Below are 461,373 nucleotides of genomic sequence, written 5' to 3' on the forward strand. Positions count from 1 at the left end.
ACGATGTCAGGATTCCGATAAGCCAATGGGGCATGGGGGCACCTATAATTCTGCGCAGCGGGCTAGCATAGACGAATCGAAGCCGCGCGGGACAATCCTCGGGCCCGTTCGGCAGCTTCACCCGAAAGGGTGATTGTTGCTGGCCCGCCGGCTTCATAGTGTGGCCCTTAATCCAATACCTATAAGCGATCAGCGTCAGGAGGCACCTTGAGTTTTACCCGGTTCGGCCTGTCCTGGCCTGCACGCATCCAAGAGGCGGACACAGACTCGGCTCCCGCCGCGCTGGCGCTGTCCTGGCGCGTAATGCTCGCGGTCCTGTCGGGATTGATGCTCTGCGCACCCTGGTTGCAGCCGGCGATGTTCTGGACCGCCTGGATTGGCTGGGTTCCGTTGCTGTTTGCACTCAGTGGAGCGAGTTATTCGCGCAGCCTGCTGCTTGGCTGGGTCGCCGGTACGGTGTGCTTCGCCGGGGCAAGCCACTGGATGATCGATTTCGCGGTCAACCTGAAAGGTGTCTCATGGCCGATGGGCGCGCTGCTGGCAGTGTTCTTCTGGAGCTACGTTGGCGGAGCGACGGCGCTTGGCTGCGTGCTCTATCGCTGGCTGTCGGAGCGCTTGCCCGGACTCGATGTCCTCAGCTTCCCGTGCGCCATCCTGGCGGTGCTCAGCGCCTACCCACTACTGTTCCAGACCCACTTCGCCGAAGCGCAGGTATTTTTCCTACCGGGCATTCAGGCCGTCGATCTGGTTGGCGCGCAGGGTATGGACTTCATCATGCTGGTCGCCAGCGCGCTGGCGTTCGAGCTTTTGCGCCGTAGCGGACGGCGCTGGCTGTCGGTTGCTGCCGGGCTCGCATTGGCGCTCTGGTTTGGTTACGGCTGGGTCAGCCTGAATAGTTGGGACGAACGCGTAGCCGACTGGGAGACCCGGCGCATCGGGCTGGTCCAGCCCAACGATGCTGTCTCGCTCGACCTGCCGCCGCCGGCGCCTGGCTTCAGTCGGGAGGAACCCGAAGAGATGGTTGCTACGCGCCGCCTGGCCAAGCTCGGAGCACAGTGGATAGCCTGGCCGGAGGCGCGCTACAAGGGTTACTTCGACATGTACAGCGTCCGTCGCGGCTATGCCGAGGAGATGTCGGGCCTTGGCGTCCCGTTGATATTTCACGACGTCGAACGCCGCTGGGAGGAGACCGGTCGGGTGAGCTACAACTCGGTGGCGTTGCTCGACACTCATGGTGAGCTCGCCGGCACCTATCGCAAGATGCAACGCATGCCCTTCGGCGAATACCTTCCGGCGTTTTTCCATCTGCCAGGCCTGAAAGCGCTCAGCGACCTGTTTCTGGGTGAGTTTCTACAACCGCTCACACCGGGGGCCGAGCATGCCTATTTCCAGATCGCCGACATGCAGGTGGTTCCGAAGGTCTGCTACGAAACGGCCTTTCCTGCATTCATCGCCGAAGCCGTAGGCGGCGATGCGGCCGGCCGTGTGCTGTTGTTCCTGTCCCAGGACGGCTGGTTCGGCGAGACCAGCCAGCCGTTCCAGCACAAGGCGATGTCGATCGTGCGAGGGGTGGAGAATCGGGTCCCGATGGTGCATCTGATCAATAACGGACCGTCGGTCGCTACCACGCCGTCGGGCCGGACAGTGGCGCAGACTCAGGCGTTTTCGCGTGCGCAGTTGCTGGTGGACCTGCCATTTTCCGCCACGTCTGGCGGCAGCTTCTATAGCCGGCACCCGCATCTGGCTGCACTGCTCATGTATTGCCTGCTGGCTGGTTTGGTAGGACTGGCGCTATGGCATCCGTCGCGCCGGAGCAGTCAGACGACCAGTCCGGCGCAATGACCGGACGCCCAGGCCCACTGGAAGTTGAAGCCGCCCAGATGCCCAGTGACATCGAGCACTTCGCCAATAAAGTACAGGCCTGGCTGAGACGTGGCTTCCATGGTCCGCGAGCTGATCGCGGCGGTGTCAACGCCGCCAAGGGTCACCTCCGCGGTACGGTAGCCTTCGGTGCCGGACGGTTTGATCCGCCAGCCGTTGAGCTGCTGTCCGATGTCGGAGAGCTGACGGTCGCTCCACTCGGCCAGCGGTGTTTCGTCGCGGTCGGGCCACCAGAACTGCTGTAGCTCGGTGACCAGGGCCTTGGCCAGCGAGGGTGACAAAACGTTGCGCAAGCGGGTGCGGGGCTGTTCGCGCTTGGTTGTGGTCAGCCAGGTGCTGGCATCCCGGTCGGGCAGCAGATCGATGACCAGTTCGTCACCCGGTTGCCAGTAGTTGGATATCTGCAGCATGACCGGTCCGCTCATGCCGCGATGGGTGAACAACATGTTTTCGACGAAGGTTTGGCCGTTGCAGGTCACGCTGACTTCCACCGCCAGGCCTGACAGTCGCTCGCACATGGGCTTGAGCGCGTCGCTGAACGTGAAGGGGACCAGACCGGCACGGCGCTCGGTCAGCGGCAGACCGAACTGTCTGGCTATGTCATAGCCGTAGCCGCTGCCGCCGAGGGTTGGCACGGAGAGAGCGCCAGTGGCGACCACCAGCGACTCGCAGGTCAGTTGTGCTGTCTGCTGAGACTGGTCGATGGTCATTTTATAGCGAGCGGTGCCTGTGTCAGCGGGCCCTGCCGGCAGTATCTGGCGGATCTCGCACTGGGTGCGGACTTCTGCGCCGGCAGCGGCGCACTCGTCAAGCAGCATATCGACGATGTCGCGAGCGCTGTCGGTACAGAACAGTTGGCCGTGCTTGCGCTCTTCGTAGTCGATGCCATGGCGCTCGACCAGAGCGATGAAGTCCCACTGCGTGTAGCGCTTGAGCGCCGACTTGCAGAAATGCTGATTGATCGAGATGAAATTGGCCGGCTCGACGGTCTGGTTGGTGAAATTGCAGCGCCCGCCGCCAGACATGAGGATCTTCTTGCCGACCTTATTGGCCCGTTCGAGGACCAGCACGCGCCGGCCGCGCTGGGCGGCGGTGAATGCGCAAAACAGCCCGGAGGCGCCAGCACCGAGAATGATCACGTCGTAATGGGCTGAGGGAGTCGACACGGGAGGGATCCGCAAAAGCGGGAAGTATACGTCAGCCGCCCGTCATCGACACGCAGCCGGTCGAGCCGGCGGGGTGGTTCGATGCAGTGTTGCGCAATGTCCCGGATGGGCATTGCAGCGTTTCGTCAGTTTGACGGGCGCGTCTGGCAGGACGTCGAAGCGATCACAAACGAGCCGCAGCTGCTGTTGAATACTCGCTTGTGGCTACAACAACAATACGAGGTTCGGCCATGAACGCCATTGTCACTCCCATGCACTCCGTCGACTGTCGCTGGCTGCTGGCGTTGTACGCCATCGTACCGGCGGTGCTGGCGTTCGTTGCGATCGACGCCTGGGTCCTCGACGGCGCACTGTTACGGCAATACCTGCCTTCCGATCCGATGCACTGGCCGTTCTGGACGGTGATTTTCGGGCTGCCCCATATAGTCGCCAGTCTGCTGACGATGGCGGACAAGGAATACATCGGGCATTACCGGCGCAGCCTGTTCTGGCCGCTGGTTCTGTTCGCGCTGATCGCCAGCGCGGGGACCTTTGGTCCGCAGCCTTTGAGTAACCAGGCGCTGTTCGTGTTTCTCGGCTTTTACACTATCTACCACGTGCTGGCGCAGCAGCTCGGTCTTACGCTGATGATGATGGGCACCGCACCAACACGCCTGTTCAAGGCATGGAAATGGTTGGCAATCTTCAGCGCGTTCATGATCTATGTCACTGTCTACGCGTCGAGTTATCTGGGCTATGAGGCCTTCGGCCCGCTCAGCTGGTACGACGTGGTCGCCTGGTCCGCCGCGCTGATGTGCGCTGCGGTGGTGGTGCTGTCGTTGCGTCTTAGCCCGACGTCCCGCTTTCCGATCGGCCGCTGGTATCTCTGGGGCAATGTGGCGATGCTGGTCTCTACGCTGGTGGTCAACGAGATCGGCTATACGGTGTTCGTGATCCTCATACCGCGCGTGATCCACGACGTCACCGCGTACATGATCTACATCAGCCACGACAACAATCGCAACAAATCCGGGCCGGTGAACCTCGTTTATCGCCTGACGCATTTCACGCGGCTACCGCCTGTAGTGCTGCTGCCGGCGCTTTCGGTGCTGATTGCCTTCGGCCTCACGCACTACATGAGTTATCAGCTGGTCGCGGTCGTCGCGCTGACGGTTACCTTTCTGCATTATTACTTCGAAGGGTTCATCTGGCGTAACCCGAACCCGCACCGTCAGCATCTGGCATTCCGGCGCTGAGTCGGGCGCGTTCGTCGCCGCCAACGGAGAGTGAAGCGTCAATCCAGCTCTATCGGGGTGACAAAGGCGCGGACGAAGCGATCCTGCGCGTAGACGAAATCCCAGCGCTCGACGCTGCAGATGCGATGCTCGCCGCTATTGTCATAGCAGAGCACGTTCACCGAGTTGGGAATGTCGCCGCGGATACGCACCGAGGTGGCGGTCCCGGCCTGCACCGTCCAGCCCTTGCGGCCCACTTCGCCTTCGCTGCCATAGAGTGGCCAGATATAGGGTAGGTGGATGTGGCCGCCGAGTAGGACATCGAGTCCGGCGTCGACCCAGCTCGGCACGGCCTCTTCGCGACCGTGCAGAAGATTTTCCACATCGCATTCCTCCCGCGCCCGAACGGGATGATGTTGCATGACGATACGAAGCTGACGGGGCTGGGCCTGGCGCAGGCGCCCTGCAACGCGCGTTACCTGTTCGGGCGAGACTTCACCATCCTTGTGCCGGGAGGGCCGGGTGGTGTTGAGGGAAACCACCAGCAGGTCATCGGTCTCGTACTCCGGCTCCAGATCCTCGCCCAGCGAGCGTCTGTAATTGCCGTACGGGTTGAGTAGGCGAGCCGGCAGATTGAACAGCGGGATGTCATGATTTCCCGGTACTGCAAGCACCGGGCGCTCGAACCGTTTCAGAAAGGTCCGCGCCGCCTCGAACTGTTCGCGCCGGGCGCGCTGCGTGATATCGCCGCTGAGCAGAACCACTTCAGGTTCCAGTTCGTCGGCCAGGCGCAGCAGCGCTTCCACCACCTGTTGCTGTTCGGTACCGAAGTGCGGGTCGGAGATCTGCAGCACACGTATCACTGTATGGCCTCCGTGGCGTCTGCGCGGGGCACCAGCAACTGCAGCTTGTGCGGCGCCACCTCGAACACCAGCGGCGCTCTGGCGTGGAAAATTTCCCCATCCGTGGCGACCTTGATGTGGCGGCGATTGCCCATGTGTACGGTCAGCCTGTTGAAAGCGAAGGTGATGACGTTATCCGCCTCGCCCAGACGACTGAGCAGGCCGCGGATGAGGATGCCGTATAGCGCAAGCGTGCCCACCGGTGGCGAGGTGATGGCCACCAGATGATCATGCTCGAGTTCGTCCTCCTGGCGAATGCCCATCTGGCGCAGTTGCAGGGGGTTGTTGTCCACGACAATGGTCGGCGTTTTCAGGGTTCGATGCGTGCCGCCATATTCCACCTGAACCTTGAGCTGACGGTGCGCATGCGCCAGCGTCATGACTGCTGACCAGAGCGCGACCCACCGGCTGCGACCATAACGCTGCTTGTAGGCTTCGCGATCCTCAAGCAGTCGCGGGTACAAACCGAAGCTGGCATTGACCAGAAAGGGGCGACCATTGAGCAACCCGACCTGCGCCGGCTTGATGTGGCTTTGCAGCAGGCAACGGACGGCGGCCTCGGTATCCTGAGGGATGCCATGGGCGCGGCCGACGTAGTTGAAGGTGCCGCGCGGAAGGATGCCGAAGGGCAGCCCGGTTTCCAGCACTACGCTGCTCACGGCGTTGAGCGTGCCGTCGCCACCGGCCGCCACGACGATTCCGCCCTGGTCGTGGGCAAGGCGTACCGCAGTCCTGGCCGTCTCGATCAGCCTGGTGGGATCCGTGACTGGCAAGAGTTCGAATCGGCGTCCGGCCTCCGCCATCAGCCGGGTGATGACTTCGCTGGTTTCGTCCGCATCGCGACGACCGGAGCCTGCGTTCAAAACGATGAAAAAGGGTTTTTCTTCGAGTCCCGATAGCGCATCGGGAGAAGGTGCCGGCATGGTATCTGTTGCGGTCATGATGTCCCTGGCCACGCTGGTTATTGTGCCGCAGCCGGCTACGCGGCCTGCGGACGATTGTTGACTCGTCTGCCGAGTCCGAGCACCAATATCACCAAAGCCGGAAGAAAGGTCACGGTCACCAGCGCCGTGCCTAACAGACCGAACAGCACGATGGCGCCGAGACCCCGGTACAGTTCGGTGCCCTCTCCGCCAAACAGCACCAGCGGCGCCAGGCCGCACAGGGTGGTGATGGTGGTCATGGCTATTGGGCGCAACCGCGATTGCACGGCGGCGCCTACCGCTTCGACCAGTCCCGAGCCCGCTTCGTTCAGGTTCTTGCGAGTCTCTTCGACGACCAAGATCGGGTTGTTGACCACAGTACCCATGAGAATCAGAAAACCCAGCATGGTGATCATGTCGAACGGCTGACGGAGCGGCAGCATGCCGAACAAGGGCAACAGCGAGCCTACCAGGTTCATCAGTGCCAGACCGACCAGGCCGCCGGCGACACCGAGTGGAATGGTCGTCATGATCAGCAGCGGATACCCCCAATGGGAGAAGATCGCGACCATCAGCAGATAGACGATGGCCAGCGCAATAATGAAATTGCCGAGCAGAGCGTCGCGCGTGGCGTTGAGGTCGTCACTGGCACCCGAGAGGGTGACGGCGATGTCAGCCGGCCAGGTACCGTCGGCCTGCAACACGGCTATGAGTTCGTTTCGCACGCGTTCTACGCCAGTTTCCAATGCTACTTCCCGGGGCGGGATGATGTTCAGCGTGACCGTGCGGCGTCCGTCGACTCGGCGGATCGCGCTGGTATCCACGGTTTCCTCTATGCTGGCGACGGTCGACAGCGGCAATGTCGCGCCGCCGGGCGTACGCACCAGTAGCTGCGGCAGATCGGACAGTTGCGGCTCGGCGCGCTCCTTGCCGTAGAGATAGATGTCGATCTTCTCGTCATCCTGAAAGTAATCGTCGATGTAGGTACCTTCGGTCAGGGCGGCCACGGTGAAGCCGATGTCATCGGCAGACAAGCCGAGCTCGGCCGCGCGCGTCCAGTCGGGACGAATCTGGATCAGCGGCTGCGCCAGACTGAGCGTAGGTGGCTGCGTCTGGATGCGTGGCCCATCGAAGATCTCCCGCGCGCGGCGTTCGGCGGCCTGGGCCGCGGCATATATTCCCGCTAGATTAGGCCCGGAAATATCCAGGTTGATGCTGCGCGTGCCGCCATCATTGCTGGAGATGATCGAGCCCTTCGCCGCAAAGGCGCGCATCCCTGGGAAACTGCGATAGAAGGCGGTGATTTCCTTCATGAGAATCTCGATATCCGCCGGATCGAGCGTTTCGGTGATGACCCGCACACGGCTGGGATCACTCGTCATACCCAGGGATCGCAGCGGAGGGATAGCCGTTTCGCCACGCTCGAACGGGCCGCGATCCGCGCCGACATGGGGAAGCAGGAAATCTTCCACCTGCTCACCGATGGACGCCATGGTTTCCAGACTGTACCCGGGGGGCGGGCTCATGGTAGCGAAGATTTTCGGCTCTTCGCCCTCTGGCAGGTATTCAGCCGGCGGTGTCAGAAAGAGGATGACCAGTGCACTGCTTGCCAGAGTCACCACCAGCACCGTGACGCGGCGCCCGCGCGAGGCCTGAAGCCAGCGCAGCGCCGAGCCGAGCCGCCGAAAATCGTCGCGATCGTCGCGCTGACCGAAATCCAGACGCGCGCTCATGGCAGGTATGAGCGTAGTGGCGACCAGCATCGACGCCAGGATGGCGCTGGCGATGGCGATGGCTACGTCGGAATACAGCTGCCCGGCTTCCTGTTCGATGAACAGGATGGGCAGAAACACCAGCACAGTGGTCATGGTGGAGGCGAGGACCGCTGGCCATACTTCCTTGACGCCCTGCACAGCCGAGGCGAGGCGATCCATGCCCTGTCTGCGATAGCGTTCGATGTTTTCCAGCACCACGATGCTGTTGTCGATGGTCATGCCAATGGCGAAGGCCACACCCGCCAACGAAATTACGTTCACGGTACGGCCGGCGAGCATCAGACCGAGGAACGCCGCGACGGTACACAGCGGGATGCCGATGACGCCAACCAGGGTGGCCTTGGCCGAGCGCAGGAACAGGAACATCACCAGCGTGGCGAACAGGGCGCCGATTCCCAGGTTCGTCCAGACGTTGGCAATCGAGGCCTGAACGTAGCGTGCATCATCCGAATTCAGAGCCAGTACCAGTCCCATGGGTTCGAGGACTTCAGTATTGATTGCCTCGACCTCTTCCAGCATGGCCTGCTTGATATCGATGACGTTCGAGCCGCTTTGACGCCGTACCTGCAGGCCGAGCACCGGCTCGCCGTTGAAGAAGTCCAGCCCACGCAGTCGCGCCCGACCCTGGGTGACCTGGGCCACGTCACTCAATCGCACGATACTGTCGCCGTCACGAGAGAGCACCAGCGATGCCAGTGCTTCGGGTGTCTCGAAGCGACCAATGGTGCGCAACAGGTAGCGGCGCTTGCCCGCGGTCACCTCGCCACCGGAGATATCCTGATTGCGGGCGCGAATGGCGTCGCGCACGTCGACCAGACCGAGACCTTTCTGACTCAGCGCCTGTGCATCGACCAGGATTTGCAGCTGGCGCGATGCGCCTCCGCCAACCGTGACTTCCGACACCCCGGGCACGCCCTCCATACGTGGGCGTACCCGGTCCTCGACGAACTGCTCCATCAGCCGGATATCCAGCTGCCGCGGATTGCCCGGTAGCGTGGCGACGCGGAAGTACATGAAAGCATTGGCCGAGAACGAGGCAGCGACAATACGCGGCTCGTCGACGTTACGCGGGTAATCCGGGACCTGACTAAGGGCGTTGTTGACGTCGATCAGCGCCTGGGTCACATCGGTGCCGAAGGGAAACTCCAGCTCGATCTCGGCCGAGCCGCTGGTCGAGGATGACACCATGCGATCCAGATTGGGCACGTTGCGCAGGAAGCGCTCCTGCTCGATGACGATGTCCTTCTCTATATCCTGCGGGGTAGCGCCAGGCCAGCCGGTTTCCACGGTGATAGTGCGCACTTCCAGATCGGGGATCATCTGCACCGGAATGCGCAGCGCTGCGGCGATGCCGAGGATGACCACTATCAACGTGATCACCGTGACCAGAATGCCGTGGCGTACAACCGCGGCGAACATCAGCGGGCGGTCCGCTCGGCCAGTTCGACTTCAGCGCCTTCGCGCAGTGATTCGTTGCCACGGGTAACGATCATCTCATCGCCCGTCAGGCCGGAGCTGACATACGTCTGGTCGCCAGCGGTTCCGGCGATCTCGATCCGCTTTTCCGTCACCGTGTAGAGCTCATCGCCCTTCGGTTGGGCGACCCACACCGTGGTGCGACCTTCCGGATACCGGTTGACTGCATCGCGATGCACCCAGAGCATCTGCTGTTCCCGCGCCAGGCGCAGCACTCCGGATACGGCCATGCCGGGCGTGAGGCTGAGCGTATCGGGCGCGCGGGCGCGAAGCAGAAAAGTCCTGGCCTGGCTGTCGGTTACCGGCAGCCAGGTGGCGATCGAGGCCTCGTGGGCGGGCTGGCTGGCGTAGCCCTGCACGCGCAAGGAGGTGCTTTCGTCGAGGAGAGGATAAGCCGCCTGCGGCGCCTGGAAGTCCAGCCACAGCTCATCGGTATCGACCACGGAGAACACCGCAGTCCCGGGGTCGACCCACTGGCCGACATCGATGCTACGGCTGCTGACCACGCCGTCGATCGGCGCGGTGATTCGGTGGCGTGCCACGCGCGCGGCTGCCAGAGATTCGCTGGCCCGGGTCCGCTGGAGCATTGCCTCGGCGATGCCGACCTCACTCTCCCGCCGTCGCAGTTCCGTGCGTGCAATATTGTTGCCGGCGCCGACCGAACGGGCCTCTTCAGCCAACCGGCGGGCTTCTTCAAGACGCGCCTGTGCTTCGCTTGCCTCGGCCTGTGCTCGTTCCCGCTCCAGGCGGGCCAGCTCGTCGTCCATCCGCAGCAGGAGGTCGCCGCGCTCGACGCGGTCGCCGATCTCGACCAGCCGCTCAACCACCAGCCCGCCGATGGGCACCGATACGTCCGAGCGTTGCCTGGCGACCACCGAGCCGTTGAGTCGGTATTCGTCGATGAAAGGACCGCGCTCCACCTCACCCAGCACCACCGGTTGCTGAGCTCCGGCGGTTGGCGTCAATGCTAGGGCGAATACGCCGAGAGCGAGGCCCAAGGGTCGCTTCCACTGGCTCCATTGGCTGAACAACGTAGCACTCCTGCTTACTCACGGGAACGCAACAGCATAGCGCCATCTTCCGGCTCTGGCAGGCCGTGAGCGCACCGGACCGGCGCAAGTATGTGAACTCGTGTGTCCGGGCGCGGCGTGACGAATGGCTAGCCGCTCAGCAGATCCCACAGGTAGACCCCGGCGAAGCCAAGATAAAACAGCCCGGCGAGCGTCATCGAAATGGTCATCGCCAGACCTGGCTGCAGATCGCGTGGCAGACGCGTGCGGTTGACGTACAGCGCGCTCAACGCAATGAACGGCGTGTGCAAGGCCGCAATGATGCCCGAGGCAGACATGACCGCGACCGGATCGCTGAAGGCCAGAATGATGGCGATCGGCACCAGTCCGGTAATGGTCACCACGTACAGCCGCTTGATATAACGGCGCTGCAGCATCGGCAGTCCGGTGCGCTGTTTGAGCCATTCCAGCGAGCCAAGCGCCCAGCCGCGATCCGCCGCATAGCGGCGATGGCTGGTCAGAATCAGCGTCATGTCGGCGAAGCTGCGACCCCAACCGTCCTGATTAGCCAACACACTGCCGCCAAGCGCGACGACGATGGCGATCAGCAGCAGGTAACGCCCGGCCTCGCCCCATACGTCGGAGAACAGGCGCGCCAGATCCACGGCAACGTCGGTCCCCTCTGGTACCACACCTTCGGGAGCCAGCAACTCGGCACCGAGAACCAGGAACGCGGTGATCACCACCAGGCCGCCGACCACGCCCAGCGTAGCGGCGCCGGACATCAGTTTTACCCAGGCGCGTGCGCGTTCGACGGCATCTTCGCGCGCTTGCGGGTCGTTCTGCGCCTGCTCGCGCTCGCGTTGTGCCTCTTCCGGCTCATCTTCCTCGCGGTCTGCGCTGGTCAGTCCGCCACCGAACCCCCGCGTTGCGGTCCAGTAACCGAACCAGACCAGGCCCATCGACCCAGCGAGGATCGTGCCTACCCAGGGCAGGATGATGTACAGGTCCGGCTCGTCCGGCCAGCTGGGCACCAGTCCACTACCCATCGCCGGTAGAGAGGGCCCGACGACCACCGCCGCGACCAGGACGCCAATCATCAACAGCATGGCCATGAAGCGACTGGCCTTTTCGATCAGCATGTATTGGCCGCTGGCAACGAAGGCGGTACACAGCACCACCAATGCGATGCCGTATATCGCCGTGTTGCCGGGGAAGAATGACTGCAGCGCACTGCCCACGACTGCCGACAGGCCGGCAATGCCGACGGCGGCGGCCAGCAGCTGCGGCACGAAAATCAGCCACACAGCCCAGCCACGCGGCCCCTTGAGGTCATAGAGGCCCTCGAGCATGGTCTTGCCAGTGACGATGGAGAAACGCGCCATTTCCCGGATCATCACCCACATGAAGTACACCACCAGCAGCAGCAGCCAGAACAGCTGATATTCGTATACGGCGGCTACGCGCGGGGTGAAAAGGATGGAGCCGGTGCCGACCGCGGAGAGCATCCACAACAGGCCGGGCCCGTACCAACTGAGTTTGTCGCGTCCTGTCGGTGGGGACGGTACCGTGTCGCGAAACATCTGATTGCTCAAGGTTCCTCCTGTCGTCATACCAGCGCAATACATACCCGCTACGATGGCTGTACGCCATAAAATGTTCCCCCTTGTGCGGGATTCCGCGAGCCATGCCAAACAGCGCTTCGAAAGCCATTCCCGCCGAAGCCGATACGAATTGAGCCGGGCCGGTGCCTCGGGGAGCGGCGAGGGGTTCGCCTACACGGCCTAATGGTGCGAGTCACAGTGAGGCCAAACAAAAAAAGCCGGCGCAAGGCCGGCTTTTCATTGGGAGCGATACGTCAGGGAAGGGTGAAGAGAACCTTGATCTGATCGTTGACGGCGCTGCTGGCGACATAGCCTATCGCGCCGGGGTTACCCGCAACCTTTGCGACCACCGCACTATCGTCCGCTACGCTTGCCGGCGGCTGGCCCTTGCCGGTAAAGATCAGTCCAGACCAGTAAGATTTAAGCTGGGCTTCGTTCTTGCTGGCGACACCGGCATAGAACGCTTCCTTGGTAGCACTCCAACCCTGCTGGTCAACTGCTGTCAGAGACTTGTCCTTGCCAAGGAAGATGTTGGCGACCTCCGACTGGCTGGGCGCCGCCGAAGCAGCCGGATTGACGATGACGGCCACTTCTGCGCTGGCGGTGATGCAGATGCTACCGAACAGCATGGAGCAGATAAGACGTTTCATAAAGTGTCCTCAAAATACGAAGTCGATGCCAACGCTGACGATATCACCGTCGTAGGTAGGAGCTGGAATCCCAAACGAGCCTTTCAGAACCTGCTCTCTGTAGTATTCCGCACCAGTCTTGACGAACACTCCTTCCCCTTCGGAAGAGGTATCCACACGCTTGTATTCGCCTTTCAGTGTCACGTTAGGCAGCAAGCTGTAGTTGAGCCCGTAGGTCCACGAAACCTGCCGACCGCCGCCCTTTTCTTCGTCAAGCTGGGCATAGGTGAGATGCGGGAGGAAGTTGCCAAATCGGCGGCCGCCCATGAGATAGAACGCGTTCTTGCTGGCTACGGGGCCCTCCATTACCAGTCGAGTGGCTTCGTTGGCGGTCAGCCAGGTGCCGTTATCGAACTGATAACCGAGTGAAGTGAACTTGCCCTTCTGACCATCAAGCAGGCCGTCGAGCGTTAGGTCCGCTTCGCTGTAGCTCAGACGCACGGTACCGAAGGCGTTGGTCGCCAGGCTCAGGTTCGCGCCGGCGATCTTGCGATAGTCCATGTCCGCTACGGTGTCGTAGAGAAAATAGTCGCGATTGAGCGCCTTTCCGGCGTTGGCCTGCAAACTCACGGAGCCGTAGCTCAACGGAAGTGTGTAGATCGCATCGAGGCCCTCGTAGTTGCTGATCTGCACCTGATGGTAGACCTCGTCAGGCAGACGCAGCCATGGGTAGGTGAAGCCGACGTCCAGCGTTTCCGAGTACATGTAGACCGGGTTGCGCAAACGTCCGCCACGCAGCACCAGGCGGTCGGTGGCCTGGAGCGAGGCATACAGCCATTCGAGGTTGGCCTCCCAGCTATCATGCTCTGCCTGGGCGATTACCTGTGCGGTGATGTCCAGGCTGTCGGTGATGCCGTACTGAAACTGACCGCCGAGCTTCGACAGCTCGTCGCCACGCCAGGAATCATTGGTTTGGCCCTGCATGCCGTAGCTGCGGCCGTCGGCCTCGCCGCCGAGCCGGGTAACGGCTGCAGTGCCGAAGCCGTTGAAGCGGTAGTCGCTTTGGTCCAGCGCAAACGCCGGCAACGCAGCGGCCAGGCACGCGGCCAGGCCGACCATGCGATACATAGTCATGGGTAATGCTCCTCAGATAAATTAGACGCGAAATTGGGCAGTAGCCGCGCGCAGGTGATCTTCGGTACCGATCAGCTGCTCGCCGAGGCGTGCGGTGGCTGCTGCTCCTTGGGCGGTTGCTTGAGCGTCCTGCTGCAACACTTGAGTTTCTTGTTCGATGGATGCCGACAGCCCAATCTGTTCCTGCGTGTGACGGGCTATTCCGGCATTGAGCTGGTTGATCTCGTCTACCGCTGCAGCGATTGTGTCGAGCAGATGCGTTGCTTCGGCGGAGCGCTGGATACTCTGTTGCGACTTCGCCCCGTTGCCCGTCATCACATCCAATACTTCATGGGCGCTGTGTTGAAGACGTTGAATGATCTGTTGGATTTCGTTCGTTGATGTGGCGGTTTTCTGCGCCAGGTTTCGCACTTCATCGGCTACTACAGCAAACCCTCGGCCCTGTTCGCCGGCGCGAGCTGCCTCGATGGCCGCGTTCAGGGCGAGCAGGTTGGTTTGGTCGGCGATGTTGCGGATAACCGTCAGCACCGATCCCACTTCCTGGGTTTCCGCTTCCAGGCGCGACATCGACTCGATCGCGCCCATCACGCTATCGCCGAGATCGTTGATGCTCGAGGACAGCGAGCCGATGCTCTGCCGGGCACCCGCGGTCTGGCGTGCCGCAGACTCCGCCTGTTCCGACGCGCGTTGCGAGCGCTGGGCAACGTCCTGGATGGTATCGGTCATGGTCAGAATGTCGCGACCGATCGAGTCGGTGTGGCTCTGTTGGGAGCGAGCGTGATCGGAAGCGTCCTGAGTCAAGCGATACAGTTCGCGTGAGACTTCTCCGAGCGGGCTCGCTGCGGTAACGATCTTCCTAATAGTGTCTTGGAGCTTGTCGAGGAAACCATTGAAGAGCCGAATCATTTCCCCGATCTCGTCTTGCGCGTCGACGTTGACTCGCCGAGTCAGGTCGCCGTCGCCATTCGCGATGGCTTTCAGCGAGGCGATTACACCGTGAACGCTGGACATGATGCTGCGGGTGGTTACGATCGCCCCGAGACTCACCAGTGCGATCAATACCACGCAAAGGGCGATTCCCAATCGGGTAGTAGCCTGGTTTTCTTCGCGAGTTACTGCCAAGGTGCTTTGAAATTCGGCGTAAGCATTGGCGCGGAACTCTGTGCCGAGATCCTGCGCCTGGGCAAGATCCGAAGCCATTCTGTTGAGCTTGGGACGCAGATCTTCAAACGATGCATCGCCGGCAATCAATGATCGGGAGGCGCTCGCGGCATTGTCCGCGTAGCGGCTGATCGCGTCTTGCCAGCGCGCGAGTTGATCGCCAAGCACCGGCTGTCCGGCGGTGAGAGCTTTCAGTGTGTCTTGCTCAGCGGTTATATCGGAGGTCAGCTGACGTGCCTCCTCCAGCTGTGCTACTTCGCCGGCGGTGACCGCGCTGTTGAAGATTTCCGGCAGCCGCGAGAACTGGAAAATGATCTTGTCGGCGGCTTCCAGCGTCGGATAGCTGCGCGATTCGAGCTCCGTTAGCCGTGAGTCGGTAGTGGACAGCTGAGACGAGGTGTACCCGACGTAAAGAATGAGGCCCAGCAAGGCCAAAGCAGGCGCGAGCGCCAACTTATATGAAAGGGACAAGTTCTTGAGCATTTTTGGTTCCGGGGAGCGAGGACGGCGATGATATCAGTATGCTGCTATTGGGTGCTGGCCGTTCGTCACTCCATTGACGCCTGTCGATTGACCATGCCATACGTGTTTATCGGCCAGTCTCGCTCTTTCATGAGAGGCTCAAAAAATAAACGATGGCTTCGGTTGTTCGCTCGCTTGCGCTCTGGCCGGAGTTCCGCGCACGTCATACGCCCAGAGCAGATGCTCGGCGCGAGCTACGGCCGGTTGGTGGCGGAGGGAAGAGTATTTGCCCAGGCGTAGCCACTACCCCGGGCACAAAGGGTTCCGGGTTGGGGAAATCAATGTCACCCGAATAGTCGCTAGCGCAGCTGGCTGTCCTTGCTGCCGCGACGGTTGAAACCTCCATTTTGCCGCACCTTGTCCAGCTTGGTCTGACAGCCGATACAGTAGCGAACGCCCGGCACAGCCTGACGACGGGCCTCGGGGATCGGCTCGTCGCACTCTTCGCAATGGGTGAGACTGTCGCCCTTGGGTAGCTCGCTGCGCGCGCGGCGCACGGCGTCACCGACGGTGTCGTCTATCTGATCCTGCACCGCGCCTTCTTTTGCCCAGCCTGTCGCCATGACTCGCTCCTAGGGTTCGATTCCTGTCTGAACAGTTGAGTGATCATCGCCGCCGGGGTTCCTCACGGTCCGTCGCGGTTATCGAACCCCGGCCCTGTGTCATGGTCCGCTGATAACGGGTTCGATAAAGGAGACAGCCGTGAGTGAACAGATCAACGCGGGCGATCTTGGCCTGAAGTTGCGCAAGGGCGATGAGTCGTCGCTGTTCAAGTGGTTCCTGGCCAGCTTCCTGTTCGGCAAACGCATTCAGCAGGATATTGCCAAGCAGACCTATGAGGTCATCGTGGAAAAGCACGGGCGCGATACGCCGCGCAAGTTGTGTAACTGCACCTGGCAGGAGCTTGTCGACATGCTCGGCGAAGGCAATTACACCCGTTACGACGAGTCGACCGCCGAGCGGCTTCTTGAGATGTGCAAAAAGCTCAACGAGGAGTATGGAGGCAAGGTGGGAGCGATATTCGAAGCAAGCGCTGACCGCAAGGAGCTGGAAAAGCGTCTCGAACAATTCAAGGGAATCGGACCCAAGACGGTGGAGATTTTCCTCCGTGAGGCAGGTGATGTGTGGGCATGAGTTCCAGTGCGGCAACTGTGGCACCAGATTGTGAATCGCTCGACTCGCTTGTCGAGCGATTCGGACCCAGTCCGGCGCTGTTTCTCGATTATGACGGCACCCTGGCGCCTATTCAGCCGCGGCCTGAGCAGGCCACTCTCAGCGAAGACGTGCGACGGACGCTCCAACAGCTGGCTCAGCGGTATCCCGTCGCCATCGTCAGCGGGCGCGAACGCACCGATGTGGAAGATCTCGTCGGCCTGCCCGGCTTGATCTATGCCGGCAGCCATGGCCTCGATATTGCCGGCCCGGGCGTGCGCTGGGATTCGCCTGAAGCAGGGCATCTGCTGCCGACTCTCGATCAGGCGTTCGACCGTCTGCTCGAAGACACTGGCTCTGCATCGGGCATACTGATCGAGCGCAAGCGCTATGCCGTTGCCGTGCATTACAGGCTGGCTGCGGAGGGTGATAAGCAGTTGGCCTGGGAATCCGTCGAACGGGTCTGCCAGAGCATGAGCGGGCTGAGACTTGCCAAGGGCAAGAAGGTCTGGGAGCTGCGTCCCGATATCGATTGGGACAAAGGGCGGGCGATCGAGTGGCTGTGCGCGCAGTTGCGGCGCAGCGAACCTGCTTCCTACCTGCCGGTATTCATAGGCGATGATGTCACCGACGAGGATGGCTTTCGGTCCGTAGCCGGGCTGGGTGGGGTCGGCGTGCTGGTCGCCGATACACCGAGACCCAGCGCTGCGACCTGCCGAGTGCCATCGTCAGCTGCCGTCGCGGGTCTGCTCGAGGCGCTGCAAAACCGCGCCTGACTTCGTGGGCCGCTGGCGAAGCCCGCTCGGCGCCAGGCTCCTCGAGGTGCAACGGCCCTCGGCGTTCACAGGAATTCAATGAAACTTCCTGTTACGCATCGAGTCGTAACCACACAGCTGGAACGTCAGCCAAGGATGAAGCGAGTGTGGGTCTCGTCTGACCTCTTCTGCATGTCCTCGGGCTTTCTCCAGTGGCCGGCCGTAAGCGTCGACGTCGCCCGGCTTCGTTTCATCGCCGAACCAGACCGCATTCGGTTCTGCCTGAGCGCTTCAAAAGAAAGCCGAAGTCTTGCAGCTTCGCGCAATGATCCTCAGCAGATGCAGGAAAGGAGTTTCTGTATGTTTGAGTTATCGACCGTCGAGCCCGCCACCGTGGTCCGTCTCGTCAGGGACATCGACACCCAGGGTTTTGCTGTGCTGGATAATTTCATTTCTGGCGAGCAGTTACAGCACGCGCGTGAGTTCATTTCGCGCCAGGTGGAAGAGCACGGTCCCGAGTATTTTGCCCTGCATGGTCTCACTGCCATGCATGGAAGCCTGTTCGAAGAGCTAGGTACCTCACCCGCCTTTCGGCAGATGCTTCACGAGGTATACCAGACAGGCCTCAAGCAGACTCTGCCGCCAGATGAGAAAGCCTTCCCGGTGATCCGCTTTCTGCAAGGTCGCACCGGGCGCAAGGAGTCTCACTTCTTTCACTTCGACGCGACCGGCCTGACCGCGCTGGTACCCATCGTCATCCCGACCGAGGGGCAGCACTGCGGCGACCTGATCACCTTTCCCAACATTCGGCCGGTGCGTCGCAGTGTGATGGTCAACGTCATCGAAAAGGCGGTCTTGCACAACACGGTGAGCCAGAAGCTGACTTCATGGCTGATTGGACGGGGATGGCTCAAACCGGTACGAATCAAGCTGCAGCCAGGCAACGTATATCTGTTCTGGGGATACCGAAGCCTGCACGCGAACGACCCGTGCGATCCAAGCATGCTTCGCGCCACTGCGCTCTATCACTACGGGAATCCGCACCGCCACAGCTGGTTGGCCAAGCGCCTGTTGGGTCGTAACCAGCGCCACCTGCCGGCGGCCGAGCCGGAAGCGCCGGTGCTGCCGGAGATCTGATCGCTCGCCCAGGGGCGGGCTGATCGTATGATTCGACTGCGGCGCCGTCAGCTACAACGTCGGTTCGTGGTTATTTCGAGCGCGCCACCCCAATAGTTTCGCCGATCGCGACCTTGACCGCTCGGCGCATGCTCGAGGCACAGGAAAAACCCATCAGTTCGGCGATTTCTTCCACGCCCAGACGAGACGCCTTGAGATGATACAGCGTGGCTTCGATGCGAAAGTCGTGCTGGATGCGCCGGAACGAGGTGTTCTCGTCGGTCAGCCGGCGAGCCAGCGTGCGCGGTGTCATGTGCAAGGCCTGGGCAGTATCTTCCAGCGAGACCGGCCGGTAGATCCTGTCCGGGCTGGCCGGGAATTGCAGCTGGCGCGAGAAATGCGAGCGGATGTGCATGTGTACCGCTGCGGCAGTGGAAATTTGCAAGCCGGTCAGGCGTAGCTCCTCCTCGCAGCGGGCGATCAGCTGCTCGAACAGCGCCCGGCGGTACGGGCGGAATGGCTCGGAGTAGAATTGCTGGTGGGCGGCGATTCTCGATTCCGTGCAGCCGAATGTCACGCTCTTGCACGGTAGTTGCCGGTAAAGCGCAGCGTGTCGTGGCTCGGGTTGCGCCAGTTCGACGTGAACATCCGGCCGGGCTACCTTCTTGTTACCGCACGCATCCCACAACCGTAGCGACATTGCCAGCCGGAACTCCAGTTCGAACTGCACCATCTCCGCCGGCGCGTCCGACGTCTGAAAGCAACGTATGGGGAGTACGTAGGTGTCATTCGCATCAACATAGCCGAGCGGCTTGGCCACCGACACCATGTAATAAGGCTGGGCGATCATCGAGAACCGATGGAATGCCTCGCCGGCCTCTCGAAGGCTCGGGCTGCACTGCGTAACGAAGCCGACCGTGCCGTGAAACGCCCAGTCCCAATTCATGCCGACGAGCAGCCCGAGTCCTGGCGTGTGGCAGAGCGAAATGCCGTTATGCAGCAGGCGTAGTTGCTGGTTGTAGGAAATCTTTGCGGTGGGGCTGTCCAGCATATGGAGTTCGATGCCGGTCTGCTGAAGCAACGCGGGCAAGGGCGCGCCAAACTGCACGAAGCTCTCGATAAAGCCCAGCGGATGCAGGTGCAGCGGGATGATGCGGGTGTTTGAATCCATGACGCTCCGGGGCACGGGCGGACTGTTGAATGTCGAGCCAGGCGCTTGAAGTCCTGAGCGGTCCGTCGTGTTCGCCGCAGTATATAAAAACCAACGCCGGCTGGCAGCCGGCGTTCGTTTACCCTTGGATTCAGCTCAAGGGTTCGGTGCCCAAATGGAGCAGCGGTGCGTGGCGCGGAATTGCGTGCCGGAGAACACCACCGGCTCCGGCGTCACGAACGACACCATCTGACCGTTGGCACTGCTGTACTCCGGCCAGGCGAAGGTACCATCGGTGGCACTGGGATCGCCGTAACGTGCGAAGTTGGTCCAGGCGCGGGTCATCACATTGGCGAGTTCAACCTGCTGCGCTGTAGCGCGGGTGCCAAACGACGCATCCGAACCGAACAGATACTGGATCTCGAACGCGTGGGCGGCGCCGGCGTCCAGCCATTCAGGAATATCAATGATCGGGGGCGCGTCACGGTCAGCAAACTCGTAGGCGTAGAAAGGCGCCTGGCCGTTGGCCTGGATCCGATTGGCCTGAGTCGATGCGTTGCAGGCGAAGGCGTAATCGGTGTAGGCAGCCACTACCGCACGCGACGGGCTGTTTTCGTATAGCGCCATGTCGTATGCCGGCAGGACGGCAGTGCCGAACGTGGCACCAATGATCGCCTTATAGTTCTCCGAGGTGATCGGAGTTGTTTGCGAAGCGAGGAAGTAGGCGTATTCGTCCAGGTTGGTGCCCGCGATGATAGGCACCTGAGCGAAAGCGCCCGAAGCCAGGGCGGCGCCGACCGATGTCGGCAGAATGTCCGGGCGGAGCGTGGGGGTCACGCTGCCAGGCGACACGGCAGCGATCTCACCGGGGGTCTTGCCGCGTATACAGGCGACTTCCTGCGCCGGGTCTGCATTGTCACAGCCCACTGCGGTGGCAAACGCCTCGCCAGCAGTCTGAGCCGTAGCCATCGGCGTCTGAGTCAGCGAATAGGAGCCGCTCTGCACGATGGCCTTGTCGAACAGATTCTCCGACGCTGGCGATACCAGATGCGACAGTACGCTCAGCCCCCCTGCGGATTCACCGAAGATGGTGACGTTGCCGGCATCACCGCCGAAGTTGTCGATGTTTTCCTTCACCCATTTCAGTGCCAGCTGCTGGTCCATGATGCCGTAGCTGCCCGAGGCATTGGCGTCGCTTTCCGCCGACAGGCCCGGATGCGCAAGGAATCCGAAGCGTCCGAGGCGGTAGTTGATCGTGACCACGACCGTGTCATGGCTGACCAGACGAGTCGGAACGTAACTCCCGGCACCCGAGCCGAATATGAATGCACCGCCATGGATCCACACCATGACCGGGTGAGGTCCAGCAGTCTTCGGCCGGAATACGTTCAGATACAGGCAGTCCTCGCTTCCGCCGCCGGTGGACTGGACGCAGTCCGATCCGTATTCAGTGGCCGAGCGCACAGCGCTCCAGCTGTCCGGGGCCACCGGCGCCGCGAACCGGAGCTCGCCAACCGGCGGCTTGGCATAGGGGATACCGAGATAGGCGGTGAAATCGGTATGGTCTTCCCCGCGCACCGGGCCCGAGCTGGTCTGGCTGATCAACGGATCGGTATTGTTGCTACTGCTTCCGCCGCTCGACAGGCAACCGGTCAGAGAGGCGGCCAGGATGGCGCCGGCTAACCATTTGCCAGCTGGCATGATGTGATCGTGTAACGACATGTGCTGTTCCTGTTCTTATAGGGCTCACCCGTTGCCGCTGCGTCTCGCGTGGGAGCATGGCTCGGGCCGATTGTTATGGATTGGTCCCGCTTGCCGGAACACCGGGCGATCGTAGAACGACGTGCCGGCGTCGGCTATGACGCGAGTTTCCATTCTTCACAGGATTTGGCAGGTGGCTGCACAGGACCCGCCGGAAGGCTCCGGCGGAGCATGGGCTCATTTGATGGCAGGGGTAGGGCGGATCAGCAGTTCGTTGACGTCCACATGGGCCGGCTGCGACAGCGCATAGACCACCGCCCGGCCGATGTCTTCGGGCTCCAGGGCCTGCTCCGGTGGTTGATCGAAAAATGGCGTATCGACCATGCCGGGTTCGATCAGCGTTACACGGATACCGCTTCCGCGGATTTCCTCGCGCAACCCATAACCAATGGCCGATACCGCCCATTTCGTGGCGCTGTACATTGAGCCTGCGATGGTCACGCGTCCGGCCGCCGAGCCGGTCAACAGCATGTGGCCGCGGCTTTCGCGCAGCGCGGGCAAGCAGGCCTGGACCGTCAGGCCCACACCGTAGACGTTGGTCAGGATCATGTCGCGCCAGCTGTCCGGATCGGCTCCGCTGAAGCCCCCGGCACTGCCGCCTCGACCGGCATTGGCAAACACCGCATCGATCTGCCCGAAGGTGTCCAGCGCGCGCTCGACCATCTGTTTCTGGTCTTCCTGGCTCTGGACGTCGCAGCGAACGATGAGCGCGCGTTCAGGGCCGCCGACCGCTTCCTGCACTGCGCGAAGTTTGTCTTCCGAACGGGCGGCAAGGACCAGCCGATACCCAGCCTTGGCTGCTTCGCGCGCGGTCGCCTCGCCTATGCCCGACGATGCGCCGGTAATCAGCAGGACTGGATCGCTCATGGTGGTCTCCTTTGAAAGCCGGGGGATGTCCGACGGCCGTGCATCTTTGGAGAGGCGCGAGCTGATCAAGTTCCAGCGCGGCGTTGCCTGCGCTGGCGGTCGCGCTCTGTATCGAGCATGAGGTTCAGCGTCAGAGGCAGGGCGATGCCGATGCAGGCCGCGACCATCACATCCGTTGGCCAGTGCACGCCAAGTACAAGACGGGACAGCCCGACCAGCGCGATCCAGGTCAAGGCCAGCCACAAGCCCAGCGAGCGCGTGCCTGGGCGCACCCGGCGCAGGCATAGCGCCAGAGCCATGGCACAGGCTGCGGCGCCCAGGGTATGCCCGCTGGGGAAGCTCGATCCCCAATAGACTTCGGTCTCCCACAGAGCGGGTCTGTCCCGCCCCACTGCGCGCTTGATGAGGTAGACAATCAATACGCCGCCGATGCCGGATGCGGCCAGCAGCAGCGCCTCGGCACGTTGTCGCAGGAAGAAGAGCAGGGCGGTAACCGCGGCAATCAGTGGCGTGAGGAACATGGAGGACCCGGTGAGCGTTATCCAGGCGAACAGCTGAACTATCTCGGGAGGGGTGTGTTCGTTCAGATACAGCAGAACCGCAGTGTCGAAATCGCCGGTTTCAGCGCCCAGCACGTCCTGTCCGACCTTCAGCGCCGTGGCCATGAGCACCAGAATCAGCAGAATCGCGACGCGTCGTTCCTCCAGACGGGTCGACCAGCCAGGCTGCATGCGTCGCAGTGCAGTGAAGAGAGTCAGGTAAATGGCCGCTACGATCAGTAGCAGGGGGAGCAGGTCTCGCAAAAGCGTGTCGATCATTGTTCTCGGCGTCGAAGTCGTGGTCTTGATCAGTCGACCTGTCTTCGGCCCTGCGGTTCGCCGAATCTGTCATCGAATTGTCACAGCGAGCGAACGCCAGCCGGAGATCGCGCCGGCTTCGCAAGCTGTCGCGAACTGTTATGCCGGGTTGTCAGGCGGCAGCGTCGCGCGGCCTTCCCTGCGTTTTGCCGGGACGATTTCGTCTGGCCGCGGTGCGGTAAGGCTGAGTATTTTCCAGCCCGCCTCAGGCTTCATCTGGCCATCCTCGACAAACGCCTGATGGCGGCCTTTCGGCGTGATGGCGAACAGCGGAACCACGTTGTGCTCGTGTACCTGGAGGAAGTCGTCGAAACCGAACGCATCGGTCAGTTTGGTTTCTCTGATTTCCCAGCCCTGGGCCAGCAGGCTGGCGAACTTGCTGTAGCTCATGTTCTGGCCGAACAGGACCTGGCCACGGTGCCCCGAGCCCAGCTGGTGCTTTTCTGCGGTATCGGTATCGGCTGGCGAAAGCAGCGTGTAGATGTTGTCGTCACCAAACTCGGAACGAAACCGCATGCCGGCGGCAACATTGTTCCCGGCCTGGGGCGACAGCGCGAGCAGCTTGCCGATGCCCATCAGATCCAGGTGGTGGTCGGCGTAACTCGACACCGGATTGCCGAAGAAGGTGTCCAAGCCGTCCATGCGCGCGTCACGGATGTGCTCCCAGTGTGAGTCGGTCAGCAGCACCCGGTAATCCTGCGCTTGCAAGGCCTGCGCGATAGCCCGAGCGACCGGATTGGCGCCAACGATCAGAAAGCCACTGGGTGAAGGCTCCGCCACCTTCAATAATCTCGCCAGTCCCCGCGAGGTTGCGCTCTGCAACACCACGGTACCGATGATCACCGAGAAGGTCAGGGGAACGAGCGTGTGAGCTGTTTCGTAGCCGGCTTCCTGCAAACGGATGGCGAATAGCGCCGATACCGCCGCAGCGACGATGCCACGAGGAGCGATCCATGATAACAAGGCCTTCTCACGCCAGTTCAGGCTCGACCCGATCGACGACAGCCACACCGCTGCGGGTCTGGCGATCAGCTGCATGACGGCCAGCAAAGCCAGCGGTGCCCAGCCCAGCGCGATGATGTCATCCAGCGTCAGCCGTGCCGCCAGCAACACGAACAGACCGGAGATCAGCACGACGCTGAGATTCTCCTTGAAGTTGAGAATCTCCTCGATGCGCACCTGTTTCTGGTTGGCCAACCACATGCCCATCAAGGTCACGGCAAGCAGGCCTGATTCATGGGCCAGGTAGTCGGAGAGCCCGAAAATGGCGAACACCACCGAGAGCGTGGCGAGGTTCTTCAGGTAGGCCGGAACCCATCCGCGTTTCAGAATGAAGCCCAGCGACCAGCCACCAAGCAGGCCCAGCGCGGTGCCGACACCCAGTATCTTGAGAAACGCCAGGAAGCCATGCGAGAGCCCCGCGGCCTGACTCTGAGACACGATGAACTCGTAGACCACCACCACCAGCAGCGCGCCAAGCGGGTCGATCAGAATGCCTTCCCAGCGCAGGATATTGGCAATGTTGCGGGTGGGTCGCACCGTGCGCAGCATGGGCACGATGACCGTTGGGCCGGTCACCACGGTTATCGCGCCGAACAGGATGCTCAGCTCCCATTCGATATTCAGCAAAAAGTGCGCCGCGATGGCGACCACGCCCCAGGTCACGGCACTGCCCAGCAGAATGAGTCGCTGAACCACCGCTCGCTGCGAGCGTATCTCGCTGAAATCCAGCGTCAGACTCCCTTCGAACAGGATGATCGCGACCGACAGGCTGATCAGAGGAAACAGCAGATCGCCGAATAGCTCGTCCGGTGAGAGTATCGAGGTCAACGGGCCAAGCACGATCCCCGCGCCGAGCAAGAACAGGATGGCCGGCAGGCGAACGCGCCAGGCGAGCCACTGGCAGCCGAAGGCCACCAGGCCGATCATTGCGATGGTTAGGCTAACGGAGGTCAAGCGAAGCTCCTTGAGGAAATGTCATGTAGCTGACGAATGAATCGATGCGGAGTTCCGCCGCCGACCCGATTGGGCGATTGAGAGGATGAACCGTTGATTTGCGTCTAGGCTCTGAGCCTATGCCAACACTGGGAGGTTCTGTGATGCAAACCGTACACATCGACATCGTATCCGACATCGCCTGTCCCTGGTGTGCGATTGGCTATGCCCGGCTGGAGCAGGCGATGCAGGAGTTGGCGGGCGAGATGCGCTTCGACATACGCTGGCACGCCTTTGAATTGAATCCGGATCCCAGTGCTGACGGCGAACCGATTCTCGAAGCGCTCAGTCGCAAGTACGGCCGCTCGCGGGACGAGATGCAGGCGGCGCAGGCGAACATGATGGAAATCGCCAGTAATCTGGGACTGAATTTCGCGCGCATGCAGGAACGCTATACACACAATACCTTCGATGCCCATCGGCTGGTGAAGTGGGCCGGCGAACAGGGCAGGCAGACCGAGATGAAGAAGGCATTGTTCGACGCCTACTTTGGTCATGCAGCCAATGTGGCTGATCCCGATGTGCTGGTCGGGTGCGTCGAGTCGGTCGGCCTGGACGGCCCCGAGGCCAGGCGTGTGCTCGCTTCGGATGAGTATGCGGAGGATGTGCGCGAGGACGAAGCGCGTTATCAGGAGGCGGGGGTCTCTGCAGTTCCTGCGTTCATCGTCAACGAGCAGTACCTGATCTCTGGCGCCCAGGAGCCGGCCTATCTGGTCCAGGCGCTGCGACAGATCACGGGGGAAAATGAGGACGACTGAGCAATCACCTCAGTCATCCTTGAGGATGGCGATGATGTTGCCGCTACGCTCGAGCCTGGCTTCCTTTACTTTGCTCACGTCGTTCACCCCTGCGTTTTCACGTAGCGCGCCCTTTAGATCCTTCTCGCTGATGTAGGCGCGTCTCATTGCATCCCACTGAATTTCGCCATCGATCACCAGTTTGCTGGCTTTGCCCTTGATCAACGAGCCGAACCATGTGGTGTGGAAAGCCAGTGCTGCGAATGCGTAGTGCATGACCACCAGCACAACCGCTGCGGCGAGCTTGGGGAAGAAGTCTTCCGGATTGGTAATTGCGCGGCTCAGGACAGAGCCGATCATGATCGCCATGATCACGTCGAACGCTGAATACTTGCCAATGAAGCGCTGGTCGCCCAGGCGAACCATGGCTACGCCGATGACGTAGACGAGCGCGGCCCGCAACGACATCTGCCAGGCGTTCAGCTGGTCTGCGTCGAGCCCGAGCAGGCTGACGACCTCCGCCCAGATCGATTCCATGGCTACCTCCGTTCTCTCATTCGATGCTCTTTCGACACCTGCATGCGCGGAGCGTGCCGCGGCCAGGCGCCGGGCGGTCATGGCAGGTTATCTGGCGGGTCGTTGCGGTCGCACTTTTTGCACTCTAGCAGGCGTCCAAGCCGGGACAGGCGGCCGGACTCGGTTGTGACCCAGAAGCGTTCCTGCCACGGCGGGTTGTGCCGGACATGCTGAAAATGACCGCACTCCAGCTCGGCGACCCAGTGTTGTTCCTGGTCGAGATGAAATCCGCAGATGGCGCGTTGCATAGGCCTGGAGTCAGCTAGGATCCGGCTGTGCGGCGTTCTTCTTTGTGCCGCGCAGGTTCATCAGAAAGAGTCCGACCTGCAGCGTGATCAGCGCCCAGGCGTGAGCCTGTACGCCCCAGATGATCCACAGTGCATTGCTCAGAATGAAGCAGAGAAAGCCCCAGTTGCGTTTGCGCGCTTGCCGCGAACCAACCAGCCAGGCAGCAATCAACGTCGCAACCATGGCTGGCCACTGCAAAAAGTCGATGAAGGTTTCCATTGTCATGGACGCTCAGACCCGGCTCGGCTCGAAGTGTTCAAGCCAGACCAGGACGACCTTGCCGACACACCATAAAAAAACCCGGCACTTGGCCGGGTTTTTTTATCGCGCGATGCTTAGCAGGCGTACTTGGCCTTGAACTCGCGACGACGGCGGTGCAGAACCGGCTCGGTGTAACCGTTCGGCTGCTTGGTACCTTCGACACACAGTTCGACTGCGGCCTGGAAGGCGACGCTGTCGTCGAAGTTCGGCGCCATCGGTTTGTAGGCCGGGTCGTGCTCATTCTGACGATCCACCACGGCCGCCATGCGCTTCATGGTCTCCATCACCTGCTCTTCGGTGCAGATACCATGACGCAGCCAGTTGGCGATGTGCTGGCTGGAGATGCGCAGCGTGGCACGGTCTTCCATCAGGCCGACATCGTTGATGTCCGGCACCTTGGAACAACCAACGCCATGGTCGATCCAGCGCACTACGTAGCCAAGAATGCCCTGGGCGTTATTGTCCAGCTCCTGCTGCACTTCTTCCTTCGACCAGTTGGCCGTGGCGGCCAGCGGCAGGGTCAGAATGTCATCGACCGAAGCAGCGGTGCGCTTGGCCAGTTCTTCCTGACGCTCGAAGACGTTGACCTTGTGATAATGCAGGGCATGCAGGGTCGCTGCAGTTGGCGAAGGTACCCAGGCGGTGTTGGCGCCAGCCATCGGGTGGCCGATCTTCTGTTCGAGCATGCCGGCCATCAGGTCGGGCATGGCCCACATGCCCTTGCCAATCTGCGCCCGACCTTTCAGGCCGGTGGCCAGGCCGATATCGACGTTGTTGTTCTCGTAGGCGCCGATCCACTTGGCTGCTTTCATCTCACCCTTGCGCACCATGGCGCCGGCTTCCATGGAAGTATGGATTTCATCACCGGTACGGTCGAGGAAGCCGGTGTTGATGAACACCACGCGCTCGCTGGCTTCCTTGATGCAGGCCTTGAGGTTGATGGTGGTGCGACGCTCTTCGTCCATGATGCCGACCTTCAACGTGTTGCGCTTCATGCCCAGCATGTCTTCGACGCGACCGAACAGCTGAGTGGTGAAGGCGACTTCTTCCGGGCCGTGCATCTTCGGCTTGACGATGTAGACCGAGCCAGTGCGGGTGTTCTTGCGAGTGTTGTTGCCGTTGAGGTTGTGCAGCGCGACCAGGCTGGTGACGGCGGCATCCATAATGCCTTCGGGAACTTCATTGCCATCCTTGTCGATGATCGCATCGTTGGTCATCAGGTGACCGACGTTGCGCACGAACAGCAGCGAGCGGCCATGCAGCGTCAGACTGGAGCCGTCGGCCTTGGTGTATTCGCGGTCGGGATTCATGGTGCGGGTGAACGAGTTGCCGCCCTTGGCGACGTTCTCTGCCAGATCGCCCTTCATCAGGCCCAGCCAGTTCTTGTACACCACGACCTTGTCTTCGGCATCAACGGCGGCGACCGAATCTTCGCAGTCCATGATGGTGGTCAGTGCAGATTCCATGAGGACGTCTTTGACGCCGGCCGCGTCGGTCTGGCCGATGTTGCTGGTCGGATCGATCTGAATCTCGAAGTGCAGGCCGTTGTGCTTGAGCAGCACCGCAGTGGGCTGTTCTGCCGCGCCCTGGAAGGCGATGAACTGGGCTGCGTCCTTGAGACCGGTCTGGTTGCCGTCAGCGAGGAAGACGACCAGCTTGCCGTCCTTGATCACGTAGCCAGTGGAACCTACGTGGGAACCTTGGGCCAGCGGGGCTGCCTCATCGAGGAAGGCGCGTGCGTAGGCGATGACCTTGTTGCCGCGGATTTCGTTGTAGCCCGGACCCTTGGTCGCGCCATCTTCTTCGGAAATAGCATCTGTGCCGTACAGGGCGTCGTACAGCGAGCCCCAGCGGGCGTTGGCAGCGTTGAGAGCGAAGCGGGCATTCATGACCGGAACCACCAACTGAGGGCCAGCCATTTGGGCGATTTCTTCGTCGACATTCTCGGTTGTAGCCTGGAAGTCGGCCGGTTCAGGCAGCAGATAGCCGATTTCCTGCAAGAAAGCCTTATAGGCGATCGGGTCGTGAGCCTGGCCTGCGCGCTGGTTGTGCCACGCATCGATCTGCGCCTGGAAGTCGTCACGCTTGGCCAGCAGCGCCTTGTTGATCGGGGCCAGGTCGGTGATCAGTGCTTCAACGCCGGACCAGAACGCACCGGCATCGACGCCGCTACCCGGAATGGCCTGCTGGTTGATGAAGTCGTGAAGAACCTTGGCAACCTGCAAGGAGCCAACTTGGACGCGTTCAGTCATGGAAAACCCTCACTCTGCAGACAACCTGCGCGATCTCGCACAGGACTCGGAATTTGGAGACGCAGCATGTTACACGATGATCGGTTGCAAATCATGCCCGAGCCATGGAATTCTGTCCGGCCGTGCGCTGGGCGCTTTCGCGGTCATCCCCTCGCTTCGACTCTAAGTGAACTCTAATGGATCAGGCTTTCCTGGATTTGCTGGTTGACCGTTTGCCGGATCTTGAGCCCGGCCGCCCTTTCGATGAAGCGGCCATGCGCTACGCCGGTTACTACGGCATCAACTTCAGCAATCATGCGTGCCAGCACTTGGGCCGCATTCGCGTCGACCGGTTCCATCTGGCTGTGCAAGTCTGGCGTCCGGCACGTCCCAAGGGCTCGCTGATCATCCTCCATGGTTACTACGATCACATGGGTTTGTATGGCCATATCATCAGCTGGGCCCTGCAGCATGACCTGGCTGTGCTGGCCTTTGACCTTCCCGGGCATGGCCTGTCCAGTGGCGAGCGGGCCAGCATCGACTGCTTCACTCAATACCAGGCAGCGCTTGACGGGGTGCTCGAACACGCCGCCCAGTGGGAGTTGCCAGCGCCGTGGCATCTGCTTGGCCAGAGCACTGGCGGAGCGATTCTGATTGACCGCCTGCTGCATGGACCGGTTCCGGCCGAGCTGGGCAGGACAATTCTCATGGCCCCGCTGGTGCGTCCCCGCCAGTGGGGTATGTCGCAGATGAGCCTGCGGCTGCTTGGCGGTTTCGTGCAGCAGCTCGGCCGTCGCTTTAGCGACAACTCCAATGATCAGGACTTCCTCGACTTCATCCGCGAGCGCGACCCGCTGCAGCCTCAGGTGTTGCCCGTGGCCTGGGTCCAGGCGCTGGAGAAATGGATTCCGCGAATCGAGTCGGCAAGCCCGGTAGCGCATAGCCCGCTGATCGTGCAGGGCAAGAAGGATGGAACCGTTGACTGGCAGCACAATATTCGCGTGCTCCAGCAGAAGTTCGACGAGCCGGAGGTGTTTTATTTGCCTCAGGCCCGCCACCATCTGGTCAACGAAGGCAAAGCCCTGCGCAGCCAGTACCTCGCCTGGCTGGGCCAGCAGCTGGGCTTGGGCGTTACGGATTGAGCGCGTCGCGAACGGCCAGCTCGGCGGCCTCGTAGTACTCCCGGCCAGTGGTCGACTGGCTCCATTCAATCAGGTTTCTGAGCTGTTCATCGCTTAGGTCGCGGTAAACGTGGGCCAAGGTATCTGGCAGGTTTGGGCGCATTTCCTGACGCAGCCGCTCGCGCTGATTGGCCACCGCCGAGTCAGGAATCTGCATCAGCCCGCCGAAGAAACTGTTGGCGCTCTGCGCGGCGAGACTGGCCAACGACAGCGATACTTCCACGCCCAGATCCAGGGCCGGTAACACGTCACTAAGCTTTTCGACCAGCTGCCGGCGCGAGTCGCTGAGCTCGTGCTGCGGTAGTCCGCGCTGCATGGCGACGATGGATGCAGGCGAGGTGGCGCGGGTTTCCGCACCCACCACCTGGCGGCCCAGATCGCTGCGGTAGAACTTCAGTATTTCGCTCTGGTCAGCTTCATCAAGGTCAACTGCCAGACGCGCCATGGCTCGATCGCGCATGCCCTGCGGTTCGAATCGCTGATTGCTCTGTTGTACCAGCGTCTCGTAGAGGTTCGCCGGAAGCTGCCGCGAGTAGCGCTGCTGGGCAGCCTTCAAGGCGAACTGGAAATGGTCCTGGTGCTGATTCATGCCGGTCGCCTGGTACAGCTCTTCGGTAACATTGGCCTGGGCTGGCAGACAGACAGCCAGGCCCAGCGCAAGGGTGCCGAGCAGGGCGGAAAAAATTGGGCGCATGGATGCCTCTTAGCTAGTGTGAGTGGGCCAGTGTCCTGTTCTTTGGCAGGCTTGTCGAGTTGCCCGGAACCGCTACAATGCGCAAATCGCCGATGGCGATCTTGCCTGTTTCGCGCCGGCCGGCCCGAACGATCAACGTTTTTTTCGAGTATCTGCTTCATGTCCGAGTTCCTGGTGGTGGAAGACCGTTTCGTGCACGTCGCAGATGATCTGGCGTCGCGGGGCTGGTCGGTGCAGCCCGGTGCGTTGCCCATGGAACTGGTTGCCCAGCTGGGACGCTATTGCCGGACGCTGTGGCATAACGACGATCTGACCCCGGCTGCCATCGGCCGCGGCAGCGATCAGGCGGTGGTCCCGGAAATTCGCGGTGACTATACCCGCTGGCTCGATGAATGCCCTGCGAATGACGCCTCGCGCGAGTATCTGCAGATCATGAACCAGCTACGCGAGTCGCTGAACCGCTCGCTGTTTCTCGGTCTGGACAATTTCGAAACGCATTTCGCCCTGTATCCGCCCGGAGCGGGTTACAACAAGCATCTCGACCGTTTTCAGGATAGTCCGTTGCGGGCCGTGTCCGTGGTGGCCTATCTGAACGAGAACTGGCAGCAGGGCGATGGGGGCGAGCTGCGCCTGCATCTGGACCACTCGACTATCGACGTGCCGCCGCGCGCCGGTACCCTGGTGGTATTTCTCAGCGCGCGCATCGTCCATGAGGTGCTCGCCGCTAATAAGGAGCGTGCCAGCCTGGTCGGCTGGTTCCGTCGCCGTCCGGACAATCCGTTGTTTCGCTGATGGAGCAAGGGATGGAAAAGATTCTGGTGAGTCAATGTCTGCTGGGCTTGCCGGTCCGCTATGACGGCGGTACGCATGGTCCGTTCGATCTGCTGCGTCAGTGGCAGTCAGAGGGGCGTGTCGTCTCGGTATGTCCGGAAGTGGCCGGCGGGTTGCCGACGCCGAGGGCGCCGGCAGAAATTCCGACGGGCCAGGGCAGCGACGTACTGGCCGGGCAGATCCGCGTGCTGACCATCGATGGCAGCGACGTGACACCTGCGTTTGTCGCTGGCGCGGAGCAGGCCCTTCGGTTGGTCCGCGAATACGATATCCATTACGCCGTTCTCAAGGCGCGCAGCCCTTCCTGCGGCAATAACGAAACATACGACGGGACCTTCAGCGGACTCAGGGTAGCCGGGGAGGGCGTCACCGCCGCTGCATTGCGACAGGCCGGGGTGCGCGTCTTCAACGAAAACGAGTTGGCAGACCTTGCAAAGCTCCTGACGGAATAACGGACAACAGACCGATACGAAAAAGGGCGCCGAAGCGCCCTCTTTCAACAGCCGTCTGATTAGAACAAAACGCGGCTGCGAATGGTGCCCTTGACCTGCAGCAGCTTCTCCATCGCCAGGTCCGAGTAGTCCGCGTCCACGTCGATCACCACGTAGCCGACCTTCTCGTTGGTCTGCAGGAACTGACCGCAGATGTTGATATCGTTGGCGGCGAACAGCGTGTTGATCTCGCTCATCACGCCCGGCACGTTCTGGTGGATGTGCAGCAGGCGATGCTTGCCGGGGTGCGACGGCAGGGCGACTTCCGGAAAGTTGACCGACGTGATCGAGGTGCCGTTGTCGCTGTAGCGCACCAGCTTTTCGGCCACTTCAAGGCCGATGTTGGCTTGCGCTTCCATGGTCGAACCGCCGATATGCGGGGTCAGGATGCAGTTGTCGAACTCACGCAGCGGGCTGACGAATTCTTCCTTGTTCGAGCGTGGCTCAACCGGGAATACATCGATTGCAGCGCCACTCAGGTGCTTGTCGCGCAGAGCCGCAGCCAGTGCATCGATATCCACCACCGTGCCGCGTGCAGCATTGATCAGGATGCCGCCCTGCTTCATGGTGCGGATTTCCTTCTCGCCCATCATCCACTTGGTCGCAGCGGTTTCCGGTACATGCAGGGTGACGATGTCAGCCTGGGCCAGCAGTTCCGGCAGCGAGCCGACCTGCTGTGCGTTACCCAGCGGCAGCTTGGTCACCACGTCATAGAACAGCACCTGCATGCCCAGCCCTTCGGCGAGGACGGAAAGCTGCGTACCGATCGAGCCGTAGCCGACGATGCCGAGCTTCTTGCCGCGGATCTCGAAGGAACCTTCAGCGCTCTTGATCCAGCCGCCGCGGTGGCAGGACGCGTTCTTTTCCGGAATGCCGCGCAGCAACAGGATGGCTTCGGCCAGCACCAGCTCGGCAACCGAGCGGGTGTTGGAGTAGGGCGCGTTGAACACGGCAATGCCGCGCTCCATGGCCGCGTCCAGATCAACCTGATTGGTGCCGATGCAGAAGCAGCCAACGGCGATCAACTTGGACGCGCTGGCAAAGACGTCTTCGGTCAGCTGGGTACGCGAGCGGATACCGACGAAATGCGCATCGGCGATGGACTCTTTCAACTGCTCTTCAGGCAGCGACCCGGTGTGGTACTCGATATTGGTGTAACCGGCTGCCTTGAGCGTGTCGACGGCAGTCTGGTGTACGCCCTCGAGGAGCAGAAACTTGATCTTGCTTTTGTCCAGCGAGGTTTTGGCCATGTGTCAGTTACCCGAAGCTGATTGAAGAGAGCCGAAGAACATTTGCGACCGCTTGAAGCGACAGAAGTGTCCTGTTCCGGAAGGCGCGTATGCTAGCATAATCTCCCTTTTTTGATGCCTGGCGGGCCATGAAAAACCTTCAGGCTCAGCATGAATTCCGTTTGAGAGCAGCCATGACCCCAGAAGCCGTGATCGATACCCTCAAAACGCTGGTCGACGCCGACAAGGTGCGCACTGATGCCGAGTCGCTGAACACCTGGGGCAAGGACTGGACCAAGCATTTCGAGCCGGCGCCGCTGGCCATCGTGTTCCCGAAAAATACCGAACAGGTCCAGGCGCTGGTGCGTTTCGCCAATGAACAGAAGCTGGCGCTGGTGCCGTCGGGCGGCCGCACCGGATTGTCTGCTGCCGCTGTCGCAGCCAATGGCGAAATCGTCGTCTCCTTCGATTACATGAACCGGATACTCGACTTCACCGAGTTCGATCGCTGTGTCGTCTGCCAGCCGGGCGTGGTTACTGCGCAGCTGCAGCAGTTCGCCGAGGAACAGGGGCTGTATTACCCAGTCGACTTCGCATCCGCCGGTTCCAGCCAGATTGGCGGCAACATCGGCACCAACGCCGGTGGGATCAAGGTGATCCGCTACGGCATGACGCGCAACTGGGTCGCCGGTCTCAAGGTGGTCACCGGCACTGGCGAGCTGCTCGAGCTGAACAAGGATCTGATCAAGAACGCCACCGGCTACGACCTGCGCCAGCTTTTCATCGGCGCCGAAGGTACGCTGGGTTTCGTCGTCGAGGCGACCATGCGCCTGGAGCGGGCGCCGAAGAATCTCACCGCCATGGTGCTGGGGACGCCGGATTTCGACTCGATCATGCCGGTACTGCATGCATTCCAGGGCAAGCTCGATCTGACCGCGTTCGAATTCTTCTCGGACAAGGCGATGAGCAAGATCATGGCGCGCGGCGACGTTCCCGCTCCGTTCGAGACCGATTGCCCGTTCTACGCGCTGCTCGAGTTCGAAGCACTCAATGAAGATATCGCCAACCAGGCACTTGAAATCTTCGAGCATTGCGTCGAACAGGGCTGGGTGCTGGATGGCGTGATGAGTCAGAGCGATCAGCAGCTGCAAAACCTGTGGAAGCTGCGCGAGTTCATCTCCGAGACCATCTCGCACTGGACACCGTACAAGAACGACATCTCGGTTACGGTTTCCAAGGTACCGGCCTTCCTGCGCGACATCGACACCATCGTCGGCGAGTACTACCCCGACTTCGAAATCGTCTGGTTTGGTCACATCGGCGACGGCAACCTGCACCTGAACATCCTCAAGCCGGAAACCATGGCCAAGGAAGAGTTCTTCGCCAAGTGCGCGACGGTGAACAAGTGGGTATTCGAAATCGTGCAGAAGTACAACGGCTCGATCTCCGCCGAGCATGGCGTGGGCATGACCAAGCGTGATTACCTGACCTACAGCCGCAGCGAAGCCGAGATTGCCGTGATGAAATCGATCAAGGCAGTGTTCGACCCGAACAACATCATGAATCCGGGCAAGATTTTTAGTATCTAGCCCCAGCTCCGCTCACGAGTGCCATGGCCGGCCAGCCGTGGTGCCTCTGTACGATAGCGGCCATCCAGTCAGTATTCGGAGAGCGTCCCATGCCCTACCAACATCGTTTCGCCGACGGTTCCCTCGCCAACCTGCCCATGGGCAAGGTGGTCTGTGTCGGCCGCAACTACGCCGAGCATGCGAAGGAATTGAACAACCCGGTGCCAACCGAGCCGCTGCTGTTCATCAAGCCAGCCACTGCGGTCGTCAACATGGCCGAGTCGTTGGTCTTGCCGACGGGCCGAGGTGCGGTCCACTACGAAACCGAAATTGCCATACTCATTGGCGAGACGCTCTCCGGCGCAGTGTCCGACACCGAAGCCGAGGCGGCGATCCTGGGTGTCGGGCTCGCTCTTGATCTCACCCTGCGCGAGTTGCAGGACGAGCTGAAGGCCAAGGCCCATCCATGGGAGCGGGCCAAGGCATTTGATGGTGCCTGCCCGCTTTCGATGTTCGTCAGGCGCCCGCAGGCAGGCGATCTCACCGCTCTGCCACTGCAATTGAAGGTCAACGGCGAGGTGCGTCAGGACGGCACCAGCGCCGATATGCTTACGCCGATCGTCACATTATTGCGTCACATTGCGCCGGTATTCTCCTTGCTGCCGGGCGATGTGGTCATCACTGGCACACCCAAAGGGGTAGGAGAATTGCATGCCGGCGATGAACTGGAAGCTTCGATTCCCGGTCTGCTGACTCAGGCTACCCGCGTCGTGTGACCGGCCGTAGCCCGTCACCCATCAAGTGAGGCCATGCGCCGCACTTCCCGTACCGGAGATTGTTCGTGAAGCGAGCCGCGCTGGTCGTTTTACTGGTTGTTCTGGGTATCGCCGCGGTTATGCGGTACATGAATCTGGATACGCTGTTCTATCGAAGCTGGCAGCTGAACAGTCGCGCCATGCCCGAGGGATCACTCGATCTTGGCCGCTATGCGGTCGACATCGAGGCGCGAGTGGTCGAGGGGTTGGACGACGATCTCTCTGCTCTGACGTATAACCGTGAACGAAACTCGCTGTTCGCGGTGATAAACGGCACGCCGCTTGTGGTGGAGCTCGATCTGGAAGGTCGCCTGTTGCGTCAGATACGGGTTGAGAACACCAAGGACATGGAAGGGATCACTCATGTTTCCGGCAATCGTTACGTTATCGCCGAAGAGCGATCACAGCGGCTGCTGCTGGTGGACATCGCCGATGATGCCGAGTCGATAGACGTCTCGACCGTGCCGAGTTTGCAGTTGGCGCTAGACGCAGGCGATAACAAGGGCTTCGAAGGCGTCTCCTGGGACCCAGCAGGCAAGCGCTTGCTGGTGGTCAAGGAGCGCGACCCGATGCGGTTGCTGTCGGTGGAAGGCTTCGTCGATGCAGCCGAGGGGATGACTCAGATAAGGGTCTCGGAACTGCGCCGGGAGATGTCGAGCCTGTTCATGACCGACCTGTCGTCGTTGAATCAGCATGTGCCGAGCGGACACCTGCTGCTGTTAAGCGACGAGTCGCACATGCTGGTCGAGTACGATGCGGCCAATCAACCGGTGAGCATGATGGGACTCTGGCGCGACATGAGCGGACTCTCGGACACCGTGCCCCAGGCCGAAGGTGTTGCCATCGACAGCCAGGGCAGGATATTCATCGTCAGCGAGCCGAACCTGTTCTATCGATTCTCGTCCCGCTGACGACATAGCCGGTTTCAGTCGCGCTTGAGCGTCTTCACACCTTCGCTGGTACCCAGCAACAGCACGTCGGCCGGGCGAGCAGCGAACAGGCCGTTGCAGACCACGCCGACGATCGCATTGAGTTTTTCTTCGATGCCGCGCGGGTCGGTAATCTGCAGATTGTGCACATCGAGGATGATGTTGCCATTGTCGGTCTGAACGCCTTCGCGGTACACCGGATCACCACCCAGCTTGACGATCTCGCGAGCCACGTGGCTGCGCGCCATGGGAATCACTTCAACCGGTAGCGGGAAGGTGCCGAGGGTGTGCACCAGCTTGCTCTCGTCGGCGATGCAGATGAACGTTCTGGCCACGGCGGCGACGATCTTCTCGCGAGTCAGCGCGGCGCCGCCGCCCTTGATCAGCTCGAGGTACTTGTTCGCCTCATCGGCGCCATCGACGTAATAGTCCAATGTGGCAACGCTATTCAGATCGTAAACCGGGATGCCGTGGCGCTTGAGGCGCTCCGCGGTGGCTTCGGAGCTGGCTACCGCGCCGTCGAAGAAGCCCTTGTGTGCGGCGAGTGCGTCGATGAAGCAGTTGGCCGTCGAGCCGGTGCCGACGCCGATGACGCTTCTGTCTTCGAGATGTGGCAGTACCATGTCGACTGCGGCCTGACCGACCGCCTGCTTGAGTTCGTCCTGGTTCATGCCTGATTCCCCTTGGTGTTGCGATGAAGTTGCGGATTATACGGACCTAGCATAGCTCGCGTGTAGTCGCGCACCCGGTGATTCGCTAGACTGGCGCATTCTCCCGGGACAAGCACAAGGCCATGCTGGAAACCTACGTCAAGAAGATCCTCTGCTCGCGCGTGTATGACGTGGCGGTCGAAACCCCGATACACGCCGCTCCGTTTCTCTCGGAGCGGTTGGGCAATACCGTTCTGCTCAAGCGCGAGGATCTCCAGCCGGTCTTCTCTTTCAAGATCCGCGGTGCGTACAACAAACTGGCGCTGCTCACCGATGAGCAGCGGGCCAAAGGCGTGATCGCCGCGTCGGCCGGCAACCATGCTCAGGGCCTGGCGTACGCCGCCCGGCATATGGGCGTGAAGGCAACCATCGTGATGCCGCGCACGACGCCCGAGATCAAGGTCAAGGCGGTTCGCGCTCGGGGCGCCAAAGTGGTGCTGCACGGCGATGCGTTCGACGAGGCGCTTACCTACTCGCAGAAGCTGATCAAGGAAAAGGGCTTCACTTACATCCATCCCTATGACGACCCCGACACCATCGCCGGACAGGGCACGGTCGCGATGGAGATCCTACGCCAGCACCAGGGCCAGCTCGATGCGATCTTCGTCCCGGTTGGCGGCGGCGGCCTTGTGGCCGGCATCGCTGCCTACGTCAAATACCTGCGGCCGGACATCAAGGTAATCGGCGTAGAGCCTGCCGAGTCCGCCTGTCTCAAGGCGGCACTGGATGCCGGTGAGCGCGTGGTGCTAAGCCAGGTTGGCCTGTTTGCCGACGGTGTCGCCGTGGCGCAGATCGGCGAACACACGTTCGAGGTATGCCGGCGCTACGTCGACGAGGTGGTCACCGTTTCCACCGACGAGATGTGCGCGGCGATCAAGGACATTTACGACGATACCCGGTCGATCTGCGAGCCGGCAGGCTGCCTCGGTGTGGCCGGCATCAAGAAATACGTCGAGCGCGAGGGCTGTGAGGGAAAGGTGTTCATCGCAATCGACTCCGGTGCCAACGTCAATTTCGACCGGCTGCGCCATGTGGCCGAGCGGGCCGAGATCGGCGAGCGCCGGGAGGCTCTGCTGGCTGTGACGATCCCCGAAAAGCCCGGCAGCTTCAAGGCGTTCTGTCAGGCCATCGGCAAGCGCGCGATCACCGAGTTCAACTACCGCTATCATGACGCCAGTCAGGCGCATATTTTCGTCGGCGTGCAGACCCATCCCGAGCTGGACCCACGCGATGCGCTGGTTGAGAAGCTCAAGGAGCAGGGGTTTCCGGTGATGGACCTCACCGACAATGAACTGGCCAAGCTGCACATCCGGCACATGGTAGGAGGTCACTCGGCGCAGGTCACCGACGAGGTGGTATACCGGTTCGAGTTTCCAGAGCGGCCCGGTGCGCTATTCAACTTCCTCAACAAGCTGGGCGGTCGCTGGAATATCTCCATGTTCCATTATCGCAACCACGGCGCGGCCTACGGCCGAGTCGTGGTTGGCTTGCAGGTGCTCGATGCAGAGCGCGCCCAGGTGGCCGAAGCGCTGGACGACATCGGCTACCAGTACTGGGACGAAAGCGACAATCCAGCCTACCGGCTGTATTTGGGTAGCGCCTGACCTCGGGCGAGGCGAAACGTCACGCAACAGGCAAGTTGGCAGCGTGCCTGGCCCGTCTTTTGAATAGTTATTTTTGCCGCGCTGCGAGCACTATCACTTCCCACTCGCCGGTGCTCACCGGCATGACCGAAAGCCGGCTGCCGCGGCGCAACAGCGGCAACTCCTCCAGTCCAGGCAGATTGCGCAGCGCCGAGAGACTCAGTAGTTGTGGGAACGTCTCCTCATGCGCCACATCCACCGCTTTCCATGGCAGCTTTGTTTCAGTGAATCGCGGGTCGTGATAAGGCGAGGCCCGGTCGAGAGCGGTTCGGTCGGGATAGGCAGCACCGACTACGCGTCCGATACCTGCCACGCCGGGCGGCGTGCAGCTGGAATGATAAAAGAGAAACAGATCACCCGGCTCCATCCGCTGCAGCATATTGCGTGCCTGGTAGTTACGCACGCCATCCCAGGGCGCAGTGCCTAGGCGGGCCAGATCGTCGATCGAGAACACGTCCGGCTCGGATTTCATCAACCAGTACTGCATCACATTTTTCCGGCTTGTTTGACAGACATAAAACGGTAGTCTAAACGAAGTGTTTCGACCAATCGCGGGCACTGCCACCCGCTACAACAAGATTGCCTGAGCTAGGAGGCAACACGCATGCGACGCAAGCCAGACTTGATATGGGTACTCGTTTTCATCTTCGGCATCGGTGTTGTGACCACCGGTTATACGCAAAGCTATTTCGAGCGGGACCCGTCTGACGCAGTCGAGCTGAGACAGCGCTGAAACCAGATCTTTTCCTGGTCGGTGACGATGCCATCGAGGGGGATGTCCCAGCTTGCGGTGGGTAGCCTTTCCACTTTTTGACAGTGGTGAGCAAGTCCCAGCAGGACCGGCCGTGTCCACTGTTTGCGTCGCCGGCGGTAAGCCAGGGTGCGATCATAGAATCCGCCGCCCATACCCAGGCGATTGCCTGTCGAATCGAATCCTACCAGCGGCAGCAAAACCAGATCGAGACGCCACACAGGCGCCTGCCGTTGCCTGTTGGCGACCGGCTCGACGATGCCGAAACGATTTTTCGTCCAGCGCTGATCTCGACTAATTCGCTGAAAGTGCATGCGGTCAGCCGGCCAGCCAGTGACGATCGGCAGATAGCAATGTTTGCCAAGACGCCGGGCAGCGGCCAGCAACGGTGCCGGATCGATTTCGCCATCATTGGCGAGGTAGAACGCAATGTGCCGGCTGCGTATGAATAGCTGATGGTGAATCAACTGACGCAACAATTCCTGACTGGCCTTGCGTTGCTGGGCCGGGGTCAGAGCGCGTCTTGCGGAGCGGAGGCGACGACGCAGTATCCTTCGGTCGTCGTTCATATAGAGAGTCCCCGAAATGCCGCTGTCGGGTTAGCCCTTGAACCCGAAAGTTCAAGGTGGGGGACACGGCGCTGCCTAAGGCTTTCCGTCATGCGGACATGCACACGGGCAGCTACGCGTGGCCTCCTAATACAGGAGTATCGGCTCAGGGACATCACCGACTGGCGAACATCCCAGGGACGGAATTCACTATACAGAAAAATCACCGGGCTTTCATGCCGTTGATCAGTTTTGGTGGCGGGCGAGGGCTTGGTCCAGACGCGACACGAGGTCACTGATCTGCTTCTGCTGATCGGTGATGGCGGCATCCTGGCGATGGGTGCCGGTGAGCATTTCATGAGTGATATTCAACGCTGCCATGACTGCGATTCTATCGACGCCGATGACTTTGCCGCTATTGCGGATTTCGCGCATCTTGTCGTCAAGATGGCGAGCGGCCTGCTCGAGGTTGTTGCGTTCCTCGGGCGGACAGCTGATGCGATATTCCTTGTCGAGAATATGCAGAATGACGGTCAGGGGTTGGCTCATGCATCGTGCTCCAGGGATTTGAGGCGCAAAATCATGGCTTCGACCTTCTGACGTGCCAGATCGTTCTTTTCGATCAGTTGCATGCGTTCTTCGCGCCAGTGGCGCTCCTGCGAAACGAGCTGCTGGTTCTGATGCTGCAGCTGCTCGCACAGACTGATCAGCTGGGAGATCTTTTCGCTGAGGATGTTGATGTCGGGTTCGTCCATTGGAGCCATTATTGTCTTCCCGGTGTTGGCAAACTATAGAGGTGCGCCGCAGGCCGGTCAAACCGCTGCCGGGCTCCTGGTCCGGTCCCTGGGGCTGGATCGTCACGACGCGCCCGACTGGACCCTTCACCCTCTTGCGCAGTAGATTACCCCCTACACGGTGCGGTCGATAGCGGTATTCGATCGGCCGGAACACCTTTTTTTGAACAGTCTGTGAGGCCCAGCACATGGCGTTGATGCCAGCCGCATTCGATTATGACCGTTACGCCCAGCTGTTCAGCGATGTTGGCGCTGCCAGCGCACCGCCGGAAGTTCACGGGCATCTTGTCGGGCGCCTCGCCGGAGGCAGTCGCCTGGATCACACCACTTGGCTGAACCTCGCCACCGAGCTGCTGGACGGCAGCGGCGCGCTGCCCGAGGCGGGCAAGGTCATGCTGATCCAGCTGTATGACGCCAGTCTCGCCCAGCTGAGCGGAACGGGCTTTGATATTACCCTTCTGCTCCCTGACGATAGTGCGACGATCGACCATCGCACTCATGCGTTGGGTCAGTGGTGCGAAGGGTTTCTCGGCGGCTTCGGTCTGGTCGAGCGCAAGGCCGAGCTCAGCGAGGAAGCTGACGGCGTTCTGCACGATTTCGCTGCCATCGCTCAGGTGCAGACCGATCTGGATGAGTCGGAAGCCAATGAAGTCGATTTCATGGAAGTGATGGAATATGTGCGCATGGCGACGCTGATGGTCTTCACCGAATGCCAGCCCACCGATGCCGATCAGGATCAACCCCCAGCGTCACTGCATTGATGAGGTCAGTCATGCGTATCACCAGGCAGGAATATGCACGCCGCCGCAAGGCACTGATGGCGCAGATGGAACCGGACAGTATCGCTATCCTGCCAGCCGCGCCGGTCTACATCCGCAATCGAGACGTCGAGCACAACTATCGTCAGGACAGCGACTTCCAGTATCTGACCGGGTTTCCCGAGCCGGAAGCGGTCGCGGTCCTGATTCCCGGTCGTGAGCACGGCGAGTACGTTCTGTTCTGCCGCGAGAAGGACAAGGAGCGGGAGTTATGGGATGGCTATCGTGCGGGGCAGGAAGGAGCGGTAAGTGAATACGGTGCCGATGATGCCTTCCCGATCAACGATATCGACGACATTCTGCCGGGCCTGATCGAAGGGCGGGAGCGGGTCTATTACGTGATGGGTGCGAACGAGGAGTTCGACCGCCGCCTCACCAGCTGGATCAACATCATTCGCAGCAAGGCGCGCCTTGGCGCGCAGCCGCCCAATGAGTTCGTCGCGCTCGATCATCTCCTGCACGACATGCGCCTGTACAAGAACGCCGCCGAGGTCAAGCTCATGCATGCCGCCGGCGAGATATCCGCCGAAGCCCACATCCGTGCGATGCAGGTCTGCCGGCCGGGGATGTACGAGTACCAACTCGAGGCCGAGCTGCAGCACACCTTCATGCGTCACGGCAGTCGTTCGCCAGCGTACCAGTCTATCGTTGCCACGGGCCGCAACGCCTGCATCCTGCACTACACCGAGAACACATCGCAGATCCGCGACGGTGATCTGATACTGATCGACGCGGGTTGCGAACTGGACTGCTACGCCAGCGACATCACCCGGACTTTCCCGGCCAATGGGCGTTTCAGCACCGAGCAGCGAGCGATTTACGACATCGTCCTCGCCGCGCAGAAAGAGGCCTTCGAGCACATCGCGCCCGGCCGGCACTGGAACGAGGCGCACGAGGCAACGGTACGGGTCATCGTTGGCGGCCTGATCGATCTGGGCTTGCTCAAGGGCACGGTGGAGGAGGTCATCGCCAACGAGTCCTATCGGCGTTTTTACATGCACCGTGCCGGCCACTGGCTCGGCATGGATGTACACGACGTCGGCGACTATCGCGTGGGCGGCGAATGGCGCGTGCTCGAGCCAGGCATGGTGATGACTGTTGAGCCGGGAATCTATATCGCGCCCGATGATGACAGCGTGCCGAAGAAGTGGCGCGGTATCGGCGTGCGCATCGAAGACGATGTGGTAGTGACCCGTGCGGGCTGCGACGTGCTGACCGACACCGTGCCGAAGGAAGCCGACGAAATCGAACAGCTCATGGCTGCAGCGCGCGAGACCGCTGCATGACCCGCGTCGTGACCATCGTCGGCGGCGGTATGGTTGGTGCCAGCCTGGCACTGGCCCTGCAGGGCGTTGCCCGCGAGCTTGGTTGGTCGATTCGTCTGGTCGAGGCTCACCCGCCAGCTCCGGGTAGTTGGCAGCCGAGTTACGATGCGCGCTCTACGGCGCTATCGCAGGGGAGCCGGAAAATATATCAACGGCTGGGGATCTGGGATCAGCTGCAAGAGCGAGTCGAGCCGATCCGCGAGATCCATGTGTCCGATCGCGGCCACCCTGGTGCTGCGCGGATCGAAGCCAGCGCAGAACGCGTCCCTGCACTGGGCTACGTGGTCGAAAACGCCTGGTTGGGTGACGTACTCCTCGGTGCCCTGGACCGGGACGTCATTCAATGGCTGGCGCCGGCTCGGGTGCTGAAGGCGCATGCCGAGCCCGGCGGTTATCGTCTTGAGGTCGAAGCTGGCAATGCTGTCGAGGACATGCATACCGATCTGTTGGTGGTCGCCGATGGCGGTCGCTCCAGCCTGCTCGACCAGCTGGGCATCTACCGTAAGGTGCAGCCCTATGCGCAGGCAGCCCTGATCGCTAACGTGACCACAGCCGCGGGGCATCATGCCGTCGCTTACGAGCGGTTCACGCCGACCGGCCCGCTGGCCCTGCTGCCCTTGTCGGGCAGCCGTAGTGCGCTGGTCTGGACCTTGCCGGAAGAGCAGGCCGCGGACGTCGCCAATCTTTCCGACGATGCGTTTCTGGATCGCCTTCAAAAGGCGTTCGGCTTCCGTATGGGTACGCTGACGCAGGTGGGTGAGCGCACCTGTTACCCGCTGAAACTGGTCGAGGCCGAGGAGCAGGTTCGCTCGGCACTGGTCGTACTCGGCAACGCCGCACACAGTCTTCATCCTATTGCTGGACAGGGCTTCAACCTGTCCCTGCGCGATGTGCAAGCCTTGGCAGAGACGCTTGGACGTGCAGGCCGGGAAGGGCGCGCGCCCGGCGAGATGGGTGTGTTGCAGAGCTATCTGGATGCCCAGCGCGGTGATCAATGGTTGACTACCGCGTTCAGTGACCGTCTGACTCGGCTGTTCAGCAACCGGCAGCCGATTATGACATTGGGTCGCAACATCGGCCTGCTGGGCCTGGAGGTATTGCCGCCGGCCAAGCGCCTGTTTGCCCGTCAGGCTATGGGCCTTTAGTTTTCCTTCGGAGGCGCACATGGCGCAGCAGTTCGATCTGATCGTGGTGGGTGCTGGCATGGTAGGCGCAACGCTGGCACGCGCAATGGCGGACTTGCCGCTGCGTATTGCGCTGGTCGATGGCATGCCGCTGCCCCGCGCCACCAATGAGCCTAAGACCGAGTCAGGCTACGACTCACGAGTGAGCGCGATCAGCGCTGCCTCCGAAAACATTCTGGATAACCTTGGCGTATGGCAGCGCATCCCGGGTGCGAGTCGCTCGCCGTACCGATACATGCGGGTGTGGGACGCTGAAGGTACCGGCGAGATCGGTTTCGACGCCGACGCGCTAGGTGAGTTGCGCCTCGGTCACATCGTGGAGAACCATCTGATCCAGAGCGCCTTGCTTGAAAGTCTGGCCGAAACCGGCATCGCTCTGTTCGGGGCGCAGCGGGTTGAAGGGCTTGTGCGAGAGCCGGATGGCTGGCGCCTGCTGCTTGAGGGCGGCCAGGCGCTGCAGGCTCCCCTGGTTGTGGCGGCAGACGGGGCCAAGTCGAAGTTGCGCGAGCTGGCGGGCTTCGAGATGCGCGAGTGGGACTATCTACACAACGCCATCGTCACCACTATCCAGACGGAGCGCCCGCACCAGGCCACTGCCTGGCAGCGCTTCATGCCGTCCGGCCCGCTGGCCCTGCTGCCACTCAACGATCGCGGACAGGTGCATTACTGCTCCATCGTCTGGTCTGTGGTGCCGGAGCATGCCGGACGCATCATGGCGCTTGATGATGAGGCGTTTCGTGAAGAACTTGAGCAGGCATTCGAAAGCCGCCTGGGTCGGATTCTCGCTACCGATGTGCGCCACCGGATCCCGCTGCGCCAACGCCATGCCAAACGTTACGTGATGCCAGGCCTGGCCTTGATTGGTGACGCCGCGCACAGCATCCATCCGCTGGCCGGCCAAGGCGTCAACCTGGGTCTGCTTGATGCCGCCGAGCTGTACGATACGCTGCGTGCTGCGCTGCAGCGCGGTGAGGGCCTCGGCGCGCTCGCTGTATTGCAGCGGTATGAGCGTCGACGCATGGGCGCAAACCTTGGCATGATGGCTGCGATGGAGGGGTTCGAACGTTTGTTCCATGCCGATGCGTTGCCTCTGCGCTGGGCGCGCAATGCCGGCATGCGTCTGCTGGACGGCCAAGCGATGATCAAAGGCGGAATCATGCGCCGGGCGATGGGGCTGTCCGGCGATCTTCCTTCGCTTGCTCTGGATGGAGAAATAGCGCGGCCGAACGACTGACGGCGCTCTGGTTGCGGGGCTAGATTCAAATGATTATCATCTAGCGTCTGTTTCCTACTGAGAGGCGTTTCCATGTCCTTCTTGCGCTCCATCGCTACGGTCGGCCTTGCCGTCACCGCATTCAGCAGCTTCGCCGCACCCAAGGAACTTGTGGTCTATTCCTCCCGCCAGGATCACCTGATCCAGCCGGTATTCGATCTCTACACAGAAAAGACCGGCACCAAGATCCAGTTCATCACCGACAAGGAAGCTCCCTTGATGGCGCGCCTGCAGGCCGAGGGCAAGAATACTCCGGCGGATCTGCTGATTACCGTCGATGCTGGCAATCTGTGGCAAGCCGAGCAGCAGGACCTGTTCCGCGCATTCGACTCCGATGTCATCGAAGACAACATTCCTTCCCAGTACCGCTCGCAGAACGACAAGTGGACCGGCCTGTCGCTGCGGGCGCGGACCATCGTGTACTCCTCCGACCGCGTCGATCCGAGCGAGCTGAGCACCTACGAGGCGCTGGCTGACGAGAAGTGGAAGGGCCGCCTGTGTCTGCGTACCTCGAAGAAGGTCTACAACCAGTCGCTGACCGCTACCATGATCGAGTCGCTGGGCGAAGAGAAGACTGCCGAAGTCATCAAGGGTTGGGTAGCCAACCTGGCTGCGCCGGTATTTTCCGATGACACCGCGCTGCTGGCCGCGATACATGAAGGTCAGTGCGACGTGGGCATCGTCAACACCTACTACTACGGCCGCCTGCATGCGGACAACCCGCACCTGGCCGTCAAGCTGTTCTGGCCGAACCAGGACGGCCGTGGCGTACACGTGAACATTTCCGGTGCCGGCATCACCAAGCACGCGCCCAATCCGAAAGAAGCCCAGAAGTTTCTCGAGTGGCTGACTACCCCCGAAGCGCAGCGTATCTTCGCTGACGTCAACCAGGAGTTCCCGGCCAACGAGACGGTGAAACCGTCGGAGGAAGTCCAGGCCTGGGGTGACTTCAAACGTGATACCGTCAATGTCGAAGTGGCCGGCCGCCGTCAGCCGGAAGCGATCATGCTGATGGATCGCCTCGGCTGGAACTGATCGAGGTTTGATCCTGGGCAAGACGCCGCTAGGTCATTTGCCGATATACTGCGCGCCCGGTCCCTGACCGGGCGTGTTCGTTTCTGATCCGGAGTTGCTGTGCCCCACCGTTCCATTCCATCCAGACCGTACTGGCAGCTGGCAGCCTATGCTTGCGCTGCGCTGGTCCTGCTACCGCTTCTGGTGCTGCTCGTCAGTTGGCAAAGCGTTGACGGGCAGATATGGGGGCATCTGCTGGAAACCCAGATGGCGCGGCTGATTGGCAATACGCTGATACTGGTCTTTGGCGTGGGTATGGGCGTGATCGCCCTCGGTGTTAGCCTTGCCTGGCTGACCAGTCTGTGTGAATTTCCCGGCCGCCGTATCTTCGATTGGGCGCTGATGCTGCCCTTTGCCATCCCGGCTTACGTGCTGGCCTTCGTCAGCATTGGCTTGCTCGACTTTGCCGGGCCCGTCCAGTCAACACTGCGTGACTGGTTCGGCAACGACTTTCGCCTGTTCTTTTCAATTCGCTCGCCAGGCGGCGTCGTCGTAGTGCTGACGCTGGTGTTCTATCCCTACGTTTATCTACTCGCGCGTAACGCTTTTCTGGCCCAGGGCCGCGGCCTGATGGAAGCGTCCCGCATACTTGGCCATACCCCGTGGCAAGGTTTCTGGCGTGTCGCCATGCCTATGGCGCGTCCGGCGATCGGCGCGGGTGCTGCGCTGGCATTAATGGAAACGCTTGCGGACTTCGGTGCGGTGTCGGTCTTCAATTACGACACCTTCACCACTGCCATCTACAAGACCTGGTACGGATTCTTCAGCTTGCAGACGGCCACCCAGCTGGCCAGCGTACTGCTGGTGTTCGTCTTTCTCGCACTTTACCTGGAGCGGCGTGCGCAGGGCGCCCGACGCTTCCCAGGCGTCGACAAGCCCCGGCAGGGTGCGCTGTATCGGCTCAAGGGCCCGCTCGCCTGGCTGGCCAGCGGGTATTGCCTGCTCGTACTCGGCGTGGCCTTTATCATTCCGCTGCTGCAGTTGGTCCACTGGTTGTGGTCCAGCGCATTCAACGATCTCGACCAACGTTACTGGGCGCTGATTCGCAATACGTTGAGCCTCGGTGCAGCGGCGGCGGCAATGACCGTGAGCCTGGGCATACTGTTGGTGCTGGCCCGGCGGCTGCAGCCCTTTCGCCGGGTGCGCAGCGCGGTGGCGCTGGCCAACCTCGGCTATGCGCTGCCGGGATCGGTTCTGGCGGTGGGCATCATGTTCGCCTTCAGCCACATCGATAATCATCTTCTGATTCCGCTGCGAACCTGGCTCGGAGAAGAAGACCCCGGCACGCTGCTGGTGGGTGGTTTGTTCGCGCTTCTGCTGGCTTATCTGATCCGCTTCATGGCGGTAGCCTACGGTCCGCTGGACACTTCGCTTGCGCGCATCCGGCCGTCATTGCCGGAAGCCGCACACAGCCTGGGTCAGGCCGGGTGGGCAGTCTTCTGGCGGGTCTACCTGCCGCTGATTCTTCCGGGCGTGCTGAGCGCGGCGCTACTGGTATTCGTCGACGTGCTCAAGGAAATGCCGGCCACGCTGCTGATGCGTCCGTTCGGCTGGGACACTCTGGCGGTGCGCATCCACGGGCTGACCGCTGAAGGCGAATGGGCGCGCGCTGCATTGCCAGCGATCACGCTGGTGCTGGTGGGTCTGCTTCCAGTCATCGTGTTGATCCGGCGTTCCGCCCGCCGCTGATCTGTGGCGCTTCGGCGAGGCTGCACATACCAGGCGATTTGGCTACAATTCACCCCTTGCACACTGCTCCACTAAGGAACGTCAATGGGATCGCGCACACCGCTCTATGAGCAGCACCTCGCCGCGGGCGCCAAGATGGTCGATTTCGGCGGCTGGGATATGCCGCTGCACTACGGCTCGCAAATGGAGGAGCATCATCAGGTCCGGCGTGATGTGGGCATGTTCGATGTTTCCCACATGACCGTGATCGATGTCTCCGGAACCGAGGCCAAGGCTTATCTACAGTACCTTCTGGCCAATGACGTTGCCCGGCTTACCCTGAGCGGCAAGGCGCTGTACAGCGGCATGCTGAACGAAGACGGCGGTGTCATCGACGATCTGATCGTCTATCTGGTTGGCGGCGCGTACCGCGTCGTGGTCAATGCAGCGACCCGCGACAAGGACCTGGCCTGGATGAATCTGCAGGCCGAACCCTTTGCCGTTAAACTCATCGAGCGCGAGGATCTGGCCATGCTTGCCGTCCAGGGGCCGCGAGCTCGTGCGGTGGTTTCTCAGGTCGTCAGTGACAGCCGCGCCGCGTTGATCAACGATCTCAAGCCATTTCAGGGCCTTCCCGACGGTCAATGGTTCATCGGCCGCACCGGTTATACCGGCGAGGACGGACTGGAAATCATGCTGCCTGCCGACCAGGCGGGCCCTTTCTGGGATGCGCTGATCGGGGCCGGGTGCAAGCCCTGCGGTCTTGGCGCCCGCGATACGCTGCGTCTGGAAGCCGGCATGAATCTGTATGGCTCGGATATGGACGAAACCATTTCGCCGCTCGCCGCCAACATGGGCTGGACCATTGCCTGGGAGCCTACCGAGCGCGATTTCATCGGCCGCAAGGCGCTGGAGGCCCAGCGAGACGCGGGCGACCAGCCGAAGCTGGTTGGCCTGGTGCTATCCGAACGCGCCGTTCTGCGCGGCCATCAGAAAGTCATCGTCGAGGGCGTCGGTGAAGGTGAGATTACCAGCGGCAGCTTCTCCCCGACGTTGGGCGTCTCGATTGCCCTGGCTCGTGTTCCACGTGCTACCGGTAACTCCGCCAAGGTGGAAATCCGCGGCAAGCAGCTCGATGTTCGTGTGGTCAAGCCCAGCTTCGTACGCAACGGCAAGCCCGTTTTCGAATAAGCATTACCCAACCCTTTTGAGGACAGTTCAATGAGCAATATCCCCGCCGACCTGCGTTACGCCTCCAGTCACGAATGGGCGCGCCAGGAAGCCGATGGCACCATCACCGTGGGTATCACCGATCATGCTCAGGATTTGCTGGGTGATGTGGTGTTCGTCGAGCTGCCGGAAGTCGGTCGCGAGGTCAACGCTGGTGAAGAGTGTGCGGTGGTCGAGTCGGTCAAGGCCGCCTCTGATATCTACGCGCCAGTCAGCGGTGAAGTCGTCGCCATCAACGATGCGTTGGGCGATTCGCCTGATCTGGTCAATGGCGAACCCTATGCCGGCGCCTGGTTCTTCAAAATCAAACCGTCCGATGCCAGCGAGCTGGACAAGCTGATGGATGCTGACGCTTACGGTTCTTCTATCTAACGAACGTAGTGTGCGGTTCGCTGATTGGCTGGGGTTTGATGCGTGGTGAGATTCCGACTTCGCTGGTTCGGACACGCTACAAGCACATCCATGTGGGCTCGGCGGTGCCAGGTCCGACCGCCATGGATGGCGGAAGTGTCGAAAATGCAGGAGCATTTTTCGACCAGGGCACCGACGGTCCGAACCAGCGAAGCCGGAACCTCCCGTTGGGACCGGTGTGAATCAGCGAACCCTTCGGAGCGCGACGCTACAGTAGATGCGGGATGTCTCGGTGCTGGACCGTCCGCGGCAGGGATGCCGCGGATGAGCCTACATGGACGTATTCACGGCGTGTCCAGCACCGAGGCATCACGTAGGCACGGCATCTTCGCCAGGACTACTCAGATCTTTAATACTTCTTGCAGGTAACCCCATGAGCAATACCCGAAGCCTCACCGATCTGGAACAGACTGACGCGTTTCTGCGCCGCCATATCGGCCCGGACGATGCCGAACAGCAATCGATGCTCGAAACCCTCGGCGTCGAATCGCTGGATGCGCTGATCAGCGAGACGGTCCCGAACAGCATCCTGCGCAAGGACTTGCTCAATCTGCCCGGTCCACGTACCGAGGCCGAGGCGCTCGGTTACCTGAAGGGTGTTGCCAGCAAGAACCAGATTTTTACTTCCTGCATTGGCATGGGTTACCACGGCACGCTCACGCCGAATGTGATTCTGCGCAATGTCCTGGAAAACCCGGGCTGGTACACCGCGTATACCCCGTATCAGCCTGAAATCGCGCAAGGCCGACTCGAAGCGCTGCTCAACTTTCAGCAGCTGTCGATTGATCTGACCGGCATGGAGCTGGCCAGCGCCTCGCTGCTCGACGAAGCCACCGCAGCCGCTGAAGCCATGGCGTTGGCCAAGCGTCAGGCCAAGAGCAAGAGCAACCTGTTCTTCATCGATCACGACTGCCACCCGCAGACCATTTCTGTAGTGCGTACGCGTGCCGAAGCGTTCGGCTTCGAGGTCGTTCTCGATGACGTGCGCAAGCTGGGCGAGTACGAAGTATTCGGCGCGCTTTTTCAATACCCCAACACCTGGGGCGAGATCACCGATCTGAAGCCGCTGATCGATGCGGTGCATGCGCAGAACGGATTGGCCTGCATCGCCGCCGACCTGCTCAGTCTGGTGCTGTTGACGCCTCCGGGTGAACTGGGCGCGGACGTGGTCTTTGGTTCCGCCCAGCGCTTTGGTGTGCCCATGGGTTACGGCGGGCCGCATGCTGCATACTTCGCCACTCGTGACGCGTACAAGCGCGCCATGCCGGGGCGGATCATCGGTGTGTCGGTCGACACCCGCGGCAACCGCGCGCTGCGCATGGCGCTGCAGACCCGCGAGCAGCATATCCGCCGCGAAAAGGCCAATTCGAACATCTGTACCGCCCAGGTTCTGCTGGCGAACATTGCCAGTTTCTATGCGGTGTATCACGGCCCGGAAGGTCTGAAGACCATCGCTGAACGAGTGCATCGTCTAACCGCTATTCTGGCCTCTGGCCTGGAAGGCAAAGGCTTCAAGCGCCAGAATGAACATTTCTTCGACACCCTGACGCTGGACGTTGGCGGCCGCGCCGGTGAGATCGTCGAGCGTGCGCGCGCTGCAAGGATCAACCTGCGGTTAGTAGACGAAACTACGCTAGGCGTGAGTCTCGACGAAACCTCGTCCCGCGCCACCGTCGAGCAGCTCTTGGCAGTGTTTGCCGGTGATGGCCAGGCGAGCGATATCGAGGCTCTGGATCGGCAGGTGAGTGCCGCGGCGATCGGTATCCCTGAGGCGCTGCGCCGCCAGTCAGCGTTCCTGACGCACCCGGTGTTCAACAGCTACCACTCCGAAACGGAGATGCTGCGTTACATCAAGTCGCTGGAAAACAAGGACCTGGCCTTGAACCACGCGATGATCCCGCTGGGCTCCTGCACCATGAAGCTCAACGCCACCGCCGAGATGATCCCGATCACCTGGCCGGAATTCGGTCAGCTGCACCCGTTCGCGCCCTTGGCCCAGGCCGAAGGTTACAAGGTGATGATCGACGAGCTTGAAGCCGCCCTGCGTGAAATCACCGGCTTCGATGCCATCTGCATGCAGCCGAACTCCGGAGCGCAGGGCGAGTACGCCGGCCTGCTGGCGATCCGCAAGTTCCATGAATCCAATGGTGATGAGCACCGCAATGTTTGTCTGATTCCGACTTCCGCGCACGGCACCAACCCGGCTTCGGCGATGATGGCAAGCATGCGTGTGGTGCTGGTCAGTTGCGACGACAACGGCAACGTCGATATTGCGGATCTGAAGCAGAAGGCGGAAGACAATGCGGACAACCTGTCGTGTCTGATGATTACCTATCCGTCCACCCACGGTGTGTACGAAGAAGGTATTCGGGAGATCTGCCAGATCATCCACCAGCATGGCGGGCAGGTGTACATGGACGGTGCCAACCTCAACGCGCAGGTGGGTTTGACCCGTCCGGCGGACATTGGCGCGGACGTATCGCACATGAACCTGCACAAGACGTTCTGCATTCCGCATGGCGGCGGTGGCCCGGGCATGGGTCCGATCGGCGTCAAGGCGCATTTGGCGCCTTATGTAGCCAACCACCCGGTCGTGCCGCTGGACGGTCCCGACCCGGAGAACGGCGCGGTCAGCGCAGCCCCCTGGGGTAGCGCGAGCATCCTGCCGATCAGCTGGACCTATGTCGCCCTGATGGGTGCCGAGGGGCTGCGTCGCGCGACCGAGGTGGCGATCCTCAATGCCAATTACCTGGCCAAGCGGTTGGGTCAGGCCTATCCGGTGCTCTACAGCGGCCGTAACGGTCGTGTCGCGCACGAATGCATCATCGATATCCGTCCGCTCAAGGCAGCCTCCGGCATCACCGAGGAAGATGTGGCCAAGCGGCTGATGGATTTCGGCTTCCATGCGCCGACCATGTCGTTCCCGGTTCCGGGTACGCTGATGATCGAGCCGACAGAAAGCGAGTCGAAGGCCGAGCTGGACCGTTTCATCGATGCCATGCTGACCATTCGCGGCGAAATCAGCCGGGTCGAGCAGGGCGAGTGGACGGTGGAGCAGAGCCCGCCGCACAACGCCCCGCACACTCTGGCCGACATCACTGGTGAGTGGGACCGTCCGTATTCGCGTCAGGAAGCGGTATTCCCGCAGTCCTGGGTGGCGGCGAACAAGTTCTGGCCGAGTGTCAACCGGATCGATAACGTCTACGGCGACCGCAATCTGTTCTGCGCCTGCCCGCCGATCGAGGCCTACGAGGCCTGACCCTGTTGGCGCGCCGCTCTGGCGCGCCTTTTCTTTGAGGGGCGTATTCCGCCCCGTCTCGTTAAATCGCCTATGCTAGGGGTGGCCTGACGGCCCGCATCGTCGTCCTAGTGGACCGAGACCATTGGCAGTAGGGAACCGCGCAGCATGACCGACACTTCACACGTTCAGACCGAGCTCGACACCATCGTTGAGGCCCTCGAGGAAGGCAAGCGCAAAAAACTGCGCAAATTGCTGCGTGGCATGCATCCAGGCAAGATCGCCAGTCTGCTCGAAGCGCTCGACGTCGAACGTCGCGTGGTGGTCTGGCAGCACCTGCGAGAAGAGGACGAGGCGGCTGTGGTGCGTTATCTCGATCCACTCGTAGCCGCCGCGCTGCAGCGCGATGCCGATGATCCGGACCTTGCCGAACTCGACGAGGAAGCGGCTGCCGCGATTACCGACATCCGCCATGTGCGGGAGTCTCTGGAAGAGGGGCGCTACAAACGCATCGTCAAACTGTTCAAGCAGATGCATCCGGCCAAGGCGGCCGGCCTGCTCGAATCGCTCCCGCCGGATGAGCGCAGCACGGTCTGGGAGATGCTGTCCAGCGAGCGGGCCGGCAAGATCCTCGTCCATCTGCACGAAGAAGTCCGGGCCAGCCTGGCCCAGGAGATGGACCAGGACGACCTGTTCGCTGCAGTTCGCAAGCTCGATCTGGATGACCTTGTCGACCTGATTCAGGCTCTGCCGGCAGGTCCCGGACGTGAAGTCATGCTGTCGATGGATGTTGCGACGCGCCAGCAAGTCGTGTCGATGCTGTCCTATCCCGAGGATTCCGCCGGTGGTCTGATGAACATCGACCATCTCTCGGTGCGTGCCGATGTTCGGGTCGGCTCGGTACTGCGTTACCTGCGTTTGCTCGAGGACCTGCCAGACCATACCGACAAGGTCATGGTGGTCGACCGTAAAAATCGTTATCAGGGTGTGCTGCGACTCAGTCGTATCCTTACCAGTGATCCGGAGGCGAAGGTCGAGGAGGTGATGGATGCCGAATTCCAGCCTTTGCCGGTGCAGATGCCAAGCCGCGAGGTGGCGCGTCGCTTCGAAGACCTCGACATGCTCTCTGCCGCCGTGGTGGATGAGCAGGGCATTCTGCTTGGTCGCATCACGGTGGACGACGTGCTCGACATCATTCGCGAAGAATCGCGCAGCACCATGATGCACATGGCCGGTCTGGATGATGAGGCCGACATGTTCGCGCCCGTGCTGAAAAGCACCTTGCGGCGCTCCGTGTGGCTGGGCATCAACCTGGTGACCGCATTCCTCGCCGCCTGGGTCATTGGTCAGTTCCAGGGCACGCTGGAGCAGATCGTTGCGCTCGCGGTGTTGATGCCGATCGTAGCCAGCATGGGCGGTATCGCCGGCAGCCAGACGCTGACTCTGGTCATTCGCGGGCTGGCGCTCGGCCAGGTCGAAGGTGGCAACGCCAGGGTGCTACTGGGCAAGGAGATGGGTATCGGCTTGCTCAACGGGTTGCTTTGGGCTGTCGTCGTGGCGGTGCTGGCGTACGTCTGGTTCGGTAGCTGGCAGATCGGCGGCATCATCGGGGCGGCGATTCTGTTGAACCTGCTCTGCGCCGCCTTCTCCGGCCTGGCCGTTCCATTGGTGCTGCGCAAGTTTGGCATCGATCCGGCGTTGGCCGGCAGCGTCATCCTGACGACAGTCACTGACGTGGTGGGGTTCTTCGCTTTCCTCGGCCTGGCCACCTTGCTGCTCCTCTAAGCCATATACGCTATTCCATATATATGGAGTAGCGTATATAGTCGGGCGACCCACTTCAGGAGTTGCTCGATGACCCTCATCGACCCACCTACGCTATTCAAGTCGCTGGCCGACGATACCCGTGCACGCCTGGCGCTGCTGGTCGCCAGCGAAGGCGAGCTGTGCGTGTGCGAGCTGGTTTGCGCGCTCGAGGCCAGCCAGCCGAAAATTTCGCGCCACCTGGCCGAGCTGCGCAAGACCGGCCTGTTACAGGATCGTCGACAGGGGCAGTGGGTTTATTATCGCCTGAATGACGACTTGCCAGCCTGGGTCCGGCATGTGCTGGACGTCGTCCGTACCGCCAACCATCCCTGGATCGCAGAAGGGCTCAAGCGGCTGGGTCGTATGGACGACCGACCCGTTCGCCAGGCCAGCTGTTGCTGAACCCACCGAGGAGAGACCATGAACTCCGATTTTCCGGCGCTGGATCACGATCTGCTGCGCCAACCCGATCATCAACGCCTGGGTGTCGAGTCGACAGACTCTCCGCTGCGCATCCTCCTGCTCTACGGCTCGACCCGTGAGCGCTCGTTCAGCCGGTTGCTGACCGAGGAGGCGGCGCGTCTGCTTCAGTTGATGGGCGCCGAAACCCGTATCTACGATCCATCCGGCCTGCCGCTGCCCGATGATGCTCCGGACGATCATCCCAAGGTCGCCGAGCTGCGCGAACTGATGCAGTGGTCGGAAGGCCAGGTCTGGTGCTCGCCCGAACGTCATGGTGCGATGACGGGTGTATTCAAGGCGCAGATCGACTGGGTACCGCTGGCGCTGGGAGCGGTACGCCCGACCCAAGGGAAAACGCTTGCAGTGATGCAGGTATGCGGCGGGTCGCAGTCGTTCAATGTTGTCAACCAGCTACGCGTACTCGGCCGATGGATGCGCATGGTCACGATTCCCAATCAGTCGTCTGTCCCCAAGGCCTTCCTCGAGTTCGACAATGACGGACGAATGAAACCATCCTCGTACTACGATCGGGTGGTCGATGTGATGGAAGAGCTGATCAAGTTCACCTGGTTGCTACGTGGTCGCGCAGACTACCTGGTGGATCGCTACTCTGAGCGCAAGGAGTCCGCGCAGGAACTGTCCCAACGCGTCAATCAGCGCAGTATCTGAATCATCGATCAACCGATAGCGCCGGAGTCGTCGGTGCTGCTCAACGAAGGTGACGAACATGACCATCAAAGTAGGCATCAACGGGTTCGGCCGTATCGGCAAGCTGGCGCTGCGTGCTGCCTGGGACTGGCCCGAGCTCGACTTCATCCGCATCAACGACCCGGCCGGTGATGCCGCCACCCACGCGCACCTGCTGAACTTCGATTCGGTGCACGGGCGCTGGCATCACGAAGCGGGCCATCGCGAAGGCAATCTGGTCATTGAAGACCGGGAAATCACGCTCACTCAGCACAAGACCATCGGCAACGGCGACTGGTCCGATTGCGACCTGGTGATCGAGGCCAGCGGCAAGATGAAGACGGTCGAAGTGCTTGAGGAGTATCTGCGCCAGGGTGTGGAGCGCGTGGTGGTCAGTGCGCCCGTGAAAGAGGCGGGCGCGTTGAATATCGTGCTTGGGGTCAACCAGCAGCTGTTCGACCCGGCCAAGCATCGCATCGTGACGGCTGCGTCCTGCACTACCAACTGCCTGGCGCCGGTGGTCAAGGTGATTCACGAAGAGCTTGGCATCCGCCATGGCTCGATCACCACGATTCACGACGTGACCAATACCCAGAGCATTCTCGACCAGCCACACAAGGACCTGCGCCGGGCCCGTGCCGCCGGCATGAGCCTGATCCCGACCAGTACCGGCTCGGCGACGGCAATCGCGGAGATATTCCCCGAGCTGCGCGGCAAGCTCAATGGTCATGCCGTGCGTGTGCCGCTGGCCAATGCGTCGCTGACCGACTGCGTGTTCGAGGTCGAGCGGGCGACCTCGGTGGACGAGGTCAACGCACTGTTCAAAGCAGCAGCCGAAGGCAAACTGAAGGGCATTCTGGGCTATGAGGAGCGGCCGCTGGTGTCGATCGATTACCGCACCGACCCCCGCTCCTCGATCATCGATGCGCTCTCGACCATGGTCATCAACGGCACCCAGGTAAAAATCTACAGCTGGTATGACAACGAGTGGGGTTACGCCAATCGCACGGTAGAGCTGGCGCGTCTAGTCGGGCAAGCCAACTGAGCATGGGCGCGTTGTCGACGCTCTCGCCCGCGGTGCGCCAGTATCTGGTGGTGACGGGCAATTACTGGGCGTTCACGCTGACCGACGGCGCGCTGCGCATGCTGGTAGTGCTGCACTTTCATGATATGGGCTACAGCCCGTTGCAGATCGCTTCGCTGTTTCTGTTCTATGAAATCTTCGGCGTGGTGACCAACCTGGTTGGTGGTTACCTAGGCGCGCGTATCGGCCTGAACCGCACCATGAACATCGGGCTGGCGTTGCAGGTTGGTGCGCTGTTGATGCTCACGGTTCCGCCCGAATGGCTGACTGTGGTCTGGGTCATGGCCGCGCAGGCCCTATCCGGTATCGCCAAGGACCTGAACAAGATGAGCGCCAAGAGCTCGATCAAACTGCTCGTGCCCGACGCTCAGCAAGGGTCGCTCTATCGTTGGGTTGCCCTGCTCACCGGCTCGAAGAATGCACTCAAGGGCGCAGGCTTCTTTCTCGGCGGGGCGCTGCTCGCTGTGCTTGGTTTCGCTGGCGCCGTTTTGGCGATGGCTGGCGTGCTGGCGCTGGTATGGCTATCCAGCCTGTTCCTGCTCAGGAGGGATCTGGGCAAGGCCAAAGCAAAGCCCAGGTTCCGCGAGTTGCTGTCCAAGAGCGAACCCATCAACGTGCTGTCGGCAGCGCGGCTGTTTCTCTTCGGCGCGCGCGATGTGTGGTTCGTGATTGCGCTGCCGGTGTACCTGTCCAGCGTTTTCGGCTGGGACTACTGGCAGGTCGGCGGCTTTCTCGCGGCCTGGGTGATCGGTTATGGCGTTGTCCAGACAGTGGCTCCCTGGCTGACCGGCAAACGTACCGGGGCGATACCTGGCGGGACGGCTGCGTTCGGCTGGGCGGCGGCATTGGCTCTGTTGCCGGCCGCCATTGCGCTGGGGCTGGACGCTCTTGGATCGCCGGAGGTGGTGCTGCTTGGCGGGCTGATGATGTTCGGTGTGCTGTTCGCGGTGAATTCATCGCTTCACAGTTATCTGATCGTCTCCTTTGCCAAGGCTGACGGCGTGTCACTGGATGTGGGCTTTTACTATATGTCCAACGCCATGGGCCGCTTGATCGGCACGTTGCTCTCCGGCTGGGTCTATCAGGCCCACGGGCTTGACGCCTGCCTGTGGATTTCGAGCCTGTTCGTGGCGGCGGCAGCGCTGATCTCCCTCAAGCTGCCGCGTGCCAAACTCGCTGAGAGCTGACAATCGGCTGCACCGAGCATCTGCCAGACACTCGGTCTGCACCGGCTGCGCCTGCGCCTGGCCTCGACAACAGCTTCTCTCTTCGCTCTAGCCGACCACTGAGAATTTTCAGCACCAGTTATCAATCCGCACCTGCGCTTTTACGCATTGTTTATGCGCACGGGCCGAACTGCGCCTCGTTTGTTTATTGCCGCCCGAGATAGGCTGTGGCCAATCTGCTGCGAGGTCGCGATGCTCAGCTTCATTCGTCCGGTCATATATGTATGTGGTTTTCTGGTACTGATCATGTCGAGCATGATGCTCAGCGTCGCCACCTTCGCCTGGCTACGCAATGATCCCGAAACGTCGGTTTTCCTGCTTTCGTCCGCTGTGTCGGCCGCAGCCGGCGGGGGCATGGTGTTGAGCTGTCGCCGGGCCCAGTTCAATCTGATTGCTCGCCAGCTCTACCTACTGACCAGTCTGAGCTGGGTGATGCTGTCATTGGCGGGTGCGCTGCCGCTGTTTTTCAGTCATTTCGACCTGTCGATTACCGATGCGGTATTCGAGGCTGTGTCCGGCATCACCACGACGGGGTCCACGGTTCTGAGTGGCTTGCAGGATCTCCCCGCCAGCCTGCTGCTGTGGCGTTCGCTACTGCAATGGCTCGGCGGGCTGGGGGTGATAGGCATGGCGGTATCAATCCTGCCGTTCTTGCGGGTCGGCGGCATGCGCCTGTTTCATACCGAGTCGTCAGACTGGTCGGATAAATCCATACCGCGTATCCAGTCGCTGGCAAGGATGCTACTACTGACCTATCTCGGCATCAGCCTCGCCTGTATCCTCAGTTACTGGGCTGCGGGCATGACATTGTTCGATGCGATCAATCACGCCATGACCACCGTCTCCACTGGCGGCTACGCGACCGATGATCGCTCAATGGGGCGCTTCGGTTCCGGGATCCTGTGGATAGCCATTGTGTTCATGCTGATCGGCGCGCTGCCATTCACCATGATCATTGCCTTCGTACGCAGGCCGACTCTTGCTGTGCTGAACAATCAGCAAGCGATGGGCCTGCTTGCTATCGTCGCGGCGATCAGTCTGCCTCTGGCCGTCGTATTGATCCTTGGGCGGCAATACCCCCCGTTCGAGGCGCTGACGCAGGCCACGTTCAACCTGGTGTCGGTGATCACCACTACGGGCTATGCCTCGACTGATTATCTTCTATGGGGGCCGTTCAGCATCGCGCTGTTCTTCCTGGTCATGTTCATTGGCGGTTGCTCGGGCTCCACCAGCGGTGGGATGAAGGTGTTCCGCTTCCAGCTCAGCTATCTGTTCCTGCGCTCTCAGATAAGCAAGCTGGTACATCCTAATGGCGTATTCATTACCCGATACAACGGTCGCCCCGTACAGGACGACATCATTCTTTCGGCCGTAGGGTTCTCGTTCCTGTTTTTCGTGACACTGGCTGTCGTCACGCTGCTGCTTGCCTTGCTCGGTCTCGACCTGCTGACCAGCGTCAGTGCAACGGCCACGGCGCTGACCAACGTCGGCCCGGGGGTGGGCAATGTGGTCGGGCCCGCAGGTAATTTCGCCAGCCTGCCCGCAGCCGCCAAATGGTTGTTATCCTTCGCCATGTTGCTGGGTCGCCTGGAGCTGCTGACGTTGATGGTTCTGTTCACTCCCATGTTCTGGCGGGGCTGAGATGCCGCTTTCCCGCTCGCGCGGTATGGCGATGCTCGCTCTGCCGGTGGTCGTGCCGCTGTTGGCCACAGCGGTCTCGCTGATGCTTGCGCCCCTGCTGCCCAGCGCCGATCTGGCAATGATCTATCTGGCCGGCGTATTGATAACCTCGATCTACAGCCGGGTATGGCCGGCTCTGGTCTGCGCCATTCTCAGTTTCCTGGCGTACAACTTCTTCCTTACCGAGCCGCGCTACTCGCTGGAGATGTTTCACAGCGAGGACATGCTGACTGCGCTGCTATTGGTCATGGTGGCCGCGATCACCGGACATCTAGCGGCGCGCCTGAACGAGAAGGTCGCCGCGCTGCGCGACAGCCAGCGTTGGAGTGATCAGCAGATGAACTGCGCGCGGGCGCTTTCGGCCTGCGTCGATGCCGACGCCGTGATCGACGTGTTTGCCGCGCAGGTCGCTGCGGCGATGGATTGTAAATTGCAGCGGTCCATGACCGGCGATGCGCCCGTCCCGTCGAACCTCGATCAGGGCGTCGGCTGGCGGCGGGACGGGCAGGGCTGCGAGGTCTGGTTCGCCGATCTCAAGCGAACCCCGCAGGGCATCCTGCGTAGCAAGGACTATGTGCTGGCCAGTCGTGACGAAGCGCGTCTGGACGCCCTGGTCAGTCTGGCGCGGCTGGCTTGGAGCCGGGTCATGCTCGCGGAATCACTGCGCCAGGAGACGCTGGTCAAGGAGCGCGAACAGTTGCGCTCGGCGCTGCTCTCGTCGATATCGCACGACCTTCGCACACCCCTGGCGACCATGATCGGCTCAGTCTCCAGTCTGATCGATCTGGCCGATGCGCTGAGCCGCAAGCAGCGGGCAGAGTTGCTCGATAACACGCTCAGCGAAGCGCGAAGACTGGATCGCTATATCCAGAAACTGCTCGATATGACCCGGCTCGGCCATGGCGAGCTGACGCTCGATCGTGACTGGGTGGGTGTAGACGACATCGTCAGCGTGGTGCTGCGCCGAGTGCGCCCGTTGCAGGGCGACGTCGAACTGAAGGTAGCACTGCCTGCGGATCTGCCGCTCTTGCATGTGCACCCGGCATTGATCGAGCAGGCGGTATTCAACGTACTGGAGAATGCCGTGCGTTTTTCGCCGCCGGGCGGCGCGGTCCGGATCGAGGCTTCACACGATCCAGACTGGCTGTGTCTGGATATCACCGATTCGGGGCCAGGCATACGGCCCGAGGCCTGGGAGCAGGTATTCGACATGTTCCATACCTTCAGCCATGGGGACCAGTACGCTGCCGGCACCGGGCTTGGCCTGGCGATATGCCGGGGCATTCTCGGCGCCCATCGCGGATCGGCTCGCGTTCACCGCAGTGAGCCGAACGGCGGCACGACGTTCCGACTCAGCCTGCCGATCACCCGGCCCGACAACCAGCGAGACGCAGCCGAATGACTCATGTTCTGATCATTGATGACGAACCGCAGATCCGGCGGTTTCTGACTATCTGCCTGGGCTCGCAGGGGTATCAACTCATCGAGGCGGCGGACGGACGCAGCGGACTGGAGCAGGCGGCTCTGCATGAGCCGGAGCTGGTGGTGATGGATCTGGGATTGCCGGACATGGACGGCCAGGTTCTGCTGCAGCGGCTGCGCGAGTTCTATCTGGGCCCGGTGATCGTGCTGTCAGTGCGCAACAGTGAGCGCGACAAGGTGATGGCGTTGGACAACGGCGCCAACGACTACGTGGAGAAGCCATTCGGGGCGAACGAGCTGCTGGCGCGGATACGCTCCGTCCTGCGTACCTTTGCCAGCATCGACGTACCGCCGACCGGCTTCGATGACGGCCATCTGAAGGTCGACCTGCAGGCACGACGGGTCAGTCTGGGTGGCGACGACGTGCATTTGTCGCGCAAGGAGTTCGACCTGCTGCGCTGTCTGATTGCCCACCCCGGCCGGATCGTCACCCAGCAGCAGCTGCTGAAGGAAATCTGGGGCCCCCACCACAGCCACGATACGCACTACTTACGTATTTTCATCGGGCGGCTGCGGGCCAAACTCAACGATGACCCTACCGCACCCCGTTATGTGGAAACCGAGGCCGGGGTGGGCTATCGCTTCATCGGCGGCGTCGAACGTTGATGTATGCGCTTTGTTTACGCCCGGCCGGAAGGCCTGGCATGGTTTGTTTACGCAGGATCCGCTGACAATCGCTGCACGCGATAGCCTCGGAGTGAACCATGCGCATCATCATCCTCGGTGCCGGACAGGTCGGCGGTACGCTGGCGGAACATCTGGCTGGTGAGGAAAACGATATCACCATCGTCGATACCGACGTACGCCGCCTGCGAATGCTGCAGGACCGCCTGGATGTTCGCACCCTGCGTGGCTCGGCGTCCCATCCGCAGGTGCTCGCCCAGGCCGGCGCGCAGGATGCCGACATGCTGGTCGCCGTGACCAGCAGTGACGAGATCAACATGATCGCCTGCCAGGTCGGCCAAAGCCTGTTCAACATTCCGACCAAGATTGCCCGGGTGCGCGAAGCGGACTATCTGTCGCGGGACAAGCAATTGTTCAAGCGCGAGGCGGTACCGATCGACGTTCTGATCAGCCCTGAAGAACTGGTGACGCGCAATCTCAAGCGCCTGATCGAATACCCCGGCGCACTGCAGGTGCTCGACTTTGCCGGCGGTCGCGCGCAGTTGGTCGCGGTGCGCGCCCATTATGGTGGTGCATTGGTCGGACAGGAAATCGCTTCGCTCAAGGAGCACACGCCCTCGGTGGACACCCGAGTCGCTGCGATTTTCCGCAAGAGCCGGCCGATCATCCCGCGTGGCGATACGCTGATCGAAGCGGACGACGAAGTATTTTTCATCGCGGCCCGGCCGGACATCCGCATGGTGATGAGCGAGATGCGCCGACGCGAGAAGCCCTACAAGCGCATCGTGATCGCCGGCGGCGGGAATATCGGTGCGCGTCTGGCGGCCGCTATCGAGCGCGATTATCGGGTCAAGGTGATCGAGTGCAATCCGGCGCGTTGCCAGGAGCTTTCAAACCAGCTGCGCCGTAGCGTGGTCCTGCATGGCAGCGCCTCGGATCGCGAATTGCTGATCGAAGAGAGCATCGAGTCGGCCGATGTATTCTTTGCGCTGACCAATGACGACGAGGCGAACATCATGGCCTCGATGTTGGCCAAGCGGCTCGGGGCGCGCACGGTCATCACCCTGATCAACAATCCTGCCTATGTCGACTTGGTACAGGGTGGGCTCATCGATATTGCGGTGTCGCCGCAGCTGTCCACCGTGGGTGCGCTGTTGGCCCACGTTCGCCGCGGTGATGTGGTGGCTGTGCACTCCCTGCGCCGCGGCGCGGCTGAAGCTCTGGAGGCGGTTGCGCACGGCGACGCGCAGAGCTCGCAAGTCGTCGGCAGGGCCATCGGCGAACTGCCGTTGCCTGCGGGTACCACGGTCGGTGCGCTGGTTCGGCGTGACGAGGTGATCATTGCTCACGACAGTACCGTCATCGAGGATGGCGATCACGTTATCCTGTTCGTGCCGGACAAGCGTGACGTCATCCGGATCGAGCGTCTATTCCAGATCGGACTCTCGTTCCTTTAACGGGATATCTTAGCCTGCTCATTGCTTCGAAATGTTTCAGACCCGCAGCGGCATCGTTCCATCCGCTAAGGTTTACGCGGTTCGTTACGCTACGAGGAGATAATACGATGACAGGCTTTCCGGTTGCGCCGCGCAAACAGCCCGGCTTCCTGTGGTTCGCCACGGCCTTTGTCTTGGCGATGCTGCTGACCGCAGGCTACGCCCGCGCACAGGACAATCCCTTCCGGGACAAGGTCGCCGTGATTACCGGTACAAGCTATGGCCTTGGGCGCGAATTGGCGTTGCTGGCGGCGAAAAACGATATGAAGCTGGTATTGGTCGATATGCGGCCCGAGCCTTCGCAGCAGCTTGCCGAGCAGATTCGCTCGCAGGGCGGTGAAGCGGTGTTCGTCGAGGCGGATCTGGCCAAGCCGGAGCAACGCCCGCAAGTAATCGATGAGGCGATGAAAGCGTATGGGCGAATCGACTATCTGTTCAACAACGCGGGCTACTCGTATCTGGCCACACTGGAACAGATGGATCTGGACCAGGCGCACCATCTGTTTGAGGTCAATTACTGGGCGTACGCCGATTTGGCGCAGCGCGTGATTCCGATCATGCGCGAGCAGGGCGGTGGCACCATTCTCAATGTGTCTTCGATCCTCGGCATGCGCGCCGCGCCGCCGCGCATGGCCCATTATTCAGCGAGCAAATACGCTATCCACGGCCTGTTCCAGGCGGCAGCCGAGGGCCTGAAAGAGGACAATATCAAGGTCTATATCGCGGCACCGGGCGGCATGCGCACTCATATCAGCAAGCATTCGGTCGGGCCTGAGGTCAGCGAGGGCGATCGCGCCGCAGATTGGGAGGATCCGGCTGTGCCGGCACGGGATATCTTCGAGATGATTCAACAGGACGAGGTGGTGTTCAACCCGGGTTATATCGGGCGCTGACTGATCATGCCCGGTCTCGCCTGTCGAGACCAGGCACCGAAGCATGTCGAGCCAGGATCAGTCGAGGGATACGGTGTACGTGAACAATTCGTGAGGATGATGCTCAAGGTATCCCGCTACCCGTCGCATTGGTTCACAATGCGTCGTCGTATCGTTCTCAGGGATCCCAGTCGTGAGCTACAAGTCGGTCAGTCTGCGCAAATGGATGTGGCGGGCGTTCGTACAGAGCGCCCTGATTCCGCTGATTCTGGTCGAAACCGTATTGGTTGCGGCGTACTTGCTGAGCAACAGCGCAATTCGTGATGCTCAGGTCGAACATCTCCGTAGTGCCGCGTTAACAGATCTGCAAGCCGCGGCGAACCAGGAAGCGCGGTTGATCAGTGAACGCTTGCAGACTGTCAGAGAGCTGACCGACCTGTTTTCCGCTCAGGTGGCCGAAGCGTTGTCCAGGCCAGACTTCCTGGATGACCCCGCCGAACGTCAGCGTCTGGCACGCACCGACACCGGCGTACTCTACAGTGAAAGCGACGAGAACCGCCCGGCTTCGTTCTACTCTTCGGTCACTCCCCAAGGTCGTCAAGATGTCGAGAAAATACTTCGCCTGGCCGGGCTCGACGGGTTCATGCGGACCATCGAGCGCAGCAATGCGCTGGTCGCCGCCGTGTATTTCAATAGCCACGACAGCTATAACCGGATCTGGCCATGGTTCTACACCCCGTCGCAGTACCCGCATGACATGGATATTCCGCAGTACAACTTCTACTACCTTGCCGACGCCGAGCATAACCCTGAACGCAGGGTCGTCTGGACCGATAGCTACCTCGATCCGGCCGGGCTTGGCTGGATGATGTCTGCGCTCTCGCCCGTGTATGACGGTGACTTCCTCGAAGGGGTGGTGGGACTGGATATCACCGTGGGAAACCTGCTGAACGAAATCGCCCAGCTGCAGGTTCCCTGGGGCGGTTACGCCATGCTGGTGAGTGAAGACCTGAATATCATGGCACTGCCCGCCCAGGGCGAGCGGGATCTCCAGCTTACGGAGCTGACCGAGTACAGCCATCACGAAGCCATCCGGCAGGAAATCTTCAAGCCTGGCGATTTCAATCTGGTCCAGCGGCTGGATATGCGCGAACTGGGCTATCGGCTCGAAGAGCAAGATCAGGGTGTGATTGCCCTGTCGCTCGATGGTCGCCCGAAACTGGCTGCGTGGGCTACCGTGCCGGAGACCGGCTGGCATCTGCTCACGGTAGTCGACGAGGCCGCCATTTTTGCGCAGACCAACCAGCTTGCGCGTCATTATCGCAACATCGGCCTGTTGTTGATCGTCGGGCTGATCCTGTTCTACCTGCTGTTCTTCGCCGGGATGTGGATACGATCGCGCCAGCTCAGCCGACAGCTGCAACGACCCATTGAGGGCATTGGCGAGATGATGAGGGAAATCGGTCGCGGGCACTGGCATCCCCATGCGGAGCCGACGCGCATCATTGAGCTGGAGTCGATGGCCGAGACCACACGTCAGGTCGGCCAGCAACTGGCCGAGCTGGAGGATGGCCGACGGGAGGCGCGCGCTCAGATCGATCAGGTGCTGGAATCGACCACTGAAAGCCTCTGGGAGGTAGATGTGGCTGACGAGCTGATTCGCTTCCAGGGCCGTCTGCCGGAACGGCTCGACCTGGGCACGCATACGCTGGCCTTGCGTGACTTTCTTCGCCGGGTTCATCCAGACGATTTGCTTTCGGCGCGCGCGAGTCTCCTGCCGGACGATGAGCGACGCAAGATCGAGGCTGAGTATCGGCTGCGTGATGCGGCGGGCAGATATCACTGGGTACTGGGACGCGGTCGCGTGGCCAGGAGAGACCCGGCCGGCAGGCCCTTGATGATCGCCGGCACGCACGTCGATATCGGCGCTCTCAAGGCAACCGAGCAGGCTCTGCGCAGCGCCAGTCAGCAGGCGCAGGCCGCCAACCTGGCGAAAAGTCGCTTCCTGTCGAGCATGAGCCACGAGCTGCGTACGCCACTGAACATCATCCAGGGCTTTGCCCAGCTGCTTCAGCTCGATCTGTCGCCCGGTCCCGAACATCATCGCTTTCGGCATCAGGTAGAGGAAATCCTCAAGGCTACCCATCATCTCGCACTGCTCGTCGAAGACGTGCTGGACCTGGCGCGTATCGAAGCTGAGCGCCCGGAAATCAAGTTACAGACCGTGGACGGCTGTGATGTGCTGCACGAGTGCGTCGAACAGGTCCGTCCCGAGATTGACGCGGCCGGGTTGCGTTTGGTCATGCATGCGCCTGACCGGGGCGTGCTGGTTACGGCGGAGCCGAGAAGGCTGCGCCAGATTCTGCTCAATCTGTTGAGCAACGCCATCAAGTACAACAGTGAGCGAGGGACCATCACCATTGACTGTCTGGCGATCCAGGATCGCTGGCAGCTGTGCGTCCGTGATACCGGTCAAGGTATCAGCCGGCTCCATCAGCGACAGCTGTTCAAGCCGTTCCAGCGTCTGGGGCACGAGAACGGACCGATCAAGGGGACGGGCATCGGCTTGTCTCTGAGCCGTGAGCTGGCCGGACTGATGGGTGGTCAGTTGGGCTACACGAGCGAGGAGGGCGCAGGGAGCTGCTTCTGGCTCGAACTGCCGGCCGCGGCACCAGCTGGTGCTGGTGGAAAAGCCGGGACGCTGCCGGAGGACCAGCTGCTCGACGTAGTCTACGTCGAAGATGACCGATCGAGCAGGATTCTGGTAGAGCATGCCTTGGCCGATCTGGCGCGCGTGACCTTGATCGCCAACGGGTTAGAAGCGCTGCATCGTATCGGCGAACGTCCGCCTCAATTGTTGTTGCTGGATATCGACCTGCCAGACATGCAAGGCGACAGGTTGCTGCGCTCGCTGCGCAGCAGCGAGCGTACCCGGGACCTGCCGGTAATCATCATCAGCGCAGGTGTAACGCCAGCGAACCGGGAACGTGTGGCCGACCTGGATGTCGCAGTGTATCTGACCAAGCCGTTGCAAATTCAGGATCTGCGCGATGCGGTGATCGAGGTTGCACGGCTGCAATCGGGAAACCGATGAACCTGTGACGGCAAAGAGGAGAGACCCATGTCCAATGAAGGTTATCACGAGCCTACGTCCGAACTCAGCGACGAATCCCGCGACATGCACCGGGCCATCGTCTCGCTGATGGAGGAGCTGGAGGCCGTTGACTGGTACAACCAGCGGATGGACGCGACCAAGGACGAAGAGCTGAGAAAGCTGCTTCAACACAATCGCGATGAAGAAAAGGAGCATGCAGCGATGATGCTCGAATGGATCCGTCGCCGTGATCCCGGCTTCGATGAGCAGCTGCGCAAGTTCCTGTTCAAGGATGCGCCGATCGATCACGATTGAGTCGTTCGACAGCGGACGCTTGTCCGCTGTCATGCTTGCGCGAAGCGGTGGATCAGTCTTCGCTGAGCTCCACCATCAGATCATCTGCCAGATTTTCCAGGTCGTGACGCAGCGCTGACAGGTCAGTCTGCGGCAGCACGCCAAGCCGTGCCTGGGCACGGAACAGCAGGTCCGCACTCATCGGTGCCGGGGTGCACTGGGTTTCCAGTTCCTCCACGTTCACGCCATGGCGAACCAGTATCTGTGACACCTCGTGAACGATACCGGGGCGGTCATTGCCGACCAGGCTCAGCTGCAGCACTCTGTGTCCGGCTTCCTCTGCCATACCGCTGACAGTGACCTGAATATTGATTTCCTGCGCCTTCAAGGCATCCAGATCCAGGCGAAGCGCGTCGACCCTGTCGCTGGCGATGTCCACGCGCAGGATGCCGGCGAATTGACCGGCCATACGCGCCATGCGACTTTCCAGCCAGTTGCCGCCGTGGCGGGTGATCGCCTGGGCGATGCTTTCCACGAGGCCCGGTTTGTCTGCCGAGATCACGGTAAGAACGAGCGGGGTGGTCATGCTTGGCTCCTTGGCTGCGGCGCGTCGAGCACCGGTTATGGCATTGATGTGCAGTCAGTCATGGTAGTAGCGGCCTTCGCCGGTCGCCATCATGTCCTGGCATGACGCTTCGAGGTTTTCGAAGTCGTACTCGGATAGACCGACATATTCCAGGATTTGCGCCCCTACCGCGTCCCACTCGTGATCGTGCTGGCTGCTGCCGAGAACCCGGTAGGCTTGGCAAATATGCTCGGCCATCTTCAGAATCGCCAGCAGGTTCTTCAGCTCGGCATCACCTGCGGTGGTTTCGGCGAACACCTGCTGCGCGTTGTGGTGACTGGCGATCGCCTCGCACAGATGACGCGGCAGCAGCCAGGATTTGGCGGTGAAATAGCCGATCACGGCATGGTTGGTGTTCAGGCGCTGGTTCTCGATGTCGACGATGCGTTGACCGGACTGCGCATAGGATTCCTCCATCACCTCGATGTAATAGGGGAAGCGGGCCAGCATCAGTGGAATGCCGCAATTATGGAACAGCCCCAGCGCATACGCCTCGTCCGGCTCCAGGCAGCCAATCCGCTTGGCCAACGTCATGCAGGTCATTGCAACATCCTGCGCACTGTCCCAGAAGCGGTTGAGGTTGACGATATTCTCGTCGGTCAGCTCGCCGCGGATCGATTGAGCGTTGACGATATTGATGACGCGCCGAACGCCGAGCAGATTGACGGCCTGCTGAATCGACGTGATGCGATTGGCCAGACCGAAGAAGGGCGAATTGACGACTTTCAGCAGGCTGCCGGACAACCCCGGGTCCTGGCTGATCAGCCGTGCGATGCTCTTGAGGTCAGGGTCCGGCATGACCTGCTCCATCTGCAGGTCGACCATGATCTGCGGCTGGGGTGGGACGCTGATTCCCTGCAGCGCGTTCCTGATCTGCTCATCCGTAAGATCGTTTCCCATCGACTGCTACTCTGTATTGGCCCGAACGCGAGTTTAGCCGGAGACCGCGCGGCTTGGCACCCGTATAATGCGCGGCCTCGTCATTTTCATCCCTTCGTACCGGAGTTTGCATGAACCTTCCCAGCCTGCGCTTGAAATCCAACAGCGATCGCCGCCTAAAGGGAGGTCACCTGTGGGTCTTCAGCAATGAGGTGGATATCGCCCAGACGCCGCTTACCGCGCTCCAGGCCGGGCAGGAAGTGGTGATCGAGACTGCCCAGGGCAAGCCGCTGGGCCTGGCCACGGTGAGCCCGAACAACCTGATCTGCGCGCGACTACATAGCCGCGACACTTCGCACACGCTGGACAAGCCATTGCTGGTCCATCGCTTCAAGATCGCCTTGAGCCTGCGCGAAAAACTGTTCGACAAACCTTTTTATCGGTTGGTCTACGGTGACTCGGATCTGCTGCCAGGTCTGGTGATCGACCGTTTCGGTGATTATTTCGTTGTGCAGATCTCCACGCCTGGGATGGAGCAGGTGCGCGAGGCGGTTGTCGAGGCGCTGGCACAGGTGTTCAGGCCCGCCGGTGTGCTGTTCAAGAACGACAACGCGGCACGCACGCAGGAAGGCCTGCCGCCCTACGTCGAAGTCGCCCATGGTGATGTACCTGAGCGCGTGGAGCTGGAAGAAAACGGCGTCCGCTTCGAAGCCCCCGTCTGGTACGGTCAGAAGACCGGCTGGTTTTACGATCACCGCATGAACCGCGCGCGGCTGGCACCCTATGTCGACGGTAAGCGGGTTCTGGATTTGTATAGTTACATCGGGGGCTGGGGTGTCCAGGCCGCCGTCTTCGGCGCCAGCGAAGTGATGTGTGTGGATAGCTCCGCGCCCGCGCTGGATCTGGTCGAGCACAACGCGCAGCTGAACGGCGTGGCCGAGAAGATGACCGTGGTCGAAGGCGACGTGATGGATGCGCTGCGCGAGCTCAAATCTGCTGGCGAAAAGTTCGACGTGGTCATCGCCGATCCGCCGGCGTTCATCAAGAAACGCAAGGATGTCCGCAACGGAGAGGCAGCCTACCGGCGCTTGAACGAGCAGGCCATGCGCATGCTCAACAAGGACGGGATCCTGGTGTCGGCGTCATGCTCGATGCACCTGGCCGAAGACAGCCTGCGCGATATTCTGCTGGCCTCCAGTCGACACCTCGATCGCCATCTGGTTATCGCCGAGCGGGGCTTCCAGGGTGCTGACCATCCGCTGCATCCGGCTATTCCAGAGACGGGGTATATCAAAGCGTACTTCTGTCGGGTGTTGCCGGTTTAAGTTTGGTCGTGCGGCCGTTATGCGGTGGGATGGGTCGTGTAGGCGCACCGTCAGCCCCGCCCCGGCCCCGGCCCGGACACGCAGCGAGTACGTCCCTGTAGCTCGGCCGCGGCATCCCTGCCGCGGACGGTCCGACCCGCCTTATCCGTGAGTCGGCCCGGATCGCATCATCTTCAACAGAGCCAGGCGCGTAGTTATCCGCGCAGGCTGATCACGGGCCAGGCGTGCGCCAGCGCGTGTGCATGCAACGTATCGTCAGGATCCACCGCGACCGGGTGGTCGACCATGCGCAGCAGCGGCAGGTCGTTCTGCGAGTCGCTATAGAAGTAGCTGCCTGCCAGACTTTCGTCGTTTTCCTCCAGCCAACGCTGCAAACGCGTTACCTTGCCTTCGCGGAAGCAGGGCACGTCCGTGGTACGGCCGGTGTAACGACCATCAGTGCGCTCGCATTCGGTTGCCAGCAGGATGTCGATCCCCAGCTTGCGCGCAATGGGAGCGGTGACGAAGCGGTTGGTCGCGGTGATGATCATCGGCGTGTCGCCGGCCTGGCGGTGCTTCTCGATCAGATCGAGCGCAGCCGGCAGAATAATCGGATCGATTTTGGATGTCATGAATTCCGCGTGCCAGGCATCGAGCTGGTCATCGGGATGCTGGCCCAGCAGCTCCAGCGCGAAGTTCAGGTACTCTTCGATGTCCAGCGTACCCGCCGCATACGCCTCGGCAAACGCATCGTTACGCGCGCGGTAGGCCTGTGCATCGACCAGATTGCGCGAACTGATGAAGTCGCCCCAGGCGTGGTCGCTGTCGCCGCCGAGCAGGGTGTTGTCGAGATCGAAAATCGCCAGTGCCACGGGCGGCTCCTTGTCGAAGTTGTGTTAATAGTCAGCAGGGGCAAAAGCATAAAGCAGTCGCGGCGCAAATGCTTGGCTGGCTGCGGATTTGAGCAATTGCTGCGCCGCGCTTCTTTGTGGAACAATGCAATCGATAGCATGACAAGAGATTCAGGCTGTGATCGATCCCGATGGTTTCCGTCCAAATGTAGGCATTATCCTGACCAATGGGTTGGGCCAGGTGCTGTGGGCTCGCCGCATCGGTCAGGACGCCTGGCAGTTTCCGCAGGGTGGTATACAGCGCAACGAGAGCCCGGAACAGGCCTTGTACCGCGAGCTGCACGAGGAAGTGGGCCTGCTACCGGAAGATGTGGAAATCCTCGCTTGTACCCGTGGCTGGTTGCGATATCGCCTGCCACAGCGGTTGATCCGCAGCCATTCCCAGCCAGTCTGCGTGGGACAGAAACAAAAGTGGTTTCTGTTGCGCCTGAAAGCCGATGAAGCCCGCGTCTGCATGACCAAGAGTCCGAAACCCGAGTTCGACGGCTGGCGCTGGGTCAGCTACTGGTATCCGCTCGGCCAGGTTGTCGCGTTCAAGCGTGACGTGTATCGGCGGGCGATGAAGGAGCTGGCGCCCCGTCTGCCCCTCGGCGAACTCACGGAGTGTTGAGCATGCTCGCTACGCTGCGCCGCATTGTCCAGGAGGTCAATTCCGCAAGGGATCTGACCAGCGCCCTGGATATCATCGTGCAGCGAGTGCGTGGCGCCATGGGCACCGAGGTGTGCTCTGTCTATCTGCTCGATCCCGACTCCACTCGTTACGTGCTGATGGCCACCGAAGGTCTGAACAAGGGCGCGGTGGGTGTCGTCAGCCTGGGAACCAACGAAGGCCTGATCGGCTATGTCGGTGCCCGCGAGGAGCCGGTCAATCTCGAGGATGCGGCATCGCATCCCAGATTCCGCTATTTCGCCGAGACCGGCGAGGAGCGCTACGCATCGTTCCTCGGCGTGCCGATCATTCACCACCGCCGGGTGATGGGCGTGTTGGTCGTACAGCAGAAGGAGCGGCGCCAGTTCGATGAGGGCGAGGAAGCCTTCCTGGTCACCATGAGCGCGCAGCTGGCCGGGGTCATCGCCCATGCCGAGGCCACCGGTTCGATCCGCGGGTTGGGCTGGGGCGGCGAGGTCGTTCAGGATACCCGTTTCGACGCCGTGCCCGGCGCGCCGGGTGTGGCTATCGGTCAGGCGGTGGTGATACTGCCGCCTGCGGACCTCAAGGCCGTGCCGGACAAGACCGTCACCGATGTCGAAGCCGAAATGGATCTGTTCCGTGAGGCGGTGGCAGCGGTACGCAGCGATATGCAGGCGCTCTCGGTCAAGCTGTCGCCGCAGTTACGTCCGGAAGAGCTGGCACTGTTCGATGTTTACCAGATGATGCTCGACGATGCGGCGCTGGGCAACGAGGTGCGTGAGGTCATCAACCGGGGGCAGTGGGCCCAGGGCGCGCTGCGCGATGTGGTGACCGCCCATGTCACCCGCTTCGAATTGATGGATGATCCGTATCTGCGTGAGCGCGCTTCGGACGTAAAGGACCTCGGGCGCCGAATCCTGGCCTATCTCCAGGAAGCAGGCAGGCAGGAGCGAGTGTTCCCGGACCAGACCATTCTGGTCAGCGAAGAGCTTTCGCCGGTCATGCTCGGTGAAGTCCCCAAGGAAAAGCTGGTCGGGCTGGTTTCGGTGCTTGGCTCGGGCAGCTCGCACGTCGCCATTCTCGCCCGCGCGATGGGCGTTCCGACGGTCATGGGCGCGCTGGATCTGCCCTATACGCGGATGGACGGCCTCGAACTCATCGTCGATGGCAACCATGGCGAGGTCTACTGCAACCCGTCGGCGGAGCTGCGCCGCCAGTACAACGAACTCATTCACGAAGAGCGCGAGCTGGTTCAGGGTCTCGAGCAGCTGCGCGACGTGCCCTGCGTGACCCCGGACGGTCACCGCATGCCGTTACTGGTCAACACCGGCTTGCTGGCGGACGTTGCTCGGTCGCTTGATCGCGGGGCGGAAGGGGTCGGCCTGTATCGCACCGAAGTGCCGTTCATGATTCAGGACCGCTTTCCCAGCGAGAAAGAGCAGCAGGCGACCTACCGCGAACAGCTCGAGGCGTTTCACCCATTGCCGGTGACCATGCGTACGCTGGATATCGGCGGGGACAAGGCGCTGACCTATTTTCCGATCAAGGAAGACAACCCCTTCCTCGGCTGGCGCGGTATTCGCGTGACGCTGGATCACCCGGAAATTTTCCTGGTGCAGACCCGCGCGATGCTCAAGGCCAGCCAGGGGCTGAACAATCTGCGCATCATGCTACCGATGATCAGCAGCCCGTTCGAGGTCGAAGAAGCCCAGCATCTGATTCACCGCGCTTACAGCGAAGTGCTGGACGAAGGCGTAGACGTGCCCATGCCGCCGGTCGGGGTGATGATCGAAGTGCCTGCGGCGGTCTACCAGGCGCGCGAGCTGATTCAGCTGGTCGACTTCCTTTCGGTGGGTACCAATGACCTGACCCAATACCTGTTGGCAGTCGATCGTAATAACCCGCGGGTGGCTGATCTATACCATTCGATGCATCCTGCGGTGCTGCAGGCATTGACCCTGGTCGCCGCTGCCTGCCGCGAGGCCGGCAAGCCGATGAGCGTGTGTGGCGAAATGGCGGGCGATCCGGCCGCGGCAGTGTTGCTGATGGCAATGGGTTGCGACGTACTGTCAATGAACGCCACCAATCTGCCGCGGGTGAAGTGGCTGCTCCGGCAGATCACCCTGAGCGACGCCAAGGCGCTGCTTGATGAAGTCGTCGAGCTGGACAATCCGCATCTGGTGCAGGCGACGCTGCATCTCGCCCTGCGCAACATGGGCCTGGGCAAGGTGCTCAGTCAGGCGCGCTGATCCGCTTCCAGCGCGAATTCGTAGCGCGATTCCCCCAGTTCCACCGCTCCCGGGCCAAAGCGCCTCTCGACGAGCTCCACCCGCTCATCAGCAGTGATCCGCAACACAGAGCTGGCTCGGGTTCCGTAGGCTTCGCCGACGATGAATGCGGCCGATAGCGCTCGCTCCCAGTCGAGGCTCACCCCGGTTTTCGGCAGTTGTTCGTCCGGATACTGTCGAGGGTCGGCGAGAAGCGCCATCAGCGCCTCGGTTTCGGTGAGCGTCGCGCGTTGTAGCCCGGTCCGTAACGCCGTGAGCTTCGGCCAGGGAGCATCCAGCGCAGCATTCGACAGGCCGTAGTAGCCTGGCCGCAGTTCGCGCGGCAGAGCCTCATGACTGTTCAGGTAGCACAGCTGTTCGATATCCCCGACCAGCAGGTTGAATCCGCCGAACTCCTTGCAATGCGCCTCAATCCCGTCGAGATAATGCCGGGGCGACAGCGTCGAAGTCAGGAACCCGGCGACCAGCTCACCACGCGAGCGCAGCCCCACCGGTGCGCCCGGCGTTCGGATATTGGTCAGCGCAGCGAAACGGCCGCTGCGCGTCACGCCGAGCCAGCTGCCGCCCGCCTCGAGGTCTTTCCCCGCGAGCAAGTCCGGCCACCCTTCATCAGCCCAGAACTGCGCTTCCCGCGTCGGTCGCGCGTGAAATTCGTCCCGATTGCCGAGCAGTACCAGGGGTTGCTCGGAAACCTGCCACGCTAGCGCTATCAGACACATGTGGTTCTCCCTTGTTTGCCGCATTGTAGCGGCTTGGGCGTGGGCAGGGCAGCGAGCCAGGGACAGGCAAGGCGCCAGCCAGGCGGACCGTCGATGGCTTTTCCGCTACACTAGCGGGCCTGCTGCGTCAGGTGTCGACTACTGGATTTCAAGCGAAGGGTGTGCCGTGGAGTTCCTGTTATATCTACTGCTGGGTGGTTTTGCCGGGACGCTCGCCGGGCTGTTCGGTGTGGGCGGGGGCATGATCATCGTGCCGGTACTGGTCTACAGTTTCGCCGCCCAGGGTTTCTCTCCGGATGTGCTGACGCATATGGCGGTGGGCACCTCGCTGGCAACCATCGCTTTCACCTCGGTCAACGCCATTCGCGCGCACCATCTCAAGGGCGCCGTGCGCTGGCCGCTGTTCGTCTGGATGACGTTCGGCATCGTCATAGGGTCGGTCTTCGGCGCGCTGACGGCGGCGCTGATCGATGGTCCGCTACTGCAGCGAATCATCGGCGTGTTCGCTATCTGTGTGGCCATCCAGATGGCTTTCGAACTCAAGCCAAAAGCCGGGCGGGACGTGCCGGGCAAGCCGGGGCTGGCAGCAGCTGGTGGCGTGATTGGCTGGGCCTCGACCATCTTCGGTATCGGCGGCGGCTCGCTGACCGTACCCTTTCTGGTCTGGCGCAGCGTACCGATGCAGCAAGCCGTCGCGACTTCGTCGGCCTGCGGATTGCCGATCGCCATCGCCGGTGCGATCAGTTTCGTCTGGACCGGCTGGTCGGTACAGCCGCGACCCGAATGGAGCCTGGGCTATATCTATCTGCCGGCATTGGTCGGCATCGCTGCGACCAGTATGCTGTTTGCCGGTTTCGGTGCGCGGCTCGCGCATCGTCTGTCGCAGCGACTGCTCAAGCGACTGTTCGCCCTGTTGCTGCTGGGCGTTGGAATCAACTTCCTCACGTAGGGATACCTCATGTTGCCTTATCCGCAAATCGATCCGGTCGCGGTGTCCCTCGGGCCGCTGCAGATCCACTGGTATGGTCTGATGTACCTGGTTGGCATCGGGGGCGCCTGGTGGCTCGCCGGGCGGCGCCTGGACCAGTTCGATCCAACCTGGTCGAAGGACAAGCTGTCCGATCTGGTGTTCTGGGTGGCTCTCGGCGTCATTGCCGGAGGGCGGCTCGGGTACGTACTGTTTTATGATCTCCCTGCGTATATCAACGATCCGAGCCTGATTCTGCAGATATGGCGGGGCGGCATGTCGTTCCATGGCGGGTTGATCGGCGTCCTGCTTGCGGTTGGCTGGTTTGCCTGGCGCAACAACAAGGGCTTCTTCGAGCTGATGGATTTCATCGCGCCACTGGTGCCGATCGGGCTCGGAGCCGGGCGGATCGGCAACTTCATCAATGCCGAGCTTTGGGGCAAACCGACTGATGTGCCATGGGCAATGGTGTTTCCCACCGATCCGCTGCAGCTGGCCCGGCACCCGTCTCAGCTATACCAGTTTGCCTTGGAGGGTGTGGCGCTATTCGTCATACTCTGGATCTATTCCAGCAAGCCACGTCCGACCATGGCGGTCAGTGGACTGTTCGCCATCTGCTATGGCGTGTTTCGGTTCCTCGTCGAGTTCGTCCGCGAGCCGGATGCGCATATCGGTTACGTGGCCTTCGGCTGGCTGACGATGGGGCAGGTGTTGTGTATCCCGATGATCCTGATTGGTGCCGGCATGATGATGTGGGCCTATCGCAACGAGAGTGCAAAGCGTGAAACAGTATCTTGATCTGATGCGACAGGTGCGCGAAAACGGCACCTTCAAAAGCGATCGTACCGGGACCGGTACCTACAGCGTATTCGGCCATCAGATGCGGTTTGATCTGGCTGAAGGCTTTCCGCTGGTAACCACCAAAAAATGCCATCTGCGCTCGATCATCATCGAGCTGCTGTGGTTCCTGCGTGGCGACACGAACATCGCCTATCTCAAGGAAAACGGGGTCTCGATCTGGGATGAGTGGGCCGACGAGAATGGCGACCTGGGGCCGGTATATGGTTACCAGTGGCGTTCCTGGCCTGCGCCCAACGGCGAGTCGATCGACCAGATCAGCAAGCTGCTGCAGATGATTCGCAGCAACCCGGACTCGCGCCGGCTGATCGTCTCGGCTTGGAATCCTGCGCTGGTCGACCAGATGGCTCTCCCACCATGCCACGCCCTCTTCCAGTTTTACGTTGCTGACGGCCGGCTCAGTTGCCAGTTGTATCAGCGCTCGGCCGATATCTTTCTTGGCGTGCCTTTCAACATCGCCAGCTACGCGCTGTTGACGTTGATGGTGGCCCAGGTCTGCGATCTCGAACCTGGCGAGTTCATCTGGACCGGCGGCGACTGTCACCTGTACGCCAACCACCTCGAGCAGGCGGACCTGCAGCTCAGCCGTGAACCGCTGCCGTTGCCGACCATGAAGCTCAACCCTGACGTAAAAGACCTGTTCGCCTTCAGCTTCGACGACTTCGAGCTGGTCGGCTACCAGGCGCATCCGCACATCAAGGCGCCGGTCGCCGTATGAGCCCAAAAACAGTCCCGAAGATCTCGATGATCGCTGCACTGGCTCGCAACCGCGTGATAGGTCGCGATAACCAATTGCCGTGGCACCTGCCGGAGGACCTGAAGTATTTTCGCAGCGTGACCTGGGGCAAGCCGATCATCATGGGGCGCAAGACCTTCGATTCGCTGGGTCGACCACTGCCGGGGCGCACCAATATCGTCGTGACGGGGCAGGCCGGGCTAGAGCTTGCCGGAGCGCGGGTTACTGCTTCGCTGGATGAGGCGCTCAAGCTTGCCGTTGCCCAGGCCGAGCTGGACGCTGTGGACGAAGTGATGGTAATCGGCGGAGCGACCATCTATCAGCAACTGCTCGACCGGGCGGGCCGTCTGTATCTGACCAAAGTGGATGCCGCGCCGGACGGTGATGCCTGGTTTCCGGACTTCGATGAAGGTCAGTGGAAGGTAACGTCAGAGCGCAGCGTCGAGGCGGGCGACGCTTATCCCGCGCACTGCTATCAGGTGCTGGACAGGCTCGAAGACTGACTGAGCAGGTCATCAAGCGGTCGCGGCTTGCCGATCCAATAGCCTTGCAGGAAATCCCCGCCCCAACTCGACAGTTGTTCGGCGGACTGGGCATCTTCGACGTAGTTGGCCGTAACCTGCTTGTCCAGGCTGCGCGCTAGCTTGATCAGGTTGCGCAGATAGGTCGCATGGTCCGTTTCAGCCTCGCTCGTCAGCTCGCGTGTATCCAGCTTGATGCCCTTGATAGGTAATCTCGTCAGATAGCCCAGGGCGCCGTACTCGGCGCCGAAGTGATCGAGCCAGATATCGACGCCCAGCGCGCTCAGCGATTCGCATAGCGCGGCCGCCTGTCCGGCGTGCTTGAGCAGCGCATCTTCGCGCAACTCGAGCTGGACCATGCCCGGAGGCACCTTGCTATTCGCCAATAGCTGCCTGAGCTGATCGGCGAAGCGCGGTTGCTTGAGCTCCCGATCGCTCAGGTTGATCGACAGTCGACAGTTCACGCCGGCGGCGCGCCAGGCCTTGACCGCTTCCAGTGCCTGACTGATGACCCAGTGACCCATGGGCAGGATCAGGCCACTGTGCTCGGCAAGCTTGAGGAACGCGTCGGGCGCGAGCAGACCGAGTTGCGGATGCTGCCAGCGCAGTAGCGCTTCCCAGGACACGGTGTCCCCGTTGCGGGTATCGACGATCGGCTGATAGTGCAGACGGAACTGACCTTCCAGCAATCCGTGACGCAGGCCCTGCTCAATATCGAGATTATGTCGCGTTTGCGCCTGCTCATCCGGATTGAAGAAGCTGTAGCCGTTGCGACCGTTGGCCTTTGCGCGGTACAAGGCCTGATCGCCGTGGTGCAATAGCTCGGTCGCCGATTGGCCGTGCTGCGGATACATGGCGATGCCGACGCTGGCGGAAATCAGCAGATGGTGACCGCTGAGGGTAATGGGTTCGCTGAGCGTATGGATGATCTTGCTGGCAATCAGTGCCGCGTCATTCGCATCGACGACATCTTGCAGCAGAGCGACGAACTCGTCGCCGCCGATGCGGGCGATGAGATCTTCCTGGCGCATGGTCCGCCGCAGTCGATTGGCGATCACCGCGAGCAACAGGTCGCCCAGGCCATGGCCGAAACTGTCGTTGATCTGCTTGAAGTAGTCGAGGTCGATGTACAGCAGGGCGAAGCCGAATCCGCTGCGCTTGCCCTTGATCAGCAGGCGATCCAGCTCTTCCTCGAGCATCGCCCGATTGCCAAGCCCGGTCAGCGGATCCTGTTTGGCCTGACGTTCCAGTTTGCTGCCACCGTCGCGCCGAAGCTGACCATGAATGAGCGCGCGGTTGATCTGGTCGGCGTCCAGGTTGGTGCGGACCAATACCTCATCAGCACCCTGCTCGATCGCGCGGCTATCCCCTCTGGCATCGCCGCCTTCACTGATCAGCAGATACAAGGTTTCCGACGCTACCCGGCGGGCGTCCTGCAGGAGGCTCAGGTCGTTGGGTAGCAGACAGGCAAAATAGGTGTTCTGGGCTACGCGATGAACGGCTTCGCGAGGCTGTGTGCAGATATCCACTTCGAACGAGGCGAGCGGAGGCTGCCGACACAGAGAGAGCAAATGCTCTCGCTTGTCCGGATCGGCTTCCACCAGCAACAGTTTCCGTACGTTAGTGCCCATCAACGTCCGTGCCTAGCGAGGGATGAAACGCGTCCGTGATCGCGTTATGACCTCATTATGTTAGCTCGTTCACATTCTGGTAGCAGTAGTTTTGCGCGATCAATGGTAATTAATGCGGACAGATGGTAGGCATGAGGGCTGCGAATGGCGGGGTTTTGACGCGGCGAGAGCGCTTGATGGCTTAATGATATTAAACTGACGCAGCGAGGCGCTGGGAAAAAGGCAGTGAAGCTTCAGAAATGAAGCCACTCGGCAAGGTCAGAGTCTACCTTTCCGAGTGGCGTCGTCATCAGCCGTCCAGCATTGCCTTGTCCCGCACTGCGCCTTTGTCGGCGCTGGTGGCGAGCAGTGCATAGGCTTTCAACGCAGTGGTTACCTTGCGCGGACGTTTCTCCACCGGCTTCCAGCCCTTGCGATCCTGCTCGGCGCGGCGCTCGGCGAGCTCTTCATCGCTTATCAGCAGGTTGATGCTGCGGTTCGGGATGTCGATCAGTATCTTGTCGCCCTCACGCACCAGGCCGATCGCGCCGCCGGCAGCCGCCTCTGGCGACGCGTGGCCGATCGACAGACCTGACGTGCCGCCGGAGAAGCGGCCGTCGGTCAGCAGGGCACATTCCTTGCCCAGGCCCTTGGATTTCAAATAAGAGGTGGGATACAGCATTTCCTGCATGCCCGGGCCGCCTTTGGGGCCTTCGTACCGAATGATCACCACATCGCCAGACTTCACTTCGTCAGCAAGGATGCCTTTGACCGCGCTGTCCTGGCTTTCGAAGATTTTGGCGTTGCCCTCGAAGACGTGAATCGACTCGTCGACGCCGGCGGTTTTCACCACGCAGCCATCGAGTGCGATATTTCCGTAGAGCACGGCCAGGCCGCCTTCCTGGGAATAGGCGTGTTCGACGCTGCGAATGCAGCCGTTGGCCCGGTCATCATCCAGCGTGTCCCAGCGAGTCGACTGACTGAACGCGGTCTGCGTAGGTATGCCTGCCGGCCCGGCGCGGAAGAACGTGTGAACGTCTTCGTCGTTTGTCTGCGTAATGTCCCAGAGGGCGATCGCTTCTTCCATGCTGCTGCTATGGACGGTGGGTACGTCGGTATGCAGCAGTCCGCCACGAGCCAGCGAACCGAGAATGCTGAAGATGCCGCCTGCGCGGTGCACGTCTTCCATGTGATATTTCTGGATGTTCGGCGCGACCTTGCACAGCTGCGGTACCTTGCGTGACAAGCGGTCGATGTCGCGCAGATCGAACGGGATTTCCGCTTCCTGCGCTGCGGCGAGCAGGTGCAGGATGGTGTTGGTCGACCCGCCCATCGCGATATCCAGCGTCATGGCATTTTCGAACGCCTTGAAGTTGGCGATATTGCGCGGCAGCACGCTCTCGTCGCCCTCGGCGTAGTAGCGCTTGCATAGCTCGACTACTGTCCGTCCGGCGCGCAGGAACAGCTGCTCGCGATCGGAATGAGTTGCTAGCGTCGAGCCGTTGCCCGGCAACGACAGACCAAGCGCCTCGGTCAGACAGTTCATCGAGTTGGCAGTAAACATGCCCGAGCAGCTACCGCAGGTCGGGCAGGCGCTGCGCTCGTACTCGGCTACCTTTTCATCCGAGGAGTTTTCGTCGGCAGCGACCACCATCGCATCAACCAGATCCAGGCCGTGGCTGGCCAGCTTGGTCTTGCCTGCTTCCATCGGGCCGCCGGATACGAACACCACCGGGATGTTCAGCCGCAACGCAGCCATTAGCATGCCCGGGGTGATCTTGTCGCAGTTGGAGATACATACGATGGCGTCGGCGCAATGCGCGTTGACCATGTATTCCACCGAGTCGGCAATGATTTCACGCGAAGGCAGTGAATAAAGCATGCCGTCGTGACCCATGGCGATACCGTCGTCCACGGCGATCGTGTTGAATTCCTTGGCGACCCCACCGGCGCGTTCGATTTCCCGAGCCACTAATTGCCCCAGATCCTTCAGATGGACGTGGCCGGGCACGAACTGGGTGAAGGAGTTGGCGATCGCAATGATGGGTTTCTTGAAGTCTTCATCCTTCATGCCGGTAGCGCGCCATAGCGCGCGGGCGCCCGCCATGTTGCGGCCGAAGGTGGAGGTTTTCGAGCGATAATCGGGCATCGGGGGTGGTCTCGTTATGCGTTGCTAGCCGGCAAGCATATCAAGTTTGCATCGCACCTCACAGGCGCTGAAGACAACTTGATAAGCCCTGCGCGGTCTCTGCTATCGGCTATTCTGGTGCAGTCACTCAATTCCCCACGTCATTGGAGTATCTATGACCGATTCAGCCTACACCCCGCCGAAGGTATGGACCTGGGACAAGGCCAGCGGTGGCCAGTTTGCCAACATCAACCGTCCCATCGCCGGGCCGACGCACGACAAGCAATTGCCCCGCGGCAAGCATCCGTTGCAGCTGTATTCGCTGGCCACGCCCAACGGCGTGAAAGTCACCATAATGCTCGAGGAGCTGTTGGCGGCGGGCTTCGAGGGGGCAGAATATGACGCTTACCTGATTCGGATCGGTGAGGGCGATCAGTTCGGCAGCGGTTTCGTCGAGCTCAACCCCAACTCGAAGATTCCAGTACTGCTCGATCAGAGCGTTGAACCGGCGCAGCGTGTCTTCGAGTCCGGATCCATACTGCTGTACTTGGCGGAAAAATTCGGCGCGTTCATCCCGCAGAGTGCCAGCGGGCGAACCGAATGTTTGAACTGGCTGTTCTGGCAGATGGGCAGCGCGCCGATGCTCGGTGGCGGCTTCGGCCATTTCTATGCTTACGCGCCGGAGAAATACGAATACCCGATCAACCGCTACACCATGGAGGTCAAGCGGCAGCTCGATGTGCTTGATCGGCAACTGGCGAATCACCGCTTCATCGCCGGGGAGGAATACAGCATCGCCGACATGGCCATATGGCCCTGGTATGCCGGCGTGGCGACCAATCAGGTGTATGGCGCCGCCGAATTCCTGCAAGCGCACACCTACAAGAACCTGCTGCGTTGGGCCGAGGAGATTGGCGAACGGCCGGCCGTCAAGCGCGGGCGGATGGTCAACCGGACCTGGGGCGATCCATCCGAGCAACTGCCCGAGCGGCACGATGCCAGCGACTTCGACCTGCGTACCGCGGACAAGCTCGACAAGCAGAGCTGAAGCCCAGGCGCCGGGCCAGCTCGGCCGGCGCTACAGCGCCTTCTCGAAGACCTTGGAGTTGCGCTGGTAGTTGTACAGCTGCGCACGCTTGGCCGGGAGCCGTTCGACCGAGCTGGGCACAAATCCGCGCTCACGGAACCAGTGAGCGGTGCGTGTGGTAAGCACAAATAACGTGTCGATCTTCAATGCGCGGGCCTCTGCCTCGATATGCTCGAGCAGCTGGTCGCCGCGTCGACCATGTCGGTAGTTCGGATCGATCGCCACGCAGGCCAGCTCGGCCGACGTTGACTCTTCCAGCGGATACAGCGCCGCGCAGCCGATGATCATGCCGTCGCGTTCGATAATGGTGAACTGACCGATCTCGCGTTCGAGTACCTCCCGCGACCGACGTACGAGAATGCCTGCTTCCTCAAGCGGACGCAGCAATTCTAGCAAGCCGCCGACATCTTCGATGGTCGCGGTGCGAACCTGCTCGAATTGCTCCTGGGTGACCAGGGTCCCGCCACCGTCGCGGGTGAACAGCTCGGTCAGTAGCGCCCCGTCGTCAGCGAAGCTGACGATATGGCTGCGCCGCAGGCCGGAGTTGCAGACTTTGCAGGCAGCGGCCAGCAGCGTGCCGGGCAGGCTGTTGCCGAGCCTGGCGAGGATCGGCAAGGCTCGGGTCGGCTTGAGTTCGCGAAGCAGGTTGCCCTGGTCGTCGAAGATGCCGGTATCCGGGCCGAACAGGATCAGCTTGTCCGCCTCGAGCGAGCTGGCGGTGCTGGTGGCGACGTCTTCGCAGGCCAGATTGAACACTTCGCCGGTCGGCGAGTAGCCGATCGAGGAAAGCAGAACGATCGACTCTTCGTCCAGGTGGCGGTTGATTGCCTTGCGGTCGATACGCCGCACTTCGCCGGTATGATGAAAGTCGACGCCGTCCACTACGCCGATGGGCTTGGCGGTCACGAAATTGCCGCTGACCACGCGTAACCTCGGGCCTTGCCCGGACGCTACGCAGAGCGCTGCTTCAATGGCGATGCGCAGGCTACCGACGGCGTCCATGACCGACGCGAGAGTGTCGCTGTCGGTGATGCGCAGATCATCGTGGTAGCGCGATGCGACGCCGCGGGCGGATTGGCGCTCCTCGATCTGCGGGCGAGATCCGTGTACCAGCACGAGCCGCACGCCGAGGCTGTTGAGCAGCATGATGTCGTGAACGATATTGGTAAAATTCGGATGAGCCAGCGCCTCGCCGGGCAACAGCACGACGAACGTGGTGTCGCGATGCGTGTTGATGTAAGGCGTTGAGTGACGAAACCAGTTGACGTAGTCGGACATGCGCGCTGTTCCGCAGAAAAGGGCAGTGTAGGGACAATCGTCGGCCGGCATCAAGCACCGCGCGCGCCACGAGCGGGTATGCTATGGATAATTCATGAATCCTGCTGAAGACCGCACAAAGAGAGGCTGCCTGTGAGTTTGCGTTCTGATTCGTTCGAAGTTGTATCCACCCCGGAACAAGCCGTCGATCGCCTGGCTGCCCTGTACCAGCAGGCCACGACTGCGCTGGGCGACGCCCTCAAGCGTTACATCAGGGACCGAACCCGGCCGACGGCGGAGGAAACCGCAGCATTTCACTACCCTGAACTCCGCCTCACCTACGAATGTCCGGGTGAGACCCCGACCAGCGTCCGTGCGTACGCCAAGGTCCAGGTCCCCGGCGTCTACAGCGTGACCGTGACCCAGCCGCAGGCCTTTCGCAAATACTTGCTCGAGCAGTTGCGACCGCTGATGCAGGATTTCACCGTGGTCATCGAGGTGGGTGTCAGCGAGCAGCCGATTCCGTACCCGTACGTCGTGGAAGGCGGTGACGAGCTGGCCGGCTCCGGCGTGACGGCTGGCGAACTGGCACGCGTGTTCCCGAGTACCGATCTGGCCGCGGTGACGGACAACAATGCCGACGGGCTGTGCGACTGGGAGGAAATGGACCCCTGGCCGCTGGCGCTGTTCGATGCGGCGCGGGTGGATTTTTCGCTGCGCCGCCTGGTGCATTACACCGGGAGCGATTGGAGGCATATCCAGCCTTGGATTCTACTGACCAACTACCATCGCTACGTCGATCAGTTCATCCGTCATGGACTGGACATGCTCACTGAGGATTCGCGTTTCGAGCGGATGGTGCTGCCTGGCAACGTGGTGCTCGACCGAAGCATGAGCGAAGGCGACATGCAGGCCTTGATCGCCAGCGTTCAGTGGCATCGCTATCAGATGCCGGCGTATCACCTGCAGGCAGCAGATGGCGACGGCATTACGCTGGTCAACATCGGCGTCGGCCCGTCGAACGCCAAGAACATTACCGATCACCTGGCCGTCATGCGCCCGCATTGCTGGCTGATGATTGGTCACTGCGGGGGGCTGCGCCAATCCCAGACGATCGGCGATTACGTTCTCGCCCATGCCTATATGCGCCGCGACGGCATTCTCGACCGGGTCCTTCCGCCGAACATTCCGCTGCCGGCCTTGGCCGAAGTCCAGCAGGCGCTCCAGGAGGCGGCTGCGCAGGTCACCGGCGACCGTGGCGACGCGCTGAAGCGGCGTCTGCGCACCGGCACGGTGTTGACCTACGACGATCGCAACTGGGAGCTGCGCTGGGCGCAGGAGCGCCCGCTGATCAATCAGGCGCGGGCGGTGGCGGTCGACATGGAGAGCGGGACCATCGCCGCGCAAGGTTACCGGCTGCGTGTCCCCTATGGCACGCTACTGTGTGTGTCGGACAAACCCCTGCACAGCGAGATCAAGCTGCCCGGCGCGGCGGGCGCCTTCTACGAGCGCGCCGTGACCCAGCACCTGCATATCGGGATTACCGCGCTGGAGCTGCTGCGCAGCGAGCTCGCCTCGCTGCATTCGCGTAAATTGCGCAGCTTCGACGAACCACCGTTTCGCTAGGTCGTCGGAGTCGGCTCGGCTGACAGGCAGAAACGTTCGATCAGCTGCTTCAAGATGTCCACCGTCGGTTGAATGCGATCCATCGCGAGATATTCATCCGGCTGGTGGGCCTGATCGATGTCTCCTGGGCCGAGAATCAGGGTTTGCATGCCGGCCTGGTTGAAATAGGGACCTTCGGTGGCGAAGGCGACGCTGCCTGCGCTATGGCCGGTGAGCTGTTCGCAGGCTTGTACCAGGGGCGCATTAGCTGGCGTGTCTAGCGGAGGGACGCCTGGGAACAGCGGCTTGTAGGCGATTTCGACCTGGCGTTGCGCAGCGACAAGCTCGAGCCTGCGTTGTATGTCGGCGCGCAGTTCATCGGTATCCATGCCGGGAAGCGGGCGGATGTCGAACTCCAACGCGCATTTGGCGCAAATGCGGTTGGGATTGTCGCCGCCATGGATGCAGCCCAGATTCATGGTTGGCACCGGGACGCTGAAAAGCGGATCGTTCCAGCGCTTCTGCCACTGCCCGCGCAGGTCGATCAATTCGGCGATAACCTGGTGCATGGCCTCCAGTGCGCTGCGTCCGAGCGAGGGATCGGACGAGTGGCCGGCCTGGCCGATGATGTCGACTCTTTCCATCAGAATGCCCTTGTGCACCCGCACCGGCTTCAGCCCGGTGGGTTCGCCAATGACCGCATGGCGGGCTTTCGGCTGGCCGCTGGCAGCCAGTGCCCGAGCCCCGCTCATCGAGCTCTCTTCGTCGGCGGTGGCCAGTATGATCAGGGGCTGCTGGAAGGGCTGATCAACGTAGCCTCGTACGGCCTCGATGATCAGTGGAAAAAAGCCCTTCATGTCGCAGCTGCCCAGCCCGTACCAGCGGCCGTCGGCTTCGGTCAGTGCAAAAGGATCGAAATTCCATTTCTCCGGATTGCACGGCACCGTGTCGGTGTGCCCGGCCAACACCAGCCCGCCCGGTCCGCTTCCCAGCGTTGCAACCAGATTGGCTTTGCCCGGCTCGCCTTCGATCGGCTGAATGTCGCAGGCAAACCCCATCTCGCCCAGCCAGCCGGCCAGCAGATTGATGACCGGCATGTTGGACTGATCGAACTCGGGTTGTGTGCAGCTGATGGAGGGGGCTTTGAGCAGCGCGTCGAACTGCGCCTTGAGCGAGGGTACGGCCATAACGGGCTCCTGGCGGCGTAAGCGATCTTGAACGTTCAGACCAGCTTACGCGCCGAGGTTCGGCCCGTCAGCCGAAAATGCCGTGGAGAATGTAGAAAAATATGATGGAGAGCAGAGCGCCAGCGGGCAACGTGATCACCCAGGAGCTGAAAATGGTACCGATGACCCGCAGGTTGAGCGCGCCGATACCGCGCGCCATACCTACGCCCAGTACCGCACCGACCAACGTATGCGTCGTGGAGACCGGCAGCCCGATGCCCGAGGCGCCCACGACGGTAGCAGCTGTGGCCAGCTCTGCGGCAAAGCCGCGACTGGGGGTCAGCTCGGTAATATGCTTGCCGATGGTGGCAATCACCCGGTAGCCATAGGTCGCCAGACCAACAACGATGCCTATCGCACCCAACAGCAGCACCCAACCCGGGACCACGGACTTGGACGCGATTTCGCCACCTGAGTTGAGCACGCCGACGATTGCCGCCAGCGGGCCTACCGCATTGGCGACATCATTGGAGCCGTGGGCGAATGCCATCGCGCAGGCAGTGAAGATCATCAGAATGGCAAAGACCTTTTCCACGCTGGCGAAGTGAAAGCTCTTGTCTGCCTCCGGATCAGCCTTGATGCGGCTAAGCAGCGCAACACCGACCAGCATGATCAGCAAGCCCATGCCGGCCGCAAGAAACACCCCCTGGACGGTGGTCAGTTCCAGACCGACGTGCTTCAAGCCTTTGGTGAGAGTGACCAGCGTGATGATGAAGCCGACCAGGAACATGTAGAACGGCACGTAGCGCTTGGCATTCTGGAACGGGTCTTCGGTATCGAGAATCAGCTTGTGCACGCTGATGAACAACATGAAAGCGACGATGCCCGACAGCAGCGGAGAGATGACCCAGCTGGCCACGATGGGTACCACGCCGCCCCAGTTGACCGCGTCCATCGACACACCGACCGCGCCGAAGCCGATAACCGCGCCGATAATCGAGTGTGTGGTGGATACCGGCCAACCCTTGATAGAGGCGATCAACAGCCAGGTGCCAGCCGCCAGCAGCGAGGCAAGCATGCCGAAGACCATCTCGTCAGGCGAAATCATCTCTGCCTCTACGATACCGCTGCGGATGGTCTGGGTAACCGATCCGCCCGCCAGATAGGCGCCGAGAAACTCGAAGACGATGGCGATCATGATCGCCTGCTTGATGGTCAGCGCCTTGGAGCCGACCGAGGTGCCCATCGCATTGGCGACGTCGTTGGCGCCTACGCCCCAAGCCATGAAAAAACCGAACAGACAGGCTAGAACAAGCAGGATGGTGCCGTATTCCGCAATCAGGGTCATAGCTGAAAAACTCTGTTTTCGATATGCAAGAAAGACCCGCTCAGCGGGCCATGAGCAGTTCCAGACGATTGCCGACACGTTGCGCACGGTCGGCCACGTCACCGATCCATTCGATGATCTGATACAGGAACATTACATCGACCGGCGGCCATTCCTTTTCCAGCTTGAACAGCTCGGCGCGCAGTTTGATCTGCAGGTTGTCGGTGTCATGTTCGATGGCATCGAGCTCGTCGATCATGCGCTCGACCAAGGTCACTTCGCGGCCGGAAAAACCGGTCTCGAGCAGTTCGTCGAGTTCGTTCATCGCGCGCAGCGCCTGGGCTGCGGCATCCACGGAGCGCTTCACGAAACTCTTGAAGGCGGGTTGCAGCGGGGTGGGGATCTGCATCTGGCGACCCAGCATCAGGCCGGCGATATCCTTGGCACGGTTGGCGACTTTGTCCTGTACACTGAGCAGCTCCAGAAGGTCGGTGCGCGGCACCGGCAGGAACAGACTCTTGGGTAGGTGGACACGCACGTCCTTCTTGAGTTTGTCGGCTTCCCGTTCCAGCACGCAGATATGTTGCTGGACCTTTTCGGCCTCGACCCAGTCGCCAGCGATCACTGCATCGATGAACGGAGTCAGCTGTGCAGCACATTCGTGCGCCTTGGCGATATGCTGTTGCATAGGACCAATCGGCGAACGGCCGAACAGAGTAAGAAACGGATTGCTGGGCATGACGGCTCCAAGGCTTGATCAAGGCGGCGAATTATAAAGGTTGAACCCCGTTGCGTCATCAAATCGACATCGAATGGTCACACACCGTTCCTCGCGAGTTCTGCTACAGGCACAGGCATGGCTAAAGAAACCGAAATAAAGCTACGGGTATCGCCCGCTACTCTCGACGCTCTCCGTGAACACCCCTTGCTCAACGCGCGGCGCAGCGGAGACTGGCAAAGCGGGACGCTGTACAACCAGTACTTCGACACCATAGATCGTGATCTGGCCCGCGCCAAGGTTGCGCTCCGCATTCGACGCGACGGTGATACCTACATTCAGACGCTGAAAAGCCGGGGGCAGAGCGTGGCCGGGCTATCTGAGCGCAACGAGTGGGACTGGTATCTCGAAAGTGACAAGCTGGACCTCTCGCGCCTTGATGATGAATGCTGGCCGGCGAGCCTCGCCGATCTCGACCGCGCGACCGTCGAGCCGCTGTTCACCACCCATTTCCAACGCACCAAGGTACTGCTCGGCTGGGAGCGGGAAGGGCAGCAGGTGCAGGTCGAGGCGGCGCTGGACTCGGGTACTGTCGAGACGCAGGGCGGTCAGGAAGTGATATGCGAGCTCGAGTTGGAGGTCCGTGAAGGACCGGCAGCGACGGTACTGGAACTGGCGTTGCAGCTGGCTCAGGACCTGTCGCTGATGCCATGCGACATCAGCAAGGCCGAACGTGGCTATCGTCTTCTTGACCCGGCGAGCTACTCGCTCCGCCCGGCGATGACGGCGTGGCACGCCGAGAGCAGCGTCGACGAGATAATCGGCGGTGCGGGCTGGCAATTGCTCGGGCATATCCAGCGTCTGGCCGAACAGTTCCGCCATACCGGCCAGTTCAAGCTGTTCCGTGACATGACCGTGGCGCTTGGTGAGTTGCGGGCGATGTTCGGAGTTTTCGATCTTGGTCTGCCCCGTTCGACGGCGCAGCCGTTCCTGCCCACGCTCGATGAGCTGTTGGCGACCTTCCGGCCGCTGGTGCTGGCGGGCTGGGCCGATGATGAAGCTGGCCAGGCAGCACGGGACCAGGCGCCCAAGATTTTTGCCGCAGCAGTCGCAAACCCCGCCTGGGGTCAGTTGTTCGTCGGCCTGGCGCTGTGGTTGCATACCGCGGCCTGGACCGTCGAGCGTCCTCCGCGCGGTGACCGCGTCGGTGCGCTGGCTCTGCCGCGTTGGCTCCTCGGTGCCACGGCACGCGACATCCAGGAACTGCAGGTCCCGCATCACAATGAGCCGGACGCAGCGGTGAGCGAATGGATGGACCAGATGCCTCGGCTGGGTCGCCTGCATTTCCTGCTTGGTCATTTCCGCCAATGGCTCGATGTGCCGGAACCGGATCGCCTGTATGGCGAGCTGAACAAGCTGCAGGCGCTGCTGGAGCAGTACCCGCTGATCGACGCCGAGCAACAGCCGGCGCTGCTGGCGGCGTTGCGCAAGCAGGGTCAGCGCCTGCGCAAGCTCAATGCCTGGCGTGAGCTCAACAGCTGACCGTGGCGATCGAAGGAGAACAGGGATGAATCACCTGCGCGACCTGGCCCTACCTGGAAGCGACCGGCCGCTGGACCTGGCCGACATCCTCAATGCTCTGGTCGCCCAGGGGCGACTGGAACTGGAAACTGCCGAGCAGCTCAGCGTACTGCGTCGTGCCGCTACCGGCGACGGCGCCCGGGCGCACCCGCTGGAGTTCATCGCGGCCCAGGCACCTTCGGACAAGGCACGCCCCGGGAAAACGCTGGACATCGACATCCTCAGCCGCTGGTTGGCAACCGAGGCTGACCAGCCGTTCTATCGGATCGATCCGCTGAAGATCAATGTCGCTGCCGTCACCCCGCTCATGTCCTTCGCCTTCGCCCAGCGACACAGGATTCTTGCGGTCGAGGTCAATGATCGAGAGGTGACCATCGCCAGCGCGCAGCCCTTCGTCAGCAGTTGGGAAGCCAACCTTGTCCACGTGCTCAAGCGCGAGATTCGACGCGTGGTCGCCAACCCTGCCGACCTGCAGCGCTATTCGGTGGAGTTCTATCGGCTGGCCCGGTCGGTCAGCGGCGCCAACGCCAGCGACCAGAAAAACAGCGTCATCGGCAACTTCGAACAGTTGCTCAACCTGGGCAGCATGGGTCTGGAGCCGGACGCCAACGATGCCCACGTGGTGAACATTGTCGACTGGCTGTTTCAGTACGCCTTCGAGCAACGTGCCAGTGACATCCACATCGAGCCGCGACGCGAAACCGGTAGCGTGCGGTTGCGTATTGATGGCGTGCTGCATACGGTCTATACCTTCCCGCTGCAGGTCACCGTTGCGGTGGTGGCGCGCTTGAAAACGCTTGGGCGAATGAACGTGGCGGAAAAGCGCAAGCCGCAGGATGGCCGGGTCAAGACCAAATCGCCGCAGGGCAACGAAGTCGAACTGCGTTTGTCTACGCTGCCGACCGCCTTTGGCGAAAAAATGGTCATGCGGATCTTCGATCCGGACGTGCTGCTGCGAAGCTTCGACAAGCTCGGGTTTTCCGGCGAAGACCAGCGACGCTGGCAGGCCATGGTCAAGCAGCCCAACGGCATCATATTGGTGACCGGACCCACCGGCTCGGGCAAGACCACCACGCTTTATACAACGCTCAAACAGCTCGCTACGCCTGAGGTTAACGTCTGTACCATCGAAGACCCGATCGAGATGGTGGAGGACAGCTTCAATCAGATGCAGGTGCAGCATAACATCGAGCTGACCTTCGCCAGCGGCGTGCGCGCGTTGATGCGCCAGGACCCGGACATCATCATGATCGGTGAGATACGCGACCTGGAAACCGCGGAGATGGCTATCCAGGCGGCGCTTACCGGTCACCTGGTTCTGTCCACGCTGCATACCAACGACGCGCCCAGCGCCGTCAGTCGTCTGATCGAACTGGGTGTGCCAGCCTATCTTATCAAGGCCACTGTGCTCGGGGTGATGGCTCAGCGGCTGGTGCGTACGCTCTGCCCGCATTGCAAGGAGCCGACCGAGGTTGACGCCGAAGCCTGGCGCGAGCTGACCCGGCCATGGAACGCGGCCTTGCCGAGCAATGCGCATCGCCCGGTAGGTTGTCCGGAATGTCGCGAAACCGGTTATCGCGGCCGCGCGGGGGTCTACGAACTGATGCCTCTGACCGACACGATCCGCGGCAATATCCATGTCGATACCGATCTGGATGCCCTACGTCGGCAGGCCTACAAGGAAGGCATGCATAGCCTGCGCCTGTCCGGGGCGCAAAAGGTCGGAGCAGGACTTACCACCATTGAGGAAGTGTTGCGCGTCACTCCGACCAGTCAGCATTGATTGCCTGGTCGGGTGGTTGATCCGGCCGCGCGCCGCTAGAATGCCGCTCTACCCGGGCCACCGCTGGACTGACGATGAATTACCGCCACAGCTACCACGCCGGCAATCACGCTGACGTATTCAAGCATGCCGTTCTGCTGCGCATGGTTCGCCTGTTGCAGCGCAAGGATGCTCCGTTCTGCTATCTCGATAGTCACGCGGGTACGGCTATGTACGATCTGCAAGGCGAGGCGGCCAGCAAAACCGGCGAATACGTAGACGGCATCGGCCGGTTGTTCGACCGCGACGATCTCCCCGGGCTGTTTGCCGACTATCGGGATGCTGTCGCCCGTCACAATCCCAGCGGTTCGCTGCGCCTGTACCCGGGGTCGCCACAGATCGTCGCCGATGCCCTGCGAGAGCAGGACCGGATGATTCTCAGTGAATTGCATCCCGAGGATGCGGCGACGCTCAAGAGCCAGTTCGACTCTCAGCCTTCTATAGCCGTACATGAGCGTGACGGTTACGAGCTGCCCAAGGCTTTTTTGCCCGTGGCTGAGAAGCGTGCGCTCTGGCTGCTCGATCCTCCGTTCGAAAAGACCGACGAACTCGACCGTTGCGTCGAAATGGTCCAACTGGCGATCCAGCGGATGCGCCAGACGGTGGTTGCGCTTTGGTATCCAATCAAGGATGAACGACTGTTGCGGGGCTTTTACCGCAACATGAGCGAAGCGGGGCTGCCCAAGGTGCTGCGCATCGAACTCAGTGTGCGACCGACGGACACGCGCCTGGGCCTCAATGGTTCAGGGCTGATGCTGGTGAATCCGCCGTGGCCGCTGTGGGAGGAGCTGGACGTAGCGCTGCCATGGCTGGCTGGCATGCTGGCCCAGTCAGGTGAGGGTGGCTGGCGTATGGACTGGCTCGCCGGGCAACCGTAGCAGTCACCCGGCGAGCGCTGCTCAGGCGTCTTCCAGTTTGAAAGTCAGGCCTGCATGTTCGGTCAGACGGTCGATGAGCTTGTGGCCCATGGCCGGTGCGGTGGTCCAGATGCCGCCAGGGGTGTCGGTGGCGTCGCGCAACAGGCACATCGCGCTTTCAGCGATCATTCGTGAGGTCGACCCGTAACCCGGGTCGCGCTTGCCCGCAACGCTAGCACGCAGCGTGCGGCCATCTTCCGCCTCGCCGATGAACAACACGTCGTAGAAACCGTTTTCTCGTTCTTCCGCCGTGGGACCCTCGCCCGGCTTGGGCGCCTTGTCGCTGGACAGTGAACGGTCCCCGGCAACCGCGTCGGCCGTCGCCTTGCCTTGATCACCCGGTCCGGTAAGGAGCATCTCGTCGTAGACGAAGTCGGTCCCGTAGGCATGGTCCATCAACGCATTGGAGCGGTGCACGTTGCGCGTGTTGATCGCTGCCATGATGAACGGAGCAGCCCAGCTGCCGAGATTCTCGTCGTACTCGGGCTTGCTGGCGGGAGGTTGCGTCGGCCCCTGGAATCCGGGCGCCAGGGCGAACGGGTTACCCAGCAGTCTGAGAATGTCCGGGTTTTCCTTCGCCGCCTGCATGGTCGCCTTCAGGCTGGCGGCGGTTCCGCCGGAGAAGGTTCCTTTCATCTTGCGCACCCGGCCCTTGACGCGCGGCACGGTGTGGCCGAAGCGTTCCCTGGCCGCTTCCTGCAGAAAGAACACACCCAGATCGAACGGAATCGAATCAAAACCGCAGGAGAAGACGATGCGCGCACCCGAATCGCGTGCGGTCTGCTCGTGGGCATCGATCATCTGGCGCATCCAGGCCGGCTCGCCACACAGATCGACATAATCGGTTCCGGCCTTGGAGCAGGCGGCGACGAGCGCCGAGCCATACAACTGATAAGGACCCACCGTGGTGATGATCACCCGAGTGCGCTCGACCAGTTCGTCCAGGCTCGCCGGATCCTCGGTGTCGGCGATCAGCAAGGGCGTGTCGGTCGGCGCACCGATTTCATCACGCACCTCAGCCAGCTTGGTTTCGTTGCGACCAGCCATGGCCCAACGCAGGTTGGCGTCGTCGGCATATTCCTGGCTGAGATACTCCGCAACCAGGCGCCCGGTATACCCGGACGCCCCATAAACTACGATGTCGAAGTCGGCGTTTTGCGGCATGATTGAGTTCTCCTGTATGGATGGCGATTGGCTCATGATCGGCCCGACTACGGACATGTTGCAGCGCCGGCGGGCCCCGCGATTGCCAAGGCAAGGGAACACAGCGGCGGCGAGGTGGTCAAGTTAATGTGTGAGGCATTCAGTCTGACATTTCATCTCGAACAAATCAGGAGCGTACCTATGGCCGCTGCAAACAACGAAAGCCCCATGAGCAAAGTCAGCAAGGACACTGAACAGGAAGCTAACACCGGACGTGATGCCGTGATGTCTGCTTACAACAACCTGCTGGAAGCCAAGGAGCATTTCAAGCGTGCCGCTGGCACCGCTGGGCTCGACCTGAAGAACGAAGCCAACAGCCGTTATTCACAGGGCAAGGTAAAGGCCGGTGAGTGGAACGAGCAGGCGAACAGCTTTATCCGCGAGCGTCCGCTGGCAGCAGTCGGCATCGCATTCGCCGCAGGTTTCGTCGTCTCCAAGCTCTGCACGTCTTCTAAGAAATGAGTACGATCCCGGACGACAACCGCCCGGGGAGCGGTGATCCGGCAAGTGCCGATCCAGACAGCCATACCGGCCCTAGCGAGTGGCTGGAATGGGCGAAGCAGGCGGCGACCACCGGCGGAGATTTCTTCAAGCTGTTGTTCGCTGAGCTGGGCCTGGCCATATCCGATGCCAAGCGCATCGCGGTGCTGGGTTTGGCTATGCTTCCGCTTGGCCTGCTGGCCTGGATTGGATTGTCGGTTTTGCTCGCCTGGTTGGCATACGTGCCCAGCGAGTCGGTAGCGCTGGGGATTGGTGTATTTATCGCCGTGCAGGTCGTGCCGATACTGATCATGCTTGGAATGATCAAGAAGTACAGCAAGAGCCTGTCATTGCCAGCTACAAGCCGGCAAATTCAAGCCTTCAAGGAGGGCTATCAGGATGGCGAAAAAACGGAAGGATCAGCTTCAGAAGATTCAGGATCTGGACGATCGTCTGAAGATGGAACACAGTCTGGTAAAGCTTGACGGCCAGAAGCATTGGGAGTCGATACGTAACAACGTCTCCCCGTGGTGGTTGGTAGGCGGTGGTCTTGCTTTGGGTGTTGTCATCGGAGCGTTGAAAGGCAGTACCCAGGCCGGGCTGTTTGGCACGGCCTTCAAGGGGTTGCGCATCTGGCACCTGGCGCACGCCTTCTCCGGCGGCTCGGGTATGGATCCGGAAATTGATGCATGAGCGACGAGAGCGGCACGGAGCCGCTCGGCCAACTTACCGAAACGCCGAGCTCACCAGATGAAGAGCAGCCCCAGCCCAGACCTTCAGTAGCATTAGTCTGGCTGCTGGGGCTTGCCCTGCTGTACACCCTCTATTTTGCAAAATCTCTGATCATGCCCATGGTCGTGGCGCTGTTGTTCGCGCTGTTGTTGAGCCCGGTGGTGAGTGGGCTCAAGCGTGTGCACGTGCCGCGCACGCTGTCTGCGGTAGTGTTGCTCGCCATGCTGCTCGGGCCATTTACCGTTCTCGCTGTTCAGCTCTCCAAGCCTGCGCAGAAGTGGGCAAAACGTCTTCCGGAGATATCAGCGACCCTGGCCGAACAAGTGGACTCGTTCACCGATGCTTTCGAGCTGAGTGAGCCAACGATTGAGATGCCACCGCAAGCGGAGGCGGAACAGGGTGGCTTTCGCCTGTTTGGTTTCCTGCGTCGGGACGAGCCGGTAGCTACCGAGCCTGCGCCAGTCCGGGAGGAAGCTCAAGAAGAGGGCGGCGAGGTCACCGCGCGGATCAAGCAGGGCGGCATAGAGGTCTTGCTGTCGGTTCTCAGTGCGACGCCGCTGGTCATTGCGCAGTTTCTCACGGCAATCATCCTGATTTTGTTTCTGCTGATCTTTGGTCCGAGTCTGTTCGCCAACTTCATCCAGATCTGCCCCGAGGTGAAGAACAAGCGCATCAGTGTCATTCTCGTACGGACCATCCAGAAGGAACTGTCGCGCTACATCGTCACCGTCACGGTCATCAATGCCTGCCTGGGCCTGGTGACGGGCAGTGCGCTGTGGCTGATGGGTGTCGAGGATGCGCTGCTTTGGGGGGTGCTGGTTGGCCTGGTCAACTACGCGCCTTACGTAGGACCGTTGATTGGCGTTCTCATCCTTTGTTTCGCGGGTATCGCCCAGTACGGATTGGAATGGGCTGCGTTGCTTCCGGCACTGGTGTACTTCGGCATCAATCTGATCGAAGCGCAGTTCGTCACGCCAACGGTACTGGGCATGCACATGCGGCTCAATCCGCTGGTGATCATGGTCTGGCTGATCATCTGGGGTTGGTTGTGGGGCGCGGTCGGAGTGCTGCTGGCGGTCCCATTGCTGGTTTCCGTGAAGCTCATTGCCGGTCAGCTGAATGTCTTCCCCACCTGGGTGCGTCTGATCGAGACGCAGGCCTCGTTCAGGCCGGCTCAGGCGGACGCTTGACCAGAACCAGCGCGCCAATGATCAAGGCGCCGCCCAGCACCATGCGCGGCGTCGGCTGTTCGCCGAACAGGTACCAGGCGAACAGGATGCCGTAAACCGGCTCCAGCGCGAAGAATAGGGAAGCGACGCGTGCCTTGAGTACGCTGAGGCTGGCGACGAAAAGACCGTGCGCCAGACCGGTACAGAGCAGCCCGAGCAAGGCAATCCATAACCAGTCCAGAGGCGGCATTTGCAACAGGGCGACGCCGCTGACCGGTAACAGGCAGGCCAGGATCGTCAGGTTCTGCCAGCAGGCCACCTGTACTGGCGACAGGTCGAGACTGGTCAGTCGGTTGCCCACCGATACCGCGGCGAAACACAGCCCCGAAAGTACCGCCCACAAGAGGCCGGTCGTTGCCTCGGCGCCGAGTTCGAAGTGCGGCGTGACCAGGACCAGCCCGATGACGATCAGCCCCACCTTCAGCAGATCGCGGCGGCTTGGCCGCTCTCGCCACCCAACCCACTCCAGCAATACCACGAAGGCCGGAAAGCTGGCGAAGCCGAGGGTAGCGATCCCGACCCCGGCGATCTTCACCGAATGGAAAAAGGTCAGCCAATGAATGCCCAGCAGCAGTCCGCAGGCAGCCAACTGCAATATCCGGGTGCGCGTCAGGCCGCGCAACATGGGTTGACGGAACAGTTGAGCGAAGATCCCGAGCGCTATGACCGCGAATACGGCACGACCAAGAACGATGGCGCCTGGCCCGGCCTGGGCAAGCTTGCCGAATATTCCGGTCAGGCCGAACATCAGCGCTGCGACATGCATGCTTGCCAGAGCGCGGCCGTGCGTCATGGAGAAGGTATTCACGTAGAACATCCACTGTGCCCCAAAGGGCAGCTTTTGGTCGAAGCGGCACAGTCTAGCGGCCGCGCTTCGTCCGGTCGATTCGTCGTGGCGCTCAAGCTCGCGATAGAATAACCGATAGCAACATGCCACATCATTTTGGAGATGCTCTTGAGCGACACCGGCACCCGAGGACTACAACAATGGATCACGCGCCTGCACAAGGCGGAATTGCCGGCCATGTCGGTGGTAGTTCACGATCTGCTGCGTCTGTCGCAGTCCGAAACCGCGTCGGTCAGACAACTTGCCGACGTACTGCTGCGTGATGCATCGCTAACCTCCAAAGTGCTTCGCGTCAGCAACAGCGTTTATTGCAACCCCGGCCGTGAAGTGGTCAAGACCATCTCGCGCGCGGTGGTAGTGATCGGCTTCGATCAGGTGCGCATGATCGGCCTCTCGGTCAGCCTGCTCGATGGCCTGCTCAAGGGCTCGCCACGCGATCAGCTACAGTCGCTGCTGGCGCGCTCGTTCCACGGAGCCATGCAGGCGCGCAACCTGGCGCAGTACATATCGCTGGCGGAGAAGGAGGAAATCTTCATCGCCACCTTGCTGCGCCATCTCGGTGAATTGGCTTTCTGGAGCCACGCCAATGCCGACGAGGCCGAACGCATGGTGGTTGCGCTCGAGGCTTCGCCGGACGACCGTGAGCGCGCTTCCAAGCAGGTGCTAGGTACCAGCTTTGATCAGTTGACGCTGGGACTGTTGAAAAACTGGAACCTCGGCGAGATCGGCCAACTGGTGCAGGCCAGCCGAACCGCCAACGGTCCTGCCGCTCGCACCGTAGCGCTGGGCTCGGCGATTGCCGAAACGGCAGAACGCGGCTGGGCTACCGACGCCATGCAGGACCTGGCTCGCCAGGTCGCAGGCTTGATCGGCGTGGCGCCCGACGAGGCCATGCAGCAAATTCTCGCCAGCACCGACGAAGCCATTCATGTGGCCGGCACCTGCGCGAATGGTGATCTCGGTGCGTGGATACCGCGGACCAGCGAGTTGCCATTGGATCTCTCCGCTCTGCTGGCAATTGATGCCGAACCGGCGCAGCAGGCGCGCAGCGTGGTTCAGGAACCGCTACTGCAGCCAAACCTGGATATGCTCAAACTGTCGCTGCAAAACATGGCGCTGATGACCAAAAGTCCGATCAACGTCGACACCACGCTCAGTACGCTGATGAACGGCCTACACCTGGGAGGCGGGCTGGAGCGGGTGATGCTCGCCGTTCTGACGGACAACCAGTCACGCTTCAAGGCGCGGCGGGTAATCGGCAAAGGGACTCAACACTGGACGCAGGACTTCAATCTGCTGTGTTCGAAGACCGACACCAATATCTTCAGCTATGCGCTGGAACAGCGCGAGGCGCTATGGGTCGGCACGGCCAAGACCGCTGCCCTGAGCGGCATGGTGCCTCAGCAGATGCGGGACTGGCTGGGAGAAGGCATGTTCTTTATCGCCCCGATCCTGGCAGGCAACCGACAGATCGGGGTGCTTTACGGCGACATGCGGATTTCCGGTCGCGCGTTGAGCCAGAGTCAGTTCGCCGCCTTCAAGCGTTTTACCGAGCTGACCGGTGCCTGCCTCAACGCATTGAGCCGGCGTAACTGATTACCCGCGCGGCATGCATACGCCGGTGCCGCCGAGGCCGCAGTAACCGCCGGGGTTCTTGTCCAGATATTGCTGGTGATAGGCCTCTGCGTAGTAGAAGGTCGGCGCGGGCATGACTTCGGTGGTGATCGGATTAAGGCCGGCTTCCTGCAGCGCGTCGGCAAACTGCGCCTTGCTCGCTTCAGCATGGGCATGTTGCATGGGCCCGAAGAAGTAGATCCCTGAGCGATACTGGGTTCCCATGTCGTTGCCCTGGCGCATACCCTGGGTTGGATCGTGCGCTTCCCAGAACACCTTCAGCAGGTCATCCAGGGACACCTTGTCCGGGTCGAACACGACCAGTACCACTTCGTTGTGTCCGGTCCGGCCCGAGCACACCTCTTCGTAGGTCGGGTTCGGCGTAAGGCCGCCGCAATAGCCTGCTGCCGTGGTGTAAACGCCGGGCACCTCCCAGAAACGCCGCTCGGCGCCCCAGAAACAGCCCATGCCGAAGATGATCTGCTGCATGCCGTCCGGAAACGGGGGCTTGATCGGTGTGCCGAGCACTGTATGGGCATTGGCCGTTGGAAGCGGCTCGCTACGCCCGGGTAATGCTTCCTCGGGAGTAGGCAGGCGAAGTTTGTATTCGGGGACGCGCTGGAAAAACATGGCGAACTCCTGATGAAACGAAAAGGACGGTTGGACCCAGTGTAGGGCTTACTCAAGCTGGCGCCAGCGCTGATCGGCGCAGCGCGACAGGCGTATGGTGATAGACAGTCAGGTCCCGCTGGATGCGGCGGGCTGATCGAGCACAACGGCCAGGGTGGCGTCGTCGAGTTCGCCTAACGCGATGAAGTACGGGTTGAGCCAGGTATCACGCGTGGGGTAAGCGAACCGCTCGCCGCTCAGTCCGATGACCCGTCCGCCAGCACCCTCCACAACTGCCTGGGCGGCAGCGGTGTCCCATTGGCTGGTGGGCCCGAAGCGCGGGTACAGGTCGGCCTCGCCAGCGGCGATCTGGCAGAACTTCAGCGAGCTGCCGACGCTCATCGTTTCAACCCGACGCCTGGCGCCGATGCGATCGAGCAGCGCTTGCTGGTCCGGCGTCGAATGCCTGCGACTGCCCACCACTACCAGTGGGTCGGCCGCTCGTCGCACACCAACCGAGCGCGGCTCACCGCTACCTTGTCTCTGCCAGGCGCCCAGACCTCGACCACCCCAGTACATCTCGTCCCGGGCGGGTATGCCGACTACGCCCAGGGTCACCTGGCCGTTCTCGATCAGCGCGATGTTGACGGTGAATTCGTCGGTGCCGCTAATGAATTCCTTGGTACCGTCGAGCGGGTCGACCAGCCAGAAGCGCTGCCAGCTCAGGCGTGTCTCAAGCGGTACGTCGGCGTCTTCCTCGGACAGAACCGGAATGTCTGGCGTGAGGGCGTTAAGCCCCTCGGTGATCAGGCGATGCGCCGCGAGATCGGCCGCCGTAACGGGCGAATCATCGGTCTTGGCCATCACTTCCAGCGGCTTGTTCCACCAGGTCAGGGTGGCCTGGCCGGCTTCGCGAGCGAGATCGCAGAGTGCGTCGAAGGGAAGTGGCTGGCTCAACGGTGCAATTCTCCTCGCTGCTCCAGCAGATCGCGAACCAGATACAGTGCGGCCAGGGCACGCCCTTCACTGAAATTGGTACGTCCGGCGAGGCTGGAAAGCTCGTACAGATCGATGCTGTCAACGCGGATCGGCTCCGGCTCGTCGCCGGGCAGGCGCTTTTCGTACAGGTCTTTAGCGAGTACCACAGCTATGGACTGGCTCATGTATCCGGGAGACAGCGAGAGGTGGGTCAGGTATTCCAGCTGACGGGCGCCGAAGCCGGCTTCTTCCATCAGTTCGCGGTTGGCCGCGTCCAGAACATCTTCACCGGGCTCGACCAGGCCCTTGGGAACCGACAATTCGTAGCTATCGGTGCCGCCGCAATATTCCTCGATCAGCAGGGCGGTGCGCGCGTCCTGCATCGCCACCACCATGACCGCGCCGTAACCCTGCCCCTTGTTCACCAGGCGCTCGTAGGTGCGTTCGACACCGTTGGTAAACCGCAGCTGGACCTGCTCGACGGTAAATAGTCGGCTTTTGGCAACGATCCTGGCGTCGAGTCTCTCGGGCTTCTGCGGCATGCGGGCTCCGTGGTATGGGCGGGACGGCTTCGGTATCATAGCCGCACATGCCGCAAAGCCCAACCGCACATGCTGAACTGGAATGATATCGACACCGTCCTGCTGGATATGGACGGCACCCTGCTGGATCTGCACTTCGACAATCACTTCTGGCTGGAGTACATGCCCCAGCGCTACGCCGAGCATCACGGTCAGTCAGTAGAGTGGGCGAAGGCCGAAGTATTTCCGCTGATGCGTGCCAAACAGGGCCAGCTGGAGTGGTACTGCCTGGACTACTGGACGCGGGAGCTGAATCTGCCGATCGTCGAGCTCAAGCGCGAGATCGCTCATCTGATCAGCCTGCGCCCGGACGCCCGGGATTTTCTCGAGGCCCTGCAGCGTAGCGGACGCCAGGTGATCCTGATCACCAATGCCCATCGGGGCTCGCTCTCGCTGAAGATGGAGCGGGTCGAGCTGATGACCTACTTCCAACGGTTGATCAGTTCGCACGATTTCGGCTATCCCAAGGAGGCGCAGGCTTTTTGGCATGCGCTTCAGGCTGAGGTGCCGTTCGATCCGGAGCGGACACTTTTTATCGATGACAGTCTGAACATCTTGCGTGCGGCGCGCGACTTCGGCGTCGCCTCGCTGCTTGCGGTACGCCAGCCTGACAGCCGCGGCGCGCCGCGCGACACCGAAGAGTTCGACGCGGTGGAAGACTATTCAGTGCTGACCGAGGCTTTATAACCAGAGGCTAACGGTTCCGAGTTTCGCGGAACGCCAGCGAGGGTAGGTAGTCAGAGTCGGACAGGTTTCTGCTCTTGGTGCATCTCGTGTCCGGTATAAGTCAGCAAGGCGATGCTCGACGTTCATTCTGGTACGCGGTGCTGGTCGGCATCGGCGTCATGGCGGCTGTCGACGAAATCGTCTTTCACCAGCTTCTCCAGTGGCATCATTTCGTTGATCTGGCCACGCCATTCATCGGCATTTTGTCTGACGGCGTGCTGCACGCCATCGAATTGCTCGCAACCGCGGTCGGCTTCGTGTTGCTTGTCGGGCTTGCCCGGGAACGGATGCTCCATGTCGCCATGGTATGGGCCGGCGTGCTGATGGGCTCGGGTGGCTTCCAGCTGTTCGATGGTGTGGTCAATCACAAGATCCTGCGCATTCATCAGGTGCGCTACGGTGTAGATCCCCTGCTATATGACCTGACCTGGAACGCGGTCGGTATCGCGTTGCTGGTCGTCGGATTCTGCGTACTTTCAAGGTTCAGAAGGGAGGGCAGGGATGTCGCTCGATAATTTACTTACCGGGCTCGGGGCGACCGGTCCGGCGATGTTCGCTGTGGCATTGGCCGCGGCCTACTTCGCCTGTCAGTTGCGCCTGCAGATCGCCGACAGGACCTGGCCGGGCTGGCGCAGCCTGAGCTTTGCCGGTGGATGTCTGATGATGTCGCTGGCCCTGGCGCCGCCGTTCATGCATTGGGCGCATGAGGACCTGCGCGGGCATATGCTGCAGCATCTGATTCTGGGCATGCTGGCGCCGATTGGTCTGGTGCTCGGTGCTCCGATCACCCTGGCGCTTCAGGCTTTGCCTCGCTGGGGGGCAAAACTCATCACCCGATTGTTGGCGACACGCTGGTTGCGCTGGGTTACCCATCCGATCGGTGCGCTGATCCTGAATGTCGGCGGGATGTACCTGTTGTACCTGTCACCGCTTTACGCGGCTTCGCTTGATTCGCGATTCCTGCAGGGACTGCTGCATGTGCATTTTCTGGTCGCGGGTTATCTGTTCAGCTGGGCCGTGCTTGCCGGTCCGGACCTGGCTCCGCGACGTCCGTCATTGCGCTTGCGCGCTCTGGTGCTTTTCGCTGCCATAGCGCTGCATGCCGTGCTCGCCAAGCTGATGGTAGTCTGGCAGCTGCCGGTGGGCGTCAGCTACCCGCCAGCAGTGATCGAGTCGGCGGCCAAGCTGATGTTTTATGGCGGAGATCTCACCGAACTCCTGCTCGCTGCGATCATGCTGGGCGGCTGGTACCGCCAGCGGGTTCGACAGGGTCGGTCGTTCACCGACCTGCCGGTGCCGGGAGGGCGCTCCTCCTGACGGTCAGCCCTTGCCTTTGGTGCGGGTCTGGTTGGGGCGGGCATTCTTCTCGATGTAGTCGATGATCAGCCCGGCTACGTCTTTGCCAGTGGTGGTCTCGATGCCCTCCAGCCCCGGTGAGGAATTGACCTCCATCACGACCGGCCCGTGATTCGAACGCAGGATATCCACGCCAGCCACGTTCAATCCCATCACCTTCGCCGCACGTACCGCGGTCATGCGTTCTTCCGGCGTGATCTTGATCAGGCTGGCGGTGCCGCCGCGGTGCAGGTTCGAGCGGAACTCGCCGGGCTTTGCCTGACGCTTCATCGACGCGATAACCTTGTCACCCACCACCAGGCAGCGAATGTCGGCGCCACCGGCTTCGCGGATGTATTCCTGCACCATGATGTTGGCTTTCAGGCCCATGAAGGCTTCCAGCACCGATTCGGCAGCCTGCTCGGTTTCACACATGACCACGCCGATACCCTGGGTGCCTTCCAGTAGCTTGATCACCAGCGGTGCGCCACCGACCATGCTGATCAGGTCAGGGATATCATCCGGCGAATGGGCGAAGCCTGTCACCGGCAGGCCGACGCCCCGGCGGGCGAGTAGCTGCAGGGAGCGAAGCTTGTCTCGCGAGCGGCTGATGGCGACCGATTCGTTGAGCGGGAAGACACCCATCATCTCGAACTGGCGCAGCACCGCCGAACCGTAAAAGGTGATCGAAGCGCCGATACGCGGGATCACCGCGTCGAAACCCTCCAGTACCTGTCCCTTGTAATGGATTGCCGGCTTGTGGCTGGCGATGTTCATGTAGGCGCGCAATGTATCGATGACCCGTACTTCGTGGCCGCGCTCGCGCGCAGCTTCAACCAGTCGGCGCGTTGAATACAGATTTGCATTGCGCGACAGAACCGCAATTTTCATGATGGTGTGTTCAGCCTTGAGGGAATTGGGATGTTTGGGGTTTGTCCTGGACGAAGCGTGTCCCGGGATTGATGACCAGCTGGCCATCGAGCATAGCGGTGCAGCCGAGCAGCACCCGATAACGCATGTCCTTGCGGCAGGTCAGGGTGAATTCCACCAACCAGCAGCGGTCGCCCAGCACCAGCGGTGTGCGGATGACGCGGCGTTCCTGAATATGACCGTTGGAACTCTTGATTCGTTTGAAATCCACCAGCTCGGCCTCGCAGCGCTTGCCGCGCAGCTTCGCCCGGGTTCCGGTGTGAGCAGTGAAGCGGACCCAGGTCTTGCCATCGCGCTCGAAGGTCTCGATGTCGCTGGCGTGCAGTGCAGAAGTCTTCGCGCCGCTGTCGACCTTGGCCATTACCTGGCTGATGCCCAGTTCGGGGAGTCCGATCCATTCACGGAGCCCGATGACGCTCAGGTGGTCAAAGGTTTTCATACTACGTCTCCTTATCCCGCCCTCAGATGGCGCGCATCATGGGGCAAGTCATCCGTTCCGACAAGCCTGTTAAACTCACCGGAAAGGGGAGTACAGACGCTATGACAGACGAAGGCAAGGTGCGGCTGGATAAATGGCTGTGGGCCGCACGTTTTTTCAAGACTCGAGCCATGGCCAAGGCCGCTATCGAAGGCGGAAAGGTGCAGCATCAGGGCGAGCGCTGCAAACCGGGGAAGGAGCCGCGGGTGGGTGACGTGTACGAAATCCGCCAGGGTTTCGATGTTCGCTTTGTCGAGATCAAGGCGGTAAGCGGCCAGCGTCGCGGTGCGCCTGAAGCACAACTGCTGTACGAGGAAACCGCGGAAAGTGTGACCCGTCGCGAGGAAGCCGCCGCCAAGCGCAAGGCCATGGGCGCGGGCATGGTCATCAGCGAGCACCGTCCAAACAAGAAGCAACGCCGCGCCATCCATCGTTTCCGTGACGAGCACAACGCGCCGTCCGGCGACTGAATCGCTATAATCCAGTTTTTTTACAGGTTCATTTATGCAGTCTACGGACGTCACCCAGCGCTTTCTCTTTGACAATGCCGACGCGCGCGGTCAACTCGTCTCGCTCGAACTGGCTTACCGAGAGGTCCTTGCCAAACATGACTATCCCGAGCCGATCCGCGCGCTGCTCGGCGAGATGCTCGCCGCCTCGGTGTTGCTTTCCACCGCAATCAAGTTCGATGGGCTGTTGATACTGCAGGCGCGGTCGTCCGGGCCGCTGTCGACGCTGATGGTGGAATGCTCCAGTGATCAGGAGTTGCGCGGTATCGCGCGTTACGCTGATGACATAACGGGAGATGACCTGACGGACCTGATGCCGGACGGCGTGTTAGCGATTACCATCGATCCGGATGACGGCCAGCGTTATCAGGGCATCGTCCCGCTCGAAGGCGGGACCCTGGCTGGTGCGCTTGAAGGCTACTTCGCCAACTCCGAACAGCTTCCCACCCAGTTCCGTCTGGTAGCTGATGGACGGGTGGCGCGAGGCTTCATGCTGCAATCGCTGCCGCCGGACCGACAGACCGATCCCGAACAGCGCGCGGCTACCTGGGAGCATCTGTCCATTCTTGCCAATACGCTCAGCGCTGAAGAGTTGATCAGCCTGGATAACCAAACCGTTTTGCGACGCCTGTATCACGAGGAAGACATACGTCTGTTCGATAGCGGCCCGGTGATATTCAAATGCAGTTGCTCGGCGGAACGTTCCGGTAACGCAATTGTCAGTTTGGGACGTGAGGATGCGTTGGCTCTGCTGGATGAGCGGGGCGGCGAAGTGGCAGTTGATTGCCAGTTCTGTAATGCCTCCTATCGCTTTGACCGTGACGCATTGGAAGAATTGTTCGAAGCGGCAGAGGAGCGTGCCAGGGGTCTTCATTGAGAGCTTGCTTGCCCGGCCGAGTCGACCGACTTCGGCCATAGGTTCTATTTATGAGCCGAGGCGGTGAGATTTAGCGCGGCGGGTTTTTTTTTGGCATAATGGCGCCTTTGCGCGATGCTCCGGCGCTTATAAACGCTGTACTAGAACCCTTTCCCCAGGTGCTGAGGCCGAGCCGATCGGTCTTTATGGAAATTTCGGCCGAGGCCGAAGAGGACGACGTTAGATGACGCATGCTACTACCACTGTTTATACCGACCTGAGTATCGCCCACCTGATCGAACTGGCCATCCAGCGCAACGAAGGCCAGCTGGCCGATACCGGTGCGCTGGTAGTCAAGACCGGTGAGCGAACCGGCCGTTCGCCGATGGATCGCTTCATCGTGGATGAGCCCTCGACCAGCGAGTCCATCGCATGGGGTCCGATCAACCGCAAGTTTCCTGCTGAAAAGTTCGATGCCCTGTGGGATCGCGTGACCGCCTACGTTGCAGGCCGTGACAGCTTCGTCTCGCACGTCCATGTCGGTGCGGATCCGGAGCACTACCTGCCGGTCGTGATGACTACCGAAACTGCCTGGCACAATGTGTTCGGCCGTACGCTGTTCATCAACCCGCCGCGCCACAATCCGGCCGACAAGCCGGTCTGGCAGATCCTCAATGCCCCGTACTTCACCTGCGAACCGGATCGTGACGGTACCAATAGCGACGGCTGCGTCATCATCAACTTCGCTCAGCGTAAGGTGTTGCTGGCGGGCATGCAGTATGCCGGTGAGATGAAGAAGGCGATGTTCTCCGTGCAGAACTTCTTGCTGCCGGCCAAGGACGTTCTGCCGATGCACTGCTCGGCCAACGTTGGCGACGAAGGCGACACCACCTTGTTCTTCGGTCTGTCCGGTACCGGCAAGACCACACTGTCTGCTGACGAGTCGCGTAACCTGATCGGTGACGACGAACACGGCTGGGCAGAGGGCAGCGTGTTCAATATCGAAGGCGGTTGCTACGCCAAGTGCATCGATCTGTCGCAGAAGAACGAGCCGGTGATCTGGAATGCGATCAAGTTCGGCTCAATCGTCGAGAACGTGGTCATCGACCCGGAAAGCCGCGTCGCCGATTACACCGACGTCAGCCTCACGCAGAACACACGGGTAGCCTATCCGTTGGAGCACGTGCGCAAGCGTGTCGTGGAAAACCGTGCCGGCGAGCCGAACGCGATCATCTTCCTGACTTGCGATCTGACGGGCGTATTGCCGCCAGTTTCGATCCTCAACAATGAGCAGGCTGCCTACCACTTCCTGTCGGGCTACACCGCGCTGGTCGGTTCGACGGAAATGGGTTCGGGCAGTGGCATCAAGTCGACCTTCTCCACCTGCTTCGGCGCGCCTTTCTTCCCGCGTCCGGCTGGCGAGTATGCCGAGTTGTTGATCAAGCGTATCAATGCCTTCGGTAGCAAGGTGTACCTGGTCAACACAGGCTGGACTGGCGGCGGTTACGGTGAAGGTACCCGTTTCAGCATCCCGACTACCCGGGCGATCATCGCCGCGGTGCAGTCCGGCGCGCTGATCGGCACCGAGACCGAGCATCTGCCCGTCATCAACCTGGATGTGCCGAAATCGGTACCGGGCGTTGACAGCAAGCTGCTCAACCCGCGCAACACCTGGGCTGATCCGGCCAAGTACGATGCGGCAGCCAAAGAGCTGGCGGGTCTGTTCAACGAGAACTTCAAGAAGTTCGACGTGGCCGAGTCGATCGCCAAGGCTGGTCCGCAGGCCTGATCTGCGGCTGGTAAGTAGTCTCGGAAAACCCGCCCAACGGCGGGTTTTCTGTTTTTAAGTGGTTGACGCAAGCCCTTGATTACAAAAGGCGGGAAAAAGGGTTGACACGCTTTGCCGGGCCGGTAAAATGGCGCGCCTCAGCAGGGGATATGTGACAGCTTTACGGTCCCTGTCGAGGCGTTTCGAGATAATTCCGCGATAGCTCAGTTGGTAGAGCAAATGACTGTTAATCATTGGGTCCCTGGTTCGAGTCCAGGTCGCGGAGCCATCTTGTACGAGATCGGGGTATAGCGCAGCCTGGTAGCGCGCCTGCTTTGGGAGCAGGATGTCGGGAGTTCGAATCCCCCTACCCCGACCATTTTTATATGGGTCGTTAGCTCAGTTGGTAGAGCAGTTGGCTTTTAACCAATTGGTCGTAGGTTCGAATCCTACACGACCCACCACCTTCCTGTTTCACCTCCATCGTTGTGTGCCTGCGATCATAGCCAGGCAACCAGAACGAACTGATCCCACCTCGCAGAGACCAAGCAGATAGACCCTGGCTTGGAGAAGCACCGTTGGACCGTCTCGACATTGATATCGCAAGCCAGCTGGCGCAGTTGACCCTCGGCCATGTACGGCGCGAATACCCCCATTCGGAAAGTTTCCGCAGTCAGAACGTCGACGATCAACCCGGCGCCCCGGGCGATAACCATCCGATCTTCTATGGCAGCTACGATTGGCACTCCTGTGTCCATGGCCACTGGCTTCTGGCGCGCTTGCTGAGACGCTTTCCGGGGCTCCCTGAGGCTGGGCACATCCAGGCGCTCTTCGATCAAAGTTACACCGCAGACAAGGTCGCCGCCGAACTCGCTTTCTTCCAGAGGCCAGGCCGCGCTGGCTTCGAGCGTCCCTACGGCTGGTGTTGGCTGCTGAAGCTGTTTGCCGAACTGGCGCAGCTTGAGGATCAGCGATCCGGCGGTTGGCGCGACCAGCTGCAGCCGTTGGTTTATGAAATCGCTGATCGTTTGCAGATGTATCTGCCTCGCTTGCTCTACCCGATCCGCAGCGGGACGCATAGCAACACTGCGTTCGCGCTGTTGCTCGCGCTGGATTATGCGTCGCAGTTCGACTCGTCCCTGGCGGAGCTCCTCAAGGCACAAGCACGGCAGTATTACCTGAACGATGTCGGGTATCAGGGCTGGGAGCCGGGAGGGGAGGATTTTCTCTCGCCCGGGTGGCAGGAGGCGCTGTTGATGAAAGAGGCTCTGGGCGTGGAGTTCGCTGAGTGGTTCGAGGCGTTCCTGCCCGAGCTTGCGGCTGGGCGGCCAGCGCAGCTACTGATACCGGTAGAGGTATCCGATCGCAGTGACGGCCGGCTGGCTCACCTCGACGGCCTGAATCTGAGCCGCGCCTGGTGCCAGCGCCAGGTGTTGTCAGCACTGCCGGCGTCATACGCCGCGCGCGACACCATTCAAGCTTCAGCCACCAGCCACCTGCAGGCCGGCGCGGCGCACCTGCAGGATGACTACATGGGCGAGCATTGGCTCGCCACCTTCCTGGTGCTGGCCTTCGACGGGCTCTAGACGGTCAATGCAGTTTCAGGCGCGGCTCGGTGCTGCGGCCGATGCGATCACTAAGGATCAGCATCATCGTCCGTGGCAGGCCGTACAGCGCCATCTGGTGCATGCGGTACAGGGAGATGTAGAAGATCCTGGCGAGTTTCCCTTCGAGCATCACGCTGCCTGTCAGGTTGCCCATCAGATTGCCTACCGCATCGAAACTGGCCAACGAAATCAGCGAGCCGTAGTCCTTGTAGGTGTATTCCTGCAGCGGCTTGCCGTCGAGCATGCGCTTGAAGTTCTTCGCCAGCAGGCTGGCTTGCTGATGCGCGGCCTGGGCGCGGGGAGGTACCGTGCGACCTTCTTCGCCGGTAGGGCAGGCGGCGCAGTCACCAAAGGCGAAGATGCGTGGCTCGCCGGGTACTTGCAGCGTGCGGGTGACCACCAACTGGTTGATGCGATTGGTCTCCAGCCCGAGCCTGGTCAGAAAAGCCGGCGCCTTGATGCCTGCAGCCCATACTTTCAACGAAGCGGGGATACGCTCGCCATTGGCGAGTAGCAAGCCATCGGCTGTCACTTCCTTCACCGGCGATCCTGTATGGATATGTACGCCCAGATCGTTCAGCGTCTCGGTCACCGGCCCGCTGATGCGTTCCGGCAGGGCCGGAAGCACGCGGTCGCTGGCTTCCACCAGGTTGATGTTCAGATCTTCGGGGCGAATCCGATCCAGCCCATACGCGTGCAACATGCGCGCGGCGTGATTGAGTTCGGCGGCGAGTTCCACGCCGGTGGCGCCGGCGCCGATGATCGCGACGTTGATCGGCTCGCCGGGAGTATGCTCGATCGCCTGGGCTTTCATGTACTGGTTCAGTAGCAGCCGGTGGAAACGTTCGGCCTGGGCGCGCGTGTCGAGGAATAGGCAATGTTCGGCGGCGCCAGTGGTATTGAAATCGTTGGTATTGCTACCCACCGAGATGACCAGATAATCGTACCTGAGCTGACGTTCGGGGATCAGTTCGCCGCCATGTTCGTCCTTGATCGCCGCCAGGGTGATCTCGCGACGTTCGCGATCGAGACCGGTCATGGCGCCCAGTTGAAAGTGGAAATGGTTCCACTTGGCCTGGGCCACGTAGTTGAGTTCGTCTTCGGTGGAATTCAGTGATCCGGCAGCCACTTCATGCAGCAGAGGCTTCCAGATGTGGGTCATGTTGGCATCAGCCAGGGTGATGTGGGCGCGCTTTTTCTTGCCCAGCGTGCGGCCAAGGCGGGTGGCAAGTTCCAGCCCGCCGGCGCCGCCACCTACCACGAGAATTCGCGGGAGGGCGGTTTGCGTATCTGATTGCGACATTAACAAGACTCATCTTCTAAACGGAATCTGTCGTCAGTCGAGGACGTCCTACCCGAGGACGAGCGATGCCAATGCACGGGACAACAGGCCCAGACCGATAACGCTCGCGAGTATCACGGCGAGCAATACCCAGACTCGAAACGGCTTGCGTTCGACCTGGTGCAGCGGGGAGTTCAGGTATTCCTCGACCCGCTTCTGGTCTTCCGGATAAAGACGGCTTGGCATGGCATGACCTTTTTATGCTGATGTGCAGTACGACGCTGCACGGTAGGCTTGACTGACTATGCGGCCATTCTAGTATGCGGCCGGCAAGAATGCATCCGCCGCGCAAGGCAAGCGCCCAGACTGCGACGGAAGCGCGCAGTCGCGCTCGACGGATATGGCGGCTGCTACCATAACCGCCTGCTTAACGAGGACGGCGCATGCTTTCGGCGAGTTTGCTCACAACTGTGCAGGTGGTCCTGCTGCTGACCGTGCATGCAGCAGCGCTGCTGTATGCGCTGGCCCGCCTGCCCTGGATCGAGCTGGTGGCCGATCAGCGCCGGCAGCACCTGTTTTTTGGCAGCGTTTTCCTGCTTGCCGTGCTTTGGCTGCTGCGTCGGGATTTCGATAGCGGCCTGAGTTTTCATTTCCTCGGTCTGACTGCCGTCACGCTTCTGCTCGACTGGCCGCTCGCGGTGGTGGCCGGGACGCTGGCGCAGGTCGCACTGGTTCTGCTCGGTGTGGATGACGCCGCGGCTTTCGGTGCCAATGGGCTGTTGCGCATCCTGACGCCGGTGCTGATCACAGTGTTGATCAGCCAGGCGCTGGAACGCTTCAGGCCGACCAACCTGTTTGTATATATCTTCATCAGTGGTTTCTTCGCTGCCGGCTTCGCGGCGGTAGGCACCATGCTGATCGGAATGGGATTGCTGGCCTGGTCGGGAAATCTGGTCGCGCCGGACTCGATAATCGAGTGGTTCGGTTACATGTTGCTGGTGATGTTTCCCGAGGGTTTCATCAACGGCACGGCGATCGCTGCGCTGGTGGTGTTTCATCCGGACTGGGTGGAAACCTTCGACACCGATCGATACATGCAGGAGCCGTTCGACTCGGACGGCTGAGCATGAGCCAGATCAATATTCGCTGACGCAACCTGTGCTGCAATAGGTTTTTGCCCGGAGAATTGTCATGAGTGTCTACGCCCTAGCTCGATCGACCATGGAGCAAGCCCTGGAGCGCGCTGCAGCCCAGGGCTACAACGAACAGGAAATGGCTCGCGCGCTGATGAGCGAAGTCATCGCCGTTTACAAGCGTGACCGTAGCGCAGCGGACGTTGCCCACGAGCTGGGCTTTCTGGCCGATAATCTCGATGACGATGCCGACTACGCCTTCATGAGGCCCTGATTCAGGGCGTGGAAACCTCGATGGTGCCGTCCGCGCTTACGGTGACGTCGGCCTGCCCACCTTCTACCGATGGGGCCGACATTTCCCGGTCCGAGGCCATGCTCAGCTTGGCACCCCCACGGAACATCATCGGTGGCGGGGCGTACTGCGTATTCAGATTCAGGCTGACGATCTTGTAGCTGTTGCCGCCCAGTGCCTCGGTCGCGATGTCAGCCCGCGAGCGGAAGGCTTTCACCGCCTCCTTGATCAATTCGTCCTCGGTGTTTCGGCGGCTGCCCGGCGACAGGCTGAAGTCCATGCTGGCGAGCCTCAGGGAGCCGAGCAACTGGCCGGTAAGCTTCGAAAGCGCCGCGAAATCGGTACCTTCGAGGATGATTTCTCCGCGCTCGCGCCAGGCGACGATGTTTTGCCCCTTCTCGTCATAGACCGGGTGGCTGCTACGATTGCCGCTGCTCACGGTCACGCCGGGGGCGTTTCGCGCGGTTTTCAGGCTTTCATTGAGCTGACGGGTGATGCGCTCGGCGAGGGTGGCCGGGTCTTCGTGCTGGTCCTCGGTGAACAGGATCACACGCATGGTGTCATGGCTGACCGAGCGCTCGACTTCTGCGCGCAGCGAGACCTGGTTGTAACGTGGCTCTTCGGCCATGGCCTGGCCGCCAGCCAGTGAGAGTGCGAGCAGGCAGCCCAGCATGGAAAGTTGGCGCATCGGTGTTTCTCCTTGAACAGCAGGCGTTGACGAGGCTATAAGAGTGCGCGAACGATTGCGGCGCGGCGCACGTGCTGGTTGTTATGCCATGCTGTGAACAGTAGCGCCAGCTATCCCTGGCCAATGGAGCAAATCGTGCAGCAACGGTTTTTCAGTCCGAACGCCCTGGCGTTGTCACCATCGAGGCAGAATCTCTGGCGGTTGATCCTGATCCGGCTGCTGGTCTGGCTGGCGCAGGCTATATCGGTCGCCGGAGCCTATCTCAGTGGCTGGTTCCCGCTTCCCTGGGCGCCGCTGCTGATGACCCTGGCCGTGTCCGCAGCGGTCAGCATCGTAACGCTGCTCAGGCTCTCGCAGCGCTGGCCGGTCACCGATCTCGAGTACGGATCGCATCTGTTGTTCGACATGGTGATTCATAGCGTACTGCTCTACTACTCCGGCGGTCCGACGAACCCCTTCGTTTCCTATTATCTGGTTCCGCTGACCATTGCCGCGGCGACGCTGCCATGGTTCTACACGCTCTTTCTGGCCAGCGCCGCGGTCATCGCCTATAGCGCTCTGTTGGTGTGGTATCAGCCTCTCGATGCCTTCGAACTGCCTGCGGTGCCGAGTCTGGTCAACCTGCACGTCATCGGCATGTGGCTGAACTTCGCCATGAGCGCCGGACTGATCAGCCTGTTCGTGGTGCGCATGGCCGATGCCCTGCGCCAGCACGCCGAACGTCTGGCGGAGAGACGCGAGCAGAGCATGCGTGACGCCCAGCTACTCGGTATCGCCAGCGTCGCCGCCGGCGCCGCCCACGAGCTGTCCACGCCGCTGTCGACCATGAGCGTATTGCTGAAGGATCTGCGCCAGGACCATCCCGACCCCGAGCTGCAGGAAGATCTTGCTCTGCTTCAAGAGCAGGTCGCCCAATGCAAGCTGAGTCTGCAGCACATGGTGCGTACCGCCGAGGATCATCGCCGCCAGCCCCAACAGCCCGAACGCGCCGATAAATGGCTCCACGCGCTACTGACACGCTGGCAGCTGATGCGCCCCGAAGCCTCCTGGCAACTCAAGCCACTGCAGACCGAACCTGTTCCGAAGCTGCTTGCCGGTCCGGAGCTGAGTCAGGCCATTCTCAATCTGCTGAACAATGCCGCCGACGCCTGTGCCGAGGGCATCGAAATAACGCTGGTCTGGAACGCCAATCGGCTGTGGCTGCGCATTCGCGATCATGGTCCCGGCGTGCCCCTGCATATCGCCGAACAGCTTGGCACCGCGTTCCTGACCACCAAGGGGAAGAAGGGCTTCGGGCTCGGCTTGTTCCTCAGTCAGGCAGCTGTGGAGCGCCTCGGCGGTAGCGTCAAACTGTACAATCAGGACGGTGGCGGGACCCTTACCGAAGTGTCGCTGCCGACTGTCACGGAGAACGCGAATGAGCGATGAACTGAATCAGGAAGACCAGCCGCTGCTTCTGCTGGTGGACGATGACCCGACCTTTACCCGCGTCATGGCTCGCGCACTATCCCGGCGCGGACTGCGCGTCGAGACGGCAGGAGATGCCGAGGAGGCGATGGGGCTGGCCAGGCAGCAGCGGCCGGACTACGCCGTGCTGGACCTGAAGATGGAGGGTGATTCGGGGCTGGTTCTGCTGCCACGTCTGCTGGAATTGTACCCGGACCTGAAGGTGGTCATTCTCACCGGCTACTCGAGCATTGCTACGGCGGTCGAGGCGATCAAGCGCGGAGCCTGCAACTATCTTTGCAAACCGGCAGATGCGGATGACGTGCTGACTGCCCTGTTATCCGAGCAGGCTGATCTGGATAGTCTGGTGCCCGAGCATCCGATGTCGGTCGACCGGCTGCAGTGGGAGCATATTCAGCGCGTGCTGGCCGAACATGAAGGGAATATTTCCGCCACGGCCAGAGCCCTGGGAATGCACCGGCGTACCTTGCAGAGAAAACTGCAGAAGCGTCCGGTGCGCCGATAGAGCGAAGGCGCCGCCTGGGCGGCGCCTGTCGTCATGTCAGCTATTCTGACGAATACCGGTGATGACCCAGGGCTGATTCTCGCCAGCATCACGCTCCAGGCGCCAGCTTTCATCGAACCATTGACCCGAATCTTCCGGCGTATCGCGATCCAGACCGGTGAAGCCAACCGTGGCAATCGCCCGTCCGTTTTCCTCTTCGATTCCGTCCAGACGCACCTGTAGCTGCTCGACGAAGCCGTTGGCGGTCGGTGGCTCGGCGCGTCGCGTAGCAAGCATCTCCCGAAGCAGTTCCGGACTCATGTACTCAGCCATCCCAGCCTCGTCGCCGTCACGCCAGTGGCGCTGCAGGGTGAAGAAGTGTTCTTCCGCCCCGCGCAGGAACCGTTCCGCATCGAACCAGGCCGGTACGCGCGTTTCTACGTGGTGATTGCCGGCAGCCGAGCTTGCTGGCGCCGTCTCTGGCTCGGCCTCGCGCTGCCAGGCACCGGCCGGGGCATGTCCCGCTGGCACCGGATGTCGTTGGTGGGCTGCGGCGCTGCGGCGGCTGAAAAGCTTGAACAGAATGAAGGCGATCAGCGCGAACATCAGGATGTCGAACAGCTGAATACCTTCAAAGCCATCCCCGAACAGCATGGCGGCGAGCAGCCCTCCCGCAGCGATGCCGGCAAGCGGGCCCAGCCAGCGACGCGCGCCGGAGTTGGCAACCGTCTGGGAGCGTTGCTGCTGTTGTGCGGCGCGCTCGTCGCGCTGCTGTTGTTGCTGGCGTTGCTGCGCCGGCTGGCTGCGGTGCATCGGTGCCGAACCGAAGCTTTTGCCGCCGCCCATACGACGAGCCTCCGCTTCGGGGATGGCAACGCCCAGCATGAGAAACACAGTGAAAAAAGGTAATAGCCAGCGCATGGAAAACCTCCGGTTGGGATTGCGCAGCATATTGCCAAACACTATTGGGCAGCCGCCAGTTTTAATGTGTATCGTGGTGCTAACGTGATCCTTGCGTCTCCGGATGACCCGCCGGGGCGTGACTGGTTCAAGCCACCCGACAGCAAGGCGAGGACACCCATGTTTGCAGCTATGCGCGCAGAAAAGATGCAGGCGCTGCATCTGTTCACCGACCCGGCAACCGGACTCGAAGCGATTATCGCCATCCACAATACCCGCCTGGGCCCCGCCCTGGGCGGCAGCCGTTACCAGCCTTACAACAGCCTGACTGACGCCGTTGCAGACGCCATGCGTCTGGCTCGTGGCATGAGCTACAAGGCGGCTTTGGCAGGCCTGGAGCAGGGCGGCGGCAAGGCGGTGATCATTCGCAAGCCGCATGTCGATAACCGCGCTGCGCTCTTCGAAGCGTTTGGTCGTTGCATTGAGTCGCTGCGCGGCGGCTACATAACCGCAGTCGACAGCGGGACCAGCAGCGAGGACATGGACTGCATCGCGCAGGAGACCAGGCACGTCACCAGTACCACGGAGGCTGGCGATCCTTCACCCCACACGGCACTCGGCGTGTTGGCCGGGATTCGAACCGCGGCGCGACATCGACTCGGGCAGGAATCGCTCGCAGGCGTGCGGGTGATGGTGCAAGGGCTGGGCAATGTCGGTTACGCACTGGTCGAGTTGCTGACTGCCGAGGGCGCCGACGTGATGGTGGCTGACATCGATCCGGGGCGCGTACGGCTGGTGGTCGACGAGACGGGTGCGCATCCGGTCGCGCTCGACGCCGTCTACGAAGCGCCCTGCGACATTTTCGCTCCGTGCGGACTGGGTGGTGTACTCAGCGCTGCGCACATCGATCAGCTGCGTTGCGCGGCTATCGCCGGGGCAGCGAACAACCAGCTCGCCGAGCCGGGATCCGCTGACAGGCTGGATGGACGGGGCATTCTTTATGCGCCTGATTATGTGATCAACGCCGGTGGGCTCCTGCATGTTGCGCTCACCCACCAGGGCATCACGGCGAACCGTATTGCCGAGCGGGTCAGCGCCATCGGCAACCGGCTCGCCACGATCTTCGAGCAAAGCGCAGCAGAAGGGCGGCCGCCGTCGGTGATCGCTGACAGGCAGGCCGAAGTGATTCTCTACGATTGAAAGCGTACGCGGGTCAGGCCTTGTTCAGGCCGAAACGCTTGCGCAATCGAGCATCGAGCACCGAGGTCGGCAACCAGCGCTTGAGCGCGACCATGCTGCGACTGCTGGTGCCGATCAGCACCTCTTCCGGGCGAAGCGGATTCTTGATGTAACGCACCAGCTCCTTGGAAAAGTCCATCGCAGAGGTCGACGTGGCTCGCTGCGATGCCTTGGCGCGCGCCTGAACAGCTTTTTCCCATGGCTTGAACCAGGAGCTCTCGCTCATGGTGATGGCAGCGGTGGCGTTGTTGCCGAAATCCGAAGCGATCGCGCCAGGTTTGACCGTCATCACATTGATGCCGAACGGAGCCAGTTCCAGGCGCAATGCATCGGATAACGCGTGCAGCGCCGCCTTGGATGCGCAATACACCCCGGAGAACGGCGTGGTAGTGACGCCCGAGACGCTGCCGATATTGACTAACAGGCCATGGCTTTCGCGCAACAGTTCCGCAGTGGCCCGCACCAGTTGCAGAGGCGCGAATACGTTGGTTTCGAACTGCTTGAGCAGCGTTCCCCGGTCAGCGTCCAGGACCGGGCCCATGGCGCCGTAACCGGCATTGTTGACCAGTACGTCGAGCCGACCGGCTTCGTCCCTGAGCCGTTGCGCGCAGGCTTCGAGCTGCGCGGCGTCATTCACGTCAAGCGTGACCGGAATTGCCCCTCGTGAAACCAGTTGTGCGAGCGAGTCGGGGTTTCGTGCTGTCGCCCAGACCCGATAGCCCTCGTCGAGCATTACATGGGCGAGGGCCTGGCCGATGCCGGATGAGCAGCCGGTGATCAGTGCGACGGGTTGGCTCATTGTTGTTATGTCCTGTCTGTAGTGGAGATTAATCGAAATCGACGCGGATACGATCTGCGCGGTACTCCAGATCGCGGGCACGGTAGCCGCTACGTAGCCGAGGTGGCGGCAGGCACTGCTCGAAAGCTTCCCCGGCCGCCAGCTCGCGCTCGGTGCGATAGGTCGCCGCATCGCTGCTGCTATCGATCAGGTTGGTGCTGTATCCGGGCTGGACCGCGTGAAGCTCCCAGCTGATTTGCGCTGCGTCGCGGCCGCTCTGGTTGACCAGGCGTACCCGTATGGGTTGGGCCAGGTTGCACGCATGCGCATCGTAGCGAATGTCAAAGTCGATGCGTTCGACGCGCTGACCTTCCTGCCATTGCCAGAAGGCAGCGCCGCCAGCGAACACCGCGGCGACAATTAGCAGAACACCAGTAGCGCGCAGCATTACCCGGGGAAAGCGCACCAGCAGGAGCAGCCAGACGATCAACAGCGCGACGCCGAATGCCATGTCGTCTCCTATCGTGGTGGTAAACGTGTTCAGACTCTAACAGACACAGCCGCTCAGGGCACCGCATCGGCCTGCCAGCCGAATAATTCACAGGTGTTATGCAGGCACGCTTGGGCCAGTTCTTCTGCGCTTTCTCCGCGCAGATCGGCGAGCGTCCGGCAGATCTCGGGTAGGTATTCCGGACTGTTGCGCTGATACGCCTGAAAACTCGGCGCCATGTCGGGCGAATCTGTTTCCAGCACCAGACTGGATACCGGGAGGCTCGCGACGACGCGTCTCAGTCGACTCGCCTGCGGCCAGGTTGCGGCGCCGCCCAGACCGAGCTTGAATCCGAGCTTGATGTACTCGCGCGCCTCTTCGGTGCTTCCGGCGAAGGCGTGCACGATGCCAGCGCGGGGCAGTCGCCAGCGCTTGAGCGTGGCGATCATGGCCGCGTGTGCCCGGCGCACGTGCAGCAACACCGGCAAGTCATGCTCCTTTGCGAGCTGGAGTTGTGCCTCAAGCAGTCGCTGCTGCCGTTCGCGATCCAGATCCTTGAGGAAGAAATCCAATCCTATCTCGCCGACAGCGCAGCACTTTGGATGCGAGGCCGTACGGTCGAGCCATTCTTCGAGTTCGACGAGATGCTCCGGGAGGTGCTCATCCAGGTAGATCGGATGCATGCCGAACGCCGCATGCAGGCGTTCGTCGTTTCTGGCCAGGTGCCATGATCGCGACCAGTTCTCGCGCGTTACCCCCATGATCAGTACTCGACTTACCCCGCCGGAATGTGATCTGGCGAGCACTTCCTGACGATCGGCGTCAAAATCCGGGTAGTCGATGTGGGTGTGCGTATCGATCAGGCGCATAATTGACGCTCCTTGGGACGGCTTACACGCAGCATGCCATCGAAGCGGTTCAGCTGCCAGGCGCGAGCCTAGCCGCAAATGGTGTGGCTGCCAGCTCGAATGTCTCGCTCATGGCCCGTTTCGGCCTTCGTGTGCTGGCTGCTAGGAAGCGTTTAACGGCTTGGAATTTGGTATGCGCTTTGCTTGAGCCTCTCGGGTGCCACGTACTCATCCAGGATGGACGCGGCGCCGTTGTTTGATGTTCAGGCTGAGGCGGGCTCCGGTGGCGCTGTGTGTAAACGCCGGGCTCGCCTTTGTTGGCGCTCGTATCGCAAACGGAGTGTGATGAGAGATGCTGAAACTGACGACATTGAAACATTGCGGCTGGGGCCTTGTGGCCCTTGCCGTCGTTGGCGCTTTTTCTGGCGGCGCGGACGTCGAAACCTCGGACGCACTTTCTGATTCGCCGGCTGGATCCTTGTCCGGAGTCGGAGCGGTGGTGCGAGACGTGCAAGCTCGAGAAGAGGCGTCCGGTTGCCGGGATCCTCATCGCACGCGTGAGCCGAACAACAGCGTGACCACTCAGGTTATCTCGATGGCTTGCGCCACCGAAGATCGCGACTTGCTGGCGCTAGATCGTCCCGGTTTGACGCTGCAGCCCCTGGTCGAACCCGGCCCGGGGCCGCGCACCGAACAGCCGCCGCAAAGTATCGCGTTCTAGCGAGGGCGCCTTGGAGCGCCTCCCTGGTCAGCTCAACGTCGGTGAGCGAGAGGGTCAGTGGTGCTCGCGGGTAGCGCGGAACTGAACGTCAGGCCAGCGTTCTTCGGTCAGACTGAGGTTGACCCGCGTAGGGGCCAGGTAGGTCAGATGTCCGCCACCGTCGATGGCCAGGTTTTCCATGGCCTTGTTCTTGAATTCCTCGAATTTCTTCTTGTCTGTCGACTCAACCCAGCGCGCGGACCAGACGTTCACCGGCTCGTAGATGCACTCGACCTTGTACTCTTCCTTCAGACGACTGGCGACGACGTCGAACTGCAGCACACCGACAGCGCCAAGGATGATGTCGTTGCTGCGCTCGGGGAAGAACACCTGGGTCGCACCTTCCTCTGCCAGCTCCTGCAAACCCTGGCGTAGCTGCTTGGATTTCAGCGGGTCCTTCAGGCGGACCCGGCGGAACAGTTCCGGAGCGAAGTGCGGAATACCGGTGAAGCCAACGCTTTCGCCCTGAGTGAAGGTGTCGCCGATCTGGATCGTGCCATGATTGTGCAGCCCGATGATGTCGCCGGCCCAGGCCTCTTCCAGATGCTCCCGTTCGGACGCGAAGAAGGTCAGCGCATCGGCAATGCGCACTTCCTTGCCGGTACGCACATGGTGCAGCTTCATGCCCTTGTCATAGTGACCGGAGCAGATGCGCATGAAGGCGATCCGATCGCGATGCTTGGGGTCCATGTTCGCCTGAATCTTGAATACGAAGCCGGTGAATGTCTCTTCCGTCGGTTCGACACTGCGCTCGTGTGCCGGACGTGGCAAAGGCTGCGGTGCCCAGTCGACGATGGCATCAAGCACCTGTTCCACACCGAAGTTGCCCAGCGCGGTGCCGAAAAATACCGGCGTCATTTCGCCTCTGAGAAATGCGTCGCGATCGAACTCATGACAGGCGCCCTGAACCAGCTCCAGCTCCTCGACGAAGCCGTCGTACATATCGCCCAGATACTCGCGCGCGGCGTCCGAATCGAGTCCCTGAATGATCTTTTGCTCGGTCCGCTCGTGACCATGCCCCGGTTCGTAAATGATGATGGTGTCGGTGGCCAGGCGATACACACCCTTGAAATCGCGATAGCAGCCGATCGGCCAGGTAATGGGTGCTGCTTTGATTTTCAGCACCGCCTCGATTTCATCAAGCAGTTCGATAGGGTCGCGAATGTCGCGGTCGAGCTTGTTGACGAAGCTGACGATAGGCGTATCGCGCAGCCGGCAGACTTCCATCAGCGCGATAGTGCGCGGTTCGACGCCTTTACCGCCATCGAGCACCATCAACGCCGAGTCCACTGCGGTCAGGGTGCGATAGGTATCTTCGGAGAAGTCTTCGTGGCCGGGGGTATCGAGCAGGTTGATCATGCGGTCGCGGTAGGGGAACTGCATGACCGAGGTGGTCACCGAGATCCCGCGCTGCTTCTCCATCGCCATCCAGTCGGAGGTCGCATGCCGGTCGGATTTTCTTGCCTTGACGGTGCCCGCCACGCTGATCGCCTGGCCCATGAGCAGCAGGCGCTCGGTAATGGTGGTCTTACCGGCGTCAGGGTGGGAAATGATCGCGAAGGTGCGGCGCTTGGCGACTTCTTTGGCAGTGGCGTTGGACATGTCGGCTTCGGTTCTTGCTTGTGGCGAAGGCCGACAGGTTCGGCCGACCTTGCGCGGGAGATGAGAAAAATCGGTGCGTATTGTCGCGGATAAAGCAGGCCAAACAAAGCGAAAGTTATCGAAGTTCGTCGCCTGAGCATCGCCAGAACACAGTTCTTCGGCTAGGTTTTGCGTATGACCAACCGGACTATTTACGCAACTATCCCTGTATTGGCCTCGTTGTCGATCGACGAGACCCTGACCTTTTACAGTCAGCGGCTGGGTTTTGAAACACTGCAGCAGGAGGCGGACTACGCCGTCATGCAGCGCGAAGGGGCCGAGCTGCACTTCTGGCTGTGCGCCGAACGTCGCATTGCCGAACACACCTCCTGCTACATCCGGGTCGAAAGCACTCAGGCCCTGTACGAGGAGTTTCTGTCCAAAGGTCTCAACGTACAGCCTCCCACCGAGCGCGAATGGGGTATGAAGGAGCTGTACGTCATCGACCCGCACGGCAACCTGCTCAAGTTCGGCCAGCCGACACCCCCGCCACTCGACGAGGCGTGAGGCCCCGGCTGTTGTGTCACCTTGGCTCGTGGATTGGGCAGCCGTTATGTATCGATCGGAATCCCGCCGACATCTCGTAAGCCGGTTTGCGCGCCCGCATGATTCCACCGAGCGGGCGATGCGCGGCGAGTCCGTGCCAGGGGCTGAACGACATCCCATCGTCGATGCGTCTGGATAGCTCCTCCGACCAGGCCTGCTGAGGTTTCAGCTCGATACGGCCCACTGGGACGTATGGGCTGTGCTCGTCGGGCCACTGCACGGTTGCGTCTTCGATCGGCATTTTCTCCAGGTCGGTAGCCAGTTGCACACGGACCTCCCAGGTGCCGCCGTGGTAGGCGAAGTGTTCGGTGATTGCATCGCGCAAAGCGTTGGGGCTGTCCTTCAGTTCCAGAGGGGCATCCTTCAATGGCTGCAAGTCAGGCGACAGCGGTACCACGCTCAGCTTGGCGAAATACGGACCCCAAAGCAGCGGGACGACGCTGTAGTAGGTTTCGCCGAGCATGTTGGTGGCCGGGTGTCCGCCGAGACCCTTGAGCGTCGCGCTCTCGCCACCGGCTTTTTCGACCACCGATTCGGCGCCGCGCAGTACGGCGGACAACGCCTGCTTGGCCTGTGGCGCCTTGTCGGTGGTTTTGGCGAGGAGCTTCGAGGATCGCGAGAAAGCCTTGGTATCCGGAGCCATGAACACCGGCGCGTTGACCAGCACGAAATCCTGCGTAGTCGCCTCTTCGGCGCCAGGCAGTCGTTCGCCGGCAACCCGCATCACCTTCAGGGCCATGCCCCGCGGCGTCGATACCTTGTCATCGAGAATGTCGCCGGGATTGGTGGACAGGCGCATGATTACCGGGAACTGGCCCGGCTGGGCGAAGGCACCCTGGGCGAGTTTGCCGGGCAAATCGTCGAGGACCGTCAGCTCGCCTTCCAGCAGGCCATGGCTTTTGGCATGAACGCTGCGGATCGCGCGGCCGCCATCCGCATAGGTGGTCTCGAGAATTTGTCGTAGCGAGTCGATGATGTCCTTCTGTATCTCCGCTTCGTTGTCGTCGATCTGTTCAAAATGCGGCTCGAAAGCCAGGGGGCGAACCGAAAGCTGCGGCATGTGCTGTCTCCTTTGGACAAGGCGCTCAATGGATGGACAGGGTGCATCGACGCTTGTTCGCCGGGTCGCGGGTGAGCGATGGATGATCAGGTCTCCTGCTTGTGCCGCGCCTCGTACAGCGTGTGCAGCGTGATCTGGCGAACTTCCGCCTTGCTCTCTTCGATATGCCTGCGCAGCAAGGTCTGGGCGCGGTGGCAATCGCCCTCGAAAATGCTGGCAAGTATCGCGCCGTGTTCCTCATAGGTTGCCTGGATGCGGGAGGTCTGGGTGAAATCCAGTCGTCTGACGATACGCAGGCGCTCGCTGACATCGTGGTGGATTCGGGCCATTTCCAGATTGCCGGTGGCCTCGACCAGTTGCTCATGAAATCGCTCGTCCAGGGCGCAAACGGCTGGTCCATCCGTCAGCCGGCTCCCGGGTTCGACCAGCCAGGCGTCTTTCAGCGCATCGAGTCCATCAGTCGTGTGAGCTGAGCACAGGCTGGCGACCGCAGCCACCTCCAGGGCGATTCGCACGTCATACAGCTGCTCGAACTGAGCGAACTCGAACGGGCTTACCTGCCAGCCACTGCGGAACGCGACGGAGACGAACCCTTCCCGTTGCAGTCGTGTCAGCGCCTCGCGTACCGGCGTGCGACTGGCCCCGGTCAGGGTCGCGACCTCGCTCTCGGTAAAGCGTTCTCCGGGCAGTAGCCGGAAGCTGAAAATCTCGTCCTTGAGCTGCCGATAGACTCGCTCGGTCAGGTTCTCCGGGCGGGGCGCCGAGGCAGCCCGCCCGCCAGGCACTGCCGGATGCACGTCAGCTGTTCCGCGAAGCGATATAGGCGCGCCAACCGCCAAGATGAGTGATGTCCGTAGCGCCTTCCACGGCCACGCCTTCGCAAATGAAGCCCTTGACCTCGCGGCCGTCCTTCAGTGTCAGGGTGCCAATGCCCAGCGGAGCGGGAATCAGCGCAACGAAGCTGCCGAACAGTTCCACGGGTACATCCCACAGCTCGACAATGATTTCTGCACCGTCCCCGCTGCGGATCAGGCCTGGCTTGGGCGGCGTGGTATTGGGAAGCGCGAACAAGCGATAGTTGCTGGCCGTGAAGGTGCTTTCCACGAAGCGCGCATGGCGCTCGGTCAGCTGCGTGTTCAGCGGCATGCCGGTGAGGTGTGCACCCACCACTGCCAGGCGAACGTAACCGTCTGGCGCATTGGTCGACATCGGTGGAGCAGGCAAGGCACGATCTGTCGCGCCGGCTTTCCAGGGCGCGAAGCGCTGCCAGCTACGTCCGAACTCGGCCAGTGCTTGGTCCTGCCAGGCGGCGCCGATCAGTGTGATACCGAAGGGCAGGCCGTCCTCGCGGAAGCCCGCCGGCATCGCCAACGCCGAGCCATCGGCCAGGTTGACGAAGTTGGTCCAGGTGCCCAGCTGGCTATTGACCGCTACCGGATCGGCGGCAACCTCCGCGAGAGTAGGGAAGCGTGGCGCGGTGGGGACCAGCAGGGCGTCGACCTCGCTCATGCGCAGCTGAATCTCACGCGCCAGATCGGCGCGACGGTATTCAGCGAGATAGGTGTCGGTAGCGCTGAACTTGCCCGCGTTGGCAACGATGCCCCGCACCACGTCGTTCATGTCGTCAGCGTGCTTATCCATGAAGCCGGCGATCGCCGCGTAGCGCTCGGCTACCCAGGGTCCGCCATAGAGCAGCTCGGCCAGTTGCTGCATCGGGCTAAAGTCCAATTCGATCAGCTCGACGCCCATGCTTTGCATCTGGCTCAGGCTGGCCTGCCAGGCGGCCTGGGCCTGCTCATCGCCGAACCACGGCAGCTGGGCCGGGATACCGAATCGCGGTTTGGCCCGCATCAGCCTGGCCGGGGTTTGCTGTTCTCGGGAGTAACCGTCCGCGGCGTCAAAGCCCTGCATGACCGCAGCGACTGTCACAGCATCCTCGACATCAAGGGCAAAAATCGACACGCAATCCAGGCTGCGGCAGGCAGGAATCACACCGGTGGAGCTGAAACGTCCACGGGTCGGCTTGAGCCCGACCAGGTTGTTGAAGCCGGCCGGCACCCGCCCGGAGCCAGCCGTATCAGTCCCCAGGCTGAACGGCACCAGCCCGCGCGCTACGGCAACCGCCGAGCCTGAGCTTGATCCGCCAGAAACGTATTCAGCGTTGAAACTGTTGGGCACTGCGCCGTATGGTGAACGCGTCCCGACCAGGCCAGTGGCGAACTGGTCCAGATTGGTCTTGGCCAGGATGATAGCGCCTGCAGCGCGCAGCCGTTCCACGCTGGTCGAGTCCTTGTCCGCAACGTACCGATAGGCAGGGCAGGCGGCGGTGGTGGGCAGGCCAGCGACGTCGATGTTGTCCTTGATCACGCAAGGCACGCCGTACAGCGGCAGGTCCGCAGCGCCTGGCAATGCGTCCAGTTGATCAAGCTGGCTGGCGAGTTCGCTCCCACTGACAATATGGATAAAGGCCGGATCCTCTGCGCTCAGCTGAGCAAGCAGCGCGGGCAATGCGTCGCGCGGCGTGATGCGTGCCGAGCGGTAAGCCTGTTGCCAATCCTTGATAGTCCATCCGGTATGCGTTGCCATGGGTCCTCCTGCGGGTGTGAATGCAATCTTGTATACAAGACGGTATTCAGCAGGGAGCGTGCCAGTCCGGGCTATTTCTCGTTGTTTGTATCTTAGCCTTTGCTATTCAACGGGTTACAGTCCTCTATTGGTTCCGAACCCCCGCTTGGCCTGGTCGTCGTGCCCCTGGTTGGTGCTTTGGCTCGCGTGCAGCCTTGTTTTGGTGCGACTCGCTCCCGACGGTCGTTCTGTCGCGCTATCCGAACGGGGCAGAGCGAGGATGGTCTACCCTTGGACATTACAAAACGAGGGATCAGTGCGGCCTGGTGGCTCGGAACGTTCATTTGATCGTCACGAGGCGGCACCAGACTGCTCGAAATGTCTGGCAGGTATTGACCACGCGATCGCTTGGTTTTATGGTTCGCCCCGAACGTTGAGGCTGGCACGATCCATACGGCTCAAGTACTGACGACGAGACAGCAAGACCCGGTAAAAACTGCGGACTTATTGCTTTCGGCGCACGCCTTGGGAAGTAGGCGAACCAAAGTGGGGATACTGATCAGACGTTCGCACCCCCGGGTTGTGTGTTGGCCATATATCGTTCGGAGCGCTTCCGTCGGAAAGCGCGCCGCAGTCTCCGCTTTTCCGGCGACTGCCATGCGTGCATCTGCCCTGCATCTGATCATCATGTCCTCACGCGGCCCGAATCCGGAACTTACAGCTTTGGAGCCGACGCCATGTCCATCAAACTCGAAGATTACTTCGACAAAGAGACCTTCAGCCGTATCAAGGATCATGCTGACCAGCACGATACGCCGTTTCTCGTGGTCGACCTCAAGACCATCAACCGCGCCTACGACGACCTGGTAGAAGGCTTTCCCTTCGCCAAGATTTATTACGCGGTGAAGGCCAACCCGTCCAATGAAGTGCTGGGCCTGCTGAAAGACAAGGGCTCGAATTTCGACATCGCCTCGATCTACGAGCTGGAAAAGGTCATGGCACTGGGCGTGCGCCCGGAGCAGATCAGCTTCGGCAACACCATCAAGAAGTCCAAGCACATCCGCGCCTTCTACGAGAAGGGCGTGCGTCTGTTCGCTACCGACTCCGAGGCGGACCTGCGCAACATCGCCAAGGCGGCGCCGGGTTCGAAGGTGTATGTGCGCATCCTTACCGAAGGCTCGACCACGGCCGACTGGCCGCTGTCGCGCAAGTTCGGTTGTCAGACCGACATGGCCATGGACCTGTTGGTGCTGGCCAAGGAGCTGGGCCTGGAGCCCTACGGCATTTCCTTCCACGTCGGCTCGCAGCAGCGCGACATCGGCGCGTGGGATGCGGCGATCGCCAAGGTCAAGGTGATCTTCGAGCGTCTGAAGGAAGAAGACGGTATCACCCTGAAGATGATCAACATGGGTGGCGGCTTCCCCGCCAACTACCTGACCAAGACCAACACGCTGCAGACCTATGCCGAGGAAATCACCCGCTTCCTCCAGGAAGACTTCGGCGACGAGCTGCCGGAAATCATCCTCGAACCGGGTCGTTCGCTTATCGCCAATGCGGGCATTCTGGTCAGCGAAGTGGTACTGGTGTCGCGCAAGTCGCACACCGCTCTGGAGCGCTGGGTATTCACCGACGTGGGCAAATTTTCCGGTCTGATCGAAACCATGGACGAGTCGATCAAGTTCCCGATCTATGTCGAGAAGAAGGGCGAGCTGGAAGAAGCGGTCATTGCCGGGCCGACCTGCGATAGCGCCGACATCATGTACGAGCAGTACAAGTACGGCCTGCCGCTGAACCTGGCTATCGGTGATCGTATGTACTGGCTGTCGACCGGTGCGTATACCACTAGCTACAGCGCGATCGAGTTCAACGGCTTCCCGCCGTTGGAGGCTTTCTACGTTTGACGTAGAAGGCAGCGGCGAGCTTCGAGCGACAAGCTGACCGAGTGGGCCGAAATAAAAAAGCCCGCGTTGGAGACAACGCGGGCTTTTTCGTGTGGTGCGGATACCGCTCGGTGGATAACGCTGCGCGGTTGTCCACCCTACGCCAGGGTGATGTAGGGTGGATGGCCGAAGCCATCCACCGAGAGCGGGCTATCAGGCAAACTTCTGAATGTTGGCCATCAGCTCACGCAACGCTTCGATATTGTCCTTCGGATGCACGGCGCCTTCGAAACTGCACAGCTTCTCGAAGTTGGCCGCGACGTCTTCCGGGGTGAAACCTTCGTCCGGGTTGAAGCCGATGCCCAGCGAGCGCTCCCAGCGCACCTTGCCCATCCAGCCGCCACCGACTTCGAACAGGCTGCCGGTTTCCTTGCACTCTTCCGAGCACAGGTAGGCCACCAGCGGGCTGACCAGCTCGGGCTTGAGCTTCTCGAACGCGCCCGGCGGGAATAGGCCTTCGGTCATACGCGTGCCGCCAGTCGGAGCGATGGCGTTGACGAAGATGTTGTTCTTGCGGCCTTCGATCGCCAGAGTACGGGTCAGGCCGTACAGGCCCAGCTTGGCCATGCCGTAGTTGGCCTGACCGAAGTTACCGTAGATGCCGGACGTGGAAGCAGTGAAGATCACGCGGCCGAAGTTGCTGTCCTTCATGTACGGCCAGGCAGCGTGGGTCACCTTGTAGGCACCTTCGACGTGCACACGGTACACCAGATCCCAGTCGGCATCGGTCATCTTGGCGAAGCTCTTGTCGCGCAGGATGCCGGCGTTGTTGACGACTACGTCAACGCGGCCGAAGTTGTCCATGGCGCACTGAACGATCTTGTCGCCATCGATCACGTTGTCAGGGTTGGCTACGGCGGTGCCACCGGCTGCCTTGATTTCTTCAACCACCTTCAGAGCGGCTTCGCTATTGGCGCCTTCGCCCTGGGTGCTACCACCCAGATCGTTCACGATGACCTTGGCGCCATGCTTGGCGAACAGCAGCGCATGGGCACGGCCGATGCCACCACCGGCGCCGGTAACGATGACGACCTGGTCGTCAAAACGGATATCGCTCATGTAACTCTCCTTCGGAGCAGGATGAAAAATCGGCACACAGTGTCGGTCAGTGACCAGTCGATGGCAAGGCAGCTGGCGGGGGTGAATGGCGCTTTATAAGCCGCAGCTGTCCGTATCTCGGGCATGAAAAAGCCCGCCTCGGCTTCCCGTGGCGGGCTTTGGACCGAACGGCTTCAGACCAGTTCGATAGCTACTGCTGTCGCTTCACCGCCGCCAATGCACAGCGATGCGACGCCGCGCTTGCCACCAGTTTTCTGCAGGGCATTGATCAGCGTGACAATGATGCGCGAGCCGGTGGAGCCGACTGGGTGGCCCTGAGCGCAGGCACCGCCGTAAATGTTGACCTTGGCGTGGTCGAGGCCGTGTTCGCGCATCGCCAACATAGTGACCATGGCGAAGGCTTCGTTAATTTCGAACAGGTCGACCTCGTCCTTGCTCCAGCCGGTCTTGTCGAACAGGTTGGCCATGGCGCCAATCGGGGCCAGAGTGAACTCGCTCGGGTCCTGGCTCTGGGTCGCGTGCCCGACGATACGCGCCAGCGGCTTCAGGCCGCGGCGCTCGGCTTCGGCTGCGGTCATCAGCACCAGCGCGCTGGCACCGTCGGAAATCGAGCTGGCGTTGGCCGCGGTGACGGTACCGTCCTTGCGGAATGCTGGCTTGAGCCCGGAGATCTTGTCGATATTGGCGTTGTGCGGCTGTTCGTCGTCCTTGACCACGACTTCACCCTTGCGGGTCTGCACGGTGACCGGAACGATCTCGCTTTCCAGCGAACCATTATCGATCGCCGCCTTGGCGCGCTTGAGTGATTCGATGGCGTAGGCATCCATCTCCTCGCGGGTGATGCCGCTCTTGTCAGCGGTGTCCTGCGCAAATGAGCCCATCAGACGTCCGGTGCGGGCGTCCTCCAGGCCATCGAGGAACATATGGTCCTTGATTTCGGCATGACCCATGCGCATGCCGCTACGCGCCTTTTCCATCAGATACGGGGCATTGGACATGCTTTCCATGCCGCCAGCGATCATGACCTGGTTGGTGCCGGCCTTGAGCGCGTCATGGGCGAACATGACCGCCTTCATGCCCGAGCCGCACAGCTTGTTGATGGTGGTCGAGCCGGTGGAAGCGGGGAGGCCGGCATTCAGCGCGGCCTGCCGCGCAGGGCCTTGCTTGAGGCCGGCGGGCAGCACGCAACCCATGATGACTTCCTGTATATCCTGCGGTGCGATACCGGCGCGGGAGACAGCTTCGCGGATGGCCAGGGCGCCAAGATCGACTGCCGAAACGCTGGACAGGCTACCCTGGAAGCCACCCATCGGGGTGCGCACACCGCTAACGATAACGACGTCGTTCTGAGACATTTTTAGCTCCTGAAATGACCAAGTATGTATGTGAAGTCATCAAGCGACTTTATGCGCGAGATTATACGCTTAATAAGACGATGCTGGCCGAGTATGATCAGGTTCATACTTTGGAGTGATAGGTGGCCATTCTCCGGCTTGGCTATAGTGCTCTACATGGCGCGCCTCGATGCGCGACCAACGACCCATACAATCCCAAGAAGATCAGGTCACACATATGCTCAATACGCGCGTTCTCCCGCCGAACGACTCGGCCCATTCCACGCCTTTGCTGATCAAAAATCTGCTGTTGTCAGGCAAGCGCTACGAGCGCAGCCAGGAAATCGTCTACCGTGACATCAGCCGCTACGATTACGCCACCTTCAATCAGCGCATCTGCCGTGCCGCCAATGCGCTGAGCCGGGCAGGGGTCAAGCCGGGCCAGACGGTCGCGGTCATGGATTGGGACAGTCATCGCTATCTGGAAATGATGTTCGCCGTGCCGATGTTGGGCGCGGTTCTGCATACCATCAATATCCGCCTGTCGCCTGAGCAGATTCTCTACACCATGAACCACGCCGAAGACATCTTCGTGCTGGTCAACAGCGAGTTCGTACCGATCTACAAGGCCATCGAAGGCCAGCTGACCACAGTCGAGAAAACCATCCTGCTGACCGATGGCGACGAAAAGACCGCGGATCTGCCGGGACTGGTCGGCGAATACGAGCAACTGCTCGCGGCCGAAGAGCCGGAGTACGAGTTCGCGGAATTCGATGAGAACTCGGTCGCCACCACCTTCTACACCACCGGCACCACGGGCAACCCCAAGGGCGTGTACTTCACCCATCGTCAGCTGGTGCTGCACACCATGACCCAGGCGGGGGTCCTCGGTGGGCTGGACAGCGTGCGCATGCTTGGCAATCGTGATGTGTACATGCCGATTACGCCGATGTTCCACGTTCACGCCTGGGGAATTCCGTATACCGCTACGCTGCTCGGCGTGAAGCAGGTCTACCCGGGCCGCTATGACCCGGAGTTACTGGTGGAGCTGATCAAGCGCGAGAAGGTCACCTTCTCCCACTGCGTGCCGACGATTCTGCAGATGGTGCTCAATACGCCCAGCGCCAAAGGTCACGACTTCGGTGGCATGAAGGTGATCATTGGCGGCAGCGCGCTGAACCGCGGTTTGTACGAAGCGGCCAAGAGCAAGGGTATGCATCTGTCCGCGGCCTACGGCATGTCCGAAACCTGCCCACTGATCTCCAATGGCTACGTCAATCTGGAAATCGAGGCGGGTAGTGAGGACGAGCGCGCCACCTACAAGATCAAGGCCGGCGTACCGGTACCCCTGGTCGAAGCGCGGCTGATGAACGCCAAAGGCGAGTTCCTCCCCCACGATGGCAAGACCCAGGGCGAACTGGTACTGCGCGCACCCTGGCTGACGCAGGGTTATTACCGCGAGCCGGAGAAGAGCGATGAACTATGGGCACACGGCTGGATGCATACCGGTGACGTCGCGGCGATCGACTCCATGGGCTTCATCGAGATTCGTGACCGCATCAAGGATGTGATCAAGACCGGCGGAGAGTGGATTTCCTCGCTGGAGCTGGAAGATCTGATCAGTACCAGTCCGGCAGTGAAGGAAGTCGCCGTGGTGGGTGTGCCTGATCCTCAGTGGGACGAGCGTCCGTTTGCTCTCATCGTGGCCTGTGAAGGTTACGAAATGGATGCTAAGACCCTGCGCGATCATCTCAAGCCGTTCGTCGACGAAGGTCGGATCAACAAGTGGGCCATACCCACCCAAATCGCCAGTGTTACCGAAATACCCAAAACCAGCGTAGGCAAGCTCGACAAGAAGCGCATTCGCACCGAAATTGCCGAGTGGCAAGAGGCGCAAGCCCCCTTCCTGTCTACGTTATAGCGCGTCCGGCCCACTCTGATGCCGCGGTAACACTTGCGGCTATGCGGTAGCTCAAACACAGCGAGCTGGCGATGATATCGCCGGCTCGCTGTGTTTTTGGCGGCAGCGTTTTGGCGGTGCAACACTTCCTCGCTTTGACTCAATTCATACTTTGGACTGATCACGCCCGGCATGGCGCTTGGCTATAGTTCGCGACCGAATCAGGGCTGTCTTGCGTGACGCGACGGCCGCTGCATCGTCCATTGCCTGGACGTTCTGTCCCGGCCCCAAGCAAAGCAGAGCAAAACCATGAAGCCAATTCTTCTATCTTCGGCTGTTCTGACATGGGCCCTGGCGGCCGGTGTAGCGAACGCGGCCGTTTCCGAGCAGCAAGCCGCTGAACTCGGCAAGAGCCTGACTCCGATCGGCGCTGAAAAAGCCGGCAATGCCTCCGGCACCATCCCCGAGTGGACTGGCGGTCTGGCCAAGGATGCCGGCCCCGTGCAGAACGGGTTCATGACCAACCCCTATGCCGATGACAAGCCGCAGTTCGTCATCACTGCAGCCAACTATGAGCAGTACGCCGAGCAGCTGACTCCCGGCCAGATCGCGATGTTCAAGCGCTATCCGGACAGCTACAAGATGCCGGTTTACCCGACTCGCCGTAGCGTAGCCCTGCCTGACGACGTCAATGCAGCGACCCGTCACAACGCAGTCAACACCCGCCTGGTTCAGGGTGGCAACGGGCTGGAAAACTACAAGCTGGCGAATGCCTTCCCGATTCCGCAGGACGGCCTGGAAGTGATCTGGAACCAGATCACCCGTTACCGCGGCCACTCCATGGAGCGCGTGCTGACTCAGGCGACCCCGCAGACCAACGGCAACTTCACCATCGTCCGCTTCAATGAGCAGTACGTGGTGCCGCAGGCGCTGACCGACTACGATGCGGAGCGCATGGGTAACATCCTCTACTACTTCAAGCAGCAGGTGACCGACCCGGGTCGTCTGGCCGGCAACGTATTGCTGGTTCACGAGACCATCAACCAGGTCGAAACGCCGCGCATGGCATGGATCTACAATGCTGGTCAGCGCCGTGTTCGCCGTGCACCGCAGGTGTCCTACGACGGTCCAGGTACCGCGGCCGATGGCTTGCGCACTTCCGACAACCTCGACATGTACAACGGCGCCCCGGATCGTTACGACTGGGAGCTGGTCGGCAAGAAGGAAGTGTTCATCCCGTACAACAGCTACGAGCTGGAATCGCCGGAGCACAAGTACACCGACGTGATCAAGGCCGGCCATATCAATCAGGACCTGACCCGCTACGAGCTGCACCGCGTGTGGGAACTGAAGGCCAAGGTCAAGCCTGACCAGCGCCACATCTATGCCCAGCGCCATGTGTTCATCGACGAGGACTCCTGGCAGGCTGCGCACATCGACCATTACGATGGTCGTGGCGAGCTCTGGCGCGTAGCCGAAGCGCATGCGCTGCATCGTTACAATGCGCAGGTTCCGGGCTATGCACTGGAGACCCTGTATGACCTGGTCGCCGGTCGTTACCTGGCCATGGGCATGTACAACGAAGAAAGCCGTGGCTACAACTACGACTACAAGGCCAGCTCTAACGAGTTCACTCCAGCCGCGTTGCGTCAGTCCGGCGTACGCTGATCTAGCCTGGTCAGAACCCCGCCCGCATCATGCCGGCGGGGTTTTGTCGTGTCAGTCTGTTACAAAACGATATAACCGCAGCGTGCCGCAGTGGATAAACTGCCGGCATGGCCTCACCGATTCCGCTCTATCCGGGCAAGAGTTTCCGCCCGCCGCTCCCTGCGGACCATTTGCCACGCCCGCGTCTTGTCCAGCTTCTGGGCGATTCCGCTTTGCGCCGACTGATTCTGATCAGCGCCCCGGCCGGCTTCGGCAAAAGTACCCTTGCGGCGGAATACTGCGAGCAATTGCCCGATCGCTGGCGCTCGGTATGGCTGGCACTCGACCCGCGCGATGCCAGTGCCGGGCAGTTTCTTCGCACCCTGATCAGCGGGCTGCAGAGCGTTCTTCCGCGCCTCGGTGAGCAACAGCTGACGTTGCTTGAGCAAACCCATAGCCAGCAACCCCTGGATCTGGAGTCAGTGACCCGGGCATTGTTAGCCAGCTTGGCCGAGCGCTGCGAAGCGACTGGTCGCAACGCTCCCGAGCGTGTGGTGCTGGTACTCGATGATTATCACCTGGTGCAGAGCCAGCAATGCGACCGCCTGTGTGCGCTACTACTCGAGGGCTTGCCCGGCTCTTTCCAGTTGATGCTGACCAGTCGCAAGAAGCCTGGCTGGCACCTGGCCCGGCTGCGTCTGGGCAATCAGGTACTCGAACTGGGCGAGGACCATCTGCGTCTGGGCAACGAGTCCGCGGCAGAATTTCTCCGGCGTGCTGGCGTCACCGAGCCGGACCCGGAATGGGCGAGGCACATCCTGCAACGCAACGAGGGCTGGTTCGCCGGCTTGCGCCTGATGGCAATAGCCGCCGAGCAGGCGGCGGGGGCACTGCGGCCCTTGACCTTGCCCAAGACTCCGGGCCCCTTGATCAACGAGTATTTGCTGGAAGAGGTGGTGCTACGCCAGCCCCAGCAAGTGCAGACTTTTCTGCAGGATGCCGCCTGGCTCGACCGGTTCAGTGCGGAGCTGTGCGACAGCGTTCGGGACAGTGAAGACAGCGCGGCGATTCTCGAACATCTGGCCAGCCACAGAGTCTTCCTGGTGCCGCTCGACCCGGAAGGTCACTGGTACCGGTTCCATCATCTGTTTTCAGACGTGCTGCGTAACCGTGGTGCGGCGGCCGACCCGAAACGGCAGTTGCGGATTCATCGGCGAGCGTGCCAATGGTTTGCTGCGCAGGGCCTGATCGCCGAGGCCATCGAGCATGCGCTGGCCGCCGAGCGGCCGGACGAAGCAGCAAGCCTGGTGCAGGCCTTGCCGCTTGATCAACTGCTGGCCGAGCAGCCTGTAGCCAAGCTGCTGCGCTGGAAAGCCGAGCTGCCGACGGTGCTGCAGGCGAGTTCCGAGCGGTTGGTGCTGGTGCATGCGTGGACGCTGGCGCTGGCATGCCAACTGGAGGATGCCGAGCTGATGCTTGATCGTCTGAGTGCGTTTCTGCCGCAGCCGGACGCCCATCGTCAGGAACAGCTGCTCGCACTGGCTCTGACCTTGAAGGGCTACCTGGCGCGGCAAGCCGGGAAGCTGGAGGAGGCGTTCAGCTGTCTTGGGCAGGCGCTCGACAGCCTGACCGACGACGCATCGGGTAGCCGGTTGATCGCGATGCTCACACTCGCCGAAATTGACCTGGCGGAGCGGCGCATCGACGATGCGCGTGGCCGGGTGCGTGATGCTATTGCCCTGGCGCAGCGCACCGGTAGTCCGTTGTTCGAGGCTCAAGCGCAACTCATGCGGGCGCGTCTGCAACAGGCGCGTGGACTGGTGGAGCGTGCCCGGGGAACGGTGCAGGCTCAGCTCGCCCTGATCGATGCGGGCGATCATGCCGAGGATCTGTCGATCCGTGCGCGACTGACCATGTATGAAGGCTACCTGGCCGGTCTGCAGGGCGAGCGGGAGCAGGCGCTGGCGACACTGGATGTCGGGATAGCCGAAGCGCGGCGCTGCCGGGATATTCACGTGCTGCTGGGTTACTGCATGAAGGCCAGCCTGCTCGGTAGGCAGCGCGACACGCTTGGCGAGGGCTTTGACACGCTGACCGAGGCCGAACGCCTGATGCACATGTGGGACATACCTCCGGTGCTGCATCTCGGCTGGCTTACCGTCCTCAAATGCGACCTGTGGATGAGCACCGACAGGCGCGAGCTCGCCGATCAATGGCTGCCCCGGCTGCGCCAGACCTACTGCGGCCCGGCGCCGGCCGCTCCTCCACCGTTCTACCACGCTCTGGCTGCCTATATCGAACTGGTCAATGCTCGGCTGCTCTGGCTGCGTGGAGACCAAGCCGGCTGTGAGCATGCGCTGCGGGCTCTCCTGGCTACGCTGCAGCGTGCCGGAGAGGGCTTGCAGCTGATCATCGTCCAGGTGCATCTGGCCAGGTTGCTGTTCCACACCAACCGTGAGGTGGAGGCGGGCGCACTTCTGCGTGCCGCGCTGGACATGGCTGCGGCGCAACGCATCGTCGATCCATTCCTGTCGCTGGTTCGACAGAGCCCGCCCGGTCTGCATAGCGCTCTCGCCGATGCTCCGGCCAGCACCTTGCGAGACGATTTGCTGGCGATGCTTCCGGCGATTGCGGGCCCGACTGGCAAGCCCGTCGCCGCAACCCTGCGTGAACCGCTCAGCACCCGGGAGCTGGATGTGCTGCGCTGCATCGCGCAGGGCTACTCCAATCAGCAGATAAGCGAGGCGCTGTACATTTCGCTGCATACGGTGAAAAGCCATGCCCGGCGCATCAATAACAAGCTCGGGGTGGCTCGCCGCACCCAGGCTGTGGCTCAAGCGAAGGCGCTGGGTCTGCTTGGCTAGCAAAATGCGCTAATCTCCCGGGTACTGCCTACAAGGAGTCGCGCATGCCCAGCCTCAATCAACAGATTCTTATTGCCGCCTGTCTTGGCTTGCTCATCGGCTGGCTGGTGGGCGCCATGCCGGACGAAGCTGCCGCGCGCACCTCAGTGCTCTATGCCAGCACCCTGGTCGGCAGCGTTTTCATCGGACTTTTGAAGATGATTCTGGTGCCGCTGATCTTCACCTCGATCGCCGTGGGTGTCGCGAATCTGCAGGCGCATCATCAGGTTCACCGCGTGTGGGTCACGACACTGGTGTATTTCATCGGCACGTTGGCGCTGGCCATGCTGGTAGCCTTGATCGCGGCGAACCTGTTCAAGCCGGGAGCAGGGCTGTCTCTGACGCTGTTCGAAGACGCGATGTCGACTTTCGAGGCGCGCCAGCTCACCTTGCCTGAGTTCTTCCAGCACTTCTTCGCCAATCTTTTCCAGAATCCTTTTACCGCTTTCGCCAATAACAGCATTCTCTCGATCGTGGTTTTCGCGATCTTTCTCGGTGTGGCGCTGGTGGCGGGTGGGGCGCGTTACGGCAATATCCTCAAGGTACTGCAGGAGTTCCTCGAGCTGCTGATGCGCATAGTCGGCTGGATCATGCGCCTGGCACCGCTGGGCATCCTGGCGCTGTTGATCCGGCTGGTCGCCGAGCAGGACGCAAGTCTGCTTACTGCCGTGCTCGGCTTCATCGTCCTGGTGTTCGCCACCACCCTGTTTCATGGCATCGTCGTGCTGCCCGGCATCCTCTGGATCGTCACCCGCAAATCGCCGTTGTGGTTCTGGCGCGGTTCGCGCGAGGCGATCATCACCGCCTTCGCTACCAGCTCCAGCGCGGCGACACTGCCGATATCGATGCGCTGCGCCGAGGAAAATCTTCAGGTCCAACGCGGCGTCGCCGGGTTCGTGTTGCCGCTCGGTGCGACCATGAACATGGATGGCACTGCCTTGTATGAAGCCGCCGCCGCACTGTTCGTCGCCAATCTGATGGGCATCGAGCTGAGCTTCGCCCAGCAGATGGTGGTGTTCTTCACTGCGATGGTGGCGTCCACCGGCGCACCGGGTATCCCCAGCGCGGGGATGGTGACCATGGTGATGGTGTTGCAGGCGGTTGGACTGCCTGCCGAAGCCATCGCCATCCTGCTGCCAATCGACCGGTTACTGGATACGGTGCGTACTGCGGTCAACGTGGAAGGTGATATCGTCGGCAGCGTGGTGGTGCAGCAGTTGGCCGGTGTGCCCGAGCAGGCCGAGGATCTCGCTGAGGTACAGCGTGCCTGAAAGATGCTGCGGGCTTGTCGCGGAGCCGGGATAAAAGGCCTGGCATCGTCCCGAACCTGATGCGCTGGTGTTTCTGGCTGGCCCTTGGCATCCTTGCAGCCGCTTGGCTCGATAGACGCATCAGGAGAATTCATGCAGCCCAACCCCTCGACGCTTGTTCGTGAAACCTTTCCGGTGGGCCCGCTGGGCTGTAACTGCACCATCGTCGGCGACCCGCAGACGAAAAAAGCCATCGTCATCGATCCGGGCGGAGACCACCAGTTGATCCTTGATCGTCTCGACGCGCTGGGCCTGAAGGTGGTCAGTATCATCCACACCCATGCGCACCTGGATCACTTTCTCGCCTCTGGCGAAATGAAGAAGGCCACCGGAGCGACGCTGCATCTCCACAAGGACGACCAGTTCCTCTGGGATAACCTGGAAATGCAGTGTCGCCTGTTCGGCGTGGCTTACACGCCGGTTCCGGCCCCCGATCAATGGTTGCAAGATGATGAAGAGCTCGCCTGTGGCTGCGGAGTGGCGTTACATACGCCAGGCCACACTCCGGGCTCGATGAGCTTCTGGTTTCCCCAGGATCGGCTGTTGATCGCGGGCGATACGCTGTTTCGGCGCGGCATTGGTCGTACCGATCTGTGGGGCGGCGACCATCAACAGATCGAGCGGTCGATCCGCCAGCGTCTGTACACGCTTGACGAAGAAGCAGTTGTGGTGACTGGTCACGGCCCGGATACGGTCCTCGGCGAGGAAATCCGAGAGAACCCATTCATTCGCGGCTGAGCTTTCGTCCGGATTGTGCTCTGAAGCTCTTCCGAATCTGGTTTATTCAGGTAATCTGCGGCGATGCCGTACCCATGAAAGGAATATACCCCATGAAGATACAAGGTTTGATCGCTGCAGGTTTGTGCTCGGCTCTGCTCGCAGGCTGCACTACCAACCCGTACACCGGCGAGCAGCAGGCAGGCAAGTCGTCCATCTATGGTCTGGGCGGCGCTGCGGCCGGCGCAATCGTTGGGGCAGCGACGTCCAGCAAGAAGGATCGTGGCAAGGGCGCATTGATCGGCGCAACCGTTGGTGGTGCCGCGGGTGCCGGCTACGGTTATTACGTCGATCAGCAGGAGGCGCGGTTGCGCCAGGAGCTGTCAGGCACCGGCGTGCAGGTCGTGCGCAACGGCAATGACATTCAGCTGGTCATGCCGGGCAACATCACGTTCGCCAGCAGCTCGGCGGATATCGCCAGCAGTTTCTACCCGACGCTGAATTCGCTGGTGCGTGTATTCAAGGAATACGACCGCAATGGTGTCGACATCGTCGGTCACACCGACAGCACCGGCTCGCTGGAGCTGAATATGCGCCTGTCGCAGCAACGTGCGACCAGCGTAGCGTCCTATCTGACTGGTCAGGGTATCTCCGGGGCACGCATCACCAGCCGCGGCGTAGGTCCGAGCCAGCCGATAGCATCCAACGAAACCCAGGAAGGCCGTGCGCGCAACCGCCGCGTCGAGATCAACCTGCGGCCGATGCAGTAAGCTGAGTTGAATCCGCCTCGTCAGGCTCAGGCCTGGCGCGGCGGATACTCCATGTGCAGCCGTTCGAGCTGCGCATCCTTCTCTTCCCACAAACTGTTGATCCAGCCCTGGAACTCGCTACGGAAGGCCTCGTCATTTTGATAGTCCCTGCCGAGGAACTGCGACGGAATCGGCTTCAGCTCGCAGCGCATGACCACCTTGCGAATCCTGCCGCTTAGCAGATCCCAGAAGGTCGGATTGCCATCCGGGTAATGGATGGTGATGTCCACCAGCGAGCGCAGCTGGGTGCCCATCGCGTCGAGTACGAAGGCAACGCCGCCCGACTTGGGTTTGAGCAGATAACGAAACGGCGAGTTCTGCTGGTCGTGCTTGGCCTGGGTGAAGCGCGTGCCCTCGAGAAAATTGAAAACCGCTACCGGCGTCGTCTTGAATTTTTCACAGGCGCGGCGGGTGGCGGCCACGTCCTGCCCAGCCTTTTCCGGATGCCGGTCAAGGTAGGCCTTGGTGTAGCGTTTCATGAACGGAAAATCGAGCGCCCACCAGCAGATGCCGATGATCGGCACCCAGATCAGCTCCTGCTTGAGAAAGAACTTCAACATGGGCATGCGGCGGTTGAGGTTGTGCTGCAGCGCGAGGATGTCGACCCAGCTTTGATGGTTGCTTATGACCAGATACCAGCCATCGTAGGCCAGTTGCTCATGGCCTGATACATCCCACTCGGTGCGCCCGGCGAGCTTCATCCAGCCGCTGTTGCAGAGGATCCAGAACTCGGCGATGCGAATCAGCAGGACGGTGCAGGCTTTCTGCAGCGCAGGCCACGGCAGCAGTTTGATCAGGGCCAAGGGCAGCAGCACGCTGAAGCAGACGACGGTGTTCAGCACCAGTAACAGGGCAGACAGGCTCCCGCGAATCGACGCGGGTAGAAAGCTCAGCATAAACGATGACTCGGTCACGGGCCCGGCCTCGGGGCCTGGGCGATTTTTATTCGGAATTATCGGCCTGAATTGCCGTCAGCGCGATGGTGTAGACGATATCGTCGACCAATGCGCCGCGCGACAGATCATTCACCGGCTTGCGCAAGCCCTGTAGCATCGGGCCGACGCTGACCACGTTGGCGCTACGCTGAACGGCCTTGTATGTGGTGTTGCCAGTATTCAGATCGGGAAACACGAACACAGTGGCCTTGCCGGCCACCGGGCTGTCCGGTGCCTTTTGCAGACCTACGCTGGCGATGGCGGCGGCATCATACTGGAGCGGCCCGTCGATCAACAATCCCGGCTCACGCTCCCGAGCGATGCGTGTCGCCTGGCGAACCTTTTCCACATCCGCACCGGTACCCGATTCCATGGTCGAGTAGCTGATCATCGCCACTCGCGCCGGAATGCCGAACGACTCGGCAGAGCGAGCGCTCTGGATGGCGATTTCAGCGAGCTCCTCTGCGTTCGGATCCGGGTTGACCGCGCAGTCCCCGTACACCAGCACCTGATCTGGCAGCAGCATGAAGAAAATCGATGATACGAGGTTGTAACCCGGTGCCGTCTTGATCAGCTGGAAGGCCGGGCGAATGGTATTGGCAGTGGTGTGCACCGCGCCGGAAACCAGCCCGTGCACTTCGTCCAGCGCGAGCATCATGGTGCCGAGTACCACATTGTCTTCAAGTTGCTGCAGCGCCATGGGGGCGTTCAGGCCACGGCCCTGGCGCAGCTTCACCATCGGCTCGACATACCGCTCGCGTACCACGTCGGGGTCGAGGATGCGCAGACCCTCGGGCAGCGTGATGTGTTGTGCGCGGGCGACCGCCTCAACTGCCTCGGGCTTGGCCAGCAACACACAGTCGGCGATCCCGCGTCTTTGACAGATGGCAGCTGCCTGGACGGTGCGCGGCTCGTCACCTTCCGGCAACACGATGCACTTGGCGGCCTTCTGCGCCCGGCGGAACAGCTCATAGCGAAACGCCGGCGGAGACATGCGCAGCTCACGCGGCTTGCCGCAACGCTCCTGCAGCCAGGCGTGATCGATATGCGAGGCGGCGTAATCGGTGACCATTTCGGCGCGCTCGATATCATCGACCGGGATCTCCCGGTTCATGCGGTCTAGATGCGTGGCCGTGTTGAAACTGTTGGTAGTCACGGTCATCACCGGCAAACCGCTTTCCAGAGCCGGTTTGCACAGCTTCATGACGCGGCTGTCAGGGCTTATGCCGCCGGTCAGCAGCAGGCCTGCCAGCGGTGTGCCAGCCAGCGAGGCGAGGCAACTGGCGATGAACACGTCATCGCGATCGCCCGGAGTGACGATCAGGGTCCCCGGCTTGAGGCGCTCGATGATGTTCGGCACGGTGCGCGCGCACAGCGATATTTCTGCCACCCGGCGTGTGCGGATGTCGCCTTCGTTGAGAATCTGCGCGCCCAGCAGTTCCGCAACATCGCCGGTGCGGGGGGCATTGAGTTCATCCTTCCAGGGAATGCAGCCGATAAGCCGGAAGTCCTCGGTATCCAGTACCTTGGATTGTTGCTTCAGCGCCTGCGCGTATTCCTTCAGGGTGCGCTTGAGCTTGCCCAGTTCAGTGGCCAGGCCCTCGTTCTCATCGATACCTTCGACCTTGTTGACGATAGCGCCGAGCACCTTCGGGTCACGCGGGCCACCGAAGGTCTGCGCATGGATTTCGATGCGGTTGGCCAGCGCGGCCATGTCAGCGTCATTCGAGTCAGGCGCGGTCACCAGAATGACGTCGGCATCCAGGCTCTTGGCCAGATGGTTGTTGATTCGTGCCGCATAGCTGGCCTGCCGTGTCGGCACCATGCCTTCGACCACGACGACATCGGCATCGACGGCTGCCTGCTGGAAGCGGCTGATGATGTCTTCAAGCACCTCGTTCAGCTCGCCCTTGGCCAGACGCTGCTCGACTTCGCTCAGGCCCAGTGGCTGCGGCGGGGCGAGACCGAGCGTGCGCGCTATCAACTCGCTCGAGCGTTCCGGTCCCGTGTCGCCCGCGTGCGGCTGGGCGATGGGTTTTAGGAAATGTACGCGCAGGCCGGTTCGTTCCAGTGCGCGAATGAGACCCAGGCTGATCGAGGTGAGACCGACGCCGAACCCAGTGGGGGCTATGAAAAAGGTATGCATGCTGCTCCCGTTATGACTGATTGCGCAGTTGGTCGATCAGGCTCAGGCTCTCATCGGCGATCTGGCGTTCTTCGTCAGTTGGAATGACAAGGATCGCCGGTGAACCGCTACGGTGCACCGCGCCGGCTTGGCCGCGTGGCAACCGGCTGTTGGCATCCGGGTCGATGTGCAGGCCGAGAATGGCCAGGTGGCGCAGCGTCAATGCTCGAACCAGTGCCGAGTTTTCGCCGATACCGCCGGTGAAGATCAAACCGTCCAGCCGCGGCAGGGCGACCGCCAGGCCGGCCAGCGAGCGCGCCAGGCGATAACAGAACACCTCGATGGCGAGATGCGCACCGTGATGCCCATCCTCGCGCGCCTGCTCGAGCTGGCGCATGTCGTTGGACAGGCCCGAGAGTCCCAGCAAACCACTTTCGCGATTCAGCAACTGCTCTATGCGCGGCAGATCCCAGCCTAGCGTGCGGGCCAGATGTGCGTGCAGGTTCGGATCGACGTCACCGCTGCGGGTGCCCATCACCAAGCCCTCGAGCGGCGTCAGTCCCATGCTGGTATCCAGGCTCTTGCCATCGAGCACCGCACAGCTGGAGCACCCGTTGCCAAGGTGCGCGCTCAGCCAGGCTCCGTGTCCGAACTGGCGACCCGTGAGCAGGCTGGCCTGGTTGGTCACATACTGATGGCTGGTGCCGTGGAACCCATAGCGGCGGACGCCGTGGACCGCATACAGATCGTCGGGCAGGGCATAGCGGTAGGCGTGGGCCGGCATGCTCTGGTGGAAGGCGGTATCAAAGATCGCGACCTGCTGAACGTCCGGCAACAACTCCATGGCCGCGCGGATACCGGTTAGGTTCGCCGGATTATGTAGCGGGGCAAGCGGAGCACTGGCATCAATGGCTGCTATGACCTCGTCATCGATGAGCCGCGCCCCGGTGAAGTGTTCTCCGCCATGCACGACGCGATGCCCGACGGCCGCCAGCGGCTGGCTGGTATGTTCACCGATCAAGGGCAACAGTCGCGCCATGGCCTGCGTATGGTCTGCCTCCCCGAGGGGCTCTTCGTGCTTGTGATCACCAAGTCGCCATTCCAGCGTCGCCTGAGGCGTTCCGAGGCGCTCGGCAAGGCCGCTGAGCAACGGCTGGCTGGTGTCCTCCTCGCGAACAGCGAATTTGATCGATGAACTACCGCAGTTAATCACCAGTACCAGTCGGCTCGACATGAATTTCCCATATTTTGATCTATATTGCTTATTGTCCTCGGGAGGATGGGCCGAGTTCCCCCGGTCGAACCGTGCGTTCGGACGGCATTCGGCGTAGACTCACCGGTTTTGCACACGACATTACAGGTACCAGATTATGCAAGTTGCCGCCAACAAGGCCGTATCCATCGACTATACGCTGACCAACGACGCTGGCGAGGTGATTGATTCCTCCGCTGGTGGTGCACCCCTGGTCTACCTGCATGGCGCGGGCAACATCATCCCGGGTCTGGAGCAGGCGCTCGAAGGCAAGCAGGAAGGTGACGAGATCAAAGTCTCTGTCGAGCCAGAAAATGCATACGGCGAATTCAGCCCCGAACTGGTCGCCGTGCTCGGTCGCAACATGTTCGAAGGCGTCGACGAACTCGAAGTCGGCATGCAGTTCCACGCTTCCGGTCCGGATGGCGGCATGCAGATCGTCACCATCACCGCTCTGGAAGGCGACGAAGTGACTGTCGACGGTAATCACCCGCTCGCCGGCCAGCGCCTGAACTTCGACGTCAAGGTCGTTGACGTGCGCGAGGCCAGCGCTGATGAACTGTCCCATGGTCACATCCATGGCGAAGGTGGCGTGGAGCACTAAGCGCGCGCACGGCGCCTGGAAACAGGCGCACCGGAAAAAGCCGAGCCATTGCTCGGCTTTTTCATGTCCGGAGCATTTCTGATCTGTGGCGCAGAGCGGCGAGCTATTTGCTCGTATCACTGATAATGATGTTGATCCGATCTCGTATCGAAGAAAGATGACCGGTCGTATAGTGGCGTCCATGAACACTATCCAGGATAAGCGGGCGCGCATACTTGCTGCGGGTACCGAAGTGATGTTGCTCAAGGGCTATAGCGGGACTGGCGTGCAGGAGATCACCCAGGGGGCCGGTGTGCCCAAGGGCTCCTTCTATCACTACTTCGAAAGCAAGGAAGACTTCGCCATTCAGGCGTTGCACTTCTACTACACGCCACGGCTGGAGCGCTTCGCAGCTGCGCTGCGCGCCGCCGATGCCGCTCCCCGCGAGCGCGTGCTGCGCTTCTATCGCGATCTGGTTGGCTATTTCGCCAATCAGCAGGAGCCGACTCACCAGTGCTTCATCGGCAGTCTGTGCCATGAAAAGGCTGATGAGAGCCAGCCGATCGGCTACGCCGCCCGCGCTATTCTCAAGCGCTCCAGTGCGGTACTGGCCGAATGTCTGCAGGCGGCGCAGGAGCAGGGCGAGATCGCCGCTGACCAGGACCCGACAGAGCTGGCAGCCTTCATCGGTGCTGCCTGGGAAGGTGCCTTGCTGCGCATGAAGGTGGATCGCCAGGTTGGCCCGCTGCGCACATTCATCACTCAGCTGGAGCGATTGCTTCGGCGCTGATCGAAAACGAGACGACCGGTCAACTGGCGACGGTCGCCCACCAAGACCAACGATAACCTCAGGAGCATTTGGCATGTCCGCAGATACCCGCCCGCTATTCGAATCCTTTGAGCTGGGCCCGCTTTCGCTCAACAACCGCATCGTCATGGCGCCGATGACGCGCAACTTCTCGCCCCGTGGCGTACCGACCGAGCAGGTCGTGGATTACTATCGCCGCCGCGCCGAGTCGGGCGTGGGCTTGGTCATCACCGAAGGCACTACGGTCGATCACCAGGCAGCTAACGGTTATCCGAACGTTCCTGCGTTCCACGGTGAGGAAGCACTGGCGGGTTGGAAGAAGGTAGTCGATGCGGTGCATGCGGTTGGCGGCAAGATCGCGCCGCAACTGTGGCACGTCGGCAACGTCCGTCGGCTGGGTACCGAGCCGAACGGGGATGTCCCGGGTTATGGCCCGATGGACAAGATCAAGGATGGCAAGAAACTCGTGCACGGTATGACCAAACAGGACATCGACGATGTGGTGCAGGCCTTTGCCAAGGCGGCGAAGGACGCCAAGGCGATCGGCATGGATGCGATCGAGCTGCACGGTGCGCACGGCTACCTTATCGACCAGTTCTTCTGGGAAGCGAGCAATCAGCGCGACGACGAATACGGCGGCAGCATGGAAAACCGTGGCCGCTTCGCAGTCGAGATCGTCCGCGCAGTGCGTGAGGCAGTCGGGCCTGACTATCCGATCATCTTCCGTTTCTCGCAGTGGAAACAACAGGATTACACCGCGCGGCTGGCGCCCACTCCCGAGCTGCTCGAGCAGTTCCTCAAGCCGTTGTCCGAGGCAGGCGTCGACATTTTCCACTGCTCGCAGCGTCGCTTCTGGGAGCCGGAATTCGAAGGTTCGGACCTCAATCTAGCCGGCTGGACTCGCAAGATCACTGGCAAACCGACCATCACCGTCGGCAGTGTCGGGCTGGATGGCGAGTTCCTTGAGTTCATGGTCAAGACCGACAAGGTTGCCGAAACCCAGAACATCGACGGGCTGTTGGAGCGCCTCGGCAAGGGCGAGTTCGATCTGGTCGCGGTAGGTCGCGCACTGATCGTCGATCCGCAGTGGGCCGAGAAGGTTCGCGAAGGTCGCTTCGCCGATATTCTCCCGTTCAGCCGCGAAGCGCTGAAAACGCTAGCCTGACCGACCGGACCCGCCGCTCTGTGCGCTGGGTCCGCGTCTGATCATCATGTCGGTCGCCGGACTCGTTCGAGTCGCGGCGGCTTTCTGCAGATAGCCCGCAAAGCGTTCGATCACCGCATCCCAGGTCAACTGGCAGGCGCTGTGCCGTGCATGCAGGCGGACCCCGCGTAGCCCTTCAGCGTCGTCGATCAGCCATCTGAGATTTTCCGCAAATTGCCTTTCATCCGCAGCGGTCGCCAGGCAGCCACTGTAGCGGTCGTGTATATGCTGGTTAGCTGCGGCCAGATCGAAGGCGTTGACTGCCAACCCTGAAGCCATGGCCTCGATCACCACGTTCCCGAAGGTTTCGGTCAGGCTGGGGAAGAGGAAAATGTCGGCGCTGGCATAGTGTCGGGCGAGCTCCGGGCCGTTCAGATTGCCGGTGAATAACGCGTCGGGAAGCGCTTTCTGTAGCTGGCGCTTGAGCGGTCCGGTACCCGCAAGTACCAGACGCAGCTGGCTGGCGGCCTGGCCGGGCTGCTCATTCAGGCTGCGCCAGGTATCCACCAGCAGTTGCAGGTTCTTCTCGTTCGCCAGGCGACCGACGTATAGCAAGACCAGATCGTCGTCCCCAGCCTGCCAGGTCTCGCGCAGCTCTGCGCTGCGGTGGCGGGGGTGGAAACGTTCATGGTCCACGCCTCGCCCCAGCGCTGCCAGATTATGGATGCCAAGCCGGGCCAGTTCGTTCTGCTGCGTCATGCTTGCGGTCAGGGTCAGCTGCGACTGGTTGTGAAACCAGCGCAAGTAGGCACCGGCCGCGGCGCCGAACATCCCTAGTCCGTAATGTTCGGCGTACTGATGAAAGTTGGTATGAAAGCCGCTGACCACCGGCAGCCCCAGCCGGCGGGCCGCGCGCAGGGCAGACCAGCCGAGCGGGCCTTCAGTCGCGACATACACTGCGTCGGGTCGCCGCCGGCTCCAGATTTGCGTCAGCAGCCGGCGCGCAGAGCGCCCCACCTGCAGTTCCGAATAGCGAGGTATGGGCATGCCCATCACGCGCTGCTCGGACAGATCGCCGGCATCGTCGCGGCCGGGCTGCTCCCCAGGCTGAGCCGGACGAACCAGCTCGACCTGGTGGCCGAGTTGCAGCAGTCCTTCGCAGAGATGGCCGAGCGTGTTGGCTACGCCATTGACCTGCGGCGGATAGGTTTCGGTTACCAGCGCGTAGCGCTGAAGCGGAGAAGAGGGTGTTTTCATCGGACCATTCTGGTCCCGATGAGTGATCGAATTATGACGGAATCATTGCGAATTTATGGCATCGGCAGCTCGCGCTCGCGTACCCACATGATGGTCGAGCCGGCCACTGCAGCCGGCATGACCAGCAGATTCACCAGCGGGATCAGCATGCCGAAATACACCGGCAAGCCGAACCCGAGTGACAGCAGCCGCCGGCCTTTCATCCAGCGCAGCATGTCGATGAAGCTGACCTTGTCGTTGTCGGCCTGATAATCCACATACTGCACAGCCATCATCCACACACCGAACGCCAGTAACAGCGGCGAGGCGACCAGATTCACCACCGGCACCAAGGTAAGTAACAGCAATACCAGCAGGCGCGGCAGATAGTAGGCGATCTTGCGCAGCTCGCGACCGATGCTGCGCGGCACGACCATCAGAATGTCACCGTAGCTGGTCGGCGGGCTGACCAGACCGCGCTCTTCTTCGGCGACTTTCTCCGCGAGAAATCCATAGAAGGGCGAAGCGATCAGGTTGGCCAGCACACTGAAGCCGAAGAACAGCGTCACTATCACCACCAGCGCGAACAGCGGCCATAGTAGCCATTCGACGAAGCTCGCCCACTCCGGCAGCCGCGGGACGAGTTGATCCATCCAGTAGTTGAACTGCCGCGCACCGAAGCCGATCAGTGCCACGAACAACACCAGATTCAGCAGCAGCGGGATGACCATGAAACGGCGCAAGCCGGGGCGTCGAATGGCGGCCCAACCTTCTCGGAAGTAGTCGGGACCGCGTAGCGGATTCAAAGGAGGGTTCATGCGGTGCAATTCCTTGATCGAGAACAGTCGTCGGCAGAGCCGATAGCGGTAAACTATGCGCGCGATATGCCGATTGGAATACCTAACTTGCCTTCGGTGCCCTAAGATGGGCACCGCTTGATATCACAGGAGTGTTACATGAGCGTACTGGTCAACCGCCCCGCACCGGATTTCGTGGCCCCGGCGGTCCTGGCGAATGGCAGTATTGTCGAGGACTTCGATTCCTCCACGCTGCGCGGCAAGTACGTGGTCGTGTTCTTCTGGCCGCTCGACTTTACCTTCGTCTGCCCGTCCGAGATCATTGCGCACAACAACCGCATGGACAAGTTCAAGGCGCTAGGCGTCGAAGTGCTCGGCGTATCGATCGATTCGCAATACACGCACTATGCCTGGCGGAATACGCCGGTAGAGAAAGGCGGTATCGGGCCGGTAGAGTTCGTCATGGTCGCCGATGTAAAGCATGAGATCACCCGAGCCTACGGAATAGAGCACGATGACGGCGTTGCGTTGCGCGCCTCATTCCTCATCGATCGTAAGGGTATCGTCCAGCATCAGGTAGTGAACAACCTGCCGCTGGGTCGCGAGGTCGACGAGATGATCCGTCTGATCGAAGCACTGCAATTTACCGAAGAGCACGGTGAAGTGTGTCCTGCCGGCTGGCGGAAGGGCCAGAAGGGCATGAAAGCGGACGCCGAGGGTGTCGCTGCCTATCTTGCCGAAAATGCCGGCCAACTCTGAATTCGCTTTGTGAGCGGCGTCCGGAATCTGTCCCCTTTGACCGGCGTAACCGCTCCTTTTATTGATGCCACCGCATGCGCGGTGCTTTGGAGGTCCTGATGTCTGAAGTGCGTCATTCCCGCCTGATCATTCTGGGTTCGGGCCCTGCCGGCTACAGTGCTGCGGTTTACGCTGCGCGTGCCAACCTCAAGCCGCTGTTGATCACCGGCATGCAGATGGGCGGTCAGCTGACCACCACCACCGAGGTGGACAACTGGCCGGGCGATGACCAGGGCGTGCAAGGGCCGGAGCTGATGGAGCGCATGCGCAAGCACGCGGAACGCTTCGAGACCGAAATCGTGTTTGACCATATCAACAAGGTCGACGTGACCCAGCGTCCTTTCACCCTGACCGGCGATAGCGGCGTCTATCAGTGCGATGCGCTGATCATCGCCACGGGTGCATCGGCACGTTATTTGGGCCTGCCTTCCGAGGAAGCCTTCATGGGCAAGGGCGTTTCCGCCTGCGCGACCTGCGATGGGTTCTTTTACCGTAACCAGGACGTGGCCGTGGTGGGTGGCGGTAATACGGCTGTCGAAGAGGCGCTGTATCTGGCCAACATCGCGCGCAAGGTCACCGTGGTACATCGCCGCGACGTGTTCCGTGCCGAGAAAATCATGGTCGACAAGCTGCTCTCGCGAGTCGCGGAAGGCAAGGTGGAGCTCCGGCTTAACTGCACGCTCGACGAAGTGCTGGGCGATGAGAGTGGTGTGACCGGGATGCGCATCGCGCATAACGAAGGCGGAACCGAAGATATCGCACTGAGCGGCGTGTTCATCGCCATCGGTCATACGCCTAACACCGGGCTGTTCGAAGGCCAGCTGGACATGCATGACGGCTATCTGAAGATCAAGAGCGGTACCGAGGGCAACGCTACCGCCACCAACGTGCCTGGCGTATTCGCTGCAGGTGATGTGGCCGATCACGTCTATCGCCAGGCAATCACCTCCTCCGGCGCAGGCTGCATGGCAGCGCTGGATGCCGAACGCTTCCTCGATCAGCAGTGATCGGTCTGTAAGCTGATGCCGGAGCCCGCCAGGGCTCCGGATAACTTCCGCTCAGCGGCACCTTCGCAAGCGGTCAAGCTCTGGTAGTCTGTGCGCACCCGCGCCGGTATTCCGGGGCTTTGATCATTTGAGGAATTTTGATGAAACCAGTCTCCCTAGTCGCGCTTTGTCTGTTGGGTTTTGCTTCCGGCTCTTTTGCCAGCAGCTTCGTTGCTACCACCGACACCATTGGCGCCTCGCTGGCCAACACGGTCGAAGGCACAACCAACGTCACCTCCTCGGTTGGTGATGATAAGGTCGTGCTCGAAGCGCGCCCCGATGCGGCTTCATTTGTGGCCAGCGAAGGCGACATCCGGGGCGTCCGCCTCGAAGCGGCACTGAAGCACATCCGCACCGAACTGCCGCAGGTCCAGGCGAGCGATATGCAGCTGGCCGAGGCCATCCTCGCTCTTTGAACGATACGTACACAGCGTTGCGATCGATACTCGTAACGCTGATTCTTTGTCTGTGCTTTTCAGCTAAGGCGGCTGCCCTCCAGCTGCTTTTCGACGATCCTACGTTAACCCCGCTCGAACGCCAGATCACGCTCGATCTGCTGGATCAGGCGCATCGGTCGCTTCCGCCGACTATGGTGGAGCGCCTCGATCGGTCGGTGGAGGTCAGCTGGAGTCGCCGCTTGCCGCCGCACGTGATCGGTCGTGCTACCGTCGCCGGGCAGCTGTGGCTGAATAGGCAATGGTTGGCGCCGCTGGTCGCAGCGGTAGGAGATTCTCCGTTTGACGAACGCAGTCACGGCGGCTTGCGCAAGGAGTTGCTCTCAACCGTCATACATGAGCTTGGGCATATGTACGACCGTGCTCAGACCGGGCCGTCGGAACAGCGAGGGACGCTCCGGCGTTGTCGGTGGCAGTTTCAGAGCACGGGCGTTGTTGGGCTCTCCGCTGCGTGTCGTGGCAGCGGTCAACGTCGACACAGCCTCAGTGACGATCCGCGGGTGCTCGATCTGGCGGGCTGGTCGGAACTGACCGGAGGCCGCGGTCAGCGGTACTTGGCAAGCGATCGGCCGGACCGCACCCCGGATGCCTATGAGCTCAAGAGTCCGGCGGAGTTTGCCGCGGTCAATCTGGAGTATTTCCTGCTGGACCCGGAGTACGCCTGTCGGCGGCCGGAGCTTTACGACTACTTCGCGGATCACTTTGATTGGGCGCCACCCCGTGCCGCTTGCGGTCAAAGCTATCCTTACCTGCGCGCTGGCTTGCGTGATGATCATCCGGTGGTCGGCTCGATCGATCCATCCCGTCTCTACGCCGTGCACTATCTGCTGGCGGAGCCGAACCGGGAATGGGCAAGTCGCTGGGGGCACAGCATGTTGCGAGTGGTACTGTGTGCCCCAGGCCGTGCGCCAGGACCTGACTGTCTACTCGACCTGGAGCATCATCTCGTGCTCTCGTTCCGAGCCTTCGTCAATGACCTGCAGCTTTCCAGTTGGGATGGTCTGACCGGCGAATACCCGTCTCGCCTGTTCATCCTTCCGCTGGGTCAGGTGGTCGATGAATACACTCGGCTGGAGCTGCGCGGCTTGCAATCTATTCCGCTCGAGCTCAGCGCAGAGCAACGCGCCGACCTGATCAGGCAGGCCGCGCAACTGCATTGGAGTTATGACGGGCGCTATTACTTCGTCAGCAACAATTGCGCGGTGGAAACGCTCAAGCTGCTACGGATCGGCACGCGAGATTCCCGGCTGGCGACACTGGAGAGCATCACCCCGACCGGGCTCTTGCAAGCACTGGACGCGCGGGGAATGGCTGATCTCGAGGTGATCAACGATCGCAACGCCGCATTGCGCCGGGGCTATTACTTCGACTCGCAACGCCAGCGCTATGAGCGAATGTTGATGGTGGTACGCGACGAACTCCCTATTCAAGCTGAAGATCTTGATGGCTGGCTGGAGCTACCAGCCGCGTCACGGCGCTCTGTGATTCAGCAGGCTGGGCGCCGCGCTTCAGCGGCTTTGCTGGTGCTGGAACAGGCTGCTCATGATCGACACATGATGCTGGCGCAACAGGAGGTCAAACGGCTCTATCTGAGCCAGCCCCAGGGTGATGGCGCTGCGGCAGGTCATTTGGTCGAGCAGTTGCTGGCCCAGAGCGCCTTTCTCAGTCGCCCGGCGTCTTTGTCTGTGTCGGGTTATGGCTTGCCGCAGCCCGAGGAATGGGCGCTGATGCAAGACCAGGCGCGGCGACGACATTCCGAATTGAAGCAGCTGGCCGAGAGCGTCGAGCAGATGCTGCCTGGGTTGTTGAGCCCTGATCGACAGAGAGAATTAGAGGGTGCGAAACACAACCTGGAGTTGCTGGCCGAGCGTATCCGCACGATGCACAGGGCGTCGGGAGGTATGCAGCTGCACTGAAAGGGATGTGTTGCTGGAAATACTGACCATCCGAAGAGTTCGGATGGTGCCTCGGGGGAGAATCGAACTCCCACTCTGTCACCAGAAACGGATTTTGAATCCGCCGCGTCTACCAATTCCGCCACCGAGGCTTTGCGCTTTTGCCAAGCCGGCGCGGAGTATACGAATCCGCCCCCACTGTGGTCAATGCATTCGTAGAGACCTTCGGTCATTTCCGCTAAGATAGCCGGCTTTTCATCCAGGCGGTCCCCACTTTCATGCGAGTCAGTGATTTCCGGTTCGAACTACCCGACGAGTTGATCGCGCGGCATCCCTTGGCCGAGCGTAGCGCCAGCCGGCTGTTGTGTCTGGATGGCCCAACCGGTGCGTTCATGCACAGGCAGTTCGTCGATCTGCTGGACTGTCTGCGCGCCGGTGATCTGATGGTGTTCAACAATACCCGGGTGATTCCGGCGAGGCTGTTCGGCCGCAAGGAAACCGGTGGCCAGGTGGAGATACTGGTCGAGAGGGTACTGGACGGTTTTCGCGTGCTGGCGCACATCCGCGCAAGCAAGTCACCCAAGCCGGGCAGCAGGATCCTGTTCGACGACGGCGCCTCGGCGGAAATGCTGGCCAGGCATGACGCCTTGTTCGAGCTGCGTTTCGAGCAGCCGGTACTGCCGCTGATGGAGCGGGTAGGGCACATGCCGCTGCCTCCCTATATCGATAGGCCGGATGAGAGTTCCGATCGCGAACGTTACCAGACGGTATATGCCGAGCGCGCCGGCGCCGTGGCGGCGCCGACCGCAGGCCTGCATTTCGACAAGGCACTGCTCGAAGCCATTCGTGCAAAGGGCGTGAGCACCGCCCAGGTGACACTGCACGTCGGTGCAGGAACCTTCCAGCCGGTGCGTGTCGAGCGGATCGAAGACCATCACATGCACAGCGAGTGGCTGGAAGTGGACGAGTCAGTCGTCGAGGCGGTCAAGGCATGCAAGGCGCGGGGCGGGCGCGTCATTGCGGTGGGCACGACGAGTGTCCGCTCGCTTGAAACTGCGGCGCGCGACGGAAACATTCAGCCATTCTCCGGCGACACCGACATCTTCATCTATCCGGGTCGTCCGTTTAATGTGGTCGATGCGCTTGTGACCAATTTCCACCTGCCGGAGTCGACGCTGTTGATGCTGGTCTCGGCCTTTGCCGGATATAGCGAGACGCTGGCGGCATACCGCGAGGCGGTAGAGCAGCGCTACCGGTTTTTCAGTTACGGTGATGCCATGTTCATCACCCGCAATCCGGCGGCAGCCGGGCCCGAGGACCTTTGATGAGTCACATGCAGTTCGAATTGCTGGCTACCGATGGCCGGGCACGCCGCGGTCGTCTGACCTTTCCGCGTGGCGTGGTCGAAACGCCTGCCTTCATGCCTGTCGGAACCTACGGCACGGTCAAAGGCATGCTGCCGCGGGATGTGGAAGCTATCGGTGCGCAGATCATTCTCGGCAACACCTTTCACCTGTGGCTGCGCCCGGGTACAGAGGTCATTCGCGCCCATGGTGACCTGCACGATTTCATGCAATGGAAAGGGCCGATCCTCACCGACTCCGGTGGCTTTCAGGTTTTCAGTCTCGGCAAGCTGCGCAAGATCAAGGAGGAGGGCGTCACCTTCGCCTCTCCGGTCGACGGTGCCAAGGTGTTCATGGGACCGGAAGAATCAATGCAGGTGCAGCGTGATCTCGGCTCGGACATCGTGATGATCTTCGACGAATGCACACCCTATCCAGCGGATGTCGATACCGCTCGCCGCTCGATGGAGTTGTCCCTGCGCTGGGCGAAGCGCTCGAAAATCGCCCATGGCGGCAACCCTTCGGCACTGTTCGGCATCGTTCAGGGTGGTATGCACGAGGATCTGCGCCTGCGCTCGCTCGAAGGGCTGAACGAGATCGGCTTCGACGGCCTGGCCATTGGCGGTCTGTCGGTTGGCGAGCCGAAGGAAGAGATGCTTCGCGTGCTGGACTTCCTGCCGCCGCATATGCCGGCAGACAAGCCACGTTACCTCATGGGCGTCGGCAAGCCGGAGGATCTGGTCGAAGGAGTTCGGCGCGGGGTGGACATGTTCGATTGCGTGATGCCGACGCGGAACGCTCGCAATGGTCATCTCTTCACCGATTCCGGTGTGGTCAAGATCCGCAATGCAACTCACCGGCATGACACCTCGCCGCTGGATGCCAACTGCGACTGCTATACCTGCCAGAACTTCTCCCGGGCGTATCTCCACCACCTGGACAAGTGCGGCGAGATGCTCGGCAGCATGCTGAATACCATACATAATCTGAGACATTACCAGCGCCTGATGGCCGGTTTGCGCGGTGCCATTCAACAGGGTACATTGAGCGCCTTTGTGGAAGACTTCTACGCCCGACTTGGCCTGCCGGTCCCACCGCTTGAGGCCTGAAATGCGTCACGGAAGCCCAATTTCGTTTTGCGAATCATAAAACAGGAGTAGCACATGAGCTTTTTCATTCCGGCCGCCGTGGCCCAGACTGCCGAAGGCGCCGCTGCGCCCATGGGTGGTGGTTTCGAGTGGATTTTCCTGATCGGTTTTCTGGTCATCTTCTATCTGATGATCTGGCGTCCCCAGGCCAAGCGCGCCAAGGAACACAAAAACCTGATCGGCGGCCTGAGCGCGGGAGATGAAGTCGTCACCGGCGGCGGTATCCTCGGCAAGGTAAAGAAGGTCACCGACGAGTTTGTCGTGCTCGAGGTATCCGACGGCCAGGAGCTGAAGTTCCAGAAGGGCGCCATCGTCGCATCGTTGCCCAAGGGCACGCTCAAAGCGATCTGATCTCTCTGATAATCACCGTTTCCGGGCGCCCTTAAAGGCGCCCGGATTGTTAGCGGGCTACCCAATGCTCAATCGTTACCCCTTGTGGAAATACATGCTGATCGTCGTTGTGCTGGCGCTCGGTGTGCTCTATGCATTGCCTAACCTGTATCCCGACGATCCGGCCATTCAGATTTCCGGATCCAGCTCCACGCAGACCATCAGCGAGGCGGAGTTGGACCGCGCCCGTAATGCGCTGGCTGGCGCTGGTATCGAGGTCAAGGGCACCGAGGTCGGCTCCAACGGCCGTTCGGGCCTGATCCGGCTTGTGAGCCAGAGCCAGCAGCTGCCGGCGCAGGATGTGATCCGCCGGGAGCTCGGCCAGGATTATGTCGTTGCGCAGAATCTCGCCCCCACCACGCCCGATTGGCTGAGAAGCATCGGTGCGGGTCCGATGAAGCTCGGTCTCGACCTCTCTGGTGGCGTGCACTTTCTGCTTGAAGTTGATATGGACCGAGCGGTGACCAACCGCGTCAACGTCTACGAAAGCGAGGTGCGCAGCCTTCTTCGCAGCGAACGAATTCGCTATCGCAGCTTGCCGAATCAGGGCAATACGCTGCAGTTCGGTTTCGAAACCGACGAACAGCTGAATCGCGCGCGGGGCGTCATTGCCGCCCAGTACAATCAGTTTCAGTTGACCGAGGCGAGCCGCGAAGGGCTCGAAGTGTTGCGTCTTACTCTGACCGATGCCGAGATGGCCGAGATCCGCGAGTACTCCCTGCGGCAGAACCTCACCACGGTCCGCAACCGGGTGAACGAGCTGGGCGTCGCCGAGCCGCTGGTACAGCGTCAGGGCGCCAACCGCATCGTCGTCGAGCTTCCGGGTGTGCAGGACACGGCGGAAGCCAAGCGCATTCTCGGTAAGACTGCCAACCTTGAATTCCGTCTCGCGGCCGAACCGAACGCCCCGCGCGCTACCGTCGAAACCTTCGAGTTCCGTGGCGGCGAGGGTCGCCCGCCGGCAGAAGTCGAGCGCAGCATCATTCTTACCGGTGACCAGGTAACCGACGCCCAGTCCAACTTCGACGAGAACGGCCGCCCGCAAGTGAACATCCGCCTGGATGGCCACGGCGGCGAACTGATGACGCGAGCCACCCGTAACAACATCGGTCGGGGCATGGCGGTTCTGTTCATCGAGCAGCGCCAGATCAGCCGTGAGGTCGAGAAGGAAGTCGACGGCCAGATGCAGACTGTCGAGGTCCCGGCGTTCGTCGAAGAGAAGTCGATCATCAGTCTGGCGACGATACAGAGCACGCTGGGCAACCAGTTCCGAATCACTGGTCTGGATTCGCCGGCCGAGGCGTCTGAACTTGCGTTGCTGCTTCGTGCGGGTGGTCTTGCTGCGCCGATGTACTTCGTCGAAGAGCGCACCATCGGCCCGAGCCTGGGTGCGGAGAACATTGCCAAGGGTGTCACTGCCACCCAGGTCGGTTTCCTCGCGGTGCTGGTGTTCATGGTGATCGTGTACAAAGCCTTCGGCATCATTGCCGGCGTCGCCCTGTCGTTGAACCTCGTTTTGCTGCTTGCGCTCATGTCGCTGCTCGGCGCAACACTGACATTGCCTGGCATCGCGGGGATCGTCCTGACGCTGGGTATGGCGGTCGACGCGAACGTGCTGATCTTCTCGCGCATCAAGGAAGAAATCTCCTCCGGGGTCTCCGTCCAGCGCGCCTTGCATGAAGGTTTCGACAAGGCGTTCTCGGCCATCCTCGACGGCAACCTGACCACCTTGCTGGTAGGCGTGATCCTGTTCGCGATGGGCTCCGGCCCGGTCAAGGGGTTCGCGGTGACGCTGTCCCTGGGGATCATCACGTCAATGTTCAGTGCCATTATGGTCACCCGCGCCATGGTGAACCTCTCTGTGGGCGGGCGCGACATCAAGAAGCTGTGGCTGTGAGGGCTGAACCATGATCGTCAAGAACACAATCAATTTCATGGGGCTGCGCAGGTTCTTCTATGCGGTCGCCGTGGTGCTTATGCTCGGCTCCGTCGTCAGCCTGGTTGTCAAACAGCTGAATCTGGGCCTGGATTTCACCGGCGGTGCGCTGGTCGAGCTCAACTATGAAGAGGCGGCTGATCTGGAGTCGATCCGCCAGACGCTGCACGCGGCGGGCTGGGATGATGCCGTTGTGCAGAACTTCGGTGCATCCACCGATGTGTTGATCCGTCTGGCCAGTGATGATCCCGATCTTGGCAGCGAAATCGCCAGACTGATTCAGACCGAAGATGCCGGTGAGGTTACCGTCGAGCGGGTCGAGTTCATCGGGCCGCAGGTCGGCGAGGAGCTGCGTGACCAGGGTGGTCTGGGCATGCTGCTGGCGATGGGGGGCATTCTTCTCTACGTTTCGCTGCGCTTCCAGATGAAGTTTGCTGTGGCGGCAATCGTGGCGTTGGTGCACGACGTGATCTTCACGCTTGGGTTCTTCGCCTTCTTCGGTCTGTCTTTCGATCTGACGGTGCTGGCTGCGTTACTGGCGGTGATTGGCTACTCGTTGAACGACACCATCGTGGTGTTCGACCGGGTTCGGGAAAACCTGCGGTTCATGCGCAAGACCGATCTGGTCGAGATCATCAACGTATCCACCACCCAGACGCTTGGCCGTACGTTGGCCACGTCGTTATCGACGGTGATCGTGCTGCTGGCATTGTTCTGGTTCGGCGGCGAGAACATCCATGGCTTCGCCACGGCACTGCTGATCGGTGTAGGCGTCGGTACTTATTCGTCGATCTACGTGGCGAACGGCCTGTTGGTGACCATGAACCTCACCCGCGAGGATCTGATTCCTCCGCAGGTAGAGGAGGCTGTAGACGACCGCCCCTAGGCAAGCAAGGCCGAGTCGGCGCAGACTAAAAAGCCCGCACGGATATCCGTGCGGGCTTTTTCATTCTTAGGGCTACGAAGCAGAAGTTGCGTTGATGATCTTCGAAATCGGAGCCCTGGCCTCCCCCGGCTGGCTTGCAGCTTACAGCTAGCCGCTTGAGGCTGATGAAACGCTCAGCGCTTCATGCCTGGCGTCAGGTGCGGCTGGATCGCGGTCAATACTGCCTTGAAGCATTTGGGATTGCCGGCAACGATGTTGCCTTTTTCCAGGTAGTGATGCCCGCCAGTGAAGTCACTGACCAGCCCGCCAGCTTCCTGAATCAGCAGTGTGCCTGCTGCCATGTCCCACTCGGCCAGGCCGAATTCCCAGAACGCATCGAAGCGGCCAGCGGCTACGTATGCCAGATCCAGGCTGGCAGCCCCGGCGCGGCGAATGCCTGCAGTCTGACCGACCAGGGCGCGGAACATGCCAAGGTAGTTGTCCAGCGCATCGAGCTGATCGTCACGGAACGGGAAGCCTGTGCCCAGCAGCGCGCCGTCGAGACTCTTGCGCGGGCTGACGCGCAGGCGTTTGCCGTTGAGTGCGGCGCCCCGGCCGCGGCTGGCCGTGAATTCTTCCTGGCGAATCGGGTCGAGGACGACAGCGTGCTCGATACGACCCTTGATGCGACAGGCAATGCTTACGGCGTAATGCGGCACGCCGTGGATGAAATTGGTGGTGCCATCCAGCGGATCGATGATCCACACCACATCCGCACCGTCACCGCGGCCCGGCTGAAAGCCCGACTCTTCTGCATGGATGCCATGGTCGGGGTAGGCCTTGCGCAACTGCTGGACGATGGTCTGCTCGGCAGCCCGGTCGACCTCGGTGACGTAGTCCTTTGCGTCCTTTTCATTGATGGTCAGAACATCGAGGCGGTCTATGGAGCGATAAATCAGTTCTCCAGCGCTGCGCGCGGCGCGCAGAGCGATGTTCAACATGGGCTGCATTGGGGAAATCTCTGTAAAGGAACACGAAAAGCCGGAAATTGTAGCAGACATGCTGTCCGACTTGTATGCGTCATGGTTATTGCGCGCTGGCTTTTGTAAGATGCACGGTTCCTTTAAACGCACGGCCGAGGGCAAGGTGTGAACAGAGTTCGCGTAGTGTTGGTGAACACCAGTCATCCGGGAAATATCGGTGGTGCCGCCCGGGCAATGAAAAACATGGGCATCTCCGAGCTGGTGCTGGTCGACCCCGAGCGCTTCCCCGATCCGGACGCCCGCGCCCGTGCTTCGGGCGCTGACGATGTGCTCGAAGGGGCGAGGATCGTCGCGACACTCGAGGAGGCAATCAGCGATTGCGTCCTGGTGCTGGGCACCAGCGCGCGCGACCGGCGTATTCCCTGGCCGGTGGTCGATCCTCGTGAAGCGGCTGGCCTGGTGCTGGATCAGCTGGACGACGCGCCCGAAGCGACCGTGGCACTGGTGTTCGGTCGTGAAGACTCCGGCTTGACCACTGATGAGCTGCAGCGCTGCCAGTATCACGTGCATATCCCGTCGAACCCGGAGTTCAGTTCGCTCAATCTCGCTGCCGCAGTGCAAGTGCTCTGCTACGAACTGCGCATGCTCGATTTGCAGCGGTCCGGCCAGCCAACCAAGATGAAGAAGACCGAGACCACCTCTATCCAGAACGAGATTCCCGCTACGGCGGAGGAGATGGAACGTTTTTATGTTCATCTGGAGCAGGTGCTGGTTGAAATCGGCTTCCATGACCCTCAGAAACCGAGGCAGCTGATGCCGCGTCTGCGTCGTCTGTATGGCCGGATCAGACCCAACCAGGTGGAAATGAACATTCTGCGCGGTATCCTGACCGAAACCCAGAAAGCTATCGGCGTCCAGGCGTCCGGTGAGCGGAGACGTTAAAACCATGTTCAAGCGCATGAAGGAAGACATTGCCAGTGTGTTTCACCGGGACCCTGCCGCCCGGAATACGCTTGAGGTGCTGTTCTGTTATCCGGGTTTGCATGCGATCTGGATCCACCGGCTGAGTCACTGGCTCTGGCAGCACGAAGCGCGTCTGCTGGCACGCATGCTGTCAAATTTCGCGCGCTGGATGACCGGCATCGAGATCCATCCGGGGGTAAAGCTGGGTCGTCGCTTCTTTATCGATCACGGCATGGGTGTGGTGATCGGCGAGACCGCCGAAATCGGCGACGACGTTACCCTTTATCAGGGGGTCACGCTTGGCGGTACCAGCTGGGGCAAGGGCAAGCGTCATCCCACGCTGGAAGACGGCGTGGTCGTCGGAGCCGGCGCCAAGGTGCTGGGGCCGTTCACCGTGGGCGCCGGGGCCAAGATCGGCTCGAACGCAGTGGTGACCAAGCCGGTACCCGCCGGCGCCACGGCTGTGGGAATTCCCGGAAGGATCATTGTGAAGGAGCCGGCAGAGGAGCTGGGCGAGCAGTCGGCTCGGCGCCAGGAGATGGCCGAGAAGCTCGGCTTCGATTCCTACGGCGTCACCAAGGACATGCCGGACCCGGTCGCGCGTGCCATCGAGCGCATGCTCGACCACATGCACGCCGTAGACAAGCGTATGGAAGGCATGTGCCGCGCTCTGAGCGAACTGGGCAGCGACTACTGCGCCAAGGATCTGCCGCGTCTGGATGATCATGACTTCGACATACTCAAGAGCGACTCGGTCGCGCCGGATACCGGCGCCGCGCCAGTCGACGAGACACAGGCCAAGTACTGATGCGACTGCCGATCTACCTCGACTATGCAGCGACTACGCCGGTTGATCCGCGCGTCGCCGAGAAGATGATGGCCTGCCTGACGTTGGACGGCAATTTTGCCAACCCGGCCTCGCGGTCGCATATTTATGGTTGGAAGGCCGAGGAATCGGTCGAGGCCGCTCGCCGTCAGGTCGCTGATCTGGTTGGTGCCGATCCCAGGGAGATCGTCTGGACGTCCGGCGCCACCGAATCGAACAATCTGGCGATCAAAGGCACGGCCCATGCTCTGGCGCACCGCGGCCGCCATCTGGTCACCTCGCGCATCGAGCACAAGGCGGTACTCGATAGTTGTCGCCAGCTCGAACAGGAAGGCTTCGAGGTGACCTATCTCGATCCGGGTGCTGACGGCGTAGTCACTCCGCAAGCGCTCGGCGAGGCGCTTCGGGAAGACACCATCCTGGTGACACTGATGCACGTGAACAACGAAATCGGCACGGTGCATGATCTGGCGGGGCTGGGAGCGGTCGTGCATGAGCATGGTGCGCTGTTCCATGTGGATGCAGCGCAATCCACCGGCAAGCTTGCGATCGACCTGAAGACGCTGCCGGTCGATCTGATGTCCTTCAGCGCGCACAAGACGTACGGGCCCAAGGGTATCGGGGCGCTATACGTTCGCCGCTCACTCGAGGTGCGGCCACAGGCGCTGATACACGGGGGCGGCCATGAGCGCGGTATGCGCTCCGGGACCCTGCCGACACACCAGATTGTCGGCATGGGCGAGGCTTTCGAGCTGGCAGGGCTATCCATGTCGGCAGAGCGCGAACGAATCAGCGATCTGCACACGCGCTTTCTGGCAGGGCTGGAGGCACTTGAGGGCGTCCAGCTCAATGGCAGCGCGAGCAGCCGCGTACCGCATAATCTCAATGTGTCGTTTTCCGGAGTCGACGGCGAGTTGCTGCTGCTGTCGCTCAAGGATCTGGCACTCTCGACCGGTTCGGCCTGCACCTCTGCGGCGGTGGAACCATCCTATGTGCTCCGCGGCATCGGCTTGTCCGACGAGCGAGCACATGGCTCGCTGCGCATTTCCCTGGGCCGATTCACCTCCGCGGAAGAGGTGGACCAGGCGACTGGCATCCTTTGCGACGTCGTCACCCGCCTGCGCAAGAGTTCCTGACACAACGCCTTGCAGTTCGATCTGCAGGGCTGTTACGCATTTGTAATCAACCTGCGTATAATCCGCAGGTTAACAATCTCTCGTAACCTTCTATCCTGTCTAATAACTGTCTGGAGAGTTTTATGGCTGTTGAACGCACTCTGTCCATCATCAAGCCCGACGCCGTTGCCAAGAACGTCATCGGTCAGATCATCAGCCGTTTCGAGCAGGCTGATCTGCGCGTGGTCGCGGCCAAGATGGTACAGCTGTCCCAGTCGGACGCCGAAGGCTTCTACGCCGAGCACAAGGAGCGTCCGTTCTTCAAGGATCTGGTTGCGTTCATGACTTCCGGTCCGGTCGTTGTCCAGGTGCTTGAAGGCGAAGGCGCGGTACTGAAGAATCGCGACCTGATGGGCGCTACCAACCCGAAGGAAGCGGCTGCCGGCACTATCCGCGCCGACTTCGCCGAGTCAATCGATGCGAACGCCGTTCACGGTTCCGATTCGACTACTTCGGCTGCCCGCGAAGTCGCTTACTTCTTCGCTGAAACCGAACTCTGCCCGCGTAGCCGCTAAGCGCAGACCCGACCTGGAGTGATGTCATCTCTATGACCGACACCGTTACCAAGACCAATCTGCTGGGTCTGACTCAGCCGAAGATGGAAGCGTTCTTCGAGGAAATCGGGGAAAAGCGTTTCCGTGCCGGTCAGGTGATGAAATGGATACATCACTTCGGCGTCGCCGATTTTGACGAGATGACCAATCTCGGCAAGGCCCTGCGCGAAAAGCTCAAGGCCCGTGCCGAGATTCGCGGTCCGGAAATCGTCAGTGAAGATATTTCCCGAGACGGCACGCGCAAGTGGGTCGTGCGTGTCGCTTCGGGCAGTTGCGTCGAGACGGTGTACATACCGCAAAACGGCCGCGGCACCCTGTGTGTTTCCTCGCAGGCGGGCTGTGCGCTGGACTGCAGCTTCTGTTCGACCGGCAAGCAAGGTTTCAATAGCGATCTGACCGTGGCCGAGATCATCGGTCAGGTCTGGGTCGCCAACAAGTCTTTCGGGACAGTCCCGGCGAAAGTCGACCGGGCGATCACCAACGTGGTGATGATGGGTATGGGTGAGCCGCTGCTCAACTTCGACAACGTCGTCGATGCCATGACCCTGATGATGGACGACCTCGGTTACGGTATTTCCAAGCGCAAGGTGACACTGTCCACCTCGGGCGTGGTCCCGATGATTGACAAGCTGGCGTCGGTCACCGACGTAGCGTTGGCGTTGTCGTTGCACGCGCCCAACGATCAGCTGCGTAACGAGCTGGTACCGATCAACCGCAAGTATCCTCTGGACATGCTGCTCGCTTCTTGCAACCGGTATATTGCCGGGCTTGGCGAAAAGCGTTACCTGACCATCGAATACACTCTGCTCAAGGACGTCAACGACCAGCCTGAGCACGCCGAACAGTTGATCGAGCTGCTGCGCCAGACGCCTTGCAAGATCAACCTGATTCCGTTCAATCCGTTCCCGCATTCGGGCTACGAGCGGCCGAGCAACAACGCCATTCGCCGTTTCCAGGACATGCTGCATCGGGCCGGCTACAACGTGACCGTGCGCACGACGCGGGGCGAGGATATCGATGCGGCCTGCGGTCAGCTGGTAGGCCAGGTGGCCGACCGTACCCGCCGTAGCGAGCGCTACATCGCGGTGCGCCAGTTGGCGACCGATGGTACGGCCGGCATCGTGCCGCCTGTCTCCAGTCGCCAGGTCTGACGAGGTGATTCAGGAATGATCAAGCCGATAGTCACAGTATGGATGCTGAGCTTGGTATTGACCGGTTGCATGACCACGACCGGGGATAAGCCGCGCAAGACCGACCCGAATGCAGCGCGCGATTCCTATATACAACTTGGCATCGGGTATCTGCAGGAAGGCGAGACCGAGCGCGCCAAGGCGCCGCTCAGCGAGGCATTGCGGATCGATCCACGTTCGTCAGCCGCCCATATGGCGCTGGCCCTGGTGTTCCAGCAGGAAGGCGAAGACGTTTCGGCGGAAAAGCATTTCCGCGCAGCGCTGGCCAGCGAGCCGGACAGCGCCCGCATTCTGAATAACTACGGAGCCTTCCTGCTGGAGCAGGAGCGCTACGAGGAAGCATTGCGTCACTTCGAGAAAGCTGCGCTCGATACCCTGTATCGAGAGCGCTCACGAGTGTTCGAGAATCTTGGTCTGACGCACATGCGGATGGGCAATATGGACGAAGCCAAGGCCAGCTTCGAGCGCGCGCTGCGGCTGAATAGCCGGCAGCCGCTGGCTCTGCTGGAATTGGCAAAGATCGAATTTGAAGCCCAGAATTATGTACCAGCCTGGGAATACTATCGCCGCTTTACCCAGCTGTCGGGCCAAACTGCATCCAGCCTCTGGTTGGGCGTGCAACTGGCTCGTCGGTTCGAAGACCACAGCCGGGCTGCGAGCTATGCATTGCAACTGCGCCGCCTCTATCCAGTCAGTCCCGAGGCCAAAGCGCTCAAAGCGTCGGAGTCATCATGAGCTCAGATCAAAACGATTTTGCAGCCGGCAGCCAGGATGCGCCGCGGTTCGCCAGCCCCGGCGAGGCCCTGCGCGACGCGCGGCTCCAGCATGGACTGGATGCGACCCAGGTCGCGGAAGCGCTGAGGTTGTCGCCGAAGACCCTGGAATACATCGAGACCGGGCAGTTCGATCGGTTGCCGGGCGACACGTTCGGTCGCGGTTACATCCGCGCCTACGCCCGTCTGCTGAAACTCGATCCAACCCCTTACGTACTCGCCTATGATCGCCAGATGGGGATCCAGGAGCGTGAACGGCCTGTCCACGGCATCAGTCAGGTGGCGCCCTACACCCAATCCAGCCGGTTGTGGGTGCGCGGCACGACGGCAGCGTTGATGCTTGCGGTGGTCGGTTGCGGTGTATGGTGGTGGAGCGCGGATCAGCGGCCCCAGCAGGCACAGCTTGCCAGTAGCCCGGATGGACTGCTCGAAGACGTGCAGATCGATTCACTGCCGCCGCCGGTGCCGATTCCAGGTATGCAGCGCGCCAACCTGTCATTGATCGAGCGGCCCGAAAGCGGCGCGGACCTGGCGAGCTACAGCGCGCCAGGGGGCGCGGCCGAGCAGGCCGATACCGCCACTGAGCAACGCGCGGTAAGCGCGTCGAATACAGCGGCAGCGCCGACGCCACCGGCAGCAGTCGAGCCACAGCCGGCCACCGCCACTGCCACCTCGACCAGCGACGGTCGCAATCTGCAGATGAGCTTCAGCGACAACTGCTGGGTGCAGATCAGCACGATGGAGGGCAGGGTCGTGCACAGTGGGCTTATGCAGGCCGGGCAGAGCATTACCATCCCGCAGCAGGGCCCGCTTCAGGTGGTCATTGGCGCCGTCGAAGCAGTTGAATCCATTCAGCTTGCCGGTGCGCCTGTCCAGTTGCCCAGCCACAAACAGTCCGGCGTAGTGCGTCTGCGTCTCGACGAACGGGGTTGATGATGCACCAGTCTTCGCCGGTCAAACGCCGGATATCGCGACAGATCAAGGTTGGCTCGGTTCTGGTTGGAGGCGATGCACCGATTTCGGTGCAGAGCATGACCAATACGGAGACTTGTGACGTCGATGCGACCGTTGCGCAGATCCAGCGCCTGGAAGCGGCCGGTGCCGACATCGTGCGTGTCTCGGTGCCGAGCATGGAAGCTGCCGAAGCCTTCGGCAGAATCCGCCAGCAGACCAGCATGGCCCTCGTTGCGGATATTCATTTCGACTACAAGATCGCTCTGCGGGTAGCCGAACTGGGCGTCGATTGTTTGCGGATCAACCCGGGCAACATCGGTCGTGAAGATCGTGTGCGCGCCGTAGTCGATGCTGCAAGACATCACGGCATCCCGATCCGTATCGGCGTGAACGCCGGCTCGCTGGAAAAGGACCTGCAGAAGAAATACGGCGAACCGACGCCGGAGGCCCTGGTCGAGTCGGCATTGCGCCACGTAGAGCATCTGGATCGCCTGGACTTCCAGGACTTCAAGGTCAGTGTCAAGGCGTCCGACGTGTTCATGGCGGTCGGCGCCTATCGGCTGCTCGCCAGCCAGATCGAACAGCCGCTCCATCTGGGTATTACCGAGGCCGGTGGCTTGCGTTCGGGTACGGTGAAGTCTGCGGTCGGTCTGGGCATGCTCCTGGCCGACGGTATTGGCGACACCATCCGCATCTCGTTGGCAGCCGACCCGGTCGAGGAGATCAAGGTCGGTTTCGATATCCTCAAGTCGTTGCGGTTGCGCTCGCGCGGTATCAACTTCATTGCCTGCCCCAGCTGCTCGCGGCAGAACTTCGATGTGGTCAAGACCATGAACGAGCTGGAATCCCGGCTGGATGATGTACTGGTTCCGCTGGACGTCGCGGTCATCGGCTGCGTCGTCAATGGTCCGGGTGAAGCGCGCGAAGCGGATATCGGGTTGACTGGCGGTACGCCGAATAATCTGATGTACGTCGATGGGAGTCCTGACCAGAAGGTCGACAACGACAACCTGGTGGACCGTCTGGAACAAATGATTCGTGAGAAAGTAGCCGCCAAGTTGGCGCTCGACGCCAACACCATCGCTCGCGGCTGATTAAGGAAAGTACTTTGAAGACCCTCCAAGCCGTGCGCGGCATGAATGATATCCTGCCCGCCGACAGCGCTCTATGGCAGTACCTTGAGCGTACGGTAGCCGATCTCCTGCGTGGCTACGGTTATCAGCAGGTTCGCTTGCCGATTGTCGAGCCCACCGAATTGTTCAAGCGTTCGATCGGCGAAGTGACCGACATCGTTGAAAAGGAAATGTATACCTTCGCCGATCGGAATGGCGACTCGCTCACCCTGCGTCCGGAAGGGACGGCCGGGTGCGTACGTGCGATGCTTGAGCATGGTCTGCTGGGCGGCGGCATGAGTCAGAAGGTGTGGTACACCGGCCCGATGTTCCGGCACGAGCGTCCGCAGAAAGGCCGATATCGCCAATTCAACCAGATCGGTGTGGAAGCGTTCAATCTGTCGGGCCCCGACATCGATGCCGAGCTGATCATCCTCAGCTGGCGCCTTTGGAAGCAACTCGGCCTGAGCGAAGCCGTGACATTGGAACTCAACAGTCTGGGAACCGCTGGGGACCGTGCCCGCTATCGTGACGACCTTGTGAGTTACCTACGTGAGCGCTTCGATCGGCTCGACGAAGACAGCCAACGTCGTCTGGAAAGTAACCCTCTGCGTGTGCTGGACAGCAAGAATCCCGACACCCAGGCACTCCTGGCCGACGCCCCTAAGCTTGCGGACTATCTCGACGAACAGGCACGTGCGCACTTTGAAGGTTTGCGTGCGTTGCTCGATGCAGCCGGGGTGCCTTACGTCATCAATCCCCGTCTGGTACGAGGCCTGGACTACTACGGTTTGACCGTTTTCGAGTGGGTGACCGATCGGCTCGGCGCGCAGGGAACCGTATGCGCCGGCGGTCGATACGACGGCCTGGTCGAGCAGCTCGGAGGCAAGCCGGCACCTGCGGTAGGCTTCGCCATGGGTATGGAGCGTTTGCTTCTGCTCATCGACACGCTGGGGCAGGTTCCTGAAGAGCTGGCGCGCCAGGTGGACGTCTATCTCGTCACCCTGGGTGACGCGGCCGCCACAGCCGGGTTCCGGCTCGCCGAGCAACTGCGTGACAGCTTGCCTGGCCTGCGGCTGGTAGTGCATTGTGGCGGCGGCAGTTTCAAGAGCCAGTTCAAGAAAGCAGACAAATCCGGCGCGCTGTATGCGCTGATCCTCGGCGAAAACGAAGCAGCGGAGAGCAAGGTTGGCCTGAAGCCGTTACGTGCCGAGAGCGAACAGGAAAATCTGGGCTGGCACGACGTGCCGGCTCGGCTGGCAGAACTGATTTAGCGATTCCATGCGCTCTGGGGCGCAGCAAGGAGTGTTAGGTGGACCGGACAGAAGAAGAACAGATCGAACATCTCAAGGACATGTGGCGTCGCCACGGCGTGCCGATTCTTGTCGGTGCCGGCCTGGCGCTGGCTGCCGTGGCTGGCTGGAAAGCCTGGGTGAGCCATCAGGAGTCGCAGGCGGCTGGGGCCTCGAGCGCCTACCAGACCATGCTGGAAACTATCCTGACCGCTGATGATGAAGCCTCCAGGTCGCGTGCCGCCGAGCTTGCTGATCAGTTGCGTGAAGACTACGCCAACACCCGCTACGCCGAGTTCGCCGGTCTGATGCAGGCTCGCCTTGCGGCGGATGCCGGGGATTTCGCTGGTGCCGAGACGCTACTCGAGAATGTCGTGCAGTCTACGGACGACGGGGCTCTGGCCGAGATCGCGCGGCAGCGCCTGGCCCGTGTACTGGCCCAGCAGGACCGGGCTGAAGCCGGTCTTGAACTGTTCAGCGGAGAGGTGTCCGGCTTGCTCCTGGCTGGTCGAGAGGAAGTTCGCGGCGACCTGCTGGTCAGTCTCGGTCGCCATGACGAAGCGCGCCAGGCCTATCAGGCAGCCATCGAAGCGACTGAGGATCCCCGCAATCGCCCGCAGTTGCAATTGAAGCTCGATGACCTGGCGGAGGAAGCCTAGTGAAGCGGATGTCCCGATTGTTGATTGCCGGCTTTGCTGCAGCCGTGCTGGCAGGTTGCGGCTCGTCCAGCAAGAACGAACTTCCGCCAGCGGAGCTGGAGAAATTCGAAGCAGAGGTCGAACTCGATCGCGTATGGAAGCGCAACATCGGCGTCGGCCAGGGCAAGCTGTATAACACTCTTGTGCCTGCTCTCGACGGCTTGCGCCTGTACGCCGCCGATGCGCGCGGCCGGGTGGTGGCAATGGATCGTGATGACGGTTCGGTCGCCTGGCAGGTCAAGCTCAAGGAGCCGCTGTCCGGCGCAGTGGGCACTGGCGGTGGTCGCGTTCTGGTTGGCACGCTCGACGGCAAGGTCATCGCGCTGGACGAAACCGATGGCAGCGAAGTCTGGCGCGCCAGCGTGTCCAGCGAAGTGCTCGCTCCGCCGCAGTCCAACGGCGATGTGGTCGTGGTCCAGACACAGGACGACAAACTGTTTGCGCTGGACATCAGCTCGGGTGAGCGTCGCTGGTTATATGAATCAACTCAACCGGTGCTGACTGTGCGCGGTCACAGCACGCCTGTGGTGAGCCTGCGTCAGGTATTCGCAGGTCTGTCCAGCGGTCGGGTGGTATCGGTGGCCGCGGAAAACGGTATTCCGATTTGGGAACAGCAGGTCGCCCAGCCAAAAGGCCGTTCGGAGCTTGAGCGGATGGTCGATATCGACGGCAAGCTGGTACTGGACGATCGGACGTTGTATGCCGCGTCCTTCCAGGGGAATCTCGCTGCGCTCGACGCAGAGTCCGGCAACCAGCGTTGGCAGCACAAGGCATCCAGTCACGGTGGTCCGGCGGTCGGGTTTGGCAGCGTATATCTGAGCCAGGCCGATGGTGTGGTGGAAGCGGTCGACCAGGGTCGTGGCACCACACTGTGGCGCAACGAAGATCTGCAGCGCCGTCGCCTTACCGCCCCGGTAACCTTCAGCAGCTACGTCGCCGTTGCCGACTTCGAAGGTTACGTGCATCTGCTGGCACAAACCGACGGACGTATGGTCGGGCGGGTTCGGGTTGACCGCAAAGGCGTGCGCGTGGCGCCGATCGTGGTTGGCGACACCTTGTTCGTGTTCGGTAACAGCGGCGATCTGGTTGCGCTGAAACTGGACTGATCCGGAAACGGGTTATACTTTCCCGGCCGCTGCGCATTGGTGCAGCGGCCGTTTTGTTTTCAGGCACTTTAAGTGCGCGGAGTGATCATGGTTCCTGTCATTGCCCTGGTAGGGCGGCCGAATGTCGGCAAATCCACGTTGTTCAACCGTCTGACCAAAAGTCGTGACGCAATCGTGGCGGACGTCGCCGGGTTGACCCGCGACCGGCAGTACGGCGAGGCGCAGTGGCAGGGGCATACCTATATCGTGGTGGACACGGGCGGTATCAGCGGTGACGAGCAGGGCCTGGACATGATCATGGCCGGCCAGTCGCTGCAGGCCATCGAAGAAGCCGACGCCGTACTGTTTCTGGTTGACGCTCGGGCTGGGCGTACCGCAGGCGACGAGCAGATCGCCGACCACCTGCGCAAGCGCAACAAACGCACCTTTCTTATCGCCAACAAGGTAGATGGAGCCGATCAGGATTCGATCATGGGCGAGTTCGCCAAGTTGGGTCTGGGCGATCCGCTGGGAATCGCCGCGGCCCATGGGCGCAACATAAACCCGATGCTGGAAGCAGTCCTGGGTGAAGAGGGCGTCGTCAGCCCGGACATCGACGAAGAAGGCAATCCGATTGAACGCCTGATCGTCGAGCCCATCGGCACCAAGATAGCCGTCATCGGCCGGCCCAACGTAGGCAAGTCGACGCTGGTCAACCGCATGCTCGGTGAAGACCGCGTCGTTGTCTTCGACCAGGCGGGTACCACACGCGACAGCATCTACATTCCCTACGAGCGCCATGACAAGCCCTATACCCTCATCGATACGGCGGGCGTTCGGCGCCGCGGCAAGGTATTCGAGGCGATCGAAAAATTCTCGGTGATCAAGACGCTGCAGGCTATCCAGGATGCCAACGTAGTGATCTTCGTCGTCGACGCGCGTGAAGGCATCGTCGAGCAGGATCTGCACCTGCTCGGCTTCGTGCTTGAGGCAGGGCGCGCGCTGGTCATTGCGATCAACAAATGGGACGGGATGGAAGAGCGGGAGAAGGAGTTCGTCAAGACCGAGCTGCAGCGTCGGCTTATCTTCGCCCAGTTTGCTGACCAGCATTTCATCTCTGCGCTGCACGGCAGCGGCGTCGGCCTGCTGTACAAGTCGGTCGACAAGGCGTTCGAAAGCGCGATGACCAAGATCCCGACGCGCAGGATGACCGAGATCCTCGAAGCGGCAGTGGCGGAACACCAACCACCGCTGGTCAATGGTCGACGCATCAAGCTGCGCTACGCGCACCTGGGTGGCTCGAATCCGCCTATCGTCGTCATACACGGCAACCAGGTCGATTCGGTGCCGCGTTCCTATACGCGTTATCTGGAAAACACCTTCCGCAAGGTGTTGAAGATCACCGGTACGCCGATCCGGATCGAATACAAGAGCGGCGACAACCCGTTTGCCGAGCGCAAGAACAAGCTCACCGAGCGGCAGGTCAACAAGAAGCGTCGACTCATGTCCCACCACAAGAAGGCCGAGAAGAAACGCAAGGACAAGCGATAACCGTCTCGGCGGGTCTGCAAAACGAAAACCGGCGCCCAGGGCGCCGGTTTTTTATTGCTTGCCTACCGCTGAACTCAGGCGGCCTGCTGCCCTGACTGACGTGCCGCGCGATTCAGGGCGCTGAACAGCGCACGGAAGGTGGCGGTGGTAAGGTTCTCGTCGATGCCCACGCCGTGCAGCGGGCGACCACCATCGACGCGAATCTCGATATACGCCGCCGCCTTGGCGTTGGTCCCCGAACCGATAGAGTGCTCGTGGTAGTCCATGATCTCCACCGCAGTTGGCAGCCCTGCGACCAGTGCTTCTAAGGGACCTTTGCCGAGGCCGCGCCAGTGTTGGGTTTCGCCATTGACCAGCACTTCAACGTCCACTGCACTAGTGCCGTTTTCTTCCTGCAGACGATGCCGGATCAAGGCGTACGGGCTCGCCGCCTGCAGATATTCGCGGTCGAGCAGTTCATGAATTTGCTTTGCAGTCATCTCCAGACCGAGACGATCGGTCTCGCCCTGAACGACCTGGCTGAACTCGATCTGCATGCGCCGCGGCAGGCTGATCCCGTATTCGGTTTCCAGCAGGTAGGTGATGCCACCTTTGCCTGACTGGCTGTTGACTCGGATGACCGCCTCGTAGCTGCGGCCGATATCGGCCGGGTCGATTGGCAGGTAGGGCACTTCCCAGACAGTGCCCGGCTTCTGCTGGACGAATCCCTTGCGGATAGCATCCTGGTGCGAGCCGGAGAAGGCTGTATGCACCAGATCGCCAACATAGGGATGTCGCGGATGAACCGGAAGCTGGTTGCACTCTTCAACGACCTTGCGGACAGCGTCGATGTCAGAGAAGTCGAGCTGCGGGTGGATGCCCTGGGTATAAAGGTTCAATGCCAGCGTCACCAAATCCACGTTACCGGTGCGCTCGCCATTACCGAACAGGCACCCTTCGACACGGTCCGCGCCGGCCAGCAGTCCGAGCTCGGTCGCGGCAACGCCGGTGCCGCGGTCGTTATGCGTGTGCAGGCTGACCAGTACGCTGTCGCGGCGGCTGACGTGCCGACAGAACCACTCGATCTGATCTGCGTAGTGATTGGGCGTGGCGACCTCTACCGTCGCCGGCAGGTTGAGGATGACCTTGTTGTCCGGCGTCGGCTTCCAGACATCCAGCACGGCGTCACACACCTGCACCGCGAATTCGAGTTCTGTAGAGGTGAAGATCTCCGGCGAATACTGGAACGTCCATTCGGTGTCAGGCTGTTTCGCGGCAAGTTCGCGGATCAGGGTCGCAGCGTTTACGGCGATATCGACGACGCCCTGCTTGTCCTGATTGAACACGATCCGTCGGAAGCTGGGCGCCGTCGCGTTATAGACATGCACGATGGCTCGCTTGGCGCCGCGAAGCGACTCGAAGGTGCGTTCGATGAGATCGCCACGCGCCTGAGTGAGCACCTGAATGGTCACATCGTCGGGGATATGCCCGTCCTCGATAAGCGTACGAACGAAGTCGAAGTCCATCTGCGAAGCAGATGGAAAGGCGACTTCGATCTGCTTGACGCCAACCTGCACGAGGGTCTGGAAGAAGCGCAGCTTCTTGGCCGGATCCATGGGCTCGATCAGCGACTGGTTACCGTCGCGCAGATCGGAACTGCACCAGATCGGCACCTCGGTAATCGTGCGAGACGGCCATTGCCGGTCGGGGATGTCGACGGGCTCGAATGGACGATATTTGATCGACGGGTCTGTGAGCATGCTCATGGTGTGCGTTCCGAATGTTCGCGTCTTGTGGACGCTGAGAATATTGGCAGTAGATGCATACCACACTAACGGTCGAGCATATCTGTTGCAAGATCGCTGAAAAATTAGCAATATCCTGTCGGAAGAGTCCTTTTTACGAGCAGGTATGAGCCGGAAACGCGGCGCGTCTGCTGTTTTGTTGTGCGAGCAGGGCGGTGACTGTCGACCTCTGGTTCCGCCTATTCGAAGGCGCCGATGAAGATCGCCGGATCAACACGGGCGTCGTTCAGGCTCACGTTCCAGTGCAGGTGGGGCCCGGTTGCACGGCCGGTTGCTCCGACCTTGCCCACCACGCCGCCTCGGTTGATTTCGTCACCGACCTTCACATCGATGTCCGAGAGGTGACAGAACATGCTGATCAACCCCTGCCCATGATCGACAAATACCGTCTTCCCATTGAAGAAATAGTCCCCCACCAGTATCACCTGCCCGGCGGCGGGCGCCTTGATCGGGGTGCCGGTTGGCACGGCGAAATCGAGGCCCGAATGCGGATTGCGTTCCTCGCCATTGAAGAAGCGGCGTAGTCCGAAGGCGCTGGAGAGTCGTCCGTCTACCGGTCGGTCGAACAACAGGTTGCTCGGCTGTCGCGGGCTGAACTGACGATAGGCGGCGATCTGTTCTTCCAGCTCCCGCTGAATGCGCTTGAGACGTGCGGCATCGGGCGTCACCTGCTGCTGGTTACGCAGCGTGATGTGCTGCGCTTCGTATTCGCGCGGCTGAACGGTAAACGACAATGGCTGGCCACTACCGACCTCGATCTGTTCGGTGCCCGGTTTTACCGTCAACGGGATGCCAACGATGGCGATCCAGCGCTTTCCGTCTTCACGGACGGTGAGTACCGGCTTGCCTTGATAGGTGGCCTTTACCGGCTCGTCGGTTTCCGGCAGTGGCACCACCGCCACACCTCCCGGCACGGGCTTGTCCAATAGCCGGGTGAGGAAACCTTCCGCATGCAGAGGAAGGGCTAGGCAGGCAAGCAGTATGACAACGAATAGACGGCTCATGGGGTACTCAGTCGAGCAGGGGAAGAGTATGCGGTGCGTCCGGATCATTCTCGACACGCAGGGTCAGTCGACCATCGCTCAGACGTGCCTCCAGACTCTGGCCAATCCGCACGTCGTCGCGGCTTCGTACGGCCTGGCCGCGCTGATCCAGCAATATGCTGTAGCCACGGCCCAGGGTCGCCAGCGGACTGACCAGGTGCAGCGTCTGCGCCAGCCCATCGAATTGCCGGCGGGTCTGAACCAGCTGCTGCGTCATCGCCCGCGGTAGCCGTGCGACGAGCGGGTCCAGTTTCTGGCGCAGCAGTGCCAGCCGCTGACCGGGGTGCCGGGCCTGGAGGCGTGCGCTGACGCGCTCGAGGCGCTGTTCCAGCTGCACGAAGCGATGGGTCTGGGCGCGCTTGAGCCGAAGCTCGAGATCATCGAGTCGTTGCGCCTGCTGAGCGAGCCGCTCGCCCGGATGACGCAGACGCTTGCGCAGGCTGTCGATGCAGGTCTGTTCGCGTTTGAGTCGTTCACGCATGCAATGCTGTAGCTGCCGATGCGCCCGTTCGACCTGCAGCAGCATGGTGCGCTGGTCGGGACTCAGCAGCTCGGCGGCGGCAGAAGGCGTAGGTGCGCGCATGTCGGCGGCAAAGTCACTGATCGAAACATCCGTCTCGTGTCCAACCGCGCAGACCGTAGGCGTCTGGCAGGCGGCGAGGGCGCGGACGACCACTTCCTCGTTGAACGGCCAGAGGTCTTCCAGCGAGCCGCCGCCACGGGCCATGATCAGCGCGTCGAACCCGGCCCGGTCGGCGAGCTGCAGCGCGCGAACGATTTGCGGAGCGGCATCACGGCCTTGCACCGGGGTGGGCACGATCACCAGCTCGACGAAGGGTGCACGGCGCTGGAAGACGCTGATGATGTCGCGTACGGCAGCACCGCTCGGCGACGTAACCACACCGATCCTGCGTGGGTGGCTCGGCAACGTGCGCTTGCGCTCGGTTGCGAACAACCCTTCGGCCTGCAGCTTGGCTTTGAGCGCTTCGAAGGCCTGTCGCAGGGCGCCGTCGCCGGCTGGCTCCAGGCTGTCGAGAATCATCTGATAGTCCCCACGACCTTCATACAGGCTCACCTTGCCGCGCGCGCGGACCAGCTGTCCATCACGCAGGTCCATGCGTACGCGCTGGGCGTGCTGGCGAAACAGCGCGCAGCGCACCTGGGCCTTGTCATCCTTGAGGGTGAAATACATATGGCCTGATGACGGGCGCGACAGGTTGGACAGTTCTCCTTCAACCCACAGGCGAGGAAACACGTCCTCGAGTAGCGAGCGCGCACGCGCATTGAGCTGGCTCACGGTGAGCACTTCGCGGTCGGCACCCAGGCGTTGGAATATCGCATCGTCATTCATGCGACCATGTTAGCCTCAAGGCCCTGCGGAGCGAAACCGAAGAACGCGCCTCGCCGATGAATACAATTGAGTGCGCACCGGCTGACAGGTATAATGACGCGCTTCCATTTTCCCGCTCGGGAGCGCCTGTCATGCTGCGTATTAGCCAAGAAGCCCTCACCTTTGACGATGTCCTGCTGGTACCCGGTTACTCCGAGGTGCTTCCGAAGGACGTCAGCCTCAAGTCCCGGCTGACCAGGCGTATCGAACTGAATATTCCTCTGCTTTCTGCGGCCATGGATACCGTGACCGAAGCGCGCCTGGCTATCGCCATGGCCCAGGAAGGCGGTATGGGCATCATTCATAAGAACATGACCATCGATCAGCAGGCCGCTGAGGTGCGCAAGGTCAAGAAGTTCGAGTCGGGCGTGGTCAAGGATCCAATCACCATCGACGCCGGGGCCACGGTTGGCGAGCTGGTCGAGCTGACACGTCAGAACAACATTTCCGGCGTGCCGGTGCTGTCCGGTGGCAATCTGGTGGGTATCGTCACCGCTCGTGACGTGCGTTTCGAGACGCGGATGAATGCTCCGGTCAGCGACGTGATGACGCCCAAGGAGAAGCTGGTTACGGTCAAGGAGGGCGTCAGTGCTGCCGAGGTTCGCGACCTTCTGCATCGTCACCGCATCGAGAAAGTACTGATCGTCGATGACGCCTTCAATCTGAAAGGCATGATGACGGTCAAGGACATCGAGAAAGCGCGCGCCTATCCGAGCGCCGCCAAGGACGACCAGGGCCGGTTGCTGGTCGGCGCCGCGGTCGGCACGGGTCAGGACACGCCTGATCGCGTCGCCGCGCTGGTCAATGCCGGTGTCGACGTGGTCATCGTGGACACCGCCCATGGCCACTCCAAAGGCGTGATCGACCGTGTGCGCTGGGTCAAGGAAACCTATCCGGACATTCAGGTCATCGGCGGCAACATTGCCACCGCAGCTGCAGCCAAGGCACTGGTCGAAGCGGGTGCGGATGCAGTCAAGGTGGGTATTGGTCCGGGTTCTATCTGTACTACTCGCATCGTCGCCGGCGTGGGCGTGCCGCAAATCTCCGCGATTGCCGACGTGGCCGCTGCACTGGAAGGTACCGAAGTGCCGGTTATTGCCGATGGCGGTATCCGCTTCTCCGGTGACTTGTCCAAGGCCATCGCCGCCGGTGCGTCGGTTGTCATGATGGGTTCGATGTTCGCCGGTACCGAAGAAGCACCGGGCGAAATCGAGCTGTTCCAGGGGCGCTCGTACAAAGCTTATCGCGGCATGGGCTCGATGGGTGCCATGGCACAGAGCCAGGGTTCGTCGGACCGCTACTTCCAGGATTCGTCGGCCGGTGCCGAGAAACTGGTCCCGGAAGGCATCGAAGGTCGCGTGCCGTACAAGGGCTCGCTGGCAGCGATCCTGCATCAACTTATGGGCGGCTTGCGTGCTTCGATGGGCTACACCGGTTGCAACACCATTGTCGAGATGCGCACCAAGCCTCAGTTCGTGCGCATCACCGGCGCTGGCATGAGTGAATCGCACGTGCATGACGTGCAAATCACCAAGGAAGCACCCAATTATCGCGTCGGTTAATCGCCGACTCGCATTTGCTGAGAACAGATGATCGGGGCCTCGCCTTGGCGAAGCCCCGGTACCAGCGCTCAGCGTTCAGCTTTCAGCTGTTTCTCAAGGAACGTCCATGGCTCATCAAGACATTCACGCTCACCGGATCCTGATCCTGGATTTCGGCTCGCAATACACTCAGTTGATCGCTCGGCGAATCCGTGAGATCGGCGTTTATTGCGAGATCCATCCGTGGGACATGGACGAAGCAGCCATTACCGCGTACGCCCCGCGCGGCATTCTTCTGGCTGGCGGCCCGGAATCGGTGCCACTGCCTGGCTCGCCGCGTGCGCCGGAAATTGTCTTCAGCATGGGTGTGCCGGTCCTGGGTATCTGTTATGGCATGCAGACCATGGCCGATCAGCTCGGCGGCAAGGTCGAAGGTTCGCCGGAGCAGGAATTCGGCTACGCGCGCGTGGATATCGTCGGCAAGAGCGATTTCCTCTCCGGGATCGAAGATCATGTCGACGATCATGGCCAACTGAGCCTCGACGTCTGGATGAGCCACGGCGACAAGGTCATCAGCCTGCCCGACGGGTTCCAGATCATCGCCAGCACGCCAAGCTGCCCGATCGCCGCGATGGGCGACGAATCCCGCCACTTCTACGGTGTGCAATTCCATCCGGAAGTGACCCACACCCGCCAGGGCGGACGCATCCTGTCGCGCTTCCTTCTGGAGCTCTGCGGCTGTGAAGCGCTGTGGACGCCGTCGAACATTGTTGACGATGCGATCGCTACCGTGCGCGAGCAGGTCGGCGACGCCAAGGTGTTGCTGGGCCTTTCCGGGGGCGTCGATTCGTCGGTCGTGGCCGCACTTCTGCACAAGGCCATTGGCGACCAGCTGACTTGCGTGTTTGTCGACAATGGCTTGCTGCGTCTGCATGAAGGCGAACAGGTGATGGCGATGTTCGCCGAAAACATGGGTGTGAAGGTGATCCGGGCCAACGCCGAGGAGAAATTCCTGTCGCGCTTGCTTGGCGTTACCGATCCCGAGGAAAAGCGCAAGATCATCGGCCGCACCTTCATCGAGGTGTTCGACGAGGAGGCGACCAGGCTCCAGGGGATCAAGTATCTGGCGCAGGGCACCATCTACCCGGACGTCATCGAATCCGCCGGAGCCAAAACCGGCAAGGCCCATGTAATCAAGTCGCACCACAACGTCGGCGGCCTGCCTGACGACATGGCTTTCGAATTGGTCGAGCCGCTGCGGGAACTGTTCAAGGATGAAGTTCGCAAGATCGGCCTCGAGCTCGGCCTGCCCTACGACATGGTCTACCGCCACCCATTTCCGGGCCCAGGTCTGGGTGTGCGTATCCTCGCTGAGGTGCGCAAGGAATACGCCGATATCCTTCGCCGTGCAGACCATATTTTCATCGAGGAGCTGCGCAAGGCCGATCTCTACCAGAAGACCAGCCAGGCGTTCGCGGTTTTCCTGCCGGTCAGGTCGGTTGGGGTGGTGGGCGACGGCCGCCGCTACGAATGGGTCATCGCGCTGCGCGCGGTAGAAACCATCGATTTCATGACAGCGCGCTGGGCACATCTGCCTTACGAGTTCCTGGAAAAGGTATCCAATCGCATTATCAACGAGATCAGCGGCGTATCGCGGGTGACCTACGATATTTCCAGCAAGCCACCGGCAACCATCGAGTGGGAATGAAGCTTGTTCGCTGGTGAAGCCAAAAAACCCGCCTTTCGGCGGGTTTTTTATCGTGCTTCGGATGCTTCGAGCAGCTGCTCTCGGGCCCAGGGGATGAGCTCGGCTTCCAGGCGTGCGGTGGCGCGCCCGAACGCCCGCACCACGGCGGGCACCTCGGTGTCTTCGAGTACTTCTTCTACGAGAAAGGTACGGTTGGCCAGCATGCGCCGGTTGCTGGGGTCGACCAGTCGGGCATCGAGTTCAATGATCGCACGCGTCGGCCCGCCAATGTAGCTGACCTGGAAGCGGCGCAGATCCGAACTCAGGAAATAGTCTGCATGCAGCGCATGATCGTCGTTGCTGACCTGTTGCATTGCTCCGCTGAGGTTGAATGCGCGGGTCAGGTGTTCGCGTAGCATGGCCGGCGCCGGATCAGACCACCGCACCCCTTTGTATGCGCTGATCTGATCACCTTCCGGATTGACCAGCATGCGCGGCCCGCTTACGGCGATACCAGCATGCGGCGTGTTGATACGCAGCGAAACCGGGGCCGGCTGGCCCTCTACCTGACTGACCGAAGGAGCGGGCAGTTGGTAGACAGTGACTGGCTCGGTCTCAGGGATGACGCTACAGGCAGCGAGCCAGGCGATGCCGGCGATCAGGCCCAGGGACCGCAGGCGGGGCAGGGCAATCATGGTTCGAACTCCTCAAGCGAATCGCGTCCAAGCAGGAAACGGGTCGGGTTGTCTTCGATGCGTCGGGTGATAGAGCGCAGCGACGACAGGCTGCCACGTAGTTCGTTGATGGCCGGCTCGAGCTGGCCGAGACCCTGCATGCCGCTGGCGAACGCGTCGCGATTCTGGTTGATCATTTCCTCGAGGGTAGCGGTGGTCCGTGCGATGGATGCCAGCGCTTCTTCGGCACCGTCGAGCGTGCGGGAGCCCTGTTCGTTGAGCAACTGGTCGGCGCTGGCCATCATCTCGCTGGTCTGCTCCAGCGTCAGAGTGGCCTGGCGGCTAACTGTGGTGAGCTCGTCGATCAACTCCCCGACGTCCCCGCTTTGCGCGGACATGTTCTGTGCGGCGCTGTCGATGGACTCGAGCGTCGCGCCGATCCGTCCGATATTTTCCTCGGACAATATGCTGCGGGCCGCCGCGACCAGTTGGTTGACGTTTGTGACCAGGTCCTCGCCGTTGGCGAGTAACGTCGAGATCGGCGATGGCGAAGCTACGATCACCGGCGGCTCACCTTTCTCGTCACGCGTCAGCGGCGGGCTTTCCGGGCTGCCGTGGCTGAGTTCGATCACCGAGGTGCCGGTGATGCCGGTGAAGGAGAGGCGCGCGCGGGTGTCTTCCTTGATCGGTACACTCGATTCGATACGCACGGTGGCAAGAACGCGGCGCGGGTCCTGCGGGTCCAGCTTGAGCTCGGTAATATCCCCGACGCGAATACCGCTGTACTGGACCGTGCTGCCACGCGACAACCCGGTAACGGCTTCGTTGAAGACGACGACGTATTCATCGTATTCGCTGTTTGTAGCCGTGTTGCCCAGCCAGATGGCGAACACCACCGCAGCCGCCGCGGCGAGAAGCGTGAACAGCCCGATCAGAACGTGATGTGCGCGTGTTTCCATGGTCAACATTGCTCCGGCTGGGTGTTCGAATCCGCGGCGGCAGCCGCCGCGCGCCCACGTGGGCCGTGAAAGTACTCCTGGATCCAGGCATTGTCGGTCGCAGCGACGCGCTCCAGCGTATCGGCGACCAATACTCGACGATCCGATAGCACGGCGATCCGGTCGCAGATCGCATACAGCGTATCGAGATCGTGGGTGACAAGAAAGACACTGAGTCCAAGCGCATCCCTCAAGGTCCGGATCAACTGATCGAAGGCGGCGGCACCGATCGGATCAAGTCCCGCAGTGGGCTCGTCAAGAAACAGGATGTCTGGATCCAGCGCCAATGCCCGGGCTAGCGCCGCCCGCTTGACCATGCCTCCGGACAGCTCCGACGGGTATTTGCCGCCTGCGGTAGACGGGAGCCCGGCAAGCGCCAGCTTCATTCCCGCCAGGTGCTCCGCGTCGCGGCGGGTCAGGCCGGCATGCTCGATCAATGGCAGCGCGACATTCTCGGTAACGGTGAGCGACGAGAACAGGGCGCCGCCCTGGAACAGCACGCCGAAGCGTCGCTCAACTTGCGAACGTTGAGCGGCATCGAGACGCAGCAGGTCCTCGCCAAAGACACGCACGCTCCCTGCTGTGGGGCGGCGCAGTCCGACGACGGAGCGCAGCAATACTGACTTGCCCGTACCCGATCCGCCGACCACGCCGAGAATCTCACGGCGCCGGATATCGAGGTCGAGGTTGTCGTGGATGGTCTGAGTGCCGAACCGGTTGACCAGTCCGCGCACTTCTACCAACGGCGTATCGTTGTGATCCGGCATCACCAGCCCATTTCCATGTAGAACAATGCCGCTATCGCATCCACCAGGATGACCACGAAGATCGACTGCACCACGCTTGAGGTAGTGTGTTCACCTACTGACTCGGCGCTGCCGGTGACCTTGAAACCTTCGAGACAGCCGATAATGGCGATCAGGAAGGCAAACACCGGAGCCTTGGCGATACCGAGCACAAAGTGATGCATGTCCACATTCTGCTGCAGAACTTGCATGAACATGGTGGGTGAAATGTCCAGGGCGAGCGCGCAGACGAGCGCGCCGCCGAACAGGCCTGACAGCATGGCGACGAACGTCAGCATGGGCAGGGCGATAACCATGGCGAGCACGCGCGGGAGCACCAGCAGATCAAGCGGATCCAGGCCCAGCGTGCGGATCGCGTCGATTTCCTCGTTGGCCTTCATCGAACCGATCTGCGCAGTGAAGGCGCTGGCAGTGCGTCCGGCCATCAGGATGGCGGTCAGCATGACGGCGAATTCGCGCAGGAACGAAAAGGCTATGAGGTCGACAGTGTAAATGCTGGCTCCGAATTCGGAGAGCACCGTTGCACCCAGAAAGGCGACGACGGCACCGACCATGAAGGTCAGCAGCGCCACGATCGGCACTGCATCGAGCGCGGTTTGCTCGACCTGAGCAACGGTGGCTGTGATGCGCCATGCGCTGGGCCGGAAAATGTTCCTCGCGAATCCTGCAAGCGTGAGGCCGATGAAGCCGAGCAGCGACGTGACGTGTTCAATGAACCTCAGCGTAGCCAGTCCGACCCGGACCAGCAGTTCACCCACTACATTGCTGCTTTCCGGTTGGACGTCTTCTTCACCGCTGAGGCTGGCAGCGATGCGTCGCAACAGGGTGCGCCGCTCTTCGGGGAGACGGTTGTCGCTGGTTATGCGCTGAAGCAGTTCGCGTCCGAGCAATTCCGCCAGCAGCTGGCCTCCCGCGGTGTCCAGATGCCCTACCTCGGCTATATCGGCAGTCTCGATGCGCGGTGTATTGCTTCTGGTCGCGCCAGTCAGGCGCCGGAGCTCGGCATAATGCTCGAGCGTCCAGTCGCCACGGATGTTCAGCTCGGCGGGATTCGCGGGGTTCAGCGTGATGAAGGGATTGTCAGGCAGGGCCGGCATCGCTTGGAGTGTCCAGGGTTTGGCCCCTGATGCGGCCGGCGCCAGGGGTCACGAATCAGTGCTTGCGCTTAAGGCCGAACTCTTCGGAAAGGGTGCCCGGCCCTTCCTCTTTGAGGGCGTAATCACGGGGTGGTTCCAGCGTGTCGAATACCGGCTCGCCACGGCGGTGGTCGCGGACGGGCTTGTCTTCCTGCTCCAGCGCCGCCAGAAGGCGCTGACGAGTCATGTCATCCGGCGCCAGTTCGACGGCACCCTGGGTGAGATGTTCCTGAATATCCTGATGACTGCGGTTCAGTCGAGCGACCAGACTTGCTGTCGTCTTGAAATGATTGGCGACTTCCTGCTGATACTCCTCGAAACGCAGCTGCAGACTTTCGAGCTGCGACTGGCTGCCGGAGCCAGGCCCGCCCCCTACACGCTTGGCGACCTGAGCCAGGACAACACCGATGACAATTCCGACAGCCAGCGCGACGGCGACTGCGATCCACAGGTTTTCGCTTGCTTCCACCTTGGGTCCCTCTTGATCTGATTGCAGCGCATCGACCTGATCCGCCTGCCGAATGGTTCTACGGTAACGAGATTTCATGGACAAGGCTAGTACTTGCTAGTCTTGTAGCCCATGCGACGTCAGTCGATATGTCATGGTCACGGAGAGCTTTAAATGAGCGCAAGCGCTGAACAAAAATTCCTCATCGAAGGACCCGCCGGCCCCCTCGAGGTAGTGGTGACCCGCGCGGACAACCCCAATGCGGTGGCGATTATCTGTCATCCCAACCCGGTGCAGGGCGGCACGCTACAGAACAAGGTGGTGCATACGCTGATGCGCGCTGCGCGCGACTGTGGTGCGACGACGGTCCGGTTCAACTTCCGCGGGGTCGGCCGCAGCGGCGGCGAGCACACCGGCGGCCCCGGCGAGATCGACGACTGCATGGCGGTGATCGATTGGGCGCGGCAACAGCTCGGTGAGGCGCCCCTGTGGTTGATGGGCTTTTCCTTCGGCGGCTACGTGGCCGCTGCCGCAGCGCGTCAGCTCCGACTCTGGCCAGCGAAGCTGATCCTCATCGCGCCCTCGGTAGAGAAACAGGATTTCGCCGAACTGCTGCCGTTCCCCGGCCCTGCGCTGGTGGTTCAGGGTGAGACTGACGAGGTGGTCGCGCCCGGGGCGGTTTATCAGCTGCTGGAGAACCAGCCCCAAGTCGAGTTGGTTCGCTTCGCCGACACCGGGCACTTCTTCCACGGCAAGCTGACCGAGCTCAAGGACGCGGTACAGGCGGGTCTGGGCTGAATGCAGCGATTTGCCAAGCGAGGGGGGCGCGGGTAGAGTATCGGCCCCGTCGATACCCTTACTGGTTCCTGCAATGACGCCACTCGAACGCTATCAGGCGGACCTTCAGCGTCCGGATTTCTTTCACGATCCTGCGCAGGAAAAAGCGGTCCGTCATCTGCAGCGACTCTATGACGAACTGGTCGCTGCCGAATCTTCCGGTCCGGGTCTGCTCGACAAGTTGCTGCGGAAAAAGCCCGAACCGATCAAGGGATTGTATTTCTGGGGCGGGGTAGGCCGCGGCAAAACCTACCTGGTTGATACCTTCTTCGAGTCGTTGCCGATCAAGCGTAAGATTCGCACCCACTTCCATCGTTTCATGCAGCGGGTACATCACGAGCTGGATGGCATGAAGGGCGAGAAGAATCCTCTCACGCTCATCGCGAGACGGTTTGCCGATGAGGCGCGAGTGATCTGTTTCGATGAATTCTTCGTGTCGGACATCACCGATGCGATGATCCTCGGCACGCTCATGGAAGAGATGTTCGACCATGGCGTAACCCTCGTTGCCACCTCCAACATCGTCCCGGACGGTCTGTACAAGGATGGCCTGCAGCGCGCCCGTTTCCTGCCTGCTATCGCTCTGCTCAACGAGCGCACCGAAGTGGTCAACGTCGATAGCGGCGTCGACTATCGTCTGCGCGCTCTGGAGCAGGCCGAGCTGTATCACTGGCCGCTGGGGCCGGAGGCCGATGCGAGCCTGCGGCGTAGTTTCGAGAGCCTGGTTCCTGATCTGGACGGCGCGGTGGAAGGCGAAGTGCTGACAATCGAGAATCGGCCAATCCGGTCGCTCCGAGTCTGCGAAGATGTGGCCTGGTTCGAGTTTCGCGAACTGTGTGACGGGCCGCGGAGCCAGAACGACTACATCGAACTGGCGAAGATTTTTCACGCGGTGCTGATTGCCAATGTCGAGCAGCTCAATGTCAGCAAGGACGACATGGCGCGTCGATTCATCAACCTGGTTGACGAATTTTACGACCGTAACGTGAAGCTGATCCTCTCCGCTGAAGTGGAGTTGAAGGATCTTTATACCGGCGGACGGCTGGAATTCGAATTCCAGCGCACGTTAAGCCGGCTGCTGGAGATGCAGTCGCACGAATTCCTGTCCCGCCCGCATCGGCCCTGAGCCGGACCGCTCACGAGGCAGCTTGATGCTGGAACTGGCGCCGGTATTGATTGGGTGACAGTCCGGTGTGCTGGCGGAACAGCCGGGCGAAGAAGCTCGCGTCGTCATAGCCGATGTCATAGCTGATCGTCTTCACGCTGCGCCGCGTGGTGCTCAGCAGGGTTTTCGCTGTTTCGACTCTGAGCCGCTGCAGGTAATGCAATGGCTTGTCTCCGGTCGCACTCTGGAAGCGCCGCATGAAGTTGCGGATGCTCATGCCGTGGTGGCTGGCGACGTCCTCGAAGCGAAACTTTTCCGAGAAGTGCTCTTCCAGCCACTGCTGTATCTGCAGAATGGTCGCGTCCTGATGAAGCTTCTGCCCGCCGAAGCCGATCATGCCGGGCGTGTAATTGCGCTGCATCTCGAACAGCGTGTCCCGCGAGACCGCCTGGGCAATGTGCCCGCCGCAGAACATCTCGATCAGATGGATATACAGATCGCACGCCGAGGTGATGCCGGCCGCGCAGTAGACGTGGTCTGCATCGGTGACATGTTTGTCGCGATTGAGCTGTACCTGGGGAAAGCGCTGGGTGAATTCGTCGAAGAAGCGCCAGTAGGTGGTGGCTTCCCGTCCTTCCAGCAAGCCCGCCGCGGCCACCCAGAACACGCCGGTAGCCTGCGCGGTTATGACAGTGCCGCGGGCATGTTCGGCGCGCAGCCACGGCACTACGTTGGGATAGCGGGTCAGCAATTGATCGAAGTCGCCCCAGAACGCCGGTAGTACGATCAATCCGGGCTGTACCTCTTCGAGTCTGGCCTCGATCGCTACGCGCTCTTCGCTGAACGCGGTCACCGTATTGCTGTCCGGTGCGACGGTGAGCGTCTGATAGGCCGGTCGCAATCCCTGGCCCTGTTGACGACCCAGGCGCAGGCTGGCCATGTGAAAGAAGTCCCTGGCCTGAGTCAGGGTAGAGTTGATAACCCCGTCGGTGGCCAGTATCACCACCTGCCGCAAGGAGGGTGTGGTTGAGGCTGGATGAGTCATGTTCAGACCTTGTTGTTATCGTGTCTTCCGTCCTGTCATGACTAAAGCATCTTCGCCTGTGGTGCAAGTGTCTCATTGGGACACAATGCCGGCCGCGGTTTCCGGTGTCGCGACCGGCGCTGTGAGCTCAGGGTGCCGGGTTTGGCTGGCTGCGATGAATCTCGGCGATGGCTTCGAGAACCTTGTCGGTCAGCCCCATGTTGATGCTGCTCAGGTTGCGATTGAGCTGGTCCATGTTGGTGGCGCCGATGATGTTGCTGGTTACGAATGGCTGGCGGGTAACGAATGCCAGGGCCATCTGCGCCGGATCCATGCCATGATCGCGCGCCAGCTGCACGTAACGCGCGCAGGCACTTTGTGCTTGCGGGTTGGTGTAGCGACTGAAGCGACTGAACAGCGTCAGGCGACCCTTTTCCGGCCGCAGCCCGTTGAGGTACTTACCGGTCAGCGTGCCGAATGCCAGGGGTGAATACGCCAGTAGCCCGACCTGTTCGCGAATCGACATCTCCGCCAATCCCACCTCGTAGGAACGGTTGAGCAGGTTGTAAGGGTTCTGAATCGAGGCTATACGCGGCCAGCCGCGCGTTTCGGACAGGTGCAGAAAGCGGCTGACGCCCCATGGCGTCTCGTTGGACAGGCCGATGTGACGGATCTTGCCTGAGCGCACCAGTTCGTCGAGCACCTCCAGGGTGTCCTCGATTGGTGTCATGGCTTCGTCCGGATTGTGCTGATATCCGAGGTGCCCGAAATAGTTGGTGCGCCGGTCCGGCCAGTGCAGCTGATAGAGATCGATGTAATCGGTTTGCAGGCGGGAGAGGCTGGCATCCACCGCGGCGGTAATGTGCGTGCGGTCGAAGCGCGTCTGACCATACCGGATATGGGACATGCCATTGCCCGGTCCGGCGACCTTGCTGGCTATGATCCACTTGTCCCGGCCGCCGCGGTCCTTGAAATAATTACCGATGATGCGTTCTGTCTCGCCGTAGGTCTCGCCCCGGGGCGGTACCGGATACATCTCCGCGGTATCGATGAAGTTGACGCCGGCGTCCCGTGCCCAGTCGATCTGAGCAAAGGCGTCGTTTTGGTTGTTCTGTTCTCCCCAGGTCATTGAACCCAGGCACAAGGCACTGACCTTGAGCTGACTGCGGCCGAGCGGGCGGTATTGCATGTAGGGTGACTCCTGGATGTATCGTGGGACGTGGTCCGACTACCTTAAATAAAGGTTGTAATTTTTGCGACCCTTGGCATAATGCCGCCCACTTTCGACAGGATGCCTAGCCTGTCGTTGTTGTTACAGCGCAGATGCCACCCAGACCCACAGAGCCCCCACCTGAGTGTCTGTCTAGGCTATGTTGGCTTGTAAAAACACATTTCATTCTGTAAGATTCGCCCTCTTATTTATAGAGCGGCCTCTGAGGCTAGGATTAATGAAAACCTTTAGCGCCAAACCGGAAACCGTAAAACGTGATTGGTACGTCGTAGACGCCAGTGGCTTGACCCTGGGCCGTCTGGCTACCGAGGTGGCTACCCGCCTGCGCGGCAAGCACAAGCCCGAGTACACCCCACACGTGGATACCGGTGACTACATCGTTATCGTCAATGCTGAAAAAGTGCACGTGACTGGTAACAAGGCTCAAGACAAGATCTACTACAGCCACTCCGGTTTCCCGGGTGGTATCAAGTCGATCAACTTCGAAAAGCTGATCGTTCGTGCTCCTGAGCGTGTAATCGAATCTGCAGTCAAGGGCATGTTGCCGAAGAACCCGTTGGGTCGTGCCATGTACCGCAAGATGAAGGTTTACAAGGGTGCGGCTCACCCGCACGCAGCTCAGCAACCCCAAGAACTGAAGATCTAACAGGAGCACCATCATGTCGGCGACACAAAACTACGGTACTGGCCGTCGTAAAACCGCCACCGCTCGGGTGTTCCTGCGTCCGGGTAATGGCAATATCTCCATCAACAATCGCAGCATCGACACCTTTTTCGGTCGTGAGACTGCTCGCATGGTCGTGCGTCAGCCGCTTGAGCTGACCCAGAACACCGAGAAGTTCGATGTATACGTCACCGTTAGCGGCGGCGGTATCTCCGGTCAGGCCGGTGCTATCCGTCACGGTATCACTCGTGCACTGATGGAATACGACGAAACTCTGCGCGGCGCATTGCGCAAGGCTGGTTACGTGACTCGCGATGCTCGCGAAGTCGAACGTAAGAAGGTCGGTCTGCGTAAAGCACGTAAGCGTCCCCAGTACTCCAAGCGTTAAGCTTCGGCTGGTACTCAGAGCGCCCGGGTCCCATTGTGGACGCCGGGCGTTTTTGTTTGTGCGGCACGGTGTCGCGCTTGCCTCTCGGTTCCTCGCCGAGCCCGCGAAACTCCTCGCTTTGCGCCGAATTGGCGGCATAATCCAAAGTGCTTATCGCCTTGTCAAGAATGGGGGTTTTCATTACCATCTGTTTCATTTTGTGCGGGCTGTGTAAAAACTTCAAAAAGGCCTCCGTTATAGAGGCCTGTTTAGCTGATGGGAGACGACTGGATGAGTAATGACGGCGTGAATAATGGCCGGCGTCGCTTCCTGGTTGCAGCCACGAGTGCCGTGGCCGCAGTCGGAGCAGTGGGGGCAGCAGTACCCTTTGTAGGGTCCTGGTTCCCGAGCGCCAGAGCCAAGGCGGCTGGTGCGCCGGTAAGAGTAAATATCAGCAAGTTGGAGCCGGGCCAGCAGATCGTCGCCGAGTGGCGTGGTCAGCCGGTCTTCGTGTCGCGCCGGACGCCGGAGGCGTTGGCGATTCTTGACGAGAACACCGAGATTCTCGCCGACCCCAACTCCGAAGCTTCCGTGCAGCCCGACTACGTCGATCAAACGACTCGTGCCATCAAGCCGGAAATTCTCATCGTGCTGGGTATCTGTACCCATCTGGGCTGTTCGCCGCTGTTTCGTCCGGAAGTTGCTTCCGCCGACATGGGTGCCGACTGGAAGGGCGGCTACTTCTGTCCATGCCATGGCTCGCATTACGACATGGCCGGTCGCGTATGGCGCTCCCAGCCTGCGCCGAAGAACCTCCCGGTGCCCCCGCATTCGTATGAGAGCGACGATATCGTCGTGATTGGCGCCGACGAGGAGACTGCCTGATGAGCAAGCTGTCCAACTGGATCAATGAGCGGATGTCCATCCAGCGCGTGTGGGAGGATCACCTCACCCGCTATTACGCTCCGAAGAACTTCAACGTTCTCTACTTCTTCGGCTCGCTCGCCATGCTGGTCCTGGTCAACCAGATCGTAACCGGTATCTGGCTGACCATGAGCTATGAGCCTTCCGCTGCAGGCGCCTTCGCATCGGTCGAGTACATCATGCGCGACGTCGACTACGGCTGGCTGCTGCGTTATCTGCACTCCACCGGCGCCTCGGCATTCTTCGTCGTGGTCTACATGCATATGCTGCGTGGCATCATGTACGGCTCTTACCAGAAGCCTCGTGAGCTGGTGTGGCTGTTCGGCATGCTGATCTACCTGGTGCTGATGGGCGAGGCCTTCATGGGCTACCTGCTGCCATGGGGTCAAATGTCCTACTGGGGTGCGCAGGTGATCATCTCGCTGTTCGGCGCGATTCCGTTCATCGGGCCGGATCTCGCGCAGTGGGTACGTGGTGACTATCTGATTTCCGGTATCACCCTGAACCGTTTCTTCGCGCTGCACGTTATCGCGCTGCCGATCGTTCTGCTCGGCCTGGTCGTGATGCACATCATCGCGCTGCACGAAGTCGGCTCGAACAACCCGCTGGGTCTGGATATCAAGAAGTTCAAGGACGAGGCAGGCAAGCCGCTCGATGGCATCGCCTTCCATCCCTACTACACCGTCAAGGATATCGTCGGCGTGGTGGTGTTCCTTTTCGTGTTCTGTACCGTTGTGTTCTTCTTCCCGGAAATGGGCGGTTACTTCCTTGAGAAGCCCAACTTCGAGATCGCCAACCAGCTGAAGACGCCTGACCATATTGCGCCGGTCTGGTACTTCACGCCGTTCTACGCCATCCTCCGCGCCGTCCCGGCGATCGGTGGGTCTGCGTTCCCCGGCGTGCTGGCCATGGGTGCGGCGATCGCGGTGCTGTTCGTACTGCCCTGGCTGGATCGCAGCCCGGTGCGCTCGATCAAGTACAAGGGCTGGATGAGCAAGGCCTGGCTGATCACGTTCTGCGTATGCTTCGTGATTCTGGGCGTGCTCGGTGCCATTCCGTCCAGCCCCGGTCGTACTCTGCTCTCGCAAGTGTGTACCGTGCTGTATTTTGCCTTCTTCCTGCTCATGCCGTTCTACACCCGCATGGAGAAGACCAAACCGGTTCCGGAGAGGATTCCTGGCTAATGAAAAAACAATTGATTGCGTTACTGTTCGCCCTCGTCCCGGTAACCGCCATGGCGGCCGGTGGCGCTGGTGTTCCGCTGGACGAGGCCAATATCGACCTGACCGACAAGGCTTCGCTGCAGGACGGTGCTCGGACTTTCACCAACTACTGCATGGGCTGCCATTCCGCGCAATACCAGCGTTATGAGCGTGTCGCCACGGATCTGGGCATTCCGGAAGATCTGATGATGGATAACCTGGTGTTCCCGGACACTCTGATCGGCGATCACATGAAAATCGGTATGCGTCCGACTGAGTCCAAAGGCTGGTTCGGCGCGGCGCCGCCTGATCTGACCATGGTTGCGCGGGTCCGCGGCACCGACTGGCTGTACACCTATATGCGTTCGTTCTACGAGGATCCGTCACGCCCCTTGGGCTGGAACAACCGCGTATTCCCGAACGTGGGAATGCCGCATGTGCTTGCCGAGCTGCAGGGCAAGCCTGTGGTTGGCTGCAAGGCCATGCCGGTACGCGAAGGCAACACCATCAAGCGTGACAGCCTGACCGGCGACCCGGTTACCGATGAGCAGTGTGATGTGCTGGTCGTGGAAGAGGGTACTGGCACGCAGACCGAGGAAGAGTACGACACTACTGTGCGCAACCTGGTCGCGTTCCTGGCCTATTCGGCGGACCCCATCAAGCTCGAGCGTCACCGCATCGGTGTTTATGTTCTTCTCTACTTGGCGGTGCTGTTCGTCTTCGCTTACCTGGTCAAGCGTGAGTACTGGAAAGACGTGCACTGATCCCGTTGTTTTGCGAAACCTTGCACGCGCCCTTAGGGGCGCGTGCTCGTTTCTGGGGTATACTACGCCACTGCTGGCAGCGGCCGGAAAGGTTGGCCGGCCGATGTGACTGCTTTACATCCCGTGGAGCAGTGTGTATCGCGTGTATCGCCACAGGATGAGGGTTTGATTTATGGGTGTTACTGCCAACAAGCGTTCCTCGATGGCCTTCTTTTCGGATCCGGCCGATCATTATTGTCATCGGGTGCGGATAGTTCTGGCGGAAAAGGCAATTACGGTCGACATCGTCAATGTCGAGCCAGGCCGTCATCCGCAGGAGTTGGCTGAAGCGAATCCGTATAACAGCGTTCCAACTTTGCTCGACCGCGATCTGGTTCTGTATGAATCGACGATCATGATGGAATATCTGGACGAGCGTTTTCCCCATCCCCCGTTGTTACCGGTTTATCCGGTTGCTCGCGCCAACAGCCGTTTGCTGATGCACCGCGTCCAGCGCGACTGGTGCGGTCTGGTAGACACCCTTCTGGATTCGCGTACGCCTGCTGCAGCCGCAGCCAAGGCACGCAAGGAGCTGCGAGAAAGCCTGATCGGCGTCGCTCCGGTGTTTGCCGAAATGCCATTCTTCATGAGCGAAGAATTCAGTCTGGTCGATTGCTGCATCGCGCCGATCCTCTGGCGACTTCCAGCTCTGGGCGTCGAGTTGCCGCGTCAGGCAAAGCCGCTGACCGATTACATGGAGCGGCTGTTTCAGCGTGATGGTTTCATCGCCAGTCTGTCCTCCGCTGAGAAGGACATGCAGTAACGTCCCCTATCTGCCCCAAGGAGGCCCGCATGGCTCAGATGAAATCCAGCCGCCCGTACCTCTTGCGCGCGTTGTATGAGTGGATTCTCGACAACAACTGCACGCCCTACCTGCTGGTCAACGCGGGTTATCCTGAAACTGTCGTTCCGCAGAACTTCGTCGAGGATGGTCAGATCGTCCTGAACGTGTCACCTAGCGCGGTGCGTCAGCTTGAGATGGATAACGACCGCGTCACCTTTGACGGTCGCTTCGGCGGCGTCCCCCAGCAGGTGTGGTTGCCCGTTCAGTCGGTGATGGCCATCTATGCGCGAGAAAATGGCCAGGGCATGGTCTTCGAGATAGAGCCGGTGAACCCGCCGGAACCGCCGGAGGGCGGCGAGAAGGGGGGCGAGAAGAAACCCGACGCCAAGCCCGCCACCGCCCGTCCGTCCTTGAAAGTGGTGAAATAAACTCGTCAGACGGGAACGGCGGGAGGGAAGCAGGTAGCGCGCCGTTGCACGCTACCGGGTTTTGCTTCAGTCGATATATTCGAACAGTTTGACGATGCGCTGAACGCCGCCGACTTGCTGTACCGCCTGTACCGCGAGGTCTGCTTCCTTCCGAGTTACAAGACCGAGCAGGTAAACCGAGCCAGCCTCGGTGGTTATCTTGATGCGCCGGCCCGGGATGCTGCTGTCAGCCAGCAACCGGGTCTTCGCGTTCGCGGTGATCAACGCATCATTGTTGCGGGCGAGCAGAGAGATGGGCTGCCCCACCTTGAGCTCGTTGTGCACCACCTTTACCTTCTGAACCTGCCTGGCGGCATTGCCAGCGATTTCCTTGAGTTCTTCCCTTGGTACCTGGCCCGCCAGCAGAACCACGCCGTTGTAACTGGTCGCGTCGATGCGTGAGGCGCGCTCCAGGTCGATGTGGCTCTTCGAGACGTTGACCTCGATGCGGGTCTCGATCAGTTGGTCGTCAATGGTGCTGCCAATGGTGCGCGTGCCGGAGTCGATATCTATCGGTTCGTCGCGCGTTGCAGTCAGGACCGAGCTGCAGCCGGCTAAGGCCAGAGCCAGAGCGATTACCGTCAAGCGCATCATTCTTCACTCCCGAAAAGTTGCCGATCGATCAGGTCGCACAAACAGTGGATGGCAAGCAGATGCACTTCCTGGATGCGCGCGGTGGAGCGGGCCGGGACGCGAATCTCGACGTCCTCCGGGAGCAGCAGAGAGGCCATTGCGCCGCCGTCGCGACCGGTCAGCGCGACGACCGCCATGTCGCGATCGTGAGCAGCTTGGATCGCCTGCAGGACATTAGCGGAGTTGCCACTAGTGGAGATCGCCAGCAAGACGTCGCCAGGCTGACCAAGCGCGCGAATCTGCTTGGAGAATACCTGCTCGTAGCTGTAGTCGTTGGCGATCGACGTCAGCGTGGACGTGTCCGTCGTCAGCGAGATAGCTGGCAGGCTCGGGCGTTCGCGCTCGAAGCGGTTGAGCAGTTCGGACGAAAAATGCTGCGAATCGCCGGCCGAGCCGCCATTGCCGCAGCAGAGAATCTTGCCTTCGCTGAGGAGGCTGTTGACCATGACCTGACTGGCCTGCTCAATGCTTGGGCCGAGCACGTCCATCGAGCGTGTCTTGGTCTCGATGCTGTCGGTGAACAGTTGCTTGATACGGTGTTGCATATCCATGAATGAACTACTCGCTTAGCAGGTAAAGGCTTCGCGGATCCAGCGGTACGAGGCGGGATCCGCCGGGTTGCCCTCGGCGGCAACGACATCGAAGCGACAGGGCTGGTCGGCCAGGTGAGGATGGGTGATCAGGTAGTGATGAGCGGCTGCGATCAGGCGCTTCTGTTTGCGCCAGTCGACAGTCTCTACCGCGCTGCCCCACTGGTTTTTGCGTCTGTAGCGTACTTCGACGAATACTACTGTATCCGCATCGCGCATGACCAGATCGAGCTCGCCTTGCTTGCAGCGATAATTACGAGCGAGCAGTCGCATGCCGCTGTCGGCAAGCAGGCGCTCGGCAGCGCGCTCGGCGCGGTTGCCGAGTAGCTGCCGCAGCGTAAGCGCCGTCACGGCTGGGAAGGACCCGCTGGTCGGACCTGTCCGTCTTCGATCACGCCCCATTCGGTTGCGCGAGAAACCCGTCCGTCCTCGGTCAGAGTCAACTCACCCGTTGCGCCGTCGAGGCGGGTTTCGGTGTGCTGGCGCATTTGCGGCAGCCGGCTGAAGATTCGCTGCGCGTCGATGCCCATCGCATACAGTCGGCCAAGCGCCCCGGTTGCTTGCGGCCAGCTCTGGCTCACGGAAGCATAAAGCTCATCGTCGCGGCTGAGCAGCCAGGGCACCTCTGCGACCATGATGCCTTCCAGATCGGCATTCTGCGTTGGATCACCGCTGAGCTGATAGACATGCGAGGTGGCATAAACCGGCAGGTCTGCTGCGTACTGGAATGCCAGGGTCGGCTTGATCTGGCGTGCCTGTTGAGGTGTAGCGCTGAGAAACAGTGCGTCGAGATCCTGACGGGGGGTAGGCTGGACCACTGCATCCTCTACCACGGATTTCACCCGGGCATTGCGCTGCTCACTTTCGCGAATCTGCAACAAATCGCCGATCTGTTGCGCCATGGTCGCAGGCTGGTCGATGGTTTCGCGGCCGACGAAGACACCGCCTTGCGCCTCCCATTCCTGACGAAACGCCTGGTAGGCCCGCTCGGCCCAGTCAGTCTGTGCCACCAGCGCGCCCATGTAGCGATGACCGTCGTTCCACGCGCGCTGGGCGGCGGAGCGGGCCTCGTCCTCAGGCGCCAGGCCGAACTGGAACAGAGCCTGATCGCCTTGCGTGGCCTGGTCGGTATAGTTCAGTGCAAGCGTCGGCAGGGGAATTTCCTGCATCTGCGCCAACCTGGTGACCTGGTCGCGCTCCAGTGGTCCGATGACCCAGTCCACTCCGTCGGCCTGCGCCTGTCGATAAAACTGCATCAGGTCGGTGTATGAGGTGCTGTCATACAAGGTGACCCGGGGCTGCTCAATGCCTTCGCTGTAAGCCTGATACTGCGAAGCAAGAAAACCGTCGCGCAGGGCCTGGGCCGGCCCGGCCAACGGGCCCTGGAAGGGCAGCAGCAATGCGACGTGCCGCGGCCGGCTGGCATGCAGTTCCAGAAGCTGTGCCATCGCCTCGGGCAATGGTTCGGCTGCAGGATGATCGGAAAACTCCTCCTGCCACTGTTTCAGCTCGCGAACCTGGATATCCAGGTTGCCGTGCTGACGGCCGATCAGCGCGAGGCTGATCCAGCCGGCGAGATCGCCGGTGGCAGTCGCGGCAGCTTCCTCGAGCGCTGGCGTCGACGCCTGGTTCAGGCTCTCCCAGATAGCCTGCTGGTTGGTCTGCTGCTGTTCGGGCGGAAGCAGTCCATCGACGAAAACACGTTCCCGGGCCGCTGCGACCGGATCCCCGGTCGCTTGCAGTGCCTTGGCGCGCAGCATTTGGATACGCACCTGGTCTTCGGTCGGCAGCGTCTCGATCTGCTGCATCGAAGGATGGCGCAGCGCACGAAGCGCACCGGTGGCTTGACCGAGGTTCAACAGGCTTTCGGCCTGCAATGTGCTGAACAGCAGCTGTTGATCGGTCGGCAAATCGCTTTGCGGAATGTTCTCCAGAATGCTCAGTACCTGCTGGGGACGGTCCTGCATCAAGGCAGCACGGGCGGCCTGAAGACGCAGCAGGTTGGCTTCGGCACCGGACTCGCTATCGGCATCCTTGAGCAGTTCTTCCACCGAGGCCTGGGGCGTGCGGGGCAGATCGGACAGCTGTTTCGGCGGCGAGCTGCAGCCAGAAAGAATCGCTGCAAGAACGGCAGCAGCGACGGGCAGGCGGTTAATGCGGGGCATCGGGAATCCTTACATGGGCGCAGGTCGCGCACCCGGCCAGGTTGGATGACGGTCTGGCAGCATTGTAACCAAGCCCCCCGTGTACCGCCATGCGCTTCGCGGGATGCCGGTCACGTCCTGTACAATCCCTCGACCAGCCAGCCCGAGACTCGCCATGACTGCCGGAACCCTTCATATCGTCGCCACGCCCATCGGCAACCTCCAGGACATCAGCCCCCGCGCGCTGGACGTGCTGCGCTCGGTCAGTCTGATCGCTGCCGAGGACACCCGGCACAGTGCGCGCTTGCTGCAGCACTTTGGCATCCAGACCCCGACGACCGCCTGTCACGATCATAACGAGCGGGACAAGAGCGAGCGGCTGGTGCAACGGATGCTCGGCGGTGAAAGCATGGCGCTGATCTCCGATGCCGGCACGCCGCTGGTCTCCGATCCCGGCTACCACCTGGTGCGCCAGGCACGTGCGGCCGGCGTCCGCGTCAGCCCGGTTCCCGGTGCCTGCGCCCTGATCGCTGCGCTGAGCGCGGCAGGCCTGCCGTCGGATCGCTTCGCCTTTGAGGGGTTTCTTCCGGCCAAGGCGCATGGTCGTCGCCAGCGGATCGAGGCGCTGGCAGGCGAGTCGCGCACCTGGATGTTGTATGAGGCGCCGCATCGGCTGCTCGAATGCCTGGAAGACATGCGCGATTTGCTGGGTGACGACCGGCAGGTGGTGCTCGCACGCGAGTTGACCAAGACCTTCGAAACCATCAAGGGTGCGCCGCTGAGCGAGCTGGTCGAGTGGGTTCGCGGCGATTCCGACCAGCAGCGGGGCGAATGCGTGCTGTTGGTCGAAGGCGCGCCGCAGCGTGACGAGGATGCACTGGATCCGGAAGTCGAGCGCATCCTTGATGTGCTACTGGAAGATTTGCCGGTGAAGCAGGCCGCTGCGCTCGCGGCGAAGATCACTGGCGAGAAGAAGAACAAGCTGTACCAACTCGCGCTGGAGCGGGGCGGGCGCTAGGCGCCACACCCCGTTACAGCCTTCAGTCAGCGCCGATAACCAGCACCCGCTGCCCTGCGCGCACCGGAGAGCCCGGTTGTGCCTGGACGGCCTTGACCACGCCATCGACCGGCGCCGTAAGCGGTATCTCCATTTTCATCGATTCGAGAATCACCAGCACATCGCCAGCCTTGACAGTATCGCCTTCGCTCACCTGCACCTGCCAGAGGTTACCGGCGATGTGGCTCTCGACGCTGTGCTCCCCCGCTTGGAGCGGTGCGTCTTCGCCCACCTCGGCAACCGCTTCGTCACTTTGGTAATCCGCCTGGCCGTTGGCGATCCAGCGTTCGCGCTCGGCGTTGAACGCGGTCTTCTGCTGGTCGCGAAACGCCTGGATGCTGTCGGCCTCTTCATCGAGGAACGCCTGATACTCGTTGAGCTTGAGTTCGGTCTCTTCGACGCGCAGCGGATAGCGGCCCAGCGGAAAGTCGCGGCGAATCTGCAGCAGTTCGTCGGCGCTGACCGGATAGAAGCGAATCTGATCGAAGAAGCGCAACAGCCACGGCTGGCCGCCGAAGGCTTCCACTTCGCGATAGCGATTCCACATCTGCAGCGTGCGACCGACGAACTGATAGCCGCCCGGGCCTTCCATGCCATACACGCACATGTAGGCGCCGCCGATGCCCACCGAGTTCTCGGCCGTCCAGGTGCGCGCCGGGTTGTACTTGGTGGTGACCAGCCGGTGGCGCGGATCGAGCGGGGTGGCAACCGGCGCACCCAGGTACACATCACCGAGGCCCATGACCAGGTAGCTCGCCTCGAAGACGGTGCGGTACACCTCCTCCAGGTTGGGTAGATCGTTGATGCGGCGAATGAATTCCAGGTTGCTCGGACACCAGGGCGCGTCCTTGCGCACCGTCGTCATGTACTTCTGGATCGCCAGCTGGCAGGCCGGATCGTCCCAGGACAGCGGCAGGTGGACGATGCGCGAGGGCACCTTGAGGTCGCGCGCGCTGCATACCTGGTTCCATTCCCGCTCGACTGTGGCAAGCAGGCTGTCAAGCTGCAATGTTTCGGACTGGTAGTGAACCTGCAGCGAGCGAATGCCAGGCGTCAGATCAATCACACCTTCGAGTGCGAGGGCTTCGAGCGCCTGCATCAACGCATGCCCGCGGAAACGTAGCACCAGATCGAGCTCCGGCTGGCCGATTTCGAGCAGCAGATGCGTATCGCCAGAGAGGCGAGCGACCAGGCGGGTGTCGGCTTCGCCGATATCCAGCACGATGGGCGATGCGATGGGTTCGGCTGGGCTGTCCTGCGGGCACAGCGGGGCCAGCGATTCGATTTCGTTGCGGCGCGCGACCGCGAGCTCGCGGGCGCTCTCAAGACTCACCGGCACGAAGCGCAGCTTGTCGCCCGCCTTGAGCTGGCCGAGTTGCCACAGGTCCGCCTCGATGATGGTCACCGGGCAGACGAAGCCGCCCAGGCTCGGGCCATCCGGGCCGAGGATCACCGGCATGTCGCCGGTAAAGTCCACTGCGCCGATGGCGTAGGGGTTGTCGTGGATGTTGGACGGGTGCAGGCCCGCTTCGCCGCCATCTTCGCGGACCCATTCCGGCCGCGGTCCGATCAGTCGCACGCCGGTGCGGCTGGAGTTGAAATGCACTTCCCAATCGGTCGACAGGAAGCGCTCCATGTACGCCTGCGTGAAATATTCGGGCGCTGCGTGCGGGCCGTAGATGACTCGCAGCGTACGCACTTCGGGTAGCTGTGAGCACAGCTCGGCCATCAAGGACGCGCCGGCGTTGGCGTCGGTCAGCGCCGTCAGATGCAGTACGTCACCGGTGCGCAGCGCGCGGCCGGAGTGGCCGCCGAACTGGCCCAGCGTGAAGGTGCTCTTGCTGCCCAGATACTCCGGTACCTGAATGCCGCCGCGGATCGCCAGATAGCTGCGTGCACCAGCGCCGGCAATGGTGCCGATGGCCAGCGTGCTGCCAGCAGAGATGTGGAGGGCGGTGCACATGGGTTGCGCGGCGCCGTCCAGCGTCAACGGAATCTCCGCCCCGGTCACAACTACCACTGCGTCGGTATTGAAGCGCAGAGTGGGGCCGGTCATGGTGATTTCCAGGCCGGCGGCGTCTTCCGGGTTGCCCAACAGGCGATTACCCAGACGCAGGGCGCGATTGTCCATCGGGCCTGACGGCGGTACGCCGACAGCCCAGTATCCCAGGCGGCCCGGCACGTCCTGCACGGTGGTCTGGGTACCGCCGGTCAGCACTTCCATGGTCGTGCTGCGGTATTCCAGATCCTCAAGGCAGCGAGTCCAGGGGTGGCCGCTGGCGAAGGGTTTGTCACGCAGGATCTGCTGCAGGTAGCCCTGGTTGGTTTCAACGCCGTACAGCAGGGTAGCGCCCAGCGCTGTGTCGAGTGCTTCGATCGCCTCGTCACGGCTCGGCTGCCAGGCGATGACCTTGGCGATCATCGGATCGAAGTAGGGCGGAATCTCGCAACCGGCCTCGACCCAGGTGTCGATACGCAGTTGCTCGCCATCAGCTTCGGGAAACTGCACGGCAGTCAGCAGGCCAGGGCACGGCTGGAAGTCCCGGCCCGGATCTTCGGCATACAAACGCGCCTGAATCGCATGGCCCTTGGCTTCGAGACCATGGCCGAGCACGTCGAGGGAAGGCAGGTCGCCGGCGGCGAGCTGGATCATCCAGCTGACCAGGTCGACACCCCATACCTGCTCGGTGACGCCATGCTCGACTTGCAGGCGGGTGTTCACTTCAAGGAAATAGAAGCGGTCGGCCTCGCTGTCGTAGACGAATTCGACGGTGCCGGCGCTGCGGTAGCTGACGGCCTTGCCGAGCTGGATGGCGGCTTCGCACAGAGCTTCGGCCATGCCTTCCGGCAGGTTCGGCGCCGGGGTTTCTTCCAGCACCTTCTGGTTGCGCCGCTGCACCGAGCAGTCGCGGACGCCCAGGGCAACGACGTCGCCCTGGCCATCGCCAAAGATCTGCACTTCAAGATGGCGGGCGCGCTGGATGTATTTCTCGATGAATACGCCCGCGTCGCTGAAGTTGTTCTGGCCCAGGCGACGTACCGCTTCGAAGGCGTCGCTGAGCTCGGCTTTGCTGCGACATACTCGCATGCCAATGCCGCCACCGCCTGCCGTGCTCTTGAGCATGACTGGGTAGCCAACCCCCTCTGCCGCTTCGAGCGCGGTCTGAACGTTTTCCAGCAGCTCGGTGCCCTCCAGCATCGGTACGCCGTGCTGTTTGGCCAGTGCCCGTGCGGTGTGCTTGAGACCGAATACGCGGAGTTGCTCAGGGGTCGGGCCAACAAAAGCGATTCCTGCTGCTTCGCAGGCTTCGGCAAAGGCTGCATTTTCCGAGAGGAAGCCGTAACCGGGGTGGATCGCTTTGGCACCGGTCTGCCTGGCAACGCCGAGGATCTTCTCTACATCGAGATAGGTGGCCGAGGCGGGGCCCTCACCCAGCGAATGTGCCTCGTCAGCCTGCTGGATGTGCAGGCTCGCCGCGTCTGCCTCTGAGTACACCGCCACGCCCTGCACATCGAGCTGCTTCAGCGTGCGAAGAATGCGGCAGGCAATGGCGCCACGGTTGGCGATCAGCAATTTGTCGAACATCGTCATGTTCCTCGGCCAGGCCGTCCTGGACGTTTCGTTCCATGCCGCCGGGTCGTCCCGACGGGGTTGATTCGATTTACAAACGACGGGAGGCGCTCAGTCCCAGACCAGCATTTCTGCCGGAGTGGGGTTGTAGCCGTTGCAGGGGTTGTTCAGCTGCGGGCAGTTGGAAATCAGGATGATGATGTCCATGTGCGCGACCAACTCGACGTACTTGCCCGCGCCGGAAATGCCGTCTTCGAAGGTCAGGCCGCCTTCCGGTGTCACCGGCACGTTCATGAAGAAATTGATGTTGTGGCTGATGTCGGCCTTGGTCAGACGGCCGTCATGCAGCGAGGCGCGCAGGAAGTTGTCGCGGCAGCTGTGCATGTAGCGCGTGTCGAGCGCGTAGCGCACGGTGTTGCTTTCCTGCGCACAGGCGCCGCCTAGGGTGTCGTGGCGCCCGCAGGTGTCCGCGGTGATGGTCAGCATCGGATTGCCGCGGTTGCTGTACAGCACGCTGCCGGTGGTCAGGTAGACCTGGTTCTGGCGGCGCAGGGTGCGCTGTACGTCGTAGCGCTCGCGCGGGTTGGCGGCGCTGAAAAACAGCGTGTCGACAGCCTGGTTGCCTTCCAGATCCAGCAGGCGGACAGTCTGCCCGGCCTTGATGTCCTTCATCCAGGGTTCACCGGCGGGCATGACCGCGCGGTACGCGGCGTTCTCTGGCTGTTTGTCGCTGTGAGTCATTGTCATGGTTCGGCCCCTTACAGATAAGTGCGGTCGGTGTTGTGCAAGGCGCGCACGTTTTCCGGGCGCGTGTTGCGGCACAGCACGGTGATGCCGTCGTCGGCGACGCGATGCCAGCTCAGGCCGACCGGCTTGGGTGCGTAGTCGGGAGCAGGGTCCATCGGATGCTGTAACGCGGTGAGTACGACCAACGTGTCCATGGGGGCGTACAGCTCGATCACGTCGCCTGCCTTCGAGTTGCCTGAGTGAAATTCGAAAGCACCACTGGCATCGACGGTGACCTTGCTGAACAGGTTGAGAGCCATCAACAGGTCGGACAGGGTCATGTTCCACTTGCCCATTTCGACCAGCAGGTTGTCCACGCCGTTGCGGTAAAAACCATTGCGCAGTTCCTGATAGCGACCTTCGCCGTACTTGTCCTTCACTTCTTCTGCATTGAGCACCCCGCCGAAGCTATCGCTCCAGCCGCAGGTATCGGTGACGATCGCGGCCAGCACCTTGCCCATGTCCGAGTAGAGGCAATGGCCGGCCGTGAGCTTGGCGGTGTGCTGTCCCTTGAGCGAGTCGGGTAGGTTCAGGCGTTCGCTCTTGTCCTGGGCGTTGAACATCAGCAGGCTGACGTTGGCACCGCCTTCGATATCGGTCAGGCGCAGCAGTTGTCCGCGCTTGAGCACGAAGGAAGTATGGCCACCGCCGGGGACGGTTTCCTCATACAGCGTGGGTCGCAGGGCAGCAGGGATGCTCATGGGCGGGCTCCTTGATGGGTGTCGTCCGGCAGCTGACCGCCGGTAATGCGTTCGGGCAGGGCGCTGACGGCGTCACGCGCGGCCTTCCGGTCGCTGTTTAGGGGTATGTCATAAGTAATGCGCGCACCGTAGGCGCCGGGTGCTTGCGGATCGATACGGGTCTTGTCGAACACCAGCAGGCGCGTTCCGAGGGTGAAGCCTTCGGACAGATCGTGCGTCACCATGAACACGGTCAGCCCGGTTTGTTTCCACAATTCCAGCAGCAAATCGTGCATGTCCTTGCGGATGCCTGGGTCGAGCGCGCCGAATGGCTCGTCCAGCAGCAGGATGCGTGGCGTCTTGACCAGTGCCTGGGCAATCGCCAGGCGCTGCTGCATGCCGCCCGAAAGGGCGTGCGGGTATTTGTCGAGCGAATTGCCCAGGCCAACCTTTTCCAGGATGGCCACCGCCTTCTCGCGCGCTTCGCGCTTGGCGCTGCCGAAGAGTCGGCCAATCAGCGGTGCCTGCTGCAGCTCCATGCCCAGCATGACGTTGCCCAGCACGGTCAGATGTGGAAAGACCGAGTAGCGCTGGAATACCACGCCGCGATCCGGGCCCGGCTCCGGCGGCAGCGGCTTGCCATCGATGAGCAGTTGACCTCTGCTGGGCGTTTCCTGGCCGAGCAGCAGGCGCAGGAAGGTCGACTTGCCACACCCCGAAGCACCGACCATGGTGATGAATTCGCCGCTGGCGACTTCCAGATCCAGATTTTCCAGCACGACCTGATCGCCGTACTCCTGCCAGACTTGCTTGATGGAAATGGCGGACATGTCAGTGGGCTCCCTTGGGTTCGAACCAGGGGAACAGCACGCGTGTGGTTCCCTTCAGCAGGCGGTCCATGATGAAAGCGAGCAACGTGATCCAGGCGACATACGGCAAGATCACATCCATTGCCAGGTAACGGCGCACCAGGAAGATGCGATATCCCAGGCCGTCGGTCGACGCGATCGCCTCGGCGGCAATCAGAAACAGCCAGGCCGGGCCGAGAGCGAGTGCCAGCCCCTGCAGCAAACGCGGAAAGAGCTGCGGCAACACGACGCGGATCAGTACCTGCCATGTATTGGCGCCCAGGGTCTGCGCCTTGACCAACAGCTCTGCCGGGATCTCCTTGACGCGCTGCTCCATGTCGCGAATCAACACCGGCGTGATACCGATGACGATCAACATCACCTTGGATAGCTCGCCCAGCCCGAGCACGATGAACAGGATCGGCAGGATCGCTAGCGGTGGAATCATCGATAGCACCGTTGTCAGCGGAGACAGAGGCGTGCGTAACAATGGAATGAGCATGGCCATCCCGAGGACCAGGCTGACCAGAGCGGAGATGCCCAGGCCGGTCCCCAGACGTTTGAGGCTGGAAGCGGTGTCCTCCCACCATAGATAAGCGCCGGTGCGTCGATCCTCGGTAAAGGCCATGCGGTCCACGGCCTCAGCCATCTGGGTGAAGCTGGGCAGCAACTTGTCATCAGGGTTTTCTGCCAGACGCGCCTGGGAACTGAACAGATAGAACATCAGCAACAGAGCGAAGGGGAGAAGTATCAGCCCGAGGCGCAGCGGGCGGCTGGGTTCCCGGTTCATGAGGCGGGGCATGGCAGTCTCCAATGGGTACACGTGACGAGATCTCAGCTGTCTGAGGCTCTCCCGGGCTTTTATCCCGCCGTGTAACCCCCTGCCGGAGGTCGACAACTCTCGGACCAGTCACCTGCGTTGCAGGCCGGAACCCTAGTCGTCCATTGATGTTCATTTTAGCGACCCGCTTGGGCCGAATAACACCTGGGTCAGACAGACCCGATCTCGCATATTGTCATTGTCAATGCACTTGCTGTGCCAATTGCCTCGAGTGCCGCAAAACGGGGCGCCGGGAGCCGTGGCTATTCGGGAAGTCGGTTCTCCGCCGGCCTAATTGCACCGATGTGGTGCGCTACGTGCGCTGAATCTGTGCGCTTGAGAAATCTTGCCGTTAGCCGCGAAGCGGGATAACCTTGCCGCAAGAGTTGGCTGGACAGTCGCTGTAGCGCGCAAGCGTTATGGAGGAAAGTCCGGGCTCCATAGGGCAGAGTGCCAGGTAACGCCTGGGAGGCGCGAGCCTACGGAAAGTGCAGCAGAGAGTAGACCGCCGATGGCCTCGCAAGAGGATCAGGTAAGGGTGAAAGGGTGCGGTAAGAGCGCACCGCGCGACTGGCAACAGTTCGTGGCACGGTAAACCCCACTCGGAGCAAGACCAAATAGGAACCCGTTGGTGCGGCCCGCACTGGGTTCGGGTAGGTTGCTACAGGCAGTCAGTGATGGCTGTCGCAGAGGAATGACTGTTCTCGACAGAACCCGGCTTACAGGCCAACTCTTATTTCTTCCTTTCTGTCCTTCAGATGCCCCGCTTTAGTCCAAAAAAATATTACTCGTGAGACTTTACTTTAAGTTGTCACGCCATCCCCTTGTACGTGGTCTCCTTTGTCCCGCCATATTCATGTCGTTTCTCCCCCGCTGAGCCCTTTTTGGACCTAACCCCCCGTCAATAAAGGATTTTTCGTCAGTTGCTCACTTGACGGTGTATAGGCGCATTTCTATAGTGTGCCGAAGTGGTATGAAGTGGATAAAAGTGGGATTTATTGGCATGGACAGCCGGTCTTTCAGGGGAAGCTCTTAATCGTGTTCCGAGGAACCAACGCCATCAGTCTTGACGCCAAAGGGCGGCTTGCGATGCCATCACGGTATCGCGACCGGCTCGTGGGCGCCTGCGAAGGTCAGTTGGTGGCAACGATCGCCCTGGAAGAGAAGTGTCTGTGGATCTACCCCCTGCCTGAATGGGAAAAGGTCGAGCAGCAGCTCGCCGCCGCCCCCAACATGAATCAGCAGGTCAAGCGCCTGCAGCGTCTGCTCATCGGCAACGCCAATGATATCGAACTCGACGGTAATGGCCGCTTCGTTGTGCCGCCATTGCTACGCGATCACGCAGGTCTGGACAAAAAAGTCATGCTGGTCGGACAGCTGAACAAGTTCGAACTGTGGAGTGAAGACGCGTGGCTGGCTCAGACCGACGCTTATCTTGAACAGCAGGGCATCGGCGAGCTGCCGGTGGAACTGCAGTCATTGAGTCTATGATCATGCAGCCGACCCTCCAACACATCAGCGTGCTGCTCAATGAAGCCCTTGTCGGGCTCGATGTTCGTCCGGACGGACTTTATGTCGATGGCACCTTCGGTCGCGGAGGGCATAGCAGAGCGATTCTCGACAAGCTTGGGGAGAGCGGCCGGCTGATTGCCTTCGACAAGGACCCGGAGGCGATTCGGGTCGGAGACCAGCTGGCGGCCGAAGACGGCCGCTTTGTCGTTGTACGCCGTTCGTTTGCCGATATGGCGGAAGAGCTTCGCCAGCGAGGCGAAAGCGGCACGGTAGACGGCGTGCTGCTCGATCTCGGTGTTTCGTCCCCGCAGCTTGACGATCCCGAGCGCGGCTTCAGCTTCCTCAACGACGGTCCGCTGGACATGCGCATGGACCCGACTCAGGGTCAGAGCGCAGCTCAGTGGATCAACTCGGCGAGTGAAGCCGACATCGCTACCGTGCTCTTCGAATACGGTGAAGAGCGTTTTTCGCGTCGTATGGCCAAGGCCATCGTGATGCGTCGTGCCGAGCAGCCGTTCACCCGAACCGCTGATCTGGCGGAAGTGATCAAACAGGCCAATCCGGCCTGGGAAAAACACAAGCATCCGGCCACGCGGGCCTTTCAGGGCATTCGCATCTTCATCAATCGCGAGCTGGATGACTTGTCGCTGGGCCTGAAGGCCGCGCTCGAAGTGCTCGCTCCAGGCGGGCGTCTGGTGGTGATCAGCTTTCATTCGCTGGAAGACCGGCTGGTCAAGCAGTTCATGCGGCTCGAAGCCAAGGGTGCGCCGATACCGCGCGGCCTGCCGATCCGCGAGAGCGACATTTCAGTCAGCGTCAATCTTGTCGGCAAGGCGATCAAGCCGTCTGCCGACGAAGTGTCTGCCAACTCTCGGTCTCGTAGCGCCGTGCTGCGCATTGCGGAGAAACGTTGATGGACACGCCGGATAAGAAGCCCGTCCGTCTTGGTCTGCCGCGCAGCAGCGGTTGGCTGTTGTGCGTCTGGGTGCTGGTCGTGGCCTCTGCGCTTGCCGTGCCTTACAGCGCTCATTGGAGCCGGATGTTGCTCAACGAACTGGCGGCAGAAATGACGGTGCGCGAAAAGGCGCAGGCGGAATGGGGTCGGCTGGTACTCGAACAGAGCACCTGGACTGCGCACAGTCGCGTCGAGGCAATCGCCACGACGCAACTGAAAATGCGCGTTCCGGAAGCTGCTGAAGTCATTCTGGTGAAGCCATGATCAGTATCAAGCCCAACGGCAGCCTATATCCCTGGCGCTTCCGTCTGGTCATAGCTCTACTCGGTCTGTTCTGTGTAGCCATCGGGTATCGCATCGTCGAGCTGCATGTACTCGATGAAGGCTTTCTCAAGGATCAGGGCGACAAGCGCAGCGTGCGGCACGTGACCATTCCGGCGCACCGCGGACAGATCACCGATCGGCATGGCGAGCCCCTAGCGGTGAGCACGCCGGTCGTCACGTTGTGGGCGAACCCCACGCAGCTGCTCGGTCATGAGGAGCGGTGGGCCGAACTGGCCAAAGCACTGGGGGCCGACCCCAAGACCTTCCGCGAGCGGCTCAAGGCCAATGCCGACAAGGAATTCATTTATCTGCGCCGGCGCATGACCCCACAGGACGGCGAGGCGGTCATGGCGCTCAAGGTGCCAGGGGTTTACAGCATCGAGGAATATCGCCGGTTCTATCCAGCGGGTGAAGTGGCTGCGCATCTGGTCGGTTTCACCAATGTCGACGAAGCCGGTCAGGAAGGTCTGGAGCTGGCCTATGATCAGTGGCTGCAGGGCGTACCCGGCAAGCGGCAGGTGCTACAGGACCGTCGCGGACGTCTCATCAAGGACGTCCAGGTTGTCAGCAACGCCCGCCCGGGCAATGAGCTAAGACTGTCCGTTGACCTTCGCCTTCAATACATAGCGCACCGCGAGCTGCGCGATGCGCTGAAGAATTTCGGCGCCAAAGCCGGTTCCGTCGTTCTAGTCGACGTGCGTAGCGGAGAAGTGCTGGCCATGGCCAACCATCCTTCGTACAACCCGAACAATCGCGCCAATCTCAAGCCGGACATGATGCGCAACCGCGCGTTGATCGATGTGTTCGAACCCGGTTCGCCAATCAAGACGTTCACTGTGGCTGCAGCGCTGATGTCCGGGCGTTATCAGCCCAACACTGTTATGGATACCCGCCCCGGCAGCATGCGGGTGGCGACCATGACTGTGCGTGACATTCACAACTACGGCGTACTCGACGTGACCGGAGTAATCGTCAAGTCGAGCAACGTCGGCGTGGCCAAGATGACGCTGGATATCGGTGCCGAGCCGCTCTACAACCTGTTACAGCAGCTTGGCCTGGGCGAGTACACCGGCCTCGGCTTCCCCGGTGAGAGCGTCGGACGCCTGCCCAGTCGGCGCAAGTGGCCGCAGGTGGAAACCGCCACACTGTCCTACGGCTATGGTCTGTCGGTCACTGCAACACAGCTGGCGCAGGCTTACGCCGCGCTGGGCAACGGCGGGCGGCGCGTGCCGCTTTCGCTGCTGAAGGTCGATCAGGCGCCGGCAGGCGAGCAGGTCATCCCCAGCGAGGTCAGCCAGCAGATCCTCGATATGCTTCGCGCGACCGTTGATGGTCAGGGCGGTACCGGTTCGCGCGCTCGCGTACCGGGCTATCAGGTCGGCGGCAAGACTGGCACCGTGCACAAGACGCTTGCCTCGGGTGGCTATGCCAAGGACCGCTATCGCTCAGTTTTCGCCGGCATCGCGCCGATCAGCAATCCGCGTTTCGCCGCAGTAGTGGTGATCGACGAGCCGAGCAAGGGGCAGTATTACGGCGGCCTGGTCGCCGCACCGGTATTCGGTGAGGTCATGTCCGGCGCGCTGCGTCTGCTCAACGTGACCCCTGATGACCTGCCCGCACTGCAGCAGGTCGAGCTGCCTCCGTTGGAAAAGGAGGGCTCGCGCGGATGAGACTTTCCGAACTGTTTCCAGACTGGCAGGGCAGCGACGTGGCGATCTCGAGCATCGAAATCGACAGCCGCCGCGTGGCTGAGGGCTGCCTGTTTCTCGCCGTGCCGGGCCTGCGCCAGGATGGTCGTGACTATATAAAGCAGGCAATTGACGCCGGCGCCTCGGCAATTGCCTATGAAGCTGGCGATGGCCACGAGCCAGTCGATATCGCCGTTCCCTGCATTCCGGTGACGGCACTGGCAGACAAGCTTTCAACGCTCGCCGGCCAGTTCTACGGCAATCCTTCGCAAAAGCTGGGGTTGATCGGCGTAACCGGAACCAACGGCAAGACCAGCGTATCGCAGATGCTGGCGCAGGTTCTGGACGTGCTCGGCAAGCCATGCGGAATCATCGGCACATTGGGTAGTGGCATGTTCGGCAGGCTGAACGAGCATGGCATGACCACGCCTGACGCGTTGCGGGTTCAGGAGCAGCTTGCCCGGCTGCAGGCCAAAGGCGCGGCCTGGGTAGCGATGGAGGTGTCGTCGCATGCGCTGGATCAAGGCCGGGTCGCTGCGGTCGACTTTGATATCGGCGTATTCACCAATCTCAGTCGCGATCACCTGGATTACCACGGTGATATGCAGCGCTATGGCGCAGCCAAGGCGCGGCTATTCGCCATGCCGCTACGTACGGCAGTGATCAATCTGGACGACGCATTTGGCCGCGAGCTGGCGTCAGCCTGTGGCATGCCGGTGATCGGCTACAGCATTGCAGACGCGCAGGCCACGCTGCATTGCAGCGACGCCGCCTTCGACAGCACCGGCATCCATGCAGCTGTTCACTTCGGTAATGAGCAGGCGCAGCTCGATAGCCCGCTGCTGGGCACGTTCAACCTGAGCAACCTGCTCGCCGTGATTGGTTGCCTGCTGGCGCTCGAGGTGCCGCTGGCGCAAGCCGTTTCACTGACGCAGCAGGTCATGCCGCCAGCTGGGCGCATGCAGCGTCTGGGAGGCGGTGTCGCTCCGCTGGTGGTGGTTGACTACGCACATACTCCGGACGCCCTGCAAAACGCGCTGGCGGCAGTGCGCGCCCACGTTCACGGCAGGCTCACCTGTGTATTCGGCTGTGGCGGGGATCGCGACGCCGGTAAGCGGCCTCTGATGGCGCAAGCCGCGGAGCAGGGCGCTGACGCTGTGGTCGTCACCGATGACAATCCGCGCAGCGAAGCCTCAGACCGCATCATCGAACACATCATGCAAGGCTTCGAGCAGCCACAGCATGTGCGAATCATGCCCGCTCGCGCCGAGGCTATCCGCGAAACCATTGCTGCGGCAACCGCTGGCGATGTGATCCTGCTCGCCGGCAAAGGACACGAAACTTACCAGGAGATCAACGGCGTGCGTTATCCGTTCAACGACCTGGACCAGGCCCGGCAAGCACTCGCCGGATGGGAGGTTAGCCATGCTTGAAGCCAAGCGCCTGAGCGATATGGTCAAAGCACTGAGCGCCAGCCTGCATGGCGATGATGCTCGTTTCGACCACGTCTGCATCGATTCGCGTGAAGCGCGGACGGGCTCGCTGTTCGTTGCGCTGCAGGGCAGCCGTGTGAACGGTCACGACTTCGTCGGCAAGGCCCGCGAGCGCGGCGCCGTCGCTGCGCTGGTCGAATATCTGGTTGATGATCCACTGCCACAACTGCTGGTGCACGACGCCCAACTGGCGTTGGGGCAGCTGGGCGCGCTGGCGCGAGACGATTTTTCCGGCCCGCTGGTCGCCATCACTGGTTCCAGCGGGAAGACCAGCGTCAAGGAAATGCTGGCGGCGATTCTTCGCGAAGAAGGGCCTGTGCTCGCCACCCGCGGCAACTTGAACAACGAACTCGGCGTTCCGCTGACCCTGCTCGAACTCTCCGTCGAGCATAAGTTCGCAGTGATCGAAATGGGCGCAGCGGGCATTGGCGACATCGCCTACAGCATGCGCCTGGCACGTCCGCATGTCAGTGTTCTGACCAACGCCGGCACTGCCCACGTCGGCCGCTTCGGCGGTCCAGAGCAGGTGGCGCGTGCCAAGAGCGAGATCTACACCGGGCTCGACGCCGATGGCCAGGCGGTGATCAACCTCGATAGCCCGTGGTTCGAGCAGTGGTATCAGCTGCTGGGCAAACGCAAGAGTTTCGCCTTCAGCCTGCAAAACCCAACCGCCGAGTTGCGCGCCGAGTCGGTCGAGCTCGACCGACGCGGTTGCCCGGGCTTCGCGCTGGTGACGCCGAAAGGCTCGATCACCGTACAGCTCAACCTGCTTGGCAAGCACAACATTGCCAATGCTCTGGCTGCTGCAGGCGCCGCGCTGGCGCTGGATGTCGATCTCGAAATGATCCGCCGTGGCCTGGCCAAGGTGATGCCGGTGCCAGGTCGCGCCCAGAGCCTGCCGGGCAAGGATGGCGCGTTGATCATCGATGACAGCTATAACGCCAACCCTGGTTCGGTGAAGGCTGCAATCGATCTGCTCGCAGCCTTCGAAGGCAAGCGAATCCTGGTGCTCGGTGATATGGGCGAGCTGGGCCAGTGGGAAGAGGAAAGCCACCGCGAGGTGGGCGACTACGCGAGCGAGCAAGGGCTCGACGGGCTGTACGCGGTCGGCAGGCTCTCGGCCCTGGCCGTGGAGAGCTTTGGCGAAGGTGCCCGGCTGTTTGCCAGCAAGGCCGAGCTGACAGCCGCGCTGCTGGATCAGCTCTCCTCGGACGTGCGCGTACTGGTCAAGGGATCACGCAGTGCCGGAATGGAACAAGTCGTCGCCGGGCTGACCGAACACAACGATAACCATAACGACGACAAGGCTCATTGAGATGCTCCTGTTACTAGCTCAATACCTTCAGCAGTTTCATACCGGGTTCTCGGTATTTCAGTACCTGACCCTGCGCGGCATTCTCGGTGTGCTGACCGCACTGGGCATCGCTCTGTTCATGGGCCCGCAGATGATTCGTGCGCTGGTGTTTCGGCAGATCGGCCAATCCGTGCGCAACGATGGTCCGCAGAGTCACCTGTCCAAGGCCGGTACGCCGACCATGGGCGGAGCACTGATCCTCATCGCGATTGCAGTGAGCACGTTACTTTGGGCCGATCTGACCAATCTGTATGTCTGGGTAGTATTGGGCGTCACGCTGTCGTTCGGTGCGATCGGCTGGGTCGACGACTACCGCAAGGTCATCGAAAAGAACTCGCGCGGACTGCCGTCGCGCTGGAAGTATTTCTGGCAGTCGGTGTTCGGCCTGACCGTCGCGGTCATTCTCTATTTCACCGCACAGACCCCGATCGAAACCACGCTGATCGTGCCGTTCTTCAAGGATGTGACGATTCAGCTGGGGCTGTTCTACATCGTGCTGACCTACTTCGTGATTGTCGGCTCGAGCAATGCGGTCAACCTGACTGATGGCCTCGACGGGCTGGCGATCATGCCTACGGTCATGGTGGGTGGTGCGCTGGGCATCTTCGCGTATCTCTCGGGCAACGTGCGCTTCGCCGACTACCTGCTGATCCCCTACGTACTAGGGTCCGGCGAACTGATCATCTTCTGTGGCGCGTTGCTCGGCGCGGGCCTGGGTTTTCTCTGGTTCAACACGTATCCGGCTCAGGTGTTCATGGGCGACGTCGGTGCACTGGCCCTCGGCGCTGCGCTGGGCACCATCGCGGTGATCGTTCGGCAGGAAATCGTGCTGTTCATCATGGGCGGCATTTTCGTCGTCGAGACACTGTCGGTCATCGTCCAGGTTGCCTCGTTCAAGCTGACCGGGCGCCGCGTTTTCCGTATGGCACCGATTCACCACCATTTCGAATTGAAGGGCTGGCCTGAGCCACGCGTAATTGTGCGTTTCTGGATTATCACCGTGGTACTGGTGCTGATCGGCCTTGCCACCCTGAAGCTGCGTTGAGGAAAAGACTGTGTCACTGATTACCACGGACAAGAAGCGGATCATCGTCGGGCTCGGTAGCACCGGGCTCTCGGTCGCCCGTTTTCTGGCGGGCCGTGGGATTCCCTTTGCCGTCGCCGATACCCGCCAGACGCCGCCCGGGCTGGATCAGCTCAAGCGCTTTGCGCCTATGGCCGACCTGTATCTGGGTGAACTGGACGCCGACCTGCTATCCAGCGCTGGCGAACTGATCGTCAGTCCGGGTATCGCGCTGGCCACGCCTGCGCTGCAGCAGGCGAAGGCCGCCGGCGTCAGCATCATCGGGGACATACAGCTGTTCGCCCGCGAGGCGAAAGCTCCGATCATTGCGATCACCGGGTCGAACGCAAAAAGCACGGTAACGACGCTGGTCGGCGAGATGGCTCGGGCAGCCGGAAAGCGCGTTGGTGTTGGTGGCAATCTCGGCACGCCGGCACTCGATCTGCTTGAAGAGAACGCCGACCTATATGTGCTCGAGCTTTCCAGCTTCCAGCTGGAAACCACCGAGCGGCTGAACGCCGCGGTCGCTACCGTGCTGAATATCAGCGAAGACCACATGGACCGTTACGCCAACCTGGGCGCTTATCACCAGGCCAAGCACCGGATTTTCCGTGGCGCGCGCAGCGTCGTAATCAACCGTGACGATCCGCTATCGCGCCCGCTGGTTGCCGACGAGTTGCCGCGTTGGACGTTCGGTCTGTCGCGTCCGGATTTCCATGGTTTCGGACTGCTTACCGAGGCGGGCATCATCTCGCTCGCCTACGAATTCGACGCGATCATGCCGGTCGCGGAACTGAAGATTCGTGGCGCGCACAACCAGTCGAATGCTCTGGCGGCTCTCGCGCTGGGCCAGGCCGCCGGTTTGCCTATGCCGGCCATGCTCGAGGCTTTGCGAAACTTCGCAGGTCTTGCCCATCGCTGCCAGTGGGTAGGCCAGCGGGCCGGAGTCGACTACTACGACGACTCCAAGGCAACCAATGTCGGCGCTGCGCTGGCTGCGATCGAAGGGCTGGGCGCCGACATCCAGGGCCAGTTGGTACTGATCGCCGGTGGCGATGGCAAGGGCGCCGATTTCGCGCCCCTGCGCACACCGGTCTCCCGTCATTGCCGTGCCGTGGTGCTGCTGGGTCGTGATGCTCCGGTGCTGGAGCAGACCCTATCCGGGGCAAGCCAACTGATCCGCGTCGACACATTGGAGCAGGCCGTGGAGACGGCTGCTGAACAGGCCCGGCCGGGTGATGCGGTGCTGTTGTCGCCCGCATGCGCAAGCCTGGACATGTTCAAGAATTTCGAAGAGCGCGGCAGGCTCTTTGCAGCAGCCGTGCAGAGGATGCCGCAATGATCTGGGCCGATGTCATTCAGCGCGCCACCGGGCCACTGGCCGGTGAGCGTCGCTTCGATATGGACCTCCCGCTGCTGGTCGGCGCGCTGTGCCTGCTCGGGCTGGGGCTGGTAATGGTCAGCTCCGCCTCCATGGAAGTCGCCGCCGGGCAACTCGGCAACCCCATGTTCTACATGGTTCGCCAGATCATCTATCTGTTGATCGGTATCGCGGCCCTGCTGGTCACGCTGTCGATTCCGCTGGCTCTGTGGGAGCAGTTTCGCTTCCCCTTGCTGTTCCTCGGCTTTGCTCTGCTGGTGGCAGTCTTGATTCCCGGCATCGGTCGGGAAGTGAACGGTAGCTGGCGCTGGATCCAGGTCGGTCCGATCAACGTCCAGCCCTCCGAGTTGGCCAAGCTGTTCGCCGTGGTCTTCCTCGCCGGCTATCTGGTCCACCGCAAAGAAGAAGTAAAGGAGCAGTGGTTCGGCTTCATCAAGCCATTCATGGTGCTCGGCCCCATGGCCTGGCTATTGATCATCGAGCCGGACTTCGGCGCGACTGTCGTTCTGATGGGCGCGGCTACGGGCATGCTATTTCTCGGCGGCGTTGGGCTGTTCCGGTTCGCCCTCCTGTTCGGATCCCTAGGCGGCATGGCGGGTCTGCTGGTGCTGTTCGAGCCCTATCGCCTGCAGCGCCTCACTGGCTTTCTCAACCCCTGGAACGACCCGTATGGCACCGGCTATCAACTGACCCAGGCGCTGATCGCGTTCGGTCGCGGTGACTGGTTCGGCATGGGGCTGGGCAACAGCATCCAGAAACAGTTCTATCTGCCGGAAGCACACACCGACTTCGTATTCGCGGTGCTGGCCGAAGAGCTGGGGCTTATCGGTGCTCTGGCCGCTTTCGGGCTGCTGATCTTCGTTGCCATCCGCAGCCTGTATATCGGCCTTTGGGCCGAGCGCGCCGGCCGGCTGTTTTCCGCTTACCTGGCCTACGGTCTGGCGATCATGTGGTGCGGTCAGATTCTGATCAATGTCGGCGTAAATGTCGGGCTGCTGCCTACCAAGGGCTTGACGCTGCCCTTCCTCAGTTATGGGGGCAGTTCGCTCGTGGTCTGTTGTATCAGTCTCGGATTGCTGCTGCGTATCGACTGGGAGCGCCGGCAGGCGCAAAAGGAGGGCGCAGCCAATGGCCAATAACGTTCTGATCATGGCTGGCGGCACTGGCGGGCATGTTTTCCCGGCACTGGCCTGCGCTCGGCTGTTGCGTGACCAGGGCTACCAGGTCCATTGGCTTGGCACCCGCCGCGGCATCGAAGCGGAACTGGTCCCGGCGGCGGGCTTCCCGATTCACTACATCGATATCCAGGGCCTGCGTGGTAAGGGCAAGTCTGCGCTGCTTAAGGCGCCGTTCGCGCTGACCCGTGCGCTGCGTCAGGCGTTGGCCATCATCAACGAGCTGAAGCCGATCTTCGTGCTTGGCGCTGGCGGCTATGTTACCGGCCCCGGCGGGCTGGCTGCCTGGATGCGCCGGGTACCGGTCATCATCCACGAGCAGAACGCGGTGGTAGGCACAGCGAACCGTTTGCTGGCGAATATCGCCGCGCGGCGCTGCGAAGGCTTCCCCGGCAGTTTCGCCGACGACAGCAAGCGCCGCAGCACCGGCAATCCGGTGCGCGACGAGATTTTTCAGGTTCCGGCGCTGGATTACGACGGTAGCCGGCGTCCGCGGCTTTTGGTTCTCGGCGGCAGCCTTGGCGCTGCCCCGTTGAACCGTATCGTGCCTGAGGCGGTATCCATGCTGCCTCTGGAAGAGCGTCCTGAGATCGTCCATCAGTGCGGCAAACAGCACGTCGAAGCGGCCAGCGACAGCTACGCCACCTGCGGCGTGCAGGCGATTGTCGAGCCGTTCATTGCCGATATGGCCGGCGCCTATGCCTGGGCCGATCTGATTGTATGTCGCGCGGGCGCGCTAACGGTGGCCGAGCTCGCCGCAGCCGGGCGCCCAGCGCTGCTGGTGCCGCTGCCGCATGCCATCGACGATCATCAGAGCGCCAATGCGAGATTCCTTGCCGAGCATGGAGCCGCCGAGCTGTTGCCTCAGGCGACGCTTAGCGGCGATGTGCTGGCCGAGCGTCTGCACACGCTATTTACCAAACCGGAGATTCTGCAACACATGGCAGCCAGCGCCCGCAAACAGGCCGCACCCAACGCGACCTCCGACGTCATTCGTGCCTGCCTGGAGGTTGCTCGTGAGCACTAAGACCCGCCAACAAGCTACCTTCCATCTACCGGAGATGCGCCGCATCCGGCGCGTGCACTTTGTCGGCATCGGTGGCGCCGGCATGTGCGGTATCGCTGAAGTATTGCTGAACCTTGGATACGAAGTATCCGGCTCGGACCTGAAGCGATCTGCGGTCACGCAGCGACTGGAAAACTTTGGTGCGCGTATAGATGTCGGTCACCGTGCCGAAAATGTCCAGCAGGCGGATGTGCTGGTCGTCTCCAGCGCGATCAACCCGGAAAATCCGGAAGTAGCCGGAGCCATCGAGCGTCGCATTCCCGTCGTCCCGCGCGCGGAAATGCTCGCCGAGCTGATGCGCTACCGGCACGGCATCGCCGTAGCGGGCACGCACGGCAAGACCACTACGACCAGCCTGATCGCCTCGGTGCTCGCCGCGGAAGGTCTCAGCCCGACCTTCGTTATCGGAGGCCGGTTGACCAGCGCCGGCACCAACGCGCAGCTCGGTGAGAGCCGTTACCTGGTCGCTGAGGCGGACGAGAGCGACGCGTCCTTCCTGCATCTGCAGCCGATGGTGGCCATCGTCACCAACATCGATGCCGACCACATGGCTACCTACGAGGGTGACTTCAACCGTCTGAAACGCACCTTCGTCGAGTTCCTGCACAACCTGCCGTTCTACGGTCTGGCGGTCCTGTGCATCGACGACCCGGTGGTACGCGAGATCCTGCCGCAGGTGAACCGTCAGGTCATCACCTATGGCCAGTCCGAAGACGCCGACATCCGCGCCGTAGACATTCATCAGGACGGCATGCAGACACATTTCACCGTGCTGCGTGACGGCAAGGATGCGTTGAAGGTCTGCGTGAACATGCCAGGCGTGCACAACGTACTCAACGCCCTGGCGACCATTGCCGTGGCCACGGACGAAGGTGTCAGCGATGCCGCCATCGTCAAGGGTCTGACCGGCTTCGAGGGTGTGGGCCGGCGCTTCCAGGTTTACGGCCATTACAGCATTGGCGAAGGCGACGACGTCATGCTGGTCGACGATTACGGTCACCACCCGCGCGAAGTGAATGCCGTGATCAAGGCGGTGCGGGCCGGCTGGCCGGAGCGTCGGCTAGTGATGATCTACCAGCCGCACCGCTTCACGCGCACCCGCGATCTGTACGAAGACTTCGTCCAGGTACTGGCCGATACCAATGCTCTGTTGCTGATGGAAGTGTATCCGGCCGGTGAAGAGCCGATCCCGGGGGCGGACAGCAAGAACCTCTGCCGCAGCATCCGTCAGCGAGGCCATATCGATCCGATTTACGTGGAACGTGACGCTGACGTCATGCCGTTGCTGGAAGCCGTATTGCGCCCCGGGGACATCTTGTTGACTCAGGGTGCCGGTGACATCGGCGGCCTGGCTCCGCAGCTGGCCGAGGCGCTGGCGCAGCTGGCTGAAAAGAACACCGGAGGTAAGGCTTGATGATTGACGTGAAAGCCTTTGGGCGCGTTGCAGTGCTCTACGGCGGTCGCTCTGCCGAACGTGAAGTGTCGTTGAAGTCCGGTGCGGCAGTGCTCGAAGCGCTGCAAGGCGCAGGCGTGGATGCGTATGGTATCGACGCCGGGCAGGACCTCGCTGAGCGCCTGATCGCCGATCGCCCGGATCGCGTGTTCATCGCCCTGCACGGCCGCGGCGGCGAAGATGGCAGCCTGCAAGGTCTGCTGGAAAGCTTGCGCCTGCCGTATACGGGCAGTGGCGTGCTGGCTTCGGCGCTCGGGATGGACAAGCTGCGCACGAAGTTCGTCTGGCAAAGCCTGGGTTTGTCGACGCCGCGCTATGAAGTACTGCGCAACAAGTCGGATTGCAACGCCATCTTTGAACAACTGGGTGGGCCACTGATCGTCAAACCGGTGCATGAAGGCTCCAGCATCGGCATGTCCAAGGCAACCACTCTGGCCGAGCTGGAACAGGCCTGGGACGACGCACAGCAGTACGACGACCAGTCCCTGGTGGAGCAGTGGATCACCGGCGCCGAGTTCACCGTGGCGATTCTTGACGGCCGTGCGTTGCCGGCCATCCGCCTGCACACGCCGCACACCTTTTATGACTACAACGCCAAATACCTCGCCAACGATACGCAGTACCTGTGCCCGTGCGGACTGCCCGAAGACAGGGAGCGCGAGCTAGCCGATCTGTGCCTCGCTGCGTTCCACGCCGTTGGTTGCAAGGGCTGGGGACGGGTTGACGTGATGCAGGACGAATCCGGGCGGTTCTATCTGTTGGAAGTGAATACCGTACCGGGCATGACCGATCACAGCCTGGTCCCGATGGCAGCGAAGGCCGCCGGGATGTCATTTACCGATCTGGTTCTGGCGATTCTAGCCAGCGCCGATTACTGAGGGCACGACAAGCATGTTGGGGCTGACGATTCGTGACGAAAGGGCAGGTAGACCGCTAGGTCGGCGCAGTGCGCCCGGCCGCGGCGCCGTGCGCGTCACGCCGCCAGCTCCGCGCAGCTGGCCCACGCTGAAGCTGACCCGGCCGTCACTGGAAGGCGCCTGGACACGCATCCAGCAGGTCATGTGGCCGCTACTGTTGGTGGCGCTGGGCGTGGGCTTGTACGAGCTGAGTACCCGGCTGTTGCCGCTGGCGGACCGGCCGATCAGTCTGATCAGCGTGCAGGGCGATCTGCAGTACATTGATCGCGCCTCCGTGCAGGAGGTGATCCAGCCGTACGTGGATGACAGCTTCCTGAGTATCGATCTCGCGGGGCTGCGCACGGATCTGGTGGATATGTCCTGGGTGGCCAGCGCTTCGGTGAAGCGGGTATGGCCGGACCAGCTGATCATCCATCTCGACGAGCAGCTGCCGGTAGCGCGTTGGGGTGGATCGACACTACTGAACAATGAAGGCATGGCCTTCGAGCCGGGCGACATGAGTCGCTTCGAAGACCTGCCGCGGCTCGACGGGCCGCAGCGCGCCAAGCGGCGAGTGATGCGCAACTACCAACAGTTCAACCGGTTGCTGCGCTCGTACGGCCACGGCATTTCGCGGCTCGAGCTGCGCGACCGGGGTAGCTGGTTTCTGACCACGCAGGACGGTATCGAGATTCTCTTGGGCCGTGACGACGTGGTCGACAAGATGCAGCGTTTCCTGACCGTGGATCAGCTGATGCTGTCCGAACGGCGGCAGCAGATCGAGCGGGTCGATCTGCGTTACAGCAATGGCATGGCAGTGGCCTGGCGCGAGCCGCCGGCTGAAGCTCAATCGGGGGAGTGACGGGGAATTATGGCTAGCAAGCAGGGTAGCAGGATGATCGTCGGTCTCGACATCGGCACCTCAAAGGTGGTGGCGCTGGTCGGCGAGATCGGCGCGGACGGGCAGCTGGAGATCGTCGGCATTGGCTCGCATCCTTCCCGCGGGCTGAAGAAAGGCGTGGTGGTGAATATCGAATCCACCGTGCAGTCGATCCAGCGTGCCATTGAAGAAGCCGAGCTGATGGCTGGCTGCCAGATCCACTCGGTGTTCGCCGGTGTGGCGGGCAACCATATCCGCAGCCTGAACTCCCACGGCATCGTCGCCATTCGTGATCGCGAAGTCATTCCGGCGGACATCGAGCGGGTGCTCGACGCAGCCCAGGCAGTGGCTATTCCTGCCGACCAGAAGGTCCTGCACATCCTGCCGCAGGAATACGTTATCGATAACCAGGAAGGCGTCCGCGAGCCGCTGGGCATGTCCGGCGTGCGGCTGGAAGCCAAGGTTCACCTGGTTACCTGCGCGCTGAACGCGGTACAAAACATCGAAAAATGCATCCGCCGCTGCGGGCTGGATGTGGAAGACGTGATTCTCGAGCAGTTGGCGTCCAGCTATGCCGTGCTGACCGAGGACGAGAAGGAGCTGGGCGTGTGCATGGTCGATATCGGCGGCGGCACCACCGACATCGCCATCTTCACCGAAGGTGCGATCAAGCACACCGCGGTGATTCCGATCGCGGGCGACCAGGTCACCAACGACATCGCCATGGCGCTGCGTACCCCGACGCAGTACGCCGAGGAAATCAAGATCCGCTACGCCTGTGCGCTGGCCAAGCTGGCCGGCCCAGAGGAAACCATCAAGGTTCCCAGCGTTGGCGAGCGTCCGCCGCGCGACTTGTCGCGCCAGGCGCTGGCCGAGGTGGTCGAGCCGCGCTACGACGAGCTGTTCACGCTGATTCAGGCAGAACTACGCCGTTCGGGATTCGAAGACATGATCCCGGCCGGCATCGTGCTGACCGGCGGCACTTCCAAGATGGAAGGCGCCGTCGAGTTGGCCGAAGAGATATTCCATATGCCGGTGCGCCTTGGCGTACCGCAGGAATTCAAGGGACTCACCGATGTGGTTCGCAACCCGATCTATTCGACCGGGGTGGGGCTGTTGCACTACGGCATGAAGCACCACGGTGAGCACGGAAGCGGTCATTCGGAGCAAGCCAAGGCTTCACCGCTCGAACGCGTAAAGCGGTGGTTCAAGGGCAATTTTTAACAGACCCGCTTAAGCGGGCGGTAGTACCAACGAAACGAAACGAGTTCAAAACTCAGGAGATCGAACCATGTTTGAATTGATCGATAACGTTCCCCAGAATGCAGTAATCAAAGTCGTCGGTGTTGGTGGTGGTGGCGGCAACGCCCTGCAGCACATGGTCGTCAACAACGTCGAAGGCGTGGACTTCATCTGCGCCAATACCGATGCCCAGGCATTGAAAAACGTCAGCGCACGCACTGTTCTGCAGCTGGGTTCGGCAGTGACCAAGGGTCTTGGTGCTGGAGCCAACCCGCTGATCGGCCGCGAGGCCGCGATAGAAGATCGCGAGCGCATCGCCGAAGTCCTGCAGGGCGCGGACATGGTCTTCATCACCGCTGGCATGGGTGGTGGTACCGGTACCGGCGCGGCGCCGATCGTTGCCGAAGTGGCGCGTGAAATGGGCATCCTGACCGTGGCCGTCGTCACCAAGCCGTTCCCGTTCGAAGGTCGCAAGCGCATGCAGATCGCCGAAGAAGGCATTCGCGAGCTGAGCCTGCATGTCGACTCGCTGATCACCATTCCCAACGAGAAGTTGCTGACCGTACTGGGCAAGGACGCCAGCCTGCTGGCCGCCTTCAGCAAGGCCAACGACGTACTGCTCGGCGCCGTTCAGGGTATCGCTGACCTGATCATGCGTCCGGGTATGATAAACGTTGACTTCGCCGACGTGAAAACCGTCATGAGCGAGATGGGCATGGCAATGATGGGTACTGGTCATGCCAGCGGCCCGAACCGCGCCCGCGAAGCGGCTGAAGCAGCTATTCGCAGCCCGCTGCTGGAGGATGTGAACCTCATGGGCGCCCGCGGCATCCTGGTCAACATTACCGCTGGTCCGGATCTTTCGCTGGGTGAGTTCTCCGAGGTCGGTTCTACTGTCGAAGAGTTTGCATCCGAAAGCGCCACCGTCGTGGTGGGCACCGTTATCGATCCGGAACTGCGTGACGAACTGCGCGTGACCGTGGTCGCGACCGGCCTGGGCGCCAAGGAAGTCAAGCCGGTCAAGGTGGTCGACAACACGGCAGCCAACGCCAGCGCGCGGCAGCATAACGAAGGCAGCTCGCCGAACTATCGCGATCTGGATCGCCCGACGGTCATGCGTCAATCAGGCGGCGCCGCGGCAGCCCGTTCGGCACAGACACAGGACGACCTGGACTATCTCGACATCCCGGCTTTCCTGCGTCGCCAGGCTGACTAAGCCATAGGTTGAGTCAATCAATCGAATAGGGCTGATTGGTATGCATCAAATGGGTGGTTTGCTATCATCGCCGCCAGTTTGATGGAAATTCTTCGCAACTAGCGGAAGCCGTACAGCATGATCAGACAGCGCACACTGAAGAACATTATCCGGGCCACTGGTGTTGGTCTGCACTCGGGTGAGAAGGTTTACCTCACCCTGAAACCGGCTCCGGTCGATACCGGGATCGTGTTCTGTCGCGTCGATCTGGACCCTGTGGTTCAGATTCCGGCTCGTGCCGAGTACGTAGGCGAGACGACCATGTCCACCACCCTGATCAAGGATGGGGCCAAGGTCGACACTGTCGAGCACCTGTTGTCGGCCATGGCCGGCCTGGGTATCGACAACGCCTACGTTGAACTCAGCGCGCCGGAGGTTCCGATCATGGACGGTAGCGCCGGGCCCTTCGTATTCCTGATTCAGTCAGCGGGTATTGAAGAGCAGGACGCAGCCAAGACGTTCATTCGCGTCAAACGTGAAGTAACTGTGGAAGAAGAAGGCAAGACCGCCACTTTTGTGCCTTTCGAGGGTTTCAAGGTGTCGTTCGGCATCGACTTCGATCATCCGGTATTCCGTGGTCGCAGCCAGTTCGCCAGCGTTGATTTTTCGAGCACTTCCTTTGTCAAGGAAGTGAGCCGTGCGCGAACCTTCGGGTTCATGCGCGACATCGAATACCTGCGCTCGCAGAATCTGGCCCTGGGCGGCAGCGTCGATAACGCGATCGTAGTAGACGAATATCGTGTGTTGAACGAGGACGGCCTGCGGTACGAGGACGAATTCGTCAAACACAAGATTCTCGATGCGATTGGTGACCTGTACCTGCTGGGCAATAGCCTGGTTGGTGAGTTTCGCGGGTTCAAGTCCGGTCATGCACTGAACAACAAGTTGCTTCGAGCGCTCATCGCCAACCGCGATGCGTGGGAAACTGTCACATTTGAAGATGCCGGCACCGCACCGATCTCCTTCATGCGGCCGGCAGCGGCAGTCTGATTTCTCGTTTCGTTTCAACGGCCACTTCGGTGGCCGTTTTTTTTGCGCTGCTTTCAGGTCTGATGCAATTCGGAATATGAGCGTGAGGCGGGAACCGGTTCAGTCGTCCGCGTGATGACGTGCCAGCCGCTCAAGCGCACCCTTCAATGCTGAATCGGTGACTTGTTCGGCGGTCTCGAAAAGACTCTCCGAAGCGACTTTCGAGCGCTTCATTCTGCGAACTGGTCCGGCTTTCTGGATCAACGGCGGTTGTACCTTGCAATGCAATTTCGTTAAGGTTCGAAATTCCGTGTAAGCCTGTAGTTGGCGAACGAGACGTTTTTGCTGGTAACGCATGCGCGTTGCCCACTGACTGTCGGTGACAATCAGACGCAACACACCGTCTCGCAGGGAGGCCACCCGGCAATGTTCCCGCGCTGCAGGTTCCATCACGACATTGACGAGCGCCTGCAGGCGCTCGAGCTCTCGAGCCTTCGAATACAGGCCCTTCAGGGTGACATTGGTGCGTATCAGGTCGCCTGGGCGACGCGCATTAAGCGGATAGAAGGCCATACAGTGCGCAGCAGCTGGGTTGATCGCCATCCTAGCAGAATCGCACCGGGAAGGAGGGGGACTAGGTGAACATCATTATTCTTTCGGACCGCCTGGGCGCGGCAAGGGCGTTGCGGCTTAGCGCACCCTCGGTACTGCTCGCGCTGGTTCTGATACTGGCAATGCCCGCGGCAGCCGCCTGGATCACTTGGCGGCTGGTTGCGCCTATGGCCGAGCCTGTGACGCAAAGTGTTGACTACGAAGCAATCTGGCAACAGGCGTTGGCCGAACAGCAGATCGAAGCACCGGTGAACGAGTCGCAGGTAGAGCTGGCGAGAATGACCGAGCAGCTTGGCCAGTTGCAGACGCGTCTTACGCGCCTGGACGCCCTCGGCGAGCGGCTCACCGAGCTGGCCGAGTTGTCTGATGGCGAGTTCGACTTCGATTCTGATCCCGGCATGGGCGGGCCGGAACTGCGCCGCAACCGTGATTCCAGCTACCGTGCCCCCGATGTACAGACGATCATCGACCAACTGGCGGCGCGCATCGATGATCGCACCCAGCAGTTGCGGCTGATCGAACAGCTGATGATTGACCGTCGTTCCGACGCCAATGCGCTTCTCGATTTCATGCCTGTCGACGAAGGCTATGTATCGTCCGGCTTCGGTCGCCGTACCGATCCCATCAGCGGACGGATGTCGATGCATACCGGGATAGACTTTGCTGCCAAGCGCGGCACCGCGATCCACGCGGTCGGTGCCGGTGTCGTGACCTTTGCCGGACGCAAGGGCGCTTACGGCAATACGGTCGAAATTACCCACGGCAATGGTTACAAGACCCGCTACGCCCACGCGCACGAAGTGCAGGTAGCCAAAGGTGATCTGGTCCAGAAGGGGCAGGCTATCGCCACGGTTGGCTCGACTGGCCGGTCTACCGGACCGCACCTTCATCTTGAAGTCTTCCGCAACGGCATGGCAGTCAACCCCGCCCGCCACATCGCCATGAAGCAGTGATCTGTACCTGCCGGAGGCGAACGCTTGCTCCTGCAGCGGTTGCCCTCTAGCGGCGCGAGCCGACTGCAACAGCATGCCAGGGGCGCCGTAGCGGCCTTCTTTGGAGCCGGGCAAGCCTTGAGCGCGATCATTTGGTCTATCAGCGCGCCAAACCAGCACGGTTTATTGTCTCGCTGGAATCAGAGTAGAATGCCCTTCTTCTGGTCGAGGCGAGCCGCGCGCTGGGCTCTGGCCAACCATCAAACGGATATCAAAGTCGACTATGTTTGCGCCTTTATTGAAGAAGCTGTTTGGAAGCAAGAACGAGCGTGAGTTGAAGCGCATGGGCAAGATGGTGAACGCCATCAACGCCCTGGAAGAATCACTGAACGCCCTGAGCGATGAGCAGCTGAAGGCCAAGACCGCCGAATTCAAGGACCGGTTGGCCAAAGGCGAAACCCTCGACAATATTCTGCCTGAAGCTTTTGCGCTGGTTCGCGAGGCCAGCAAGCGCGTGATGGGCATGCGCCACTTCGACGTTCAGCTCATCGGCGGTATGGTGTTGCACGAAGGCAAGATTGCCGAAATGAAGACCGGTGAGGGCAAGACACTGGTCTCCACGCTTCCGGCGTATCTCAATGCGTTGTCCGGCAAGGGCGTGCATATCGTGACGGTCAACGACTATTTGGCCCGCCGTGACGCCAACCTGATGCGGCCTCTGCACGAGTTCCTCGGTCTGACGGTAGGTGTGGTCGTGCCCTTTCAGGATCCTGCGGAAAAGCGTGACGCGTACCGTTGCGACATCACCTACGGTACCAACAACGAGTTCGGCTTCGACTACCTGCGCGACAACATGGCGTTCCGGCTGGAGGATAAATTCCAGCGCGAACTCAACTTCTCGATCGTCGATGAGGTCGACTCCATCCTGATCGATGAAGCGCGTACCCCGTTGATCATCTCCGGTCCTGCCGAAGACAGCTCCAAGCTGTACATGCAGATCAACCTGCTCATTCCCAAGCTCACCCGCGGCTATCCCGCAGAGGAAGGGCAGGAGGAAGTTGACGGTCATTACACCATCGACGAGAAAACTCGCCAGGTCGAGCTGAACGAGGCTGGTCACCAGTACGTTGAGGAACTGCTGACCGAGGCGGGCCTGCTGCCCGAGGGCGATAGCCTGTACGCGGCGCAGAATCTCAATTTGCTCCACCATGTGCATTCCGCGCTGCGTGCGCATACGTTGTTTCACCGCAACGTCGAATACATCGTGCAGAACAATCAGGTGTTGCTGGTCGACGAACACACCGGCCGTACCATGCCGGGTCGTCGCCTCTCCGAAGGCTTGCACCAGGCCATCGAGGCGAAGGAAGGCCTGCAGATTCAGGCCGAAAGCCAGACGCTTGCCTCGACCACGTTCCAGAACTACTTCCGCCTGTACAACAAGCTGTCCGGCATGACCGGTACGGCTGATACCGAAGCGTTCGAATTCCGCCAGATCTACGGCCTCGATGTTGTTGTGATTCCAACCAACAAGCCGATGATCCGCAAGGACTTCAACGATCTGGTCTATCTGACCATCGAGGAGAAGTTCGCCGCGATCGCTGCGGATATCAAGGACTGCATGGACAAGGGCCGCCCGGTATTGGTCGGTACCGCCTCGATCGAATCGTCGGAAGTGGTTTCGCAGCTGCTCAAGAACGAAGGCATTGCGCACAAGGTGCTCAACGCCAAGTATCACGAAAAAGAAGCCGAGATCATCGCTCAGGCGGGTCGTCCCGGCGCAGTGACCATCGCCACCAACATGGCCGGCCGCGGCACCGACATCATCCTGGGTGGTAGCTGGGAAGCCGAGGTCAACAGTCTGGTCGATCCGACCCCCGAACAGGTCGCGCAGATCAAGGCCGAGTGGCAGGAACGTCATCAAGAGGTGTTGAATGCAGGTGGGTTGCACATTTGTGCCTGCGAACGCCACGAAAGCCGCCGTATCGACAACCAGTTGCGTGGCCGTGCAGGCCGGCAGGGCGACCCGGGCTCCAGCCGCTTCTATCTTTCGCTTGAAGATAACCTCATGCGCATCTTCGCCTCTGACCGGGTGAAGAATTTCATGAAAGCGTTGGGGATGGAAAAAGGCGAGGCGATCGAGCATCGCATGGTCACCAACGCCATCGAGAAGGCGCAACGCAAGGTCGAGGGTCGCAACTTCGATATCCGCAAACAGCTGCTCGAGTACGATGACGTCGCCAATGAACAGCGCAAAGTCATCTATGGCCAGCGCAACAACATTCTTGCTGCGGAAGACGTGTCAGAGACGATCCAGGCAATTCGCGCCGACGTCGTCACCGCGGCGGTCAGCCAGTACGTGCCGCCGCAAAGCCTGCCCGAGCAATGGGATGTGGCTGGCCTCGAACAGCATATTGCCAACGAGTTCGCGATTCGGTTGCCGCTGCAGCAATGGCTCGACGAAGACGACACGCTGCACGAGGATGGCCTGCGCCAACGCATCCTGGACGAAGTGGGCAAGGCCTACGCCGAGAAGGAAGAGCTCACCGGCTCCGAAGCGCTGCGAACATTCGAGAAGCAGATGCTGCTGCGCGTTCTGGACGACCTCTGGAAAGAACACTTGGCGACCATGGATCACCTGCGTCAGGGTATTCACCTGCGCGGCTACGCACAGAAGAACCCCAAGCAGGAGTACAAGCGCGAGGCGTTCAACCTGTTCGAAGAAATGCTCGAGTCGATCAAGCACGACACTATCCGCATCCTCAGCCACGTGCAGGTTCGCCGGGAAGATCCTGCCGAGGAAGAGGCGCGCATGCGTCGTCAGGCCGAGGAGCTGGCTCAGCGTATGCAGTTCAAGCATGAGCAGGCCGATGCCATGGCCGCGCCCGAGGCGGACGATGATGAGCCGCTTGCTGACGCAGCCGCCCAGGTGACGCCTATCACCCGCGACGGCCCCAAGGTCGGGCGGAACGATCCGTGCCCGTGCGGCTCTGGCAAGAAGTACAAGCACTGCCACGGGCAGATAACCTGAGCAACGCTTAACCTAACGCGATAGCGGGAGCGGGCCCTGTACTGGAGGGTCGCCTCCCGCTTCACGTTTCGAACTGTCCACCCTATCTCGCGCTCATTGTTGGAGTCATCTCGATGCCTGTCGGTCTCGGTCCCTTGCCTACGCTCAACCCTGTTCCTGGTTTTCGCCTTGGTATTGCTTCTGCTGGCATCAAGCGTCCCGGGCGCAAGGATGTAGTGATCATGGAGGCGGCCGAGGGGTCAACGATCGCCGGGGTGTTCACCACCAACGCGTTCTGTGCCGCGCCGGTTACCTTGTGCAAGAAACATCTGGAGCATGCGCCTCGCTATTTACTGGTCAACACCGGCAATGCCAACGCCGGCACGGGTAAGCCGGGCATGCAGGCGGCAGTGCGCACCTGTGGAGAGCTGGCGCGCATGGTAAATGTTCAGCCCGAACAGGTGTTGCCGTTCAGTACCGGCGTGATAGGCGAACTGCTTCCGGCCGACAAAATCATTTCCGTGTTGCCGCAGGCTCTTTCCAATCTAAGCGAGTCAAACTGGGCAGATGCTGCCGCCGGTATCATGACTACCGATACTGTTCCGAAAGGGGCAAGCCGGCAAGTCACCATTGACGGCCAGACCGTGACCGTCACCGGTATCTCCAAAGGCGCAGGGATGATCCGCCCGAATATGGCGACCATGCTCGGCTACATCGCTACCGACGCCAAGGTCGCGCAGCCTGTGTTACAGCAACTCGTGCGCGAAGCGGCCGATCTGTCGTTCAACCGCATCACCATTGACGGCGATACCTCGACCAACGATTCCTGCATGTTGATCGCCACCGGCAAGGCGGCGATCACTGAAATTACCGAAGCGGGAAGTGCGGCCTACCAGCAGCTTGCTGACGTAGTGAAGTCAGTCATGCTCGAACTGGCCCAGGCCATCGTCCGCGATGGCGAGGGTGCTACCAAGTTCGTCACCATCAAGGTGAACGGTGGGGGTAATCGCGATGAGTGTCTGGATGTCGCCTATGCGGTGGCCCATTCTCCGCTGATCAAGACCGCACTGTTTGCTTCGGACCCGAACTGGGGCCGCATCCTCGCCGCGGTCGGCTATGCAGGCGTTCCCGAGCTGGACGTGGAAAAGATCGACGTCTACCTGGACGAGGTATGTATCGCTCAGCACGGCGGTCGCGCCGCCAGCTACACGGAAGAACAGGGCGCGCGGGTCATGGCGCAGGAAGAGATCACCATCCGGATCGAGCTGGGGCGCGGCGACTACAGCGAAACCCTGTGGACCACCGACCTCTCGCACGAGTATGTGCGGATCAACGCCGAGTACCGGACCTGACCTGGTATGGCAAACGAAAAGGCCGAGCATCTGCTCGGCCTTTTTCATTGTCGGCAGCGGTCCCCATCAACCATCTGCCGAACAGTAAGACGGATCGATCACGTCGCTGGCCGTCCGCAGCCGCCCAACGCGATTCATCACCAGCAACCGGCCTTTGCTAGATTCATCCTGCGGACAGAAGCGAAACGTCCCAGCCTGAAAGCCGCCGTTGAGCAGCTCGGATTCGCCCTGCGGGTTGAAGCGAACATAGTTCGCGATAGAGCTCGCTGCATGAATGTTGATTGGCGTCGGCTGTAGTTCCTCCCGAAGCAAGCGTTCGCCATCATCGTATGATCCATTCGCATTATCATCGATGAAAACCCGCCAGCCAACCGACCATCCGCCAGCGGGTGGAGCAACGGTGATGGGTCGGTTACGCTCGATAGCCTCTTGCCGGGCGGTACGTAATCCACGCAGCAGCACATCCAGACTCGAATCAATGCGCTGTCGGTCGATCAGACTGCTAAAGGAAGGCACGGCAATGCTCACCGCAATCCCTAGCACCACAAGCGCGACCATCAATTCCAGCAACGTAAACCCACGAGATTTCATGCCTGCCGATCCTCCCTGATAAGCGATGAATCGGGCCACTGTCTTGTAGACCCGACGAATGACCTGTCGTCCGTCAGATTTTACCGGTTATCGCCTCAAGCAAGACCTTGCCAGGCCGAGTTTTTATAGTGCATGCATCTGAAGGAGGGTTGTTTTGATGAGAAGTGTGAAGGGCTTCACTTTGGTTGAGTTGATGATCGTCGTCGCGCTGGTGGCTATCACGGCTACCATCGCGGTTCCGAACTTCAACAACCTGATCCAGAACAATCGCGTGCAATCGCAGGCGGAAGATCTGAACGCATTATTCCAGTACGCACGGAGCGAGTCCGCTATACGCAAACGTAGCGTGACGGTGAGCATCGATGAAGCAACAGGCGAGATCGATGTAGCCGCAGGCGATGGCACGGTCCTGCGCAACACAACGTTAGATATCAACGCGGTTGATTTCGTTGCTAGCCATGACTCGCTGACGTACCGGCCGAACGGTACGTCCACGGTAAACAACTTCAGGAGCCTGATATGCCGGGACAACGATCCGGCTGACGGTTACGAGATCACAGTGGCTGGTAGCGGATCGTCGCGCATCAGCGCAAAAGGCAAAACTGTTTCGGGGACGAGCTTGGGAGGTTGCACTCTGTGAAGCGCTTGACGAATGGATTCAGCTTACTTGAGGTGCTCATAACAATCCTGCTTACCGCTATCGGTATTTTGGGAATGGTGGCGATGCAGGGGCAGGCGATTCGTCACACTCAGGATTCTGTCCAGCGCACGCATGCGGTGATGCTTGCGAACGATCTGATGGAGATCATCAGAGCGCGTCCGAGTGTTCTCGCCGACCTGCAGGCTGGCGTCCAGAACGCCGACTCGCCGCTTTTCAGCGCATTGGCAAGCACGGCGCCAAACGATTGCGTTCAACTTGGCGCGAACAACCTCATGTCGAACCAGGTTGGTTGCTGGGCACAGAAAGTCCGAAGGTATCTACCTGGAGCTGGGAATGCAGCCAACTCGTTCCATGCGTGTTTCTCTACTACCCCGGGTGCTTGCGATAACGCAGGAGCGATCGTCGAAATACAGATTGCTTGGGAAGGTATCGGTGGAGAGTGCATGAGCGGAAACGAAACCGTTTGTATCTATCGCTTTAGGTCGCAGATATGAAGCGGCGCGAGGACAAAAAAGTGCGGGAACTAGGCTTGTCCATGATTGAACTGCTCGTCGCATTGGCGCTTAGCAGCTTGTTGATTCTTGGTATTACTCAGATATATGTCGATAACAAGAGCAATTACGCGTTCCAGCAAGGTCAGTCCGATACGATCGAAGGTTCGCGCTACTCGATGTTGATTTTTGAAGAAGAACTTTACAGGACGGGCTATCGAGCGAGACCGGACGCCGAATACGCGGAGATCTTCCGCACCGAAACGGTCGGGCAGTGTTCTTTCGCTGCAGGCGAGGTCATCAATTTCAGCAGCAACAGTCAACGTCTTTGCGTCCGCTACCAACCGAACGTTCCGGGCGTCACTGCCTGCGACGGCAACGACCTGACTGCCGGCGGTGAGCCGTATTCGGAATCTGTAGCTCCTGCTGTCGTAGCTTTGCAAGTCGATAACGGAAATCTGCTGTGTAACGGTGAAGTGATCGTGGCGAACCTGGTGGATTTCAAAATGGAATTCGGCGTCAGCAGTGAAGGAGTGAGAGAAACGGAGCAGTTCAAGCTTGCTCCAGCGGCCACTGATCGTATCCGCTCGGTCCGCTACGCCGCTCTTATCAAGAGTCGTTCGACCAACCTCGCCGACCAAACAAACAGTAGCCAATACGCTGCGTGGCGGGAGAAGTGGTACGACGGAGAGAGCTCTGCGCCTACTGATCGAGCCCTGTATATGGTTACGGAAAACACCATCGCTTTGAGGAACCTATCCCAATGAACGCACGCGATTTCCGGCGCAACCAGAGCGGCGTTTCGCTAGTTGTGGCGTTGGTTTTTTTGCTCATTTTAACGATGCTTGCTGTAACCAATATGCGCGAGGTTTCCTTGGAGACGCGAATCACCGGGAATCTTGTGGACGAAAAGCGCTTGTTTAACTCTGCTGAAGCCGGCCTAAAAGATGGAGAATTCCGCACTATCGGCACCCTCCGAAAAATCCCTGGTGAATACAGCATCGAGGCGGCATTGGTTCCGTTGGATGCTGTTCAGACCTGCGCTTCGTTGGCTGCTAAGCAGCCGTGTTTGCTGAAGCGTGACCCAACATTCGAGCAAGACTTCGCAAGCCTGCAAAATTATTCTCCTGACGACGTCAGTACCCTCGAGGACGATGTCGACTGGTACGCGCTACCGGCTCCAAGTGGAGCTAGCCGTGGCGAGAGCGAAAATCCTGAGTATGGGAATATGACCCAAGGCATCGGTATTTTTCGCTACGAAATCAACAGTCGGGCCATTAGCGATACTGGCGGTGACACTCGACTTCGTTCCACCGTTTCGCGCGTCTACAACTGACGGCAGGAAGCCTTATGAATACATCCTTTAAATCGCTTGGAACCCCCATCGCTGCGGTTCTCTATTTTGTTTGTTTTCAAGGTGTCAACGCTGCGGCTCTAGATGTAAGCCAGAAACCGCTTATCTTGGTGGACTCGGTGGCTCCAAACCTCGTCGTTACGCTCGACGACTCGGGGAGTATGTGGCGTGCCCAGGTTCCGGATACCTCGGAGGGCAGGCATGATCGCCGCGGGAAGTCTGCGGCATGGAACCCACTTTATTATGATCCTTCCATCACGTACGAGATTCCTCGGGGTCTGGACACTAGCGGCAACGTGGTGAATTTCAACACTAGTTTCACACAAGCCTGGCATAACGGGTTCGATACCAGCCAAGGATCGGTGGATCTAAGTGGGAGTTACAAGGTCGACTGGTATTGCGACCATAACAGCTTCGCCAACTGCACCTACACAAGCAACTCGATTGGCGGACAGCTAGGCAGAAACCCCACAAGTGATTTTCGGTATGACGAACATTATTCCGAAGTGAGGGAGCGGGAAATTGACGGCGACGCTAGGAGTTGCGATGCGTCGATTTATCGTTGTGAGGAGTATAAGGACTGGCGGGGCCGCACGCGTTACCGCGTATACTGGGTATATACCGAGACCGGAACCAGGACGGTAGATAAGACCGCGGTTGGAGTGCCAGCGTATTATTACACGTTGAACGCAGGCTGCATGAAGGGCACTGCCGACGAAAACTGTTACTCCAAGGTAGATGTGTCGGCCTCCTCTGGTCCTAGCGGGATCGATGAGCGGCAGAATTTTGCGATCTGGTACTCGTTCTACCGTGATCGTGGCCTCGCCACGATTTCCGCGGCGCACTTGGCTTTCTATACTCTTCCTGATGACATGCGGCTTACTTGGCAAGCCCTAAACCGCTGCACTGCTGTCAATTCGACGCAATCCGCTTGTAGGGATAATAAGTTCCGGCGGGTCAACGATCAGCACAAAGGCAACTTCTATACTTGGTTGAGAAATATCACCTTCGGTAGCGGCACCCCGCTCCGAGGCGCTTTGAGCAACGCTGGCGAATTCTTCAAAGGAAATGACGCCTGGGCATTCAACCCGAACCCCGTCGGTGGAACGACCGTTACCAGCCCTGAATACTCCTGCCGCGCCAGTTATCACATCATGATGACGGACGGTATCTGGAACGGAAATAGCGACATCGTCACGCCGTCCCGGGCAGATAATTCCTCTTTCACGCTACCGGACGGCACCGCATATAACGGAAGTCGCGCACCCTTCGCAGATAACACGACGAAAACTCTCGCTGACTATGCGATGCATTACTGGGCGAACGATCTGAAAGGCACTCTCGATAACGAGGTCAAGCCTTATACCCCCTTCCGCGGGGCAAGCGACACCGCGACTTATTGGGATCCGCGCAACAACCCGGCAACCTGGCAGAGCATGAGCAACTTCATGGTCGCGCTCGGCCTTGGAAATGCGATGAACAACGCGAATATTCCGTGGTCCGGCAGCACGTTCGAAGGGAATGGGTACCAGAACCTCGTTGGTGGGACGGCTTGGCCAGCGGCTGGCTCAGACAACAACAACAATGTTTACGACCTTTGGCACGCTGCGATTAACTCCCGCGGCGAATTCTTCAGCGCGGATTCGCCCGAGGATCTCACCAAGGCATTCAAAGACATCCTGAATCGTATCGCCGAACGCCAGTCGACAGCCGCAGCATCTGGTAGTACTACGTCCGTCAGCGCCGACGATCCGTCCGACCCGTACAACCTGACTATCGTGAACCGGTCCTTCTTCCCTGAGTTCGACAGCTCGGACTGGAGCGGTGATGTTAAACGGCGGGATATTGAGCGAGGCCTAAACGGAACCTATGTACGTAAAGACGTATGGTCGGCAAAAGCCAAGCTAAACGCTACGGCTGAGAACGCTCGCAACATCCTTATGGCAGGCGGCGCTGCAGCAAGCGGGTTGCATAATTTTACCTACGACCATCTCACGAACGAACAACAGACGTTGTTCAACGTAAACCCGGATAGTGCCTCGGGGACCGTCGACAACCGCGGTGCGGCTCGCGTTTCCTATCTGCGTGGCAGCCGCACAGGTGAAGGTGTCGCCACTGCTGATTTCCGCCGGCGTGGGTCGGTTCTTGGCGATATCATCAACTCCACCCCAGTCGTCGTAGGCGCTCCGAGTTATATCCCTTACCTCGCTGATGATATCGATGGTGAAGATGGAGATTATCTTGCCTTTCGTGAGGCCAACAAGAATAGGCCTGAACTGGTTTACGTTGGTGGGAACGACGGCATGCTGCACGCGTTCCTCGCAGGCAAGACCGCAACGGACGAGAACGGAAACGAGACTGTGGTACACGAAGGCGGTAAAGAAGCCTTCGCCTTTGTTCCGAGTGTACTCATCGATAAACTTCCCAAGCTGACTGCGCAATCGTATAAAGGTGGTGCTCACCAGTTCTACGTCGATGGTTCGCCTGTGGTGCGTGACGTATATATCAATGGCACGTGGCGCACCGTTCTCATAGGTACGCTTCGTGCCGGCGGGAAGTCTGTTTTTGCCCTCGACATAACCAGCCCGGGAGAGGATGGTTCCGGCGTCAAGTTGCTTTGGGAAATCAGCGACCAGACAGAAGGCTATGCCAATCTGGGCTATACCTTCCCGCAGCCGGAAGTCGCACGTCTCCACACCGGCGAATGGGCCGTGCTGTTGGGCAATGGCTACGATAGCGCGAACGATGCCGCTTCGATGTTCATTATCGACGTTGCCGACGGTAGCCTAGTTCGCGAACTAGTGGTCGATAACGGTGAAAACACCGTCAATGGTCTTTCGGGCGTCCGTGGTGCTGATAACAACGGTGATGGCGTAGCTGACTATGCTTACGCCGGAGACCTCCGAGGCAACCTGTGGCGGTTCGACTTGTCGAGATCTGTGACTGAGGAAGAGGCAGACCCGTTCGATACCAGTGTACAGGGCACTGTTTCGGCCGGCAGTTTTGGAGTGTCTTACGGCGGACAGCCTCTCTATACGGCGAGATATCCTGCTGCGGCGGATGATCTAAGAATTCAGTCCATCACTGCTCCGCCCTCTCTCGTGCGACACCCGACTCGCCGCGGTTACCTGGTTATCTTCGGTACTGGCAAGTTCTTCGAGACAGATGACGCTGCGGGCGACATTGAGAAGGCGAATAGTGTCTATGCGATATGGGACAGAAACACGCGTGCAGAGTCGACGAGCACAGCTCCTACTCTGACTAGAGCGAGCCTGCAGCAGCAAACCATCGCCGCTGAACAAGTGAACACGTTCAGCAACTCAGATGGAGGATCGCAAACCTGGAATGTCCGGACGGTCAGCGAGAATCCGGTGCGCTGGTACGCAGACGGTACTACTCGTGCCGAAGAAGCGAACGATGCTAACGTCAGTAAGTGGGGCTGGTTTCTGGACCTGCGGGTACAAGGCCAGGCCTTGAAAGGTGAAATGATGTTGGACCGAATGCTTGCCCGGGGCACCTCGCTAATCTTCGGTACGCTCACGCCAAACGATGATCCATGCGCTGATGGCGCAAGCTATTGGGCTTACACGATCGATGCACGATCCGGAGCAAGAACGGTCCGACCTGCGCTCGATTTCAACGGCGATGGACGCTTTGACAGCGGAGACACCATCAGTAACGTACCGCCTTCCGGATACGGTACCGACTCGCCAATATCGTTGGGCAAGGACGGTACGATCATTTCAGCCGGTGGGCAGACTCAGTTCAACCCGTCGCCAGAGCTCCAAGGTCGTCAGAGCTGGCAAGTAGTCCCGTTGGATATCGCCAATGGCACCGAAGAAGATGCTGAGGAAGAACTATGATCACTTATGCAAACAGGCAGCGTGGTTTCACTCTGATCGAAGTGATGATTGTCGTGGTGATTGTGGGCATTCTTGCCGCGATAGCATTGCCGAGCTACCGAGAGTACGTGTTGCGGGGCAATAGAGCTCAGGGTCAAGCATTGTTAATGGAAGCCGCGGCACGTCAGGAGCGGTTCTACGCACAGAACAGTGCGTACGTTACTGATAACGCCAACAAGGGAAGCCTGAACGTCAATGAGGGCGCGTATGACCTGTATGTGCTATCAGTGGGCTCTGCTGCTAACGACGGCGGTTATACACTGACCGCGACGCAGCAATTCGGTGACACAGGTTGTGGAAATCTCACGCTGGACGCTCGAGGTAATAAGGAAAATACAGGTAGCAAGGCTTGGGCTGATTGTTGGAAGTGAAGGTCTCGTTGTAAAGCTTGTTCGTCTCCTTTGGGCTAACTACGATGGGTACTCTGCACAGCCCGCACTTGTTGTCGCTGCAGGGTACTTCTTATCCTTACGCGAGCCTATCAGCCTACCTCGGTACGGTCGGCTGTAATCGCATATTTCTTGGAAAATATTAGTCAGCCGATCAACCTCGGCCCGGCTGGGTGACTAGTTGCCCTGGGTAATATTGGACGGGTCTGGTTACCGATCGCTTTGTGATGTTGGCGCCGTCAGTCTGAGTATGGGACCGCTCGGAGAAAAGAAACACCGGAGCGATCATGCGTTCTGGTTTGCTTCGCGAAGGAATGGGCGAGCGCTGTTTGTAGACACAGCCGTACGAACTGTCGATCTTTGGCTGTCCGAGCGCTGGTCAGCGCTTCTCCAAGAGCACCCCGCACTCCATATGGTGCGTGTAAGGAAACTGGTCGAACAGCGCGCTGCGCGTTACCTGGTGCGTCTGGCTGAGAGTTTCTAGGTTTGCGGCAAGGGTCTCGGGGTTGCAGGAAATATAGAGTATGCGCGGATAGCGGCTCACCAACTCCAGTGTCGCTGGGTCCAGCCCGGCCCGCGGTGGATCGACGAAGACCGTTCCGAAGTTGAACTCATTCAAATCCACGCCTTCCAGGCGGCGAAAAGCCCGAGCTCCATTCAATGCTTCGGTAACTTCTTCACTCGATAGTCTGACCAGCGTTACGTTGGTGACATTGTTTTCATCCAGGTTCTGCAGCGCCGAGCGGACCGAGCTTTTCGACAGCTCAGTTGCCAGCACCTTGCGGAAGCGGGTCGACAGCGGCAGCGTGAAGTTGCCGTTGCCACAATACAGTTCAAGCAGATCGTTTTCGTTCCGGCCGGCAGCGTCCAGCGCCCAGCTGAGCATATGCTGGTTTACGGTGCCATTGGGCTGGGTAAAGCCGCCCTCTACCTGCTGATACCTCCAGGCTCGGCCGGCCACGCTCAGCTCTTCGCACACGTGGTCGCGCTGCAGCACGCGCTTGCGACCGCGGCTGCGGCCGATGATCATGATGCCCAGATCTTCGGCCAAACGCTGCGCTGCGATGTCCCACGATTCGTCTATGGGCCGGTGATAACAGAGCGTAACCAGCGCTTCGCCGCTCAAGGTAGTCAGGAATTCAACCTGAAACAGCTTACGACCCAGCACTGGGTCAGCCTTGCAGGCCTCCAGCAGTGGGTTCATTAGCTCGTTGATGCGATGGGCGGCAATCGGTAACTGGTCGATCAGTACGGCCTTGCGCTTGTCGCCCTGTTCGAACATCGCGTAGTGCGGCACGCCACCTTCGTACCACAGACGAAACTCCGCGCGGAGGCGGAAATGCTCGCGCGGGGACTCGAATATTTCCGGCGCTGGCGCGTTGAAGGGTGCGAGCAGATCGACGAGTCGCTGACGTTTCTCCGCCAGCTGTTCCTCGTAGCGCTCCGGTTCGAATCCTAAGCCCATCAGTTGAACAACGCGAGCTTGATGACGAACAGGCCGGCCAGCACATACAGGCTTGGGTTCAGCTCCTTCCATCGGCCAGACAGCACCTTGATCGCGGTCCAGCTGATAAAGCCAAGCGCGATACCATTGGCGATGGAGAAGGTCAGCGGCATCATGATTGCGGTGATTACCACCGGCGCTGCTTCGGTCAGATCTTCCCAGTCCACCTGGACCAGGCCACCAGTCATCAGTACCGCAACGAAGAGCAAGGCTGGCGCGGTCGCGAATGCCGGGACGGCGCCGGCCAGCGGTGAGAAGAACAGGCACAGCAGGAACAGGCCGGCAACGACGCAGGCAGTCAGGCCGGTCCGGCCGCCTGCGGTGGTGCCTGCAGCCGATTCGATATAGCTGGTTGTAGTAGAGGTACCGAGCATGGCGCCGGCCATGGTTGCGGTACTGTCGGCCATCAGGGCGCGCCCCAGGCGCGGCATTTTGCCCTCGGCATCGACCAGGTTGGCTTTCTGCGCAACGCCGATCAGCGTGCCGGAGGTGTCAAACAGGTCGACAAATAGGAAGGCGAAGATCACGCTGATCAGGCCAATCTCCAGCGCGCCGCGGAGGTCCAGCTCAAGGAAGGTGGGTGCCAGGCTCGGCGGGGCGGAAACGATACCGCTCGCCCGCGTTAGACCTGTCAGTAGGCTGATGCCAGTGATCAACAGGATGCCGATCATCACAGCGCCGGTAACGCGGCGGTACGCCAATGCAACGATCACGGCGAAGCCCAGGGCTGCCAACAGCGGGCCGGGCTGGGTCAGGTCACCCAGGGCGACCAGGGTGGCTGGATGATCGACCACCAAGCCCGCGTTCTTCAGCGCAATCAATGCCAGGAACAGGCCGATACCAGCAGCGATCGCGGAGCGCAGCGGCATCGGAATGCTATTGATGATCCATTCACGAATCTTGAAGATGCTGAGCAAGAAGAACAGGAAGCCGGAGAGGAAGACGGCGCCGAGCGCGACCTGCCAGCTATAGCCCATCGAGCCAACTACCGTATAGGCGAAGAACGCATTGAGGCCCATGCCTGGCGCCAGGGCGATCGGGTAGTTCGCCCACAGTCCCATGATCAACGAGCCAATCGCCGCAGCCAGGCAGGTCGCCACGAAGGCTGCGCCCGGGTCGATCCCGGCATCACTCATCATCATCGGATTGACGAAGACGATGTACGCCATGGTCAGAAAGGTGGTCAAGCCGGCAAGGATTTCCGTGCGAACGGTCGTGCCGTGTGCTTTGAGTTGGAACAGCTTTTCCAGCATGGCGGGGATCTCGAATGAGGAGGCCGAAAAGCGGCGCATTCTAACCTAGTTTGCAACGCAATTGGATACCGGCGCTCTTGGCTGTCCTGGCAGCTATGCGTGATCCCTGGCGAAATCTGTGGCAGGCTTGGCGGTCACTTTTAACGGGGAAAGCATCATGAGCGATTCGATCAGCACCGACGAGCAGCGCGTCAGCTACGGCATCGGCCGGCAGATGGGCGACCAACTCGCCGCCAGCAACATTCCGGATCTGAATGTCGACCTGGTCGTGGCGGGTCTGCGCGACGCATTCAGCGGTCAGCCGAGCCAGGTTGACGAGCAGCAGCTCGCTGCGGCATTCCAGGTATTGCAGGGCAAGATGCAGGCCCAGGCTGAAGAGGCCGCTCGCCAGGCGGGCCAGGCGGGGACTGACTATCTCGCGCAGAATGCCCAGCGCGACGGCGTGGTTACCCTGCCATCGGGCTTGCAGTATGAAGTGATCAGCGAAGGGACCGGCGCAACGCCCAGCGCCAGCGATACCGTGCGCACCCACTACGAAGGCACGCTGATCAATGGCGAAGTGTTCGACAGTTCCTACAAGCGTGGAGAGCCGGCTGAGTTTCCGGTCGGTGGTGTTATCGCTGGCTGGACCGAAGCGCTGCAGCTGATGAAGGAAGGGGCCAAGTGGCGTTTGTATATTCCATCAGAGTTGGCGTACGGCGCTCGCGCAGCAGGCAGCATTCCGCCGCACAGCACGCTGGTGTTTGATATCGAGCTGATCAAGGTTCTGTAAAAGACTTCGCGGTCATGCCTCGGCGGCCCCGCCCGCTCCTACATGGCGATTTGATGGGTTTTTGTAGGAGCGCACCTGGGCGCGAATGCGGCGTGCAGGAAAGGCCAGGACAACCCCTTCGCGGTCGTGCCCGCTCCTACAGGTGGTTTTGGTGTTAAAACTGGCGGGCGATGGCGAAGCGGGCGAGCTGTTCCAGGGAGTCACGGAACACTGATGGCGGCAGCGTTTGCAGCATTTCTACCGCCAGATCCGACTGCTGTTGAGCCATGCGCTGGGTATAGGCGAGGGCGCCGCTGGTTTCAACCGCCTCACGGATCGGCGCGATGTCTTCTAGCCCACCTTTCTGAATGGCGTGCCGAACCAGCTTCGCCTGCTCAGGGGTGCCTTCGCGCATCGTGTAAATCAGCGGAAGCGTCGGTTTGCCTTCAGCCAGGTCGTCCCCGACGTTCTTGCCCATGGCAGACGCGTCGCCACTGTAGTCCAGCACGTCGTCGACCAGCTGAAACGCTACACCCAGCGCGTCGCCGTAGCGGCGAAGCGCCTCGGTCTGTTCATCGCCGGCCTCGGCCAGCAGTGCCGCGGTATGAGAAGAGGCTTCGAACAGCATCGCTGTCTTGCTGCGGATCACCTCAAGATAGGTGGCTTCGTCGGTGTTGGCGTCGCGCACCTTGGATAACTGCAGCACCTCGCCTTCGGCGATGACGTTGGTCGCATTGGCGAGCGCGCGCATGATGCGCATGTCGCCGAGCTCGACCATCATTTCGAAGGCGCGAGAATAAAGGAAATCGCCAACCAGGACGCTTGGCGCATTGCCCCATAGGGCATTCGCGGTAGAGCGGCCGCGACGCATATCGGAGGTATCGACGACGTCATCGTGCAATAGCGTGGCGGTGTGCAGGAATTCAATGATCGCGGCCAGAGAATGCTGCTGGGTATCGTGGACGCCGCAGGCGCGCGCAGCGAGGAGGACGACCAGCGGGCGCAGACGCTTGCCGCCGGCTCCGATAATATAGTTGCCGATCTTTTCTACCAGCGGGACACGTGAATGCAGCTGGCGCATGATCAGCTGGTTGACGGCTTCGAAGTCGTCCGTCACGGCGGAATAGAAGGGCAGGGTGGTCATCTAACGCACGCTTTATGAGTGGTTGCGCGGCATGCTAGGCGGCACACTTGTCGCTGTCAAGAAAGCGGCGGTGTTTGCCTCCGATAGACTTCATTTCGGCGCTTTTTGTCAGCCAGTTCGCGACTGTCCGAGGCCGGGGCGCCAGCGCTTCGCAGGGCTTGCGCCGAGGGCTGTGGTTGCGTAGAATCCACGCCCCTGAAAACCCGATTTACAGCATCCCTGTTTTGACAATGGCAAGGTCGGGCCCGATAGGCGGGTTCACTTGCAGCCATGCCGGCCACTAACCATTATTCCTAAGCGCCGGGTGAGCAGGTTACGGAGAAAACACATGTACGCAGTAATTGTTACTGGTGGCAAGCAGTACAAGGTCGCAGAAGGCGAATACCTGAGGGTCGAGAAGCTGGAAGGCGAAACCGGCTCCAGCATCCAGTTCGATCGCGTTCTGCTGGTTGCCAACGGTGATGACGTCACCATCGGTGCTCCGGTTGTCGACGGCGCCAAGGTGACTGCAGAGATCAGCGCTCATGGTCGTGGCGATAAGGTCCGGATCATCAAGTTCCGCCGTCGTAAGCACCACATGAAGCGTCAGGGCCACCGTCAGTGGTACACCGAAATCAAGATCACCGGCATCTCTGCCTGATCCAGCTTTAGGAGATACAATCCCATGGCACACAAAAAAGCAGGCGGTTCCACGCGCAACGGTCGCGATTCAGAATCCAAGCGACTAGGCGTCAAACTGTTCGGCGGTCAGGTTGCCAATGCCGGCAACATCATCGTTCGTCAGCGCGGTACTGAATTCCACCCGGGCAAGAACGTCGGTATGGGCAAGGATCACACCCTGTTCGCCAAGGCGGAAGGCGTGATCAAGTTCGAAGTGAAGGGCAAGTTCGGTCGTCGCTACGTGAATGTCGTAGCTGGCTGATAGCTTTGCCGCTTTGAAAAAGCCCTGTCTCGCGACAGGGCTTTTTTGTTTCTAGACTGGTTGCACGAAGCAGTTAACCTCAACCCATCCCGAGAGGGAGGGAGCACGATGAAATTTGTTGATGAAGTCGCGATCACGGTCAAGGCCGGGGATGGCGGTAATGGATGCATGAGCTTCCGTAGAGAGAAGTTCATCCCCAAGGGTGGTCCGGATGGCGGCGACGGCGGCGACGGCGGTTCGATTTTCCTCGAAGCCGACGTCAACCTGAATACCCTGGTCGACTATCGCTATACGCGCCGCTTCAATGCACAGCGTGGCGAGAACGGTCGTGGCAAGGATTGTACCGGCGCCAAGGGTGAGGACATGGTCCTGCTGGTTCCGGTGGGTACCACCATCGTCGACGCCGGTACGCAGGAAATCATCGGTGACCTGACCGAGCCTGGCCAGCGCCTGCTGGTTGCTCAGGGCGGCTTCCACGGCCTGGGTAATACCCGTTACAAGTCCAGTGTCAATCGCGCCCCTCGGCAGACCAGCAATGGCTCGCTGGGCGAGCAGCGCGACCTGAAACTGGAATTGAAGGTGCTGGCGGACGTCGGTCTGCTCGGTCTGCCGAACGCTGGCAAGAGCACGCTGATCCGCGCTATTTCCGCGGCCAAGCCCAAGGTGGCGGATTATCCGTTCACCACCATGGTGCCGAACCTGGGCGTAGTCGATGTCGGTCAGTTGCGTAGCTTTGTAATCGCCGATATTCCAGGGGTGATTGCTGGTGCAGCGGAAGGTGCAGGCTTAGGCACGCGCTTCCTCAAGCACCTGTCGCGCACACGCCTCCTGTTGCATCTGGTGGACATGGCGCCGATGGATCAGAGCGATCCGGTGGAAGCGGTCGAGACGATCATCCACGAGCTTGGCAAGTTCAGCCCGGCACTTACGCTGCGTGAGCGCTGGCTGGTGCTCAACAAGTGCGATCAGCTCCTCGAAGATGAGCAGCAGGCGATCCTGGATGACGTGGTCGAGCGGCTCGAGTGGGACGGTCCGGTATTCGTCATCTCTGCCGCCGAGCGCCAGGGTACCGACGAGCTGGCCAAGTCAGTGATGAACTGGCTCGACGAGCGTACTCAGCGTCTGCTGGACGACGAGGACTACGCCAAGGCGCAGGCTGAGCTGGATCAGGCGATCGAAGACGAAGCGCGCGCGCATATCCAGGCGCTTGATGATCGCAAGGCATTGCGCAAGCAGGGTCTCCTTAACGACGAAGATGACGACGACTTCGACGATGAGGACGACGAAGACGGTCCAGAGATCATCTACGTTCGTTAATTCGCACCGCACCTGTCATGCGGCAGGCTGCGGTGAGTCTCGTCTCGCAGTACAATGCCGACTCTTTCCCGATCCTCGTTGATGGAATCAGCATGCGTGAAAAGGTAACCAACGCCCGGCGGTGGGTGGTCAAGATTGGCAGTGCGCTTCTGACTGCCGACGGTCGCGGTCTAGATCGTGACGCCATGGCGGTCTGGGTCGATCAACTGGTCGCGCTGAGAAAGAGTGGCGCCGAACTGGTGTTGGTGTCCTCCGGTGCGGTCGCAGCCGGGATGAGCCGGCTGGGCTGGTCCGAACGTCCAAAGACTATCCATCAAATGCAAGCCGCAGCTGCCATCGGGCAGATGGGGCTGGTTCAGGCGTGGGAATCCAGTTTCCAGGCGCATGGGCTTTCCACTGCGCAAGTGTTGCTCACCCATGACGATCTGTCTGACCGCAAGCGCTATCTCAACGCGCGTAGCACGCTCCGAGCTCTGTTGGATCTTGGCGTCATCCCGGTAGTGAATGAAAACGACACCGTAGTCACCGATGAGATCCGCTTTGGTGACAACGATACGCTGGGCGCATTAGTGACCAATCTCGTCGAGGCCGATGTCCTGGTGATTCTCACCGACAGGGATGGCCTGTACACCGCCGACCCGCGTAGCAACCCCGATGCCGAACTGGTTTCGGAGGCGATGGCGGACGACTCGAAACTGGACACCATGGCCGGTGGCAGCGCCGGTGCGCTGGGCCGTGGCGGAATGTTGACCAAGCTGCGCGCGGCGCGCCTGGCTGCGCGTTCCGGTGCTGGCACAGTGATCGTCGGTGGCCGTATCGAGCGGGTCATCGAGCGGCTGCAGGCGGGGGAGGCGCTGGGCACGTTGTTGCTGCCAGAGAAGGGTATGCTGGCTGCTCGCAAGCAATGGCTCGCCGGTCACCTGCAGACACGGGGCAAGCTGTTTATCGACGAAGGTGCAGCTGGTGCGCTGACAGCTGGTCGCCGCAGCTTGTTGCCTGTCGGGGTGACGGCCGTGGAAGGCAACTTCCGTCGCGGAGAAATGGTCGTTTGTGTCGGGCCCGATGGGCGCGAAGTTGCGCGCGGTCTGGTCAATTACAGCGCGCAGGATGCAGTGCGAATCATTGGGCAGCCTACCGAGGCCGTGATGCAGATCCTTGGTTACATCGATGAGCCAGAGCTGGTTCACCGGGACAATCTGGTTCTGGTCTGAGTCGGGTTCGCGTCGCAACGCCAGTGGATTCTTCTTCGCGGTCGTGCCCGCTCCTACATAGGACGTCGCGCATGGAAGGGTTTCTGTAGGAGCGCCTGGGCGCGAAAGCGGAGCCCTGTAGGGCGGGGCTAGTGCAGCCCTTTTCGCGGTCATGCCCGATCCCGCAAAAGCAAATCGAGTTTTGGCCACAAAAAAACCGGCTCATGAGCCGGTTTTTTACATCAACAGGAACGCTATCAGGCGGCTTCGGACATTGCCTTGATGTGTGCATTCAGGCGGCTCTTGTGACGAGCGGCCTTGTTCTTGTTGATGATGCCCTTGTCGGCCATGCGGTCAATGACCGGGACGGCTGCAGTGTATGCAGTCCGGGCCTTCTCGAGATCTTTGGCGTCAATTGCCTTGACGACGTTCTTGATATAAGTACGAACCATGGAGCGCAGGCTTGCATTGTGATTGCGGCGCTTCTCGGCCTGCTTGGCGCGTTTCTTGGCTTGAGGTGAGTTGGCCACCGTCTTGCTCCTCAGAAAATCTGGATGAATAAGGTACAAATAAGGCCGCGTACTATGCCGTCGAGCCCCGTTAATGTCAAGGGGCGCGGCGAAGCCTTTCAATGAGGTATCGCAGCGCTGCGCGACGGCCGCGGTGATAGCCAGCGCTGCCTTGCCGGCGCTATGATCGCGGTTTTGCCCAAGACCCTCCCATGACCCGAGAAACACCTGCTTCGCCGGTTGAAAAAGCCCCCAGTCTGCTGCGCTCCGGCATGGTAGTGAGCGTGATGACCATGCTTTCCCGCGTGCTTGGAATGGTACGGGATGTGGTTATCGCTGCCTACTTCGGCTCTGGCTCGTCCGCGGATGCATTCTTCATCGCGTTCAAAATCCCCAATTTCATGCGCAGGTTGTTCGCCGAGGGCGCGTTCAACCAGGCATTCGTGCCGGTACTTAGCGAGTACCGCGCCAAGCGCGCCTTCGAAGAAGTCCGTGATCTGGTCAACCGGGTGGCTGGTACGCTGACGCTGACTCTGGTGGGTATCACTGCCGTCGGGGTAGCCGGAGCGCCGGTTTTGATTACCGTATTCGCCCCGGGCTTTCATGATGACCCAGCCAAGCTGTCGCTGGCTGCGGACATGTTGCGTATTACCTTTCCATACCTGCTGCTGATTTCACTGACGGCACTATGCGGGTCCATCCTGAACAGCTACGGCCGCTTCGCCGTTCCCGCGTTCACTCCGGTGTTGCTGAACCTCAGCATGATCGGCGCGACGCTGTTGCTTACGCCGTATTTCGATCAGCCGGTCATGGCGCTGGCCTGGGGTGTGTTCATTGCCGGCGTGGTTCAGCTTTTATTTCAGCTGCCATTTCTGGCGCAGATCCGCCTGCTGCCGGTGCCGCGGCCGGATCGCAAGCACGAGGGTGTCAAGCGGATCATGACGCTGATGGTGCCGGCCTTGTTCGGGGTCTCCGTCAGCCAGATCAACCTTTTGCTGGATACCGTGCTCGCTTCCTTCCTGCAGACCGGCAGTATCTCCTGGCTGTATTACGCCGACCGGCTTTCCGAGCTGCCCCTGGGTGCCTTCGGCATCGCGATTGGCACGGTGATCCTTCCGGCACTTTCTCGCCAGCATGCGGGCGATGATCCGAAAGGTTTCGCCGCCACCTTGGACTGGGCGGTGCGCATGGTTCTGCTGGTCGGCGTACCCGCAGCGCTGGCGCTTCTTCTGCTGGCCGAGCCATTGATCGCCACGTTGTTTCACTACGGCGCAATGACCGAGGGTGATGTGCTGCAGTCTGCCGCGGCGCTACGTGCCTATGCGGTCGGAGTATTGACCTTCATGTTGATCAAAGTGCTGGCGCCCGGCTTTTTTGCGCGGCAGGACATGAAAACACCGGTGACCATTGCCATGATCTGCATGGGCGCGAACATGGTATTCAACCTGATACTCATCTGGCCGCTGGCGCACGTCGGGCTTGCGCTGGCTACCTCAATGTCCGCCGTGCTCAACGCCGGGCTGCTCTGGTGGGGCTTGCGCAAGGCGGGCATCTATCAGGCGCAGCCCGGTTGGCCGATGTTCATGCTGCGCCTCGTGCTGGCGTGTGCGGCAATGGCTGGTGCGGTTGTATGGTTGGCACCCGGCGTGCCGGAGTGGTTCGCCTGGGGTTGGCAGCAGAAGGCGCTTGAGATGACCATTCTTGTGGTAGCAGGTATCGGGGCCTACCTCGCTGCGCTGCTTGTCGCCGGGTTGCGCATCCGGCATCTGCGGCACGGCTGAACCGGTCGCCGCGAGTCGGGCCTCCCACAAAGTTCAGGCGCCGCTCTTACGATGCGCTGGCAGCGCGCATGACGTGTGAACCGCTATACCTGTATACTTTCGCGTTTCGATCCTTCAGCCAATCAAGAGCATTATGGAACTGGTCCGCGGCCTACATAACCTGCGGCCCCGTCACCGGGGCTGCGTGGCGACAATCGGTAACTTCGATGGTGTGCACGCTGGGCATCAGGCCATTCTCAAGCGTTTGCGGACGCACTCGGATCGGCTTGGGCTGCCCGGTTGCGTGGTGATTTTCGAGCCCCAGCCGCGGGAGTACTTCTCGCCGCAGAGCGCGCCGCCGCGCCTGACCCGGCTTCGCGACAAGCTGGTGCTGCTCGCCCGGCAGGGCGTTGATCGTGTGCTGTGCCTGGCCTTCAATCGCCGGTTGCGTGAATTGAGCGCCGAAGAGTTTGTTCAACAGGTGCTGGTGGATGGCCTCGGTGTGAAGCACTTGGAAGTCGGTGACGACTTTCGCTTCGGCTGCGACCGTTCCGGCGACTTTGCCTTTCTCCTTGAAAGCGGCAAGCGACACGGTTTCACCGTAGAAGCTGCCAACACCGTGGCCGATAGCGGAGAGCGGGTCAGCAGCACACGGTTGCGTCAGGTTCTGGCCGACGGTGACTTCGACTTGGCCGAACGGCTGCTGGGTCGGCCGTTCAGCATCACCGGCCGCGTCATGCACGGGCAGAAGCTCGGGCGCACGCTCGGCGCGCCGACTGCCAACGTCCAGCTGAAACGGCTGCATGCGCCGCTTCAGGGTGTTTATCGCGTCAGCGCCGAGGTCGATGGCGAGGCGCACAAGGGTGTAGCCAATATCGGCACACGCCCGACCGTCGAAGGCGACGGCAGGCCGCACCTGGAGGTTCATCTGCTCGACTTTGCCGGTGATCTCTACGGCAAGCGGATGACCGTAACCTTTCATGAAAAGATCCGTGATGAACAGCGATTCGATTCGCTGGACTCGCTGCAGCAGGCGATCCAGGCTGACTTCGCCACTGCCCGGGCCCTCTGGGGCCTCTGACTGACAAGTGTGGATGAGATGACCGATTACAAAGCGACGCTGAACCTGCCGGAAACGGCATTCCCGATGAAGGCCGGCCTGCCCACGCGCGAGCCTGAAACCCTGAAGCGCCTGAACAGTATCGATCTCTACCAGAAGATTCGCGACATCAGTCGCGGCCGCCCGCAGTTTGTTCTGCATGACGGCCCGCCCTATGCCAACGGCAGCATCCACATTGGTCACGCAGTCAACAAGATTCTCAAGGACATGATTACCCGGTCCAAGACGCTGTCGGGCTTCGATGCGCCCTACGTACCCGGTTGGGACTGTCATGGCCTGCCGATCGAGCACAAGATCGAGACTACCCATGGCAAGAACCTTGAGCCGGCCAAGACTCGCGAGCTCAGCCGTGCCTACGCCGCGGAGCAAATCGAGGGGCAGAAGAACGACTTCGTCCGGTTGGGTGTACTCGGCGACTGGGGCAACCCCTACAAGACCATGAACTTCCAGAACGAAGCCGGTCAGCTTCGTGCGCTGGCGAAGATGACCGAGCAGGGTTATGTGTTCAAGGGGCTGAAGCCGGTCAACTGGTGCTTCGATTGCGGCTCGGCGCTGGCCGAGGCTGAGGTCGAGTACGCAGATAAGCAGTCCCCGACTATCGATGTAGGCTTTCCCTGCGCCGAGCCGGAGAAGCTGGCTGCTGCCTTTGGCGTAGAGAGCCTGTCCAAACCTGCGCAGATGGTTATCTGGACTACCACCCCCTGGACCATCCCCGCCAACCAGGCGCTGAACATTCATCCCGAGTTCAACTACGCCCTGGTCGACGTTGGCGATCGCTATCTGGTGCTGGCCGAAGAGCTGGTCGAAAGTTGCCTGAAGCGCTACGGCCGCGAAGGGCAGGTGATCGCGACTACCACGGGCGACACGCTGGAACTGATCAACTTCCGGCATCCCTTCTACGATCGACTATCTCCGGTTTACCTGGCCGACTACGTCGAGCTCGGCGCCGGTACCGGCATCGTGCATTCCGCGCCGGCCTACGGTGAGGACGACTTCTATACCTGCAAGCGTTACGGCATGGTCAACGACGACATCCTTAACCCGGTGCAGGGCAACGGGGTGTACGTCGAATCGCTGGAGTTCTTCGGCGGCCAGTTCATCTGGAAGGCCAACCCGAACGTAGTCGCCAAGCTCGAAGAGGTGGACTGTCTGCTGGCGCACGAAAAGGTCAGCCACAGCTACATGCACTGCTGGCGTCACAAGACGCCGGTCATTTATCGCGCCACTGCGCAGTGGTTCGTCGGTATGGATGTGCAGGTGCAAGGCGAAACCCTGCGTGAGCGCGCGCTCAAGGCCATTGAGGACACGCAGTTCGTCCCCGCCTGGGGTAAGCAGCGTCTGCACAACATGATCGCTGGCCGTCCCGACTGGTGTATCTCCCGTCAGCGCACCTGGGGCGTGCCGATCCCGTTCTTCCTGCACAAGGAAAGCGGCGAGCTGCACCCGCGCACCATCGAACTCGTCGAACAGGTCGCGCAGCGCGTCGAACAGCAGGGCATCGAAGCCTGGTTCGCCATGGATGCATCCGAACTGCTGGGTGAAGAAGCGGCGCAGTACGACAAGATCAACGACACCATGGACGTCTGGTTCGACTCAGGAACCACGCACTGGCACGTCATGCGCGGCTCGCACCCGATGGGGCACGAAACCGGCCCGCGTGCGGACCTGTATCTGGAAGGCTCCGACCAGCACCGTGGCTGGTTCCATTCGTCCTTGCTGACCGGCTGCGCCATCGACGGTCACGCGCCGTACAAGGGCCTGCTGACCCACGGCTTCGTCGTCGACGAAAACGGCCGCAAGATGTCCAAGTCACTGGGCAATGTGGTGGCACCGCAGCAGGTCAACGACAGCCTGGGTGCCGATATCCTGCGCCTGTGGGTCGCCTCAAGCGACTATTCGGGCGAGATGGCGGTATCCAAGGTGATCCTGCAGCGCAGCGCTGATGCCTATCGCCGTATCCGCAATACTGCGCGCTTCCTGTTGGCGAACCTCAGCGGCTTCGAGCCCAAGGTTCACATGGTAGCGCCCGACCAGATGCTTGATCTGGATCGCTGGGCGGTCGACCGGGCGCTGGTGATGCAGCAGGAAATCATCGAGGCGTACGACAGCTACAAGTTCTGGAACGTCTACCAGAAAGTACACAACTTCTGCGTGCAGGAGCTGGGCGGCTTCTATCTGGACATCATCAAGGACCGGCAGTACACCACCGGTGCCGACAGCACCGCGCGGCGGTCCTGTCAGAGCGCGCTATATCATATCGCCGAAGCGCTGGTGCGGTGGATCGCGCCGATCCTGGCCTTCACTTCCGAAGAGATCTGGCAGAACCTCCCGGGCGAACGTGGCGAGTCCGTCATGCTCGATACCTGGTACCAGGGTCTTACCGCTTTGCCGGAAGGCGCAGCGCTGGATCGTGCGTTCTGGGACGACGTGATGCAGGTCAAGGCAGCGGTGAACAAGGAGCTGGAGAATCAGCGTAACGCCAAGGTGATCGGCGGCAATCTGCAGGCCGAGGTGACACTGTACGCGGAAGCTTCTCTGGCCCAGCGGCTGGCTCTGCTTGGTGACGAGTTGCGCTTCGTGCTTATCACATCGCGTGCCGACCTCGCTCCGCTGGAACAGGCTGGTGCCGAGGCGGTGGAGACCGAGCTGGGCGGGCTGAAGCTGGCCGTCGCCAAGTCCGGTAATCCGAAGTGCGGCCGCTGCTGGCACTTCCTCGCGGACGTGGGCAGCCATCCGGAGCACCCGGAAATCTGTGGTCGCTGCATCGAGAACATTGAAGGGCAGGGCGAGGCACGCCAGCATGCCTGAGCTTCGCTATAGCGGTCTGCGTTGGGTGTGGGTGGCTGTGTTGGTCATCGCGTTGGATCTGGCAACCAAGTGGATCGTCGACGATCGCTTGATGACGTTTCAACAGGTGCCGATTATCGACGGCCTTCTGAGTCTGACGCTGGCATTCAACTCGGGCGCCGCGTTCAGCTTTCTTGCTGATGCCGGAGGCTGGCAGCGGTGGTTCTTCATCGCCGTCGCGGTAGGCGTGAGCCTGATGTTGATCGTCTGGATGTCTCGCCTGCCGAAGGACAAGGTCATGGAGCCGATAGCGCTGTCGCTGGTACTCGGTGGCGCGCTGGGCAATCTGTATGACCGGATCGTCCACGGCCACGTCGTCGACTTCATTCTGGTTCACTGGCAGGACCAATGGTACTTTCCGGCTTTCAACGTCGCCGACAGTGCTATCACCGTCGGCGCCGGGCTGTTGATTGTGGATATGCTGCTATCGTCGGGTAAGGAGCAAGAGAGCAAGGCCTGACCTGTCACAGACCCTTCGCGGTCATGCCCGCTCCTACAAGGACGCTGCGCATCGAAAGGGTTTCTGTAGGAGCGCACCTGGGCGCGAAAGCAGACTCTCCAGCTCGCACGACACACGAGGGCGTTTCCCGCCCAACCACAACACATACGAAAGGTTCGACTATGAGCGAAACACGTATAGGGCACGACAGCGAAGTGACCCTGCATTTCACCGTGAAACTGCCAAACGGCGAAGTCGTCGACTCCACCGCAGACAAATCCCCGGCGACCTTCAAGGTTGGCGACGGCAACCTGCTGCCCGGGTTCGAACAGAGCCTGTTCGGTCTTAAGGCCGGCGACCAGCGCACCTTCGAGATCGAACCCGAGCACGGCTTCGGTCCAGGCAATCCGCAGAACATCCAGACGGTCCCGCGCGGCCAGTTCAATGAAATGGAGCTCGAACCCGGCCTGCTGGTGATTTTCCAGGACGCTGCCGGCGGTGAATTACCCGGCGTAGTGAAGACCGTGCACGACACCACCGTCGATGTAGACTTCAATCACCCACTCGCTGGCAAGACGATTACCTTCGAGGTCGAGATCCTTTCAGTCAGCTGAGCGCTCCGCTGCGGCTCGAATCGCCAGAGGCGCCCCGTTCATGGATAATGGGCGCTCGGCTTGCCCACTTCCGAGGCCCTCCATGCAGATCAAATTGGCAAATCCCCGCGGTTTCTGCGCAGGTGTCGACCGCGCGATCGAGATCGTAAACCGCGCGCTCGAAGTGTTCGGTCCGCCGATCTATGTGCGCCATGAAGTGGTGCACAACAAATTTGTTGTGGACGACCTGCGTAGCCGCGGCGCCATCTTCGTCGAAGAGATCGAGCAGGTGCCGGACGACGTCATCGTCATCTTCAGTGCCCATGGTGTTTCCCAGGCGGTGCGCAAAGAAGCAGCCGACCGCGGCTTGAAGGTGTTCGATGCGACATGCCCGCTGGTGACCAAGGTGCATCTCGAGGTCGCCAAGTACAGCCGAGACGGCCGCGAATGCATCCTCATAGGCCACGCCGGCCATCCCGAGGTGGAAGGCACCATGGGTCAGTACGACACGCGCAATGGCGGTGCGATCTATCTGGTGGAGGACGAGCAGGACGTCGCTAACCTGAAAGTACGCGATCCCTCGAGCCTGGCGTTCGTCACGCAGACCACACTATCGATGGATGACACCGCAAAAGTGATCGACGCGCTTCGCGAACATTTCCCGACCATACATGGCCCGCGAAAGGATGACATTTGCTACGCCACTCAAAACCGCCAGGATGCCGTGAAACAACTGGCCGCAGACTGCGATCTGGTGTTGGTCGTTGGCAGTCCGAACAGCTCGAATTCGAATCGCCTACGGGAATTATCAGAGCGTATTGGTACGCCGGCTCATCTAATCGATGCCGCTGACGAGATTCGAAGCGAATGGCTGGAAGGTGTAAAGAACATCGGCGTAACCGCCGGCGCATCCGCGCCTGACATCCTGGTGCGCCAGGTCATCGAGCACCTTCACAGTCTGGGCGCGACGGGCGCCGAAGAACTCGCTGGCCGCCCGGAAAACGTCGTGTTCAGCATGCCGAAAGAACTCCGGGTAGTTTCGGTAGACTGAGGCTTCTGTCTCTCTGCAGTAGCCGCGCCGAGGGCGACGCTCCCATCAATGCCAGCGCGCTGCTGGTGAGCTGAATCTCGCACGGCTTGGTCCCATTACTTCTGCGGGAGCGCCGTCCCCGGCGCGATCGCGCCCTAGGCGCGTTTCAAGTTCGTTGTAGCTTGCGCATTAACTTTTTCCTCAACGCAACCACAGCGCTCTTATAGCCGCGATTCCCTGCGCACCCGCCTCAAACACTTGAGAAAGATTGGAATCGCTCAGCCCGCCCAAAAGATACGCAGGCAGGTTCGTGCTACGCAGCAGGCTGGTCGCGCGCTCCCAGCCCAACGAGGGCGATCCGGGGTGGCTTTGCGTCGGCAGAACGGGCGATAGCGTCACGAAATCCACTCCGACTCTGTCGGCCAACTTCAGCTCTTCCTCGTCATGACAGGAAGCCGCGAGCCAAGCGATGTTGTCGGTCCGTCGCCATCCGGCTGCAGCAAACTGTCTCAGCTGCCGGGCAGAGAGATGCCAACCCGCGCCAGCCTGAGGAGGCGGGTGGTCGCCTTTCAACATCCAGGTGAAGGCGGAGCCGAAATGCTCCATCGCTGCGTCGGCCAGTTTGCGATAGGCGTCGGGATCGAGGTGCGTCTGGCGAAGCTGAACGAGTCTGACGCCGTTCTCCGAAGCCGCTTGCAGGCCGGCGAACAGCGCGTTTCGGTCGGTCAGATCCGGTGTAATCAGATATCGGGGCGGAAGGCGGGCAGCGGTGACAATGGGCGCGTTGGCTTCCGGGAACGCATATTCATCCAGGTCATCAGCAGCCACCCAGCGAATGGGCTGGCCCTCCGCACCATGAGCGACGCCCTCGAACTCATCAACCTGCCAGACATCGAGACGGATGGATTTGTCAGGGTAGTCGTGGTGGATATCAAGCAAAGGGCGGGCGCGGGCGACCGTGATGCCTAACTCTTCGCGCAGCTCGCGCGCCAGCGCGACGTTGCGCTGTTCGCCAGGCTCGAGCTTGCCGCCGGGAAACTCCCATAACCCGCCCTGGTGAGCATGGTCTGGCCGTTTGGCAATCAGAATACGGCCGGCAGGATCGCGAATGACCGCAGCCATGACGTGGATGCGGCGCATCGAGTTAGCGTTCCGGCAGGTCGTCGGAGTAGATATCTTGCTCGAGTTCTTCCCCTGGAATGGCATGTTCTTCAGATGCCCAGGCGCCCAGGTCAATCAGCCGGCAACGGGGTGAGCAGAACGGCCGGTCGGGAGAGCTGGCGCTCCACACGACCGGCGCCTTGCAGGTAGGGCATTCGACGGTCAGGGTCATAACGTGTCTCCGGATAGCATGGCTAGGTATCGATCATGCAACGCGTCTACCTGAGCATGCAACGCGGCCAGGTCACCATCATTCACGAGGACATCGTGCGCCTGGCGCAACCGATCATCCCGGCTAGCTTGTGCCTCCATGATGGCTCGGACCTGGTCGAGCGGAACCTGATCTCGCGCAGCCGTACGGGCGAGCTGAATAGATTCCGGCACGTCGACCACGATGACACGCTCGGTCATGCGGTGTTGTCCAGATTCGATAAGCAGAGGCGATACGAGCAAGGCATAGGGCGATTCGGCGGAGGCGAGATCGTTCACGACCTCCTCGCGAATCAGCGGATGCAGCAGCTCTTCCAGCCACAGGCGTTGCGTCGGGTCACGAAACACCACCTCGCGTAACGCGGGGCGGTTGAGCGAGCCGTTGTCGAGCAAGACATCATCGCCGAACCGGTCGACGATACGAGCCAGCGCAGGCCGGCCTGGCTCGACTACTACTCGGGATTTCATGTCGGCGTCGACGACGTGAACGCCGTGCGCCTCGGCGAAGCGGTCGGCAGCAGCGCTCTTGCCGCTACCGATACCGCCGGTGAGACCTATGATCATTAGAATCCGGCAAATTGTAGATACTGGCTGGTGATTGTCTCACCCCAGATCAACGCAATCCAGCCGGCAATGGCGAGGTAAGGACCAAAAGGAAGCGGCGTGGCATTCGAGTCGCCACGGCTCTTGAGAATGATGATGCCGAGAATAGCGCCAACCAGTGACGACAGCAGAATGGTGAGTGGCAACACCTGCCAGCCGCCCCAGGCGCCGATCATCGCCAGCAGCTTGAAGTCACCGTAACCCATCCCTTCCTTGCCGGTCACCAGCTTGAACAGCCAGTACACGGACCATAGGCTGAGATAACCAAACACCGCGCCGGCGAGCGCCGTGTTCAGATCAGTGAATAACCCGAAGCTGCTCACGATCAGTCCCAGCCAAAGCATCGGCAGAACGATCGCGTCTGGCAGCAGCTGAGTATCCGCATCGATCAGGCTGAGGGTGACCAGCGCCCAGGTCAGCAGCAGCATCGACCCAGCTTGCCAGGTAAAACCGAACTGCCACGCCACGACCATCGACAACGCGGCAGTCAACAACTCGACCAGCGGATAACGAGGGCTGATCCCCATCTTGCAACTGCCGCAACGCCCACCGAGCGCCAGGTAGCTTACAACCGGCACGTTCTGCCATGCCTTGATCTCGGCCTGGCACTTCGGGCAGTGGGAATGGGGTAGAACGAGATTGTAAGTCGGCTCGCTGGGGTGGTCGGTTTCCGGCTCGAGAATTTCCCGAGCCTGCTGGCGCCATTCGCGCTCCATCATCCGAGGGAGGCGATGGATAACCACGTTGAGGAAGCTGCCGACAATCAGGCCGAACAGGCCAGCGAGCAAAATAAAGGCCAGCGCATTGCTGGCCAAGTATTCGAGGAGTCCCATGGGTTAAACGACAGCGCCCAGCTGGAAGATTGGGAGATACATGGCAATGATCAAGCCGCCGATCAGTACGCCCAGCACAGCCATGATCATAGGTTCCATGAGGGTGGTGAGGTTATCCACCGCATTATCCACTTCCGCTTCGTAATAATCAGCGACCTTCTCCAGCATGCCGTCCAGGTTGCCCGACTCTTCACCGATCCCAGCCATCTGTACCGCAAGCGACGGAAAAACGTTTGTGGTGCGCATTGAAAAGTTTAGCTGGGAGCCTGCAGAAACATCGTCCTTGATTTTCAATACCGCGTTGTAAAAAACTACGTTGCCGGCGGCACCGGCTACAGAGTCTAGGGCGGATACGAGGGGTACGCCTGCTGCGAACGTCGTTGACAAGGTGCGTGCGTAGCGCGCCACTGCAGCTTTATAGACGATATCGCCTACAATCGGAGCTTTCAGCAACATCCGGTCCTGGGAATCCCGAAATTTTTTAGAACGGAGATGCGCGTGTCGGTAGGAGTAACCAATAACAATAAAACTGATCAGGATGATAAACCACCAAGATTGCAGCCACTCTGATAGCGCTATTACCATGAGCGTGAAGCCTGGGAGGTCTGCTCCGAAACTTGAAAAGACCGTTTTAAACTGAGGCACCACCTTTAGCAGCAGGATCGCAGTGACAATCACAGCCACAACTACCACCGCGATCGGATAAGTCATCGCCTTTTTAATTTTTGCCTTCAGGGCCTCGGTCTTTTCCTTGTACGTCGCGATCCGGTCGAGAAGCGATTCCAGGCGGCCCGATTGCTCTCCCGACTCTACGAGATTGCAAAACAATTCATCGAAGTGTTTAGGGTGTTTTCTAAGCGAGTCCGCAAGCGTATTACCTCCGGCCACGTCCGTACGAATCTCGTCCACGAGCTTCCTGAGGTTGGGATTCTCTGCTCCTTCAGAGATGATTTCGAATGCTTGGACAATTGGAACACCCGACGCCATCATAGTTGCCAGCTGACGAGTGAAGAAGGCAACATCGAGCGGTTTCACCGGCTTTGCTCGTTTGGCAAAGAGGGTTGAGGACCGGCTCACTTTCGTGACGAGTATTCCCTGCTTGCGTAGTTGCGCTTTTACAAGCGCAGAGTTCGTACCTTGAATTTCACCTGAAATTTTAGTGCCTTTGCGATCTTTGCCTTCCCATTTGAAGGGGACGGTTTTCTCGGCTTTCGGCTTTCTTGCCGCCGGGGCGGGTTTCCGCTTTAACGCTGCTTGCTGCGCCATGACTTAATCCTTGGTCACTCGATTGACTTCCGCCAGGCTGGTGACGCCCTGTTCGGCCTTCATCAAGGCTGACTGGCGCAAGGTTCGGAAACCTTCCTGCTGGGCTACTTCTGAAATCTGTATGGAATTGCCGTCTTCCATGATGATGCGTTGCATGGCCGGGGTGATTCGCACCACCTCGTAAATACCAACACGTCCTTTATAACCGTCTTTACAATTTTCGCAACCAACCGGTTCGTAAATTGTCAACCCTGCAGCAATTTGGGCCTGAGTGAAACCTTCCTCGGTCAAAACGTCGCGCGGCAGGTCCGCCGATTTTTTGCACGTTTTACACAAACGTCGAGCAAGACGCTGGGCAATTATGAGATTCACAGAAGTCGCGATGTTGAACGCAGGCACCCCCATGTTGCGTAGGCGAGTCAGGGTTTCGGCGGCGCTGTTGGTGTGCAGCGTGGACATCACCATGTGGCCCGTCTGGGCAGCCTTGATGGCGATCTCGGCGGTTTCCAAGTCGCGTATCTCGCCCACCATGATCACGTCCGGATCCTGACGCAGGAATGCGCGCAGTGCCTGGGCAAAATCCAGACCCTGCTTCGGGTTAACGTTGACCTGGTTGATACCTTCCAGGTTGATTTCCACTGGGTCTTCGGCAGTGGAAATATTACGCTCCATGGTGTTCAGTATGTTCAGGCCGGTATACAGCGAGACGGTCTTGCCTGAGCCTGTCGGGCCTGTAACCAATATCATGCCTTGCGGCCGGGCGAGGGCAGACATGTACATCTCTTTCTGATCGTCTTCGTAGCCAAGCGCATCGATGCCGAGTTTGGCGCTTTCGGAATCCAGGATACGCAGAACGACTTTTTCCCCCCATAGCGTGGGCAGAGTGTTCACCCGAAAATCGATGGCCTTGTTCTTGGATATCTTCATCTTGATTCGGCCGTCTTGCGGTTTGCGTCGCTCGGCCATGTCCATGGATGACATAACCTTCAAGCGTGCCGCAATACGTACGCCAAGCTGGACCGGTGGCTTGGCAACCTCATGTAGGATGCCGTCTGTACGAAAACGTACCCGATACACCTTCTCATAAGGTTCAAAATGTAAGTCGGAGGAGCCCATTTTTACCGCGTCGAGAAGCATTTTGTTGACGAACCGAACGATGGGAGCGTCATCGGCGTCTGTGCCGGCGATTTCCTTTTTTTCCTCCTCGCCGGTTTGAATCTCAAGATCTTCGAGGTCGGCATCACCCATGTCACCGAAGCCGCCTGTTGGGCTGTCGAGGAATTTGTCGATAGCTGAACGTAGCTTATCGTCTTCAACCATCACCGCGTCGGTCATCAAGCCCGTATTGAACTGTATATCGCTAAGCGCTTGTTGGTTAGTCGGATCTGAAACAGCCAAATACAGGCGTGACCCGCGCTTGAAGAGCGGAAGCACATTGTGCTGACGAATCAGCTTCTCACTGACTAGATCGTGAGGTTGGTGTTCCTTGTCGACGACTGACAGATCGACATAGGGGTAGCCGAACTCTTCAGCGCAAACCATCGCCAGATCTCGCGCGCTGGCAAGCTTGTTCTGAACCAGATAGGTGATCAAAGGTATTTTATCGAGGTTAGCTTGCTTGCTAGCTTTGCCCGCGGTTTGTTGATCTACGAGCTGATCTTGGACGATCCTTCGTGCGAGGCCAGAGAGCGCTGGGGTTTCCATAGATGTGCTGCCGTTCAGAGTGATATTGCGCGACGACTATATTACAGGCCGCTGCAGCCTGCCCAGTATTTATCGACTGAACGGGAACTTCCTTTAACTGTGACGAAAAACGTCACTCTTTGACGTGGATGGCTGTCGTATTGGCTGACTTTGGAGTGCGCAGTAGCCTTGACCCGCGGCAGCTGCGTTTTTTTGCGAGTTGGCACATTACGTGCTTGGACAGAACTAGCCCAACGGCTAAATCACTCATGGAGAAAGAAATGAAAGCTCAAAAAGGTTTTACATTGATTGAACTGATGATCGTCGTAGCGATCATCGGTATTTTGGCCGCCATTGCACTGCCGGCTTACCAGGATTATACAGTCCGTGCACGTGTTTCAGAGGCTCTGGTACTGGGTTCTGGCGCCAAAGCAACAGTCGGCGAAAACATCGCGAACAATAACGGTATCGCGGCCGGTTCGTGCCTCGGCATTACACCAATTACGGCAGCTGAGTCGACCGACAACGTGGCTACTTTGGGCTGTACAGATAACACCGGCGTGATCACCATCGTGACTACCGCTCAAGCCGGGGCTGTTACTGTGGCTCTTACCCCTGCTTTCGCCGCGGGTGCCCCCATCACTTGGACTTGCGCGGTCGCTGATGCAGCTGACAATGCATTCGTTCCGTCGGAATGCCGTATCTAAGCTTATTCGGCTCAGATCGTCAGGTTGAGTAGACGCATAGCCCTGGTTGTTTAGCTGGGGCTTTGCTTTCGGCTAATCTTCTAAGCCTGCGCTTCAGCTCCGTTCGGGTTGCTCTCGGGTTTATCTTTCCTGATCCGCCTACGGAAATATTTCGTCGTCGCCAAATGGCAAGGTGTTGGGCTGCGGCATGATCTAAGCTTAGCTCTCCTATGTAATGGAGGGTCCAATATGCCCTTTTTAGTTGTAGTCACAGTCAGTTTACGCTTGTCGCTTCCCGCCTACGCCATGTAAACAAAGGGGACGGATTTATTTTTCGCGTACGTAACTAAGGTTTCCATACGATAGACCGCGTCGCGGTCCAGCTCATTCGTAAATGCCTGCCAACACAACCAGCTCCGTCGTACATGGTCCTCGCCGCGCAATTGCGCCCGCATCAATGGGTTTTCAGTTCCTCTGCCGTAACCTAGAAAAACAGAGCGGGGCAGATTTATTTACGCATAGGTCGCCAGGCTTCCGTACGATAAGCCGCGTCGCGGTTTGCTCCATTCAAATGCTTCCCAAAATCATCAGCCTCGGTAGCAATTGCCGAGCAAGTGCCCCCCGCACCAACGATTTCTCAGTCTCTGCCTGCAGCGTGACCTCAAGGACCTTGGCTAATCGCCAACGTGCGCTAAGCTGAAGTATCGACACAGGTACGGAGTGACTCGCCATGCGTATTCCAGTGATTTTCCTCGCAAGCATCTTTTTCTGTTTGCCCGCCTACGCCATGCACTGCCCCAATGATATGGCCAAGATCGACCAGATTCTCGCAAATGATCCGCCACCGGACAAGGATGTGCTTCGCCAGGTGACCGAATTGCGCACTGAGGGCCAGGAAGCGCATGAAGCCGGGAATCACCAGGAGGCGGTCGACAAGCTGGGTGAAGCCCTGGAAATTCTCAAGGCCGAAACCGGTCGGGACGCCAAGCCGGCTGAGTAAGATGGGCATGGCTCGTTTGAGCATCGCCTTCACCTTCGGTAGCGGCTTGGCCGATAACAGTCGCCGAGGTTCCGTCTTAGCCGCTCCGCTCACCGAGCGGCTAAGACGGTCCTATGCCAGCTCGGTCTGCTCTTTTTCCTCTCGAAGCCCGAGCCGGTTCTCTAAATCTTGAACGGTTGCGTTTCACCGTGAACGATCGGCTGCGGCCTCCTTGATATGGCAGGGAATAACCGGATCAATGATCTCGCGACTGACCGCCTACCATGTTGCTGTCTTGCCGTTGATCCTGTTGCGGCCTCTGCCACTCGATCGACGACGTTCCCGTCCGTAAAACCAGCCTGCCGGCGTTGGAAATCATCAGACGTTTATCGCAAACGCCGGCGCTGCTATGACTCGCAGCTGCGGCTTTGCTCCTGATCAAGCCCCCACAACGAACAGCTTCCGCTAGCCCCATCCTTTGCGCGATGATTCGCCGAGAATCAGTAGCGGATTGAGGAATGAATGAACAAGCGCGCAAGAAGGGGGATTTGGCTGGTAGCACTGGTAATAGTGCTTGCCGTGGCATTGGCCGCAGGGTGGTACTGGACCCAACAAATCGAGACGCCACTGGGCGAGGCGGGGCAGGCAGGCGCGCTGCCCGAGCCGGTCATCCGTGAGTCTAAAGTCCAGCCCGGTGAGCAGGTACTGGTTGTGGCAGGGCAGTGGCGTGCACTGCGAGAGGCAACCGTGCGCACGCACAGTGCCGGCCAGATAGCCACCTGGAATGTGCAGGATGGCGCGATTGTCGAGGAGGGGGATCTGCTTGGGCAGATGGCCCTCGGCGATTTGCAGGCGCGGCGTGGGCAGGCGCAGGCGCGGGTGAATATCGCCAGGCACCAGGCTCGCACGCTGCGTCAGTTGGTCGCCGGTGGATATGAGCCTCAGGAGCGCCTGACGGCTGCTGAAGCCGAGCTGGAGAGCGCGCAGGCTGAGCTCGCCTCGGCTGAGCAAGCGATGGAGCTCATGCGCATTCGCGCGCCGATGGGCGGGCGGGTCAGCATTCTCGTGGAGTCTGGCGTGGACGTGCCGGAGGGCACAGATGTGGCGCATGTGGTCGACCGCGATCCGCTGCAGGCGGTCCTACGTGTGGAAGGTAAGCACGCGGCTCGGCTGAATGCAGGCGCGCTGGCGCGCCTGGACCTGCCAGGCGTCGGAACGGTCGAAGGACGGGTCATGTCAGTGAGCAAAACGACTGGCCAAAAAGATGGAGTGCGGGCGGAAATCGAGATTCCCAATCCGGACCATCTGCAACCTGCCGGGAGCTCAGTCGAAATCCGAACTCCGCTCTGACCACAGCTACCGTTCGGCGGATATTTTGGCCGCCGAACGGTAGGTTTTTCCCCATCCTGTTTCTCAGGAAAAATCCGTTTTCGATGGCTCTGTCGGGATCGGCGGACATTGCGTGGCTATCGTCTGCGAAGCCTCCATGAGCTGTTTTTACCGGAGCCTTTCGTACCCTTGATTATCCAGCTCTCGCCCGGTAAATCCGGCGCTGAACGGTCAAGCGTGCGGGTTGTCGCTCGGCTAGACTAGCCGCTCTGGCTCGTTGAGGGATCTATGCGGTTAAGAACGTGGTTGTTGTTGGGTGTTGCAGTGCTGGCCGGGGTCTATCTGATCCGCTATGAGTCCCATCATTCCTATTACCAATCTCTTTTTCTCAGCCGTTACGCCAAGGATCTGACCTTTCGCGTAGGAGACGGGCCGAGCGATGCCGTGCGCTTCCCGCAAAGCGGTCCGTTCGACGTGCGCCTGGGTTATACCGCCATCCCTCTATTGACGCCGCGGCTGCGCCAGCATGGCTTCGAGTTGACCAGCCAGGCGCGGCTGTCACCAGCAATGCTGCAGTATGTCGACTACGGCCTGTATCCGCCTTATCAGGAAAAAACCCAGGCCGGCCTGCAGGTGCTCGACTGCAAGGGCGATTCGATCTACGCGTTCCAATACCCACAGCGTGCCTATTCCGACTTCGATGCGGTTCCCGACCTGCTGCAGCGCAGCCTGCTGTTCATCGAGAATCGCCGCCTGCTTGCGCCGGGCCGCGACCGGGCGAACCCAGCGGTGGATTGGCCGCGCCTGGCCAGCGCCTCGCTGGCGCTGCTATCACGCCGTTTTGATGACGATGGTTCCACCCACGGTGCGAGCACCCTTGCCACGCAGATCGAGAAGTATCGCCATTCTCCGGAAGGTCGGACATTCGAGCCCAAGGACAAGCTGGTGCAGATGGCTTCGGCCAGCGTGCGCGCATATGGGCAAGGGCCCTACACCATCGAGGCGCGTCAACGCTTGGTCCTCGACTATCTGAATACTGTACCGCTGGCCGCCGCGCCGGGCTTCGGCGAGGTCAACGGCGTCGGTGACGCGGTATGGGTCTGGTTCGGCCGTGAATTCGACCGCTTCAATCAGGACCTGCAGGGAGACGCGGGCATCGAGGCGCAAGGCCAGGCCCTGCGCCAGGGCTTGGCGATCTTCGTCGCGCAGCGGCGCCCTTCCTATTACCTGCTTGCCGGCCGCGACGATCTCGCTGAACTGGTCGACAGCCACCTGAGGCTGCTTGCTCGTGACGGCATCATCGAAAAGGAGCTGCGTGATGCCGCGCTGGCTGCTTCGTTTGGCTTCCGCGAGCGCGGCCAGGCTTCCCGTATCCGGCCGGTGATCGAGGCCGACAAGGCGGTCACGGTGTCGCGTGTCCGTCTGGCCGGCCTGCTCGAACAGTCGCTGTATGCGGTAGACCGCATGGATTTGCGCGCCGGCAGCAGTCTGCATGCCGACCTGCAGAAGGCAGTCAGTCAATATATTGAAAACCTCGCGGACCCGGCCTTTGCCGAGCAGGCTGGCCTGTTCGGCGAACGCCTATTGTCGCCAGAAAAAGTCGCGGCGGTGCGCTACAGCTTCACGCTCATGCAGTATGACGGTGACGGCAATCAGGTACGCGTACAAACGGACAACACCGGTTTGCCGTTCGACCTTAATGAAGGTAGCAAGCTGGAGCTGGGTTCGACCGCCAAGCTGCGGGTGCTGGCGACCTATCTGCAGATCATCGCCGAGCTGCACGCGAGCCTCGCTGGCGCCGATGAAGCTGTGCTGCAGCAAGCTTTGGCCGAGCCGGAAGACCGCTTGAGCATATGGGTGGCGACGACCTTGCGCAGTCAGCCGGACATGCCGCTGCCGGAGCTGCTCGAAGCGGCACTGGAGCGGCGCTACTCTGCTTCGCCTGCCGAGCGATTCTATACCGGTGGCGGCGTGCAGCGTTTTCGCAACTTCCGCCGTGAGGACGATGGCCGTAATCCGACCATGCGTGAATCGCTGCGCGAGTCGATCAACCTGCCATTCGTCCGTCTGCAACGCGACATCGTGCGCTACAGCATTCATCAGGCCCACCGCGACAGTGCGGCGCTGCTCCAGGATGACCAGGATCCGCGGCGCGACGAATATCTTGCCCAGTTCGCCGATCGGGAAGGCCGTACCTTCATGCTGCGCTTCTGGCGCAAATACCAGAACAAGACTCAGGCCGAGCGGTTGAGCAGTTTCCTCGAAGGCCTGAGGCCGACCTCTACGCGTCTGGCAGCGGTGCATCGTTACCTGTATCCGGATGCATCGCAGGAGGACTTCGCCGGGTTCGTGCGCAGCCGTACCGAAGAAGTCATCAGTGACAAGCGTATCGAGGATCTCTACGAGGCTTACGGGCCGGGCAAGTACAGCCTGCCGGACCAGGGTTACATCGCCAGGGTTCACCCGCTCGAACTGTGGTTGCTCGGCTATCTGATCCGCAACGAGGGCGCCATTTTCTCCGATGCGGTTCAGGCCAGTCAGGCCGAGCGCCAGGAAGTCTATGGGTGGCTGTTTCGCACGCGTCACCGCAGCGCGCGTGACAACCGCATTCGCACCATGCTGGAAGTCGAGGCCTACCTCGACATCCATGCGCGCTGGCAGGCGATGGGCTACCCGTTCGATCATCTAGTGCCCTCGCTGGGCACGGCGCTGGGAAGCTCCGGCGACCGGCCGGCTGCGCTTGCCGAGCTGATGGGCATCATTCAGAACGGCGGAATCCGCTACCCCACGGCGCGCATCACGGAGCTGCACTTTGGCGAGGGTACGCCCTACGAAACGCATTTCCAGCGCGCGCCGGCGCAGGGTCGTCAGGTGCTGGTGCCTGAGGTGGCCGCTGCCTTGCGTGAAGCGCTTTCGCAGGTGGTTGAAGATGGCACCGCGCGCCGGCTGCAGGGCACCTTCCGCGCAGCGGACGGGTCGGAGCTTTCCATCGGCGGCAAGACCGGCACCGGTGACAATCGTATTCACACCGTGGCTTCGTCCGGCATGTCCACGGGTAGTCAGGTGCTGAACCGCACGGCAACCTTTGTGTTCTTCATTGGCGATGACCATTTTGGAACGCTTACTGCATTTGTGCCGGGACAGGCGGCAGGTAACTTCCGCTTCACGTCGGCGCTGCCGGTACAGGTGTTGAAAGGCATGGCGCCTATGCTCACCGCCTACTTCGAAAACAGTCAGGCCGCTTGTAGCGCGCCGGCCGTGGAGATGGCCGCGCTGGATTGACATCGCTGGCCCGTTGACCTAAACCGTATGAACTGCGGCGGTGCCGTGGTCGAGATATTCAGGGTGCGGAGCGCCCGGGCAGTAGATAACAATAAAACCGAGCAGAAGGAGGGCAGCGTGGCGAGCCTTGCCGAACCCAGCCTGGCGAAGTCGGTGGCCGATGCAGCGCGTCCGGATAATCTCTACGTGTTCGCGCGCTATACTTTTTTCTACACTACGCCGCATCATCGTCCGTTCCGGTTGCAGCCGCATAGCGCAACCATATTGCTAAACGCCTATGGCGAGCCGTTCAAGGTCATGGTGGGCAAGCGCAGCTACTCTACTCGCGCGATTGCCTTCGGCTCGCTGGTGAGCCGTCAGATCATTGCCCCGTCCAGCGGGCTCATCGCGTTGTTCGTCATGCCGGAGTCGCCCTTGTTTCCGCGGTTCGTTTCTCTCGGCCCGGAACGGTTTCGCCTGCTCGACAGGGATGCGCTTGCCACAGCGGACGAGGACTTCGTCGCGCTATACGAAGGGCACGCCGAGCAGGACCAGGCAATGCGTGCCTACCAGCGGCTCACCGGCTTGCTGGGCGAGGGCGGCACCGATGCCACGACCTGGCATCGGGCGCGCGAACTGATGCAGCTGATCGCCGAGAACCCGGGTCTCAGTCTCGAAGAACTCGCCGCGGCGCACCGCATTACCTATTCATGGATGTCCCGGCTGTTTTCGCATTCGGTCGGCATTCCTCTGCGCGACTACAAGAACTGGCTCCGGCGACGCAAGGTCTGGGAGTTGCTCGCCACCAATCTGTCCCTTACCGAGATAGCCCACCGTGCCGGGTTCAGCGATTCCGCGCATCTTTCACGTACCTACCGTCGCTGGTTCGGCATGACGCCCTCGGAAAGTCGTCGGCGGAAGAATGTCCGGTATTTTTCCTTTCCCTTCGACGGCCACAGATAAGCCGGGTCGGCGACATTCGCCGTTACAGCAAATTTGGTGCCGGGCAGATTCGCTTCGTCCGGCGCCATGCTAGATTTGCCGGCGGCGTGTCAGCGCTTTAAAAAACAAGACAATCGAGGTGGTCCATGAGTTTGACGGTGATGGTGCTGTTCGCGGTAGGCCTGGTGCTACTGGTGGCCGGGGCGGAAGTTCTGGTAAAAGGCGCGTCGCGACTCGCGGCCGGCTTTCGCATCTCCCCGCTGGTCATCGGTCTGACCGTCGTGGCGTTCGGCACCAGCGCGCCTGAAATGGCGGTGAGCGCCGGAGCGGCTGTTGCTGGCCAGGGTGACATTGCTCTGGGCAACGTGCTCGGTAGCAATATCTTCAACGTGTTGTTCATCCTCGGACTTGCCGCTCTGATCTCACCGCTGGTCGTATCGCGGCAACTGATCCGCCTGGATGTGCCGCTGATGATCGGCGCAACCGTGCTAGTCATCCTCCTCTCGCTCGACGGTGAGCTGGGCTTGCTCGATGGCGCGTTGCTGATGGCCTCGATCATCGGCTACACCGGGTTCCTCGTGATCAGCAGTCGCCGGGCGAACCGTCCGGGTGATGCCGAGGAACTGGGCGTACCGGACGCCGAGCACAGCGGCTCGATGCCGATGAATGTGCTGTTCATCATTGGTGGTCTGGTGATGCTGGTGCTGGGTGCGCGCTGGCTGGTTGACGGCGCAGTCTCCATGGCCACCGCGTTCGGCCTGTCCGAACGGGTGATAGCGCTGACTATCGTCGCCGCCGGCACCTCGTTGCCGGAGGTGGCGACATCGGTCATCGCGAGCATCCGTGGTCAGCGTGACATCGCGGTGGGCAACGTGGTTGGCAGCAACCTGTTCAACCTGCTGGCTGTGCTGGGTCTCGCCGGCCTACTGTCGCCGGACGGCGTGCAGGTGTCCGACGCTGTGCTGCGCTTCGACATGCTGGTTGCGCTGGCGGTAGCAATCGCCTGTCTGCCGATCTTCTTCAGTGGCTTTCGCATCACCCGCTGGGAAGGGCTGTTATTCCTTGCGTATTACGTGGTGTACACCGGGCATCTGGTCATGGCTGCTACCGGTTCGGTTGCCCTCGGCGGCCTGCAATCGGCGGTGCTGTATTACGCATTGCCGCTTACGGCGCTGACGCTTCTGGTGTTGATGGTGCAGGGTTGGCGTGAGCGTCACAAACATTAACCGGAAAGATTGCTTCGGTGCGCCGTTCGCAGGCACGTTATTCCACGGTCCTGCGAAGGCCCAGGGCGCCGAGGCGGCTTTGCAAAGTGGATCGCGGCCCGCACAATGGCTGCTCGACCACTGACAAGGGGCTGCCCATGACGTCTGACGCACTTCCGCTATCCGGCCGCCGTATCGCGTTGCCTGAGAGCCGCGAACTGGATCTGTTTGCCGACATGCTGATCAAGCGCGGGGCAGGCGTCCTTCGCTGTCCGTTGGTATCCATCCATGACGCGCCGGATCAGGCGCCGGTGCTTGCCTGGTTGCAGGAGTTCGTGGAAAACCCCGGCGATGACCTGGTTCTGCTTACGGGTGAAGGGCTGCGCCGGCTGGTGACCAGTGCCGAGCGTGCCGGCGGCGATCTGGCGCAGCGCTTCATAGGCCGCCTTGGCGAGGTCCGCAAGATAACGCGTGGACCCAAGCCGGGCGCTGCGCTGCGCAAGCTTGGGCTCAAAGCCGATGTGGTCGCGGTGGAGCCGACTACCGAGGGCGTGATCAAGACCCTGGAACAGGAAGACCTAAAAGGGCGGCGCATTGCAGTGCAGCTCTACGGCAGCGAACCCAACGACCTGCTGATGGGCTTTCTCTCCCGTGCCGGGGCCGAAGTCACCAGCGTGTCACCCTACATCTATGCCGATCACATCGAGGACGAGCAGGTTGAGGGCCTGATCACGGCGCTGATCAATCACGAAGTCGATGCCATTGCCTTCACCAGCGCAACGCAGGTGCGACGGATGTTCCAGATTGCCCGCCGCGTCGAGACTGAAGAAGCGCTACATCGGGCATTGGCTGCGATCAAGGTTGCCGCGGTAGGGCCGGTCGTGGCGGAAGAGCTGACCGAGCGGGGCGTGGGCGTTGATCTGATGCCGGAAAGCAGCTACTTCATGAAGCCCCTGGTTCGGGAGCTGGTGAAGGCATTTACCGGGCATGAGGATACTCAAGTCTAGGCAGGCAGCTGGGGCGGCGATCGGTGCAGGCTTCTTCGCGGCCGGGTCCGCTTCTACGCCATGTGATGTGTAGGAGCGCACCTGGGCGCGAAGCGGCCTAGCGGACAACTAGCAAGCCCGACCCTTCCGCGCCTGACCGGTTCACTCCGCCTCGGTCGCCATCGCCGGCCAGCGATCCTTCCACGGCCTGGCCTGCTCCAGCTGCGATGCCAGCTGCAACAGCCGACCTTCGCTTCCCACCGGGCCGCAGAATTGCACGCCGAGCGGCAGTCCTTTTTCTGTCCAGTAGAGCGGAACGGACATGGCTGGCGTGCCGGTCAGGTTGGCCAGCTGGGTAAAAGGCACATAGGTCAGATTCTTGCGAGCCATATCGTTGACCATGTTGTCGAGCATGCCCCAGCGCGACAGGGTCGGTAGCGCGCCGGATCTGAGCATGTTGTGCAGCAACTTGGCCTGGCGGGTGGGTATTTGTGCCTGCTCATGGCGGATCGGTGGATGCGCCAGCGTCGGGGTAAGGAAAAGATCATGCTGCTGATAGAACTGGCCCAGCGCCTGGCTGAAACTGTTCCACTGGCGATGGCTGGCAACGTAGCGCGCGCTGCTCATGCTGCGGCCGAACGCTGCCAGCACGCGAGTCAGCAGCTCGAATTCCTCATCACGTGCGCCCATGGTGCGGGCTTCGTCCAGCGTGGCGGCCACCTGGCCGAAGTACAGCATCAGGTAGCTGCGCGCCAGGGCCTGCCCGTCATAGTCCGGCTCGGCCTCGACCACTTCATGTCCCAACGATTGCAGCAGTGCCACGGTTTCCTCGACCGCCTTGATCGCCTCCGGATGCACCGGCGTGTCCACGGGCGATCGGGTGGAGAAGCCGATTCGCAGTGTGCCCGGTTCGCGCTGGGCGAGGTTGACGAAGCTGTCCTGGGCGCCGGCAATCTGGAACGGATCGCCAACGTTTGGCCCCGCCAGCACGTCCAGAGCCAGCGCAGAATCGCGTACGCTGCGGCTGACGACGCCATCGCTCGAAGCGCCTTCCCAGATTTCCGCTGCTGCCGGGCCCACCGAGACGCGGCCGCGGGTTGGACGCAAGCCGAACAGACCGCAGCAGGCCGCGGGGATTCGGATGGACCCGCCGCCATCATTCGCTCCCGCCATCGGCACGATGCCGGCTGCGACCGCGGCAGCCGAGCCGCCGCTGGAGCCACCTGGGGTATGCGCGGTGTTCCAGGGGTTAACCGTACGCCCGAATGCCTCCGGGTCGGTGACGCCCTTGAGCGCCAGTTCCGGGGTGTTGGTCTTGCCGAAGATCACCGCGCCCGCGTCGAGCAGCCGTTGCACGATATGCGAATGGCGCCGGGCCGGGATGCGGCTGAACACGGTGCTGCCGTTGCCCGTAGGCATCCCGGCGTAATCCTGAATGGCGTCCTTGATCAGAAACGGCACGCCGGCAAGCGGGCCGGCGAGCGGTTCGCCTACACGCTTGCGCGCGATATCGATCATCGGCTGGCAGACGGCGTTGAGCTGGGGATTCAGGCGATGGTACCGGGCCAGGGCCAGGTCCAGTAATTCTTTCGGGGTGGCGTGCTGTTCGCGGATCAGACGGGCCAGATCCGTTGCATCCATGCTGCTGTATTCCTGCGGGCTCATACGGCGCGGCCTCTGCTTGTTGTTATGGAAGCGAGGTTCTATTAAAGCTGTGTGACAGATTACGTCAAGCGGTTCGATGATTTACTCTTGTCAGGGTTGGGTCGCATAACAACAATGCTTCCTAAGTTACCTCTGCCCAAGGACGTTTGATGACCAACGAAGCCGCTCCGCTGCGCCTGTCCCCCGAACAGCTTACCGCTCCCATTGACCTCGGAAGCCTCGGCTTCGTTACCACCGATGACCTCGATCCATTCCGCGGCATTCTCGGACAGGACCGTGCGGTTGAGGCGCTTCAGTTCGGTGTGGCCATGCACCGCCCTGGCTACAACGTGTTCGTGATGGGTGAGCCCGGTACCGGACGCTTCTCCTACGTGATGCACTACCTGCGGGCCGAGGCCAAGCGCCAGATATGTCCCGAGGACTGCGTTTACGTCAACAATTTCGAAGAACCGCGCGAGCCCTGGGTGCTCAATCTGTCGCCGGGCACGGCGAGCGAGTTGCTGGATGATATCGAGAAGCTGATCGATAACCTGCTGGCGACCTTCCCGGCGGTCTTCGAACATCCCGCGTTTCAGCAGAAGAAGAGCGCCATTGACCGCGCTTTCAATCAGCGCTACGACAAGGCTATTGATACGGTCGAGCGAAAGGCACTGGAGCACAGCATCGCGGTGTATCGTGATGCGCAGAACATCGCTTTTACGCCCATGAAGGATGGCAAGGCGCTGGACGAGGCGGAGTTCGCCCAACTGCCTGAAGCCGAGCGTGAACAGTTCCATCTCGATATCGCCGAGCTCGAGGAAGTACTCAACGAGTCGCTGTCCAGCCTTCCACAATGGAAACGCGAGTCGAGCAATCAACTGCGCGAGCTCAATGAACAAACCATCAACGAGGCTATCGGGCCCTTGCTTGATCCGTTACTCGACCGGTATCAGGGGAATCCGCGAGTTTGCGATTATTTGCAGGCCATGCGTAACAACCTGCTCAAGACCGTCATAGATCAGCTGGTCGAAGAGCGCGCGCTGGAAGCGCGACCCGATGCATATAAGAAGCTGCTGCTTACCGAGCAATATTCGCCGAGCCTGATCGTAGGACATCCGGCCTGCGGCGGGGCGCCGGTGGTGCATGAGCCGCATCCGTCCTACGACAACCTGTTTGGTCGCATCGAATACAGCTCGGAGCAGGGTGCCCTGGTCACCAGCTATCGGCATATCCGTCCCGGTGCATTGCACCGCGCCAACGGCGGCTATCTGGTAATCGAGGCGGAAAAACTGCTCGGTGAGCCCTTCGTCTGGGAGGCGCTCAAGCGTGCGCTGCATTCCAGACAGCTGAAAACCGAATCGCCCTGGGCCGAGCTTGGCCGATTGACCACGGTCACCTTGACGCCCCAGGTCATTCCGCTGTCCGTCAAGCTGGTGCTGATCGGCTCGCGTCACGTGTATTACACCTTGCAGGACCTGGATCCGGACTTTCAGGAGATGTTTCGCGTGCTGGTCGATTTCGACGAGGACCTGCCGCGCACCGCCGACAGCATCGAGGGCATGGCTCAACTGCTGAAGACCCGGACGTCCGAGGAGGGCTTGTCCCCGCTGACGGCCGCTGCGGTCGCCCGTGTGTTGACCTACAGCGCGCGATTGGCGGAGCATCAGCAGCGACTGTCTGCGCGTATCAGCGACATTTTCCAGCTGGTCGCCGAGGCTGACTTCATCCGCCAGCTCGCAGGAGATCCGCTGACCGATACGGGGCATATCGAGCGTGCGCTGCGAGCCAAGGAAACCCGCACCGGACGCGTCAGTGCGCGGATCCGCGAGGATATGCTGTCAGGGGTGATCCTGATCGATACCGACGGTGCCGCGGTAGGCAAATGCAACGGCCTGACAGTACTCGAGGTCGGTGATTCGGTGTTTGGCGTTCCCGCGCGGATCAGCGCGACGGTTTACCCGGGCGGTAATGGCATCGTCGACATCGAACGGGAAGTCAATCTGGGGCAGCCGATCCACTCCAAGGGCGTGATGATTCTGACCGGTTACCTTGGCAGCCGCTTCGCTCAGCATTTTCCGTTGGAAATCTCCGCCAGCATCGCGCTCGAGCAATCCTACGGTTACGTGGACGGCGACAGTGCCTCGCTGGGCGAGGTATGCGCGCTGATCTCCGCGTTGTCGCGCACGCCCCTCAAACAGTCTTTCGCGATTACCGGCTCGATCAACCAGTTTGGCGAAGTGCAGGCTGTCGGTGGGGTGAACGAAAAGATCGAGGGTTTCTTCCGCCTGTGTCAGGCGCGTGGGCTCACCGGAGAACAGGGCGCTATCATTCCGCATTCCAACGTACCTAATCTGATGCTCGACCAGTCCGTGCTCGACGCCGTCAAGGAAGGTCTCTTCGCGATCTATGCCGTGCGGCACGTCGACGAAGCCATGGCGCTGTTGTCGGGGCAGGAGGTCGGTTCCGCCAACGACCGTGGCGAATATCCTGCCGGCAGCGTCAACGCGTTGGTGGTCGAGCGGCTGCGGGAAATATGCGAGCGAGACCAGGAGCGCGAGGAGGATAGCGACACCGACACGCAAAAGGACTGATCAGTCCTTGATCAACCGGACCGGAGCCGCATGGCATCTGGTCCGGCCCCCCCTTTAATCATCTTACCAACAGACTTATACACAGATTATGTGGACGGCTCGTGCAGCTAGCATCGACCCTGTATGGCTGTCAATCCTTGACATTGAGACGACTAAACATTTCTTTCGGGGAAAAGTTCCCCGCTTCGCTTGGGTCCGCTGTGGCCGGTCGCGGGGCTTGGTCTGGCCGACAAGCGGTCGCTGTCGGTGCTGGTTGTCTGATTTTACTTAACTTTATGTTTTTAAAAAGAATACCGGAAGTTGTGGGCGGCGCCGCAGCGTGCAATGCGCGCAACGCGGCGTCCGGAGCGCGATGCTTCCGAAGCGAGCATTCCGGTGTTTCTGCCGGGGCAGGACGCCCGGTAGCCTGCGTTTGCTGAGTTTTGATCGCTTTTTGACCGTTTCGGCGAAACGCTGTGCGTAGCTGGCCTTCGAGGCGAAGTCGAGGCGCTGCCCACAGAGTTATCCACAAGTTCTGTGGACAGGTTTAACGCCCCGTTTTTGTCCATGCTTGATATCGTAGTGCCTTCATCCGAGGCCGGGCTGTCGGCTGACTTCGCAGCATCTGGAAGTGAATTGCTTCTCCGTTTGGGTTGGTGGTGTTTTATGATGTCGCCCCTGGCTGCGGTGGCGGCTTCGAATCTGGAGGCAAGCGGTTAATGGAACGTATTTTCGAAAACCTGATGTACTCGGCGCGCTGGATCCTGGCGCCGATCTATCTGGGTCTCTCGCTGGCTCTGCTGGCGCTGGCAGTGAAATTCTTTCAGGAGGTCTTTCATCTCCTGCCGCACATCCTCGAAGTGGCTGAAGCGGATCTGATTCTGGTCGTCCTGTCCCTGGTGGACATGGCGCTGGTCGGCGGCCTGCTGGTGATGGTGATGATCTCCGGCTACGAAAACTTCGTATCCCAGCTCGACATCGATGAGGGCAAGGAGAAGCTAAGCTGGCTGGGCAAGATGGATTCCAGTTCGCTGAAGATGAAGGTGGCGGCCTCGATCGTCGCCATTTCGTCGATTCATTTGCTCAAGGTGTTCATGAACGCCACCAATATCGAGAACGACAAGCTCATGTGGTACGTGATTATCCATATGACGTTTGTGCTTTCGGCGTTCGGCATGGGACTGCTGGACAAGCTCACTCACAAGCACTGAGACCGGCCAGCGGTATCATCGAATGGGCGTGAACAGGCGCCAAGACGCTCAGCCCTTGGTAGCCTCAAGCACGACGAACTTGGAGGTCGCCCCCAGCTGCTTCACATCTTTGAACAGTCGCTTCAGGGTGACGTGATAGCCCAGATGCCGGTTGCCGACGATGATCAGCCGGCCGCCCTCGGCCAGCGCCGCTCGGCTCTGCCTGAATAGCCCCTGGGCTATCTCGTCGCCAACGACCTGTTGCTGATGAAACGGCGGATTGCACAGAATCAGGTCGGCGCTGCCCGGCCGGGTATCGATCAGGCCGTCGGAGACGATGAAGTCAGCGTCCCGATCACCGAACGCCGCACGTGCATTGAGCCGGGCCGAGGCGACCGCTGCGTAGGACTCGTCGACAAAGGTGACCTGGGCCTGGGGGTTGCGCAGCGCTGCGACGATGCCCAGCGCGCCGTTGCCGCAGCCAAGGTCGATGATGTGACGAGCGGTCGGGTCTACCGGGATATGCGGAAGCAGGGCGCGCGTGCCGATATCGAGCCTGTCCCGTGAGAACACTCCCGGCAGGTTGATCAGTGCGACGTCTGCTTCCGGCAGCGGATACCGTGTACTGAGGTCAGGGGTCGATTCACCCAGCGCCGGGTCCAGCGTTGCCGTCAGCAGCCGCGCCTTTTTCCACCCGAGCGAAGCCTGATACGGGCCGATGTGTTTTGCCAGCAGGTCGCCCGCGCTGGGCGGCAGATGCTTGATCATCGCTGCGGCCACCACCTTAGCCCCAGGCTCAAGATGCGGACGCAGTGCGACCAGTTGCTGCTCGAGCAGGGTCAGGCTCTTGGGTATGCGCAACAACACGCGGTCGACGCTTCCTTCGGGGACGTGCTGGCTATCGATAACCGGAACGGCGTCTTCAGGAAGGCCGTTTTTCCTCAGATTCTGGCGCAGGGCGCGTTCGGCCAAGTGCGAGTCTCCCCAGGCCTGCGGCGACTGGCCAGCCAATGCGCAGCCCAGCGCGCCGAACTGATCATTCACCACAAGCACCCTGCCGCTTGGCGAAGGGTCTTCGGCTAGCGCGTTGAGCAGGTACAGGTCAGCCGCATCGAATGGTTGCAGCGTCGGATTCCGCGTCGGGGGGTAGCGCTCGAGCTGTACGGTTCCGAACGGCGTATCGCAGTTATGCATGGGACGGTCAGGCCTGGGATGGATGGCGCAGTATAACCCAGGCCGTAGACGCCGGCTGAGCAGCTCCGCTCGGCCGGCCCGGGACGTCGTTCAATCGCGCTGTTGCGCCTTGAGCAGATCGCGGATGTCCGTCAGCAATACTTCCTGCTTGCTCGGCGGATTGGGTGGTGGCGGAACATCAGCTTCCTTGCGGCGCATGCTGTTGATGACCTTCACGGCAATGAATACGGCGAGCGCGACGATAAGAAAGTCGATGACGTTCTTGATGAACAGTCCGTAGCCAAGGGTCACTGCGGCCTGACCGCCCTCGGCTTCGCGCAGTACGACGGCGAGATCGACAAAATCCACGCCGCCGATCAGCATGCCCAGCGGCGGCATGAAAATGTCCGCTACCAGCGAAGAAACGACCTTGTTGAACGCCGCGCCGATGATGATACCCACGGCCATGTCGATGACATTGCCGCGCATGGCGAAGCTCTTGAATTCACTCAGCAGGCTCATTGTTTCCTCAGCAACAAGATTTCATGGCGTGGAGCCTAGCGTAACCCGAGCGCTGTCTCCAGACTTTCGCAGACGATACGCAGCGTTTCGACCCGCGCGTAGCGCTTGTCTTCTGCCGGAATCAGGTGCCAGGGCGCCTTTGGCGTGCTGGTGCGCATCACCATGTCATTCATTGCCTGCTGGTAGGCCGGCCATTGCTTGCGATTGCGCCAGTCTTCCTCGGTCAGCTTGTAGCGTTTGACTGGCGACTGCTCACGTGCTTCGAAGCGTTGCAGCTGCTCTTTTTCGCTGATCGCCAGCCAGAACTTGACGATCACCGTGCCGGAGTCGAGGAGCTGACGCTCGAAGTCGTTGATTTCGGCGTAAGCGCGGCGCCAATCGTTATCCGCCGCAAAACCTTCGACACGCTCGACCAGCACCCGTCCGTAGTAGCTGCGATCGAACACCACCACGGAGCCAGGGCTGGGAATGCGTCGCCAGAAGCGCCACAGATATGGATGGCTCCGCTCCTCGGCAGTCGGTGCGCTGGTGCCGTGCACACGCAGGTAGCGCGGATCGAGACATTCGGTGATGCGGCGGATCGAACCGCCCTTGCCGGCGGCGTCGGTGCCCTCGAATACCAGCAGCAGGCTGCGCTCAGCGAAGCCGGGATGTCGGATCAGCTCGCGCAGTCGTTTCTGATACTGCTCGAGCTGCTCCTTGTAAACTGGCTTGTCCAACGCCTTGCTGAAATCCAGCTGATCCTGCAGGCGGTCGGGGGAGCCTATCCAGTGAACCGGTGGCTGTTCGTCATCGCTTTCCATGAGCCTGACGCTGGCTTCCAGCACCAGTTCGCCAATGCGCATGTCGCGATAATCGGAATCGTGGCTGTGTACCTGATGCCAGGGGGCTAGCTCGGTCGAGGTCAGCTCGCGCATCCGCGCCGCCGCGGTGCGAACATCTTCGTAGTCTGCGGCGCTGAACTCGCCCCACTCGCGCATGGCGACAGGCTGTTCGCTGGGATCGAGGGCCAGGCGCTGCTGCTCACTGGCGTGCCGGGGCGTCAGATGCAGCCACAGTTTGATAATGCCGACACCTTCGGCGATCAGCAGCTGCTCGAAACGAACCAGCTCACACATGTGTTCGTCGAACTGTTCGCGACTGATTTCCCCCCGGCTGTACTGCATCAGCGGTTGGTGGTACCAGGAACCAAGATAAAATCCGATCTCGCCATCGGGCGGCAGGCTGCGCCAGTAACGCCACAGTCTCGGCATCCTGGCGTCGATAGCCTGAGGCAGGCTGAACGCGCGGGTGTTCAAGTGACGATTATCCAGCCGCTTGTAAAAGGCATAGATCGCCTCGGCCTTGCCGGCAAAATCGTTACCGCTGATCAATACCAGCAGCGGCCCGCGGCCGGACCGGCGCAGTTCATACTGTGCGTCGAGCAGGGCTTCGGTCAGCGCCGCGTCCAGCTTTTTAAGATCTTTCTTCGATAGCTTGGTTTCGCTCATCTATGGCCAGTTCACCTCGGGGAGCTGCTCGAATGCGGGTTTGGCGAACAGATAACCCTGGAACAGGTGGATGCCGAGTCCCTTGAGAAAGTCTAGCTCGCCGATACTTTCAATGCCTTCGGCGATAATGGTGATGTTGAGAGTCCTGGCGACGCCGACAATTCCCTGAACGATAGCCTGGCGCACTGGGTGCGAGTCGATATCGCGGATGATTTCCATGTCCAGCTTGATGATGTCCGGCTGGAATTCCGCCAACAGGTTCAGCCCTGAGTAGCCCGCACCGAAGTCGTCGATGGCGGTCTGGAAGCCTTGTCGCTTGTATTCGGTCATGATGGATTTGAGGTGAGTCTTTTCCACCATGCGCTCGTTTTCGGTTACCTCGAAAATCAACCGGTCGGTCGGAAACCCGACCCGACGCGCCACTTCCAGGGTTGCGCGGATGCAGGTGGCGGCCTGATAGACGGCGTTGGGCAGGAAATTGATGCTGACGAAGCAGGGTATTCCCAGCCGAGCTGCGAGCTCCACTGCCTTGACTCGGCAAGACTGGTCGAACGTGTAGCGATTGTCCGGTGTAACCTGAGCCAAAATGCCCAGGGCACCGCTGCCATCCAGACCTCTGACCAGCGCCTCATAAGCGAAGACGGTCTTGTCACGGATGTCGACGATCGGCTGGAAAGCCATGGTGAAATCGAAGCCGAGCGATTCGCCGTTTTGGCAGGCGGAGCAAGGTTTGGGCTTTTGTGAAGCGCTAGACATACAATAAGTTCCTTTTTTTCCCCAGCCCCACATTATAGTGAAATCCATTTAGGGGCCATGATGTGACAATAGAATGATGGCTAAGTGCCTTCATCTGACCAATGCAGGAGATTTTTTTGGCTAAAAGCAAGCGGATCTACGGCTGCACGGACTGCGGCGCCACCTCAAGCAAATGGTCGGGCCAATGCGCCGAATGCCAGGCGTGGAATACCCTGATCGAAACCGTGGTCGACACCACGCCTACCGGCGGCAGTGGGGCCGGGCGCACCAGCAACTGGGCTGGCGAACAGGCCCAGGTCCGAACGCTGGCCGAGGTTTCCACCGAGGAGATGCCACGTCAGGCCAGCGGTTCGTCGGAGCTGGACCGCGTGCTCGGGGGCGGCCTGGTCGCCGGTTCGGTAGTGCTGATCGGCGGTGATCCGGGCATCGGTAAGTCGACCATTCTTCTTCAAACGTTGTGCCGCCTGGCTCAGGACATGCCGGCGCTCTATGTTACCGGTGAGGAGTCCCAACAGCAGGTGGCCATGCGCGCCAGACGACTGGGCTTGCCGGAAGACCGGCTCAAGGTGATGACCGAAACCTGCATCGAGAGCATCGTCGCTACGGCGCGGCGTGAGCAGCCGAAGGTCATGGTGGTCGACTCGATTCAGACTATTTTTACCGAGCAGTTGCAGTCTGCGCCTGGGGGTGTTGCCCAGGTGCGCGAGAGTGCGGCGCTCTTGGTGCGCTATGCCAAGCAGAGCGGTACGGCGATCTTTCTGGTGGGTCACGTTACCAAGGAAGGCGCACTGGCCGGGCCGCGGGTGCTCGAACACATGGTCGACACCGTGCTGTATTTCGAAGGCGAGTCCGACGGGCGCCTGCGCATGCTGCGCGCCGTGAAGAATCGCTTCGGCGCGGTTAACGAGCTCGGCGTCTTCGCCATGACGGACAAGGGCTTGAAGGAGGTTTCCAATCCGTCGGCGATATTCCTGTCGCGATACGAGGCCCCAATTCCGGGCAGTGTGGTGATGTCGACATGGGAAGGATCGCGTCCGATGCTGGTCGAGGTGCAGGCGCTGGTCGATACCAGTCATCTCGGTAATCCACGCCGGGTCACGGTGGGACTGGATCAGAATCGCCTGGCCATGCTCCTGGCGGTGTTGCATCGTCATGGCGGCGTGGCGACCTATGATCAGGACGTGTTCGTCAACGTGGTCGGTGGGGTAAAGGTGCTGGAAACCGCGTCCGATCTGGCGTTGCTCGCCGCCGTCATGTCCAGCCTGCGCAGCCGGCCCTTGCCGATGGATCTGATGGTGTTTGGCGAACTGGGTCTTTCAGGAGAAATACGGCCCGTGCCGAGCGGTCAGGAGCGGCTGAAGGAAGCAGCCAAGCATGGCTTCACGCGGGCGATCGTCCCCAAGGGGAACGCGCCGAAGGAAAACCCCAAGGGGATGACGGTAGTCCCGGTCACCCGGCTGGATGAAGCATTGTCAGCGATTTTCGAGTAGCTCCGTTCGCACTCATGCCCACTGCTGCACGGATTCGTCCTGGCAGTTGTGGGCAGGCCCGCCGAGGCGGGGATGCGAAGGGCAGCTCCATGCTGTTCTGGTGCACCGCCCCGGCCAGATCAAGCTTCCTCGGGTGGTTCCAGCAGGGTGCCGAGCTCCCGCTCCAGAGACGCTTCGTCACCCAGGTTCAGCTCTACCAATCGGCGCAGATGGCTGATTGAATCCAGATCGATGTGGTCGCAACGAAAGCCAACCAGACCTTCCTCGGCATGTACCAGACTGGCCTCCATGCGAATCCGATTGCCTTCGGACAGGTCGATAATCGCCAGGAAGGGTTCATTCGGATTGGCCCGCTCCCACTCGGCAGGACGTAACACAAGCAGACCTCGCAGCGAAATGTCCACAAGCTGCACCGATATATCCAGCGCGTCCTGTTGGAGGACCGTCTCTGCATCGAACGGTACTCGGGTAAAACGGCGCCTTTCATCGCTCATCGAACTGCCTCCCGGGGACCAGGGATTTCTGGATTAGCTTCACTATAGACCGGGTCGCGCAGACCGGGTCGCGCAGACCGGGTCGCGCAGACCGGGGCACGCACACCAGACTGCGAAGACCCCAGCCCATGCGCTGGAGGTGAAGTCAGGCCAGTTTCTTGTACTTGACCCGATGTGGCTGGGCTGCGGCGTCGCCAAGACGTTTCTTGCGGTCGGCTTCGTAGTCGGTGTAGTTGCCTTCGAAGAACACGACTTGGGAATTGTCTTCATACGCCAGAATATGCGTGGCAATCCGGTCAAGGAACCAGCGATCGTGCGAGATGACGATGACCGCGCCGGGGAAGTCGAGCAGTGCTTCTTCCAGGGCCCGCAAGGTTTCCACGTCAAGGTCGTTGGACGGTTCGTCGAGGAGCAGCACGTTGGCGCCTTTCTTCAGTGTCAGCGCCAGATGTAAACGTCCGCGCTCACCACCGGAGAGATCCTTGACGAACTTCTGCTGATCGGCGCCCTTGAAGTTGAAGCGGCCAACGTAGCCGCGTGAGGGCATCTCGTAGTTGCCGACCTTGATCTGATCGAAGCCGTCGGATACCTGTTCCCAAACGGTCTTGCTGCCCTCGAGATCGTCGCGGCTCTGGTCCACGCTGGCGATTTCTACGGTATCACCGATATCGATGTCGCCGGAGTCCGGCTGCTCTTTGCCGGTAATCATGCGGAACAGCGTCGACTTACCGGCACCGTTACCGCCGATCACGCCTATAATGGCGCCCTTGGGCACGCTGAACGACAGACTGTCGATCAGCAGGCGATCGCCGTAGCCTTTGCTGACGTTGTTGAATTCGATGACCTTGTCACCCAGTCGCGGCCCGGCGGGGATATAGATCTCGTTGGTCTCGCTGCGCTTCTGGAATTCCTGCGATTGCAGTTCCTCGAAGCGCTGCAGGCGCGCCTTGGACTTGGCTTGCCGACCTTTGGCACCCTGACGCACCCATTCCAGTTCGGCCTTCATTGCCTTGGCGTGTGAAGACTCCTGCTTGGCTTCCTGTGCCAGACGTGCGGCCTTCGATTCCAGCCACTGCGAGTAGTTGCCTTCGAATGGAATGCCATGCCCGCGGTCCAATTCGAGGATCCAGCCGGCGACGTTGTCGAGGAAGTAGCGATCGTGGGTGATCGCGACGACGGTGCCGGTGAAGTCATGCAGGAACTGCTCGAGCCAGGCCACCGAGTCGGCATCCAGATGGTTGGTCGGTTCGTCGAGAAGCAGCATGTCAGGAGCGGATAGCAGCAGGCGGCACAGTGCGACGCGGCGCTTCTCGCCGCCGGACAGGTGTTCGACCGTTGCATCCCATGGCGGCAGACGCAAAGCGTCGGCGGCTACTTCCAGCTGGCGCTCCAGGTTGTGCCCGTCGGATGCCTGGAGGACGGCTTCGAGCTTGGCCTGTTCAGCAGCCAGAGCGTCGAAGTCGGCGTCCGGCTCGGCATAGGCGGCGTAGACTTCGTCCAGACGGGCCTGGGCCTGCTTGATCTCGTCGACGGCTTCCTCAACGATCTCGCGTACGGTCTTGCTCGGATCGAGTTCCGGTTCCTGCGGCAGATAGCCGACCTTTATCCCCGGCATTGCACGAGCTTCGCCGTCGATTTCGGTGTCGACGCCGGCCATGATCCGCAACAGGGTGGACTTGCCGGAGCCGTTCAGGCCGAGCACGCCGATCTTGGCGCCAGGGAAGAAGGACAGAGAGATGTTTTTCAGGATTTCACGCTTCGGGGGCACGATCTTGCTTACCCGATGCATGCTATATACATATTGGGCCATGAGGGCATAACCTGCTGATCAAAGGAAACGGGATTCCCGCTTCGGGAAATGGTGGCAAGGCTAGCCCAACTGCGTTCCCAGGGCAAACACCCTCCACGCGGCAAACCGCTGCACGCCGCGGGTCGATTCTCCGAATGAAAGCGGTATAGTGGCCAAGTGATATATAACAACGACAACGCGATGCCCAACGATACCGCATCCAGCTCGCCGCGAACGGCGGGAATGGACAGGCGACCGCTCGCTACGGGACTGGCGCTGGTCGCGGTTGCCGGGATCCTGCTGGCCTGGCTGATGATCTGGCAGGCCTGGCAGGACTATCGATTATTGCGCAGCCAGCACCAGATACAGATAGAAGAAAGCGTCTGGGCAATGGCAGAGCAACTAGGCGTCAATCTTTCGCTCCGGTCGGTAGCGGCCGAACACATCCTGCATCAGGCGCAGCCGGGGCCGGAGCAGCGCATCCCCCCGGCGATGCAGGAATTGATTCCCGGGCTGGTCGAGATAACGCATGTCACGCTCGATTCCCCGCTGATCGATCAACCGCTGGCTGCCTGGATGCCCGTGCTTCGGCGATTGCATCTGACCAACCAACCCTACGCAATCGAGTTCGATCCGAGCCGTCGCCTGGTCTACTGGCTGATTCCTGGTCGGGGGGAGGGCGAGTTCTGGGTGATGCTGGTCGCCGAGGCGGCCATCTCGGAAATGATCTGGAGCTATCCGGCAAGCGGCTACAGCTGGTTGATCGAGGACGCAGGACGAGTCCGCGTGCTGGCCCGACAGGAGTCGGGCCAGCTTATCTATGTCGACGAATCGGCGCTGAACGCGGACGAACGCGAACGCGTGGCAGTCAGCGCTCCGGTAGAGGGCACGCTGTGGCAGGTTCGTGGGCTTATAGATGAAGGCTACTACGAAGCGCGTCTCGGGCGACTGATTCTCAGCAAAGCGTTGGTCGTGGCGGGCTTCGTCGCCGTGTTGTTGCTGGCAGTATGGGTAGTCGCGCGGATGCAGCATGCCAACCGCCGCCTGTTCGATCGTAGCCAGCGCTCGCGCGAGAGCCTGGTCGAGGCCGAGCGACGTTACCGCGACATTTTCCAGAGCGTCGGTATGGCGCTGTGTCAGCTCGATCTGTCGGAGCTGCGTGAGCATCTGGACCGGCTCGGGCTTCGCTCTGCTGAGGAGCTCGACGCCTGGCTGGAGCAAGCGGATTCGCATGCAGATCTGCTGCAAAGGATCCGGGTGGTTGATGCCAACCGCAACACTCTGGATTTGCTGGCGCTGCAAACGGTCTCGCAATTGGAAGCCATCCTTCAGGCAGACGAGCCGATCCGCAAGGGTGGCGCCCGCTATGCGTTGATGCTTGCTCTGATCAACCGCCAGGAGCGCCTGGAGTTGGAGACGCCGATGCGGACGGCGCGCGGCACCCTTCGCTACGTCTGGATGGTCATGCGTCTGCCGGTTGACGTCGTCGACTACTCCGCCGTGACCATGAGTATCTCGGATATCACCACGCGGCGTCAGGTCGAGCTGACCATGATCGAGCGCGAGCGCTTCTGGTCTGGTGTGGTGAAGGCAGTGCCTGACATCGTATTCATCAAGGACATGCAGCGGAACGACTTCGTCTTCTCCAATCGGTCGCTCGCGCAAGCGCTGGGTTATTCGGAGGATGAAGAGGCCGGCTTCGCCGCAGGGTATCGTGACCGGTTGGTGCATCCTGACGATCTGGAGTACGTGCTGGTCAACCGTAACCTGCAACAGGTGCTGCCGGACGAAAAGATCCTCGACTGGCGACTGCGCTGGCGTCATCGCGACGGCACGTGGCACTGGTTCAATGTGCGCATGAAAGTGCTGTCGCGCTTGCCTGATGGCCGGGTACGTCAGCTGATTGGGATCGTCAAGAACGTACATCAGCAGACGCTAATGACCGAGCGGCTGAAAACCGGCGAGCAGCGCTACCGGTTGCTGGCGGAGAATATCAGCGACGTCATCTGGGCCACGGATGATACGTTCCAGCTCAACTATGTCAGCCCTTCGGTCAAGCGCGTGCTGGGCTACGAACCGGACTTTCTTATCAACCACGGTTTCGTCGAAGTCGTCGCCGGGACGCGCTTCAACCGGTTCATGGGCGTTCTGATTCGCGAGCTGCTGCCAAAAATCAGCAATCCGCAGAGCGCGGCAGAGCTCTGGCGCGACGGCTTCCATAGGCAGACCACGCTGGACTGCATCAAGGCGGATGGACACAAGTGCCCGGTCGAGTTGCGCGTATCGCTGATGTGGGACCCGTCCGGGCGATTTCTCGGCCTGCTCGGGATCGCTCGAGACATCACCGAGCAGCGACGCATCGAAAATCGGCTGCGCATGGCGGCGACGGTCTTCGAAAATACAACCGGGGCAATCTTCGTTACCGATCCGGCCGGCTACATTGTGCAGGTGAATGAAAACTTCTCCCAGATCACCGGTTTCGGTGCATCGGAAGTTATCGATCAGCTCCCTACCGTATTCGCCTCCGGTGTGCATGAAGAGACCTTCTACCAGTCGGTCCTGGCGGAGCTGCGGCGCGAAGGGCGCTGGCAGGGTGAGGTCTGGCAGAAACGCAAAAACGGCGAGATATTTCCATCCTGGGCCGGCATAACCGCGGTGCAGGACAACGACGGTGATCTGGTCAGCTACGTGTGCTTCTTCGTCGATATCAGCGAACGCAAGGCCAGCGAGGCCCGTATCGAGAGTCTGGCGTACTACGACGGGCTGACCGGATTACCCAATCGGGCACTGTTCCAGGAGCGATTGTCCAGCGCGCTGAAGGTCGCCGGGCGACGCAGTGAATGGATAGCTGTACTGTTTCTCGATCTCGACCGCTTCAAGCCAATCAACGACACCATGGGCCACGCGGCAGGTGACGTGATGCTCAAGGAAGTCGGCCAGCGTCTGCGCGAATGCATCCGCGAGAGCGACACCGTCGCGCGCATGGGCGGGGATGAATTCACCATGCTTCTGGTCGGTCTCGGCAATCGGGACTCGGCGATGCGCGCCGGCATCAGCGTAGCGGAAAAGGTGCTTGAGCAACTGGCTCCCGCCTTCGTCCTACAGGAGCGCGAATTCTTCATCAGCGCCAGTATCGGCATCGCGCTGTATCCGCAGGACGGCAAGGAAGGCAGCCAATTGCTGCAGAATGCCGATACGGCGATGTATCACGCCAAGAGCGCCGGCAAGGACACTTTCCAGTTCTACCAGGCGGAGATGAACGCGCACGCGCTGGAGCGGCTCAGCCTGGAAAACGATTTGCGCAGGGCGGTCCACGACGACGCCTTCACGTTGCACTTCCAGCCTCAGTTTGGTTGCGTCAGCGGCGAGCTGACCGGAGTAGAGGCTTTGCTGCGTTGGGAACATCCCACGCTGGGACCGATTTCTCCAGGATCCTTCATTCCCGTCGCCGAGGAGATCGGGCTGGTGTCAGCGCTGGGTGACTGGGTGCTGGACCGTGCGTGCCGGCAGATGGCTGAATGGCATGCAGCGGGTTTCAGCCAGCCGCGTATGGCGATCAATGTGTCCGGTCGACAGTTCGCTGAGGGCCAGCTCGCCGAGCGCGTCGCGACCGTTCTGCAGCGCTACAGCCTGGCGCCTGCTTGTGTCGAGCTGGAGCTTACCGAAAGCATCCTGCTGCGTGATGTCGAGGAAACCATGCAGACACTGGCTCGGCTCAAGGAGTTGGGCGTGCACATCGCTGTGGACGATTTCGGCACGGGATATTCCTCGCTCAACTATCTCAAGGACTTCCCCATCGATACCTTGAAAATCGACCGCAGTTTCATCCAGGCGATGCATGCCGGCAGTCGCGACGCTCGGCTGGCGGAAGCCATCGTGGCCATGGGTCGGTCGCTGCAGTTGATGGTCATTGCGGAGGGCGTGGAGACTGCCGAGCAGCTGGAATTGCTGCGCAGTTTCGGCTGCGACGAGGTGCAGGGGTTCTATCTCGGCAAGCCCATGACCGCCGAGGACCTGCAGCGCAGACATCTGCGGCCTTCCTGAACAGGATTTCTCCTGTAACTGAGCGCATTTCATGTGCCAGCGTGCCTGGGTTGCGTTAAAATGCGCCCCTTCAATTTTGACAGTCCTATCAGGGGGCCGAACATGTTTAGCCGTTCCAACGATATCGCCACCGTCGACGCCGAACTCTGGAGTGCCATGCAGCAGGAGGCGCAACGTCAGGAAGAGCATATCGAGCTGATCGCTTCCGAGAACTACACCAGCCCTGCGGTCATGCAGGCGCAGGGTTCGGCCCTGACCAACAAGTACGCTGAAGGCTACCCGGGCAAGCGCTACTATGGTGGTTGCGACTACGTCGACATCGCCGAGCAGCTGGCAATCGACCGCGCCAAGCAACTGTTCGGTGCCGACTACGCCAACGTCCAGCCGCATGCCGGTTCGCAGGCCAACGCCGCGGTGTTCCAGGCTTTGCTGACGCCCGGTGACACCGTGCTGGGCATGAGCCTTGCCCATGGCGGTCACCTGACCCATGGCGCAGGCGTGAATTTCTCCGGCAAGCACTACAACGCTGTGCAGTACGGCATCAACACCGACACTGGCCTGATCGACTATGACGAAGTCGAAGCGCTCGCTGTCGAGCACAAGCCGAAGATGATCATTGCCGGTTTCTCGGCCTACTCGCAGGTACTGGACTTCGCCCGTTTCCGCGAGATCGCCGACAAGGTCGGTGCGTACCTGTTCGTCGACATGGCGCATGTGGCAGGTCTGGTTGCGGCTGGCGTCTACCCGAACCCCGTGCCGTTCGCCGACGTGGTCACCACCACCACGCACAAGACGCTGCGTGGCCCGCGTGGCGGCCTGATTCTGGCCAAGGCCAACGAGGCGCTGGAGAAGAAGCTCAACTCCGCAGTATTCCCGGGCGGCCAGGGCGGCCCGCTGATGCATGTCATCGCGGCGAAGGCGATCTGCTTCAAGGAAGCCATGAGCCCGGAGTTCAAGACTTACCAGCAGCAGGTAGTCAAGAATGCCCAGGCGATGGCCGGCGTGTTCATCGAACGCGGCTTCGATGTGGTGTCTGGCGGTACGCAGAACCATCTGTTCCTGTTGTCGCTGATCAAGCAGGACATCACTGGTAAGGACGCGGACGCTGCGCTGGGTCGCGCGCATATCACTGTCAACAAGAACGCGGTACCCAACGATCCACGCTCGCCGTTCGTTACCTCGGGCCTGCGCATCGGTACGCCGGCTGTGACCACCCGCGGTTTCAATGAAGCGGATTGCCGCGACCTGGCGGGCTGGATCTGCGACATCCTGGAAAACATGAGCGACGAATCCGTTATCGAACGCGTTCGCGGTCAGGTCCAGCAGATTTGCCAGCGCCTGCCGGTATACGCTGACTGATCCGCCGCACCGATCTCACGAGGCCGGGTCGCCCGCACCCAGACTCGTAGGCCGTCACACCAACCCCCTGCCAGGTTCTGTCAGGGGGTTTTTCGTGCCTGGCAAATGGCCGCTTGGCATGCCGGGCCGGTGGGATTAGCATGATCTAAAAGAAAATAAGAACAGGAGCGCTCACATGAAGCGTCTCACGATTGCCCTCGTTGCGCTGATGAGTCTGACGGTGCTGCCGTCTCAAGCTGATGATCCCATCCCCAAGCCGCTGGTACAGGTCGGCCTGATGCCGTTCCCGGGCTATTCGTTCTCCGACGAAAAGGGGCTGCCTGCGGGCAAGACCGTCAAGCTGACCCGCCTGCTCCTGAATCAGGCCGGTTATCCTCACGAAATTCGCATAATGCCGCCAGCCCGTATCTGGCGCGGTCTGGAAGACGGCACGGTGCATGTCTGGCCGGGCGTGATCAGCAAGCCCGGGCTGGAAGACCACACGCAACTCACCGACAGAACGCTGGGTCTGGTCGGGATTAATCTGTACGCGCGTCCGGGGTCGGCGCTGCCGGTCTGGCCGGATGGCATCGCTGGCAAACGCATCATCCTGATCACCAACTACACATACACCAACGATCTGCTGCGCACGCTTTACGACGCAAACCGCGCCGTGCGGTTTCACAGGGGTAGCTCGCATACCGGTGCCGTCAACATGCTGCTGCGTGGACGAGGTGACTATCTGCTCGACTACCGCGCCCAGGTCGACCCAATCGTCGCCCGCCTCGGTATGGAGCCTTTGCCGTTCGTGCAAGTGGCGGAGCAGCCCATGCGCTTTCTCATCTCGCGCAAGAGTGGTTTCGCGGATCGGTTGAAGAATGATCTCGACCGTGCATTCGATGAGCTGGCGGCGCAGGGCGCCGAGCTGGATGTGACGCGTCAGTGAAAATGCGCAGCAGTCCGTTGCGCATACCGGCTCCAGCGGTTTAGATTCATCCACGCGGCACCACACGCCAGTACGCCGGCGTTCACGGAAGACGGCGACCGAAACAGACCATAGGAAGGTGACATGAGCGATCTCTACACATTGCGCTACCGCGGTAACCGCGTGGGCGGTAAGCCCGACGAGGCTATCCGGGACGATTTGACGAGCCTGGGATTCAAGGCCGGGCAGATTGATGCCTTGCTGGCAGGGCGCGGTGCAATTATCAAGCGGCGCCTGAGTGCATCACAGGCCAGGGCGTATCAGCAGCGACTGGAACGGGCAGGTCTGCTGACCGACATTGAGCGCGACGATGCCAGCGTACCAAGCGCTTCCGAGGCGTCGGCCGCCGTAAGACCGTCATCTCCGGCGCGTTTCGACGCAGCAGAGCCGACCCGCTCGCCAGAACAGCAGCAATCGACCGTGCGACGTCTGGAACCGGTCGAATTTTCCGGCCGTGGCAGCGAGTTCTTCGGCATCTGGATCGTCAATATCTTCCTGCTCCTTCTTACCCTGGGTTTTTATGCACCCTGGGCCAAGGTACGTACCAACCAGTATTTCTACGGCCACACGCAGATCGATGGTGCGAGCTTTCAGTATCTTGCCGATCCGTGGGTCATCTTTCGTGGTCGGCTGGTAGCGATCGTCGCGGTGGCGGTTTGGGTACTGGTCTCCGAACTGTGGCCGATGGGGTCGCTGATCCTGCTGGCAGTCTTCCTGCCGGCGATGCCCTGGGTAATCATCCGCTCGCTGAAATTCCATGCGGTCAACAGCGCTTATCGCAATATTCGCTTCGACTTCCGCGGAAACTATGTTGGCGCCTGCATGGCCATGCTGGTTTGGCCGATCGTCGCACTGCTGACCCTCATGATCGCCGCTCCGCTGTCGATCTTCAAAACCCATGCCTTCATGGTCAATAACAGTTACTTCGGCACCATGCCGTTTCGCCTCAAGGCGACGGCCGGCGATTACTATGTTTTCTTCCTGCGGGTCATTGGCGTGGTGGTCGGCTTTGCAGTGCTGGCCACCATCGCCGGTAAGCTGACCCATCCCGGCGTGGCGATGGTTGTTGCGGCGTTCGGCTACCTTGCCCTGTTCGGGTATTTCATGGCTGGCCTGACCAACCTGGTGTTCAACTCCACTGTGCTCGGCCTGCATGGTTTTCAGTCGACCCTGAGTAAGCGACGCATGGTCTGGATCTTCATGACCAACAGCCTTCTCATTGCCTTAACCCTGGGCTTCTTCACCCCCTGGGCGAAGGTTCGCATGGCTGCGTACCGGGCCAGCTGTACCGAAGTGGCTGTGCATGGCGACCTGGACAGCTTCGTTGCCAGCGAAGTGAAGCAGGCCAGCGCCGTCGGTCAAGAGCTCGGCGACGCTTTCGATCTGGGCATATCCCTTGTCTGAGAACAGGCTCAACGGACTGTATTTCGACGGACGCCGCAGCACCGGTCACGCGGCAGGTTTGCGTCTTGAGGACGGTTGTCTGGTGCTGACCCTTGCTGCCGGGGAACAACGCTTCCCGGCGCAACAGGCAAGGCTCGGTATCCAGGTTGGGCGGGCGGTGAGCTATCTGAGGCTGGACGGCACGGCGATCTTCGAATCCTCCGACCAGGCCGGGTTGGCGGAGTTGGCAGGAATGGCCAAAGGTGCTGCCGGCGCAGGCGTGCTGCATCGGTTGGAAACCAACTGGCGTCTGATCCTGGCCAGCGCTGTGCTGGTGGCTGCGTTCCTGATCGGTAGCGTGATCTGGGGGGTGCCATGGCTCTCGGGACTGGTTGCGCAGGCGGTGCCAGCTAGTGTCGAGCAGTGGGTTGGAGAGCAATCCCTGGCGACTCTGGACGAGCTTTGGCTGGAGCCAAGCAGTCTGGATGCTGATCGTCAGAACAGCTTGCATGCGGCGTTCGCCCCTCACATCGCTTCGTTGCAACAGGCCTACCCCGATCGTGCATGGCAGGTTGAACTACGCTCCAGCGAGGCGCTGGGGGCCAACGCCCTGGCCTTGCCGGGCGGCATCATGGTATTCACCGACGAGCTGGTAAAGTTGGCCGAAACCGACGCGGAACTGATTGCGATTCTTACACATGAAGCCGGGCACGTTGCCTATCGCCACGGTATGCGTGCAATCGTCCAGAGCTCGCTTGCACTGTGGTTGATGATGTCCATTACCGGTGACATCTCGGCTGCGTCTGACCTGACCGCCAGCTTGCCGGTGATTCTAGCCAACCTGAGCTATGCCCGTGGCATGGAAGCCGAAGCGGATGAGTTTGCCTTGCAGCGGCTGCGCGAGGGCAGCATTGATCCGATCCACTTCGCCCAGATCATGCGCCGGCTGGAAGCAGCTCATGGCGCTAGCGGAGAAAGGAGTGGTCTTGGGGAGTTTCTTTCGACGCACCCGCCGACTGAGGAGCGCATACGGCGCTTCGTTGAAGCTTCGCAGCAACACAGCGAATAGAACGCCGGCGGGATCCCGCCGGCGTTGACCTCAGGACTTGACGAGGCCCAGCGTACTTAGCGTGCGGCTGCGGACTTGCTTCAGTAGTTCGGCATCGTTGACCAGAGACTGGCCGTAGGAAGGTACCAGGTCCTGAATGCGCGACTGCCATTCCGGTGTGCTCAGCTCTTTCTTGAAGCAGCGCTGCAGAACGTCCAGCATCGCCTGAACCGCAGTAGACGCACCGGGCGACGCGCCAAGCAGTGCGGCGAGCGTGCCGTCCTTGGCCGCAACGATCTCGGTACCGAACTCCAGCTTTCCGTGACCCTTGGCGTCCTTCTTGATGATCTGCACGCGCATGCCGGCATCCTGCAGCTTCCAGTCTTCCTCGCGAGCCTGCGGGAAATAATTGCGCAGCGAAGCGACACGGTCCTTATGCGACTGAAAGGATTCGGAGATCAGATAGCGCGTCAGATCCATGTTGTCACGACCCACCGCCATCATCGGTGCCACGTTGTACGGACGGACCGAGGAGAACAGGTCGAACACCGAACCTTTCTTCAGGAACTTGGTGGTGAAGCCGGCGAAGGGACCGAACAGCAGAGCGGGTTCGCCATTGATGATGCGAGTGTCGAGGTGCGGTACGGACATTGGCGGCGCGCCGACTGCAGCCTTGCCATACACCTTGGAGCGGTGCTGCTTGACGATCTCCGGCTTCTGGCACACCAACCACTGACCGCTGACCGGAAAGCCGCCATAGCCCTGGCTTTCGTCGATATGCGACTTCTGCAGCAGTGGGAGCGAGCCGCCGCCGGCCCCAAGGAAAACGAAACGCGCATTGAATTCCTTTTCGCCGCCATTGGCGTCGTCTTCGACCTTTACCCGCCAGGTGCCGCGGCTCTTGCTCTTGCGCAGCGATTCGACCGAATGGCGCAGGTGCAGATCGAAGCCTTCCTGCTTCTTCAGCCAGTCGATCATGTTGCGGGTGAGCGAGCCGAAGTCGACATCCGAGCCATACTCGACTCGAGTTGCTGCGACTTTCTCCGCCGGGTTGCGCTGATCCATGACCAGTGGCATCCACTCGCGGATCTCCTCGGGCGAGTCGCTGAACTTCATGTCCGCGAAGAGATGATGGGCGCTGAGCAATTCCTGGCGTTTGCGCAGGAATGCTACGTCCTTTTCACTCCAGACGAAGCTCTGGTGCGGAGTGGGGTTGATGAATTTGTTGGGAGCCGGAAGGATGTTCTGCTCGACCAGGTATGACCAGAACTGCAGCGATACCTCGAACGAAGCATTGATGCCCAGCGCCCTGTCGATGGTGATCGAACCATCACAGCCTTGCGGTGTGTAGTTGAGCTCGCAGTAACCGGCATGACCGGTGCCTGCGTTGTTCCAGCCGTCCGTGCTTTCGTGAGCCACGTGATCCAGACGCTCGACCAGGGTAATGGTCATAGCGGGATCGAGCTGTTTGAGCAACATTCCTAGTGTAGCGCTCATGACACCACCACCGACCAGCAAGACATCTACGTTTTTTGCTGTCATTAACATGTCGCCTCTTGCGAAAAACTGCGCCAATGATACCGGTTTCTCCGAGGCGGTAATACATACAAAACCTAGGCGAATAGTCTAAATCGCACGCCTTGCTGGCACAGCCGGCGAGCCGGCTCCTTGCTTCAGATCATGGCGATTCCTCCTGATGGTAGTTTAAGCTCGGCGCTTGGCAATAAGCTTACAGCGAGAGCGGCATGCAAGAGATCATCATCGTCGGCGGCGGTATCATGGGTTGCCTGACGGCACTCAATCTGCTCGAAGCTGGCATCCGGGTTACGTTGCTCGAACGCCAACGCGCGGGCCGGGAGGCATCCTGGGCCGGCGGTGGGATCGTCTCGCCGCTATATCCCTGGCGCTACGGCAAGCCGGTGCAGGTGCTCGCGAGCTGGTCGCAGGGCTACTATCCGCGTCTGGCCGAGGAGCTGAAGCAACAGACCGGAATCGATCCCGAGGTCAGCAGCTGCGGTCTCATGTGGCTTGATCATGCTGAACAGGAGCAGGCCCTCGCCTGGGCTGCCAGCCAGGCGCAGCCGTTGCGCCGAGTAGACTCAAGCTTCATCTATCGACAGGTTCCGGAGCTTGCGCCCGGCTACCAGTCGGCGTTGTGGCAGGACGACCTGGCCAATGTACGCAATCCGCGGCTGATGGCCGCGCTACTGAAGCGACTAAATGCAGATCCGAACTTCTCCCTGGTCGAGCAGTGTCCGGCTGATGAGTTGATCATTACCGGCGGACGGGTAGGTGGCGTACGAGGCGGTGGGCGGTCGTTTCACGCCGAGAAGGTCGTGATTGCCGCTGGCGCCTGGAGCGGCGAATGGCTCGGGACGCTTGGTTACGAGCTGCCGGTTCAACCGGTGAAGGGGCAGATGCAGCTGTATCGCTGCATGCCTGGCTGGTTGCCGAGCATGGTGTTGTTCGAGGGACGCTACGCGATCCCCAGGCGGGATGGACATGTCCTGATCGGCAGCACGCTCGAACATACCGGCTTCGATGCGAGTACTACCGTGGAGGCCTTCGCTTCGCTGCGCCAGTCGGCTTTGCAGTTGTTGCCGGGTCTGGCTGCCCAGCAACCGGTCGGGCAATGGGCAGGATTGCGGCCCGGCTCGCCCGATGGGGTGCCCTTCATTGGTGAGGTCCCCGGGTTAAGCGGCCTGTGGCTGAACGCCGGGCATTACCGCAATGGGTTGGTGCTGGCGCCAGCTTCCTGTCGGCTGGTCGCTGATCTGATCAGCGGGCGCCAGCCGGCCATTGATCCAGCACCTTACGCACCGGCGTTACGGCTGGGTTCGATCGCCTGATCAGTTAATCTTCCATGCCCAGCTTTTTTAGCCGATAGCGCAACGAGCGAAAAGTGAGGCCCAGACGTTTCGCAGCCGCAGTCTTGTTCCAGCGTGTTTCTTCCAGCGCCTGCGTGATCGCACGGCGCTCGATATCGTCCAGATAGTCTTCGAGTGAGTCGATGTCTCCCAGCGACAGGTTTTCTTCGCTGCTGCTGGCGATGTCCGACAGCAGGATGTCTTCAGCGTCGATCACGTTGCCTTCGCATAGGGTGAAGGCGCGCTCCAGCGTGTTCTCCAGCTCACGAACATTGCCCGGGAAGCGATAGTTGCAAAGCTGCTCCAGGCAGGCGCTGGTCAGTTTGGGTGCCGGCAGGCCGTTGCGGCCAGCCAGTTGAGTGAGAATATGCCGGGCCAGGAGCGGGATGTCTTCGCGGCGTTTGCGTAGCGGCGGTACGCTCAGTTCGATCACGTTGATCCGGTAGAAAAGGTCTTGACGGAAACGGCCGGCAGCAACTTCCGCAGCCAGATCCTTGTGGGTGGCGCACAGCAGTCGCACGTCCACGGTCTCTTCCTGCTGCGTGCCAACCGGGCGCACGGCTTTCTCCTGGATAGCCCGTAACAGCTTGACCTGCATCGCCATCGGCAGATCGGCCACCTCGTCGAGAAACAGCGTGCCCCCCTTGGCTGCTTGGAACAGTCCAGGCTTGTCCGAGACGGCTCCGGTGAAGCTGCCCTTGCGATGACCAAAGAATTCGCTTTCCATCAATTCCGAGGGAATCGCCCCGCAGTTGACCGGCACGAAGGGGTGGCTGGCGCGAGGGCCAAGCGCATGAATTCGACGTGCCACCAGCTCCTTGCCGCTGCCCGACTCGCCGCTGATGTACAGCGGCGCCTGGCTGCGCGCCAGCTTGGCGATCTGTCCACGCAACTGCTGGATCGGGGCAGACAGCCCCAGAATAGGGTCGTCGACCGCCGTGTCAGGTTCCGGCTCGGCCTTGCTGCTCAGGCGTAGCGCGCTGCTGACCAGTTCGCGCAGCCGCTGCAGGTCGACCGGTTTGGTCAGAAAATCGAAGGCACCGGCCTTCAGCGCCGTAATCGCCGTATCCAGGCTGCCGTAGGCGGTGATCATGGCGACCGGCAAGGAAGGACAGTTCTGCTGAATATGTCTTACCACCATCATGCCGTCGCCGTCGGGAAGGCGCATGTCGGTCAGACACAGGTCGAACCGTTCCTCACGCAGCATGTCCAGCGCCGCGGCCAGGGTTGTGGCGCTGCGAGTGCGCATGTTCATGCGCCGAAGCGTCATATCGAGCAGTTCGAGGATGTCCGGCTCGTCGTCGATGATCAAAACCAGCGGGCTAGTCATGGGGATTGGATGTGCTCCTTGCTGTCCTGTTGGCATGATCCATCATACCAAGCGTTTGGGGTGGGCGAACGTGATGCGCATACAACATCCGCGAGGCTCCAGGGGTTCGTATTCCAGCCGGGCCTGGTTGCTCTCGCATAGTTCGCGCGAGATATACAGGCCCAGGCCCGTGCCCGATGCCTCGGTGGTGTAGAACGGCTCGAAAATGTGCGGTACATGATCGGGATCGATGCCCGGCCCGTGGTCGATGACTTCAAGCACCGGCAGATCGGTATCGCGTTTGATGTACAAGCGGATCCAGATGGTGCGCGTATCGCCCTCGCGGCCGCTGTAGCGCAACGCGTTCTGACAGAGATTGCCGACCACCTGACCGAGCTGGTTGGGGTCCATCCGCGTGAGTATCGCATCGCCGGCGGACTGCTCCTCGCACTCGAGTTCGATCACATCGTTGGGCAACCTTGATGGCTCGAAGTCTTGCAGAAATTGCTCGACCCACAACCAAAGATCGACCAGTTGCGGCTCGCTCGGCCGACGACGGGACAGTTCCAGCACCGTCTCGATGACCCGGTTCATGCGCTTGGAGTGTTGCTGGATGATTTCGCTGAGGCGCTGGTCCTGTTCGCTGAGCTGCGCGGATTCGCCGAGCAGTTGCGCCGCATGGCTGATTGCGCCCAGCGGGTTGCGAATTTCATGGGCAATGCTGGCCGTCAGGCGGCCGAGGGAGGCGAGTTTGAGTTGCTGGGCCTGCTGCGCTACCTGTGCGTTATCGTCGAGGAAGATCAGCACCGTCTCCTCGCCAGCCTGGGTGAGTGGCTTGAAGTTGGCCATCAGCTCGGCACCGCCGCTGTGATTCTGGAAGGGCAGGGCGCGGATCGAAGGGTACTGCTGCCATTGCTGCAGCCGCTGCGCGAGCGAGGGCGACAATCCGTCCAGCGCCATCTCGCGCATGATCGGCTTGCCAAGCATCTGCGCAGCCGCTTCGTTGGCCAACAGCACCTGATGACGGGCATTGGCCACGACAATTCCGGTGCGCATGCGTTGAATGATCAGCTTGTTGAGTTTTTCCAGCGATGCCAGGCTGACCGCCTGTTGTTGGGCCAGCGATTCCGACTGCTGGAGCTTGCGGCTGAGCCGCTGCACGAAGAGTGCGACGGCGAAGAAAATGCAGCCAAGCACGCCGACCTGCAGATAGTTTTGCGGCAGGGACGGCATCGACAGGCTGAGGAAGAAAGTCAGGTACATCAGCGCCAGACTGGCTAGCGCTGCCAGCAGCAGACCGATCCGGCCATGCAGCAGGATGTTGCCGGTCGCCACCGGGATCAACAGCAGGTTGCCGAACCCGCTGCCGGCGCCGCCGGCCGCGTAGAACAACAGGCTGAGCAGGAAAATGTCCAGAACTGCCATGGCGAACAAGTGCAGGTCGCGACGGCCCTGATGAAGCATCAAGGCGATGGCCACGTTGACCAGCAGATAGACCCAGCTGGCCGCTTCGTACAGTTCGGGATTGGCGAGATCGAGCACGCCTTCGCGCAGCGAGGTGCTCAGCAGAGCAAGCAGAAACGCCAGAACCACCCGGTAGACGTTGTAGATCCGGACAATCCGCGCGCGCTGCGAATCCGCTTGCCTAGCCATTGCGGTCCGCTTCGAGATGCTCGACGCTACAGTACCAGTGCGCTTCTTCGCGTATGGCTTCACCCTCTGGCAGATGCAAGCCGCAGCGTACACAGCGCACCATCAGTGGCGGCTTCTCGGCGGCCGGAGGTGGTCTGCGCTTGCTGGCCTGCCACGCCTGCCATTGTCGCCAGAAGGTGAATGCTGCGAACAGGACGATCAACAGCAGAATGAACTTGATGAGGCCCATCGTCATTCCTGTAGTGAAAATCGGAGAGGCGCCAGTGTAGCCGAAGCAGCCGAAGGGCCATAGCTCGGTACGTCGCCGCTGGCGTGTTTGTGTCAGCCAGTCGGGGCTTGGTAAAGATATTCAGGCGATACGTCGCACGGCTGTGCCAGGTGCGTGGCGGGCGAATCCAAAGGAGTACAAACGAAAGCGCCTTGGACCAGGTGCGCACGTCGGCTGGCTTCCGTTCGGAAACCTCGTGGCTGGATCACGTCAGGCTGGGAAAGCGACGACTGTGTCGTCAGGAAGGTCGCCGGATGCGGAGCCGGAGACTCCGCATCCGTGATCGGTATCAGTCGAACAGGCCGAAGGTAAGGCGGTTCAACCAGGAGCGTCCGCGTTGCTGTTCGTACACAGGCGTGCGAATGTCGCTGGGGATCGCCGCGCGGGCATCCTGATACTGCCGTTCCATTTCGCGCTCGGCTACGGTGGTGCCGCCTTCGCGGGGCGGGGTCAAGAGTTTATCGAGCGCGCCGACGGTCATCGATTCAACCCAGCCAGCGTCGCGCTCCGCCGGTTCGACATGGTGTAGGAACTCGCCGTCTTCCAGACTCGGATGCTCCGGATAGTTGGCTCGCAGCACCGTCAACGAGTCGTTGGCCAGCTCTTCCAGTGCCAGCCGGTTGTAGGCTTCGACCATCAGAGCCAGACCATCCGGTACGGCAGGCGTTTGCTGGAAGTTCTCAACTACGTAGCGGCCGCGGTTGGCTGCGGCCACGAAGGCGCCGCGCTTGAGATAATAATGACCGACATGAACGTCGTAAGCCGCCAGCAGATTGCGCAGATACACCATGCGCAGCCGTGCGTCTGCAGCGTAACGGCTGTCGGGGAACCGGCTGACCAACTGCGCGAACTCATTGAACGAATCGCGCGCACCACCTGGATCACGGCGAGTCATGTCCAACGGCAGGAAGCGCTCGAAAATACCCCGGTCCCGGGTAAAGGACGCCATGCCGCGCATGTAATAGGCATAGTCGACGTTCTGATGTTGCGGGTGCAGCCGGATGAAGCGATCGGCCGAGGAGCGAGCGGCTTCCGGCTCCATGTTCTGGTAGTAGGCGTAGATTAGCTCCAATTGCGCCTGCTCGGCGAAACGGCCGAACGGATAGCGCGATTCCAGCGCGCGCAGCTTCTCGATCGCCGGGCCGAAGTTGCGGGCATCCAGATCTTCCTGCGCCATGCTGTACAGCTCGGATTCGCTGAGCGACTCGTCAAGCGTCTTGGTGTTGGAAGAACAGGCCGCCAACAGGGCGAACAAACCGACCAGCAACAGGTGTTTCATCGACATATGTGACATCCGGATGGACGACCGCAAGCTGTTGCCTGGGTGGGCGTCCTGTTATAGTTGGACCTCGTTTCCTGGCACGCCGCCTGCTCGGCAGGTGCCTCGAAGAAGCCGTATTTAACCACAGCGCAGAGGCGAAAACCAAAACGGGATTCGGCCTGTGTGTCCGGCGCCTTTCGCGCGCTTTACGTGAGTTCCCATGTCAGATCGCATCCGCTTGTCCGCCCAGGTTGCCTCCGAGTCAGGAGGCCAGCGCCTCGACCAGGTCGCCGCCCAGTTATTCCCCGATTTTTCGCGCTCGCGCCTGCAGAGCTGGATAAAGGATGGCAGTCTGACCATGGACGGCAAGACCGTTCGCACTCGCGATACCGTCTACGGTGGCGAGTTGCTTGAGCTCGACGCCGAACGCGAGGCGCAGGGGGACTGGCAACCCGAGGCGATCGACCTGGATATCGTCTATGAAGACCACGCGCTACTGGTGATCAACAAGCCGGCAGGTCTGGTGGTGCATCCGGCTGCCGGGCATCAGGATGGCACTCTGCTCAATGCTCTGCTGCATCACGCACCGGAGCTGGCCAAGGTGCCGCGAGCCGGCATCGTGCATCGTCTGGACAAGGACACCACTGGTCTGATGGTCGTGGCCAAGACCCTGGAATCGCAGAACGATCTGGTCAATCAACTGCAGGCTCGCACGGTCACGCGCGAATATGAATGTGTGGTGGTGGGCGTGATGACCGCAGGCGGCAAGGTTGATCAGCCAATCGCCCGGCACGGTACCAACCGCCAGAAGATGGCAGTAGTCGCCGGCGGCAAGGATGCGGTCAGCCACTATCGGGTCATCAACCGCTTCCGGGCGCACACCCATGTAAAGGTAAAGCTTGAGACCGGTCGCACCCACCAGATCCGCGTGCACATGAGTCACATCCATTCTCCGCTGGTGGGCGATCAGACCTATGGCGGCCGGCTGCGTATCCCGCCGGGAGCCAGCCAGGCGCTGATCAAGATGCTCCGCGAATTCCCGCGTCAGGCGCTGCACGCTCGCCGGCTGGAGCTCCAGCACCCGGATGATGGCCGCACCATGCGCTGGGAAAAGCCCCTGCCTGAAGACATGCAGCAGCTCCTGGCGATGCTGCGTGACGACGGCGAGATCGATGAATGAATAGCGACTGGCTCTGCGCAGACTGGCCAGCGCCGGCAGGTGTCCGTACCTGTATTACTACGCGCCGCGGTGGGGTCAGCCAAGCGCCATGGGCCGGTCTGAATCTCGGCACCCATGTTGGTGATGACCCGTCTGCGGTTGCGGCCAATCGCGAGCGGCTGGTCGATGCGCTGGGCTGCGCACCGGCCTGGCTGGAGCAGACGCATAGCGTGAAGGTGGTGCGTGCCGATGCCTCACAGGTACTCGATGCTGATGCCAGCTGGACCGACCAGCCTGGCGTTGCCTGCACCATCATGACAGCGGACTGCCTGCCGGTCATGTTCTGCGACCGGGCCGGCACTCGGGTAGCCGCGGCGCACGCGGGCTGGCGTGGGCTGGCTGGCGGAATCCTGGAGCAGGCGATTGCAGCCATGCAGGTCGCCCCTGCGGATATCCTGGTCTGGCTGGGGCCGGCGATCGGGCCAGATGCGTTCGAAGTGGGCGAAGAGGTCCGTCAGGCCTTTGCCGACCACGATCCGGTCGCCTTGCAGGCTTTCAGACCTTCTGGCCGGCATGGCCATTACCTGGCAGACATCTACCGTCTGGCACGCCAACGCCTGGAGCTGGCAGGCGTAGGGTCGGTCCACGGGGGCGGGTTTTGCACGGTCTCCGACGCCGAACGTTTTTATTCCTATCGTCGCGACGGTCAGACAGGCCGCTTCGCCTCGCTGATTTGGCTCGTGCGCTGAGCATCGGCGCAGTCCGACAAATTTTTGACTCCTGTCAATGCGACAGACCTTGAAAGGTCCATAATCGACCCTATCTAAAGTCCATCAATCATTGAACCTGCCGGACTGACCGGCTTTCAAGACAGGACAAGATTCATGCGCATTGACCGTTTAACCAGCAAGCTACAGGTGGCCCTGTCCGACGCCCAGTCGTTGGCGGTTGGTCGCGACCATAACCAGATAGAGTCCGCGCACCTGATGCTGGCGCTCCTCGACCAGCAGCAAGGCTCAATCAAGCCCTTGCTGCGCCAGGTCGGGTTCGACATCAACGCACTGCGTGCCGCACTCGTCGACGCAGTCGACCGGCTACCGACCATCTCCGACCCTACCGGCGACGTTAACCTGTCGCAGGACCTTGCGCGTCTGTTGAACAAGGCCGACGGCCTGGCACAGAAGCGCGGCGACCAGTTCATCTCAAGTGAGCTGGTCCTGCTGGCGGCGATGGACGAGACCACCCCGCTCGGCAAGATCCTGCTGGGGCAGGGCGTGTCGAAAAAGGGGCTGGAGACCGCTATCGAAAACCTGCGCGGCGGCGAATCGGTCAACGATGCCAACGCCGAGGAATCGCGGCAGGCGCTGGACAAATACACCGTCGACCTGACCAAGAAAGCCGAAGATGGCAAGCTCGATCCGGTCATCGGCCGCGACGACGAGATCCGTCGTACGGTTCAGGTACTGCAGCGGCGTACCAAGAACAACCCGGTGTTGATCGGCGAGCCCGGCGTGGGTAAGACCGCCATCGTCGAAGGCCTGGCCCAGCGCATCGTTAACGGCGAAGTGCCGGACGGGCTGAAGGACAAGCGTTTGCTGGCGCTGGATATGGGCTCGCTGATCGCCGGCGCCAAGTTCCGCGGCGAATTTGAAGAGCGCCTCAAGGCTGTGCTCAACGAGTTGGACAAGCAGGAAGGGCGCGTGATTCTGTTCATCGACGAGTTGCACACCATGGTGGGTGCCGGCAAGGCAGAAGGTTCGATGGATGCCGGCAACATGCTCAAGCCGGCACTGGCTCGCGGTGAACTGCACTGCGTGGGCGCGACGACCCTCGACGAATATCGAAAATACGTGGAGAAGGACGCCGCGTTGGAGCGTCGTTTCCAAAAAGTGCTGGTCGACGAGCCGAGCGAAGAGGACACCATCGCCATCCTGCGCGGCTTGAAGGAGCGCTACGAGCTACACCACAAGATCACCATCACCGATGGTGCGATCATTGCCGCAGCCAAGCTCAGCCACCGCTACATCACCGATCGGCAGTTGCCGGACAAAGCGATTGATCTGATCGACGAGGCGGCCAGTCGCATCCGCATGGAGATCGACTCCAAGCCGGAAGCGCTGGATAAGCTTGAGCGTCGGCTCATCCAGCTTAAGGTCGAGCGCGAAGCGCTGAAGAAGGAAGACGACGACGCAGCACTGAAGCGTCTGGAGAAGCTGAAGGAAGATATCGCCAAAATCGAGCTGGAGTATGCCGATCTCGAAGAAATCTGGAAGGCCGAGAAAGCGGATGTGCAAGGTTCTGCGCAGATTCAGGAGAAGATCGAGCAGGCCAAGCAGGAACTGGAGTCGGCACGGCGCAAGGGCGATCTGAACCGCATGGCCGAGTTGCAGTACGGGATCATTCCGGATCTGGAGCGCAGCCAGCAGATGGCCGAGCAGCACGGGAAGGTCGAGAACCAACTGCTGCGCAACAAGGTAACCGATGAGGAAATCGCCGAGGTCGTGTCGAAGTGGACCGGTATTCCGGTGAGCAAAATGCTTGAGGGCGAGCGCGACAAGCTGCTACGCATGGAAGACGCACTGCACAACCGCGTGATCGGACAACACGAGGCCGTTGTGGCGGTCTCCAATGCGGTGCGTCGCTCGCGTGCCGGTCTGGCTGACCCGAATCGCCCGAGCGGCTCGTTCATGTTCCTTGGGCCCACCGGTGTCGGCAAGACCGAGCTGTGCAAGGCGCTGGCGGAGTTCCTCTTCGATACCGAAGAGGCCATGGTGCGGATCGACATGTCCGAGTTCATGGAAAAGCACAGCGTTGCACGCCTGATCGGTGCGCCTCCGGGCTACGTTGGTTACGAGGAGGGCGGTTACCTGACCGAAGCAGTACGTCGCAAGCCGTACTCGGTCATTCTCATGGACGAGGTGGAAAAGGCGCATCCGGATGTGTTCAACGTGCTGCTGCAGGTGCTCGAAGACGGTCGTTTGACCGACAGCCAGGGCCGTACTGTGGACTTCCGCAATACCGTGGTGGTGATGACGTCGAATTTGGGGTCGGCACAGATTCAGGAGCTGGTCGGCGATCGCGAGGCGCAGCACGCCGCTGTGATGGATGCGGTGAGCAACCACTTCCGTCCGGAATTCATCAACCGGATCGACGAAGTCGTGGTGTTCGAGCCGTTGGGCAAGGATCAGATCTCCGGCATTGCCAGCATCCAGTTGAGCCGTCTGCGTCAGCGCCTGGCCGAGCGCGACCTGGGGCTGGAAATCACCGACGAGGCGATGGAGAAGATCAGCGAAGTCGGGTACGACCCGGTGTATGGTGCGCGGCCGCTCAAGCGGGCGATCCAGCGCTGGATCGAGAATCCGCTGGCGCAGCGCATCCTTGCTGGGGACTTCCAGCCTGGCGCGACCATCAAGGCAAAGGTCGAAGGCGACGGGTTGGTCTTTACCGACTGATCTGTCATGGCAAAAAAAACCCGCTTCGGCGGGGTTTTTTTGTGGTTCGAATAAAGCGCAAAGTCTCTTGCAGAGTGCCGCTACGAACTCCTTTTCGCGCCCAGGTGCGCTCCTACAGAATACATCGCCTTGCGTAGGAGCGGACCCGGCCGCGAAGAAGGTTACACAGCGCCCCTTCGCGCCCATGAACGCCCCCACAAAATACCCGCTGCGCTGTTACAACAGCATCGTCCGTATATCGGCCAATAGCTCCCCAAGGCGCCTGGTGAACTGCGCTGCCGCAGCCCCGTTGATCGCACGGTGATCGTAGGATAGCGACAAGGGCAGCATCAGCTGCGGCTGGAATGTGTTGCCGTCCCAAACCGGCTGCATGGTCGCTCGGCTGACGCCGAGGATGGCCACTTCCGGCGCATTGACGATGGGTGTGAAGTAGGTCCCGCCGATGTGGCCAAGGCTGGAGATGGTGAAGCAGGCACCCTGCATCGCATCCCCGCCGAGCTTCTTGCTCCGCGCCTTGTCCGCCAGTTCCGCCGCCTCGCCCGCCAGTTGCAACAGGCTCTTCTTGTCCACATCGCGAATAACCGGCACCAGCAGGCCGTCCGGCGTATCGACGGCGAAACCGATATGCACGTATTGCTTGTGCACGAGCTGCTTTCCGTTGCTGGCTAACGATACGTTGAAGTGCGGCTGCTCACGGAGTAGATGAGCGCAAGCCTTAAGCAAAAAGGGGAGTAGCGTGAGTTTCACACCCGCCTTGTCCGCTGCAGCCTTTTGCTCCTTGCGGAAGGCTTCCAGTTGACCGATGTCGGCCTGGTCGAACTGGGTGACATGAGGAACGTTGAGCCAGCTTCGATGAATGTTCGCCGCGCCGATTTGCTGCAGCCTGGTCATGTCGCGTACTTCGATTTCGCCGAAGCGGGTGAAATCGACCTCCGGCACTGCCGGGATGCCAGCTCCGCTGCCTGCGGATACACCGGTTGCGCCCCCGCCTTTCAACGTCTTCTTCACGTAACCTTGCACATCTTCCTTGAGGATCCGATCCTTTGGACCCGTCGGTGGAACCTGAGCGAGGTCAACGCCGAACTCGCGAGCGAGTTGGCGCACTGCCGGACCTGCGTGCACCTTCTTGCCTTCACGGCTCGGGCCGCCCACGGGTGGCGGCTCGGGCCGCTCGTTACTCGCGTCGCTACCCTTGTCGGCATAGCCTGGCCCCGCGTCGGCCGGCTTGTTTGGCGGCTTTTCGGCAGGCCTGGTATCGGCTGCTTTCGACTTGGCCGTGTCGGTTTTCTTCGGGGCTTCTTCCGCAGGCCTGGTCGCACCCTCGGAAACCCGTACGTGCATGACCAGGTCGCCGGTCTTGACGTCCTGTTCGAGCTTGGCGTCGACGGATTCGACTTCGCCTGAAAAAGGCGCTGGTATCTCCATGCTTGCCTTGTCGGATTCCAACACCAGCAAAGACTGCTCTTTTTCGATCCGGTCGCCGGGCTTGACCAGGATTTCGATGATCTTGGCAGTTCCATCGCCGATGTCCGGAATTTTCAGTTCCTTCACGGTCGTCGACTCGGTTTCCGCGGCGCTCTCGTCGCTGTCGGGATCCCTGGGAATGTCTTCCTCTGCTTCGTCGACCGGATTGCCATCGCTACCGCTTGCCGGATCTTCGTGCTCGGACGCGTCCGGATCCTCCTTCTGCTCTGCCTCGTCAGCTGCCTCCAGTTCCAGCAGTTCGGAGCCTTCCTTGAGCGTATCGCCCACCTTGACCTTGATCGATTTCACTACGCCGGCCTTGGGACTGGGCACCTCCATGCTCGCCTTATCCGACTCGAGCACGATCAAGCTCTGCTCTGGCTCGATCGTGTCGCCTTCCTTGACCAGAATTTCGATAACCTCACCTTCGCCACCGATATCCGGTACTTTGATCAGCTCGCTCATACCGTAGTCCTCAGCAGTCGGTGGGGATGGTTTTGTCCGGATCGATTCCGAACGCCTGAATGGCTTCGGTCAAAACCGTCGCTTCGAGCCTTCCCTGTTCGACCAAGGCGGCCAGGGCGGTATACGCCACCCAGCAACGGTCGACCTCGAAGAAGTGGCGCAGCTTGCGGCGGCTGTCGCTGCGGCCGAATCCGTCGGTGCCGAGAACCTTGTAGGTCGCCGGAACCCACTGGCGGATCTGATCGGCATAGAGCTTCATGTAGTCCGTGGCTGCGATGACCGGGCCAGTGCGACCGTCCAACAGCTCTTCGACGAAGGTCTTCTTGGGCTCGGCGCCGGGGCGCAGCCGATTGAGTCGCTCCACGGCCAGCCCGTCGCGGCGCAGCTCGTTGAAGCTGGTCACGCTCCATATGTCCGAAGTCACACCGAAGCGTTCCTCGAGCATCCTCGCCGCCTCGCGTACTTCGCGGAGAATGGTCCCGCTGCCCATCAGCTGCACGTGCTTGTCGGCGGGCTTTTCCGACTCGCTGAGCAGATACATGCCGCGCATGATGCACTCGCGGATTTTCTCGCCGGCGGGCATTGGAGGCTGTTTGTAAGACTCGTTCATTACCGTGAGGTAGTAGAAGACGTTTTCCTGTTCTTCCATCATCCGCCGCGCGCCTTCCTGAATGATCACCGCAAGCTCGTAAGCGTAGGCCGGGTCATAGCTGCGGCAGTTCGGAACGGTAGACGCCAGGATGTGGCTGTGGCCGTCCTGGTGTTGCAAGCCTTCGCCATTGAGCGTGGTGCGGCCCGCGGTACCGCCGATCAGGAAGCCCTTGGTACGGCTGTCGCCGGCAGCCCAGGCCAGATCGCCGATACGCTGGAAGCCGAACATCGAATAGAAGATATAGAACGGCAGCATCGGCTGGTTGTGCGTGCTGTATGCGGTGCCGGCGGCGATCCAGCTGGACATGGCGCCGGCCTCGGTGATGCCTTCTTCGAGGATCTGGCCCTTTTTGTCCTCGCGGTAGAACATGACCTGGTTCTTGTCGACCGGCTCGTAGAGCTGACCGACCGAGGAGTAGATGCCAAGCTGGCGGAACATGCCTTCCATGCCGAAAGTGCGGGCTTCGTCAGGTACGATTGGCACGATGCGCGAACCCAGCTCCTTGTCCTTGACCAGCTGGGAGAGGATGCGCACGAACGCCATGGTGGTGGATATTTCGCGATCGCCGCTGCCGTCGAGAATGCTTTTGAGGGTTTCCAGTGGCGGTACCGGAACGCGGAAGCTTTCCTTGCGCCGTTTCGGCATATAACCGCCGAGTGCTTCGCGGCGTGAATGCAGATACTTGTACTCGGCGCTACCTTCCTCGGGCTTGTAGAAGGGCAGCTTGTCGAGGTCTTCGTCGTTGACCGGGATGTTGAAGCGATCACGGAATTTCTTCAGGCTCTCGACATCCACCTTCTTGGTGTTGTGCGCGGTGTTTTGTGCTTCACCAGCGCCGGTGCCGTAGCCCTTGATGGTCTTGGCCAGAATCACGCTGGGCTGGCCGGTGTGATTTACCGCTTCGTGGTAGGCGGCATACACCTTGTACGGATCGTGCCCACCGCGGTTGAGCTTCCAGATTTCCGCGTCGGTCAGATCTGCGACCATTTCCTGCAGTTCGGGGCGGGTGCCGAAGAAGTGCTCGCGCACATAGGCGCCGCTGTTGGCCTTGTAGTTCTGATAGTCGCCATCGACGACTTCTTCCATGCGTTGCTGCAGCAAGCCGTTGTCATCCTTGGCCAGAAGCGGATCCCACAATCGCCCCCAGATCACCTTGATGACGTTCCAACCCGAGCCCTTGAAACCGCCCTCCAGCTCCTGAATGATCTTGCCGTTGCCGCGCACCGGGCCATCAAGGCGCTGCAGGTTGCAGTTGACGACGAAGATCAGGTTATCCAGTTTCTCACGTCCGGCCAGCGAAATCGCGCCAAGAGATTCGGGTTCATCCGTCTCGCCGTCACCCAGGAAGCACCAGACCTTCTGCTTCCCCGGCTCGATGAAGCCGCGATGTTCCAAGTACTTCATGAAGCGCGCCTGGTAGATCGCCTGGATCGGCCCCAGGCCCATCGACACGGTCGGGAATTGCCAGAAATCAGGCATCAACCAAGGGTGTGGATATGAGGAGAGGCCTTCACCGGACACTTCCTGGCGGAAATTATCCAGCTGCTCTTCGCTGATGCGGCCTTCCATGTAGGCGCGTGCGTACACGCCCGGCGATGCGTGGCCCTGGAAGTACACCAGATCACCGCCGTGTTCCTCGGTCGCCGCCTTGAAGAAGTAGTTGAAACCGATGTCGTAGAGCGTTGCGCTCGATGCGAAGGTGGAGATGTGCCCACCCAGATCCGGGTCCTGCAGGTTGGTACGCATCACCATGGCCAACGCATTCCAGCGCACCAGGGAGCGAATTCGCCGTTCCATGAACAGATCGCCCGGCATGCGCGCTTCGTGGGTGACCGGAATGGTGTTGCGGTACGGTGTGGTGATGGCGTAGGGCAGTGGGGTGCCGCTACGGCTGGCCAGTTCACCCAGCCGCGTCATCAGATAATGAGCGCGGTCTTCGCCTTCGTTGTCGAGCACCGATTCCAGCGCGTCGAGCCATTCCTGCGTTTCCAGCGGATCGAGATCGTCTTGCGTCATCTGGCAGTCTCCAGACCTTGTGGGTCTTGACCGTAGCGGAGCGCGATGCAGCCGTCGCTACGGCAGGTTTGCTGTGGGCTTGTAGTTTAACTACAAAAAAAGATCAGATTACAACTAAATAAGACCAATTGCGTAGCAAAACTACATTCTGCTCGCCGTCATCGCGCCCGGTGACCTTTTATGCCCGCGCGGGGCATGGCAAGCTGAGCCGTAAGTAAATCAAAGGATAGACCATGCCCACTCAGCTGCCCCTGCCCGACGCCCTCGTATCCATGGCTGATCACCACCTGGCCCAATGGCGGGCCGCGGCCGAACAGGCAGGGCTGGTCGACACACTCTCACAGCTCGATGACCGCTTGTTGACCGAGTTGCGGCTGGTTCTGTCGGGTAGCGACTACGTAGCCGAGCAGCTGCGCCGACATCCGCAGTTGTTGTTCACACTGCGCGCGAAGGGTGACCTGGAACGAGTGCTCGAACCCGGCGAGCTGGCGGCACGCCTCGCTGACATGCTTTCCGCCATCACGTCGGAAGACGAGCTAGGCAAGGCTCTGCGGCAATTCCGGCAATATCATCAGGTGCGCATCATCTGGCGTGATCTGGTGCGTCACGCGTCGACCATGCAGACCACCCGCGACCTGTCTGACATGGCTGATGCCTGTATCGATCAGGCGTATCAGTGGCTGTACCGGCAGGGTTGCGTATCGATGGGTACGCCGACCAGCCATGATGGCGTCGCGCAGCACATGGTGGTGCTGGGCATGGGCAAGCTTGGTGCGCAGGAGCTCAACCTGTCGTCGGATATCGATCTGATCTTTGCCTATCCCGAGGGCGGCGAGACGCAGGGCGGACGCCGGAGCCTGTCGAATCAGGAATTCTTCATCCGTGTCGGGCAGAAGCTGATCAAGGCTCTGGATGCGCCGACCGTCGACGGTTTCGTCTTCCGCGTGGACATGCGCCTGCGGCCGTACGGCGACAGCGGTGCGCTGGTCTTCAGCTTCGATGCGCTGGAGCAGTACTACCAGGACCAGGGGCGTGACTGGGAACGCTACGCGATGATCAAGGCGAGGGTAGTGGCCGGCGACCAGACAGCCGGTGCCGAATTGCTGTCCATGCTCAGGCCGTTCGTGTATCGCCGCTACCTGGACTTCGCTGCCATCGAGGCGCTGCGCAGCCTGAAGCTGATGATCAGACGCGAAGTGCAGCGCAAGGGCTTGCAGGACAACGTCAAGCTCGGCTCTGGCGGCATACGCGAGATCGAGTTCATCGGCCAAGCCTTCCAGCTGATTCACGGTGGGCGCGATAGAAGCCTGCAGCAGCGCCCCATCCTGCCGGTGTTGGACATGCTTGCTGCGCACAGCTATCTGCCCGATGAGGCAGTTGATCAATTGAAAGGCGCTTATCTGTTCCTGCGTGATGTTGAGCATGCCTTGCAGGCTGTCGATGACCGCCAGACCCAGATGCTGCCGACCGACGCACAAACCCAGGCGCGAGTGGCCTACGTTATGGGCTTCCGTGATTGGCAAGACTTCCGTGAAACGCTGGAAACACATCGAGGTCATGTCGCGCGGCACTTCGCCGGGGTAATTGCCGATCCCGATGAGGATGAAGGTGAAGAAGCCGTGCCCTATGAAGAATGGCTGCCGCTGTGGGAGGGCACGCTCGATCCGGAGCAGGCTCTGGAGCAACTGAGCGAGGCCGGTTTCGCCAATCCCGACGAGGCCTGGCGGCAACTCAGCGGACTGCTCGCCTCGCCACAGGTCAAGGCGATGCAGCGACTCGGACGGGAGCGGCTGGATGTGTTCATGCCGCGCTTGTTAGGGCTGGCTGCGGAGCAGTCCGATCCTGATCTGGCGCTGGAGCGTGTGTTGCCCCTGGTTGAAGCCGTGGCGCGGCGATCGGCGTACCTGTTGCTGCTCAATGAAAACCCCAGCGCGCTGCGCGAGCTACTGACGCTGTGCTGCGCCAGCCCCTGGATTGCCGAGCAGATTACCCGCTATCCGGTGGTGCTGGATGAGCTGCTCAACGCCGGCCGGCTCTACCGCCCGCCGGAGACTGACGAGCTGGTCGACGAGCTGCGGCAGCAGCTCATGCGTATTCCGGAAGACGATCTGGAGCAACAGATGGAGGCGCTCCGTTATTTCCGTCGGGCGCATGTATTGCGTGTCGCGGCCTCGGAAATCGCCGGCACATTGCCGCTCATGAAAGTCAGTGACTATCTGACCTGGATGGCGGAAGCGATACTTCAGCAAGTGCTGCAGCTCGCATGGCGCGAGATGACCCAGCGTCACGGCTTTCCGCGTCGAGCGAATGGCTCGATCTGCGATCTGGACTTCGTCATCGTCGGTTACGGAAAGGTCGGCGGCATCGAACTCGGGCATGGTTCGGACCTGGACCTGGTGTTCATCCACGATGGTGACCCGGATGCGGAAACCGACGGCGCGCGGCCTATCGAGGGCAGCAAATTCTATACCCGTCTGGGCCAGCGCATCATTCATATCCTCAACACGCAGACCACCTCCGGGGCGCTGTACGACGTGGACATGCGTCTGCGTCCATCCGGCGAGTCGGGTCTGCTGGTCAGTTCACTGGCCTCGTTCGCGCGCTACCAGCGGGAAGGTGCCTGGACCTGGGAGCATCAGGCGCTAGTCCGGGCGAGGGTGCTGGTTGGCTGCAAGCGGCTCGGGCACCGGTTCAACGAGTTGCGGGCCGAGGTGTTGAGCCGTCCTCGCGACGAGTCGGCGCTGCGTCTGGAAGTAGCCGGCATGCGCAAGAAGATGCGCGATAATCTCGCCACCCAGTCGACCCATGCCGGGTTCGATCCGGCCGCATTCACCGCCGAGTCGCCGTTCGATCTCAAGCAGGACGCCGGAGGTATCGTCGATATCGAATTTATGGTGCAATATGCGGTTCTGGCTTGGTCGTGCCGGTACCCCGAATTACTGCGTTACACGGATAACATCAGAATTCTCGATGGGCTGCGGGACGCCGGATTGATCGCCGGCGAGGACGTTCAGCGATTGCAGGAGGCTTACAAGGCCTATCGCGCAGCAGCCCATCGCCTGGCATTGCAAAAGCAGCCGGGCAAGGTAAGCGGCGACCAGTTCCACGATTTCCGTCGCGGAGTCATCACGCTCTGGCAGCAGTGGCTGACAGAGCAATAAGCGCAATGGTCCGAACCAGACGCCATTGGCAAGCGGTACGCTCAAGCCGGGCAACAAGCTAGGGTAAATCACAAGATACGTTTAATGGAGCGGGCTGCTATGTCGATGGCCGATCGTGATGGTGTTATCTGGTTCGATGGTGAAATGGTGCCGTGGCGCGAGGCCAACGTGCATGTTCTGACGCACACTTTGCACTACGGCATGGGCGTGTTCGAAGGCGTTCGCGCCTACAACACGCCGGATGGCACGGCGATTTTCCGCTTGCAGGCGCACACCGACCGCCTGTTCGATTCTGCCAAGATCATGAACATGAGCATTCCCTTCTCCAAGGAAGAGCTCAACGAGGCTCAGCGCGCAGCGGTACGCGAGAACAACCTGAAAAGCGCCTATCTGCGCCCCATGGTGTTCTTCGGCTCGGAAGGCATGGGCCTGCGCGCCACTGGGTTGAAGGTGCACACCATTGTTGCGGCCTGGGATTGGGGCGCATACATGGGTCAGGAAGCGCTGGAGGTCGGTATCAAGGTCCGCACCAGCTCGTTCACCCGTCATCACGTGAACATCTCCATGACCCGTGCCAAGGCCAACGGTCATTACATCAACTCGATGCTGGCATTGCAGGAAGCGCTGAGTGCTGGCGCCGACGAGGCGCTGTTGCTTGATCCGGAAGGCTATGTAGCGGAAGGCTCCGGTGAAAACATCTTCATCATCAAGGACGGCGTGATCTACACCCCGGAAGTCACCGCTTGCCTCAACGGGATTACCCGCAACACCATTCTGACGCTGGCGCGTGAGCACGGCCTGGAGCTGGTGGAAAAGCGCATTACTCGCGATGAGGTGTATATCGCCGATGAGGCTTTCTTTACCGGTACTGCTGCCGAAGTCACGCCGATCCAGGAGCTGGATAACCGCAAGATCGGCGCTGGCCGTCGTGGCCCGGTTACCGAAAAGCTGCAGAAGGCGTACTTCGATCTGGTCAGCGGGCAAACCCAGGCACACGCCGAATGGCGTACGCTGGTCCGCTGAAAGCTCCAGGCGACAAGCCACACGCGGCAGGCTGTGAGAAGCATCTCGCAGCTCGCCGTCTGGCACTTACCGCTCGTAACTTGCAGCTTGGCGCTTACCACTTATGAAAATCCTCATTATCGGACCCAGCTGGGTAGGCGACATGGTCATGGCGCAAACCCTGTTCGCCTGCCTGAAGCAGCGGCACGGGGACTGCACCATCGATGTGCTGGCGCCCGACTGGAGTCGGCCAATTCTCGAGCGCATGCCGGAAGTGCGTCGGGCTCTCAGTTTTCCGCTGGGCCACGGCGCGCTGGAAATCGGCGAGCGTCGGCGCATCGGTAAGGGCCTCAAGGGGTTGTACGATCAGGCTATCGTGCTACCGAATTCGCTCAAGTCCGCCCTGGTTCCGTTCTTCGCCGGCACGCCGCAGCGCACCGGCTGGCGCGGCGAGATGCGTTACGGCTTGCTCAACGATGTTCGCGTGCTGGACAAGGAGCGCTACCCGTTGATGATCGAACGCTTCATGGCGCTCGCCTTCGAGCCAAGCCAGGAACTGACCACACCCTATCCCAGGCCCAGTCTTGCGATCGACCCGGCAAGCCGCGACGCGGCGCTGGCGCGCTTCGGTCTTGAGCTGGACCGTCCCGTGCTGGCGCTGTGCCCGGGCGCGGAGTTTGGCGAGTCCAAGCGCTGGCCTGCCGAGTATTACGCCCAGGTGGCGGACGACAAGATCAGGCTTGGCTGGCAGGTATGGTTGTTCGGCTCGAAAAACGATCATCCGGTCGGCGAGCAGATTCGCGAGCGACTGGTTCCTGGCCTGCGAGAGGAATCGATCAATCTGGCCGGCGAAACCACGCTGGCGGATGCCATCGACCTGCTTAGCTGCGCCAGCGCTGTAGTAAGCAACGATTCCGGCCTGATGCACGTTGCCGCAGCGCTGGATCGGCCGTTGGTGTCGGTCTACGGATCCACGTCCCCGGGATTCACTCCACCGCTTGCGTCGCAGGTCGAGATCGTGCGGCTCGGTATCGAGTGCAGCCCGTGTTTCGATCGGACCTGTCGATTTGGACATTACAATTGCCTGCGTGATCTGAACCCGCCGATGGTCATCGATGCACTCGACCGGCTGGTCGGGACACCCCTTGCCGACCCGCAGGGGTTGTGACGATGCGTGTGCTACTGATCAAGACATCGTCCATGGGCGACGTCATCCATACGCTTCCGGCCATCACCGATGCGCGGCAGGCCATCCCCGGTATCCAGTTCGATTGGATCGTCGAGGAAGGCTTCGCCGAAATTCCCGCCTGGCATCCCGGGGTCGCCGAAGTGATACCGGTCGCCATTCGCCGCTGGCGCAAACATCCGTTGAAAGCGGCATTCAGTGGTGAGTGGAAACGGTTCAAGGAGCGCGTAGGGGCGACCCGCTATGACGCGATCATTGACGCTCAGGGACTGCTGAAAAGCGCCTGGCTGACGCGCTATGCCGAGGGTCCGATTATCGGACTGGATCGAGACTCAGCACGTGAGCCAATTGCCAGCCGATTCTACGACGTGCATTGCGACGTTCCCTGGGGTCAGCATGCGGTAGAGCGGGTGCGGCTGTTGTTTGCCCAGGCGCTGGGTTATCCCGTCCCAGCCGGAATTGGCTGTTACGGGCTCGATCGACAGAAGCTGGCTGGAGAGCCGGCCCAGCGGCCGTTCGTGCTGTTTCTGCACGGCACCACCTGGGCCAGCAAGCACTGGCCAGAATTGTATTGGAAGCAATTGGCGGAACGCGCCGCGCAAAGTGGCCTTGAGGTCCGTCTGCCATGGGGGAATGCCAACGAAAAGGCTCGCGCCGAGCGTATCGCCGCAGGCGTGGAAGGCGTTCAAGTGCTGCCGAAGTTATCACTGGCCGGTATGGCGCGCATCTTGGCGAGCGCGTCTTCCTGCGTAGCAGTGGACACCGGTCTTGGCCACCTGGCGGCGGCACTGGATGTGCCGACCTTGTCGCTCTTCGGTCCAACCAATCCGGGACTGACCGGCGCGTACGGATTTGCCCAGGTGCATCTGGCCAGCGACTACCCTTCCTGCACGCCGTGTCTGCAGAAAACCTGCACCTATCAGCCCACGCCGGAGGAAGCTCGCCGGTTCGACCTCAAGCGTGAGCAGCCGCTATGCTTCACCCGACTAAACCCTGACAGGGTATTTGCCGAGCTCGAAACCCTGTTGCTGGACAAGCGAGCTTACTGATGCAGTTGGCGTTCATCCTCTACAAATACTTCCCCTTCGGCGGCTTGCAGCGCGACTTCATGCGCATTGCCAAGATTTGCCAGCAACGCGGGCATGCCATCCGCGTCTATACGCTCATATGGGAGGGCGACGTACCCGAGGGTTTCGATGTGGTCGTGGCGCCGGTCAAGGCGCTTTCCAACCATCGACGCAACGAGAAATTCACCGCGTGGGTGCAGGCGGATCTGGCGCGGCGCCCCGCTGATAGAGTCGTCGGATTCAACAAGATGCCGGGGCTGGACGTGTATTACGCGGCGGACCCCTGCTTCGAAGACAAGGCGCAAACCTTACGTAACCCGCTGTATCGCTATAGCCCGCGGTATCGCCATTTCGCCGAATACGAGCGAGCCGTGTTTTCGCCGAATTCGGCCACCGCGATTTTGATGATCTCGGATATCCAGCAACCCCTGTTCATGAAGCACTACCGAACGCCGGCCGAACGCTTTCATATGCTCCCGCCGGGCATCGCCGCGGATCGCCGGGCGCCACCAAATGCGAGCGAGATCCGGGCCGAATTCCGCCGCGAATTCGGTCTCGGCTCGGACCTGCTGCTGGTACAGATCGGCTCGGGCTTCAAAACCAAGGGTCTGGATCGATCGATTCGCGCGCTGGCCGGGTTGCCACGAGCCCTGCGCAAGCGCACCCGTCTGATGGTGATAGGGCAGGACGATCCGAAGTCGTTTCAGCTGCTGGCCAAGGCGCAAGGGGTCAGCGAACAGGTGCATATTCTCAACGGTCGCGATGACGTCCCACGCTTTCTTCTGGGCGCCGACTTGCTGATTCATCCTGCCTATAACGAGAACACCGGTACGGTTCTGCTAGAAGCGCTGGTCGCCGGACTGCCGGTACTGGTCACCGATGTGTGCGGCTACGCGCGCTATATCGAAGAAGCTGACTGCGGTCTGGTGTTGCCCGGACCGTTCGATCAGCGACGGCTCAACGAGTATCTCGAAAAGATGCTCAAGGACGAAGGGGCCCGCAGCCGTTGGCACCAAAACGCGCTGGAGTTCGCCGATCAGGCGGATCTTTACAGCCTGCCCGAGCGAGCGGCGGACGTTATTCTCGGGGAACGTTCATGAAATTGATACTCGACGAGCCTTTCCGCAGCTTGTGGGCAGGCCGTGATGCCTTTGCCGAGGTGGAGGCGTTGCAGGGAGAAGTATTTCGCGAACTTGAGGCGAGGCGCACGTTGCGTACCGAGATCGATGGGCGCGGATATTTCGTCAAGATCCACCGCGGCGTCGGTTGGGGTGAGATCGCCAAGAACTGGCTGACCGCCAAGGCGCCGGTGCTGGGCGCTGGCCAGGAATGGCGAGCGATACGGGCACTGCAGGACGCAGGCGTGCCGACCATGACCGCCGTAGCCTATGGCGAAAAAGGCCGTAATCCCGCCACGCAGCACTCGTTCATCATCACCGAAGAGTTGGCACCGACCATCAGCCTGGAAGACTTCACCGGTCACTGGCTGAGCAACCCGCCCGCGCCGGCGCTCAAGTACGCGCTGATCCATGCCGTGGCAGACATGGCCGGACGCATGCACCGCGCAGGGGTCAACCATCGCGATTTCTATATCTGCCATTTTCTTCTGAATATCGCTGAAGAGCCTCGTGCGGATCATCTGCCGTTGTCGCTGATCGACTTGCATCGGGCCCAGGTTCGTCACGCCGTACCGCGCCGCTGGCGCGACAAGGATCTGGCCGGGCTGTACTTTTCGGCGCTGGGTATCGGCCTGACGAATCGCGACAAGCTGCGCTTTCTGAAGACCTATTTCCGCAAGCCGATCCGGCAGATCGTGATCGAAGAAGCGGTGTTGCTGGCGATGCTCGAACGCAAGGCCGCCCGGCTGCAGACGCGATTCGAACGCAAGTACGCGCCGGGGCGGGGTGAATGAAGCGTTGGACATTGAACCCGGAGTACGCAACTGGAGACAGCGGACTAGCGTTCGCTGATCTGGACTCGGTATTCGCTCTCGGTGGCGAGGCGATTACTCAGGACCCGCTGAGTACCGTACATCGGGTATGGGTAGGCGACCGGCACTACTATGTGAAGCGGTATACCAGCGCCGGCAAGAACCTGCGTCGGTATCTCGGCAGGCCGCGGATCAAGGCCGAATGGGAGAATCTGCTGAACTTTCACGCGTGGGGTATCCCCTCGGCGGTCGTGGTCGGCTTCGGCCTGGAGCGGCGCGACGGCCGCTTCCATCGAGGCGCCCTGATCACCCAGGAGTTGAGCGGAACCGACGATCTGGCGCGGATCGCCCGCAGCGGCGATGCGAGACTGAGCGACGGACGCTGGGTCGCGCATGTTTCCAGGCAGATTGCCGATGCCACCCGCATGATGCACGAGCAGGGCTTCGCGCATAACGATCTGAAGTGGCGCAATATTCTGGTCGATACCAAGGTATACCCGGACGTCTATCTGATTGATTGCCCCGGCGGCAGCTTCTGGTGGGGCCCGATGCTGGAATACCGCATCATCAAGGATCTCGCCTGCCTCGATAAGCTTGGCAAGCAGAAGCTCAGCCGGAGCCAGCGTTTGCGCTTCTACCGCTGGTACGTGGGGGAGCGTCCGCTCGATTCCTCGGACCGCAAACGCATCGCTGCGGTGCTGCGTTTCTTCGAGGGTCGTGAATGAAGTCACCGTTCATTGCCGTCAATGCCCGGGAAGTGCTGCGCAGGCACGGTCTCGATAGCTTCGAAGCACTCTGGGCATTACGGCTCGGAGAGACGCCCTCGACGCCGCGCGGCGCCGGCTGGAGCAGCGTTCATCGGCTAGAACTGGATGATATCAACGGCAGAACGCAGGCGTTCTACCTCAAGCGCCAGGAAAACCATCTCCACAGATCTCTGGTTCATCCGCAGGGCGAACTGACCTTCGCGCGCGAATTTCGGTCGATCCAGACATACGCCCACGCTGGCATACCGGCACTTGAAGTGGCGTTCTTCTACGAAACCTCTCGGCCCGGCGAGCAGAGGGCTATCCTCATGACCCGAGCGCTGGATGCCTACGAGCCGCTGACCGTCTGGCTTGACCGCTGGGGCTCGCTGAGCCCGTCGCAGCGTGAAGATCTGATTCGCGCAACGGCAGCTTTGATACGTTCCTTGCACAGCGCTGGTAAGGTGCATAACAACCTTTACCCACGGCATATTTTTCTCAAGCTGGATGGTGACGGTGCAGGCGCACGGCTGATTGATCTTGAGCGCACGCGTTCGGCCTGGTGGGGCGAACGAGACCGGGTAAGGGAGCTGACGACGCTGCTGCTGCGCTGCGAGCCGGCCAGCCGTACCCAGCGGCTGCGCTTTCTTCTGGCCTACCTCGGGCTGGTCAGGCTTGACGGCGAAGGGCGCGCACTGGCCCGTCGCATCGACGCGCGATACCGGATGAGGACAGGACGATGAAGCAGGTCGACATGTTGCGCCGGGCTGGCCGTCAACCACCGTTGCCATTGCATCTGCAGTTGCAGGGAGCACGCACCGTTCACCTGACCGGTTGGCTGCGGATACTGCCCGGCAAGCGCCTGGTCGGCGAAGGCCGGCTCGACGGGGAGCGGGTGCTGGTGAAATTATTCATTGCCCGTGGCTCTGCTCGACACTTCGAACGTGAGCTTGCAGGAATCGAAGCGCTGCTGGGTGCAGACATTCCCACGCCGGAGCTGCTGGCAACCGGTGCGCTGGCCGGAGGCGGTTGCTTCATGGCGACGAGATTTATTGAAAACGCCGAAACCCTGCAGGCCCGCTGGGAAGCCGCGCAGCCGGCAGATCCCGGTTCTGAACCAGCCTTTGGCATCGTTTCCGAAGCGGTCGAGGCTGTCGCGCTTCTGCATCAGAAGGGGCTGGTACAGACCGATATGCATCTGGGCAACTTCCTGATGCAACACGACACTTTGTACGTCATCGACGGCGATGCGATCGAGGCGCATGGCGACGCTGCTCTACCTGCCGCCGTGGCCCAGCACAATCTGGCTTTGCTCCTGGGCCAGCTGCCGCCGGACTGGGATGCCTGCCGTGGACAGCTGCTTGAAAGGTATCTGCAGGTTAACCCGGCACATGCGCTCGCCGAAGAGCAAGTTGCCTCCGATGTCGACAAAGTGCGTCAGCGGCGCCTGGCCGATTATCTGGGTAAAGCGATAAGGGACTGTACCTTGTTCGCAGTGCAGCGCAGCTGGACCCGATTCGTCGCCGTGCCTCGAGATGACGCGTCCCGCATGTCATCGATAATCAAGGATCCGGACTGCGCATTCGACGGCACCTTGCTCAAGGACGGTGGCAGCAGTACCGTGGCAACCACCATGGTTGATGCCAATCTGGTGGTGGTGAAACGTTACAACATCAAGGGCTTTTCCCACTGGCTAAAACGCTTTTGGCGGCCAAGCCGGGCCTGGCACTCCTGGCTCGCTGCCCATCGCCTGCTATTCCTCGGCATCGCCACCCCCAAGCCGCTGGGCATGATCGAAAGTCGGTTTGGCCCGCTGCGTCGCAAAGCATGGCTGGTGACCGAGTATTGCGCTGGGCAGGACCTGCTGACCGTGCTTGGGTCCGAAGGAGAGCGATTACCCGATAAGGCCCTGAAAGCGGCATTGCTTCGCACGGTCAATGCCCTGGTGGCGCAGCAGATAAGCCACGGCGATTTCAAGGCGACCAATCTCATCTGGAACGGCGAAGACCTGGTCCTCATCGACCTGGATGCCATGCAGGCCCACCCCAAGCGGCGAGGGTGGCAGAAGGCCTGGCAGCGAGACCGTGCGCGACTGGTGCGCAATTGGCCGGCGCGCAGCCCCCTTGCGCGTTGGCTGGAAGAGCATTTGCCAACGGGCTGAACTGCGGCGAATGCGGGCTAACGAAAGCCCGCTTTCAGCCGGTATACTTTCGCTTTTCGCGGCCGACATCCGATGCACATTTTCGCGCTGCATCGAACCACGGTCGAAACGGATATGAGGCGGCAATACAGTGGCACTGACTATTCTCGGACTTTCAGGCGCATTGAGTCACGATCCCTCGGCTGCCCTCTACATCGACGGCAAGCTCATTGCTGCGGTGGAGGAGGAGCGCTTCGTGCGCGACAAGCATGCCAAGAACCGCATGCCTTACGAGTCCGCCAAGTTCTGTCTGGAGCAGGCTGGCATCACCCCGGCAGACGTGGACATAGTCACGATTCCCTTCGCGCCGATCAGCATTTTCGGTAAGGCCCGGTGGCATTATGCCAAGCGCTACTGGTATGCCCCTGACCGTTCACTCGACGCCATCTTCGCCGGCAATCGCCGCTTCAATCGTTATCGCAGAAAGATCCTGTGGTGCCTGGAGCAGCTCGGCTTCGACGCGAAGAAGGTGCGCCTCGAGCCGGTCGAACATCATTTGGCCCACGCCTCCAGCGCGTATCACTGCTCAGGTATCAAGGAAAAGACTGCGATCCTCGGCATCGACGGCAAGGGGGAGTACGCCACGACCTTCTTTGGCTGGGGCGAGAACGGCAAGATTCACAAGATCAAGGAATTCTATGACCCGGATTCGCTGGGCGGGCTGTACGGTGCGCTCACCGAGTACCTCGGTTTTGAAATGCTCGATGGCGAATTCAAGGTCATGGGCATGGCCCCATACGGGGATGCGACCAGATACGACTTCTCGCGTCTGGCCAAATTCGAGAACGGCGAACTGGTGATCAATACCGAATACGCCAACGTCATCGGCTTTCGGCGCTACAAAGAAAAGGGCAAGGGTTACTATTTCTCTCCGAAATTGATCGAGTGGCTCGGCCCCAAGCGCGAAGGTGACATAGCGGACGATCCGTACATTCACTACGCTGCCAGCATGCAAGCGCTTTTCGAAAAGCTGGCGCTGGAGATGATCGATTACTATCTTGGCGACATATTGCGCGAGACCGGTCGAATCGCCTTCGCAGGCGGCTGTGCCCTGAACGTCAAACTCAACCAGCGGATCATCGCCCGGCCAGATGTCACCGAGCTATTCGTGCAGCCTGCCTCCGGCGATGCAGGAACGGCCGTGGGTGCTGCGGCCTATATCTCCGAACAGAACGGTGTTGCGGTCGAGAAGATGGAACATGTTTATCTGGGGCCGAGCTACTCGAATGAAGACGTTATCGCCGCGTGTGCCCGCCACCCGAACCAGCCCGACTGGCAGCGACTGGACGACGTGCCTGGTCAAATCGCCCAGATATTGACTGATGGCAATCCGGTAGCCTGGTTCCAGGGGCGGATGGAATTCGGTCCCCGAGCGCTTGGTGGCCGCTCGATCATCGGAAGCCCGAGTTCGTCCGGCGTCGCCGATCGAATCAACGAACAAATCAAGTTCCGCGAGCGCTGGCGCCCGTTCTGCCCCTCGATGCTGGACACCGTCGCGCCGCAGATGCTCAGCGTCGACCACCCGTCACCCTTCATGACATTCACGTTCGAAGTGAATGAAGAGTGGAAAGCCAGGGTCCCGGAGGTGGTGCACGAAGATGGCACGGCTCGTGCCCAGGTGCTCAAGCGGGAATACAACCCGCGTTACTACGATCTGATGAAGGAATTGGAGCGACTCACCGGCAATGGCGTGGTACTGAACACGTCACTCAACCGCCGTGGGGAGCCAATGGTCTGTTCACCGACTGATGCACTGAACATGTTCTATGGGTCGGATCTGCAGTATCTGATCATGGAGGATGTGTTGGTAACAAAATCTGGTTCGGTTAGCCCATCGTGACCGAGTCGAAGCCAACGCGCTGGGTGCTCCAGGTCTGCCATGGATACAGCGGACCGTTCCTCGACTGCGCGCGTCAGTATGCCGCGCTTTTTGATTCCACGGATTACCGGATCTGCACGGTGTATTTGACCGGGGAACCAAGTGACGCAGTCGCGGCGGGGTCTGCATCGGATGAAGTCATCTTCCTTGGCCTGGGGGGTCGCGATATTAGGGGCCTGAAATTCAAGGCCATTCGAGAAATCCGGCGCATCGCCCGTGGTAGGCAATTTTCCTTCTGCATCGCTCACCGTTTCAAACCCACATACATTGCGCTGTTCGCAACCGGCATCCCGGTGATCGGGGTTCAGCACGCGTTCGGCGTGTACGACAGAGTCTCGCGTAGACTGCTTGCGTCAACCTTCCGGTCGAGGCTGATGCTGTTGGGCGTTTCTCAGGCTGTGGCGCGGGATATCGCTGAATCTATGCCGAGGTTTCAGGCAGATCGCATCGAAACGCTCTACAACCGTATCGATGTTGCTGCCGTTCGATCCGAGTTGCTGCCTAAAAGCGAGGCTAGAAAAGAGCTGGGTCTGGATTCTTCGACTTACGTAATCGGAAACGTCGGTCGTCTGCATCCCGACAAGGATCAGGCCACGCTCATCGAGGCTTTCGCCGAGGCGCTTCCCCAGTTGCCGTCCGATTCCAGGTTGTTCATCGCTGGTACCGGGCCGCTTGAGCAATCCCTCAAAAAGCTGGCTGCAACGCTAGGCGTCGGTGACAAAGTATCCTTTCCCGGCCAGGTTCCGAATGCCCGAACGAAGTTTCGCGCGTTCGATAGCTTTGCGTTGTCCTCGGATCATGAGCCATTCGGGATGGTTCTCCTGGAGGCGATGGCAGCCGGGCTGCCGATCATCTGCTCCGACTGTGGTGGCGGCAGGGAGGTCGTGGCGGGGGAGGGAAGATTGTTCCCGTTGGGCGACTCGAGAGCATTAGCCGCTCAGCTGGTAGCTACATCCAGAACCTCGGCAGCGGTCGATTACCCTCGTCTACAAACTGAATTTTCCGACGCCGCTGCGAAGGCCCGATTCTGGTCTCTTGCCGAGCGTTGGGCGCTGGAGCTTCGATGAATCAATCTGCCACCCGTCTCATCGCTGCCTTCGTGGCAGTGACCTGGACAGCATCATGAATATCCTGTGGCTGACGCAGAGCTATGAGGTCCATGCCTTCGATCGACTCGCGGAGTCGCTCGGTGCGTTTGCCAGCGTCACGCTGTCTCCTCTCGATGCGGCGCAGCAGGCAGACCTGTCCGAGACTCTGGCGACCTATGACTTCTCGACATATGATCGGGTCATGACGACGCTCAGAACCAAGAAGGAGATGAAGCAGTGGAAGGTAATGCGCGACATACCCAATCTGGTCATCTTTGAATACGATGCCTGCCAGAATTACATCGTGCAGAGTAAATATCGCGGTCGTTTTTCCACCTATTTCCGCCGCCTCGCACACCCGCGGATCATCGTTTCCGGTGCTACTGTGGCGAACAAGTTCCGCCGTGAGGGCTTTGACGTCCATTTCCTGCCCAAAGGCTATGACGCTAGCGTCATTCACGACCACGGAATGGAGCGAAACATCCCGCTCGGTTTCATAGGTAAGGTGCATTCTGATGTGTACCGTCAGCGAGGAGAGCTTCTCGAAGAGCTCAGCCGCCGCCACGAATTACAGCTCCTGCGTACCGCCCCGGGCCTCGATTACGCTCGGACGCTGGCTCGAATCGAGATATTCGTCTCTGCGGATATAGGCTTGGGCGAGTACATGGCCAAGAACTTCGAAGCGATGGGAGCAGGATGTCTGCTCATGGCTTATGATCACGGCATTGAAGAGACGCGCGCGCTGGGCTTCGAAGACATGAAGAACGTCGTGCTTTTCAAAGATGCCGATGAGTTCGCTGCGAAGCTCGAGACGCTCCGTGCGCGCCCTGAAGCAATCAGAACTATCGCTAGGAACGGACAGCTGCTCGCCGAGTCCCGCTTTGCATTTCAGCGGATGGGGGAGCGCCTGTATGACATACTCGCACAGCCCCTCATGCCCCGTAGCGATAGGCTGTCCTGGCGGGATCGCTGGTTCGGATGAAAAAAATCATATTCATATTGCCGTATTTCGGCACCTGGCCATTTTGGTTCGATTACTTCCTTTTGACGTGTCGTCATAACGCGAGCATCAACTGGCTCATTCTTGGCGACTCGCCTCCTCCTGCTGATGCCCCGCAAAACGTCGCCTTCCAAACGCTCTCGTTTGAGGAGTACAGCTCCTTCGTCAGCGACAAGCTCGACGTCTCGTTTTCTCCTACCCGGCCGTACAAGCTTTGCGATCTGAAACCCATGTACGGATTCATCCACGAAGCGGACATCGTCGGGTATGACTTCTGGGGCTTCTGCGACATGGATGTGGTCTTCGGGGAGTTGCGCGACTTCCTGACTGAAGATGTGTTGGCCCACGACGCGATCTTTACCCATGCACGGCGCGTCTCAGGTCATTGCTCGTTATTTCGCACCGAACGCAAACTGATCGACGCCTTCCAGCAGTTATCAGACTGGCGCGAATTGCTCGAAAGTCCCGATAACCAGCGGCTCGATGAGCGAGCGTTCAGCAAACTGTTCTATCGTCACAAGAACTGGCCGCTAAAGATGCAGACGCTGTTGCCAGGAGGAAACCCGCTGCGAATATCGCCATATTTCGAGGAGCAGCATTCCACTCCGGGTTGCCGTATCCCCTGGCTGGACGGTAGCCAGGAGTTTCCGAACGAATGGCGTTGGCGGGAGGGCAAGCTTACGAACGATCTCGAGTCCCGTGGTTTCATGTACTTCCATTTCCTGAACTGGAAGCAGGAATTCTGGAAAAAGGGCTACCGTGCCGAGGGCGGGCACCTGGAAAAAGGGGAAGCGGTCTGCGATCCGGTCAGTCCGTCAACGCTGGAATTCAAGATCAACCGAAGCGGATTCATTGTCCCTAACTGAACACCACTCGTTCGATGCCGACAGGGGCTGACTGATGCTGTCTCGCTTGCCCGATGTGCTGGGTGACAAACCGAGTACGAAATACTTCTCCGCGGCCACGCTGGTGTTCGTCGCGTCGTTTCTTGTTCTGCCGTCGAGCAAGATGGTGAACAATGTCTTTTACGTTTTCCTCGCAATTCCTGCCGTGGTGTTTCTGCCGGGTTACGTAGCAGCGAAGCGTCTATCCTGGCTGGGCGCGCTTTGGTTGATATTCTTCGGCTATTTCGCCGTCAGGGGTGTATCAGACGGTGACCTCTCTTTCCTGAAGCACCTCCTGTATGTTGCGCTGTTCGTATTCGTGCTGGGTTGTCTGGTGTCACACAGCTTTTTCCAATGGAGTTTTCTGGTCAGGTCGCTCTTCTGGGCCACCATCGCATACGTAATGCTGAACGCGTTGTGGTTGTGGATAGCCGGTGCAGTTCCGGTCGGTGAACGAGTGTTGTGGTTATCCGGCCGGATGGCTGGGCCGATCTACACATCAATGTGGATCAGCATCTGTTTCGGTCTGTGCATAACGACCTGGGTCAGAAACAACCGTAGATGGGAGATGACCCTGGCTATGCTGTGCGCACTGTTTGTGTGTGGGTACGTATTGCAGAGTCGATCGGGCCTGGTCGGATTGTTCATCACTCTCTTTGCGCTCGGATTCATTGCTTCCGACAGCGTGCGCAGATATCCCAAGATCGCTTTTCTGGGGTTCGCTGCGCTGCTGGTGGGAGTGGCCGTGCTGGCTAGCTGGGTTCCTGCTCTGTCCACGTTATGGGCGCGTGGTGACAGCTATCGTCTGGAACTTTGGGAACACTACCTAGACGTCTTGGGCAGGTGCGGGTACTGGCAGGGCTGCGGCATCGATTACTCCCCCATGATCCAGTTGGCAGACGGCATGACGATCAACCATCCGCACAATGTCTACCTTTCCTTGGCGATGTACGGCGGACTTCCGGGCGCTATACTTTTCGTCACGCTGATGGCAGCGGTACTGTTCAACGCAGCCAGGGCGCGAAACATGTGGGGGTACGCGTTATTGCTCGGGTTGATTATGGTCAACTTCGACGGTCATAAGGTGCTCGACAGTCCTAACGAGCTATGGCTGTTGTTATTGCTCCCGGCAGGGCTGGCTTCCGCGACGAGGGCGCTTGGTTATCCCAGCCAACTGAAACCGGCCTCCTGAGCGAACACACGATCTGGGCGCCTCTCTTAAATCTGCAGGCCCCGTCTCAATCAGCCTTCTTGCAGCCGCTTCGGGTGATCAGCGTTTGTTCATAGGCAGCGACGGCAGGCGTGGCAGGAGAAGACTCGATCGCACTTAAAAATATCGCTGGATCGTCCAACTGCATGCGGACTAGATCGGCATGGTCTGTTTCCCACCACCTTGACGCAAGAAGCCGCTCTGTTATGTCGGTGTCGAAGCGAACCTTTATCATTCGCGCAGGATTTCCACCGACGATTGTATAAGGCGCGACGTGCTTGGTGACCACGGCACCGGCTGCAATGACGGCACCGGTCCCAATGCGTACGCCGGACATGATGATGACGTCCTGGCCAATCCAGACGTCGTGGTCGATCACTACCGGTTCGTTCTGTGCGTGATGTGCCTGTCCAGCGTCGTTCGCAAATGGATGGGTGGTAACCCAGCGAACCGGGTGAGTGTCGCGCCCAACACCGATCATCACCCGGTTGCCGATCGAGCAGTACCTGCCGATGCTTTCCACCGCAATCAGTTGCCCGCCGCTACGTATATAAGAACTGTGCCCGATCGTCAGGTCTCGGGTTTCGATGATCACGTCCCCGATTTCGACGCGAGGCTCCAGGATCAGCCGCCCGTCTCTTGGCAGGGCACGCGGCCCTTGTGCCAGCTTGAGCCGATTGCGACGTAACCATCGTTTCCAATAATGATTGACCAATCGGTTCATCTCAGGCGGCCCCGCTGCGGCATCGCTCTGGATAGCTGATCTCACCGACCGTCAAGACACACCAAACACGTATTTGCCTGGGGCGAACTCTGCAGATGTCCGCCCAGATTGAATTTTTCCGCACTGATTGGCTCTCATTGGAAAGGACTGGCTTGGGCTGCCCACTCTTTCTTCGCCGTTTTGACAGATCTGACGGCTCTCGCCTGAGCTGGTAGTGGAATGTCGCGGGTAAAAGAAGGCAGCACATGACGAGCTCCAATGAACTGAGGGTCCTGCAGTTCTGCTACGGTTACGAAGGTCCGTACCTCGACTCGGCCCGCCAATACGCGAGCCTGTTTACAGGCACTCCGTACAAGGTTACAACGGTATTTCTCACCGGCCGCTCCAATGCTGCGGTTGCCTCTGCCTGCAACTGCGACGAGGTTCTCTTCATGGAGTACTCGAGTCGAACGGTACGAGGTTTCAAGCTTAAGGCGATTCGCGAGTTTCGCAAGATTGCCGCAACGCGCGATTTCCGGCTCTGCATTACTCACAGGACCAAGCCGGGCTATATCGCCTGCATGGCCACCGAACTGCCAATCATCTCCGTGCATCATACCTATGGTGACTTCAAGCGTCTCAGCAGAAAGCTGTATTCTCGAGCGTTCCGGCACCGTTTGAATCTGCTCGCTGTTTCCGATTCGATCAAAGCAGACATCCTGTCTTCCATCCCCGGATGGCCGGAAGAGCGAATACATACGCTCTACAACCGTATCGATGTCGCAGCCATCAAACACGCATTATATCCGCGCGATGACGCGCGCGAGAGGCTCGGCATCGCCCAGGATGCCTGGGTCGTGGGCCACGTCGGCCGCCTGCACCCGGACAAGGATCAGGCCACTCTCCTGCGTGGGTTCGCTGCAGCCAAGCCAAACCTGCCGCTCAAGAGCGTATTGGTCATGTGCGGAACCGGTCGGCTTGAGCATGAACTGAAGGGACTTGCATCGCAGCTGAACATTTCCGATCAGGTGATATTTACCGGGCAGATTCACGATGCGCGCAGATTGTTCAAGGCTTTCGATGTGTTCGTATTGAGCTCAAGCCGCGAGCCATTCGGGATGGTTTTGCTCGAAGCGATGGCGGCGGGTGTGCCCCTTATATCGAGCGATGGCGGCGGAGCTCCAGAAGTAGTCGACGATTGTGGCCAGCAGTTCACGGCCAAGGATGCCCTGTCGCTTGCGGCTAGCATGGTTACCGCTTCGGAATATTCTCAGACGGAACTCGAGAGGTTACGCGCGGGAATGGAACAACGCCTGCAGCAGCGTTTCTCAGACGACGCGGCCCGCAATCGATTCTGGTCTCTTCCTGCCTTGCTTGGTGTCGAGTAGCTTCCTATCCACGGATCACGTCGCGTTGCAGGGACTCGAGCAATTCGCCAGGCAGCAGGTCCCAGTCTTCCTGATAGCGCAACAGGTGTTCATAATTCCGGCGACGCATGCGGACTGACAGCGGTCGATTCAAACAGCGCATGTCCGAGATATCGATGAGACCGAATTGCTGCTCAGGGGTCAGCACGATGTTTCCGAAGTGAAGGGAGCGGAAATACACGCCTTTATCATGCAGAAGCGCTATGAAGTCGCCGAGCCCCTCGAGTAATGCCCGCTGTTGCGATTCATCGGCTGTTTTCATCAGAGTGCGAAGCGTCTGACCTGCCAACGGCACGTAATGCACCACTGACCGATACGGCGATGTCATACGATAGGTCTGCAATACTGCAGGGCACGGAATCGCCAGGGTTGCCAGCGACCAAGCGTTGTCGGCGAACCGTTTTGCAGGGGGATAGAACGCTGTCTTCGAAAACCATGACTTACGACGAAACAGTTTCAGATAAGTCCCGTCGCTCAGAAGCAACACCTTTTCCCCATAATGATCCTGCTCGACGACACGTGCGCCAGAACGCATGTTTTCGAATGTTTGTCGCGTCAGCAGCTTCATGTCACTCGTCCAGAAAAGGGCTTAGTCTACCAGCTTGGTTTCGATGGGAAAGACGTTGGGACGCCCCCGGCCCGAACCGCTGCCGCACCCCCTTGTGATAGACTTCGCTGACCACGAACAAAGCGATGTGTACATGACCGATTCGACCAAGAATCCTGGAAATGAAAGCTTTTTGCGCTCCTCGGCGCGCATTTATCTGCGGCTGCTGGGATTCGTCAAGCCCTACTGGTTTGCCTTCGCACTCAGTATTCTTGGCTTCCTGATATTCGCCTCCAGCCAGCCTGCCATGGCGTGGATGTTGCAATATTTCGTCGACGGGCTGACCGAAGGCGGAGGCGCCCAGTTCCTCGGTGTGCCGCTGATATGGGGCTTTCCGCTCTTCATAATCGTTATTGCGGTCTATCAGGGTGTCGGCTCCTATCTGGGCAACTACTTCATAGCGGAGGTATCGCTAGGCGTGGTGCACGACCTGCGCACAGGGCTTTTCAAAAATCTGCTGACGCTGCCGAACCGTTACTTCGATCAGCACAACTCTGGCCACCTCGTCTCGCGGATCACCTATAACACCACCATGGTCACCGGCGCGGCCACGGATGCAATCAAGGTGATCTTTCGAGAAGGCCTGACGGTCGTCTTCCTGTTTGCTTATCTGCTGTACATGAACTGGAAGTTGACGCTGGTTCTCATGGCGATCCTTCCGTTCATTGGTCTGATGGTGACAAGCGCGAGCAAGAAATTTCGCAAACAGAGCAAGAAGATCCAGTTGGCGATGGGTGATGTGACCCATGTCACTTCCGAAACCATCACGGGATACCGCGTCGTGCGCAGCTTCGGCGGCGAGGGCTACGAGACCGAGCGATTCCACACCGCCAGCGAGGCCAATCGGCAACGCGGGCTGAAGATGACGCGTACTAGCGCGATCTTCACCCCCAGCTTGCAGCTCGTGACCTACACCGCAATGGCAGTGGTCATGTTTCTGGTGTTGCTCCTTCGTGGCGATGCCACACCTGGCGAACTGGTCGCCTACATCACCGCTGCAGGGCTGTTGCCGAAGCCGGTGCGTCAATTGTCCGAAGTCAGCGCGAACATCCAGAAGGGCATTGCAGCCGCAGAAAACATCTTCGAGCAACTCGACGAGCCGCAAGAGACCGATACCGGCACGGTCGAGCGCGACCGGCTCGAGGGTCGGATCGAAATGCGCGGTATGGGTTTTACCTATCCGGGCACCAGCAAACGGGTGCTGGACGATATCGACGTGACGATCGAACCTGGCCAGATGGTGGCCCTGGTCGGACGGTCTGGCAGCGGTAAATCCACGCTGGCCAATCTGCTGCCGCGCTTCTACGAGCATACCGAGGGTCGGATTCTCATCGACGGCGTCGACGTGACGGCTTATCGGCTGCGTAACCTGCGCCGTCATATCGCGTTGGTCACGCAGCACGTCACCCTGTTCAACGATAGCGTCGCGGCGAACATTGCCTATGGCGATCTGGCGGACGCCCCCCATGACGATATCGTCAGAGCTGCCGAGGCCGCGAACGCTCGCCAGTTCATTGAGGCGCTGCCCGAAGGTTTCGGTACGACGGTCGGCGAGAATGGGGTGTTACTTTCGGGTGGTCAGCGACAGCGCCTGGCCATCGCCAGAGCGCTCCTCAAGGACGCACCGATACTGATTCTCGACGAAGCCACCTCAGCGCTGGATACCGAATCGGAACGGCACATTCAGAGTGCTCTGGATCGCGTCATGGAAGGCCGGACCACGCTGGTCATCGCACATCGTCTGTCGACCATCGAAAACGCCAATCTGATTCTGGTGATGGATGAAGGCCGCATTGTGGAGCGAGGCACCCATGCCGAACTCCTCGCTCGCAAAGGCTATTATGCACGGCTGCACAACATGCAGTTTCAGGACGAGGCGCCCAGCGCTCAAGCATGAACCGGTCCGCTAGGGCCGCATTACAGGTATCGACAGATTATGAAATTGACCATGCCCCGCTTCGACTCTGCCCCCGTTCTTGTGGTGGGTGATGTCATGCTCGACCGCTACTGGCATGGCCCGACCCATCGCATCTCACCGGAAGCACCTGTTCCGGTGGTCAAGGTCGACCAGATCGAAGATCGCCCAGGCGGTGCCGGCAACGTTGCGTTGAATATTTCGGCACTAGGCGCGCCGGCCTGGCTGGTAGGCGTGACCGGCGATGACGAAGCTGCGTTGAGCCTCAAGCAGCGGCTGAACGCCGCTGGTGTGTTCTGTGACTTCCAGGCGCACTCGGACCGCCCAACCATCACCAAGCTACGCGTCATGAGTCGACACCAACAGCTCATCCGACTGGATTTCGAAGAACGCTTCGACACCGACGGAGAGTCCATTCTTGCAGCCGTTCGCGGGATGCTCGACAAGGTCAAGGTGATGGTCCTCTCCGATTATGGCAAGGGCGCCTTGGTCAATCATCAGGCACTTATTGCTGCGGCCCGTGAGAAGAATGTCCCGGTATTGGCCGATCCAAAGGGGAAGGACTTCTCGATTTATCGCGGCGCGACGTTGATCACGCCGAACCTTTCCGAGTTCGAGGCGGTGGTGGGCGAATGCACCAGCGAGCAAGAGCTGGTGGACAAGGGCATGGAGCTGATCGATCAGCTGGAGCTGGAAGCATTGCTGGTGACACGTAGCGAGCAGGGCATGACGCTGCTCTCGAAGGGGCAACTACCGCTGCACCTGCCTGCTCGTGCTCGCGAAGTGTTCGACGTGACCGGTGCGGGCGATACCGTCATCTCCACACTGGCCGCGGCGCTAGCGGCGGATGAGCCTCTGGCCAATGCGGTAGGTCTTTCGAACCTTGCAGCCGGCATCGTTATCGGCAAACTGGGCACCGCGGCGATCAGCGCTCCGGAGCTCCGTCGGGCGGTGCAGCGCGAGCAGGGCAGCGAACGCGGAGTGCTTGGGGTCGAACAGCTGCTGGTGGCCATCGAAGACGCCCGGGCACATGGCGAGCGCATCGTATTCACCAACGGGTGCTTCGACATCATCCATGCAGGCCACGTCGGCTATCTCGAAGAGGCGCGCAGCCAGGGTGACAGGCTGATCGTGGCGGTCAACGACGATGCCTCGGTGAGCCGGCTCAAGGGCCCGGGAAGGCCGATCAACAGCGTTGACCGCCGGATGGCTGTGCTGGCGGGGCTAGGGGCAGTGGATTGGGTGGTTTCGTTTCCCGACGATACGCCGGAAGCTCTGCTCGAAATGATCCGCCCCGATGTGCTGGTCAAGGGCGGCGACTATACGGTCGAGCAGGTTGTTGGCGCGCCAATCGTCCAGGGCTACGGTGGGACGGTCAAGGTGCTGAACTTCGTCGATAGCTGCTCGACCACAGCAATCATCGAGCGCGTCCGCGAGAAATCCGACCGCTGAAGCACCGGGCTCACCGGTAGTTCTGAATCAGAACACCGCCAGGCCATCTGGCCAGTACGTGCGCTGAGCATCGATAATCCAGCCCTGCTGCGGTGCCAGCGCTTCGCTCAGAACGATGCCAGTCGGATCCTGCTCGACCAGCTGTCCTTTTTCCAGCGTGTACAGTCGGCTGGCTTCGAGTGGAGCCAGCTGTTCGACGAGAAAGACCTCGGGCGCTTCGTAGTCCATGCTGGCGGTCAGCTGCCCCTCCGTGTCGAGTTTCTCGTCCGCGTGCAGCGCGCTCAGCTGCGTGGCCTCATCGGGCAACTCGATTTGCAAGTGGTAGACCAGCTGCAACGAGTTGGTCGGGAGATGCACATAGGCGCGTGGTCGCTCCTGGAGCTGCAGCTCTCCGCAATAGACCGGCCTGGTATGCCCTCGCTCCGGAGACAGGGAAAAATGCGACTCGCTGTCGACCGGTAGCTCCGACGCGTAGGGCGTTGGCAGCCAAGTGTTCTGATACTGGCCCTGGAGCCACCCACCGCGGCCTTCCAGCAATAGCTCCTCGGCGATTTCGGTCATGGCTGTCAGCAACGGCACGCGCAGTTCGTGGGCCGGCACGTAGCCAGACAACAGCTTCAGTACCCGGTCACCGCGATCCGGGCGGTCCTGACGCACCATGAGGTGAAAATCGCGACCCTGCAAGGTGACCCGCAGGTCCGCCGACACACCCAGGTTGGCAACGGTGAGGCTGAATCTCTCTGGGTCGTCAACGCTGATCGGATTGCGCAGGGCAAGCATGTCGGCGAAATTCATCGGCGAACCGACGGGGATATAGCGAAGACATTCCGGTGTGGCTTCCACGCGAATGGCCTGGGTCTTGAAAACGACAGGATTACTGCGTGCGATGATCCGTGGCATGTCTCGCTCCGATATCAGGTACCTAACACGGCCAGCGCGGCCGCAACGTTGTTCTTGAGATGTTCGCGATTGATGGTGCCGATTATTGCGCTGGCCACCGCCTGGTGGCCCAGCACCAGTTTCAAGCCTTCCTGCACCGGGTCTGCGCCTTCGCTGCACAGGTGCCCGCTTGCAAGCGCCTTCTTGATCAGAATGCCCTTGCCGTGCGCCAGAGCGAAGTCTAGCACTGGCCTTTCAGCCTGCTCACGCAAGTTGTAAGTGACCATTGCGCAATCGCTGCGCTGTAGTGCGGCGAGGCCTCCTTCGATAGTCTTGCCTGACAATCCGAACGCGCGAATGAGCCCCTCGCGTTTCAACGACTCGAGCGTGTCGAAGGCGCCCTGCTCGAGGACCGCCAGGTCATCGCCGTTGGAATGCACCAATACCATGTCCAGATAGTCGGTTTGCAATCGCTCAAGCGAGCGCTGGACGGAGCGACGGGTATGCGCAGCGGAGAAGTCGAAGTGCGACTCGCCGTCGCTGAACTCCTCACCGACCTTGCTGCAGATGATCCACTTATGTCGCTGGCCGGCCAGCAGAGGTCCCAGGCGAGTCTCGCTGGTGCCGTAAGCTGGTGCCGTGTCGATCAGATTGATACCCAGATCGTGCGCCAACGCGATGAGTTCGCGAGCCTCGTCATCGCTGGGCAGCTGGAACTGGCTCGGGTATTTGACGCCCTGATTGCGGCCAAGCTTAACGGTGCCCAGGCCCAGCGGCGAAACTGATAGCCCGGTGCTGCCGAGGTTCCGGTAGTGAGAATGCAATCCTTCCATCAAAACGCGACATCCCATACCGGTGCCGCGATTTTCGGCGCGGGCAGTCCGTGTGCTTGTTGCGCGATCGCTGGGACTACGGTCTGCTGCCTGAGCTCCGCCAGCGCCTGATCGGCCAGGTCAGGAGCCAAGGCGAGCTTGGTTGGCCAGCTCACCAGTACGTTGTGTACCGCCTGCAGATAGGCGGTGTCCGGACGGACCAGGCCGCTTTGTGCTGGCTCCGCCCGGTTGACCGGCAAGGTGGTCCATTGGCAGTCGTCCAGGCGCACCCAGGGCAACAGCTCCTTCAGCTCGGCGCGTGCCCGGTCAATCAGCGCATCGGGCGTCATGCTGACGCCCTGTTCGGCCAGCTCACCGCCGAGGTACCAACACCATTGGCTGTCTGCGCAGGGATGGGTGGTGACCGTGATGCGCGGTTTCGGACTACTGCCCAGGCAGTGCGCGTACAACGCTGGCAGATCCCGGCCCTTGGCCAGAACCATCTGCAGGGGACGGCGCTGCATGGCTGGCTGTTGCACGCCCCAGCTCTGCAACAAGCCTTCGTTGCCTTCACCTGCTGTGAGCACGTAGCGCTTGGCGACTATCGTCGTGTCACCGACACGAACGCCGGCGACACCGCCGTCATCGTGACGCAGCACTTGGGCCGAGCTGGCTACCGCGAGGCTGTCGCCGGATAGCTCGGCTAGGCGCCGGATGACATCGGGAACGTCGAGCACCAGCTCCGCCAGTCGATAAACCTTGCCGCGAAAGGCTGGGTTGGCGAACACGGGTGGAAGCTCGGCTCCCTTTACCTGATCGACCCGGCCACGCAATGCTTTGCTGGCAAAGAAACCGGCTAGGTTGCTGATCAGGTTGCCGGGCGACCAAAGATAATGGTGTTCAGACAGTAGTCTGACCCCGCGCAAGTCCACATCGCCTTTGCCCTGCAGGCAGTCACGCCAGCGCTGCGGCATGGCGGCGATGGATTCGGCGGCTGTGGTTAGCTTGCCGTGCAGAGCATATTTGGTGCCCCCATGAATGATGCCCTGGGATTTACTACTTTGACCGCCACCGAGGGCGCCGCGCTCGACCAACAGTGTGCTGTAGCCTTCGCTGCGCAGACGCGCGTTTAGCCAGAGGCCGGCGATGCCGCCGCCGAGTATGCAGATGTCGGTTTCCAGGCAGTTGCTCATGAGGTAAGCGTTCGCACCTTGTGTGAAAGGGCTCCTAGTATAGCCACTGCCTGGCGCGCGGGTCACATCTGGTACTCTATGGGCTCGCGCTGTCCGCATTCGCTACAGGTAAGTTGCTCGATGCCTCGTCTTCTCTACACTTTGTTCTTTGTTCTGCTGCTGCCGGTCATTCTGTTACGCCTGCTATATCGCGCCTGGCGCGCTCCGGCCTATGCCAGGCGCTGGAGAGAGCGTTTCGCCTTTGATGGTGACCTGAGGACAGACGGCATCTGGGTGCACGCGGTGTCAGTAGGGGAGTCGATAGCTGCCGCGCCGATGATTCGCGAGCTTCAGCGGCGCCACCCGAATCTGCCGGTCACGGTCACCTGCATGACGCCAACAGGCTCGGAACAGATTCGCAAAATGTTCGGTGATTCGGTGGGGCACGCCTATTTGCCGTATGACCTGCCCTGGTTGCAGCGGCGGTTCATTCGCCGCCTGGCACCGAGAGTCTGCATCATCATGGAAACCGAGCTGTGGCCCAATCTGGTCGCAGAATGCCGGCGTGCTGCGGTTCCGGTGGTTCTGGCAAACGGACGTCTCTCCGAGCGCTCGGCGCGGGGCTATCGGCGCGTACGGGCTCTGGTCGGTCCAATGTTCGCCAGCCTCGACTGGGCTGCCGTGCAAAGCCGGCCTGAGGCGGATCGGTTCATCGATCTCGGTGTCCAGCCGGCGAGGCTCACCGTGACGGGAAGTATCAAGTTCGATATCACACCGGACCCATCCAGGCAGGCCGAGGCGCAGGCCTGGCGCGATAGCTGGGGCGAGCGGCCGGTATGGGTCGCCGCCAGCACCCACGCAGGTGAAGATCAGCTGGTACTTGAGGCGCACCAGGCCGTGTTGCAGGCGTTTCCAGAAAGCCTTCTGATTCTGGTGCCTCGGCATCCGGAGCGCTTCGACGCGGTCGCGCGACAGATCGGCGAGAACGGCATGAAGATGATTCGCCGAACTGCCGGGGGCTCACCTCAATTCACCGATCGGGTCATGTTGGGTGACACCATGGGTGAAATGATGCTGTTTTTCGGCTGCGCCGACGTCGCGTTCGTTGGCGGCTCGCTGGTGCCTACCGGCGGGCACAATTACCTGGAGCCCGCTGCGTTGGGCTTGCCGGTTTTGTCCGGTCCTCATCGGTTCAACTTCGCTGAAGTCAGCACCTTGCTCGAGGAGGCTGGCAGCATGCGCATAGTCGAGGATGCGAGCGAGCTGGCTGATCAGGTGATCGGCTATTTCCAACAGCCGGCCACGGCGACACGGGCCGGGGCAGCGGGTCGGTCGGTGGTATTGGCCAATCAGGGGGCTTTGGAACGATTGCTTCAGGGAACGGGGCAGTTGCTCGGCTCAGGCGAGCCAGGGCAGGCGGCGGTACGCTGACCGCCGCCAGTCGGTCAGAACCGGTTGCGCAGCGGTTCCTGTCGGGCATCGGGGATGGCTTCTTCGCGCTGAATGGACATCCGCTCGACCTCGTCCTCGGAAAAAGGTGGGATGAAATCCCGGTCCGGATCGTAGTTTGGGTTCAGCCAGCGTGACAGGTCCTGCAAATCTTCCGGACTGAGCGTCCCGGCGGCCTGCTTCAAGCTCAGGTTATCGATAATGTAATTATAACGTGTGTTGTTGTAATCGCGGACGGTGCGGAACAGATTGCGCTGTGCCTCCAGTACGTCGACAACGTTGCGGGTACCGACCTCGTAACCGGTCTGGGTAGCGTCAAGCGCTGCGTTGGCCGATACGATCGCCTGACGACGGGCTTCCACTTCCTCAACGCTTGATGTCACGGTGCGATACAGGTTACGCGTCGTTTCGACCACGCGGCGCAATTGTGCTTCGCTGGCGTACTCAGCCTGTGACAGGCGATAGCTCGATTCGCGAACGCGCGAGGTGGTTGCACCGCCGGTGTACAGCGGCAGCGTCAGCTCCACACCAATACTGGTTCGTTCGACGTCGTTCGAGCCGCCGCTACCGCCCACGCCTGCGCCTACACCTCCCGTGCCTGCTCCCGCGCCGGTGCTGGCGCCGCCGAAGCTTGCCTGGTGATTGAGCACCGCATTCACTCTCGGTGCGTACCCGGCACGACTGCTACGCAGCGTTTCCTGGGCACTTGCGATCGCGAGTCGACTGGCTTGCAATGACAGGTTCTGCACCGCGGCGGTATCGACCCAGTCCTGCAGGCTCGCTGGGGTAGGTGGCAGCACCGGGAGTTCATGGCGGATGCCCATCAGGTCGTCGTAATCACGACGAGTCAGGCGAGTCAGTGCCTGATAACTCACGGCAAGATTGGTCTGCGCCGTCAGGCGTGCCGCCCTGGAGGTATCAAACCCGGCCAGCGCCTCCAGTACATCGGTGCGTGCCGAAAGACCGACCTCGAAGCGCTCGCGCGCCTGCTCGAGCTGGCGTTCGAAAGCTTCCTCTTCCGCCCGCGCGGTAGCCAGCGTATCGGTAGCGAACAATACGTTGAAATATGCCTGGGCTACTTCAAGGATGAGCGCTTGCTGGGTCGCCGAAAATTCAAGCCGCGCCTGCTCGCTCACTGCCTTGGCGGCCTGATAGTTGAACCAGCTGGCCGCATCGAACAGCGGCTGCACCAGGCTGGCCTGGTAGTAGTGCGTTGAATACGAGTCGCTGCCGACTCCGTCTATGTCAATTCGCTCACGCGCCGCACCAGCGCCCAGCCCGATTTCGGGGAGCAGACCGGAACGTGCCTGAGGCAGCGCTTCCTGCAAAGCCTGCGACTCCGCCCGTGCGGCTGCGAGATCCGCGCTGTTGGCCAGAGCTTCCTGGTAGACGGTCATCAGGTCGGTTTTGGCCATGGCGTGGCCGGAAGAAAGGCCAGCGAGCACGATTGCAACATAAAGGGGGCGCAACATGCAGGGATCCTTCGCATGGGGGATAGTCCGCCAAGGCTAATGAGGCGGTGGTCGGCGGTCAAGCTACCTGTGGGGCGTGGGCGGAACAAAGTGTTCCGGTGGCACGGCGCAAACTGGCCGGCTTTTCAGTCGGGTGCTAAGCTCTGCGTTCATCTTGACGGGGTGCCTGGTACACAGGCTGAGATAATACCCGTTGAACCTGAACCGGTTAGTACCGGCGTAGGAATCGAGATGTGCGTCCTCCGCGTCGTTCCGGCGCGCCGAACCCCGTTTCGGTTCCCTGCGATTTCAACGCAGTGGAGCATAATCATGAACAGCCGTTTGCCTGATACAGCCATCGCCACCTCTGGTGCCGACAGTGCCGCCACCCAGCCTCTTCCCAATTCGAAAAAGGTCTACGTGACCGGATCGCGTCCGGATATTCGCGTGCCGATGCGCGAGATCAGCCTGGCCGATACACCAACTGAATTCGGCGGCGAGAGCAATCCACCGGTGGTGGTGTACGACACGTCCGGGCCCTATACCGATCCCGACGCGACCATCGATCTGCGCGCGGGACTAGCCGATGTCCGCAGTGCCTGGATCGACGAGCGGGGCGATACGGAGATATTGCCTGGCCTGAGTTCGAACTTCGGTCGTTCGCGTCTGGCCGACAGCTCCCTGGATCACATGCGCTTCGCCCACGTGCGTACGCCACGTCGTGCCAAGGCCGGGCATAACGTGAGCCAGATGCACTACGCTCGCAAGGGCATCATCACTCCCGAGATGGAGTTCGTCGCCATCCGCGAAAACATGAAGCTTGAGCAGGCGCGTGAGGCGGGTCTGCTCACCGAACAGCACCCCGGCCACAGCTTCGGTGCCAGCATCCCCAAGCAGATCACTCCGGAGTTCGTGCGCGAAGAGATAGCGCGTGGACGGGCGATCATCCCGGCTAACATCAATCATCCGGAGATCGAACCGATGATCATCGGTCGCAACTTCCTGGTGAAGATCAACGGCAATATCGGCAATTCCGCACTTGGCTCGTCGATCGAGGAAGAAGTCGAGAAAATGACCTGGGGGATCCGCTGGGGCTCGGATACGGTGATGGATCTATCCACCGGCAAGAACATTCATGAAACCCGAGAATGGATCATTCGCAACTCGCCGGTGCCGATCGGTACCGTCCCCATCTATCAGGCGTTGGAAAAAGTCGACGGGGTAGCCGAAGACCTTACCTGGGAAATCTTCCGCGACACGCTGATCGAGCAGGCAGAGCAAGGCGTTGACTACTTCACCATTCACGCCGGCGTGCTGCTTCGCTATGTGCCGATGACCGCCAAGCGGGTCACCGGTATTGTTTCGCGCGGCGGGTCGATTTTGGCCAAATGGTGCTTGGCGCATCACAAGGAAAATTTCCTTTATACGCACTTCGAAGACATCTGCGAGATCATGAAAGCCTACGATGTAAGCTTCTCGCTGGGTGATGGCCTACGCCCCGGCTCGATCGCGGATGCCAATGACGAAGCGCAGTTCGGCGAACTTGAGACGCTGGGGGAGCTGACCAAGCTGGCCTGGAAGCACGACGTTCAGGTAATGATCGAGGGTCCCGGCCACGTGCCCATGCAACTGATCAAGGAAAACATGGACAAGCAGTTGCAATGTTGCGACGAGGCCCCATTTTATACACTCGGGCCGCTGACCACCGATATCGCTCCCGGTTACGATCACATTACTTCCGGGATCGGTGCGGCAATGATCGGCTGGTTCGGCTGTGCCATGCTCTGCTACGTCACACCGAAGGAACACCTCGGCCTGCCCAATCGGGACGATGTGAAGACCGGCATCATCACCTACAAGATCGCAGCGCATGCCGCGGACCTGGCCAAGGGGCATCCCGGCGCGCAGATCAGGGACAATGCCCTGTCCAAGGCGCGGTTCGAGTTCCGCTGGGAGGACCAATTCAACCTGGGTCTGGACCCGGACACCGCCCGAGCCTTCCATGATGAAACCTTGCCGAAGGAATCGGCCAAGGTCGCGCATTTCTGTTCGATGTGTGGTCCCAAGTTCTGCTCAATGAAGATCACACAGGAGGTGCGCGATTACGCCGCAGCGCAGCGCATCGACACGGTCGAGATGTCCGCGGAAGAAGGCATGCAGGCCAAGTCGAAAGAGTTCAGATCGGCTGGTTCGCAGCTCTATCAGAAAGTCTGACGGGTTGCCGAGCGTGCCGAAGGTGTGCGAGTTTAGATTCAAAGACCGGCTCCGGGATGAGCGGCCTGTCGCGGATGATCTCGGCGCAGGTGCGCCGGGGTCAGACCACTTGGAGGCAGTTCATATTGAAGACGTTCACCCGCAGCGATGTTGAGATTGTCAGCCGCGAATCCGGTTTCAGCGGATTCTATCGGTTGGATATTCTCAGGCTGCGTCATCGCCTGTTCGACGGCTCCTGGGGGCCGGAACTGCAAAGGGAATTGTTCGTTCGGCACGATGCAGTCTGCGTATTGCCCTATGACCCCTGGGAAGACAGCGTGGTGCTGATTGAGCAGGTGCGGATCGGGGCGCTGGATAAAAGCGAGCGTCCCTGGATGATCGAGCTGGTTGCCGGCCTGATCGACAAGGACGAATCGCCGGAAACCGTAGCCCATCGCGAAGCGCAAGAGGAGGCAGGCATCGAGCTGGTCTCGCTGGCGCCGATCACCCGCTATTTCCCTTCGCCGGGCGGCAGCGACGAGCTCGTGTATCTGTATTACGGCCTCGTCGACAGCCGCGGGGCCGGCGGGATCCATGGCTTGGCTGAAGAAGGCGAAGATATCCGCGTCAGTGTCTGGTCGCGTGAGGAAGCGCTCGCCGCGGTCGAGAATGGTTTGATCGACAATGCTGCGACGATCATCGCCTTGCAATGGCTAGGCCTGCATGCCGACCGGCTCCGCCGTGAAGCAGGGGAGCGGCCGTGATGATCGCACGCAAGCCGCGTTACCGGGTCGATCTGTCCGAACTGCAAGCGATCTGCGAAGCCAACTATTTTCGTCTTTCCCGACTGATGCCGGGCATGGCGGTGCAGGACGAACTGCGGATTCGCGTCGATAGCGGTGACGGTGCGCCGCAAACATTGACACTGCGTATCCTCGAGCGCTGCCGCTATACGTCCACACTGCAGCTGGTTCACGAGCGCCGTCACGATTGGCTCGCTCCGCCGAGCATGGAAGTGCGGCTCTACCATGACGCGCATATGGCTGAGGTGGTGGCCGCCTACAATCGGCGCCGTTTTCGCGGCGTCTACCCGTACCCCAATGAGCAGATGTTGCAGCCGGACGAAAAGTACCAACTCAACAGCTTTCTCGGGGAGTGGCTCGGCTACTGTCAGCGGTACGGGCAGAGCGACGAGCTGGTGATGTTCAATCCCTGACATGTGCATGCGCTGGACCGCCGTGAACCAGTCACTGGATTCAGCTGACGCTCGCTGCCATGATAGCGGGCAGGAAAGGGACCAGGGAGCAGGCCGTCGATGCCGCCGACCGTAGTCAACGAAGCTGATCACGTCTTCGTGATTCAGATCACCGATAGTCATCTGTTCGCCGACCCTGCGGCTCGCCTGTTGGGGCTGGATACGCATGCCAGTCTGGAGGCGGTGATCGATCAGGTGCTCGGCGATCAATCGTCCATGGATATCGTGCTGGCTACCGGTGACATTACCCAGGACGGCAGCGAGGGGGCTTACCAGCGGTTTCTGAATGCCGCCGCGCGTCTGCCTGCCGAGCATTACTGGATTCCCGGCAACCACGATGATGCCGTGATGATGGAGCGCATCGGCCGCACGGCCGGAGTGTGGGCTGACTGGGTCGATGCCGGCCAGTGGCGTATCGTCATGCTTGATTCCAGCGTTCAAGGCTCGGTTGCCGGTCGTCTGGGGGACGCCGAGTTCGAGCGCCTCGATGCCGCTTTGGCCAGTTCCGAGGGTCGACATGTCATGGTGTGCTTGCATCACCATCCGATATCCATCGGTAGCGACTGGATGGAACCGATTGGCCTGCGGGATGCGGGACGGCTGATGTCCCGGTTGGACGGCGCGCCAGAGGTTAAGGTGGTATTGTGGGGGCATATTCATCAGCAACTTGATGAGCAGTACGGGCATCTCCGGCTGCTTGCTACACCCTCGACTTGCGTTCAGTTTGCCGAGCAGAGTACCGATTTTGCCACCGATACGCGTGCACCCGGTTACCGCTGGCTCAAGTTGTTCGACGATGGCCGCCTCGAAACCGGAGTGGTACGACTTCCGGCTGGTGCGTTTCTTCCCGAGGAAGGGGCGAGCGGTTACTGATAATTTGTGGCAACACCCCGCAGGCGCCGAGCTGGCTCCCCAGCAGGATCTTATCCAAGGATAATCAGACGATCTATGTCCCAATCGACCTATAACGCCGACGCGCTCGAAGTACTCAGCGGCCTTGATCCGGTCCGTCGGCGCCCCGGCATGTATACCGACACGTCGCGCCCCAATCACCTTGCACAGGAAGTGATCGATAACAGCGTTGACGAGGCTCTGGCTGGCCACGCCAGATCGATCAGCGTCATCCTGCATGCCGACAACGCGCTGGAAGTCAGTGACGACGGGCGCGGCATGCCCGTAGATATCCATCCTGAGGAAGGCGTCTCCGGCGTCGAGTTGATCCTCACGCGGTTGCACGCCGGCGGCAAATTCTCCAACAAGAATTATCAGTTTTCCGGCGGTCTGCACGGGGTTGGTATTTCCGTGGTCAACGCCCTCTCACTGCGTGTGGAAGTGCGGGTAAAGCGTGACGGCCAGGAATACGCGGTCGCCTTCGAAAGCGGCGAAAAGGTCAGCGAGCTGGAAGTGGTTGGTACCGTTGGCAAGCGCAATACCGGCACCAGCGTGAAGTTCTGGCCCAACGGGGATTACTTCGATTCACCTCGTTTCAGCGTGACCCGCCTCAAGCATCTGTTGAAAGCCAAGGCGGTATTGTGCCCTGGGCTGCGCGTCGACTTCGATGACCGGCAAAACGGCGAACAGGTGAGCTGGTTCTACGAGGATGGGTTGCGCGACTACCTGATCGACGCCTGTTCGGAGTGGCCGCGACTGCCTGAGGAGCCGTTCACAGGCAGCTTGGCGGGGAGCAAGGAGGCGGTCGACTGGGCGGTGTCCTGGTTGCCCGAGGGCGGAGAACTGGTTCAGGAAAGCTACGTCAACCTCATCCCGACTGCGCAAGGCGGCACGCACGTGAACGGTCTGCGCTCGGGGCTGCTGGAGGCTATCCGGGAGTTTTGCGAGTTTCGTAATCTACTACCGCGCGGTGTGAAGCTGGCGCCGGAAGACGTCTGGGAGCGGGTTAGCTACGTTCTGTCCTTGAAAATGGCCGAGGCGCAGTTTTCCGGACAGACCAAGGAGCGTTTGTCGTCGCGCGAGTCGGCCGCCTTCGTTTCGGGTGTGGTCAAGGACGCTTTCAGCCTGTGGCTCAACCAGCACGCCGATATCGGCCAGCAGTTGGCCGAAATGGCGATCAACCATGCCAGCCGCCGACTGAAGGCTGGGAAGAAGATCGAGCGTAAGCGCATCACCCAGGGCCCGGCGCTCCCGGGCAAACTGGCCGATTGTGCCGGCCAGGACAGTCGCCGTTCAGAACTGTTTCTGGTCGAGGGCGATTCCGCTGGCGGTAGCGCCAAACAGGCGCGAGACAAGGAGTTTCAGGCGGTCATGCCGCTGCGCGGGAAGATACTTAACACCTGGGAAGTCGAATCCGGCCAGGTCCTGGCCTCGCAGGAAGTACACGACATCGCCGTCGCGATCGGCGTGGATCCGGGCTCGGAAGACCTCTCTCAGCTGCGCTACGGCAAGATATGTATCCTGGCCGACGCTGACTCCGACGGTCTGCACATTGCGACTCTGCTCTGCGCGCTGTTCGTTCGCCATTTCCGCACCCTGGTCGAAGCAGGCCATGTATTCGTGGCGATGCCACCGCTGTACCGCCTGGACATTGGCAAGGAAACCTTTTACGCCCTGGACGATGCGGAGAAGCAGGGCGTGATCGACCGTATTCAGGCGGAAAACAAGCGCGGAAAGGTTCAGGTCACCCGCTTCAAGGGGTTGGGCGAGATGAATCCGCTGCAGCTTCGAGAAACGACGATGGCGCCCGACACGCGACGCCTGGTTCAGCTGACGATCGAAGATCCCGTCGGGACCGAAGCATTGATGGATATGTTACTGGCCAAAAAGCGTTCGCCCGACCGCAAGCAGTGGCTGGAGGAAAAGGGCAACCTTGCCGAGGTTCTGTTGTGAGTCGAGCTTGCTGCGCCTGGCTGCTGGCCAGTCTGCTGGCGATACTGTGCTCACCTCTGGGTGCCTTCGAACGCGCACCCGAGCTCACCCTTGAAAAAGCCCTGCCGGTTGCCGGAATGAGCCGCGGCAATCTCTCCGGCATGACCCGTTGCGACGGCCGCTGGCTTGCCGTCTCCGACCGGGTCGATGCCGATATTTTCGTCCTGCATGAAGAAGCGGGCCGCTGGCAGGCGGAGCCGGAATCCTTTGTACTACCGCAAGGCAGACCGTCGACATTGCCCCTGCACCTTCAGGCCGGGGCATGGATTCGCAGCTTGAGCGGCCAGGCGATGGACTTCGAAGCGATCGCCTGTGACGATCGCGGCAATCGCTACCTGTTGAGTGAAAGCCTGCTCGGTGTACTGCAGCTTCCACCGCATGGCGATGTTGACTCCGCGACGCAGGCTACCGGGAAATGGATAGATCTCGGCGAAGCGTTCTATCAGCAGGGCGTGGATGCCGGCCTCTGGCAACAGACCAACGCTACGGCGGAGGGTCTGGCGGTTTCAGGCGATGGCGAGTCGATCTGGTTCGCTGCGGAGCGATTGTCGCGTGGACTGGTGCGGCTGCAGTGGCATGATGATCTCTGGCGTTGTCCAGTGGCCGGTTGCGTGCTGCTTGCCGAGCGACGCTATATGCCGGCCCAGCCTTTCGGGTCCGGTGTGCTTGCCCAGCAGATACTGTCTCTGGATTTCTCTGACCTCTACTACTGGCGCGACCGGCTCTGGACGCTCGAGCGCAACGAGCATCAGGTGTGCCGGCGACACCCGGTATCCGGTCAACGCGAGCGCTGCTGGTCATTTGCCGAAACCCTGCTGAGCCATCCCTACCTGTACCCGGACGCGCCATTCGGCGTGGCCGAAACGCTGTATATCGACGAAATGGGCGTGACGATCGGTCTGGATAACAACGGCAGGGCCCGTCTCGATGACGACACTGCGCCCTGGGTGTTCAGTTTCGCCCTGCCAGACGACTGGGAGACAGGATATAACCATGAATGAGCCGCCGGTACGCGAAACGCGCCGAGTTGGAACGGTCATGCTCATCCTGGCCTGGGTCGTAGGTCTGGGACTCGCGGCCCTTTGGTTCTCAGGGGTCGAACAGGCCCAGCGCAATCCGAATCAGAACCCTGATTCGCGAGTAACCGACGAGATGGTGGAAGTGCGGCTGGAGGACAACCGCAACGGGCACTATGTGCTCAGCGGAGAGATCAACGACGTGATGGTGACCCTGCTGCTGGATACCGGGGCGACCATGGTAGCCGTCCCGGCCGAGTTGGCAGGCGATCTGGCCTTGAAGCGTGGCCCGGCCTTCATGGTCAGCACCGCGAACGGCATGGCCGAGAGCTACCGCACCCGCATCGACACCCTGCGCATCGGCGATATCCAGTTGCGCGACGTCGATGCGGCGATCGTACCCGGGATGGGCGGAAATGAAGTATTGCTGGGCATGACTGCCCTGCGACAGCTGGACTTTACCCAGCGCGGCGGAGAGCTTGTGCTGAGACAAACTTTGACAGAGACCAACCGATGAGTGACAGCCTGGACCTGAGCATGGAAGGCGTAGAACGCCGCTCGCTATCCTCGTTCACCGAGGAGGCGTACCTCAACTATTCGATGTACGTGATCATGGACCGCGCGCTGCCGCATATCGGCGACGGCCTGAAGCCGGTACAACGGCGGATCATCTACGCGATGAGTGAGCTGGGGCTGTCAGCGACGTCGAAGCACAAGAAGTCGGCGCGCACGGTGGGTGACGTACTCGGCAAATATCATCCGCATGGCGATTCGGCCTGTTACGAAGCCATGGTGCTCATGGCTCAACCATTTTCCTATCGGTATCCGCTGGTCGATGGTCAGGGAAACTGGGGTGCGCCTGACGATCCCAAATCCTTCGCCGCCATGCGCTATACCGAAGCAAGGTTGGCCCGTTACAGCGAGGTGCTGCTCAGCGAGCTGGGACAGGGCACCGTCGATTGGCAACCGAACTTCGACGGCACCATGGACGAGCCGATGGTCCTGCCGGCGCGGCTGCCCAACCTGTTGCTCAACGGCACCACGGGGATCGCGGTGGGTATGGCCACCGACGTCCCACCGCACAACCTGCGAGAGGTCGCAGCAGCCTGCGTTCGCCTGTTGGACGAGCCCGGCGCAGGGCTCGACGAGCTGTGCGAGCATATCCAGGGGCCCGACTTCCCGACCGAGGCGGAAATCATCACGCCGCGCCAGGATCTGCTCAAGATCTATGCGACGGGACGCGGCTCGGTCCGTTGCCGCGCAGTCTGGATCAAGGAAGAGGGCGAAGTCGTGGTGACGGCGTTGCCCCATCAGGTTTCAGGGTCTCGCATCCTAGAACAGATAGCGAGCCAGATGCAGGCCAAAAAGCTGCCCATGGTCGCGGATTTGCGCGACGAATCGGACCATGAAAATCCAACCCGGATCGTTATCGTGCCGCGGTCCAACCGGGTCGACCTGGAAGACCTGATGCAGCATTTGTTCGCCACCACCGACCTGGAAACCAGCTATCGGGTCAATCTGAACGTGATCGGCACCGATGGCCGCCCCGCGGTAAAGGATTTGCGCGGCATGCTCAGCGAATGGCTCGGCTTCCGCGTCGCTACGGTGCGCCGACGCTTGCAGTACAGGCTGGACAAGGTGCTGGCCCGGCTGCATTTGCTCGAAGGTCTGCTCGTCGCTTTGCTGAACATTGATGAAGTCATTCATATCATTCGCACCGAGGAAGAGCCGCGCGCAGAGTTGATGTCGCGCTTCGGCCTTACCGAAGTTCAGGCAGACTACATTCTCGATACCCGCTTGAGGCAGCTGGCCCGTCTCGAAGAGATGAAAATTCGTGGCGAGCAGGACGCGCTAGCTGTCGAGCGTGATCAGCTGCAGAAAGTCCTGGGCAGCGAAAAACTGCTGCGCAACAAGGTACGCGATGAACTGATCGCTGATGCCGAGACCTACGGCGATGATCGCCGCTCGCCGCTGGTGGAGCGTGCCGAAGCCCGAGCCCTGTCCGAGACCGAGCTGGTGCCGAATGAGCCTGTCACGGTGGTGCTGTCGGAAAAGGGCTGGGTGCGCTGCGCCAAGGGACACGACGTCGATGGCCTGGCGCTGTCGTACAAGGCCGGAGACAGTTTTCTCGCCCAGTCGGCCGGCAGGACCAACCAGCAGGCGGTGTTCATCGATTCTACTGGGCGCAGTTATTCTCTACCGGCGCACTCGCTGCCCTCTGCGCGAGGCCAGGGAGAGCCGCTCACCGGCCGCCTCAGTCCCCCACCCGGCGCGAGTTTCGAAAGCGTGCTGGTGCCAGAAGAGCAGTCGCTGTATCTGCTGGCCTCGGATGCCGGCTATGGCTTCGTGGTGCAGGGCGCTGATCTGCAGGCCAAGAACAAGAATGGCAAGGCACTGCTCAGCGTACCCGAAGGCGGGAAGGTGATGGCGCCGGTGCCGATCGGCCAGCGGGATACCGATCAGGTCGTGGCGCTCTCGAACGAAGGACGTCTGCTTGTCTTCCCTGTGGCGGATCTACCGCAGCTGTCCAAGGGCAAGGGCAACAAGATCCTTTCGGTGCCTTCGGCTCGTGTGCGCAACCGTGAAGAGTTCATTTTGGCGCTGACAGTACTACCGGCGAATGCCAATCTGGTGCTCAGTGCCGGAAAGCGGACGCTGACCCTCCGGCCTTCCGACCTCGAGCACTACCGTGGCGAGCGGGGCCGCCGCGGCAACAAGCTGCCACGGGGATTTCAGAAAGTCGATTCGGTAAGCGTGGACGGTTGAAGCAGAACAGCGATCCGATCAGTCGGAGCGCTGGCTGTAGAGCTGGTTAAGGTTGCGTTCGAGCAACGTTTGGTACGGCTCGTTCAGACGCTCCACGCAGTAGGTGCCCGGCTGGCTGGCCAGCTTGCGGATGACGGCGCGGTCGCGGGTCGGTGTCTGGCCTGCAAGCGAAGCGTCCAGCAACAGCAAGTTGCGACTGAACTGTAGCAGCTCGAGCATACGCGCAGAATGCCCATCAGCATCAGCTTCAGCATTCCCTGCCTCCGAATCAGTAGGCGTCTGCTCGCTCTGGCCCATCGCAAGCTGCAGATAGAGGTTGATGCCCGTATCGGAAATGCCCACCTGCAGTTCGTGCCCCAGAACGCGTAACAGCTCGCCACAACTCAATGCGCGAGTCAGCTCTTCCGAATCAGCTGCTTCGTCCGGCTGGAAGGCCAGTACGCTCGTACCATCGTCGAGCACTGTCAGGTCGGCATCATAAATTTCGCTGGCCTGGCGGACCTGCAGGCGGTAGCGCTCCAGCAGGGTCATCAACCGCGGCCGGGGAAGGCGGCGTAGCCCTTCCAGGTTGCCCAGGCGTACCGCCAACAGACTATTTACTGGTGAGCGCGATTGCGGCTCCTCGCTTTCTGCGCGCTCTGCGACGACCGTGTGAACGGTGTCCGCCTGCTCGGGTGCAATCTCGTCATCAACTTCGCTTGGTTTGCTGTCTTCGCCCTCTTCGTCATCGGCGACTACGGCATGGGTCGGCGGCTGCTCTGGTTCGGTAGTCTCCAGATCTGCGGGCTCAGCCGGCATGGGCACTGGCGAAATAGTGGCCGAATCGAGTTCATCGATAGGAGACTCGACCGGCTCGGGGGTTTCAGGTACCGGCATGTCGACAATCCGGCGCTCTCCGAGACGGCGAGCAAGATCGCCGATTTCATCCTTTCGTTGCGAGCCGGGGACCTCCTGGCCGGAATCACCCTGCCAGTTGCCCAGCGCTACCAGTACGCGGCGGAGTCTCAGGGCGAGCCGCCAAGCGACGAGCCCGGCAATGAGCGCGACACCGAAGATGCTGAGCAACAGCAGGCGCAACAGATCGCGAGCCGGACCGCTGAACGGCTCCGCAGCCAGACCCAAGTGCAGCTGGCCAGTAACAGCATCCTGGTAATGAATGGCCGAGGTGAAACGACCCTCACCAGGTGCCAGTCGGTCCTGGGCCGTACGTTGCCCGGCTTCGGCCACGACACGGTTGTCGAGCGTATAGACCGCTGCATGCTCGATCAGCGGGTTTTGGTCCCACTGCGCGAGGATGATGTTCAGACTCAGGTTGTCATTGGCTGCCATCGGCTCCGCCACCGAAGCGGCTACCTGACGGGCGAGTTCCTGTCCTACGGCATCGGTCTGGCTCGCGATGTCCTGCTTGAGCTTCACGTACCCCAGACCGAGCGAGAGGGCCAGTACGGCAACCAGCGGCAGGACCGCCAACAACACCAGTGTTCCGGTGAGGCGTACGCTTTTGCCTTTGAGCGAGGCGTAGGAGCGAAGGAAGAGATTATCGGAAGCGGGCGATGAGCGATTCAAGACGTGACTCGGCATTGGACGATGGCGGCCTGCGCCCGGAAAGCGCCGGCCGGAAAGCCTTGCAGTATAGCCCCTTCACCTGTGTGTAAAAAGGCGTGACGCTGTAAGCGCGGATGTATTTACAGGTAGAATACGGCACCTGATTCGCTGTTGGAGCCCGTCTTGAACGAAATCGTCCTGATCAATATCACCGGTCCCGATCGGCCCGGCTTAACGGCGGCAATCACAGGAATCCTCGCGCGGGCCAATGTCCGGATCCTCGATATCGGTCAGGCGGTGATCCACGACACCCTTTCATTCGGGATTCTTGTCGAAATGGCGGGCGAGACCGGCCTGTCCGATGTGCTCAAGGATGTCCTGTTCCGCGGCTACGAGCTGGACCAGCAAGTTCGCTTCACGCCTGTCAGCGCCGAAGAATACAGTCGCTGGGTAACCGGACAGGGCAAGCCTCGTCACATCGTTACGCTTCTGGCCCGGCGCATCACTGCCGAACACATCGCCCGCGTTAGCGAGATTACCGCGCGCTACGCACTCAATATCGATCATATCGACCGGCTGTCCGGCCGTATCCCCGAGGGATTGCCCGCCGATCAGGGCAAGGGCTGCATCGAGTTTTCCGTCCGCGGTGAGCCAGACGACCCGGCCGCCCTGCGTGCCGAATTCCTGGCCATTGCCCAAAAGCTAAATGTCGACATCGCTTTTCAACAGGACAGTATCTTCCGCCGCAACCGCCGGTTGGTGGTATTCGACATGGACTCGACGCTGATCGATGCCGAGGTCATTGACGAGCTGGCGAAAGCTGCCGGGGTCGGCGATCAGGTGGCCGAGATTACCGAAAGGGCAATGCGCGGTGAGCTGGATTTCAAGGCGAGCTTCCGCGAGAGAATGGCACTCCTCAAAGGGCTGCCGGTGGATGTGCTCGAAGACATTGCCGCGTCGCTGCGCCTGACCGAGGGCGCCGAAACCCTGATTGCCCAGCTACGTCGGCTCGGTTACAAAACCGCGATTCTCTCTGGCGGTTTCCTGTATTTTGCGGAGAAACTGCAACAGCGCCTGGGCATCGATTATGTGTTCGCCAATGCGTTGCCTGTGGCGGATGGTCTGGTGACAGGCGAGGTGCAGGAGCCGATTGTCGACGGGCAGCGCAAGGCTGATCTGTTGCGGGAGCTCGCGGCACGTGAAGGTATCAGTCTCGAGCAGACCATCGCCGTAGGTGACGGCGCCAACGACTTGCCGATGCTGGCTATTGCTGGCCTGGGTGTGGCGTTCCGGGCCAAGCCGCTGGTCAAACAGTCGGCGAAGCAGGCGATTTCCACCTTGGGGTTGGACGGCATTCTGTATTTGCTCGGCTTCCGCGATCGGGAAGGGCATTGAAAAAAGACTTCTCCGCCGGTCAGTCGGCGGAGAAGTCGTAGTTCATGGTTTCGCTGGGCGCCTGTAAATAGTATCCCTGGATATAGTTAACACCCGCCTGCCATAGGGTCGGCATCATGGTGGCGCTATCCACGAATGGCACGATGGTCAGCTTTCCCTGGCTATGCAGCGTGGTCACCATTTCCTTTAGCGTCTCCACCGACTCGGGCGTCGACAAATCTCTGCTGAAGGAGCCGTCGATTTTCACGTAATCGACATGGATGTGCTTGAGCGACGCATAGGGATTCAGAGCGCAGCCGAAGTGGCTGAGCGACACCCGGCAGTGTATGCCACGCAGTGCCTCGGTGAAGGCCTTGGCCTGCTTGAGGTAGGTGTTGACGTCGGCATCGTTGAACTGAAAGATCAGCGCATCCATCGGCAGACGCGCTTCCTTGAGCGCACTCGAGATCCATGGAATCAGATCCAGATCCTGCAGGCTGGCGCTGTTCAGGTTCAGGATGAGCCGCGTATCGGCATTGGTGAATCGGTGTTCGGCGAGCTGCTTGATGGTGGTGCTTATCAGCCACTTGTCCAGGTCGCCTGCCATGCCGGCGTCCAGCGCGGCGGGTAGGTAGTCACCGGCCGGGACTTCCTCTCCCTGGCTGTTGAGGAGCCGGAGATAGACTTCGTATTGCGCCGAATTATCACCGCGCAGGCTGATGACCGGCTGGTACTGTAGCTTGAATGCGTTGGTTTCAAGCGTGTGGCTGATCAAGGCGATCAGGTTGCCGCGGTTTGCCTGGTGTGCGAGCTCCTCGAGCGGGTTGAATACCTTGATCGCGTTGCCGCCGGCCTGGCTGATCTGATCGGCCAATCGGTGGCTGCGGTCGAGTGCCAGGCTGGGGTCAGGATTGGTTTCGCTGAGCGTGGAGACACCCATGCTGACCGTGACCTGAACGGTTCTGCCGTTCGCCTCGAACAGATTGCTTTCGATCTGTTTGCGCAGCGTTTCCAGCATCTCTCCGACGGCGTCGGGTTCCTTGCCTGCCAGCAATACGGTGCAGGCGTCGTCACCGAAGCGTGCCATCAGAGTTCCTTCGGCAAAGTAACGCTTGAGCGTGTCGGCGATGTCGGCAAGGATCAGGTCGGCGCCGCCGATACCGATCTCTGCCTGCAGACTATTGAACGAGTCGATGCTGATGTAGACCAGCGTGCTGGGCTGGCCATGGCGTACCACGGTTTCGCTGACCGCTTCCAGCTGCTCCTGAAAATACGAGCGATTGAACAGGCCGGTAACCAGATCTTGCCGGGCCATTTCCTTGAGCTTTTCTTCGAACTCGGCGCTGGCGGTTTCCGCACGGATGACGACCTGCGTGCAGGGCTCACCATCGTAGCTGGCCGGGGAGAAGGCCAGCATGATGGGAAACTCCTTGCCGTCGACATCCACTGCGCTGCAGCGCATCTCGTTCTGCTCGCCACGGTCGCTGTAGTGTCGGAGGAAATCCTTGAAGCCTGCCTGATCCTTCGCTGCGATCAATCCGACCATCGGCTCGGCAGCCAGGTCATCCGGGTCGTCATAGCCGAACAGGCGGATATAGGACCGGTTGGCATAGATGTGCATGCCGTCATGCACGTAGGCGATGGCGTCGACAGAGCTGTCGAGCAGTAGCTGGCAGCGTTTTTCAGTTTCTCGAAGGGTCTGTTCGGCGATGCGCCGCTGGCGGCGAGCCTCCAGGTTGGCCAGTTCTCGCTTGGTGACCAGCACCAGCGCGGCGTCCGAGTCGGCGGGGATGGCGTCCTGCATGCCATGTCGCAACGCCTCGACCCGAGTCTCGGTGTCGGCTTGCGCCGCCAGGAGGATGAAAGGAATATCCCGTTCCTGGCCAATAATGTGACTGGCTTCCGCCGCCGTCATGACGCTGGTTTCCGGCACAGCCAGGCACAAGTCCCAGGTCTGTTGCAACGACTCGTGGAGATCTTCGACTGAGGTGATGCGGTGGGCGCGAGTGGCCTTGCCGGCATTGCGCAGAACGCTGACCAGGCGCTCGGCATTGTTCTGCGAGTCGTCGAGAATCAGCAGCCTGATAGCATTATTGTCTGTGCCCATTTTCTTCCGCGCTGAGGGCGGCGATGCCCTGAATCCTATGCAGGTCTCTGAATTTACAGAGACTTCCACAGCGAGTCAAAGTCATCTTCGCTGCTCTTGCTGTAGGCGATGGTGTCGTTCTCGGATTTCGACTTTTCTTCCGGCACCTGCTCAAGCAGACGGTATTCGAACTGGCTGAAACTGCCGGTTGCAGCGACGCGATCGACCAACTGCCCACGCAGTTCCTTTCCAGCTTGCAGCAACATGACCTTGCTGTGGACCTGGAACGACAGCCGCGGCGTGATGAGTGTGGCCGGCCGGTCGATAGCCGAAACCTCGGGCAGCATGAGCGCGCGCAGCCACTGGCTGGGTTGCTCGGTTTTACGCAGCAGTTTCACCGCGCAAGGCGTGCAGTGCGGCGCTATCAGTTCGATGCCCATCTGGGTCCCGCCACCGCGGACCTGGCGTATCCAGCGAACCACGGCGAGCGACCAGTCGTGGTCGTTATCTTCCTGAACACCGAGGAGTTCGCCTGCCTGTAACTGTTTCGGCACTTCCTTGGGCCAGGTCAGACAGAAACCGCCCGGGCTGTGGTTGACGATGGGCAGTACATGAATCGGGTAATTGTCTTCGTTCTCGTCGCTCTCGGCTTCGCCGGGGAGGGTCTTGTAATCGATCTGTTCAACACCTGCAGGCGCCCAGTCCAGCGTCTTGTCGCCATCGAAGGCGTTCCCCCAGCCGTCTTGCCGTGCGCGCTGCGCGGCCTCCGAAAACGGGTTCAGTTCGTGTTCGTCGGCGTCGATGAGCTTGGCGAAACTGACCTTGGCGATGCGGAAATGCGTGGCGCTCATGCCGATGCTGATTTTCAGCTGACCGCGTCCGGGAACACGGTTGAAGGTGCGTTCGGCCAGGTCGCCCCAGGATTGGCTGACATGCTGCAGCAGTTCGATGCCGAAGCCGTCCGGAACACGGAATCCACCGCGTGCGTCGGCGCCGTTGAGCATGTATTCCTTGATGTTGTCGACCAGCCGCTGGGTATCCAGGCCAATGCTTTCGCTCAGATCTTCGTCGCGGATCAACGACCGATAGCGCGGGGCGCAATCCATGTCGGGATTGATGATAAACAGCGCGCGCTCGTCGTTAGGGTCGACCAGAGCGGAAAACCGACTCCAGTCTTCCAGCGTCGCGAATAATTTGCCCATCGCGCTCTGGCGCATCTGGTTGGGTCGCGCCGCGCCCATGAGCAGGGCAACGGTGTAGCATTGCTCAATGGTCAGCGTGCCATGGACCGCACTTTCGGTATCAGCGACGGGTTGCCTGTGTAGGTTGCGCTTGAGCGCGAGTTGGTACAGCTGGTGAAGCTCCAGCCAGATGCCATCGGCCACCGGACAATACAGTTGATAGGCGCGCAGCAACGGACCGCACAGGCCGCGCATGGCCCGTTGGACGGCAAGGGCGTACAGACTGCCGTGGTCTCGCGAGCGAATGTTGCGCTCCTGCGAGACGACGATTTTGTAACCGTTGGCCAGGTGATTCTGCAATGCCTGCGACAGGTTGGCGACCTTGCGCGGTTTGTCTTCCAGCACGATCGACTGACCCAGGTAGTAACGCGACAGCGCCGTGCAGACGTAAGCAACCTCAGGACGAATGCGCTCGAGCATGGCCAGGCGCTTCTCGGGCGCTGCATTCAGCTGGTTGAGCTCGATCAGACCCTGATAGAGCTGCCGTGCGGTCTCGCCGATGTTTGCCTTGGGCAGATTGGCCAACCATTGCGCGATGCCTCGCTCGCTGGGTTCGGCAAAGCTCAGGGCGGTGAGCGTTTGTTGCGGTATGCGCAGGGTCAACCTTTGCTGTGTGCTATCCATAACAGTCGTATCCGATGCAAGCGGTTCAGGCCGTCCCGTCGGGAGCGGGGTCCAGCAGGCCGGAGTCCATGCTGACACTCTAGCAGCAAAGACCCGGCCCGGGTAAGCAGAGTTTCCTACCCTGAAAACCCGTTAAAAGGTGCGCAAAGCGTGATGCAGCTCAGTCCCCCCGAGCGAAACCGGGAGCGGAACCTTTCCCGGCTCTCCGGCGATTTCGCGAACCAGCCGCGGAACCAGAAAGCCAGGCAAACGGATCATCATGCGTCCGACCAGGGCTATTGCCTGCTCATCGGGAACGTGAAAGTGCGATGCGCCCTTCACCTGATCCAGCACGTGCAGATAATAAGGCAAAACGCCATGGTCGCCTAGGCTCTCGCTGAGCGCCATCTGCGCGCCGAGGCTGTCGTTCACGCCGCGTAGCAGAACCGCCTGGTTGAGCAGGGTAATACCGCCGTTGCGCAGTCGGCGCACGGCGTCCGCGAGTTCGCGGTCGAGTTCGTTGGCGTGATTGCAGTGCAGCACCATGGTCACCGGCAGCCGGGTCCCGCATAGTGCGTCGAGCAGCGCTGGCGTGACTCGCTGCGGGATCACCACTGGTAACCGCGTATGCACCCGCAGACGACGCACATGGGGGATCGCTGCGATCTCCTGCGTCAGCCAGGCCAGGCGCCGATCATTGGCGGCCAGGGGGTCGCCGCCGCTATATATGACCTCCGCTATGCTGGTGTCGCTGCGGATATAGTCCAGCGCGTCCTGCCATTCACTGGTGCTTAGGGAGTTGTCAGCGTAGGGGAAGTGTCGGCGGAAGCAGTAGCGGCAGTTGACGGCGCAGCCGGCGCTTACCACTAACAGCAGTCTGCCGTGATACTTGTGGATGATGCCCGGGCGCGCATTGGCGTGCTGTTCACCCAGCGGGTCTGTCACGTACCCGGGCTGATCCACCAGTTCCTCCCCGAGCGGCAGAACCTGGCGCAAGAGGGGGTCGTTCGGGTCTCCCGGGCGCATGCGTGAAAGGTATGGCTCCGGTACCCGCAGCGCGAAGCTTCCCGACGCGGCGATAGCCGGCGCCAGCAGATCCTCGCTCAGCCCCAGGCGGCGCAGCAGCTCGGCCGGGTCGGTTATGCTGCCGGCGAGTAGGGATTGCCAGCTGACGGACTCAACAGGCGCTGAAGATACATGTATCATTGGCGTTTTTCCGCGCATGGGTGGCAGGACATCCGTCGGGCATTGCATAGCGACGCCGGGCTGAAACCCAAAGGTCAGCGCGTTTCGGATGGTTCCGTTCAAACAGTCAGTGGGAAATGTATGGCCAATTATTCTACCAACGAATTCAAGCCGGGTCTTAAGGTGATGCTCGATGGCGATCCTTGCTCGATCCTGGAAAACGAATACGTAAAGCCGGGCAAAGGCCAGGCGTTCAACCGGGTAAAGGTCCGCAACCTGAAGACCGGCCGGGTCAATGAGCGCACTTTCAAGTCGGGCGACTCGCTCGAGGGTGCCGACGTCATGGACCGCGACATGGAATTTCTTTATACCGACGGCGAGTTCTGGCATTTCATGGCCACCGATGGTTCGTTCGAGCAGGTCGGTGCTGACGAGAAGGCCGTCGCCGACGCCAGCAACTGGCTGAAAGAGCAGGTCGTTTATCAGGTTACGCTGTTCAATGGCGCACCGATTGCCGTCACGCCGCCGAATTTCGTCGAGCTCGAAGTGGTCGAGACCGACCCGGGTGTGCGCGGTGATACGTCGGGCGGCGGTAACAAGCCGGCCAAGCTGGTGACTGGCGCGGTAGTCAAGTGCCCGCTGTTCATCAACGTTGGTGACGTACTCAAGGTCGACACCCGCACCGGGGATTACGTCGGCCGCGCCTGATCCTTCGGATCGGCGCTGCAACGAACCGGGGCCCAGCCCCGGTTTTTTATGTCCGCAGGAGTGCAGTCATGTCCGATTGGCAACCTAGTGCCTCGCTTGAAAATCTTCGGGCACGCGCAGCTATCATCAACGCCATCCGCACTTTCTTTGCCGAGCGTGAGGTGCTGGAAGTAGAAACGCCGGCCTTGTCCCGGGCGGCGGTGAGCGACCCGCATCTGTTTCCCTTCGTCACGCCCTTCGTACCCGAGGGCGGCGGACAGAGCAGCCCGTTGTATTTGCACACTTCCCCCGAATATCCCATGAAGCGACTTCTGGCAGCAGGTAGCGGGGCGATCTGGCAGCTGTGCAAGGTATTTCGCAACGGCGAGACGGGCTCGCGGCACAACCCCGAATTCAGCATGCTGGAATGGTACCGGCCGGGCTTCGACCATCATCGCCTGATGGACGAAGTCGAGGCACTGGTCGACGCGGTCAGCGCTTGTGGAAGGACGCGACGGGTCACCTATGCCAGCCTGTTCGCCGACCTGCTTGATGTTGACATCCATCACTGCGAAACAGCTGAGCTTGCAGAGCTTGGCCGGACAGGTTGCGGTTTCAGCGGCGAGCTCGACCGCGATGGCTGGCTGAACCTGCTTTTCTCTCATCGTATCGAGCCAAAGCTGATCGAGCCGACCATGGTTTATGCCTTCCCCGCCTCGCAGGCAGCTCTCGCTCGTATTGTCGAGGGCGACGACTGCGTACCCTGTGCGGCGCGGTTCGAGTTGTTCATCAACGGAATGGAGCTGGCTAACGGTTATTTCGAGTTAACCGATGCTGCCGAGCAGGCGCGGCGCTTCGAAATGGATCAGGCTCATCGCCGGCAATTGGGGCGATCCGAGTTGCCGGTCGATAACAAGCTGGTAGCTGCCTTGCAGCACGGTCTGCCCGAATGCGCCGGCGTCGCGCTGGGGGTCGACCGGTTAGTGATGCTGGCGCTGGGTGCGACCAGCATCGACGAGGTTGTGGCGTTCCCCCTGGCCCGTGCCTAAGGGGGGCGAGCGAGGCATCAAGCCTCGCTGGATTGCGTACCGATGAGCTGGCCCATGCGCAGGAAGTCCCCGGCTCCAAGTCCGTCGTCCCAGTTGGTGCGTCCGGCGCCAAACAGCACGATGACCGTCGAGCCGAGCTTGAAGCGCCCCATTTCCTCGCCGCGCTGCAAGGTCGGCGGCGTTTCGTTGTACCGGCGGCTATGCAGCTGCCGGCGAGTCGGCGCAATCTGGCCGGCCCATACCGTTTCGATCGCTGCCACGATCATGGCGCCAACCAGAATGACAGCCATCGGGCCCGCCGCTGTGTCGAACAGGCATACCGCCCGCTCGTTACGTGCGAACAGTCGGGGAACATTCTCCGCTGTTACCCGGTTCACTGAAAACAGATCCCCAGGAACGTAGATCATCTCGCGCAAGGTGCCGGAGAAAGGCATGTGCACACGGTGATAGTCACGGGGGGAGAGGTAGACAGTAGCGAACTGTCCGCCCTGGAACAGCGCTGCGTGCTCGGGGTTGCCTCCGACCAGCTCAAGCAGGCTGTAACTGTGTCCCTTGGCCTGGAAAATGCGGCCATGTTCGATGGGGCCGAGTTGGCTGATCACGCCGTCGGCCGGGCTGACCACGCTGCGCTCGTCACCTTCGATTTCCCGCGCGCCCGGCTTCAGTTCGCGGGTGAAGAAATCATTGAAGCAGGCATGCACGGTGGGATCGTGCTCCAGCGCTTCGCTCATATCGACCTGGTAGCGCTTGACGAACCAGGTGATGAACGGATTCTTCAGCCAGGGCCAGGTGCAATCGGCGATCTTGCCGGCCGCGCGTGAGATGAGATGCTGCGGCAGGAGATATTGAAGGATGATGAACAGGCGATCGCGCATGCGGTTTCCTCAGGATTCAACAGGGGTGTCGGGGTGATTGCCCCACTCGGACCACGAACCGGCGTACGCCTTGACGCGAGGGTAGCCGAGGATGCGGGCGGCGAGATAGGTGAAGCCGGACCGGTGGTGGGTCTGGCAATGCGTGATCACTTCCTTGTCCGCGGTTATGCCGAGTTCATTCAGTTTCTCTTGCATGTCCTGGTGGATGCGCAAATCTCGCTGGGAATCCATTCCGGCGGTCCATTCGAAATTCACGGCGCCAGGAATGTGCCCGCCCTTTTTCGCGAGCACCTTTTCCGCAGTGTACTCCTGAGGGGATCGCGCATCCCAGACGACCCGTTGTGGGTCGCTCAGATTCGCCTGCAAGTCATCCAGTGTGACGGTGTATTCGTCATTCGTTTCAAGCAGTGGCTGAGTCGGCTCAGCCTGGTTGGGCTGTTTTTCCAGCGGCAATCCCGCCGATTGCCATGCGTGCAGCCCACCATTGATATAGCTGTAGCGGTGGTGGCCGACGGAGTCCAGCAGCCAGGCAAAGCGTCCGGCCCAGCCGCCGCCCTCGTCATCGTACAGAATGTAATGCAGATCGGGATGATGACCGATTGCCCCGAGAATCTGTACCAGCTGGTCATGATCCGGAAGCATGCCGGGCGTCGGTGCGGGCGAGGTGATGCTGCCCGGGGCGACATGCACGGCACCGGGAATATGACCGGCGAGATACTGGTCGGATTTGCACAGGTCGACCAGTCGATGAAGTTTCGCATCGAGCGGCTGCGGCAGCTGCTCGGGTTCTATGAGCATGGGGAGGGAAGACATGATGGCTCCGCTTGAGATGTGTGTCACGCTTTGGTTCGGAAGGCTTCCAGTGCCTTTTCCAGGCAGTCCGCAGTTTTTATCAGCGCGGTCGCTCGTTTATCGTCGAGTAGCGGCTGGTTCGGCCCATTACTGATGTAGACCAGTCCGAGCAAGACGCCGTTCGGAGCCAGAGGCAGAAGATGGTAAGCGCGGCCCTGGCTGATCGCTTTCAGCGGCTCGGGCAGCAAGCTGGCTCGCTGCTGCTGTTCCTGCAGATCCATGTCGTGCCGCTGCGTGCTGCCCAGCCAGTCACCCCAGGGGTTGCCACGGCAGGGACCCAAGCGCACACCAATGAGTCGCCGATCGGCAGGGTAGCCGGCGCTGGCGCTGATCATCAACTGCTGCTGCCGGCCATTATACAGCGCTACCCAGCATTCGCTCACGGCCAATCCTTCCGTGAAGGCTCGCAGTCCCCCAGCCAATAGCTGCGGAATGGTGGCAAAGGCACTGGGACGGGCGAGCAGCGTCAGACAGTGCTGCCGCCATGCGCCTGGGTCGGCCCGTTGAGCCGTTGGAGCCGTTGGAGCCGTCGGAGGCGATGGCTCTTTTTCGATCGAGCGCGTCCGGCAGCGGGTCGCTTGCGGCCAGAGCAGCGATTCCGCTGGCTGCCAGAGGTCTCGCTCGGGACCTTGGCGGTGTGCGCTCTCGACAGCGTTTTCATGCGTGTGGCGCTGGACGGCGGGCAGAGAGGCACCCAGGTAGAGCGCGGTCAGCTGTTGCCAGCGCCGCGTATGACGTGCCTCCCAATCATGATGGCTCGCCAAGGCGATTCCATTGGCCATCAGCAGGCTGTTTGCCGGCTGAGTAAGCCAGCGGGAGAGCTGCTTGTCCGCGTCCAGCTTCAGCTGCTGCTCGTGTGGGTGATCGGTATCGCGCGCAATGTGCAGCGCCTTGACCATGATCCGGCGGCTGGTTCCCAGCGAGCGATACCCCTGCAGGATCCATGGCGGCAGCCACCAGTCCTCGGCGATCTGCTGCGCCAGAGCCAGTACGTCCGAGCTATCGAGAAAGACCGCATCGGCCTTGGAGCGAAAGGTGTCCGGAAACAGATGTCGTGCGTCCCATTGCTCGAACAGATCCGGGCGCTGGTAGATCATTGCCCAGCACGGCGCCAGAAACAGCAGGCAGGCCAGCGACATCTCATGCCATAGCCGAGCCATGCGATGCGCGAATAGCCCCTGCGCCTGCATCTGTGCGTGCTCGCTGATGCTCAGTAGTTGCCGGTAGGCCAGTGGAAGCTGGTCGCGTTCGACGGTAGGGATGGTTTTCAGCACCTGGGCGATGCGCTGAGTGCCGAGCAAGCCGCACGCCTGCTCAAGGGTGAGGATATCGATATCGCGAGGACGAGCTGACTCGCCGGCGACGCGGCAAATCTGCAACGCCAGTACCGGTACCTGCATGATCTCGCGGGTCAGTTCGGTGATGCTCAGCAGATCGCTGTCCAGCAGGCCCGCCAGACGCTCGATCTGGTTTTTTTCCGCCGGCAGCACAATTTTGCTCAGGCTTTGGCGCAGATTGCCGATATCGTCATCAATGCCAGGCGGTGTCTGGGCTGGGATCATGCTGTCGGCAACCTTTATACTGAACGGGCTTTTTCCGCAGACTATAACGCGAACGATGCAACTTTGCTGCCACCGGAAAGCCCCTTCCTGATTTCTTTCGTGAGATACAACGGCTTATGCTGAAAATTGCCGGATTCCTTGTTGTCATCGGCTGCGTGCTAGGCGGCTTTCTGTTATCGAAGGGGCACATTGCGGCGCTCTGGCATCCCACCGAAATTCTGATCATTGGCGGTGCCGCGTTCGGTGCGTTTCTGGTCGCCAACAACCTGTCCACGGTGAAGAAGGTTTTCGCCAAGATTCCCGCGGTTCTGTTCAGCCATCGTTTCGGCAAGCCGTTCTATCTCGACGTTCTTGGGGTGCTGTACGAAATCCTCAACAAGTCCCGCCGTGAAGGCATGATGTCGATCGAAGCGGATATCGAGGCGCCCGCCGAGAGTCCGATCTTCAGCAAGTATCCAGCGATACTCAAGGATAAGCATATGACCGAGTTCATTTGCGACTACCTGAGAATCATGTCCAGCGGCAATATGGCCCCGCATGAACTCGAGGCCTTGTTCGACGTCGAGATCTCCAGTCTCACTGAAGAGCTGCAGGGGCCGGCGCATGCGGTGACGCGCGTGTCCGACGCGCTCCCGGGTTTCGGTATCGTGGCGGCAGTATTGGGTATCGTGATCACCATGGGTGTTCTCGGCGAGGCGGAGAACGCGGAGATCGGTGAGAAGGTGGCGACAGCTCTGGTGGGTACTTTCCTCGGTATTCTTGCCGCCTACGGTTTCGTCGGCCCCTTTGCTGCGGCAATGGAGCATGAGGCAACCGAGGAAGCGAACACCTACGAAGCGATCAAGATGTGCCTGGTTGCCAGCGCCCAGGGGCTGCCGCCAGCCCTGGCGGTTGAGTTCGGACGCAAAGCGCTGCTCCCGGAGCATCGTCCCAGCTTTACCGAGCTGGAAGAGTCGGTGAAGGGGCGCTAAGCGGTGGACAATACCCAGCCGATTATTGTCAAGCGGATTAGCCGCAAGGCCGCCGGTCATCATGGTGGCGCCTGGAAGATCGCCTTCGCCGACTTTGCCGTCGCGATGATGGCGTTCTTCCTGGTGATGTGGTTGCTGTCCACGGCGACGCCGGAGCAGCTGAAGATGATTTCGGGGTATTTCAATGATCCCATCGGTTTCTCCGAAGGAGGCAGCCCGTTCGCCATCGATCTCGGAGGTACGCCGACCGTATCGCCGCAGGAGACGCTCAACGACGCCGAATATGACGACACCCCGCTTGCGCTGAATCCTGAAACCGTTGAAGAACTTGCTGAGCAGGTAGAGCAGAAGCAGCTCGATCTGCTGCTCCAGGAGCTGCAAAACCGTATCGACACCGAGCCGGTCTTGCAGAGGTTCAAGGACCAGATCTTGCTGGAGATCACGGCCGACGGGTTGCGGATCCAAATCGTCGATGCGGAGAACAGGCCCATGTTCGCCAGTGGCAGCCCGCAGCTGCAGCCGTATTTCGAGGAAATCCTGCTGGCGTTGAGCGAGACCATTGCCAAGGTCCCGAAGAAGATCAGTATCGGTGGGCACACCGACGCGCAGCCGTTCCGTGGCCGCGCTGGGTACGGCAACTGGGAGCTTTCGGCAGAACGCGCCAACGCTGCGCGACGCACCCTGTTGGTGGCAGGATACCCCGAAGAACAAGTCGCGCGGGTGGTCGGCTACGCCGACTCGGCATTGTTCGATCGAGCGGATCCGTTCAATCCGGTCAACCGGCGAATCGACATCATTGTGTTGAACAAGCGCGCCGAGGTTCAGTTGCTCGACGCCGGCGGGTCATCCGAGCAGACGCCGGACGCCGACGGCGAAGACGCTGAAGAGTCGGTTCTAACAGACGATGCGCCCACTGCGCCGCGGGTAGAAGAGGCTCCTGCTGAGCCGGCCGTGCGTTCGCTCAATCTTTTCGAGGACGCCGAGCGGCTGCAGCAACTCAACCAGCGTTGATCATTCCTTGGCCAGCGTGGCCAGTATGTGTCGGTAACTGGCCATCCGGTGCGAAGTAATCTGCCCCTGATCGACTGCATTCAACAACGCGCAGCCCGGTTCGTGCAGATGCTTGCAGTCGCGGAAGCGACACAAGCCGAGGAACGGCCGGAACTCGATGAAGCCTTCCAGCAATTCCTGTCGAGTAATATGAGTCAGGCCAAACTCGCGGATACCGGGCGAATCGATCAGGTCGCCTCCGGCTGGGAAATGAAACAGTCGTGCCGTGGTGGTCGTATGCGTGCCCTTGGCAGTTGCTTCGGACAGTGCGCCGACGCGCAGATCCACCCCTGGCAGCAACACGTTGATCAGCGACGACTTTCCTACGCCTGATTGGCCGACGAAGACGCTGATTCGATCTTTCAGCGCTTCGCGCAGCCCGTCCAGTCCCGCGCCGGAGCCAGCGGACAGACACACCGTCTGGTAGCCGAGTGCCGCATAATCGTCGAGCCAGGCGCGGATGTGTGCGAAGTCGCCGCTGTCGAGCAGGTCGGCCTTGTTCAGCACCAGCAGTGGCTCCAGTCCCGACTGTTCGGCAGCCACCAGGTAGCGGTCGATGAGGTTGGTATGTGGCGTCGGTAGTGGCGCGAAGACGATCACCAGGCGATCGACGTTGGCTGCCACCGGCTTGAGCTGACCGCGATGGTCGGGACGATACAGCTCGCTGTGGCGGGGTAGTTGCGCAACGATGACGCCGCCGGCCTGGTTGTCCGCCCGCCAGACCACGCGGTCGCCGGTCACCAGAGCGGGTAGGTTGGCGCGCATGTGGCAACGCCGTACCGTGCCGGTGCCCGCGCCTTGAGTGGCCTCGACATCGACCTGGACCCCAAAATGGGCGATGACCAGACCTTCCTGTTCGGGTCCCAGGTCGCCGCCCAGCAGTTTCTCATCGGCCAGTTCGGCACGCCGGCCGGCGCGTTCGCTGCGCTCGTCCTGTATCTTCTGGATGCGCCAATTCTGGCGTCGGGTCAGGTTGCGTTTGGCCATGGCTCGTGGGTCAGTGGAATATGCCGCAGTCTAGCACGCAGGGCTTATACTGGTGGCACTCAACTTCGCACAGGACTTTTATGCAAAACCCCGACAATCTGATCTGGATCGACCTGGAAATGACCGGGCTGGACCCGGACAACGACGTCATCATCGAGATCGCCACCATCGTTACCGATGCGCAGCTGAACGTCCTCGCCGAGGGGCCATCCATGGCAGTCAAGCAGGCGGATGCCATGCTCGATGGGATGGATGAGTGGAATACGCGTCAGCATGGCCAGTCCGGGCTCACTCAACGAGTCAAGGACAGTATCGTCAGCCCTGCCGAAGCCGAACGCATAACCATTGAATTTTTGAGCGAATGGGTGCCTGCCGGGCGTTCACCAATGTGTGGCAACAGCATCTGCCAGGATCGCCGCTTTTTGTACCGCGGTATGCCTGAGCTCGAGCGCTACTTCCATTACCGTAACCTGGACGTCTCCACCCTGAAGGAACTGGCAGCGCGCTGGGCTCCGGAGGTAAAGAACGGGTTCCGCAAGCAGAGCACGCACCTGGCGCTGGACGATATTCGCGACTCGATCGACGAGCTCAAGCACTACCGGGAGCATTTCATCCGCTATTGATGTTCACCGTGGCGCTCCAGCGCCCATTGAACGTGCTCGCGGACTAGCTCGGACGGGTGGTCACGCCGGCTTTTCAGGGCCTCCACTACCGGAATGCTGGTGCTGGCGTTGCCCAAACCGACGGCCAGATTGCGTAACCAGCGCTCAAAGCCGATACGCCTGATCGGCGAGCCTTCCGTGTTGCGCAGAAAGCTGGCTTCGTCCCAGCGAAACAGCTCGACCAGATCCGCCTGGTCGAGCTCGTGCCGGGGGGAGAAGTCGGGCTCGGTGGTCGGGCGAGCGAAGCGATTCCACGGGCAGACCAGTTGGCAATCATCACAGCCGAACACCCGGTTGCCCATCTTCGATCGCAACTCGTCAGGTATCGAGCCCTTCAGCTCGATGGTCAGGTAGGAAATGCAGCGGCGCGCGTCGAGCACTCGATCACCGACGAAGGCGTCGGTCGGACATTTGTCCAGGCACGCAGTACACCGACCACAATGTTCCTGTTGGTAGGGCTCGTCGGTTGGCAGTGGCAGGTCCGTATACAGCTCGCCGAGAAAGAAGAAGCTGCCTGCTTGGCGGTTGATCAACATGCTGTTCTTGCCCACCCAGCCGAGTCCGCTACGGCTGGCGAGGGCCCGCTCCATGACCGGCGCGCTATCGACGAAGGCGCGAAAGCCAAAGGGGCCGATCAGCCCCTGAATGCGTTCCGCCAGCTGCTGGAGACGCTTGCGCATCAGCTTGTGGTAGTCGCGGCCGAGCGCGTAGCGCGATACATAGGCACTGTCGGGTTGCCCCAATCGCCGCACCATGTCGGTATCGGCAGGCAGGTAATCCATGCGTACCGAAATGACCCGTTGCGTCCCCGGCACCAGCTCGGCCGGCCGGGTACGCTTGCTGCCATGGCTCGCCATCCACTCCATCTCGCCGTGGTAGCCCTCGCGCAGCCAGGCGTCGAGCCACGCCTCGTGCTCGGCAAGGTCCGGTTGGCTGATGCCGGTTTGCTGAAAGCCGAGCTCCTCCGCAAAACCGCGGATACGTTCGGCCAGCTCGGCATAGTCGATGGCTGTTTCTGGCATGGGGCTGGGGTCGGAGGCGGTGTGGACGTATAATTTTGCCAGATATCCAACCCGGTGACATATCCATGCGATCAACGTTACCTCGCCAACTGTACAGCGCCGCCCAGACGCGCGCCCTCGATACGCGAATCATCGCGGGTGGCGTGTCCGGTTTCGAACTCATGCGACGGGCTGCTGGCGCCGTCTGGGAGGCCATTCGCGAACGCTGGCCCGAGCGACACCGGCTTACCGTTCTGTGCGGCGGCGGTAATAACGGCGGCGATGGCTACCTGGTGGCGCGATTTGCCCACGAAGCGGGTTGGCCCGTTCAGGTGTTCACGCTGGTGGACCGCCAGCGGTTGACCGGCGATGCGCTTACCGCCCGGGAGGCGGCCGAAGAGGTGGGTGTGCACATTCTGCCCTGGCGTCGCGATGCGAATCTGGACGGCGTGTTGGTCGACGCCATGCTCGGCACAGGGCTGAACGGAGACGTTCGCGAACCCTATCGCGGTGCCATTCGCGCCGCCAATGCCAGCGGCCTGCCGCTGGTGGCCGTGGATATTCCCAGTGGTCTGGACGCGGATCGCGGCGTGGTGCTCGGAGACGCCATCAGGGCGGACCTGACCGTGACCTTCATCGCCGCCAAGTTCGGTCTATTCACGGCCGAAGGACCCGATCAGGTCGGTGAGCTGTTTTATGCGCCGCTGGATGAGGTCCCGGTCGAATCAGTGCCGGCCATGGCCGAGCGTCTCGACTGGTCCGAGTGGTCCGGCCTATTGAAGTCGAGGCCGAAGGCCGCGCATAAGGGGATGTTCGGCCATGTTCTGCTGGTCGGTGGCGATCACGGCATGGGGGGCGCGATCATCCTTGCTGCGGAAGCCGCGTTACGCAGCGGAGCAGGGCGGGTCAGCGTAGCGACGCGCCCCGAGCACGTCGCCTCGATATTGACCCGATGCCCCGAAATCATGGTGCATCCGGCTGAAGACAGTGAGGCGATTGACGACTTGCTCGGTCGCGTCGATGTCGTCGCGATCGGGCCGGGGCTCGGGCGTCAGGCGTGGGGCCGGTCGATGCTGGAAAAAGCGCTTGGTTGCGGGCGACCCCTGGTGCTTGACGCTGACGCCTTGAATGAGATAGCCGAAGCCCACCCGCAGGCAATTGAGCTCGGGCGGCAGTGCATCATCACCCCGCACCCGGCGGAAGCGGCGCGCTTGCTTGGTTGCACCACCAGCGAGGTACAGGCGGATCGGCACCAGGCTGTGACTCGGCTGGCCAAAAGGTACGGCTGCACGGCGGTGCTCAAGGGCGTCGGAAGCCTGGTGGCGGGCCCGCCTGACTCAGGCGAGCCAGTTGCCCTGTGCAGCGCCGGCAATCCCGGCATGGCGACCGCTGGAATGGGCGACGTCCTGACCGGTGTCGCGGCGTCGCTGCTCGCGCGAACCAGCGAGGCCGGTACGGCAGCTCGGCTTGCCGTGCTGGTTCACGCCATGGCAGGGGACGCCGCCGCGAAGGAGGGTGAATGGGGAATCCTGGCCAGTGATCTCATTAGACCGGTCAGACAGATACTCAACGCTGAGGCGCATCCATGACAGAGCAGTGGTTCATCGAAGGTGAGGAGGCGATGCAGCGCTTTGGTGCTGAAATCGGGGCGGCGCTGCTGTGGCACGGTGTCGTCTATCTGGACGGCAACCTTGGCGCCGGCAAGACCACGTTGTGCCGTGGCTTGGTGCGTGGCGCGGGTCATGCCGGGGCTGTGAAAAGCCCCACCTTCACTCTGGTCGAGCCGTATGAGCTCGAAGGCGCAAGCATCTTCCACTTCGACCTCTATCGCCTGAATGATCCGGAAGAGCTTGAATTTCTTGGGATTCGCGACTATTTCGAAGGGCATAGCCTGTGTCTGATCGAATGGCCGGAAAAAGGTAAAGGCCTTTTGCCAAGTCCCGACCTGAAGATTACCATTGCAGCAGAAGGCACCGGGCGTAAACTCAGCGTCGAAAGCTACAGTGCGCACGGTCTGGCGGCTTGCCAGCGGCTGCATAACAACAGGGGTGAAGCTTAGCCGTGATGGTAAAAACGTGGGGAACAGCTCGTGTGGTTCTCGCCTGGATGGCGCTCGGCCTTGGTCTTGCATTGTCTTCCGGACTGCAGGCTGCCGACATTCAGAATGTGCGTATCTGGCGTGCCCCGGACAACACTCGTCTGGTCTTTGACTTGTCCGGCCCTGCCGAGCACAAGCTGTTCACGCTGAGCAGCCCTGAGCGGATCGTTATCGACATCGACAACGCCCGTTTTGCGGCCGCCACCGACTCGCTTCCCCTGGATAACACGCCGCTTACCGGCCTGCGTTCTGCGACTCGCGACGGGACTGGGCTGCGCGTCGTGCTGGATCTTTCACGGGTGGTCAATCCGAAAAGCTTCACCTTGCCCCCCAATCAACAATACGGCCATCGTTTGGTACTGGATCTGTTCGACCATGAGCAGCCGCCGGAAGCACGGCAAGGGATCACCAGTTCGACGCCCAGCGCTGCGCCGCTGGGTCAGCCGCCGGCGCGGTCGGCCCCGCAGGGTGGCGAACGCGACATCATCATCGCCATCGATGCCGGTCACGGCGGCGAAGACCCCGGCGCGGTCGGTCATCGGGGAGCCAGGGAAAAGGAAGTCGTGCTGGCGATCTCCAAGAAGCTCAAAGCCATGATCGATGCGCAGCCCGGGTTCAAGGCCGAGCTGGTGCGTACTGGCGATTATTTCATCCCGCTGCGCAAGCGCACCGAGATCGCTCGTAAGCACAATGCCGATCTGTTCGTGTCGATCCATGCTGACGCCTTTACCCGCGCCAGCGCCTTTGGTGCTTCGGTTTTTGCCTTGTCCGACCGGGGTGCCACGTCCGAGACAGCCCGGCTGCTGGCGGATCGCGAAAACCGTTCCGACCTGATCGGCGGTGTCGGGGGCGTCAGTCTGGAAAACAAGGATCAGGTGCTGGCCAGTGTGCTGCTCGATCTATCCATGACCGCTACGCTGTCGGCCAGCCTGGATGTCGGTCAACTGGTGCTGTCGAATATCGGTCAGGTCAATCCGCTGCACAAGCGACGCGTGGAGCAAGCCGGTTTTATGGTGCTGAAGTCCCCCGACATTCCATCGATTCTGGTCGAGACCGGATTCATTTCCAATCCTGGCGAGGCGCAGAAACTGGTCACTCAGAGTCACCAGCAGGCGTTGGCTCGAGCGATCTACAGCGGTATCAAGGATTACTTCCATCGCAGCCCGCCGCCGGGTACTCGCATCGCCGCCATGAAGGCGAGCGGCCGACTGCAGGCGCTCGGTCCCCGCGAACACACTGTCCGCCGAGGCGATACGCTGTCGATGATCGCCACTCGCTACGACGTCAGCCTGTCCAGTTTGCGCCAGGCCAACAAGCTCGGTAACGACGAAATTCGCGTAGGACAGATCCTGACGGTTCCGGCCGGCTCGATGCTGGTTCAAAACGAGCCCTGACATGTCACGCATTCAACTTCTCAGTCCGCGGCTGGCTAACCAGATCGCGGCAGGCGAGGTCGTTGAACGGCCGGCGTCGGTCATCAAGGAATTGCTGGAAAACAGTCTCGATGCTGGCGCATCGCGGATCGATATCGACACCGAGCAGGGCGGCGTCAAGCTGCTGCGCGTGCGCGACGATGGTCGCGGGATCGTCAGCGATGACCTCCCGCTGGCGCTCTCCCGCCACGCCACGAGCAAGATCCGTGATCTCGACGACCTGGAGCGAGTAGCCACCCTCGGTTTTCGTGGTGAAGCGCTGGCGTCGGTGAGTTCGGTCTCGCGCCTGACATTGACCTCATGCGCGGAAGGGGAGGATCAAGCGTGGCAGGTCGAGACGGAAGGCCGCGAGATGTCCCCCAACGTCCAGCCTGCTGCCCACCCGCGTGGCACGACCGTCGAAGTGCGAGATCTGTTCTTCAACACTCCTGCGCGGCGCAAGTTTTTGCGCACCGAGAAAACCGAATTCGGTCATCTCGAAGAGGTGGTCAAACGTCTCGCGCTCTCACGCTTCGATGTGGCGTTCAACCTGCGTCATAACGGCCGCTCGGTGCTCGGTTTGCGTCCCGCTCATACCGAGCAGGAAGCCCGGCGCCGGGTCGGCTCGGTATGCGGTCCGGCCTTCGTCGAGCAATCGTTGACCATCGACGCCGAGCGCAGCGGTTTGCGGCTCTGGGGTTGGGTGGGCCTGCCGACCTTTTCCCGCAGCCAGGCGGATCTGCAGTATTTCTTCGTCAATGGACGCATGATCAAGGACAAGTTGGTCGCGCATGCCGTGCGCCAAGCGTATCGCGACGTGTTGTTCAACGGTCGACATCCGACCTTCGTGCTTTTCCTGGAAGTCGATCCTGCCGTGGTAGACGTGAACGTGCATCCGACCAAGCACGAGGTGCGCTTTCGTGACGGCCGCATGGTCCATGATTTCTTGTTCAGTACGCTTTATCGCGCGCTTGCCGAGCAGCGACCCGGCGAGCGTGTCGATGATCAGCTGCCGCCCGCTTCGCCCGACATCCAGCCGGCTCCGGCCAGCATAGGGGTGTTCTCCGGGCAGGCGAGCATGCCGCTTGCCGAGCCCCAAGGCAGCTGGACAGCGGGATCCGATCTCGCCCGCCCATCGGGTCAGGCACTCGCTGGCGCAGCCCAGACTTACGCCGCCTTGTACGGTACAGGTAGCGGCACCGGGGCCGTCACGCAGTCCAAGCCTCCCGAGCAGGAGGGCGAGGTGCCGCCGCTGGGTTATGCCGTCGCCCAGTTGCACGGGGTATACATCTTGGCCGAAAACGCCCACGGCCTGGTGGTGGTGGACATGCACGCAGCGCACGAACGCATCACCTATGAGCGCCTCAAGCTGGCGATGGATCAGGAAGGATTGCGCAGCCAGCCCCTGCTGGTGCCTGAAAGCGTTGCCCTGTCGCAGCGCGAGGTCGACTGCGCAGAAGAACATGCGGCCTGGTTCACCCACCTCGGTTTTGCCTTGCAGCGGATGGGGCCGGAAAGCCTGGCGATTCGAGAGCTACCTGCACTGTTGCGCCAGGCCGACGCGGTGCAACTGGTGCGCGACGTGCTGACCGACCTGATGGAGTACGGCACCAGCGACCGGATCCAGGCCCACCTCAATGAGCTGCTGGCTACCATGGCCTGTCACGGTTCGGTACGCGCCAATCGGCGCCTGACGCTTGCAGAGATGAACGGGCTGCTGCGCGACATGGAACAGACCGAGCGTAGCGGCCAATGCAATCACGGGCGGCCGACCTGGACACAGATGAGTATGACCGAGCTGGACAAGCTCTTCTTGCGAGGTCGCTGAAAGGTGGAAAGGCGCGCGTTGCCGCCGGCCATCTGCCTGATGGGTCCTACCGCCTCCGGCAAGACAGAGCTGGCCCTGCATCTTGCCAGCAAGCTGCCGTGTGAACTCATAAGCGTCGATTCGGCGCTGGTCTACCGCGGCATGGATATTGGCACTGCCAAGCCGGACGCCGCCACCCTTGCCGAGTTTCCGCATCATCTGGTGGATATTCTTGATCCGGCGCAGGCCTATTCGGCTGCACGTTTTCGTGATGATGCGCTGCGGTTGATGGCCGAGATAACCGCGCGTGGGCGCATCCCACTTCTGGTCGGTGGCACCATGTTGTATTTCAAGGCGCTTGCCGGAGGGTTGGCGCAGATGCCTTCCGCGGACCCGGTCGTACGTCAGCGCATCGAGTCCATGGCCGGCGAGAAGGGCTGGGAGGCGGTGCATCGCGCGCTGGCTGACGTCGACCCGGTTGCGGCCGCCCGTATTCATCCAAACGATCCGCAGCGGATCCAGCGCGCCTACGAGGTCTATCTGCTTTCCGGTGTTACGCTCAGCGAATGGCATGCGCGCCAAGCCGAAAAAGGCGGCGCTAGCGGCTCTGCATCAGATGATTTGCCTTATACTGTGCGGCATCTTGCCGTCGCCCCTGCGCAACGACAGGTGCTGCATGAGCGGATCGCTCAACGTTTTCAGGTAATGCTGCGCGACGGGTTCGTCGACGAAGTACATGCTCTGTATCGCCGAGGTGACCTTGACCCATCGATGCCGTCGATTCGTGCAGTGGGCTATCGCCAGCTCTGGGAGCACCTGGAAGGGAAACTCTCCCTAGACCAGGCGGTCGAACGCGGAGTCATTGCTACCCGGCAACTTGCGAAAAGGCAGTTTACCTGGCTGCGCGGCTGGCACGCCGATATCGACTGGCTCGACAGTCTTGACCCGAATCGATTCGACCAGGCCTTGAAACGCCTCCGGACCGTCACCATATAGCTTGGCAATGTTCTGCTAATCTTTATGGTGGTCGCCACGTAGCCGCCTCATGGATAATGGACAGGCAGGCCGAAACGCATTATTAGTGCTTATAACCAAAACGATTTCCATAAGGAGTGAGGCAATGTCAAAAGGGCATTCATTACAAGACCCTTACCTGAACGTTCTGCGTAAAGAACGGGTTCCGGTATCCATCTACCTGGTCAACGGCATAAAACTGCAGGGGCAGATCGAATCGTTCGATCAGTTCGTCATTCTGCTGAAGAATACGGTTAGCCAGATGGTTTACAAGCACGCGATTTCTACCGTCGTTCCGGGTCGTCCGGTACGTCTGCCGGCGCAAGGCGCAGGAGACGAGGCTGAAACCGGAGCGATTTGATCTGACAACCCGGGAGGCCTGATTGTTTTTCGAACGCCATGAAGGGGGTGAACGAGCGATTCTCGTTCATCTTGAGAGCATGGATGAACAGAGTCGGGAAGATCCGCACGAGTTCGTCGAACTGGTGCGGTCCGCTGGAGCGGAGATTGTTCACTTCCTGACCATCAATCGCTATCAGCCAAGTCCGCGATTCCTCGTGGGTTCCGGCAAGGTCGAAGAAATACGCGATCTGGTCAGAGACCATGAAGGTGATCTGGTCATCTTCAATCACACCCTGACACCCAGTCAGGAACGCAACCTGGAGCGCGAGCTGCAGTGTCGCGTTATCGACCGTACCGGCCTGATCCTGGACATCTTCGCCCAGCGTGCCCGCACGCATGAAGGTAAGCTACAGGTAGAGTTGGCGCAGCTGCAGCATCTGAGCACCAGGCTGGTTCGAGGCTGGACGCACCTTGAGCGGCAGAAGGGCGGTATCGGTCTGCGCGGCCCGGGTGAAACCCAGCTCGAAACTGACCGCCGATTGTTGCGTAATCGGATCAAGCAGATTACCAAGCGACTGGAAAAGGTTCGCAGTCAGCGAGAGCAGGCGCGGCGATCGCGCCGACGTGCCGAGATCCCAGTAGTTTCCCTGGTCGGTTACACCAATGCCGGGAAGTCCACGCTATTCAACAGCATGGCCGACTCTGAAGTCTTCGCGGCCAACCAGTTGTTCGCCACGCTGGACCCAACCTTGCGCCGCATCGAACTGGCCGAGGTCGGGCCGGTTATCCTGGCCGATACCGTAGGTTTCATCCGACATTTGCCTCACGGTCTGGTCGAGGCTTTCAGGGCGACGCTGGAGGAATCCAGTCAGGCGGACCTGCTACTGCACGTCATCGACGCTGCTGACGACGAGCGGACCTCGCATATCGAACAGGTGCACCTGGTACTTGGCGAGATTGGCGCGCTGGAACTGCCGATCCTCGAGGTCTACAACAAGGTCGACCTGCTGGAAAACTTCGAGCCGCAGGTTCAGCGCGATGAAAACGGCAAACCGCTGCGTGTTTGGGTATCGGCGCGGGAAGGCCGCGGCCTCGATCTGCTGGCGCAGGCGGTAGCCGAGCTTGTCGGCGAAGATGTCATACAGAAACGCATCCTGCTCGGGCACGACGAAGCCCGTTTGCGCGCGCAGTTCTACGCCGCCGGAGCGGTAATCGGGGAGCACGTCGATACAGAAGGGCGCCCGGAACTGGAGGTGCGCTTGCCACGTAGCGACTTCAATCGTCTGGTTACGCGCGAAGGCTGGCAGCCCGATATCTTTCTTTCGCAACATACTTTGCAATAATGCACGGGCATGTCGTTCACGCGGTCCCTGGCAATTGCGATAGGATAAGGCCCCGCTGCGTTTGGCCCACCCGGGCACGATGCGGCGAATCGATTTCGAAAAACGGAGAGCGCTATGGCCTGGAATGAGCCTGGTGGTGGTAACAATTCGAATAACCAGGATCCCTGGGGAAGCGGTGGCAACCGTGGCGGAAATCGCGGTGGGAAGCAGGGTCCGCCGGACCTTGACGAGGCGCTGCGCAAATTGCAGGACAGCCTGAACGGCATCTTCGGCAAAAAGAAACGTGGAAGCGATAACGGTTCTGGCCGTGGGGCCGGAAGTACCGGTGGCGGCATCCCCAAGGGCGTCTGGGTGCTTGTTGCGCTGGTTCTTGTGGCTGTCTGGCTGTTCAACGCCGTATATATGGTGGATGAGCAGGAGCAGGCGGTGGTGCTGCGTTTCGGTGAATATCACCGAACCGAAGAGCCGGGCTTGCATCTTTATTTTCCGCCGGTTGAACGCAAATTCCAGCGCAACGTGACGCAGGTTCGCTCCTATCGCCAGCAGGGTCAGATGCTCACCGAGGACGAGAACATCGTTGAGGTGCCACTGGCCGTGCAATACCGTATCTCCAACCTCGAAAACTTCGTGCTGCGCGTCGAAGATCCTGAAACCAGTCTGCGGCATGCGACCGAAAGTGCGTTGCGTCATGTGGTCGGTTCGACATCTATGCATGAAGTCCTGACCGAAGGGCGGGAAGCGATGGGGGTTGCGGTGACCGAGCGGCTGCAGCGCTATCTGGATCACTACAATACCGGCATCACTGTCGTTCAAGTCAACGTCGAAAGTGCCCAGGCTCCGGCTGAGGTTCAGGATGCCTTCGATGATGTAATCCGTGCTCGAGAGGACGAAGTCCGTGAGCGCAACCAGGCTGAATCCTATGCCAACAGCGTTATCCCGGAGGCTCGCGGGCGTGCTCAGCGTCTCTTGGAAGAGGCCAATGGTTATCGGGATGAGGTCGTCGCCCGGGCTGCCGGTGAGGCACAGCGCTTCGATCTGCTGGTCGGTCAGTATCGTCAGTCACCTGAAGTCATGCGCGAGCGGATGTACATCGGCACGATGCAGGATGTGCTGAGCAACACCAGCAAGATCCTGGTTTCGGGAGGAGAAGGTAGTAACAATCTTCTTTACCTGCCGCTGGACAAGCTGATGGAGCGCAATAATTCGGGCTCCGGTAATTCGTCGGGCATTCCCGCCAATTCCACGCCGGGAGTGAACCCCGGCAATGCGGCCGATTCCAGTAACCGCATCCCAATGCAGGTGCAGCAGCGTGATCCGCGCGCCAGGGAGACCCGCTGATGAGTAACAAGACGATATTTGGTTTGGTCATTGCGCTGGTTGTCCTCGTGATCGGCTGGCAAAGTTTCTTCATCGTCAGCCAGACCGAGCGTGGCCTGGTGCTGCAGTTCGGTAAGGTGGTGCGCGAGGATGTTCCGCCGGGGCTGCATTTCAAGCTACCGTTTGTGCAGAAGATCCGGGTATTCGACGGTCGTCTGCTGACTCTCGATACGCCCACGCAGCGCTACCTGACCCTGGAGAAGAAAGCGTTGATGGTCGATTCCTACGCCAAGTGGCGCATCGCCAACGTGCAGCGGTTCTACACCGCGACGTCCGGCCTGCGCACTATTGCCGAGGAGCGTCTGTCTCGCCAGCTCGAATCGGGTCTGCGCAACGAAGTCGCACGTCGTACTTTGCATGAAGTGGTTTCAGGGGAACGCGACCAGCTGATGGCGAATATCACTCAGGAGCTGAACGACAGCGCTCGGCGTGAGCTGGGTATCGAAGTCGTGGACGTTCGGGTGAAAGGGATAGACCTTCCGCAGGAAGTAAACCGCAGCGTATTCGAGCGTATGAGCAGCGAACGTGAGCGCGAAGCGCGCGAGCACCGGGCCAAGGGTCGCGAGCTGGCCGAAGGCATCCGTGCGGATGCCGACCGTCAGCACCGGGTGATTCTCGCCGAGGCGTTCCGTGAGGCTGAAGAAATCCGTGGTCAGGGTGATGCCCAGGCTGCCGAAATCTACGCCCAGGCCTATACCAAGGATCCGGAGTTCTACTCTTTCTACCGGAGCCTGCAGGCGTACCGGGAAAGCTTTGGCAGTGGCTCGGACGTGCTGGTGCTGGATCCGGAAAGCGAGTTCTTCCGGTATATGGAGCGAGGTCCGACGCGGCAGTGAACGCCAGCCACATCCGCCAGCTCGGCGGGTGTGGCTCGCTGGAAACGGTGTTACAATCGCGCAGCCGGGGAACTCCCGGCTTTTTTGTGACCGGTGCCGACGCCTGTCCGGGCCGATCAGCCCGCCGGCGGAGGCTTCGCCATGTTGAGCAGTCTGTTGGTTGCGCTGTGCCTGGTGTTGGTGCTGGAAGGTATATTGCCTTTCGCTGCGCCGGCGCGCTGGAAGCAGCTGTTACGAAGCGTCAGTAGCGTGTCGGACCGACAGGCACGTCTGATCGGCTTGCTGAGCATGATCACCGGCACTGCCTGCCTGTATCTGTTGCGCTGATACGGCACTTATCGTGTAAGAAGGTTTTAACATGCCCAATGTTGATCGCTGGCTACTGCCTGACGGGATCGAAGAGGTGCTGCCCGAGGAGGCGGCGCGTATCGAGGCGGCACGCCGCAAGCTGCTGGATCTGTTCGCCAGCTGGGGTTATGACCTGGTCATCACTCCGCATATCGAGTATCTCGAGTCGCTGCTTACTGGTGCCGGTCACGACCTGGAATTGCAGACGTTCAAAATGACCGACCAGCTGTCTGGGCGGATGCTCGGTCTGCGGGCGGATATCACTCCCCAGGTGGCGCGCATCGACGCCCATACGCTCGGCGCCGAAGGCCCGAGCCGCCTATGTTATTGCGGCAGTGTTCTGCACACCCGCCCGCGTCCCCTGTCGACAGCGCGCAGCCTGATTCAGCTCGGGGCGGAGCTATATGGCGACGCCTCATGTGCCAGCGACGTCGAAATCATCTCGCTGATGCTTGAAACGCTTTCAGCCTGTCAGGTGCAGGGTGTTCACCTGGATCTCGGACACGTCGGCATCTATCGTGGGTTGGTCCAGGCCGCAGGTTTGGACGCGGTTCGTGAGAATGCGCTATTCGACGCCTTGCAACGCAAGGCGGTAGACGAAGTGGACAAGCTGACCAGCGCATTACCGGATAGTGCCGTTGCGGCCATGCTGCGCAGCCTCGCCGGATTGTCCGGTGGGGTGGAGGTGCTTGATCGGGCGCATGCCTTGATGGATGGCGCTCCGGAATCGGTCATGGCAGCGCTGGATGATCTGGCCGAAGTGGCTCAGACTCTCGGCCGGCGTTACCCGGACGTGCCGCTGTATTTCGACCTTGGCGAGTTGCGTGGCTATCACTACCACACGGGAGTGGCTTTCGCGGCCTTCGTTCCAGGCGTAGGGCAAAGCGTCGCGCAGGGCGGGCGTTATGATGACATCGGTCGTGATTTTGGTCGGGCACGTCCGGCGACCGGTTTCTCGACCGATCTGCGATTTCTTGTCGAGCGCGGCCAGGTAGAACCTTCCCGTCGCGGCGGGATCTGGGCTCCGTATGCGAGCGAGCCGGGTCTGCAGGACGAAGTCATGGCGCTACGGGCGAAAGGCGAACGGGTAATCGTTGCACTGCCGGGACAGGTTGACAGCTCGGCACCCGATTACGGCTGTGACCGCATTCTGCGGCACCACCAGGGCACCTGGCAGGTGTCGGAACTGAATTCCTGATTGCATGGCCATCAGGCCATACTGACTAACGAGGCAAGAGCACGACATGGGTAAGAATGTTGTCATCCTGGGCACCCAATGGGGCGATGAAGGCAAAGGCAAGATCGTTGATCTGCTCACCGATCAGGTCGCTGCCGTGGTGCGCTATCAGGGCGGACACAACGCCGGCCACACGCTGGTCATCGACGGCGAAAAAACGGTGCTGCACCTCATTCCCTCAGGGATTCTGCGCAGCAATGTCATGTGCTTCATCGGCAATGGCGTGGTGCTTTCGCCAGAAGCCCTGCTCAAGGAGCTCAAGGCGCTGGAGGCCAAGGGTGTGCCGGTTCGCGATCGGCTGCGCATCAGTCCTGCCTGTCCGCTGATCCTGCCGTATCACGTGGCACTCGATCAGGCTCGGGAAAAGGCGCGCGGCGAGGCGAAGATCGGTACAACCGGCCGCGGTATCGGCCCCGCGTACGAAGACAAGGTTTCGCGTCGCGGGCTGCGTGTCGCTGATCTGTTTCACCGTGAACGCTTCGCCGCCAAGCTTGGCGAAGTGCTCGATTACCACAACTTCGCTCTCCAGCATTACTACAAGGTGGACCCGGTCGACTTCCAGAAGACTCTGGACGAAGCAATGGAATACGCCGAATGGCTGCGTCCGCTGATGACCGACGTGACCGCACGCCTGCATGAGCTGCGCCGGGAGGGTGCCAACATCATGTTCGAAGGTGCCCAGGGCTCGCTACTCGATATCGACCATGGCACATACCCCTTCGTGACCAGCTCCAACACGACCGCTGGCGGCACCGCGACCGGCTCCGGTTTCGGTCCCTTGTATCTTGACTACGTGCTCGGCATCACCAAGGCCTATACAACCCGCGTCGGTTCCGGTCCGTTCCCGACTGAGTTGTTCGACGACGTCGGTGCGAGGCTGGCGGAGCGTGGCCACGAATTCGGCTCCACGACGGGTCGCGCGCGCCGCTGCGGCTGGTTTGACGCGGTGATCCTGCGTCGGGCGATCGAAATCAACAGCATCAGTGGCTTGTGTCTGACCAAGCTCGATGTGCTCGACGGGCTGGACGTGATCCGCATCTGCGTGGGTTATCGCAATGCAGACGGCGCGGTCATCGAGGCGCCGACGGACGCAGATAGCTACATCGGTCTCGAGCCAGTGTACGAAGACGTCCCGGGCTGGCACGACTCCACTCTGGGTATCAAGACCCTGGAGGGATTACCGGCCAATGCCCGTGCGTATATCGCCCGGATCGAGGAGCTTGTCGGCGCGCCGATCGACATTATCTCGACCGGACCCGATCGTAACGAGACGGTGGTCCTGAGAAAGTTGTTCTAACCAGAAAAGGCGCCCTTCGAGGCGCCTTTTTTCCAGGCGCGAACGGGATAGTCGACAGCAGACATGCGAACGGAATGCGCTGGACAAGGCAAAAATGCGTTTTATAGGGGGTTACCGTGCGTACTGAATCAGCGAGCTGCTGAGAGAGAAATGGTGCCCAGGAGAAGACTCGAACTTCCACGGCCGTAAGGCCACCAGCACCTGAAGCTGGCGTGTCTACCAATTTCACCACCTGGGCGTATCAATTCCAACGGATGCTATGCTGAACCAAGGTTCGTTGCGATCAACCGTTGTTGTGTTGACGGCGCGAATAATACGTAGCGGCATTGGGGATGTAAACCCCCGCCTGCAAAAATATTTCAGTTTCATCGAAACAGGTGCAAGCGGCCCTGTTTCGCGGTTCAATAGGTGCCTATGACGAAAAAGACCAAACCCCATGACCCGGCGGGCAAGCCGGGCGATACAGCCTCTCGTTCTTCTTCCGCTACTGTCGACTGGGTCAATCATGACCCAGCCGCTGAACGGGAAGCTGAGAAATATGACAATCCCATCCCCAGTCGCGAACTCATCTTGCAATTGCTCGAGGAGCGCGGCGCGCCGGCGACCCGGGCCCAGCTGCAGAGCGAGTTTGGCCTGTCCGATGAGGATGCCATCGAAGCGCTGCGCAGGCGGCTCCGTGCCATGGAGCGCGACGGGCAACTGATCTATACGCGCCGCGGCGCTTACGCCCCGGTCGACAAGCTGGACCTGATAAAAGGACGCGTCCAGGGACATCGGGATGGCTTCGGCTTTCTGGTGCCGGATGAAGGCGGCGAAGATCTTTTCCTCACACCGGCGCAAATGCGCCTGGTATTCGACGGCGATCGTGTGCTCGGTCGGGTTACCGGTGTCGACCGGCGCGGTCGCAGCGAAGGCGCGATCGTGGAAGTGCTCGAACGCGCCCATGAATTCCTGGTAGGCCGGTTCTATCAGGAGAACGGGATCGGCTTCGTCGTTGCGGACAACGCCAAGATCAACCACGAAGTACTGATCCCGCCAGGCACCGAAGGTGGCGCCGTGCAGGGTCAGTACGTCGAGGTGCGCATCATCCAGTGGCCAACTTTGAATCGCCCTGCCCAGGGCGAGATAGTCGAAGTAGTCGGTGATTACATGGCGCCAGGCGTGGAAATCGAAGTGGCGCTACGTAGCTACGATATCCCTAGTGTCTGGCCTCAGGCGGTGCTGGACGAGGCGGCGCAGCTCAAGGATCACGTCGAGGAGCGGGACAAGCAGAAGCGCGTCGATCTCCGGCACTTGCCGCTGGTGACCATCGATGGCGAAGATGCACGCGATTTCGACGATGCGGTCTATTGCGAGCCTTACAAGGCCAGTGGCTGGAAACTGTTTTCCGGCGGATGGAAGCTCTATGTTGCGATCGCTGACGTATCGCATTACGTCACGGTCGGTTCGGCGCTCGATCAGGAAGCCGAGTTGCGCGGCACCTCGGTGTACTTCCCAAGTGAAGTCGTGCCGATGCTCCCCGAAGCTATCTCCAACGGTCTGTGCTCGCTGATGCCAAAGGTCGATCGCCTGGCAATGGTCTGCGAAATGACTGTCTCCAAGAGCGGTGAGCTGACCGACTACCAGTTCTACGAGGCTGTGATTCACTCGCACGCTCGGCTGACCTACAACAAGGTCTCGGCGATGCTCGAGCATCCTCGTAGCAAGGACGGAAAGGCGCTCTGCGAGGAATACGCAGATATCGTCCCTCACCTGAAAAATCTCAACGATCTCTACAAGGCCTTGGCCAAGGCCCGGCAGGGTCGCGGGGCGATCGACTTCGAGACCACCGAAACCCGGATCATCTTCGGTGAAAACCGCAAGATTGCCGAAATCCGTCCGACTACGCGCAACGACGCCCACAAGATCATTGAAGAGTGCATGCTCTGTGCGAACGTCGCGACGGCGCGTTTCATGCAGGATCTGGATATTCCGGCGCTTTACCGCGTGCACGACGCTCCGAAGCCTGAGAAAGTCGAGCGTCTGCGCCAGTTCCTCGCTGCGCTGGGATTGTCGCTAACCCGCAAGAAGGGCGATCCGACTCCCGAGGACTACAGCGCGGTCCTGGAAAAGATCCAGGGTCGGCCGGATGCTCAGCTGATCCAGACGGTGATGTTGCGCTCGCTGAGTCAGGCTGTGTACAGCCCGCATAATGAGGGGCACTTCGGCCTGAACTACGAAGCCTATACACACTTTACTTCGCCCATTCGTCGCTATCCCGATCTGTTGACTCACCGGGCCATTCGCAGCGTCGTGCGCTCGCGCAAGAAAACCGACCTGGTGCGCAGGTGTTCTGCTGGATTGATGCCCAAGGCTTCGATCTACCCTTATGAGATGGCGGATCTGGAACGCCTGGGTCAGCAGTGCTCGCAGAACGAACGACGGGCAGATGAAGCTAGTCGCGACGTCGTCAACTGGCTCAAATGCGAGTTCATGCAGGACCGGGTGGGCGAAAGCTTCGATGGTCTGGTAACCGCCTGTACCAGCTTCGGTTTGTTCGTCGAGCTCAGCGAATTCTATGTTGAAGGTCTGGTGCACATCACTGCGCTGCCGGCTGATTACTACAACTTCGACGCCGTTCATCACCGGTTGGTCGGCGAGCGGTCCGGTCGCGTGTTCCAGTTGGGCGATACCGTCCGGGTTCAGGTTGCGCGCGTCGATCTTGACGATCGAAAGATCGATTTCGAGATGGCCAAAGACCAGCCGGAGGGCCGCCCTGGTGCGAATGTCGACGCGAGTCGCGCTGCGCGAGCGAAACTGATGGGTGACGCCCGGCAGGCATCGAAGCCCGGCAAGGGCAAGACCAAGGATGGCAAGGCCGCCAAGTCGGGGCGCGGCAAGGGCGATCGGGATGCTGCTCCACGCAAGGCGCGTGCGGATGGCGAGCGTCCGGCGGCGCGGGGTGAGACCGGTGGGCCAGAGCGGCAGCCGCGCAAGCGCAAGGCAAGGTGAGTTCGGCGAGATGAGTGATCTGGAATACGTATTCGGCGTGCACGCCGTACGGGCCATGCTCGACCGTGCGCCGCGTCGCGTTAAACGTCTTATGTTGCAGCGTGGCCGGGTAGATGGGCGCGCGCAGACTTTGCTCGACCGTGCTGCTGCGGAAGGGATTGGCATCGAACGCATCGCGCCCGAAGAAATGGACAAACTGGCCGAAGGCGTACATCAGGGCGTTATCGCGCAGGTCACGCCTAGCCAGCTCTGGTCGGAAGAGATGCTCACCCATCTTCTCGACCGACTGGATACGCCCCCGCTTCTTCTGGTTCTCGATGGGGTGACCGATCCCCACAATCTGGGTGCCTGTCTGCGCAGCGCGGATGCGGCCGGCGCCCAGGCGGTGATCATCCCTCGGGACAAATCCGCCAGCTTGACGCCCACTGTGCGCAAGGTCGCCTGTGGCGCTGCCGAAACGGTTCCTCTGGTTGCGGTGACCAATCTAGCTCGCACGCTCAAGACCTTGCAGCAGCGTGGCATCTGGACCGTCGGTACGGCGGGAGAGGCGGAGCAGCTGATCTATCAGGTCGACCTCGCCGGACCCATTGCTGTCGTCATGGGTGCGGAGGGTGCTGGCATGCGCCGGCTGACCCGCGAGCATTGCGACTTTCTGGCCAGGTTGCCGATGGCTGGGAGTGTCAGCAGTCTCAACGTGTCGGTAGCGACGGGAATCTGCCTTTTCGAGGCGGTACGTCAGCGGACGGGCTCGGGTCGCTAGCCTCAGAGGCGTTGCCGCTGTGTTTGGCTGTTCCTTGGTCGTCTTGTCTCGGTGACGCCATTCCGAGCCGCCACCAGCCGCGCCGTTCGCTGCCCTTGCTACTTTCCCCGGCCTTCCCTAGAATGGCCGCCCCAAACCTAGAGTTCCACTCCTTGCCAGACCATTTGGGTGGCTGGCTATAACCCGTAAGGAGCACCAATGCGTCATTACGAAATCGTATTTCTGGTTCATCCGGATCAGAGTGAGCAGGTCAACGCGATGGTCGAGCGTTACACCAAGCTCATCGAAGAAGACGGCGGCAAGATCCACCGCCTGGAAGATTGGGGCCGTCGTCAGCTGGCTTATCCAATCGACAAGATTCACAAGGCGCACTACATCATGATCAATGTTGAGTGCAGCGCCAAGGCTCTGGAAGAACTGACCGAGAACTTCCGTTACAACGACGCCGTGATCCGTAACATGGTCATCCGTCGTGACGAAGCCGTCACCGAACAGTCCGACATGCTCAAGCCTGAAGACACCGGTCGTGGTGAGCGTCGCGAGCGTCGTGAGCGTACTGACTCCGACAGCGATGCTGACAACACCAGCAACGACACCGATGACGGTGACGACGAGTAAGTTTTCCGGTTCCTATTCCAGTATCTAAGGAGACGTTGCCATGGCACGTTTTTTCCGCCGCAGAAAGTTCTGCCGTTTTACCGCTGAAGGCGTCAAAGAGATCGATTACAAGGATCTCAACACACTCAAGGCCTACGTCACCGAGACCGGCAAGATTGTTCCCAGCCGTATCACTGGTACCAAGGCCAAATATCAGCGTCAGCTGGCTGTAGCCATCAAGCGCGCGCGTTATCTGGCCCTGCTGCCGTTCACCGACTCTCACGGTCGTTGATAGGTAGCTGAAACTGATCTGGATACTGAACCAACATGCGTGGTCTGGCTGAATACATCATGCGTGGTCGCAAAGAGGCCACGCTGGTCGTCGCGATAGCGGCAGCCATTCCTCTGCTGTTCTGGTTCAGCGCGGCGGCGCTGGCGCTGGTCATTCTGCGTCGGGGCCTTAGCGAAGCAATGCCGGTGCTGGTGTGGGGGATACTCCCTGCGCTGGCCTGGGCGATGGTTGGCGATCTGACGCCTCTGCTGGTGATCGCCGGTGCAGGCGCGATGGCAGTCCTGTTGCGTCAGCGTAGCGACTGGGCCCCGGTGCTCATTGTTGCGGTGCCTTTGGGAATAGCCTACGCGCTGGCCCTGCTGGCTGTGCTCGACGAGCCGCTGCAGCAGCTGGCCACGCAGATTCGCGAAATGTTGCCCGATATGCTCTCGGGCATGAGCGGTGATTTGGACGAGGCCGATAGGGCGCAGCTTGAAGCACTGTTAGTGCCGTTGCTGGCTGGTCTCATGGGCGCGGTACACATGTTGATGGCGCTGGTCAGTTTGATGATCGGCCGTTCCTGGCAGGCCCGGTTGTATAACCCGGGCGGCTTTCGTCAGGAGTTTCATCAACTGCGTCTCTCACCGCTGGTGGCCGTCGGTCTGCTTGCACTGACGCTGATCGGCCCGCAGTGGTCCGAGCTCGCCATGGTGTCGCCGATTGCCAGCGTGCCGCTGTTGCTGGCAGGCATCGCGCTCATACATGGCATCGTCGGATTGCGCGGTCTCGGTACCGCATGGCTGGTCGCGATGTACGTGATGTTCGCTTTCGTCGCTCAATTGATTTATCCGTTGATCATGTTTTTGGCATTTGTTGATAGCTTGTTCGATTTCCGTTCCAGGATGCGCCCGGCAGGGCCCTCCGGGGACGATGATTCGAACAGCCAAGGTTGAATTTCAAGAGGTCATCGCAATGGAAGTTATCCTGCTCGAAAAGATCGCGAATCTGGGTAACCTGGGCGACAAAGTCGCTGTTAAGGCAGGTTACGCTCGCAATTTCCTGCTGCCGTTCGGCAAGGCAACACCTGCCACTGCAGCAAACGTAGAAGCGTTCGAAGCACGTCGTGCCGAACTGGAAAAGAACGCTGCCGAGCGCAAGGCTGAAGCCGATGCTCGTGCTGCCAAGCTGGCCGACCTGACCGTGACCATCACGGCCAACGCTGGTGAGGAAGGCAAATTGTTCGGTTCCATCGGTACCCGCGATATCGCCGACGCGGTTACCGCCGCTGGTGTCGAGATCGAGAAGAGCGAAGTGCGCCTGCCCGAAGGCCCTCTGCGCAACGTTGGCGAATACGATATCGATGTGCACCTGCACACCGACGTTGAAGCCACCGTCAAGCTGGTCGTTGTTGCCGGCTAAGGGAGCCTCTCCCGCTGCTTGACCGCGTTCGTCGGCTGGTCGCCCCCGTGGCGCTCAGCTGATGATTTGCTCGGGCTTTGCAGTTAGACTTACCAGCACGGCGCTTGTCTCTGACAGGCGCCGTGTTGTCTTTTCTGTCCGCCGTTTCCCCGAGCCTGCCCGATGAACGAAACCGCCTATTCCAACACTGCGGAACTTGATCTGCAGACGACGTCCCTGAAAATTCCCCCTCATTCAATCGAGGCGGAACAGGCGGTCCTGGGCGGCGTCATGCTCGAAAACACTGCCTGGGAGCGGGTCGCCGAAGGCGTCAGTGAGACGGACTTTTACCGCCATGACCATCGTCTGATCTTTCGTGCCATGGTGCGTCTGGCTGGGCGAAACCAACCGTTCGACGTGGTCACCCTGGCCGAAGATCTGGATCGTGAAGGCCTGATCGATCAGGTCGGTGGGCTTGCCTATCTCGGTCAGCTCGCCAAGAACACGCCCTCTGCGGCGAACATCGGCGCCTACGCGCAGATCATCCGCGAACGGGCCACGCTGCGCCAACTGATAAGCGTCAGTTCGGACATCGCAGACACTGCATTCAACCCCAAGGGCATGCAGGCGCTCGAGGTGCTCGACGAAGCCGAGCGCAAGATTTTCTCCATCGCTGAAAGCCGCCCGAAGACTGGCGGGCCTGAAGCGGTCAATGCCTTGCTGACCAAGGCCATCGACCGCATCGATACCTTATTCAACAGCGATGGGGCCATCACTGGACTTTCGACAGGCTTCAACGATCTGGATGAGATGACCTCCGGCCTGCAGCCAGCCGATCTGGTCATCGTCGCTGGCCGTCCATCCATGGGCAAGACGACGTTCGCCATGAATCTCGTCGAGAACGCGGTGCTGCGTAGCGAGAAGGCAGTGCTGGTGTTCTCGCTGGAAATGCCAGGTGAGTCTCTGATCATGCGTATGCTGTCCTCGCTAGGGCGCATCGATCAGACCAAGGTGCGCTCGGGTCGGCTCGATGATGATGATTGGCCGCGTCTGACCTCGGCGGTCAATCTGCTCAATGATCGCAAACTCTTCATCGACGACACAGCCGGCCTTTCGCCCATGGAAATGCGTGCGAGAGCGCGCCGAATCGTCCGTGAGCACGGCGACCTGGCACTGATCATGATCGATTATCTGCAGTTGATGCGCATCGGTGGTAGTGGGGCGGAGAACCGGACAAACGAGATCTCGGAGATCTCCCGCTCACTCAAGGCGCTGGCCAAGGAATTCAACGTTCCCGTCGTCGCTCTGTCGCAGCTCAACCGTTCATTGGAACAGCGCCCGAACAAGCGGCCGATCAACTCGGACCTGCGTGAATCGGGCGCGATCGAACAGGACGCGGACATCATCATGTTCGTGTACAGGGATGAGGTTTATCACCCCGACTCGCAGGACAAGGGCATTGCCGAGATCATCATCGGCAAGCAGCGTAACGGCCCCATCGGCACCACGCGCCTGGCTTTCCTCGGCAAATACACCCGTTTCGAGAACCTGGCGCCTGGCTCCTATGCCGGCTACGGGGATCTGGAGTAGCAATGTCTACCAGCATGCCGGCCGCCCGGCCGCTTTTCGATTATCCCAAATACTGGGCCGAGTGCTTCGGTCCGGCTCCGTTCCTGCCCATGTCGCGAGAGGAAATGGATCTGCTTGGCTGGGACAGCTGTGACGTCATCATCGTCACCGGAGACGCCTATGTAGACCATCCATCGTTCGGCATGGCGATCATCGGAAGGCTGTTGGAAGCGCAGGGATTTCGCGTCGGCATCATCAGTCAGCCGGACTGGCACAGCAAAGACGACTTCATGAAGCTCGGCAAGCCGAACCTGTTTTACGGGGTCGCGGCTGGCAATATGGACTCGATGATCAACCGCTACACGGCGGACCGCAAGATTCGTTCTGACGATGCCTATACGCCGGGCGGCGTTGCCGGAAAGCGGCCCGACCGAGCCAGCGCGGTGTATAGCCAGCGCTGTCGAGAGGCCTATAAGGATGTGCCGATCGTGCTTGGCGGCATCGAAGCGTCGCTGCGTCGCATAGCGCATTACGATTATTGGCAGGACAAGGTTCGCCATTCCCTGCTGCTTGACGCCAAGGCGGACATTCTGCTGTTCGGCAACGCCGAGCGTGCGATCGTCGAGGTGGCCCAGCGAATCAGCCGGGGTGAAACGGTACAGAGCATTACGGATGTACGGGGCACCGCGTTCGTGCGCAAGGACACACCTGAGGGCTGGTTCGAGCTCGACTCGACCCGCATCGACCGGCCTGGCAAGGTCGACAAGATCATCAATCCCTACGTCAATACCCAGGATACAAGCGCCTGCGCCGTCGAGCAGGCCAAGGGCGACGACAAGGCCGCCGCAGCGGCAACCGTAGACGAGGTACAGGTCCTTCAGTTGCTCCCGCATCCTCGCCTTGAGCGCGACCGAACGGTGATCCGCCTGCCGTCGTTCGAAAAAGTGCGCAACGACCCAGTGCTCTACGCTCATGCCAACCGGGTGCTGCACCTCGAAACCAATCCGGGCAATGCCCGTGCTTTGGTGCAACGTCACGCCGAGAAGGACGTGTGGTTCAACCCGCCGCCTATCCCGCTGACCACTGAAGAAATGGACTACATCTTCGGTCTGCCTTATGCACGCATTCCGCATCCGGCCTATGGTGGCGAGAAGATTCCAGCCTACGAGATGATTCGCTTTTCTGTGAACATCATGCGTGGCTGCTTCGGGGGCTGCACCTTCTGTTCGATCACCGAACACGAAGGCAGAATCATCCAGAACCGCTCGCACGATTCGATCATTCGCGAGATCGAGGAGATCCGGGACAAGGTCCCCGGATTCACTGGAGTGATTTCCGATCTGGGCGGTCCCACTGCGAACATGTATCGCATCGCCTGCAAGAGTCCGGAGATCGAGGCGGCATGCCGCAAGCCGTCCTGCGTCTTCCCCGGCATTTGCGAGAATCTGAATACCGATCATTCTTCGCTGATCGGGTTGTACCGCAAGGCGCGTGAACTGCCGGGCGTGAAGAAGATTCTGATCGCTTCGGGTCTGCGCTACGATCTGGCGGTAGAGTCGCCCGAGTACGTCAAGGAGCTGGTAACCCATCACGTTGGCGGCTACCTGAAAATCGCCCCGGAGCATACCGAGGAAGGTCCGCTGACCAGGATGATGAAACCGGGCATCGGCTCCTACGACCGCTTCAAGCAAATGTTCGAGAAGTACTCGAAGGAAGCGGGGAAGGAGCAGTATTTGATCCCCTACTTCATCGCGGCGCATCCGGGGACCACCGACGAAGACATGATGAACCTTGCTCTGTGGCTCAAGCGCAACGGTTTCCGTGCCGACCAGGTGCAGGCGTTCTATCCTTCGCCGATGGCTACCGCCACCGCGATGTATCACTCGGGCAAGAATCCGCTTCGCAAGGTGACCTACAAAAGCGATGGCGTGAACGTGGTCAAGGGCGAGCGACAGCGGCGCCTGCACAAGGCATTTCTGCGCTACCACGATCCGAAGAACTGGCCGTTGCTCCGGGATGCGCTGCAGGAGATGGGGCGTTCGGACCTGATCGGCAACAGCAAGCAGCATCTGATCCCGACGCATCAGCCAGCGGGGGAGAGCTACCACAGCTCCCGTCGCAAGAATTCTACTCCGGCCGGCAGCCGTAAGGCCGGGCGAATACTGACCCAGCACACCGGTTTGCCGCCACGCGACACAGGCGCCGGCAAGAAGCCACGCAAGGGTTCGCGGCCGGCTCGCTAAGAGTCTATCGTGGCGATTGAGGAAACTCGCTGGCTGCCAGGCATTCTTGGAGCTAGCCTTTCCCTAAATACAGGGAGGCTTGGTGATGGCTGGTATCAATGTGATGGTTCGGATGTTTGCCGACTACGCCGCAGCGTTGTCCGGCACAGCAGTGCAGGACGAGGCGCTGTAATAGTCACGGGGTCATCGCCCCGTCGGCTTTTCGCTCCACCCAGTAGCTGATCTGCTCGCGTAGCTGGCTGAGCTCCACCGGTTTGGCCATATGACCGTTCATACCAGCCTTGCGTGCGCGCTCGCGATGTTCTGGCAGGATGTGTGCGGTGAGCGCGATGATCGGGACCGCGTGCATGCCGTTGTTCTGTTCCCACTGACGAATTTCTCCGGCTGCAGTGAATCCGTCCATCTCCGGCATTTCGCAATCCATTAGAATCAGATCATAGGTACCGCTACGTGCAGCCTGGACGGCTTCCCGGCCGTTGCCCACTGCATAGCTGTCCACCTTGAGCTTTTGCAGCATGCCGCGGATTACCTTGGTGGATATCGCGTTGTCTTCGGCGATCAGAACCCGGAAGTGCGAATCGGATGTTGGAGGCTCGAGCTCGGCTTGCACCAGTCCAGGCATAGTGTGTTGTTTCTGGTGGTTGGTCCATTCGTCGATCAGGGTCGCGCGTAGCGTGTAGCCGGCTACCGGCTTGCTGAGGATTCTGCGGATGCCTGCGTTACGGGCGACGATCCGGCTTGGAATCTGATTCACTCCGGTGAGCATGATAACCAGCAGGTCTCCTCGAATCGCCGGGTCCTCGTGAATACGAGAGGCCAACTCAAGACCGGTCATCCCTGGCATCGACTGATCAACCAGCAGCACATCGAAGGGGGCCGTAAGGCTCGCCTGGGTGCGTAGCATGGCAAGCGCTTCCTTGCCGCTGGCCGCGCACTGCGGTTGCATGCCCCAGGCGCTGAGCTGTTGCTGCAAAACCTTGCGGCAGGTGGCATTGTCGTCGACGATCAGGACGCTACGATCTGCCAGGCAGTGCCCGTCTGCATCAGGTGTTGCTGCGCTGCCAACCGAAGTGTCCGGCAGCGTCAACCAGATGGTCGTACCCTGGTCGGACGCGTATTTGATTCCGAGCTTGCCGCCCATCATGTCTACCAGCTGACGGGCGATCACCAGACCCAGGCAGCCGGTTGCGCTGGCCTTTTCGAAGAGGCGTGAAGTATCGCCCGCAGGGGCGGTGAGGCTCGCTCGCGCTTCGGCGGTCAGGCCCGTGCCTGTGTCCTGCACAGCGAAACGAAGCAGCGGCTCGCCAGAGGTTGTCATTTCACGGCCTACCACCACGAGAATCTCTCCTTGCGCGGTCGACTGCAGGGCGTTGCCTAGCAAGTTGAGCAGTATCTGGCGCAAACGAGTAGGGTCACCGACAACGGTCCTGGGCACGTCTGGATGGACGAAGCCGATCAGTTCGATGGTCTGGCTGTCGGCCCGGCCACGAAAGATATCCAGGCAGTCGTTGATCAACGCGTGCAGATCGAACTGGACGTTTTCCAGCAGCAGCTGACCGGACTCCAGCCGTGACATATCCAGAACTTCGTTGACCAGGCTGAGCAAGTCGTTGCCGGAGCTGTGGATGGTTTGCACATAATCGCGCTGCTTGGCCGACAGCGCCGTATCCAAAAGCAGCTCGGTCATCCCCAGCACGCCGTTCATTGGGGTGCGTATTTCATGGCTGATCCGCGCCAGAAACTCTGACTTGGCCCGCGTTTCCGCCTGTTGAGTGGCCTCGGCATGGCGTAGCGTGTGCGCCCTCGCAATGCGTTGCTGCTGTCGCGAGAACAGACGCCAGGCGTAGGCTATCAGCGCTGCCCAGAGGAACAGGTCGGACGTTTGCTCGGCCAGGCTGCGCGGTAGCGCACTCTGGTCGGCAAGCCAGCTGACCAACAGCAACAGATGCCCGGAAAACAAGGGGCGGCTGAAGGGCGTACGGTTATACCAGCAATAGGCTGTCGCGGCGATTGCCAGGAGCGGCACGCCCAGGCGGGCAGCGTTGACGCTGGCTTCTGCCGTAGCAGGCCAAAGGTACAAAGCGCTGATGCCGGCGACGCTTGCGATGACGATCATGGCGTCTGCTTTTATTCTGGCCAGACTATCGTCTGTGAAGAGTCGCGCCAGAAGCAGGCCGATGCAGCCCAGGGCGGCGAGGCGCAAGGAGTCTTGCAGTGCAGCGGAGTCGAGGGGGATCAGTCGCTCCAGCCAGTCGACTCGAACAAAGGTGCTCAGCGCGACCAGCAAGCCGGCTGCCGCCAGAAAAAGATGCAGGCGATCGCGCCCGACCAGTCCCTGCAGCAGGCCGTGCAAGACGAGCGACAGCAGCAGACCGGCAAGAATGCCCTGTAGCGCCTGATGCCAGCCATGTTCCAGGGTCGCGCCGCGAGTGTCGGTCAAGGTTATGCGGGTGCGCAGAGCGTAATCGTTGGCCAGGCGCAGGTACACCGTCTGCTCGGCGTCGTTCCCCGCTGCGACATCCAGCGGGAACGCGAAGCCCGGGTAAGGCAATCCGTCAGGCTGAGTTCCCTGCAAAGCTGCTCCGGAGCGGTAACTCAGGATGGTGTCACCGACGATGTGATGTACCGTCACCGCCTCGATCACCGGGTTGTCGACCGTCAGTACAGGCCGTGCGGGGTCCACGGCGAGCTGTACCCATAGCGTAGCGGGTGGCTCGGGTAGGCTGAGTATGCTGTCTGGGGACGGTGTGAAGCGGTTGGAGTATCGGTTGGACAGGACCTCTGCCAAGGTCAGGCGTCCGCTGGTGTCGACGAAGGTACGGAAAGCCGATGACTCGTCGGCGAGACCGGTGCCCGGCAGCGAGAAAACGCTCAGCAAGGTGCTGATTACAAGCCAGCCTAGGTACTTCACTGTCGGGGGGTGTCCTGTCCTTGGCATCAAGTCAACGATGGCCTAGCTTGTTCGGCCCGGCGCGCGACAGTATAGCGCAATCGTGATGAGGCGCAGATAACGCCTCGCCTTCTGGCGATAGCCGGTCGGGCAAGGCGCTGGCAGGACTAGTTCTGCTCGCGAGCAATGGCGCGGTAGCCAATATCCGAACGGTAGAAGCGGCCGTTCCAGTTAACGCGTTCGGCAAGTTGGTAGGCTTGCTGCTGGGCGGCCTTGACCGTCTCCCCGAGGGCGGTTGCGCATAACACCCGGCCGCCGCTGGTGACTACCTGACCGTCCAGCAGGCTGGTGCCGGCGTGGAACACCTTACCGTCGAGATCGGCAGCTCGTTCCAGGCCTTCGATGGCGTCCCCCTTGCCGTAGGTGCCGGGATAACCTCCCGCAGCGAGCACGACGCCGAGGCTGCAGCGCGCGTCCCACTGCGCCTGGATCCGATCGAGGCGATTCTCGAGGGCGGCCTCCACCAATTCGACCAGGCTCGACTGCAGGCGCAGCATGATTGGCTGGGTTTCCGGATCGCCGAATCGGCAATTGAACTCGATGACCTTCGGCGCTCCGCGCTCGTCGATCATCAACCCGGCATAGAGGAATCCGGTATAGCGGTTGCCCTCGGCGGCCATGCCGCGGACAGTCGGCCAGATGACCTCGTCCATGACCCGGGCATGTACCGCATCGGTCACTACCGGAGCAGGGGAGTAGGCGCCCATGCCGCCCGTGTTCGGACCGCTGTCGCCGTCACCCACACGCTTGTGATCCTGGCTCGTGGCCATGGGCAACACGTGCTCACCGTCGACCATGACGATGAAGCTGGCTTCTTCTCCTGCAAGAAACTCCTCGATCACCACGCGCGAGCCGGCTTCGCCAAAGGCGTTTCCGGCCAACATGTCGCGTACCGCGTCCTCCGCTTCTTCAAGCGTCATGGCGACGATGACGCCCTTGCCGGCAGCAAGCCCGTCTGCCTTGATGACGATGGGTGCGCCTTTCTCGCGCAGATAAGCCAGGGCCGGGTCGACCTCGGTAAAGTTCTGGTATTCAGCGGTAGGGATGTAGTGCCGCGCGAGAAAGTCCTTGGTGAACGCCTTCGAGCCTTCGAGCTGCGCGGCTCCGGCTGTGGGGCCGAAGATAGCCAGACCGCGCGAGCGAAACAGGTCGACCACACCTTGAACCAGGGGCGCCTCGGGGCCGACGATCGTCAGCTGGACGTTATCCTCCGCGAAATCGGCCAGTTGCTCCAGTGCAAGAACGTCTATATCGACGTTCTTGCACTTTGGTTCCGTGGCAGTGCCGGCATTGCCGGGCGCAACGAATACGGTTTCGACTCGCGCATCCTGAGCCACTTTCCAGGCCAGGGCGTGCTCGCGGCCGCCGCTGCCAATAATCAGTACGTTCATGAAGCTCTCGCTGTTAGTGGCGGAAGTGGCGCATGCCGGTGAAGACCATCGCCATGCCGGCTTCGTCCGCTGCGGCGATGACTTCGGCGTCGCGCATCGACCCGCCCGGTTGGATAACCGCGCTGATACCTGCCTTGGCAGCATTGTCGATGCCGTCGCGGAACGGGAAGAACGCATCGGATGCCATCACCGCTCCCCGTACCTCCAGGCCGGCATGCTCGGCCTTGATGGCGGCGATGCGTGCAGAGTTGACCCGGCTCATCTGGCCGGCCCCGACGCCCACTGTCTGGCGCGCCTTGGCGTAGACGATGGCGTTCGACTTGACGAACTTGGCTACTTTCCAGGCGAAGACCAGATCATGGACTTCCTGTTCGGTCGGTGCGCGGCGGGTCACCACCTTGAGATTCTCTGCGGTGATCATCCCGATATCGCGGCTCTGCACCAGCAGGCCGCCGTTGACTCGTTTGAAGTCCCAGTCGGCATACCGTTCGGCAGCCCATTCGCCGCATTCCAGAAGCCGTACGTTGGCCTTGGCGGCGACTGCGTCGCGGGCAGGCTGAGATATGCGTGGGGCGATGATGACTTCGACGAACTGACGCTCGACGATGGCCCGTGCGGTGTCGCCATCCAGTTCGCGATTGAAGGCGATGATACCGCCGAAAGCCGACTCGCTGTCGGTGGCGTAGGCCAGATCATAAGCCTTGCGGATACCGCCTTCGCCCTCCGGCACGACCGCAACGCCACAGGGGTTGGCGTGTTTGACGATTACGCAGGCCGGCTTGGTAAAGCCTTTCACGCACTCCAACGCGGCGTCGGTATCAGCGACGTTGTTGTACGACAATTCCTTGCCCTGCAGCTGAACCGCGGTAGCAATGCAGGCTTCGGCCGGCTGCGCCTCTCGATAAAAGGCAGCGGACTGGTGCGGGTTTTCACCGTAGCGCATGTCCTGAGCCTTGATGAACTGGCTGTTGAAGGTGCGCGGGAAGCTCGAACGGTCTTCGGTACTCAGGGACTCGCGGCTCTGGTCGATGGTGCCGAGATAGTTGGCGATCATGCCGTCGTAAGCTGCGGTGTGCTCGAACGCCTTCAATGCCAGGTCGAAACGTTGCGCATAGGTAAGACCACCTTGCTTCAGACCTTCGAGGATCGACTGGTAGTCGCTGGCGTTAACGATGATTGCGACGTCCTTGTGGTTCTTGGCTGCTGAGCGAACCATGGTCGGACCGCCAATGTCGATGTTCTCGATGGCGTCAGGCAGCGTGCAGCCGGGCTTGGCCACGGTGGCTGCAAACGGATACAGATTGACCACCACCATATCTATCGGTTGGATACCGTGTTGCTGCATGACCGTGGCATCCTGATCGCGTCGACCCAGAATCCCGCCGTGAATCTTCGGGTGCAGTGTCTTGACGCGTCCATCCATCATTTCCGGAAAACCGGTGTAGTCGGCCACTTCAACGGCGTCGATGCCTTGTTCGCGCAGGAGCTTGAAGGTGCCGCCGGTCGAGAGGATCTCGACGCCGAGGCTTGCCAGATCACGAGCGAATTCAACGATGCCGGTCTTGTCGGAAACACTGACGAGCGCGCGACGTATCGGGAGGCGGGTGGTTTGGTCGGTCATCTTGGGTCCGGGTTCAGCTGGAAAGGAAAGGTGTGCAGCAACCGGCACGCTTGCCAGAGAATCAGCGCACGTGCCGTTGGCGCTTAAAGCAGTCCGTACTGCTTGAGTTTCTTGCGCAAAGTACCTCGATTGAGACCGAGGACTTCGGAGGCTCGGGTCTGATTGCCCTTGACGTAGTGCATCACGCTTTCGAGCAGCGGTGCTTCGACCTCGGCGAGGACCATGTCGTAGACGTCGGTCACGTCCTGGCCATCGAGATGCTCGAAATAGTTTCTCAGCGCTTGCTCGACACAATCGCGAAGCGTCTGCTCGCGTCGACGGACGTCTTCCGATACGTCGGCCGAGCCGGTTTCAGGGCTCTGATTCACGGGGAGGGTTCCGTCATTCAAAAAAGGGTTCATCGAGTTCATGCCGCCAGGTCTCCTTCCAGCAAGCGGTTGAAATGTTCTTCTATGTTCCGGCGTTGCAGAGCGGGACATTCGATCCTGTTGAAAGTCCGCCGAAACGCTGCGGCTTCCGGCAGCGTTTCGAGATACCAGCCGACGTGTTTGCGCGCGATACGCGCACCCTGGTCGGGTCCGTAGAACTCGTGCAGCGAATCGAGATGTTCGAGCAGAATGTCTCGCTGCCAGGCTAGTTCAGGCGAAGCGAGCACGCAGCCTGTTTCCAGATAATGATTGATCTCTTGAAAAATCCACGGGCGCCCCTGGGCGGCCCGGCCGATCATCACCGCATCGGCACCCGTCTGCTCGAGTACCAGACGCGCCTTTTCCGGGGTGTTGATATCGCCGTTGGCGAAGACCGGGATCCCTATCGCCTGTTTGATGCTGGCTATGGTGTCGTATTCGGCCTGGCCGGTATAGAGCTGGTCACGGGTGCGGCCATGCACTGCTAGCGCCTGGATACCGCTTTGTTCGGCGATACGCGCAATCTGCACACCGTTGCGTCGCTCGGCACACCAGCCGGTGCGAATCTTCAGGGTAACCGGGATGCTCACCGCAGCGACCACCGCTTCGAGAATCTCGCCGACCAGAACTTCGTCACGCAGCAGGGCAGATCCGGCGGCCTTGTTGCAAACCTTCTTGGCCGGACAGCCCATGTTGATATCGATGATCTGCGCGCCGAGCTGCTGATTGCGAAAAGCAGCCTCGGCCATCATCTGCGGGTCGCCGCCCGCGATCTGAACTGAGCGCGGTTCGGCTTCGCCGGTGTGGTCGAGTCGCTGGCGAGACTTGCGACTGTTCCACAGGCGGGTGTCGCTGGTGACCATCTCCGAGACCACGAGCCCGGCACCCAGCCGCCGGCAAAGTTGCCGGAAGGGACGGTCGGTGACGCCTGCCATGGGGGCGAGAATCACGCGATTGGGTAACTGGTACGGTCCGATACGGATCACTGCATGGTCCATCCCTGTCTTGTCCAAACGTTGATGCACGCCCGCACTACGCCGGGGGCGTCAGGGTGGGCTTTTGTGAAAAAGGGCAGTAATCATACCTGCTAAGGGTTGCCGCATAAAGACTCGGCTGGCTGAATCTTGAGCAATTCGTCCGAAGCGAACAGGGCTGGTCAGCGCGACTCGAACTCCAGCGTATAGCTCGCCGCATCGGGACCCGGATCGAGCATGCTCAGGGCAACACGGATGGGGACCTGTGGTGGCATCAGCTCGGCACCCGCCAGTTCGCCGGAGAGGTACTCGTCAGGACGGAAGCGCCGCGAGGCAACTTCCCGTCCCTGCGTGTCGGTGAACTGCATCAGCAATACCGGGAACGGCTGGGCGTAATCGGCACGGTTGTAGAGCATCGCGTCGATAGCCAGCGCGTTAGGGAATTCCGGATGCGGTCGTACGAGCAGATTACTGCTGCGCAGCTGGGTGATGTCGACCTTGGCCGGCAACTCGCAGCCAGCCAGCAGGCATGCAGACTCCAGCCAGGGCCGAGCGGTTTGATCACGGGTAAGGGCGTCGAAGTTGTAATACACATACTGGGCGCCGAGACCGACGGCGGCGAGGACGCTCAACAGCAGCCAGAGCCCTGTTCGGCGCTTGCGACGCGGTCGCTGGTCTTCCTCATCAAGGTATAGCGGCTCGTGCTGCAGGTCCGGCAGGTCATACAGATTGCCTAGTCCGGGCTCGCGTCGCCTGTCCGCGGCGACTGATTCTTCGGATGCGAATGGCAGGGTACGTTGGCGAGCGGGTGCGCGATCCCTGAGGAATACGCCATGGTCGGCATCGTCTTCGACCAACGGGCGCAGCGGCCCGACGGGCGCATCATGGTCATGTGCCGCGGCAGCTTCATCCTCCTCGTCCAGCGAGACGGTTGGCTCCACAGCAGACCCGAAGTCGCGCGCGGGCGAGGTGGCGATGAAATCATCATGCAGGTCCAGAACCGATTCGTCGCTTTCGACCGTAGGCTCCGCGGCACTGAGCGTCTCCTCCGGGGGCAGGCTGTCGGTCAGTTCGGGCGTCGTCTCCTGATCGGAAGCGAGCTCGGCATCCAGTGTAGCCCAGAAGTCGTCGTCTTCGTCATCCTCGGTAGCGTTGAGATCAGGCCAGCTGTCGATCTCTTCCAGCCGCAGTTCCAACTTCGGTTCTGGTTCTGGTTCTGGTTCTGGTTCTGGTTCTGGTTCTGGTTCTGGCGTCGGCTCCGGTTCAGGCTCGGGTACTGACTCTGCCTCGGGCTCGGTGTGCTGTGGCGTAGCTACGACAGGAGCGGAAGTCCGCTCCTCATCGCGTGGGGTAGGCGGCTCGGATGGGTTTATTTCTGCGAGGATCGACTCGTCGAGGCCCAGCGCCTCGAGATCCATATCCTCGTAGTCGATATCGTCGTAGTCCATGTCGTCGTGAATCAACAACGACTGTTCCCCTGGGGAGGCTGCCGGGGGCGTAGCGGGGCGCTCGTCACCGGCAGGATCGGACACTGGTGTGGTGCGGGCATTGAAGACACGCAAGCAGGCGCCGCAGCGAACATTGCCCGCAGCCGCCTGCAGCTGTTCCTGCGAAAGCCGGAATCGGGTTTGGCAGAAGGGGCATTGCGTGATCAGCAATTCGCTCATTGTGGCGCTTGTTCCTGTTCGTTCGGCATGCGTAGTCGTGTCACGGACCGGTTATTGTGCCTTCGAGCGCGTCCGCCTGTCACCGTTTCCGGGTGCCGCTTACGCGTATCCAGCCGTCGCGCTCGGCCACCGGATCGAGGTCGAATTTAGCGCGATAGGTTTGCAGAACGTCGTCGGTCTGCTCGGCCAGGATGCCCGAGAGTGCCAGACGGCCGCCTGGCTTCACCAGGCTGATTAGCTGATCGGACAGCGCTACCAGTGGACCCGCCAGAATGTTAGCCAGCAGCACGTCGGCGGGCTGTTGCGGCATTGCCTCGGGCAGAAACAGTGACAGCCGTTCAGGGTCGATCCGGTTCCGGCCGGCATTATCCCGTGAGGCTTCCAGTGCCTGAGGATCGATGTCGGTCCCGCGTGCATGGCTGGCTCCCAGCAGCAGCGCTGCAATGGCCAGAATCCCCGAACCGCAGCCAAAATCGATCACCTGTCTGTCGACGACCGGTTCCGCATCCAGCCATTCCAGGCACAGTGCTGTGGTGGGATGAGTGCCTGTACCAAACGCCAGGCCTGGGTCTAGCAGCAGATTGACGGCCTGGGGGTCCGGAGCGTCATGCCAGCTAGGAACGATCCATAGCCGATCGCCGAAACGCATCGGCTGGAAATTGTCCATCCAGCTGCGTTCCCAGTCCTGATCTTGCACGTACTCGATCTGGTGATCTGGTAGCTCGCCCTGTCGCAGCAAGCGCAAATGGCTTATCAGGTCGTCGGCGGATGTGTCCCCCTCGAACAAAGCCAGCAGGTGCGTATTCGACCATAGCGGCGTGGTGCCGAGGTCCGGTTCGAAGATGGGCTGATCTTCCGCATCCATGAAGGTCACCGATACGGCACCGAGTCCAAGCAGTGCGTCTTCCAGCTCTTGAGCCTGATCCGGCTGGATGGCGAGGCGAAGTTGTAACCAGGACATGTTTTGTTTCCATTAAACGAAAAACCCGGGCGAGCCCGGGCTTTGGCACTGCACCGCGGGTGAACTTGTCAGAAACAAGCCTTCGACCTGCGGTGCCAGCGGTTTTACTTCATTCCCAGCTTGTGCTCGAGGTAGTGAATATTGACGCCCCCCTTGCAGAATTCGGGATCGCGCACCAGTTCACGGTGCAATGGGGTATTGGTCTTGATGCCATCGACCACGAGTTCCTCGAGCGCGTTGCGCATCCTAGCCAGCGCTTCGTCACGCGTCGCCCCGTAGGTGATCAGCTTGCCTACGAGAGAATCGTAATTCGGCGGTACCTTGTATCCACTGTACAGGTGCGAATCGACACGTACGCCGTTGCCGCCAGGGGCATGGAAGAAGGTCACGGTGCCCGGGCTGGGCATGAACGTTTTCGGGTCCTCGGCATTGATCCGGCATTCGATCGCGTGGCCGCGGATGGTAACGTCTTTCTGGCTGATGCTCAGCTTGTTGCCGGCTGCGACCAGAATCTGTTCCTTGACGATATCCACGCCAGTGACCATCTCCGACACGGGGTGCTCGACCTGCACACGGGTGTTCATCTCGATGAAGAAAAACTGTCCGTTCTCGTAGAGGAATTCGAAGGTCCCCGCTCCGCGATAACCCAGATCGACGCAAGCCTGCACGCAACGCGCCTGGACTTCCGCGCGGGCCTTTTCGTCGATCCCGGGAGCTGGCGCCTCTTCGATGATCTTCTGGTGGCGGCGCTGCAAGGAACAGTCGCGATCACCCAGATGCACGGCGTTGCCCTGGCCGTCGGAAAGAATCTGCACTTCCACGTGGCGCGGGTTGGTGAGAAATTTTTCCAGATACACCATCGGGTTGCCGAATGCTGCACCGGCTTCGGTGCGGGTCAGGCGAATCGACTTGAGCAGATCGGCCTCGTCATGCACTACGCGCATGCCGCGACCACCGCCACCACCGGCCGCCTTGATGATCACCGGATAGCCGACACGTTGGCCAATCCGCAGGCATTCTTCTTCATCTTCCGGCAATGGGCCGTCAGAGCCGGGTACCGTCGGCACCCCGGTCTTCTTCATCGCGGCAATCGCCGAGACTTTGTCCCCCATCAGGCGGATCACGTCTGCGCTCGGGCCGATGAATGTGAAGCCTGAGCGCTCGATCTGCTCGGCAAAGTCGGCGTTCTCGGCGAGAAAACCGTAACCGGGATGAATGCCATCTGCGCCTGTGACTTCGGCAGCGCTGATGATCGCCGGAATATTCAGGTAGGAGTCGGTGGCCGGTGCCGGACCGATACATACCGACTCGTCGGCCATCGCCAGGTGCATCAATTCACGGTCAGCCGTGGAATGCACGGCAACGGTCTTCAACCCCAGTTCCTTGCACGCGCGGATGACGCGCAGAGCGATTTCACCGCGGTTGGCTATCAGTACTTTTTGCATCGCAGCCTCCAGGCCGGGCTCAGGCGATGCTGAACAGCGGTTGGTCGAATTCCACCGGCTGGCCGTTTTCCGCCAGGATGGACTGGATGACGCCGCTCTTGTCGGCCTCAATGTGGTTCATCATCTTCATCGCTTCGACGATGCACAGTACATCGCCGGCCTTGACGCTTTGACCCACTTCTACAAAGGATGCAGCGGCAGGCGACGGCGAACGATAGAAAGTACCGACCATGGGCGAACGAACCAGATGACCCGCGGGTTCGGCTGTTGGCGTTTCCACCAGGGCAGCAGGCGCAGCGGCTGGGGCAGGGGCCGGTTGAGGTGCTTGCTGGAAGTATTGCTGCGGCATAGCGGCTTGCTTGCTATGACGGCTGATCCGGACGGATTCTTCTCCTTCGTGAATTTCCAGTTCGTCGATGCCGGATTCTTCAAGAAGCTCGATCAGTTTTTTTACTTTGCGGATATCCATTGATAGGTGCGCTCCAGAGCAGGTTAATCGCGTTTAGCTTGTTCAATACGGTGTACCGCTGCTTGTAGAGCCAGCTCGTAGCCCTGGGCTCCGAGACCGCAGATCACGCCTTCGGCGACATCCGAAAAGTAGGAGTGATGGCGGAACGGCTCGCGCTTGTACACGTTGGATAAATGAACTTCGATGAATGGGATGCTCACCGCCAGCAATGCGTCACGTATCGCTACGCTGGTATGGGTGAAGGCAGCCGGATTGATCAGAATGTACTCGATGTTTTCGTCACGTGCGGCATGGATGCGGTCGATCAGCGCGTGTTCGGCATTGCTCTGCAGGCTCTGCAGGCGGTGCCCGAGGCTGTCGGCAAGTTCGGCCAGGCGCTGGTTGATCTGCGCCAGGGTAACTGCGCCGTACACACCCGGTTCACGGGTGCCAAGGAGGTTCAGGTTGGGTCCATGCAGGACCAGAATGCTCGCCATCGTTGTATCCACGCGTGCGTGACTGTTCGGTCAAATCAGGGCCGCAGTGTGCCGTAATCGGAAAGGGCTGTCCATAACCCGAAGGTTACCATCAGATGCCTGCATGATTGCAGCAAGAAGGCGAAAAATCTACTGGAGCCGAAGATCTGCAAGGCGTTCCAGAAATTCGGCACTACCGACTTCTCCAGGCAGGCGCAGCGCAGTCCGTTCGACTCCGTTCGTGTGGTAGAACAGAAACGCAGGCGGGCCGAAAAGCTGCTTGTCGGTCAACCAGGCGCGCTGATCCGGGGTGTTGTCGGTCAGGTCCAGGCGGATTCGAGCCACATTCTGCAGCTGCGCCTGGACCTGAGGATCACCTAGCACACGTCGTTCGATGATCTTGCAGCTGATGCACCAGTCGGCGTAGAGCTCGAGCACGGCAGGGCGGCCGAGTTGCTGTGCCTGGCTCAGCTCGCGCTGTAGTGCTGCCTGGCTTTCCACGGTAGTGAAAAAGGTGTCGGTACTCGCTGCGGCCCGGTCACCCTGAGTCAATGGTTGCAGCGGGCGCAACGGGTCATGACCGCCTGCCAGCGCCCCGGTAAGCGCGGCCAGGCTATAAAACGCAGCAAGCAAGGCGAGGGTCTGAGCGAATCGCCCCCAGCCGCCCCGCGGTGAACGCTCGAACAGTCCGAGCTGGATCGCCAGGCCGGCTGCAAGGGCGGCCCATAGCGCCAGACTCAGGGACCCGGGCAGGATGCGCTCGAGCAGCCAGATTGCCACGCCAAGCAAGCCGAATCCGAACAGCTGCTTGACACCGTTGAGCCAGGCCCCTGACCGCGGCAGGAGCGCACTGCCGAACACAGCGACCAGCAGCAGGGGGACGCCCATGCCCAGCGCGAGAAAGAACAGGCGCAGTGCGCCGCCCAGTGCGTCGCCGGTGGCGCTGATGTAGACCAGGGCGCCGGCCAGCGGCGCGGAAATGCACGGTGACACGACCAGCGTCGAAAGCGCGCCCATCAAGGCTGCGCCGGGAACCGAGCCACCTCGGGTGCGGCTGCCGAGTCGTTCCAGAGGTTCGCGTAGCGCGGCGGGCAATCGCAGGTCGAACAGACCGAACATGGCCAGAGCGAACAGAACAAATAGCGCGGCGAAGATGCCGAGCAGCCATGGCGACTGCATACGCGCCTGGATATTCAGGGCCGCGCCGAAGATGCCGATCAAAGCGCCTACCACCGCGAAGGTCACAGCCATTCCGAGCACGTAGCTGCCAGCCAGAACGAGCGCGCGGGGACGATCGATATGCTGGCGTCCGAGTACCAGGCTGGTAAGGATCGGCAGCATCGGCAATACGCACGGGGTGAAGGTCAGGCCGAGTCCGGCCAGGAAGAACAACAGAAGCGCCAGCGAAACACCGCTGTCGACCGAGGACTCAGGCTCCGATGAGGTCTGCGGCGCGGTCAAAGCCTCGCCGCTGCCCACATCAAGCACGACCGTTTCCGGGGGGTAGCACAAACCGGCGTCAGCGCAGCCCTGGAAGCTCAGCCGCAGAGCGCTGACCGTCGCACCTTCCTGCAGCTCCAGCGTGACCTCAAGCGAGTCGTAATAGACCTCGACATCGCCGAAATATTCGTCGGTCTTGTGCTCCCCGTCCGGAAGACGAACAGCCTTGATAGCCTCAGGGGCATTCGGCACTTCGAAGCCGAGGCGATGCCGATACAGGTAATAGCCAGGCGGCATGTCGAAACGCACACGCAGCTGGTCAGAGCCGCGTTGCTCCAGTGACGGCCGAAAGGCCTCATGCACGGGAAGAAAGTCAGCCTGTCCGCTGCCGCCATCCAGCAGGCTGGTACCCGCCGCGCCGTCGTCAATGAGTTGTGCCTGGGCAAGAGGGGTGCAGAGCAGACACAGCAATAATAGAAAGCGATGCAACAGCATGTTGGACCCGGCGAGTGATCGAAGCAGACATCATAATGCTTCGTTGGGGCATTGCCGAGGGCGAATCTTGTAGACCGGGCTGTACGTGCCAGCGCAGGGGCGATCCGCGCGGACACTGAATTACCTGGCTGGTGACGGTGTCCTAGCCATGCCCGGGTGGTATGCTGGGCGCGGGTTGCTAAGGAGCGGAATGATGAGATTCGGACGAAACAAGCTGGGCCATAACAACGATTCGCTGACCAGTCGCACTGTCGGTCTGGCGTTGGCCGTTCTGCTGGCGGTCTACCTGCTGGTCTGCCTGATCCTCGGTTGGTACTGGAGTCGCGAGCCTGGCCTTGAGCCGGTCGCTCCCACTCCCGGCCCTGACACCACGCTGGTAGTCGGCTCGACCACCGCCCGTACGGTCCATGGGCTGATGTATACGTTGCTGCAGAAGCCGGGTGGCTTTACTGGCAACGACATTTTTCCGCCTGGCGTCTGGCTGGACAATATGCCCAGCTGGGAATTCGGCGTATTGGTGCAGGTACGTGACATGTCACGAGCGATGCGTCGAGATATGGCGCGTTCGCAGTCTCAGTCGCAGGAAGACCCCGATCTGGCTCTGGCCGAGCCGCGATTCAACTTCGATAACAACAGCTGGATGTTCCCGGGTAGCGAAAGCGAATACCGCTCCGGTCTGCGCGCCCTGAACAGATACATCCGCCGCCTCGAGACCGGCGAGGCCAACTTCTATGCCCGTGCCGATAACCTGGCGAGCTGGATCGGTGATTCGAGCACGCGCCTGGGGTCGTTATCCCAGAGGTTGTCTTCAAGTGTCGGTCAGGCGGAAGTGACCGAAGAAGGACGGCACTATCGCAAGACGCCGTGGCTGGAAATCGATGATGTGTTTTTCGAAGCGCGTGGCTCCGCCTGGGCGCTGTTGCACCTGATGCGTGCCGTCGAGCACGACTACGCGGACGTGCTCGAACGCAAGAATGCCATGACCAGTCTGCAGCAGATCATGCGCGAGCTCGAAGCGACACAGCAGCCGCTGTATAGCCCGGTGGTGCTCAACGGCAGCGGCATGGGCATCCTGGCGAATCATTCGCTGGTGATGGCCAATTACCTGTCACGTGCAAATGCCGCGATGATCGACCTGCGTCGGCTGCTCGAGCAGGGCTAGGCATGGATGAGCGATCCATAAACGCCTATCTTGCGCGCTCCGCTGCCGAGGACGTATTCCACGTCAACGAGCGCGACGAAACTCTCGGGGTGGTCAGCCGCGCGACCATTCAACGCGACAGGCTGATCACGCGTAGCACCTTCATTTTCGTCTTCAACTCGCGCGGCGAGCTGTGCATGCATCGCAGGACACTTCACAAAAGGCTGTATCCGGGTTTCTGGGACGTCGCCGCCGGCGGGGTGGTGAGCGCAGGCGAAAGCTACGCGGACGGTGCCAGACGTGAGTTGGCGGAAGAGCTTGGCGTGGTTGGAGCTGGCCTCACCGAGCATCTGCGGTTTTTCTATGACTCGCCGGAGAGCCGTTTGTGGGGGGCAGTGTTCAGTTGCGTATGGGATGGACCGATCACCATGCAGCCCGAGGAAGTGCTGGACGTACGCTGGATCGATCCGCACAGCGACTGGCAGCGCCCCGAGGAAAAGTATTCGCCGGACTCCTTGCTGGCGCTCAGGCTGCTCATGGACAAGCAACAGCGAGACGCAGATGAATAGCAGGAAGAAGGGATTGGACTCGCTCGGCGGCCTGGTTTATTCGACCGATACCGGGCGAATGTGTCCGGGCTGTAGCGAGCCCGTCAGCGGTTGCCGTTGTGGCGAGGCCGCGCCGCCCCAGGGCGATGGTATCGCACGGGTCCGACGCGAGACCAAGGGACGCGGCGGCAAGACGGTAACGACCATCAGCGGCCTGATCCTTCCTGAGGCCGAGCTCAAGGCATTGGCGAAGCAGATGAAAGCGCGCTGCGGATGCGGCGGATCGCTGAAGGATGGCGTGATCGAAATTCAGGGCGACCAGGTCGAATTGCTGTGCCAATGGCTGGGTGAAAAGGGTGTCAAGGCCAAGCGGTCGGGCGGCTGACAGCGTTGCGCCTCACCACTCTGGCGGCTGATTGGAAGTCACCCAACACTCAGCGTCAGGTCTGGGCACTCGCCGTGCCGATGATCCTCTCGAATGTCAGTGTGCCCCTTGTCGGCCTGGTCGACACAGCGGTAATCGGCCATATGGATGCCGCTTACCATCTCGGTGGGGTGGCAGTTGGCGCCACGTTGATCACCTTTGTGCTGTGGGCTACCGGTTTTCTTCGCATGGGTACCACAGGCTTCGTCGCCCAGGCCTGGGGTCGACGCGACGGCGATGCCTTGCGACTCCTGTTGGCACAGTTGCTCTGGCTGGCGCTGCTCCTGTCATGCGCTGTCTGGCTGCTTAAGTCACCACTCTTTTCTCTAGGACTTCATTTTGTCGACGCCAGCCCGGAACTGATCGGCGAGGCGCAGCGCTACGTGGAGATTCGCCTGTTCAGCCTGCCCGCAGCGCTGGCCAACTTCGTGCTGGTCGGCTGGTTCATAGGAGCCGGAGTGGGGCGAGCCCCGATGTTCCTGCTGCTCACCGTAAATCTGACCAACGTCCTGCTGGACGTTTTGCTGGTGGTCGGGCTGGAAATGGGCGTGGCGGGCGCAGCCTGGGCCACGGTGGCAGGAGATTACTGCGGTCTATTGCTCGGCTTGTGTCTGCTGCGGCCTTTGCTGGCGCAGGTGCCTGGTCGGCTTGACTGGCGTGCCGCCTTGCAATTGCGGGGCGCGGCGCCGCTGATGCAGGTCAACCGCGATATTCTCATTCGCACGCTGGCACTGGAAGCGGTGTTCTATTTGCTGGTGGTCCAGGGCTCGCAGTACGGCGATGCAGTAATCGCCGCCAACGCAGTATTGCTCAATTTCCTGCTGCTGACATCGCACGGGCTTGATGGGCTTGCTCATGCGGTAGAAGGGCTCGGCGGCAGCGCCATTGGCGCTCGCGATCACCGCCGGCTCCGACGCGTGCTGGTCGTATCGACCGGCTGGTCGCTCATTCTCAGCCTGGCCTTCGTTGCGGCATTTACCTTGTTTGGTGAGCACATCGTGCGGATGCTCACTGATATCGAGTCGGTGCGCGACACGGCAGTTCGTTATCTGCCCTGGATGGCCTGGATGCCACTGGTGGCGGTATGGGGCTACCTGCTCGATGGTCTGTTCATCAGTGCAACCCGAGCCCGCGCCATGCGCAACGCCATGCTCTTATCAGTCGTTGGGGTTTACGTACCCATCGCCTGGTTTTTCTGGGGTGCCGGGAATCACGCGTTATGGCTGGGTTTCCATCTATTCATGGTGGCGCGAGGGTTGACGCTTGGTGGCTGGTTCGTCTGGCTGTGGTGGCGGGGGCGGTGGATCGCATCGCACTAGTTCGTCCTCGGCACCAGCCACCAATGCAGGTACCGCCCCATATGTCGGTAGGCAGGGTGGGTGCTGTACAGCAGTTCGCGTTCGATGACCTCGTCCAGCGAAGCCTGTGCCTTGAACGGCTCGTGCATGTAGTCGTGGAACACGCGGATGCCAGTTTCTCCCTTGAGCTCTAGGCCTGCATCAGCCACCCAGTTGGCGACATAGCGTGGATCGAGCGGTTGCTGGGGCGTGAGACTGCGGCGCCCCTCGCCGGCGAGCTGGTTGCGCTCAATCTTGCGGAACTGACCCTTGATCAGATTCTTGTAAATGAGGGCATCGCGGTTGTAGAACGCCAGCGAGATAGCGCCGCCATCGTTGACCAGGCTGCGCAGACAGCGGAGCGCCTCGGCCGGGTCGGCGAGCCATTCCAGTACGGCGTGACAGATCACCAGATCAAAGACCTCGCCGCTGGCAGGCAGCGTCTGCAGCGATGCCTGAATGAAGGAAGGCGGATGCGCCAACGCATGCTGGGCAAGCCGGGCACGGGCATGCTCGAGCATTTCCAGCGATGGGTCCGTTACGGTGAGCTGATGGCCTTTCAGCGCCAGCCACTCGCTCATATGGCCCAGCCCCGCACCGGCGTCGAGCACGCGCAAGACGCTTCGCCCGTCCTGGATAGTCCGCAGCCATTCACCCAGATCCCGGGTCAGCACCGCCAGACGCACGGCACCTTTGGGGCTGTCATAAATCTTGCGTGCGAAATGCGCGCCGAGCTGGTCGAAGTGACGGTCCATGCGAGCCTTTGTGATCCGCGAAGAAGGGATACGCGAAGCGTACCCGAAAGTGCGACGGGCATAAAAAAAGCCAGCTTGTGGCCGGCTTTTCAACGGGGCGAGACGTTTATTTTTGGTAAGCGTCTACTGCCTTAACGATTTCCGCGCGGGCCTCTTCAGCGCTGCCCCAGCGGTCGATCTTCACCCACTTGCCAGCCTCGAGATCCTTGTAGTTCTCGAAGAAGTGCTGGATCTGCTGAATCAGCAGCTCGGGAAGGTCGGTATATTCCTTGATGTCGCGGTACAGCACGCTGAGCTTGTCGTGCGGTACGGCGATCAGCTTGGCGTCTCCGCCACCATCATCAGTCATGTGCAGCACGCCGACCGGACGGGCGCGGATCACTGCGCCGGGAGTGACCGGATGCGGTGTGACGACCAGGACGTCGAGCGGGTCGCCGTCGTCGGCCAGCGTGTTCGGGATGTATCCGTAGTTGGCCGGATAGAACATCGGTGTAGCCATGAAACGGTCGACGAACAGGGTGCTGCTGTCCTTGTCGATCTCGTATTTGATCGGCGCGTGATTGGCCGGGATCTCGATGGCGACATAGATGTCGTTGGGTACGTCTTTGCCTGCGGGGATCTGGTCGTAGCTCATGTTTTACCTGATTCGGGCATTTGGAAGGGTTTACTGAACAACCGTCTGACCGGCGACCGCGGCAGGAGTTCTTCACTAAGCCCTCGAAAGCTGGGCGAGATTATAGGTGCTAACGTAGCGGATACCAAGCGATTCGGAATAGAACCATGGTCTTACTGGCGAAACGGTAATAACGCCTTCGGACGACTTGCCGTTCATGAAAAAGCCGCCCGAAGGGGCGGCTTCGGACGGTCATAGTCGCATCAGACGTGGAACGAGTCGAGTTTGCGTCCGACCGAAATCTTCTTCAGCCGTACGTAGTCAGGCATGCCGTTCTTGAACGGAGGTACGTCCTCACCCTGGATCAGCGGAGACAGGTACCGGCGGCAGGCTTCGGTGATATGAAAACCGTCTTCGGTGATGAATTCGCGCGGCATGAATTTCTCCACGTTGGCGACATCCTTCAACGGTGCTTCGATGATGTCCCAGCGGTACGGCTGGTCTTCCAGGCGGCGAATGGCCGGCATGATCGCATTCTTGCCTTCCAGTGCGATACGCACGGCCGCCTGACCCAGGGCGTACGCCTGCTCGACGTCGACCTTCGAGGCGATGTGACGCGCAGCCCGTTGCAAGTAATCAGCCACAGCCCAGTGGTATTTGTAGCCGAGCTCATCCTTGACCAGCTTGGCGATGGTCGGCGCGACACCGCCGAGCTGGGCGTGACCGAACGCGTCGGTCAGGCCCGACTCGGACAAAAACGTGCCATCGGCGTTCTTGATGCCTTCGGATACGCCGATTACGCAGTAGCCATACTGCTCGACGCACTCCTTGACCCGTGCCAGGAACGCAGGCTGGTCGAAGTCGATTTCCGGGAACAGCAGGATGTGCGGCGGCTGCCCTTCGCCTTCGGCGGCCAGGCCACAGGCGGCGGTGATCCAGCCGGCGTGGCGACCCATCACTTCGAGGATGAATACCTTGGTGGAGGTAGCGGACATTGAGTCGACATCGAAGCCTGCTTCACGGATAGAGGTAGCGACATACTTGGCCACCGAGCCGAAGCCTGGCGAGCAATCGGTGATCGGCAGGTCGTTGTCCACGGTCTTGGGCACGTGGATCGCCTGGATCGGGTAACCCATGGTTTCCGCCAGTTGCGAAACCTTGAGGCAGGTGTCGGCAGAATCGCCACCACCGTTATAGAAGAAGTAGCCGATGTCATGCGCCTTGAACACTTCGATCAGACGCTCGTACTGGGTGCGGTTGGCTTCGAGGCTTTTGAGCTTGTAGCGGCAGGAGCCGAATGCACCGGAAGGCGTATGACGCAGCGCAGCGATGTCTTCAGCCGATTCTTCGCTGGTATCGATCAGGTCTTCGGTCAGTGCGCCAATGATGCCGTTGCGTCCGGCATAGACCTTGCCGATCTTGTCCGGGTGCTGGCGAGCCGCTTCGATGACGCCGGCAGCCGACGCGTTGATGACGGCGGTAACACCGCCGGACTGGGCATAAAAGGCATTCTTGACTGTCATGCGGACTCCATGTGTAAAGCTGTTGGCCTGTGCTGATAGCCGTTCCCTGCAACGTCCGTATCGGTGAGCATTGCGTGTGAAGCGGGTGGCGCTCGGCGAAATCGCGGCATCATAGCCCAATGCCGCATCCTTTGCATGGACCACCGCCGGGCGCTAATGTTGCACCGGCGTGCGTGATAGTATCGCGACACGCTGATTGCGAAACGAATACACCTTTTCTGGATCGACCATGCACCTGCATATTCTCGGTATCTGCGGCACCTTCATGGGCTCCCTGGCGCTGCTGGCGCGCGAGCTTGGACACACCGTCAGCGGTTCCGATGCCAACGTCTATCCGCCGATGAGTACCCAGCTTGAGGCGCAGGGTATTTCCCTGATGGAAGGCTATCGTGCCGAGCACCTGGACCCTGCTCCGGACCTGGTGGTGATCGGTAATGCCCTGTCACGCGGTAACCCGGCGGTCGAGCATGTTCTCGACAAAGGCCTGCCGTACGTGTCCGGTCCCGAGTGGCTGGCGCGACATGTGTTGCAGGACCGTTGGGTGCTGGCCGTCGCCGGCACCCACGGCAAGACCACCACATCGAGCCTGCTGGCGTGGATCCTTGAACATGCCGGCATGGCGCCCGGGTTTCTCATTGGCGGGGTGCCGCAGAATTTCGGGATTTCCGCGCGTTTGGGGGACACTCCGTTTTTCGTCGTCGAAGCCGATGAATACGACAGCGCGTTCTTCGACAAGCGCTCGAAGTTCGTCCACTACCGGCCGCGCACGGCAATCCTCAATAACCTCGAGTTCGACCACGCCGATATCTTTCCCGACCTGGCAGCCATCGAACGGCAGTTTCATCATCTGGTGCGCACTGTTCCGGCGTCCGGACTGATCATTCATCCGCAGCAGGACGAAGCGCTGCAGCGAGTTATCGGGATGGGCTGCTGGACGCCTCGGCAAACCACCGGCGAGGGTGGACAGTGGCAGGCGCGGTTGCTCGAGGCGGACGGGTCGCGCTTCGAAGTGTTGCTCGACGGCAAGAGCGTAGGCGAGGCGCACTGGGAGCAAACCGGGGCGCATAGCGTAGCCAATGCGTTGGTAGCCCTCGCCGCGGCTCGTCATGTAGGCGTAACACCGGAGCAGGGCCTCGCGGCGCTGCCAGCGTTTCGCAGCGCCAAACGCCGGATGGAAAAGCTGGGCGAGATCAACGGCATCGTCGTCTATGACGACTTCGCCCATCATCCTACGGCCATTGCTACCACGCTGGCCGGTCTGCGCGCTCGGGTAGGCGATGCGAAGCTATTGGCGATCATCGAACCCCGGTCCAATACCATGCGGCTGGGTAGCCACATGCAAGCGCTGCCCGACAGTGTTGCGCAGGCCAGCGAGGTAATCTGGTATCAGCCCGAAGGGCTGGACTGGTCGCTGGAAGGCGTTGTCGGGGCCAGCCCTGTGACGGCGCGAGTCGAGACCAGCATCGAGCGAATCATCGAACAGGTGGTTGCCAATGCCGAACCGGGAACGCACATCGTCATAATGAGCAATGGCGGCTTCGCCGGCATTCATCAGCGGTTGGTACGCGCCTTGGAGGCCAAGCATGGCTGAGCGGCGCGTCACGCTTGCGGTAACCGGGGCGTCGGGGGCGCAATACGCGTTGCGCCTGCTCGAGTGTCTGGTACGCGCCGATGTACAGGTTTCGTTTCTGATCTCGCAGGCCGCGCAGCTGGTAATGGCAACTGAAACGGACGTTGAGCTTCCGGCCAAGCCCCAGGCGATGGAACGCTTTCTGACCGAGCGCTACCAGGCTCAGCCGGGCCAGATCAGGGTGTATGGCAAACAGGACTGGATGGCGCCCGTCGCCTCCGGATCCGGAGCGCCGAGTGCAATGGTGGTCTGCCCATGCTCCACTGGTAGCTTGTCCGCGATCGCCACCGGTGCCAGCAATAATCTGATCGAACGCGCCGCGGACGTTGCATTGAAGGAGCGGCGCAAGCTGATTCTGGTGCCGAGAGAGGCGCCGTATTCAACGGTGCACCTGGAAAACATGCTCAAGCTGAGCCAGATGGGGGCTGTGATCCTGCCGGCGAGCCCGGGGTTCTACCATAAGCCGCAGAGCATCGACGATATGATCGACTTCGTTGTCGCGCGCATTCTCAACCAGTTGGAACTGCCCCAGCAGCTGCTGCCGGCCTGGGGCGAGTAGACCGGGCTGCTTCGCCCGGTCGGATCCTCAAACGAAGTACAGGCTCAGGCCTTCAGCGATGAACGCCGGCTTGTCCACACCCTCGATCTCCAGGGTGTTCTTGGCCTTGATCAGCCACTGGCCGGGGTTCTTCTCGGTCACATCCAGCACCTGAACGTTCAAGCGCACCCGCGAACCGACGCGTACCGGCTGGATGAAGCGCAGGCTGTCCAGGCCATAATTGACCGCCATCTTCAGGCCCTCGGGCCGAATCAGAAGGCCCGCCGACAGTGACGGAATCAACGACAGCGACAGGAAACCATGGGCGATAGTGCCGCCGAACGGCGTCTGCTTGGCCTTTTCCTCGTCGATATGAATGAACTGATGGTCACCGGTGCATTCGGCGAACTGGTTGACGCGCTCCTGATCGATGGTCAGCCACTCGGAATGACCGAGGTCCTTGCCGATGTAGGATTTGAGTTCGGAAACGGGGACGGCGCTCATGGTGTTCTCCATGTTCTGTTGTTGTGCAGCTCGATGCGAGCCGTGTTCGATTGGGGATGCTACCCTCAACACAGGTTTCGGTGTGTCGTTGCCGCCATGTTTGCAAGGCCGTCTGGCAGGGTCAATCCTGCCGGGGCTGGATAGGTTTGCTGAATGACACGACTGAATACGTAACCACTGCAAAGACGACTTTCCGATAGATCGATGACAGACAAGATCGCACTTTTCCCGCTCAAAAGTATTCTCTTCCCCGGCTGCGTCCTGGACCTGCAGATTTTCGAGGCGCGCTACCTGGACATGATCAGCCGTTGCTTCAAGCGCGAGGAGGGGTTCGTCGTCGTTCCCCTCGAGTCGGGACCGGAGGCCGGCTCCGGCAATCTGCGCTTCAATGCGCTGGGCTGCGAAGCTCGCATCATCGACTGGCAGCAGCGCGATAACGGGCTGCTCGGCATCCGCGTGCAAGGCAGCAGACGTGTGCGGATAAGTGACGTCAGTGTCGCCGATGACGGGCTCATCGAAGCCCAGACGAGCTGGGTCGATGAGGCGGCTGACCAGCCGCTCGGCGCGGCGCAGGCGGACCTGCTGGCGCTGCGCGATAGCCTCATGCAGCATCCCATGGCCGCCAGCCTGGGATTGCCGCCTGTCGAAGACAGTCAGCAGCGTCTTGGTTATCAGTTGGCGTTTTTGCTGCCGTTTTCCCTCGAGCAGAAAACCGAGTTGCTGGCAACGGACGCGCCGGAGCGCCGTCTCGAGCTTATCGGCGACTGGCTGCAGGCCATGCAGTCATAGCCAGCCGGGCGAGGTGACCAGCGTCAGCAAGGCGGCTACCGCCGGCCAGGCTGGCAGAGCCAGGCGCAGCCAGCGCGGCATGGGTTCCAGAGGAGCCCCGCGCTCGACCAGCCACAGCGCAAGGCTCGCGGCGAAGCCCGCCTGAAGCAGCGCGGATAAGGCTGTCAGCGGCGAAATGTCAGGCGGCGTAAGCGCGGCGGTGATCACTATCACCAACAGCGGCGCGCAATACAGTCCCCAGCTCATCCGTATCCAGAAACCCTGGTCACGGTTGCACAAGATGGTAATAGCCAGCACCAGGCTTAGCGTCAGCGACACGATAGATGCCTCGCCAGCGGTACCTGGCGTCCAGCCGACTGCCAAAGCGCTGGCAAACGTCAATAAAATATACGCGAGTTGCCGCCATTGAGCCGTGAGGAGCAGCGCAAGCCCCGGGCCGGCGGTGAGCAGCAACATGAAAAACGGCTCATCAAACGGAGCCAGTAGTTTTCTCATGATGCCCGACACTCCGGTACCTGGCTGCTGCAGCCAGGTGGTTACCGTGGCGTCGAATATGCCCAGCCAGGGATTCGCCAGGATCAGCGCGGCCAGACCGGCCAGGCTGAGGGCGGCGGCGATCAAGGGTGCCCAGCGCTCCTGCGTACGAAAGGCCATCAGCGCCAACGCTGCCAGTCCGACGAAGCCGCCGAGCAGCCCCAGCGCCTGGGTCCAGAAGAACTCCGGAACCGGCCATTTCAGTGCGTTGCCCGTGATGTATCCCGGGAGCAGGTAGGCCGGCGCCCATAGCGCCGCAGACACCACGTTGATCGCAACGAAGCGCAGCACAGGCATATCGAACATACCCGCTACCAGCGGGATGATCGGCCGGATGGGGCCGACGAAGCGGCCTATCAGCACGCTCAGCACGCCGTAACGGCGAAAGAAGCCCTCGCCGCTGTCAATCCACTGCGGATGCTTGCGAAACAGGCCGATCCGGCGGATATCCTGGTGAAAAATGCGCCCGAGGGCGAAGCTGATCATGTCCCCGCACACCGCTCCAGCGAAAGCCCAGAGCAATACGCCGGTCAGACCCAGCTGCGCGCCGCCAGCGAGGGCGGAAGCGGCGAACAGCAGCGCCACGCCGGGCACGACAATGCCCGCGATGGCCAGCGACTCAAGTAGGGAGATGAGGAAGATAGCCGGGCCCAGCCAGCGAATGTGTCCGGAGAGCCAGGCGATGATATCGCCGGTCAGGCCTCCTTCCATACGGCTCCGCCCTCGAGCAATTGATAGTGCTCGCCTTCCAGCCGAGTGCGGCCCAGCGGGGATTTGGTGCAGTGGCGCGCGTGCTCGGCATCGACGAAGCGGTAGGGCAAGTGCTCGTCACGCCCCGTCGGGATGCCCAGGCGGGTTGTCTGGATGATCTGCGTGGGCTCCAGGCCGGCATCGTCGACGAAGAATTCGGCAGGGTCGAAACCGCGAGCGTTCCAGTCCGGCACCTTCAGATTCAGCGCGCTGCATAGCAACGTTTGCCCGGCGCAGAGTTTCTCCACCGGCCGCATCTGCCCGCTGCGCGCCGGATTGAGTTGCTGCATCGTAGCGACGCTTTCCGGGCCGCTGACCACATCGACAAACGGGAAGGCGCTCTTGACCAGCACGGAATTGCCGGGGCCGGCAGCGCTGAAGTTGAGCGAGTCGCCGCCGCGTGCGTAGTACATGTAGATGGTTCCGCCGCCCTCGAACAAGGCGCGGCGGGTATGGGTATAGCCCAGCGATGCATGACTGCCGCGTTCATCGAGCAGGTAGGCTTCGGTTTCGATGATCCGGGCCGACAGCCACACATCGCCATATCGGCGACGCAGCACCTTGCCAAGCAGGTCGATCGCGACCTGTCGCGCATCGCGGTCGAAGAAACTGTCCGGTAACGGTCGGGCCGAGGGCCAGGGTAGGGGTCTTTGCAACATATCCAGATCATAGCAGGTTCGCCCTGTCCAGCCCCTCTGGCGACCGGTATAATGCCGCTTTTGCTTCGCCAGACACTCGAGACAGGATGAACACAGAGCAGATCTCCCAGTACATGACGAGCCTTGGACAGCAGGCGCGGAAGGCTTCGCGTGTCATCGCGCGGGCCACCACTGCGACCAAGAACCACGCGTTGCTGGCCACTGCCGATGCCATCGCTGCGTCCGCGGATGAACTGATCCGGGCCAATGCGCTGGATCTGCAGGCCGGACGTGACAACGGCCTGGACGAGGCCATGCTCGATCGCCTCGCACTGACCCCGGCCCGGCTCGATACGATGATCGAAGGGTTGCGGCAGGTGGCGGCATTGCCCGATCCCATAGGTTCGATCCGTGACATGAAGTTTCTGCCGTCGGGCATCCAGGTCGGGCGCATGCGGGTACCGCTTGGCGTGATCGGCATCATCTACGAATCGCGGCCGAATGTGACCGTCGAGGCGGCGAGTCTGTGTCTCAAGTCCGGCAACGCCTGTATCCTGCGTGGCGGTTCGGAGTCGATTCATTCGAATCAGGCGATTGCTCAGTGTTTGCGGCAAGGGCTGGATGCAGCCGGTCTGCCGCAATCGGTGGTACAGGTCGTGGAAACCACCGATCGCGCCGCGGTTGGTGAATTGATCACCATGCCCGATTATGTCGACGTCATCGTTCCGCGGGGCGGGAAAGGCCTGATCGAGCGGATCAGTCGGGATGCCAAGGTGCCGGTAATCAAGCACCTGGATGGCATCTGCCACGTGTATGTCGATGATCGCGCGGACATGGACAAGGCCGAGGCGATTGCCTTGAACTCCAAGACCCACCGCTACGGCGTGTGCAATGCCATGGAGACTCTGCTGGTTCATCGCGCGGTCGCCGATGTCTTCCTGCCACGCATGGCGCGTCGCTATGCTGAGAAACAGGTCGAGCTGCGGGGTTGTCCGGTTACCTGCTCGATCCTGCCCGAAGCTGTGGCAGCGACCGAGGCGGACTGGACCACCGAGTACCTTGCGCCGATTCTGGCGATACGTGTGGTGGACGATATGGACGCGGCGATAGGCCATATAAACACCTACAGTTCGCAGCATACCGATGCGATGGTGTCGGAAGATTTCACCCGGGCGAGGCGTTTCCTTGCCGAGGTCGACTCGAGCTCGGTGATGATCAACGCCTCGACCCGTTTCGCTGACGGCTTCGAATATGGCCTGGGGGCCGAAATCGGCATCTCCACCGACAAGATTCATGCCCGCGGGCCGGTTGGTCTGGAAGGACTGACCAGCGAAAAATACGTCGTGTTCGGCGACGGACATATCCGCCAGTGATGGCGCAATGAGCCGCCGCGTCGGCTTACTCGGGGGAACCTTCGACCCGGTGCACAACGGCCATCTGCGTAGCGCCCTGGAGGTTCGCGAGTGGCTGGCGCTGGATGAGCTGCGGCTGGTGCCAAGTGCGCGGCCACCGCATCGAGCGATCCCCGGGGCAAATGCTGAGCAGCGCCTGGACATGGTTCGCCTGGCTGTGCAGGGCGATACGGGCCTGCAGGTCGATGATCGCGAACTGCTCCGTGAGCGGCCGTCGTACACGGTCGAGACGCTGGAGTCGATACGCACCGAGCTCGGGTCGGATGCCGTCGTGTTTTTCATACTGGGTTGGGACGCGTTCTGTGCGCTCCCGACCTGGCATCGCTGGGGCGAGCTTCTCGATCTGTGCAGCCTGGTCGTGCTGCAGCGCCCGGATTACGACCTGGAAGTGCCCGAAGTGCTGAAGGATTTGCTGGCGGCTCGTAGTGTGACTGATCCGGGCCAGGCCTGCGCCAGCTTTGGAGAAATCATGCCGCTGGTGCAAACACCTCTGGCCATTTCCGCGACTCACATCCGCTCGCTCCTGGCAGAGCGTCGTTCTCCCCGCTTCCTGTTGCCCGATGCGGTGCTTGACTATATTGAAACCAAAGGGCTTTACCGGCCCTGACTTGAGGATTTGATTCCGAATGCAGATTGATGACCTTATCAAGCTTGTCGAAGATGCCCTGGCCGAAATGAAGGCCAAGGATGTCGTGCGTATCGACGTGCACGAACTGACCAGCGTGACCGATTACATGATCATCGCCAGCGGTACATCCAGCCGGCATGTTGGCTCGCTCAGCGACAACGTCGTGGAGAAGGCCAAGGCAGCAGGACGGCAACCGCTGGGCGTTGAAGGCAAGGAGTCCGGTGAATGGGTTCTGGTCGACCTTGGCGACATCGTCGTGCACGTCATGCAGCCCGCCACTCGTCAGTTTTATGACCTGGAGCGGCTGTGGCAGAGTGCCGAGTCGCGGCGGGCGCAGCAGCAAGAGTCAGTCGAGTAATCCGGGTTGCGTATCCGCCTGGTCAGCGTGGCGTCGCGGATGCCGCGCTGGGTGGAGGAAGGCTACCAGGAATACGCCAAGCGTCTGCCCGCTGATCTGTCGCTGGAACTGGTCGAAATACCACTTGCAACCCGTGGCAAGAATGCCGATATTGCCAGGCTGATGCGGCGCGAGGGCGAGCAGATGCTGGCCGCGGTGCAACCGGGCGACCGGGTGGTGACGCTGGAAGTGACAGGCAAGCCCTGGTCGACTGAGCAACTGGCACAGGAGCTGGAGCGCTGGCGGCTGGAGGCTCGCAACGTCAACCTGATGGTAGGGGGCCCGGAAGGGCTCGCCGAACAGGTAGCGGCGAAGAGCGAACAGCGCTGGTCACTGTCACCCCTGACGCTGCCCCATCCTTTGGTACGTATCGTGCTTGCTGAACAGATTTATCGTGCCTGGACCATTCTGAACCGACACCCCTACCACAAGTGATACATGGCCAAGCCGATTCACCTCAAGGACCATTCCCTCGATGCCCGGATCGTCCAGCAGCGCGTCATCATTGCCGCGCTGGTGGTGGTGCTGATGCTCGCGGCGCTGGTGGCGCGCATGTATTACCTGCAGGTCACCCAGTTCGAGTATCACACCACGCTGTCGGAAAACAATCGTGTGCACGTGCAACCGATTCCGCCCGCGCGCGGCCGTATCTACGACCGCAACGGCAAGGTTCTGGCAGATAACCGTCCCAGCTTCAGTCTGAACATCACCCGCGAACGCGTGCCTGACCTGGCGGGCACCTTCGAGCTGTTGCAGGTGCTTCTCGCCTTGCCCGACGAGGATCTCGAACGATCGCGGAAACGTCTGATGCAGGCGCGGCGGCCATTCGAGTCGGTGCCGGTCATGTTCGAACTGACCGACGACCAGATTGCCCGTATCGCGGTGAACCAGTTCCGTCTGCCCGGGGTGGAAGTGCAGGCCAGCTTCGTTCGCCATTATCCCTACAGCAACCATTTCGCCCATGCGGTGGGCTACGTCGGCCGCATCAATGAAAAAGAGCTGCAGCGCATCGATCCGGTGGCCTATGCCGGTACGCATTACATCGGCAAGACCGGCATCGAACGTTATTACGAGGATTTGTTGCACGGTACGGTCGGCTACGAAGAGGTCGAGACCAACGCGCGCGGCCGAGTTCTACGCGTACTCAGGCGCACCGATCCGATATCCGGCAGCGACCTGACCCTGCACCTGGATTCGCGCTTGCAGGCGGTAGCCGAGCAGGCGCTGGGCGATCGTCGTGGCGCTGTAATTGCTATCGAGCCGGAAACCGGCGGGGTTCTCGCCTTCGTCAGCAAACCTGGATTCGATCCCAACCTGTTCGTCACCGGTATCAGCTACAAGGACTACGGGGCGCTGCGCGACTCGCTGGACCAGCCACTGTTCAACCGCGTATTGCGCGGCCTCTATCCGCCAGGCTCGACGGTCAAGCAGATGGTGGCTCTGGCCGGGCTGGATTCCGGCGTGGTTGGGCGCGGCAATCGTGTCTTCGATCCTGGCTTCTATCAACTGCCCAACCACAGCCACAAATACCGAAACTGGAATCGGGGTGGTGACGGCTGGGTGGACATGCGTCTGGCTATCGTTCGCTCCAACGACACCTATTTCTATGACCTCGCTCACAAGCTGGGAATCGACAGGCTGCACGACTATCTCAGCCGTTTCGGTCTCGGTACGCGTGTATCCATCGATATGTGGGAAGAGGCATCGGGTCTCATGCCGTCGCGGGATTGGAAGCGTGGCGCGCGCAGGCAGCCTTGGTATCCGGGCGAAACGCTGATTACCGGTATCGGTCAGGGCTACATGCTGGCTTCGCCTCTACAACTGGCGCAGTCGGTCGCCCTGATTGCCAACCGGGGCGTATGGAAGCGGCCACGTCTGTTGATGAACGCCGAAGGCCAGGGACCTGATGAAAGCGATACTCCGCCGAACATCGTGTTGGAGAACCCTGACGACTGGCAATTCATCATCGACTCGATGCGTGATGTCATGCACGCGCCCAATGGTACGGCTCGCGCCGCTGCACTCGGCGCGCCTTACGAAATGGCTGGCAAGACCGGCACCGCCCAAGTCGTTGCCATCGCCCAGGGTGAGCGATACGACTCCAAGGCCCTGCAGGAACGCCATCGCGACCACGCCCTGTTCGTCGGCTTCGCTCCGGCGAACGATCCGCGCATCGCGATAGCGGTGATGGTCGAGAACGGCGAGTCGGGCGGCCGAGTCGCTGCGCCAGTGGCTCGTCAGGTGTTCGACGCATGGCTGCTGCCGGATCCTGAACCGGCTGAACTCACCGTGGAGACGCAACCATGACCAGCTGGGCGGCAACTCGGGCTGCGACGGGCGGCAAGGTCGGGCTGAACAAGCGCATGCCGTTCTGGCAGCGAATCCATATCGATCCGTGGCTGCTTCTGCTGATCCTCGTTCTGGGTGCGGTCAGCGGGTTCGTATTGTATTCAGCCAGCAGCAAAAGCTTCGCCATGCTCTACCGCCAGGCGGCCTATTACGGGCTGGGGTTGACGGCCATGATCTTCATCGCGCAATTGCAGCCGCGCTTCATGCAGCGCTGGGTGCCGGTGGCCTATTTTGGAGGCTTGTTGTTGCTGCTCGCCGTACTGCTTGTCGGAACCGAGGCCAAGGGTGCACAGCGCTGGCTGACGATACCCGGGGTGATGCGCTTCCAGCCGTCAGAACTGATGAAGCTGATCATGCCGATGAGTGTCGCCTGGTACCTCAGCCGGAGGAATCTGCCGCCAAACTTCAAGTACGTCTGCGTGACGCTGGCGATCATCTTCGTACCGGTTGTGCTGATTCTCAAACAGCCGGATCTGGGCACTTCGCTGCTTATCGCTGCGGCGGGCATCTTCGTTCTGTTGCTGGCAGGCTTGCGCTGGCGCTACATCATAGGCGCGGCGGTTCTGCTGGTTCCGTCTGCGGTCCTCATGTGGTTTTTCGTTCTGCATCAGTATCAGAAGCAGCGCGTGCTGACCTTTCTCAACCCTGAAAGCGACCCGTTGGGGTCCGGCTGGAACATCATTCAGTCCAAGGCAGCGATCGGGTCGGGCGGGGTCTTCGGCAAGGGCTGGCTGCAGGGCACTCAGTCGCATCTGGACTTTCTGCCGGAAGGTCACACCGATTTCATCATCGCGGTACTTGCCGAGGAGTTCGGCATGGTCGGCGTCTGCCTGCTGCTGGTAATTTATCTGCTGGTGGTTGCACGCGGGCTGGTGATTACGGTGCAGGCGCAGGACAGCTTTTCCAAGCTGCTGGCCGGCAGCCTTACGCTGACGTTCTTCGTTTACGTTTTCGTCAATATCGGAATGGTCAGCGGGCTGCTGCCGGTAGTTGGGGTCCCGCTGCCGCTGATCAGTTACGGCGGTACCGCTCTGGTTACTCTGCTGTCCGGCTTTGGCATTCTCATGTCGATCCAGACCCACCGCAAATGGATGCCCCAGGGATGATGGACATGCTCTCAAAGCAACGGGATTCTCATGAAATACATACGATTTGATCGGCTGCGTCAGCGGCTGATAACTGCGCTGGCGCTCTGCTGCAGTCCAGCTATCTACGCGGCGGACTACAGCAGCAGCCACCCGGCAGTCGAGCCGTTCGTCACGGAGATGCAGGCCGAACATGGCTTCAGCACCGACTACGTCCGCGGGTTGTTGCTGCAGGCCGAACGCAAGCAATCGATCATCGATGCGATCTCGCGTCCGGCCGAACGCGTACGGCCGTGGCACGAGTATCGTGCGATCTTCATCACCGACAAGCGTATCGAGCGCGGACTGGCGTTCTGGGAAGAGCATCGCGAAGCCCTGGAGCGAGCGGAGAAGACCTACGGCGTCGAGCCCGAGATTATCCTGGCCATCATCGGCGTGGAAACCTTCTATGGCGGCAACAAGGGTAGCCATCGCGTGGTCGATGCACTGACCACGCTCGGCTTCGATTATCCTCCGCGTGCGGAGTTTTTCCGGCGGCAGTTGAAGGCCTTCCTGGTGCTGGCCCGCGAACAGAACGTCGATCCGCTGAGCCTCACCGGGTCCTACGCTGGCGCCATGGGATATCCGCAGTTCATTCCGACCAGCTATCAGGCCTTTGCCGTGGATTTCGACGAGGATGGCACCACCGACATCTGGGACAATCCGGTCGACGCCATCGGCAGCGCAGCCAACTATTTTCACGAGCACCGCTGGCAGCATGGTGCGCCTGTGGCCGTGCAGGCCTCGGTCAGCGGCGAGCGCTTCAAAGAAGTGCTAACCGTTCCTGATCTGGAGGCGCGTCGCAGCGTTGCGCAATTACGCGAGGCAGGCTGGCAGCTTCCCGAAACGCTGGATGAAGAAAGAGAGGTCATGACCTTCGAGTTCGATGCCGGTGATCATATGCAGTACTGGGTCGGGCTGGATAACCTTTACGTCATAACGCGCTACAATCGCAGCGTGATGTATGCCATGGTGGTCAACCAGTTAGCTGAGCTTTTGCGAGAGGCCAAACAACAATGATCCAGCGCCTGTCAGCCTTCTGTCGCCTGGTCGTTTTCGGTAGCCTGGTACTGCTCGGGGCCTGCTCTTCGAGCCCGCCAGCGCCCACCGTGGGTCACGCGCCTGCTCCGCAAGCCGGTGGCTACAGCCGTTCCCATGATGGTCCGCCGGAGCATTTCAAGGACGTCTCCTCAATACCCGATGCCGTACCGACGCCGCACCTGGGCCGATACAAGGCGACTCCGTACGAGGTGCTGGGCAAGCGCTATACGCCACTGCAAAATGGCTTCGATTATCGCGCCGAAGGTCCCGCTTCCTGGTACGGCAGCAAATTTCACGGCTACCATACCGCAAACGGCGAGGAATATGATCTGTACGGCATGACCGCGGCGCACAAGACGCTGCCTTTGCCGACGTACGTGCAGGTCACCAATCTGGAAAACAATCGCAAGGTGATCGTGCGCGTGAATGATCGCGGCCCGTTCTATTCCGACCGCATCATCGATCTGTCCTACGCTGCTGCCGCGAAGCTGGGTTTCGCCGACAAGGGCACCGCCCGGGTTCGAGTAGAGGGTATCGACCCGGTGGCATGGCAGCAGAAGAACAATCCCGGCTACCTGGTCAAAGCAATGCCGGAGCCGCAGTCCGCCTCGACAGTCCAGGCGGGTGGCGAAGGGTACTTCCTGCAACTTGGCGCGTTTTCGTCCGCTCAGGCTGCCGAACAACTACGCACCCGACTGCAATCCCTGGTCAACGCGCATGCCTTCGTTACGCCTGTGGTCGCAAACGGGCAGACGCTGCATCGGGTTCGTCTGGGGCCGGTGAGCAGTCGCGACGAAGCGCAGCGCATCAGCGAAACATTGCGGACCGCCAACCTCGGCCCCGCGACGCTGGTCACATCCAACTGATTCGTACTTTTTCATTCAAGTGAGCAACATGTTGAAGAAATTCCTCCAAGCACTGCTGGTTTCCGGCTCCGTCATCATGAGCTTTGCCGCAACGGCGCAGACCCCAACGCTGAATGCCCCGATGCCGGTGCTCGACTCGGCCACTGCGGCACCCATCGTACCAACAGCGCCGCAACTCGCCGCAAGCAGCTATCTGCTGATCGACGCCAACAGTGGCAAGGTGCTGGTCGAGCACAATCCGGACCAGCCGCTGCCTCCGGCCAGCCTGACCAAGATGATGACCAGCTACATCGCCAGCCTGGAAATTCAGCGCGGGCAGATTGCCGAAGAAGACATGGTGCTGATCAGCGAGAAGGCGTGGCGCATGGGCGGCTCGAAGATGTTCATCGAAGTCGGCACTCAGGTTCGGGTGATCGACTTGCTGCGCGGCATCATCATTCAGTCGGGCAATGACGCCAGCGTCGCCATGGCCGAACACATCGCTGGCAGCGAAGAAGCTTTCGCCGATCTCATGAACAGCCATGCCCGACGTCTGGGAATGAGCAACACTCATTTCGAGAATTCCACTGGCTGGCCTGCGGAGGGCCATGTTGCCAGCGCTCGTGACTTGGCGACCCTCGCCAAGGCGATCATTCGTGATGATCCCGAGCATTACGAGATCTACAAGGAAAAGGAGTTTCTCTGGCACGGCATCAAGCAACCTAACCGCAACCTGATGCTGTGGCGCGACAGCACCGTCGACGGCCTCAAAACCGGACATACGGAAGAAGCAGGTTACTGTCTGGTAGCGTCAGCCGAGCGCGAAGGCATGCGCCTGATTTCGGTAGTAATGGGAACGTCCAGCGAAGCAGCGCGCGCTGCGGAAACCCAGAAGCTGCTGACCTGGGGTTTCCGCTTCTTCGAGACTCGCGCTTTCTATCAGCCTGGTCAGGTGGTCTCGACTGCCCGCGTATGGGCCGGTGCCCAGGATCAGGTCGAGCTGGGCCTGAACGAGGGTCTGGTGATGACCATGCCACGTGGGCAGATGGACAAGCTTGAAGCCGGCGTGACCATGAACAACGCAATCAAGGCTCCTATCGCCGCTGGCGACGTATTGGGTCAGGTCGAGGTCAAGCTGGGCGAGGAAGTGGTGCACACCGCTCCGCTCGTCGCGCTGAGAGCTGTTGAAGAGGCCGGTATCTTCGGTCGCCTGTGGGACACCGTCCGCCTATTCTTCTACAACCTGTTCAACTGACGGGAGCAGCGAGTGAACGCCTCAGCCGAGCCGCCGCGTATCGAATTTCCCTGTCGCTATCCGATCAAGATTATCGGGGAAGCGGGGGAGGGATTTACCGAACTGGTCGTGAACATAGTCGAGCGTCACGCGCCGGATGAGAATACCCGTCTGGTCGACGTGCGCGATAGCAAGAATGGTCGGTTCCTTTCGGTGCGGGTCGAGCTGACAGCAACCGGCCCCGAGCAGCTGCAGGCGCTGCATGTTGATCTCAAGGCGACTGGCCGGGTACACATGGTTCTCTGATGGGCACAGAGCTGATCGTTCGCGGACTGGGTCTGGTGGCGTATGAACCGACGCTGGAAGCCATGCGTCGCTTCACCGCCGAGCGGGACGACTCCACGCCCGACGAAATCTGGTTCCTCGAGCACCCACCGGTTTTTACCCAGGGGCAGGCCGGCAAAGCCGAGCATCTGCTGGCTCCCGGTGACATTCCGGTGGTGCAGGTGGAGCGGGGCGGGCAGGTGACCTATCACGGCCCCGGGCAGCTGGTCGCCTATCTGTTGCTCGATATCCGCCGGCTCGAATTGGGCGTGCGCGATCTGGTAAGCGCAATGGAGCGTAGTCTGGTGGGGTTGCTCGCCGGCTACGGAATCGAAGCATCGCCCAGGCCCGATGCGCCTGGTGTCTACGTCGGCGCTGCGAAGATCGCCTCGCTCGGTCTGCGCATCCGACGCGGGTGCTCATTTCATGGCCTGGCATTGAACGTCGATATGGACATGGCTCCGTTTCGCCGCATCAATCCCTGCGGTTACGCCGGTCTGGCGATGGCCCAGATGGTTGATCTGCTAGATGATGCGCCGCCGCTGAGCGAAGTTGCTTGCCGGCTGGAGCGGGAACTGAAAGTGCAACTCGGGTATACTGGCCGCCCTTGACGGCGCACAACGCCACTCTCGAAACCCCTCACAAGGTGGGTCCTTCAATGGAACAGCAGTCGGATACGTCGGTGGGTCTCGCTCAACCGGCAGCCAAGAAGAAAGTGGAAGCCGGCGTCAAACTACGCGGGGCAGAGAAAGTCGCCCGCATTCCGGTCAAGATCATCCCTACAGACGAACTGCCGCGCAAGCCGGACTGGATCCGCGTGCGCATGCCGATCAGTCCCGAGGTCGATCGAATCAAGCAACTGCTGCGCAAGCATCGCCTGCACAGTGTCTGCGAAGAGGCATCCTGCCCCAACCTGGGAGAGTGCTTCTCGGGTGGTACTGCCACATTCATGATCATGGGCGACATCTGCACCCGCCGGTGCCCATTCTGTGATGTCGGGCACGGTCGACCGAAGCCGCTTGACGCGGAAGAGCCGCACAATCTGGCCGTCGCCATTGCTGATCTGAAGCTCAAGTACGTGGTTATCACCTCTGTGGACCGTGATGACCTGCGCGATGGGGGGGCGCAGCATTTTGTCGATTGTTTGCGAGAAATCCGCAAGCTTTCCCCGGGCGTGCAACTCGAGACGCTGGTGCCCGACTACCGCGGCCGGATGGATGTGGCATTGGCGATAACCGAGCAGGAGCCGCCAGACGTGTTCAATCACAATCTGGAAACCGTACCGAGGCTTTATCGCGCGGCGCGTCCCGGCTCGGACTTTGAATGGTCCCTGGATCTTTTGGAGAACTTCAAGAAGCGTGTTCCTCACGTGCCGACCAAGTCGGGATTGATGCTCGGGCTGGGTGAAACCGACGAAGAAGTCATTGAGGTCATGCATCGGCTGCGCGAGCACAATGTCGACATGCTCACCCTTGGGCAGTACCTCCAGCCGTCGCGCAACCATCTGCCTGTCCAGCGTTTCGTGCACCCTGATATTTTCGCCTGGTTCGCGGAAGAAGGCGAAAAGATGGGGTTCAGGAATGTTGCGTCAGGTCCGCTGGTGCGTTCGTCCTACCACGCCGACCAACAGGCGCACGGTAGCAAGATCGGCTGATCGAATCGGTGCCGGGTCAGAGACCCGGTACCGTCGATTGGTCATGAGCACGCAGGGCGTCCAGCAGGCCCTGGGTTGCGTAGCCGTCCGCCGGCCAGCCCCGCATCTGCTGGAAACGTCGGATCGCCTGCCGAGTATTGGCTCCAAGGATGCCGTCCACCCCGCCAGGTTCGAAGCCCGCAGCCTGCAGCCGCTCCTGCAACTCGTGGCGCTCGCTGCGTGACAGCGGCTTGTCCTCGGTCGGCCAGCTCGCCTGTACCCGGCCCTTTCCCTGAAAGCGCTCGGACAGTAGGCCGATCGCCAAGGCATAGCTGGTGGAGTTGTTGTAGCGCAGGATGCTGCGGAAGTTGTTCAGCACCAGGAACGCCGGACCACGATAGCCAGCTGGCAGCAGAACGCTGGCATGGCGCTCCGCCAGGCTGGGGTCGAGCGGCGTGCCGCCGACCTCGGTGACGCCCAGTTCGGCCCATTCCGCCACGGTCTTGCGCACGGCCATGTCGGCCAGGCTGTAATTGAATTGACGCGGTACTGATATCTCCATGCCCCAGGGCTGACCGGGCTGCCAGTTCGAAGCACTCAGGTAATGGGCCGCGGAGCCCAGCGCGTCGGCACTTGATTGCCAGACGTCCCGACGGCCATCGCCATCGAAATCGACCGCGTAACGGTTGTACGTGCTTGGGATGAATTGCGTCTGGCCCATTGCGCCAGCCCAGGAACCCACCATGTTGTCGGGCTCGATATCGCCGTTGCGGATGATGTCGAGTGCGGCGAACAGTTCGTTACGCGCAAAGTCCGGACGACGACCCTCGTAGGCAAGGGTCGCCAGTGAACGCATGACGTTACGGTCACCGATGTTGTTACCGAAATTGCTTTCCAGTCCCCAGATCGCCACCAGCACATGGCGATCGACGCCGTAGCGCTGTTCGATCGCGGCAAGCGCATCGGCATGCTTCAGGAGCAGACGCTGGCCCGTGCCGAGTCGCTGGGAGGATAGCGCGCCGTCAAGATATTCCCATACCGGTCGCGTAAACTCCGGCTGGCTGCGGTCGGCCTTGATCACCGCTGGATCGACCTGCATATCCGCGAAGATCCGCTCGAACAAATCGGCTGGTACGCCTTGTTCAAGGACTTGCTGCCGAAATTCATCACGCCAGGCAGCGAAGCTTTCCGGGCGGATGACATCTTCGACCATAGCCAGCACCGGAGTGGAAGCCGCCGGCTCCGCGGCAGTCTGCACGGCGCTGCTACCGCAGGCGCTCAGCAAGGTCAGACCCAGGGCGGAAGCGGCAAGGGCCTGGCTGACAGAACAACTGAGATACGCCTTTTTCAACATTCAACTTTTCCAGCGGAAGGGGTGTGCGCTCACTGTAGCATGCGTGTATGTGCCCCGGTAAAGCCGCGTGGGATTAACTGTTGGTCGAGATATTTTCTAACGATTGGACTGACGTTCGGTGATGGGATCGGGCGTGTCACTTGGTATCCTCTGCATCCGCTCCGCGGCGGTGTGTGCCTCCACGCGTGAGTGAATCGTGGTCCGCATCGCGAGCTTGCCTGAGAGATGAAGAGAAACTGTTGATACCCAACGGTTTTGAGGCATGATTGAGCACTTTGCAGCCTGCCGACCAAGCTGCAGGTGCAGGTGAGCTTGGCTCTGGCGCTCGCTCGTCGAGGCTCTTATTGGCTGTTCGCACGGACGTAAGAACAAAAACAGGACACTTAATGAAAAGTCTGACAGGCAAGGCGCCATGGTTCGTCGTCGTGGCACTTGCATTCGTATGTGCCGCTCTGACCACTCCTGACTATCGCGTATCGGGTTTCGCCGTACCCAAATCACCCGCCAACACGCTTGAGAAAATAGGCAAGAAGCTCGATGGCCATGAGCTCAAGCCGATTTATACGCAGAGTTTCGCCTCTTCGGATCTGGACGAGTTTGTCCACGCGCCGTCCATCACCGCGCTACCCGACGGAGCCTTGATGGCAGTCTGGTTTGCAGGCTCCAGGGAGGGCGCGGCTGACGTACAGATTCGCAGTTCACGGTTCGATCCGGCCGGAGGCTGGGGCGAAGAAAAAGTGCTTGTCACCCGGGAAATGACCAGGCGTGCCGTGGGCAAGCCAATACGCAAGCTGGGTAACCCGGTCATCGCGCTTGCCCCCGATCAGCGTCTTTGGCTTTTCTATGTTTCGGTGTCGCTTGGCGGCTGGGCTGGAAGTGCAATCAACAGCATGGTGTCGGAGGATTTCGGCAAGACCTGGTCCGAGCCGCGACAGCTGGTCACTTCGCCCTTTACCAATATCAGTACCCTGGTTCGCTCTGCGCCGGTGTTCCACCTCGACGGATCAATGGGACTGCCGGTCTACCATGAATTTCTTGGCAAATTTCCTGAGTACCTGTATCTGAGTGCGGAAGGGACAGTGCAGGACAAGTTTCGCATTGCTGATGGCACCAACTCCCTGCAGCCCACTGTCGTCCCGCTCTCCGAGACGCGCGCCATCGCGCTGTTGCGCTATGCCGGGCAGCGCGGCCACGCTCTCGCTGCGGTGACCGAGGACGGCGGCAGGACCTGGAGCGAAGAGCGCGCGGTGACGCCGTTCAACCCCAATAGCTCCCTCGCCGCGGTACGCTCGCATCGCAATACCTTGCTAGTGGTACAGAACAATCTGATCGACGGCCGCTTCAGGCTCAGCCTGGATGAATCCACCCCCAGTCTGAGCACCTGGTCACTCGTGGCGGAGCTGGACGGCTCTCCCGATCTGGAAGGTGATCCGTTTCCCCGTGCAGTGTACGAGCCGCTGCTCACCGAAAAATTTCTCGCCTCCAGTGGAGCGCGGCGGCGCCCATTGCTCAAACAGTTTATTGACGGGCTAGACCATCGGCTCTGTCGAGACGATCGATGCGTGTTCGAATACGAGTATCCGTACATGATCTCCTCCGGGAACGGTGCGTTTCATCTGGTGTACGCCTGGAACAACACGTTCATCAAGCACGTATCCTTCAATGCCGATTGGCTGGAGACTCAGCAATGATCATCACTAGCTGGATCGCCTACGCATCCTTCGCGCTGCTGTTGTTTGTGCTTCTGCCTACGCGCGCGCTCTCCCGGCGTAGTCAGCTCGCCGTGCTCGGCGCGGCCCTTGCGATCGGAGCGGTGCCAGTTTCTGGAGGAATGCCTCTGGCCGGCTACCTGCGCGCACTTACTGATGATCTGGCCATCACCAGTGTGGCGCTGCTGGCTGCCGCTGCGTTACACCGTCTGGGGTGGCTATCGACTCCATCGTCTGCAGATCGGCTTCAATGCTACGTATTTTTCATCGCGGCAGGGCTCATTCTGTATCCGGCAGCGCTTGGCGTGGGCATGACCGATCCGTATCGCTGGGGTTATGATCCGTTGATGCTTATCGTCGTGGTCGGAGCGCTTGCGCTGTTGATGGTCTGGTGGGGCAACCGTCAATTGGCCGCCGTGCTGGCCATAGCAAGTCTGGCGTACGCGCTGCGGCTAAAGTCTTCGACGAATTTCTGGGATTACATTGTCGATCCGCTAGTGGTGCTGTTCGCTATTGGCGCGCTTCTGCGATGGGGATTAGTCCGCGTCACCCGACGTTTTTCGGCCGCATAAATGCCTGAAAGCGGGCTCGAATGGCCCTTGCAATAGCGATGGACTATCGGCTGTGCTAAAGTTCGCGCCCCGAATATGACATACAGCCGTAGACAGACCATGCAAAGCAGTTTCCGGTTTACGCCACCGTAGTCGATATCCTTCCGCGGACCTTCGCCGCGATTGCGCCACCTCTACGGTGAGCGCGCCTTGTCTATCCGAAATGCATTACCGATACGATTCGTTGAGTCAGCTATGCCAAGCCGCCCTTTATCGGTCGCGTTTGAGTCGCTTGGCGATGGAATCGACAGCCATGGATCTCGTATGAACTCGCAAACACTGCGCCAGGAATGGTTCTTCAACATTCGAGGAGACCTGCTTTCCGGGCTCGTCGTCGCCTTGGCCCTGATTCCAGAAGCCATCGCATTCTCCATCATCGCTGGCGTCGACCCTCGGGTGGGTCTGTACGCCTCTTTCAGTATCGCCGTGGTCATCGCCTTCACTGGCGGCAGGCCAGGAATGATTTCAGCCGCCACAGGCGCCATGGCCTTGTTGATGGTGACGCTGGTCAGAGAGCACGGGCTGGAATACCTGCTCGCTGCGACATTGCTTTGCGGTGTGCTGCAGATCGTCGCGGGGTATCTCAGGCTCGGCTCGCTGATGCGGTTCGTATCGCGTTCGGTGGTGACGGGCTTCGTCAACGCCTTGGCGATCCTGATCTTCATGGCCCAATTGCCGGAGCTGACCGATGTCACCTGGCATGTATACGCCATGACGGCGGCAGGGCTGAGCATCATCTATCTGTTTCCTTACATCCCGGTGGTGGGCAGGACTATCCCCTCGCCACTGGTATGTATCCTGGCGTTGACCGCCGTCGCTGTCTACCTGGGACTGGATATCCGCACCGTCGGCGACATGGGCGATCTGCCCGATACCTTGCCGATATTCCTATGGCCTGACGTGCCCTTGAATCTGGAAACGCTGCTGATCATCCTGCCGTACTCTGCAGCCTTGGCCGTGGTCGGCCTGCTCGAATCGATGATGACGGCCACCATCGTCGATGATCTGACCGATACACCCAGCGACAAGAACCGCGAGTGCAAAGGCCAGGGTATCGCCAACATCGGTGCCGGGCTTTTGGGCGGCATGGCAGGCTGCGCGATGATCGGGCAGTCGATCATCAATATCAAATCGGGTGGCCGTTCGCGGCTGTCTACCTTGGCGGCAGGCGTGTTTCTTCTGTTGATGGTGGTGTTCCTGGGCGATTACCTTGCGATGATCCCGATGGCCGCACTGGTCGCGGTCATGATCATGGTCTCCATCGGCACTTTCAGTTGGGACTCGCTGCGCAATCTCAAGAAGCACCCGCTATCGACCAACATCGTCATGGTCTCCACCGTAGCCGTTGTGGTCGCGACACATAACCTAGCCTACGGCGTATTCGTCGGTGTGCTGCTGGCAGCCATGTTCTTCGCGAACAAGATCGGTCACTTCCTGTATATCGGCAGCGAAGCTGATGCCAGTGGACGCGCCCGTACCTATCAGGTGGTTGGACAGGTGTTCTTCAGCTCCTCTGACAAGTTCGTCAGCTCCTTTGATTTCAAAGAGGCGCTTGATAGGGTGACTATCGATCTGAATCGAGCCCATTTCTGGGACATCACCGCCGTTGCAGCGCTCGACAAAGTCGTCATCAAGTTTCGTCGTGAGGGGACCGAGGTCGAAGTCGTCGGCTTGAACGAGGCCAGCGCAACCATCGTTGACCGTTTCGGCGTGCATGACAAACCTGATGGCGTAGACAAGCTGATGGGGCACTGAGGAGAACAACAATGACAACGCACTGCGTTCTGGCCTGTATCGACGGTTCCAATTCCTCGCCTGCGGTCTGCGACTACTCGGCGTGGGCCAGCCGCCAGCTTCAGGCGCCGCTGACCCTGCTACATGTGCTCAATCACGAGCCGTCCCCCGCTCAGCGCAACCTGTCGGGCAACATCGGGCTCGGTAGCCGGGAGCATTTGCTCAACGAACTCGCCGACCTTGACGAGAAACGCGCCAAACTGATGCGCGAGCAAGGCAGTCTGCTATTGGAGGCTGCCATGGAGCGGGTGCGTCAGGCGGGAGCCACCGAGCCGGCGAGTCGCCAGCGACATGGCGCGCTGGTCGATACCCTGGCTGAGCTGGAAGCGGATATCCGACTGCTGGTGATTGGCCGGCAGGGCGAAATCGGTGATTCCCTGGGCGATCATATCGGTACGCATCTGAAGAACGTCATCCGCACCATGCATCGCCCGATTCTGGTCACGGCAGGGGAATTTCGCCCGCCCCGCAGCGTCATGCTCGCCTTCGACAACGGCCCCAGCACCCGCAAGGGTGTGGAGATGATTGCTGCCAGTCCGCTGTTCCGCGGGTTGCCGATTCATCTGGTCATGGTTGGTGCCGATACCAACGATGCCTGGGAGTCGGTGCGTGCCGCGCAGCATCAACTGGAGCAGAAAGGATTCGAGGTTCAGGCTACGATCCGTGCGGGCGATGTCGAAAAAGTGCTGCTCGCTTACGAGGAAGAGCAGGACATCGACATGATCGTCATGGGAGCGTATGGGCATTCGCGCGTCCGGCGATTTTTCGTCGGAAGTACGACCACCAATATCCTGGCCCATGCCCGACGCCCTCTGTTGCTGCTCCGCTGAGCATCGGCATCAGGGCGAGCGCCAGATGCCCCACTGCGCCAGCAAAGCCGCCAGCGCAGTGGCAAGGGCCAATGTTCCGATGATCACATTCACCGCCACGGCAGCATCGAGCATGAACCCCAGCACGATCGGGGCGAGGGCGGTAGACAACACCATGATTGCCTGCATCACCGAGCGTATCGCGCCGATGTGGCGAATGCCGTAACGCTCCGGCCAGAGCGCACCCAGCGTAGCGTTTATAGCGCCCTGGCTCAGCCCCGTCAGACCGAGAAAAATCACCGGAACCCACTCGGCGTTACCTGGCGCCAGGGTTATCAGACCGCCGAGCATCGGTAGCAACGCCAATGGCAACATGCGCTGGGCGCCGATGCGATCGATAGCCGGCCCGGCGATCAATAGGCTTGCAAGGTGACCGGCGCCATAGGCGACGAAAACCGCTGCGAACGCATCTGGCGACCATCCCTTCAGACCCGCCAGCGCCGCCTGGTGGAACAACAACGCCGTGACGATGAACGGAACCGCGATGGTCGCTGGCAGAAGCAGGTAAAAGACGGGGTCTGCCAGGACCTCCGCACGGGTCTTGCCTCGCATGGCCCGGGTATCGGTGGCTCGTCCTGTCTCGGGGTGCTCGGCTCCCGCGCTCAAGTGCATCAATACCGGCAACAGGGCAAGCAGCACGATAAGCCCGCTCGCCACCCATGCCCAGCGCCAACTGGTCAGGGCGATCAACACGCTTATGAGCATCGGCAGTACGGCCTCGGAGAGCGGATAGCCGGAAGCGGCAAAGGCCACTGCTTTGCCTCGCTGTAAAGCAAAATAGCGACCCGCGGTACTCATGCCGATATGAGACAGCATTGCCTGCCCGCCGAAACGCACCAGAAAGAATCCTAGCCAGACCATCAGCGCGTGCAGGGCCCCACCGAGCATCAGGCACCCGGCGGCAAGCATCACCCCGGCCATCAGCGTAACGCGGGGCAGGGCCCAGCGATCAACCAAACCGCCCAGACGCAGAAGCAATGCCGCTGAGCACAGCGTAGCCGTGCTGTACAGCAAGCCATACAGGGAGTGGCTGAGACCGAAGCTGCTCCGCAGCGCATCGCCGAAGATGCCCACCAGAAACGTCTGGCCGAATCCCGATCCAGCGGTGCACAGCAGGGCGAACAGGCCGAGCGATGGGTTCTCCCGGATGAAGCCGGGCAGGCGTAGTCGTGTCAAAACCTGATCTCGCGAATAGAGAAATTCAATGGAGGATTTCGCTGGTTCGACCGCAACGGTCGAAAAAGTGCGCTAAAAAGAAACAAGGTTTCGATCATCGAAGCAGATGGCGTATGACCGACCGGCCTGGTTAAGGGTCCGCACCGCCTGGTCGGCTACGCTAGCGCGTCTGCAGTCGCAGTACGCTCCGCCAAGCTTGCGAAGGAGTCTGCGAGGCGCTGTCAATCCCGGCGAGGCCGACATTGTTATGCGGCAGCCGTCTCGGAAAAGGACCCTCGTCTGCGGAGAAGCGCTCATGTCAGAACAAACCACGCGTTCGCCAAGCGTCAAAAGCTTTATACAACAGGATGCCAGTGTCTCCAGGCTGGTAGAGGACATGCTGGCGCGGGCCGATATCCGCATCGGTGGGGACCGTCCATGGGACATCCGTTTCCACGACCCTGGCGTGCCCGAAAAGGTGTTGTCGCGGGGAAACCTGGGGCTTGGCGAAGCCTATATGGAGGGCGAGTGGGATTCGCCGGCTCTGGATCAGTTTTTTCACCGCTTGCTAAGCGCTCGTTTGCACCGAGAAGTCCATCCTTTGCGCATGGTGATTCATGGATTGCGAGCGCGTGTGCTGAATTTGCAAACGTTGACGCGCGCGCGGCAGGTGGGCGAACAACACTACGATCTGGGCAATGATTTTTACGCCGCTATGCTCGATTCGCGCATGACCTATACCTGCGGCTACTGGGCCGAGGCGAGCACGCTTGAGCAGGCTCAAGAGGCCAAGCTCGATCTGATTTGTCGGAAGTTGCGCCTGGAGCCGGGCATGCGGGTATTGGACATTGGATGTGGCTGGGGCAGTTTCATGGCCTATGCAGCCGAGCATTACGGTGTGCACTGCACCGGCATCACGATTTCCAGAGAACAGGCCGACTGGGCCCGTGAACGTTATCCGGAGCTACCGCTGGAGTTTCGCTTTCAGGATTACCGTGAGGTGGAAGGTACATTCGATCGAATCGTCAGTATCGGTATGTTCGAACATGTCGGCCGGAAGAATCATCGAGTGTTCATGGACGTCGCACATCGTTGTCTTAGCGACGATGGTCTGTTCCTGTTGCATACCATCGGCAAGAACCTGCGTCAGAGCGTACCGGACCCCTGGATCGACAAGTACATCTTCCCCAATGGCGACCTGCCTTCGCTCGGGCAGATCGGCGACGCGGTGGATAACCTGTTCGTCGTCGAGGACATACACAACTTCGGCGCAGACTACGATCGCACGCTTATGGCCTGGCATGCGAATTTCGAGGCTGCCTGGCCACGCTTTGCCGACCGATTGGGTGAGCGCTTCTATCGGATGTGGCGCTACTACCTACTGTCCTGCGCGGGCGCATTTCGCGCACGCGACATTCAGCTCTGGCAGTGGGTACTCTCGCGCGACGGAGTACCCGGCGGCTACCGGCGCGTCAGCTGAAGCGCGCGTAGGGGTTGGTGCAGGGCGTGTCGATACCGAAGTAGGTCAGGGCGGGGTTCGCCTCGGCCTGCTTGCGCACGTAGTCTGTCGACGTGATGAATTCGGTGACGATCCGTCTCTCGAACCAGTCCACCCGCTGATCCGTGTACTCGATCCCGGCACCGGTATAGTCGCGTATACGATAAAAACCGATCAGAGCAGCACTGTTCAGATCGCCGTAGCGGGCGGTGACGTCGTCCACGAAACGCCGCTGCTGCTCGGGCTCCATACGGAAATCACCAACGTACTCGCGGACCAGGCGCATGACGAAATCGTCCTTGTCTTCGTAGACGAGCGCGGCCGAGCCCAGCGCTGCTACGGTCACGCCGGCTGCGGACAGTGCAAGAAACTGGCGACGGTTCATACCACCTCCTCAGCTGAAAAGCAGATTCGCCGCGCGCAGTGACAGCGCTGCAGCAGTGAGACTGGGGTTGGCTGGCGAGCAGCTCGGGTACGTGGATGTCCCTACCACCACCAGGTTGCGCATCGTGTGATGAATCATATTGGCATCGACCACGGATCCGTCGCCATTTTCACCCATGCGCAGGGTGCCTTGCACGTGCGACTCGGTCAGTCGCTTGCGCCGCGCCTCGATGGATTCGACCGGCAGCGGGGCCAGCAATTCGCCCAGATGGTCGAACGCCCACTGAATCCCGCGCTCGGCGTATTCCGATTCGCCTGCATAGTTGATTATCGCCTGGCCGCTTTCGGGGTCGACAGTAATGCGACTGTCCGGATTGGGCAGATCTTCGGTGACCAGCATTAGCGGCAAGGTTTCGTTCCAGCGGCCCGGCTCCAGACGTAAGCCGTGCGGCCAGCGATTTTCGAAATAGACTAGGCACGCTGAACGCTCGCGGCGGAAGTCGCCGTCGTAGAAGGAATAATTGAGCCCGGTGGTAATGGTGCTGCCGTCGAAGTTGCCCAGCCCGTTGAGATACACCTCCACGTCGAGGCCAACCTGTTCGTGCAAGCCGCGACCGGTATCGCCGTGCTCGATTCCCGAGCGCAACAGAATCGCCGGGCTCTGAATGGCGTTGGCGCCCAGTACGAAAAGATCTGCATGAACCACGAATTCGGTTCCGTCCGAGCGAAGAGTTGCGCTACGAATGGCACCGCCCTGGCTTTCCAGCGTGCGCACTTCGGTTTTCAGGCAGACGTCGACCTGAGGGTGACTGTATAGCTCGCTGAAGCCATTCTCGGCGGTGAACTTGGCGTTCACCGGGCACAGATTGCACGTCGCATTGGCGCAGCACGCGCTGCGATTGCCGGTGGCAACCCGTGCGCGCCCCGTCGGCATGATGAAATGCCGATCCGGCATGGCCTGCTTCATGATCTCGTCGATCGAGGATCCCTTGTGCGGCGGCTGCGGAAAGGGCTGGCTGCGAGGAAGCACTTGGTGCATGTCCGCATCGCCGGCGATCGACATGATCTGTTCGGCCTGGCAGTAGTAGGGCTCCAGATCGTCATAGCTGATCGGCCAGTCATGACCGATGCCGTAGCGCGACTGCGTGGCAAAATCGCTCGGATGCATGCGGGGTGTCTGCGAGAACCAGCAGTTCATGCCGCCGCCTAGCGCGATCGTGGTGTTCCACGGCTTGTCGCCACGGTTGGCATAGGTTTCAGCGGTGGGGATCGCCGTATTGAGCTGATTCTGTATCTGCCACGCCCAGGGATGATAATCGCCCCATTCGACGATGAGTACGCGGCCCTTGGTGTGCTTGAGTGCTTCGGAGAGGAAGAACGAGGATCCGAACCCGGACCCGATAACTACCATATCGTAATGCTGCTTGTCGATATCGGCGGGGATTTTGCGATTGATGTCCATTTTCTTTTCCCGGGGGCGCTGAAGACGGCCAGACACCGATGCAGCGCTTCCCTTGTTGTCCTGTGCGACGACAGCCGGAAGTGGCTCGCGAAAAAACTTCAGTGACTTAGTCAGTCCCGTAGCGGGATGGTTCAGCAGGGAATGTGATGGGGTTCAGGTTACAGCGTCAGTCGCGTTCCGGATGCTTCCGCAACGATGCGGGTCAAAGCGTCCCAGGGAGATCCCGGATGCTGGCCCTTGATTTGTTCATCAGCTTGCTGGGCGAGCATCAACCACTGCGACCAGACGTGCTGCGGATGGCGCTTGAGCGCCTGTGCCAGTAGCGGCTTGCGCTTGTCCCAGACCGGTGGCCGCTGGCTGGCGAATACGCGCTCCAGCGGTATCCCTCGCGCGACATCCTCCGCCATACCGGCCAGGCTGCGGAGTTCCCTGGTGAGGGACCAGAGAATAACCGGTGCCTCGACACCTTCGCCACGAAGCCCGACGAGTATGCGTAGAGCGTGTTGGGAGTGCCCCTGAAGCATCGCGTCGGCCAGACCGAACACGTCGTAACGGGCGCTGTCGGCGACTACCTGGGTCACCGTCTCCAGATCCAGCACCTGTCCCTGACAGAACAGCTTGAGCTTCTCGATCTCCTGCGCGGCGGCGAGTAGATTGCCTTCGACACGGGCACTGAGCAGCTCCAGCGCATCGGGTTGCGCCTGGATGCCCGCAGCGGCCAGACGGTCACGCATCCAGCCGGGCAATTGCGCAGCCTCAACAGGCCAGACCTGCACGAAACGGGTCTGCGGGTGCTCGATCAAGGCTTTCGCCCATTTGCTGCGCTGGGTGCTGCCGTCGAGCTTGGGGAGGGTGACGAGAAGGGTGATGTCCTGCGGAAGATCGTTCAGCCAGGCCAGAAGCGCCTTGGCGCCATCATCGCCAGGCTTGCCGCCGGGGATGCGCAGCTCGATCAGGCGTTTCTGTGCGAAGAGCGAGAGGCTATGGCTGGCGTCGTAGAGTTGCGACCAGTCGAAGCCGCGCTCGGCGTGGTAGACGTCGCGTTCTTCACAGCCCGCGGCCCTGCACGCCTGACGAATCTGGTCGGCCAGCTCGCCGATCAGCAGCGGCTCGTCGCCGCTGATGACATAGACGGGTGCCAGCTCGCCGGGAAGCTGGCGTACAAGCTGGCCTGCGTTGAGTTTCATGACCGGTCAGGGCAGCTGCCGGTCAAGGGCCTGCTCCCGTGCCGACAACTCCGACTCGGTCAGCGACGACAGGCGGAACAGTAGCTGGCGGGTCAGGTCGCGCTGCATTTCCCGCTGCAACAGTTCCTCTTCTTCGTTCGTACCTATGACGTTATTGCGGTCATTCACGTAAACGCGTTCGGTGCGCAGGGTCTCCGGACCAATCAACGGACGGCCTTGCGAGTCGGTGATGATGTAGGTCACCGAGCTGCGTAGCTCGATCTCGGCAGCGGTGGCGCGTCCTGTGTAGCTGACGGCCACGCGATCAGTATGCTCGTCGATCAGCTGCAGGTTGTAGGGTGCCGTGGGAGTCAGCCGCACGCCCTCGGCTTCCAGGTTCTGACGTGTCTCCCGGTAGATGGTGCTGTCAGGCCGGGTCGTGGTCAGATGAAGCTGGTCAAGATTGATACTGTCCACGCCAGTGCCGCGAAGCTGGAAGCCGCAGCCACCCATGAGCAGGCTCAGGCCGAGCATGCAACCCAACAGAAAACGAGGACGTTTAGCGGCCATCACGGCTCTCCGATGCATGTTAATTGGCGACAATATTGACCAGCTTGCCGGGCACGACGATCACCTTGCGGATGCTCAGGCCTTCGGTAAAGCGCTGCACGTTCTCGTTTTCCCGCGCCATCGCTTCGACCGTCTCGCGGCTGGCGTCGGCATCGACATCCATGTGCCCGCGCAGCTTGCCATTGACCTGGATCACCAGTTGCAGGGTGTCCTGAACCAGCGCCGCCTCGTCGAGCTGCGGCCAGCGCGCGTCGATGACCGGGTCGGTGTGTCCGAGCTGCTGCCACAGGCCATGGCTGATATGCGGAGTGATCGGAGCAAGCAACAGGGTCACCGTTTCCAGCCCTTCCTGTAGCAGCGCGCGATCCTGGCCGCTGCCTTGCGGCAGTTTTTCCAGCACGTTCATCAGTGTCATGACCGCAGCGATGGCGGTATTGAACTTATGATTCTGGCCAATATCCTGCGAAGCCTGTCGAATCGCCAGATGAATTGCGCGGCGCGCGTCCTTCTGCTGGTCGGAAAGCGTAGCGGCATTCAACGCCGGGGCGACCCCGCCCTTCACATGTTGATGCGCGAGACGCCATACCCGGCGCAGGAAGCGGCTCGCGCCCTCAACGCCGGAATCGGACCACTCCAGGCTCATATCCGGGGGCGAGGCGAACATCATGAACAGACGGCAGGTATCGGCGCCGTACTGATCGATCATTGATTGCGGATCGACACCGTTGTTCTTCGACTTCGACATCTTCTCGACGCCGCCGATTTCCACCGGCTGGCCGTCACTGGCCAGACGCGCGGCAACGATCTTGCCTTTGGCGTCGCGCTCGACCTGTACATCGGCGGGGTTGAACCAGATCTTGCCGCCATTATCGGCGAGCCGGTAATAGGTCTCGGCGATCACCATGCCCTGAGTAAGCAGGTTCTTGAATGGCTCGTCGCAAGCCACCAGCCCCTCGTCGCGCATCAGCTTGTGGAAGAAGCGCGCATAGAGCAGGTGCAAAATGGCGTGCTCGATGCCGCCGATATACTGATCGACAGGCAGCCAGTGATTCGCGGCGGCTGGGTCGACCATGCCCTGCTGGTAATGCGGCGAGGCGTAACGCGCGAAGTACCAGGAGCTCTCGACGAAGGTATCCATGGTGTCGGTCTCGCGTCGTGCGGCGGTGCCGCAACGCGGGCAAGTGCATTCGTAGAACTCGGGCATGCGCGCCAAGGGCGAGCCTGCGCCGTCCGGAACGACGTCTTCGGGCAACACCACGGGGAGTTGGTCTTCCGGCACCGGAACGTCACCACACTTCTCGCAATGAATGATCGGGATCGGGCAACCCCAGTAGCGCTGACGGCTGATGCCCCAGTCACGCAATCGGAACTGCGTGCGGGCGTCGCCCAGACCTTTCTGTTTGAGTACGTCGCCGATCGCGGTAAAGGCACTGGCAAAGTCCAACCCATCGAATTCTTCCGAATTGATCAGCGGGCCCTTCTCTGCGTACGCGTCCTGCCAGGGCGCAGGCACGCTATCGCCGGCCGAGGTGCGCACCACTGGCTTGATGGGCAGCTCGTACTGGGTAGCGAAAGCGAAGTCACGCTCGTCGTGAGCGGGTACGGCCATCACCGCACCCTCGCCGTAGCTCATGAGCACGTAGTTGGCGACCCAGACCGGCAGCTTTTCGTCAGTCAGCGGATGACGAACGAACAGCCCGGTGGGCATGCCTTTCTTGTCCTGGGTGGCGATGTCGGCTTCGGCTACGCCGCCACGTTTGCATTCATCGATGAAAGCCTGCAAACGCGGGTTGTTGGCCGCGGCCTGGGTTGCCAGTGAGTGTTCAGCGGCCACCGCAACGTAGGTCGCGCCCATCAATGTGTCGGGACGGGTGGTGAATACCTTGAGCTGACCATCTTCACCGACGGATTCGGCGTCGTAGGGAAAGGCCACTTCCATTCCCACCGACTTGCCGATCCAGTTGCGCTGCATGGTCTTGACCTGCTCCGGCCAGCCAGGCAGATCGTCCAGCGAACTCAGCAACTCTTCCGCGTAATCGGTAATGCGGAAGTAATACATGGGAATTTCGCGCTTTTCGATTTCCGCGCCGGAACGCCAGCCCTTGCCGTCGATGACCTGTTCATTGGCCAGCACGGTCTGGTCGACCGGGTCCCAATTCACGGTACCGTTCTTGCGATAGATCACGCCCTTTTCGAACAGGCGGGTGAACAGCCATTGTTCCCAGCGATAGTACTCCGGCCGGCAGGTGGCGAATTCGCGTGACCAGTCGATGGCGAGTCCCAGGCTTTTCAGCTGGTTGCGCATGTAGTCGATGTTGTCGTAGGTCCACTTGGCCGGGGCGACCTTGTTGTTCATCGCCGCGTTTTCCGCCGGCATGCCGAAAGCATCCCAGCCCATCGGTTGCAAGACGTTCTTGCCTTGCATGCGCTGGTAGCGCGCGATTACGTCGCCGATGGTGTAGTTGCGCACATGCCCCATGTGCAGCTTGCCGCTGGGGTAAGGGAACATGGACAGGCAATAATAGGTGTCCTGACCAGGCGTCTCGGTGACCTTGAACGCGTCACTGGTGTTCCAGTCGGTCTGAGCGGCGGCTTCTATCTCGCGGGGAAAATACTGTTCTTGCATGGTATGGGCTTAGCTGGGCTCGTCGGCGTCACGAAAAAGTAATGCCGCAGGATACACCACGAGACCGGTCGCAGGTAGTCGTATGCCATTCGTCGCCGGGCCGCGGTAGCGCGGTGCCGCGCGTCTATGCTCAATGACAGTAGCGGCCGGGGCGCCGCGTCGTTTACAGAAGAGGAGACTCAAGATGAAAACACCGGAACCGGAGCCCTTGATGTGCTGGAACCGGGATTCTTCCTACGGGCGTTTGTTGCGACGGCTCGACCAGGCGCTGGACGTGGCGCGCACCCGTCAGTGGTTGACTGGGCAAGCCAGCGGTCTTACCGAGCTGGAACTGAGCGGACTTTCCCCGGAAGACGCCAATCTGCTTCGTCGAATCCTGAATACACTGGACGTTGATCGAGCCTTACCGCGCCCGCCGGCGCTGCCCGACACATATCACTAGAGTCATTATCACAACTACACCAAGCGGCCAGCTCCCCGCTCGCAAATAGGGCGTAAGCGACTCTCGCGGCTGCACCCAGCCGCTGAGAGTGGCCTGCCGGAACTGCGGAATCCGTGCGCGGATGGCTCCGCGATCATCGATCAACGCAGTGACGCCATTGTTGGTTCCGCGCATCATCCAGCGACCGCTCTCTATCGAACGCATGCGAGCCATCTGCAGGTGTTGCAGCGGTCCGATGGAGTGCCCGAACCAGCTGTCATTGCTGATGGAAATCAACAGTTCGCTCTGTGCGGCCAACTTCGCGGTGAACGCCGGGTAAACGGTTTCGTAGCAGATCAGCGGAGCCAGACGGTAGCCGGCAGCGTGTAGCGGCGGTTGGTCGGCAGGCCCGCGCGAAAAGCTCGACATGGGCAGGTCGAAGAAGGCAATCAAGCCGCGCAACCAGTCTTCCAGCGGCACGTACTCGCCGAAGGGCACCAGCTTGTGCTTGAGGTAGATGTCCGGCTCCGGCTTGGCGACCATGATGCCGTTATAGATGCGCATCGAACCGTCGGCCTCGTAGGTGTCGACCGGTATGCCGGTGATCAGCGTGGTACCGCGCTCGGCCAGGTTTGCCGCGACGCCTTGAACGAAGCCCCGCGCGTTGCTCTCCAAGAGAGGAATCGCGGTTTCCGGCCAGACCAGTATGTCAACCGGCGCCTGGGCGTAGCTCAGATCACGATACAGCGCCAGGGTGTGGTCGATGTGCGCCGGATCCCATTTGCGCGCCTGGGCGATGTCGGCCTGGACCAATGCGACGGACAGTGGCTCGCCAACCGGCCGGGTCCATTCCACCTGAGCCAGGCCCAGACCGCCAAGCCAGAGAGAGGCCAGCAGCGCGGCCGCGATACCGGCTGAGCGGACCCCTCGCCATACGCGAGGCTCGATGAGCAGGCAACCGGTGAGTACGCTCAGATAACCGGTCAGCCATACCCCGCCCAGAGGCGCCCAGCCGACCAGCCAAGTGTCGGTGTGGGCATAGCCCTGATAGAGCCAAGGGAAGCCGGTGAGAAACCAGCCGCGAAATATCTCCTGGCCAACCAGGAGTGCAGCGAAACCGAACACGGAAAGCCAGCCGGAGTGCAGCGGCCGCAACCAGCGGGCCCAGAGCCAGGCCATCGCCGCTGGTAATAGAGCCAGCGACGCGACGAACAGCGCAGTGAGCAGTGCTGCCAACCATGCAGGCGCGTACCCATGCACGTGGATGCTCACATAGACCCAGGACACGCCGCTGGCAAACAGTCCGAGGCCCCAGGCCCAGCCGCGCAGCGCGGCCTGAGAGCCGGGCAGGGGAGCAAGTAGCCAGTACAACAGGGCCACGGATACCAGGCCCAGCGGCCATATGTCGAACGGCGTCAATGCCAGAGTGGACAGCGCGCCAGCGAGCATGGCCAACAGATGGCCGGGCCAGCCCGGTGCCTGCAGGCGATGAAGGAAGTGGGTCAGCAATGCCGGAAGGGCCTCAGGGATTGACTACGGTTACTCGCAGCAGGTGGACGCGACGGCTATCGGCATTGAGCACACGCACGCGGAAGCCGTCCAGTTCGACCACCTCGTTTCGCTTGGGCAGATGGCCGAACGCATTCATCACCAGTCCGCCGACAGTGTCGAACTCTTCGTCAGGAAACTCGGTCTCGAAGCTCTCGTTGAAATCCTCGATGGGCGTAAGACCCTTGACCAAGTAGTCCCCGCTGGGTAGCGGCTTGATGTAGCTGTCTTCGTCGACGTCATGCTCGTCTTCGATGTCACCGACGATCTGCTCCAGAACATCTTCGATCGTTACCAGCCCCGACACACCGCCGTATTCATCGATGACGATCGCCATGTGATTGCGCGTAGAGCGAAACTCCTTGAGCAGCACGTTCAGGCGCTTGGACTCCGGTACGCACGTCGCGGGGCGCAGCAGGTCCTTGATGTTGAAGCGGTCGGTGTTGTCTTCCAGCAGCAGGGGCAGCAGATCCTTGGCCAGCAGAATGCCGAGCACATCATCGACGCTTTCGCCGATCACCGGATAACGCGAGTGTGCTGCCTCGATCACGCCGGGCAGGAAGTCGCGGGGCGACTGGGTGGCCTTGATGGTGGTCATCTGGGACCGGGGGATCATGATGTCACGCACCTGCATGTCCGAGACCTGCAGGGCGCCTTCGATGATCGATAGCGCCTCGATATCCAGAACATCGTTGGCGTGCGCCTCGCGCAGCAGTTCCAGCAATTCCTGGCGACTCTGGGGTTCGTGGACAAAAGCCTGGACCAGTCTGTCCAGCCAGGACTTGTGTCCATTGGTCGATCGATCTTCGCTCATCGGTCCTTACTCATCGTTGGCAACATAAGGATCGGGGAATCCGAGCCCAGCCATCAGCTGGCGCTCGAGAGTCTCCATCTCCTCGGCTTCTGCATCGTCTATATGGTCATATCCGAGCAGATGCAAGCATCCGTGGATGACCATATGAGCCCAATGCGATTCGACAGATTTCCGCTGTTCGACGGCCTCGCGCTGAACCACCTGCACGCATACGACCAGATCTCCCAGCAAGGGGATATTCAATTCGGGAGGCAGATCGGCCGGGAACGAGAGCACATTGGTAGGGTAGTCCCGGTCGCGGTATTCGCTGTTGAGACTCCGGCTCTCTTGTTCATCTACCAGACGGATGGTCAGTTCATGGCCGGGCTTGTCACGCAGAGCCAGCCCGGCCCAGCGTATGAAACTCTCGTCGTCTGGCTGCTCGGCAGCTTCGGAAGCGCGCTGGATGTCGACCTCAATCGGCATCGCGCTGCTCCTGCTGACGGGCCTCTCGTTCACGTCGTTCGTTGGCCTTGCGCTGTTCCTGCTGGTCATCGAACAGGTCATAGGCTTCGACAATGCGCTGTACCAGCGGATGGCGAACCACGTCCTTGGAGCGGAAGTGAGTGAAGCCGATGCCTTTCACGTCCTTGAGTACTTCCATGACGTGAGTGAGACCCGAGCGTGTGCCTCGCGGCAGGTCGACCTGGGTAATATCGCCAGTGATGACCGCTGTGGAGCCGAAGCCGATCCGGGTCAGGAACATCTTCATCTGTTCGAGTGTGGTGTTCTGGCTCTCGTCGAGGATGATGAAGCTGTTGTTGAGCGTGCGGCCGCGCATGTACGCCAGCGGAGCGACCTCGATCACCTGCCGCTCGATCAGTTTGGCTACCTGCTCGAAACCAAGCATTTCGTAGAGCGCGTCATAGAGCGGGCGCAGATAGGGATCGATCTTCTGTGACAGGTCCCCTGGCAGGAAGCCGAGCTTTTCGCCCGCCTCGACCGCCGGGCGCACCAGCAGGATACGGCGAATCTGCTCACGTTCCAGCGCATCGACAGCACAGGCAACCGCCAGGTAGGTTTTGCCGGTACCGGCCGGGCCGATACCGAAGTTGATATCGTGCTCCTGAATCGAGCGCACGTAGCTCTGCTGGTTGGGGCCGCGCGGCTGGATGGCCATGCGCTTGGTACGCAATACCGTCGGCGCATGACCGTCGTGCAGTGCTTCGCTTAGATTTTCCAGGCCGGATTCCTGCAGGAACAGGTGGACCGTGTCTGGCGTCAGGTCAGTGTTGTCGCGGGTCTCCCGGTACAGCTGACGCAAAACAGCTTCGGCCGAACGGGTTATTTCCGGATCGCCGATCAGCTCGAACTGGTTGGCACGGTTACGCACCTCGATTCCGAGACGTTGTTCAATCAAGCGTAGATGTTCGTCGAACTGGCCGCAAAGGTTGGCGAAGCGGCGTGAATCGACAGGTTCGATGCTGAAGCGATGGATATCTGAGGTGGTATTCAATGTGGTCAGCTGGTCGCCTATGGCTCACGGTGGTACAGAATAACGCGCAACTACCCTACTGCAAAGAGCATGCTCGGCGCAGCAGGGTGATGCGCGGCCTATTCAGTGGAGAGTCTGGCCGTCGAGCAGAGTTCCCCGGAGCGAGTGCGGTAGTGCCTCATCGATATGCACATCGACGAACTGACCGATCAGCTGCGGGCTGGCACTGCGGAAGTTGACGATGCGGTTGTGTTCGGTCCGGCCCTGAAGCATGCCCGGATCTTTCTTCGAGTAGTCGGTCACCAAGATGCGCTGGCGAGTGCCGACCATGCGCCGACTGTTGGCGAATCCCTGCTGATTGATGCGGTCCTGAAGGATTTTCAGGCGCTGCTTCTTCACTTCCGTCGGGGTATCGTCCACCAGATCCGAGGCCGGCGTGCCGGGTCGGGCGCTGTAGATGAACGAGTAGGAAAAGTCGAAGCCGATATCTTCGACCAGCTTCATGGTCTGCTCGAAGTCGCGGTCGGTTTCGCCGGGGAACCCGACGATGAAATCCGAGCTGAGCAGGATGTCCGGTACCGCCGCCTTGAGCTTGCGCACCCGGGACTTGTACTCCAGCGCGGTATGGTTTCGCTTCATGCCGGCCAGCACCCGGTCGGAGCCGGACTGCACAGGCAGGTGCAGATACTTGACCAGCTCCGGCACTTCGGCGTGCGCCTGGATCAGGCTGTCGGAAAATTCCAGCGGGTGCGATGTGGTATAGCGAATGCGATCGATGCCATCGATGGCCGCGACCACCCGGATCACGTCAGCCAGGTCGGCGATCTCGCCGTCATGCGTCTGCCCGCGGTAGCCGTTCACATTCTGGCCGAGCAGGGTCACCTCGCGCACGCCGTTCTCTGCAAGATGGATGACTTCTGCGATCACGTCATCGAACGGCCGGCTGACTTCCTCTCCACGGGTATAGGGGACCACACAGAAGCTGCAGTACTTGCTGCAACCTTCCATGATCGATACGAACGCAGTCGGGCCATCCACGCGAGGCTCGGGCAGGCGGTCGAATTTCTCGATCTCCGGGAACGACACGTCCACCTGCGGCTTGCGCGTGCTGCGAGCGGCATTGATCATCTCGGGCAGGCGGTGCAGTGTCTGCGGGCCGAATACCACGTCGACGTAGGGCGCGCGGTCGCGGATCGCCGTACCTTCCTGGCTCGCCACGCAGCCACCGACGCCGATCACCAGGTCAGGGTTGCGTTCCTTGAGCGGACGCCAGCGTCCCAGCTCGGAAAATACCTTCTCTTGCGCCTTCTCGCGAATCGAGCAGGTATTGAGCAGGATGACGTCGGCGTCGTCCGGACTGTCGGTCAGTTCCATTGCCTGATGTTCGCCGAGCAGGTCGGCCATGCGCGAGCTGTCATACTCGTTCATCTGGCAACCGTGGGTCTGGATAAAAAGTTTCTTGGCCATGGACTTTCGCGGAGGGGTATGAGGAAAAGCGGCGATTATACACGTATGCCTCGGCCTATGTTACGTCCCGGCCTGTGGTATGATCCGCGCCCTTTCCGGCCGGCCGCGCTTCTGCAACCGGTCCGTGTCAATCGCTTGTCCGCGTCAGGTGTATTTCATGAGCAAAGAGACACAACCGATTTTCCGGGTGATATTCCATAACCAGGGACAGGTCTACGAACTCTACGCCCGGCAGATATTCCAGAGCGAGCTGTGGGGCTTTCTCGAGGTGGAAGAGCTGGTATTCGGCGAACGATCGCAGATGCTCGTCGATCCCAGCGAGGAAAAACTCAAAACCCAGTTCGAGGGCGTCAGTCGCAGCTTCATCCCGATTCCCGCTGTCGTGAGAATCGACGAGGTGGAACGGGCGGGGCAGGCGAAGATCAGCGAGGCCAAGGGTGGTAACGTGATGGCCTTCCCCATGCCGAGCGGCCCGGGTCCCTCCCGCTAGGGCTGAGGCGATTCGCTGGGTGCCGGCTCCGGCAGTTGCATGGTCGGAGCAGCTTCAGTCGGCGAGCGGCTGAGCTGTTCCTCGCGGATCTGTGAAAGATAGTTGCGGAACAGCGTACTCAGCACCTGGGTCGCTGCGGCCAGCTCCTGCTGGTTCATTTGCGTGGCGACAGTGTCGCTGGCATCCATCGCCGCGTCCTTGCCATTGACCGCAGCCATCTTGAGGATGACGTACGCCTGCGGCAGATTGCGCTCGACGCCTTCCCCCTGAGAATGCATCAGTCCGAGTCGGTACTGGGCGCCGGGGTGACCCTGCAACGAGGCTCGCTCGTACCAGGCCAGGGCGGTCTCGATGTCGCGCTCGGTGCGCTCTCCGTGATAGTAGAACTCGCCCAGCTCGTATTGCGCGTGGAGATTGCCGGCTTCGGCAATGTCTTCGCAGCTCTCTAATGCCAGCGGCAGGCTTTCGTCGTCCACTCGATTGAGCGCGCAGCGCTCCTCGGTGCTGATCAGCAGCGAATTGCCCGATTGCGCCCATGCGCCTGCCGGCAGAGCGAGACAGGCGAACAGGGCAGAGCGGGCGTAGCGAGAGAACGAGGTTGTCATGACCGTGGGGAACTGTCCGGGCCGTTAGTCGGAAAGGTGCGTTCTATTGTGCGCCTGATCCGCCAATACGCCAACAGCCAGAGCACAGGCCGTTAAACCGGGTATCAGCCAGCTGGCCGTGGGTCCCGGGCGGAACAGGGCGACCAACGGCATGGTGCCGGACAGGGAGGCGGCTGCCAGCAGGCAACCTGCCGCAGCGATACCCAGCACCATCAGCAGCCTCGCACGGCCGGCGCCGATGCAGGCCCAGGCAATCAGCAGCAGCCCGAGCCCATTGACCAGCCACTCATAGCGCGATGAAGCATCTAGCAGTCGTGCCAGCTCGAAAGCGCCCATCAGGCCGAGGATGACCTGGCCCCAGACCATCGGCTTCCAGCCCCAGCCATGCATCAGAAAACACGCGGCCAACCCGATAACCGGGAGTGTGAGGTGGCGGGCAGCCAGGCCGAATAGCCGCTGCCCGTCCCTCAGCGCGTCGCCGCCGAGCCCGGCGACGATCAGCGTCGTCAGTAAAGCAGCGATCGCAGCGAGCAGCAGTACCACGACGCTAGCCGTGACCGCGCCACGGGCCGGAGTGGACAACCCATTCCGGCGCGAAAACAGCCAGGCCGACACGCCAAGCAGACACAGCGTCATGACGCTGTAGATGAAGACCGTCATAGCGCGGCGAAAGCCTTCTCCGCAGCGTCCAGAGTGAGCTTGAGTTCTGCCTCGCCATGGGCGATCGAGGTGAAGCCGGCTTCGAAGGCACTGGGCGCGAGATAGACGCCGTTCTCCAGCATCAGATGGAAGAAGCGCTTGAAGCGCTCCACGTCGCTGGCCATCACGTCCTCGAAGGTGATGATGTCGTCTGCTCCGGTGAAATACAGCCCGAACATGCCGCCGGCCTGAGTGGTGACGAACGGAATGCTCGCAGCATCGGCACGCTCCTGCATTCCGGTCAGCATGCGCTCGGTGTAGTCGGTCAGCTCGTCGTGGAAGCCAGGGCGGCTGATCAGATTCAGCGTGGTCAGGCCAGCTGCCATCGCCAACGGGTTGCCCGAGAGCGTCCCGGCCTGATAGACCGGTCCCAGCGGTGCGATGAACTCCATGATCGAGCGCTTGCCACCGAAGCAGCCGACCGGCATGCCGCCGCCGATGATCTTGCCGAAAGTGGTCAGGTCTGGCGTGACACCGTAGTGCGCCTGGGCGCCACCGAGCGCGACACGAAAGCCGGTCATCACTTCGTCGAAAATCAGCACCACACCGTGCTCATCGCAGGCTTCGCGCAAGCCTTCCAGGAAGCCACGGGCCGGCGGTACGCAGTTCATGTTGCCGGCGACCGGCTCGACGATGATGCAGGCGACTTCCTTGCCAACTTCGGCAAGCATGTCGCGCACCGCCTCGATGTCATTGAAAGGCAGCGTCAGCGTGTGTTTGGCGAAGGCCGCCGGTACGCCGGGAGAGCTGGGCACGCCCAGCGTCAGTGCGCCGGAGCCGGCCTTGACCAATAGGCTGTCGGAGTGGCCGTGGTAGCAGCCTTCGAATTTGATGATGCTATCGCGGCCGGTAAAGCCGCGGGCCAAGCGAATCGCGCTCATGGTCGCTTCGGTGCCGGAGCTGACCATGCGGACCATTTCCATCGACGGCACCAACGAGCAGACCAGATCGGCCATCTGGGTTTCCATCGCCGTCGGCGCACCGTACGACAGACCATGTTCGAGCTGTTGGCGCACGGCGTCGAGCACGTCCGGATGGCTGTGTCCGAGGATCATTGGCCCCCAGGATCCGACGTAGTCGACGTAGCGGCGGTCGTCTTCATCGGTGACGTAGGCGCCCTCGGCGTGCTTGAAGAACAGCGGCGTCCCGCCAACGCTCTTGAACGCGCGCACCGGCGAGTTCACGCCACCGGGAATGTGTTTCTGGGCACTGGCAAACAGTTCTTCGGAACGGGACATGGATATCCTCACTGGTGGAATTCAGATGGTCTGGTACATCTCGCTGAACAGGCGGGCGCGACGCTCGACCTCGCTCGGCGAGTTGGCGCCGAACAGGCCATGCACCACCGCGAGCATGTCGGCCCCGGCGATGCGTAGCTGCGGTGCGTTGTGCAGTGTGATGCCGCCGATGGCGACGATAGGTACGGCGAAGGCGCGGCGCCCCTGCTCCAGTAGAACCGGCGTTGCCGCGGGTGCGCCGGGTTTGGTGACCGACTGGAAGAACCGGCCGAAGGCAACGTAGCTCGCGCCTTCCTCGACGGCCTGTTCGGCAAAATCGAGGCTGGCATGGCAGGTCGCGCCGATGATCGCCTGGTCGCCGAGCGCCTGGCGCGCCTCGCGCAGTGATCCATCGTCGCGGCCCAGATGCAGCCCGACGTTCAGTTCGGCAGCCAGAGGCAGGTCGTCGTTGATGATCAGTCTGGCGCCGTAGTAATCGCACAGGCGCAGCAGCTGACACGCTTCTTCCCGGCGGCGTTCGACGTCAGCGGTTTTATCCCGGTATTGCACCAGTCGCGCGCCGCCGGCCAGCGCAGCGTCGACCCAGCTCAGCAGGCGATCTGCGCCCAGCAGCTCGCTGTCGGTAATCGCATACAGGCCGCGCAGGTGCTCGGTCACGAGCAGTAATCCAGCGGTAGCCGACGTGGTACGAACTGCCCGTGGCCCGGCTGTTCGGCATCGCGCAGAGTGCGCCACGTATAGTCCAGGGCAGTTTTCACGGCGCTGCGCAGATCCTGACCCAGAGCCAGGCGCCCCGACAACGCGCTTGCCAGCGTACAACCGGAGCCGTGATAGCTGCCCGGCAGGCGCTGGCAGGTGAAGTCGTGGCGACTCCCATCGCGGCTGTAGAGCCGGTTGTGAATCTCCGTCTCGTCGCCGTGCCCGCCGGTAATCAGCAGGTGTTCGATGTGCGGCAGCAGGCGTTCTGCGCATTGGTCCGCAGTGCCGTTAGGTAGCTCGGCAAGAATGCGCGCTTCTGGCAGGTTGGGTGTGGCGACTGCTGCGACGGGGAATAACCGCTCGCGCATGGCATAGCCGACATCATCCTTGCCCAGCGAACCGCCCCCGCCTGCGCGGAGCACCGGGTCGCAGACCAAAGGTACGCCGGGCAACTGCTGCATGAGTTCCAGCACCGTGTCGACCATCTCCACCGAGCCGAGCATGCCCAGCTTGACCGCCGCGACCGGCATGTCGGCTATCACCTTGTTGGCTTGGGCGAGCACCCATTCGCGGTCAAGCACGCGAAAGTCGGTGACATCCACCGTGTCCTGTACCGTCAGAGCTGTAACGGTCGGGGCGGCGTGGCAACCCTGGGCGAGCAGGGCTTCGATATCGGCCTGAAGGCCGGCACCACCGCTCGGGTCATGACCGGAGAGGCAGAGCACAACGGGGCGGGAAGGGTCGGGTCTATTCATGCGCTAAGCTTATCATCTGAGTGAGAGTAACGGCAGGTCAGCAAGCTGGCCGCCGCGGCCATTGGCGCTGTAGCGGTGCGCACGTCAGCATCGTGGACAACGGCAAAACAACAACAAGGGATGCTCCCATGAAAGCAATAGATCAATGGTTCGACGAATACGGCGAAAGCCACCAGAACCCACTCAACAAGGTGGCCCACTGGGTGTGCGTGCCGCTGATTACCTTCAGCGTGCTGGGCATGCTGTGGGCTATTCATCCGACCGTGGCGATCATGGCGGTGGTCACGTCGCTGGTGTTCTACATGGCGCTGTCCTGGCGGATTGCTGCGGCGATGCTGGGTATTGCCGTGTTGATGCTGCTGATCCTCGAGGCGATGCCGGCGGTCTTCTGGCCCAGTGTGATCATTTTCGTCCTGGCCTGGATCGGTCAGTTCATCGGGCATCATATCGAAGGCAAGAAGCCGTCGTTCTTGAAGGACATGCAGTTTCTGCTGATCGGCCCGATCTGGTTGCTGGGTTTCGTCTTTCGCAAGATCGGCTTGCGCTATTGAGCTTCAGCCGGGCCGAGGGCCAGTTCTCGCCATTCGCCCGGCTTTAGTCCGCCGAGCTCCCATTCGCCAATTCTCACCCGCACCAGCCGCAACGTCGGCAAGCCGACCGCAGCGGTCATGCGCCGCACCTGGCGGTTGCGACCTTCGCGGATGGTGATGGCCAGCCAGCTTGTGGGCACGCTTTTGCGAAACCGCACTGGCGGATGCCTGTCCCACAACGCCGGCTCGTTGATCGGCTGCACCTCGGCCGGCCGTGTCGGACCATCATTGAGCACAGGGCCCGCACGCAATTGATTGAGCTGCTCCGGCGTCGCTTCGCCTTCCACCTGCACCCAGTAGGTCTTGCTCAGCTTGTGTTGTGGATCGGTGATCCGTGCCTGCAGCCGCCCGTCATTGGTCAGCAGCAACAATCCTTCGCTGTCGCGATCCAGCCTGCCGGCAGGGTAGAGCCCGGGTTCGTCGACAAAATTCTTCAGCGTCGCGCGGCCTTGATCGTCGGTGAACTGGGTCAGTACGTCGAAGGGCTTGTTCAAGGCGATCAGGCGCGGGTTGGCCGGTGGCGGCGCTGGTTGGCGTCGTGGCTTGCCGGCGTGGCGAGGGGTGGACTGGCGTGGCGAGCGGGGCATGATCGAAACCTGCAACAGGGTGCGGGCCGCTCATGCTAGAGCTCGCGCCCACTCGGAGCAACCGTTGCGCTTCAATCGGACATTTGCACCACGGCCATGGTGACGGTGGCTTTGCTGAACAGACGTTTCTCGCCATCGATCATGGCAAAGACTTCCGACTCGACAACGCTCACCTGCCTACCGGCTTTCAATACCTCGGCGCGGCATAGCAGCCGTTCACACAGCGCCGGGCGAAGCAGGTTGACCTTGAACTCAAGAGTGAGAACTGTGTAGCCCTCCGGCGCGAGCATTCCTGCTGCAGCACCAGCGGTGTGGTCAGCCAGCGTGGTCTGAACACCGGCGTGCACGAAGCCGTTCTGCTGGGCGTGTCGGGGCAGAATATCCACCGCGGCTTCTACCCAGCCCACGCCGCAATCGGTCATGTGGATGCCGACGTCTCCGATGAAATTGGCCTTGGCGAAGCCGGCTTCGACGATGGCGCGCTGCTGGGCGCTGGGTTGCTGCTGTTCGGTCATGTTTGGGCTCCTCTATTGCGGTGCCGGTCCGTTGATTCAATCCAGCTTGTGCTTCATCACCTTACCGTTGGCATTGCGCGGCAGGGATGGGTATTGCTGATATAGGCGCGGCATCTTGTAATCAGCGAGTAGTGGCTGGAGGTAGTCGCGCAGCGCCTGCTCGATATTGTCGACGGGCTCGCGCAGCACTACGCAGGCCTTGACCGTTTCGCCCCATTGCTCATGAGGTGCGCCGATCACCGCGACTTCAGCGATGGCAGGATGCTGTTCGAGCAGGGCTTCGATTTCACGCGGGTAGATATTCACCCCGCCAGAAATGATCAGATCCTTCTTGCGACCCACGATCCACAGATAGCCATCGCTGTCCCGCCAGGCCAGGTCGCCGCTGAACAGCCAGCCCTCCTCGGTCAGGCATTCAGCAGTGGCCTGTGGGTTGTTCCAGTAGCCCAGCATCATGCCTTCACCACGGATCTGGATCTCGCCGACAAGCTCGTCTGCCACGTGGTGCTGCTGCTCGTCCACCAGGCGGACCTCGGTGTGCAGGGCGCCGCGTCGGCCGATGGAGCCCGCCTTGTGCCGATGCTCCTCTGGCGTCATCAAGGTGCCGCTGGGTCCGGCTTCGGTGAGGCCGTAGACGCAATACAGCTGATCCGAATCCAGCGCGTCGCGCACCTTGCGTACCTGCTCGGTCGACAGCGGGGCACCGCCGTAGATCCAGGCCTGCATCGAACTCAGATCGCGCTTGCGCACGTCCGGCTGTGCCGCGGTCAGCAGAAAGGCCACCGGCGCGCCGAAGAAGTGCGTAGTGCGTTCACTTTCGACGAAATCGAGCAGCAGGTCGGGACGAAACTCGTTGAGCACCACGTGGCTGGCGCCGGTCAGCGTGCCCCCGAGCAGGAATACATGCACCGGCGCCGAGTGGGTCAAGGGCATCATGTGCAACAGCCGGCTCTCGTGACGCACGCCCATCTCTACCGCAGTCGACGTCGCCACGGTGAGTAGATTGTGATGGCTGAACAGCACGCCCTTGGGCTTGCCGGTAGTGCCGGAGGTATACAGCAGAGTGCAAGGATCGGCAGGCGAAATGGTTGGTGCCCGGAAGCTGTTCGGCTCCTCGGCCAGCAACGAAGCAGGGTCGTCCAGCATCAGCAACGACCGACGCAACGAATCCGACTGATCGAGCTCCTTCTGTTGCGAGGCGCTGCTTAGCAGCAGGCGTGCCCCGCAATCCGCGAGGATGTATTCCAGCTCGCCTGCGGTGAGTCTGGCATTGATCGGTACGACGACTGCGCCCAGGCTGATCACCGCGAAATAGCCAAGCACCCATGGGTAGCCGTTGGGCATGAATAGGGCGACGCGGTCGCCGGGCTGAATGTCGCACCGGGTTTGAAGATGGCCAGCGAGCTTCAGTGCTTCATCGTGCAGCTGACTCCAGGTATGGCGGCTGGAAGCCGTGATGATCGCTTCGGGATTCGGGTATTTGCGCGCATTAAGCGCCAGCAGTTCGGCGATGTGCATGGATCGGGCTCTCGTTCTTGTTATCTGTTTGAGCGGCTCCGGTGCCCCGGAGCCGGATCGATTCAGCCGTGGTTGGGCGTCGAGCGTGCAACCAGTTGTTCCACCTCTATGCCTCGGGGCAGGGTGCCGAAGGCGCGCCCGTGCCCGGCCAGACGGCTGGCCATGAAGGCGTCGGAGACGGTTGCATTGCCGGCTTCGAGTAGCAGTTTCGCCTGTAGAGCGACCGCTACGTCCTCGGTCAGCTGGCGGGCGCGATACTGAATGTCGTCGGTATCGCGGAAGTCCCTTTTCAGTCGCTCGATATGCGCACCAAGCCGGGCGTCGCCGTGGCCGTCGCCGAGCTCGGAGAACAGAGCTTCGAGAACGCCGGCTTCCTTGGACAGCGCACGCAGCACATCCAGACACTGTACGTTGCCGGAGCCTTCCCAGATGGAGTTGACCGGGGCCTCGCGATACAGGCGCGGCAGTATGGTCTCCTCGACATAGCCGGCGCCGCCGAGGCATTCCTGAGCCTCATTGATTATTGCCGGCGCGCGCTTGCAGATCCAATACTTGCCGATAGCGGTGACCAGGCGGGCGAACTTCGCTTCCTGTTCGTTGTGCGGGTTATCCAGCGCCTTGCCCATGCGCATGGTCAGGGCCAGCGCCGCTTCGCTTTCCAGCGCCAGGTCGGCCAGTACGTTCTGCATCAGCGGCTGGTCAGCCAGCACGCGGCCGCCGACGGTGCGATAGGCGCAGTGATGCGCAGCCTGGGTCAGCGCCTGGCGCATCAGTGAGCTGGATCCGATCATGCAGTCGAAGCGAGTCAGCGAGACCATTTCGATGATGGTCGGTACGCCGCGACCTTCTTCGCCGATCATCCAGGCGTGGGCGCCACGGAACTCCACTTCGCTGGACGCGTTGGCCCAGTTGCCCAGCTTGTTCTTCAGCCGCTGGATGTAAAATTGGTTACGGGTGCCATCGGGGCGGTGCCTGGGTAGCAAAAAACAGCACAACCCCTTGTCGGTATAGGCGAGCGTCAGAAACGCATCGCACATCGGCGCGGAGCAGAACCACTTGTGTCCAACCAGCTCGTAAGCCTGGCCCGGTCCGCCGATGCCGGCGGGGTAGGCGCGAGTGGTGTTGGCCCGGACATCGGTGCCGCCCTGCTTTTCGGTCATCGCCATGCCGATGGTCGCGCCGGTTTTCTGTTCGATCGGCAGGTTTCGCGGATCGTACTGGCGAGACAGGATCTTCGGCAGCCAGACGTCAGCCACGTCGGATTGCAGGCGCAGCGCCGGAATACAGGCGAACGTCATCGTCATCGGGCAGCTGGTCCCGGCTTCGGCCTGATTGTGCAGATACATGGTGGCGGCACGGGCCACCTGCGCGCCGGCACGTGGATCGGTCCAGGGTGCCGAGGTGATGCCGGCGCTGATGCCGGCCGTCATTAACTCGTGGTAGGCGGGATGGAACTCGACCAGATCGACACGATGGCCGTAACGGTCATGGCTCTTGAACAGCGGCTTGTTCTCGTTGGCGAGGAAGCCAGCCTGCATCAGCGGGCCGCCAGCCAGCTCGCCGTATTCGCTGAGCGCCTGGTCGGCCCACTCGCCCTGGTAGCGGCGGACCCACTCCTGCAACGGCAGGTCCTGTCGGTAGAGATTGGCCCCGTCCAGCGGCGGCACCTGATTGGTGACGTCGTGGGTTTCGGCGTAGGCGTGGAGATTCATGCGCTGTGCTCCTTCGCGCCCAGGGCGCGCAAACTGAAACGAATGATCGCCCGGGTGACGCTTTCCAAGCTGTCGCTGGGCAGGCCGCTGGCGCGTGCGGCCCGTGCCTGCGGCGACAAGGGGCCAACCAGGGCTTCGGCCACGGCGCCAACCAGGCAGGCGGCAGTGAGCGGGACGTGCTCGACGTTCAGACTGCCGTCGCGGTTACCCTCGCGAATCAGCGAGCAATAAAGCTCCCCGTAAGCTTCACGAAAGCGCAGGCGCTGTTCGTCTACTTCGGGCTCCACCGGTTCGGCGATCAATGCATACGCCAGCTGGCGGCTATGCCAGGCACGTGCAGCGAATTCGCCTACGCCTCCGGCGAGCCGCTGCGCTGCGCTGCCCGGCCGGCTGAACTGTTCACGCAGCGCTTCGAACTCGATACGCGTAGCGCGGGTGAAAATCTCGGCGGCCAGCGCACCCTTGCCTGGGAAGTAACGGTACAGGCTGCCGGTGGCGACGCCTGCGGTCGCGGCCAGCCCGCTCATGTTCAGCGCTGCGAACCCGCCCTCGGCGACCTGTTGCATGCCGCAATCAAGGATGTGCTCGCGCAGCGCCTTATCGCGCTCCGCTCGTGCTTCGGTGGTCCGATACGCCATGGTCTGAATCCGGATTCATATCATGGACACAGTGAAGCAGCATTCGCTGAAAGGTACAGGTGGGAGATTGATCAGATTGCAGGGGAATTCGGCCAGCAGGGGTCGCCGGCCAGGAATTCAGTCGAGGAAAATAATGACGACTTCCTTGATGATGAAGGCAGCCACGCCCAGGCCCAGGCCAAAGAACAGCACAGCGGTGCCCCAGCGGCCAGCCTGTGATTTCTTGGCCAGGTCCCAGACGATGAAACCCATGAAAGCGACCAGGCCGAGCAGCATCACCGGCATGGCTATGGCTTCAAATTGTTGATAATCCAAATCCGACCTCCCTCGTAAAAGGCGCGAATGATACAGCGCGGGCTCGCAGGATACCTCTTCGCGCCTTACTGCAGACCCATGTGCTGCAGGGGGAGTTCGGTCGAGCTGATCACCCGATTGAGCATGAAGCTCGAGCGCACGCTGGAGACACCCTCGATACGGGTGAGCTTGCCTAGCAGAAACTGCTGATAATGCTCCATATCCGGGACCACCACGCGTAGCTGGTAATCGGCATCCATTCCAGTCACCAGGCAGCAGTCGAGTACTTCCGGGCAGTCGCGGATGACCTGCTCGAAGCCAGCGAAGCGTTCCGGCGTATGACGGTCCATGCCGATCAGGACGAAGGCCGTCAGCTTCAACCCGAGTTTGCTGGGGTCGAGCAGGGCTACCTGCTTGACGATGTAGCCACTATCCTCCAATTGCTTGACGCGCCGCGAACAGGGGGAAGGCGAGAGACCAATGCGCTCGGCGAGCTCCTGATTACTGATGCGGGCGTCGCGCTGCAGCTCTGAAAGAATCTTCAGGTCGTAACGGTCAAGATTGTGCTCGGACATGGTATTGGCCAAATATATTGCTGAAATGTGTGGACTTCCGGCTATTCGTTGCTGATATATCCGGTGATTGAGCAATATTAGACAAGAAATTGCCGCGATGCATGCGTAATATTGGTTTCAGGTTTTCAGCCCCAACCGGCTTGTCCACCCAACTCCCGCATCCAGGGAGCAGGAGGCGTCCGAATCTACCGATTCAGTCGTCACCCGGTTGCCCAGCCCACAAGGCTCAGGGACAGGCAGCATCCCACCCGGATGCCAGACGGACGACATCAAAAAAGGCGGACCGCCGGTTTCGGCGGTCCGCCTTTTTTCTATTCAGACCGGGTCCTTGTGCACCAGCACTTCGGCCTGTGGATAGCCGCTCTGGATGGCCTTGCGCACGTTCTCGCCCAGTTCATGGGCTTCGTTCAGCGACAGATCGCCGGGTAGTTCCACATGCACCTGCATGAACCAGTGCTGGCCGGACTCACGTGTCCGCAGGTCATGCACGCCGATCACGCCAGGCACCTCGCGGGCGAGGCGCAGGGCGTTGCTGCGCACCTCGTCCGGTAACTCGTGATCCATCAGGATCTGCATGGCGGTCAGGCCGATGGTGATCGCGCCATAGCCGATGTAGATGGCAATGCCGATGCCGAAAATCGAATCCGCGCGCGCGACACCGTAATAGGCCAGTATCAGCGCCAGAATGATGCTCGCGTTCATCAGCAGGTCGGAGCGGTAGTGCAGGGCATCAGCGCGGATGGCGGTGGACTGGGTACGCTTGACCACATGCCGCTGCAGCAACAGCAGGCAGATCGTGGCTGCGATCGAAAACAGCATGACGCCGACGCCGAGCCAGGCAGCATCCAGCGGTTCCGGATCAGCCAGACGCTTGATGCCCTGTAGCAGCACCAAGACCGCAGAGCCGGTGATGAAAGCGCTCTGTGCCAGGCCGGCCAATGCTTCGGCCTTGCCATGGCCGAAACGATGACCACGGTCGGCGGGCTTGAGGGCAACGCGTATTGCCAGCAGGTTGATGATCGACGCGCCGGCGTCCATCAACGAGTCGATCAGAGACGCGAGCAGGCTGACCGAGCCGGACATCATCCACACCGATGCCTTGAGCACGATCAGCAACAGCGCCACGCCGACCGAAGCATAGGTCGCCAGCGTCAGCAGGCGTTGGCGCTGACCCGGGTCGAGCGGTTGCGCTGCGGCCATCAGGCCCGGCTGGCCAGGCCCAATGCGGCCAGTCGTTCGCTGGCAGGCTTGTTGATCTGCTGGGCGCGCTCGAGCGGCAGGTCCAGTTGCAGCTCTTCACGAATGATCGCCTTGAGCTTGAGCGGATCGACCTCGCCGTTTTCATCCACAGCCTGGTCGAGGCGCTCCGGGGCGACGCTGTAGCGGCGGTCCGGCAGGTAGATGGCGCCGGTGGCAAAGTCGACACCGAAGGCGATCAGCCCTGGCACGACATAAAACAGCAGGCCGATTCCGTTGAGTATCGCCACACCCGGATCGATCTCACCGGTCAGTTGGCCACGGCGTTCCGGGTAGAAGATGGTGCCGCATGCGCTCAGCTGGGTAACCAGTGCGGCGCTGAGCAAGGCGCAGGCCAGGGGTTTGATGGTCATTCGCGCAACTCCTTTGATGAGAAAGTGGCATTACTATACCGGCCACTATGACCGCTAGAATAGTCGACGATTTCCCCTGAGGTAGCTTCGTTGTGTGGTTAGACCAAACATTGCCCGTGAGTGAGGTGCTGCCGGAACTTGACAGACTACTGTCGTCCAGCGCCGCGACGGTGCTGGTGGCACCGCCTGGCGCAGGCAAGACGACGCTCGTTCCTCTGGCGCTGCTGGACAGCGCCTGGCTTGGCGGGCAGAAGATCATTCTGCTCGAGCCCAGGCGCCTGGCTGCCCGCGCCGCGGCGGAAAGGCTGGCGCAACTGCTCGGAGAGCCCGTGGGTCAGACGGTTGGCTACCGCATTCGCCTTGAATCTAAGGTGGGCCCTTCCACGCGAATCGAAGTGGTCACCGAGGGCATCCTGCACCGGCAACTGCAACAGGATCCGGAGTTGCCTGGCACCGGGCTGGTGATTTTCGACGAGTTTCATGAGCGCAGCCTGGATGCTGACCTTGGCCTCGCCCTGTGCCTACAAACGCAGCAGTACCTGCGTGACGAGCATTCACTGAAGCTGTTGGTGATGTCTGCCACGCTCGCCGCCGAGCCGATCAGTCGGCTGCTTGGCGACGCCCCGATCGTACGCAGTGAGGGACGACAGTATCCCGTGGAGATTCGATACGGCGCACCCGCACAGCCGGGCCCGCCATCTGATCGAGCGGTACTGGATGCGGTCTTCGACGCCTTGGCGAAAGAGCAGGGCAACCTGCTGGTTTTCCTCCCCGGAACGGCGGAGATACGCAGAGTCCAGGCGGAGCTCGAGCGGAGCCTGGATGGAAGCCCCGAGGTCGTGCTGGCGCCCTTGTATGGCGACCTGGATCTTGCAGCGCAGCGCCGGGCAATAGCGCCGCCGCCAGACGGCCAGCGCAAGGTCGTGCTGGCAACCAGTATTGCCGAAACCAGCCTGACCATCGAAGGGATCCGCGTGGTGATCGATGCGGGCCTGGCGCGCGAGGCGGCGTTCGATCCTGTATCGGGGATGACGCGCCTGCAGACCCGGCGCGTCTCGCGCAGCGCAGCCGAACAGCGAGCCGGGCGTGCCGGTCGGGTTGCGCCGGGCGTTTGCTATCGCCTGTGGTCGGCGGGGCAGCACGAACAGCTTGCAGCCCATGCGCAACCTGAAATCCTTCAGGCCGACCTGGCACCACTGGCCCTGCGATTGGCGCAATGGGGCATTCAGCAGGCGGATGAACTGGCCTGGCTAGACCCGCCGCCTGTGGCTGCGCTGCAGCAAGGGCGCGATTTGCTGGAGAGACTGGGTGCGTTACGCCGCGACGGCGGGCAATGGCAGGTGACCGATCATGGCGCACGCATTGCGGAATTGCCCATGCATCCGCGGCTGGCGCATATGCTCCTGCGCGCCAAAGCCATCGGGCTGGCGGACACGGCTTGCCGCCTGGCAGCTTTGCTAGGCGAGCGCGACGTGCTGCGCGGCGGTGATTCGGCCGATATCACCCGGCGATTGGACCTGTTCGACGACCCGCGTTGTGAAGCCGGTGTCGATCGCGGCGCACTGAGCCGTGCTCGACAACTCGCCGGGCAATGGTCGCGCTTGCTCGCTGGGCAGCCGCTGGAGGAGGCGGTCGACGATCCGGCCGACGCCGGCTGGGCCGGCATACTCTTGGCGATGGCTTATCCGGATCGCATCGCCCAACGACGAGGCGAGTCAGGGCAAGAGTACAGACTGGCAAACGGCAAGGCGGCCGGCTTTCCCAGGGCAGATTCCTTGCAAAGTCACGCCTGGCTGGTCGTCGCTGCCCTTGGCGGGCATGCCGGTCAGCGCAACGCGAGCATTTTCCTCGCTGCGGCGCTGGAGCCAGGCCGGCTCGAACAGTACTTGCCGGAGGTGTTTACTACCGTGGATACGCTGGAGTGGGATTCGCGTAGCGAGACCCTGGTGGCCGAGCGACAGCGACGGATCGGAGCGGTGATCTTCAGCCGCGAACGTTTGCCGCAAATCGACCCGCAGCGCCGCGCCGCTGCTCTGTGTGAGGTGGTACGCCGACAGGGTCTGTCGCTGCTGCCCTGGACGCCGGCACTGCGACAATGGCAGGCACGTGTCATGCTGCTGCGGTCAGCCGAGACTGCCAAGGGCGACGGGAGCGAATGGCCTGACCTGTCGGATGAGCATCTGTTGGAGACACTCGAAGACTGGTTGGCGCCCTGGCTCGATCGCGTTACCCGGCTGGCACACTTCGGCTCGCTGGACCTCGCCGGCATCCTGGCTTCGATGTTGCCGTGGCCGCTCCCGGCGCGCCTCGATGAGCTGGCGCCGACCCATTGGACGGTGCCGACCGGCTCGCGGATTCGTATCGACTACAGCGAAACGCCGCCGGTGCTGGCGGTGCGCTTGCAGGAAATGTTCGGCAGCACCGCAACACCTCGCATCGCTGGTGGCCGGGTGGCGCTCAAACTGCATCTGCTCTCGCCGGCGCAACGACCGTTGCAGATCACCCAGGATCTGGAAGGTTTCTGGCAGGGAAGCTACAGCGACGTCAAGAAGGACATGAAAGGGCGCTATCCCAAGCACTACTGGCCGGATGATCCACTGCAGGCCGAGCCCACGGCGCGGGCCAAGCCGCGCAAGTAATGTTGCGTCTTACGGCACCGTGCCAGTCTTTCGGCGCCGCGGATGACCTCGTACAATGCGACCCCCTTTGAATACGGAGCCCTGCATGGACAATACCAGTCAGATACTTGAGCGCAGCGCCGAGGCGTTCACAGGCAAGCGTGTATTGCTGGTCAATCCTGTCGTCGACTCGCTTTGTTCCACCCTGAGCGCCGACTGGTATCTATGGACCTGGGACTTCGCCGTGTTGCGCGGGCTCGCTGCCTCGCTGGATTCAGACCATCTGGCTTTTTCGCATCTCTGCCCAGCGTACAGCGATCTGGACGCGGCGATTCTGGTCATGCCCAAGGCTATCGAACGTGCCGAATATGCGCTGGCGCAAATCGCTCCGCTGCTTGCTATGGGCACACCCTTGTATCTGGTTGGCGAGAAGAAGGGCGGCATCACCCGCGCCGAACGATTGCTCGAAGGCTATGGGGCCAGGCCGGAGAAGCTCGATTCGGCGCGGCACTGCCAGCTTTGGCGGGTGCAGTTGGATCGGCAAGCGCCTGCGTTTGATCTGGGGGCCTGGGCCCGGCGTGTGCGGGTAGAGCTGCCAGACCAGACCGTGGAAATGGTGACCCTCCCGGGCGTGTTCAGTCATGGCCGGCTGGACGAGGGCAGCGAACTGCTGCTCGAAGAGACCGCTAGCCTGCCTCGCGGCAAGGCGCTGGATTTCGGCTGCGGAGCCGGCGTGCTCGCTACAGCCCTGGCGCGCCGCAACCCGGATACGCGTTTCGATCTGGTCGACGTCGACGCGCTGGCGTTGTACTGCGCGCAGGAGACGTTGCGGCTCAACGCCGTTGACGCCGAGGTCTATCCGTCGGACGGGTTGAGCGACGTGCACGGGCGTTTTGCTGCTGTGGTCAGCAATCCTCCGTTTCACACCGGGATTCGTCATGACACCAGTGTTGCCGAGGGATTCCTCAATCAGGTGACGCGCAACCTGTTGCCGAAAGGCGAGCTGCGCATCGTAGCCAACGGGTTTCTCAAGTATCCGGCGCTGATCGAAAGCCACATCGGCCCCTGTCAGGTATTGCGTGAAACCAATAGATTCAAGGTGTACTCGGCGGTTGCGCCGGGTTGATCGCTTCGCTTGGTGCTGCTAAAGTTTTGCCCGTCCTAGGGGAGTAGTCTCTCCGGAAGCCAGTCTTCCATCTGGCAAGCGTCAACATAATTGGTCCGCAGACCATGGCGCTTGCGACCCTCAGCCTTCGCGGCTTCGGGTTTGACGAGACCTATGACATGCGAGCGGCTGCCGAGGGCGGAGTTGCGCGCGTGTCATTGGTTAGTCGATCCGCCCTCTCTGGAAAAATCCGTGGAAGCCTTTTGGGTATCAACCGGGATTGTCTCGCTGGCGGAGATCGGCGACAAAACCCAACTACTCGCGCTGGTACTGGCGGCGCGTTTTCGCAGGCCCTGGCCAATCGTCTGGGGCATTCTCGTCGCGACAATCGCGAACCATGCATTCGCTGGCGCCGTCGGTGAGATCGCCAGCAACCTGCTGAACGACACCTGGCTGCACGCCATCGTTGCTGTTTCCTTTCTCGTTGTCGCCGGCTGGACGCTGATTCCCGACAAGCTCGAAGATGACGATACGGCGCCAATCGGACGTTACGGGGCCTTCATGGCCACGCTGGTTGCGTTCTTCCTTGCCGAAATGGGCGACAAGACGCAGATCGCGACCGTGGTGCTCGCGGCGCAATTCGAAAGCTACGTCTGGGTTGTAGTGGGCACTACCGTGGGGATGATGCTGGCCAACGTGCCCGTCGTGTTCATGGGGCATGCAGCGGCAGGGCGGTTGCCGCTGACGGCGATTCGCACGGTAGCGGCGATCGCTTTCCTGCTGCTCGGCCTTTACGCGGGATGGATGGCTATTACCGGCGGCTGATGCCGCCGGCAGGGTCCCGGCGGCGGAAGGTGAGGAGCGTCATCGTACCCGGATGTCGTTCTTCACCTCGCGCACGCCTTCAACACCGCGAGTCACTTGCGCCGCTCTACTTTTTTCGGCCCGACTCCCGACGAAGCCGCTGAGT

Annotated in this window: 412 protein-coding genes, 5 tRNA genes, 2 other RNA genes, 1 pseudogene and 3 riboswitches (2 of these 423 only partly in view); of the genes and pseudogenes, 250 read left to right on the plus strand and 170 right to left on the minus strand. The window is 60.9% G+C overall.

What is annotated here, in order from left to right:
- Positions 1–34, minus strand: the 5' portion of a protein-coding gene (locus tag BLT85_RS00250; RefSeq protein ID WP_093391030.1) for an acyltransferase. Its footprint begins 857 nt before the window's first position; the window shows 34 of its 891 coding nt (coding positions 1–34); it begins with the start codon at positions 32–34; its stop codon lies beyond the left edge, outside the window.
- Between the two features lie 173 nt (positions 35–207).
- Here BLT85_RS00250 and lnt (BLT85_RS00255) point away from each other — a divergent pair, with 173 nt between their 5' ends.
- Entirely contained in the window at positions 208–1,842 is a 1,635-nt protein-coding gene (gene lnt / locus BLT85_RS00255) for an apolipoprotein N-acyltransferase (protein WP_093391033.1), read from the plus strand.
- Here the strand turns inward: lnt (BLT85_RS00255) and BLT85_RS00260 are convergent.
- Complete coding sequence (locus BLT85_RS00260; RefSeq protein ID WP_231701502.1) at positions 1,818–3,047, minus strand: BaiN/RdsA family NAD(P)/FAD-dependent oxidoreductase; 1,230 nt, start codon at positions 3,045–3,047, stop codon at positions 1,818–1,820. The two genes, lnt (BLT85_RS00255) and BLT85_RS00260, sit on opposite strands and share 25 nt — an antisense overlap.
- 230 nt (positions 3,048–3,277) lie before the next feature.
- Between BLT85_RS00260 and BLT85_RS00265 the strand changes: the two genes are divergently transcribed.
- Positions 3,278–4,282 (plus strand): hypothetical protein, encoded by a 1,005-nt coding sequence (locus BLT85_RS00265; protein WP_093391036.1) that lies wholly within the window; start codon positions 3,278–3,280, stop codon positions 4,280–4,282.
- 38 nt (positions 4,283–4,320) lie between these two features.
- Here BLT85_RS00265 and BLT85_RS00270 read toward each other — a convergent pair whose 3' ends face one another.
- The 9 genes from BLT85_RS00270 to BLT85_RS00310 form a co-directional block, all read right to left on the minus strand.
- Positions 4,321–5,124, minus strand: coding sequence for a metallophosphoesterase family protein (locus BLT85_RS00270; RefSeq protein ID WP_093391039.1), 804 nt, complete (start codon positions 5,122–5,124; stop codon positions 4,321–4,323).
- A complete protein-coding gene (locus BLT85_RS00275) occupies positions 5,121–6,104 on the minus strand; it encodes a diacylglycerol/lipid kinase family protein (protein WP_197673857.1) in 984 nt (327 codons plus the stop codon). Before BLT85_RS00275 ends, BLT85_RS00270 begins: the two co-directional genes overlap by 4 nt.
- 38 nt (positions 6,105–6,142) lie before the next feature.
- A complete protein-coding gene (locus BLT85_RS00280) occupies positions 6,143–9,280 on the minus strand; it encodes an efflux RND transporter permease subunit (RefSeq protein WP_093391043.1) in 3,138 nt (1,045 codons plus the stop codon).
- Positions 9,280–10,368 carry an efflux RND transporter periplasmic adaptor subunit gene (locus BLT85_RS00285; protein ID WP_093391047.1) on the minus strand — a complete coding sequence of 363 codons (1,089 nt, stop codon included), beginning with the start codon at positions 10,366–10,368 and terminating at the stop codon, positions 9,280–9,282. Before BLT85_RS00285 ends, BLT85_RS00280 begins: the two co-directional genes overlap by 1 nt.
- A gap of 128 nt (positions 10,369–10,496) precedes the next feature.
- Positions 10,497–11,942 (minus strand): Nramp family divalent metal transporter, encoded by a 1,446-nt coding sequence (locus tag BLT85_RS00290; protein WP_197673858.1) that lies wholly within the window; start codon positions 11,940–11,942, stop codon positions 10,497–10,499.
- 263 nt (positions 11,943–12,205) lie between these two features.
- Positions 12,206–12,601: a type 2 periplasmic-binding domain-containing protein gene (locus tag BLT85_RS00295; RefSeq protein ID WP_093391050.1), complete on the minus strand. Its 396-nt coding sequence runs from the start codon at positions 12,599–12,601 to the stop codon at positions 12,206–12,208.
- 9 nt (positions 12,602–12,610) lie between these two features.
- On the minus strand, positions 12,611–13,714 hold the full coding sequence (locus tag BLT85_RS00300) for a hypothetical protein (RefSeq protein ID WP_093391053.1): 1,104 nt from the start codon (positions 13,712–13,714) through the stop codon (positions 12,611–12,613).
- Between the two features lie 21 nt (positions 13,715–13,735).
- Positions 13,736–15,358, minus strand: coding sequence for a methyl-accepting chemotaxis protein (locus BLT85_RS00305; protein ID WP_093391056.1), 1,623 nt, complete (start codon positions 15,356–15,358; stop codon positions 13,736–13,738).
- Positions 15,359–15,696: 338 nt separating this feature from the next.
- Entirely contained in the window at positions 15,697–15,960 is a 264-nt protein-coding gene (locus tag BLT85_RS00310; RefSeq protein ID WP_093391059.1) for a DksA/TraR family C4-type zinc finger protein, read from the minus strand.
- A gap of 139 nt (positions 15,961–16,099) precedes the next feature.
- Here BLT85_RS00310 and BLT85_RS00315 point away from each other — a divergent pair, with 139 nt between their 5' ends.
- The 3 genes from BLT85_RS00315 (at position 16,100) to BLT85_RS00325 (ending at position 18,441) form a co-directional block, all read left to right on the plus strand.
- Positions 16,100–16,531, plus strand: coding sequence for a DNA methylase (locus BLT85_RS00315; RefSeq protein WP_093391062.1), 432 nt, complete (start codon positions 16,100–16,102; stop codon positions 16,529–16,531).
- Positions 16,528–17,325: a trehalose-phosphatase gene (gene otsB, locus BLT85_RS00320; RefSeq protein ID WP_093391065.1), complete on the plus strand. Its 798-nt coding sequence runs from the start codon at positions 16,528–16,530 to the stop codon at positions 17,323–17,325. Before BLT85_RS00315 ends, otsB begins: the two co-directional genes overlap by 4 nt.
- A gap of 339 nt (positions 17,326–17,664) precedes the next feature.
- Complete coding sequence (locus tag BLT85_RS00325; RefSeq protein ID WP_093397194.1) at positions 17,665–18,441, plus strand: hypothetical protein; 777 nt, start codon at positions 17,665–17,667, stop codon at positions 18,439–18,441.
- 70 nt (positions 18,442–18,511) lie between these two features.
- Here BLT85_RS00325 and BLT85_RS00330 read toward each other — a convergent pair whose 3' ends face one another.
- The 5 genes from BLT85_RS00330 to BLT85_RS00350 form a co-directional block, all read right to left on the minus strand.
- Positions 18,512–19,591: an AraC family transcriptional regulator ligand-binding domain-containing protein gene (locus BLT85_RS00330; RefSeq protein ID WP_093391067.1), complete on the minus strand. Its 1,080-nt coding sequence runs from the start codon at positions 19,589–19,591 to the stop codon at positions 18,512–18,514.
- Positions 19,592–19,726: 135 nt separating this feature from the next.
- Positions 19,727–21,292 (minus strand): carboxylesterase/lipase family protein, encoded by a 1,566-nt coding sequence (locus BLT85_RS00335; RefSeq protein ID WP_093391069.1) that lies wholly within the window; start codon positions 21,290–21,292, stop codon positions 19,727–19,729.
- 216 nt (positions 21,293–21,508) lie between these two features.
- Positions 21,509–22,198, minus strand: coding sequence for an SDR family oxidoreductase (locus BLT85_RS00340; RefSeq protein ID WP_093391072.1), 690 nt, complete (start codon positions 22,196–22,198; stop codon positions 21,509–21,511).
- 65 nt (positions 22,199–22,263) lie between these two features.
- Positions 22,264–23,016, minus strand: coding sequence for a phosphatase PAP2 family protein (locus BLT85_RS00345; protein ID WP_093391075.1), 753 nt, complete (start codon positions 23,014–23,016; stop codon positions 22,264–22,266).
- Positions 23,017–23,154: 138 nt separating this feature from the next.
- Positions 23,155–24,984, minus strand: a complete 1,830-nt coding sequence (locus BLT85_RS00350; protein WP_093391078.1) for a cation:proton antiporter — start codon at positions 24,982–24,984, stop codon at positions 23,155–23,157.
- 170 nt (positions 24,985–25,154) lie between these two features.
- Here BLT85_RS00350 and BLT85_RS00355 point away from each other — a divergent pair, with 170 nt between their 5' ends.
- Positions 25,155–25,808, plus strand: a complete 654-nt coding sequence (locus BLT85_RS00355) for a DsbA family oxidoreductase (protein ID WP_093391080.1) — start codon at positions 25,155–25,157, stop codon at positions 25,806–25,808.
- Positions 25,809–25,817: 9 nt separating this feature from the next.
- On the opposite strand, the gene BLT85_RS00360 is transcribed toward BLT85_RS00355, so the two are convergent.
- From BLT85_RS00360 to BLT85_RS00375, 4 genes are all read right to left on the minus strand, one after another.
- A complete protein-coding gene (locus tag BLT85_RS00360) occupies positions 25,818–26,324 on the minus strand; it encodes a DUF421 domain-containing protein (RefSeq protein WP_157718089.1) in 507 nt (168 codons plus the stop codon).
- A 77-nt stretch (positions 26,325–26,401) separates the two neighbouring features.
- Positions 26,402–26,611 carry a DUF3565 domain-containing protein gene (locus BLT85_RS00365; RefSeq protein WP_093391086.1) on the minus strand — a complete coding sequence of 70 codons (210 nt, stop codon included), beginning with the start codon at positions 26,609–26,611 and terminating at the stop codon, positions 26,402–26,404.
- Positions 26,612–26,621: 10 nt separating this feature from the next.
- Positions 26,622–26,870, minus strand: a complete 249-nt coding sequence (locus BLT85_RS00370) for a hypothetical protein (protein ID WP_093391089.1) — start codon at positions 26,868–26,870, stop codon at positions 26,622–26,624.
- Between the two features lie 116 nt (positions 26,871–26,986).
- Positions 26,987–29,164, minus strand: a complete 2,178-nt coding sequence (locus BLT85_RS00375; protein WP_093391091.1) for a malate synthase G — start codon at positions 29,162–29,164, stop codon at positions 26,987–26,989.
- A 176-nt stretch (positions 29,165–29,340) separates the two neighbouring features.
- On the opposite strand from BLT85_RS00375, the gene BLT85_RS00380 reads away from it, so the two are divergent.
- Positions 29,341–30,285, plus strand: coding sequence for a phospholipase BipL (locus BLT85_RS00380; protein WP_093391093.1), 945 nt, complete (start codon positions 29,341–29,343; stop codon positions 30,283–30,285).
- Here BLT85_RS00380 and BLT85_RS00385 read toward each other — a convergent pair.
- Positions 30,275–31,018 carry a DUF2059 domain-containing protein gene (locus tag BLT85_RS00385; RefSeq protein WP_093391096.1) on the minus strand — a complete coding sequence of 248 codons (744 nt, stop codon included), beginning with the start codon at positions 31,016–31,018 and terminating at the stop codon, positions 30,275–30,277. The genes BLT85_RS00380 and BLT85_RS00385 overlap by 11 nt on opposite strands.
- A 159-nt stretch (positions 31,019–31,177) precedes the next feature.
- Between BLT85_RS00385 and BLT85_RS00390 the strand changes: the two genes are divergently transcribed.
- A complete protein-coding gene (locus BLT85_RS00390; RefSeq protein WP_093391098.1) occupies positions 31,178–31,810 on the plus strand; it encodes a 2OG-Fe(II) oxygenase in 633 nt (210 codons plus the stop codon).
- A gap of 11 nt (positions 31,811–31,821) precedes the next feature.
- Positions 31,822–32,301 carry a DUF523 domain-containing protein gene (locus BLT85_RS00395; protein WP_093391100.1) on the plus strand — a complete coding sequence of 160 codons (480 nt, stop codon included), beginning with the start codon at positions 31,822–31,824 and terminating at the stop codon, positions 32,299–32,301.
- A 59-nt stretch (positions 32,302–32,360) separates the two neighbouring features.
- Here the strand turns inward: BLT85_RS00395 and serA are convergent, their stop codons facing one another.
- Positions 32,361–33,590: a phosphoglycerate dehydrogenase gene (gene serA / locus BLT85_RS00400; RefSeq protein WP_093391103.1), complete on the minus strand. Its 1,230-nt coding sequence runs from the start codon at positions 33,588–33,590 to the stop codon at positions 32,361–32,363.
- Between the two features lie 173 nt (positions 33,591–33,763).
- Between serA and BLT85_RS00405 the strand changes: the two genes are divergently transcribed.
- The 3 genes from BLT85_RS00405 (at position 33,764) to BLT85_RS00415 (ending at position 36,863) form a co-directional block, all read left to right on the plus strand.
- Positions 33,764–35,158 (plus strand): FAD-binding oxidoreductase, encoded by a 1,395-nt coding sequence (locus BLT85_RS00405; RefSeq protein WP_093397198.1) that lies wholly within the window; start codon positions 33,764–33,766, stop codon positions 35,156–35,158.
- Between the two features lie 89 nt (positions 35,159–35,247).
- On the plus strand, positions 35,248–35,913 hold the full coding sequence (locus BLT85_RS00410; RefSeq protein WP_093391106.1) for a fumarylacetoacetate hydrolase family protein: 666 nt from the start codon (positions 35,248–35,250) through the stop codon (positions 35,911–35,913).
- Between the two features lie 65 nt (positions 35,914–35,978).
- Positions 35,979–36,863 carry an SdiA-regulated domain-containing protein gene (locus BLT85_RS00415; RefSeq protein WP_093391109.1) on the plus strand — a complete coding sequence of 295 codons (885 nt, stop codon included), beginning with the start codon at positions 35,979–35,981 and terminating at the stop codon, positions 36,861–36,863.
- 14 nt (positions 36,864–36,877) lie between these two features.
- Here the strand turns inward: BLT85_RS00415 and rpiA are convergent, their stop codons facing one another.
- Positions 36,878–37,552: a ribose-5-phosphate isomerase RpiA gene (rpiA, locus tag BLT85_RS00420; RefSeq protein WP_093391112.1), complete on the minus strand. Its 675-nt coding sequence runs from the start codon at positions 37,550–37,552 to the stop codon at positions 36,878–36,880.
- Between the two features lie 122 nt (positions 37,553–37,674).
- Between rpiA and ilvA the strand changes: the two genes are divergently transcribed.
- A complete protein-coding gene (gene ilvA, locus BLT85_RS00425; RefSeq protein ID WP_093391114.1) occupies positions 37,675–39,195 on the plus strand; it encodes a threonine ammonia-lyase, biosynthetic in 1,521 nt (506 codons plus the stop codon).
- Between the two features lie 67 nt (positions 39,196–39,262).
- On the opposite strand, the gene BLT85_RS00430 is transcribed toward ilvA, so the two are convergent.
- The 5 genes from BLT85_RS00430 to BLT85_RS00450 form a co-directional block, all read right to left on the minus strand.
- Positions 39,263–39,721, minus strand: a complete 459-nt coding sequence (locus BLT85_RS00430) for an EVE domain-containing protein (RefSeq protein ID WP_093391117.1) — start codon at positions 39,719–39,721, stop codon at positions 39,263–39,265.
- A 197-nt stretch (positions 39,722–39,918) separates the two neighbouring features.
- Positions 39,919–40,554 (minus strand): 5-formyltetrahydrofolate cyclo-ligase, encoded by a 636-nt coding sequence (locus BLT85_RS00435; RefSeq protein WP_093391119.1) that lies wholly within the window; start codon positions 40,552–40,554, stop codon positions 39,919–39,921.
- A 4-nt stretch (positions 40,555–40,558) separates the two neighbouring features.
- Positions 40,559–40,737, minus strand: a non-coding RNA gene (ssrS, locus tag BLT85_RS00440) — 6S RNA.
- 42 nt (positions 40,738–40,779) lie between these two features.
- Positions 40,780–41,082, minus strand: coding sequence for a cell division protein ZapA (locus BLT85_RS00445; RefSeq protein ID WP_093391122.1), 303 nt, complete (start codon positions 41,080–41,082; stop codon positions 40,780–40,782).
- Positions 41,079–41,288 (minus strand): TIGR02449 family protein, encoded by a 210-nt coding sequence (locus tag BLT85_RS00450; RefSeq protein WP_093397201.1) that lies wholly within the window; start codon positions 41,286–41,288, stop codon positions 41,079–41,081. The genes BLT85_RS00445 and BLT85_RS00450 overlap by 4 nt, the downstream gene beginning before the upstream one ends.
- A 227-nt stretch (positions 41,289–41,515) precedes the next feature.
- Here BLT85_RS00450 and BLT85_RS00455 point away from each other — a divergent pair, with 227 nt between their 5' ends.
- The 21 genes from BLT85_RS00455 to BLT85_RS00560 all read left to right on the plus strand — a co-directional run bounded on the left by BLT85_RS00455 (position 41,516) and on the right by BLT85_RS00560 (position 68,376).
- A complete protein-coding gene (locus BLT85_RS00455; protein WP_231701503.1) occupies positions 41,516–42,088 on the plus strand; it encodes a UPF0149 family protein in 573 nt (190 codons plus the stop codon).
- Positions 42,089–42,099: 11 nt separating this feature from the next.
- Positions 42,100–43,431 (plus strand): Xaa-Pro aminopeptidase, encoded by a 1,332-nt coding sequence (gene pepP / locus BLT85_RS00460; protein ID WP_407920152.1) that lies wholly within the window; start codon positions 42,100–42,102, stop codon positions 43,429–43,431.
- A complete protein-coding gene (gene ubiH, locus BLT85_RS00465) occupies positions 43,428–44,615 on the plus strand; it encodes a 2-octaprenyl-6-methoxyphenyl hydroxylase (RefSeq protein WP_093391128.1) in 1,188 nt (395 codons plus the stop codon). The genes pepP and ubiH overlap by 4 nt, the downstream gene beginning before the upstream one ends.
- Before the next feature lie 19 nt (positions 44,616–44,634).
- On the plus strand, positions 44,635–45,888 hold the full coding sequence (locus tag BLT85_RS00470) for an FAD-dependent monooxygenase (RefSeq protein WP_093391131.1): 1,254 nt from the start codon (positions 44,635–44,637) through the stop codon (positions 45,886–45,888).
- A gap of 72 nt (positions 45,889–45,960) precedes the next feature.
- Positions 45,961–46,962, plus strand: coding sequence for an extracellular solute-binding protein (locus BLT85_RS00475; protein WP_093391133.1), 1,002 nt, complete (start codon positions 45,961–45,963; stop codon positions 46,960–46,962).
- A gap of 114 nt (positions 46,963–47,076) precedes the next feature.
- Entirely contained in the window at positions 47,077–48,690 is a 1,614-nt protein-coding gene (locus BLT85_RS00480; protein ID WP_093397209.1) for an ABC transporter permease, read from the plus strand.
- A gap of 84 nt (positions 48,691–48,774) precedes the next feature.
- Complete coding sequence (gene gcvT, locus BLT85_RS00485; RefSeq protein WP_093391137.1) at positions 48,775–49,860, plus strand: glycine cleavage system aminomethyltransferase GcvT; 1,086 nt, start codon at positions 48,775–48,777, stop codon at positions 49,858–49,860.
- A gap of 30 nt (positions 49,861–49,890) precedes the next feature.
- Complete coding sequence (gene gcvH / locus BLT85_RS00490; protein WP_093391140.1) at positions 49,891–50,271, plus strand: glycine cleavage system protein GcvH; 381 nt, start codon at positions 49,891–49,893, stop codon at positions 50,269–50,271.
- 412 nt (positions 50,272–50,683) lie between these two features.
- Positions 50,684–53,569 (plus strand): aminomethyl-transferring glycine dehydrogenase, encoded by a 2,886-nt coding sequence (gcvP, locus tag BLT85_RS00500; protein ID WP_093391146.1) that lies wholly within the window; start codon positions 50,684–50,686, stop codon positions 53,567–53,569.
- A 147-nt stretch (positions 53,570–53,716) separates the two neighbouring features.
- Positions 53,717–55,333, plus strand: coding sequence for a magnesium transporter (mgtE, locus tag BLT85_RS00505; RefSeq protein WP_093391148.1), 1,617 nt, complete (start codon positions 53,717–53,719; stop codon positions 55,331–55,333).
- A 69-nt stretch (positions 55,334–55,402) separates the two neighbouring features.
- Positions 55,403–55,756 carry a metalloregulator ArsR/SmtB family transcription factor gene (locus BLT85_RS00510; RefSeq protein ID WP_093391151.1) on the plus strand — a complete coding sequence of 118 codons (354 nt, stop codon included), beginning with the start codon at positions 55,403–55,405 and terminating at the stop codon, positions 55,754–55,756.
- An 18-nt stretch (positions 55,757–55,774) separates the two neighbouring features.
- Positions 55,775–56,485 (plus strand): arsenical resistance protein ArsH, encoded by a 711-nt coding sequence (gene arsH, locus BLT85_RS00515; protein ID WP_093391154.1) that lies wholly within the window; start codon positions 55,775–55,777, stop codon positions 56,483–56,485.
- A gap of 58 nt (positions 56,486–56,543) precedes the next feature.
- On the plus strand, positions 56,544–57,548 hold the full coding sequence (locus BLT85_RS00520) for an ArsJ-associated glyceraldehyde-3-phosphate dehydrogenase (RefSeq protein ID WP_093391157.1): 1,005 nt from the start codon (positions 56,544–56,546) through the stop codon (positions 57,546–57,548).
- A 2-nt stretch (positions 57,549–57,550) separates the two neighbouring features.
- Entirely contained in the window at positions 57,551–58,774 is a 1,224-nt protein-coding gene (arsJ, locus tag BLT85_RS00525; protein ID WP_093391160.1) for an organoarsenical effux MFS transporter ArsJ, read from the plus strand.
- Between the two features lie 231 nt (positions 58,775–59,005).
- Entirely contained in the window at positions 59,006–60,454 is a 1,449-nt protein-coding gene (locus BLT85_RS00530) for a TrkH family potassium uptake protein (protein ID WP_093391163.1), read from the plus strand.
- Position 60,455: 1 nt separating this feature from the next.
- Positions 60,456–61,895: a sensor histidine kinase gene (locus tag BLT85_RS00535; RefSeq protein WP_093391166.1), complete on the plus strand. Its 1,440-nt coding sequence runs from the start codon at positions 60,456–60,458 to the stop codon at positions 61,893–61,895.
- A complete protein-coding gene (locus BLT85_RS00540; protein WP_093391169.1) occupies positions 61,892–62,581 on the plus strand; it encodes a response regulator in 690 nt (229 codons plus the stop codon). The genes BLT85_RS00535 and BLT85_RS00540 overlap by 4 nt, the downstream gene beginning before the upstream one ends.
- Positions 62,582–62,679: 98 nt before the next feature.
- Positions 62,680–64,056, plus strand: coding sequence for a Trk system potassium transporter TrkA (gene trkA / locus BLT85_RS00545; protein ID WP_093391172.1), 1,377 nt, complete (start codon positions 62,680–62,682; stop codon positions 64,054–64,056).
- A gap of 107 nt (positions 64,057–64,163) precedes the next feature.
- Positions 64,164–64,988: an SDR family NAD(P)-dependent oxidoreductase gene (locus BLT85_RS00550; RefSeq protein WP_093391176.1), complete on the plus strand. Its 825-nt coding sequence runs from the start codon at positions 64,164–64,166 to the stop codon at positions 64,986–64,988.
- Positions 64,989–65,160: 172 nt separating this feature from the next.
- Positions 65,161–68,061, plus strand: a complete 2,901-nt coding sequence (locus BLT85_RS00555) for an ATP-binding protein (protein ID WP_231701504.1) — start codon at positions 65,161–65,163, stop codon at positions 68,059–68,061.
- Positions 68,062–68,088: 27 nt separating this feature from the next.
- Entirely contained in the window at positions 68,089–68,376 is a 288-nt protein-coding gene (locus BLT85_RS00560) for an encapsulin-associated ferritin-like protein (protein WP_093391179.1), read from the plus strand.
- Between the two features lie 52 nt (positions 68,377–68,428).
- Here BLT85_RS00560 and BLT85_RS00565 read toward each other — a convergent pair whose 3' ends face one another.
- Positions 68,429–68,941 (minus strand): glycine cleavage system protein R, encoded by a 513-nt coding sequence (locus BLT85_RS00565; RefSeq protein WP_093391183.1) that lies wholly within the window; start codon positions 68,939–68,941, stop codon positions 68,429–68,431.
- A gap of 54 nt (positions 68,942–68,995) precedes the next feature.
- Complete coding sequence (locus BLT85_RS00570) at positions 68,996–69,880, minus strand: HDOD domain-containing protein (RefSeq protein ID WP_093391186.1); 885 nt, start codon at positions 69,878–69,880, stop codon at positions 68,996–68,998.
- A 110-nt stretch (positions 69,881–69,990) separates the two neighbouring features.
- Between BLT85_RS00570 and BLT85_RS00575 the strand changes: the two genes are divergently transcribed.
- Positions 69,991–71,184, plus strand: coding sequence for a class I SAM-dependent rRNA methyltransferase (locus BLT85_RS00575; RefSeq protein ID WP_093391189.1), 1,194 nt, complete (start codon positions 69,991–69,993; stop codon positions 71,182–71,184).
- A gap of 194 nt (positions 71,185–71,378) precedes the next feature.
- Here BLT85_RS00575 and BLT85_RS00580 read toward each other — a convergent pair whose 3' ends face one another.
- On the minus strand, positions 71,379–72,035 hold the full coding sequence (locus tag BLT85_RS00580) for a histidinol-phosphatase (RefSeq protein ID WP_093391192.1): 657 nt from the start codon (positions 72,033–72,035) through the stop codon (positions 71,379–71,381).
- 157 nt (positions 72,036–72,192) lie between these two features.
- Here BLT85_RS00580 and rppH point away from each other — a divergent pair, with 157 nt between their 5' ends.
- Positions 72,193–72,684 carry an RNA pyrophosphohydrolase gene (gene rppH, locus BLT85_RS00585; RefSeq protein WP_093391195.1) on the plus strand — a complete coding sequence of 164 codons (492 nt, stop codon included), beginning with the start codon at positions 72,193–72,195 and terminating at the stop codon, positions 72,682–72,684.
- Positions 72,685–72,686: 2 nt separating this feature from the next.
- The gene (ptsP, locus tag BLT85_RS00590; RefSeq protein WP_093391198.1) at positions 72,687–74,954 is read left to right on the plus strand and encodes a phosphoenolpyruvate--protein phosphotransferase; all 2,268 of its coding nucleotides are present in this window, start codon (positions 72,687–72,689) and stop codon (positions 74,952–74,954) included.
- On the opposite strand, the gene BLT85_RS00595 is transcribed toward ptsP, so the two are convergent.
- Positions 74,942–75,712 (minus strand): NRDE family protein, encoded by a 771-nt coding sequence (locus BLT85_RS00595; protein ID WP_093391201.1) that lies wholly within the window; start codon positions 75,710–75,712, stop codon positions 74,942–74,944. The two genes, ptsP and BLT85_RS00595, sit on opposite strands and share 13 nt — an antisense overlap.
- A gap of 166 nt (positions 75,713–75,878) precedes the next feature.
- Between BLT85_RS00595 and BLT85_RS00600 the strand changes: the two genes are divergently transcribed.
- Genes BLT85_RS00600 through BLT85_RS00615 form a run of 4 tightly spaced genes read left to right on the plus strand, consistent with a single transcriptional unit; the run spans position 75,879 to position 78,776 of the window.
- Positions 75,879–76,661: a sulfite exporter TauE/SafE family protein gene (locus tag BLT85_RS00600; protein ID WP_093391204.1), complete on the plus strand. Its 783-nt coding sequence runs from the start codon at positions 75,879–75,881 to the stop codon at positions 76,659–76,661.
- 9 nt (positions 76,662–76,670) lie between these two features.
- Complete coding sequence (lgt, locus tag BLT85_RS00605) at positions 76,671–77,477, plus strand: prolipoprotein diacylglyceryl transferase (protein WP_093391207.1); 807 nt, start codon at positions 76,671–76,673, stop codon at positions 77,475–77,477.
- Positions 77,461–78,255 (plus strand): thymidylate synthase, encoded by a 795-nt coding sequence (locus BLT85_RS00610; RefSeq protein ID WP_093391210.1) that lies wholly within the window; start codon positions 77,461–77,463, stop codon positions 78,253–78,255. The genes lgt and BLT85_RS00610 overlap by 17 nt, the downstream gene beginning before the upstream one ends.
- Positions 78,252–78,776 (plus strand): dihydrofolate reductase, encoded by a 525-nt coding sequence (locus BLT85_RS00615; protein ID WP_093391213.1) that lies wholly within the window; start codon positions 78,252–78,254, stop codon positions 78,774–78,776. The genes BLT85_RS00610 and BLT85_RS00615 overlap by 4 nt, the downstream gene beginning before the upstream one ends.
- Here BLT85_RS00615 and BLT85_RS00620 read toward each other — a convergent pair.
- Positions 78,749–80,425: a putative bifunctional diguanylate cyclase/phosphodiesterase gene (locus BLT85_RS00620; RefSeq protein WP_093391216.1), complete on the minus strand. Its 1,677-nt coding sequence runs from the start codon at positions 80,423–80,425 to the stop codon at positions 78,749–78,751. The genes BLT85_RS00615 and BLT85_RS00620 overlap by 28 nt on opposite strands.
- Positions 80,426–80,714: 289 nt before the next feature.
- A complete protein-coding gene (gene ilvD, locus BLT85_RS00625; RefSeq protein WP_093391219.1) occupies positions 80,715–82,553 on the minus strand; it encodes a dihydroxy-acid dehydratase in 1,839 nt (612 codons plus the stop codon).
- A gap of 154 nt (positions 82,554–82,707) precedes the next feature.
- Between ilvD and yghU the strand changes: the two genes are divergently transcribed.
- Complete coding sequence (yghU, locus tag BLT85_RS00630; RefSeq protein ID WP_093391223.1) at positions 82,708–83,580, plus strand: glutathione-dependent disulfide-bond oxidoreductase; 873 nt, start codon at positions 82,708–82,710, stop codon at positions 83,578–83,580.
- Between the two features lie 30 nt (positions 83,581–83,610).
- On the opposite strand, the gene argA is transcribed toward yghU, so the two are convergent.
- Positions 83,611–84,897, minus strand: a complete 1,287-nt coding sequence (argA, locus tag BLT85_RS00635) for an amino-acid N-acetyltransferase (protein WP_093391226.1) — start codon at positions 84,895–84,897, stop codon at positions 83,611–83,613.
- Positions 84,898–85,029: 132 nt separating this feature from the next.
- On the opposite strand from argA, the gene amn reads away from it, so the two are divergent.
- The gene (gene amn / locus BLT85_RS00640; protein WP_093391229.1) at positions 85,030–86,502 is read left to right on the plus strand and encodes an AMP nucleosidase; all 1,473 of its coding nucleotides are present in this window, start codon (positions 85,030–85,032) and stop codon (positions 86,500–86,502) included.
- Here amn and argE read toward each other — a convergent pair.
- The 3 genes from argE to BLT85_RS00655 all read right to left on the minus strand — a co-directional run bounded on the left by argE (position 86,499) and on the right by BLT85_RS00655 (position 89,713).
- Positions 86,499–87,668, minus strand: coding sequence for an acetylornithine deacetylase (argE, locus tag BLT85_RS00645; RefSeq protein ID WP_093391232.1), 1,170 nt, complete (start codon positions 87,666–87,668; stop codon positions 86,499–86,501). The genes amn and argE overlap by 4 nt on opposite strands.
- A 67-nt stretch (positions 87,669–87,735) precedes the next feature.
- Complete coding sequence (locus BLT85_RS00650; protein ID WP_093391235.1) at positions 87,736–88,995, minus strand: inorganic phosphate transporter; 1,260 nt, start codon at positions 88,993–88,995, stop codon at positions 87,736–87,738.
- 40 nt (positions 88,996–89,035) lie between these two features.
- Complete coding sequence (locus tag BLT85_RS00655) at positions 89,036–89,713, minus strand: TIGR00153 family protein (protein WP_093391238.1); 678 nt, start codon at positions 89,711–89,713, stop codon at positions 89,036–89,038.
- 117 nt (positions 89,714–89,830) lie between these two features.
- Between BLT85_RS00655 and BLT85_RS00660 the strand changes: the two genes are divergently transcribed.
- From BLT85_RS00660 to BLT85_RS00670, 3 genes are all read left to right on the plus strand, one after another.
- Complete coding sequence (locus tag BLT85_RS00660) at positions 89,831–91,234, plus strand: CYTH domain-containing protein (protein ID WP_093391242.1); 1,404 nt, start codon at positions 89,831–89,833, stop codon at positions 91,232–91,234.
- A gap of 25 nt (positions 91,235–91,259) precedes the next feature.
- Positions 91,260–93,056: a GspE/PulE family protein gene (locus BLT85_RS00665; protein ID WP_093391245.1), complete on the plus strand. Its 1,797-nt coding sequence runs from the start codon at positions 91,260–91,262 to the stop codon at positions 93,054–93,056.
- Between the two features lie 74 nt (positions 93,057–93,130).
- Entirely contained in the window at positions 93,131–93,973 is an 843-nt protein-coding gene (locus BLT85_RS00670) for a 23S rRNA (adenine(2030)-N(6))-methyltransferase RlmJ (protein WP_093391247.1), read from the plus strand.
- A gap of 21 nt (positions 93,974–93,994) precedes the next feature.
- Here the strand turns inward: BLT85_RS00670 and BLT85_RS00675 are convergent, their stop codons facing one another.
- Positions 93,995–95,176, minus strand: a complete 1,182-nt coding sequence (locus BLT85_RS00675) for a saccharopine dehydrogenase family protein (protein WP_093391250.1) — start codon at positions 95,174–95,176, stop codon at positions 93,995–93,997.
- Between the two features lie 207 nt (positions 95,177–95,383).
- Here BLT85_RS00675 and BLT85_RS00680 point away from each other — a divergent pair, with 207 nt between their 5' ends.
- Genes BLT85_RS00680 through BLT85_RS00695 form a run of 4 tightly spaced genes read left to right on the plus strand, consistent with a single transcriptional unit; the run spans position 95,384 to position 97,617 of the window.
- Positions 95,384–95,677 carry a hypothetical protein gene (locus BLT85_RS00680; RefSeq protein ID WP_157718090.1) on the plus strand — a complete coding sequence of 98 codons (294 nt, stop codon included), beginning with the start codon at positions 95,384–95,386 and terminating at the stop codon, positions 95,675–95,677.
- Positions 95,674–96,180, plus strand: coding sequence for a hypothetical protein (locus BLT85_RS00685; protein WP_093391255.1), 507 nt, complete (start codon positions 95,674–95,676; stop codon positions 96,178–96,180). Before BLT85_RS00680 ends, BLT85_RS00685 begins: the two co-directional genes overlap by 4 nt.
- The gene (locus BLT85_RS00690; RefSeq protein ID WP_093391258.1) at positions 96,155–96,388 is read left to right on the plus strand and encodes a hypothetical protein; all 234 of its coding nucleotides are present in this window, start codon (positions 96,155–96,157) and stop codon (positions 96,386–96,388) included. Before BLT85_RS00685 ends, BLT85_RS00690 begins: the two co-directional genes overlap by 26 nt.
- A complete protein-coding gene (locus tag BLT85_RS00695; RefSeq protein WP_093391261.1) occupies positions 96,385–97,617 on the plus strand; it encodes an AI-2E family transporter in 1,233 nt (410 codons plus the stop codon). The genes BLT85_RS00690 and BLT85_RS00695 overlap by 4 nt, the downstream gene beginning before the upstream one ends.
- On the opposite strand, the gene BLT85_RS00700 is transcribed toward BLT85_RS00695, so the two are convergent.
- A complete protein-coding gene (locus tag BLT85_RS00700) occupies positions 97,592–98,449 on the minus strand; it encodes a DMT family transporter (RefSeq protein ID WP_093397215.1) in 858 nt (285 codons plus the stop codon). The two genes, BLT85_RS00695 and BLT85_RS00700, sit on opposite strands and share 26 nt — an antisense overlap.
- Positions 98,450–98,611: 162 nt before the next feature.
- Between BLT85_RS00700 and BLT85_RS00705 the strand changes: the two genes are divergently transcribed.
- Positions 98,612–100,099: an HDOD domain-containing protein gene (locus BLT85_RS00705; RefSeq protein WP_407920153.1), complete on the plus strand. Its 1,488-nt coding sequence runs from the start codon at positions 98,612–98,614 to the stop codon at positions 100,097–100,099.
- Here BLT85_RS00705 and msrA read toward each other — a convergent pair whose 3' ends face one another.
- The 3 genes from msrA to nudE form a co-directional block, all read right to left on the minus strand.
- Entirely contained in the window at positions 100,100–100,747 is a 648-nt protein-coding gene (gene msrA, locus BLT85_RS00710) for a peptide-methionine (S)-S-oxide reductase MsrA (RefSeq protein WP_093391267.1), read from the minus strand.
- Positions 100,748–100,855: 108 nt separating this feature from the next.
- Positions 100,856–101,683, minus strand: coding sequence for a 3'(2'),5'-bisphosphate nucleotidase CysQ (gene cysQ / locus BLT85_RS00715; RefSeq protein WP_093391270.1), 828 nt, complete (start codon positions 101,681–101,683; stop codon positions 100,856–100,858).
- A complete protein-coding gene (nudE, locus tag BLT85_RS00720) occupies positions 101,680–102,246 on the minus strand; it encodes an ADP compounds hydrolase NudE (protein WP_093391273.1) in 567 nt (188 codons plus the stop codon). The genes cysQ and nudE overlap by 4 nt, the downstream gene beginning before the upstream one ends.
- Positions 102,247–102,315: 69 nt before the next feature.
- On the opposite strand from nudE, the gene yrfG reads away from it, so the two are divergent.
- The 3 genes from yrfG (at position 102,316) to BLT85_RS00735 (ending at position 104,328) form a co-directional block, all read left to right on the plus strand.
- On the plus strand, positions 102,316–102,972 hold the full coding sequence (yrfG, locus tag BLT85_RS00725) for a GMP/IMP nucleotidase (protein ID WP_093391276.1): 657 nt from the start codon (positions 102,316–102,318) through the stop codon (positions 102,970–102,972).
- 86 nt (positions 102,973–103,058) lie between these two features.
- Positions 103,059–103,526 carry a DUF2243 domain-containing protein gene (locus BLT85_RS00730; RefSeq protein WP_093397217.1) on the plus strand — a complete coding sequence of 156 codons (468 nt, stop codon included), beginning with the start codon at positions 103,059–103,061 and terminating at the stop codon, positions 103,524–103,526.
- Positions 103,513–104,328, plus strand: a complete 816-nt coding sequence (locus tag BLT85_RS00735; protein ID WP_093391279.1) for a cytochrome c oxidase assembly protein — start codon at positions 103,513–103,515, stop codon at positions 104,326–104,328. The genes BLT85_RS00730 and BLT85_RS00735 overlap by 14 nt, the downstream gene beginning before the upstream one ends.
- A gap of 3 nt (positions 104,329–104,331) precedes the next feature.
- Here the strand turns inward: BLT85_RS00735 and rimK are convergent, their stop codons facing one another.
- Together rimK and rimB are read right to left on the minus strand one after the other, a co-directional pair.
- The gene (gene rimK / locus BLT85_RS00740; protein ID WP_093391282.1) at positions 104,332–105,237 is read right to left on the minus strand and encodes a 30S ribosomal protein S6--L-glutamate ligase; all 906 of its coding nucleotides are present in this window, start codon (positions 105,235–105,237) and stop codon (positions 104,332–104,334) included.
- Positions 105,238–105,247: 10 nt separating this feature from the next.
- Positions 105,248–105,715 (minus strand): retropepsin-like aspartic endopeptidase RimB, encoded by a 468-nt coding sequence (gene rimB, locus BLT85_RS00745; protein WP_093391285.1) that lies wholly within the window; start codon positions 105,713–105,715, stop codon positions 105,248–105,250.
- Between the two features lie 101 nt (positions 105,716–105,816).
- Here rimB and BLT85_RS00750 point away from each other — a divergent pair, with 101 nt between their 5' ends.
- The 7 genes from BLT85_RS00750 (at position 105,817) to BLT85_RS00780 (ending at position 110,473) form a co-directional block, all read left to right on the plus strand.
- Positions 105,817–106,224, plus strand: coding sequence for an RNA-binding S4 domain-containing protein (locus BLT85_RS00750; RefSeq protein WP_093391287.1), 408 nt, complete (start codon positions 105,817–105,819; stop codon positions 106,222–106,224).
- A gap of 34 nt (positions 106,225–106,258) precedes the next feature.
- Complete coding sequence (gene hslO, locus BLT85_RS00755) at positions 106,259–107,140, plus strand: Hsp33 family molecular chaperone HslO (RefSeq protein ID WP_093391290.1); 882 nt, start codon at positions 106,259–106,261, stop codon at positions 107,138–107,140.
- A 223-nt stretch (positions 107,141–107,363) separates the two neighbouring features.
- Positions 107,364–108,908 carry a phosphoenolpyruvate carboxykinase gene (locus tag BLT85_RS00760; protein WP_093391293.1) on the plus strand — a complete coding sequence of 515 codons (1,545 nt, stop codon included), beginning with the start codon at positions 107,364–107,366 and terminating at the stop codon, positions 108,906–108,908.
- Positions 108,909–109,100: 192 nt separating this feature from the next.
- Positions 109,101–109,176: transfer RNA gene (locus BLT85_RS00765), tRNA-Asn, on the plus strand.
- A gap of 13 nt (positions 109,177–109,189) precedes the next feature.
- Positions 109,190–109,266, plus strand: a tRNA-Pro gene (locus BLT85_RS00770).
- Between the two features lie 9 nt (positions 109,267–109,275).
- Positions 109,276–109,351, plus strand: a tRNA-Lys gene (locus BLT85_RS00775).
- 114 nt (positions 109,352–109,465) lie between these two features.
- On the plus strand, positions 109,466–110,473 hold the full coding sequence (locus BLT85_RS00780) for a DUF2891 domain-containing protein (RefSeq protein WP_093391296.1): 1,008 nt from the start codon (positions 109,466–109,468) through the stop codon (positions 110,471–110,473).
- A gap of 4 nt (positions 110,474–110,477) precedes the next feature.
- Here the strand turns inward: BLT85_RS00780 and BLT85_RS00785 are convergent, their stop codons facing one another.
- Together BLT85_RS00785 and BLT85_RS00790 are read right to left on the minus strand one after the other, a co-directional pair.
- On the minus strand, positions 110,478–111,797 hold the full coding sequence (locus BLT85_RS00785) for an NAD(P)/FAD-dependent oxidoreductase (protein ID WP_093391299.1): 1,320 nt from the start codon (positions 111,795–111,797) through the stop codon (positions 110,478–110,480).
- Positions 111,798–111,845: 48 nt separating this feature from the next.
- Positions 111,846–112,022, minus strand: coding sequence for a DUF3094 family protein (locus tag BLT85_RS00790; protein WP_093391302.1), 177 nt, complete (start codon positions 112,020–112,022; stop codon positions 111,846–111,848).
- Between the two features lie 197 nt (positions 112,023–112,219).
- Here BLT85_RS00790 and BLT85_RS00795 point away from each other — a divergent pair, with 197 nt between their 5' ends.
- Together BLT85_RS00795 and BLT85_RS00800 are read left to right on the plus strand one after the other, a co-directional pair.
- The gene (locus tag BLT85_RS00795) at positions 112,220–112,900 is read left to right on the plus strand and encodes an energy-coupling factor ABC transporter permease (protein ID WP_093391305.1); all 681 of its coding nucleotides are present in this window, start codon (positions 112,220–112,222) and stop codon (positions 112,898–112,900) included.
- A gap of 67 nt (positions 112,901–112,967) precedes the next feature.
- A complete protein-coding gene (locus BLT85_RS00800) occupies positions 112,968–113,183 on the plus strand; it encodes a hypothetical protein (protein WP_093391308.1) in 216 nt (71 codons plus the stop codon).
- 1 nt (position 113,184) lies between these two features.
- Here the strand turns inward: BLT85_RS00800 and BLT85_RS00805 are convergent, their stop codons facing one another.
- A complete protein-coding gene (locus BLT85_RS00805) occupies positions 113,185–113,889 on the minus strand; it encodes an SIMPL domain-containing protein (RefSeq protein ID WP_093391311.1) in 705 nt (234 codons plus the stop codon).
- 135 nt (positions 113,890–114,024) lie between these two features.
- Here BLT85_RS00805 and BLT85_RS00810 point away from each other — a divergent pair, with 135 nt between their 5' ends.
- Together BLT85_RS00810 and BLT85_RS00815 are read left to right on the plus strand one after the other, a co-directional pair.
- A complete protein-coding gene (locus tag BLT85_RS00810) occupies positions 114,025–115,317 on the plus strand; it encodes an ATP-binding protein (protein ID WP_231701505.1) in 1,293 nt (430 codons plus the stop codon).
- Positions 115,307–115,861: a response regulator transcription factor gene (locus BLT85_RS00815; protein WP_093391317.1), complete on the plus strand. Its 555-nt coding sequence runs from the start codon at positions 115,307–115,309 to the stop codon at positions 115,859–115,861. Before BLT85_RS00810 ends, BLT85_RS00815 begins: the two co-directional genes overlap by 11 nt.
- 36 nt (positions 115,862–115,897) lie before the next feature.
- Here BLT85_RS00815 and BLT85_RS00820 read toward each other — a convergent pair whose 3' ends face one another.
- A complete protein-coding gene (locus BLT85_RS00820; RefSeq protein WP_231701506.1) occupies positions 115,898–116,761 on the minus strand; it encodes a Tim44 domain-containing protein in 864 nt (287 codons plus the stop codon).
- Positions 116,762–116,920: 159 nt separating this feature from the next.
- On the opposite strand from BLT85_RS00820, the gene BLT85_RS00825 reads away from it, so the two are divergent.
- A complete protein-coding gene (locus BLT85_RS00825) occupies positions 116,921–117,940 on the plus strand; it encodes a Leu/Phe/Val dehydrogenase (protein ID WP_093391320.1) in 1,020 nt (339 codons plus the stop codon).
- Between the two features lie 13 nt (positions 117,941–117,953).
- Here BLT85_RS00825 and BLT85_RS00830 read toward each other — a convergent pair whose 3' ends face one another.
- From BLT85_RS00830 to BLT85_RS00840, 3 genes are read right to left on the minus strand one after another with little or no spacing between them, the layout of a single operon-like run.
- Positions 117,954–118,778, minus strand: a complete 825-nt coding sequence (locus BLT85_RS00830) for an SDR family oxidoreductase (RefSeq protein ID WP_093391323.1) — start codon at positions 118,776–118,778, stop codon at positions 117,954–117,956.
- A 28-nt stretch (positions 118,779–118,806) separates the two neighbouring features.
- Positions 118,807–119,268: a hypothetical protein gene (locus BLT85_RS00835; protein ID WP_093391326.1), complete on the minus strand. Its 462-nt coding sequence runs from the start codon at positions 119,266–119,268 to the stop codon at positions 118,807–118,809.
- Positions 119,269–119,321: 53 nt separating this feature from the next.
- Positions 119,322–120,116 (minus strand): TatD family hydrolase, encoded by a 795-nt coding sequence (locus BLT85_RS00840; RefSeq protein WP_093391328.1) that lies wholly within the window; start codon positions 120,114–120,116, stop codon positions 119,322–119,324.
- 331 nt (positions 120,117–120,447) lie between these two features.
- On the opposite strand from BLT85_RS00840, the gene BLT85_RS00850 reads away from it, so the two are divergent.
- Positions 120,448–120,816, plus strand: coding sequence for a hypothetical protein (locus BLT85_RS00850; RefSeq protein ID WP_093391334.1), 369 nt, complete (start codon positions 120,448–120,450; stop codon positions 120,814–120,816).
- A gap of 54 nt (positions 120,817–120,870) precedes the next feature.
- Here BLT85_RS00850 and BLT85_RS00855 read toward each other — a convergent pair whose 3' ends face one another.
- Positions 120,871–122,457: a peptide chain release factor 3 gene (locus tag BLT85_RS00855; RefSeq protein ID WP_093391337.1), complete on the minus strand. Its 1,587-nt coding sequence runs from the start codon at positions 122,455–122,457 to the stop codon at positions 120,871–120,873.
- Positions 122,458–122,631: 174 nt separating this feature from the next.
- On the opposite strand from BLT85_RS00855, the gene BLT85_RS00860 reads away from it, so the two are divergent.
- Complete coding sequence (locus tag BLT85_RS00860) at positions 122,632–123,003, plus strand: bleomycin resistance protein (RefSeq protein ID WP_093391339.1); 372 nt, start codon at positions 122,632–122,634, stop codon at positions 123,001–123,003.
- A gap of 16 nt (positions 123,004–123,019) precedes the next feature.
- Here the strand turns inward: BLT85_RS00860 and BLT85_RS00865 are convergent, their stop codons facing one another.
- From BLT85_RS00865 to atzF, 3 genes are all read right to left on the minus strand, one after another.
- The gene (locus tag BLT85_RS00865) at positions 123,020–124,102 is read right to left on the minus strand and encodes a catalase family protein (RefSeq protein WP_093391342.1); all 1,083 of its coding nucleotides are present in this window, start codon (positions 124,100–124,102) and stop codon (positions 123,020–123,022) included.
- 86 nt (positions 124,103–124,188) lie between these two features.
- The gene (locus BLT85_RS00870; protein WP_231701507.1) at positions 124,189–124,899 is read right to left on the minus strand and encodes a GntR family transcriptional regulator; all 711 of its coding nucleotides are present in this window, start codon (positions 124,897–124,899) and stop codon (positions 124,189–124,191) included.
- A gap of 1 nt (position 124,900) precedes the next feature.
- Positions 124,901–126,688 (minus strand): allophanate hydrolase, encoded by a 1,788-nt coding sequence (gene atzF / locus BLT85_RS00875; RefSeq protein WP_093391345.1) that lies wholly within the window; start codon positions 126,686–126,688, stop codon positions 124,901–124,903.
- Positions 126,689–127,404: 716 nt separating this feature from the next.
- Between atzF and BLT85_RS00880 the strand changes: the two genes are divergently transcribed.
- Complete coding sequence (locus BLT85_RS00880) at positions 127,405–128,568, plus strand: type III PLP-dependent enzyme (protein WP_093391348.1); 1,164 nt, start codon at positions 127,405–127,407, stop codon at positions 128,566–128,568.
- Between the two features lie 192 nt (positions 128,569–128,760).
- Here the strand turns inward: BLT85_RS00880 and BLT85_RS00885 are convergent, their stop codons facing one another.
- Positions 128,761–129,666: an SDR family oxidoreductase gene (locus BLT85_RS00885; RefSeq protein WP_093391351.1), complete on the minus strand. Its 906-nt coding sequence runs from the start codon at positions 129,664–129,666 to the stop codon at positions 128,761–128,763.
- Positions 129,667–129,839: 173 nt separating this feature from the next.
- Entirely contained in the window at positions 129,840–131,021 is a 1,182-nt protein-coding gene (locus tag BLT85_RS00890; protein WP_093391354.1) for a thiolase family protein, read from the minus strand.
- Between the two features lie 217 nt (positions 131,022–131,238).
- On the opposite strand from BLT85_RS00890, the gene BLT85_RS00895 reads away from it, so the two are divergent.
- The 6 genes from BLT85_RS00895 to BLT85_RS00920 all read left to right on the plus strand — a co-directional run bounded on the left by BLT85_RS00895 (position 131,239) and on the right by BLT85_RS00920 (position 140,247).
- A complete protein-coding gene (locus BLT85_RS00895) occupies positions 131,239–132,921 on the plus strand; it encodes a fatty acid--CoA ligase (protein ID WP_093391356.1) in 1,683 nt (560 codons plus the stop codon).
- A gap of 288 nt (positions 132,922–133,209) precedes the next feature.
- The gene (locus BLT85_RS00900) at positions 133,210–134,568 is read left to right on the plus strand and encodes a DUF1329 domain-containing protein (RefSeq protein WP_093391359.1); all 1,359 of its coding nucleotides are present in this window, start codon (positions 133,210–133,212) and stop codon (positions 134,566–134,568) included.
- A 107-nt stretch (positions 134,569–134,675) separates the two neighbouring features.
- Positions 134,676–137,411, plus strand: a complete 2,736-nt coding sequence (locus BLT85_RS00905; protein WP_093391362.1) for a LuxR C-terminal-related transcriptional regulator — start codon at positions 134,676–134,678, stop codon at positions 137,409–137,411.
- Between the two features lie 44 nt (positions 137,412–137,455).
- Positions 137,456–138,721, plus strand: coding sequence for a dicarboxylate/amino acid:cation symporter (locus BLT85_RS00910; RefSeq protein WP_093391365.1), 1,266 nt, complete (start codon positions 137,456–137,458; stop codon positions 138,719–138,721).
- Positions 138,722–138,853: 132 nt separating this feature from the next.
- Positions 138,854–139,498 carry an MBL fold metallo-hydrolase gene (locus BLT85_RS00915; protein WP_093391368.1) on the plus strand — a complete coding sequence of 215 codons (645 nt, stop codon included), beginning with the start codon at positions 138,854–138,856 and terminating at the stop codon, positions 139,496–139,498.
- 92 nt (positions 139,499–139,590) lie between these two features.
- Positions 139,591–140,247 carry an OmpA family protein gene (locus BLT85_RS00920; protein ID WP_093391371.1) on the plus strand — a complete coding sequence of 219 codons (657 nt, stop codon included), beginning with the start codon at positions 139,591–139,593 and terminating at the stop codon, positions 140,245–140,247.
- Positions 140,248–140,273: 26 nt separating this feature from the next.
- On the opposite strand, the gene BLT85_RS00925 is transcribed toward BLT85_RS00920, so the two are convergent.
- The 3 genes from BLT85_RS00925 to BLT85_RS00935 are packed head-to-tail and all read right to left on the minus strand — an operon-like array spanning position 140,274 to position 144,580.
- Positions 140,274–141,182: an acyltransferase gene (locus BLT85_RS00925; RefSeq protein ID WP_093391374.1), complete on the minus strand. Its 909-nt coding sequence runs from the start codon at positions 141,180–141,182 to the stop codon at positions 140,274–140,276.
- A gap of 46 nt (positions 141,183–141,228) precedes the next feature.
- Positions 141,229–143,367, minus strand: a complete 2,139-nt coding sequence (pta, locus tag BLT85_RS00930) for a phosphate acetyltransferase (protein ID WP_093391377.1) — start codon at positions 143,365–143,367, stop codon at positions 141,229–141,231.
- A 10-nt stretch (positions 143,368–143,377) separates the two neighbouring features.
- Positions 143,378–144,580: an acetate kinase gene (locus BLT85_RS00935; RefSeq protein ID WP_093391380.1), complete on the minus strand. Its 1,203-nt coding sequence runs from the start codon at positions 144,578–144,580 to the stop codon at positions 143,378–143,380.
- Between the two features lie 136 nt (positions 144,581–144,716).
- On the opposite strand from BLT85_RS00935, the gene BLT85_RS00940 reads away from it, so the two are divergent.
- The 3 genes from BLT85_RS00940 (at position 144,717) to BLT85_RS00950 (ending at position 147,154) form a co-directional block, all read left to right on the plus strand.
- The gene (locus BLT85_RS00940; RefSeq protein ID WP_093391383.1) at positions 144,717–145,202 is read left to right on the plus strand and encodes an FKBP-type peptidyl-prolyl cis-trans isomerase; all 486 of its coding nucleotides are present in this window, start codon (positions 144,717–144,719) and stop codon (positions 145,200–145,202) included.
- A 181-nt stretch (positions 145,203–145,383) separates the two neighbouring features.
- Positions 145,384–145,971 (plus strand): TetR/AcrR family transcriptional regulator, encoded by a 588-nt coding sequence (locus tag BLT85_RS00945; protein ID WP_231701508.1) that lies wholly within the window; start codon positions 145,384–145,386, stop codon positions 145,969–145,971.
- Positions 145,972–146,044: 73 nt separating this feature from the next.
- Positions 146,045–147,154, plus strand: coding sequence for an NADH:flavin oxidoreductase (locus tag BLT85_RS00950; RefSeq protein ID WP_093391388.1), 1,110 nt, complete (start codon positions 146,045–146,047; stop codon positions 147,152–147,154).
- On the opposite strand, the gene BLT85_RS00955 is transcribed toward BLT85_RS00950, so the two are convergent.
- Positions 147,146–148,390, minus strand: coding sequence for a glycosyltransferase family 4 protein (locus BLT85_RS00955; RefSeq protein ID WP_093391390.1), 1,245 nt, complete (start codon positions 148,388–148,390; stop codon positions 147,146–147,148). The genes BLT85_RS00950 and BLT85_RS00955 overlap by 9 nt on opposite strands.
- Before the next feature lie 53 nt (positions 148,391–148,443).
- Positions 148,444–149,187 (minus strand): sulfate transporter CysZ, encoded by a 744-nt coding sequence (cysZ, locus tag BLT85_RS00960; protein ID WP_093391393.1) that lies wholly within the window; start codon positions 149,185–149,187, stop codon positions 148,444–148,446.
- Positions 149,188–149,325: 138 nt separating this feature from the next.
- On the opposite strand from cysZ, the gene BLT85_RS00965 reads away from it, so the two are divergent.
- The 4 genes from BLT85_RS00965 to BLT85_RS00980 all read left to right on the plus strand — a co-directional run bounded on the left by BLT85_RS00965 (position 149,326) and on the right by BLT85_RS00980 (position 153,381).
- A complete protein-coding gene (locus BLT85_RS00965) occupies positions 149,326–149,925 on the plus strand; it encodes a peroxiredoxin (protein ID WP_093391394.1) in 600 nt (199 codons plus the stop codon).
- A 98-nt stretch (positions 149,926–150,023) separates the two neighbouring features.
- Positions 150,024–150,971, plus strand: a complete 948-nt coding sequence (gene trxB, locus BLT85_RS00970) for a thioredoxin-disulfide reductase (RefSeq protein WP_093397222.1) — start codon at positions 150,024–150,026, stop codon at positions 150,969–150,971.
- Between the two features lie 140 nt (positions 150,972–151,111).
- The gene (locus tag BLT85_RS00975; RefSeq protein ID WP_093391395.1) at positions 151,112–151,426 is read left to right on the plus strand and encodes a DUF2388 domain-containing protein; all 315 of its coding nucleotides are present in this window, start codon (positions 151,112–151,114) and stop codon (positions 151,424–151,426) included.
- Positions 151,427–151,443: 17 nt separating this feature from the next.
- A complete protein-coding gene (locus BLT85_RS00980; RefSeq protein ID WP_231701509.1) occupies positions 151,444–153,381 on the plus strand; it encodes a DUF7844 domain-containing protein in 1,938 nt (645 codons plus the stop codon).
- A 44-nt stretch (positions 153,382–153,425) separates the two neighbouring features.
- Here BLT85_RS00980 and BLT85_RS00985 read toward each other — a convergent pair.
- Positions 153,426–153,512: transfer RNA gene (locus tag BLT85_RS00985), tRNA-Leu, on the minus strand.
- A gap of 126 nt (positions 153,513–153,638) precedes the next feature.
- Between BLT85_RS00985 and queA the strand changes: the two genes are divergently transcribed.
- The 5 genes from queA (at position 153,639) to secF (ending at position 159,063) form a co-directional block, all read left to right on the plus strand.
- Positions 153,639–154,685 (plus strand): tRNA preQ1(34) S-adenosylmethionine ribosyltransferase-isomerase QueA, encoded by a 1,047-nt coding sequence (queA, locus tag BLT85_RS00990; protein ID WP_093391396.1) that lies wholly within the window; start codon positions 153,639–153,641, stop codon positions 154,683–154,685.
- Positions 154,686–154,693: 8 nt separating this feature from the next.
- On the plus strand, positions 154,694–155,812 hold the full coding sequence (gene tgt, locus BLT85_RS00995) for a tRNA guanosine(34) transglycosylase Tgt (RefSeq protein WP_093397226.1): 1,119 nt from the start codon (positions 154,694–154,696) through the stop codon (positions 155,810–155,812).
- Between the two features lie 54 nt (positions 155,813–155,866).
- Positions 155,867–156,202, plus strand: a complete 336-nt coding sequence (gene yajC / locus BLT85_RS01000) for a preprotein translocase subunit YajC (RefSeq protein ID WP_093391397.1) — start codon at positions 155,867–155,869, stop codon at positions 156,200–156,202.
- 64 nt (positions 156,203–156,266) lie between these two features.
- On the plus strand, positions 156,267–158,138 hold the full coding sequence (gene secD, locus BLT85_RS01005) for a protein translocase subunit SecD (protein WP_093391398.1): 1,872 nt from the start codon (positions 156,267–156,269) through the stop codon (positions 158,136–158,138).
- A gap of 10 nt (positions 158,139–158,148) precedes the next feature.
- On the plus strand, positions 158,149–159,063 hold the full coding sequence (gene secF / locus BLT85_RS01010) for a protein translocase subunit SecF (RefSeq protein ID WP_093391399.1): 915 nt from the start codon (positions 158,149–158,151) through the stop codon (positions 159,061–159,063).
- A 173-nt stretch (positions 159,064–159,236) separates the two neighbouring features.
- Here secF and suhB read toward each other — a convergent pair whose 3' ends face one another.
- Positions 159,237–160,052, minus strand: coding sequence for a type III secretion system regulator SuhB (suhB, locus tag BLT85_RS01015; protein ID WP_093391400.1), 816 nt, complete (start codon positions 160,050–160,052; stop codon positions 159,237–159,239).
- Between the two features lie 138 nt (positions 160,053–160,190).
- On the opposite strand from suhB, the gene trmJ reads away from it, so the two are divergent.
- The 12 genes from trmJ to der all read left to right on the plus strand — a co-directional run bounded on the left by trmJ (position 160,191) and on the right by der (position 172,198).
- Positions 160,191–160,967, plus strand: coding sequence for a tRNA (cytosine(32)/uridine(32)-2'-O)-methyltransferase TrmJ (gene trmJ, locus BLT85_RS01020; protein WP_093391401.1), 777 nt, complete (start codon positions 160,191–160,193; stop codon positions 160,965–160,967).
- 4 nt (positions 160,968–160,971) lie between these two features.
- A complete protein-coding gene (cysE, locus tag BLT85_RS01025; protein WP_093391402.1) occupies positions 160,972–161,796 on the plus strand; it encodes a serine O-acetyltransferase in 825 nt (274 codons plus the stop codon).
- Positions 161,796–162,950 (plus strand): IscS subfamily cysteine desulfurase, encoded by a 1,155-nt coding sequence (locus BLT85_RS01030; protein ID WP_093391403.1) that lies wholly within the window; start codon positions 161,796–161,798, stop codon positions 162,948–162,950. The genes cysE and BLT85_RS01030 overlap by 1 nt, the downstream gene beginning before the upstream one ends.
- Before the next feature lie 122 nt (positions 162,951–163,072).
- Positions 163,073–163,504 (plus strand): nucleoside-diphosphate kinase, encoded by a 432-nt coding sequence (gene ndk / locus BLT85_RS01035; RefSeq protein ID WP_093391404.1) that lies wholly within the window; start codon positions 163,073–163,075, stop codon positions 163,502–163,504.
- A gap of 32 nt (positions 163,505–163,536) precedes the next feature.
- On the plus strand, positions 163,537–164,694 hold the full coding sequence (gene rlmN, locus BLT85_RS01040; RefSeq protein WP_093391405.1) for a 23S rRNA (adenine(2503)-C(2))-methyltransferase RlmN: 1,158 nt from the start codon (positions 163,537–163,539) through the stop codon (positions 164,692–164,694).
- 15 nt (positions 164,695–164,709) lie between these two features.
- Positions 164,710–165,468 (plus strand): type IV pilus biogenesis/stability protein PilW, encoded by a 759-nt coding sequence (gene pilW / locus BLT85_RS01045; protein WP_093391406.1) that lies wholly within the window; start codon positions 164,710–164,712, stop codon positions 165,466–165,468.
- Entirely contained in the window at positions 165,465–166,439 is a 975-nt protein-coding gene (locus BLT85_RS01050) for a RodZ domain-containing protein (protein ID WP_093391407.1), read from the plus strand. The genes pilW and BLT85_RS01050 overlap by 4 nt, the downstream gene beginning before the upstream one ends.
- 2 nt (positions 166,440–166,441) lie before the next feature.
- Positions 166,442–167,554, plus strand: a complete 1,113-nt coding sequence (gene ispG / locus BLT85_RS01055) for a flavodoxin-dependent (E)-4-hydroxy-3-methylbut-2-enyl-diphosphate synthase (RefSeq protein WP_093397228.1) — start codon at positions 166,442–166,444, stop codon at positions 167,552–167,554.
- Between the two features lie 41 nt (positions 167,555–167,595).
- Positions 167,596–168,846: a histidine--tRNA ligase gene (hisS, locus tag BLT85_RS01060; protein ID WP_093397231.1), complete on the plus strand. Its 1,251-nt coding sequence runs from the start codon at positions 167,596–167,598 to the stop codon at positions 168,844–168,846.
- Positions 168,847–168,884: 38 nt separating this feature from the next.
- The gene (locus tag BLT85_RS01065) at positions 168,885–169,523 is read left to right on the plus strand and encodes a YfgM family protein (RefSeq protein ID WP_093391408.1); all 639 of its coding nucleotides are present in this window, start codon (positions 168,885–168,887) and stop codon (positions 169,521–169,523) included.
- A gap of 8 nt (positions 169,524–169,531) precedes the next feature.
- Positions 169,532–170,668, plus strand: a complete 1,137-nt coding sequence (gene bamB, locus BLT85_RS01070; RefSeq protein ID WP_093397233.1) for an outer membrane protein assembly factor BamB — start codon at positions 169,532–169,534, stop codon at positions 170,666–170,668.
- Between the two features lie 87 nt (positions 170,669–170,755).
- Positions 170,756–172,198, plus strand: coding sequence for a ribosome biogenesis GTPase Der (gene der, locus BLT85_RS01075; protein WP_093391409.1), 1,443 nt, complete (start codon positions 170,756–170,758; stop codon positions 172,196–172,198).
- Positions 172,199–172,272: 74 nt separating this feature from the next.
- Here der and leuA read toward each other — a convergent pair whose 3' ends face one another.
- The 3 genes from leuA to xseA form a co-directional block, all read right to left on the minus strand.
- The gene (gene leuA / locus BLT85_RS01080) at positions 172,273–173,943 is read right to left on the minus strand and encodes a 2-isopropylmalate synthase (RefSeq protein WP_093391410.1); all 1,671 of its coding nucleotides are present in this window, start codon (positions 173,941–173,943) and stop codon (positions 172,273–172,275) included.
- Positions 173,944–174,161: 218 nt separating this feature from the next.
- Positions 174,162–174,986 carry a peptidoglycan DD-metalloendopeptidase family protein gene (locus BLT85_RS01085; protein ID WP_093391411.1) on the minus strand — a complete coding sequence of 275 codons (825 nt, stop codon included), beginning with the start codon at positions 174,984–174,986 and terminating at the stop codon, positions 174,162–174,164.
- 7 nt (positions 174,987–174,993) lie between these two features.
- Complete coding sequence (gene xseA / locus BLT85_RS01090; protein WP_093391412.1) at positions 174,994–176,376, minus strand: exodeoxyribonuclease VII large subunit; 1,383 nt, start codon at positions 176,374–176,376, stop codon at positions 174,994–174,996.
- A 131-nt stretch (positions 176,377–176,507) separates the two neighbouring features.
- Here xseA and guaB point away from each other — a divergent pair, with 131 nt between their 5' ends.
- Both guaB and guaA read left to right on the plus strand, forming a co-directional pair.
- Positions 176,508–177,977 (plus strand): IMP dehydrogenase, encoded by a 1,470-nt coding sequence (gene guaB, locus BLT85_RS01095; protein WP_093391413.1) that lies wholly within the window; start codon positions 176,508–176,510, stop codon positions 177,975–177,977.
- Between the two features lie 106 nt (positions 177,978–178,083).
- A complete protein-coding gene (gene guaA, locus BLT85_RS01100) occupies positions 178,084–179,664 on the plus strand; it encodes a glutamine-hydrolyzing GMP synthase (RefSeq protein ID WP_093391414.1) in 1,581 nt (526 codons plus the stop codon).
- A 47-nt stretch (positions 179,665–179,711) separates the two neighbouring features.
- Here guaA and BLT85_RS01105 read toward each other — a convergent pair whose 3' ends face one another.
- Genes BLT85_RS01105 through BLT85_RS01125 form a run of 5 tightly spaced genes read right to left on the minus strand, consistent with a single transcriptional unit; the run spans position 179,712 to position 183,804 of the window.
- Positions 179,712–180,338 carry an ABC-type transport auxiliary lipoprotein family protein gene (locus tag BLT85_RS01105; protein ID WP_093391415.1) on the minus strand — a complete coding sequence of 209 codons (627 nt, stop codon included), beginning with the start codon at positions 180,336–180,338 and terminating at the stop codon, positions 179,712–179,714.
- Positions 180,335–181,276, minus strand: a complete 942-nt coding sequence (locus BLT85_RS01110; RefSeq protein WP_093391416.1) for an MlaD family protein — start codon at positions 181,274–181,276, stop codon at positions 180,335–180,337. Before BLT85_RS01110 ends, BLT85_RS01105 begins: the two co-directional genes overlap by 4 nt.
- Positions 181,277–181,278: 2 nt before the next feature.
- Positions 181,279–182,082 carry an ABC transporter ATP-binding protein gene (locus BLT85_RS01115; RefSeq protein WP_093391417.1) on the minus strand — a complete coding sequence of 268 codons (804 nt, stop codon included), beginning with the start codon at positions 182,080–182,082 and terminating at the stop codon, positions 181,279–181,281.
- On the minus strand, positions 182,082–183,218 hold the full coding sequence (locus BLT85_RS01120) for an MlaE family ABC transporter permease (RefSeq protein ID WP_093391418.1): 1,137 nt from the start codon (positions 183,216–183,218) through the stop codon (positions 182,082–182,084). Before BLT85_RS01120 ends, BLT85_RS01115 begins: the two co-directional genes overlap by 1 nt.
- 55 nt (positions 183,219–183,273) lie before the next feature.
- Entirely contained in the window at positions 183,274–183,804 is a 531-nt protein-coding gene (locus BLT85_RS01125) for a YhcB family protein (protein ID WP_231701570.1), read from the minus strand.
- A 75-nt stretch (positions 183,805–183,879) separates the two neighbouring features.
- Between BLT85_RS01125 and BLT85_RS01130 the strand changes: the two genes are divergently transcribed.
- Positions 183,880–184,503, plus strand: a complete 624-nt coding sequence (locus tag BLT85_RS01130) for an alpha/beta hydrolase (RefSeq protein ID WP_093391419.1) — start codon at positions 183,880–183,882, stop codon at positions 184,501–184,503.
- Positions 184,504–184,576: 73 nt separating this feature from the next.
- Entirely contained in the window at positions 184,577–185,668 is a 1,092-nt protein-coding gene (gene zapE, locus BLT85_RS01135) for a cell division protein ZapE (RefSeq protein WP_093391420.1), read from the plus strand.
- 10 nt (positions 185,669–185,678) lie between these two features.
- On the opposite strand, the gene BLT85_RS01140 is transcribed toward zapE, so the two are convergent.
- Together BLT85_RS01140 and BLT85_RS01145 are read right to left on the minus strand one after the other, a co-directional pair.
- A complete protein-coding gene (locus BLT85_RS01140; RefSeq protein WP_093391421.1) occupies positions 185,679–186,692 on the minus strand; it encodes a GlxA family transcriptional regulator in 1,014 nt (337 codons plus the stop codon).
- A gap of 127 nt (positions 186,693–186,819) precedes the next feature.
- Positions 186,820–187,860, minus strand: a complete 1,041-nt coding sequence (locus tag BLT85_RS01145; RefSeq protein WP_093391422.1) for an NADP(H)-dependent aldo-keto reductase — start codon at positions 187,858–187,860, stop codon at positions 186,820–186,822.
- 259 nt (positions 187,861–188,119) lie between these two features.
- Between BLT85_RS01145 and rplM the strand changes: the two genes are divergently transcribed.
- The 7 genes from rplM (at position 188,120) to BLT85_RS01180 (ending at position 193,074) form a co-directional block, all read left to right on the plus strand.
- Positions 188,120–188,548 (plus strand): 50S ribosomal protein L13, encoded by a 429-nt coding sequence (rplM, locus tag BLT85_RS01150; RefSeq protein WP_093391423.1) that lies wholly within the window; start codon positions 188,120–188,122, stop codon positions 188,546–188,548.
- A 13-nt stretch (positions 188,549–188,561) separates the two neighbouring features.
- Positions 188,562–188,954 carry a 30S ribosomal protein S9 gene (gene rpsI / locus BLT85_RS01155; protein WP_093391424.1) on the plus strand — a complete coding sequence of 131 codons (393 nt, stop codon included), beginning with the start codon at positions 188,562–188,564 and terminating at the stop codon, positions 188,952–188,954.
- A gap of 270 nt (positions 188,955–189,224) precedes the next feature.
- Positions 189,225–189,818, plus strand: coding sequence for a ubiquinol-cytochrome c reductase iron-sulfur subunit (gene petA, locus BLT85_RS01160; RefSeq protein WP_093391425.1), 594 nt, complete (start codon positions 189,225–189,227; stop codon positions 189,816–189,818).
- The gene (locus BLT85_RS01165) at positions 189,818–191,041 is read left to right on the plus strand and encodes a cytochrome b (protein WP_093391426.1); all 1,224 of its coding nucleotides are present in this window, start codon (positions 189,818–189,820) and stop codon (positions 191,039–191,041) included. The genes petA and BLT85_RS01165 overlap by 1 nt, the downstream gene beginning before the upstream one ends.
- The gene (locus BLT85_RS01170; protein ID WP_093391427.1) at positions 191,041–191,823 is read left to right on the plus strand and encodes a cytochrome c1; all 783 of its coding nucleotides are present in this window, start codon (positions 191,041–191,043) and stop codon (positions 191,821–191,823) included. Before BLT85_RS01165 ends, BLT85_RS01170 begins: the two co-directional genes overlap by 1 nt.
- Positions 191,824–191,995: 172 nt before the next feature.
- The gene (locus BLT85_RS01175) at positions 191,996–192,625 is read left to right on the plus strand and encodes a glutathione S-transferase N-terminal domain-containing protein (RefSeq protein ID WP_093391428.1); all 630 of its coding nucleotides are present in this window, start codon (positions 191,996–191,998) and stop codon (positions 192,623–192,625) included.
- A gap of 38 nt (positions 192,626–192,663) precedes the next feature.
- A complete protein-coding gene (locus tag BLT85_RS01180; RefSeq protein WP_093397239.1) occupies positions 192,664–193,074 on the plus strand; it encodes a ClpXP protease specificity-enhancing factor in 411 nt (136 codons plus the stop codon).
- Positions 193,075–193,140: 66 nt separating this feature from the next.
- Here BLT85_RS01180 and BLT85_RS01185 read toward each other — a convergent pair whose 3' ends face one another.
- The 4 genes from BLT85_RS01185 to BLT85_RS01200 are packed head-to-tail and all read right to left on the minus strand — an operon-like array spanning position 193,141 to position 196,501.
- On the minus strand, positions 193,141–193,704 hold the full coding sequence (locus BLT85_RS01185) for a BON domain-containing protein (protein WP_407920163.1): 564 nt from the start codon (positions 193,702–193,704) through the stop codon (positions 193,141–193,143).
- Complete coding sequence (locus BLT85_RS01190) at positions 193,704–194,297, minus strand: phosphoheptose isomerase (RefSeq protein WP_093391430.1); 594 nt, start codon at positions 194,295–194,297, stop codon at positions 193,704–193,706. The genes BLT85_RS01185 and BLT85_RS01190 overlap by 1 nt, the downstream gene beginning before the upstream one ends.
- 15 nt (positions 194,298–194,312) lie before the next feature.
- Positions 194,313–194,687 (minus strand): YraN family protein, encoded by a 375-nt coding sequence (locus BLT85_RS01195; RefSeq protein ID WP_231701510.1) that lies wholly within the window; start codon positions 194,685–194,687, stop codon positions 194,313–194,315.
- The gene (locus BLT85_RS01200) at positions 194,684–196,501 is read right to left on the minus strand and encodes a penicillin-binding protein activator (protein WP_093391432.1); all 1,818 of its coding nucleotides are present in this window, start codon (positions 196,499–196,501) and stop codon (positions 194,684–194,686) included. Before BLT85_RS01200 ends, BLT85_RS01195 begins: the two co-directional genes overlap by 4 nt.
- Positions 196,502–196,655: 154 nt before the next feature.
- On the opposite strand from BLT85_RS01200, the gene rsmI reads away from it, so the two are divergent.
- Positions 196,656–197,498, plus strand: coding sequence for a 16S rRNA (cytidine(1402)-2'-O)-methyltransferase (rsmI, locus tag BLT85_RS01205; protein ID WP_093391433.1), 843 nt, complete (start codon positions 196,656–196,658; stop codon positions 197,496–197,498).
- 22 nt (positions 197,499–197,520) lie between these two features.
- Here the strand turns inward: rsmI and uca are convergent, their stop codons facing one another.
- The 5 genes from uca to BLT85_RS01230 all read right to left on the minus strand — a co-directional run bounded on the left by uca (position 197,521) and on the right by BLT85_RS01230 (position 204,224).
- Positions 197,521–201,123, minus strand: a complete 3,603-nt coding sequence (uca, locus tag BLT85_RS01210) for an urea carboxylase (protein WP_093391434.1) — start codon at positions 201,121–201,123, stop codon at positions 197,521–197,523.
- Positions 201,124–201,219: 96 nt separating this feature from the next.
- The gene (locus BLT85_RS01215) at positions 201,220–201,855 is read right to left on the minus strand and encodes an urea amidolyase associated protein UAAP2 (RefSeq protein WP_093391435.1); all 636 of its coding nucleotides are present in this window, start codon (positions 201,853–201,855) and stop codon (positions 201,220–201,222) included.
- A gap of 11 nt (positions 201,856–201,866) precedes the next feature.
- Positions 201,867–202,595 carry an urea amidolyase associated protein UAAP1 gene (locus BLT85_RS01220; protein WP_093391436.1) on the minus strand — a complete coding sequence of 243 codons (729 nt, stop codon included), beginning with the start codon at positions 202,593–202,595 and terminating at the stop codon, positions 201,867–201,869.
- Positions 202,592–203,404, minus strand: coding sequence for an ABC transporter ATP-binding protein (locus BLT85_RS01225; protein ID WP_093391437.1), 813 nt, complete (start codon positions 203,402–203,404; stop codon positions 202,592–202,594). The genes BLT85_RS01220 and BLT85_RS01225 overlap by 4 nt, the downstream gene beginning before the upstream one ends.
- Position 203,405: 1 nt before the next feature.
- Positions 203,406–204,224, minus strand: a complete 819-nt coding sequence (locus tag BLT85_RS01230) for an ABC transporter permease (protein WP_093391438.1) — start codon at positions 204,222–204,224, stop codon at positions 203,406–203,408.
- Positions 204,225–204,270: 46 nt separating this feature from the next.
- Positions 204,271–204,371, minus strand: a riboswitch (guanidine-I (ykkC/yxkD leader).
- Positions 204,372–204,624: 253 nt separating this feature from the next.
- Here BLT85_RS01230 and rnpB point away from each other — a divergent pair.
- From rnpB to lpxC, 17 genes are all read left to right on the plus strand, one after another.
- Positions 204,625–204,980: RNase P RNA component class A (rnpB, locus tag BLT85_RS01235), an RNA gene on the plus strand.
- Between the two features lie 300 nt (positions 204,981–205,280).
- Positions 205,281–205,733, plus strand: coding sequence for a division/cell wall cluster transcriptional repressor MraZ (mraZ, locus tag BLT85_RS01240; RefSeq protein ID WP_093391439.1), 453 nt, complete (start codon positions 205,281–205,283; stop codon positions 205,731–205,733).
- Entirely contained in the window at positions 205,730–206,668 is a 939-nt protein-coding gene (rsmH, locus tag BLT85_RS01245; protein WP_093391440.1) for a 16S rRNA (cytosine(1402)-N(4))-methyltransferase RsmH, read from the plus strand. Before mraZ ends, rsmH begins: the two co-directional genes overlap by 4 nt.
- On the plus strand, positions 206,668–206,973 hold the full coding sequence (gene ftsL / locus BLT85_RS01250) for a cell division protein FtsL (RefSeq protein WP_093391441.1): 306 nt from the start codon (positions 206,668–206,670) through the stop codon (positions 206,971–206,973). The genes rsmH and ftsL overlap by 1 nt, the downstream gene beginning before the upstream one ends.
- Positions 206,970–208,703 (plus strand): peptidoglycan D,D-transpeptidase FtsI family protein, encoded by a 1,734-nt coding sequence (locus tag BLT85_RS01255; protein WP_093391442.1) that lies wholly within the window; start codon positions 206,970–206,972, stop codon positions 208,701–208,703. Before ftsL ends, BLT85_RS01255 begins: the two co-directional genes overlap by 4 nt.
- Positions 208,700–210,154 (plus strand): UDP-N-acetylmuramoyl-L-alanyl-D-glutamate--2,6-diaminopimelate ligase, encoded by a 1,455-nt coding sequence (locus BLT85_RS01260; protein WP_093391443.1) that lies wholly within the window; start codon positions 208,700–208,702, stop codon positions 210,152–210,154. The genes BLT85_RS01255 and BLT85_RS01260 overlap by 4 nt, the downstream gene beginning before the upstream one ends.
- Positions 210,147–211,529 (plus strand): UDP-N-acetylmuramoyl-tripeptide--D-alanyl-D-alanine ligase, encoded by a 1,383-nt coding sequence (locus BLT85_RS01265; RefSeq protein ID WP_093391444.1) that lies wholly within the window; start codon positions 210,147–210,149, stop codon positions 211,527–211,529. The genes BLT85_RS01260 and BLT85_RS01265 overlap by 8 nt, the downstream gene beginning before the upstream one ends.
- Before the next feature lies 1 nt (position 211,530).
- Positions 211,531–212,613, plus strand: a complete 1,083-nt coding sequence (gene mraY / locus BLT85_RS01270) for a phospho-N-acetylmuramoyl-pentapeptide-transferase (RefSeq protein WP_093391445.1) — start codon at positions 211,531–211,533, stop codon at positions 212,611–212,613.
- Between the two features lie 10 nt (positions 212,614–212,623).
- Positions 212,624–213,973, plus strand: coding sequence for a UDP-N-acetylmuramoyl-L-alanine--D-glutamate ligase (gene murD, locus BLT85_RS01275; RefSeq protein WP_093391446.1), 1,350 nt, complete (start codon positions 212,624–212,626; stop codon positions 213,971–213,973).
- Positions 213,970–215,151: a putative lipid II flippase FtsW gene (gene ftsW / locus BLT85_RS01280; protein WP_093391447.1), complete on the plus strand. Its 1,182-nt coding sequence runs from the start codon at positions 213,970–213,972 to the stop codon at positions 215,149–215,151. The genes murD and ftsW overlap by 4 nt, the downstream gene beginning before the upstream one ends.
- Positions 215,141–216,214: an undecaprenyldiphospho-muramoylpentapeptide beta-N-acetylglucosaminyltransferase gene (murG, locus tag BLT85_RS01285; protein ID WP_093391448.1), complete on the plus strand. Its 1,074-nt coding sequence runs from the start codon at positions 215,141–215,143 to the stop codon at positions 216,212–216,214. The genes ftsW and murG overlap by 11 nt, the downstream gene beginning before the upstream one ends.
- Before the next feature lie 34 nt (positions 216,215–216,248).
- Positions 216,249–217,667, plus strand: coding sequence for a UDP-N-acetylmuramate--L-alanine ligase (gene murC / locus BLT85_RS01290; RefSeq protein ID WP_093391449.1), 1,419 nt, complete (start codon positions 216,249–216,251; stop codon positions 217,665–217,667).
- On the plus strand, positions 217,667–218,584 hold the full coding sequence (locus tag BLT85_RS01295) for a D-alanine--D-alanine ligase (protein WP_093391450.1): 918 nt from the start codon (positions 217,667–217,669) through the stop codon (positions 218,582–218,584). Before murC ends, BLT85_RS01295 begins: the two co-directional genes overlap by 1 nt.
- A 13-nt stretch (positions 218,585–218,597) precedes the next feature.
- On the plus strand, positions 218,598–219,464 hold the full coding sequence (locus BLT85_RS01300) for a cell division protein FtsQ/DivIB (RefSeq protein WP_093391451.1): 867 nt from the start codon (positions 218,598–218,600) through the stop codon (positions 219,462–219,464).
- A 9-nt stretch (positions 219,465–219,473) separates the two neighbouring features.
- Positions 219,474–220,706: a cell division protein FtsA gene (ftsA, locus tag BLT85_RS01305; protein WP_093391452.1), complete on the plus strand. Its 1,233-nt coding sequence runs from the start codon at positions 219,474–219,476 to the stop codon at positions 220,704–220,706.
- A 67-nt stretch (positions 220,707–220,773) separates the two neighbouring features.
- Positions 220,774–221,940, plus strand: a complete 1,167-nt coding sequence (gene ftsZ, locus BLT85_RS01310) for a cell division protein FtsZ (protein WP_093391453.1) — start codon at positions 220,774–220,776, stop codon at positions 221,938–221,940.
- 117 nt (positions 221,941–222,057) lie between these two features.
- Positions 222,058–222,969, plus strand: coding sequence for a UDP-3-O-acyl-N-acetylglucosamine deacetylase (gene lpxC, locus BLT85_RS01315; protein ID WP_093391454.1), 912 nt, complete (start codon positions 222,058–222,060; stop codon positions 222,967–222,969).
- A gap of 99 nt (positions 222,970–223,068) precedes the next feature.
- Here lpxC and BLT85_RS01320 read toward each other — a convergent pair whose 3' ends face one another.
- Complete coding sequence (locus tag BLT85_RS01320) at positions 223,069–223,521, minus strand: DUF721 domain-containing protein (protein ID WP_093391455.1); 453 nt, start codon at positions 223,519–223,521, stop codon at positions 223,069–223,071.
- Positions 223,522–223,586: 65 nt separating this feature from the next.
- Here BLT85_RS01320 and BLT85_RS01325 point away from each other — a divergent pair, with 65 nt between their 5' ends.
- The 3 genes from BLT85_RS01325 (at position 223,587) to argJ (ending at position 228,851) form a co-directional block, all read left to right on the plus strand.
- Positions 223,587–224,513, plus strand: a complete 927-nt coding sequence (locus BLT85_RS01325) for a M23 family metallopeptidase (protein ID WP_093391456.1) — start codon at positions 223,587–223,589, stop codon at positions 224,511–224,513.
- A 262-nt stretch (positions 224,514–224,775) separates the two neighbouring features.
- Positions 224,776–227,520: a preprotein translocase subunit SecA gene (gene secA, locus BLT85_RS01330; protein ID WP_093391457.1), complete on the plus strand. Its 2,745-nt coding sequence runs from the start codon at positions 224,776–224,778 to the stop codon at positions 227,518–227,520.
- Positions 227,521–227,633: 113 nt separating this feature from the next.
- On the plus strand, positions 227,634–228,851 hold the full coding sequence (argJ, locus tag BLT85_RS01335; protein ID WP_093391458.1) for a bifunctional glutamate N-acetyltransferase/amino-acid acetyltransferase ArgJ: 1,218 nt from the start codon (positions 227,634–227,636) through the stop codon (positions 228,849–228,851).
- 66 nt (positions 228,852–228,917) lie between these two features.
- Here the strand turns inward: argJ and BLT85_RS01340 are convergent, their stop codons facing one another.
- Complete coding sequence (locus tag BLT85_RS01340) at positions 228,918–229,481, minus strand: GspH/FimT family pseudopilin (protein ID WP_157718092.1); 564 nt, start codon at positions 229,479–229,481, stop codon at positions 228,918–228,920.
- Between the two features lie 118 nt (positions 229,482–229,599).
- Here BLT85_RS01340 and BLT85_RS01345 point away from each other — a divergent pair, with 118 nt between their 5' ends.
- The 7 genes and pseudogenes from BLT85_RS01345 to BLT85_RS01370 all read left to right on the plus strand — a co-directional run bounded on the left by BLT85_RS01345 (position 229,600) and on the right by BLT85_RS01370 (position 236,221).
- Complete coding sequence (locus BLT85_RS01345; RefSeq protein ID WP_093397242.1) at positions 229,600–230,082, plus strand: GspH/FimT family pseudopilin; 483 nt, start codon at positions 229,600–229,602, stop codon at positions 230,080–230,082.
- Positions 230,079–230,597, plus strand: coding sequence for a type IV pilus modification protein PilV (gene pilV / locus BLT85_RS01350; protein ID WP_231701511.1), 519 nt, complete (start codon positions 230,079–230,081; stop codon positions 230,595–230,597). The genes BLT85_RS01345 and pilV overlap by 4 nt, the downstream gene beginning before the upstream one ends.
- A pseudogene (locus BLT85_RS16980) lies at positions 230,594–230,750 on the plus strand (prepilin-type N-terminal cleavage/methylation domain-containing protein); the annotation flags it as partial. The gene pilV and the pseudogene BLT85_RS16980, both read left to right, overlap by 4 nt.
- A 23-nt stretch (positions 230,751–230,773) precedes the next feature.
- Complete coding sequence (locus tag BLT85_RS01355) at positions 230,774–231,361, plus strand: PilW family protein (RefSeq protein ID WP_407920164.1); 588 nt, start codon at positions 230,774–230,776, stop codon at positions 231,359–231,361.
- Positions 231,358–231,930 (plus strand): pilus assembly PilX family protein, encoded by a 573-nt coding sequence (locus tag BLT85_RS01360; RefSeq protein WP_093391461.1) that lies wholly within the window; start codon positions 231,358–231,360, stop codon positions 231,928–231,930. Before BLT85_RS01355 ends, BLT85_RS01360 begins: the two co-directional genes overlap by 4 nt.
- Positions 231,931–231,944: 14 nt before the next feature.
- A complete protein-coding gene (locus BLT85_RS01365; protein WP_093391462.1) occupies positions 231,945–235,811 on the plus strand; it encodes a pilus assembly protein in 3,867 nt (1,288 codons plus the stop codon).
- The gene (locus tag BLT85_RS01370) at positions 235,808–236,221 is read left to right on the plus strand and encodes a type IV pilin protein (RefSeq protein ID WP_093391463.1); all 414 of its coding nucleotides are present in this window, start codon (positions 235,808–235,810) and stop codon (positions 236,219–236,221) included. Before BLT85_RS01365 ends, BLT85_RS01370 begins: the two co-directional genes overlap by 4 nt.
- Before the next feature lie 397 nt (positions 236,222–236,618).
- Here the strand turns inward: BLT85_RS01370 and trmA are convergent, their stop codons facing one another.
- Entirely contained in the window at positions 236,619–237,704 is a 1,086-nt protein-coding gene (gene trmA / locus BLT85_RS01375) for a tRNA (uridine(54)-C5)-methyltransferase TrmA (protein ID WP_093391464.1), read from the minus strand.
- Positions 237,704–238,996 carry an NCS2 family permease gene (locus BLT85_RS01380; protein ID WP_093397247.1) on the minus strand — a complete coding sequence of 431 codons (1,293 nt, stop codon included), beginning with the start codon at positions 238,994–238,996 and terminating at the stop codon, positions 237,704–237,706. Before BLT85_RS01380 ends, trmA begins: the two co-directional genes overlap by 1 nt.
- A 157-nt stretch (positions 238,997–239,153) precedes the next feature.
- Here BLT85_RS01380 and BLT85_RS01385 point away from each other — a divergent pair, with 157 nt between their 5' ends.
- Positions 239,154–239,768, plus strand: a complete 615-nt coding sequence (locus tag BLT85_RS01385) for an FKBP-type peptidyl-prolyl cis-trans isomerase (protein ID WP_093391465.1) — start codon at positions 239,154–239,156, stop codon at positions 239,766–239,768.
- 154 nt (positions 239,769–239,922) lie between these two features.
- Here the strand turns inward: BLT85_RS01385 and BLT85_RS01390 are convergent, their stop codons facing one another.
- Entirely contained in the window at positions 239,923–240,891 is a 969-nt protein-coding gene (locus BLT85_RS01390; RefSeq protein ID WP_093391466.1) for a polyprenyl synthetase family protein, read from the minus strand.
- Positions 240,892–241,219: 328 nt separating this feature from the next.
- Here BLT85_RS01390 and rplU point away from each other — a divergent pair, with 328 nt between their 5' ends.
- From rplU to proB, 4 genes are all read left to right on the plus strand, one after another.
- Entirely contained in the window at positions 241,220–241,531 is a 312-nt protein-coding gene (rplU, locus tag BLT85_RS01395) for a 50S ribosomal protein L21 (protein WP_093391467.1), read from the plus strand.
- Between the two features lie 24 nt (positions 241,532–241,555).
- Positions 241,556–241,813, plus strand: coding sequence for a 50S ribosomal protein L27 (gene rpmA, locus BLT85_RS01400; protein ID WP_093391468.1), 258 nt, complete (start codon positions 241,556–241,558; stop codon positions 241,811–241,813).
- Positions 241,814–241,921: 108 nt separating this feature from the next.
- Positions 241,922–243,130 (plus strand): Obg family GTPase CgtA, encoded by a 1,209-nt coding sequence (gene cgtA, locus BLT85_RS01405; protein ID WP_093391469.1) that lies wholly within the window; start codon positions 241,922–241,924, stop codon positions 243,128–243,130.
- Positions 243,131–243,222: 92 nt separating this feature from the next.
- The gene (gene proB, locus BLT85_RS01410; RefSeq protein ID WP_093397250.1) at positions 243,223–244,341 is read left to right on the plus strand and encodes a glutamate 5-kinase; all 1,119 of its coding nucleotides are present in this window, start codon (positions 243,223–243,225) and stop codon (positions 244,339–244,341) included.
- A 236-nt stretch (positions 244,342–244,577) separates the two neighbouring features.
- Here the strand turns inward: proB and rpsT are convergent, their stop codons facing one another.
- Positions 244,578–244,850 (minus strand): 30S ribosomal protein S20, encoded by a 273-nt coding sequence (gene rpsT, locus BLT85_RS01415; protein ID WP_093391470.1) that lies wholly within the window; start codon positions 244,848–244,850, stop codon positions 244,578–244,580.
- Positions 244,851–245,041: 191 nt separating this feature from the next.
- Here rpsT and murJ point away from each other — a divergent pair, with 191 nt between their 5' ends.
- From murJ to ispH, 6 genes are all read left to right on the plus strand, one after another.
- Positions 245,042–246,610, plus strand: coding sequence for a murein biosynthesis integral membrane protein MurJ (gene murJ, locus BLT85_RS01420; RefSeq protein ID WP_093391471.1), 1,569 nt, complete (start codon positions 245,042–245,044; stop codon positions 246,608–246,610).
- Positions 246,611–246,743: 133 nt separating this feature from the next.
- Positions 246,744–247,670, plus strand: coding sequence for a bifunctional riboflavin kinase/FAD synthetase (ribF, locus tag BLT85_RS01425; RefSeq protein WP_093391472.1), 927 nt, complete (start codon positions 246,744–246,746; stop codon positions 247,668–247,670).
- Between the two features lie 18 nt (positions 247,671–247,688).
- Complete coding sequence (ileS, locus tag BLT85_RS01430; RefSeq protein WP_093391473.1) at positions 247,689–250,517, plus strand: isoleucine--tRNA ligase; 2,829 nt, start codon at positions 247,689–247,691, stop codon at positions 250,515–250,517.
- On the plus strand, positions 250,510–251,016 hold the full coding sequence (gene lspA / locus BLT85_RS01435; protein ID WP_093391474.1) for a signal peptidase II: 507 nt from the start codon (positions 250,510–250,512) through the stop codon (positions 251,014–251,016). Before ileS ends, lspA begins: the two co-directional genes overlap by 8 nt.
- Before the next feature lie 161 nt (positions 251,017–251,177).
- Positions 251,178–251,609 carry an FKBP-type peptidyl-prolyl cis-trans isomerase gene (gene fkpB, locus BLT85_RS01440; protein WP_093391475.1) on the plus strand — a complete coding sequence of 144 codons (432 nt, stop codon included), beginning with the start codon at positions 251,178–251,180 and terminating at the stop codon, positions 251,607–251,609.
- An 82-nt stretch (positions 251,610–251,691) separates the two neighbouring features.
- Complete coding sequence (gene ispH, locus BLT85_RS01445; RefSeq protein WP_093391476.1) at positions 251,692–252,639, plus strand: 4-hydroxy-3-methylbut-2-enyl diphosphate reductase; 948 nt, start codon at positions 251,692–251,694, stop codon at positions 252,637–252,639.
- A 180-nt stretch (positions 252,640–252,819) separates the two neighbouring features.
- Here ispH and BLT85_RS01450 read toward each other — a convergent pair whose 3' ends face one another.
- From BLT85_RS01450 to pilB, 6 genes are read right to left on the minus strand one after another with little or no spacing between them, the layout of a single operon-like run.
- Positions 252,820–253,758, minus strand: a complete 939-nt coding sequence (locus BLT85_RS01450) for a Nudix family hydrolase (RefSeq protein ID WP_093391477.1) — start codon at positions 253,756–253,758, stop codon at positions 252,820–252,822.
- A gap of 4 nt (positions 253,759–253,762) precedes the next feature.
- Positions 253,763–253,951, minus strand: coding sequence for a DNA gyrase inhibitor YacG (yacG, locus tag BLT85_RS01455; RefSeq protein ID WP_093391478.1), 189 nt, complete (start codon positions 253,949–253,951; stop codon positions 253,763–253,765).
- Positions 253,948–254,553, minus strand: coding sequence for a dephospho-CoA kinase (gene coaE, locus BLT85_RS01460; protein WP_093391479.1), 606 nt, complete (start codon positions 254,551–254,553; stop codon positions 253,948–253,950). The genes yacG and coaE overlap by 4 nt, the downstream gene beginning before the upstream one ends.
- Entirely contained in the window at positions 254,553–255,425 is an 873-nt protein-coding gene (locus BLT85_RS01465; RefSeq protein WP_093391480.1) for a prepilin peptidase, read from the minus strand. The genes coaE and BLT85_RS01465 overlap by 1 nt, the downstream gene beginning before the upstream one ends.
- 3 nt (positions 255,426–255,428) lie before the next feature.
- Positions 255,429–256,691, minus strand: coding sequence for a type II secretion system F family protein (locus tag BLT85_RS01470; protein WP_093391481.1), 1,263 nt, complete (start codon positions 256,689–256,691; stop codon positions 255,429–255,431).
- Between the two features lie 3 nt (positions 256,692–256,694).
- The gene (gene pilB / locus BLT85_RS01475; protein WP_093391482.1) at positions 256,695–258,395 is read right to left on the minus strand and encodes a type IV-A pilus assembly ATPase PilB; all 1,701 of its coding nucleotides are present in this window, start codon (positions 258,393–258,395) and stop codon (positions 256,695–256,697) included.
- Between the two features lie 260 nt (positions 258,396–258,655).
- Between pilB and BLT85_RS01480 the strand changes: the two genes are divergently transcribed.
- The 7 genes from BLT85_RS01480 (at position 258,656) to BLT85_RS01510 (ending at position 267,783) form a co-directional block, all read left to right on the plus strand.
- Complete coding sequence (locus tag BLT85_RS01480; RefSeq protein WP_093391483.1) at positions 258,656–259,081, plus strand: pilin; 426 nt, start codon at positions 258,656–258,658, stop codon at positions 259,079–259,081.
- 709 nt (positions 259,082–259,790) lie between these two features.
- On the plus strand, positions 259,791–260,060 hold the full coding sequence (locus BLT85_RS01485) for a hypothetical protein (protein WP_093391484.1): 270 nt from the start codon (positions 259,791–259,793) through the stop codon (positions 260,058–260,060).
- A 501-nt stretch (positions 260,061–260,561) separates the two neighbouring features.
- Complete coding sequence (locus tag BLT85_RS01490; RefSeq protein WP_093391485.1) at positions 260,562–261,389, plus strand: efflux RND transporter periplasmic adaptor subunit; 828 nt, start codon at positions 260,562–260,564, stop codon at positions 261,387–261,389.
- A gap of 267 nt (positions 261,390–261,656) precedes the next feature.
- Positions 261,657–264,650: a transglycosylase domain-containing protein gene (locus BLT85_RS01495; RefSeq protein ID WP_093391486.1), complete on the plus strand. Its 2,994-nt coding sequence runs from the start codon at positions 261,657–261,659 to the stop codon at positions 264,648–264,650.
- Between the two features lie 117 nt (positions 264,651–264,767).
- Positions 264,768–265,592, plus strand: a complete 825-nt coding sequence (locus BLT85_RS01500) for a helix-turn-helix domain-containing protein (RefSeq protein ID WP_157718093.1) — start codon at positions 264,768–264,770, stop codon at positions 265,590–265,592.
- A 125-nt stretch (positions 265,593–265,717) separates the two neighbouring features.
- Positions 265,718–266,797 carry a calcium/sodium antiporter gene (locus tag BLT85_RS01505; protein WP_093391488.1) on the plus strand — a complete coding sequence of 360 codons (1,080 nt, stop codon included), beginning with the start codon at positions 265,718–265,720 and terminating at the stop codon, positions 266,795–266,797.
- Positions 266,798–266,934: 137 nt separating this feature from the next.
- Positions 266,935–267,783, plus strand: a complete 849-nt coding sequence (locus BLT85_RS01510; protein WP_093391489.1) for a uroporphyrinogen-III synthase — start codon at positions 266,935–266,937, stop codon at positions 267,781–267,783.
- Positions 267,784–267,924: 141 nt separating this feature from the next.
- Here the strand turns inward: BLT85_RS01510 and BLT85_RS01515 are convergent, their stop codons facing one another.
- On the minus strand, positions 267,925–269,403 hold the full coding sequence (locus BLT85_RS01515; protein ID WP_197673860.1) for an amidase: 1,479 nt from the start codon (positions 269,401–269,403) through the stop codon (positions 267,925–267,927).
- A 173-nt stretch (positions 269,404–269,576) separates the two neighbouring features.
- On the opposite strand from BLT85_RS01515, the gene BLT85_RS01520 reads away from it, so the two are divergent.
- The gene (locus BLT85_RS01520) at positions 269,577–271,997 is read left to right on the plus strand and encodes an AAA family ATPase (protein ID WP_407920154.1); all 2,421 of its coding nucleotides are present in this window, start codon (positions 269,577–269,579) and stop codon (positions 271,995–271,997) included.
- Between the two features lie 698 nt (positions 271,998–272,695).
- The gene (locus tag BLT85_RS01525; RefSeq protein ID WP_093391492.1) at positions 272,696–273,187 is read left to right on the plus strand and encodes a TIGR00645 family protein; all 492 of its coding nucleotides are present in this window, start codon (positions 272,696–272,698) and stop codon (positions 273,185–273,187) included.
- 48 nt (positions 273,188–273,235) lie between these two features.
- On the opposite strand, the gene BLT85_RS01530 is transcribed toward BLT85_RS01525, so the two are convergent.
- From BLT85_RS01530 to BLT85_RS01545, 4 genes are all read right to left on the minus strand, one after another.
- Positions 273,236–274,360 (minus strand): methyltransferase, encoded by a 1,125-nt coding sequence (locus tag BLT85_RS01530; RefSeq protein WP_093391493.1) that lies wholly within the window; start codon positions 274,358–274,360, stop codon positions 273,236–273,238.
- Between the two features lie 90 nt (positions 274,361–274,450).
- A complete protein-coding gene (gene mscL, locus BLT85_RS01535; RefSeq protein WP_093391494.1) occupies positions 274,451–274,861 on the minus strand; it encodes a large-conductance mechanosensitive channel protein MscL in 411 nt (136 codons plus the stop codon).
- A gap of 35 nt (positions 274,862–274,896) precedes the next feature.
- Positions 274,897–276,351: a polyphosphate:AMP phosphotransferase gene (gene pap, locus BLT85_RS01540; protein WP_093391495.1), complete on the minus strand. Its 1,455-nt coding sequence runs from the start codon at positions 276,349–276,351 to the stop codon at positions 274,897–274,899.
- Entirely contained in the window at positions 276,352–277,107 is a 756-nt protein-coding gene (locus tag BLT85_RS01545; protein ID WP_197673861.1) for an EAL domain-containing protein, read from the minus strand.
- Between the two features lie 116 nt (positions 277,108–277,223).
- On the opposite strand from BLT85_RS01545, the gene radA reads away from it, so the two are divergent.
- The gene (gene radA / locus BLT85_RS01550; protein ID WP_093397256.1) at positions 277,224–278,597 is read left to right on the plus strand and encodes a DNA repair protein RadA; all 1,374 of its coding nucleotides are present in this window, start codon (positions 277,224–277,226) and stop codon (positions 278,595–278,597) included.
- Positions 278,598–278,716: 119 nt separating this feature from the next.
- Here radA and BLT85_RS01555 read toward each other — a convergent pair whose 3' ends face one another.
- Together BLT85_RS01555 and ettA are read right to left on the minus strand one after the other, a co-directional pair.
- Positions 278,717–279,091, minus strand: coding sequence for a PilZ domain-containing protein (locus BLT85_RS01555; RefSeq protein ID WP_093391496.1), 375 nt, complete (start codon positions 279,089–279,091; stop codon positions 278,717–278,719).
- Positions 279,092–279,236: 145 nt separating this feature from the next.
- Entirely contained in the window at positions 279,237–280,901 is a 1,665-nt protein-coding gene (ettA, locus tag BLT85_RS01560; RefSeq protein ID WP_093391497.1) for an energy-dependent translational throttle protein EttA, read from the minus strand.
- 180 nt (positions 280,902–281,081) lie between these two features.
- Here ettA and BLT85_RS01565 point away from each other — a divergent pair, with 180 nt between their 5' ends.
- The 5 genes from BLT85_RS01565 (at position 281,082) to BLT85_RS01585 (ending at position 289,699) form a co-directional block, all read left to right on the plus strand.
- Complete coding sequence (locus BLT85_RS01565) at positions 281,082–284,924, plus strand: EAL domain-containing protein (RefSeq protein WP_093391498.1); 3,843 nt, start codon at positions 281,082–281,084, stop codon at positions 284,922–284,924.
- 102 nt (positions 284,925–285,026) lie between these two features.
- Positions 285,027–286,283 (plus strand): serine hydroxymethyltransferase, encoded by a 1,257-nt coding sequence (gene glyA, locus BLT85_RS01570; protein WP_093391499.1) that lies wholly within the window; start codon positions 285,027–285,029, stop codon positions 286,281–286,283.
- A 175-nt stretch (positions 286,284–286,458) separates the two neighbouring features.
- Entirely contained in the window at positions 286,459–287,208 is a 750-nt protein-coding gene (locus BLT85_RS01575) for a substrate-binding periplasmic protein (protein WP_093391500.1), read from the plus strand.
- A gap of 123 nt (positions 287,209–287,331) precedes the next feature.
- Positions 287,332–288,651 (plus strand): YjgN family protein, encoded by a 1,320-nt coding sequence (locus tag BLT85_RS01580; RefSeq protein ID WP_093391501.1) that lies wholly within the window; start codon positions 287,332–287,334, stop codon positions 288,649–288,651.
- A complete protein-coding gene (locus BLT85_RS01585; RefSeq protein WP_093391502.1) occupies positions 288,644–289,699 on the plus strand; it encodes a M48 family metallopeptidase in 1,056 nt (351 codons plus the stop codon). The genes BLT85_RS01580 and BLT85_RS01585 overlap by 8 nt, the downstream gene beginning before the upstream one ends.
- 30 nt (positions 289,700–289,729) lie before the next feature.
- Here BLT85_RS01585 and mqo read toward each other — a convergent pair whose 3' ends face one another.
- Positions 289,730–291,220, minus strand: a complete 1,491-nt coding sequence (mqo, locus tag BLT85_RS01590; protein ID WP_093391503.1) for a malate dehydrogenase (quinone) — start codon at positions 291,218–291,220, stop codon at positions 289,730–289,732.
- A gap of 203 nt (positions 291,221–291,423) precedes the next feature.
- On the opposite strand from mqo, the gene thiO reads away from it, so the two are divergent.
- Complete coding sequence (thiO, locus tag BLT85_RS01595) at positions 291,424–292,527, plus strand: glycine oxidase ThiO (RefSeq protein ID WP_093391504.1); 1,104 nt, start codon at positions 291,424–291,426, stop codon at positions 292,525–292,527.
- 4 nt (positions 292,528–292,531) lie between these two features.
- Here the strand turns inward: thiO and BLT85_RS01600 are convergent, their stop codons facing one another.
- The 4 genes from BLT85_RS01600 to BLT85_RS01615 form a co-directional block, all read right to left on the minus strand.
- Positions 292,532–293,875 (minus strand): sigma-54-dependent transcriptional regulator, encoded by a 1,344-nt coding sequence (locus BLT85_RS01600; RefSeq protein ID WP_093391505.1) that lies wholly within the window; start codon positions 293,873–293,875, stop codon positions 292,532–292,534.
- A gap of 42 nt (positions 293,876–293,917) precedes the next feature.
- Positions 293,918–295,507, minus strand: coding sequence for a sensor histidine kinase (locus tag BLT85_RS01605; RefSeq protein ID WP_093391506.1), 1,590 nt, complete (start codon positions 295,505–295,507; stop codon positions 293,918–293,920).
- A complete protein-coding gene (locus BLT85_RS01610; protein ID WP_093391507.1) occupies positions 295,500–295,736 on the minus strand; it encodes a PP0621 family protein in 237 nt (78 codons plus the stop codon). Before BLT85_RS01610 ends, BLT85_RS01605 begins: the two co-directional genes overlap by 8 nt.
- Positions 295,737–296,064: 328 nt before the next feature.
- Positions 296,065–297,060, minus strand: coding sequence for an outer membrane protein assembly factor BamD (locus BLT85_RS01615; protein WP_093391508.1), 996 nt, complete (start codon positions 297,058–297,060; stop codon positions 296,065–296,067).
- Positions 297,061–297,256: 196 nt separating this feature from the next.
- Between BLT85_RS01615 and rluD the strand changes: the two genes are divergently transcribed.
- From rluD to clpB, 3 genes are all read left to right on the plus strand, one after another.
- A complete protein-coding gene (gene rluD / locus BLT85_RS01620; RefSeq protein ID WP_093391509.1) occupies positions 297,257–298,216 on the plus strand; it encodes a 23S rRNA pseudouridine(1911/1915/1917) synthase RluD in 960 nt (319 codons plus the stop codon).
- On the plus strand, positions 298,213–298,944 hold the full coding sequence (pgeF, locus tag BLT85_RS01625; RefSeq protein WP_093391510.1) for a peptidoglycan editing factor PgeF: 732 nt from the start codon (positions 298,213–298,215) through the stop codon (positions 298,942–298,944). Before rluD ends, pgeF begins: the two co-directional genes overlap by 4 nt.
- Positions 298,945–299,079: 135 nt before the next feature.
- On the plus strand, positions 299,080–301,647 hold the full coding sequence (gene clpB / locus BLT85_RS01630) for an ATP-dependent chaperone ClpB (RefSeq protein ID WP_093391511.1): 2,568 nt from the start codon (positions 299,080–299,082) through the stop codon (positions 301,645–301,647).
- Positions 301,648–301,863: 216 nt separating this feature from the next.
- On the opposite strand, the gene aceF is transcribed toward clpB, so the two are convergent.
- Together aceF and aceE are read right to left on the minus strand one after the other, a co-directional pair.
- On the minus strand, positions 301,864–303,576 hold the full coding sequence (gene aceF / locus BLT85_RS01635; protein WP_093391512.1) for a dihydrolipoyllysine-residue acetyltransferase: 1,713 nt from the start codon (positions 303,574–303,576) through the stop codon (positions 301,864–301,866).
- 10 nt (positions 303,577–303,586) lie between these two features.
- The gene (gene aceE, locus BLT85_RS01640; protein WP_093391513.1) at positions 303,587–306,244 is read right to left on the minus strand and encodes a pyruvate dehydrogenase (acetyl-transferring), homodimeric type; all 2,658 of its coding nucleotides are present in this window, start codon (positions 306,242–306,244) and stop codon (positions 303,587–303,589) included.
- 233 nt (positions 306,245–306,477) lie between these two features.
- Between aceE and glnE the strand changes: the two genes are divergently transcribed.
- The 14 genes from glnE (at position 306,478) to BLT85_RS01710 (ending at position 323,579) form a co-directional block, all read left to right on the plus strand.
- Positions 306,478–309,405 (plus strand): bifunctional [glutamate--ammonia ligase]-adenylyl-L-tyrosine phosphorylase/[glutamate--ammonia-ligase] adenylyltransferase, encoded by a 2,928-nt coding sequence (gene glnE / locus BLT85_RS01645; protein WP_093391514.1) that lies wholly within the window; start codon positions 306,478–306,480, stop codon positions 309,403–309,405.
- Positions 309,406–309,504: 99 nt separating this feature from the next.
- On the plus strand, positions 309,505–310,428 hold the full coding sequence (locus BLT85_RS01650; RefSeq protein ID WP_093391515.1) for a branched-chain amino acid transaminase: 924 nt from the start codon (positions 309,505–309,507) through the stop codon (positions 310,426–310,428).
- A gap of 103 nt (positions 310,429–310,531) precedes the next feature.
- Positions 310,532–311,575: a lipopolysaccharide heptosyltransferase II gene (gene waaF, locus BLT85_RS01655; RefSeq protein ID WP_093391516.1), complete on the plus strand. Its 1,044-nt coding sequence runs from the start codon at positions 310,532–310,534 to the stop codon at positions 311,573–311,575.
- 2 nt (positions 311,576–311,577) lie between these two features.
- Complete coding sequence (gene waaC / locus BLT85_RS01660; RefSeq protein ID WP_093391517.1) at positions 311,578–312,642, plus strand: lipopolysaccharide heptosyltransferase I; 1,065 nt, start codon at positions 311,578–311,580, stop codon at positions 312,640–312,642.
- Positions 312,642–313,760 (plus strand): glycosyltransferase family 4 protein, encoded by a 1,119-nt coding sequence (locus BLT85_RS01665; protein WP_093391518.1) that lies wholly within the window; start codon positions 312,642–312,644, stop codon positions 313,758–313,760. The genes waaC and BLT85_RS01665 overlap by 1 nt, the downstream gene beginning before the upstream one ends.
- Complete coding sequence (rfaP, locus tag BLT85_RS01670; protein ID WP_093391519.1) at positions 313,757–314,572, plus strand: lipopolysaccharide core heptose(I) kinase RfaP; 816 nt, start codon at positions 313,757–313,759, stop codon at positions 314,570–314,572. Before BLT85_RS01665 ends, rfaP begins: the two co-directional genes overlap by 4 nt.
- Positions 314,569–315,315 (plus strand): lipopolysaccharide kinase InaA family protein, encoded by a 747-nt coding sequence (locus BLT85_RS01675; RefSeq protein ID WP_093391520.1) that lies wholly within the window; start codon positions 314,569–314,571, stop codon positions 315,313–315,315. Before rfaP ends, BLT85_RS01675 begins: the two co-directional genes overlap by 4 nt.
- On the plus strand, positions 315,312–316,079 hold the full coding sequence (locus BLT85_RS01680; protein WP_093391521.1) for a lipopolysaccharide kinase InaA family protein: 768 nt from the start codon (positions 315,312–315,314) through the stop codon (positions 316,077–316,079). The genes BLT85_RS01675 and BLT85_RS01680 overlap by 4 nt, the downstream gene beginning before the upstream one ends.
- The gene (locus tag BLT85_RS01685; RefSeq protein WP_093391522.1) at positions 316,076–317,497 is read left to right on the plus strand and encodes a lipopolysaccharide kinase InaA family protein; all 1,422 of its coding nucleotides are present in this window, start codon (positions 316,076–316,078) and stop codon (positions 317,495–317,497) included. Before BLT85_RS01680 ends, BLT85_RS01685 begins: the two co-directional genes overlap by 4 nt.
- 130 nt (positions 317,498–317,627) lie before the next feature.
- Positions 317,628–319,376, plus strand: a complete 1,749-nt coding sequence (locus tag BLT85_RS01690) for a carbamoyltransferase family protein (protein WP_093391523.1) — start codon at positions 317,628–317,630, stop codon at positions 319,374–319,376.
- Positions 319,373–320,482: a glycosyltransferase gene (locus BLT85_RS01695; RefSeq protein ID WP_231701512.1), complete on the plus strand. Its 1,110-nt coding sequence runs from the start codon at positions 319,373–319,375 to the stop codon at positions 320,480–320,482. Before BLT85_RS01690 ends, BLT85_RS01695 begins: the two co-directional genes overlap by 4 nt.
- 55 nt (positions 320,483–320,537) lie before the next feature.
- On the plus strand, positions 320,538–321,485 hold the full coding sequence (locus BLT85_RS01700; protein WP_093391524.1) for a glycosyltransferase family protein: 948 nt from the start codon (positions 320,538–320,540) through the stop codon (positions 321,483–321,485).
- On the plus strand, positions 321,482–322,369 hold the full coding sequence (locus BLT85_RS01705; protein ID WP_093391525.1) for a DUF6625 family protein: 888 nt from the start codon (positions 321,482–321,484) through the stop codon (positions 322,367–322,369). Before BLT85_RS01700 ends, BLT85_RS01705 begins: the two co-directional genes overlap by 4 nt.
- Before the next feature lie 55 nt (positions 322,370–322,424).
- Positions 322,425–323,579: an O-antigen ligase family protein gene (locus tag BLT85_RS01710; RefSeq protein WP_331456736.1), complete on the plus strand. Its 1,155-nt coding sequence runs from the start codon at positions 322,425–322,427 to the stop codon at positions 323,577–323,579.
- Positions 323,580–323,625: 46 nt separating this feature from the next.
- Here BLT85_RS01710 and BLT85_RS01715 read toward each other — a convergent pair whose 3' ends face one another.
- Positions 323,626–324,321, minus strand: a complete 696-nt coding sequence (locus BLT85_RS01715) for a CatB-related O-acetyltransferase (RefSeq protein WP_093391527.1) — start codon at positions 324,319–324,321, stop codon at positions 323,626–323,628.
- 245 nt (positions 324,322–324,566) lie between these two features.
- Between BLT85_RS01715 and BLT85_RS01720 the strand changes: the two genes are divergently transcribed.
- Positions 324,567–325,688, plus strand: coding sequence for a glycosyltransferase (locus tag BLT85_RS01720; protein WP_093391528.1), 1,122 nt, complete (start codon positions 324,567–324,569; stop codon positions 325,686–325,688).
- A gap of 4 nt (positions 325,689–325,692) precedes the next feature.
- On the opposite strand, the gene BLT85_RS01725 is transcribed toward BLT85_RS01720, so the two are convergent.
- A complete protein-coding gene (locus BLT85_RS01725) occupies positions 325,693–326,295 on the minus strand; it encodes a lipopolysaccharide kinase InaA family protein (RefSeq protein WP_093391529.1) in 603 nt (200 codons plus the stop codon).
- Between the two features lie 133 nt (positions 326,296–326,428).
- Between BLT85_RS01725 and msbA the strand changes: the two genes are divergently transcribed.
- Positions 326,429–328,231 carry a lipid A export permease/ATP-binding protein MsbA gene (gene msbA, locus BLT85_RS01730; protein ID WP_093391530.1) on the plus strand — a complete coding sequence of 601 codons (1,803 nt, stop codon included), beginning with the start codon at positions 326,429–326,431 and terminating at the stop codon, positions 328,229–328,231.
- Positions 328,232–328,270: 39 nt separating this feature from the next.
- Positions 328,271–329,701, plus strand: coding sequence for a bifunctional D-glycero-beta-D-manno-heptose-7-phosphate kinase/D-glycero-beta-D-manno-heptose 1-phosphate adenylyltransferase HldE (gene hldE / locus BLT85_RS01735; protein WP_093391531.1), 1,431 nt, complete (start codon positions 328,271–328,273; stop codon positions 329,699–329,701).
- A gap of 27 nt (positions 329,702–329,728) precedes the next feature.
- On the opposite strand, the gene BLT85_RS01740 is transcribed toward hldE, so the two are convergent.
- The 3 genes from BLT85_RS01740 to BLT85_RS01750 are packed head-to-tail and all read right to left on the minus strand — an operon-like array spanning position 329,729 to position 332,585.
- On the minus strand, positions 329,729–330,601 hold the full coding sequence (locus BLT85_RS01740; RefSeq protein ID WP_093391532.1) for a hypothetical protein: 873 nt from the start codon (positions 330,599–330,601) through the stop codon (positions 329,729–329,731).
- Between the two features lie 14 nt (positions 330,602–330,615).
- Positions 330,616–331,413 carry an aldo/keto reductase gene (locus BLT85_RS01745; protein WP_093391533.1) on the minus strand — a complete coding sequence of 266 codons (798 nt, stop codon included), beginning with the start codon at positions 331,411–331,413 and terminating at the stop codon, positions 330,616–330,618.
- A complete protein-coding gene (locus tag BLT85_RS01750; protein WP_093391534.1) occupies positions 331,413–332,585 on the minus strand; it encodes an NAD(P)/FAD-dependent oxidoreductase in 1,173 nt (390 codons plus the stop codon). Before BLT85_RS01750 ends, BLT85_RS01745 begins: the two co-directional genes overlap by 1 nt.
- A 120-nt stretch (positions 332,586–332,705) precedes the next feature.
- Here BLT85_RS01750 and waaA point away from each other — a divergent pair, with 120 nt between their 5' ends.
- Entirely contained in the window at positions 332,706–333,995 is a 1,290-nt protein-coding gene (waaA, locus tag BLT85_RS01755; protein WP_093391535.1) for a lipid IV(A) 3-deoxy-D-manno-octulosonic acid transferase, read from the plus strand.
- A 14-nt stretch (positions 333,996–334,009) separates the two neighbouring features.
- Here the strand turns inward: waaA and BLT85_RS01760 are convergent, their stop codons facing one another.
- Positions 334,010–335,485 (minus strand): TolC family outer membrane protein, encoded by a 1,476-nt coding sequence (locus BLT85_RS01760; RefSeq protein ID WP_093391536.1) that lies wholly within the window; start codon positions 335,483–335,485, stop codon positions 334,010–334,012.
- A gap of 148 nt (positions 335,486–335,633) precedes the next feature.
- Positions 335,634–335,728: riboswitch (TPP riboswitch) on the plus strand.
- 66 nt (positions 335,729–335,794) lie between these two features.
- Here BLT85_RS01760 and thiC point away from each other — a divergent pair.
- The 8 genes from thiC to parC all read left to right on the plus strand — a co-directional run bounded on the left by thiC (position 335,795) and on the right by parC (position 345,577).
- Positions 335,795–337,678, plus strand: a complete 1,884-nt coding sequence (gene thiC, locus BLT85_RS01765; protein ID WP_093391537.1) for a phosphomethylpyrimidine synthase ThiC — start codon at positions 335,795–335,797, stop codon at positions 337,676–337,678.
- Between the two features lie 56 nt (positions 337,679–337,734).
- Positions 337,735–338,421 (plus strand): ADP-ribose diphosphatase, encoded by a 687-nt coding sequence (gene nudF / locus BLT85_RS01770; RefSeq protein WP_231701514.1) that lies wholly within the window; start codon positions 337,735–337,737, stop codon positions 338,419–338,421.
- Positions 338,421–338,873, plus strand: coding sequence for a DUF1249 domain-containing protein (locus BLT85_RS01775; RefSeq protein ID WP_093391538.1), 453 nt, complete (start codon positions 338,421–338,423; stop codon positions 338,871–338,873). Before nudF ends, BLT85_RS01775 begins: the two co-directional genes overlap by 1 nt.
- A 99-nt stretch (positions 338,874–338,972) precedes the next feature.
- Positions 338,973–339,785 (plus strand): 3',5'-cyclic-AMP phosphodiesterase, encoded by an 813-nt coding sequence (gene cpdA, locus BLT85_RS01780; protein WP_093391539.1) that lies wholly within the window; start codon positions 338,973–338,975, stop codon positions 339,783–339,785.
- A 75-nt stretch (positions 339,786–339,860) separates the two neighbouring features.
- Complete coding sequence (gene parE / locus BLT85_RS01785) at positions 339,861–341,756, plus strand: DNA topoisomerase IV subunit B (protein ID WP_093391540.1); 1,896 nt, start codon at positions 339,861–339,863, stop codon at positions 341,754–341,756.
- Positions 341,753–342,796 carry an esterase-like activity of phytase family protein gene (locus tag BLT85_RS01790; protein WP_093391541.1) on the plus strand — a complete coding sequence of 348 codons (1,044 nt, stop codon included), beginning with the start codon at positions 341,753–341,755 and terminating at the stop codon, positions 342,794–342,796. Before parE ends, BLT85_RS01790 begins: the two co-directional genes overlap by 4 nt.
- A complete protein-coding gene (locus tag BLT85_RS01795) occupies positions 342,789–343,328 on the plus strand; it encodes a retropepsin-like aspartic protease family protein (protein WP_231701515.1) in 540 nt (179 codons plus the stop codon). The genes BLT85_RS01790 and BLT85_RS01795 overlap by 8 nt, the downstream gene beginning before the upstream one ends.
- The gene (parC, locus tag BLT85_RS01800) at positions 343,325–345,577 is read left to right on the plus strand and encodes a DNA topoisomerase IV subunit A (protein ID WP_093391542.1); all 2,253 of its coding nucleotides are present in this window, start codon (positions 343,325–343,327) and stop codon (positions 345,575–345,577) included. The genes BLT85_RS01795 and parC overlap by 4 nt, the downstream gene beginning before the upstream one ends.
- Before the next feature lie 18 nt (positions 345,578–345,595).
- On the opposite strand, the gene BLT85_RS01805 is transcribed toward parC, so the two are convergent.
- A complete protein-coding gene (locus BLT85_RS01805) occupies positions 345,596–347,143 on the minus strand; it encodes a hypothetical protein (protein ID WP_157718095.1) in 1,548 nt (515 codons plus the stop codon).
- Positions 347,144–347,305: 162 nt separating this feature from the next.
- Here BLT85_RS01805 and serB point away from each other — a divergent pair, with 162 nt between their 5' ends.
- The gene (gene serB / locus BLT85_RS01810) at positions 347,306–348,517 is read left to right on the plus strand and encodes a phosphoserine phosphatase SerB (RefSeq protein ID WP_093391544.1); all 1,212 of its coding nucleotides are present in this window, start codon (positions 347,306–347,308) and stop codon (positions 348,515–348,517) included.
- A gap of 19 nt (positions 348,518–348,536) precedes the next feature.
- Here the strand turns inward: serB and BLT85_RS01815 are convergent, their stop codons facing one another.
- The 3 genes from BLT85_RS01815 to epmB all read right to left on the minus strand — a co-directional run bounded on the left by BLT85_RS01815 (position 348,537) and on the right by epmB (position 353,632).
- On the minus strand, positions 348,537–350,603 hold the full coding sequence (locus BLT85_RS01815; protein ID WP_093391545.1) for an EAL domain-containing response regulator: 2,067 nt from the start codon (positions 350,601–350,603) through the stop codon (positions 348,537–348,539).
- Between the two features lie 53 nt (positions 350,604–350,656).
- Positions 350,657–352,447 (minus strand): hypothetical protein, encoded by a 1,791-nt coding sequence (locus BLT85_RS01820; protein ID WP_093391546.1) that lies wholly within the window; start codon positions 352,445–352,447, stop codon positions 350,657–350,659.
- Positions 352,448–352,579: 132 nt separating this feature from the next.
- A complete protein-coding gene (epmB, locus tag BLT85_RS01825; RefSeq protein WP_093391547.1) occupies positions 352,580–353,632 on the minus strand; it encodes an EF-P beta-lysylation protein EpmB in 1,053 nt (350 codons plus the stop codon).
- Positions 353,633–353,752: 120 nt separating this feature from the next.
- On the opposite strand from epmB, the gene efp reads away from it, so the two are divergent.
- On the plus strand, positions 353,753–354,319 hold the full coding sequence (gene efp / locus BLT85_RS01830) for an elongation factor P (RefSeq protein ID WP_093391548.1): 567 nt from the start codon (positions 353,753–353,755) through the stop codon (positions 354,317–354,319).
- A gap of 68 nt (positions 354,320–354,387) precedes the next feature.
- Complete coding sequence (gene epmA / locus BLT85_RS01835; RefSeq protein WP_093391549.1) at positions 354,388–355,347, plus strand: elongation factor P--(R)-beta-lysine ligase; 960 nt, start codon at positions 354,388–354,390, stop codon at positions 355,345–355,347.
- A gap of 17 nt (positions 355,348–355,364) precedes the next feature.
- Here epmA and asd read toward each other — a convergent pair whose 3' ends face one another.
- The 3 genes from asd to BLT85_RS01850 are packed head-to-tail and all read right to left on the minus strand — an operon-like array spanning position 355,365 to position 358,636.
- Positions 355,365–356,222, minus strand: coding sequence for an archaetidylserine decarboxylase (gene asd, locus BLT85_RS01840; protein ID WP_093391550.1), 858 nt, complete (start codon positions 356,220–356,222; stop codon positions 355,365–355,367).
- Positions 356,223–356,231: 9 nt separating this feature from the next.
- Entirely contained in the window at positions 356,232–357,035 is an 804-nt protein-coding gene (locus BLT85_RS01845; RefSeq protein ID WP_093391551.1) for a rhodanese-like domain-containing protein, read from the minus strand.
- Positions 357,036–357,058: 23 nt separating this feature from the next.
- On the minus strand, positions 357,059–358,636 hold the full coding sequence (locus BLT85_RS01850; protein ID WP_093391552.1) for a hypothetical protein: 1,578 nt from the start codon (positions 358,634–358,636) through the stop codon (positions 357,059–357,061).
- Positions 358,637–358,752: 116 nt separating this feature from the next.
- Here BLT85_RS01850 and motA point away from each other — a divergent pair, with 116 nt between their 5' ends.
- A complete protein-coding gene (gene motA / locus BLT85_RS01855; RefSeq protein WP_093391553.1) occupies positions 358,753–359,607 on the plus strand; it encodes a flagellar motor stator protein MotA in 855 nt (284 codons plus the stop codon).
- Between the two features lie 3 nt (positions 359,608–359,610).
- Positions 359,611–360,618, plus strand: coding sequence for a flagellar motor protein MotB (motB, locus tag BLT85_RS01860; protein WP_093391554.1), 1,008 nt, complete (start codon positions 359,611–359,613; stop codon positions 360,616–360,618).
- On the opposite strand, the gene rsgA is transcribed toward motB, so the two are convergent.
- On the minus strand, positions 360,619–361,644 hold the full coding sequence (rsgA, locus tag BLT85_RS01865; RefSeq protein ID WP_093391555.1) for a small ribosomal subunit biogenesis GTPase RsgA: 1,026 nt from the start codon (positions 361,642–361,644) through the stop codon (positions 360,619–360,621).
- Positions 361,645–361,724: 80 nt separating this feature from the next.
- Between rsgA and orn the strand changes: the two genes are divergently transcribed.
- Positions 361,725–362,267, plus strand: coding sequence for an oligoribonuclease (orn, locus tag BLT85_RS01870; protein WP_093391556.1), 543 nt, complete (start codon positions 361,725–361,727; stop codon positions 362,265–362,267).
- On the opposite strand, the gene queG is transcribed toward orn, so the two are convergent.
- Positions 362,261–363,328 carry a tRNA epoxyqueuosine(34) reductase QueG gene (gene queG, locus BLT85_RS01875; RefSeq protein WP_093391557.1) on the minus strand — a complete coding sequence of 356 codons (1,068 nt, stop codon included), beginning with the start codon at positions 363,326–363,328 and terminating at the stop codon, positions 362,261–362,263. The genes orn and queG overlap by 7 nt on opposite strands.
- 65 nt (positions 363,329–363,393) lie before the next feature.
- Here queG and BLT85_RS01880 point away from each other — a divergent pair, with 65 nt between their 5' ends.
- The 12 genes from BLT85_RS01880 (at position 363,394) to BLT85_RS01935 (ending at position 376,418) form a co-directional block, all read left to right on the plus strand.
- Complete coding sequence (locus BLT85_RS01880) at positions 363,394–364,896, plus strand: NAD(P)H-hydrate dehydratase (protein ID WP_093391558.1); 1,503 nt, start codon at positions 363,394–363,396, stop codon at positions 364,894–364,896.
- Positions 364,893–365,366, plus strand: coding sequence for a tRNA (adenosine(37)-N6)-threonylcarbamoyltransferase complex ATPase subunit type 1 TsaE (gene tsaE / locus BLT85_RS01885; protein ID WP_093391559.1), 474 nt, complete (start codon positions 364,893–364,895; stop codon positions 365,364–365,366). Before BLT85_RS01880 ends, tsaE begins: the two co-directional genes overlap by 4 nt.
- Positions 365,367–365,371: 5 nt before the next feature.
- The gene (locus BLT85_RS01890) at positions 365,372–366,799 is read left to right on the plus strand and encodes an N-acetylmuramoyl-L-alanine amidase (RefSeq protein ID WP_407920165.1); all 1,428 of its coding nucleotides are present in this window, start codon (positions 365,372–365,374) and stop codon (positions 366,797–366,799) included.
- Between the two features lies 1 nt (position 366,800).
- Positions 366,801–368,645, plus strand: a complete 1,845-nt coding sequence (gene mutL, locus BLT85_RS01895) for a DNA mismatch repair endonuclease MutL (protein ID WP_093391560.1) — start codon at positions 366,801–366,803, stop codon at positions 368,643–368,645.
- A gap of 39 nt (positions 368,646–368,684) precedes the next feature.
- Positions 368,685–369,620 carry a tRNA (adenosine(37)-N6)-dimethylallyltransferase MiaA gene (gene miaA, locus BLT85_RS01900; protein ID WP_093397270.1) on the plus strand — a complete coding sequence of 312 codons (936 nt, stop codon included), beginning with the start codon at positions 368,685–368,687 and terminating at the stop codon, positions 369,618–369,620.
- Positions 369,621–369,744: 124 nt separating this feature from the next.
- The gene (hfq, locus tag BLT85_RS01905; RefSeq protein ID WP_093391561.1) at positions 369,745–369,999 is read left to right on the plus strand and encodes an RNA chaperone Hfq; all 255 of its coding nucleotides are present in this window, start codon (positions 369,745–369,747) and stop codon (positions 369,997–369,999) included.
- Positions 370,000–370,021: 22 nt separating this feature from the next.
- Positions 370,022–371,323 carry a ribosome rescue GTPase HflX gene (gene hflX / locus BLT85_RS01910; protein ID WP_093391562.1) on the plus strand — a complete coding sequence of 434 codons (1,302 nt, stop codon included), beginning with the start codon at positions 370,022–370,024 and terminating at the stop codon, positions 371,321–371,323.
- A 114-nt stretch (positions 371,324–371,437) separates the two neighbouring features.
- A complete protein-coding gene (hflK, locus tag BLT85_RS01915) occupies positions 371,438–372,661 on the plus strand; it encodes an FtsH protease activity modulator HflK (protein WP_093391563.1) in 1,224 nt (407 codons plus the stop codon).
- Complete coding sequence (hflC, locus tag BLT85_RS01920) at positions 372,661–373,536, plus strand: protease modulator HflC (protein WP_093391564.1); 876 nt, start codon at positions 372,661–372,663, stop codon at positions 373,534–373,536. The genes hflK and hflC overlap by 1 nt, the downstream gene beginning before the upstream one ends.
- A 141-nt stretch (positions 373,537–373,677) precedes the next feature.
- On the plus strand, positions 373,678–373,863 hold the full coding sequence (locus BLT85_RS01925) for a DUF2065 domain-containing protein (RefSeq protein WP_093391565.1): 186 nt from the start codon (positions 373,678–373,680) through the stop codon (positions 373,861–373,863).
- A 31-nt stretch (positions 373,864–373,894) separates the two neighbouring features.
- The gene (locus BLT85_RS01930; protein ID WP_093391566.1) at positions 373,895–375,082 is read left to right on the plus strand and encodes an ATP phosphoribosyltransferase regulatory subunit; all 1,188 of its coding nucleotides are present in this window, start codon (positions 373,895–373,897) and stop codon (positions 375,080–375,082) included.
- Between the two features lie 46 nt (positions 375,083–375,128).
- Complete coding sequence (locus tag BLT85_RS01935) at positions 375,129–376,418, plus strand: adenylosuccinate synthase (RefSeq protein ID WP_093391567.1); 1,290 nt, start codon at positions 375,129–375,131, stop codon at positions 376,416–376,418.
- Between the two features lie 151 nt (positions 376,419–376,569).
- Here the strand turns inward: BLT85_RS01935 and BLT85_RS01940 are convergent.
- Positions 376,570–376,656, minus strand: a tRNA-Leu gene (locus BLT85_RS01940).
- 176 nt (positions 376,657–376,832) lie between these two features.
- On the opposite strand from BLT85_RS01940, the gene rnr reads away from it, so the two are divergent.
- The 8 genes from rnr to BLT85_RS01980 all read left to right on the plus strand — a co-directional run bounded on the left by rnr (position 376,833) and on the right by BLT85_RS01980 (position 386,247).
- Positions 376,833–379,409 carry a ribonuclease R gene (gene rnr, locus BLT85_RS01945; protein WP_093391568.1) on the plus strand — a complete coding sequence of 859 codons (2,577 nt, stop codon included), beginning with the start codon at positions 376,833–376,835 and terminating at the stop codon, positions 379,407–379,409.
- Positions 379,410–379,419: 10 nt separating this feature from the next.
- Entirely contained in the window at positions 379,420–380,169 is a 750-nt protein-coding gene (gene rlmB / locus BLT85_RS01950) for a 23S rRNA (guanosine(2251)-2'-O)-methyltransferase RlmB (protein ID WP_093391569.1), read from the plus strand.
- A gap of 198 nt (positions 380,170–380,367) precedes the next feature.
- Complete coding sequence (gene rpsF / locus BLT85_RS01955) at positions 380,368–380,787, plus strand: 30S ribosomal protein S6 (RefSeq protein ID WP_093391570.1); 420 nt, start codon at positions 380,368–380,370, stop codon at positions 380,785–380,787.
- 40 nt (positions 380,788–380,827) lie between these two features.
- The gene (gene rpsR / locus BLT85_RS01960; protein WP_093391571.1) at positions 380,828–381,058 is read left to right on the plus strand and encodes a 30S ribosomal protein S18; all 231 of its coding nucleotides are present in this window, start codon (positions 380,828–380,830) and stop codon (positions 381,056–381,058) included.
- Between the two features lie 35 nt (positions 381,059–381,093).
- Positions 381,094–381,990 (plus strand): YybS family protein, encoded by an 897-nt coding sequence (locus BLT85_RS01965; protein ID WP_093391572.1) that lies wholly within the window; start codon positions 381,094–381,096, stop codon positions 381,988–381,990.
- Between the two features lie 19 nt (positions 381,991–382,009).
- On the plus strand, positions 382,010–382,456 hold the full coding sequence (gene rplI / locus BLT85_RS01970; RefSeq protein ID WP_093397273.1) for a 50S ribosomal protein L9: 447 nt from the start codon (positions 382,010–382,012) through the stop codon (positions 382,454–382,456).
- A 162-nt stretch (positions 382,457–382,618) separates the two neighbouring features.
- Positions 382,619–384,025, plus strand: coding sequence for a replicative DNA helicase (gene dnaB, locus BLT85_RS01975; RefSeq protein ID WP_093391573.1), 1,407 nt, complete (start codon positions 382,619–382,621; stop codon positions 384,023–384,025).
- A gap of 14 nt (positions 384,026–384,039) precedes the next feature.
- Positions 384,040–386,247 (plus strand): YgiQ family radical SAM protein, encoded by a 2,208-nt coding sequence (locus tag BLT85_RS01980; RefSeq protein ID WP_093397276.1) that lies wholly within the window; start codon positions 384,040–384,042, stop codon positions 386,245–386,247.
- Positions 386,248–386,422: 175 nt separating this feature from the next.
- On the opposite strand, the gene BLT85_RS01985 is transcribed toward BLT85_RS01980, so the two are convergent.
- The 11 genes from BLT85_RS01985 to dsbD form a co-directional block, all read right to left on the minus strand.
- A complete protein-coding gene (locus BLT85_RS01985; protein WP_172829797.1) occupies positions 386,423–389,158 on the minus strand; it encodes a response regulator in 2,736 nt (911 codons plus the stop codon).
- A gap of 146 nt (positions 389,159–389,304) precedes the next feature.
- Complete coding sequence (purD, locus tag BLT85_RS01990; protein ID WP_093391575.1) at positions 389,305–390,588, minus strand: phosphoribosylamine--glycine ligase; 1,284 nt, start codon at positions 390,586–390,588, stop codon at positions 389,305–389,307.
- A gap of 13 nt (positions 390,589–390,601) precedes the next feature.
- Positions 390,602–392,209: a bifunctional phosphoribosylaminoimidazolecarboxamide formyltransferase/IMP cyclohydrolase gene (gene purH, locus BLT85_RS01995; RefSeq protein ID WP_093391576.1), complete on the minus strand. Its 1,608-nt coding sequence runs from the start codon at positions 392,207–392,209 to the stop codon at positions 390,602–390,604.
- An 83-nt stretch (positions 392,210–392,292) separates the two neighbouring features.
- Positions 392,293–392,577: a DNA-binding transcriptional regulator Fis gene (gene fis / locus BLT85_RS02000; protein WP_231701516.1), complete on the minus strand. Its 285-nt coding sequence runs from the start codon at positions 392,575–392,577 to the stop codon at positions 392,293–392,295.
- 38 nt (positions 392,578–392,615) lie between these two features.
- Positions 392,616–393,614 carry a tRNA dihydrouridine synthase DusB gene (gene dusB / locus BLT85_RS02005; RefSeq protein WP_093391577.1) on the minus strand — a complete coding sequence of 333 codons (999 nt, stop codon included), beginning with the start codon at positions 393,612–393,614 and terminating at the stop codon, positions 392,616–392,618.
- Positions 393,615–393,772: 158 nt separating this feature from the next.
- Positions 393,773–395,257, minus strand: coding sequence for a DUF3426 domain-containing protein (locus BLT85_RS02010; protein WP_093391578.1), 1,485 nt, complete (start codon positions 395,255–395,257; stop codon positions 393,773–393,775).
- A gap of 79 nt (positions 395,258–395,336) precedes the next feature.
- A complete protein-coding gene (gene prmA, locus BLT85_RS02015; protein WP_093391579.1) occupies positions 395,337–396,218 on the minus strand; it encodes a 50S ribosomal protein L11 methyltransferase in 882 nt (293 codons plus the stop codon).
- 104 nt (positions 396,219–396,322) lie between these two features.
- Entirely contained in the window at positions 396,323–397,663 is a 1,341-nt protein-coding gene (accC, locus tag BLT85_RS02020; RefSeq protein ID WP_093391580.1) for an acetyl-CoA carboxylase biotin carboxylase subunit, read from the minus strand.
- Between the two features lie 19 nt (positions 397,664–397,682).
- Complete coding sequence (gene accB / locus BLT85_RS02025) at positions 397,683–398,132, minus strand: acetyl-CoA carboxylase biotin carboxyl carrier protein (RefSeq protein ID WP_093391581.1); 450 nt, start codon at positions 398,130–398,132, stop codon at positions 397,683–397,685.
- A gap of 23 nt (positions 398,133–398,155) precedes the next feature.
- Complete coding sequence (gene aroQ / locus BLT85_RS02030) at positions 398,156–398,608, minus strand: type II 3-dehydroquinate dehydratase (protein WP_093391582.1); 453 nt, start codon at positions 398,606–398,608, stop codon at positions 398,156–398,158.
- Positions 398,609–398,737: 129 nt separating this feature from the next.
- Positions 398,738–400,522 (minus strand): protein-disulfide reductase DsbD, encoded by a 1,785-nt coding sequence (gene dsbD, locus BLT85_RS02035; protein ID WP_093391583.1) that lies wholly within the window; start codon positions 400,520–400,522, stop codon positions 398,738–398,740.
- Positions 400,523–400,712: 190 nt separating this feature from the next.
- Here dsbD and BLT85_RS02040 point away from each other — a divergent pair, with 190 nt between their 5' ends.
- The 4 genes from BLT85_RS02040 to BLT85_RS02055 are packed head-to-tail and all read left to right on the plus strand — an operon-like array spanning position 400,713 to position 403,954.
- Positions 400,713–401,684, plus strand: a complete 972-nt coding sequence (locus BLT85_RS02040; RefSeq protein WP_093391584.1) for a DUF2333 family protein — start codon at positions 400,713–400,715, stop codon at positions 401,682–401,684.
- A gap of 2 nt (positions 401,685–401,686) precedes the next feature.
- Positions 401,687–402,232, plus strand: coding sequence for an NUDIX hydrolase (locus tag BLT85_RS02045; RefSeq protein ID WP_093391585.1), 546 nt, complete (start codon positions 401,687–401,689; stop codon positions 402,230–402,232).
- Complete coding sequence (locus BLT85_RS02050; RefSeq protein ID WP_093391586.1) at positions 402,225–402,596, plus strand: translation initiation factor Sui1; 372 nt, start codon at positions 402,225–402,227, stop codon at positions 402,594–402,596. Before BLT85_RS02045 ends, BLT85_RS02050 begins: the two co-directional genes overlap by 8 nt.
- Before the next feature lie 5 nt (positions 402,597–402,601).
- Positions 402,602–403,954 (plus strand): MATE family efflux transporter, encoded by a 1,353-nt coding sequence (locus BLT85_RS02055; RefSeq protein ID WP_231701517.1) that lies wholly within the window; start codon positions 402,602–402,604, stop codon positions 403,952–403,954.
- On the opposite strand, the gene BLT85_RS02060 is transcribed toward BLT85_RS02055, so the two are convergent.
- The 3 genes from BLT85_RS02060 to BLT85_RS02070 form a co-directional block, all read right to left on the minus strand.
- On the minus strand, positions 403,951–404,727 hold the full coding sequence (locus BLT85_RS02060; protein WP_093391587.1) for a methyltransferase domain-containing protein: 777 nt from the start codon (positions 404,725–404,727) through the stop codon (positions 403,951–403,953). The two genes, BLT85_RS02055 and BLT85_RS02060, sit on opposite strands and share 4 nt — an antisense overlap.
- A 106-nt stretch (positions 404,728–404,833) precedes the next feature.
- Positions 404,834–405,361, minus strand: a complete 528-nt coding sequence (gene ppa / locus BLT85_RS02065; protein ID WP_093391588.1) for an inorganic diphosphatase — start codon at positions 405,359–405,361, stop codon at positions 404,834–404,836.
- Between the two features lie 242 nt (positions 405,362–405,603).
- The gene (locus BLT85_RS02070) at positions 405,604–406,863 is read right to left on the minus strand and encodes a 6-phosphofructokinase (protein ID WP_093391589.1); all 1,260 of its coding nucleotides are present in this window, start codon (positions 406,861–406,863) and stop codon (positions 405,604–405,606) included.
- 229 nt (positions 406,864–407,092) lie between these two features.
- Here BLT85_RS02070 and mpl point away from each other — a divergent pair, with 229 nt between their 5' ends.
- Positions 407,093–408,454: a UDP-N-acetylmuramate:L-alanyl-gamma-D-glutamyl-meso-diaminopimelate ligase gene (mpl, locus tag BLT85_RS02075; RefSeq protein WP_093391590.1), complete on the plus strand. Its 1,362-nt coding sequence runs from the start codon at positions 407,093–407,095 to the stop codon at positions 408,452–408,454.
- A complete protein-coding gene (locus BLT85_RS02080; RefSeq protein WP_093391591.1) occupies positions 408,447–409,052 on the plus strand; it encodes a flavin prenyltransferase UbiX in 606 nt (201 codons plus the stop codon). The genes mpl and BLT85_RS02080 overlap by 8 nt, the downstream gene beginning before the upstream one ends.
- Positions 409,053–409,079: 27 nt before the next feature.
- On the opposite strand, the gene BLT85_RS02085 is transcribed toward BLT85_RS02080, so the two are convergent.
- Positions 409,080–409,535 carry a MaoC family dehydratase gene (locus tag BLT85_RS02085; protein WP_093391592.1) on the minus strand — a complete coding sequence of 152 codons (456 nt, stop codon included), beginning with the start codon at positions 409,533–409,535 and terminating at the stop codon, positions 409,080–409,082.
- 204 nt (positions 409,536–409,739) lie between these two features.
- On the opposite strand from BLT85_RS02085, the gene BLT85_RS02090 reads away from it, so the two are divergent.
- A complete protein-coding gene (locus BLT85_RS02090; protein ID WP_093391593.1) occupies positions 409,740–410,324 on the plus strand; it encodes an LON peptidase substrate-binding domain-containing protein in 585 nt (194 codons plus the stop codon).
- Here the strand turns inward: BLT85_RS02090 and BLT85_RS02095 are convergent.
- Positions 410,319–411,569 carry a DedA family protein gene (locus BLT85_RS02095; RefSeq protein WP_093391594.1) on the minus strand — a complete coding sequence of 417 codons (1,251 nt, stop codon included), beginning with the start codon at positions 411,567–411,569 and terminating at the stop codon, positions 410,319–410,321. The genes BLT85_RS02090 and BLT85_RS02095 overlap by 6 nt on opposite strands.
- The gene (locus tag BLT85_RS02100) at positions 411,554–412,267 is read right to left on the minus strand and encodes a DNA-3-methyladenine glycosylase (RefSeq protein ID WP_093391595.1); all 714 of its coding nucleotides are present in this window, start codon (positions 412,265–412,267) and stop codon (positions 411,554–411,556) included. The genes BLT85_RS02095 and BLT85_RS02100 overlap by 16 nt, the downstream gene beginning before the upstream one ends.
- An 86-nt stretch (positions 412,268–412,353) precedes the next feature.
- Between BLT85_RS02100 and BLT85_RS02105 the strand changes: the two genes are divergently transcribed.
- From BLT85_RS02105 to lipA, 12 genes are all read left to right on the plus strand, one after another.
- Positions 412,354–413,619: a glutamate-5-semialdehyde dehydrogenase gene (locus tag BLT85_RS02105; RefSeq protein ID WP_231701518.1), complete on the plus strand. Its 1,266-nt coding sequence runs from the start codon at positions 412,354–412,356 to the stop codon at positions 413,617–413,619.
- A gap of 7 nt (positions 413,620–413,626) precedes the next feature.
- Positions 413,627–414,265 carry a nicotinate-nucleotide adenylyltransferase gene (nadD, locus tag BLT85_RS02110; protein ID WP_093391596.1) on the plus strand — a complete coding sequence of 213 codons (639 nt, stop codon included), beginning with the start codon at positions 413,627–413,629 and terminating at the stop codon, positions 414,263–414,265.
- Positions 414,266–414,284: 19 nt separating this feature from the next.
- Positions 414,285–414,644 carry a ribosome silencing factor gene (rsfS, locus tag BLT85_RS02115; RefSeq protein WP_093391597.1) on the plus strand — a complete coding sequence of 120 codons (360 nt, stop codon included), beginning with the start codon at positions 414,285–414,287 and terminating at the stop codon, positions 414,642–414,644.
- A gap of 6 nt (positions 414,645–414,650) precedes the next feature.
- Entirely contained in the window at positions 414,651–415,118 is a 468-nt protein-coding gene (rlmH, locus tag BLT85_RS02120; RefSeq protein ID WP_093391598.1) for a 23S rRNA (pseudouridine(1915)-N(3))-methyltransferase RlmH, read from the plus strand.
- 3 nt (positions 415,119–415,121) lie between these two features.
- Positions 415,122–416,990 (plus strand): penicillin-binding protein 2, encoded by a 1,869-nt coding sequence (gene mrdA / locus BLT85_RS02125; protein WP_093391599.1) that lies wholly within the window; start codon positions 415,122–415,124, stop codon positions 416,988–416,990.
- A gap of 56 nt (positions 416,991–417,046) precedes the next feature.
- A complete protein-coding gene (gene rodA, locus BLT85_RS02130) occupies positions 417,047–418,138 on the plus strand; it encodes a rod shape-determining protein RodA (protein WP_093397291.1) in 1,092 nt (363 codons plus the stop codon).
- Between the two features lie 30 nt (positions 418,139–418,168).
- Positions 418,169–419,176 (plus strand): lytic murein transglycosylase B, encoded by a 1,008-nt coding sequence (gene mltB, locus BLT85_RS02135; protein WP_093391600.1) that lies wholly within the window; start codon positions 418,169–418,171, stop codon positions 419,174–419,176.
- Entirely contained in the window at positions 419,173–420,063 is an 891-nt protein-coding gene (locus BLT85_RS02140; protein WP_093391601.1) for a septal ring lytic transglycosylase RlpA family protein, read from the plus strand. The genes mltB and BLT85_RS02140 overlap by 4 nt, the downstream gene beginning before the upstream one ends.
- Positions 420,064–420,184: 121 nt before the next feature.
- On the plus strand, positions 420,185–421,297 hold the full coding sequence (locus BLT85_RS02145) for a D-alanyl-D-alanine carboxypeptidase family protein (RefSeq protein ID WP_407920166.1): 1,113 nt from the start codon (positions 420,185–420,187) through the stop codon (positions 421,295–421,297).
- A 12-nt stretch (positions 421,298–421,309) separates the two neighbouring features.
- Entirely contained in the window at positions 421,310–421,582 is a 273-nt protein-coding gene (locus tag BLT85_RS02150) for an HP0495 family protein (RefSeq protein WP_093391602.1), read from the plus strand.
- A complete protein-coding gene (gene lipB, locus BLT85_RS02155; protein WP_093391603.1) occupies positions 421,582–422,211 on the plus strand; it encodes a lipoyl(octanoyl) transferase LipB in 630 nt (209 codons plus the stop codon). Before BLT85_RS02150 ends, lipB begins: the two co-directional genes overlap by 1 nt.
- A 47-nt stretch (positions 422,212–422,258) precedes the next feature.
- The gene (gene lipA / locus BLT85_RS02160) at positions 422,259–423,254 is read left to right on the plus strand and encodes a lipoyl synthase (protein WP_093391604.1); all 996 of its coding nucleotides are present in this window, start codon (positions 422,259–422,261) and stop codon (positions 423,252–423,254) included.
- Positions 423,255–423,270: 16 nt separating this feature from the next.
- Here lipA and BLT85_RS02165 read toward each other — a convergent pair whose 3' ends face one another.
- Positions 423,271–424,587 (minus strand): lytic murein transglycosylase, encoded by a 1,317-nt coding sequence (locus BLT85_RS02165; protein WP_093391605.1) that lies wholly within the window; start codon positions 424,585–424,587, stop codon positions 423,271–423,273.
- Between the two features lie 386 nt (positions 424,588–424,973).
- On the opposite strand from BLT85_RS02165, the gene BLT85_RS02170 reads away from it, so the two are divergent.
- The 4 genes from BLT85_RS02170 to BLT85_RS02185 all read left to right on the plus strand — a co-directional run bounded on the left by BLT85_RS02170 (position 424,974) and on the right by BLT85_RS02185 (position 429,531).
- Positions 424,974–426,278, plus strand: coding sequence for a sialidase family protein (locus tag BLT85_RS02170; protein ID WP_093391606.1), 1,305 nt, complete (start codon positions 424,974–424,976; stop codon positions 426,276–426,278).
- The gene (locus BLT85_RS02175; protein WP_093391607.1) at positions 426,275–426,868 is read left to right on the plus strand and encodes a hypothetical protein; all 594 of its coding nucleotides are present in this window, start codon (positions 426,275–426,277) and stop codon (positions 426,866–426,868) included. Before BLT85_RS02170 ends, BLT85_RS02175 begins: the two co-directional genes overlap by 4 nt.
- Before the next feature lie 303 nt (positions 426,869–427,171).
- Positions 427,172–428,662: a SulP family inorganic anion transporter gene (locus tag BLT85_RS02180; protein WP_093391608.1), complete on the plus strand. Its 1,491-nt coding sequence runs from the start codon at positions 427,172–427,174 to the stop codon at positions 428,660–428,662.
- Between the two features lie 11 nt (positions 428,663–428,673).
- Positions 428,674–429,531 carry a universal stress protein gene (locus BLT85_RS02185; RefSeq protein ID WP_093391609.1) on the plus strand — a complete coding sequence of 286 codons (858 nt, stop codon included), beginning with the start codon at positions 428,674–428,676 and terminating at the stop codon, positions 429,529–429,531.
- A 9-nt stretch (positions 429,532–429,540) separates the two neighbouring features.
- Here the strand turns inward: BLT85_RS02185 and BLT85_RS02190 are convergent, their stop codons facing one another.
- Complete coding sequence (locus BLT85_RS02190; RefSeq protein ID WP_157718096.1) at positions 429,541–430,746, minus strand: MFS transporter; 1,206 nt, start codon at positions 430,744–430,746, stop codon at positions 429,541–429,543.
- Positions 430,747–431,122: 376 nt separating this feature from the next.
- On the opposite strand from BLT85_RS02190, the gene cfa reads away from it, so the two are divergent.
- Positions 431,123–432,205 (plus strand): cyclopropane fatty acyl phospholipid synthase, encoded by a 1,083-nt coding sequence (gene cfa, locus BLT85_RS02195; protein ID WP_407920167.1) that lies wholly within the window; start codon positions 431,123–431,125, stop codon positions 432,203–432,205.
- On the opposite strand, the gene BLT85_RS02200 is transcribed toward cfa, so the two are convergent.
- The 5 genes from BLT85_RS02200 to leuS form a co-directional block, all read right to left on the minus strand.
- Positions 432,198–432,608 (minus strand): twin-arginine translocation signal domain-containing protein, encoded by a 411-nt coding sequence (locus BLT85_RS02200; protein ID WP_093391612.1) that lies wholly within the window; start codon positions 432,606–432,608, stop codon positions 432,198–432,200. The two genes, cfa and BLT85_RS02200, sit on opposite strands and share 8 nt — an antisense overlap.
- 9 nt (positions 432,609–432,617) lie before the next feature.
- Entirely contained in the window at positions 432,618–434,069 is a 1,452-nt protein-coding gene (locus tag BLT85_RS02205; protein WP_093391613.1) for a GMC oxidoreductase, read from the minus strand.
- 158 nt (positions 434,070–434,227) lie between these two features.
- Positions 434,228–435,256 carry a DNA polymerase III subunit delta gene (gene holA, locus BLT85_RS02210; protein ID WP_093391614.1) on the minus strand — a complete coding sequence of 343 codons (1,029 nt, stop codon included), beginning with the start codon at positions 435,254–435,256 and terminating at the stop codon, positions 434,228–434,230.
- Positions 435,257–435,262: 6 nt separating this feature from the next.
- Positions 435,263–435,805, minus strand: a complete 543-nt coding sequence (locus BLT85_RS02215) for an LPS-assembly lipoprotein LptE (RefSeq protein WP_157718097.1) — start codon at positions 435,803–435,805, stop codon at positions 435,263–435,265.
- Positions 435,806–435,824: 19 nt separating this feature from the next.
- The gene (gene leuS, locus BLT85_RS02220) at positions 435,825–438,431 is read right to left on the minus strand and encodes a leucine--tRNA ligase (protein ID WP_093391616.1); all 2,607 of its coding nucleotides are present in this window, start codon (positions 438,429–438,431) and stop codon (positions 435,825–435,827) included.
- A gap of 184 nt (positions 438,432–438,615) precedes the next feature.
- Here leuS and BLT85_RS02225 point away from each other — a divergent pair, with 184 nt between their 5' ends.
- Positions 438,616–438,873: a hypothetical protein gene (locus tag BLT85_RS02225; RefSeq protein WP_093391617.1), complete on the plus strand. Its 258-nt coding sequence runs from the start codon at positions 438,616–438,618 to the stop codon at positions 438,871–438,873.
- Here the strand turns inward: BLT85_RS02225 and lnt (BLT85_RS02230) are convergent.
- The 5 genes from lnt (BLT85_RS02230) to miaB all read right to left on the minus strand — a co-directional run bounded on the left by lnt (BLT85_RS02230) (position 438,835) and on the right by miaB (position 444,155).
- Positions 438,835–440,301, minus strand: a complete 1,467-nt coding sequence (gene lnt / locus BLT85_RS02230; protein WP_157718197.1) for an apolipoprotein N-acyltransferase — start codon at positions 440,299–440,301, stop codon at positions 438,835–438,837. The two genes, BLT85_RS02225 and lnt (BLT85_RS02230), sit on opposite strands and share 39 nt — an antisense overlap.
- A gap of 73 nt (positions 440,302–440,374) precedes the next feature.
- Positions 440,375–441,214, minus strand: coding sequence for an HlyC/CorC family transporter (locus tag BLT85_RS02235; RefSeq protein WP_093391618.1), 840 nt, complete (start codon positions 441,212–441,214; stop codon positions 440,375–440,377).
- Positions 441,215–441,220: 6 nt separating this feature from the next.
- A complete protein-coding gene (gene ybeY / locus BLT85_RS02240; RefSeq protein ID WP_093391619.1) occupies positions 441,221–441,679 on the minus strand; it encodes an rRNA maturation RNase YbeY in 459 nt (152 codons plus the stop codon).
- Positions 441,669–442,709, minus strand: a complete 1,041-nt coding sequence (locus tag BLT85_RS02245; protein ID WP_093391620.1) for a PhoH family protein — start codon at positions 442,707–442,709, stop codon at positions 441,669–441,671. The genes ybeY and BLT85_RS02245 overlap by 11 nt, the downstream gene beginning before the upstream one ends.
- 102 nt (positions 442,710–442,811) lie before the next feature.
- The gene (gene miaB, locus BLT85_RS02250; protein ID WP_093391621.1) at positions 442,812–444,155 is read right to left on the minus strand and encodes a tRNA (N6-isopentenyl adenosine(37)-C2)-methylthiotransferase MiaB; all 1,344 of its coding nucleotides are present in this window, start codon (positions 444,153–444,155) and stop codon (positions 442,812–442,814) included.
- 157 nt (positions 444,156–444,312) lie between these two features.
- Between miaB and BLT85_RS02255 the strand changes: the two genes are divergently transcribed.
- Complete coding sequence (locus tag BLT85_RS02255) at positions 444,313–444,645, plus strand: DUF1820 family protein (RefSeq protein ID WP_093391622.1); 333 nt, start codon at positions 444,313–444,315, stop codon at positions 444,643–444,645.
- Here the strand turns inward: BLT85_RS02255 and BLT85_RS02260 are convergent.
- The 5 genes from BLT85_RS02260 to BLT85_RS02280 are packed head-to-tail and all read right to left on the minus strand — an operon-like array spanning position 444,642 to position 448,641.
- Positions 444,642–445,250: a tetratricopeptide repeat protein gene (locus BLT85_RS02260; protein WP_093391623.1), complete on the minus strand. Its 609-nt coding sequence runs from the start codon at positions 445,248–445,250 to the stop codon at positions 444,642–444,644. The two genes, BLT85_RS02255 and BLT85_RS02260, sit on opposite strands and share 4 nt — an antisense overlap.
- A 24-nt stretch (positions 445,251–445,274) precedes the next feature.
- The gene (locus BLT85_RS02265) at positions 445,275–445,910 is read right to left on the minus strand and encodes a hypothetical protein (protein ID WP_093391624.1); all 636 of its coding nucleotides are present in this window, start codon (positions 445,908–445,910) and stop codon (positions 445,275–445,277) included.
- Positions 445,907–447,187, minus strand: a complete 1,281-nt coding sequence (gene hemL / locus BLT85_RS02270; RefSeq protein WP_093391625.1) for a glutamate-1-semialdehyde 2,1-aminomutase — start codon at positions 447,185–447,187, stop codon at positions 445,907–445,909. Before hemL ends, BLT85_RS02265 begins: the two co-directional genes overlap by 4 nt.
- A gap of 21 nt (positions 447,188–447,208) precedes the next feature.
- Positions 447,209–447,844: a thiamine phosphate synthase gene (gene thiE, locus BLT85_RS02275; protein WP_231701519.1), complete on the minus strand. Its 636-nt coding sequence runs from the start codon at positions 447,842–447,844 to the stop codon at positions 447,209–447,211.
- Complete coding sequence (locus BLT85_RS02280; protein ID WP_093391626.1) at positions 447,841–448,641, minus strand: hydroxymethylpyrimidine/phosphomethylpyrimidine kinase; 801 nt, start codon at positions 448,639–448,641, stop codon at positions 447,841–447,843. Before BLT85_RS02280 ends, thiE begins: the two co-directional genes overlap by 4 nt.
- A gap of 128 nt (positions 448,642–448,769) precedes the next feature.
- Here BLT85_RS02280 and BLT85_RS02285 point away from each other — a divergent pair, with 128 nt between their 5' ends.
- Positions 448,770–449,192 carry an Mpo1 family 2-hydroxy fatty acid dioxygenase gene (locus BLT85_RS02285; protein WP_093391627.1) on the plus strand — a complete coding sequence of 141 codons (423 nt, stop codon included), beginning with the start codon at positions 448,770–448,772 and terminating at the stop codon, positions 449,190–449,192.
- On the opposite strand, the gene BLT85_RS02290 is transcribed toward BLT85_RS02285, so the two are convergent.
- From BLT85_RS02290 to BLT85_RS02330, 9 genes are all read right to left on the minus strand, one after another.
- A complete protein-coding gene (locus tag BLT85_RS02290) occupies positions 449,186–449,818 on the minus strand; it encodes a pseudouridine synthase (protein WP_093391628.1) in 633 nt (210 codons plus the stop codon). The two genes, BLT85_RS02285 and BLT85_RS02290, sit on opposite strands and share 7 nt — an antisense overlap.
- 71 nt (positions 449,819–449,889) lie before the next feature.
- Positions 449,890–450,333 carry a PaaI family thioesterase gene (locus tag BLT85_RS02295; protein WP_093391629.1) on the minus strand — a complete coding sequence of 148 codons (444 nt, stop codon included), beginning with the start codon at positions 450,331–450,333 and terminating at the stop codon, positions 449,890–449,892.
- Between the two features lie 36 nt (positions 450,334–450,369).
- Entirely contained in the window at positions 450,370–451,851 is a 1,482-nt protein-coding gene (locus tag BLT85_RS02300; RefSeq protein WP_093391630.1) for a class I adenylate-forming enzyme family protein, read from the minus strand.
- A gap of 62 nt (positions 451,852–451,913) precedes the next feature.
- Entirely contained in the window at positions 451,914–453,563 is a 1,650-nt protein-coding gene (locus BLT85_RS02305) for an acyl-CoA dehydrogenase family protein (protein WP_093391631.1), read from the minus strand.
- The gene (locus BLT85_RS02310; RefSeq protein ID WP_093391632.1) at positions 453,560–454,201 is read right to left on the minus strand and encodes a TetR/AcrR family transcriptional regulator; all 642 of its coding nucleotides are present in this window, start codon (positions 454,199–454,201) and stop codon (positions 453,560–453,562) included. Before BLT85_RS02310 ends, BLT85_RS02305 begins: the two co-directional genes overlap by 4 nt.
- 117 nt (positions 454,202–454,318) lie before the next feature.
- Positions 454,319–454,486, minus strand: coding sequence for a DUF2788 domain-containing protein (locus tag BLT85_RS02315; protein WP_093397301.1), 168 nt, complete (start codon positions 454,484–454,486; stop codon positions 454,319–454,321).
- A 95-nt stretch (positions 454,487–454,581) separates the two neighbouring features.
- Positions 454,582–455,070 (minus strand): Lrp/AsnC family transcriptional regulator, encoded by a 489-nt coding sequence (locus tag BLT85_RS02320; protein WP_093397303.1) that lies wholly within the window; start codon positions 455,068–455,070, stop codon positions 454,582–454,584.
- 315 nt (positions 455,071–455,385) lie between these two features.
- Entirely contained in the window at positions 455,386–456,270 is an 885-nt protein-coding gene (locus BLT85_RS02325) for a cation diffusion facilitator family transporter (RefSeq protein ID WP_093391633.1), read from the minus strand.
- Positions 456,270–456,680, minus strand: coding sequence for a polyribonucleotide nucleotidyltransferase (locus BLT85_RS02330; protein ID WP_093391634.1), 411 nt, complete (start codon positions 456,678–456,680; stop codon positions 456,270–456,272). Before BLT85_RS02330 ends, BLT85_RS02325 begins: the two co-directional genes overlap by 1 nt.
- A 116-nt stretch (positions 456,681–456,796) precedes the next feature.
- Here BLT85_RS02330 and hrpB point away from each other — a divergent pair, with 116 nt between their 5' ends.
- The 3 genes from hrpB (at position 456,797) to BLT85_RS02345 (ending at position 461,228) form a co-directional block, all read left to right on the plus strand.
- A complete protein-coding gene (gene hrpB, locus BLT85_RS02335) occupies positions 456,797–459,319 on the plus strand; it encodes an ATP-dependent helicase HrpB (RefSeq protein ID WP_231701520.1) in 2,523 nt (840 codons plus the stop codon).
- 85 nt (positions 459,320–459,404) lie between these two features.
- Positions 459,405–460,424 carry a methyltransferase gene (locus tag BLT85_RS02340; RefSeq protein WP_172829798.1) on the plus strand — a complete coding sequence of 340 codons (1,020 nt, stop codon included), beginning with the start codon at positions 459,405–459,407 and terminating at the stop codon, positions 460,422–460,424.
- Between the two features lie 26 nt (positions 460,425–460,450).
- Positions 460,451–460,639, plus strand: a riboswitch (yybP-ykoY riboswitch).
- A gap of 16 nt (positions 460,640–460,655) precedes the next feature.
- Entirely contained in the window at positions 460,656–461,228 is a 573-nt protein-coding gene (locus BLT85_RS02345) for a TMEM165/GDT1 family protein (protein ID WP_093391637.1), read from the plus strand.
- Between the two features lie 39 nt (positions 461,229–461,267).
- Here BLT85_RS02345 and BLT85_RS02350 read toward each other — a convergent pair whose 3' ends face one another.
- Positions 461,268–461,373 carry the end of a BON domain-containing protein gene (locus BLT85_RS02350; RefSeq protein WP_197673862.1) on the minus strand. 161 nt of this gene lie beyond the right edge of the window, so 106 of the gene's 267 nt are visible here — the last part of the coding sequence; its start codon lies off the right edge, out of view; its stop codon occupies positions 461,268–461,270.

It is taken from the genome of Halopseudomonas xinjiangensis (genome assembly GCF_900104945.1).
GTDB classification, from domain to species: domain Bacteria; phylum Pseudomonadota; class Gammaproteobacteria; order Pseudomonadales; family Pseudomonadaceae; genus Halopseudomonas; species Halopseudomonas xinjiangensis.

Bases quoted from the DNA above. Each gene is read 5' to 3' on its own strand.
- BLT85_RS00265 (WP_093391036.1), top strand. From the start codon at position 3,278: ATGAACGCCATTGTCACTCCCATGCACTCCGTCGACTGTCGCTGGCTG.
- BLT85_RS00275 (WP_197673857.1), bottom strand. From the start codon at position 6,104: ATGACCGCAACAGATACCATGCCGGCACCTTCTCCCGATGCGCTATCG.
- BLT85_RS00280 (WP_093391043.1), bottom strand. From the start codon at position 9,280: ATGTTCGCCGCGGTTGTACGCCACGGCATTCTGGTCACGGTGATCACG.
- BLT85_RS00295 (WP_093391050.1), bottom strand. From the start codon at position 12,601: ATGAAACGTCTTATCTGCTCCATGCTGTTCGGTAGCATCTGCATCACC.
- BLT85_RS00300 (WP_093391053.1), bottom strand. From the start codon at position 13,714: ATGACTATGTATCGCATGGTCGGCCTGGCCGCGTGCCTGGCCGCTGCG.
- BLT85_RS00305 (WP_093391056.1), bottom strand. From the start codon at position 15,358: ATGCTCAAGAACTTGTCCCTTTCATATAAGTTGGCGCTCGCGCCTGCT.
- BLT85_RS00310 (WP_093391059.1), bottom strand. From the start codon at position 15,960: ATGGCGACAGGCTGGGCAAAAGAAGGCGCGGTGCAGGATCAGATAGAC.
- otsB (WP_093391065.1), top strand. From the start codon at position 16,528: ATGAGTTCCAGTGCGGCAACTGTGGCACCAGATTGTGAATCGCTCGAC.
- BLT85_RS00325 (WP_093397194.1), top strand. From the start codon at position 17,665: ATGTTTGAGTTATCGACCGTCGAGCCCGCCACCGTGGTCCGTCTCGTC.
- BLT85_RS00330 (WP_093391067.1), bottom strand. From the start codon at position 19,591: ATGGATTCAAACACCCGCATCATCCCGCTGCACCTGCATCCGCTGGGC.
- BLT85_RS00335 (WP_093391069.1), bottom strand. From the start codon at position 21,292: ATGTCGTTACACGATCACATCATGCCAGCTGGCAAATGGTTAGCCGGC.
- BLT85_RS00340 (WP_093391072.1), bottom strand. From the start codon at position 22,198: ATGAGCGATCCAGTCCTGCTGATTACCGGCGCATCGTCGGGCATAGGC.
- BLT85_RS00345 (WP_093391075.1), bottom strand. From the start codon at position 23,016: ATGATCGACACGCTTTTGCGAGACCTGCTCCCCCTGCTACTGATCGTA.
- BLT85_RS00350 (WP_093391078.1), bottom strand. From the start codon at position 24,984: ATGATCGGCCTGGTGGCCTTCGGCTGCCAGTGGCTCGCCTGGCGCGTT.
- BLT85_RS00355 (WP_093391080.1), top strand. From the start codon at position 25,155: ATGCAAACCGTACACATCGACATCGTATCCGACATCGCCTGTCCCTGG.
- BLT85_RS00360 (WP_157718089.1), bottom strand. From the start codon at position 26,324: ATGGAATCGATCTGGGCGGAGGTCGTCAGCCTGCTCGGGCTCGACGCA.
- BLT85_RS00365 (WP_093391086.1), bottom strand. From the start codon at position 26,611: ATGCAACGCGCCATCTGCGGATTTCATCTCGACCAGGAACAACACTGG.
- BLT85_RS00370 (WP_093391089.1), bottom strand. From the start codon at position 26,870: ATGGAAACCTTCATCGACTTTTTGCAGTGGCCAGCCATGGTTGCGACG.
- BLT85_RS00375 (WP_093391091.1), bottom strand. From the start codon at position 29,164: ATGACTGAACGCGTCCAAGTTGGCTCCTTGCAGGTTGCCAAGGTTCTT.
- BLT85_RS00380 (WP_093391093.1), top strand. From the start codon at position 29,341: ATGGATCAGGCTTTCCTGGATTTGCTGGTTGACCGTTTGCCGGATCTT.
- BLT85_RS00385 (WP_093391096.1), bottom strand. From the start codon at position 31,018: ATGCGCCCAATTTTTTCCGCCCTGCTCGGCACCCTTGCGCTGGGCCTG.
- BLT85_RS00390 (WP_093391098.1), top strand. From the start codon at position 31,178: ATGTCCGAGTTCCTGGTGGTGGAAGACCGTTTCGTGCACGTCGCAGAT.
- BLT85_RS00395 (WP_093391100.1), top strand. From the start codon at position 31,822: ATGGAAAAGATTCTGGTGAGTCAATGTCTGCTGGGCTTGCCGGTCCGC.
- serA (WP_093391103.1), bottom strand. From the start codon at position 33,590: ATGGCCAAAACCTCGCTGGACAAAAGCAAGATCAAGTTTCTGCTCCTC.
- BLT85_RS00405 (WP_093397198.1), top strand. From the start codon at position 33,764: ATGACCCCAGAAGCCGTGATCGATACCCTCAAAACGCTGGTCGACGCC.
- BLT85_RS00410 (WP_093391106.1), top strand. From the start codon at position 35,248: ATGCCCTACCAACATCGTTTCGCCGACGGTTCCCTCGCCAACCTGCCC.
- rpiA (WP_093391112.1), bottom strand. From the start codon at position 37,552: ATGAACCAGGACGAACTCAAGCAGGCGGTCGGTCAGGCCGCAGTCGAC.
- ilvA (WP_093391114.1), top strand. From the start codon at position 37,675: ATGCTGGAAACCTACGTCAAGAAGATCCTCTGCTCGCGCGTGTATGAC.
- BLT85_RS00430 (WP_093391117.1), bottom strand. From the start codon at position 39,721: ATGCAGTACTGGTTGATGAAATCCGAGCCGGACGTGTTCTCGATCGAC.
- BLT85_RS00435 (WP_093391119.1), bottom strand. From the start codon at position 40,554: ATGAACGACGACCGAAGGATACTGCGTCGTCGCCTCCGCTCCGCAAGA.
- BLT85_RS00445 (WP_093391122.1), bottom strand. From the start codon at position 41,082: ATGAGCCAACCCCTGACCGTCATTCTGCATATTCTCGACAAGGAATAT.
- BLT85_RS00450 (WP_093397201.1), bottom strand. From the start codon at position 41,288: ATGGACGAACCCGACATCAACATCCTCAGCGAAAAGATCTCCCAGCTG.
- BLT85_RS00455 (WP_231701503.1), top strand. From the start codon at position 41,516: ATGGCGTTGATGCCAGCCGCATTCGATTATGACCGTTACGCCCAGCTG.
- pepP (WP_407920152.1), top strand. From the start codon at position 42,100: ATGCGTATCACCAGGCAGGAATATGCACGCCGCCGCAAGGCACTGATG.
- ubiH (WP_093391128.1), top strand. From the start codon at position 43,428: ATGACCCGCGTCGTGACCATCGTCGGCGGCGGTATGGTTGGTGCCAGC.
- BLT85_RS00470 (WP_093391131.1), top strand. From the start codon at position 44,635: ATGGCGCAGCAGTTCGATCTGATCGTGGTGGGTGCTGGCATGGTAGGC.
- BLT85_RS00475 (WP_093391133.1), top strand. From the start codon at position 45,961: ATGTCCTTCTTGCGCTCCATCGCTACGGTCGGCCTTGCCGTCACCGCA.
- gcvT (WP_093391137.1), top strand. From the start codon at position 48,775: ATGGGATCGCGCACACCGCTCTATGAGCAGCACCTCGCCGCGGGCGCC.
- gcvH (WP_093391140.1), top strand. From the start codon at position 49,891: ATGAGCAATATCCCCGCCGACCTGCGTTACGCCTCCAGTCACGAATGG.
- gcvP (WP_093391146.1), top strand. From the start codon at position 50,684: ATGAGCAATACCCGAAGCCTCACCGATCTGGAACAGACTGACGCGTTT.
- mgtE (WP_093391148.1), top strand. From the start codon at position 53,717: ATGACCGACACTTCACACGTTCAGACCGAGCTCGACACCATCGTTGAG.
- BLT85_RS00510 (WP_093391151.1), top strand. From the start codon at position 55,403: ATGACCCTCATCGACCCACCTACGCTATTCAAGTCGCTGGCCGACGAT.
- arsH (WP_093391154.1), top strand. From the start codon at position 55,775: ATGAACTCCGATTTTCCGGCGCTGGATCACGATCTGCTGCGCCAACCC.
- BLT85_RS00520 (WP_093391157.1), top strand. From the start codon at position 56,544: ATGACCATCAAAGTAGGCATCAACGGGTTCGGCCGTATCGGCAAGCTG.
- arsJ (WP_093391160.1), top strand. From the start codon at position 57,551: ATGGGCGCGTTGTCGACGCTCTCGCCCGCGGTGCGCCAGTATCTGGTG.
- BLT85_RS00530 (WP_093391163.1), top strand. From the start codon at position 59,006: ATGCTCAGCTTCATTCGTCCGGTCATATATGTATGTGGTTTTCTGGTA.
- BLT85_RS00535 (WP_093391166.1), top strand. From the start codon at position 60,456: ATGCCGCTTTCCCGCTCGCGCGGTATGGCGATGCTCGCTCTGCCGGTG.
- BLT85_RS00540 (WP_093391169.1), top strand. From the start codon at position 61,892: ATGACTCATGTTCTGATCATTGATGACGAACCGCAGATCCGGCGGTTT.
- trkA (WP_093391172.1), top strand. From the start codon at position 62,680: ATGCGCATCATCATCCTCGGTGCCGGACAGGTCGGCGGTACGCTGGCG.
- BLT85_RS00550 (WP_093391176.1), top strand. From the start codon at position 64,164: ATGACAGGCTTTCCGGTTGCGCCGCGCAAACAGCCCGGCTTCCTGTGG.
- BLT85_RS00560 (WP_093391179.1), top strand. From the start codon at position 68,089: ATGTCCAATGAAGGTTATCACGAGCCTACGTCCGAACTCAGCGACGAA.
- BLT85_RS00565 (WP_093391183.1), bottom strand. From the start codon at position 68,941: ATGACCACCCCGCTCGTTCTTACCGTGATCTCGGCAGACAAACCGGGC.
- BLT85_RS00570 (WP_093391186.1), bottom strand. From the start codon at position 69,880: ATGGGAAACGATCTTACGGATGAGCAGATCAGGAACGCGCTGCAGGGA.
- BLT85_RS00575 (WP_093391189.1), top strand. From the start codon at position 69,991: ATGAACCTTCCCAGCCTGCGCTTGAAATCCAACAGCGATCGCCGCCTA.
- ptsP (WP_093391198.1), top strand. From the start codon at position 72,687: ATGCTCGCTACGCTGCGCCGCATTGTCCAGGAGGTCAATTCCGCAAGG.
- BLT85_RS00595 (WP_093391201.1), bottom strand. From the start codon at position 75,712: ATGTGTCTGATAGCGCTAGCGTGGCAGGTTTCCGAGCAACCCCTGGTA.
- lgt (WP_093391207.1), top strand. From the start codon at position 76,671: ATGTTGCCTTATCCGCAAATCGATCCGGTCGCGGTGTCCCTCGGGCCG.
- BLT85_RS00615 (WP_093391213.1), top strand. From the start codon at position 78,252: ATGAGCCCAAAAACAGTCCCGAAGATCTCGATGATCGCTGCACTGGCT.
- BLT85_RS00620 (WP_093391216.1), bottom strand. From the start codon at position 80,425: ATGGGCACTAACGTACGGAAACTGTTGCTGGTGGAAGCCGATCCGGAC.
- ilvD (WP_093391219.1), bottom strand. From the start codon at position 82,553: ATGCCCGATTATCGCTCGAAAACCTCCACCTTCGGCCGCAACATGGCG.
- yghU (WP_093391223.1), top strand. From the start codon at position 82,708: ATGACCGATTCAGCCTACACCCCGCCGAAGGTATGGACCTGGGACAAG.
- argA (WP_093391226.1), bottom strand. From the start codon at position 84,897: ATGTCCGACTACGTCAACTGGTTTCGTCACTCAACGCCTTACATCAAC.
- argE (WP_093391232.1), bottom strand. From the start codon at position 87,668: ATGGCCGTACCCTCGCTCAAGGCGCAGTTCGACGCGCTGCTCAAAGCC.
- BLT85_RS00650 (WP_093391235.1), bottom strand. From the start codon at position 88,995: ATGACCCTGATTGCGGAATACGGCACCATCCTGCTTGTTCTAGCCTGT.
- BLT85_RS00655 (WP_093391238.1), bottom strand. From the start codon at position 89,713: ATGCCCAGCAATCCGTTTCTTACTCTGTTCGGCCGTTCGCCGATTGGT.
- BLT85_RS00660 (WP_093391242.1), top strand. From the start codon at position 89,831: ATGGCTAAAGAAACCGAAATAAAGCTACGGGTATCGCCCGCTACTCTC.
- BLT85_RS00665 (WP_093391245.1), top strand. From the start codon at position 91,260: ATGAATCACCTGCGCGACCTGGCCCTACCTGGAAGCGACCGGCCGCTG.
- BLT85_RS00670 (WP_093391247.1), top strand. From the start codon at position 93,131: ATGAATTACCGCCACAGCTACCACGCCGGCAATCACGCTGACGTATTC.
- BLT85_RS00675 (WP_093391250.1), bottom strand. From the start codon at position 95,176: ATGCCGCAAAACGCCGACTTCGACATCGTAGTTTATGGGGCGTCCGGG.
- BLT85_RS00680 (WP_157718090.1), top strand. From the start codon at position 95,384: ATGAGCAAAGTCAGCAAGGACACTGAACAGGAAGCTAACACCGGACGT.
- BLT85_RS00685 (WP_093391255.1), top strand. From the start codon at position 95,674: ATGAGTACGATCCCGGACGACAACCGCCCGGGGAGCGGTGATCCGGCA.
- BLT85_RS00690 (WP_093391258.1), top strand. From the start codon at position 96,155: ATGGAACACAGTCTGGTAAAGCTTGACGGCCAGAAGCATTGGGAGTCG.
- BLT85_RS00695 (WP_093391261.1), top strand. From the start codon at position 96,385: ATGAGCGACGAGAGCGGCACGGAGCCGCTCGGCCAACTTACCGAAACG.
- BLT85_RS00700 (WP_093397215.1), bottom strand. From the start codon at position 98,449: ATGACGCACGGCCGCGCTCTGGCAAGCATGCATGTCGCAGCGCTGATG.
- msrA (WP_093391267.1), bottom strand. From the start codon at position 100,747: ATGTTTTTCCAGCGCGTCCCCGAATACAAACTTCGCCTGCCTACTCCC.
- nudE (WP_093391273.1), bottom strand. From the start codon at position 102,246: ATGCCGCAGAAGCCCGAGAGACTCGACGCCAGGATCGTTGCCAAAAGC.
- yrfG (WP_093391276.1), top strand. From the start codon at position 102,316: ATGCTGAACTGGAATGATATCGACACCGTCCTGCTGGATATGGACGGC.
- BLT85_RS00735 (WP_093391279.1), top strand. From the start codon at position 103,513: ATGTCGCTCGATAATTTACTTACCGGGCTCGGGGCGACCGGTCCGGCG.
- rimK (WP_093391282.1), bottom strand. From the start codon at position 105,237: ATGAAAATTGCGGTTCTGTCGCGCAATGCAAATCTGTATTCAACGCGC.
- rimB (WP_093391285.1), bottom strand. From the start codon at position 105,715: ATGAAAACCTTTGACCACCTGAGCGTCATCGGGCTCCGTGAATGGATC.
- BLT85_RS00750 (WP_093391287.1), top strand. From the start codon at position 105,817: ATGACAGACGAAGGCAAGGTGCGGCTGGATAAATGGCTGTGGGCCGCA.
- hslO (WP_093391290.1), top strand. From the start codon at position 106,259: ATGCAGTCTACGGACGTCACCCAGCGCTTTCTCTTTGACAATGCCGAC.
- BLT85_RS00760 (WP_093391293.1), top strand. From the start codon at position 107,364: ATGACGCATGCTACTACCACTGTTTATACCGACCTGAGTATCGCCCAC.
- BLT85_RS00785 (WP_093391299.1), bottom strand. From the start codon at position 111,797: ATGTCGCAATCAGATACGCAAACCGCCCTCCCGCGAATTCTCGTGGTA.
- BLT85_RS00790 (WP_093391302.1), bottom strand. From the start codon at position 112,022: ATGCCAAGCCGTCTTTATCCGGAAGACCAGAAGCGGGTCGAGGAATAC.
- BLT85_RS00795 (WP_093391305.1), top strand. From the start codon at position 112,220: ATGCTTTCGGCGAGTTTGCTCACAACTGTGCAGGTGGTCCTGCTGCTG.
- BLT85_RS00800 (WP_093391308.1), top strand. From the start codon at position 112,968: ATGAGTGTCTACGCCCTAGCTCGATCGACCATGGAGCAAGCCCTGGAG.
- BLT85_RS00805 (WP_093391311.1), bottom strand. From the start codon at position 113,889: ATGCGCCAACTTTCCATGCTGGGCTGCCTGCTCGCACTCTCACTGGCT.
- BLT85_RS00815 (WP_093391317.1), top strand. From the start codon at position 115,307: ATGAGCGATGAACTGAATCAGGAAGACCAGCCGCTGCTTCTGCTGGTG.
- BLT85_RS00820 (WP_231701506.1), bottom strand. From the start codon at position 116,761: ATGCGCTGGCTATTACCTTTTTTCACTGTGTTTCTCATGCTGGGCGTT.
- BLT85_RS00825 (WP_093391320.1), top strand. From the start codon at position 116,921: ATGTTTGCAGCTATGCGCGCAGAAAAGATGCAGGCGCTGCATCTGTTC.
- BLT85_RS00830 (WP_093391323.1), bottom strand. From the start codon at position 118,778: ATGAGCCAACCCGTCGCACTGATCACCGGCTGCTCATCCGGCATCGGC.
- BLT85_RS00835 (WP_093391326.1), bottom strand. From the start codon at position 119,268: ATGGCATTCGGCGTCGCGCTGTTGATCGTCTGGCTGCTCCTGCTGGTG.
- BLT85_RS00840 (WP_093391328.1), bottom strand. From the start codon at position 120,116: ATGCGCCTGATCGATACGCACACCCACATCGACTACCCGGATTTTGAC.
- BLT85_RS00850 (WP_093391334.1), top strand. From the start codon at position 120,448: ATGCTGAAACTGACGACATTGAAACATTGCGGCTGGGGCCTTGTGGCC.
- BLT85_RS00855 (WP_093391337.1), bottom strand. From the start codon at position 122,457: ATGTCCAACGCCACTGCCAAAGAAGTCGCCAAGCGCCGCACCTTCGCG.
- BLT85_RS00860 (WP_093391339.1), top strand. From the start codon at position 122,632: ATGACCAACCGGACTATTTACGCAACTATCCCTGTATTGGCCTCGTTG.
- BLT85_RS00865 (WP_093391342.1), bottom strand. From the start codon at position 124,102: ATGCCGCAGCTTTCGGTTCGCCCCCTGGCTTTCGAGCCGCATTTTGAA.
- atzF (WP_093391345.1), bottom strand. From the start codon at position 126,688: ATGGCAACGCATACCGGATGGACTATCAAGGATTGGCAACAGGCTTAC.
- BLT85_RS00880 (WP_093391348.1), top strand. From the start codon at position 127,405: ATGTCCATCAAACTCGAAGATTACTTCGACAAAGAGACCTTCAGCCGT.
- BLT85_RS00885 (WP_093391351.1), bottom strand. From the start codon at position 129,666: ATGAGCGATATCCGTTTTGACGACCAGGTCGTCATCGTTACCGGCGCC.
- BLT85_RS00890 (WP_093391354.1), bottom strand. From the start codon at position 131,021: ATGTCTCAGAACGACGTCGTTATCGTTAGCGGTGTGCGCACCCCGATG.
- BLT85_RS00895 (WP_093391356.1), top strand. From the start codon at position 131,239: ATGCTCAATACGCGCGTTCTCCCGCCGAACGACTCGGCCCATTCCACG.
- BLT85_RS00900 (WP_093391359.1), top strand. From the start codon at position 133,210: ATGAAGCCAATTCTTCTATCTTCGGCTGTTCTGACATGGGCCCTGGCG.
- BLT85_RS00905 (WP_093391362.1), top strand. From the start codon at position 134,676: ATGGCCTCACCGATTCCGCTCTATCCGGGCAAGAGTTTCCGCCCGCCG.
- BLT85_RS00910 (WP_093391365.1), top strand. From the start codon at position 137,456: ATGCCCAGCCTCAATCAACAGATTCTTATTGCCGCCTGTCTTGGCTTG.
- BLT85_RS00915 (WP_093391368.1), top strand. From the start codon at position 138,854: ATGCAGCCCAACCCCTCGACGCTTGTTCGTGAAACCTTTCCGGTGGGC.
- BLT85_RS00920 (WP_093391371.1), top strand. From the start codon at position 139,591: ATGAAGATACAAGGTTTGATCGCTGCAGGTTTGTGCTCGGCTCTGCTC.
- BLT85_RS00925 (WP_093391374.1), bottom strand. From the start codon at position 141,182: ATGCTGAGCTTTCTACCCGCGTCGATTCGCGGGAGCCTGTCTGCCCTG.
- pta (WP_093391377.1), bottom strand. From the start codon at position 143,367: ATGCATACCTTTTTCATAGCCCCCACTGGGTTCGGCGTCGGTCTCACC.
- BLT85_RS00935 (WP_093391380.1), bottom strand. From the start codon at position 144,580: ATGTCGAGCCGACTGGTACTGGTGATTAACTGCGGTAGTTCATCGATC.
- BLT85_RS00940 (WP_093391383.1), top strand. From the start codon at position 144,717: ATGCAAGTTGCCGCCAACAAGGCCGTATCCATCGACTATACGCTGACC.
- BLT85_RS00945 (WP_231701508.1), top strand. From the start codon at position 145,384: ATGAACACTATCCAGGATAAGCGGGCGCGCATACTTGCTGCGGGTACC.
- BLT85_RS00950 (WP_093391388.1), top strand. From the start codon at position 146,045: ATGTCCGCAGATACCCGCCCGCTATTCGAATCCTTTGAGCTGGGCCCG.
- BLT85_RS00955 (WP_093391390.1), bottom strand. From the start codon at position 148,390: ATGAAAACACCCTCTTCTCCGCTTCAGCGCTACGCGCTGGTAACCGAA.
- cysZ (WP_093391393.1), bottom strand. From the start codon at position 149,187: ATGAACCCTCCTTTGAATCCGCTACGCGGTCCCGACTACTTCCGAGAA.
- BLT85_RS00965 (WP_093391394.1), top strand. From the start codon at position 149,326: ATGAGCGTACTGGTCAACCGCCCCGCACCGGATTTCGTGGCCCCGGCG.
- trxB (WP_093397222.1), top strand. From the start codon at position 150,024: ATGTCTGAAGTGCGTCATTCCCGCCTGATCATTCTGGGTTCGGGCCCT.
- BLT85_RS00975 (WP_093391395.1), top strand. From the start codon at position 151,112: ATGAAACCAGTCTCCCTAGTCGCGCTTTGTCTGTTGGGTTTTGCTTCC.
- queA (WP_093391396.1), top strand. From the start codon at position 153,639: ATGCGAGTCAGTGATTTCCGGTTCGAACTACCCGACGAGTTGATCGCG.
- tgt (WP_093397226.1), top strand. From the start codon at position 154,694: ATGCAGTTCGAATTGCTGGCTACCGATGGCCGGGCACGCCGCGGTCGT.
- yajC (WP_093391397.1), top strand. From the start codon at position 155,867: ATGAGCTTTTTCATTCCGGCCGCCGTGGCCCAGACTGCCGAAGGCGCC.
- secD (WP_093391398.1), top strand. From the start codon at position 156,267: ATGCTCAATCGTTACCCCTTGTGGAAATACATGCTGATCGTCGTTGTG.
- secF (WP_093391399.1), top strand. From the start codon at position 158,149: ATGATCGTCAAGAACACAATCAATTTCATGGGGCTGCGCAGGTTCTTC.
- suhB (WP_093391400.1), bottom strand. From the start codon at position 160,052: ATGCAGCCCATGTTGAACATCGCTCTGCGCGCCGCGCGCAGCGCTGGA.
- cysE (WP_093391402.1), top strand. From the start codon at position 160,972: ATGTTCAAGCGCATGAAGGAAGACATTGCCAGTGTGTTTCACCGGGAC.
- BLT85_RS01030 (WP_093391403.1), top strand. From the start codon at position 161,796: ATGCGACTGCCGATCTACCTCGACTATGCAGCGACTACGCCGGTTGAT.
- ndk (WP_093391404.1), top strand. From the start codon at position 163,073: ATGGCTGTTGAACGCACTCTGTCCATCATCAAGCCCGACGCCGTTGCC.
- rlmN (WP_093391405.1), top strand. From the start codon at position 163,537: ATGACCGACACCGTTACCAAGACCAATCTGCTGGGTCTGACTCAGCCG.
- pilW (WP_093391406.1), top strand. From the start codon at position 164,710: ATGATCAAGCCGATAGTCACAGTATGGATGCTGAGCTTGGTATTGACC.
- BLT85_RS01050 (WP_093391407.1), top strand. From the start codon at position 165,465: ATGAGCTCAGATCAAAACGATTTTGCAGCCGGCAGCCAGGATGCGCCG.
- ispG (WP_093397228.1), top strand. From the start codon at position 166,442: ATGCACCAGTCTTCGCCGGTCAAACGCCGGATATCGCGACAGATCAAG.
- hisS (WP_093397231.1), top strand. From the start codon at position 167,596: ATGAATGATATCCTGCCCGCCGACAGCGCTCTATGGCAGTACCTTGAG.
- bamB (WP_093397233.1), top strand. From the start codon at position 169,532: ATGTCCCGATTGTTGATTGCCGGCTTTGCTGCAGCCGTGCTGGCAGGT.
- der (WP_093391409.1), top strand. From the start codon at position 170,756: ATGGTTCCTGTCATTGCCCTGGTAGGGCGGCCGAATGTCGGCAAATCC.
- leuA (WP_093391410.1), bottom strand. From the start codon at position 173,943: ATGAGCATGCTCACAGACCCGTCGATCAAATATCGTCCATTCGAGCCC.
- BLT85_RS01085 (WP_093391411.1), bottom strand. From the start codon at position 174,986: ATGAGCCGTCTATTCGTTGTCATACTGCTTGCCTGCCTAGCCCTTCCT.
- xseA (WP_093391412.1), bottom strand. From the start codon at position 176,376: ATGAATGACGATGCGATATTCCAACGCCTGGGTGCCGACCGCGAAGTG.
- guaB (WP_093391413.1), top strand. From the start codon at position 176,508: ATGCTGCGTATTAGCCAAGAAGCCCTCACCTTTGACGATGTCCTGCTG.
- guaA (WP_093391414.1), top strand. From the start codon at position 178,084: ATGGCTCATCAAGACATTCACGCTCACCGGATCCTGATCCTGGATTTC.
- BLT85_RS01105 (WP_093391415.1), bottom strand. From the start codon at position 180,338: ATGATTGCCCTGCCCCGCCTGCGGTCCCTGGGCCTGATCGCCGGCATC.
- BLT85_RS01110 (WP_093391416.1), bottom strand. From the start codon at position 181,276: ATGGAAACACGCGCACATCACGTTCTGATCGGGCTGTTCACGCTTCTC.
- BLT85_RS01115 (WP_093391417.1), bottom strand. From the start codon at position 182,082: ATGCCGGATCACAACGATACGCCGTTGGTAGAAGTGCGCGGACTGGTC.
- BLT85_RS01120 (WP_093391418.1), bottom strand. From the start codon at position 183,218: ATGCCGGCCCTGCCTGACAATCCCTTCATCACGCTGAACCCCGCGAAT.
- BLT85_RS01125 (WP_231701570.1), bottom strand. From the start codon at position 183,804: ATGAAATCTCGTTACCGTAGAACCATTCGGCAGGCGGATCAGGTCGAT.
- BLT85_RS01130 (WP_093391419.1), top strand. From the start codon at position 183,880: ATGAGCGCAAGCGCTGAACAAAAATTCCTCATCGAAGGACCCGCCGGC.
- zapE (WP_093391420.1), top strand. From the start codon at position 184,577: ATGACGCCACTCGAACGCTATCAGGCGGACCTTCAGCGTCCGGATTTC.
- BLT85_RS01140 (WP_093391421.1), bottom strand. From the start codon at position 186,692: ATGACTCATCCAGCCTCAACCACACCCTCCTTGCGGCAGGTGGTGATA.
- BLT85_RS01145 (WP_093391422.1), bottom strand. From the start codon at position 187,860: ATGCAATACCGCCCGCTCGGCCGCAGTCAGCTCAAGGTCAGTGCCTTG.
- rplM (WP_093391423.1), top strand. From the start codon at position 188,120: ATGAAAACCTTTAGCGCCAAACCGGAAACCGTAAAACGTGATTGGTAC.
- rpsI (WP_093391424.1), top strand. From the start codon at position 188,562: ATGTCGGCGACACAAAACTACGGTACTGGCCGTCGTAAAACCGCCACC.
- petA (WP_093391425.1), top strand. From the start codon at position 189,225: ATGAGTAATGACGGCGTGAATAATGGCCGGCGTCGCTTCCTGGTTGCA.
- BLT85_RS01165 (WP_093391426.1), top strand. From the start codon at position 189,818: ATGAGCAAGCTGTCCAACTGGATCAATGAGCGGATGTCCATCCAGCGC.
- BLT85_RS01170 (WP_093391427.1), top strand. From the start codon at position 191,041: ATGAAAAAACAATTGATTGCGTTACTGTTCGCCCTCGTCCCGGTAACC.
- BLT85_RS01175 (WP_093391428.1), top strand. From the start codon at position 191,996: ATGGGTGTTACTGCCAACAAGCGTTCCTCGATGGCCTTCTTTTCGGAT.
- BLT85_RS01180 (WP_093397239.1), top strand. From the start codon at position 192,664: ATGAAATCCAGCCGCCCGTACCTCTTGCGCGCGTTGTATGAGTGGATT.
- BLT85_RS01185 (WP_407920163.1), bottom strand. From the start codon at position 193,704: ATGCGCTTGACGGTAATCGCTCTGGCTCTGGCCTTAGCCGGCTGCAGC.
- BLT85_RS01190 (WP_093391430.1), bottom strand. From the start codon at position 194,297: ATGGATATGCAACACCGTATCAAGCAACTGTTCACCGACAGCATCGAG.
- BLT85_RS01200 (WP_093391432.1), bottom strand. From the start codon at position 196,501: ATGCCCCGCATTAACCGCCTGCCCGTCGCTGCTGCCGTTCTTGCAGCG.
- rsmI (WP_093391433.1), top strand. From the start codon at position 196,656: ATGACTGCCGGAACCCTTCATATCGTCGCCACGCCCATCGGCAACCTC.
- uca (WP_093391434.1), bottom strand. From the start codon at position 201,123: ATGTTCGACAAATTGCTGATCGCCAACCGTGGCGCCATTGCCTGCCGC.
- BLT85_RS01215 (WP_093391435.1), bottom strand. From the start codon at position 201,855: ATGACAATGACTCACAGCGACAAACAGCCAGAGAACGCCGCGTACCGC.
- BLT85_RS01220 (WP_093391436.1), bottom strand. From the start codon at position 202,595: ATGAGCATCCCTGCTGCCCTGCGACCCACGCTGTATGAGGAAACCGTC.
- BLT85_RS01225 (WP_093391437.1), bottom strand. From the start codon at position 203,404: ATGTCCGCCATTTCCATCAAGCAAGTCTGGCAGGAGTACGGCGATCAG.
- BLT85_RS01230 (WP_093391438.1), bottom strand. From the start codon at position 204,224: ATGCCCCGCCTCATGAACCGGGAACCCAGCCGCCCGCTGCGCCTCGGG.
- rsmH (WP_093391440.1), top strand. From the start codon at position 205,730: ATGATCATGCAGCCGACCCTCCAACACATCAGCGTGCTGCTCAATGAA.
- ftsL (WP_093391441.1), top strand. From the start codon at position 206,668: ATGGACACGCCGGATAAGAAGCCCGTCCGTCTTGGTCTGCCGCGCAGC.
- BLT85_RS01255 (WP_093391442.1), top strand. From the start codon at position 206,970: ATGATCAGTATCAAGCCCAACGGCAGCCTATATCCCTGGCGCTTCCGT.
- BLT85_RS01260 (WP_093391443.1), top strand. From the start codon at position 208,700: ATGAGACTTTCCGAACTGTTTCCAGACTGGCAGGGCAGCGACGTGGCG.
- BLT85_RS01265 (WP_093391444.1), top strand. From the start codon at position 210,147: ATGCTTGAAGCCAAGCGCCTGAGCGATATGGTCAAAGCACTGAGCGCC.
- mraY (WP_093391445.1), top strand. From the start codon at position 211,531: ATGCTCCTGTTACTAGCTCAATACCTTCAGCAGTTTCATACCGGGTTC.
- ftsW (WP_093391447.1), top strand. From the start codon at position 213,970: ATGATCTGGGCCGATGTCATTCAGCGCGCCACCGGGCCACTGGCCGGT.
- murG (WP_093391448.1), top strand. From the start codon at position 215,141: ATGGCCAATAACGTTCTGATCATGGCTGGCGGCACTGGCGGGCATGTT.
- murC (WP_093391449.1), top strand. From the start codon at position 216,249: ATGCGCCGCATCCGGCGCGTGCACTTTGTCGGCATCGGTGGCGCCGGC.
- BLT85_RS01295 (WP_093391450.1), top strand. From the start codon at position 217,667: ATGATTGACGTGAAAGCCTTTGGGCGCGTTGCAGTGCTCTACGGCGGT.
- BLT85_RS01300 (WP_093391451.1), top strand. From the start codon at position 218,598: ATGTTGGGGCTGACGATTCGTGACGAAAGGGCAGGTAGACCGCTAGGT.
- ftsA (WP_093391452.1), top strand. From the start codon at position 219,474: ATGGCTAGCAAGCAGGGTAGCAGGATGATCGTCGGTCTCGACATCGGC.
- ftsZ (WP_093391453.1), top strand. From the start codon at position 220,774: ATGTTTGAATTGATCGATAACGTTCCCCAGAATGCAGTAATCAAAGTC.
- lpxC (WP_093391454.1), top strand. From the start codon at position 222,058: ATGATCAGACAGCGCACACTGAAGAACATTATCCGGGCCACTGGTGTT.
- BLT85_RS01320 (WP_093391455.1), bottom strand. From the start codon at position 223,521: ATGGCCTTCTATCCGCTTAATGCGCGTCGCCCAGGCGACCTGATACGC.
- secA (WP_093391457.1), top strand. From the start codon at position 224,776: ATGTTTGCGCCTTTATTGAAGAAGCTGTTTGGAAGCAAGAACGAGCGT.
- argJ (WP_093391458.1), top strand. From the start codon at position 227,634: ATGCCTGTCGGTCTCGGTCCCTTGCCTACGCTCAACCCTGTTCCTGGT.
- BLT85_RS01345 (WP_093397242.1), top strand. From the start codon at position 229,600: ATGAGAAGTGTGAAGGGCTTCACTTTGGTTGAGTTGATGATCGTCGTC.
- BLT85_RS01355 (WP_407920164.1), top strand. From the start codon at position 230,774: ATGTTGATTTTTGAAGAAGAACTTTACAGGACGGGCTATCGAGCGAGA.
- BLT85_RS01360 (WP_093391461.1), top strand. From the start codon at position 231,358: ATGAACGCACGCGATTTCCGGCGCAACCAGAGCGGCGTTTCGCTAGTT.
- BLT85_RS01365 (WP_093391462.1), top strand. From the start codon at position 231,945: ATGAATACATCCTTTAAATCGCTTGGAACCCCCATCGCTGCGGTTCTC.
- BLT85_RS01370 (WP_093391463.1), top strand. From the start codon at position 235,808: ATGATCACTTATGCAAACAGGCAGCGTGGTTTCACTCTGATCGAAGTG.
- trmA (WP_093391464.1), bottom strand. From the start codon at position 237,704: ATGGGCTTAGGATTCGAACCGGAGCGCTACGAGGAACAGCTGGCGGAG.
- BLT85_RS01380 (WP_093397247.1), bottom strand. From the start codon at position 238,996: ATGCTGGAAAAGCTGTTCCAACTCAAAGCACACGGCACGACCGTTCGC.
- BLT85_RS01385 (WP_093391465.1), top strand. From the start codon at position 239,154: ATGAGCGATTCGATCAGCACCGACGAGCAGCGCGTCAGCTACGGCATC.
- BLT85_RS01390 (WP_093391466.1), bottom strand. From the start codon at position 240,891: ATGACCACCCTGCCCTTCTATTCCGCCGTGACGGACGACTTCGAAGCC.
- rplU (WP_093391467.1), top strand. From the start codon at position 241,220: ATGTACGCAGTAATTGTTACTGGTGGCAAGCAGTACAAGGTCGCAGAA.
- rpmA (WP_093391468.1), top strand. From the start codon at position 241,556: ATGGCACACAAAAAAGCAGGCGGTTCCACGCGCAACGGTCGCGATTCA.
- cgtA (WP_093391469.1), top strand. From the start codon at position 241,922: ATGAAATTTGTTGATGAAGTCGCGATCACGGTCAAGGCCGGGGATGGC.
- proB (WP_093397250.1), top strand. From the start codon at position 243,223: ATGCGTGAAAAGGTAACCAACGCCCGGCGGTGGGTGGTCAAGATTGGC.
- murJ (WP_093391471.1), top strand. From the start codon at position 245,042: ATGACCCGAGAAACACCTGCTTCGCCGGTTGAAAAAGCCCCCAGTCTG.
- ribF (WP_093391472.1), top strand. From the start codon at position 246,744: ATGGAACTGGTCCGCGGCCTACATAACCTGCGGCCCCGTCACCGGGGC.
- ileS (WP_093391473.1), top strand. From the start codon at position 247,689: ATGACCGATTACAAAGCGACGCTGAACCTGCCGGAAACGGCATTCCCG.
- lspA (WP_093391474.1), top strand. From the start codon at position 250,510: ATGCCTGAGCTTCGCTATAGCGGTCTGCGTTGGGTGTGGGTGGCTGTG.
- fkpB (WP_093391475.1), top strand. From the start codon at position 251,178: ATGAGCGAAACACGTATAGGGCACGACAGCGAAGTGACCCTGCATTTC.
- ispH (WP_093391476.1), top strand. From the start codon at position 251,692: ATGCAGATCAAATTGGCAAATCCCCGCGGTTTCTGCGCAGGTGTCGAC.
- BLT85_RS01450 (WP_093391477.1), bottom strand. From the start codon at position 253,758: ATGCGCCGCATCCACGTCATGGCTGCGGTCATTCGCGATCCTGCCGGC.
- yacG (WP_093391478.1), bottom strand. From the start codon at position 253,951: ATGACCCTGACCGTCGAATGCCCTACCTGCAAGGCGCCGGTCGTGTGG.
- coaE (WP_093391479.1), bottom strand. From the start codon at position 254,553: ATGATCATAGGTCTCACCGGCGGTATCGGTAGCGGCAAGAGCGCTGCT.
- BLT85_RS01465 (WP_093391480.1), bottom strand. From the start codon at position 255,425: ATGGGACTCCTCGAATACTTGGCCAGCAATGCGCTGGCCTTTATTTTG.
- BLT85_RS01470 (WP_093391481.1), bottom strand. From the start codon at position 256,691: ATGGCGCAGCAAGCAGCGTTAAAGCGGAAACCCGCCCCGGCGGCAAGA.
- pilB (WP_093391482.1), bottom strand. From the start codon at position 258,395: ATGGAAACCCCAGCGCTCTCTGGCCTCGCACGAAGGATCGTCCAAGAT.
- BLT85_RS01480 (WP_093391483.1), top strand. From the start codon at position 258,656: ATGAAAGCTCAAAAAGGTTTTACATTGATTGAACTGATGATCGTCGTA.
- BLT85_RS01485 (WP_093391484.1), top strand. From the start codon at position 259,791: ATGCGTATTCCAGTGATTTTCCTCGCAAGCATCTTTTTCTGTTTGCCC.
- BLT85_RS01490 (WP_093391485.1), top strand. From the start codon at position 260,562: ATGAACAAGCGCGCAAGAAGGGGGATTTGGCTGGTAGCACTGGTAATA.
- BLT85_RS01495 (WP_093391486.1), top strand. From the start codon at position 261,657: ATGCGGTTAAGAACGTGGTTGTTGTTGGGTGTTGCAGTGCTGGCCGGG.
- BLT85_RS01505 (WP_093391488.1), top strand. From the start codon at position 265,718: ATGAGTTTGACGGTGATGGTGCTGTTCGCGGTAGGCCTGGTGCTACTG.
- BLT85_RS01510 (WP_093391489.1), top strand. From the start codon at position 266,935: ATGACGTCTGACGCACTTCCGCTATCCGGCCGCCGTATCGCGTTGCCT.
- BLT85_RS01515 (WP_197673860.1), bottom strand. From the start codon at position 269,403: ATGGATGCAACGGATCTGGCCCGTCTGATCCGCGAACAGCACGCCACC.
- BLT85_RS01520 (WP_407920154.1), top strand. From the start codon at position 269,577: ATGACCAACGAAGCCGCTCCGCTGCGCCTGTCCCCCGAACAGCTTACC.
- BLT85_RS01525 (WP_093391492.1), top strand. From the start codon at position 272,696: ATGGAACGTATTTTCGAAAACCTGATGTACTCGGCGCGCTGGATCCTG.
- BLT85_RS01530 (WP_093391493.1), bottom strand. From the start codon at position 274,360: ATGCATAACTGCGATACGCCGTTCGGAACCGTACAGCTCGAGCGCTAC.
- mscL (WP_093391494.1), bottom strand. From the start codon at position 274,861: ATGAGCCTGCTGAGTGAATTCAAGAGCTTCGCCATGCGCGGCAATGTC.
- pap (WP_093391495.1), bottom strand. From the start codon at position 276,351: ATGAGCGAAACCAAGCTATCGAAGAAAGATCTTAAAAAGCTGGACGCG.
- BLT85_RS01545 (WP_197673861.1), bottom strand. From the start codon at position 277,107: ATGTCTAGCGCTTCACAAAAGCCCAAACCTTGCTCCGCCTGCCAAAAC.
- BLT85_RS01555 (WP_093391496.1), bottom strand. From the start codon at position 279,091: ATGAGCGATGAAAGGCGCCGTTTTACCCGAGTACCGTTCGATGCAGAG.
- ettA (WP_093391497.1), bottom strand. From the start codon at position 280,901: ATGGCCCAATATGTATATAGCATGCATCGGGTAAGCAAGATCGTGCCC.
- BLT85_RS01565 (WP_093391498.1), top strand. From the start codon at position 281,082: ATGCCCAACGATACCGCATCCAGCTCGCCGCGAACGGCGGGAATGGAC.
- glyA (WP_093391499.1), top strand. From the start codon at position 285,027: ATGTTTAGCCGTTCCAACGATATCGCCACCGTCGACGCCGAACTCTGG.
- BLT85_RS01575 (WP_093391500.1), top strand. From the start codon at position 286,459: ATGAAGCGTCTCACGATTGCCCTCGTTGCGCTGATGAGTCTGACGGTG.
- BLT85_RS01580 (WP_093391501.1), top strand. From the start codon at position 287,332: ATGAGCGATCTCTACACATTGCGCTACCGCGGTAACCGCGTGGGCGGT.
- mqo (WP_093391503.1), bottom strand. From the start codon at position 291,220: ATGACAGCAAAAAACGTAGATGTCTTGCTGGTCGGTGGTGGTGTCATG.
- thiO (WP_093391504.1), top strand. From the start codon at position 291,424: ATGCAAGAGATCATCATCGTCGGCGGCGGTATCATGGGTTGCCTGACG.
- BLT85_RS01600 (WP_093391505.1), bottom strand. From the start codon at position 293,875: ATGACTAGCCCGCTGGTTTTGATCATCGACGACGAGCCGGACATCCTC.
- BLT85_RS01605 (WP_093391506.1), bottom strand. From the start codon at position 295,507: ATGGCTAGGCAAGCGGATTCGCAGCGCGCGCGGATTGTCCGGATCTAC.
- BLT85_RS01610 (WP_093391507.1), bottom strand. From the start codon at position 295,736: ATGGGCCTCATCAAGTTCATTCTGCTGTTGATCGTCCTGTTCGCAGCA.
- BLT85_RS01615 (WP_093391508.1), bottom strand. From the start codon at position 297,060: ATGTCGATGAAACACCTGTTGCTGGTCGGTTTGTTCGCCCTGTTGGCG.
- rluD (WP_093391509.1), top strand. From the start codon at position 297,257: ATGTCAGATCGCATCCGCTTGTCCGCCCAGGTTGCCTCCGAGTCAGGA.
- pgeF (WP_093391510.1), top strand. From the start codon at position 298,213: ATGAATAGCGACTGGCTCTGCGCAGACTGGCCAGCGCCGGCAGGTGTC.
- clpB (WP_093391511.1), top strand. From the start codon at position 299,080: ATGCGCATTGACCGTTTAACCAGCAAGCTACAGGTGGCCCTGTCCGAC.
- aceF (WP_093391512.1), bottom strand. From the start codon at position 303,576: ATGAGCGAGCTGATCAAAGTACCGGATATCGGTGGCGAAGGTGAGGTT.
- aceE (WP_093391513.1), bottom strand. From the start codon at position 306,244: ATGACGCAAGACGATCTCGATCCGCTGGAAACGCAGGAATGGCTCGAC.
- glnE (WP_093391514.1), top strand. From the start codon at position 306,478: ATGCCCACTCAGCTGCCCCTGCCCGACGCCCTCGTATCCATGGCTGAT.
- BLT85_RS01650 (WP_093391515.1), top strand. From the start codon at position 309,505: ATGTCGATGGCCGATCGTGATGGTGTTATCTGGTTCGATGGTGAAATG.
- waaF (WP_093391516.1), top strand. From the start codon at position 310,532: ATGAAAATCCTCATTATCGGACCCAGCTGGGTAGGCGACATGGTCATG.
- waaC (WP_093391517.1), top strand. From the start codon at position 311,578: ATGCGTGTGCTACTGATCAAGACATCGTCCATGGGCGACGTCATCCAT.
- BLT85_RS01665 (WP_093391518.1), top strand. From the start codon at position 312,642: ATGCAGTTGGCGTTCATCCTCTACAAATACTTCCCCTTCGGCGGCTTG.
- rfaP (WP_093391519.1), top strand. From the start codon at position 313,757: ATGAAATTGATACTCGACGAGCCTTTCCGCAGCTTGTGGGCAGGCCGT.
- BLT85_RS01675 (WP_093391520.1), top strand. From the start codon at position 314,569: ATGAAGCGTTGGACATTGAACCCGGAGTACGCAACTGGAGACAGCGGA.
- BLT85_RS01680 (WP_093391521.1), top strand. From the start codon at position 315,312: ATGAAGTCACCGTTCATTGCCGTCAATGCCCGGGAAGTGCTGCGCAGG.
- BLT85_RS01685 (WP_093391522.1), top strand. From the start codon at position 316,076: ATGAAGCAGGTCGACATGTTGCGCCGGGCTGGCCGTCAACCACCGTTG.
- BLT85_RS01700 (WP_093391524.1), top strand. From the start codon at position 320,538: ATGAATATCCTGTGGCTGACGCAGAGCTATGAGGTCCATGCCTTCGAT.
- BLT85_RS01705 (WP_093391525.1), top strand. From the start codon at position 321,482: ATGAAAAAAATCATATTCATATTGCCGTATTTCGGCACCTGGCCATTT.
- BLT85_RS01715 (WP_093391527.1), bottom strand. From the start codon at position 324,321: ATGAACCGATTGGTCAATCATTATTGGAAACGATGGTTACGTCGCAAT.
- BLT85_RS01720 (WP_093391528.1), top strand. From the start codon at position 324,567: ATGACGAGCTCCAATGAACTGAGGGTCCTGCAGTTCTGCTACGGTTAC.
- BLT85_RS01725 (WP_093391529.1), bottom strand. From the start codon at position 326,295: ATGAAGCTGCTGACGCGACAAACATTCGAAAACATGCGTTCTGGCGCA.
- msbA (WP_093391530.1), top strand. From the start codon at position 326,429: ATGACCGATTCGACCAAGAATCCTGGAAATGAAAGCTTTTTGCGCTCC.
- hldE (WP_093391531.1), top strand. From the start codon at position 328,271: ATGAAATTGACCATGCCCCGCTTCGACTCTGCCCCCGTTCTTGTGGTG.
- BLT85_RS01740 (WP_093391532.1), bottom strand. From the start codon at position 330,601: ATGCCACGGATCATCGCACGCAGTAATCCTGTCGTTTTCAAGACCCAG.
- BLT85_RS01745 (WP_093391533.1), bottom strand. From the start codon at position 331,413: ATGGAAGGATTGCATTCTCACTACCGGAACCTCGGCAGCACCGGGCTA.
- BLT85_RS01750 (WP_093391534.1), bottom strand. From the start codon at position 332,585: ATGAGCAACTGCCTGGAAACCGACATCTGCATACTCGGCGGCGGCATC.
- waaA (WP_093391535.1), top strand. From the start codon at position 332,706: ATGCCTCGTCTTCTCTACACTTTGTTCTTTGTTCTGCTGCTGCCGGTC.
- BLT85_RS01760 (WP_093391536.1), bottom strand. From the start codon at position 335,485: ATGTTGCGCCCCCTTTATGTTGCAATCGTGCTCGCTGGCCTTTCTTCC.
- thiC (WP_093391537.1), top strand. From the start codon at position 335,795: ATGAACAGCCGTTTGCCTGATACAGCCATCGCCACCTCTGGTGCCGAC.
- nudF (WP_231701514.1), top strand. From the start codon at position 337,735: ATGAGCGGCCTGTCGCGGATGATCTCGGCGCAGGTGCGCCGGGGTCAG.
- BLT85_RS01775 (WP_093391538.1), top strand. From the start codon at position 338,421: ATGATCGCACGCAAGCCGCGTTACCGGGTCGATCTGTCCGAACTGCAA.
- cpdA (WP_093391539.1), top strand. From the start codon at position 338,973: ATGCCGCCGACCGTAGTCAACGAAGCTGATCACGTCTTCGTGATTCAG.
- parE (WP_093391540.1), top strand. From the start codon at position 339,861: ATGTCCCAATCGACCTATAACGCCGACGCGCTCGAAGTACTCAGCGGC.
- BLT85_RS01795 (WP_231701515.1), top strand. From the start codon at position 342,789: ATGAATGAGCCGCCGGTACGCGAAACGCGCCGAGTTGGAACGGTCATG.
- parC (WP_093391542.1), top strand. From the start codon at position 343,325: ATGAGTGACAGCCTGGACCTGAGCATGGAAGGCGTAGAACGCCGCTCG.
- BLT85_RS01815 (WP_093391545.1), bottom strand. From the start codon at position 350,603: ATGGGCACAGACAATAATGCTATCAGGCTGCTGATTCTCGACGACTCG.
- BLT85_RS01820 (WP_093391546.1), bottom strand. From the start codon at position 352,447: ATGGATAGCACACAGCAAAGGTTGACCCTGCGCATACCGCAACAAACG.
- epmB (WP_093391547.1), bottom strand. From the start codon at position 353,632: ATGATACATGTATCTTCAGCGCCTGTTGAGTCCGTCAGCTGGCAATCC.
- efp (WP_093391548.1), top strand. From the start codon at position 353,753: ATGGCCAATTATTCTACCAACGAATTCAAGCCGGGTCTTAAGGTGATG.
- epmA (WP_093391549.1), top strand. From the start codon at position 354,388: ATGTCCGATTGGCAACCTAGTGCCTCGCTTGAAAATCTTCGGGCACGC.
- asd (WP_093391550.1), bottom strand. From the start codon at position 356,222: ATGCGCGATCGCCTGTTCATCATCCTTCAATATCTCCTGCCGCAGCAT.
- BLT85_RS01845 (WP_093391551.1), bottom strand. From the start codon at position 357,035: ATGTCTTCCCTCCCCATGCTCATAGAACCCGAGCAGCTGCCGCAGCCG.
- BLT85_RS01850 (WP_093391552.1), bottom strand. From the start codon at position 358,636: ATGATCCCAGCCCAGACACCGCCTGGCATTGATGACGATATCGGCAAT.
- motA (WP_093391553.1), top strand. From the start codon at position 358,753: ATGCTGAAAATTGCCGGATTCCTTGTTGTCATCGGCTGCGTGCTAGGC.
- rsgA (WP_093391555.1), bottom strand. From the start codon at position 361,644: ATGGCCAAACGCAACCTGACCCGACGCCAGAATTGGCGCATCCAGAAG.
- orn (WP_093391556.1), top strand. From the start codon at position 361,725: ATGCAAAACCCCGACAATCTGATCTGGATCGACCTGGAAATGACCGGG.
- queG (WP_093391557.1), bottom strand. From the start codon at position 363,328: ATGCCAGAAACAGCCATCGACTATGCCGAGCTGGCCGAACGTATCCGC.
- BLT85_RS01880 (WP_093391558.1), top strand. From the start codon at position 363,394: ATGCGATCAACGTTACCTCGCCAACTGTACAGCGCCGCCCAGACGCGC.
- tsaE (WP_093391559.1), top strand. From the start codon at position 364,893: ATGACAGAGCAGTGGTTCATCGAAGGTGAGGAGGCGATGCAGCGCTTT.
- BLT85_RS01890 (WP_407920165.1), top strand. From the start codon at position 365,372: ATGGTAAAAACGTGGGGAACAGCTCGTGTGGTTCTCGCCTGGATGGCG.
- mutL (WP_093391560.1), top strand. From the start codon at position 366,801: ATGTCACGCATTCAACTTCTCAGTCCGCGGCTGGCTAACCAGATCGCG.
- miaA (WP_093397270.1), top strand. From the start codon at position 368,685: ATGGGTCCTACCGCCTCCGGCAAGACAGAGCTGGCCCTGCATCTTGCC.
- hfq (WP_093391561.1), top strand. From the start codon at position 369,745: ATGTCAAAAGGGCATTCATTACAAGACCCTTACCTGAACGTTCTGCGT.
- hflK (WP_093391563.1), top strand. From the start codon at position 371,438: ATGGCCTGGAATGAGCCTGGTGGTGGTAACAATTCGAATAACCAGGAT.
- hflC (WP_093391564.1), top strand. From the start codon at position 372,661: ATGAGTAACAAGACGATATTTGGTTTGGTCATTGCGCTGGTTGTCCTC.
- BLT85_RS01925 (WP_093391565.1), top strand. From the start codon at position 373,678: ATGTTGAGCAGTCTGTTGGTTGCGCTGTGCCTGGTGTTGGTGCTGGAA.
- BLT85_RS01930 (WP_093391566.1), top strand. From the start codon at position 373,895: ATGCCCAATGTTGATCGCTGGCTACTGCCTGACGGGATCGAAGAGGTG.
- BLT85_RS01935 (WP_093391567.1), top strand. From the start codon at position 375,129: ATGGGTAAGAATGTTGTCATCCTGGGCACCCAATGGGGCGATGAAGGC.
- rnr (WP_093391568.1), top strand. From the start codon at position 376,833: ATGACGAAAAAGACCAAACCCCATGACCCGGCGGGCAAGCCGGGCGAT.
- rlmB (WP_093391569.1), top strand. From the start codon at position 379,420: ATGAGTGATCTGGAATACGTATTCGGCGTGCACGCCGTACGGGCCATG.
- rpsF (WP_093391570.1), top strand. From the start codon at position 380,368: ATGCGTCATTACGAAATCGTATTTCTGGTTCATCCGGATCAGAGTGAG.
- rpsR (WP_093391571.1), top strand. From the start codon at position 380,828: ATGGCACGTTTTTTCCGCCGCAGAAAGTTCTGCCGTTTTACCGCTGAA.
- BLT85_RS01965 (WP_093391572.1), top strand. From the start codon at position 381,094: ATGCGTGGTCTGGCTGAATACATCATGCGTGGTCGCAAAGAGGCCACG.
- rplI (WP_093397273.1), top strand. From the start codon at position 382,010: ATGGAAGTTATCCTGCTCGAAAAGATCGCGAATCTGGGTAACCTGGGC.
- dnaB (WP_093391573.1), top strand. From the start codon at position 382,619: ATGAACGAAACCGCCTATTCCAACACTGCGGAACTTGATCTGCAGACG.
- BLT85_RS01980 (WP_093397276.1), top strand. From the start codon at position 384,040: ATGCCGGCCGCCCGGCCGCTTTTCGATTATCCCAAATACTGGGCCGAG.
- purD (WP_093391575.1), bottom strand. From the start codon at position 390,588: ATGAACGTACTGATTATTGGCAGCGGCGGCCGCGAGCACGCCCTGGCC.
- purH (WP_093391576.1), bottom strand. From the start codon at position 392,209: ATGACCGACCAAACCACCCGCCTCCCGATACGTCGCGCGCTCGTCAGT.
- dusB (WP_093391577.1), bottom strand. From the start codon at position 393,614: ATGGACCATGCAGTGATCCGTATCGGACCGTACCAGTTACCCAATCGC.
- BLT85_RS02010 (WP_093391578.1), bottom strand. From the start codon at position 395,257: ATGAGCGAATTGCTGATCACGCAATGCCCCTTCTGCCAAACCCGATTC.
- prmA (WP_093391579.1), bottom strand. From the start codon at position 396,218: ATGTCCTGGTTACAACTTCGCCTCGCCATCCAGCCGGATCAGGCTCAA.
- accC (WP_093391580.1), bottom strand. From the start codon at position 397,663: ATGCAAAAAGTACTGATAGCCAACCGCGGTGAAATCGCTCTGCGCGTC.
- accB (WP_093391581.1), bottom strand. From the start codon at position 398,132: ATGGATATCCGCAAAGTAAAAAAACTGATCGAGCTTCTTGAAGAATCC.
- aroQ (WP_093391582.1), bottom strand. From the start codon at position 398,608: ATGGCGAGCATTCTGGTCCTGCATGGACCCAACCTGAACCTCCTTGGC.
- dsbD (WP_093391583.1), bottom strand. From the start codon at position 400,522: ATGCTGTTGCATCGCTTTCTATTATTGCTGTGTCTGCTCTGCACCCCT.
- BLT85_RS02040 (WP_093391584.1), top strand. From the start codon at position 400,713: ATGATGAGATTCGGACGAAACAAGCTGGGCCATAACAACGATTCGCTG.
- BLT85_RS02045 (WP_093391585.1), top strand. From the start codon at position 401,687: ATGGATGAGCGATCCATAAACGCCTATCTTGCGCGCTCCGCTGCCGAG.
- BLT85_RS02050 (WP_093391586.1), top strand. From the start codon at position 402,225: ATGAATAGCAGGAAGAAGGGATTGGACTCGCTCGGCGGCCTGGTTTAT.
- BLT85_RS02060 (WP_093391587.1), bottom strand. From the start codon at position 404,727: ATGGACCGTCACTTCGACCAGCTCGGCGCGCATTTCGCACGCAAGATT.
- ppa (WP_093391588.1), bottom strand. From the start codon at position 405,361: ATGAGCTACGACCAGATCCCCGCAGGCAAAGACGTACCCAACGACATC.
- BLT85_RS02070 (WP_093391589.1), bottom strand. From the start codon at position 406,863: ATGACAGTCAAGAATGCCTTTTATGCCCAGTCCGGCGGTGTTACCGCC.
- mpl (WP_093391590.1), top strand. From the start codon at position 407,093: ATGCACCTGCATATTCTCGGTATCTGCGGCACCTTCATGGGCTCCCTG.
- BLT85_RS02080 (WP_093391591.1), top strand. From the start codon at position 408,447: ATGGCTGAGCGGCGCGTCACGCTTGCGGTAACCGGGGCGTCGGGGGCG.
- BLT85_RS02085 (WP_093391592.1), bottom strand. From the start codon at position 409,535: ATGAGCGCCGTCCCCGTTTCCGAACTCAAATCCTACATCGGCAAGGAC.
- BLT85_RS02090 (WP_093391593.1), top strand. From the start codon at position 409,740: ATGACAGACAAGATCGCACTTTTCCCGCTCAAAAGTATTCTCTTCCCC.
- BLT85_RS02095 (WP_093391594.1), bottom strand. From the start codon at position 411,569: ATGGAAGGAGGCCTGACCGGCGATATCATCGCCTGGCTCTCCGGACAC.
- BLT85_RS02100 (WP_093391595.1), bottom strand. From the start codon at position 412,267: ATGTTGCAAAGACCCCTACCCTGGCCCTCGGCCCGACCGTTACCGGAC.
- BLT85_RS02105 (WP_231701518.1), top strand. From the start codon at position 412,354: ATGAACACAGAGCAGATCTCCCAGTACATGACGAGCCTTGGACAGCAG.
- nadD (WP_093391596.1), top strand. From the start codon at position 413,627: ATGAGCCGCCGCGTCGGCTTACTCGGGGGAACCTTCGACCCGGTGCAC.
- rsfS (WP_093391597.1), top strand. From the start codon at position 414,285: ATGCAGATTGATGACCTTATCAAGCTTGTCGAAGATGCCCTGGCCGAA.
- mrdA (WP_093391599.1), top strand. From the start codon at position 415,122: ATGGCCAAGCCGATTCACCTCAAGGACCATTCCCTCGATGCCCGGATC.
- rodA (WP_093397291.1), top strand. From the start codon at position 417,047: ATGCCGTTCTGGCAGCGAATCCATATCGATCCGTGGCTGCTTCTGCTG.
- mltB (WP_093391600.1), top strand. From the start codon at position 418,169: ATGAAATACATACGATTTGATCGGCTGCGTCAGCGGCTGATAACTGCG.
- BLT85_RS02140 (WP_093391601.1), top strand. From the start codon at position 419,173: ATGATCCAGCGCCTGTCAGCCTTCTGTCGCCTGGTCGTTTTCGGTAGC.
- BLT85_RS02145 (WP_407920166.1), top strand. From the start codon at position 420,185: ATGCCGGTGCTCGACTCGGCCACTGCGGCACCCATCGTACCAACAGCG.
- lipB (WP_093391603.1), top strand. From the start codon at position 421,582: ATGGGCACAGAGCTGATCGTTCGCGGACTGGGTCTGGTGGCGTATGAA.
- lipA (WP_093391604.1), top strand. From the start codon at position 422,259: ATGGAACAGCAGTCGGATACGTCGGTGGGTCTCGCTCAACCGGCAGCC.
- BLT85_RS02165 (WP_093391605.1), bottom strand. From the start codon at position 424,587: ATGTTGAAAAAGGCGTATCTCAGTTGTTCTGTCAGCCAGGCCCTTGCC.
- BLT85_RS02170 (WP_093391606.1), top strand. From the start codon at position 424,974: ATGAAAAGTCTGACAGGCAAGGCGCCATGGTTCGTCGTCGTGGCACTT.
- BLT85_RS02175 (WP_093391607.1), top strand. From the start codon at position 426,275: ATGATCATCACTAGCTGGATCGCCTACGCATCCTTCGCGCTGCTGTTG.
- BLT85_RS02180 (WP_093391608.1), top strand. From the start codon at position 427,172: ATGAACTCGCAAACACTGCGCCAGGAATGGTTCTTCAACATTCGAGGA.
- BLT85_RS02185 (WP_093391609.1), top strand. From the start codon at position 428,674: ATGACAACGCACTGCGTTCTGGCCTGTATCGACGGTTCCAATTCCTCG.
- cfa (WP_407920167.1), top strand. From the start codon at position 431,123: ATGCTGGCGCGGGCCGATATCCGCATCGGTGGGGACCGTCCATGGGAC.
- BLT85_RS02200 (WP_093391612.1), bottom strand. From the start codon at position 432,608: ATGAACCGTCGCCAGTTTCTTGCACTGTCCGCAGCCGGCGTGACCGTA.
- BLT85_RS02205 (WP_093391613.1), bottom strand. From the start codon at position 434,069: ATGGACATCAATCGCAAAATCCCCGCCGATATCGACAAGCAGCATTAC.
- holA (WP_093391614.1), bottom strand. From the start codon at position 435,256: ATGAAACTCAACGCAGGCCAGCTTGTACGCCAGCTTCCCGGCGAGCTG.
- BLT85_RS02215 (WP_157718097.1), bottom strand. From the start codon at position 435,805: ATGGCCGCTAAACGTCCTCGTTTTCTGTTGGGTTGCATGCTCGGCCTG.
- leuS (WP_093391616.1), bottom strand. From the start codon at position 438,431: ATGCAAGAACAGTATTTTCCCCGCGAGATAGAAGCCGCCGCTCAGACC.
- BLT85_RS02225 (WP_093391617.1), top strand. From the start codon at position 438,616: ATGAAAACACCGGAACCGGAGCCCTTGATGTGCTGGAACCGGGATTCT.
- lnt (WP_157718197.1), bottom strand. From the start codon at position 440,301: ATGCTCGCTGGCGCGCTGTCCACTCTGGCATTGACGCCGTTCGACATA.
- BLT85_RS02235 (WP_093391618.1), bottom strand. From the start codon at position 441,214: ATGAGCGAAGATCGATCGACCAATGGACACAAGTCCTGGCTGGACAGA.
- ybeY (WP_093391619.1), bottom strand. From the start codon at position 441,679: ATGCCGATTGAGGTCGACATCCAGCGCGCTTCCGAAGCTGCCGAGCAG.
- miaB (WP_093391621.1), bottom strand. From the start codon at position 444,155: ATGGCCAAGAAACTTTTTATCCAGACCCACGGTTGCCAGATGAACGAG.
- BLT85_RS02255 (WP_093391622.1), top strand. From the start codon at position 444,313: ATGAGCAAAGAGACACAACCGATTTTCCGGGTGATATTCCATAACCAG.
- BLT85_RS02260 (WP_093391623.1), bottom strand. From the start codon at position 445,250: ATGACAACCTCGTTCTCTCGCTACGCCCGCTCTGCCCTGTTCGCCTGT.
- BLT85_RS02265 (WP_093391624.1), bottom strand. From the start codon at position 445,910: ATGACGGTCTTCATCTACAGCGTCATGACGCTGTGTCTGCTTGGCGTG.
- hemL (WP_093391625.1), bottom strand. From the start codon at position 447,187: ATGTCCCGTTCCGAAGAACTGTTTGCCAGTGCCCAGAAACACATTCCC.
- BLT85_RS02280 (WP_093391626.1), bottom strand. From the start codon at position 448,641: ATGAATAGACCCGACCCTTCCCGCCCCGTTGTGCTCTGCCTCTCCGGT.
- BLT85_RS02285 (WP_093391627.1), top strand. From the start codon at position 448,770: ATGAAAGCAATAGATCAATGGTTCGACGAATACGGCGAAAGCCACCAG.
- BLT85_RS02290 (WP_093391628.1), bottom strand. From the start codon at position 449,818: ATGCCCCGCTCGCCACGCCAGTCCACCCCTCGCCACGCCGGCAAGCCA.
- BLT85_RS02295 (WP_093391629.1), bottom strand. From the start codon at position 450,333: ATGACCGAACAGCAGCAACCCAGCGCCCAGCAGCGCGCCATCGTCGAA.
- BLT85_RS02300 (WP_093391630.1), bottom strand. From the start codon at position 451,851: ATGCACATCGCCGAACTGCTGGCGCTTAATGCGCGCAAATACCCGAAT.
- BLT85_RS02305 (WP_093391631.1), bottom strand. From the start codon at position 453,563: ATGAATCTCCACGCCTACGCCGAAACCCACGACGTCACCAATCAGGTG.
- BLT85_RS02310 (WP_093391632.1), bottom strand. From the start codon at position 454,201: ATGGCGTATCGGACCACCGAAGCACGAGCGGAGCGCGATAAGGCGCTG.
- BLT85_RS02315 (WP_093397301.1), bottom strand. From the start codon at position 454,486: ATGCCGGTGATGCTGCTCGGCCTGGTCGCTTTCATGGGTTTCATCGTC.
- BLT85_RS02320 (WP_093397303.1), bottom strand. From the start codon at position 455,070: ATGTCCGAGCACAATCTTGACCGTTACGACCTGAAGATTCTTTCAGAG.
- BLT85_RS02325 (WP_093391633.1), bottom strand. From the start codon at position 456,270: ATGGCCGCAGCGCAACCGCTCGACCCGGGTCAGCGCCAACGCCTGCTG.
- BLT85_RS02330 (WP_093391634.1), bottom strand. From the start codon at position 456,680: ATGACCATCAAACCCCTGGCCTGCGCCTTGCTCAGCGCCGCACTGGTT.
- BLT85_RS02340 (WP_172829798.1), top strand. From the start codon at position 459,405: ATGGACAATACCAGTCAGATACTTGAGCGCAGCGCCGAGGCGTTCACA.